Raw genomic sequence first — 461,373 nt, 5'->3', positions numbered from 1 at the left:
AGCGGGGAACGCAGCAGCGGTCCGAGCCGGGTCGGCACCCCGCCCACTAGTCCGTCGGGAAGGGACGTGAGCTGCGGACCGTCTGGGCCGGCGTGAACGACCGAGGCACCGCCGATCGATGGCGAGATGCGCTCGGCCGAGATTCCCAGCTCGTCGCAGAGCTCGATCGCCCAGGGCACCCGCAGCAGGAATGCATCGGCGCCCTCGTCGACGGGCACGCCTTCGAAGGGAGTTGTGTGGATCTTGCCGCCCAGGCGCTCGGCGCTGTCGATCAGCACCACCCTGGGCACCGCAGTTCCGGCGTCAGCGGGATGCAGCAGGCGGTACGCAGCAGTCAGCCCGGTGATCCCGCCGCCGACCACGACGACCCGCCTAGGTGCCATGACTACAGGTCACCATGACTACTGGGTGCCATGACGAGGGCCCCGTTCGCTCACTCGTGCTGGCTTGCGTGCGCCGGCTGGTACGCATGCACATGGTCTGTCAGGCGCTGCAGCACAATTGGGTCGGTCTCGGGCAGCACGCCGTGGCCCAGGTTGAAGATGAAGCCGGGCTGCTGGGTGCCTTCGGCCAGGATGCGGTCGGCCGCTGCGCGCACGGCTGGCCAGCCGGCGAGGCACAGCACCGGATCCAAGTTGCCCTGCAGCGCCACACCGGGCCCTACTCGCTGGCGTGCAGCACCCAGCGGTACTCGCCAGTCCACCCCCACCACATCGGCGCCGACCTGGGCCATCTGGTCAAGCAATTCACCGGTGCCGACACCGAAGTGCGCTCGTGGCACACCGAGGTCGGCCAGATCGTCGAACACACGCTTGCTGTGCGGCGCCACGAACGCGGCGTAGTCGGCGGGCGACAGCGTGCCTGCCCAGGAGTCGAACAGCTGCACCGCGCTGGCGCCGGCAAGCACCTGCGATCGCATCGACGCCACCGCGATGGAGGCGAGGCGTTCCATCAGGTCGTGCCACAGCGCCGGGTCGGTGTGCATGAGCGCTTTGGTCAGGGCGTGCTGGCGCGACGGTCGGCCTTCGACCAGGTAGCTCGCCACCGTGAACGGCGCCCCAGCGAAGCCGATGAGAGGGACGTCGAGCTTCGCTGCCAGCAGCCGCACGGTCTCGAGCACATAGGGGGTGTGTGCTTGCGCATCGAGCTCGGGCAGGCGGTCGAGGTCGGAGCGGCTGCGCAGCGGCTCGGCGGCCACGGGACCCACTCCGGGCACCACGTCGATCCCGAAGCCGACTGCTGCGGCGGGCACCACGATGTCGGAGAACAGCACCGCCACATCGACGCCGTAGCGGCGGACCGGCTGCAGCGTGATCTCGGCCGCGGTGGCCGGGTCCGCGATGGCGTCGAGGATGCTCCCCTCGCCGCGCAGCGCCCGGTACTCGGGCAGCGAGCGGCCGGCCTGCCGCTGGAACCACACCGGCACGCGCCCGGTCGGCTGGCAGCGGGCTGCCCGCAGATACAGGCTGTCGCTCAGACGGCGGCTGGGGTGGTCAGCGGGCAGCAACCCGGCGGGCATCGTGACGGTTTCGGAAGTGCCAGCCATGCGCTGCGAACGGTACCGGCACCGGCTCGTAGTGCTCTCGTTCTCCGACAAGGGACACGGCCGGCAGGGACAGACCGCCCAGTAGCCTCACGCAACCCCGGCGAACTCGCCTACCCACCGCTGATTCGCTGGGTTCTCGCTTGCTGACGGAGGCTGCGATGGGTCCCGACATTGGACTGGTCGAAGCCGAGCGTCCGCTGCGCGTTGCGCTGCTGACCTACAGGGGCCACCCCTGGGTGGGCGGACAGGGCGTCTACGTCCGCCACCTGGTGCGCGAGCTGTCAATGCTCGGCCACAGCGTCGAGGTGTTCAGTGGACCGCCCTACCCGCACCTCGATGAGGGCATCAAGCTGACCGAGCTTCCAAGCCTCGACCTGTATCGCATGCCCGACCCGTTCCGGGTGCCGAAGCTGGCGGAGTTCCGTTCTCCGATCGACGTGCTGGAGTGGGTCATCACCTGCACGGCCTCGTTCGCCGAACCGCTGACGTTCAGCCTGCGGGCATTTCAGGCGCTGCTCAGCCGGCTCGACGACTTCGACCTGGTGCACGACAACCAGTGCTTGGGCTACGGCATCGACTGGCTGCGACGGGCCGGCATGCCAACGCTGGGCACCATCCATCACCCGATCACCGTCGACCGGCGACTGGAGATCGCCCATGCGCCCACGCGGGGCAAACGGCTTGCCATGCGGCGTTTCTACGCCTTCACCCGCATGCAGAACCGGGTGGCTCGGCGTCTCGATCGCATTGTGACCGTGTCCACCAACAGCTTCGACGACATTGTGTCCGACCTGGGCGTGGATCCCGCTCGCCTGAACATCGTCACAGTCGGCGTCGATCCCGACCAGTTCCGACCCCTGCCCGACGTGACGCCGGTGCCGGGCCGGCTCATGACCACGGCCAGCGCGGATGTGGTCATGAAGGGTCTCGCCTACCTGCTCGAGGCACTGGCGAAGTTGCGAGTCGAGAACCCCGCACTGCACCTGGTGGTGATCGGCCGACCGAAGGACGACTCGGCGGCAAGCCGGCGCATCGACCAGCTCGACTTGGCCGGCAGCGTCGAGTTCGTGAGCGGCGTGCCCGACGAACGCATCGTCGAGCTGTACAACGAGGCACAACTGGCCGTGGTGCCGTCCCTGTATGAAGGGTTCTCGCTGCCCGCCGTGGAAGCGATGTCGTGTGGAGTGCCATTGGTGGCGACCACCGGCGGCGCCCTGCCCGAGGTCACCGGCCCAGACGGCGAGACGTGCCTGCAGGTGCCCCCCGGCGACTCGGAGGCCCTCGCAGCCCGCATCGGCTGGGCGCTGTCTCAGCCCGAACTGCGATCGACCGTGGGAGCGGCCGGACGGGCGCGGGTGAAGGCCAACTACTCGTGGGCGGCGACGGCCCGCAAGACCGTCGAGCAATACCGGGCATTGCTGGCAGATGTCCCGGCGAGGCAGCCGCGCACATCTGCGATCAGGGCGCTCGCCAGCCGCTGATGCTCACTGTCGACTACGAGCGGCTCGGCGCCCAACGTGGCGACCGGGTGCTGGATCTCGGTTGCGGCGCGGGCCGCCACGCCTTCGAGAGCGTCCGGCGAGGCTGCGTCACCGTCGCCTCGGATCGTGATCCCGACGAACTGCGCTCCGTCACGGACATGTTCGCGGCCATGGACGACACCGGGGAGATCGCCTCGCAGTCCGCGCAACGGCTCGCCCACGCGGTCGTGGCCGATGCCACGTCGTTGCCTTACGCAGACGCCAGCTTCGACCGGATCATCGCAGCGGAGGTGCTCGAGCACATCGTCGACGACGAGCGGGCCATCGCAGAGCTGGCACGGGTGCTGCGGCCCGGCGGCACCATCGCGGTCACCGTCCCGGCGCCCGCCGCCGAGCGAGTCTGCTGGGCGCTCTCAAGCGACTACCACTCACCCAAAGTGCCCGACGGCCACGTGCGCATCTACGGCTCGGACGAGTTGCGGACGAAGCTGGCCGCGGCAGGCATGTACGTCTCCGACAGCCACGGCGCACACGGCCTGCACACGCCGTACTGGTGGCTGCGCTGCCTGGTGGGTCCTCGCAACGACGCCAATCCGCTGGTGCGGGCCTATCACCGGCTGCTCGTGTGGGACATCACGGCGGCGCCACCGCTGACGCGCACGTTGGACCGGCTGCTCAACGCGGTGCTGCCCAAGTCGACAGTGCTCTACGCATACAAGGCGCCGGCACGTACCAGCGCGGCGAGCGGTGCCGAGTTGGTGGGAGATTCGCATGCCTCCTGAGTCCGCGCTGCCCGACACGGCGCTGGCCGGCGTCCGCACAACGCCGTCGGTTGGCGGGCCGCTCGCCGAACCGGTGGGGGCCGCAGATGCCGCCTGAGTTCGCACCATCGGGAATCGCTGCGGCTCCCGACCACGGCCCGAACCATTCCGGGCAGCTCGCCGTCGGCACCGCGCCGCTGCTGTCGCCTCGACAGGTCGCTTCTACGGCTGATGCCATCGATGCCTGCCAGCAGCCGGGCGGCCTCATCCTGTGGTTCGAAGGCGGGCACGCCGATCCGTGGAATCACGTCGAGGCCGCCATGGCGCTGGCGTCAGCGGGCAGGCACAACGCTGCCGAGACCGCCTACGAGTGGATGCGGGCGAATCAGCAGGCTTCGGGCAGCTGGCACAACTACTACACCGCGCATGGAATCAAGGACGCCAAGGTCGACACGAACTGCTGCGCCTATGTGGCCGTGGGCGTGTGGCATCACTGGCTCTCGACTGCAGACCGCGGGTTCGTCGAGACGATGTGGCCGGCGGTGGCACGTGCCCTTGACTTCGTGGTGGGACTGCGAACCGCCAGCGGGCACATCCCGTGGGCGGTGCACGCCGACGGCACGCCGTGGCCGTATGCGCTCCTGACCGGCTCGTCGTCGATCGTTCATTCGCTGCGATGCGGGCTGGCGCTGGCGAGCCTGCTGGGCCACGAGCGACCGGCGTGGGCTCGCACGCTGGCACGCACCGAACGCCAGATCCGCCACCGACCCGATGGCTTCGAGCCCAAGGATCGCTGGGCGATGGACTGGTACTACCCAGTGCTGTGCGGAGCCGTTGACGGGGCGCAGGCCCGGGCCCACCTCGCCACAGGCGCACCGAAGTTCCTGCTCGGCAACCACGGCGTGCGCTGTGTGGCCGATCAGCCCTGGGTGACCGCCGCGGAGACCTGCGAGTGCGCGCTCGCGTACCTGCGCGCCGGTGAGGAGGCCACCGCCCGCCAGCTCATTGAGGCCACTGAGCCACTGCGGACGGCCGACGGCGCCTACTACACAGGCTGGGTCGTGCCGCAGGGCAAGACCTTCCCGCACGAAGAACAGTCGGCCTACACGGCGGCGGCTGTGCTCCTGGCCACTGACGCTCTCGACCGCCGGACCGCGGCTGTAGAGGCACTCATCACTGCGCCTCGGCCCTGATCGGTCTGCCCAAGATGCGCAGGCTGCCTTCGGCGGCGTGCTCAGTGAAGCCGTCGGCGAGGGCCCGGAGCCAGATCTCGTAGGGAGGACGGCCGCCGTCGGCGGGATCGGGAAATACGTCGTGGATGGCCAGTAGGCCGCCGGGCATCACTTTGGGGGACCAAGCTTCGTAGTCGGCGTGGGCAGGGGCCTCGCCATGACCGCCGTCGATGAACACCAGGGCGGCATCGCCCCAGTGGGCCGCGATAGTGACCGAGTCGCCCACGACGGGCACCACGGTGTCTTCGAGACCGGCACGCTCGATGGTCTGGCGCAGCAGCGGCAGGGAGTCCATGCGACCGGTGCGGGGATCGACCATGTCCGCGTCGTGATGCTCCCAGCCGGCCTGCATCTCTTCGGATCCGCGGTGGTGGTCGATGGTGAACAACACGCCCCCGACCTCCGCCGCGCAAGCACCCAGGTACACCGCCGACTTGCCGCAATACGAGCCGATCTCGACGAGCGGTCCGCGTGGAGCCGCCTCGACGGCGGCCCGGTACAGCGCCAAGCCCTCGGTGTGGGGCATGAAGCCCTTCACCTGCTGGGCCAGCGCAGCCAGCTTCGGGTTCATCAGCGCTCCGGGGTGCCGGTCACCCGATGGGACGCTGGACGGGCGAACAGCACACGGTCGAGCAGCAGGAACTTGCCGACCCACAGGGCGCCGAATCCGACCAGGTTGGCTCCCGAGACGGCGACGGTGGAGTGCCACCACCCCTCGGCCAGCGCCACGAACAGCGACGAGACGCCCAAGCCGGCGAGGCTGTAGCCCCAGAACGGCAGGATTTCTCGGGTGACCGAGTGCCGGTCGGTGCGAGCCCACACCCAGCGCCGGTTGGCGTAGTACGCGGGCCCGGCCGCCACGCACACTGCCACCACGTTGGCGACCACCGCGGGCCAGCCGAGCACCGCGTACGCGAGAACCAGCACGCCTTGAGTCACAACCACCGTGCCCGCTGACACGGTGCCATAGCCAGCCAGTCGACCCAGCAATCCCCAGCTCATCGCTTGAGTCTCATCGCCGGGGTCTCATTGCCTGAGCCTCACGGACGAGTCCCAAACGTCACGTCTCCGCTGGCGCATTCGGTCGGTAGAACGCGGCCAGCAGCAGGATCGTCGAGGCGAGCCCGCCTGCAATGGCGACGACGAACCACACAGGGCCGCTCCAGTCGAGACCCAGCGCGTTGTCGAGCGACCAGTCGCCGGGCCCGGCTGCCGCCACTGACGCCGCAGCCACGGCGAGCACGAACACGTACTCCCAGCCCTCGCGAATGATGAAGAACCCGTTGCTGCGGTGGCCGACCCACCCAGCCGTCGTCATCACGCCGATGAACGCCATCGCGCTGAGTGGCGTCACCAGCCCGAGTGCCAGGCCGAAACCAGCGCAGATCTCGGTGAGGGCCGCGACGTACGCGTGGAGCAAACCGGGGCGCAGACCTTCGGATTCGAACCAATTGCCGACGCCGCGGATGCCGCCCCGGAACTTGGCGATGCCGTGCAGCGCCAAGGTGACGCCGACGATGACTCGCAGGACGAACAGGCCCAAGTTGATGCTGTCAGGATCCATGATTCCGGGTTCCCCTAGTGGTGTGTGGCAGTGGTGGGCGAGACCGTCGCGCCCGAACGGTACTCACAGCTCAAGTCGGTAGACGTTGGTGGTGCGCTGCGCAAAGCCGAGCCGGGCGTAGAGGCGGTTCGCGGCCTCTCGGTCAGGTCGCGAGGTGAGGTCGACGGTGCGCGCGCCCGCCTGTCGAGCAATCTCGATGGCCCGCCGGTTCAGCGCTGCGCCGATGCCGCGGCCGCGCGCGGCTTCGTCCACCACGACGTCTTCTATCCAAGCCCGCACGCCGCTCGGCAGTGGGAACAGCACGAGAATCATCGCGCCGACAATCTCATCGGATCCGGCCTCACCAGACCCTGTGCGGGCGACGAGCACCGTGTTGGCCGGATGGCCGACGATGCCCTCGAGCGTCTCGGCATCTGGCGGCGGCGAGCTCGACAGTTGCGGATGCAGCCGCACAAAGGCGGTGACCACGACGTCGTCGACACGCTCGCACGCCTCGATGCGAACATCGGCATGGTGCGTGCCCGCGTCGGCGGTGCCGCCTTGAGCACTGGCGAGATCAGCCACGGTGCGCATCGTAGGGGCAGACCCGGGCGTCGGGGTCGGCCTGCGTGGGGGTGCCGGTAGCCTCGCCGCCGTGGGCCATCTCGAGTGGTTCGAACGACCCGAACCCAGCAGCGACTCCGTGCTCATCGCAGCGTTCTCTGGCTGGAACGACGCCGGCGATGCGGCCACCGAATCGGCCAAGTACCTGCGGCGACGCTTCCGCTGCCATCCCGTGGCCCAGATCGATCCGGAGTACTTCTACGACTTTGCCTCGGTGAGGCCCAGCGTGCAGGTCGTCGACGGCGAGCGGCAGATCGACTGGCCCACGCCAGACGTACGGATCGGCGAGGCCGACGACGGACGGACGGTGATCACCGTGCTGGGTGTGGAACCCCGGCTGCGCTGGCGCACCTTCTGTGACGTGATCATCGAGATGGCGAATTCGCTGGGCGTCTCCACCGTCGTAACGCTGGGCGCTCTACTCACTGACACCCACCACAACGCCCCGATCAACGTCGTGGGCGCCTCCAACAACGCCGCCCTCAACCTCACCATGGGCTTGCGCCAATCCACCTACGAGGGCCCGACAGGCATCATCGGCGTGCTCAACGACGCCTGCCATCGAGCCGGCTTCGCCAGCGTGTCGTTCTGGGCGACCGTTCCGACCTACGTGCACAACTACCCCTCGCCGAAGGCCGCCTTGGCACTGGCTGAGCGGGTCGCCCGATTCATGGGCATCAACCTGGGCGAGTCGGAATTGCACAGCGCCGCCGCCAACTATGGCCACCAGATCGACGAGCTGGTGGCGGGTGACGACACCCTCGCCCAATACGCACAGCAGATTCTCGAGGAGTCCGCCGCCGAAGCCGTCGAGGACTTCAGCGAAATGGTCGAGAACCCCGACGGCCTCTTCGACGAGCTGGAGCAGTTCTTGCGTCAGCAAGAACCAGACTGATCAGCTGCGTCAGCAAGAACCAGACTGATCAGCTGCGTCAGCAAGAACCAGACTGATCAGCTGCGTCGCTCAGGCCAGGATGTGGCGCAGGGCCAGCTCCACCTCTCGCTGGTGGGCCTCGTCGATGACCGGACCGTCGGGACCGACCACGTAGAACGCGTCGACCACCTCGTTCGCCAACGTCTGGATCTTGGCAGACCGGATGTCGAGACCCATCTCGGCCAACACTCGGGTCACCTTGTACAGCACGCCGATGTGGTCCTCGGTGCGGACCTCCACGATCGTTGCTCCCGTGGCCGACTCGGCGTCGAACGTGACGCTGGTAGCGGCCCGTGTCGCCGAGAGCGCCCGGCGCCGCCGGTACACCCGGGCACGCTCCGCTATGCGCGCTTCCAGCGCCAGGTGGCCCCGCAGCGACCGGCGCACGTCGTAGGTGACCCGGTCCCAATCGACCGGCGTGTCGGGCGGCACGATCCGGAATGACGACACCGCCATGCCCGCAGGGCTGGAATAGGCGTCCGCTTGCAGCACGTCGAGCCCCCGCAGTGCCAGCACGCCTGCCGCGCGGCTGAATAGGCCGCGCTCGTCGGGTGCGACCACGGTGAGGACGTTGCCATCGACTCGCAATGCCGTTTCGCCAGCCGCCATCAGATCCACGATGTCGGTGGTGAGCAGGCGGCGGTGAGTCGACGGCGTCGAATCGGAACCGCTCAGATGTTCAGAGGTCATCTCCACGAGTGCGGAAACCAGGTTGGCGGTCCAGTCCCCCCACGCCATGGGGCCGGTGGCCAAGCAGTCGGCCTCGGTCATGACCGCCAGAAGCTCCAGGAATTCCTGAGTCTGGGCGGCACGGGCGACGGTAGCGACGGTCAGCGGATCGTCGAGGTCGCGACGCGTCGCGATGTCGGTCAGCAGCAGGTGGTGCTGCACGAGGCGCACCAGGGTGTCAGCGTCGGTGGAGCTCCAACCGCAGCGCCGGGCGATCGGGCCCGCCAGGCGCATGCCGGCCTGGGTGTGATCGCCCGGATAGCCCTTGCCGATGTCATGCAGCAGCGCTCCCATCAGCAGCAGGTCGGGGCGTACCACCCGGTGGGTGAAGCGGGCCGCCTCGGCGACGGCCTCGAGCAGATGGCGGTCCACCGTGAAGCGGTGGTAGCGGGAGCGCTGAGGGCGATTGCGGTTCGGCGCCCACTCGGGCAGCACCCGGGTCCACACGTCGAAATAGTCGAGCGTCTCGATGACGTCGATGGCGCGGTGTCCGCAACCCAGCAGCTCTACGAACAGCGCTCGCGCGCCGTGGGGCCACGGGTCCGGGAACTGCGCCTGGCGCTCGGCCAGCTTGTCGAGGCTGGCTCGGCTGATCGGGATGCCCCCGCGGGCCGACTGCACCGCCGCGTGCAACACCAGGACGACGTCGGCGGCAGGATCGCCGTCGATCACCAGCTCTCCGTCGCGGACTGCCAGTCCGGCAATGTCGACATCCGGCGCCGCAAGGGCGGTGCTCTGGCGGGCAATGGTTGACCACAGCTGGTCAGACAGGAATGCGATGATGCGCCCCGCCCGCGCGATATCGGCCATGAAGGCATCGGCTTCGACTGCGCCCGATCGCTCGGCCACCGCATCCTGATCATCGGCGGAGAGCACATCGCTGCGCAAACCGGTGGTGCGGTGCAAGTCCACCCGGGACCGCAACAGCGTCTGGTAGGCCTCATCGAGGCGTTCGGTGTCCGCAGCGGGCAGTTCAACCCCCGCCAGTTGCGCCCACCTGATCGCATGCGCGTCGCGCAGCCCGCCGCGGCCCGTCTTGAGATCGGGCTCCAGCAGGAACGCCACCTCACCGTTCTGGCTGTGCCGGCGGCTGACAGAACGGTGCAGCTCGTCGAGCCGCTGTGCTGCGTTGTCGCGCCAGTCGGTCTGCACGCCCTCGATGAGGCGGGCTGTCAGAGTCGCGTCGCCGGCCAAGTGGCGGGCATCGGCGAGCGCCGTGGCCGTGTCTGTGTCGGATGCCGCCAGTTCCAGCGTCCCCGACATCGAGCGCACGGCGTGGCCGAGCTTGAGCTTCTCGTCCCAAATCGGGTACCAGAGGCGATCGGCCAGGTTGCCCGTATCGACATCGTCGTGCAGCAAGAGCAGATCGATGTCGCTGCCGGGGCACAGCTCGCCACGGCCGTAGCCGCCGACCGCCACGAGAGCCACACTCGTGCCGGCGCCGTTCGCGCCGCCCAGCCCGCACTGGGCGGCCTCGGTTGCGTAGCTCTCGGCCAGCCAGGAATCGGTGAGCGTAGACAACGCCGCGGGCAGTTGGTCGGCGGCTGCCGTTTCGATCAACCCAACGCGGCGCTCGCCGAACGACGTCATCGTTGTCCCTCGGCATTGATGCGCCTCGCAGGCTCGGCCGTATCTGAGCGCCTCGCAGGCTCGGCCGTGCGCCGACGCTGCAGCACCTCGTATGCCTTCGCTGCTCCCCACCCGATGCCGATCGGTCCCAGCCCCGGATCGATGTCGGCGAACGACGCCGGTGTCAAACCGTAGGGATCGTCGGGGAAACGGGACGCATCGAAGTCGTCCCGGTCGGGCTCGGGCACGCCGCCGTCCGCGAGCACCTGAGTCGGGAATCGCACTGCAGCGCGCAGCACGCTCAACGGCGTGGATGTCTGCGCGTCGACATCGGTTGCCAGCAGATCGCGCAGCGCAGGGCCAGTCTCGGCTGCGCACTGCAAGCCAGCGGCACGCGCCGGTCCGCTGAGTTCCACAGCGCCAACACCCCCGCGCTTGCAGGCATCGGCCACGCATCGCTCGACCCAGCCGGGCAATGCGGCGATGGCGAGATCGGCCAATAGCTCTGCGGCTTCCTCTACTGACCCGGGCACGGAAATGTCGGGCGGCACCGCCGGGGCCTCGGCACCGGTCCCGGCTGCGCTCATCAGCCGGCCTCTGGGGCCGAAGAGGCAGAGTTGGGCGAGATCCTGCTCGCCAGCGCGCCGTTGAGATTGCCCGAGCGGAAGCCCTCCAGGTCAAGCGTGACGTAGCGATAACCGACGGCGCGCACCGCCTCCACCAGGGCTTCACGCTGGCGGATCGCCTCGGCAAGATCGTCGAGCGGCAGTTCGATGCGTGCCGTGTCGCCGTAGTCGCGGACTCGCAGCTGGCGGAAGCCCAGCCGGCGCAACGTTGCCTCGGCCCGATCGAGCCGCGCCAGCAGCGGCACCGTCACCTGCGTGCCGTAGGGCACCCGAGAGGCCAGGCATGCGGCAGCGGGCTTGTCCCAAGTGCGCAAACCCAATTCGGCGCTGACACGCCGGACGTCGACCTTGGCGAAACCGGCTTCGACGAGCGGGAATAGCGCTCCCCGTTCACGCGCCGCGTGCTGGCCCGGCCGGTGATCTCCCAGATCGTCGAGGTTGACGCCGAGCACCACCACCGCGTCGCGTACCGATGCCAGGGGCTCGAGTTGGTCCATGAGGGCTGATTTGCAGTGGAAGCAGCGGTCTGGGTCGTTGGCGCGATATGCGGCGCGTGCCATCTCGTCGGTCTCGACGGTCTGCCATGCGAGTCCCCACTCTGCTGCCAGTTCCGCGCAGTCCGCAGCCTCATCGCTCGCGAGGCTCGCCGAGACCGCCGTCACGCAAAGCGCATCGTCTCCGAGAACCTCGTTGGCCGTCCAGGCCACCAGCGCCGAATCGACGCCGCCGCTGAAGGCCACGACCACTGGTCCCGACTGTTTGAAGAAGGCACGCAGCCGGCCGATGGAGGCTTCGGCCGACGCCGGGGCGTCCTGCACGCTCAGCCCCCCGTCAGCATGCGACCCGGCCATGTCGTCGCTCCCAGTCCTCGGCCACGGTCATTCACGCGGGATCTCCTCTGCTTAGAGCCGCTCGGCGGGTATGGCGAAGAAGAGATCGGCACCGCCGGTCACGGCGGGCACCAGGCCGCGAGCAGTCGGCAGGATCTGGTCGGCGTAGAAGCGAGCGGTGGTGATCTTGTCGGCCAGGAACTGCGGCGATGCGGAGCTGTCTGATCCTGGGGCTGACCCCCCTGGCGCAGCGTCCCGAGCCTGCTCAGCCGTCAGCCCTTGAGCCTGCAGGAGGCCCGCTGCAGACTGCGCGCTCCGAGCCAGCAGCCAGCCGCCCACCACCACGCCGGCCAACCGCATGAACGGCGTCGAGCCGGCAGCGACATCGTTGGGCGCCGCGGAGAGCTGACCGCCCAGCCACATGGCTGCGTCGCCCATCGCAGCCACGCCATCGCCGAGTGCGGCCCCAATGGCGGCCAGATGGGCGTCGTCACTGGCGCCCAACTCGCCGGCGGTCGCCCCCATGTCGCCGATCAGGCGTGCCACGGCCTCGCCGCCTCCAAGCGGCAGCTTGCGGAATGCCAAGTCCGCGGCCTGGATGCCGTTGGTGCCCTCGTAGATCGGGGCGATCCGGCTGTCGCGCCAATGCTGTGCAGCGCCGGTTTCCTCGATGTAGCCCATGCCACCGTGCACCTGCACGCCGAGCGAGGTCATCTCGACGCCCAGGTCAGTGCCCCAGCCCTTGCTGATCGGCGTCAGGATCGCCGCGAGGTCATCAGCCCGTTGGCGCTCGTCCGGATCGGTCGCCACGATCGAGCGATCGATCGCCGCGGCGTTCAGGTACATCACGCACCGCATGGCCTCGGTGTTGGCGCGCATCGTCAGCAGCATGCGTCGCACATCGGCATGATCGACGATCGGCGAGGAATCGCCCGGAGACAGCTCGGCGCCGATCGCCCGCCCCTGCTTGCGGGTCAGCGCGTATTCCCGTGCCTGCTGGTACGCCCGCTCGGTGAGTGCCAGGCCCTGCAGGCCCACCGACAGGCGAGCGTTGTTCATCATCGTGAACATGGCGCGCATGCCGCCGTGGGGGAGGCCGACGAGATAGCCGACGGCACCCTCGTCGTCGCCGTAGGACATCACGCAGGTCGGGCTGGCATGTATGCCGATCTTGTGCTCGGTGGACACCGCGCGCAGGTCGTTGCGCCGCCCGAGCGAGCCGTCGGGGTTGACGAGGTACTTGGGGACCAGGAACAGGCTGATGCCGCGGGTGCCCGGAGGTGAGTCCGGCGTGCGTGCCAGCACAAGGTGGAGGATGTTGGAGGCCAGCTCGTGCTCGCCGTAGGTGATGAAGATCTTCGTGCCGGTGATGAGGTAGCTGCCGTCGGGCTGCGGGACGGCCCGGCTCGTGAGGGCTCCCACGTCGGAGCCGGCGTGCGGCTCGGTCAGGTTCATGGTGCCGGACCATTCGCCGCTGATCATCCTGGGCAGGAAGGTCTGCTGCAGGGTTTCATCGGCGTGGTGGGTCAGGGCGTCGATGGCGCCCTGAGTCAACAGCGGGCACAGGCTGAATGCCATGTTGGCCGCGATCAGCATCTCCTGGACGGCGAGTCCCACGCACCAGGGCATCCCACCGCCGCCGAAATCGGCATCGAAGGCCATGCCGTTCCAGCCGGCGCCGACGAATTTGCGGTAGGCCTCTGCGAAGCCGGGCGGATGAGTGATGACGCCGTCGTCGAAGTTCAGCCCCTGCTGGTCGCCGGTCACGTTGAGCGGCGCCAACTCGGCGGACATGAAGCGGCCGGCTTCATCCAGGACTGCGCCTGCGGTCTCCAAGTCGGCATGCGCGAAGCGTTCGTGCGCGGCCAGAGCTTCCAGATCGGCCACGTGCTCGAGCACAAAGAGCATGTCGTCGATAGGAGCGGAATAGTCGGACATGGCGGCCTCAATTCAGTCGCGACCGAAGCATCGCCGGCGCCTCACGGGCGTTGCACGGGCACGCGAACAGGCTACGGCGCGCCCTGCACGGGCTGCGATCCGCTGAGGCCCCCCCAATGGTTGGAGCGACGGCCGATACGTTCCAAGACAGTCTCGGGGTCGGCAAGCAGGCCGGTGTAGAACGTGCCGAACTCGGCATACACAGCGCTGGCTTCGTCGTAGCGCATCGTGTACACGACGTCTTTGAGGTCGTCGAGGTGCTCGCCGAACAGCGTCACGCCCCACTCGAAGTCGTCAACTCCGGTGGATCCCGTCACAACTTGCAGGATGCGGCCCCGGAATTGGCGGCCCGACTTGCCGTGTTCGTACATGAGCTCTCGGCGAGTGTCGTAGGGCAGCGTGAACCAGTTGCCGCTGCCTTCGGACACGGCGCTGCGGCGTTTGGACATCGGGTAGAAGCAGAAGGCCCGCTTGCCCTCGGGCGGCAGTTGCGGGTACAGCCGCGGGGTCTTCATCTCTGGGGGCAGGTCGGCGGCGTACTCACTGGTCTCGGTCATGGACACGTAGCTGTCGACCACTTCCATTCCGGCCTGCTGCAAGTCGGTTTGGAGCGTGCGCAGCTGCCACAGATCGGGTCCGAGCGCCATGAAGCCGATGTCGGCCTTATGGCCGAGCACTGCCACGGTGAGCACTTGGTGATCTCCACTCGCTGCGGTCCTGACCGCTGCGAGCACGGCACGGGTGTTCGTGTCGGGTGAGAGCTTGCAGAACAGGTGCAGCACACCCCATCCGACGGACGTCGTCACCTCCGGCATCTGCGACACCCGCGCAGCCTATGAATGAACTTCAGCGTTTGCGGGGGACTCGCCGAGGCGCTCTGGAATCCCCGCCAAGCTGCCGCAGTAGACGTTGAGTTCGTCGCCGCGTGCGAAACCTGCCAGCGTGATAGCCGCCGCCCGGGACGCCTCGATGGCAAGAGAGCTGGGGGCGCTGACGGCAATAAGGGTGCCGATTCCCGCCGCCCAGGCCTTTTGCACCATCTCGAAGCTGGCGCGGCCGCTCACGAACAGCGCCGTGGCGCCGGCGTCATCGCGCCCGTCGAGCAGGCGCCTGCCGATCACCTTGTCGACGGCGTTGTGTCGCCCGATGTCCTCGCGCACGATGTCAATGCGGCCGTTGGTGTCGAAGGTCGCGGCTGCGTGCAACCCGCCGGTGCGGCCGAACATCTCTTGGGTCGCGGGAACTGCGGCCAGGGCTGCGTGAACCGCATCGACGCTGAATTGACGTATGCCTGCCAGCGGGCCCAAGCGTGCGGCCATGTCGGTGATGGTGGTGCTGCCGCAGATTCCGCAGGCGGCGCTGACATTGCCGAGGCGAGGCGTGGGCACTGGTGCCTTGCCGCCGGTCTCGACGGTGACCATGTTGTATTCGAATTCGGCCGCCGGCCCTTCGCCGCAGTAGCGCACCCCGGTCACGGCTGCGTCGCCGAGCAGACCGTCGCCTGCACAAAACCCGACGGCGAGTTCGTAGTCGTGGCCCGGCGTGCGCATCGTGGTGGCCACCAGGTGGCCGTCGAGGCGGATTTCGAGTGGTTCCTCCACCACGACCTCATCAGGCGACCGCGTCCAAGTGCCCTGTCGCAGCCGGTCCACCAGCACCCGCATCGTGCGCCCCCGCCGCATCCGGTCAGGGTACCGGCGCCCCTTGCTTCGGTTCGTCCGTGCCGGCGCGCAACTGCGCCGGTCGGGTGCTGCTCGCTGCCGGCCTACTCGCAAGCGTGGACCGGCACCAACGTCCCGTCCATCGGGTCATCCGACGCGCCGCTGGAGATGCGCACCTGCTGGCGAAGCATGAGGCGGAGCGCTTCGACAGCGCCATTGACTCGTGCCGAATCGGCAGCATCGCCGCCGTCCGCTTCGATGAACTCGGCCGCCAGGCGTCGCCACTCATCGATGTCGTCCTCGCCGATCGCGCAAGCACGGTCGAGGCGAGCCTGCCAGGCATCCAGATCGATCAGGCCTCGCAGGCCAGTGGAGTTGAGCCAAGCGTCGACGTTGAGTGATGCAGGCGGGAACGATGCGGCGCACCAGTCTCCGTTGTTCACCATCGTCCACAACGTCCAGATGGCGTCATCGCGCAGACGGCGACCCTCGGTCCGCACGGCTGGGGCGTCGGGGTCACCCCCATCGGCCGCGATGAACTCGTCGACAAGAACCGCTGCAGCGCTGTACTCCCAGATCGGGGCTGCACATGCGTCTTCGAGTCGTTCCTGCCATGCACTGTTACTCGTCGGCCCGTCCAATCCGGTCATCGAGTTCCAGAATGGGCTGGCAGTCTCGCCGAGCAACTCCGGCGGCGGCCCTGTTTGCCGTTCCGCCGGATTGAACCAGGAAACGACCGTGGTTGTCGTAGCAGCCGCTTGGGGAACTGACGTCGGTGGCGCCGTGGACGTGTTCACGCGCTGTTGCGATTCTTCATCCGACGAGGATGCGCATCCTTGAGCAGCTACGGCACCCGCGACCACAACCAGTAGCAACAGCCGCATCCGGGCACGCATACATCCTCGCGGGGAACTGGTGTCCACAATGTGGGAGGCGGGGGCCACGTCAGCTGTTTCCGCCCCACGCCTCCTCTGCGGCCGCAAAGTCGAAGCGGATGGGTTCGGCGATGAGTTCCGCCAACTCAAGACGGCGTTTCGCGTCCACAAGCTCGCTAGTCGACGCGTCGATCGCGCGCCACAACCTCGCCCTCTGCGGGATCTCATCAGCTGGGGATGCGAAATCGCGATCAGTCTCATCTGATGGACTCGGCACACGAGAAAGATACCGGTGACAATACGGTCGACTCTGGACGCGAAACGGCCCGGGCGTTGACCCGGGCCACTTCGTTGAGTTGTGCAGTATTCGGTTGTGCAGTGTTGGGTTGGGCTGTTCTGGTGGTCTGTACAGGCTCCTGCTAGAAGTCCATGTCCGGCATACCGCCGCCGGCGCCACCGGAATTGGGCTCCTCGCAGATGACTGCCTCGGTGGTGAGGAACAGTGCGGCGATCGAAGCCGCGTTCTGCAGCGCCGACAGCGTCACCTTGGCGGCATCGATGACGCCGGCCCCGACCAAGTCCTCGTACTCACCGGTAGCAGCATTGAGACCCATCGGGCCCTCAAGCTCACGGACCCGGCTGACCACCACGCCGCCCTCAAGACCGGCGTTCTCGGCGATCTGCTTCAGCGGTCCCGCCAGCGCACGCTGGACCAGCCGGGCACCGGTGGCCTCGTCACCATCCAGGGCTTCCGCTGCTGCCTGCACTGCCGACTCGGCCCGCACCAGGGCGACACCGCCACCAGTCACCACGCCGGCCTCGATGGCCGCCTTGGTGGTGCTGACCGCGTCCTCGATGCGGTGCTTCTTCTCCTTCAGCTCGACCTCGGTGGCCGCACCGACGCGCAGCACTGCAACGCCGCCGGACAGCTTCGCCAGCCGCTCCTGCAGCTTCTCGCGGTCGTAGTCCGAGTCGGTGTTCTCGACCTCGTTCTTGATCTGCTCGATCCGACCCCGTACCTCGGACTCGTCACCGGCACCCTCGATGATGGTCGTCTCGTCCTTGGAGACGACCACTCGGCGGGCGGTGCCCAGCAGGTCGAGCGTGGTGTTCTCGAGCTTGAGACCCACGTCCTCGCTGATGACTTGGCCACCGGTCAGAATCGCCATGTCGGCCAGCATGGCCTTGCGGCGGTCGCCGAATCCGGGAGCCTTCACAGCCACCGAGCGGATCGTGCCGCGGATCTTGTTCACCACGAGCGTGGCGAGGGCCTCGCCCTCGACGTCCTCGGCGATGATGACGAGCGGCTTGCCTGCCTGGGTCACCTTCTCGAGCACCGGCAGCACGTCACGGACTGCCGAGATCTTGCCCTGCATGAACAGGATGTTCGCGTCCTCGAGCACGGCTTCCTGCGTGTCGGGATCGGTGACGAAGTACGGCGAGATGTAGCCCTTGTCGAAGCGCATGCCCTCGACGAGATCCATCTCGAGGCCGAACGTCTGCGACTCCTCAACGGTGATCACACCATCCTTGCCGACCTTGTCGAACGCATCGCTGATCAGCTGGCCGATGTCGCTGTCGGCGGCAGAGATTGCCGCCACCTGGGCGACATGGGTCTTCGAATCGGTGACGCTGATCGCCATGTCGGTGATGGCACCCACTGCGGCGTCGACGCCGGCCTCGATGCCCCGCTTCACGGCCATCGGGTTGGCACCCGCAGTCACGTTGCGCAGGCCGTCGCGCACCATCGTCCACGCCAAAACGGTGGCTGTGGTGGTGCCGTCGCCCGCAACGTCGTCGGTCTTCTTGGCGACTTCTTTGACGAGCTCGGCCCCGATGCGCTCCACCGGGTCTTCCAACTCGATGTCCTTGGCGATCGACACGCCGTCATTGGTGATCGTGGGTGCACCCCACTTCTTGTCCAGCACGACGTTGCGACCCTTGGGGCCCAACGTGACGCGCACTGCGTCGGCGAGCTGGTTCATGCCCGACTCGAGCCCGCGGCGGGCCTCGTCGTCGAACGTGATCATCTTGGCCATATCAGGTGGCTCCTGTCCTCGGTGACACTGTGTTGATTGGTCAATCGGGTTGATTGGTCAATCGGGTTGATTTGTCAATGGGCCTATTGGTGCATGGGCAACTGGGTGACGGGGCGTCACGTCGCTGCTGCACTTCATGCAGCGGTTAGCACTCTAGAGCTGAGAGTGCTAACCGCCAACTCAAGAGACGAGATTTGCGGCCAGATCCGCGGCGGCATCGCGCACTGCCGACAGCGTGTCGCCCATCGACCGCTCCGCCCCGTATCGCTCGGTCAGCACTACAAGGTGCGTGAGGGGGGACTCGCCTGTGGGCGGGCGCCAATCGGCAGGATCGGTACCTGGTTCTCGAGCACCCACGACGACGCCCACTGGCACTCCGGCCTCGGCCGCCATCTCCAGCACGCCACCCACGACTTTCCCGTCGAACGAACCTGCATCGAGCCGTCCTTCGCCGGTAATGACCAGATCGGCGCCTTCGATCGCTTCGAGCAAGCCAACCTCGGTTGCGACGACCTCAAACCCGGGGGCCAGCTCGGCCCGCAGGCCCGCCGCCAGGCCACCGGCCAGGCCACCGGCCGCGCCCGCGCAGGGCATCTCGCTGACGTCGATCCCATAGCGCTCGTGGTACAGGTCGACGAGTCGTTCCAGGCGGCGGGTCAGCAACTCGATCTTCGGCGGCGAAGCACCCTTCTGAGGTCCAAAAATGCGTGCGGCGTCACAGAAGCGGGTGCGCACATCGCAGGCCACCACCACCGAGACGCCGGCGAGACGGGCCAGCGGTGACATGGCATCGAGCGCGCCAAGACCGCCATCGGTGGTGGCAGAGCCGCCCACTCCCACGATCACGCGTCGGGCGCCGCTGGCGACGGCCTCCGCGATCAGCTCACCGGTGCCAGCAGTTGTTGCCGCGAGCGGATCGTTTCCCTCGGCTCCGCCAGCTAGCAGCAGTCCGCTGGCGCGAGCCATCTCCACGATCGCGGTGTCGCCGATGAGCCGCCACTCGGCTTCTACCAGTGCCCGCAGCGGCCCGGTCACCAGCGACGTGCGATTCGGTCCGCCCAGCGCTTCGAGCGTGCCCTCGCCGCCGTCCGCAGCAGGCAGGCATGCCACATGGGCGTGAGCGCCGACGTGCCGACGCACCCCCGCCTCGATAGCTGCTGCGACCTCTGCGGCGGACGCAGTGCCACGGAACTTGTCCGGGCACACCACGACCCGCATACCGCCTACTCGGCCAGATCGGTCCCCAGCGCCACCAGCACGTCGGGTGTCTTGAAGTCCTGCACGGCCGACGGATCCGCCAGCATCGGGAACACGTCGTTGTCGGCGTCGAGCTCCAGCACTCCGGCGATCGCTCGCGCTTCGAGCAGGGAACCCGGCTGGTAGTAGATCCGCGTCCGGTCGAGCGGCGTACCCACGTAGTTCGTCGGTGTATTGGTGATGTAGCTCAGCGTCTTGAACCGGTCGGTGAGCCGCCCCGCAGCTCCGCGCACGGTCGTGGAGTTGGCGACCTGGATCGATACCTCCGCCGCCGGTCTCGGCTGAAACGGCTCTGCTCCCGCCGCGGTGGTGGCGGTGGAGGGGTCCGCCGTGACAGGCGGCGCGACGGTGGTGACCGAGTCGGAGCCGGTTCCGCCGGTACCGGGAGCCGCGGTCGTCGCCGTCGTCGCCTGTGTTGCGGGCGGGAGTGTTTCCCCTGGCTCGACCGGCGGCGTCGTGTCGGTCACAGCCGCGTCATCGGGATCGTCGACCGAGCGGAGCAGCAGCACGCCCACGACGACGGCCACCAGCACCAGCAGCAGTCCGCGCACCGCTGCGCCGCTGTTGGATTCGCCGGCTTGGCTGTTCATCGGGTGACCTCCCGTCGGTGTACGGCCCGGGTCCCTCCCGCCGAGGCCGGCGTGCGCTGCAACTCACGTTGGTTGGTCGCGCTTATAAATGACGAAGAACCGCTTGGCAGCGGCAGTGTTGTGAGCGTAGGGCCAAACAAGCGCTGCGGGGTGTACCCCTCAGCACCTAATTTGCGCACGGACGAGTGCCACCCCACCAAGATCAGCCCGTGAAAGTGAGACCATGAGCATCAGCATCGTCGACCATCCGGTAGCCGCAGCCCTTCTTACTCGGCTACGCGACAAGAACACCGCCGTCGAAGAATTCCGTCAGCGAATGGACGCGCTGACGTTCTTGCTGGTGTCAGAGGCACTCGCCGACGCGGCATGTGTCCCTGTGCCAGTAGAGACACCACTCGGACCCGCTGAGGGCTCGCGGCTCGAACCGATGCCAGCGATCGTGCCCGTCCTGCGAGCTGGGCTGGGAATGCTCGATGCGGCGCTGAGACTCTTGCCTGCCGCACCAGTGGGGTTCATCGGGATGCGAAGGATCGAGACACCCGACGGTGTCGGCCACGAGCGCTACCTCGAGTCGCTGCCGAGCGTGCTGGAAGATCGACCAGTGCTGGTGCTCGATCCGATGCTGGCGACGGGTGGCTCGGCGGCCGAGGTGATACGAGTGCTGGCAGCGTCGGGTGTGGGCCCGGTCACGATGGTGTGCGCACTCGCTGCACCAGAGGGAACCGCTGCACTGCAGGACAGCGCCTTCAATGTCCGCGTGGTGACGGCCGCCGTCGACAGCCATCTCGACGAGCGGGCTTTCATCGTGCCCGGACTCGGCGATGCCGGCGATCGTCTCTACGGTCTGGCTTAGGCGCCAGCGTCACCCACGTCCTGCAGCTGCGCCATCGTCGGCAAGCTCGGCTGCGCACCGGCGACCCCCACCGCCCAGGCACCAGCCCGCACGGCCAGATCGGCCGCGTCCAGGGGATCAGTACCCGATGCCATGCCGACCGCAAACGCCCCGGCGAATGCGTCGCCCGCGCCGGTGGCATCGACAACAGCGACCTGCGGCGCCGGCACGGAAATCTCCTCTGGGATGTCGCGCGAATCCTGCGCTCGCAGCGCCGTCTCGGCCGGCCGAGACGCACGCACGACGCAGCCCTCCGCTCCCCGAGTCTCGACGAGCACCGCATTGGCGCGCATCTCGGCGGCACTGCCACCCGAATTCGACTGATGCAACTGCTCGGCTTCGGCCCTGTTCACGATGACAACGTCTGCCAGCGGCAGCACTGCTGGAGCGACGTCGTTGAAGGGGGCTGGGTTCAGGACCACGATCACGCCGTGTCGGCGCGCGATCTCCGCTGCCGCGCGGGCCGCGCGAGCACTCACCTCGCCTTGCAGCAACAGTGCGTCGGCTGCTGCAATCTCAGCGGCGGCCGCCTGCACGCCGTCAGCATCGAGAGATGCATTGGCACCGGCGGCCACCACGATCGACACGTCTTTCGGATCGACAGTGATCACTGCCAGGCCGGTGGGAACGTCGACGGTCGCCACGTGGCGGCAGTCGATCCCCTCGGCCTCGAGGCCCGAGCGCAGCCACTGTCCGTGCTCGTCGTCGCCGACCCGGCCGACCATGACCACGCTGGCGCCCAGCCGGGCCGCAGCGACCGCCTGGTTGGCGCCCTTGCCGCCGCGGAACCAGGCGATGCGCGAGGCGTGCATCGTCTCGTCAGGCGATGGGCGCCTTGGCACCCACAGCGTCACGTCGGCGTTCAGGCTGCCGACCACGGCGATGCGCGGCGCGTGAGACTCGGCCACCGGATCAGCGCTCGTTCGGTGGTCGCCCATCGTGAAGCGCTGAACGCACCAGCGCCCCCAGGTGGGGCACCGCATCTTCGCTGTGCACTGAGGCAACTCCAGACGGCTCAGTGATGAGCGGCCCGGGGCGATACCCGCGGCTTCGAACGCCACGCTGAGTCGACTCGACGAGCCTCAAGTCCTCGGACACCGTGGTGTTCCAGTCCAAGTCGATGATCTCGCGTTGCACATCGGTCGGCTCGGCACTGTCGAACCACCACTCCCGCACCAGCAGCGTCTGGTCCGGCCCCCTCGGCACCCAGCGGTAGGTATTGAGCGCCTGGCCGGGATAGCACTGGATCGATGATGCCGGCCAGATGTAGAACGCGGCATAGGCGTCGCTGGCTGCAGGGCGCGTATAGAAGGAGCGGTCGCTGTCGACGCCTGTGGCCGTATGACGGATCACGGTGCCGTCCGGAATGACGCGGTAGCTGGCGGGGTCGACCACTCCGGATGTGAACGATCGATGCACGTTCGGGCAGTGGTAGCACTCGTTGTAGTTCTCCACCGCGATCTTCCAGTTCGCGGCGATGAGGTGCGTTCGGCGCCAAGTCAGCACACGGGTCGCAGACTGCGGGATGATCGCCACGATCTCGTCGGCGACGCCGGGCGCGCACTCCGCCAGCGGCGCCGCGTCGGGATTGACATTGACGAAGAGGAGTCCGGCGATCTGGTCGACTGCGATGCGCGGGATGCAGAGCTCGCCCACATCGCGACTGCGCGCGTTGAGCAGCCGGCCGTCCAGCCCGTACACCCAGGCGTGGTACGGGCACATGATGACGCCTGGGGTGTCTGCAACGTCGCCGCCCTCAGACTGCGGTGGAAACAGCTCGTGACCTCGGTGCTGGCAGACGTTGAAGAACGCGCGGATCTCGCCGCCGTCGTTGACGACGAAGACAGGCTCGTCGCCGACTACCGTCGCGAGGACCTGGCCGGGCTTGCTCACCTGGGACAGATGACCGACGAGCTGCCAGGACCGAGCGAACACGGCAGACAATTCGGCAGCGTGGATCGCCGGATCGGTGTAGTAGCGAGCCGGCAGCGCTTGCTGCCGGAAGCTGTCAGCAACCCCACGGTCATCGCCATCGGTCGGAACGTTGCGGTCCGGCGAATTCATGCAGCGATTCCGATCATCTGCGATTGCGTGGCCTCCACTGGCCGCTATTCTGCCGCGCACTCATGACAGAACATGTCCATCTCGAATCCGCATGACCGTCGCCGCCCCACCATCGGGCGAGCCATCTAGGCCGACGATGCGCGCAGCGCTGCTCGTCGGCAGCGGCGGACCCGAGATGCTGGAGGTGCGAGACAACGTGCCCGTGCCGGTGCCTGGTCCCAGCGATGTGCTGATCCGGGTGTCGGCGTGCGGCATGAACAACACCGACATCAACACCCGCGTGGGCTGGTACAGCCGCGCTGTGGACTCGGCAACCAGCGAAGGCGGATACGTCGAGGCGAGCGTCGATGAGACCGCGTGGGGCCGCACGAGCCTCCAATTCCCTCGCATACAGGGCGCCGACGTGGTGGGGCGTGTCGTCGCAGTGGGCCCAGACGTCGCAGACACTTCGCTGGTCGGGAAGCGGATCATCGTCGATCCGTGCCTGCGCGATCCCGACGATCCGTCCGATCGCAGCGGGGCCGGGTATCTCGGCAGCGAGGCCGACGGCGGGTTCGCCGAGTTCACAGCCGTGCCGGCCGTCAATGTGCACCCCGTCAACTCGGAGCTCTCCGATGCCGAGCTTGCGACGTTCCCGTGCTCGTCCGTGACCGCAGAGCACATGCTGTCGCGCATCGGTCTGCGAAACGGCCAGAGCATCGCCGTCACCGGTGCCAGCGGCGGGGTGGGCAGCGCCCTGGTGCAACTCGCAAAGCGACGCGGCGCACGGGTGGTCGCAGTGGCTGGCAGCTCGAAAATCGCCCAAGTGCTCAACATCGGCGCAGATGCCGCCGTAGCCCGGGAGACCCCATCAGCCGCCGACGCAGCTGTCTCGGCCAACGGCGGTCGCTTCGACGCTGTCGCAGATGTGGTCGGCGGGGACAGCTTCGCCGGCTGGCTCGATGCGCTCGTTCGAGGAGGGCGATACGTCACCGCGGGCGCCATCGGCGGACCGATCGTCCAACTCGACCTGCGGACCTTGTACCTCAACGATCTCGAGTTCTACGGAGCGACCATTTACGAGCCGGGCATCTTCGCAGACCTCGTCGGGTACATCGAACGAGGCGAGATCCGGCCGATTCTCGGCGGCACCTATCCCCTTGAGGAAATTCATGTTGCCCAGGAGGCCTTCGGCCGCAAGGAGCACATCGGCAATCTGGTGATCACGCTGTGAGCAGGTCGTTCCTGTGGGGCGAGCCCGAGGTGGGAATCGAACCCACAACCCCCGCTTTACAAGAGCGGTGCTCTGGCCGTTGAGCTACTCGGGCAGCCGCCCCAGCGTATGGCTGAGCGCTCCGGATTCAGGCCGAGTCCCGGGCGCGGGCTGTGCCGCCGTCACCCGCGCGGGCGCGGGCGATGTCGAACAGGGCGACGGCCGTCGCCGCGGCCACGTTGAGCGACTCGATGCGCCCGTAGACCGGGATCGAGATGACTTGGTCGCAGCGGCGCTCGACCAGCGTCGACAGTCCTCGTCCCTCGGCGCCGACGACGACCACGACGGGTTCGTCGGCGACACACAGATCCTCGAGACCATCGCTCGCGTTGCCGTCGAGTCCGATCACCCACAGGCCGGCTTCACGCAGCTGCTTCAACGCTGCAGGCAGTCCTCCGACCTGTGCGAAGCGCAGATGCTCGATGGCCCCGGCAGCCGACTTGACCGCTGCGGGCGTCAGGCTCGCGGAACGATGGCGTCCCAGAACGACTCCCGTCGCACCAGCCACTTCGGCGGTGCGCAAGATGGCGCCGAGATTGCCGGGGTCGGTGACGCTGTCGGCGGCAATGAGCAGCGGAGCAGCCCCGCGATGGGGCCGAGCCAGTTCTTCCAGCGGTACCGGCCGGATCTCTTGCGCCTTTGCGATGACGCCCTGGGGCGATTCGGTGAGTGCTTGGTCACGCAGCTTGCGACGACTGGTCTCGCGCACCGGCACCCGACGATCGGCTGCCAGATCGGCGATCTCTGCCAGCACGGCGGACTCGTGCGCGTCTTCGGACAGCAAGACCTCGTGAATCTTGCGGTTGCCGGCCCGCAACAGTTCCCGCACCGCCTGACGGCCTTCGACGTGGTCGCCGCCGAGACCTCGTGGGGCGGACTGGTCACGACTGGGTGCCCCATCGCGGCGCTGGGAGTTGGAGGTCCGCCGCGCACCCGAACCACTGCGTTGGGTTGGGCCTGCTCCACTGCGCTGCTGCGCACTTGGACCGCCTCGACCTCGCGGTGGAACGTTGCGCGCTCCCCCTGGGGGCGGCTGCCCCCGACGGCGTTGCGGTTGCCTGCTCATCGGCAGGTCATTTCAGCGAGTCGGATTCAAGCATGTCGGATTCAAGCGTCTCGACGCCCGGCCGGGCGAACACCAAGGCCACAGCGTGCGCCACGATCCCGTCTCCGTGGCCGAGCCCTTCAGTCCGCTTGCCGCAGACCGTGATCGGTCCGCCCGCAGCGCTGCTGAGCCGCTCCTGCATCTGCTCCCGATGCGGAGCGATCATCGGCCGGTCGCAGACGACGGTGCAGTCGGCATTGGCCAGCTGCCAGCCGTCTTCCGCGAGGCGGGCGGCGACCCGGGCCAGCATCTCGATACTGTCAGCGTTGCGCCATCGCTCGTCGCTGTCAGGAAAGTGCGAGCCGATGTCGCCGAGTGCGGCTGCACCGAGCATCGCATCGATCACGGCATGCGAAACCACATCGGCATCGCTGTGACCTTCGAGCGGCCGCTCGTCAACAAACCGGACCCCGCCCAGCACCAACGTCCGTCCAGATTGCGCCGTCGCATCAGCAAAGGGGTGCGCGTCATACCCATGCCCCACACGGATCGTGGAGCTGAGCCCGTCGCTGTCAGCCGCCGTCACGCCCGTTGACGCTAGAGCCCGCCGCCCGAGGTGCGGCTTCGCAGGAAGGTCTCCACGATCACAAGGTCTGCCGCCGTAGTGACCTTGTGCGCCGCATCCTCACCCGGAATAGCCATCACCGTGCCACCCGCCGCCTCAACCAACGCCGCATCGTCAGTGGCCTCAGGCGATCCGGCATGCACCGCCACCAGCACCTCAAGGCGAAACGCCTGAGGCGTCTGCACGGCAAAGAGCTCCGAACGATCCACGGTCCCCACAACCAAACCGCCGCCATCGCCCCAGTCCGACACCCGCTTCAGCGTGTCGCTCACCCCAAGCGCCGGCACAACGGCATCAGCCCCGGTCCGCACAGCCGCAATGGCCGCAGCAAACAGCCCCGAAGAAGCCCCAGGCCGAGCCGCGTCATGACAGACAACCACATCGACATCCTCGGGAACGGTCCCGAGCCCAGCCCGCACCGAAGCGGACCGGGTGCCCCCACCAGCCACAACGGTGTCAACGCCGTCAATCCCCTCAACCAGCTCCTCAACCATGCGAACAGGCACCACCAAAGTGACCCCATCACAAGCCCCCCGCGCCGCTCCAACGCTCCAAGCGATCATCGAGCGCCCAGCAACAGGCACCGTCACCTTCGAAGCCCCACCAGCCACAGCGCCAAACCGAGTCCCAGCCCCAGCAGCCAATACAAGAGCCCAAGCCCGAACCACCCGCCCAGTCTGCCCCGCCCAGGAGCCCCAGCGGACGAGCGTCGCAAGGAACAACGACGCCCACCGGCCCCACGAGACGAGGGCTGCAGGGGGCCGGGTGTACCCGAGGAACGAGGGCTGCGGGGGGCGGGTGTGACCGCCCGCAGTTATGCAGTGCCCCTGCGACCCCGCGCCAGCGCACAAGGCGCTGCATCTGTTTGAAGCACGGGTACTCCCGCCCCCCGCAGCCCGGACTTGCCGTTGACGACGAACCGGACCCGCGCGCCGATCACGAAGGGCGTGCCGGGATTGTCCAACACCGGGTTGCCATTGCTGTCGGCACCGAATTGCTGGCTGATCGTCGTGCCGGAAGTGGCCCAACCCCAACTGGAGGAAGTCAGTGCGGGAGCGTTCGCACCGCTGAAGCTGCCTTTCTCCACTTGGACGGCAGTTACGCAGCTCGGCTGATTGCCCCACTGGGGCGTCAGGGTGTACGTAGCACCGATGCGGTTGCTGCCGGACAGGCGCCACGCTGCGTTCACGGTCTGGCTGACACTCCACGCCATGGACGGTGCCGGTACTTGGTATCCGGGTCGAAGCTGGTCAGCGTCGACGTTGGCTGTCTTCCACGGGCTCTGGCCGTCGTTGCCGTACACCGCGCGCACGCGGTACCGGTTGAGGCTGCAGTCGCGTGGGTGCGGCGAGGTGAACACGACCTCGTGGGGATGGCTGCCCGTGTAGTCCGCGATTTGGTTCCATGTATTGCCGCGGTCGGTGCTGTGCTGCACCTCATAGCTGGTGATCGTGAGCGGCCTCATCGGAGGGTTGTCCCACCCGATCTGGGTATACCCCCGGTGGTCGTAGGTCATCCGCAGATCGATCGGCGCCATGTACTTCCTGAAGGCTGAACGCCTGCACCAGTACTTGCTGCTGTGCTTGGCCAGCGAGCACGGATTGAGATCGGCTCGCGCCGGCACGGGAGTGTCCGGTGCGACTACTACGTCCCTCGTCACCACTTCGGAGGTGTCCGGAATGAGGGTCTTGTCGACTTGGCCGTCATCACCGCCGTTGACTTCAGCTGTCGTCTCCCGCGGGGTCCCAGTGACCGGCGGCACCGTGTCTGGCGGCACCGTGTCCGGCGGTGTCGTGTCCGGCGGTGTCGTGTCCGGCGGTGTCGTGTCCGGCGGCACAGTGTCCGGCGGCGGTGTCGTGTCGGCCGGCGGCGGCGTGTAGCTGGCCGGCAGGTCGATGCGAGTCCAGCGGGACCTGCCGCTCAGAGCGGTGTCACGCCACGCCTTGACCCGGTAGGTGTAGGCAGCGCCGGGATCGTTGGCGCTGAGGTCCGCATAACTGGTGTCAGTTGTGGAGGTGTTGTCCACAAGGGTGTGGAAGATGCCCACGGCATCGACGCCGGGTTGGCGTCGCAAGACCTGGTAGCCGGTCACGCCAGCTGCCTCCTAACCGAGACGACCGGTCAGGGGCAGGTCCATGCGAGGGGGGTGGGGGGGTATGGCATGACGTACCACTTCCTTGATTGAAGAGCCTTTTCGGGCGAGCATCTGCCAGTCGCCTGCCGCGCACGGCATCACTGGCGATGGGTTTGACCCGACTTCGCTGCAGGCTAGGTGAATCTACTGAACTCATGTAATAGTGAACAATGCTTATGCACATCGCCGCGTGAGGCTGCCGGGGTCACCCGGTGTCCCAGCTCAGCGGAAGGTGAGCCGCCGTCGCCGGCTACGCAGAGCAACAACGACCACAACAACAACGATGAGGCCAAGGACGATCCACCAGATCACAGCAATACGAGCCCCACGACTAGCTCGCTCGGCCAACCGTTCCGCCTCAGCATCAGCACCAGCAATCTCAGCATCGAACAGTTCGCCAGAAACTCGAAGGACGCGCGTACCCCCCTCGTTCAGCGTCATCACGTCATCGACAGGCAACCTTCCCGCCCCCTGGGGCACGGTCGCCTGAACCACCAGCGTCACCAGCTCATCAAGCGGAGCACCCGCACGAGCCTCGATCTCATCGATCGGCAACCCGAACAGCTCGCCCTCCAACGCGTCGGCTGTCGCCGGATTCACCAGCCCGGCGACGGGTCGATCCAAGCCGACGGTGACGGACAGCTCATAGAGCACTCGTGCGCCATCGCGCGAGCCCACGAACGTCGCAGATCTGAACAGTCCAGCCGAGCCGTCCGCAGGCTGGTCGATCTCGGCCAGCACCTCCGCCAACTCAGCGGGAGTCCCAAACCGCTTGGATGCGACCACGCGGAGACGCTCGCCCACGGGTGCGTGCTCGAGCTGCTGGCTGACGTCCCATCCGACGAGGTCGTCGAACACGAGAAGTTCGGCCAGGTCGGGCACCGCCTGCATCACGTCGGGGTCGAAGCTGACCTCCACCGTGACTTTGCCAGCCCCGTCGTGTGCGATGTCGATGTCGACGACGATGTCGGCTCGGCAGCCCGCCGCCAGCATCAGCACGCCCAGGGCAGCCAAGACAACGCCGCGTCGCGGCCATGGCGACTTGCGACAGGATTCAAGTACCGGCGAACCGCGAGAGGGTGCCGGCCGGTGCACGGCTACTCGACGGTCGCGGCCTCTTCGAGCTCGATCGGCCCGGGGTCGAAGCCCTCGATGGCGCGGAACACGATCTCGTCGTCCTCGACGTCCACCACGATGATCTCGCCAGCGTGGAATTCCTTGTAGAGGATGCGCTCGCTCAGCGAATCCTCGACGTGGTGCTGCAGTGCACGGCGCAGCGGCCGGGCTCCGAGCTGCGGGTCGTACCCGGTACGGGCCAACCATTGCTTGGCGGCATCAGTGAGCTCCAAGCCCAGGCCCTGTGCCCGAAGCTGGTCAGAGGTGCGCTTGATCATCAGATCGACGATCTGCACCACCTCGTTGACGCTCAGCTCGTGGAAGACGATGGTGTCGTCGATGCGGTTCAGGAACTCGGGCCGGAAGTGCGCCTTGAGCGCGTCGCTGACCTTCTCCTTCATCCGGTCGTAGCTGGCGCCCTCATCGGCGGTGGCGAAGCCCACCCGAGCCTTGCGCAGGTCGGCGGTGCCCAGGTTGGAGGTCATGATGAGCACGGCGTTGCGGAAGTCGACTGAGCGGCCTTGCGCATCGGTCAGCCGGCCTTCTTCCAGGATCTGCAGCAGCGTGTTGAAGACGTCCGGGTGGGCCTTCTCGATCTCGTCGAAGAGCACCACCGAGAACGGCTTGCGACGCACCGCTTCGGTGAGCTGGCCGCCCTCGTCGTAGCCGATGTACCCGGGCGGCGCGCCGACGAGGCGGCTCACTGTGAACTTGTCCATGTACTCGGACATGTCGAGGCTGATCAGCGAGCCCTCGTCGCCGAACAGGAACTCGGCCAACGTCTTGGCCAGCTCGGTCTTGCCGACACCCGAGGGGCCCAGGAAGATGAACGAGCCACCGGGACGCTTGGGGTCCTTCAGGCCTGCGCGGGTGCGGCGGATGGCCTGGCTGACGGCCTTGATGGAGTCGTGCTGGCCGATAACCCGCTTGTGCAGCTCGTCTTCCATCTTGAGGAGCTTCTGGGTCTCTTCCTCGGTGAGCTTGTACACCGGGATGCCCGTCCAGATCGACAGCACCTCGGCGATGGCCTCCTCGTCGACCTCGTCGAACAGGTCGTGGCCCTCGGCTTTGGCCTGCGCGAGGACGACGGTGCGCTGCTCGAGCAGCTCCTTCTCCTCGTCGCGCAGCGCTCCGGCCGTTTCGAAGTCTTGCGACTCGACCGCCTGCTTCTTTCGCTCGGTGACATCGGTCAGCTTGCTCTCGATCTCCTTGAAGTCGGGCGGCGTCGACATGCGCTTGATGCGCAGTCGCGACCCGGCCTCGTCGATGAGGTCGATGGCCTTGTCGGGCAGGTGACGGTCGGCGATGTAACGGTCGGCGAGATTCGCCGCGGCCACCAGCGCCTGGTCGGTGATGGTGACCCGGTGGTGCTGCTCGTAGCGATCGCGCAGCCCCTTGAGGATCTCGATGGTGTGGCTGAGCGTGGGCTCGTCCACCGTGATCGGCTGGAAGCGGCGTTCAAGCGCTGCGTCCTTCTCGAGATACTTGCGGTACTCCTCGAGCGTGGTGGCGCCGATGGTCTGCAGCTCGCCGCGTGCCAGCATGGGCTTGAGGATCGACGCCGCGTCGATTGCGCCCTCAGCGGCACCGGCACCCACCAGCGTGTGCAGCTCGTCGATGAACAGGATGATGTCGCCGCGGGTGCGGATCTCCTTGAGGACCTTCTTGAGGCGCTCCTCGAAATCGCCCCGGTAGCGGGAACCGGCCACCAGCGCGCCGAGGTCCAGCGTGTAGAGCTGCTTGTCGCGCAGCAGCTCGGGGACGTCGTTGTTGACGATCTTCTGGGCGAGGCCCTCGACGATGGCTGTCTTGCCCACGCCGGGCTCGCCGACAAGCACCGGGTTGTTCTTGGTGCGGCGCGACAGCACTTGCATGACGCGTTCGGTCTCGCGCAGCCGCCCGATGACCGGGTCGAGTTTCTTGGCCCGCGCGTCGGCGGTCAGGTTGCGCCCGAACTGGTCGAGCACCAGCGAGCCGCTCTGGCCACCCTGCTCGCTGCCTTGCCCCGACGAGGCGCCAACGGATTCGCGGCCGCCGCCGGAGCCGCTGTAGCCGGATAGCTGCTGGATGACCTCTTGACGGACCTTCGACAGGTCGGCGCCCAGCTTCACCAGCACCTGCGCTGCGACGCCCTCGCCCTCGCGGATCAGCCCCAGCAGCACATGCTCAGTGCCGATGTAGTTGTGGCCCAGCTGCAATGCTTCGCGCAGCGACAGCTCCAGCACTTTCTTGGCGCGCGGCGTGAAGGGAATGTGGCCGCTCGGCGACGAGCTGCCCTGTCCGATGATCTCCTCGACCTGGCTGCGCACGGCCTCGAGCGAGATGCCCAACGACTCGAGCGCCTGGGCTGCGACGCCCTCGCCCTCGTGGATCAGCCCCAGCAGGATGTGCTCAGTGCCGATGTAGTTGTGATTCAGCAGGCGCGCTTCTTCTTGCGCCAACACCACCACTCGGCGGGCCCGATCGGTGAAGCGTTCGAACACTGGGCCTCCTGGTCTGAGCCACCCACACGGGAGCTTCGGGTCAGGTGAGCGCAGTGTAACGCTGCCCTGCGAGATCGCTCCTTTGCGGTTCTGAGGCCCTCGCGAACCTCAGACGCGGGGTGTTTCGAGCGCGGCAACCCTGCCGCTGTCGTTTACGGTTGCGCCGTGGCGCCGCTTTCCCCGTTGCAGGCCCGACCCACCGCAGACGATGACCTGGCCCGTGTCGAGACGGCGCTGCGGGCCGCGGCGGTCACTGGCGACGAGTTTCTCACCGAGGTGACCTCGCACCTGATCCCCGCGGGCGGCAAGCGACTGCGGCCTGCGTTCGTCATTGCGTCGGCGCTGGCGCTGAACCCACAAGGGGCTGCACCTACCGCAGTCACCGACGAGATGGTGTGCGGCGGCGTTGCCGTCGAACTCGTGCATCTGGGCTCGCTGTACCACGACGACGTCATGGACGACGCGCAGACACGGCGCGGCATCGAGGCGGTGAATCATCGCTGGGGGAACCTGAAGGCGATCCTGGCCGGCGACTTCCTGCTGGCCAAGGCGTCCGAGCTAGCGGCGTCGCTCGGCACTGAGGTGGCAACCCTGCTGGCCGCAACGATCGGGCGTCTGTGCGAGGGACAGGTTCGCGAGCTGCAGTTGATCTACGACACGAGCCGCACTGAAGACCAGTACTTCCTGGCCATCGGGGGCAAGACCGCCGAGCTGTACGCCACGTCGTGTCGCATCGGCGGTCTGGTGGCGGGCGTGGACTCCGCGACTCTGGAGTGCCTGTCCGCCTTCGGGCTGGCATACGGCACGGCGTTCCAGATCGTCGACGACGTGCTCGACCTGGTGGCCTCCGACGAGCAACTCGGCAAGCCGTCGGGCAACGACCTGCGCGAGGGCGTCTACACGCTGCCGGTCATCCGGATGCTGGCCAACGGGCATCCAGTTGGCGATCTGCTCGGCCAACCCCTCGACGATGCCCAGCGGGACGAGGCACGGGCCGTCGTCGTGGCAGGAAGCGAGATTGCTACCTCGGTGGAAACGGCACAGTCCTACGTGTCGCAGGCCCTTGACACTCTGGCACCGTTCGACGCGACAGCCGGGGTTGTCGGCCTGCGGGCCGCTGCGTCGAACCTTCTCGGTGTGTTGCCCCCGGTCACGACGGGCAGCCCCACAGCGGACTTCAGCTGACGGTGACCGGACCCGGGGCGCAGCCAGGCTGGCCGATCCGGCGCCGCTATCGCCACGGCCGGTGGGACCCCGGGCGCGGACCGTGCTGGAAATGGGGCACCCGCACGTACGTGATGGGCATCATCAATGCCACTGAGGACTCGTTCTCCGGCGACGGCGTAGCTGACCGGCTTGACGATGCGCTCGCGCTGACGCACGAGCTCGTAGCGGGCGGGGTCGACATCATCGACATCGGCGGCGCTTCCAGCCGGCCGGGCGCGGAACCCACCCCCATAAAGGTGGAGCGGCAGCGGGCTGTCCGAGTCATCGAGGCCGTTCGAGCCGAGCTGGACCGCCTAGGAGCCGACCTGCCGATCTCGGTGGACACGACATGGGCGGAGGTGGCAGGACCTGCGGTTGATGCCGGTGCCACGGTGGTGAACGACATCACGGGCTTTCGCCTCGACCGCCAGATGGCACCGCTGGTGGCCGAGCGCAGTGCCGCCGCCGTACTCATGCACAACCAGCGGGGCCGCCCGCATACGGACCTCGTCGCCGATGTGACAGCCGGGTTGAAGGCCAGTCTCCAGATCTGCGCGGAGGCCGGTGTGGGCACCGACCGCCTGGTGGTCGACCCGGGCTTCGGCTTCGGCTTCGGCGTTTCGCAGAACCTGGAGATGATGCGGCGACTGCCGGAGCTGTGGGCACTGGAACTCCCTTTGCTCATCGGCACGTCGCGAAAGTCGACTATCGGGGCGATCACCAACGCCGAGATCGACGATCGCCTCTTCGGCACCGCGGCCACCATCACCGCCGCCATCTGTGCGGGCATCGACATCGTGCGGATCCACGACGCCGCCCAGATGACCCAGGCCATCCGCATGACCGACGCCATCGTCCGTCCAGCCTGCTGAGCGCGAACCGTCACCCTTCAGGCTGGGTGGCTCAGCCCTCTATCGGGGCGCCAGCAACTGGTGCAACAGTGCCGTCGGGCATCAATTGCTGGCGGGTGCCATCGGCGGACGGGCTGTAGAAGGTTGGCTGGCCGGATGCCTCGAGCGTCGCCAGCATCGCCGGCAGCGGAGCGCCGACGCCGTGCAGGAACTCGATGACTCGGGCGGGTCCGAGGTGGTCGAGCATCTCGAACGGTCCGTGCACCCAGTTGAAGCCCCAGCGGATCGCGTTGTCGACGTTGGCAATGTCGTCAGCGATCTCGGGCACCAGGTCTGCCGCGTACGCCAGCGTGCCGCCGAAGATGTGCCGAGCCAGCTCGCCCTGCGGCGAATCGGCGAACAGCACCGCGCCAAGCTCGGCGGGTACGCCTTCGAGATCGGGTTCGGTGGCCGCTCGCCACTCGCCGGTCACGAGATCGAACGTCTCGGTCTTGCGGGTGCCGTCGTCAAGTCTCAGGCGCCGACTGAAGCCGCCGCCGGTCTTGCGCCCGAGCTGGCCACGGGCGACCATCGCCTGCTCCGCAGCGGGGAACTGGGCGAATTCGAGTCCCCGGTCGCCCGGCGGCAGGTTCTGGGCCAGGTTGGCGCCGACCAACTCCATCACGTCGAGGCCGATGAGGTCGATGAGCCCGTACAGGCCTGTGGGGGGCAAGCCCACCGGTGCGCCCAGCACTGCGTCGATGGTCTCGGGGGTCATGCCGTCGGCCAGGAACGGCTTGGCCTGATGCAAGCCGGACAGCATGAAGTAGCAGCCGATGCGATTGCCGATGAAGTTGACGGTGTCCTTGGCATGCACGACGCCCTTGCCGAGCCGCTCAGCCCCAAAGCGTGCGAACGCCTCGATGACCTCGGGCTCGGTGTCGGAGCCGGGCACCAGTTCGAACAGCTTCATCACCTGCACGGGGTTGAAGAAGTGCGTGATGGCCACGTCGCGCCGGAATCGCTCGCTCATGCCCTCGCTGATCTGCCGCAACGGGATGCCCGACGTGTTCGATGAGATGACCGAGCCGTCGCTGCGGGCGGCTTCGAGGCGCTCGAACAGCTCACGTTTGGTGGCGAGGTCCTCGATGACGGCCTCGCACACCCAGTCGTAGCCGGCGATGTCGTCGAGGCGGTCGTCGACCGAGCCGATGCTGACGAGTTCCTGGAAGTCGGCGTCGACCGAGTCGCGCGCTCGCTGCGCAGCGGCCTCGTCGACGTCGAGCAGCAGCACGCGGCAGCCGGCCTTTGCCGACACGGCCGCAATGCCGGCACCCATCGTGCCCGCCCCGATGATCGCTACTGAATTGATGCGCCTCGCAGGCTCGGCCGAATCAATACGCCTCGCAGGCTCGGCCGAATCAATACGCCTCGCAGGCTCGGCCGAATCGATCTCTCGCACGCCTGCTGCCTATCGGGTGCCGGTGACTTCGCGGCCGATGATCTCTTTCATGATCTCGGTAGTGCCGCCGTAGATGGTCTGTACCCGGGCATCGGCGTACGCCTTGGAGATGGGGTACTCCGACATGAAGCCGTAGCCGCCGAACAGCTGCAGGCAGCGAGTGATGAGCTTCAACTGCATCTCGGTGATCCACCACTTGGCCTCTGCGGCGTCTGTAGCGGTCAGCTCGCCCTCGTTGAGGGCCTCGATCTGGCGGTCCACGAACACCCAGGCGATATCGAGCTCAGTCTTCATCTCGGCGAGCTCGAAGCGGGTGTTCTGGAACGAGGCGATGCTCTGGCCGAAAGCCTGCCGTTCTCGCACGTACTCGACAGTCCAATCGAATGCGGCCTGCGCGTGTGCCACGCCAGTCACCGCGATGGACAGCCGCTCCTGGGGCAGGTTACGCACCAGACTCGTGAAGCCGTTGCCCTCGCCGCCGAGCAGGTTTTCTTCGGGCACGAACACGTCGTCGAAGAAGAGCTCGGCAGTGTCCTGAGACTTCAAGCCCAGCTTGTCGAGATTGCGCCCCCGCTCGAATCCCTCCATGCCCTCGGAGAGCACGATCAGCGACATGCCCCGGTGCTTCTCGCTGGGATCGGTCTTCGCTGCCACGATGACGAGGTCGGAGTTGATGCCGTTGGTGATGAACGTCTTCGAGCCATTCACGACGTACCCGTCACCGGAGCGGATTGCCGTCGTGCTCATCGAGGCCAGATCCGAGCCGATGCCCGGCTCGGTCATCGCAATGGCGCTCATCAGCTCACCGCTGCACAACCCCGGCATCCACCGCTCGGCCTGGGACTCATCGCACAGGTTGATGAAGTACGGCAGGCAGACGTCGTTGTGCAGCGTCATGCACATGCCCGAGCCAGCCACGCCGGCGGACATGATCTCCTCGTTGAGGATGGCGTTGTAGCGGAAGTCCGGCACTCCGCCGCCGCCGTGGCGCTCGTCGACGGCGGTGGCCAGCAGGCCCACGTCTCCGGCCTTGCGGAACATGGCCTTGTCGACCTTGCCGTCGGCTTCCCACTTCTCGTGGTTGGGGACAATCTCGCGCTCGATGAAGGCCCGGGCCGTTTCACGGAACATTTCGTGCTCTTCTTCAAAGATGGTGCGCCGCATGGTCCGAGCGTATGCCCCGACGGCAATGCAGGCCACGGCCCGGCACGGCGGGCGTACATCGGGGCGGCACAGATAGCGTCTCGGCCCGTGACCCAGCAGGATTCGCGCAGCGATCCGGCCAGCACCGTCGGGCCTGGACATGACTGGAGCGCCGTCGAACGGGCAGCCGCTGCGATGCGCCGGCTGAACCAGGCATTGGCGGGAAGGCAGGCCAAGGACGAGGTGCTCGACGAGGTCACAGCGGCTGTCACCGCTGCTGCTGACCGGCTGGAGCAAGGCACGCTGCGAGTGAAGCTCGACGACATGTTGAGCCGGCCATACCTCCGCGAGATCTACGAAGGCCAATTCCTCCCGCTGCCGCTCGAGGTTGGCGAAGAGATCGAGTTCGACCCCTTCTCCATCGGCGGAGGGCAGCTGCATCCGGCGTCGGTGGACGTCAGGTACTTCAAGGAATCTGACGAAGCGGTCACCGGCCTAGCCGTTGTCGACCCCATGTTTGCCGGGCCTCCCGAACGCACCCACGGCGGCGTGGTGGCGCTCATCATCGACGAGCTGATGGGCGCGCTGAACCGGATGCGGGGCCGCCAGGCCTATACGGGCCGGCTCACCGTCCACTACCGAGCCGCGACTCCGCTGGGCGAGCCGCTGCATCTGCGGGCGTGGATACATGACACCTCGGGACGCAAGATCATCCAGCACGCCGAGGTGCACGGCCCCGAGGGACTCTGCGTCAACGCCGAAGGCCTGTTCATCCTGCGCGCCGACGCACCCCCCGTCCCGGAGGCCTAGCTCCCCTCTGTCCGGGGCGGAGCGTCGAGAACTGCACCGCCTCGCGGCACCGATCGTGCGCTACAGCCCCGGCGAGGCTGCGGCCAGGTCTCGCAGCCGGTCTGGGCCAGCGATGCGCTCGCAATCCTGGTCGGCCACGGCCGCCAACTCGCCGACGGTGACCATCTCGGGTACGAGCTCCACCAACGGGTCGAGCACGAATCGGCGCTCCCGCAGGCGCGGGTGCGGGATTACCAGTTCGGGATCACGCAGGACGAGGTCGCCGAACAGCAATACGTCGACGTCGAGCGTGCGCGGTCCCCAGCGCTCCCGCCGCACGCGATGGGCAGCCGCTTCGAGAGCCTGGCACCGTGCAAGCAGCTCATAGGGGCCCTCAGCCACGCGCAGCTCGGCCACGAGATTCAGGAACGACGGCTGTGACGGGCCGATCGGCGCGCTGCGATACACACCCGAACTGGCCACCAGCACGCCAGCGTCTGCCAAGGTCTCGAGCGCATCGGCCAGTTGCGCGGCGGGGTTGCCGATATTCGCGCCCATGCCCACGAATGCCCTCACAGCGACGTTGTTCACCGGCTCACGCCGGGTTGGCTCATCGGCTCACACCGGGTTGGCTCATCGGCTCACACTGGGTTGGCTCATCGGCTCACGCCGGGTTGGCTCATCGGCTCACACTGGGTTGGCTCACCGGCTCACGCCGGGCGGCGGCGGGTGATTCGCACAGCGCTCGTGGCCAGATCGGCCGCAACGGGCGGGCGGAGCTTGGTCACCGTGACCGTGGTTGCCGTCACAGCGTCGAGGCTGCACAGGTCCGCTGCGATCAACCCGGCCAGCCGTTCGAGCAGCTGGGGCGCTTCGGTGGCGCACAGCGCGACGATGCGATCGCATGCGCCGCCGTAGTCGATGGTGTCGGCCAGATCATCCGATGCACCCGCACGGCTCAGGTCGGCGTAGAGATCCACGTCGATGCTGAGCGGCTGCGGCGCGGTGCGCTCGTGGGCAAGCGCGCCAACCACGCACATCACCCGCAGGTCGCGCAGCTCAATGCGGTCGCCGTCAGGCGACGCATCATCGACACAGCGGTCGCCGTCAGGCGACGCATCAGACACAGCGGAGCTGGGTGCAGTCACGACCGAGTTCAGCCCTCGGCTTTCCGATCAGCGAGGATGCCCAACGCCACGTCAACGACGCGGCGCCCCTCGGGCCCGACACGCTGACCGAAGATCCGCTCGGTGATGGCCGTCGCCTGCGGACCGGTGGGCACCTTGCCTGACAGCAGCAGGTACGAGGCCATGAACCCGCAGACGTCCTCGCCGACCCGTTCCTTGTGCAGCACGACCCGCTTGCGTTCGCTGGCCAACCGCGCCAGATCGTCGTGGACTGCCGCAAGGTATTCGGCCATGTCGTCGAAAGCGGGCCACGGCCGGTGCAGATACCGCAGGCTCAGCTCGTCATAGTTGTGAAGGTTGTGCGGCGCAGCGATCAGCGAGACGACCATGTCGAACCCGTTGCGGCGCAGCCAGATGATCTCTTCCTGACGACGGACGCGCCTGTGACTGGTGCCATAGCCGCCGGGACGCTCGCAAACGGCGAGGCGCTCGGCGACGACCCAGTTGAAGTTGCGGGGCTGAATGCCCTCCGCCCACTTCCCTCTCATAGCTCGCCGTCCCTGCAAGCGTGTACGGAGCCGAATTTACCGGTGCCGAACCGGCGCTGCACGGCGAACGCGCAGGAATTTCAGGCGTCTTCGGCGGCAGAAGCGTCGTACGCGCGAATTTCGGCCAAATTGCGGTATTTCTGAGCCAAATCCAACCCGTAGCCGATGACCCACACAGGCGGCAGGCGGAAGCCGATGTAGTCGACGAGGCCGTTCAGGCTGCCGTTGTGCTCGCGGGTCAGCAGTGAGCACACGGCCAGGCTGGCGGGGCTGCGAGCCAGCAGGCTGCGACGCAGGTACGACAGGGTGAGACCGCTCTCGACGATGTCCTCCACCAAGATCACGTCCCGCCCTGCGATGTCGATGTCGAGATCCTTGAGAATGCGAACAACCCCGCTGGAACGGGTGCTGCTGCCGTACGACGACACGGCCATGAAATCCATCTCGACCGCCAGGTCAATCGCGCGGCTGAGATCGGAGGCAAACATCACAGCGCCCTTGAGAACCGCCACCAGCAGCGGCTCACGGCCGGCGTAGTCGGTGGTGATCTGCGCGCCCAATTCGACGACCCGCTCGGCGATCTCGGGGCCAGAGACGAGTACCTCCCCGACAGCCGGATCGCCCGCGAGCATCGAGTCGAGGTCGCTTTGAGGCGACGGCGAGGCCGGTGCGGGCGTCACGTGAGTCGAACCTACTGGTTTCGCGTTGCGGACGGCGGAACGGTCACTCTTCCAGCCGGAGCTGGTCGGCTGATCGGGTCACCCGGCGGCCGCCTCCGACCTCGGTAGCCCGGTGGGTGTGCCGGGCCACCTCCAGCACCCGCTCGACGGTGGCGGCATCAGGCGGATGATCGGTGCGCAGCCATGCGCGGACGGCTCGCCGAGCCAGAGCCAACGGTGCGGTCCGTAGTTCGGCGGCGCTGGTGGGATCGATGTCGGCAGCCAGCACATCGAGCAGGTCGGCGTCAGTGGCCGCCAGCCCGGCTGCACGCGCCAGTAATGGCACGACATCGCGGCCGGAGATGTCGCAGAGCAGCGGGATCAGCTCGTGGCGGACGCGGCTCCGCCAAAAGCGCGGGTCGGCATTGGAGGGATCCCGGATCGGCTCGTAGCCGGCGATCTCGCAGACCCGGTCGGTGTCCGCCCGTCGCAGCACCAGCAGCGGCCGGCGGTCGGCTCGCATGGCTGCGAGCGCATCGAGTGCTCCGCCGCGCAGCAACTGCAGCAGCACCGTCTCCGCCTGGTCGTCGGCCGTGTGGCCCACCAGCGCCTCGGGGCCGAGGGCGGCGTTGCGGGCTTCGCGAGCGCGCGCCTGCAGGTTCGCCCCCGCAGCGAGCCCGAGCCGCACGACTCTCAGCGAGGCACCGAGTCGGTCGCAGAGCGCCCCGACACGCTCCGCCTCCGCAGCCCCGTCGGCCCGGATGCCGTGATCGATATGGACAGCAGTGACAGCGGTGACGCCACTGCCGCTTCGCTGCGCGAACCGGCATGCCAGGACCAGCAAGGCGGCCGAGTCGGCACCACCCGACACCCCACAGACAAGCTCGCGACGCTCGATTTGGCCGAACGTGCAGCGGTCGATCAGCTGATCGAGTTCGTCGGCCCCCGCAGCGGGCGCCGACGGTTCGCCGACGCCGGCTTCAGGCGGCCGGGACACGCTCCAGCCACGCTGTCGGGTTGCGAATCTCCGTCATGGACGGCAGATGCTCAACGCGCTCCCAGATCCGGTTGACGGCCTTCGGTCCGCGTTCGCCTTCGATCGCGGCGATGAACTCCTCGCCCGCCCGGTACTGGGCGAGCTTGGCCTCGATGCCAAGCAGGCGCTGGACCAGGCGGGCCATGCCGCGTGCGTTTCGGCGCCGGTGCGCCATCACCAGGGCGAATCGTTCCGCATCGGGAATATGGCCGCGGGCGGCTCTGGCCATGGTCACGTCACCGTGTCCCTCGACGAGGCTCATCATGCCGCCGACCTGAGCGATCAGGCTGCGCTGTAGCTCGGTGGCGAACACCGCGGCCAATCCTCCTTCGCCCAGAAGGTCCTGACCGCCGCGGCGCTGCGCGACCAGCGCGCGAAGGCCTTCGCGCAGTCGTTCGGGATCGGGTTGAGCCTCGTCGACAAGACCGTTCACGAGCTGCAAGAAATGGGGGCGCAGCCAGGGCACACCGGTGAACTGCGAACGGTGCGTCAGCTCGTGAAGCGCCAGCCAGAGTCGGAACTGAGCCGGGGGAAATGCGTAGCGCTTCTCGGTGACCAGGATGTTCGGACCGACGAAGTAGACCGTGTCGCCCGCTGTCTCCGCGGCGGTGCCGGTGGTTTCATCGTCGGAAGCCCACAGCAGGTCGTACTGGCCCAGCACCCGGCGGGACATCCAACCGAGCACCGAGCCCAGCTCAACGGCGCCCAGCGTGCGCGTCACCCGTGATGTCTCCGCCGGCTCATCGAGGGCAGCCGGGGCACCGAGCAGCGGCTGCAGCAGCCGCCGGAACGCTGCGATGTTGGCGTCAATCCATCCCGCCCGATCGATGATCTCAGCGTGAGCCTCGCCCGGCGTCTCCAAACCCGTCTCAATGGCGACCAGCTCGGCCGCAACCGGCACGAACCGGGCGAAGTCCGCACGCAGCGGCTCAGCCAGGTACGACTGGTACAGCGGCTCGGTGCCAGCGACCCGCACGGCGATGCGGCGCGCCAAATCCCAGTCGACGTACTCGTCGGCGGGAGCGCTCACTTGCCGGCTCAGCGCTTGGGGTAGCGCGGAGCAACCACCTTTTGCACATAGCCCGCAACCAGCTTGGCGACGGTCAGCACCGTCACGATGGTGAGCGGTACCGCCAACCAGTAGTGCCAGACCTGCGCAGCAAGTGCGTTCATAGCGCAGATATTAGTGGTCGGTTGCGCCGGAACCCCCTCGTGGGGCGCCACCGCCCGCTGGTACCGTGACCGCCTATTGCCCGAGTAGCTCAGTGGCAGAGCGGCTCTCTCGTAAAGAGCAGGTCGTGGGTTCAATCCCCACCTCGGGCTCGTTCGCCGGCCGCAGCGTCCGATCAGCGGCGAGGTCTTACGGACTTGTCCGCCCGAGCCGGATGAACAGACAGCTCAGCGTGAGTCGCTGGTTGGCGTTGAAACGCAAAGCCTCTGCAGCATCGCCGACGGCTGCCAGCTGCTCCGCAGCGGTCTCCGCCGCCAACGTGGCGTTGCGGACCTCGTCGCGAATCTGTGCGGAGAGCACTGCGAATCCCATCGTGAGCTCGTCGATGCGCACTCGACGCAGCTCGCGGCGGTGCCGCTCGTCAAGCGAGCTGCGGCCGAAGTTCGTCCCATACAGCTCGGCCCGCTCATCGGCGTCTGCACGTTCGGTCTGGTGGCGGGCTTCGAGTGGGGCCGCTGCCTGCTCGGTCGCCTCCAACGCTGTGTCGACGGCTGCCATCGCGGCAGATGCCGTGCCATCGAGCGATCTGCGCATTCCCCGCCAGGTGTCGATCCTGGAAGCAGCGTCCGCATCGGAGGCAAGCAGGCGAGCTCGATCGATCGAGCCTCCGGCGGCGACCGCTGCGAAGTCGGCGCGGCTGCCGTCGATGCCCTCGGCAACAAGCAGTGCTCGCAGGTCGGCTTCGCCCAGCGCCTCGAAGTCGATGCGGACGCAGCGGGATGCCAGGGTCTCCATCGGCCGGTTGATCTCGTCGGCGAGCAACATGAACACGCACGATGGCGGCGGCTCCTCGACCGACTTGAGCAGGATGGGCGCGATCAGTGCGGCTCGGTCCACTTCAGGAAGAACGATGACTTTGAGCTCCCCGGCTGCCGGGGCAACCGCTGCTGCACGCACTGCGTCGCGGACCTGCTCGGCAGTCATCGCAGCGCCGACGCGGTCGAAAACCAGCAGGTCGGGGTGTTGCTCGGCGAGGGCGAGACGTCGTTCCCGCTCGGGCGTTGCACTGCGCGCCGCGAGCAGTTCGCCTGCGAACCGGCACGCCGCACTGCGCAGTCCCGCACCAGCGGGACCCACGAACAGGTACGCCGGAAGCGGCGATTCGAGCGCCGACCGCAGACGGGAGACCGCGGCGGATTGCCCGACGATGCCGTCGAGCAGGTTGCCGACCGGTGGTTCGTCAGCCTGCGGTGTGTCGAGCCGTGACTCGGCGACAGGGGCTGGAGGCGGGCTCTCGGCCAGAGACGGGCTCTCGGCTGGAGTTCGCGCGGATTCGGTCGCAAGCTCCTGCAGGTCAGGTTGCTCCGCCGCTTCGTCGAGAGGGGGCGGCGGTTCCGGCGGCGCCGGCGGGTCGTCGAAGTCGAAGAGTGACAGCGCGGCGGGCTCCGTTGTGCCCGGTTGATCGTCGCCGCCGGACGCTGAGGCCACGATGAGCGCCCTAGTCCTGCATTGCGGGATGCCCAGCTACGGCGTCGATGACCCGCGCAGCCACGTCGTCGACGTTGCCGGTGGCGTCCACGCGGACCCACCGCTCGGGTTCCGCCTCGCAGAGCTCCTGGTAGCTGCGCCACACACGCAGCGCAAACTCCAGCGCTTCACCCTCCAGCCGGTCCGGATCTCCGCCTGCGGGCTGGTCCGCGTGGGGACCAGCCTCCAGCAACGACATCTGCTCGCCGCCAATGCGATCAAGGTGGTGAACCCGACGATCGGAATCGACGAGCGGCACATCGAGCAGCACGACGACATCGGGAAGGATGACCTCGGGCAACTCGATTGATGCGCCCGCCGGCCGCCGAGAGGCGTAGTCGATCAGCCCACGCAGCTCGTCAAGTGGCAGGCCCCGGCCGTAGCCCTGGTAGGCCAAGGTCGAGCCGTAGGAACGGTCGGTGACGACATCGCGGCCCGCCTCGAGCACCGGAGCGACCACCGTGGCGATGTGCTGGGCCCGATCCGCAGCGAACAGCAGCGCCTCGGTGCGCGGTGCAGGCGCGGCGTCGTCGGAGGCATCGAGCAGCAATCCCCGCAGCGATGCGCCGAGCGGTGTTCCGCCGGGCTCTCGGGTGAGCACGGCGTCCCGTTCTGTTGCCAGTCGCTCGGCCTGAGTCGACTTGCCGCTGCCGTCGAATCCCTCCAGCGCGATATAGCGACCGCGGGCGGTCATGGCCCGTCCCCGACGTCGCCCGCCCTTTGCGGCGCTCGGCGTCCTTCGCCCCGGCGGCTGCGCAGAGACAGACTGGCCAGCACGCCCGCCATCAGGATCAGCAGTGCTCCCAGCCACAGTGCCCCGCGCACGCCGGGCAGCGCGAGCACAGCGTTGCCGAACGTGATCTGGTTGTCGAAGACGACATCGAACAGCCAGTTGAAGCCGTCGGACAAGAAGCCGCCGGCTGCCATGGAGATCAGCAGGCAAAAGCGCACCAGCGTGTACATGGCGGAAAACACCCGCCCGCGCAGCACTTCCTCCACGTTCTCGTGCAGCAACGTCAGGCCCGTCACATACACCGAGCCCGCCGCCAGCCCGAGCAGCAGCACACCCGCAAGTACCAGCAGCGTGATGGACACCGAGGCGGCGAACAGCAACGAGCCGCCGGCCACGAACACCGACAGCACGAAGAGGCGGGCACGACCGGCGCCGACGAAACGGGAGTGATGGCCGAAGCGATTCGCTGCACTCTGCAGCAGGGTGACCAGAGCAACCCCGCCGCCGACGCCGAGGCCCATCGCCACGAGAATCGAACTGAAGCCGGCACTGCCTGCGCCCAGCACTTCGTCGTTGTAGACGGCGCCCAGCGGCACCAGCATCCCCCCGCCGATCATGCCAGTGCCCAAGCCGACCAGCACGGCGCGCACCTGTGGGCTCAGGAAGATGAAATCCCAGCCTTCGCGCAGCTCGCGGAAACCCTGGCCCCAGTTGATGCGGCGCTCGCTGTCGCGCTTGCGATGCGCAGCAGTGATGTGCGGGGACAGCGGCAGCGTGGCAATGAGCGCCGCGGCCACCAGGAATGTGGCGGAGTCGATAACCAGCGACATCTCCACCTGGCCGATGTCGGTCCAGCCGAACACCGCGCCGAGCTTGGCCATGCCCGCGAAGGCGGCGGCACCGAGGGGGAACGTGCCATACGCGGCCACGAGCCCCAGCGAATTGGCGGCCGTGAGGTGCTCGGTGGGCACGATGTTGGGAACGATGGCTTCCTTGGCCGGACTCCACAGCGAAGTTGCCAGCTCCAAGACCAGCGATGCCACGACCAGGCCCCACAGTCGGTCGATGAACGGGATTGTGAGCAAGACACTGGCGCGCACGATGTCGCATATCACCAGCAGCCGCTTGCGGTTGAAGCGGTCAACGATGATGCCCCCGGCCGATGCCAGGAAGAAGCCGGGAAGCACCCGCGCCGTGACTACAAGCGCTATCGCAGATCCGGGCTGGTCACCGCCGATTCGCCGCGCCACCTCAATGGTCGCCAGCAGCCCGATCCAGTCGCCGAATGAGCTGACCACCTGCGCGATCCACAAGCGCAGGAAGCCCGGCGCAGCGAACAGCCCCGATCCCGATGCAACGGGGCCGGACGCATCCGAGCCGTCGAACGACGGGATCGAGCGATCCGAATTCATGACACTCAGCAGACTAGGAGCAAGGGTGCGCAGCCCTCTCGCCATGAGCTGGGGGCGGCTGCGTCGCCGGAGCGGGCGGGCGTCATCAATCGCTTGATGGAGGAGATTGCTTGCGTGGCGGGGCCTTCTTGCGGGCAGCGGATTTCTTGGCGGCGGACTTCTTCGCGCTGGACTTCTTCTTTGCTGGCTGCTTGCGTCGGGCTGCACGCTTCTTTGCCGGGCCCTTCGCGCGCCGCATCGTCAGAAGCTCGGTCGCGCGCTCGACCGTCAGCGTCTCAGCATCGTCGCCCTGCCTCAGCGACGCGTTGTACTCGCCGTCGGTCACATATGGTCCGAACCGGCCGTCGCGCAGGGTGATCGCCTTGCCGCTGTCGGGGTCCTGACCGATCTCGCGGCCTGAATTCGCGGCTTGCTGGCCGCGCCGTCGGCGAGGCTGAGCCAGCAGCGCCAATGCTTCTTCCAGGGTCAGCGTGAAGAGCTGCTCCTCGGACTCCAGGCTGCGGTTTTCCGCGTTCTTTCCGGAATCCGGGCCCTTGGTCAGGTACGGCCCGAAGCGGCCGTTGCGAACGACGATCTCTTCCCCGTCAGAGGGGTCAACTCCCACCGTGCGCGGCAGTGACAGCAACTGCAGGGCATCCTCGAGCGTCAGCGTCTCGGGCGATTGGTGTCCCAGCAACGATGCCGTGCGAGGGCGCTCGTCGGTCTCGTCGGGCCGTCCCACTGAGACATAGGGGCCGAAGCGGCCGGGTCGCACGAGGATGTCGAGTCCGGTATTGGGGTCGGTGCCCAGCACCCGTTCGGTGGGCTCAGACAGCAGCTCGAGTGCTCGCTCGATGGTGAGCTCGTCGGGAGCAAGGTCGTCGGGCAGCGGCCGTGTCGCTTCGCCGCGCCGCAGATACGGACCGAAACGTCCCACTCGGGCGACCACCGATTCGCCGTCGGCATCGATGCCAATGGGGATGCTGTTGATCTCCGCCGGATCAATGTCCGCGAGCCGGTCATCGGACACCAGGTAGCGCAGACCGCGGGCGTCGGAGGGCGTCTTCGCATCCTGATCGCCGAAATAGAACTCGGTGAGCCACGGCTCGGCGTCGCGCTCGCCGCTCGCGATCTCGTCGAGGTCTTCCTCCATGCGGGCAGTGAGCGCGTAGTCGACCAGATGGTCGAAGTGCCGCTCCATCAGTCCCACTGTCGCGAAGGCAGTGAACGCCGGCACCAGCGACGACCCCTTCTTCCACACGTAGCCACGCGCCTGGATTGTCTCGATGATGCTGGCGTAAGTGCTCGGGCGGCCGACGCCGAGTTCCTCAAGTCGTCGCACCAGTGAGGCTTCGGTGAACCGGGCCGGCGGGCTTGTGCTGTGTTCGGCCGGCTCGACGGCCATCGCAGTGGCTGAACCGCCAGCGTGGAGGTCGGGCAGGATGCGCTCGGGCTCCTCGTCGGGACCCGCTGGTGGCGGCGCGTACACCAGCCGGAAACCGGGGCTGCGCACCACGGTGCCCGCGGCAGACAGCTCAAGGTCGTGCTGGCCAGTTGCCGATGAACCCACTGAGAGTGCCGGTGCCAAGTCGCAGTTCGCCGTGCCAGCCAGCCGGATCGTGACGGTCTCGCCGGTGGCGTCGATCATCTGGCTGGCGATCGTGCGCTGCCAGACCAAGCCGTACAGGCGGGCAGCGTCACCACCGAGATCGGTCACGCCGCCGGGCGCAGGCCAGTTCTCACCGGCGGGGCGGATCGCCTCGTGTGCCTCCTGGGCGTTCTTGACCTTGCGGGTGTAGATGCGCGGTTTGGGCGGCAGGTTCTCGGCCCCATAACGACCGGCCACGACGCGCCGTGCCGCGTCGAGCGCCTGATCCGACAGCGTGGTGCTGTCCGTTCGCATGTAGGTGATGCGGCCGTTCTCATACAACCGCTGGGCTGCTGCCATTGTGCGCGAGGCCGAGAAGCCCAACCGAGCGCCCGCAGCCTGCTGCAGGGTCGAGGTGATGAACGGTGCTGGAGGCCGGCGACGGTACGGCTTGGACTCGCGAGAGCTCACGGCGAACCGCGCACCGGTCATGGCATCGGCGAGCGTTGCGGCGGCGCCGCCATCGAGCACGACGATTTCGCCCGAACGCAGCTCACCCTGCTGGTTGAAGTCACGCCCGGTCGCAATCCGTCGTGCATTCAGCGAGATGAGCATCGCATCGAACTGCTCCGCCCCGGCACCGCCCGCTGCGCGGAGCTCAGAATCGAGCGTGGCGGTGATGCTCCAGTACCCGGCGGCTCTGAACGCCATCCGCTCTCGCTCACGCTCGACGATGAGGCGGTTAGCCACGCTCTGCACCCGCCCAGCGGACAGCCGCGGTGCCACCTTGCGCCACAGCACCGGCGAGACCTCGTAGCCGTAGAGGCGGTCGAAGATGCGCCGGGCCTCCTGTGCGTCGACGAGCCGACGATCGAGATCTCGGGGATTGTCGATTGCCTCCCGGATGGCCGCGGCGGTGATCTCGTGGAACACCATGCGGTGCACCGGAATCTGCGGGTTGAGCACCTCGAGCAGATGCCAGGCGATGGCTTCGCCCTCGCGGTCCTCATCGGTGGCGAGATACAGCTGGTCCGCTGAGCGCAGCAGGGATTTCAGACGCCGCACCTGGTCGCGGGCCGTCACCACGTAGAGCGGCTTGAAGCCGTCGTCAGGATTGACTCCGAGCGTTGCCCACTGCTCGGATTTGTAGGCGGCGGGCACCTCGGAGGCATTGCGTGGCAGGTCACGGATGTGACCGACCGAGGACTCGACGACGTAGTCGTCGCCCAAGAAGCGCGAGATCGTGCGCGCCTTCGCGGGCGACTCGACAATGACAAGAGAAGTGGCCATGTGCATCCGGGGTGGGCGGAGCCGGACGGTAGCGGAACGATCCCGACTATCGGCGGCGAAGTGCCGTCACGCAAGCCTCTGGCGTGCACCGAAACGGTGCAGGCCCGCGGCAACGGCCGCAGCCACCGTAGCGACAACGATCGCGCTCAGGAGGTCTGACGCGGGCGGGGCGCCGAGCGCGGCATTGCCGAAGCCCTCAGCGTTGGCATCGCCGACCGGCCATGGCCACAGCACCCGCAGGGACCCGGCCATCAGGCCCATGAGGACCACTATCACGGCATCTCGCCACCGCTCCAGCACGTATTGCAGAAGGCGGGAAAACAGCCCGAGTCCCAGGGCGGCACCGAGTGCGAACAGCGCGACGGTCCCGAGTTCTCGCTTGGCCACCGCCTCGGTAATCGGGTCGTAGAGCCCCAACAGCAGCAGCACGAAGGCGCCGGAGATGCCGGGCAGGATCATGGCACAGATCGCCAGAGCGCCGGCTGCGATGATCGTCCCCGCAGCGGGATCGGTGACGCTGCCCGCCCGGACGCCCAGCAGCACGAACACCCCGACGGCGACGGCCACGAACACCACGACGAGCCCCGCTCGCCAGTGGCTCACTTGGTGCCTGGTGGTCACGACGGTCATGGCAACGAGTCCGAAGAACGCCGCCGACAGACCGACGGGCTGTTCATCGATTCCGAGCCGCACCAGCTCGACAAGCGCCAGAACCGCGATGGCGATGCCCGCTGCCAAGCTGGCCAAGAACAGCCACTCGGCTTGCCGGGCCATCCCTAGCGCAACGCGAATACGGCCTCGCAGCGCTTGGGGCGCAGCGGCGCTCAAGTGTGCGACCTGGCCGACCAGCCGGTCGTAGATCCCCAGCAGAAGCGCCACCGTGCCGCCCGACACGCCCGGCACGACATCCGCGGCACCCATCGCCAGCCCACGCGCCACGTTCGCGAGCGCATCCACTAGGACTCGGGATTGCATCGAGTTGAAGCTAGGCGCGGAAAGTCCCCGGGCCTAGACCCGGGGACTTCCGCTGGCAGCAGAGCAGGTGGTCGCTGGGCGACTCAGCCCATGGTCGAGTGTCAGCCGCTCGATACCACGTCGTCCAGTGCCATTCCGGGGCCCCCGTGTTCGGAAACGTCGAGACCCACCATTTCCTCCTCTGCCGTCACTCGCAGTCCGATGGTGGCCCGCAGGACCCCGAACAGGATCATCGAGGTCACGATGACCCAGACGGCCACGATGACCACCATCAGGAACTGCACGATCAGCTGCTCGATGCCGCCGCCGTAGAACAGGCCGGCGTTCTCCCGACCCAGGAAGGCATCGTCGTACCGGGCGAACAGGCCGATGGCCAGGGTTCCCCAGATCCCGGCAGCGCCATGGACGGCGAAGGCGCCGACGGGATCGTCGATCTTCAGCTTGCGGTCCACGAATCCGACAACCAGCACCACGATGACGCCCGCAATGAAGCCGGTGATGATGGCTCCCCAAGGAGTCATCGTGCCGCAGCCTGCGGTGATGCCCACGAGACCCGCCAGCACACCGTTGCCGGCCATCGGGACATCGGGACGGCCCGTGCGGAACCAGTTCAGTGCCGTCGCGCCGATCGTTCCAGCGCAAGCCGCCAGCACGGTGTTCAGCGCCACGAACATCACGGTGGCGTCGGCTGCAAGCTCCGAGCCCGGGTTGAACCCGAACCAGCCGAACCACAGGATGAACACGCCCAGGATTGCAAGGGTCACGTTGTGTCCCGGAATGTTCCGTGACGTGCCGTCCGCGCTGTACTTGCCAAGACGCGGACCCAGCATCCAAGCGCCGACAAGCGCTACCCAGCCGCCAACGCTGTGCACGATGGTCGATCCGGCAAAGTCGCTGTAGACGGCATCCCCGACGGAGATCTTGGAGATGAGACCCCCGCCCCAGGTCCAGTGGACGACAACGGGGTAAATGATCGCTGTCATCACCAGGCTGAAGATGAGGTAGGTGCTGAACTTCGTGCGCTCGGCCATGGCGCCCGAGGCGATCGTGACCGCCGTGGCCGCGAAGACCGCTTGGAAGAAGAAGTCGGTCGAACCGGACAGGCCCTCGGAGATGTCGAACAGATCGATTCCCGACAGCGCGAACGCGCCCCAGCCGAACAGGTTGTTGCCGTCGCCGCCGTAGGCCAGCCCGTAGCCGACCAGGAAGAACGCCAGAATGCCGATGGATGCATCAGCAAGGTTCTTGGCCATGATGTTGGCCACGTTCTTCGAGCGGGTCAGTCCCGATTCGAGCATGGCGAATCCGGCCTGCATCAAGAACACCAGCACGCCGGCGATGAATACCCACAGGTTGTCCATGACAGCTTGAACGACCTCGGATGTGACTGTGTCGTCCTGTGCGCCAGCTGGCCCGGCAAACAGGAGCAGGCCGCCGATGGCACCCGCGACACAAACAAGGACCTTGCGTTTCATGGCCAATCTCCTAGGACTCGGCTCTCGACACTTGGCTGACTCCGGCGAACTTAGGAAGGGCGTGTTGCGCGGGAGTCACCCCGTTGTGACCGCTCGATGCACAGTGCGGGTCGGCGCTGTTGCCGAGATGTTTCGGCTGCGTTGCGGGCCCTGCCAGCCGGCACCGCCAGCCCGTTGGGAAGTGCCCGTGGCGCTAGCTCTGCTCGTGGGGAAAGCGCAGCCGGGGGCCGGCTTCGGCCCAGTCCATGTGATCGCGGATGTAGGTGTTCGCGGGATCCGAGGGAGGCGAGAAGTCCCAGCCTTGCGGTGCCGCGGCGTGCACAATCCGCCGAGCGCGCTGGGATGCGAGCACCTCCGAACGGATCGCCTCGGAGTCCCAGCGCTCTGCCACCTCCTGCGCGAACGACGTCGCCAGGTCGGACTCGTTCGGTGAACTATCGCCAGCCCCCTCGGCGGGATCGGCCAGGTTCCGATGCTCGGCAGGATCGGCCAAGTTGTGATGCTCGGCCGGATCGGCCGAGATGTCATACAACTGCGGCGGATCGGTGTCGCAGTGGATGTACTTGTAGCGGCCGCGGCGGATCATGAACATGGGATGGGAGGTCAGCTCCCCCATGTACTCGCCGGTGGTCTCATCGACCGGGTCGTGACCCCCGGTCGCCGCGGGCCACAGGCTGCGACCGTCGAGCGGAGCGCCGTGCTCAGCCGGCCGACCCCCTGCGATGTCCGCCAGCGTCGGCGCCAGATCCAGCAGGGAGCACACGTTCGGCACAGCACCCTGGGTGATGTCGGGCCCGGTCATCACCAGCGGGACACGGGCGGACCGCTCGAAGAACGACATCTTGAACCATGCACCCCGGTCGCCGAGCATGTCGCCGTGATCGCTGGTGGCGATGACCACGGTGTCATCGGCACGGCCAGTCTCTTCTAACGCTCCCAGCAGTTCGCCCAGCCACCAATCGAAGTAGCTCGTGTTGGCGTAGTAGGCGTGGCGGGCAGCGCGGCACTGCTCTTGCGTCCAGCCGACGGTGTCGGCCTCGATGCCGGCACGGATGCGCACCGTGTGCGGGTCAAGCTCGGCAGGGGTCGGGCCAGGCAGATCGATCTCGTCGTGGTCGTAGAGGTTCCACCACTCGGGGCGCGCCACGTAGGGATCGTGCGGGTGGATGAAGGCCACAGCCAGGAAGAACGGGCGGTCATCAGCCTCGCGGGCCAGGTCGTACAGGCATCGGCGTGCGGCGAAACCCACCTCGGAGTCGTAGTCGATCTGGTAGGTGGCGAGCGCCTGGCCGGCCTCGGAGAGGCTGTCCATGTTGTGGTACCACTTGCCGATCCGTTCATCCGCGTTATCCCAGTTGGGAGTCCAGGCGAAGTTCGACGGGTAGATGTCAGTCGTCAGGCGCCGGCTGAAGCCGTGCAGTTGGTCGGGGCCGACGAAGTGCATCTTCCCCGAGAGCACCGTCCGGTAGCCCGCCAGGTTCAGCCAGTGGGCCATGGTGGGCGCTGACGCACTCCATTCAGCCGAGTTGTCCCATGCGCCGATCGCCGACGCGCGCCTGCCGGTCATCATCGAATACCGCGAGGGTGCGCACAGCGGCGAATGGCAGTACGCAGCGTCGAACCGGACCCCCCGCGCTGCGAGCGAGTCCATCGAGGGCGTCTGGACGACAGGGTGGCCGTAGGTGCCGGTGAAGTGCGGCGCAAGCTGGTCGGCCATGACCAGCAGGATGTTAGGAGTCATCATCGGACCGCACAGTACGCCCGCCTGTGCGGGGCCGAGCAACATGCTTCGCTTCCCGCTGTCTTCGGGTCGTGCGGTACGCGCGCATGTGCGCGGTACCGGCCCGTTTTCGGCGTGCTATGTTCTTCAAAACCGTCCAAATGGCCTGTTTTATCCGGGGAAGGCTGGGACAGCCGGACCCGCAGCAGGTCGAACGTCCACAAGCCGGCGCTGGTGACAGACGCCGGCGAGGGGCAGTACTGACGGGCGGGGAACGAAACCGGGGGTGCCCATGTCCGAAGTACGCAAATCCGACGCACGAACGCGTCGGCATCGAAAGCTCGGCAGCTGGCACTTGCTCATCGCATTGATTGCAGGTCTCGGGCTCTTCGCAGCTGCATGCACGGGCGGCGACGATCTTGGCTCGCAAGAGTCGATCACGCTGGCCGCGAATCCGTGGAACGGCTCGGCCCTGAACGTGGCAGTCGCCGCGCAGCTGCTCGAGAGCGAACTCGGCTACGACGTCGAGATCGTCGAGATCGACGAGAATGCCCAATGGGCAGCCATCAACACCGGCGATCTGAGCGCCTCGCTGGAAGTCTGGCCATCCGGTCACGCACAGAACGTGATCGATTTCATCGACAACGCGGGCGCCAACGTGGACAACGCGGGTCTGCTCGGCCCGATCGGCAAGATCGGCTGGTTCATCCCGACCTACATGGTCGAACGCCATCCGGAGCTGGCCACATGGGAGGGCTTCGCCGATCCTGAGCTGGCCGGCTTGTTCGCCACCGCAGAGACCGGCGACCTGGGACAGTTCCTGGGCGGTGATCCGAGCTTCGTGCAGTACGACGAAGACATCATCAACAACCTGGGCCTGCCGCTGCAGGTTGTGTACGCCGGGTCCGAGGCCGCGATCTTGGCGGCTGTCGACGCCGCGTACAGCCGGGAGGATCCGATCCTGGTGTACCTGTGGACCCCGCACTCAGCGTTCAACAGCTACGACCTCACCAACGTGCTTCTGCCCGATTACAGCGACGCCTGCTACGGCACAGCTGATGCCGGCGGTGTCGACTGCGACTACCCGGCCGATGTCCTGTTCAAGATCATCGATGCCAGCCTCGCTGACAACGCCCCCGCAGCAGACCAGTTGCTGCGAGCCATGAACTACGACAGCGCTGACCAGATCGCGATGCTTGCCGCCGTCGAGGGTGAAGGCATGTCGGTCGACGACGCCGCTGCGCAGTGGATCGCAGACAACGAGGCAACCTGGAGCGCCTGGCTCCAATAGCCGGGCAGCGCACAGGTTGCAGCCGGTCGCTGACCCGTCGGCGTCGGCCCTCCGGGGCCGGCGCCGACGGGGCTCGTCTCGCATGTCACAGTTCTGTGCATCAAATCATGAACAATGCAGTCCATGGAAGATCCTGTGTATGACTTCGTGATCGTCGGCGGCGGATCGGCTGGCTGCGCGCTTGCCAATCGGCTGAGTGCGGACCCCAGCACCAAGGTGCTCGTGCTCGAAGCCGGTCGCCGGGATTATCGCTGGGACGTGCTCATCCACATGCCTGCGGCGCTGGCGATGCCGATCGGCAATCGCTTCTACGACTGGCAGTACGAAACCGAGCCCGAACCGCACATGAGCGGTCGGCGGGTGTACCACGCTCGCGGCAAGGTGCTCGGGGGCTCCAGCTCCATCAACGGGATGATCTTCCAGCGAGGCAATCCCGCCGACTACGACAAGTGGGCCAGCCAGCCCGGCATGGCGTCCTGGGACTACCGGCACTGCCTGCCGTACTTCAAGCGGATGGAAAAGTGCCTGGCGGGCACCGACGAGTGGCGCGGCGGCGATGGCCCGCTGGTGCTCGAACGGGGCCCGGCGGCGAGCCCGCTGTTCGAGGCGTTCTTCGAGGCCGCGCAGCAAGCCGGTTACGAACTGACCGATGACGTGAACGGCTTTCGCCAAGAGGGCTTCGCTGCGTTTGACCGCAACATTCACCGCGGCCGGCGGCTGTCTGCGGCACGGGCGTACCTGCATCCAGTGATGGACCGCCCGAATCTGGAGCTCCGCACCGGTGCGCTGATCAGCCAGGTGCGCTTCGATGGGAACCGGGCGACGGGGGTTGCCTACCGTCGGCGGGGCCGCCAGCATGTCGCCCGCGCAGGGCACGTGATCCTGTGCGCGGGCGCATTCGGCTCGGCGCAGCTGCTGCAGCTGTCAGGCGTCGGTCCTGCGGCACTGCTCAGCCAGCACGGCATCGAGGTCGTCTCCCAGCTGGAGGGAGTCGGCGAGAATCTTCAGGACCACCTCGAGGTCTATATCCAGTACGCCTCGAAACTGCCGGTCTCGATGCAGCCGAATCTGCAACGCTGGCGCCGGCCATGGATCGGGCTGCAATGGCTGGCACGGCGGGGACCTGGGGCAACGAATCACTTCGAGGCCGGGGGCTTCGTCCGCAGCAACACCGACGCGGCCTATCCGAACCTGATGTTCCACTTCTTGCCGCTGGCCGTGCGCTATGACGGCTCGGCACCGGTCAGCAAGCACGGCTACCAGGTCCATGTGGGGCCCATGTACTCCGATGCCCGCGGCTGGGTGCGCATCAGCTCGCGTGACCCCGCTGCGAAGCCGGCGATCCGGTTCAACTACCTGTCAACCGCCCAGGACCGGCGAGAGTGGGTCGAGACCGTGCGGGTGACGCGCGACATCATGAACCAGCCCGCTTTCAAGGCATACAACGATTGCGAGCTGTCGCCCGGCCCGACCACCGAGACGGACGACGAGATCATGGACTGGGTGGCACGCGATGCGGAGACGGCATTGCATCCCGCAGGCACAGCGCGGCTCGGCACGGACGACTTGGCTGTCACCGATCCCGCAACAATGGGTGTGCGGGGCACCTCGGGTCTCAGCGTCGTGGATGCCTCGGTCATGCCGACGGTCACGAACGGCAACATCTACGCGCCGGTCATGATGATCGCCGAGAAAGCCGCCGACGTGCTGCTCGGCAATGTGCCGCTCGCGCCGCTGGACGTGCCGGTTTATGGCGCCGAGCCGACCTCGCTGCCATCGTGATCGGAGATCATCGCCGAGACCAGGTCGAGCACTTCGTGGCGCTCGGCCTTGGTCGGCGGTGCAAGTCCGAACAGGTCGATGAGCCACAGGCCGTCACCCACGATGCGTGCGAGCAGCCCAGTGGTCTCCGCCAGTCTGTCGTTGCGCATGAGGCGCTCCTGCCAGCGCTCGAACGTTTCGCGGGTGTTCGCGAGCAGCTCGTCGTCGAGCGCAGCAGCCGCCAGGATCGACGCCGAGGTGTCATCAGCTGCCTTGTACGGCTCGCGCACATAGTCGAGGTACGCGAGTGCGAACGTACCCCGGGCAGCGGGATCAGCGGCACGGAAGCTGGCCTCGCGGATGTCCAGCTCGTCGTCGAGGACTGCGAGCGTTTCGTCCAACAGGCCCGCCATGAGGGCGTCCTTCGAACCGAAGTGGTACAGGAAACCGCCCTTGCTGACACCTGCTGCCGCCGCGACTCGATCGAGCGTGAGGTTGGCAGCGCCGTCGGTTCGGATGACCTCGATGGCGGCCTGCAGGATTCGCTCGCGGGTCTGCACGGCGCGTTCCTGCACCAGGCCCGATCGCGATCCGACCCTGTCGGCGGTCGGCACCGAGGCTGTGCCGCCGGCGGTTGTCGCATCGCGGGGGCGAGATCGTGCCACAGTCAGCACAGCGTATCGACACGCCGAACCCGTCCGGCTGGACGGTAACGCGGCCAGCGGAGGCGCCCATGGATCGAATCGTCACGGTCAGTGGTCTCTGGAAGATCTTCGGCAAGAAAGTCGATGCAGCGCGCGAGCTGGCCTCCGCAGGCGCGCAGCGAGAGCAGATCCAGTCCGAGACAGGCTGCCTCGTGGCGGTGCGCGACGTGAGCTTCGAGGTGTCCGCCGGCGAGACATTCGTGGTCATGGGCCTGTCAGGCTCCGGCAAGTCCACGCTGGTGCGCTGCATGTCGCGCCTTATCGAGCCCACCTACGGCGATATGGAGGTGTGCGGAACGGTGCTGGCCGACGCCGACGAGGCGGAATTGCGCGAGCTGCGCCGGAGCAAGATGGCCATGGTCTTCCAGCACTTCGGCTTGTTCGGGCACCGGCGAGTCGTCGACAACGTCGCGTACGGGCTTGAGGTGCAGGGCGTCGGGCGTGACGAACGCCATGAGCGGGCACGCGAGGTGCTGGCCACCGTGGGCCTCGACGGCTGGGGCGACCACTATCCACAGCAGCTCAGCGGCGGAATGCAGCAACGCGTCGGGCTGGCTCGGGCCCTTGCAGTCGAGCCCGAAGTGCTGTTCTTCGACGAGCCGTTCTCGGCGCTCGACCCACTCATCCGGCGAGATATGCAGGACGAGCTGGTGGCCCTGCAACTCAAGCTGCAGCGCACGATCGTGTTCATCACTCACGATTTCGCCGAAGCTCTCCGCCTGGCGGACCGGATTGCCATCATGAGGGACGGGGCGTTCACCCAAGTCGGCACACCGCTCGAGATCCTGACGCAACCGGCGGACGACTACGTCCGCGCATTCACAAAGGACGCTCCGATCGCAAAGGTGCTTCCGGCGTGCTCGCTGATGCGGCCACTGGACGACACCGTCGTCGGCGATGACTGGCCACGCACGACCGAGACCGCCACGCTCGAAACGGCCCTGCCGCACCTGCTTTCAGAGCACCGACCCGTCTTGGTGTGCAACGCCGCTGGCGACCCCATTGGGGTACTGCACCAGGACGACGTGGCAGCGGTGCTGGAGCGGAACCTGAGATGAGCCCTGAGACGAACGCCGAGGTAGCTCCAGCACCGCCATCCAACACAGCTCTGGAGCGGAACCTGAGATGAGCCAGACGGTCGAGGCCGACGCGCCTGCGGGAGCTGGGACGCCGTCGGCTCGGCGGCCGTCGCCGGTCGCGGTCGGCATGGCTGCAGCGTCGGTGGCTCTCGTGATCGTCGGCTTCGCCGCGTCAGTGGGGGCCTTCCCAGAGTCGTGGAATCTCGGGCTGGCAGACCCGATCGATCGAACCCGGCGCTGGCTCATCAACAACCAGACCTCGCACTGGCTGTACTCGGTGCTGCTGAACCCCGTCACCGATCTGGCCGACGCCGGCATCCGGCGACTCGAAGCAATCCTGCGGTGGTTCCCCTGGTACGTGTACCCCGTCTTCTGCGGCCTCGGTCTGTGGCGGGTGCGCAGCCGGGTGGCCGGGGCACTCGGCTTCTGCGGTGTGGTGGTCATCGGCATGGTTGAGCTGTGGCAGCAGGGCTTCGCCACGCTCGCGCTCATGGGCGTGGCGGTGTTCCTGTCGTTGCTGGCGGGCATCCCGCTGGGCATCGCCGCTTGGCGTAACGACCGGTTCGCAAGCGTGCTGCGTCCCACGCTCGACGCCATGCAGACCATGCCCGGGTTCGTCTACCTCATCCCGTTCGTGCTGCTGTTCGGCATCGGGCGGGTGCCCGCGCTGATTGCGACGGTCATCTTCGCCCTGCCGCCAGTGGTACGACTGACCGACGTCGGGCTGCGCAACGTGCCCCAGCCCATGGTCGAGGCGTCGGAAATGTTCGGTGCGACCGAGCGTCAGACGCTGCGTCTGGTGCAGATCCCTGCCGCCCGCCCTGCCATCTTGGCCGGTGTCAACCAAACGACGATGCTCGCCATGAGCATGGTGGTGATCGCCGCGTTCATCGGCTCGGGCGGGCTCGGGCAAGACGTGCTGCGCGCCATGCGTGACATCGACGTCGGCGAGGCCTCCGAGGCCGGCATCGCCATCGTCATCATGGCGATCATCCTGGATCGCTTCACACGAGGAATCGCCACTCTGGGCGAGCGCGGCCGCGGTCAGGGACATGGCGCATCTTCGGACGGCTCGCTGCGGGCCGCAGACCTGCAGGCGATCCGCTGGATCGCGGCTGCGATGGCGCCGGTGGCGCTGGTGGGCGGAATTGTGGGTCACAACAAGTTTCCCGAATGGCTGCAGTGGCACTACGCGCCGTATGTCAACGACATCACGGCGTGGGCCCGCGACAACCTCTACGACATCGGCTCGTCGGGCATCGGCACCGGTCCGCTCAGCGACTTCATCACCTTGTACATGGTGACGCCGCTGCGCGAGCTGCTCTCATCACAGATCCCGTGGCCGGCCATGATCGGCCTCGGCGTGTTGGCGGGCCTGATGGCGCGTGGCGTGAGACTGGGCCTGGGCATTGGCATTGCAATGCTCGGCATCGGCTGGTTGGGCATGTGGGAGCTGTCGATGGACACGCTGGCCCAGACAGTGGTGGCGGTAGCGGCCACCCTGGCGATCGGAGTTCCGCTGGGCATCTGGGCCTCGCACAGCGACCGGTTCCAGAAGCTGGCAGACCCGGTGCTGGACTTCCTGCAGACCATTCCCAGCTTCGTGCTGCTGGTGCCGGTCATCACGCTGTTCCACGTGGGGCGCATCCCGGGCATCATCGCCTCGGTGGTGTACGCGCTGCCGTCTGCGGTGCACTACACCGATCTCGGGCTCCGGCGGGTGCCAGCAGAAGTGCACGAAGCGGCGACAAGTTTTGGCGCGACCCGCGGGCAGCGCCTGCGCCGCGTCGAGCTGCCGCTGGCGGCGCCCGAGCTGATGGTGGCGGTCAACCAGGTGATCATGCTGGTGCTGGCCATGGTGGTGATCGCCGGGCTAGTCGGCGGCGGCGGACTCGGGCTCGAGACCGTGAACGCCCTGCGCCGCAGCGACGCAGTGGGCAGAGGCTTCGAGGCCGGCATCGCCATCGTCCTGCTGGCAGGGATTCTGGACCGCCTCACCCGCGGCGTGGCCGACCGTCTCCGCCCGCCCGCCGCCACCTGAATCAGCTGCTTGCGAGACTGCCGAGACTTGACGTCCGAGTGCCGGGGCGGGGCTGGGCAAACCGTGGCAAGCCCCGACTCGGAGAGGGCTACGGTGTCGTCATGATCGGTTCGCGTCCACGTCCTCGCAACGCCTCACGCTGGCGATCGATGATGCGGAGGGCGATGGCCGCATGCGTGCTGGCCCTGCTGGCGACGGCCTGTGTCGACATCGAGATGGATTTCGTCTTCCGGGACGACAAGTCGGGCTCGTTGGGTACGTCGATGCGCATCGACGAGGCAGTTCTTGGCTTGGCGGCCCTCGGCGAGGGCGGCAGTTCCGAGGACCTCTGCCAACAGATGGCGGACGATGCCGATTTCGACGACCCGCTGGGCGTCAGCGACATCGACGTGGAGCAGAGCGTTGACGTCGGCATCGAGGACGGGGACTGCGTCATCACTGCCCTTGCCACGTGGACGGCCGATGCAGGCGACGCCGTCCTAGCTGAAATGGCCGAAGAGGACGGCCCGGGCGTGCGTCGCTTCGACGGCGGCGGATGGCGCTTCGAACTCGACATGGGCACACTCGAGGAGGAAGCCAGCGCCGAAGACTTGTCCCAGATCACGGCGATGGGCTTCGACGCGCCCACGGTGACGTTCTCGGTGACGCTGCCCGGCGATGTCGTCGAGCACAACGCCGACACGGTGAGCCAGTCCAAGTACACGTGGGAACTCCCCTTCGACGCGCTGGACGAGCTCCCCGAGACGATCTACGTCGAGACGGCGCCTAGCGGGGGCGGACTGGGCCCCGCAGCGATCGGCGGGATCGTCGCCGCGATCGTGCTGGCTCTCGCCGCTCTCGTCACCCTGCGCAGGCACCGCGAGGCAAAGGGCTCCGAATCCGAAGATGCCGACCCGGATCCCGAACCGACCGACAACGATATTGCGGAGGCCGCGGACGAGGCCTCCGATTCCGGCGAAGACAGCGGCGACGCAGCCGACGACGACACCCCCGAACCCGATGACGGAGATGACGACGCCCCGGCGCGTTCGACGGAGACTTAGGCGACTCGCGCACCGATGTAGTCACAATTCATTTCTGTTGTGACTACATGACCCACTAAGGTGGTCACATGGGCGCGAACATCGGCATTCGAGAGCTGAAAGCGAAGCTGTCGGAATGCGTGCGGCGCGCTGCCGACGGTGAGTGCATCATCGTGACCGACCGCGGTCGTCCCGTCGCTCAGCTGACCGCACTGGACGACGCGACGCTGGACGACATGGCCCGCATCGAACAGGGCGTCGCCGAGGGCTGGATCACCCCGCCGAAGCGCCGTGGCGGGCTGGGGAAAGCCCGCCCGCTCCTGCTGTCCGACGGTCCGAGCATCCAAGAAATGCTCGACGAAGACCGCGGTGACTAGTGCTCTACGTGGAGTCCAGCGCGATGATGAAGCTGTACCGGCCGGAAGTCGGCTCCGATGAGACACTCCGCGCCGTCACCGCAGAGCGGGTGCCTGTTACCTCGCAACTCACGGAGATCGAAGTCCGCCGCAACTTCGTACGCCACTTCGCTGGCGAGGAGTTGGCAAGTGTGCAACGCCGGCTGCAGATCGACCTCGACGAGTTTGCGCTGATGAGCCTCGATGCGGATGTATGTGCGGACGCTGCCTGGATTGCAGAGGAAACGCTGTGCCGGTCGCTCGACGCCATCCACTTGGCAGCAGCCCGGCGAGCGAGTCCGAACGCGACCATGTTGACGTTCGATCAGCGTCAGGCGCAGGCAGCCCGCGCCATCGGCATGGCCGTCCTCGGCGCCTGATTCCGACCTGGCGTCAGATGGCTTCGCGCAGGATGACGAACTCAGCTTGCGCAGCGTGAGCCCGTTGCTGTCGCAGCGTTACTTCGTGACCGCAGCAGGGACGTAGCGGGCATCGGGGCTGAGGCGGGATGCCAGCACGACCGCCACGAGAGCGAGCGGCAGCAGCCACGCCAGTGCAACCCGGATGTCGCCGGTGATGTCGCCCAGGATTCCCACGGCGGGTTTCGCAACGGCGGTCATCAAGCCAGAGACGCCGAATATCACGCCGATGCCGGCCCCGGTCTGCGTAGGCGGTGCCAGCCGGCTGGCCATTGCCATCGAGACCGGGAACAGGCTGAATGTGCAAAACGAGATGCCGCCGAGGGCGACCAGCGAGAGTGCGCCGCCGGTGAGCGCGAACAGGCCCACGAACAGCGTGGTGCCCATGGCGGCGATCACCAGAACCGTGCGGCCGCCGGCTCGATCGAACGCCAAGCCCCCCAGCGGCTGGGCAACAACGCCGACCAGCAGGATGACGGTCAGGATCACCCCGGCATCGCTGGTGTCCCAAACCTTATCGACGAGCATCTTCACCGAAAAGTTGATGAAGCTCATGCCCACCATGGCCACTGCCCCAAACGACATCGCCAGCATCAGCAGCGGCTTGTTGAACGCACCGCGCAGCCGTACCGCCGGCGCAGCCGGAATCTCGCGGAGTCGCCACTGCAGGGTCGCGGCCGCGATCACCATCGGGATGGCCAGCGCCACCATGGTCAGTCGCCAGTTCAGGACCGAGACCGCCAGCACCACTGCCGCGGGCGCGGCGAAGTGTCCGAATGAACCGCCCCAGCCGTGGATACCCAGCATGCGACCACGCTTGTCGGGATAGGCAGAGACAATGAACGCCGTGGCCTGCGGGTGGTAGGCGGCGCCGCCGAGGCCGCAGAACAGGCTCAGCATCACGATCAACCAAAAGCTTGGCGACGCTGCCATCCCCAAGAACCCCACGGCCCCGATGACGAAGCCGAAGACCAAGATCCACCGCCGCCTGCCCCTGCGGTCAGCCTCGCCTCCCAGCACCGGCGAGAGCACACCAGTCAGCAGGGTGAACGCGAACGACAGCACGCCGAGGTCCGTGTAGCTCAAGCCGAACTCGTCGGCCAGGGCGGGGAGGAACGCGGGCAGCACCGTGACGTAGAAGTCGTTGATGGCATGCACCCCGACCAACACCATCAACACAGTCCGAGGCCGAACGGCAGCCTCATCGGCCACTAGGTGCGGCTCCGCTGCTGATTCGCGCACGACCGCGGACGCTACGCCACGGTTCGGCGGTATGTGCCCGAGCGCGATCGGGAGGTCGGGCTCGCTGAACTTGCCGAAGCCGCTTGGTGGTTAGAGGAAGGCGGGGACGAAGACCAGGCTGACGATGGTCATCACCTTGATGAGGATGTTCATGGCCGGGCCTGAGGTGTCCTTGAACGGGTCGCCGATGGTGTCACCGACCACGGCCGCCGCATGGGCATCGGTGCCCTTGCCGCCGTGGGCTCCCGCCTCGATGTACTTCTTGGCGTTGTCCCAGGCGCCGCCGGAGTTGGCCATGTAGATGGCCAGCAGGAAGCCGGTCACCACTGCCCCGGCCAGGAAGCCGCCGAGTGCGTTCACGTCGATGAAGCCGATAACCAGCGGCAGCACGATTGCGAGGCCACCGGGCAGGAGCATCTCGCGCAGCGCCGCCTGAGTGGAGATGTCCACGCAGCGGCGGCTGTCGGGCTTGACGCCCGGTTCGCCTTCCCGCAGACCCGGGATCTCGGCGAACTGACGGCGGACCTCCACGATCATCGCCTGAGCGGCCCGCCCCACCGAGGACATGGTGAGCGCCGCAAAGACGAACGGGGTCATGGCGCCGAGGAACAGGCCGATCGTGACCGCAGTGTCGTTGATGTCGAGGAACACCTGGTCGCCGGCGGTCAGGCTGAACGACTTGAACAGCGCCAGTGCTGTCACTGCGGCCGAGCCGACGGCGAAGCCCTTTGCGACTGCGGCGGTGGTATTGCCCAGTGCGTCAAGGCTGTCGGTGACGCCACGCACCTCAGGCGGCAGCTCGGCCATTTCGGCGATGCCGCCGGCGTTGTCGGCAATGGGCCCATAGGCGTCTACCGCCACGATCACGCCGGTTACTGACAGCATGCCGATGGCCGCCAGTGCCACGCCGTACAGCCCGATCACGTCGCCGGTTGAGCCGAAGGCCAGCCCACCGAACCAGTACGACAGGCCGATCATGCCGACCACGAGCACGACCGCTGGCAGCGTGGAGAGCTTGCCCTGCGCGATGCCTTCGATGGTGACGGTGGCTGCGCCCGTCTCGGACTGCTGGGCGATGCCCTTCACAGGCCGGTAGTGCTCGGAGGTGAAGTACTCCGAGGTAAACCCGATGGCCCAGCCGCCGAGCAGTCCGACGATGATCGTCAGCGCCAGGAAGATAGGTGCGCTGAGCACGTAGTCGCCGATTGTCGGGCTGCCGCTGAACAGCACCAGCGTGCCGACAACGGAGAACACCACCGTCAGTGCCATCGCGACGTACTGGCCGGTGTGCAGCTGACCCGACAGGCTTCGGCCCTCGCGGCCGCGCACAAAGAGTGCACCCACGATCGAGGCGATCATGCCGAGCGCTCCAATCAGGATCGGGTACATGAGGAGCCCTTCGGCAGCGCCGAAGTCGGAGGCCAAACTGTCACCCTCGAGGAAGACGGGTACCAGCAGCGAGGCGAGCACCACCGGCGCCACGATCGACCCTGCATAGGACTCGAACAGGTCTGCACCCATGCCGGCGACGTCGCCCACGTTGTCGCCGACCGCGTCGGCGATGGTTGCAGGGTTGCGGGGATCGTCCTCGGGAATGCCGGCCTCGACCTTGCCCACGAGGTCGCCGCCGACGTCAGCGGCCTTGGTGTAGATGCCGCCGCCGATGCGGGCGAACAGAGCGATCGAACTCGCGCCCAGGCCGAACGCGGCCACTACCTGGAAGGCCTGGTCGACGCCCAGCCACTTCACCCACAACAGGTAGTTGAACGAGATCCCCAACAGCGCCAGACCCGCCACGGTGAAGCCCATGACCGCGCCGCCCTTGAACGCCAGCGGCAGCGCCTTCGCGGCGCCTTGCCGGGCAGCGTTGGCCGTGCGGGTGTTGGCCGCAGTGGCGATGCGCATGCCGATGAAGCCCGCAACCGACGAGAGCACCGCACCCATGAGGTAGGCGAAGCTGGCCGCCGGACGGCCGTCGATAGGCACGACCAGCAGCAGCACGAACATCGCCGCCACGAAGACCGACACCCACGTGTACTCACGGCGCAGGAACGCCATGGCACCTTCGCGGATGGCAGCGCCGATTTCGCGCATCAGGTCGGTGCCCTGGTCCGCTCTCAGCACGACCTTGGCGAAGTAGTAGGCCAGAAGCAGGGCCAGCACGGAAGCAATCAGGGCCAGATACGGAACAGCAGTCACATGGACCTCACGGTGTCGCGTCGGGTTGGATGAGGAGTCGGGGCGCCGGACCCGCGGTGCACGTTCCAGCCGGGCCAGTGCCGCACACGCCCCGGGCACAGTTGGGGACAGCACGGCCAGAGCCGAGGCATCCACAACGCCTCCGAAACGCTAGGCCCCACGTCCACTAGCCGCAAACGCTCGGCAGTATGACCTGCGTTCGCGTTCGCAGCAAGTGCGCGCAGGCGTCTACTCGTGCACGTTGAAGGACCAGCTCAGCGGTTCGACAGCGGCTGAGGATTGGTAAGTGGCTGTCCATCTTCCTGGAATGAGCGGAGTATCGGCGATGAGGAACACCGCATTGCTCCCTTGCAAGATGGAAAGTCCAGTTCCTCCGTATACAGCGTCGGTCGTCGTATAGGTGTGCTCATCCACGCGGCACAGCGTGCCGTCGGCGGTTTGATGGTGTGAACCTCCAGGGCCGACAAGCTCGGCTACGGCCAGAGGGTCGGTATCAGTGGGAAGCATGATGATCAGCGGCAGTCCCACAGCGCCAGCGCGGTATCCCTCGCACGACTCGAGCGGCGAGGGCAACTCGCCCCGGAAGCGCATGAGTGGAACCCAACTACCAGGACCTGGAAATAGCACGATTTCGTCGTGGGTTGTGTGGCCAAGTCCGCGAATGACGTCCAATCCGGTGTTCAGTCCAAAGCCGTCGACGCGCGCGAAAGCGACGCTCTCGAGTTGGGGGCGCAAGATACCGATGGCATGAAATGGGGCAGCCATCCATTGATCGATTGCCGCGGCATCGCTCGTCGCGACGCCCAAGTTGGATGATCGACCCGCGGCAGCGCCAGCGTCGCTGTAGTGGGGGCTTGCCGGATTCTCATAATGCGCATTCGCGTACGTACCGATCCGAAGCGAGGGGTCGGTGAGTCGAAGGTATTCGAGATGCTTCCTTATTCCGTCCGAACGATCGGGACGGTCCACAACTTCGGAGAGCCCCGATCCGGTTCGGTAAGCGTTGATACGGGCTAGCCACGTCGTCGGGAGCCGTTCAGGTTCAACTTGATTGGCCTGCGCGTACAGCGCCGCCGAGGCAGCAGCGCCGATTCGGTCGGTGTCGGCGATCCGCACTATCGAAACTGGGTCGAGAAGTGCCGCTAGCTCCGTCTCAATACTGCCAGTCAATGTGGCGACGCTGCCGACCAACACCACATCAGTCGGGGCGAGACGGGTAACCGCATCGCTGCTGGAGGCTCCGAGCGTGTCTGTGTTGGAGAACAGCACGCTGCCGCCCAGCGCCGCGGCCAGCGGAGCAGCGATGCCCACATCCGCTGGCGACCAGCCGTTGGCGACCACCACTGGGCTGCCGGCAGGTGCGGCCGCCAACAGCGCTGCCTTGGCAGCACTGTCAATCCGGTCGGCGCCGGCGAGCCGCTCGACCGGAACTCTGTCGAGGAGTTCGGCGAGCTGTGCCTCGATGTCCGTTGACAGAGCGGCGGTTCCGCCCATAAGGATGATCTTGGACGGCGCCAGCTGAGCCAACGCTGTGACCGTGGATTCACCGAGCTCGGGTTGAGACGAGAACAGCACGCTGCCGCTCAGTCCCGCGGCCAGTGGCGCTGCAGCGCCCACGTCAGCGGGCGACCAGCCGTTAGCGACCACCACCGCCCGACCCGGGGGAGCGGCTGGCCAGTAGAACGCCGCTGCTCTTGCCGCAGTATCGATCCGGTCGGCGCCGCTGAGGCGATCGACGCGCACACTCGGCAAGAGTTCGAACAGCTCGTCATCAATCGCAGCGGTCAGCGCCGCAGTGCCGCCCATAAGGATGATCTTGGACGGCAAGAGCTGCTTCAGCGCATCCGCTGTCGCCGTGCCGAGTGCGTCCGCCGACGCATACAGCACGCGTCCGCCCAGTCGATTCGCCAACGGCGCCGCAGCGCCCACATCCGCGGACGACCAGCCGTTTGCAATCACCACTACGCCGCCGCCCGACGTGTCGGTTTGCGCCGCCCCCAACGGCTGCACGGCCAGTGTCACGCCGAGCAACACCGCTAGACACACGAGGCCGAACAGCCAGCGGAACCTTGTCACGGTCATGAGAAGCTAGTTGCCGCTGTGCGAACGGCGTGCAGAGAGCGCACCGAACCGAGATTTCGGTCATGGCCGACACCACTGTCGCAGTCTCGAGGGCCAGCCAATGGGAGAGTATTCCGGGGAGCGAGGCTAGCTATCGGCGGCTGCAGACTCCGGCGGCGCGCTGCGGTCGCTGATCATGCCGAGCGGCGCTTCGCCGGGGTGATCGCCTGCCTTGCCCGACAGCGCCAGCACGACAAGTGCCGCAATACCGGCGCACGCGGATGCGAACAGGATGCCGATCTTGGCGAGGTCGGTGATGCCGCCGTCGTCGAACGCCAAGCCCGTGATGAAGATCGACACGGTGAAGCCGATACCCGCCGCGAAACCCATGCCGATGAACTGCGGCCAGTTCATTCCCTCGGGCAGGTTGAATCCGAAGCGGGTCGCTACCCAGGTGAACAGCGTGATCCCGACGGGCTTGCCGACAACCAGGCCCGCCACCACGCCCCAGGTCACCGGCGAGCCCGCAGCATCGGAGATCGCGTCGCCCGACAACGGCACGCCAGCGTTCGCGAGGGCGAACAGCGGCACGATGAGAAATGCCGTGAACGGGTGGAACAGCGTCTCCAGCCGTTCGGTCATCGGCACTGATTCCTGCACCAGGAACGATGCTTGGTGGACTTGCTCGATGCTGGGACGTTCCGGCAGATGATCCACCACGTCCTGAGCCTGCCCCCGGCCGAGCAGCGGCCTGGCAGGCGTCAGGAGGCCCAGCGCGACACCAGCGATGGTGGCATGGACACCAGATTCGAGCGTGGCGTACCAGGCAACCAAACCGATCACCCAGTAGATCTCGAGGGCCCAAACCCGCATCACGGTGAGCAGCCTGATGACCACGAGGAGCGCGACGGCGAACAGCAGCCACTTGAGGTTCAGGTCGCTCGTGTAGAAGATGGCGATCACGGCAATGGCGCCGATGTCGTCGACGATGGCCAGTGTCAGCAAGAACAGCTTGAGCATCGGCGGAATCCGCGAGCCCAGCAGCGCCACCACGCCCACGGCGAATGCGATGTCGGTGGCCATCGGTATGCCCCAGCCCGACGCCGCATCCCCGGACGGATTCGCCATGAAGTACAGCAGCGCCGGCACGACCATCCCGCCGATTGCGGCAATCGCCGGCAACGTGGCTGCGCGCACACTTGCGAGATAGCCCGTCACCAGCTCCCGCTTGATCTCCAGCCCGACCACGAAGAAGAACAACGCCATGAGCGCGTCGTTGACGAACTCCACGAACGTCAGCGGGTGCAGCTGAAAGCTGCCGATCGTGATGTCGATGTGGTTGTGCCAGAAGTTGAAGTAGGTGTCGCTTCCGGGCGAATTTGCCCAGATGAGCGCTGCCGCGGTCGCCAGCAACAACAGCACGCTGCCGGCCACCTCGCGGTGGACGAATTTCAGGATTGGCCGCGCCAAGAATCGAGCAAGCCGGCTGTTTCCGCCTGCGAAGGTCTCCCGCTGGTACAGGTACTCCGAACCGGCCATACGGGCGCACAGGATACGGCCGCTACCTCGGAGGCCTTGACGCCGATCAGCCTGAGGGGAGCCTCGTTCCCGGATGTTCAGCCGACGGCGAGACGCTGCAGGGCGTCTTGTATCCCAGAAGCAATTTCAAAGAGCGGCTCGACACCGGCGTCGACCAGCGTGGCGCCGATTTCAGGGCTCGTGACGACCAGCGACATTGCGCCCCCAGCGCCCTGACAGCGCCGCCGAGCGTCGAGCAGAACGCCGAGGACCACCGGTGCCAGCAAGTCGACATCGGACAGGTCGACTATGAGCCTCGGCGGCGATCCCGCAGCGGCCAGCGCCGATCTCACGGCACTGTCCAGAGACGCAATGGCCCCCAGATCGAGTTCGCCACGCGGGGTCACGACGACGGCCCCCGAACCGTCTGCTGCGGTGACTGTGCGCTCGGAGATGCCGGAGATCAACCCAGCCCCCGATGCCGTCGGTCCGGGGGCGGCTGGGCCATGGGCTCCCGGTCCGGCTCAGGCAAAGCGCGGCATCACCTTGTCAGTGATGAGTTCGAGCGACGAGATGATCTGGTCGCCTGAGTGAATGCCTTGGGGCACCAACAGGAACAGCTCGTCGATGCCGAGCAGCGTCTGCGCTTCTTCGATTTGGCGGCTGATCGTGTCGGGGCTGCCGACGAGCTGCAACGGCATGCCCTGACCGAACTGGATGGCCCACTGATTCCAGAACCACTCCATGTCAGCGAACTGGCGCCAGGCCTCCTCGTCGGTGGGCGCGCACACCGCCACACCGCCCCAGCCGCACTCGTGCCCGCGGGGCTTCTCGACTCCGTGGCGGGCGGCCTCTTCCCGGTACGCCTTCCAGAGCGCCTCGCAGAAGTCCATCTTGTCGCTCAGCACGATCGGTGTGCCGCCGTAACGCGCCCAGAACACGGCCGAGCTCATCGACATCGTGAAACCGCCGTACAGCGGCGGGTGCGGTGACTGCAGTGGGCGCGGGGCGATGCCGATCTCACGGATGGTCATGTCGGTATCCACGCCGGCGCCGTAGTCGGAATACACGGTGTGGGTGTGCGGGTTGAGGTTGTCGTTGGGGAAGCGCCAGAACTCGCCCTCATAGGAGAACGTGTCGTTGCGGAGCGCCGTCAGCACCACATCGACGAACTCCTCGAAGTACCGGCGGTTGTACTCGTCCTCGTAGGTGCCGCGGTTCCACTTGCCGACCGCGGCGAGGTCGGGACGGATCTTGAACTGGTCCACCCAGCGGTGCTGGTAGCCGCGCACCGCCCCGAAGCACAGCCGCCCGCCGGTCATGTGGTCGAGCGTTGCCACCTGCTCCGCCACCCGCAGCGGGTTGTGAGTGGTCGACACGTACCCGCAGGCAATTGGCCGCAGCCGGCTGGTGTGCTGGGCGATCCAGCTGGCCATCAGATTCAAGTCGTTGGAGATCTCGAAGCCCTCGATCTGCAAATGGTGCTCGGGGTGGCCGAAGCCGTACCAGCCGGTCTCGTCGGCGAAGCGTGCGATCTCGGCAATCTCGCCGAGCATGCGCTGGTAGTAGTCGTTGTTGAGCCCTGCGAGGCCGGCTTCCAGCTCGTGGCGGCGGCCGATCGTGCAGTACATGAACAAGCTGAACTTCACCCCGGCCCCCGTCGGCTCGACCCGCAGCCGCCCTGCGCGACCGCTTCGCGGAGTGTAGGTGAGCGCACTTCGGCACGGCCCGGCGGATGCCTCGTGCAGGTGTCAAGACACTGCTGCGTGTTCGGCCACTGCATGAGCGCTCGTTCAGGACTAAGTTCTTTCTCGGTTATGGACAGCACCGACGCAGCCTCCGGCGGTTCAGGCGCAACCGCCGGCAGCTCTGCCGAGTCGGGCCCCACAGACAGCACCGTCGCCACTGAAGCCGAAGAGAACAACGGCAACGACAATGGCCGTCGGATCCGCAAGGGCGAGCGCAGCCGGATGCGCATTCTGGATGCTGCCGCGCGCCTGCTCTCGTGCCACGGCTACGCCGCCACCACCCTCACCGACATCGCCGGCGCCGCCGAGATGCAGGCCGGCAGCCTCTACTACCACTTCGACTCGAAGGACGCGATCGTCGAGGAGGTGCTGCGTGTCGGCATCGACCACGCCCGCGAGGCCATCGATGCAGCGCTTGAAGCCCTAGGCCCCGAGGCGAGGGGCTCGGAACGACTGGCGGAAGCCATCGTTGCCTATGTCAACTGCATCGTCGCCGAGAGCAGCTTCACGGTGGCCAACATCCGCTGCTACAACGAATCGCCCCCGCACACCCGCGACCAGCTGACCAGCGCCCTACGCGAGTTCACGAACCTCTGGGTGGGCCTGCTCGCCGAAGGTCAGTCCGACGGCTCCCTGCGCGCCGACACGAACGCCAAAGTTCTGGCCCGGATCATGATCTCGGGCCTCAACTCCCTGGCCAACTGGTACCGCCCCGGCGGCGAACTCCGCCTAGAAGACCTAGCCCGCCAATTCGCCGACATGGTCCTGGGCGGCCTCACCCCGGCACGCGCCTGAACTCCGAGTACTCGCTCACACCAGTAGCGTCCGCTGGTGCAATTCCCCATCCGGCTCGCGCTGCTGCTGCGACCGACGGTCAAGATCGGCATCCTGCTCGCGGTCGGCTTCAGCGTCCTCGCCTTCGTTTCGACGCCGTTCCTGTTGCCGGAGATCACTGATCACTACGGCATCAGCCTCGGCGTGGCCTCCTTGATCGGCGTGTTCCAACTGGGCGGATTCGTGGTGACCTCATGGGGCGCCGGTCGCTGGCTGCAGCCACGCGGGTGGGTGTTCGTCACCAGTCTCGGGGCAGCCGCGGCGGCCAATCTGGCTTCGGCCGCCCTGCCCGCGTTCGCGATGCTCGTGGCGTTGCGGCTCCTCAGCGGTCTCGCACTGGGGCTTGTGGCCTGGTACGGATGGGTGCAGGCCTTCGGCGACACGCGCCGAATGGACGATGTGGCGGTGACGGGCCCCATGGTCGGGCTGATCGCGGCACCGCTCATCTCGGTGCTCCTCACCGCTGGCGGCGCTCGGCTCGTGTTCGGCGCGCTGGCGGTTGTGTCACTCGTCCCTCTGGCGTTCGGTTACCGAAGCGAAGTGGACCATCTCCCCAGAACGGCCAAGCGCAACCGTGCCGTGCCGGCCGCCCGGATCCTGCTGATCTGTCTGGGTCTGTTCACCCTCGGCGGCTCTTCGGTCTTCGTGTTCGCCGTGGTCCTGGGAACCGCCAACACATCAATGTCAGTGACGGTGATCGCCGTCGGCTTCAGTCTCAACGCCCTGGTTGCGATCCCGGCGGTTCGATGGAAGGCCCCCCGCAAGTTCCCCAGCCCCCCGATGGCAGCCGCAGCGGCGTGCGTGATCCTCATCGCGACATCAGCGCATTCGTGGTTGTTCTTCGGTGCGCTCGTGGCGTGGGGCTTCTTTTTCTGGCTGGCGATACCGGGAGTGTTCGAAGTCCTGGCCAGCCGGTCCCGCTATCCCGAAGAACGTGCCGGCGACGCCCAAGCAGTCATGGCCGCAGGCCGCGCCGGCGGACCGCTGCTGGGCGGCCTGCTGATCGACGGCCTCGGCACCACCGCGCTGGGCGTCGTGGGCGCAGGGCTCGTCCTGATCGCTGCCATCGGTGTCTTCACCGTTCGCAACGTCGCCCCACCCCTGCCGACCCCAGACGACACCCAAACAACGCTCGGCTCAAAGACATAAGGGGGCGCGGGGGCGGCGGTGTCCGCGCGCAGTCATGCAGCGCCCCTGCGACCCCGCGCCCCAGCAAAGGCGCTGCGTCTGTTTGAAGCACGGACGCCGCCGTCGCCGTGCCCCCGGGAGAACGGCCGCTAGAGCCGGCCGCTGGTAATCAATCGACGACGGTGCTCAAGAAAATCCACCAGCACGTAATCACCAAGATTCTGAGGACTGGTGAAGAAAGCCCGCCCCCCGTTCATCTCGGTCATCTTCTCCACGAACGCCCGCAAGTAGCTGTTCGGGTCGAGCATGAACACATTGATGCGAATGTCCTCACGGGTCGCCCGCGTTACCTCCAGCAGCGTGGCCTCGATGGTCTCGCGCACCGGCGGGTAGGCGAAGTATGGCCGGCCGTCGCGGGCGAGGTGGGCGGTCGGCTCGCCGTCGGTGATCATGATGATCTGCTTCGAACCGGTCTGGCGGGCCAGCAGGCGTCGGGCGATCATGAAGCCGTGCTGCATGTTGGTGCCGTAGGCGAAATCCCACGACACCTCCGGCAACTGGGCCGCCGTCAGCTCCTTCGCCGATTCGGCGAAGCCCACGATTCCCAAGTAGTCGCGCGGGAACTGCGTCGAGATCAGCGAGTGCAGCGCCATCGTGACCTTCTTGGCCGGCAGGAAGTTGTCGCGCATCGGCATCGACAGCGACAGGTCCAGCATCAGCACGGTTGAGGCTCGCGAAAGCAGCTCGGAGCGTTCGATCTCGAAGTCGTCCGGTGTGAGCTGCACCGGCGTGCCGGTCCCCTGCCGGGAGACGGCATTGCGCACGGTTCGCTCGATGTTCAGGTTGAACGTGTCACCGAACTCGTACTGCTTGGTCTCGTAGGCGAATTCGTGGCCGACGCCCGACTTGCGCACCTGGTGGCTGCCCACCTTGTCGTCCATGAGGCGGTTGAACAGGTCGCCGAGCGCGTTCTGCCCGATGCGGCGAAGCGCCCGCGGCGTCAGCTCCAAGCGACCCTCGGTGTGCTGCGCAAGGCCTGATTCCTCGAGCATGCGGGCCATCTCGCTGAGTCGCTCCAGCGCTTCGGCGGACTGGTTGCCCAGCAACTCACGGACCCGCTCGGGATCAACTTCGGCCAGTGCCGACGGGCTGACAGCGCCCTGCAGCATCTCCGATAGCGCGTCCAGATCGCCAAGCTGGCCCATCACGTCGGCCGCCTGGGACATCGACAGCGGATCATCGCCGCCGAACTGGTAGTTGCGATCCCAGCCCATGTCAGGAAACGCCTGCTGGAGGTTCTGCGCGAGCTGCTGGGCCTGCCACTGCAGGTCCATGTCGTCCATGAGCTGCGCGGCCAGGTCGGCCAGCTGCTGTCGCTGGGCGGGGGTCATCGAGTTCAGCATCGAGGCCATGGCTGCCATGCGCCTGGCCATGATCTCCAGCAGCTCGTCAAGGCTCCGGGGATTCTCGGGAAAGAAGTCGCCGTAGCGGTCCATGAAGCCCTCGAAGTCGGGCTCGGTGCCGCGGGCACGCTGTTCGAGCATCTGGTTGAGCTCGGCCATCATGTCCTTGGTGCGGGCCAGGTCTTCGGGGCTCATATTGCCCATCGCCCCGGTCATCTGGTCGAAATAGCTCTGGGCGACTTCCTGGCGCAGCCGCTCGACCAACTCGTTGAATTGCTCGCGGGCCTCCGGTGAGACGAAGTCGTAGTTCTGCAAGCCGCGCATCTTCCCGGCCAGGTCCGGGGGAAGCATGTCGAGCTGCAGGTTGCGCCCGGCTGCGCTGGACTCGGCGATCTCTTGCCGGCGCTCATCGCCGCTGTCGGCTGCGTCCTGTGAGAATTCCTCCAGCGCTTCGCGCTCGGTGTCGGTGATCTCGTCGAGCTCGCGGGCGATGTCGTCGTACACCCCGCCGAGATCGAATTGCTCCAGCATTTCCTTGCGGCGTTCGCGCAGGCGCTCGATCATCTCGCGCAGGCCTTCGAGCCGGTTGCCCTCGGCGTCGGTGAAGCCCTGCTGCATGAGCCGGCGCAGGGCGGCGTTCAGATCGCCGTGATACAGCAGGTCGTCGGTCATCTCGGCGAACAAGCTGTCCGCGTCGAAATCGAAGCCGGTCTGGGTGCCGTCCCACGCGGAGTAGCGGAACCGGGCGCCCTCGCGACGGGCCCGGCGCCAGCGGATCTTCACTGCCTTGCCCCGTCGGCCGCAAGCGCAGCCACGCGCCTCGGGAATGCAGAACTCCCCGGCATGAGCATCACTCTGTCACGGTCGCAGCCCTCGCAGCGACTCAGCCCCGCGAGCGGTATGTCGCCCGGGCGCCCACGTGCTCCTTGTTGAGCCGCTTGGACAGGTGCAGTCCCTCCAGCACCAGCTCCACGGCCGAGGCGAGCACGGCGGGGCCGGCTCCTTCACCCGACTGCGGGTCGGTTGACGCCGCAACCAGCGATTCCGTGGCGACGGCCAGCGCTTGGTTGCCGGCGAGCAGCTCCATGTAGGCCTCTGAGCCGAGGTCGTCGCCGGTGTGCACCACCTTCCCCTCGCCGAAGCTGGCCACTACGTCGCTCAGCTCGTCGGGCGAGAAGCGGTTCTTGAAGACCTCCAGCACCGCTGCACGGAGCATGGTCTCGACGATCTTGCCGTCTCGGCCTTCCTCCATCGACTCGATCTCGATCTTGCCCGCGGTCGAGCTCATGAGCGATTCCAAGTCGCTGACTCGGGGCACCACGTGGCGCTCGCCTCGCTGCAGCGCCCGGCGGGTGGCGTTCGCAACCAGCGTCTCGCTGTTGGTAACCGTCATGCGCACCGACACGCCCGAGCGCTGGTTGACGTGGCTGCTGGAACGAGCCACATGGCTGAACGTGGCCACGATCTCCGACATGAAGTCGGGCAGGGTGACCTTGACGCCGCCATCGAAGTCCGCGAGGTCCAAGGGGCGGGCCTCCGCCGCCGCGATGTCCATCTCGGTGTCCACATCAAGGGGGTAGTGGGTGCGGATCTGCGCACCGAAGCGGTCCTTGAGCGGCGTGATGATGCGGCCACGGTTCGTGTAGTCCTCAGGATTGGCCGTCGCCAGCAGCAGTACATCCAGTGGCAGGCGGATCTTGTAACCCCGGATCTGCACGTCACGTTCCTCGAGCACGTTGAGCAGGCCCACCTGGATGCGTTCGGCAAGGTCGGGCAGCTCGTTGATGGCGAAGATGCCGCGGTTGGTGCGCGGCACCAGTCCGTAGTGCAGCGTCAACTCGTCGGACAGGTACCGGCCCTCGGCCACCTTGATGGGATCGACCTCACCGATGAGGTCGGCGATCGAGGTGTCGGGAGTGGCCAGCTTCTCGCCATAGCGGATGCTGCGGTGCGCCCACGCAATCGGAGTGTCGTCGCCGTGCTCGGCAACGAGGTCGCGGGCGTGACGGGAAACCGGGTTGTAGGGGTCGTCGAAGATCTCCGAGCCCTCGATGTAGGGCATCCACTCGTCCAGCAGGTCCACCAGTGAGCGGATCATGCGGGTCTTGGCTTGGCCCCGCTCGCCTAGAAACACCACGTCGTGACCAGCCAGCATGGCGTTCTCGAGTTGGGGCAGCACCGTGTTCTCGTAGCCCAGCACGCCCTCGAACAGCGGCTCGCCCGCTGCGACGGCCTTCGCGGCGTTCGCACGCATCTCGTCTTTGACCGGTCGGGAGACCCAGCCGATCTTGCGCAGTTCGCCGAGCGTCGTGGGTTGGGTCATGGCGGCAACCTAGTGGTCTGCTGATGGACAGGCGCGGGGACTGTCGCGCCAAGAGCTCCGGCAACGACCGGTACCGTCACGACGTGAGCGTCGAATGGTCGCTGGACGGCGACTGGCTGGTGCGAGCAGCGGGGCACGGCGAGTGGCGCACGGTGGCCGACCGCACGCTCGACGAGTCGGGCTGGCAGAAAACTGCCACTCCCGGCCGGTGGTGGCTCGATCCCGGCCTCGGCGGAAAGAGCGCAGTTCTGTACCGGCGGCGCTTCGATCTGTCGCCAGATCTCGAGTCTCAACTCCGCAGCGATGCGAACTCCGACGCTCGCTGGTGGTTCGTTGTGAGCGGCTTGTGCGAGCTCGGCCACCTGTGGCTCGACGGCACGTACCTGGGCGACCTCAGTGGGCGCCACGCCGAACACGCCTTCGAGGTGAATCAACTGCTGCGCACCGGCCAAGAGCATCTGCTAGCCGTTGAGGCTGCGCGCGGAAATGTTCAAGTGCCCCAGGGCGCGGACGCGCAGGTGTGGATCGAACAGACCGGCCCGGCGCGCATCGAACGCGTCCGTGCGCTGGTGATCGAAGCCAACTACGACAGGGCAGTGCTGCGCATCGCCGCCAACGTGGACAGCTCCGGCACTCACAGATGCGAAGTCACGACCGCCGTGCTCCCGATCGGCGTCCGGCGTGCCGGCGCCCCAGGTGCCGACGCAGCAGGAAACAGTGCGGCGTTGGGCAACGGCCTGGCCAAGTCGGAACCGGTCCTGGCCCGCGGGCGCAACGAGCTGGAGTGGCTGGTGGCTTTGGAACGACCGACGTTGTGGTGGCCGGCGGGCATGGGCGCCCAACCGCAGTACCGCATCGACATCGACGTCGCTGTCGACGGGTGCTCCAGCCACGCCGTGCAGCGCTCAACCGGCATCCGGACGGTGGCAGTTCGAAGGGGCGAGTGGTTCGTCAACGGAGAGCCGTACCGGCGAGAAGCCCCCGCACTGGTAACGGTGGAACACGACGTCGCCCATCGCAGTACCTACGAAGCTGCAGATGCCGCCGGCACGCTGCTGTGCCAGCAGTTCACGCTCGAGCCCAACGTGTTTGTCGGCGCAGAGCGTGGTCTGCGCGCGCTCGCCATCCGGGAATCTGCGGCCGCTGTCGAGGGGGTCGGCCACCATCCCAGCGTGGCCGCCTGGCAGCCGGTGCAACCCTCCGGCGGGCGGCGCCGTGCACCGTGGATCCGTCCATGGGTCGAACGCACCCTGCGCCACGCCATGCGTTCCGCCGATCCCACCCGCCCGGTGCACTCGGGGTCGGGGGTGTAGCTCCCCGCTGTGTCCCCAGCAGGGCGAACCTGGCGCGCTCGGCGGGGCCGGCCAACTCCAGCCCGCCGACAGTGAGCACTGCAGCAGGCGCGCAAGTACCGTACGGCGTTGGCGCGTCCGGCCAGCGGGTCGCGCCCTGCAACCTCAGCCGCGCTGACCGGCTGGTTGCACGCAATACTGGGTCGCCGCACCACGCCACCCCCAGGAGGAGCACATGGCGCCGACTGCCACGCAGGCCGCCGGGTCTGCACCGGTGTTCAAGACCAAGCGCCCGCTGCCGTTCCCGCTGAACATCTACCAATCAGCAGTCGGCCGCAAGTGGGTGATGGCGTTGACGGGCATCGGGCTGCTGGGCTTCGTGATCGTCCACATGATCGGCAACCTGCACCTCTACGAGGGCCCCTCGCGGATGTACGAGTACGCCGAGACGCTGCGGGACCTCGGCGGCGGTCTGCTGCCTCGCACGCTGCTGCTGTGGATCATGCGGGTCGGGCTGCTGGCCATGTTCCTGGTGCACCTGCACTCGGCGTACACGCTGAAGGAACGCAGTCGGCTGGCCTCCGACCGGGCCAGCTTCGTAGGGGGCACCAAGAAATACGAGTCCAAGCGTGACTACATCGCCGCCAACTACGCCTCGCGCACCATGCGCTGGACGGGTCCGATCGTGGGCCTGTACGTGCTGTTCCACGTTGCCGATCTCACGTGGGGTTGGTGGTTGGGTGACGCCTACGTGCGGGGCAACCCGTACCACAACGTGGTCGAATCGCTCTCGTCCATCCCCGTGGCGATCATCTATGTCGTGGCCAACTTGGCGCTGGCCATCCACATCTTCCATGGCACCTGGAGCATGTTCCAGAGCCTCGGCGTGAACAATCCGCGCTACAACGGTCTGCGCCGCAACCTGGCGACGGTGCTGGCCGGCGTGATCCTCGTCGGCAACATGTCATTCCCGATTCTCGTCCAAGCGGGCCTCGTCGACGAGGACAACGCCAAGTGCAGCAGCGTCGATCTTGAGTGCTTGGCCGACGAGGCGGAGGCACATTAGATGCAGCGAAGAGGCGGAGGCTCACTGGGATGGCTTCTGAGAGGGCTGACGCGGCGATGAACGGTTCATCGAACGGCGTGCTCGACGACCAGGTGCCCGATGGGCCCATGGCAGACAAGTGGCAGAACCACAAGTTCTCCATGAAGTTGGTCAACCCGAACAACAAGCGCCGCTTCGAGATCATCGTGGTGGGCACCGGACTGGCGGGCGCCTCAGCGGCAGCGTCGCTGTCTGAGCTGGGCTACCGGGTGAAGGCGTTCACCTTCCACGATTCGCCCCGCCGGGCGCATTCGATCGCTGCACAGGGCGGCATCAACTCAGCGAAGAACTACACCAACGACGGCGACTCGGTTCACCGGCTCTTCTACGACACCGTCAAAGGCGGCGACTACCGCAGCCGCGAGGCGAACGTGCACCGCCTGGCCGAGGTGTCGCTGAACATCATCGACCAGTGCGCCGCTCAGGGCGTGCCGTTCGCACGCGAGTACGGCGGGCTGCTCGACAACCGCAGCTTCGGCGGCGCGCAGGTCAGCCGCACCTTCTACGCCCGGGGCCAGACCGGCCAGCAGCTCCTGCTGGGCGCCTATCAGGCACTCGCCAAGCAGGTCGCAGCCGGAGCGGTCGAGCTTTATACCCGCAGCGAGATGCTGGACCTGGTGACCAAGGACGGTCGGGCCTGCGGCATCGTGACTCGCGACCTGGTCTCCGGAGAGATCGAGGCCCACTCCGCGCACGCGGTGGTGCTGGCGACCGGCGGCTACGGCAACGTCTATTACCTGTCCACCAACGCCATGGCGTGCAACGTCACCGCCGCGTGGCGGGCGCACCGGCGCGGGGCGTACTTCGCCAACGCTTGCTACACGCAGATCCACCCCACCTGCATCCCGGTCAGCGACGAGTTCCAGTCGAAGCTGACGCTGATGTCGGAGTCGCTGCGCAACGACGGCCGTATCTGGGTGCCCGAGACGATGGACGACGCTCGCTCACCCGACCAGATCCCCGAGTCCGACCGTGACTACTACCTCGAGCGCAAGTACCCGGCCTTCGGGAACCTGGTGCCGCGTGACGTGGCGAGCCGCAATGCGAAGACCGTCGTGGACCAGGGCAAGGGCGTCGGGCCGCTGCGCAACGGCGTCTATCTCGACTTCGCCGAGGTCATAGCCCGCGAGGGCAAAGCGGCGGTGGCGGCGAAGTACGGGAACCTCTTCGACATGTACGAGCGCATCACCGGGGAGAACCCCTACGAGGGGCCCATGCGCATCTACCCGGCCACGCACTACACGATGGGCGGTCTGTGGGTCGACTACCACCTCATGACCACGGTTCCGGGCTGCTACTCCATTGGCGAGGCCAACTTCTCCGACCACGGGGCGAACCGGCTTGGTGCCTCGGCGCTGATGCAGGGCCTGGCGGACGGCTACTTCGTGCTGCCCTACACCATCGGCGACGACCTGGCTGGGAGGCTCGGCGAGTCGGTGGTGCCGCTGGACGACCCGGCGTTCACCCAGGCGGTTGCCGGGGTCACCGATGCCACCCAGCGGTTTCTGTCGATCGGCGGCACTCGCTCGGTGGACTGGTTCCACCGGGAGCTGGGCAAGATCGTGTGGGACTGCATCGGCATGGAACGCACCCGGGAAGGCTTGGAGAAGGCCTTGTCCGAGATCCCAGCGCTCGAGGCCGAGTTCTGGGCGGACCTGCGGGTACCGGGATCGGGCGCAAATTTGAATTCGGGTTTGGAGAAGGCCGGCCGGGTCGCCGACTTCTTCGAGCTGGCCAAGCTGATGGCCCGCGACGCGCTCGTTCGCGCGGAGAGCTGCGGCGGGCATTTCCGGAACGAGCACCAGACTCCCGAGGGCGAGGCGCAGCGCGATGACGAGAACTTCGCGCACGTCGCCGCGTGGGAATGGAACGGGCCCGACGAGACGCAGACCCGTCACACCGAGGAGCTGGACTTCGAAGTGGTGGCACTGACACAGCGGAGCTACAAGTGAGCGGGACCAACGGCCAGCCCAGCCAGTCCGGCCAGCAGAGCCACGGCGGCACTCTGAACCTCAAGTTGCGCATCTGGCGGCAGGAGGGGCCAGACGCCCCAGGTCGGTTCGAGGCCTTCGACGCACCAGACGTCAGCGAGGACATGTCGTTCTTGGAGATGCTCGACATCATCAACGAGCGGCTCATCGACGAGGGCGGGGTGCCGATCGAGTTCGACCACGACTGCCGTGAGGGCATCTGCGGCACGTGCAGCCTGATGATCAACGGCCGGGCGCACGGTCACGAGGCCGCCACCACGACGTGCCAGTTGCACATGCGGAAGTTCTCCGACGGCGATGTCATCACCGTGGAGCCATTCCGGGCGAAGGCGTTTCCGGTGGTGCGCGACCTGGTGGTGGACCGCAGTTCCTTCGACCGCATCATCGAGGCGGGCGGCTACATCTCGGTCAACACCGGCGCAGCCGGCGACGCCAACCTCACCCCCGTTCCCAAGGAGGCCTCGGACGCATCGTTCGACGCTGCGGCGTGCATCGGCTGCGGCGCCTGTGTGGCCGCGTGCCCCAACTCGGCGGCGCAGCTGTTCACGTCGGCGAAGCTGGCACATCTCAACCTGATTCCCCAAGGCCAGCCCCAGCGATGGGAGCGCACCGAGGCCATGGTCGAGACGATGGAGCGGTACTTCGGCTCGTGCACCAACCACGGCGAGTGCACCGAAGCCTGTCCGAAGGAGATCAGCCTCGACTTCATTGCGTTCATGAATCGCGACTACGTCAAGGCCAAGATCAAGAACCGCAAACTGGCCGGCCAGAGCTGAGCCCGGCCACCGCGGTCAGGTGCGACGCATCGGGGTGACTAGCGTTCCGCATTCGTGAAGAGAGATCGCGGTCCCGCAATTCCGACTTCGACGGCAAAGCGTCGCAATCGGCGTTTCAAGCCAGCAGCGAAGGTAGTGATGGCCCTGGCGGTCTCGCTAGGCGTCCTTGCACCAGCGGTGCCGTCGGGCGCGGCAAGTTCGCCATCGAATCTTGCACGCAATGGGCCCAACCTGACGCTCGTCGTGGCCGGTTGCCCGGGCCCAGCCGACAACGCGGTCGCCGAGGCGCTGGCTCATCACGCCCGCAACGCAGCGAAGGTGTGCATCGATCCCGGCGGCCTGTCGCCCGAGACCGCCGCCCTCATAGCCGACTTCGCGCCAGACCGCGTGCAGGTCGTGGGCGGCGAGGTTGCGGTGCCGCCGGCGGCGATGGATGAGTTGACCACAGCGGCGCGTGCGGCATACCGCTGGAGCGTGGTCGAGCGCCTCGGCGGTGCCACCCGGATCGAGACCGCAGCGTTGGCTGCCCGCGTTGCGCTGGAGCGCCCTGAGGTCGTCGGGCTGGACACGGCCACCCTGATTGTGGCGAACGGCTGGAATGGGACCGATGTCCGCACTGCAGCAGACGTGGCCGCCCAGACCGCAGACGCAGCCGTCGCATACGTATCGCCGCGCACGATCGCGGACGGCTTGCCGGACGCAACCGCCTCCGTGATCGCCGACTACCGCCCTGCGCGTGTCGTGATCGTGGGCCGTGCCGATGACGTGGGCTCAGCCATCGAAACGGCGGTTAAGGCGACGCTGGATGCCATCGGATCGACGATCGAGATCGAGCGGATCGCCGAAGCAGGAGAGCCTCGTGTGGCGATCCCCGAAGCCTCCCCGTCAGATGAGCAGGTGCGCGCGATCTTCACTGCCATCCAGCGAGGACTGACGCGCCCCGCTCCCGTGAGTGGAATGTCGCTGCCGGTCCTGGCAATGAGCAAGGCGCGAGGCCCCTCCGGCGAGGGCGAACGCCTCTGGACGGTGCGCGCCGACGGATCGGAACGGCAGCTGCAATCCGAAGACCATCGCGGCTGGGCATGGCATCCGAATGACGGTCGTTTGAGTTGGTCCAATGTCGACGGCCATTTGAGGGTCGCCGGGCTCGCCGGTGACGAACAGGTGCTCTTCGAACCGGGCGGATACCCGACGTGGTCGCCCGGCGGCCGCCACGTGGTCGCCTTCAGGTTCATCGACACCGATGGCGACGGTCGTTCCGACAGCATCGAAGCGCACCTCGCCGCGGCCGATGGCAGCCGACTCCGCCGCATCGGCCACGTCGATTACCGCACCTTCCTCTTCTCGGATCTATCGCTCGCGAACTGGTCGCCCGACGGGCGACGCCTCGCGTACGTGGAGCTGTCCACCGATCCCGAATCAGGGGAAGAGACATCGCACGCGCGTATCGAGACGGTGGATGCACGCACTTCCCCCGTCACTCTCGGGGAGGACGTCACGTTCCTGGGCTGGTCACCTGATGGTCAGCGCATCGCGTATGCCACGCCAAGCGACTGTGACGGCAACGAGCGGAACGAGAGCCAGAACCTCTGGATCGCGAGCAGCGATGGCAGCGACGCCCGCGATCTGGGCTTCATCGACCGCATCCAATGGCGCCTCCTGCATCTCTGGTCGCCGGACGGGAGCCACCTCGCGTACGAGTCGCTCGATCCGACGGACTGCTCGATGCGACTCAAGGTGCAGACCGCAAACGGCGACACCAACGTGCTCGAGCTGCCGGTCGGCAGCCGGTTCATGGGCTGGTCACCCAACAGCACCCACCTCGCCTACGGCATCACAGTCGGCACGGCCGGCCGGGGCGTCCCGCTGCGGGAACACGCCTGGGTGGTGCGACGCGACGGGAGCGACCTGCGTGAGCTGGGCGAGATCCGATCAAACGTGAACGGGGCACTGCTGTGGTCGGGCGACGGCAACCATGTCGCGTACACGCAGGTGCTGCGCGATGCGGACGGCAACGTCATCGGCACCCGGCCCATGGTCCAGCAGTCCAACGGAATCGGCGGTGCTGCGGCCGTCGAGGGGAACGGCAACGTCCTCGGATGGTCTCCGGTGGACAACCGCCTCGCCTACGTCGCGCACTATGACGAGAACGGCGACGGCGTGATCGATCGCCGGGCACTTCAGTTGCACACCGCCGGATCACTGGGTGCCGAGCTCACGCTTGTCCACAAACTGCCTGATCTCACGCTCGGGGCGCGCTGGTCTCCCGACGGCGCCTACCTCGGCTACGGGTCAGGCCCGACGGAACTCATCTTGGACTGGTTCATCAACCGCCGGCGAGGCTCTGATGGGTGGGTCGTGTCCACCACTGAGCCGCGCTGGACGCTCCGAGTGGTCACCGACCTCGCTTGGGGCGCTTGGCAACCCAGCTGAGGGCGGCATGTCGCCGGGAGCCTTTACGGCGTGACTGATTCGAGGCGGAAAACGGTGCCCGCTGCGCTGAGCACGTAGACCTCGCCGCCGGCGTCTTCGCCGAAGGACACCAGCGAGTTGGGCGGTACCGACACGCCCAGCTCGATCCGCTCTGGTTCGCCGCCGGGTCCCCGTACCAGGCCCCACACCTCACCCGTGCAGTAATCGCCGAACACGTAGGTGCCCCACAGGGCCCCGATGGCGCGTCCCCGGTAGACGTAGCCGCCAGTGACTGAGCAGCCCTCGTCGTGGCTGTAGGTGTAGACGGGGAAGACGATGTCGGAGGGAGTGTCGGTACCGGCACCGTTCCCACTGAACTGCTCGTTGCCTTCGAACAGCGGCCAACCCAGGTTGGCGCCCGGTGACCATCCGTCGTCGGCTGGCAGCACATGGATTTCCTCGATGCGGTCCTGGCCGACGTCGCCGATCCACAGGTCGCCGCTCTCGCGATCGAACGAGAACCGCCACGGGTTGCGCGCGCCGTAGGCCCACACCTCGGGCGCTCCCCCGCTGGTGGCGAACGGGTTGCGGTCACCAATGCCGTAACCCCCCCCCCCCCGAGGCAGGGCTCGGATCGATGCGCACGAGGGTGCCGAGCAGCGTGTCGCGATCCTGGCCCTGCCCGAAGACGTCATTCGCGCCGCCGCCGTCGCCGAAGCCGATCCACAGCTGCCCGTCGGGCCCAAACGTCAGGTCGCCGCCGTTGTGGTTGCACGCAGGTTGATCGAGCGCCAGCAGCACCTTGCTGCGGTCGATCTGGGGGATCTCGCCCTCCATCGGCATCACCGCGATCCGGCTATTGCGACCCGTGTCGGTATAGCTGAGGTACAGCTGCGAGCCGTCGGGAGCAAACGCAAGGCCCAGCAGCCCGTTCTCGCAACCCTGGCTGACCCGCGTGCCGACGTCTGCCACCAGTTGCGGTGCGGCGTTGGCATCGGCAGGGTCCAACAGCCACACCTGCCCGGTCAGCGTGGCCACGTAGCGCTGGTCCGTGCCGGGCCTGGCGATCAGCGCGATCGGCGCGGCGATCTCGGCAACGGGTACCAGTTCGAAACGGGTCTCGGTCAAGGACTGCGTCGTCGGAGCAGCGCTAGTTGGTGCGCTCGAAGTCGCACTCGGTTCCGTGCCGAACGCTGCAGGCGCAGTGCCGGTTGCTGCAGGCGCAGTGCTGGTCGCCGGCGCCGGAACCGTGCGCAGGGCGGGAGGCGCAGTCACCGCAACGCTCGGGTCGCCTGCAACACCCGGCTGCTGCTGATCGGCCGAGCCGCCAGGATCGTCGGCTCCGGAGCCGCACGCTGCGGCCAGAAGCACCATCACCGCAACCATCGCTGCTGCACGCACCGGCCTCACGGCCACGACGGTACCGACACCGTCCGCTGAGAGGCCGCGCGGATAGGTGACGTCTCGGAAAGTTGCTGTCACGCTTTCTTTGTGCAATTTTGCCGTCTGTGGCGGCATTTCTGCGCAAAGTCCAGTCCGTCGGGGCTGCCGGGTACCGACACCGTCCTCTTAGCCTCACGGCGAGACGCATCGAGTCGTGAACGAGGCAGAATTCGGATGAGCACGACGAGCAACGTGATGAGCTGGGCAGCCTTCGCCGAGGCCTGCGGTGAGCTGGCCGGGCGGGTGCAGGAGCGTTTTGAGAATCACCAACACGCCGTGATGGCGACCATCCGTCGCGATGGCTCGCCTCGCATGTCGGGCATGGAAGCGCCGATCCGTGACGGGCATCTGTGGCTGGGCATGGAGCAGACCTCGGCAAAGGCCGCCGACTTGCGACGCGACTCGCGCCTCGGCCTGCATTCGACGCCCGATGACGAGGACTTGGCGGCAGGAGATGCCCGGATCGAAGGCAGCGCTGTGCCGGCGGACACGGACCAGCTCGAGGTCTTCGTGCGTGGGCATCACCACGAGATCGATGACTCGGTCCGGTTGGCGCTCTTCACCGTCAACATCGCCCGAGTAGTGCTGGTACGCGTTGAGGACAGGCACCTGGTGGTCGAGACCTGGACGCCGTCCGGCGGCCTGACCGAGCGCAGAATCAGCTAGGCCAGTCCAGCTAGGCCAGTCCAGCTAGGCCAGTCCAGCTAGGCCAGTCCAGCTAGGCCAGTCCTGTTTCGGAGGCAGGTTCGCTCGCGGTCTTCCGCGCAGACGGGCCACTCGCAGCGACGCGTAGAGTTCCAGCGAGGAGGCAGTTCATGGGTGACTGGTGGCAGGCTCTGACCGGCGATCTGCAGATCTTCTACGCGATCGCCTTCATCGCCAGCTTCTTCCTGCTGTTGCAGATCGCGCTGCTGGCATTCGGCATCGGAGGTGACGTCGAATTCGACGTTGGCGACGAGGACCCGGGCAGCGGGTTCCTGTCTGTGCGGACGTTGACCGCATTCTCGTTTGCGTTCGGCTGGACGGGCGTCCTCATGAAGCAGGCAGACCGCTCCACAGCCCTGTCAGTGGGCGTCGCCATCGCCGCCGGCTTCGCAGTGTTCATTGCCGTGGGCTTGCTGTGGCGCTCGTTCGCGAAGCTCGGCGAGAGCGGTTCGATCGACTACCAGTCCGCAGTAGGCGCGCACGGCACCGTCTATCTCACGGTTGCCGCGAACCGTGCCAAGCCAGGCAAAGTCGAAGTGATGGTGCAGGGTCGACTGCGGGTCATCAACGCCCTGACAGAGTCCGACGAAAGCCTGCCGGCGCAGACTGCCGTCACCGTCATCGGCGTCGTCGACCCTTCGACGGTCCTCGTAGCGCCTCACTAGCCTGACCTTCCACACCAAGCAGACATAGAGGTAGCTATGGCCGTCATCGCACTCGCAAGTGGCCTGTTCGCCATCCTGCTGATCGCCCTGCTGTGGATCTCATCGCGCTTCAAGCGCTGTCCATCCGACCGGATCCTCGTGATCTATGGACGCGTCGGAGGGGAAGGTGAGTCGGCGAAGTGCCTGCATGGCGGCGGCAGAATGGTGTGGCCAATCCTGCAGGGCTGGTCCTTCTTGGACCTCACGCCGATTCCCATCGAGATCAAGCTGCAAGGCGCTCTCTCGCAGCAGAACATTCGGGTCAACACGCCAGCCACGTTCACGGTCGGGGTCTCCACCGAGCCAGGCGTCATGCAGAATGCCGCCGAGCGGCTGCTCGGTCTGACTCTGCTGGAAATCGAGAACCTGGCCCGCGACATCATCTTCGGTCAGATGCGCGTGGTGATCGCCACGATGCCGATCGAACAGATCAACACCGACCGCGAGCAGCTCATCGTCAACATCACCGAATCGCTCGAGCTCGAACTGCGCAAGGTCGGGCTGCGCCTCATCAACGTCAACATCCAGGACATCACCGACGAATCGGGATACATCGACGCTTTGGGTCGCGAAGCCGCAGCCCGCGCCATCAGCGAGGCCAAGGTCAAGGTGGCCGAGCAGGAGCGCGACGGCGACATCGGCGCCGCAGAGGCTCAACGCGAGCAGCGCATCCGCGTGGCGCAGGCCAACGCCACCGCGACCGAAGGCGAGAACGAATCGTACGTTGTGATTGCTCAATCGGCCGGCGAGCGGCGCCAGTTGGAAGCCGAAGCCGAGCGCGCCGCCAACGCCGCTGAGCGCGTCAGCCAGGCACAGGCCGCACAGGAGTCGTTCTCGGCTGAGGCAGACGCCGAGCGGGTGCGAGCAGAGCGCGACAAGGCCGCACAGGACGCCGACATCGTGGTGCCGGCCCAGGTGGAACGCGAGCGGGTGCGGACGCTTGCCGAAGCCGAGGCCGACCGGATCAGGCTGGTGAAGGCTGGCGAGGCCGACGGTCAGCGGCTGCTCATGGAGGCTGAGGCGCTGGGCTTGCTGGCATTGCTCAGCCGCCGCGCCGAGGGCTTCGGTGCCCTGGTGGCCGCCAGCGGCGGCGCGGCGCCCCAAGCAGCGCTGCTGATGATTGCCGAGCAACTGCCGAACCTCGTGGCCGAGCAGGTGAAGGCCATCTCGAACCTCAAGATCGACAAGATCACGGTGTGGGACTCGGGCTCGGGTGGCGACGGGCAAGCCGGCACGACGGCCAACTTCGTGTCAGGTCTGGTGGGCGCTCTGCCGCCGTTGCATGAGGTGGCAAGCCAGGCGGGCATCAAGCTGCCTCAGTTCCTTGGCGAACTCGAGGACGAAGGGGCGCTCGATCGACTGCGCGAGCTGGCCGACCGGCTGCGGGATGACTCAGACGAAGACGCAGACGACGAGGGCGCCGAGTAATACCTCGTTGCCCGTTGCCCGCCGGGAACGGGCCACTCAGTGCGCTGGTGCGTCAGTGTCGGGCAAGCGGCGCTCATGGAACTCGACCGGTGGCGTGTGGGACGCGCGGTTGCGCTTCATCCGCAGATTGAGCGCCTCAACCATCACCGCGAAGCCCATCGCGAAGTAGATGTAGCCCTTGGGGATGTGGAAATCGGCACCCTCGGCCACCAGCGACATGCCGATGAGCAGCAGGAAGCTGAGCGCCAGCATTTTGACGGTGGGATGCCGGCTCACGAACCGCATCACCGGCCCTGAAGACCACAGCATCACCCCGACAGCGATGACGACCGCCGCAATCATCACGCCCACCCGGTCGGCCATGCCGACGGCGGTGATGACCGAGTCGAGGCTGAACACCAGGTCGAGCAGCAGGATCTGCACGATTACCCGCGCGAACGAGCCCGCGGCGCCGCCATCGGGGCCGTGGGCGTCGTCGCCTTCGAGCTTGTGGTGGATCTCGAACGTGGACTTGCCGAGCAGGAACAGCCCACCGCCCAGCAGGATCAAGTCGCGCCCGGAAAGCTCGTGGCCGAACACCGAGAACAGGGGAGCCGTCAGCCGCACGATCCACGAGATGCCGAGCAGCAGGAGCACCCGCATCCCCATCGCCAGCGACAGGCCCACGACCCGCGCCCGGTCGGCCTCGCGGCCACCCAGCCGGCCCGCCAAGATCGAGATGAAGATTACGTTGTCGATGCCGAGCACGATCTCGAGCACCGTCAACGTGACCAGCGAGATCCAGATTTCAGGATTCGACACCCACTCCACGGGCGCACACGCTAGAGCGATGGCGCGATACGCCCATCACGTTCAGCGTGTGCGAGGCGGGTGGCGACGCTGCGGGATGGCGCGGCAGTGTCCTCGGTGCCCTGCTGCGAGCCCGCAGCGCTGTCCGGTCGAGCGCACCAGCAAGGGGCATCGATCCCACTTCGCCCCTAGCTCAACGCTCTCGGTGACACCCGAACGGTCGTCGCTGTCGTCGACCCGAAGAAACGGATCATCGGCGATCTGACCGAGGAGTTGACGTGCGGATTGGGGGTCACCCATCGTCGAGGACATGACGTCGTACATGTCGAATATGTGGTCGGCGTCGTAGGCGCGCAGTCGCGGACCGACGCGACGGCTCCGTGTGATGCCAGCTTCAGTCAGGCGACGAAGAGCGTCCGCGCATCGCCGCTGCGAGAAGCCTGATTCCGCTGCAAGAAGTTCTGGGGTCAACGAGGGTTGCGACACCAGCAGGTTCACTGCAGCCAGAGCCGCCGAGCGCCCGGTGCGCTGCCCGACACGCTCGCGCCAACGGTCCTGCAGGCGTGATACGGCATTCGCATAGGAACTCGCCACTTCGCACGACTGGTTCACTGCTGTACTGACCACTTCGAGCAACGGGATCATGGCTGCGGATCTGTGCGCGTCATCGGGCGCTCCGACGTAGCTCTGATATGCAGCGAGGGATCGCAGGTAGACGTCACGGTTCTGCGACAACGCCAAGCTGATGGGCGGCATGAACCCCTCCGAGACGCACCGATGCTTCAACGCTGCGTACAAGAGGGCTCGGCCCGCGCGGCCGTTGCCGTCGCCGAATGGATGAACCGTTTCGAATTGAGCGTGCGCCACCACAGCTTGCAGAACCGGCGAATGATCGCCGGTTCTGAGGTAGGCAACCAGGTCTTCCATGAGCGGTCGGCATTCATCGGGCGGCGGCGGCACGAAGTCGCCATCGAGTGGATGCCAGTCATTGCCGCCGACCCAATTCTGTGTCGTCTTCAAGACGCCGCCGAGTCGCGGATTCGGAGACGAATCCATCAATACGCGATGGGCATCGCAGAGCAGTTCGACAGTCAATGCTGCCGGCTGGACCAGGATGCGCAGTGCTTCAGACGTTGCTTCGATGTTGCCGATCGCCTCGCCGACACTGCCCCGACGATGAGGTGGTGAAGGGGACGCCTCGGCGATCAGCGCGTGCACGACCCGCCGGGCTTGGGGTGACACTCCCTCGATACGCGATGAGCCGAGTGACTCCGCCCAGAAGAACAGGCTGACCGAAGCTGAATCTGGTGCAAGCACTGAAGCCGTCGCAACCAGTTGGCGCTCGGCGTCAGCAACGAATGCCGCCACATCGGCTGGCAGCAGAGGATGCCAGCCGATCAGGCGGTGAGGGACATAGGCGAGGAATGTGCCCAGCCGCCGGTCGACAGCCCGTGGCGCCGCCGGATTTCCCGGCCACGACTCGGTGCGAAGGAAGCCCATGATGGTGACCCTCTTCCGCTGCTGGGTGTGGCGCCTACCGCGCCAGTTCTCATCGCATTTGACGCGTAAACAATCTTATCGTGTCAAATGCAACAGATACATGACGCAGCAACAGTGGTCGTCGCCGCGGGTCGCATTCATTCCTCGCTCCGATGCTCAACGGAAGCTTGGGCGGCCCACCACCTATGGAGGCGGCGGCGCACCTCGTCGTCGCCCAGCTCGCCTTCAGTGCGGCGCAGCTCCATCAGGAAGTTCATGGCCTGGCCCACCTCGGGCCCGGGTTCCAAGCCCAAGTGGGCCATCACTTCGTCGCCGTTCATCTCGGGACGCACCTCGGCGGCCGCCTGCTCACGCGCCAACCGGGCGATGCGAACCTCGAATCGGTCGAGCGCATCGTGCAGCGCCTGGATCCGCTTCACATTGCGCGATGTGCAGTCGCTGCGCACCATGTCGTTCAGGTCGCCGAGCAGCGGCCCGGCGTCACGGGCGTAGCGCCGCACCGCCGCATCGGTCCAGCCGGTGTCGTAGCCCTTGAAGCGGCCCGACAGGTGCACCAGCCGGGCCACCTCGTCGGTGAGCTCGCGGCTGTAGCCCATCTGCGGCATACGGCGGCGAGTCATCTTGGCGCCCACGGCCTCGTGGTTGCGGAACGTCACACCACCGTGGGAGAACGAGCGCGTCAGCGGCTTGCCGATGTCGTGAAAGAGCGCCCCGAGGCGCACCCGCAGCCGCGGCGGGCTCTGGGCCACGACGGCGATCGTGTGCGCCAACACGTCCTTGTGGAGATGGATCGGGTCCTGCTCGAGCGCCAACGCCGGCAGCTCGGGCAGGTGCTGATCGGCCCAGCCGCTGTCGACCAGCTCCCACAAGCCCTGGCGCGGATCGTCGACCACCAGGACGCTGTTGAGTTCGTCGCAGGGCAGCACGGCACCGTCGTCGAACTCCAGCTCGTCGGCAGCGAGCTCGTCGACGCTGTTCTGGTCGTCAGCGCCCGGCGCGCTGTGCGGCGCGCGGTCCGGTGTGCTCATCCCTCCATGATGCAGTGCTGCGAGCGCCCGTCCAACCATGTTCTCCGGGGGTTTTGCCACCTTGCCTCGCGAACGCTTCGGCGATACCGGGATCGCGCCTGCGACGGGTCTAGGTTCGACAAACGGGTCGCTTCGGACAACATCAAGGAGCAGCGTGGCAGCGTCGTTCGTTCACTTGCACACCCACACCGAGTACTCCCTGCTCGACGGCGCGGCGCGCATCAACGAAGTCGTGGCTGCAGCGGCCGCCGACGGCCAGCCGGCGCTTGGCATCACCGACCACGGCAACATGTACGGAGTCCTGGACTTCTACCGGTCAGCCAAGTCGGCGGGCATCAAGCCGATCATCGGCACCGAGGCCTACATGGCGCTCGACAGCCGCCACGAACGGCCCAGCCGAAACCGGGCCAAGAACACCAAGGTCGACGACTCGGGCGACGACGGCGAGGGCGAGAAGCTCTACTACCACCTGACGCTGCTGGCCCACAGTGACGCCGGCTACCGCAACCTGCTCAAGCTGGCCAGCCGGGCCTTCCTCGAGGGCTACTACTACAAGCCCCGGATGGACTGGGAGATGTTCGCCACCCACGCCGACGGCCTGATCGCCACCACCGGATGCCTCGGCAGCGTCACCCAGCAGGCTCTGCTTGCCGGCGACTACGACGAGGCCCTCCGCCGTGCTGGCCGCCTGCAGGACATCTTCGGGCGCGATGGTCTGTATGTCGAGCTGCAGGACCACGGCATCGGCGCCCAGCGCGACTGCAACCCGCAGCTGCTGAAGATTGCCCATGACCTCGGGGCGCCACTGCTGGCAACCAACGACTTGCACTACACCCACCAGGACGATGCGCTGGCCCACGATGCGCTGCTGTGCGTGCAGACCGGGGCGCTGCGCAGCGATCCGGACCGCTTCAAATTCCACGGCGACCAGCACTATCTCAAGTCCGCAGCGGAAATGCGGGCGCTGTTCGGCGAACATTCCGAGGCCTGCGACAACACGCTGGCGATTGCCGAGCGCGCCGAGGTGAACATCGAGTTCGGGCGGATGCTGCTGCCGCATTTCGAGGTGCCCGCCCCGCACACCGATGCCGACGCCTACCTCGCACACCTGGCGTTCGAAGGAGTAAAGCGGCGCTGGGGCACCAACGTGGCGCAGAGCACCGCCGAGCGCATCGCGTACGAGCTGAAGGTCATCTCCGACATGGGCTTCAGCAGCTACTTCCTGATCACCTGGGATCTCATCCGCCATGCCCGAGACAGCGGCATCCGGGTGGGGCCCGGCCGTGGCTCAGCTGCCGGCTGCGCCGTTGCCTACTGCTTGGGCATCACCGATCTCGACCCGATCCACTACGGCTTGCTGTTCGAGCGGTTCCTGAACCCGGCCCGCATCTCGATGCCCGACATAGACATCGACTTCGACGATCGCTACCGCGACGAGATGATCCGCTACACGGCCCAGAAGTACGGCCATGACCACGTGGCGCAGATCATCACGTTCTCCACCATCAAGGCGCGGGCGGCGGTGCGCGACGCCGCTCGGGTGCTGGGCAAGCCGTACTCCCTGGGCGACCGCATCTCCAAGGCCATGCCGCCGCTGATCATGGGCCGCGACACCCCGCTGGGCGCCTGCCTCGAACGCGATGACAAGCACGCCGACGGCTACGCGGCAGCGGCCGAGCTGCGCACCATGTACACGCACGACGACGAGGTTCGCGAGGTGGTCGATGTGGCCCGCGGGCTCGAGGGCCTCATCCGGCAGGACTCGGTGCATGCCGCTGCCGTGGTGATCAGCCCCGAGCCGCTCACCACGTACCTGCCGATCCAGCGCAAGCCCGAGGCGGGAACCGACCCCGACGAGGCACCCATCGTCACCCAGTTCGACATGGGCGGCGTGGAAGATCTCGGCCTGTTGAAGATGGACTTCCTGGGGCTGCGGACCCTGTCGATCATCGACGAGACCGTGCGGCTGGTCGAGCGCACCGCCGATGAGCGGCTCGACATCGACTCGGTGCCCCTCGACGACCCCTCCGCGTTCGAGCTGCTGCGAGCGGGCGACACGATGGGCGTCTTCCAGCTGGAGTCCACACCGGTGCGCTCACTGCTGCGGTCGATGCAGCCCACCCAATTCGAGGACATCTGCGCACTGGTGGCGCTGTACCGGCCCGGTCCCATGGCAGCCGACATGCACAACGACTACGCCCACCGCAAGAACGGCCGCCAGCTCGCCGCGCCGCCGCATCCCGATCTCGCCGAGCTGCTGGGTGAAACCTACGGGCTGATGATCTACCAAGAGTCGATGATGCGGGTGGCCCAGGAGATCGCCGGCTACTCCATGGCCGACGCCGACGACCTGCGCAAGGCGTGCGGAAAGAAGAACCGCGAGCAGATCGCCGAGCACCGCACCAAGTTCGTTGAAGGCAGCGTGGCCAAGGGCTACACGGACGACCTCGGCAAGCAGCTGTTCGACATCATCGAGCCATTCGCCGACTACGCCTTCAACAAGAGCCACGCGTTCGCGTACGGGCTCATCGCCTACCAAACGGCCTACTTGAAGGCCAACTACCGCACCGAGTTCCTGGCCGCCGTGCTGACGGGTTCCAAGCGCAACATCGACAAGGCGGGTGTCTACCTGGCCGACTGCCGCCAGCACGACATCGAAGTGCTCGTGCCCGACATCAACCGCTCTGAGCTGGACTTTGCGGCCGACGGGCAGACAATTCCCTTCGGGCTGTCGGCGGTGCGCAACGTGGGCGAGAAGGTGGCCGAGCCGATCATCGCGGAGCGGACCGCCAACGGACCGTTCGCCGACTTCAACGACTTCTGCGAGCGGATGCCGCGCGAGGTGCTGAACCGCAGGTTTGTGGAGTCGCTCATCAAAGCCGGCGCATTCGAGTCATGCGGCCACACCAGGGCCGGATTGCTCGGCGTATTCGACCGCGTCATCGAAGCTGCCTTGCGGCGACGCACCGAGGCCGAGGCAGGACTGCAGTCAATGTTCGGCGGCACGGACGCCGGTGACGTCGAATTCGACGACCGCATCGAGGTGCCCGATATCGAAGCCCCCGAGCGCGACACGCTGGCGTGGGAGAAGGAGCTGCTCGGGCTGTACGTGTCGGACCATCCGCTGCGCGGCGGCGAGGCGCAGCTGCGGCGTTCGGTGGACTGCCCGGTGACCGGGCTCGGAGAGCTCCCGCCGAACCCTGACGGCGGCCAGCAGTGGGCCACGATCGGCGGCGTGGTGCAGAGCCTGCAGCGTCGCTACACGCGCAGCGGCGAGCCGATGGCCCGGTTCATGTTGGAGGATCTGTCCGGATCGGTGGAGGTGACGCTGTTCCCCAAGGGCTTCGCTGCTGCGGGCGATGTGCTTGCCGAGGACGCTGTCGTGCTGGTGCGCGGTCGCCCGGATCGCCGCGGCGAAGGTGAGACGACATTCCTCGCGAACGAGGTGGAGCACTTCGAGCTCCGCAAGGGACCAGTGCCCTTGTGGCTGAATGTGGAGCGCGTCGACATGGACGACCACTGGCTGGAGTCGTTCGAGCGGATGCTTTCGGAATACCCCGGCGACCAGCCCGTGCACATACGCGTCGGCGACTCGGTGGTGAAGCTGCCGGAGTCGCGTTGGGTGGATGCGAGCACCCTGGCTGGACCGATGCGCGAGCTGCTCGGCGCCGACGCCGTACGTACGTGAAATTTCGGCAGCAAAGCGCGCACCGCAGCCCCTAGCCTTGCCCGGTGGCTGCACGCGCGGCCGACTCTCCGATCGCGGCACCGGCCGCCTAACAGTTTCCTCAGGAGAACTCATGAGCGACGGCGATACGCGCAAGGTCGACGAGACGTCGCTCCAGGATCCGTCCAAGATGATGGTCCCGTTTGCGAAGTTCAAGAGCTTCCAGTTCGCGGACAAGCTCTGGGTGCTTGGTGGGTTGCTCTTCCTGATCGTCCTGATCAACATCGTGTTCTCCGGCGGGGGCGGGGGCTAGCCGCAGCCCCGCGTTGCCTGCCCGATGAGGCTGGTCCAGTGAGCCCAGTCCAGTGAGCCCAGTCCAGTGAGCCCAGTCCCAGTGAGCCCAGTCCCAGTGAGCCCAGTCCAATGAGCGCCGGCAGCGAGGCCCCCTCCGCAGCGATCACCGTGGTGCTGCCTGACGGGCAATCCCACGAACTTCCCGGCGGTGCCACTGGTGCTGATCTCGCCGCGTCACTGGGGCGGCGGGCTGCGAAGGATGCGCTGATCGCGGTCGCCGAGGGCACCCAGCTTGATCTGAACCGGCCCTTGCCGGATGGCGCTTCGGTGTCACTAGTGTTCCCGTCGTCGGACGAGGGACTTGAGGTGCTGCGCCACTCCACCGCGCATGTGCTCGCCCAGGCGGTACTGCGGCTCTACCCGGGCGCCACGTTCTCGATCGGACCGCCGATCGCCGATGGCTTCTACTACGACTTCGACTTGGGTGCCGACGAGGTAGGCCGGCCGCGGACGTTCTCCGATGACGACCTCGAGGCGATCGAGGCCGAGATGCGCTCCATCGTGGCCGCCCGCCAGCCGTTCATCCGCGCCGAAGTGGACCGTGCCGCGGCCGATGAGCTGTTCGCCCAGCATCCCTACAAGATCGAGATCCTCGACGGCGAAGCCGACGACCCGACCTCGGGTCCCACCGGCGGGGTGATCACCACCTACCGCAACACCGACGAGTTCGTGGACTTGTGCCGCGGTCCTCACGTGCCCGACACCGGTCGCCTTGGCCACTTCAAGCTGATGCGGGTAGCGGGCGCGTACTGGCGGGGTGACGAGAACCGCCAGATGCTGCAGCGCATCTACGGCACGGCGTGGGGCTCTGCGACCGAGCTGTCTGCTCACCTCGAACGGCTGACCGAAGCCGCCAAGCGAGACCATCGCCGGCTCGCGTCCGAGTTGGATCTGCTCAGCTTCCCAGCCGAGATGGGGGGCGGGCTGGCCGTGTGGCACCCCAAAGGCTCGGTGGTCCGCAAGCTCATGGAGGACTACAGCCGCGACCGGCACGAATCGGGCGGCTATCAGTTCGTATACACGCCGCATCTCGCCAACGCCCGGCTGTTCGAAACTTCGGGCCATCTGGATTTCTACGCCGAGAGCATGTACCCGCCGATGGAGATGGACAACGGCGTCTACTACCCCAAGCCGATGAACTGCCCGATGCACTGCCTGATCTTCAGCCAGCGCCAGCGCAGCTACCGCGAGCTGCCGATGCGGCTGTTCGAGCTCGGCACCGTATATCGCTACGAGCGTTCAGGAACCCTGCACGGGCTGATGCGGACCAGGGCCTTCACCGTGGACGACAGCCACCTGTACATCGCGGCCGAACAACTCGCCGACGAGATCGAACGGCTGCTCGACTTCGTGTTGTCGGTGCTCGAGGCCTTCGGGTTCGATGACTTCACCTTCAACCTGTCCACCAAGGATCCCGACAAGTACGTCGGCGCCGATGAGGGTTGGGAACGCGCCACCGATGCCTTGCGCGAGGCGCTGCACCGTCAGGGTCACTCCTACGTCGAGTGCGAGGGCGAGGCGGCGTTCTACGGCCCGAAGATCGACATCGACGTGAACGACGCCATCGGCCGGTCGTGGCAGTTGTCCACGATCCAGGTCGACTTCAACCTGCCCGAGCGGTTCAACCTGCGCTACACCGGCGCTGACGGTGAGGTGCACCGGCCGATCATGGTGCACCGGGCGTTGTTCGGATCCATCGAGCGGTTCTTCGGCGTGCTGCTCGAGCACTATGGAGGTGCGTTCCCGCCGTGGCTGTCGCCGGTGCAGGTCGTGGTGCTGGGCGTACGAGCCGACCACGATGCATTCGCCGAATCGGTGGTGGCGCAGCTGGCCGAAGCCGGGTTCCGGGCCGAGACGGTGCCGGCGGACGATCCGCTGGGGGCGCGGATCCGTCGAGCCAAGCTCGAGAAGGTGCCCTACGTGCTGGTGGTGGGCGACGACGATGTGGCGGCTGGCACGGTGGGCGTGAACCCCCGGGGCCATCCGGTGCGGCGCGACGTGCCGCTGGGCAAGTTCATTGCGCGGCTGGCCGACGAGGTGGAGCGCAAAGCGGCTGATGTCGGCAGCTCAAGCAGCACAGGCGCTGACGTCAGTGCTGCGGTGGCCGCGGCGAGCGACTGAGGCTAGGGCGGGCGTGCAGGCGCTGGTTTTTGAGCGCAAGGAGCTGCGGTTCGCGGCGGCTATGGCGGCGGGCAAGATCAAGCCTGGCTCGGGTGCGGGCGTGGGCCCGCTGCGATTGACCGAGATGGATCCGCCGGAATTGCCGGGCGGCGACTGGCAGTACGTGCGCACGGCGCTGTCGGGCATCTGCGGGTCGGATCTTGCGACGGTGGATGGGAAGGTGTCGCGTTACTTCGAGTCGCTGGTGTCGTTCCCGTTCGTGCCCGGCCATGAAGTGGTCGGTCACATCGACGACGGCACCCGGGTGGTGCTGGAACCGGTGCTGGGGCCTGAAGCTCACGGTGTTGCACCGCCGTGGCCCGATGCGGCGCCTGCCGACGGCAACGATTACGGCCACCTCATCGGCGGCGACATCGAAGCCGGGTTGCAGACAGGTTCGTGCGCGTCGACGGGCGGCGGCTGGTCCGAGACGTTTGCCGCACACCGGTCGCAGCTGCATTCGCTGGGTTCGCTGGAACCTGCGGATCTGTCAGACGAGGCGGCGGTGATGATCGAGCCGACCGCTGCGGGCGTTCATGCCGCGCTGCGGTCGGGAGTGACCCAAGGCGGCACGGCGGCCGTAATCGGTGCCGGCACGATGGGCTTGGTTGCGGTTGCCGCGCTGCGGCAGCTGACCGGCGTGGCGGCGATCGTGGTGGGCGCTCGCTACAGCCATCAGCGCCAGCTGGCGCGTGAGCTAGGTGCTGACCTGGCGGTGTCGCCCGACGAGCTGGGGCGAGCCGTGCGCCGGGCCGCTGGCACCAGGGTGATCGGTGAGACGCTGGGCTCCGGGACGCACGTGACGATCGACGCGGTGGCCTCGTCGTCGTCGCTGACCGATGCCATTGCGATCACCCGACCGCGGGGTCGGGTGGTGGTGCTGGGTATGCCGGCTTCGGTGGAGCTGAACCTGTCGGCGTTGTGGCACCGCGAGACCGAGATGGTGGGGGCCTACTGCTACGGCACCGAGCCGTCGCTGGATGGGGGGCATACCTTCGAGGCGGCCATCAAGCTGGTGCGCGACTGCGACTTGGGCCGGCTGGTCTCCGAGCTGTACCCGCTGGAGGAATACCGCAACGCACTCGAGCACGCCGCTAGTGCTGGTTCCCGCGGCTCGACCAAGATCGCCTTCGACCTGCGCGACTCGTAGCCCACGTCGCAGCACGGCATTCGGGACAGAGCCCAAAATTCCCGTTCTTCTTCCGCGAGACGACTGACCTGGACACTGACAACATCATCAAGCCGATACAAGATGCCCTCGAAGACCTCGTCTACGAGAATGATGAGACCGTTGTCGACGTCTGCGCTCGAAAGGTCAGCAGGCGATATCTGTCGAAGATCGTCGACCCCCCAGCAGCACTCGACGACGCGCTTGCTTCGGCTGCTGGCGACTTCGTCTACGTCCGCGTTGCTGCCGCCCATCGGGAGGTGACATTCTCATGATGATGAATGCCGCCGCTCGCAAGGCACTCATGAGCGCGAAAGCGAGATACGAGGCCGACGGCTACATCGTCAGTGTCAAGCAGCGGCTGCCGGTGCCATTCGATGCCTTCGTGGCCGATGCCATCGCACAACGGGGCGACGAGTTCGTAGTGGTAGATGTCAGGTCGGCCAATATGGACGACTGGTCGCGCGACAGGCTGGGGATGCTCAGGGAGATGCTTAGGACCAAGAGTGGGTGGCGGCTCGACATCCTCACCTACACAACAGAGGCACCACCCACCGTGCCGGACCTGGAGGACATCGAACGCCGAGTTCTCGAGGCCCGTCGCCTCTCAGACACATCGCCCGACGCTGCCGCCTTGCTGATGTGGTCAGCAATCGAAGGTGCCTTGCTTCGGGTCGCTCATCGACGAGACATCGCTCCCAAGCGCCGCTTGCCGCCCCGCAATCTCATTCAGCAACTCACCATCGACGGCATCCTCAGCGACAACCAATCGGCCGCAGTCAGGGAGTTCGCATGTCGGAGGGATGAGATTGCCCACGGCATGCGTGCGGACACTCCCGCCCCAGAGCAATTCGATTGGCTCGGCCGCTTCGCTCTTTCCCTGGCCCGAGGCAGTCACGCCGATCTGTACGAGATGGTGGTCTGGTTCGTCAGCCACTACCTCTCGCCCGACGATGCGGTTGTCTCCGATGATCGTGGAGAAGGACAGCCGGAAGGACTCGTTGCCGCCCCGTCTGATGTCGAGGAGGTCCTACGGCTTCAATTCGAAGACGCCCTCGATGCCGACATCGACGAAGCAGCGAGCCTCATCAAGCTCGGCGACATCGAATGGGCGCGCCGCGACCAGCAGTAGATGAGCGCCGATGCGATGACTCCCGCCGAGGAATTCGAGTTCTACAGCCAGCCAGAGAATCAAGTACCGCGAGGACCTCCACGACGGCGCTCGGCGACGCTGTCCGACCCTGTAACCGTGCGCTTTTCGCGCCAGGTGCTCGAACAGGTGAAGGCAGCAGCGGCAGCCGAGGATCGTTCGGTGTCGTCATGGGTGCGTCGGGCAGTCGATAGCGCTTTGCAAGCATCATCCGCCTAGAGGACGCCGGGCGCAGCCAACGCCGGCTCCCGCGGCTCCACCAGGATCTCCTTCGATCTACGCGAGAGCTGATCTCCTCAGTCTGCTCGAGGGCGTCTCGCCTCGGAACGAACAGCCCGTGACGGATCCGCCTGGTCAGCCTCGATCTGGGCCACGAGCTCGGGATGCCGCAGCAGAGTGGCTTCATGTGCCGACATCACGACGGCAGGCGTGAAAATCAAGGTGCCGTCGGCTTCCTCGTCAACTAGGTAGAGGTTGTGTTCCGGATTCCCGAGCCGGCCGAGCGCCACTCGCCGTCGTGCGTCGAGCTCAACGAGCTGAGACATCTGTGTGACCTCCGAACATGGCGTCGCGTCGGTTGTGGTGACCGCATCTTGTATTCGACAGGGATAAGCGGATTGTATTTAGTAGCCCATTTCCCCATTGCACCAATTCCCTAGTTCACACATTAGGTCAGATGGGTACACTTCTGTTCAGTCCCGAGGCAGATCAGCCACTCGTCGCGTTGCGCGCCGACGTACGACTCAGCGCACTGTTCGACCGAGTGAACGATTTCACTTTGTGCCGTTCTTCCCGAACCACGGACCGACCGCCGGGCTCCTGGGTAGATGGATGGAGCGCAATTCCCCCGATCAGGTGTGGGTTGCCGACAAGGGCGACGCGTAAGTGGTTCTCGTCGACTCTGCAGCGAGTTCGACGGACATCGACACGGCAGCCGGTGACGGTGAACTACAGCCACTCACTCTGTTCGAATGGGAGACTAAGCACCTTCCGCTCAGCGATGCACTCGCTCGGCGTCTCGGGCAGACCAAGTGGGTGTCGGTCCAGCCGGACGTGGAGCCCGATTGGTGGAGAGTGTCTGCTCAGCAATGGGTGGGCGCGTTCACTGTCGGCGACTTGCGAGTCATCGTGCGGCCGAAAATCAAGCCCGAGAACTTGTTCGTGCTTCTCGAGGTCGGTCTGCCCCACGAGGCGTGGCGTCAGGAGGCGTTCGACTACGCGAGAACCGACGAACTCCTGCCGGCGTAGGTTTCGTTCTTCGCACGGACAGCAGAAACGACGCTGGCCCGTGGCTTGTTCCACGACTACCGACATGAAGAGGACGATCTGCTCGCGTTGCGAGGCCCAATCGACTTCGTGCGGCAGTTTCGGCGAGGCGGTGTTCTCGTTCCAATGGCCTGCTCGTGGGACGAATTCACGGCCGATGTGGACGAGAACCGTTGCCTACGGACCTCGGCGCGGCAGGCGCTTCGGGTCCGCGGGGTTCCTTTCGATGACAGACGACGACTCCGCCGTTTACTGGCTGCCTTGGACGGCGTGGCCGAACCGGCAGTTCCGGCGGCGCTGGACTGTCTTGACCGAGTGCAGTTCACCCGGCTGAACGAGCACTACCGGCCCGCGCTAAAGCTGGCTCGCCTCATTCTGGCCAACTTCACCCTCCAAGACCGTCACGGGGACACCGCAGCGTCGGCATTCATGCTGGACATGAACAACTCTTCGAGGACTTCGTCACTGCACGTCTGCAGCGGGAACTGCGGGGGCGGCTAGAGGTCGCATCTCAGTTGCGCCCGTTTCTGGACGTCGACCGTCAGGTGCGGATCCGGCCGGACCTTGCGCTTCGTCGCCTAGGCCAAACAGTTGGCGTGGCGGACATCAAGTACAAGATCGCTACTGCAGATTTCCGATTCGACAAGGGTGAGACAGCGGGACGGCACGGTGACTACTACCAGCTCCTGGCCTACACAGCGGCTCTCGGTCTGAAAGAGGGCACGCTCATCTACTGCGCCGATGTCAACGACGGCGAACCCGCTGAACCGGTATCGGTCGTATCGCTGGCCAGATCCACGATCACCGTTCAGAACTTGGGTACGAAACTCCACGCCGTGGCCATCGATTTGTCCGGCAGCCCCAGCGACATCGATGCACAGATCACAGCCCTCGCCGAGCACTTTGCAGACTCCAAGGCCGCTTCAGTCTGATGAGCGCGTGCCGGGTAAGGCGGTGGCGATGCCGAGCGCTTCGGCCGCGGCGATCTGGCGGGCGTCGTAGCCGACGACTTGGTCAACCATGGGTTGTCCGCAACGCTGGAGGTGTTGCAGGCCGGTGAGATCCAGCTCTCCCATGCGCGGGTCATCGCTCGAAAGACACCCAAGAAACATCGTCGCAGCGAAGAAGAGTTCCTTGAGCTGTGTGCCGCGTACCCGGCGGACACCGTCGCCCGTCATCCGCTCGCCTACCAGAGCCAGCAGGTGTATCCCGATCTGGAGGCCGAGGCTGCGGCTGAGGGCCCGCACTCGCAACGCCAGCGACGCTCAGCGGCTCGTGCTCGCCGCCCGCGACCTGCGGCTGCATCGGCTGCGACCTAACCAGCGAGCACACCCAGACCCACCACATCCAGTGCTACGAGCACGGAGGCGAGACCGTCATCCCGAATCTCGCGTCGCTCTGCGAACCCTGCCATCGGGGCCTGCACCAGCACGACCACCGCATCGACACACCTCCCGATGGGCGACCCCGCATCCGCCCGCCAACGCAGCCCTCCGGCCGCGAGCCCAGCACGGCGTCGGCCACGGCCCGCAGCCCGTAGCCCCAGTCCCCAGCCAAGGCCCAAGGGGAAGAGACATGCCCAGCTCCAAGGGGAGGACCTCGCCCAGACCTTGTCAGAAAGGTTACGCCCGAGCGCGCGAATGGGTCGCGCACGGCCTGTTGATCGGCCAAGTCTGCTCAACCAATTAATTGAGGAAGTCAGCCTTCGGATTCCTCAGAGTTCTATTGGTAAACCCTCAGCGCGGTATCGGTCCCGCTGCACGAAGGCACCGTTAGCGTCCGCCGCTCAGCCTTCGATTGCAGCTTGGGGAATTCGCAACCCCGCTGCGGCGGAGGCTGATCGCGTTGAAGACCACCACCAACCTGGGCTACGGCCCTCCATTTTGAGGAGCGCCGCCCCCGTGCGAGACACAGTCCCCTTACGTCGCCTCCTGGTGTTGGCCGCGGGCTTGGCCGTCCTGCTCACACTGGCAGCGCCACCTCCGCACAGCCTGGCTCTCAGCGCCGACTCGCAGGACAGCACCGCCCCGCAGTGGGTGACCACCGGGGGCAGCGTGCTGTGGGAAGCCGATCTGACGGTGGGAGGCGACGGAGATTCCGTCGGGTACAGCGAGACCGTGGGCGGCTCACTCACCGATACCGATTTCTCGTGGGGGGAAACGGACTACGCGGTGACGAGCGTCTTGCTTGTCCAGCCGGGATCGGACTCGGGCACCGCAAGCGTGAGCATGAGCTTCGATCCTGAGCTTCCAGAGGGATCCGGCTCGTTGCGGCTGCAGATCGGCGATGTGGGGCTCAACCTTGCGGACGGAAGCGTCGACGCTGGCGAATTCACATGGCCCGACGTCGATGCCGACTGGGAGAGCGGCGACATCGTTGCTCTCAGCCTTAACGAGCTTCCCGAGAATCTCGAGCCGCGGGCACTGGATGGCCGGCGAAACAACCTGGTCAACCCCACGTGGGGAATGGCGGGCACGACTCTTCTCAAGAAGGCACCCAATTCCTACGCCGACGGTGTGTCGACGCCGACGACATCGCGACCGAACGCTCGCACCATCAGCAACCTCGTGTTCGCCCAGCACACCTCGGTGCCGAACTTTTCACAGGCCAGCGACATCGTGTGGCAGTGGGGCCAGTTCCTGGACCACGACATCACGCTGAGCCTCGACAACACCGCTGAGCCGCTCCCGATCGCTGTCCCTGCGGACGACCCGGTGTTCGATCCCCTTGGGACCGGCGAGGCCACCATCGGTCTCAGCCGCTCGGTCTCCGATCCCGAGACTGGGACAAACGCAGAGAATCCTCGAAGGCAGGTCAACGCGATCACCGCGTTCATTGACGGCTCGCAGGTGTACGGCTCCGACAGAGTTCGAGCTTCCGCTCTGCGCACCAACGACGGCACGGGCAAGCTCAAGACGTCAAGCGACGGCCGATTCTTGCCGTACAACGACCAGGGTCTCGGCAATGAAGGCGGCGCGCACCGCCCGACGCTCTTTGTTGCAGGCGATGTGCGAGTCAACGAGCAGATCGGTCTCACGGCGATGCACACGCTGTTCGTCCGCGAGCACAATCGCCTCGCGGGCATCATCGCCACCCAGAATCCTGACCTGAGCGGCGATGAGACCTACGAACTGGCCCGCAAGATCGTCGGCGCTCAGATCCAGAACATCACCTTCAGCGAGTTCTTGCCGTTGCTGTTGGGGCCCGACGCCTTCGACGCCTACTCGGGCTACGACCCAGACGTAGATCCGACTATCGCCAGCGAGTTCTCGGCGGCGGCGTACCGGGTCGGCCACACCTTGCTGTCGCCCAAACTCAATCTCCTTGACGCCGACGGGGAGTCAGAGAAGATCAGTCTGGCAAGTTCGTTCTTCAGCCCTTCGTTCTACAACGGTCATGGCATCTCCGAAGTCCTGCGCGGCTTCGCTGCTCAACAGGCCCAAGATGTCGACTCGCAGGTCATCAACGAAGTCCGGAACTTCCTCCAGCGCGAGCCACACGGCATCGCCTTGGACCTGGTAGCGCTGAATATTCAGCGGGGTCGCGATCACGGCGTCGGCGACTACAACACGGTGCGCAGCGCCTACGGCTTGACTGCAGTGGAGAGCTTCGCCGACATCTCGTCGGACCCAGATGTCCAACAAGCGCTCGAAGACGCCTACGCAGACGTCGGCGACTTGGACCTCTGGCCCGCTGCGCTGGCAGAAGACCACGTGCCCGCAGCAGCGGTCGGCGAGACGCTCCGTGCCGTCATCTCCGACCAGTTCCGCCGCCTCCGCGACGGCGACCGTTTCTGGTTCGAGAATGACGCCTACTTCACGGCGAACCCCGATCTCTTGGCGGAGGTTCGCAGCACCACCCTGGCGGACATCATCCGCCGGAACACCCCCATCGACGACGAACTCGACGACAACGTCTTTGTCGTCGCAAGCGACACGGCGCCCGAAAGCGACACTGAGTCCGACACCAACGCGGCGCCCGAGAGCAAGACAGAGTCCGACACCAACGCGGCACTCGACATCAATACGGGATCCAACACCAACACGGGCTCCCAACGCAACACGGCGCCGCGACCTGCCCCGACGGTCGCCGCCTATGTTCCGCCGCTCTGCTTCTACTAGGAGACAGCCGAACGGGGCCCATGAGTTCACCGCGCCGTTGACGCTCGTTTGCTCGTAGCTGCGAGGCTGTCCCGGTGACGGCGCTGCGACAGACGACGGCCAGCCGGTTGACCTCGGAGTTCGTGGGGACTGGGTTCCTGCTGCTGAGCGTGGTCGGCTCGGGGATCATGGCCGAGCGGCTGAGCCCGAATGACGTCGGGCTGCAGCTGCTGGAAAACTCGATCGCGACTGCGGGTGCGTTGGCGTGCCTGATCCTGCTGTTCGGGTCGACGTCAGGAGCGCATTTCAACCCCGCGGTGACGCTGTGGGCGCGGCTCGCAGGCGACCTGGACAACCGGATGACCGGGTTGTACGTGGTGGTGCAGACCGTCGGCGGGATCCTGGGCGCCATCGCGGCCAACGTGATCTTCGAGCTCGACGCCGTGTTCTGGTCGACCCAGGACCGGATCAGCCCCGAGGCCTTCCTGTCAGAGATCATCGCCACGTTCGGGTTGGTGATCGTGATCATCGGCGTGGTTCGCTCGGGCAAGGAGCAGTTCGTTGCCTTCGCGGTGGCCGCCTACATCGGCGGCGCCTACTTCTTCACCTCATCGACCAGCTTCGCCAACCCGGCCGTGACCGTGGCCCGCATGTTCTCCGACACGTTCGCCGGCATCGCACCTGCCAGTGCTCCGTTGTTCATCGTGGCGCAGTTCATCGGAGCGCTGTGCGCCATCGGGGTGGCGCGGGTGACACACCCGGCGCGCTGAGGCTGCGGACGTTCGGGCCGGTCGCTACTGCAGCGTCTCGGCGAACTCGCGTGCGAGGTAGGTGAGGATGATGTCGGCGCCAGCTCGCTTGATGGCGGTGAGGTGCTCGACCGCAGTGGCGTCGCCATCGATCCAGCCGTTGGCCGCTGCGGCCTTGAGCATCGCGTATTCGCCCGACACGTGATACGCCGCCAGCGGCAGGTCGAAACGGGCCCGGGCGGCGGCGATCACATCGAGGTATGCCAGCGCCGGTTTCACCATGACGATGTCGGCGCCCTCGGCAATATCCAGCTCGATCTCGGCCATGGCCTCGCGGGCGTTGGAGGGGTCCTGCTGGTAGCCCTTGCGGTTCCCGCCACCGCGGATGGTCACGTCGACGGCGTCGCGGAACGGCCCGTACTCGGCCGAGGCGTACTTCGCCGAGTAGGCCATGATCGGCAGGTTCTCGTGGCCGTTGCGGTCAAGGGCCTGGCGGATCGCCCCTACCTGCCCGTCCATCATCCCCGAGGGTCCCACCATGTCAGCGCCCGCTTCGGCCTGGGCCAGCGCCACCCGCTGGTACAGCTCGAGCGTGGCGTCGTTGTCAACCTCGCCGTCGTCGGTCAGCACGCCGCAGTGTCCGTGGTCGGTGTACTCGTCGAGGCACAGGTCGGCGATGATCGCCAGTTCCGAGCCGTGGTCGTCTCGCAGGTTGGACAGGGCCACCTGCACGACGCCGTCTGGGTTCCAGGCTTCGGAACCCACAGCGTCCTTGCGGGCGGGCAGCCCGAACAGGATCACGCCGCTGATGCCGAGGCCGGCCAGATCGTTGACTTCCTTGCGCAGCGATTCCTGCGTGTGCTGCACCACGCCTGGCAGCGACACGATGGGCTGCGGCTCGGTGGCGTCCTCGCGCACGAACAGCGGAGCGATGAGATCGGTGGGGGTGACGGTGGTCTCGGCGACGAGGCGGCGCAGTGCTGGGGTGCGGCGCAGGCGGCGCAAACGGCGAGCCGGAAAGGTCACCCCGTCATGCTATTGGCCGATGATGGGCGTAGGTTCGGGAGCGTGGAGATCGGGTCCGAGGACTGGTGCACAGCGATGTCGGTGGTGCTCGCGGAGGTGGAGCTGCCGGAGGTTCAGGCCACGGTGGAGCAGCGGATCGGCGACGGCAATGGCGGACCGGTCGTTGCCTACCGGCTGGTGATCGACGGCGGGCGAGCGCACTTGGAGCCAGCGCAGGGTCTTGACGACGGCGACGACGACGGTGACGGCGTTGTGGTGATGAGCCAGTCACGAACCACCGCTGAGGCCGTGCGGCGAGGCGAGCTGGGCGCGTTGGCTGCGCTTCAGGCGGGGTTGATCAAGGTGAGCGGCGATGTGCGGGTGCTGATCGCGGCCGCTGAGGCGTTGGCAGCGGTGGATGCTGCGTTGGGGCAGGCGTTGGCTGGCGACGACGGGAACGGTGCAGCCGACGGACGCGACGGCGGCGACGGGAATGGCGCTGCGGATGGACGCACTGATGGCGGCGGCGGCCCGCCCGATGACGCCGGTGGCGACGGGAGCTGAGACGTCGTGCCGGAGATCCCCGAGATCCGGGCGCACGCAGAACGATTGGAAGCGCTGGCCGCTGGCGAGGTGCTGAAGCGCGTCGAGCCGCTGTCGTTCACGGCGTTCAAGACCGCCAGCCCGCAACCCAGCGCGGCGCTGGGACGGCCGCTGTGCAGCGTCGGCCAGCGAGCCAAGTACTTGCTGCTGCGGTTCGCTCCCCCGATGCAGGATCCGGCCAGCGGGGGAACCGGTGGTGGCGCGGGTCTCGGCGACGACGGGGACGACAGGGGCGACGGGGGCGACGATCTGACGTTCGTGGTGCATCTGATGCAGGGCGGCCGGCTGCGGGTGCTCGAACCGGGTGCGAAGCGGTCGCGCCGCCCCCGCGACGGCTTGGCACGGTTCGAGTTCGACAGCGGCCTGGGGCTCTTGCTCACCGAGCCAGGCACGCAGAAGCGGGCCGGCGTTTGGGTGCTTGAGGGGGGTGTGGCCAACGCCGAGCCGATCGCCGGTCTGGGTCCCGAGGCCACCGAAGTGGACCCAGCGGGCATGGCCAAGCTCATGGCGGCCCATTCGGGTCGCCTGCACAACTTCCTGCGGGATCAGCGGGTGATCTCGGGGCTGGGGCGGCGGCTGGCGAACGAGATCTGCCATCGGGTGAAGCTGTCGCCGTTCGCCACGGTCGGACGGCTTGACGCCGACGTCGTGGGGCGGGTGGTGGCCGCCATCGAAGCGGTTGTCGACGAGTCGCTGGTCTTCGAACGGGGGCGCCCGAAGATGAGCCGTTCGGCCGAGCGGCCCTCGGCAGTGCACGGCCGCACGGGGGCACCCTGCGTGGCTTGCGATGACGTAGTGCGGGCCGTTGAGTACCGCGACTACTCAGTCAACTACTGCGCCGGATGTCAGACCGGCGGGCGGGTGCTGGCCGACAACACGACCAGCAAGTTCCTGCGCTAGCGGCGGATCGCTCGGCCCCGGTGTGTGTTACAGGTGCCGGTTACGCTCCTGCGTCATGAGCGAACCTGACGTATCAGAACTCGGCCTTGCGGCCGACGGCATCAAACTTGGACTGTCGGCCGATGAGGTGCTGCAGAGCACCCGGGCGGTGCGCAAGCGGCTTGACTTCGACCGGCCGGTGCCCGAATCGGTGCTGCGGGAATGCGTAGAGATCGCCGTGCAGGCGCCGACGGGCTCGAACATGCAGGGCTGGCACTTTGTATTCGTCACCGAGCGCGACAAGATCGAGGCCATCTCCGCGCTGTACAAGAAAGGCTTCGACTCCTACCGCAACAGCCCCATGTATGCGGGCCGGGTGGCGTCGGGCCTGGGCGCCGAGCGCGAGGCGCAGCAGGCTCGGGTGACCTCGTCGGCTGAGTACCTGTCGCAGAACATGGGTCGCAGCCCGGTGCTGTTCATCCCGTGCATCACCGGCCGCACCGACGATCCGCGGATGATGGTGAGCCAGGCGGGCTCGATCATCCCCGCGACCTGGAGCTTCATGCTGGCCGCACGTGAGCGGGGTCTGGGCACCTGCTGGACCACGCTGCACCTCGGCTACGAGAAAGAGGCGGCGGAGATCCTGGGCATTCCCTACGACACGGTGCGGCAGTACGCGCTCAGCCCGGTGGCGTACACCCAGGGCACCGATTTCAAGCTGGCCACCCGGACCGATCTTGACTCGGTGATGAGCTGGAACTCCTGGAGCCGCTGAGATGGCCGCGAAGTCGCCCTCGGAGCTGTTCGACCTGTCGGGTCGGGTGGCGGTGGTCACCGGCGGGTCACGCGGGTTGGGCCGCGAGATGGTGCTGGCGTTCGCCCGGGCGGGTGCCGACGTGGTAATCGCGTCGCGCAAGCTCGACAACTGCGAGGCTCTCGCCGACGAGGTGCGTTCGACCACGGGCCAGCGGGCGTTGGCAGTGGCCTGCCACGTGGGCTACTGGGAGCAGAACGACGCCTTGTGCGAGCGCGTCTACGACGAGTTCGGGCACTGCGAGGTGCTGGTGAACAACGCCGGGCTGTCGCCGATGTATCCGTCGCTGTACGACGTGTCCGAAGCCCTGTTCGACAAGGTGATCGACGTCAACCTGAAGGGGCCGTTCCGGGCCTCGGCGGTGTTCGGCAAGCGCATGTTCAAAGCGGGCGGCGGTTCCATCATCAACGTCAGCTCGGTGGCTGCGGTGGCGCCGTCGCCGAACGAGACGGCGTACGGGGCAGCGAAGGCGGGCATTCACGCCATCACGCAGTCGTTCGCCCGGGAGTACGCGCCTCGGGTGCGGGTGAACTGCATCATGCCGGGCCCGTTCCTGACCGACATCTCGAAGGCTTGGGACATGGCGGCCTTCAACGAGCGGGCCGAGAACGAGATCGCGCTGCGCCGTGGCGGCGAGGCCGACGAGGTGGTGGGCGCTGCGCTCTATTTCGCCTCGGAAGCGTCGAGCTATACGACGGGTTCGGTGCTCAAGGTCGACGGCGGCACGGCTTGGGCGACCAGCTGATCGCAGCACTGGCCGAGCCGGCGACGGAACTGATCCGCCGCCGCGCAGTCCGCGACCAACAGACGAGCCGCAGCTTCAGGCCGCAGCTTCGAGGATGGCGGCGCAGTGGCCGACGCGGGCGGCAATCAGCTCGACGAGGCGTTGGGCGAAGTCTTCCGCTCCGCAGTCGGCGATGGCTGGATCAGCCGCTGCCTCAGCGACCGCAGCCGGTAGACGGCTGGCGAGGTCGGCAACGCGTGCGACAACGTCCTCTGCATCGAGACCGAGCCCGCTCGCAGTCTTCTGCCACGCGTCGGAGCGATCGGCCCGCGTGAGCCGGTAGCCGTCACCGATCTTCATGGCCAAGTTCACCTTGTGGCCCTTGGAATCGTCGTACGGCAGGAACGATGCGACGTCGAACAGCGGCGCCAGTCGCGCCCACGAACCGTGCAGGAGCAGCGCGTGGTTCTTGGCGTGGGCATCGGTGCCGGCAATCAGCCAGTTGAACGCGAGCGCATCGACGAAGCGCCACACGTCATCGGCGGCCAGCCGGCCCGGCACCACGGAGCGCAGCAGGCCCGCAACGTCCTCAGGCCCTGGCCCGCCGTCGGATTGGTACTTGTGATCGGGGTGAACCGACAGAGCTTGGCAGAGGTCTTCCTGATGAAGGCGCTCCACATGCCCGCCACGCCAGACACGGTCGAATCGTTCAACCACTATCGCAGTCTCGTCTTCGAAGGTCACCAACGACGTCCGCACTGCTGGGAGATCCGCATGGGATGCCGCGGCGAGGCAGAGGTGCTCGTTGACCTGGCTCCAGCGATACTCGGCAATCGCGGGCTTGATGATGTGCGTGCTCGGCAACGAGCCCATCGCCCGGTACCACTGCCCGTCACTGCGGTGCAGCGCTGTCTTCGCCTGGGCCCCGCCGAGGCTGAACTGTCCGCGGAAATCACTGCCGAGCCACAGTGCGCGATTGGCATGCAGATCGCGCAGCCGCAGGGCGATGTCGGCATCGCTCATCAACTGCGCCTCGGCCACACGCTCCGACAGCGCGCCGATCTCCGATGGCGGGCACAGCTGCACGGCACCGGGACAGTCGCGGCCGATCGGCGTGCCCAACAGCGAGAACGGACTTGCACTCGACACCGAGAACTCGCGGCCCCAGCGGCGCAGCACTTCACGGTCATCGGGCAGCAGGCCCCATAGCCACGGCGTTACCACGTTGTTGTCGTGCTCGGCCGAGGTCAGCGGCATCGCCGCAGAGATTGGCGTGGCAGCAGGGTCGGCACGGTAGCTGTCGTCGTAGCGAAGCATCAGCTGGCCAGAGGCTGCGCGATGCAGTTCGGCAGCAATCTGCCCACGCAACAGCACAGCGAGAACGCTGTCAGTCATGGTGAACGGCTGACGGCTCGGAGGCGGAGCGGCTGGTACTCCAGTTATTGATGTACCGGTTGAGATCGAATCCGCCGCTATCAATGTCAGCACCGATACGAGCATCGGCATCGGCCGGAATGAGGCCGAAGCCCAGACCCAGTGCGATCGTCACGCGTAACACCCCGTCCAAAGACACCGTCGGCTTGCCGTTCTCGAAACTCGACAGCCACGGGCGGGCCACGCCAGCCTCGCCCGCCAAGGTGCGCTGCGACCAGCCGCGCTCCTTGCGCGCCGCCGCGATGGCTGCTCCGAGTTCTCGGCTGGTCAGCAGCGGGCGCGCTGCGTTCGTGGTCTCCATACAAGAACACTCCCGATTTGTCTTTGTTCGCTGACATGATATATATGTCTTCGTTCACAGACAAATACTCATTGTCACCGAGAAGGTGCTCCAATCCGCGCACCCTCTACGCTCTGCGCACGACATACAAGAGATGCATGACTGAATGGAGTTCCTGACATGACAACATCACACTTCGGTCTCCCCAGCCCGGAAAATGCCCAGATTGTGTTCACCGTGCTGAACACCCTGCGGAAGCTCCACCATGTGATGGGAGCGGACTACTCCCGCGAGTGGTGGTCCACGCGCAATGCGGAGCTGGATAGCCGAACACCGTCGGAGGCTGTCATCGCTGGCGACCACGAGGCTGTCGCCCGATTAGTCGATTCGTACCTCGATCCCAGCTTCGTCTAGCGGCCAAGCCACATCTGCACCCGAGGCATCGGTCGGCAGGCCAGCCGAAGTCGTTGCGGCTACGTTGAGCGCCGCCGCGGGCCGTGCGCGGGGAGCATTGGAGGATTGCTGTGGGGACGACGAAGCGACTGTCGACATTGAACCGGTCGATTGAGGGCCGGGTGACGCTGATCACCGGCGCTGGCATGGGCCAGGGACGGGCGACGGCGCATCTGTTCGCCGACGAGGGGGCGCACGTTGCGGTGACCGACCTGGGCCAGGCCGAGGTGGATGCCGTGGTGGCCGAGATCAACGACGCCGGCGGCTCGGCGGCGGGCTGGACGATGGACGTGGCCAACCGCGACCGTGTCAATCAGGTAACGGCCGAGGTGGCCGAGCGTTTCGGCGGCATCGACCACGTCATCAACAACGCCGGCATCTCACGCTTCTCGCCGATCGATGCCCCCGAGTACGAGGACAACTGGGCGATCTCGCTCGAGGTGCTGCTGACGGCGCACACCTACACCGTGCGAGCGGCGCTGCCGTACCTGCGGCAGTCAGATGCAGCGCGCATCGTGAACATCGCGTCCACCGAAGGCTGGGGCGCCACGAAGTTCGGCTCGCCGTACACGGCGGCCAAGCACGGCGTGATCGGGCTCACCAAGTCACTGGCCGTGGAGCTCGGCCGTGAGGGCATCACGGTGAACTGCATCTGCCCCGGACCGATCCGCACCGCCATGACGGCGGAGATTTCCGAGGAGCACAAGACGATCTTCGCCAAGCGCCGCACCGCACTGGGCCGCTACGCCGAACCCGAGGAAGTGGCCCACGGCACGCTCAACTTCTGCCTGCCCGCCAGCCAATACATGACGGGCGCCGTCCTCCCCGTAGACGGCGGCCTCCTCATCAAGAACGCCTGACCGCCGCTGCCATCAGCTATCGGGGTTGTTGAGCTCGGGCTGCTGGGTGAACTGAACTCGAGTTACTGGGTGAGGGTGACGGTCAGCGACTGAGGCATGCCGTCGACATCGAGTGTCAGGGTGCCCGACAGAGTGCCGCGCACTGCGAGGGGCAGCGCCTCGGTGGGTGCGGCGGTGAAGACGCCGGTCATCGACAGGGACCCATCGCCGTTGTCGCTGCCACGGGCTGCCAACCGCATCTCGGCGGACACACCGTCATCGCCGGGGGCGAACACCAGCAAGGCGCTAAACCGCCGCTCGTCCACCGCAGTGTCGGCGGCCTGAAGCGACGCAGTGCTCGGCACCACTACGGCCACCGACTTGCTCATCGTCGTGGTCTCGACGGTCTCGCTGTCATCGGTCGTGGTGGTTGTCGTGGTCGTCACCGTCAGGGACAGCGTGCCTGCGACGTCGTAGCGGTCGGCACCGGAAGGCGTGAAGGTCAGCTCGGCGCCTTCGACATTGCTCGTGGCGACGGCGGTCACGACCGGTTCGCTGGCGGTGCTGGATTCCGGCTCGCTGGCCACCGGATTGTCGACGACGTTGGACGTATCGTTCTCGCTGACTATTTGATCGACTAGCTGGCCGTCATCTTCTGTGGCGGACACGCCCGGCGCAACAACCGCCGTGGCCGTCGACGAAGAGGAATCAGGGGTCAACGAGGTGTCGTTGTCCGCAACCGCTACGAGCGGAGCCTCCTCCTGCACGACAGCGACAACCGCAGCCTCCTCCTGCACGACAGCGACAACCGCAGCCTCCTCCTGCACGACAGCGACAACCGCAGCCTCCTGCGGTTCGACAGCTGTTGCCGTGGCTTCTTCCTGCGTGACGGATGCGGCGGCGACGGCGGCCGGAGTCACGTCAGTCTCCACAGCAGCAGGTGCCGACTCGACCACCGGTGGCCGTTCAGCGGCAGGAACGACGACTGGCGCGTCGGGCGCAGGCACCTCCACGGCGAGCGGGGTCAGCACTTCGATGACCGAATCGGGCAGCACCCGCTCGGCGGCCTTGTGGACGGTTGAATCCGCCGTCGGGGAGATCACCGCGGTGGCAAGCCCAAGGCCGACTGCAGCCTTGGCAACCATCGGCACACTGGTGGTTGCAACATTGGCGACGGCTGCAGCGGCACGCGAGGCCACGGGCGCTGTCTCAGTCAGCAACGGCATTGCGGAAGTTACCGACGACTGTGTGGCACCAGACCCATGGCCCGCAACTGCGGAGGCAGCTCGTTCGCCGCGGCGAAGCAGCCCTGCGAGTGCCACCGGAACAAACGCTGCAGCACGCAGCGCAGCACGCAGCGCCGTGCGAGCACGCGACACCCGGGCCCGGACGTTGTCCTCGCTCACGCCGGTGACCTTCGCCATCTCGTCGTACGGGAGCTCTTCGACGAAGCGCATCTGCAGCGCCTCGCGGTACGGCTCGGGTAGGCCCTCCACTGCGTCGGCAACGTCGGAGAGATCGATGTCGAGCCCCAACTCGGTCTCGACGCTGGGTGTCGGCTGCAGCGCAGTGTCGTTGACGGCTGCGCGTTCGGACTTCTCGCTCTCACGGCGACGCCGGTTGCCCTCGTCAATGCAGACGTTGGCGAGGATCCGGTGCAGCCACGGCTTGACCCGGTAGTTGCCGTTGAACCGGGGCATGGCCCTCAGCGCACGCACCAGCGTTTCCTGGACAGCGTCTTCGGCCGATTCGTTGCAGCTCAAGCGACGGCGCGCGTGATTGAGAAGCTGTGGCCGGTACTCACGAACCAGTTCGGCGAACGCTTCATCGTCGCCGGCCTGGTAGGCGATGACCAAGTCTCGATCTTCGAGTCGAAGGGCCATAACGGTTCTCAGGGTCGCTAACAGAGGCCCGTACGGCCTCCTACATTTCGAATGCTACCGCAGCCCCCCCGAGCGGCTGTCGTCACATTTTCGGTTGATCAGCAGTTACACGCCCCGGCGAGTCGAGATCTCGACGGTGCGCGACAAATGAAGCGGTGTGAACACGAGGTCACGCGCGATGAGTCAGCGCCGGTTCTCGGAGCCGTCCCAGCATTCGAGCTCGCCGTTGGCGCGGATGCCGCACGAGAATGCTTCGCCTGCGGCTATGGAGATGAAGTGGCCCGCGGGTGCGTCCAGTTCGGTGTAGATGCCACCGCCCCAGCACTCCACGGTTCCGTTGGGGCGGATCCCGCAGACGTGGCGTCGGCCAGAAGAAATGGCCGTGAACTCGCCCGCTGGTGTGACGACCGTCTCGTCATTGCTGAATCCGCTCCAGCAGTGAACGGTGCCGTCGGCACGCAGGCCGCAGGTATGCGAGCTGCCGGCAGTAATCGCTGTGAAGCTGCCGGACGGCGCTTGCAGAATCTCCGGCAGGTACGGTTCGCCGCCCCAGCACTCGACGGCGCCGCCGACACGGAGGCCGCAGGTGTGGGACCAGCCGACCGCGACATCGGTGAATGTCCCCGCTGGCGGGTCTGCCTGGCCGTAGTCGTTGCCGTAGTTGTCAGCCCAGCACCTGATCGCGCCATCGCTGCGGACTGCGCATGAGTGCTGGCGGCCCACGTCGAGCACCGTGAATGTGCCCTGTGGCACCTCTGGTATGCCGCCGAACGTCTGACCGCTGTAGAGGTCGCCCCAACACTCGATCCTCCCATCGGGGCGCAGGCCGCATGATCCCGAAGGGCCTGCGCCAACAGCGACAAATGGACCATCGGGAATATTCCTCGCCTGTCCTCGACCGCTGCACTCGACGAAGCCGTCGGCTCGCAGCACGCAGATGCTGATGTGGCCGACGGCATCGGCGGCGCTGACGGCGGTGTAAGCATCGGACGACTGGCCGGCGTCTGCTGCGCCGCCGGAGTCAGACGATTGCAGCGTCGGGCGGCTGGAGAATGCCTCACAGCCCGCTAGCCGCCTGAGCGGGACCGAGGCCGCCGAGGCCTCATAGACGCCGAAGCACCACGTCAGTGACTGGCCCGTGCGGATGCGGAACGTCGCCTTCCACTCGCCAGGCTCCAGGGCTTCGTTCGCTATGAGGAAGATCCTGTTGCTCGCCGCGTGGACGCTGCACAGGTTGCCGTCGAGCGTGCGGAAGTGCTGGCCGCTGGCGCCTCGCAGTTCGGCCGTTGCTCCCGCAGCGAAACGAAAGCTCGTCGGGAACAGGATGATCAACGGCAGCCCAGCACTTGGCCGCTCCTGATAGCCAGGGCAGTGGTCCAGCGGATTGGGACGCTCGCCGGTGAAGCGCGTGAGCGGCACCCAGCTGCCAGCCCCGGGAAACACGACGGTTTCTGAATGCGTGCTGCCGGATCGCCCGCGAATCACATCGAGTCCGTGGTCGAAGCGGCCATCAGGTCGTTCAGAGCGACCGAGCGCAACCCTTTCCAAGAGCGGGTACAGCATCGCTGCTCCGTGGAAGGGCGCTCGCATCCAACTGTCGATCCCATCGGCGTCAGTCCGGTTCGCATACGACAGGTTCGAGCTCTGTCCGCCGCGATGCCCCTCGATGGTGAAGTGCGGGCTTGTGGGGTCTTCGCGATGATGGCTCGACGCCTGGGTCGGGTCTCCGAAGGGCCCTTCTATTCGCAGGTACTCAAGGTGCTTCACGATGCCCGCAGACCATTCGGAGTTCTCTGTGACCGGCAGCAGGCCCGACGCGGCGCGGTAGGCGTTGAGGCGGTCGAGCCAGTGCTCCGGAAGGGGCTCTGGCACATGAGTTCCGGCATTGGCCGTCGGCACGTCAGCCTCTGAGTCGGCCTGGATGAAACGGAACGCGGCATCGGCTGCTGCAAGCCCAGCCGAGGCGGCGACGTCGAGGCTGCCCAGGCGCCGAACCTCCGCTTCAGGCGCAAGCCCGGCTATCTCAGCCTCGATAGCAGCGGCAAGTGCCTCGGGCGCCCCGACCAGCGTGACGGTGCTGGGTCGGTGCTCCCGCAGCAGCTCCGCCGTGGCCGTTCCGAGGGCGTCGGAGGACGCCGCATAGAGCACAGCGCTGCTGCCGTCGGACGCAGCCAGTGCGGCCGCGATCCCGATGTCGGTCTCGGACCAGCCATAGGCCACGACCGCGTGGGTCGCTCCAGCCTCGAGCGCGCGTTGAGCTGACAGTGCTGCGGTGTCGATGCGCGTTGCGCCCCCCAGACGTTCCACCGTTGCTCCTGGCGCCAAGGCACGGATCTCTTCCGCGACGCTCTCAGCGAGCGCGGCCGCTCCGCCGACCAGAAGCACTCGACCCGGCTGCGACTCCCTCAGCAGCTCACGGGTCGGTGCCCCTAGGTCGTCGCTCTCCGAATAGAGCACAGCGTCGCCGCGGCCGGTCGCGACCGCCGACGCCGCAGTCCCCACATCGGACAGCGACCACCCGTTCGCGACCACGAGCGTCGGTGCGGTGGCGCCGGTGAGCGAGCCCGCAGCAGCACGGGCCGCTGTGTCGATCCGATCCGCACCGGCGTGACGCGAGATCGCCACTCGTGGCACCAGACGCCTCAGCTCGCCATAGATGGCGTCGGTCAGCGCGGCAGTCCCGCCCACCATGACCACCCGGTCAGGAGCGAACCTGGCCACCACGGCGGCGGATCGCTCACCCAAGGCGTGAGCGGATGCGGCGAAGACCACGGCATCACCCCCGCCAGCGGCGACGAGCGACGCAGCCGTGCCGACATCTGACAACGAGCCGCCGTTGGCAACGATCAGGGTGGAGCCCGCATTGGCCTGCGCCGCCGACGGCGCCGCGAGCATCGATGCAGCCAAGACGGTCGAACACACCGCCACGCAGAGCCCCCGAAGCACGCCTGGCACGTGACTAAGCCTCAGTGTCGGGGTCGATGACGCAGGTCATGTACTCGTATGGGTCTTGGACGGTGCCGTCGACGCGCACGCCGCTGATGGACACTGTGTAGCAGCGCTCGCCGTCGACCGGTTCTTCGTGCCGGCCCGAGTTGGTGTCGCCTGCGACTGCCCACACGATCGTTGCGTCGGTCAGCAGATCCGCTCTCGCGATGATCTCGATGTCCACGGGACCGGACTCATCGATCATCGCAACTGTCGCGCCGGAGACATCAGGGCGGCACTGCCAGAGGGCTCGCTGGCTGCACTGCCATTCGAACGCGGCCAGACCGAACGACCAACGTCCCCACACCGATGTGTACGGGACGTATCCGGGCGGAGGCCATGCGACGAAGCCGCGCTGCTCGCGAACCTCACGAGTCGACGACCGAGGCCCGAACACATACAGGGCATTGCTGGCCCTGTGGACGCCGCGCATGTCGGGGACGTCTCCGGTGCCGATCATCGTCTGCTGCGGCAGCAAGATCCACGTGCGGTGCCCCACCCTCAGGTTGTTGGCACCGGAGTCCTGGATGTAGCCGTCGATGGAGCGCAGGCCGGAAACGCCGAGGAAGATGTTGCTCGAACGAGCCCCCAACGCGCCCGTTTCGGAGTAGCACTTCCAGTCGTTGCCGGGATAATGCGAGAGCGAGCCCTGTGCGGCCATCATCAGCGCGGTGTGCTGGGCGGTTGACGAGAAACCGCTGTTCTCGGTGACGGTGGTCAGCCCCGCCATGCGGCGGAACCAGTTGACTCGCTGGATCATGCTGTCGCGGAATTCCTGGCTGGTGGATCCCGCTACGCAGTCCGCCACGTTGCCGGTGTAGCCCCAATCGGGCTCCCCACGCTCGTACTCGGCCTCATACGCGGCAAGCGCGGCATCGCGATTCCACGTGTCCAAACCCAAGGCTGAACCAGCACCGCTGTCCGTGACGGTGATCGCCACAGGTTGGGACTTCTCGTTGCCGTAGCCGAGCCGGTCATGGGCTGCTCGTTCGGGTACGCGGACCACCACGGTTCCCGGCGACCTCGCGACCACCGTCACCCGATAGCTCACGCCGGATCCCTCCAGCGCTGTCGCGTCGCCATTGACGATGTCGAAGTCGTCCACCTCCAGTCCGTCCACGGCACGGGGGAAACTCACGTCCACTTCGACGAGAGTGCCGATGCCGACAACCCAGGCAGCGTCCGATGACAGCCGCGGCGCGAGGCGCGGTGCGTCGTCGCGTTGGGGCACCTCCAGTTGCCCCCGGTTGTTCTCGCCCCAGCACACGACGGTGCCATCGAGGCGCAGACCGCAGGTGTGCTGGAAGCCGAGGCTGACCGCCCAGTAGGCGCCGTGCGGTGCGCCGAGCTGGCCGTTGGAGTTGGTGCCCCAGCACTCCACCGAGCTGTCCGTCCTGATGCCGCACGCATGATTCACGTTGGGAATGACAGAGCGGAACGCTCCGGGCGGAACCTCGAATGCGTTGTCGCCCTGGTACCGCCGGCCCCAGCACTCCACTGTGCCGTTCGGCCGAACGCCGCACGTGTCGTCTCCGCTGCGTGCAGCAGCCACGGAGTCGAACGCTCCCGCGGGTGCCATCGTCTCGCCGCCGTCGTCGTCGCCCCAGCACTCGATGGAGCCATCGGTTCGGAGGCCGCACGCATGATCTCGCCCGACGGTGATCTCGGTGTAGGACCCGTCGGGAACATCGTTGACGCCGCTGTACGTGCTGCCCCAGCACTCGACCGTGCCGTCGGGTCGCAGGCCGCACGAGTTGGTGCTCCCGACCGAGACTGCGGCAAACACGCCAGACGGTGCGGCCGGCCTATCGCTGCCGTCGAACAGCCAACAAGAGACCGTGCCGTCCAAGCGCAATCCGCAGGAGTAGTTCTGTCCGGCGGAGAGCGAGGAAAACGTCCCGGCAGGAGCCGCTGCGTCGTTCCGACCGTTGTTGCCCCAGCACTCCACCGTGCCATCGGGCTCGATGCCGCATGCGAACGACGAAGCGGCGCTGACCGCGATGAAGCGCGACTGGCTTGCAGGCGCGGCCGCTCCCAGTGCGTGCAGGGACGTGTGCGTTGCTTCGGTGATCTGTGTCACACCCAACTTGGACCCGATGTCGGCCAAGAGCTGCGTCGTCGCGGCGTCTACGGCACCGACGAGGAACACGTGATCAATCGAGTGCCCGGTCAGCGCTGTTTCGGTCGCAGCACCGATCGCATTCGGGTCGGCATACAGCACGACGCTGTCCGGCAGCGCCGCCGCCAATGAGGCCGCAATGCCGACGTCACCCAACGACCAGCCGTTTGCGAGCACCGCCGTCGTGGCACCGCCGTCCAGGGCGTGCTGCGCGACGAGCGCCGCTGTCTCCACCCGGGTCGTGCCGCCGAGCCGCTCCGTCTGGACGACCCCCGCAGACTCGGTCGCGCTGGCCAGAACATCGGCCGACACCGCCGCGGCACCGCCGGCCACCAGTATGCGAACCGGCCGATGTGTGGCCAGCACCTGGCGGGTCGACTCGCCAAGCGCGTCCCGGCTGGAATACAGCACTGCGTCTGCAGCACCCGACGCCACCGCGGAGGCCGCCGCGCCCACATCGGGCAACGACCAGCCGTTCGCAAGCACCACCGTGACCGACCCAGAGCCCCGCAGCGCTCGCGCAGCAGCCAACGCGGCCGTATGTATGCGATTGCTGCCGGACAGCCGGTCGATGTCGACGCCCGGCGCCAAGGAGCGCAACTCGCTCACAACACCCGGACCGACGGCGCTGGCGCCGCCCACCACCAAGATGCGGTCCGGCTGCTGGTCCGCGATGATCAAAGCTCCGCCCGCGCCGAGTTCGTCCACCGCTTCGGCGAGAACCACGGCTTCGCCTTCGCCCGCAGCCACCAGCGATGCCGCAGTGCCCACATCAGGCAGCGACGTTCCCAACGCCACCACCAAGACCGATTCGGAGACGTTCAGTGCTGCTGCGGGATGCGTCGCGACCGGTGGCACCACGGCAAGTGCGCCGCTGACCACGAGGCATCCGACCGCCGCAACAGCGCCCCGGCGCAGCCGTTTCACATCACTTCGCCTCTGACCGGAACTCGGCCCCGAGTGGATCGTCTCCGCGACATCGTCAACTGCTGCGAGTGATCGTGACTGTGTGTGTGTCGCCGTCGTCGGCGGTGACAGTGACGGTGTAGCCGCGGACTCTGACCGAGTCGCCCGGCTGGAGCAACGGGAGATAATCGACGTAACCGTCGCCGGAATCGCCGGCGATCTTGATGGGCAGATCACCCGTCTGGAATGCTGCATCGACGGTGTACACCAGTACCCCGTTCCCATCATGGGTTCCACTGGATTCGGTCGGCACGCTGTCGAATCCAAGAGGGCGTCTGCTCTCGACTACAAGAACCCCTTGCGTGTTGACCGGTACCGCCGCCATGGCAACCCCATCGCCCGGTTGCGCCACTGGCGATAGCTTCACCGTCGTTCTGTTGCCGCTGAGGCAGTGCACCTGCGACTCGGACAGCCAACCGAGCTGCCACCGATTCCACGCCAGCATTTCGGAGCCACCCACTCTCCAAATGTCATCGTCCTGATGGACTGCGAATCTCGCGCCAAGTCCCATCGGTCCGAATCCGGAACGGCCCCATCGGTGCCCTTCAGGTAGCTCGGGAAACAGGCGGCTCTCGTAGCTGTACATGTCGACCAACCCGAGGCTGTGGGCAATTTCGTGACGGCCGATGGTCCCCCAGTCCTGTAACTGCCGAGGCCCCACGCGGAGCTCAATGGTGTTCACTCGCGTAGTTGTGACCGTCACACCGTCAGCGACAGCGGTACCCCCGGCGTTCCCGCCGCCAAAGTGGCTGCTTGGAAACACCGACAACGCGAGATCCACCGTTGAGAAGTCGAATTCGCCGTCGGCTAACGCGACCGCATGCGCGGACGCCTCCTGGCCTAGAGCAAATCCGAGCGGCGTACGAGCGATGTATGCATCCCAGTCTCGCTCCGCTCGTAGCCATCGATGCAACGGCACGAACTCGACATCGAGCTTTCCGTAACTGACGGTCTCGAGGTAAGTCTCAATCCGCGGCAAACCGAGTTCGGCTTCGCGATACGTGGAGTGTTCAGCCTGCGCATCGGGGAAGTCCATGAACAACACGGCGACACGAACAACGCCCGTGGTGGGCACCGAGTCTTGGAGCGGGAATCCCGCCGTTGTGTCACCCATGACACCTTGGGGGCGGCATTCGCGGGCGCCCACTGGAATCGGTGTTCCGCGCGCTCCTGTTGCTGAAACGAACTTTCCAGAAGAAAAGAGGATCCGCTGCCCGTCGGGAGACCAGTCCGGCGCTGGATGGCCTCCAACCGAGTCTGTCACGGTTTCTTCGTCGAGACCATCGACATCGGCGATCACGATGTAGGACCCTTGCGAAGCTGCGCGGACGAACGCTATTCGGTCGCCGTCGGGCGACCATGACAGACCATTGCCGGGGTTGGCTGCACTGGCGACCGGACGGGCCCGTGAGCTATCCGGCGCGATGACATACACGAATCCTGCTGGGGAAACAAAAGCGATGCGGTCGCCGCTGGGCGACCACTTCGGAGACCAGACGGGGTCTGTGGACTGCTTCGTAGACCCACCGACCTCCCCGAAAGCCGTGCGCACCACTGGGTTGAAGCCCGACGACCGCATCGTGACGAGATCGAATTGGGCGTTGACGAGTTGACCTTGCACATCTAGTCCTGCGCCCCGAATACGCCGGAACGCGATTTGCGCTGAATCGGGTGACCACGAAGGCGAATCGTCCGACACATCGCCGAAGGTCAACTGGCTGGTTCCGGTGCCATCGATTGAGGCGACCCAGACATGAGACGTCGAATTCGTACCCGGTTCAAGTACTTGGGTGTGGTACACAATCCGGGTGCCGTCGGGCGACCAGTCCGGGTCCGCAACACGGCCGTCGTCATGGCCGACGAGCATCTGCAGCTGGGTGCCGTCACGGTCCATTGTCCACAACTGGCCGCCCTTGGCGTAAACGATCTTCGTGCAGTCCGGGGACCAAGCCGGATCCTGCACACGCTGATCGAGAATCCGGGTCGGACCATCGGAAATCGCACCACCGCAGCCGCCGATGGGTCGTGTGCCGACCGTCACGATGCCCGTGAACGCGGTGTCACGCTCGGCCTCGAGGTAGCTCGTCAATCCCGCACTTGACACCGCCGCCTCGCCGCCGAAGATGATCGCTTGAAGCGACGGCGAGCCGCCCGAGGCTGTCCAGACCCGTACCTGGTCAAGATGCGAAGCAGTTGCCGCCGGGACAAGGCTGGGATCGGCGAGCACGAGCGGCGCGCAGAGACGACCCAGCAGCGGACCCGAACTGAACGAATCGAACGGCACCCCCGCCCGCGCCACCCCGATCCGCCGGGTCGTGAAGCACTCTTGGCCGGCTGTGTCGCCGTAGCGGTTCCGAATGAAATTCGCGGCCTTGATCGCTGTTTCGTACCTCGTGCGACCAGCAAGTCTCGTCACCGACATCCCAGATTCTGTGATGGACTCCTCGACCTCCTCACTGATCGCCGCGGTGCCACCCATCACGATGACGTGCTCTGCCTTCGCCTTCGCCAACCCAGCACGAGCACTCAAGTCCAATCGGTCACGTGGGGTGAGCAAGATCGGATGGCCGCCGCGTGCGGCAAAGGGACCGGCTACGAGTGCGTCAGCAAACACCTCGCCATTGGCGACAATCGCAGTGCGGCCGAAACCGGGAATGACACCTGCGTCGCCCATCTTGTCGGCGACCGTAGAAGCGGTGATGTACTCATCGCCGCCGATGATGTACTCGATGTCGATGCCTAGGTGCGCGGTGAGGGCTACGTCGACTTCGAAGCCGATGAAGTCGTCGGTGCCGTAGGTTCTCAGCAAGTGCACAGTCGATACGCCCACTCGCTGCAGGAACTCAGCTGCGTCATCCCGCAGCTCATCGGGCGGTGTCATAAGCAGCGGCGCCCCGAGCTTCGCGGCGTAGGGCGCTGCTACGACGGCAGATGTCCAACTCTCGCCGGACACCAGTACGACTGTGTCGAGCTTGCCACCCGCCTCGCGCGCATAGGCCTCGGCCACCGCCAACGACGTGGCGTAACGGTCAGCGCCGCCGTAGCGGGTGACCGTCACGTCGGCAATCGATGGCTGAGCGGCTCGTGCGGCTGCGGGTTCCGGCATCGCAAGCACGGTGGCGGCCACGACCATTGCGATCACTGCCGCGGCAGCGCCCCTGCGCAACTGTTGGCCGCTCTTGCCCCGGTGGCGAGACGTCGCGGTCGCGCTCATCGTGTGCCGAACGCTGATTCAGCTTGTGGGGTGAAGTGCGAACTGGGTTGATGCTGTGGCTGCGGTCACGTAGGTGACCGTGGCCTGGGGTGCGAGTTCGGCGATCCGTGTTCTCAAGGCGCGATCAGCCGGCTCGACCGTGTTGACGAGCACGATGTGCGTCGGCTGGTGCTCGGTGAGCAGCCCAGCGGTGATGTCGCCCAGCTCGCTCTGTTCGGTATACAGAACAGCGGCGCCGTCGAGCGCTGCGGCCAGGGATGCGGCGATGCCGACATCTGGCAGCGACCAGCCATTCGCGATCACTGCGATGGTGGCCCCTTGTCCGAATGCGTGCCGGGCTGACCCGGCAGCAGTCTCGACCCGGGTGGCACCGCCCAGGCGCTCGGGTTGGGTTCCGCCTGCAGCTTCCTGTGCGGCAGCGGCGACTTCGGCACTGAGCGCCCTGGCTCCGCCGACGATCAACACCTGCGTGGGCCGGTGCTCATCGAGAACGTCCCGGGTGGAGTCCCCGAGAGATCCAGCCTGCGCATACAGCACCGCGTCAGCACGGCCCGCAGCCACAGCGGACGCCGCTGTGCCCACGTCGGACAGCGACCAGCCATTCGCGATCACCACCGACGGGTCCGTCGCCTCTGCGAGCACACGCTGGGCGGCCAGCGCAGCGGTGTGGATCCGGTCGGCGCCCGACAGGCGATCCACCTGCACCCCGGTGGCGAGACGGGAGATCTCATCCGCGACGCTCTGGGCGAGCGCGGCAGCTCCCCCGACGAGCAGGACCCTCCCGGGCTGCTGCTGAGCGACCACCTCGGCAACGGCGCTGCCCAGCGAGCCAGCCGACTCGGCGAACACCACCGCATCACCCAGTCCCGCGGCCACCAACGAGGCTGCTGTGCCGATATCGGACAGCGATCCGCCGTTGGCGACGACCAGCGAACTCTCCGAAGTGCCCTCGCATTCGAGCTCCAGCACCAAGCCCAGACGAGGCGGCGGAACCACCAACTCGGCCGTCTCGACGTACGCCGTCGCTGAATCCCCCGCGGCATGACAGCCCGGCGCTTGGGCACGCACCTTCCACAGCCCCGCTACCACGTCCCAGCGGAATTGCCCGTCAGCGCCGGTCACGTCAGGGTTCGTGCTGTTGACCGTGGGATCCATCAGGGCCGAGCCATCGGCGACAGCCTCAAAGTCGGCCACCGCCGTGTCGGGGTTCTCTCGCATCAGCGTCACGGTTGCACCCTCGACCGGCTTGCCGTTCTGATCCTGCACCACCCCCGACGGATCGATATAGATGCTGAACTCGACCGTCTCCGTGGTTCCTGCACAGTTCATATTGATCGTCACGTGCCCTCGGCCCACTGCTTGAAGCTCGCTGGCGGACGCGATCGAGGCCACGTAGGTGCCTGATCCCGCGGGCTCTTCGCTCATCCCGTGCCACGTCGACTGGCCCGACTCGATGTCCGACACCCTCAATGACGCGTTGCCGTCCATGCAACCTTGATGGGTGATGGTGATCGCGTCGCTGGAGCGGAAGCTTGGAATGCCCCCTTGAGCCGATGATGCACCGGTGACGTCGGTGCCCACTGGAGGCGCCACGGCCCGCGGGATGGCCGTCAGGTTGGCATCGATGCCGCTCGTCGCAGCGGACACTGCGACGGTCACCGGACCGGCATCGCTCAGTTCTGCGCGTCCGTCATAGTACTGCGCTACATGCCAGGCAGATGAGAAGTGCACGGAGTACTCACCCGCAGCAGCGGCGAGTCGATACGTCCCGTCCAAAGCAGTCATCACAGACAATGCCTGCCTAGAACGGCCTGACGGTGCTACAGCGACCCGCGCATCACCCACGGGCGAGCCGCCGGAGGTGACCGTGCCGGTGATGTACCCGACACTGAGACGGGCATCGACATCGGTTGTCATTGTGGCGTCGACAACCGCTATGGATTCACGTGTTTCAATCCCTCCAGGCGGGTAGACGTTACGGGCCCCGCCAAACGAGACCGAATAGTCGCCCGCACTCATCAGTGGCGAAACGTAGAAGCCGTCCCCATCTGTGACGGCATCGTACGAATATCCGGAGTTCCCACGGAAGATCACCGGGAAGCCCGAGATCGGTTCACCCGAGCTGTCAGTGACGACGCCGCTGATTCTGCCCCCGGCAGTGACGACAACGTCGACTTGTTCACGGCCGCCTTCGGGCAGGGTCAGCGACGCCGTGACGCTTCCGCCGCCGCGCGGGTAGACGATCACGTCATAATCGTCTGCGGGCACGTCCACAACTTCTGTCGAACCCGACGAGGCTGTCCGCGACCGCAGGCAATTCGGGATGGCGTCGGAGTCCTCAGAGTCCGATCTGCACAACGAGACTGACGCGCCGGGAACCGGAAAACCCAGCGAATCCACGACTCGCACAGACACGGCACCAGCAAGCGACAGCTGTGCGTTGACATCCGACCGGTGCGCACCAGGTCGACCGGAAATGTATGACGCCCCTGCCCATGGATTCAGCCTGTCGTCGTACCACTCGGGCGCATAGCGTCCGTCAGCCGCGAAGAAGCGGATCTGGAATGCGCCAGATGAGCCACTGCAGCGGCGGAAGCTATACGTGCCATCGTCCAAGGTCAGTGCTGCGAAGCCGCCGCTCGCAATGCCGCTTGGACTCGTGACGATGCGGATGCCCCCCAGGCCGGTACCCGAAGTGTCGGTGACTCGTCCTGACAGGGCGGCTCTCTTCGGCAGCTCGAAGTCTACGTTGGCATCTTGACCGCTCGAGATCGTGGCGAGCGTCGGAAAATCTCGATGCGCCTCGTCAATGAGGTCGTATAAGGGAGTGGAGTAACACGTCGCTCCGGCGTACGGTTCCGGAAGATCGCTGGGCAGTACCAGCATGACCTCTCCATCGGGCAGAGCGGGTGTGGCAAAGCTGCCGTCATCGCCGATCTCGAGCGGATAGCGCAAGAATCCGAACTTGCCCTGACTCAGGCTCTCCAGCTTGATTGAGATTCCGTAGACGCCGACAGGCGGCGCAGCGCCGTCCGCGAGGATGCGGCCCGACAACTTGCCTCCGTCAGCGAGCGTGCTATCCACTCCAGTGGTAGTGGCCCATTCGCTGTCGACGTTCAGGACTGTCGGCGCGAGGTTGCCAGCAGGATCCCAGGCGAGGATGAGTGGTTGATCCCAGCGGTCGGAAGGTTTAGCGACGGTGACCGACCAGTTGCCTGATGAATCAGTCACGTCCTCCCCCATGAGCTCGGAACGTGAAATGCGGGGGCGGCGCTGATTGCCCGTCAGATCGACTTGTTCATCACCACACGAAAAACAGAAGACGCTGACGGTAATCCCGCTGAGCGCACTGCCGTTCTCACCGGTAATCGTGCCCGAGTAGGTGTGCATGTCTCCCGGCGCGGCTGCCGCGTGGGGCAGCCCCGCCGCGACCATCGCAACGATGGCCAGCACCATGACTAGCCGTAGCCGGTTCCCGCCTGCGACGCGACGCGCTCTGTGTGCCTCGATGGACGTTGGCGTTGAGGTCATGGCCCTGCCTGGCACGGTTTGGATCGAAGAACAAGACCATAACCGGGCCGACATCGCGGCCAGCGCGATGAGTCCCCTCAGTGGCCGTTCAGCTCACATCACACCGAAGATGCGTTCAGCCTGCAGAGAGTGCGTCGGCGACGAGGTGTTCGGGGAGAGCGCCGGCTGATCGTTCCTCGGTGCCGTCGGTACGGACCAGCACCCAATAGCTGACGAACTTCACGTCGAACTTGTCCCACAAGCCCGCGGAGTCGTCGGGAAGATGGGGGATGTTCTCGAGGCCGAAGCCGCTGACGAACCGGACCATGTCGTCGCGACTGTCTTTGCCCGGTATGCCGATGAGGGTCAAGCTGTCCCCGTGCTGTGCTTTCAGCGCTGCGACCGCAGGCGCTTCACCTTGGCACTCCGCTCAGAGCGGCGACCAGAACCACAGCAGGACATCGCGGCCGACGAGCGACGAGACATCGAACAACTCGCCGTTGAGCCGATGCGCCACCAGCTGAAGCACTTGCTCACGGTCCTCGACAAGGACCGCAGGTGCTTCTTCGGGCGAGTCGCTCGCCGTGTCGGACTCAGTTGACACCTCATCGTCGGACGGCGTGTCGTCGACTGCTGCTTCCTCCTCTGCATCCGGGAGCGAATCGTCGCTGGCCGCATCGTCGCTGAGTTCGTCGGCGTCCGCGGCTTCGTTCGAGCTGCCGCCTCGGCCGTCGCTGTCCTGGCCATCGTCGCTCGGGACGTCATCGTCGTCCACAGGGCTGACGGTGATCGTGTCTCCGTCGTCAACGTCGAAATCCTCGGCGTCATCGTGTTCCACTACGTCCTCGACGTCGTCGGGCTCATCTGCGGTTGGATCGTCGGGCTCATCGACGATTGTCTCGACAACATCTGTCTCGATGCCATCGCCGAGATCATCGGAGCCTTCGAGCCCGGCGACACGCTCATCTGCGTCTGTCACCTCACCTGCTGAGGGCTGGTCGGGATCTGACTGATCCGCCACGCCGACCTCGCCAGTCACAGCGGCACCTTCAGCCGGCACCGTGTTGTCGGCACGCGTCGTCGGAACGTCTACACCTACATCGGTGGGCTCTCGTCCGTCACCGCTGCCACAGCCAACCAGGACAGAGGCGCAGACCAAGGCGCCCGCTACAGCGACGACTGGACGTCGTAGCCGACGCGTCGATCGAGCGCTGCCGGTTGTCACCACCATCGAAGGTATTCCACGCCTTCGTCAGTGTTGATCGCATAGGAGTGTCCGCCATACGCCGAGAGCGATATGTGCGTGTACCGGCCCGGTGGTACCCGTCTCGCTGCATAGCTGTTTGCACCCCAGCAGGCGATGGTCCCGCCGGACCTGATCCCGCACGAATAGCCGTTGGTCGACCAGTGGCCGCTGCCAGCCGCGACCGAAGTGAATGTGCCTGTCGGCGCCTTCAGCTGGCCATACCTATTGTCGCCCCAGCAGGCGACGGACCCGTCGGACCTGATCGCACACGAATGGGCGTGACCTCCAGAACTCGGCGCAGAGACCGAAATCGCTGTGAACGCGCCCTCGGGCGCATCCAGCTGATTCGATCGGACATCCGTGCACTCGGTGCCGCCGGTCCCGCTTTGGCATGACTGGTACTCATTGTTGCCCCAGCAGGTGATGGACCTGTCAGACTTGATCGCGCACAAGAAATCACGGCCTGCCGAGACCGCTGTGAACGTGCCCTCCGGCGCTTCCAACCGGCCCTGAGCGCTGCTGCCCCAGCACGTGATGGCTCCGTCGGTCTTGATCCCGCATGAGAAGTCGCTGCCGGCCGAGACCGCTGTGAACGTGCCCTTCGGCGCGTCCGACTGGCCCCGCCAGTTGATTCCCCAGCAGGCAACAGTCCCATCGGTCTTGATCCCACAGGAGTGGTATTGACCAGCCGAGACCGCGGTGAACCTGCCATCGGGGGTGTCCAGCTGGCTATATCGGTTCTCCCCCCAGCACTCAAGGATGCCACCGGGTTTGATTGCGCAAACGTGGTCCTGCCCAGCCGAGACCGCGGTCGTTCGGGTCGGATGCCCTGTGCTGAGAGCATCGGCGATCAGGAATGCCGGCATCGCGCTCTCCTGCCCCGCTGAGATCTCAGTCCCGTCGGCGCGGATGAGTGCCCACGAACTCCAGCCGTACCTTCCGCCATGACCGAAGAACACAGACGACAGGTCCCCCAGGTTGATGATGGTGGGGACGTCTTCGAGGCCGTGCTCGCTGATGAACGCCGTGAGGTCGGCGTGGTCGAAAGTTCGGCTGGTGACGCCGACGATGACCAGATTGTCTCCGTGCTGTGACTTGAGCGCTGCGACCGCAGGCGCGTGCCTTCGGCAGAAGCCTCAGAACGGCGACCAGAACCACACCAGCACGTCACGGCCTGCGAACTCCGAGACGTCGAGCAGTTCGCCGTTGATCCGCGTGGCTGCGAGCCGCAGCACCTTCGACCGATCCTCCGCCGGGTCGCTCTGGATGTCGTAGCGGCTGAGGAGGATGCGGCTGTGTGCGAGCAGGGCAGCCTCGGAGGCGATCTCGATCCGGTCGGCACCGGTAATGCGGGTCTGGGGGGTGTCCAGCGGGAGCCGGCCCAAGTCCTCAGCGAGCCCATCGGTGAGCACGGAGTTGCCCACCAACACCACCTCTGAAGGAACGAGCTGGTCGAGCGCATGCGAGAGCGATTCGTGCGCGCCCTCGTAGGAGAACAGCGCGCTGCCGCCCAGCGCGGCCGCCAGCGGCGCGGCCACGCCGACGTCTGGCGTCGACCAACCGTCCGCGATCACCACAGGCCGCCCAGTGGGAGCGTTCCCGTAGAGCGCGGCCCGCGCCGCGGTGTCGATGCGGTCGGTGCCAGCGAACCGCTGCGTGGGCACATCCGGCAACAGCTCCGCCAACGCGGTGTCGATGTCGCCCGACAGTGCCCCCGTGCCTCCCACGATGATCACCTGGGACGGCGCGAACTGCTCAAGCGCCTCGGCGGCCGGGGCCCCCAGAACATCTCTCGCTGCGTACAGGACACTGCCGCCAAGCCTCGCCGCCAGCGGCGCAGCAGTACCAACATCGGACGGCGACCAGCCGTTGGCCAAGATGACCGGACGGTTCTGTGGAACCGCCAGCTCAACCGACGCAGCACGCGCCGCGGTGTCGTATCGATCAGCGCCGCTGAGACGCTCCACCGTCGCACCGGGCAGCAGGCTCTTGACCTCGGCCTCCACCTCCGCGGACAACGCCGCAGCCCCGCCCACCAGAACCACCCGCGACGGCACCAGCTTGCCCAATGCACTCACCGTCGCCGATCCCAGCGACTCCGTCGACGCATACAGCATCACGCCATCAAGACGACCGGCAAGTGGCGCAGCGACACCCGCATCAGGCGCCGACCACCCATTCGCAATCACCACCACACCAGAACCGCCCGACTGCGCCGACGCCGGATCTACGGGCGCGAGTCCGGCCGCCACCAGCACCGCGATGCACAACCCGGCCACCACCCGGCGCAACGGCCTGGCACAGCGAGGCGAAGCGCCGCTGCTGCTCATCAGCCCCACACCACGTACTCCACGACTCCGTCAGCGCTGATCGCGTACGAGTGCCCGAAGTACGTTGCCACCGCAACGTGCGTGAACTGGCCCGGCGGAATCCGCTTCACCGGCTGATAACTGCGGTTGCCCCAGCAGGCGACGGTTCGGTCGGTCTTGATACCGCACGAATGCCTGTAGCCAGACGAAATTGTCGTGAACGTGCCCTCGGGCGGGTCCGATTGACCTGTTTCGTTGTCGCCCCAGCAGGCGACGGTTCGGTCGGTCTTGATGCCGCACGAGTGCTTGTAGCCAGATGAGATCGTTGTGAAGGTGCCCTCGGGCGCATCCGACTGGCCCTCGCCATTGCGGCCCCAACAAACGACGGACCCGCCGGTCTTGACACCACACGAATGCTCATGGCCAGACGAAATCGCCGTGAACGTGCCCTCGGGCGCACCCGACTGGCCCTCGCCATTGCGGCCCCAACAAACGATGGACCCGCCGGTCTTGACACCACACGAATGCTCATGGCCAGACGAAATTGTCGTGAACGTGCCCTCGGGCGCATCCGACTGACCCGAGCCATTGCTGCCCCAACAAACGACGGTTCTATCGGCCCTGATACCGCAGGAAAATTCGTTGCCGGCCGAGATCGCTGTGAACGTGCCGTCAGTTCCGAGCGGTCCCGACTGGCTCATGCTCATGCACTCGCGCCAGTACCCCCCGCCGGAACATGCGGGCGAGATCACGGTGGTGAATGTGCCCTCAGGCCCGTCCAGTACATCGCTCCCGGTTTCCCCCCAGCACTCGACGGTGCCGCCGGGCTTGAGGGCGCAAGCATGATTTCTCCCTGCCGCCAGGGCGACGGTTCGGGTCGGGCGCCCAGTGCTGAGGGCATCAAGGATCATGAAGATCGGCACCGCTGTCGTCACGGGTACTGTCACAGTCCCGTCGGCGCGGACAAGAACCAACGATCCTGAGTAGACGGAGGTGCCCCCCCTTGGGTGGGTGAAGAATGGGCCGCTCGCTCCCAGAAGGTGGGGGATGTTTTCGACCCGTCGGCTGAAGCCCAAGAGGTCGTCGTGATCGACACCGCTGCTGAGGAACGGGGCGCCGATGATGGCCAGATTGTCCCCGTGTTGTTTCTTGAGCGCTGCGACCACAGGCCTCTGGCGAAGGCAAAGGCCTCAGAACGGCGACCACAGCCACAGCAGCACATCGCGTCCGGCAAACGCCGAGCGGTCGAACGGTTGGCCGTTGATCTGAAGCGGACCGACTCTGTTTCCTTCGTCGTCATATGTTGTGCGACCTATGTTCCTCAAGCTGGGGCGATCCTCGACTGGGTCGCTTGGGGGGTCGTAGCGGCTGACGAGTACGCGGCTGTGTGCGAGCAGGGCGGCCTCGGCGGCGATCTCGATCCGGTCAGCGCCGGTGATATGGGTCCGCGGCGTGTCCAGCGGCAGCCGATTTAGGTCCTCGGCCAGGCCGTCGCTGAGCACCGAGTTGCCGACCAGCACCACCTCAGAAGGAACCAGCTGTTCGAGCGCGTGCGATCGCCCTTCGTGTGCGCTGGCCGAAGAGAACAGCACGCTGCCGCCCAGCGCCGCCGCCAAGGGCGCGGCCACACCCACATCTGGCGTCGACCAGCCATCCGTTATCACCACGGGCAGCCCGGTGCGGGCTCCGTACAGCGCGGCCCGCGCCGCAGTGTCGATGCGGTCTGTACCAGCGAACCGCTGGGTGGGCACATCGGGCAACAGCTCCGCCAAAGCGGTATCGATGTTGCCCGACAGCGCCCCCGTGCCTCCCACGATGATCACCTGGGACGGCGCCAACCGCTCGAGAGCCCAGGAAGCCGAACCCCCCAGCACGTCTCTCGCCGCGTACAGGACACTGCCGCCGAGCCTCGCCGCCAACGGCGCCGCAGTACCAACATCAGACGGCGACCAGCCGTTCGCCAAGATGGCCGGACGACCCTGCGCAACCGCCGGCTCGATCGACGCGGCACGCGCAGCGGTGTCATATCGATCCGCGCCGCTGAGACGCTCCACCGCCGCGTCCGGCAGCAGGCTCTTCACCTCAGCCTCCACCTCAGCAGACAACGCCGCTGCACCGCCCACCAAGATCACCCGCGACGGCGACACCGTGCCCAACGCAGATACCGTCGCAGCACCCAGCGACTCCGTCGACGCGTACAGCATCACGCCACCCAAACGCCCCGCCAGCGGGGCCGCGGTACCCGCATCAGGCGCCGACCACCCATTCGCAATCACCACCACACCAGAACCGCCCGACTGCGCCGACACCGGGCCAACCGGCGCGAAGTCGGCAGCCACCAGCACCGCGACACACAACCCGGCCGCGGCCCGTCGCCAAGTCACCACGCGGCAACGAAACGCCGGCCGCATGTGCATCATCGCCACTCCCCAGCTCGAAGCTGCACCTAGTGCCGTGCCGAGACTACGCCAGCGCTGTCATGAGGCTGTGGCCTGCCGTGCTCCTAGGGGTTGGCCTGCTCGAAGTGGATGAAGTTGTCGGGCCAGCTGGCTTGTCCTCTGGTCAGCGTCCTTGTCCGGTGGTGACACGCAGGTCTTGCGAAATTCATCTCGGAGATGGTGATCTGGTTGCCATCGGCTGAGACGCTCTCCACATAGGCAACATGACCGTACACACGGTCGGTGGCACACGACTTGCCGTTGCATTCCTGACCCCAGTGCGCGACCGAGCCACGTGAGGGATTCTGGTCGACCGGTATGCCGACACCGCTTGCAGATCCGGCCCAGTTCTCGGCGTTGCTCCAAATGTGAAGCCAAGCGTTCGCGCCTGGGTGCCAGCGGCGTGGGAGGTCAGTGCGAGGCCTGCCGTTGCTGTACGAGTTGGAGAATCCGATGCCGGCATCGTTCAATCGCCATGCGACATATGACGTGCATTGGCCTGCGTAGAAGCTCCAGGGATCTACGCCGCCGCAGCCTTCGCCGTGGGGGTAGTCGCGTGGATTGGCCGGGGAAATGCGATCGGAAGTCGTCTGGCTCGGAGCTCCCGGTGTCGTGATCGACACGCGCGCCGCTGGGCCCATAACGCTCCCGTTGACCGCTCGAATCTCGAACGTGTAGGCGGTGTCCCACAGCGCGTTGTCGAGTCCATGGCTCGTGAATTGCGTCGACTCATCCCAACTGCGACCTGCACGCGACAGCACGTACTCGTAGCCGGTGTACGACGAGCCGTCTGCCAGCGACGGCGGCGACCACGTGAATCTCACGCATCCACGCTCATGTTCCGCGCAGTTGAAGAACGTGGCCTGCAAGTTCGTGGGAGCGGCAGGCGTGCCCGTGATCTGCGTCGTCGTCTTGCAGTTGGAGACGCATCGGGCGCGGATGGCGTCGACACCAAAGTTGCTGCGCCACAACTCGACCCGCTTGTAGTGCTGGTCGGAGTTGTTGTCGCGCAGCACTACCGACGCCGCGCCGCCGTTGAAGTCGAACTGGCCCAGCGACGTCCAGGCCCTTTGCCCGCACTCGTTCGCCTGATTCACCGCAACCTCGCGCGTGAACCCAGGGCCCCTCACCTCGTAACGCACCGTCGCCACCGAATGCTCACAGGGCACGAACACCTGCAATTCCTGAGTGCCGAGCCGGTTGCCCAGATTCCACACAGCCGTGTTCACCGCGTTGGCATCGCCGCCGATGGCATAGGTGTAGCTGTAGTTGTTCGACCCGTACCCCCGACCGGCCTGACCCGCATACCAATACTCAGACGGGCCGTGCAGGTCCGGATTGTCGAAGGCCTGCCAACCCGTCTGTCCAACTGTCATCGTCATGCCGTTGCAGCCCGAGACACAACGTGCGCGGATTGCGTCGACACCGAAGCCGCTGCGCGGGAATCCGTCACGGTCGTGATGCTGGTCGGAGTTGTTGTCGCGCAGTGTCACCGACGCCGCTCCGCCGCCGAAGTCGAACTGGCCGAGCGAGGTCCACGCCGTGTGCCCGCACTCATTCGCCTGATTCACCGCGACCTGGCGGGTGAATCCGGGGCCCCTCGCCTCGTAACGCACCGTCGCCACCGAGTGCTCGCACGGCACAAAGACCTGGAGCTCCTGGGTGCCGGCCCGACTGCCGAGATTCCACACAGCGGTGTTCACGGCGTTGGCATCGCCGCCGATGGCATAGGTGTAGCGGTAGTTGTTCGACCCGTACCCCCGACCGGCCTGACCTGGGAACCACGACGCGGCCGGACCCTGAAGGTCCGGGTTGTCGAAGACATCCCAGCTGCTCGAACCAGTCTGTGCTCCGGCAACTTGAGGGGCGGCCAGCGTCGGAGCGGCAGTGACGAAGAGCGCCGCCGCGATGAGGGAGATTGCCATGCGCCTTCGGCGACGTGACGAGGGCCGATGGCTGGTTCGTGTGGCTGAAGTCATTGGATTCGTGCCTCCGTCCTCGTTGTGCGCCTAGTTCTCGGCGTCCGCATCACCGGGCTCGTCGCCGCCGCCGACGTCGCCGGCGTCATGGCCGGACGAGCTGGTCGCACGTGCGAGCTCGATGATCAGATCGGCGACGGCCTTCTGAGTCGCCCAGCGGTCAGATCCCGACACCCGAGTCGGAGTCGGGATGTCGAAGTGTCGGTTCAGCCACGAGTCCGAAATGGCGCCGGCGCCGCCCACCACGAATGCGGTGGCAGCGCTGTTCGCTTCGTCGCGGCTGCTGCTCGCCGGCGCCTGATTGCTCTGCGGATCGCCGACATCAACGAGACAGCGGGCCGAGGCGCTGATCGTCTGGAGCACATCGAGCGCCTCGGCGAGCATGTTTGCCGCTGCCCGGTCCTCGACGACGTTCAGCTTCACCAGCACCGTGTGCTGTGTGCAGTCGGTGTTGGGCGGCAGCGTCGGCGAACTGGCCTGTGACCCGCTGTAGGGCTCGAGCGGCTGGCCGAGCGTCAGTCGAATGATGGCGTTGGCGACTTCAGCCTGAGTCTCCCAACGGTTCCCACCGGCAATCCTCGTCGAGCTGTTGACACCCAACGTCCCGGTCAGCCATGCATCTGGAATCGCGCCTGGCCCCCCGACCACGTAGACGCGGTCTGCCCCCGATGCCTGCTGGCGCGTTCCGGCGGGAACGTGTCCCGTCGAAGGATCGCCGGCGTCAAGGAGGCATCGCCCGCTTCGTGTCAGGCTCCGGACGGTCTCGGCGAGCATGTTCGCCGCCGCCCGGTCCTCAATGACCGACAGCTTGGCGACCACTGCATCGCCATCGCACCCGGTATTGGGCGGAAGCGACGGCACCGCTGCACCGACGTCAGCGGGCGCAATGAGAACCAGCAGGAACACGAACGAGAGACCCGCCGCTGCCCGTCGCCGCCACCGGATCCGTCGGTTCGATGATCTCGAGCGCCTCATGGCGTCACCGGGTGACATCGCATCTGACTCGCGCATGGCTCAATTCGCCCTTTCGTTACCGGTGATTTCGCATGGCTCTGATTGCTCGACGCCGGGGTACGTCACCAAACTCGTGTCGGTCCAGTACCTGCACCAGGCGTGCAGCCGTTTCCCGCTCGAGACCCACTCGCTCGCGGCATCCCGGTTGCGGTCGTAGGTGCCCGCGCTGATGTTGACGGATTGCTGCTGACCGACTCCCAGCCACAAACCGCCGTCGATGACGTCACAGGAAGTGCCGAGAATGAAATTGTCGCCGCCGTCTCGTAGCGTCATCTGCAATGCCACGCGGACAGGACTTCCGCTCTGATTGCGAACCGACCATTCACAGCGCGCATGTTGGTAAGCATGGCGGTATCTCGTGAAAGCGCTTCCAGCAGAGACACGGCAGCGCACCGTAACTGCGCGGCAATTCATATGCAAGTGGAAGACGTGGGTTTGCTCTGGTGACAGCCGCTAGCGCGCGACCGACACCTCGACAGCGGCGCGAGTCATCGCAGTCTGGATCAGTGCTGTTCGCCGGACTGGCTCTCGTGGTTGTCGGTGCCGGTGCAGTCTTCGATCCTTGGGGGTGGAGCGGTTACCTGTCCGTCAAGGTGATAGCCGTCGGGGCCGGCCTAGCGCTGTTGGCACTGTCACTGGGTCGGACTGGGTCGCTCGTCGTTCCTTGGGGCGCCTGGAGCGCATCTGCGGGCGTGCTGGGCGTGCTGATGGTGCTCGCGACCGTCCTCAGCGGGACTGTGTGGCGTTCGGTGCTGGGTGCACCTCTGCGGCTTGAGGGAATGCTGGCATGGTTCGGTTTCGCGACTGCGTTCGCTGTGGGGCTATCGCTTCGAAGGCAGCACGGGGATGTCGCGACGGACGCTCTCGTCCGTGTTGTGGTCATCGCGGTCATCGTGGTCGGTGCGGTGGGCATCGGAGAACTCGCCGGCGTCGAAGTGGACAGCGATCTGATCGAGTTCCATGGCCGCGTGCGCTCAACGCTCGGCAATCCGGCCGCGTTCGCGGGCTTCATGCTTCTTGTCGCTCCGCTGGCGGCCACTGCGTGGCTGCGACAGGATTGGTGGCGGTGGGCAGGCGTTGGCGCTGCATGCCTCTCACTGGTTGGCATCGCCGCGGCGCAGAGCCGCGGAGCGTGGCTTGCTGCTGGCGTCGTCGTCGTTGCCGTCGCCGCCATGCGGTTGCGCGGACAATTTCGCTGGGTTGCAGCGGCCGCACTGTTGGCCGCGGCGGCCGGATCGGCGTTCACCGGCCGGTGGCACCAGGCCGTCGCTGACTTCGGCGAGCGGGCTGCGATCTGGCGTGTCGCTGTGTCGGCCATTGGCGACAATCCGGTGTTGGGCGTGGGGCCGGAGGGCTTCATCGTCGCTTTCGGCGAACGCGTCAGCGACGAGACCATCCGTGAGATTGGACGGGCCGCGGTGGTGGACCGCGCCCACAACGGCGTCTTGGACTTCGCGGTGTCGTTCGGGGGCATCGCCGGGCTGCTGTTCACGGTGCTGTTGGGAGCTGTCGGCGTCGCTGCATTGAAGGCAGTGCGCGGCGGCGACTGGCGGCTGGTCGCGCTCGCAGCCGGCGTCATGGCATATGGACTGCAGCAACTGGTTCTGTTCGCGCACCCAGCGGTTGACACGGTGTGGTGGCTGATGATCGGGTTCCTCGTCGCCGACACCGCCCTCCCAGTCCGGTCGATGCCGCGCACCGCAGCGGTCGCGGCGGTCGCGGTCGCCGCTGCACTCGTCGTCAACTCGGTCTCCGTGCTGCGGAACGACCGTCTGTACAAACAGGCGCTGGATGCGTCTTCGATCCCTGGCGCGTACGAACCCCTCGATCGCGCCGCTTCGCACCGGCCATTCGATGACGCGAGCTATGCGCTCATGGGCGAACTCGTGGGTGCCGCGCCCGACGTCTCGATTGTGCTGCGCGGCGTCGAGCGTCTCAGCGATGGCGCTGAGCGCAACCGCGGCAACGAGCTTGTCGTGCTGGCGCTCGCCGACGCCCAGCTTCAGGCGTTCCGGCTCGCGGGACAACCTTCGTTCGCTGCGGATGCCAATCGAACACTGTCATCGCTGATCGCCACACAGCCCGCAAACGGTGACGCGTACCTCCGGCGCGGCATCGCCCGCTACTACCTCGGTGACAACGACGCAGCTCGCATCGATTGGCAGCGCGCCGCGCACCTCATGCCCCAGCGCGCAGAACCCCGCGACTACCTCACAGCGGTCAACGGCGACGGCTCGGGCGAGCCTGGCCTGCCATGAGGCGAGAGTCTTGGGGATGTCCTCGCTGTCGGAAGGCGTCTGCGAGCTGTGCCATGGGTCCCGGGCACGCAAGATGCTGCGAGGCTTGAGGGCTAGCCATACTTTGAGCATCAGTGAATGACGTTCACGGCCCGTCGGCCGAGATTGCATAATGCAAAGGTCCGGCGCGCCAGCGGAGGTTCAGATGACACCAAGCACCAGCGACGGCACACGACCAGAATCCAAGGCCAAGCGCTATTGGACGACCGCGATACTGGTCGCCCTGGTCGCGCTGGGCGCGACAGTCATCGGCGCCGTGTCTGCCGTCAGTGCAGAGCCCGGCGACACCCATACCTTCTCAGGCACGATCACAGCCGAGGACGGCGGGGCTCCGTTGAGTGGCATCAACGTCAGCGTGTTCTGCCAATCGGGCGATTGCGGGGGAACGCACTCGGATCCCTCGGAGAATCCGCGACGCCCGTGGCCCGTAGGTGCACGGCTCTTGGCCGAGGGCTCGACCGACGAATCCGGCAACTGGTCACTCACCGTTGCTGAACCGATGTCCCCCACGCCGATCATCCTGGCCTGGGATCCTGAAGGCGACCTCGCGACGGCGCGCCTTCGCGCGTGGAGGTGGGCCGACACGACAGGCGTGGACGCGACGCTCGCTGACGGCGGCGTGCTGTCGGGTCGCATCACGGCAGATGGCAAGGCACCGCCCACTGGGGACTACACGGTGAGGGGTGACCATTTCGAAGTGTCCCTGCCGTCGCTCGGACTCCTCGTCAGTGCCGACGGTCACTACGAGACACCGGCTCTGCCCGCTGCAACCTACTACTTGGTCTTCCCGTCGGATCTGCCCGAACCCTATTCGTATCTCTCCACCTGTGCCTATGGCCAAGTACACGGCTCGCGAACGCTCGGGGTCATCGTCGACAGCGAGGATGTCGTGGTCGACTACGAACTGGCTGAACCGGTTGTGGTGTCCGGACGTGTCGCGGACGGTGCCGGCGGAGGCCTGGCAGGAATCGACGTCATCTCCAGCCCCTTTCTCTCCTCGAGTCCGTGGGGTCTGTCGAATGCGCAATTCCGCGCGCTCACCGACGACGACGGCAGCTACAGCTTTGCGTACTGCCCCGGCGCGGCTCTGCAACTCGCATTTGTGTCGACTGACGGCAGCTACGTCTCTGAGGCCTACGACGATCACCCCATCTTCAACGACGTTGGGCCCACGGACTCCGTAATGATCCCGGAGACGGGATCGGTGTCGAATCTCGACGCAGAACTGTCGCGGCCGGGCACCATTTCGGGCAGCGTCACTGACTGGCTCGGTTTGCCCGTTACCGGTGTATCCGTCTCGCTGTGCGAGCCACGGGAAACCGAGGATCAGAGGTCGACTTGCCGTCTGCGGGCGCGCGCGACGCAGTCGGGCTCTTTCGAATTCACGGGATTGCCTGGGGGCAGCTATGAAATCGCAACGGACCGGGGAACGGAACTCGAATCGGTGACCCTGGCTGATGGTGGTAGCAGCCATGTCGACGTCGTCATCACGACTGGCGGCCGAATTGCCGGCACGGTTACCGATAGCGCCGACGCGCCCATTGCCGGTTTCCCCGTGGCGTTTGGCTGGTCCGGTAATCGGGTGCTGACCGCCGCGGACGGTTCCTATGTGACTCCGCTGCTCAGTGCAGGCACGAACCGGATCTTGTTCGGCAGCATCTCGCGACACGACGCTGTGGCGGTTTCCGACGGCCAGTTGACCGAGGGCATTGACGCTCAGCTCGACGTGGGTTACATCTCGGGCACTGTCAGCTCGGGGGGCTCACCACTGGGCGATGTCCAAATCTCGCTCGCACCCGTGAGCGCTTCGAGGTTCTTGAGGTTCAGTTTTGCGGGAGTGACTTCAGCGGACGGTACGTACCGGATTGCGGCGGCGCCAGGCGAGCACAAGGTGCAGTTCTCGTCTCCGTGGCATGTGCAGCAGTTCTACGACGCTCGCTCTTCGGGAGACGACGCTGACAGCGTCACGGTTGTCGCTGGCAGCGCCGCGGGCGGCATCGATGCACAGCTCGTGGCTATTCCGTCGCCGGTGGCCCCACCAGAGGGCACCGATGTCGGCGGATGGTCGTCGTCTCGGGACGGGATCCCCACGTTCGGGGCCAGTGACACGATCACCATCAGCCACAACGGATGCAGCGGCGGATGGGCCTCCGCGCGTATTGCTGAGCCGGACGGCACAAGGGGCCGTGGCGTCCGTTTGATCGAGGCACCGTCTGGATCGGGCACCTATGTCGGCTCGGTGGAGACTGACACACTCAACATCACAGGCCGGGCGCAGGTCACGATCACCGTACGCTGCGACGGAGCATCCGAGCCAGTCGAGTTCAGCGTCTATATCGACCCGTCGGGCGTGGTCGTGGATCAGTTCGGCAAGCCAGTCGTCGGCGCCACGGTGACGCTGCTGCGTGAAAATCCCGGCACCGTAGCCGTCGACTTCGACGCCGTCGCCGACGGCTCGGTGCTGATGGATCCCGCCGTCAACGGCACAAATCCGGACATGACCGGTGCCGAGGGCCAGTTCCGCTGGGATGTCGTGGCGGGTCTGTGGAAGGTTCGCGCCGAGGCGGATGGATGCCACGCACCAGGAAACCCGTCGACTGCGTTCGTCGAGACCCCTGAATTGGAGGTTCCGCCGCCACAGCTGGGTCTGGTGTTGGAGCTTGAGTGCGAACGCGCTCTCGCCGGGGTGCTGGTGGTCGCGAACAGCGGGTCGCTTTCTGACGTGGGCACAGCGGCATCCATGGTCGCAGCCGGACTGGGCGACGCCGTGGTGTTCGCAGAATCGGCGGACGCGCTCGGCAGCGACGCCGCGGGGGTCGTGTCCCAGCAGCAGCCGCAACGAGTCGTGTTCGTCGGCGGCACGGCTGCGTTGGCCGCGAGCATCGAGAACGAGGTGCGCAGCCTGGCCGAGGGAGTGCAGGTGGAACGGTTGGCGGGCACCGACCGGATCCACACCGCCGCGCTGGCCGCACAGCAGGTGCTCGCCGAAGTGGCGTCCCCGACGGTGGTGCTCGCAAACGGCTGGTCGCTGTCCGATGTGGGTACCGCTGCGTCCGCGGTGGCGTCGGGTCGCGCCGACGCCGTGCTGTATGCGACGGCTAGGTCGCTGGGCGACGCCACTCGCGACGTCCTCGAAGATCACGAGCCCCAACGGATCCTGGTTGTGGGCGGCGCGGCTGCGCTGAGCGATGTCGTCGCCACCCAAGCCCAGATGGCCGCAGGTGGCACCACGCCGCAGCGCCTGGGAGGCGCGACGCGCGTCGAGACCGCCACGCTCTCGGCACAGCAATCATTCCGAGCCGGTGCCACCACCGCGGTGATCGCAAACGGCTGGGCGCTTGCCGATGTCGGCATCGCCGCCGCGATTGCAGCAGCGCTCGATAACAGCGCCGTGCTCTACGCAAGCCCTGGAATGCTCGACGACGCAACCGCGAAGGTGTTGACCGATCACCGGCCCACACAGATCCTGATCGTGGATTCCGCAGATCCCGCTGACCAGGCATTGAGAACCCAGATCGCCCAGATCGCGCCGGACGCTGTGGTCATCGTGGTCTCGACGCCCGCACAGTCCACTCAACGCGCGCTCGGCACCGCCGGATCATCTCCCTAGCGACATAGGGCCGTGTCAACGGATCTGAAGGTAAAACTCACCCCAACACGTCAGCGTCCCGTCGCCTCGCACACCGCACGTGGTCGCAAGAGAGGCACTCACGTCAACGAACGAACCTGCACGCGCCTCGGCCTGATTCCGGTGGTTGTAGCCCCAACACGTCAGCGTGCCGTCCGTTCGCAGACCGCATGAATGCCAGTGTCCGAGCGCCACTGCGTCGAACGCGCCACTCGGCGCCTCGACCTGCCCGTCGCAATTGAAGCCCCAACAGGTCAATGTGCCGTCGGCGCCGATCCCGCACGTGTGATCACTGAATGGGCCACTTCCGATTGACTCGAATTGCGTGCGCGGCGTGCGCAACTGGCCGAACGTCCCCGTACCCCAGCACTCTGCCTGTCTGCTGGGCCTGAGGCCGCAGGTGTGATATTTGCCACTGGCGAGGGCGATGAAGGTGCCTGCCGGCGCATCAGTTTGTCCTGCCCTGTTGTCGCCCCAGCACGCAATGGTGCCGCTGTCGCGCAGCGCGCAGGCGTGCTCAGCGCCAGCGACGACATCGGTGTACGAACCGACCGGTGCATCGAGCTGTCCTCGGTCGTTGGTTCCCCAACACTCCACGGCGCCGTTGCTGTGCACCCCGCAGACGAAGCCTCTCCTACCGACCGCGAGTGTGATGAAGGTGCCGTCCGGCACAGCGGTCAGACTGTCGCCAGCGTCCGCAGAGAAGTGCCAGCAACGCGCAGCGCCGTGGATGGTCAGGCCACAGGCGAAGTTGTATCCAGTGGAGACTGCCTCAAATTGCGCTCCTGGCGCGTCGGCCTGGCCGAAGTGACTGCGGCCCCAGCACACCAATGGACCGTCTCGCTCGATGCCGCACGCGTGCTCCGCGCCGGCGCCCAATGCCGAAAACGTGCCTGCGGGTGCTTCGGCCGGCACGAAGACCCTGTTTCCGGCTGTCCACTGACCATCGATCACTTCGCTCGGCTGCTGGCCTGCAAAGAACTTGCCCCAGCACGCGATGCTTCCTTCGACGCGAAGCGCGCAGGAGTGGTTTGTGCCGGCGCTGATGGCAATGAAGCTCCCCGCCGGCGCCGTCGCCTGGTTCTTCTCATCGTCGCCCCAGCATTCGACGGTGGCGTCATCCCGCAGCCCGCACGAGTGTGATCCGCCTGCGGCGATTGCCGTGAAGGTCCCCGTCGGCGCGTCGGCCTGCCCCCTGAGGTTGCTCCCCCAACAGGCGACGGTGGTGTCATCCCGCAGCCCGCACGAGTGTGATCCGCCTGCGGCGATTGCCGTGAAGGTCCCCGTCGGCGCGTCGGCCTGCCCCACGTGGATGCTCCCCCAACAGGCGACGGTGCCATCGCTCTGCAGACCACACGAATAGAACCAACCCGCTGCGAGGTCAATGAAGGTCCCCGTCGGCGCGTCGGTCCGCCCGAGCCGGTTACTCCCCCAGCAGACAGCACTGGCGTCATCTCGCAACGCGCACGAATGCCGAAAGCCCACGGCGATTGCCGTGAAGTTCCCCGTCGGCGCGTCGGCCCGCCCGTCTCGGTTGTTCCCCCAGCAGACGACACTGGCGTCATCTCGCAACGCACACGAGTGTTCGCTGCCACCCTCGACCGCGACGTAGCCCGGCGCAGTTGCCTCCACGATTGCCTCTGCAGGCCGGGCAGTACTGAGGACCGAGATGATGAGGACCGCGATGATCAGGACGGCCAGGCACACCGATCCGGCGCCGGAGCGTAGGTGCGGCATCACGCCTGCGGATACTTGCCTGGATTGCATCGTCATGGCCTGTGGATGTTCCGGCTGCCCCAACATGAGATCGTGCCATCGCGCCGCAGGCCGCATGAAGACTCACCCCCTGCTTCGACGGAGGTGAACAGTCCCCCAGACGCTGCGGACTGGCCTCGGTGGTTGGCGCCCCAGCAGTTGACGCGCCCATCCGCGCGAAGCCCGCATGAGTGGTCGCCGTCTGCTGTTACAGCGACGAATACACCGCTCGGTGCATCTGTCTCACCCTGATAGTTCGCACCCCAGCACGCAATGGTCTGGTCCGTGTGAAGCCCGCATGAATGTCGGACCCCGGCAGCGATCGAGATGAAGGTACCCGTCGGCACGTTGGTTTGGCCCCAGTCGTTGTTGCCCCAGCAGACGGCGACCCCATCATCCCTCACGCCGCAAGTATGCAAGCCACCGGCGTCGAGGTCGACGAACGTTCCGCCGGGCGGGCGCGCCCGGCCGTCAACATTCTCGCCCCAGCATGCGACCGTTCCGGTTGTCTCGATTCCGCATGAGTGCGCAACACCCGCGGTCACGCTGCTGAAGCCTCCCTCCGGCGGGTCGGCCTCTCCTCGGTCGGACGAAGAACCCCAGCAGAAGACAGCGCCATCGGGGCGAACACCGCACGTGTGTCCCCAGCCAACCGACACATCGACGAAGCCACCTTCTGGCGGCTGCTGCCAGTGGTAGAGCCCGTCTCCCCAACACTCAAGTGTTTGGTCGACCCGCAACGCGCACGTTCGTCGATAGCCGGCAGACACCGAGGTGAATGCAGCACCAGGCGGGTCCGACTGTCCGAATTCGTTGATATCGCCCCGACCCCAGCACGCCAGACCACCGTCGGACTGCACACCGCACAAGCGGATATTCGTGTCTCCTGCTCCCAAAGAAGCGAACGAGCCGTGCGGCAGCGCATCTTGCCGCGGTGCCTTGCCGCCCCAGCACGCCACCCGGCCGTCGGTGCGAAGTCCGCACGCCCAAGCGAACGTTGTGCTTGCCGCAGAGAACGTGCCAGCGGGAACCTCGGTCAGATTCCCAAAATCGGGACCCCAGCAGACCAGGCTGGCGTCGCTGCGCACACCGCACGAGTGCGAGCCGTTGTTGCCTACTGCGGTGAAGCTGCCCGAAGGAACCTCGTCCCGGCTCGCGTCGTACGTGCCCCAGCACTCCAGCCGGCCATCGGAGCGCAGACCGCATGACTGCCCTCCGCCGGCAGACACGCTGCTGAACGTTCCAGATGGCGCGTTCGTTTGTCCGTAGAAATTGCTCCCCCAGCACTCGATGCGCCCATCGGCGCGCAGACCGCATGCATGCACAACCGCTGCACTGACAGCGCGAAAGGATCCAGCAGGGACATCGGCCATCGCGGCGTTCACGCGACCCCAGCAGTCAATGGATCCGTCCACCCGGACCCCGCAAGTGAACCCGGTACCAGCAGCGATGGAAAAGAACGTCCCGTGGCGCGGATCCGACTGTCCGGCGTCATTCGCTCCCCAACACAAGATGCGTCCGTCCGCTCGCAGCCCGCACGTATGGGTGTAGCTGTAGGAAACGGATACAAATGCGGAGCCAGCATCGACCGTCGCAGCGGCACGCGCTGCCGCCTCGGCGGCATCTTCAGAACTGGCGATGTCAGTAAGCCGTCGCACGCGAGCCACCGGAACGAGTTGCTTGGCTTGAGCTATGACCGCGGGCATGAGTGCTGCCGAATCTCCGACGAGCGTGATGCGTTCTGGTGGAAACCTCGTCATGAGCTCGACCGCTGCTTCGCCGAGCGCATCGGGCCGCTGGGCGTACAGCACGGCTGCGTGCGGGTCGGCTGCAGCGAGCGCCACCGCGACACCGACGTCCCGGTCGGACCAGCCGTATGCCACCACGGCATGGGTGGCGCCCTTGCCGAATGCCCGCTCTGCGGAGACTGTGGCGGTGTCCACGCGTGTTGCCCCACCGAGCCGCTCCACCGCGATGCCGGGAGAGGTCTGTCGCAACTCTTCGCCGATCGATTCCGCCAGTGCCGCGGTTCCTCCGATCAGCAACGCCTTGCCGGGTTGAACCGCCTCGATCACCCGGCGAGTCGGCGCGCCGAGCCCATCGGCGGTGGCGTACAGCACGGCATCCGCCCCGCCGGTCGCGACAATGGACGCAGCCACTCCGACGTCCGAGAGCGACCAGCCATTCGCAATCACGACAGTCGGTGCCGTCACGCCGTCGAGCGACAGACTGGCCGCTTGGGCGGCAGTGTCAATGCGGTTGTAACCCGCAAGCCGAACGAGTGAGGCGTCTGTGGACAGGCGGCGCAGGTCGTCCTCGATTCCAACACCAAGGGCGGCCCAGCCGCCCACGAGCACAGCGCCATCGAGCCCATACTCATTGATGACGCCAGCTGCACCCGGACCTATGGCCTCTGCTGATGCAGCGAAGAGCACCGCATCTGCTTCGCCGGCTGCCACCACAGAAGCCGCCGTTCCGATATCTGAGAGCGACCCTGCATTCGCGACGGCGAAGCGACGCTCGTCGAGTTGTGCACTCGACGGTGCGGCAACGACCGTGAGACTCCCGGCGGCGATGACAAGCATCAACAGACCAGCCAGCGTTCGACGCAGCACCATCACCGGGCGAATCCTAGGTCGGATGCTGATTGGCAAATTTCGGAGGGGACAGGACGAACGCAGTCACGGTCCCGCGGTGCGGAGGCTGGCGCCGGTCAGTTGTTGCGGGTGATCGTCACCGTGTGGGTGTTGCCGTCGTCTGCTGTGACGGTGATGGTGTAGCCGTGCAGCGTCACTGAGTCGTCCACGCCGAGGACGGGGAAGTCGTCGACCTGGCCGTTTCCGCTGTCGTCGGCAATCTTCAGCGGCAGCGCTCCCGATCTGAGCGCCGAGTCGACCGTGTACACCAGTACGCCCTCGCTGAGGAGGTTCGGGAATCGCACGCGTGCGCCATCGGCGGTCGTGGTCGTTACCGGGCGGTCGTAGCCGAGTTCACGGCGGCTCTCCACCACGATCAACTCGTGGGTCGTGAGCGGCACGGCGGCCATCGCCGTGCTGCCGCCGGGCGCCGCAATCGGGCCCAGCTGCACCGTGGCCGAGGGCTCTCGCACGCACTGCACCTGCGTGTCGTCGAGCCATCCGAGCTGCCAACGGCTCCACGCCATCATCTCAGCCGGCACAAGTTCCCTCGTATAGCTGGTCTCCCGCCTGCCATCGGCGTACCGCCACGTGACCTCACGCCGTTCGTCGAACTTGTTCGCCGGGAACCAGGCTTCCAGGCCCATGCGGCCGAAGGCAGCGCGGACCCATTCGGTTCCGGCTGGCGCGTCGCGCAACTCATGCAGGGTGCCGTCGTAGGGGTACATGTCGAGCAGGCCGAGGTTGTGGATGACCTCGTGGGCGGCCACGCGCCCCCAGTTCGGCGCGCTAGCGAGGGTCCGCTCCTCGGAGAGCAGCTTGTCGTTCGTGCGTGTCATTGCCAGGCTGCGTCCGTCGGCCTGTACGACGCCGCCAGCATTGCCGCCGCCTCCGAAGTGGCTGCTCGGGAGGACCACAGCTACGGCATCGACACCGGAGAAGTCCACGGCGTCGTCTGCCAGCATGACCGCGTGGACACTGGCCGATCTGCCGAGGCCGGTTCCTACGGCGAGCTCCTCGATGTAGGAGGCGTGCGGTTGCTCGGCTCGCAGCCACGCATGGTGGATCACCAACTCCACATCGAGGTTGCCGTAGCTGGCGGCCTCGAGATACTCCTCGATGAAGGCGGCGCCCAACTCCGCTTCGCGTTGCGTCGTGTGCTCGGCCTGCGCGTCGGGGAAGTCCATGAACAGCAACGCCACCCGCAGTGTCCCCGTCGAAGGCACTGCCCAATCCGCGAGCGGGAACCCTGCGGTCGTGCCCGAGACGCCCCATGGTCGGCATTCGGCAACGCCACCGGAGGCTGGCGTACCTGCGGCGCCTGAGATGGCCAGGCTCCAAGCATCGTCGTGGTCGGAATCGCCTGGGTCGGCGTCGGCGGGATCACCAACTCCGTCGTACACAATTCGCTGACCGTCGGGCGACCAGCTGGGGTTTCTCTGCTTGATCAGCCCGTCGCCGATGACGTTCTCGGCCAAGCCATCGATCTCCACCGTCACCACGCGACTCTCGCTCCAGCTGCCTCGTGCAAAAGCAATGTGCGTGCTGTCGGGCGACCAGGACAGACCTCCGTCCGCAAAGGCGCCAACGGCCACGGCGCGTGCATTCGAGCTGTCGGGTGCCATGATCCACACCGCTCCGGCGGAGAGATACGCGATGACGCTGCCGTCGGGCGACCACGCAGGCGAGCTTTCCCAGTCGTCGTCTTCGGTGAGGATGGTCTGATCGCTGCCGTCGTTGCCCATCAGCACGATGTAACGGTCTCGGCCCGACACATGTCCATTTGCGTCGGCTTCGCCCAGTGTCTGACGGGCAAACGCAATCTGGCTGCTGTCGGCCGACCATGTCGGGGAGCTGTCGAGGACATCGCCCTCGGTGATCTGCGTTCTGTGCGTCCCGTCAGTGCTGACCAGCCAGATGTGCGACAGCGTGCGCCGGCTCGTAGTGACTGTTCGAGCGAACGCAATGCGGCTCCCATCGGGCGACCACGACGGTCCCGACGACGTCTCGCCGTCGAAACGGGTGAGACGACGAAGGCCTGAGCCGTCATTGCGCATCAGCCACAGCGATCCGCGCCGAGCGAACGCCACGTGTGTGCAGTCGGGCGACCATGCGGGCTCGCTGGCAACAAACGCGGTCTCGGCCAGCTTCACCGGGCCGTCGCTGGCTGTTCCACCGCACCCGCCCGTGGCAGTTACCGCTCCTCCGCCCACGAATTGCCCCGCCGTGGTGCCGACCTGGGTGCCCGATGCGCCGGCCGCCCAGACATGCTGGGTACCGTCGGCGTTCACTGTGTGGAACAGAATCCGCTGCCCGTCGGGCGACCAGTGCGGACTCGATAATCGCGCCATCCCATCGGTGACCTTGATATCACTGAGGCTGGCCAGCTCGAGAAGGTGGATGGCCGTCGCGCTGTCGTCGCCGCGGGTCACCGCGATGCGGGCACCGTCGGGCGACCATGACAGGCCGTTTGAGTCGACGTCGCCGGCGATGCCGCGGCGATGTGCTCCGTCGGGTGTGATGACCCAGACACTCTTGAGGGAGATGTACGCGATCAGGGTCCCGTCGGGCGACCACGCCGGGGAGTGGTCCCACACCGCCCCAGCTGTGAGCGCCAGTCGACCGCTCCCGTCAGCCCGCATGACAGCGATGTAGCGATCGCTGTCAGTGCGATGACCGGCATCGCTGCGTCCGCTGCCCCAGTAACGGCTGAAGGTCAGCTTTGCGCCGTCGGGCGACCACGACGGCTCGTCGTCCCACACATCGCCACCAGTGAGCTGCGTGTGACCGGTGCCGTCGGAGTTCACCAGCCAGATGTGCGACACCCACCTGTCGTCCAGGTAGTCCGTCCGCGCGTAGGCGATGCGTGTGCCATCAGGCGACCACGACGGCGCATACGACGTACGGGCGTCATAGCGAGTGAGACGCCGCAGATCGGTGCCGTCGTTGCGCATCAGCCACAGCGATCCGTCATGAGCGAACACGACGTGGGTGCAGTTCGGCGACCAGGACGGGCTGCTGCCGCCCAGCGAGCCGAGTTGCTGCGATGCGTCGCTGGCGCTACCGCCGCAACCGCCCGGTGACGGAGCCGAGCCGCGCCCTACGAACTGTCCCGGCGCGATGCCAACCTGACGGCCCGACGCGCCTGCTGCCCATGCCTCGCGCGTGCCATCCTCAGTCGCGACGAAGAACAGGATCCGGTGCCCGTCGGGCGACCACCGCGGATGGCTTTCCCGCCCGGGAACGTCGGCAAGCACTTCTTCACTGGCGGTGTCGACTTGGACCAGCCGGATGGACGCATCCTCCCCGTCACGGCGGGTGAACGCAATCTTCGAACCGTCCGGCGACCACGACAGGCCGCCGTCCCAGTAGGCGTTGCCCGCTATGGCTCTGCCGCCGGATCCGTTCGTGTTGTGCACCCAGACGGAGTCGTAGGCGATGTAACCGATCTGGCTGCCGTCGGGCGACCACGTGGGGGCGCGGTCCCATGCGCCGCCGACTGTCAGGAACCGCTTGTTCGTGCCGTTGGCGTTCATGGCCACGATGTAGCGGTCGCTGCTGATGCGATCGCCTTGCGCATTGCGTCCCGTCCCGCTGATGCGGCTGAACACGATCTCGGTGCTGTCGGGCGACCACGACGGGTCGCCGTCCCAGACGTCCCCACGGGTGACTTGAGTCTTGCCGGATCCGTCGGCGTTCACCACCCAGATGTGTGACTCCCAGTGTTCACCCTGGTAGACCTCGCGTGCATAGGCAATTCGAGTTCCGTCGGGTGACCAGAACGGTTCATGGGAATAGCCGCCGTCGCGCTGGGTCAGTTCGCTCGGTTCGCTGCCGTCGTTGCCAGCGATCCACAGGCGTGAACGGGCTCCGTAGACGATCTGGCTGCAGTCGGGCGACCAGGCAGGTTCTTCGGGGTCGTTCTCGGTGACGAGCCGCACCGGCGCGGCATCGATCGCTCCCCCGCAGGTGCCTGCGGGCAGTCCGGCGGGCTCGTCGGCGGGTTCGACGGTGGGCTCGCCGCTGAGGTAGGCGTCGATCGCTGTCTGGGACACAGCTGCGTCGCCGCCGAACACCCGCAGGTCCAGCGTGTCGACGCCCGCGGCGGCCGTCGCCGTGTGTGCAGCGTCAAGAAAGCCCGCTGTGTCCAGCGGAATGGCGTTGGGGTTGGCGAGCAGCAGCGGGGCGCACAGCCGTCCCAGCAGCGGGCCAGCGCTGAACGAGTCGAACGGCACGCGCGCTCGGGCCAGCCCGATGCGTTCAGTGGTTAAGCACCGCTCGGACCCCTGGGCGTAGAGGCCTTCCACAAATTCCGCAGCCTTCACCGCGGTGTCGAAGCGGGTCGCACCCGCCAGGCGCGTGACGGCAATGCCAAGGTCCGAGATCGACCAGTCCACCGCTTCGGCCAGCGCAGCGGTGCCGCCCATCAGCACCACATGGGAGATCCCCGCCTCGGACAGGTACCGGGCCACTCCGGCATGCAGTTCGTCACGCGGGGTCAGCAACACCGGATGCGGCCCCCGTGCTGCGAACGCACCTGCCACCAGAGCATCGGCAAACACGTCGCCGTTGGCAACGATCGCCGTAGTGCCGAAACCGGGCATCTCGCCCACCGACTCAATCTGCCGCGCCGCAACCACACCTGTGGCGTAGCGATCTACTCGACCCACGCGCTCCACCGCGATGCCGAGGCCTTCCAGCGAAGTCACCACCGCGTCGCTGACGGCGTGTGCACCCCCCGTGGCGCCGACCACCACCACGTCGGTCACACCGGTGCGCTGCAGGAACGCCGCCGCATCGTCGCGCAGCTCCCCGGGCGAGGTCATCAATACAGGCGCACCCAGCGCTCCCGCCACCGGCGCAGCCACCACCGCATCGGGCCAACTGAGGCCCGACACCATCACCACATGCGTCAGCGAGCCGCCCGCTTCGGCCGCGACCGCCTCGGCCACCAGCAATGAGGTGGCATAGCGATCCGCTCCGCCGTAGCGGGAGACCGCAACCTTGGCCAACTGCTCTTCTTGGGCGGTTTGGGCCGCTGCTGACGCCGGCAACCCAAGCACGCCCCCCACGACCGCGACGACCAGCACCGCTCCGGTCAGTGCACGCCGCATCTGGCCGAACGTAGTGCCCAGCGACAGGACGCTGTCCCGCAGCCTGGCGGGACGGCGGTCAGGAGTTGCGGGTGATGACCACGGTGTGGATGTCGCCGTCGTCGGCGGTGACCGTGATGGTGTAGCCCCGCAGGGTCACCGACTCGCCGACTTCGAGCACCGGAAAGTCGTCTAAGTGGCGGTTGCCATCGTCGCCGGCAACACGAATCGGCAGCTCGCCCGAGCCGATCGCCGAGTCGACTACGTACACGAGCACACCCTCGGTGATGAGCCGGGGGAACGTGGTGCTGACGCCCGTGTCGGCCACTTCGAAGGGTCGATCCGCGTCATAGCCCGACTTGCGGCGGCTCTCGATCACGATCATCTCGTGGGTGGTGAGCGGCACGGCAGCCATCGCTACACCGTCACCCGGCTGCGCGATCGGCGCCAGCTGCACGGTCGTGTCAGGCGCATCGGAGCAACTCACTTGCGAGTCGCTCAGCCACCCGAGCTGCCAGCGGCTCCACCCCAGCATCTCCCTCAGATTGAGATCCCTCGTATAGCCCACCGAAGTGCTGCCGTTGGAAAACGTCCAGATGTGTCGCAGGCGCTCATCGTTCTGCACAGTGGCGAAGGTGCTCGCCAGACCCATCAATCCGATGTTGATGAATACCAACACGTTGTCGGAAGCGACTTCGGGCGGCTTGCCGCGCTCGGGATCGTAGGGGTACATGTCGAGCAAGCCCAGGTTGTGCGTCATCTCATGCGCACCGACGTATCCCCAGGCTGTCAGCGACCCCGACTCGGCGCGCCGATGGGTGTTCACCCTCGTCGTCGAGACCTCGACGTCATCGGCGGCGGCAGAACCACCTGCGTTGCCACCGGCAAAGTGGCTGCCGGGAAACACCGTGAGGACCAGATCCACCGTTGAGAAGTCGAACTCGTCGTCGGCCATGGCAACAGCGTGTGCGGAGGTTGGACTCGAGAGGCCCATCCCGACCGCCAAGCGCCCTATGTAGGCGGTCGAGTCCTGCTCGGCGCGCAGCCACCGATGCAACGGTACGAACTCGATGTCGATCTTTCCGTAGCTGGCCGTCTCGAGGAACGTCTCGGCCCACGGCAGGCCGAGTTCTGCCTCTTCCTGCGTCGTGTGCTCAGCCTGCGCGTCGGAGAAATCCATGAAGAGCACAGCCACCCGCACCACTCCGGTCGAGGGAACCCCCCGATCCGGCAATGGGAATCCCGCTGTTGTGCCGCCTGAGCGACCCCGCGGTCGGCACTCGCGAGCTCCGTCTGGCACCGGCGTGCCTGCGGCCCCGGACACGCCCACGCGCCAGATGTTGCTGTAGCGGGCGTTGTCAACGTCTGCATCGGTGGGAGCGGCGACTCCGTCATACGCAATTCGCTCGCCGTCAGGCGACCATCTGGGGTTCCTCTGCTTGAGCAACCCATGTCCGATGACGTCTTCGGAAGGGCCATCGATCTCGACTGCCACCACGTGACTCTCGCTCCAACTGCCTCGCGCATAGGCGATGCGCGTGCCATCGGGTGACCAAGACAGACCTCCCGCCGCAAACGCGCCGGCGGCTACAACGCGAGGGTTGAAGTCGTCGGGTGCGGTGACCCACACCGCACCGGCGGAGAGATAGGCGATAAGGCTGCCGTCGGGCGACCACGCAGGCAAGCGTTCCCCGACGGCGCCCTTGGTGAGCACGGTTTGATCGCTGCCGTCGGCGTCCATCAGCATGATGTAACTGTCCCCCCAACGGCCGCCTGCCTCGATTTCGTCGTTTATCCAGCGTTCGAACGCGATCTGGCCGTTGTCTGGCGACCATGTCGGAAAGCTGTCGTTGACATCACCCTGGGTGAGCTGTGTTCGTTGCGTCCCGTCGGTGTTGACCACCCAGATGTGCGACTGCGACTGAGTCGGCTGGTCGTGAGTGACCGATCGGGCGTATGCGATGCGGCTTCCGTCAGGCGACCACGACGGTCCCGAGGCAGACTCGCCATCGAAGCGGGTGAGGGGACGAAGGCCCGAACCGTCATTGCGCATCAGCCACAGCGAACGGTCCCGGACGAACGCAACATGTGTGCAGTCGGGTGACCATGCGGGCTCGCTGGCAGCGTGGGCCATCTCGGTCAATTCCACAGGGCCGTCGCTGGAGGTTCCACCGCACCCGCCGGCGGCTGGAGCCGCACCGCCGCCCACGAACTGCCCCATCACGGTGCCGACTTGGGTTCCCGATGCGCCAGCCACCCAGATGTGCGTCTGGCGGTCGGCGTCCACCGCTTGGAACGCAAGGCGTTGCCCGTCGGGTGACCAGTGCGGGCTCGACGGTTGCCCAGTCACGCCTTCGATCTTGATGTCGCTGAGGCTGGCGAGCTCGATCAGATGGAGGGCAGCTGCACCGTCATCGTCGCGGACAACCGCAATGCGAGAGCCGTCAGGGGACCACGACAGGCCGCTCAAGGAGACGCCGCCGGCGATGCCGCGTCGATGGGATCCGTCGGGCGTGACGACCCAGACGTTCTGTCCGGCGATGTACGCGATGAGGGTGCCGTCGGGCGACCACTCCGGCGAGCTCTCCCACAAGCCTCCCGCTGTCAGCGCTCGCCGGCCCGAGCCGTCAAGTCCCATGACGGCGATGTAGCGATCGCTGTCGGTGCGATGACCGTTCTCGTCGCGGCCGCTGCCCCAATAGCGGCTGAACGTCAGCTTCGAGCCGTCAGGCGACCACGATGGGTCGCTGTCTCGCACGTCGCCGCGTGTGAGCTGCGTGTGGCCGGTGCCGTCCGCGTTCACCACCCAGATGTGAGACATCCACCGCTCGTTCTCGTAGAGGAGGCGCGAGAAGGCGATCCGTGTGCCGTCGGGCGACCACGACGGTCCCGAGATGTGGCTGTCGTAGGTAGCGAGCCAGCGCATGTCGGTGCCGTCGTTGCGCATCAGCCACAGCGACCTGTCCCGGACGAACACCACATGTGTGCAGTTGGGTGACCATGACGGGCCGTCGCCGCCAAGCGGGCCGAGCTGGCGCAATGCGTCGCTGGAGGTTCCGCCGCAACCGCCCACCGACGGAGCCGATCCGCGCCCCACGAACTGCCCCGGCGCGATGCCAACCTGGCGGCCTGACGCGCCCGCAACCCACACCTGGCGTGTGCCCTCTTCGGTGGAGACATAGAAGAGGATGCGTTGGCCGTCGGGCGACCACTGCGGATAGCTCTCGCGCCCAGGCACGTCGGCCAGCACTTCCTCGCTGGCGGTGTCGATCTGAACGAGCCGTATGGACGCGTCGGTGCCGTCGACGCGGGTGAACGCAAGCTTCGTGCCGTCGGGCGACCACGACAGACCGCCATCCCAATGGGCGTTCCCCGCTACGGCCCTGCCGCCGGATCCGTCCGTGCTGCTCACCCAGACGGAGCTGCCGGCGACATACGCGATCTGGCTGCCGTCGGGTGACCACCTGGGCGCACGCTCCCATGTACCGCCGACGGCCAGGAACCGCTCGTCGGTGCCGTCGGCGTTCATCGTCACGATGTAGCGATCGGGCTCGATGCGGTGGCCTTCGGCGTTGCGTCCCGTCCCGCTGAGGCGGGTGAACACCAGCTTGGTGCCGTCAGGCGACCACGACGGGTCGTCGTCCCAGACGTCCCCGCGGGTGATCTGCGCCTTGGCGGTGCCGTCAGCGTTGACCACCCAGATGTGCGACTCCCAGTGGGTCTGCTGGTTGACCTGGCGGGCATATGCGATCCGGGTGCCGTTGGGCGACCAGGCGGGTTCATAGAAGAAGCCGTCGTCGCGTTCGGTCAGTTCGCTCGGTTCGCTGCCGTCGCGGTTGGCGATCCACAGCCGCCAGCGCGCCCCGTAGACAATCTGGCTGCAGTCGGGCGACCAGGCTGGCTTCTCAGGGAAATCCTCGGCAATGAGCTGTACCGGGGCCGCATCGATCTGCCCGCCGCAAGTGCCAGCGGGCAACTCGGTGGGCTCGGCCTCGGGTTCGACGGCGGACTCGCCGCTGAGGTAGGCGTCGATCGCCGCCTGGGACACGGCTGCGTCGCCGCCGAACACCCGCAGGTCCAGCGCGTCGACGCCCGCGGCAGCCGTCGCCGTTCGTGCAGCGTCCAAGAAGCCTGCCGTGTCGAGCGGAATGGCGTTGGGATCAGCAAGAAGCAGCGGGGCGCACAGCCGTCCCAACAGCGGACCGGCACTGAACGAGTCGAACGGCACACGCGCCCGGGCCAGGCCGATCCGTTCGGTGCTGAAGCACCGTTCGGTTCCACGGAGGTAGCGGCCGACAACGAAGTCTGCTGCCTTCACCGCGGTGTCGAAGCGGGTCGCACCCGCCAGGCGCGTGACGGCGATGCCGCTCTGAGAGATCGACCAGTCCACCGACTCGGCCAGCGCACCGGTGCCGCCCATCAGCACCACATGTTCGATTCCGGCTTCGGACAGGTAAGCGGCCACGTCAGCGTTCAGTTCACCCGGCGGCGTCAACAGCACCGGATGCCGCCCGCGAGCAGCGAACGATCCTGCCACCAACGCATCGGCAAACACCCAGCCGTTTGCCACGATCGCCGTGCGGCCCAATCCCGGAATGTCACCTACCGAGGAGAGATGGCGCGCAGCCGCCACCCCAGTCCTGTAGCGATCAGCTCCCCCGACGCGCTCGACCGACAGCCCCAAGTCTGCGAGCGAAGCCACGACAGCCTCGCTCACCGCGTGGGCATCACCGGTGCTGCCCACCACCACCACGTCGGACACGCCAGTGCGCTGCAGGAACGCCGTCGCATCGTCACGCAACTCCCCGGGCGGGGTCATCAGTACAGGCGCACCCAGCGCTCCCGCCACCGGCGCAGCCACCACCGCATCGGGCCAACTGAGGCCCGACACCATCACGACGTGCGTCAGCGAGCCGCCCGCATCGGCCGCGACCGCTTCGGCCACGAGCAACGAGGTGGCATAGCGATCCGCTCCGCCGTAGCGGGAGACCGCAACCTTGGCCAACTGCTCTTCTTGGGCGGTTTGGGCCGCTGCAGACGCCGGCAACCCAAGCACGCCCCCCACGACCGCGACGACCAGCACCGCTCCGGTCAGTGCACGCCGCATCTGGCCGAACGTAGTGCCCGACGGAACAACGCTGCCCCGCAGCCTGGCGGGACGGCGGTTAGGAGTTGCGGGTGATGACCACGGTGTGGGTGTCGCCATCGTCGGCGGTGACCGTGATGGTGTAGCCCCGCAGCGTCACCGACTCGCCGACTTCGAGGACCGGGAACTCAGCGACCTGGCCGTTGCCGCCGTCGCCCGCAACCTTGAGCGGAAGCTGTCCCGAGCGCAGCCAACTGTCGACGGTGTACACCAAGACACCCTCGGTGATCAGCCGAGGGAACGTCGTGGAAGCGCCTGTGTCGGCTGCTTCGTAGAACTGGCCGGCGTCGTAACCCAGCTTGCGGCGGCTCTCGATCACGATCATCTCGTGGGCGTTGAGCGGCACGGCGGCCATCGCCACTGCGGCGCCCGGCTGCGCGACCGGCGCCAGCGTCACGGTGGTCTCGGGCTCGCTGATGCAGTTCACCTGAGATTCGCTCAGCCAACCCAGCTGCCAACGGCTCCACGCCAGCATCTCCTCGAGTTCCAGATGCCGTCGATAGTCCGCCGAACGGTGGCCTGCGGGGTACTCCCAGAAATGCAGCAGTCTGGGATCGTGCTCGGCTGCGAGATACCAGGACCACATATTCATGCGGCCCCACTCCGTTGCCACCCAAACCTGGCCAGGAGGCGGGTCGGGGCGGGTGTGCAGGCTGTCGTCGTAGGGGTACAGGTCGAGCAGTCCGAGCGAGTGCGTCATTTCGTGCGCAGCAACCGTTCCCCACCGCTGTGGAGCAACGGGCTCCGGACGCACGAACGTATTCACCCTGGTCGTGACCAACGTCACGCCGTCTGCCTCAATCGTGGAGGTCGCATTGCCGCCACCGAAGTGCGTGCTGGGGAACACCGTGAGCACCGTGTCGACGGTCGAGAAGTCGAGGTGCTCGTCCGCGAGCTCTGCGGAATACACGCTCACGTCGGACGCAAGGGCGTTCGCGGTGATCCCTGTCGGGCCGAGGTAGGTGGAGTAGCCCTCTTCAGCCCGCAACCACTCGGGATGCACGGCGTACTCGACGTCGAGCTGGCCGTAGCTGACCGTCTCGAGATACTCCTCCATGTACGGCAGTCCCAGCTCGGCCTCTTCCTGGGTGCTGTGGGCGGCCTGCGCGTCAGGGAAATCCATGAAGATCACGGCAATGCGGAGCGTTCCCGTCGACGGCGCAGCCCAGTCGGCAAGCGGGAATCCGGCCGTTGTGTGCCACGTGCCCCCTGGACGGCACTGCCCTGCATCGCTTTCAACCGGATCGCCGCTGGCGCCGGCGACATGGACGCGATGGACGCCGCCAGCTTCGATGGTGTGGAAGGCGAGCAGATCGCCATCGGGTGACCAGCGGGGCGCCAACACCCGGTCCGCAGACTCAAAGATGGTTTCCTCATGGAGCCCCGTGAGATCGGCAATCGCGAGAGACGCGACACCTTGGCGGGGACGAATGAACGCAATCCGTTTGCCGTCGGGCGACCACGACAGCTCGCCGTGGTTGGAAACGGGGGTGATGATGTGGCGAGGGTTCGAGCCGTCGGCGTCGATGACCACGATGGTGTTGTTCGCGACGTAGGCCAACTCGGTGCCGTCGGGTGAGTAGACGGGACCGAAGTTCCACCGCCCTTCGGTCGTCAGCACTTCAACCTCGGTGCCCGTACGGGTCATCCGTGTCACCTGCTTACCGCTGTCGTCAAAACGGTCGAAGACGATGAGTTCACCGTCAGGCGACCAGCGAGGGGACGCGTCCACGAGGGCTCCGGTGGAGAGCTGGGTTGGGCCCGTGCCGTCGGCATTGACAGTCCAGATGTGGGCGACCCAGTGGTCGACGCCCTGGTAGCCCCGGACGTAGACGATCTGGGTGCCGTCGGGAGACCAAGCAGCGGAAAAGAGATGCGCCCCGACGTCGGGCAGGAGCTGCTGCTGGTTGGTGCCGTCGTTGTTCATCGTCCACAGCGACCCGTCCTGGGTGTAGACGAGCCGGTTGCAGTCGGGGGACCACGCCGGGTCTTCGGCGTTGGTCGAGGCCACGAGCTGGCGCGGCTCATCGGTGATGGAACCGCCACAGGTTCCTGCAGGCAGCACCGTGGGTTCAACGGCGCGCCCATCGGCGAGGGCCTCTTCGCTGCTGAGGAAGGTGTTGAGGGCGGCTTGTGAGACGGCTGCCTCGCCGCCAAAGATGCGCAGACCCACGGCGGCGTGGGTGCTGCGCGCCGTGTCGAGAAATGCCGCTGTGTCGGCGGGTACCTCGGCAGGGTCAACGAGCACCAGCGGGGCGCACCGCTGGCCCAGCAGCGGCGCAGCGCTGAACGAATCGAACGGCACCCGTGCACGAGCCACCCCAACGGTGCTCGTCGCGAAGCACGGCTGCCCAGCGGCATCGTCGTAGCGGCCGGTCACCAACTGTGCGGCTTGTACTGCGGTGTCGTACCGGGTCGCGCCCGCCAATCGGGTCACCGACGCTCCAAGTTCGGTGACTGCGGTCTCCACGGCTTCGCTGAGCGCAGCGGGGCCGCCCATCAGCACCACATGGGCGATCTCGGCTTCGGTCAGGTACGTGGCCACCTCGGCATGCAGCCCGGCTTTGGGGCTCAACAGCACTGGGTGCTGCCCGCGGGCAGCGAACGGGCCTGCCACGAGGGCGTCGGCGAACACCTCGCCGCTGGCCACGATGGCAGTGCGCCCCAACCCACCCATGTCGCCGACGGAGGACAGGCGGCGTGCAGCGGCGGCAGCGGTCGCGTAGCGGTCCGAACCGCTGACCCGCTCGACGGTCACGCCCAATCCTTGGAGCGCTGTCACGACCTCGTCGCTGACCGTGTCGGGCTGACCTTCGGTGCCCACCACGACGACGCTCGACGCCCCTACTCGCTGCACGAAGGCTGCCGCGTCATCTCGCAGCTCACCCGGCGGCGTCATCAGCACCGGCGCTCCCAGCGCACCTGCGATGGGAGCAGCCACGACAGCGTCAGCCCAGCTGCGACCCGACACCATCACCACGGCATCGACCGAGAGGCCGGCGTTGGCCGCAAACGCCTCGGCCACCAACAGCGATGTGGCGTACCGATCTGCGCCTCCGTATCGAGTAACGAAGACCGCGCCCTGATCGTCGTCGCCAGAGACCGCCGACGCCGCCGTGGGCAGCACCAGCACTGTCCCGACGAGCACTGTCACCAGCAGTGCCGCTGTCAGCAACCGCCGCATTCGATCGACAGTACTGCCGGATTCTGCCCCGGCAGCGAGCGGCCACTGCTGCATCGGGCCAGACGCAGCCTGAGTCAGTTCTGGCGGTCGAGCTGTGTCTCGAGCCGAGTCAGCCGGCGGTGGCCGCGGCCTGCTCCTCGCCGACTCTGGGAATGCCCAGGTCGTGATAGGTGGCCATCGGGAAGTACGGCACCGAGCGCTTCGCGAACTCGCGGGCTGCGTCGTCGCCACGGTCGGCAAGTGTCACCGCAGCGACCACTTCGGCGCCGGTGGCCTGCACCACGTCGAAGGCCTGCAGGATCGACCCGCCGGTGGTCACGACGTCGTCCACCAGCAGCACATGATCGCCGTCGCCGATGCGCGCCCCCTCGATGCGACGGTCAGTGCCGCGCCCCTTGGGTGCCTTGCGCACGATGAACCAGTTGGTCTCGCTCACCAGCGCGATCGCAGCGGCGAGCGCGTCGGCCCCGAGGGTCAAGCCACCGACCGCGTCGAAGCGGACCCCGGCCTCGGCCACTCGCTCCCAAATCGCTTCAGCAGCGAGCCGCAGGTCTGCCCCCGCTGCGAGCGCTTCCTTGCCGTCGATGAAGTACCGCGACCACTGTCCCGATGCCAGCTGGACCGGTGCCGGCAATGTCGTGAGGCCGCCGTCTCGCAGGATCTCCAGCAACTGGTCCGACTTGACACTGCTCATCGGTGCCACGCAACTCCCTTCGGCATCCTGCCATGCCCACCCGTGGGTGGGCAGTGGCGCTCCCGGCGCAGACACTACGGCAGTGCCACAGAACCGGGCCGCGCTTGCACGTCACTGCGGCGGGCGCCTGGCTATTCGCCGATGTCGCCGGCGAGCAGGGCCAGCACGTCTTCGGCCGGCACCAGCAGGCCGAGGGTGCCGACCGTGGTCCCGCCGCTGCCCCTGATGGCCAGGCGCAGCAAAGTCGCGACACCGATCACCTCGCGTCGTTCGTTCAGCACTGGGCCGCCGCTGCTGCCCGGCGAGATGGGCGTGTCGGTCTTGATCCACGTCAGATCGTCCACCACCGTTGTACCCGAGTAACGGCCGGTGGTGAGCGTCAACGTATTGCCGCCGAGGCTCGGGTAACCGATCGCAGTAATCGTCTCGCCGGCCTGCAACGGCTCGGTCGCGATCGGCAGCGCCGGGAGCCGATCAGGCCCGGGATCCATCCTGAGCAAGGCCAGATCGCGTTCCTCCGTCGCCCGCACCAGGACCAGCGGCACGTATCGATCCGGCGCCTCCTCAAAGGTTCCGCCCAGGTATGCCCGAAGCCGGCGGCACTCGCGGCCGTCGTCCTCGAAGACCACATGCTGATTGGTGACGATCTGGTATCCGTCCCCGACGATGAATCCGGACCCCCGCTTGCGTGTGGCGCCGGCGGCGCTGACACAGCGAACCTGCACCACCGACGGTGCCACCGAGTTCCAGCCCGATGCGCCAGTGCCGCCCGAAGTGCCCGAGCCCTGCGCGAAGCCTGTCGCGACCGCCGACAGCGCGGCCGAGGGGATGACCGACGACGGGCCGATGCCGGTCACCGTCGCCTGGATCGAGCCGCCGACGGCCAGCAGCCAGTCCTGCCCGAACCGGCCCAAGATCTCCGGTACCGGGCTGTCGGGGCCCGGAGCGAGCAGCAACGGCTGGCAGGGGCCGCGCACTGCGCCCGCGGCGAGACCGCCGAACGGGACCGTGCCGCTGGCGACGGCAACGTCGGTGACCGGGTGGCAGCCCGACGTGCCGAGGGAGCGCCGGGCGATGAGTGCGGCCGTCTCGTAGCGGTCGGCGCCGGCGATGCGGTCGGTGGCGATGCCGAGGTCCTTGATCTCGGCTTCTGCCCGCGCCGACACGGCGGCATGACCTCCGAGAATCGTGACCGAGCCGACGTGCCGACCTTCATCGGTCAGGAAACGGCGAGCCTGGTCACCGAGCTCGCCGGGCGGTGTGAGGATGAGCGGCGTGGAGCGGGTGACGCTGGGAGCGGCCGCGACCGCATCGGCAAAGTTCGCGCCCGAGGCGAGATACACGGTGCTCAGCGCTGCCGGCGCGAACGCCCGCGCAGCACGCCGGGCCGTGTCATAACGGTCCGCACCGGCGATCCGGTCCACCTCGTAGCCCATCGACCGCAAGGTCTCTGCCACGTTCTCAGACACCGCTGCGGCGCCGCCCAGGATGATCACATTGGCATGGGCGTGCGATGCGCACGGCTCGAGGTAGGCCCGGGTGACCGCAGGCAGGAACGCCCGGGTGGTCAGCAGCAGCGGCCGGTCGAGCGCAGCGCCGGCGAGGGCGTCGGGCCAATTCTCGCCCGACGCGAGCGCCACGCTGTGCGAGCCGGCGTCGGCCTCGCAGCTCCCGCCGGCAGCATTGGCTGCCAGCTCGTACACGTTGCTGCCGCTGACCCGCTGCACCGAGGCGCTCGAAGCCTGCGCGGCCGCAGGCTGGGGGCAATGAGCACCGAGCCTGCCAGCGCCACGCTCACCATGGCCGTGGTTAACCGTCGCCAGCGGCGTCGACGTCGCATTGTTGCTGTGCTGACGCCTCGATCTCTCATGCAGTCATTGCTTTCCACGCATCGAAACCGCCGGTCCCGGCTGGCTCACGGGCCGGTGATCCTTGGCTGCACTGACGGGCAGAGGCTAGGGGGTGGCGGGATGGCTGTTGCGCAGCAGGGCAATGCGGCTCGACGCTGCCAGCAGCGTCTTGGCCGGGTTCAGGCTCTCGTCGACTTCGCCGGTGGTGGGATCGTCGGGCGTCTGTCCGCGGGCGATGCCGGCGGCGATCTCGAACCGCTTGCCCCGGAAGCTGAGGAGCTGCCCGATCGTGTGATCGGGATCCGCAGTTGTGAACCGGAAGAGCACCTGGTCGTTCGGCAGCAGCGTGGTGGTCTCGACGCGGTCGGGCACAGCGGGCGCAGGGTCGCTCACCTCGCCGTAGTCCTCGATCAGCCCGCCGAGGATGTCGTCGATCAGCTCGATCACCCCGCCCGCACCTGCAACCTCAGCGACATCGGGCTCCTCGTCGGCGATGAACTCGTTGACATAGTGGCTGAACTCCACCAGGAAGCTGACCGAGCTCACACCGCCTTCCAATGCGGGCATGCCGATGAAGTCGCTCTCGTCGTCAAGCGACAATGGCAGGCTCTCGTCGATGCACCCGTTGACGAGCTCGGCCAGGAAAACCCGGGTGAAGGCGCTGTTGCTGCTCAGCGCACGCACGAAATCCCCGTAGGTCAGCTCGGGCGGCTCGCCGTCCTCGGAGTCGATGAAGCGCAGCAGGATGATCCGGTCACGAGTGTCGATCCACACCCGTACCGCGGGATGGCTGGTGCGCGAGACGGCGCTCGCTGTCTCACCCAGGCGTGCCGAGGCCCGGGCGCTGTCGAGCACCCAGCCGTTGCCGGCGGCCCCAGCGGCGCTGCCCGACCATTTACCGACGATGTGGACCGACTCTGCCAGCATCACCTCTGCGCGTTGGCTGACATTGGCGATCGCGTCGGGGGTCGTGGTGGCGGCACTGTTGTCGACGCCAGGATTGGCTGGGCCGATGCGCACGGCGGAGACGCCGAACTCGGCGCGGGGTTCGCTGACTCGTGCTCGCCGGCGCCCGCTGCGCTGGTCTTCGGGGCCGACGATCGCGCCGCCACGCAAGTCGACGAAGTCGCCGTCGGCGAGCTCGTACGCCGCTCCCGCGTCGATCGGGTCGGAAGAGCTGTCTCCGGGGTACCCGTCCGGCGCGGTGAGCGGCACCCGGTGATACGCGAGGCCCAGGAAGCGCTCGGCACCGATGAACTCCGAATCGCCGGCAGCCACCTCGATTTCCCGAGCAGTCAGGATGCGAACCCGGCTGCCGTCGACCGAGGTGTCGCTGCCGTCGGGTTCGTCAGGGTCGTACTCGATGGCGAACAGCACAAAGGGGGTGCCCTCGGTGGCGATGATCTCCACCGACAGCGGCGACGTCCTGGTCCTAGGCGTCGGCACCGTGTACCTCGCGCCCTGCAATGGGCGACGATCCCCATTGAGCGCAAACCACTCCTCGGTGGATCGCATCTCGATGATGTCGCCCACCTTCAGCGAACGCCACAACGTCACCGTCAGCGATGACACTGCATCGCACCCATCGGCCGGTCGCGAACTCGTCAGCTCCTGATCGACGATGAGCGCCGGCGTGTCGTTGACGTAGAGGAGGTCGCGCATGCGGGCCTCCAACTGGTCGCCCTCGGTCTGCAGCTCCTCGGTGAACTTGATGGTGAACGTGGGGCCGTCCGCAACGGCGCTGATGCGCCCGCTCAGGGTTCGCGACGTGGTGGCTGCTCGCAGTGCCAGGTTCATGGAGGCATCGCTGAGCGCGGCGGTGCCCCCGACCGCGACAAGCTCGACATTGGTCTTGCGACCGTCCACCGTGGTCTTGGTGGTGCGCAGGAAGCTCGAGACCGACGAGTTCAGCCGGGAGCCGACAATCAGCAGCGGCACGGGACCAGAGCCGCCCAGACCGAGCCCCATGACCGGCCCCGCAGCCACCCCATCGGCCGGCGATCCGGCTCCGACCAGCGCAACCGTGAAGACTGCGGGGCGGATCTCGGGCTCGCACGTGCCGGCCATCAGCCGGGCGATCGCCGCCGAGAACGACTCGGGAGAGCTGGCATTGATCCGCTGCGTGTGGTCGACACCTCCGGCCACAAGCTGTGCGACCAGGCCATCGGACAGGGCGGCGCTGCTCCCCAGCAATACGACCCGATCAACGCGCAAGTGCTCGAGCGCAGCCGCAGTCGCCGGCGGCAGCGTGTCGCGCTCGCTGAGCAACACCGGCAGCTCCATCCTGTACACCAGCGGGCCCGTGGCGACGATGTAGCCGAGGTGCTCCTCACTGCCGTTGGCCAGCAACGCCACCGTGTCGTTGGTGTCGCACCAGTGGGTCAGTCCGTCGAGTTCGGATGCGACGGCGGCAGCAGTGGCGAACCGGTCATCTCCGGACAACCGGCGGACGGTGATGTCCTGCTCCAGCGCCTCGAGCTCGTCGACGACTGCCGAGCCGACCGAGGCGACCCCGCCGACGACGATCACCGTAGTGATCTTGTGGTCCTCGAGGTAATCAGCGACGCGGCCGTACAGGTTTTCCGACGGCGTCAACAAGATGGGAGCAAAGTGCCGCGCCGACAGGCCAGCAGCGACGGCGCCGTCAATCGGCACCTCTCCTGATGCCAGGATGACCGTCTGCACCGAGTCGAGGCCGCCGCGCTCGAAGGCGTACCGCTCGGCCAAGCGCACTGCAGTCTCGTACCGGTCTGCACCGCTGAACGGCCGCACGCCGGTTCCCGCGAGCGGTGCCGATCGGTCGTCAGGATCGACGAGCAGCTCAGAAGCCGAGTTTGCCGCTTGCGCCGGGGCAGCGAACAGCAGCGCCGCCGACGGTGCCCACAGGCACCACGCCAGTGCGATTGCTGCGAGGCCGGCGAGCCGCTGTTTGCGAATCTTCACCGACCCCCACTTCTTACCCGCATCTCGTTGGCCGCAAGACGGCACAGGCTATCGCCTGCCGATTGTCGCTGTCATCCTTCTATGAGTGTCACGCAGCTGCCTGTTGGGCCTAGGGGCGGGTGAAGCGGCTGAAGCTGTGCTGCTCCGACCAGTTGCCGTTGAGGTCGATCGCCGCCCCGTCGCCGGCGAACAGCTTCGAGTTCAGTCCGGGCAGCATGGTGAGATCATCTGACTGGATGCGGGCCACCAGCGTGCCGTCTTGCACGCCGGCAGCGAGGTCACAGGTCGCTCCGCCGGCGATGATCGCCGGATTCCCCCCAGGCGCAGCCACGAACATCACGCCCGCCTCAGCGGCGCCGTTCCCGCCGAGGGCGTAGTCGGCACTTCCGTCGTTGTCGGCATCAATCTGCAATCGGCCCGAAACCACCAGCCCGTCGCCGGCTTCGCAGTCGAGCACAGGCTCGGACCACACCACGGTGATGTCGACACTGCTCTCTCCGCCGCTCAGCCGGGTCGGGCCGATATCGACGCTGAACGTCACCGGCAGCTCTTCGTCGGCGGCGACCTCGTCGGCCAGATCGGCAATGAACCACGACCGGAAATTCAGGTTGCGGTTGAGGTCGGCCGCGATGTCCTCGACGGCGCGGCCCGGTGCAGTCTGGACACGCACCCGTCCGCCCTCGCCGGTCCGCCACACGTTGGGCACGGCGATGCGCGTGGCCCCCCAGTCGGCCTCCAGCACGATCTCGAGCGTCCAGTTGTTGCCGATCGCGCCGGACGCCCCTCCGAACGGACGCGCTGTCACGCGGAGGGCGTCGCTCACGACGTCGCCGTTGCGCTGCGCATCCACCGAGATCGACGCGACAGTGCGCCCCCGCGGCCGCGACACCGTCACTCGGGCGACCTCGGGCGGGGTGTTGTCGCCCACCGCAGTGGCGACGGCCCGGTTGGCGGCGTTGCCTGCCAGGTCTTCCACCGCCCCAGCGAGAATGGTGACGCGGTCGCCGTCCCGCAGCGAGCCTCCCCATCGGGCCGGCGCCGGCACCTCGAAGCTCGTCGCCCCATCGTTCACCTGAAAGATGACCGTTTCGGTCTCGGGGTCGGCGCCTGTCCGGCGGAATTCGGCGATTCCCGTACGCAGTCGCAACGGCTCGCTGGCCGTGACCAGCGCCGCGGTCGCAGCGTCGGTGGCGGTCATCGAAATGGTCGGCGGGACCCGGTCCGCAGCGACGCTGGTGACCACCCGGCGAACCACCCGGCGACCGTCGTGTTCGCCGATGACGTCGCCGCGAATCTCGATCTCCTCCTTGGCCGCGAGTGGTCGGTCGCACGCCACGGGGACCACCGAATCGGCGAACTTCCGGGCGCCCGCGATCAGGATCGTCGCTGCGGAGGTGGTGTCGCCCGAACCGGCATCCACCGTCGCGTCGGAAGATCCGAACCGAACTCGGCCCCGGCGATAGTTGGCCGGATTCTCGGCATCGGATGTGCGCACCGGCTCGTCGAAGGTCACGTCGAGGAAGCAGCGGCCCTCCACGCCGGCGATGTCCGCAGAGATCTTCGGCAGCGTCCCCGCCGCCACCGCCTGCAGGGCGGCGAAGGACGTGACTGCATTGGGGCCGCCGAGCACCGTGAGCGCCAAGTTCCCGTCCTTGTCGCCGGGAGCGAACTCGTCCGAATCCAGCAGGTCGGCGACTGTGGGGGGCAGCACGTTGCGCTCGGTGAGCAGCAGAGGCGAGCAGCGTTCGCCCAGCAGCGGGCTGGCGACGAGCGCATCGGCGGCACGCCGTCCGAACGCGAGCCCGAACTCGGCGCCGTCAAAGCACCGCTGCGGCGAATCAGGGCCCAGCAGTTCCTCGGCGACTCGGGTGGCGGTGGCGTAGCGGTCCGGACCGTAGAGCCGGCTGACCGTGATGCCGAGATCGCCGATGTCGTATTCCACCCAGGGACTGACGGCCCGGGGACCGCCGAGGATGACCACGTGGGAGGTCCCGCTGTCGATCAGGAACCGCTTCACGTCGGGATGCAAGTCGAGACTCGGCGTCAGCAGCACGGGATGGCGACCGCGGTAGGCCAGCGGCCCCGCCGTGAGTGCGTCGGCGAACACCTCGCCGGTGGCCAGCAGCGCTGTCGGGCCGAGGCTGCGATACCTGCCCGGTATGCCCGCGGGCGAGCCGACGCGTGAGGCCACTGCAATTGAGGTGCGATACAGGTCATCGCTGCCGACACGGCTGACTGCGAGGTCGAGCGCCCTCAACTCCGCGGCCACGTCGTCGGAGACCACATCGGAGCCACCGACGATGATCACCTGGGTGAAGCCGTTCGAACTCAGGAAGGTCTCCACGGCTGCGGGCAACGCATCGGGCGGGGTCAACAGCAACGGAGCGCCGTGGTGCCGTGACAGCGGCGGTGCGATCAGCGCAAAGCCGAAGTGCGCGTCGGCTCCCGAGGTAACGATGGCGGTGTCGGCTCTGGCGCCCGCATCGGCACGCTCGCGGACATACTCCCGGGCAATCGCCACGCCCGTCTCGTAACGGGTCGCGCCAGCGACGCGGGTGAACGATGCGTCGGTGCTCGCAGCCCCGGCTGGGAACTGGACAGCGGTGCCGGCAAGCAGCAGACCGCACAGCAGCACCAGCACCCATCGGCGACGGCTGTGACGAGCGGGCAGCGTCACCTCAGCACCTGCACCTACCCGGCGATGTCGCTGAGCCGCCGCACCAGGCACGTTCGGATCCACCATCAGGGCCTCCAGCGGCGCCGGCTCATCGGCGCACGCCCACTCAACCACACCGGCCGAAGCAGACGAGGGACTTCAATCGAGCGTGCAGGCCCGCTATGGGCGGCGGAACTTCACCCCGGTCTGGGACTCGTTCTCGTTGCGGGCGAAGTCGCTGGCTGCACCCGGGCGAATGGTGGCCAGCGAAGCTGTGCCGGGCAGATTGTCGACGTTCGCAGACTCGATGCGGACCTTGAGGGTGCCCGAGCGGACATCGACGCTGGTGTCGCAGATGGGGTCGCCGGCAATGAGCGGGCCCGACCCGTCGCTCGCCACGAGCATCACGTCGCTGTCGCCGAAGGTGTGCCCGTCGAGCGCGAAGTCGCCTTCGCCGTCAGCATCGACATCGATCTCGATGTTGCGCGGATCCACCGCTCGATGCAACCCGGTGCAGCCCTGCACCGGCTCGCTCCACAGCACCGTCACATCGACGGTGCTGGCGCCTTCGGTGAACGACACACGGCCTCGGGTGTCGGCTGGGCGGCTGAACGCCTCGCCGCTGAACGCCAACGCAGTGAACCGGGAGTTGAACGCCCGGTCGTTGTTCAGGTCGGCGGCCAGATCGTCGACGACCGCCTCGGCCAGCACCTGCACCAGGATCCGGCGGCTCGACTCGGACACCCTTACCGAGCTGAGCTGTGACGGCGACCAGCCTCGGGGGCGTGTGTCGCGCACGTTCACGTCGATCTGCCACTCGTTGCCCGCGGCCCCGTCCACTGACGTGCCCGGATCGGCCGAGATCAAGATGGCGTCGGCGGTGGACCCGCCGGTATCGGCCACTTTCAGCGTCACCGCGGCCTGGCGTGTGGCGACTGGCTCGGTCACGGTGATGCGATCGATCTCGGGCGGTGTGTCGTCGTTCTCGACGGTCCGGCTGGCGGCCCGGCTCTCGTTGCCTGCGAGATCGGCAGCGGCGCGACTGGCTATCGACACCTTGTCTCCTGCTTGCAGCACGCCGCCGAGTTCCTCAGGAACGACGACCGTGAACCGGATTGCCCCGTCGTCTAAGTCGGCCCCGACCGGGGCCTCGATCGAGCTGCCTCGCTCGAACAGCACCTCGATCGGCGCCGGCGCCAGCGGCTCGGTGCTCTCGACCCACACGATGTCGCCGCCTTGGGGGGCGCTGATGACCAGCGACGGGCGCCGGTTGTCGGGCGGGATCACATAGTCGGACTGGACCACCGTGCGGTCGTCGTTGGCCGCCCGGATCGCACGGGTGCTGATGCCGATGCGTTCGCGTTCCTGCAATGGCGCGAAGCAGCCGGCCGGGACGGTGCCGGCGGGGCTGATGAAGCCTCCGGAGAAGGTCACGGTGGCGCTGGTGGTGGTGGTCCCAGCGCCGGCGTTCACCGTGCCGAATCGGCCTTGACCGGTCGAATAGCTGGAGAAGTCGGCTGCGTCCGACGTCTGCACCGGCTCGCTGAACTCGACGGTGAAGTGGCAGCCGCCCTCGACGCCTCGCAGGCTCGCAGTGAGCTCGGGCAGCTGCGCCGCGTCGATGGCGTCCATCAGCGCCTGTTCGGAGACGGCTCCCTCACCGCCGAACACGGTGATGCGAACGTCGCCGTTGATGTCGCCGGTGATGTAGTCGTCGGATCTCAGCAATGCCGCTGCGCTTTCAGGCAGCTCGCCCCACTCTGTCAGCAGCAGCGGCGCACACAGCTCGCCCAGCAGCGGTCCGCTCACGATCGCATCGGGCGACCGCCGCCCGTACGCCAAGCCCACCTCGCTGCCGCCGAAGCAGTCCGCGGGCGTGTCGACGCCCAGCAGCGCCTCGGCGATCTTCACGGCAGTGGCGAACCGATCAGCACCGGCCCAGCGGGTGATCTCGATGCCGAGATCGGCGACGGCCTGTTCCACGCCGCTGCTGACGGCCGCACCGCCCCCCAAGATCACGACGTGCTCGATCCCGCTCGCTGCCAGGAATGTCTCGGTGGCTTCGGGCAGTTCGGCGCTGCGGGTCAGCAATATGGGATGGTTGCCCCGGTAGGCGAGCGGCCCCGCTGCGAGCGCATCAGCGAAGTTCTCGCCGGTGGCGAGCAACGCTGTGCGGCCGTCCACGGGGAACTCGCCCGGCGAGACGGATTCGCCGACCGCTGCGGCCACTGCGGCAGCGGTGCTGTAGGCGTCGGCGTCGGCGATGCGGGTCACCTCGATGTCGCCAAGGGCCTCCAGCGCTCCCGCAACGGTGGCAGACACCACTGAGGGGCCGCCCACGATGATCACTTCGGAAATGTCGTTGTCCGATAGGAACGTTCCGACGGCAGGGGGCAGCGCGTTGGGCTGGACCAGCAGCAACGGTGCACGGTGCAGCTGCGCTAACGCCGACATCGACATCGCGTACGCGAAGTGGTCATTCGCACCCGACGTCAGCACGACCGTGTCGACACGCTCGCCGCCGAATCTCTCGACTTCATCGACGTATGCCTCCGCGATGTTAACCGCGGTCTCGTAGCGCGTCGGGCCTTCGAGGCGCCGCGTCTCGGCATAGGCCGCGGCGCCCTGCACCGGATCGTGAGCAGCAGCGAGCACAGCGGCAGCCACCACCAACGCGACCAGGGCATGAGCCGCGCGCCTGCCGCAGCCATATGTCGGAACGTCTTGACTCAGCATGGTGCTTGCAGTGCCGCACAGTCTGAGGGTCACGGTACCTCGCCCCTCTCAGCCGGCGAGGCAGTCCGCTAGGGAGCGGCGTTGATGAAGGCGTCGGCTTGCCACGTGACGGTGTCGTCGTCGGGTCCGAAGTCGTTGAGCGAGATCGTGCCCACGAAACCGCCTGCGCCGTAGCCACCGTCTGCCAGCCCTGCGACCGCCACGCTCGAATCCAGGCCGCTCGGGGCTTGCGACTCGGCACCGAAGACGTCGATCAACCACGTTCCTCCGCTCAGCACGCTCATACCCCGCAACTCCCAGACATTGCCATTCAGTCGGGCCTCACCAGCGACCGTTCCCGTGACGGTTCGACTGGCTGTATCCGTCGACCACAGTGCGGTGAACCGGTCGGGGTCTTCTTCTCCGAGACCGCGCACAATCTGAATCGACAAGAACGCGTCGCTCAGCTCCTCCCGGTCGGGAGGCACGTGGAGGTAGTTGCGAGACTGGTCCGAGCGGAAGGACCAACTCGTGACGCCACCGTCGGTGGGATCGTCGGCACCAGGTAGCCCGTTGTGCCCCCGTGCTTGCAGGGTGACCGGCTGCGCCATCCAGAAGCGCCGGTACTCATCGGCCACGAGCACGGTCGACTGCGAGGCGCGTCCGAATGGACCCACCGCGCGCACGGCTAGGGGTCCATCATCGGGCAACGCAGAGGCCAGACAGCCAGGACCGCCGTCGCCCTCGGTGCGTGCGACGCCGTCGGCATCGACGCCGTACCAGCCCAGCTGAGGCAGGTCCGCGACCGCCACCGGCGAGCGCCGCCTCGACGTTTCTGCCACCAGCCAGCGTGCCCCTTCGTAGGTGGAACGCGGCAGGCACAGCCAGACACGTCCAGGGGACGAGCCAGCAGTCGAGTCGTCATCGTCACTGTCCCGGTAGCGCCCCTTGTCATCGGCCCGGTGATGCACCAGCCCGTCCAGCGACAGCCGTGTGGCGAATGCCCCAACTCCCCGCGGTGCGCCGGGCGCTTTGACCGTGCGGCTGGGATTGGCCGGGTCCTTGGTCTGAGCGCCGACCAAGATGGGGTTCGCGTCAACTTCTGCGGGTATGAGCCGACCGCTCACCGCCGCCGAGGCCTCCGCCATCAGGCTGGGGTGAATGACCGATGGCCCGCCGAAGGCCACGACGAAGCCGGGTTCGAAGCACTCGTCGTTGTTGAGAGCCGCGCCGTAGGCATCTGCATCAACTGCACCGCGAGGTCCCAGGCCACCGACCGCGCTGATGCACTGCCGCCTCGCCGTGAATGAACTCCTCAGCAGGTCCGACACCGACGATGGCAGCTCACTCGCCCTGGCAGGCACCAGCAGGATGGGCACCGCGGATCGTTTCGGCCCCGGCGCCTCAGCGGTCGACGGGTCCGAGGCCGGACGTCGCGCTGCACCGACGAATCCGATCTCCGGCGCAGTCACCGTTCCGGCAATGCGCTCGACCACGTAGGGCTGTCCCTGCGCAGACGGAGCCGAGGCCGCACCGCACCAAGGGCCGGCGCTGAGCGCGTCGGGCCAGCCGCGAGCGCTGTCGCCGCGCCCGCTCGAGGCCACCAGGCACACCATGGAGCGGGCGAAATCCTTGCCGTTCCGGTTCGGCCACCATCCGCCGAAGTGCTTGACCATGGCGACACTGGTCGCGTAGCGATCCGGCCCTGCGATGCGAAGCATCTCGGCCCCCGAGAGGTTTGCCGCCAATGCCGCCACTTGTTCGGGAATCTGCGACGTTCCGCCCAGCACAATCAGGTGCTCTGCGTCGAGCAGGCTGAGCGCTGTCGCGGTCTCGTGGGGGAGGTAGTCGCTGCCGTCGGCCAGCACCACCGGCACCTGCCAGAAGCTCGTCCACCAGCCAGCAGCGAGCGCATCCACGCCTACGGTGAGCACCACCGTGCGGCCCAGCAGCTCGCACTCGCGTGCTCGTGGGCGCCACTCCACCACCGAGTTGGCGTAGAAGGTCATAGTGGCGTCACCGTCGGAGGCAGAGGGGTCGGCACATCCCTTCACGCCGTCGGGAATGGGTGCTGTGCCCAGCGATGTCGCGACGGCTGCAGCCGTGCCGTAGCGGGTGAGGCCGCTGACGCGGAACACCTCGCTGTAGCCGATCGACACCAGCTCGGTCTCGACTCCCGCCGGCACCGCAGACTCGCCGCCGACCACGATCGCTTGACGCGCCGCGTTGCAACCGCCCTGGCGAAGGTCGTGCGCGGCCAGCCGGGCCGAGTGGTTCAGTGACTGCGCGCCCGATCGGGCCGAGTCGGTGAGCAGGATGGGCGCTGCCAGCGTGTCGACCCGGCTGTAGCCCCCGATGGGATCGAACAGCGGATCACCGGCCGCGACCCGCCGCAAGTACGGCTCACTGGAGCCTCCTGTGGAGTCCGACAGCGCGGCCGCAGCCAGCGCATCAGCCGGCGAGTCCGACGCCGCCACGATGACCGAGCGCGGGCACACACCCAGGCCCCACCAGTCCCCCGCAGCGGCAAGGCTGCGCCCGGCGCGCGACGTGGCATCGGGCGAGTCGAAAGGGAAGCCACCGCGACCGCGCATGGTCAGCGCAGCCGCCAGTGCGGTTTGGTGCCGGTCGGCACCGTAAATGCGAACGCCGTTCGGCCAGGCCTCCAACTGCGGCGCAGCCAGATGCGACTGCGGCCACTGGCTTGGCGGCACTGGTCCTGGCCCTGCAGCAGATGCCGTCTGGCCGCTCGCGCTCGGCACCGCCAACAGCGACGCCACTGTCATGGCTGCAGCCAACGCGGCCACCCATCGAACCCGCAGGCCTTGCCGTTTTCCCGTCACGCTCCGACAGTCTGCCCCGGCGGTGTCACGACACCGTTGCAGATCGCCGGGACGGCCGTCGCCCCGCCCGCACCGCACCCGCCTCTATCGCCTGGCGCAGCGCTGCTGCAGCCGATCGTGGGCTGCGGCAAAGCCGTCGATCCGGGGAAAGATGATGACTTGGTTCCCCCCGTCGAAATTGGTGAAGCCGAAAGCGAGCTGGCCCGTCCCGTTCCGCAGAGCGCTCACGAAGCTGTGGCCCTCGTCGCCCGAGATGATCGCCCGGTTGTCTTCCGAGGGCAGCCACAGCTCGAAGATGAACGGCACGTCTTCGCCGCCGATCCGGTAGCCGATCGGCACCCGTCCGTTCTCTTCGGGCTTCGACAAGCCGACCTGGCCCGCGATGAACGGGCCCCGGTACTGGTCGAGGAGCGGGTTCCAGAAGTCGATCTGCACGGCGTCGTCGCAGAACACCAACAGGACCGGCACGACGTTGTCGAACGGGCGCGCGATGTTGTGATTCTGTGGGCCTGTCACCAAGATCACGTAGTGGTTGCCGGTGTTGGTCGCGGTGCCGTGGGTCCATTCCCCTTCGTCGCCGGCAGGTTCGTCGTCCGGCTCGCCCCCAGACTCGCCACCGGGCTCGTTGCTCGGCTCAACGCCGATGTCGCCGGCGAGCAGGGCAGCGACGTCGGTACTGGGCGCCAGCAGGCCGAGGCTGCCGACCACCTGCGCGCCGTTGCCGGTCTGGGCCAGCACCAACGCTGACGCGACGCCCACGAGCTGCCGTTGCTCGTTGAAGGCCGGTCCGCCGCTGTTGCCGGGCGCGATCTGGGTGTCGGTCTTGATCCACGTCACCCCGTCCAGCAGCGTGATCCCCGAGTAGCGCCCCGTCGTGAGCGTCATGGTCGCCCCGCCGATGCTGGGGTAGCCCAACGCGGTGATGTGCTCGCCCGCTCGAAGCGGCGCCGTCGCAATGGCGACGGGCGGCAGCGCGTCTGCGCTGGGATCCAGCGCCAGCAGGGCAAGATCTCGCGCCTCGGCCGCACGCACCAGCGTCGCCGGGACGGATCGGGCGGGCGCCTGCTCGAACGTGCCGCCCGCCTGGGCCTCGATGCCGGCGCACGGCCGTCCCCCGTCTGTGTGCACCACGTGGTGGTTGGTGACGATCTGGCGCCCGTCGTCGACGGCGAATCCCGAGCCGGTCTGGGTCGGCTCGCCCGCGCTGTCGAGGCACTGCACCAGCACCACCGAGGCGGCCACTTGCTCCCAGGCTTGGGTGCCGCCTGGCGTACCGGTCCCGACCGTCTCGGTCGCCCCGGACTCGTCGGGCATCCGGCCGGTCGCCACAGCAGCCAACGCGGCATCGCTCACCGACGACATCGGCCCGATGGCGGTCACCGAGGACTGGGTCGAGCTGCCCGCCGCGAGCAGCCAGTCGCTCCCGAATGCGGCGAGCGTCTCGGGCACCGGGCCGGCCGGGGGTGCGAGCAGCAGCGGCTGGCATTGGCCTCGCACGGCACCGGCCACGAGCCCCGCGTAGGGCGAAGTGCCGCTGGCCACGGCCACATCGGTGACCGGATGGCATCCCTGCCTGCTGAACGACAGCCGGGCCAGCATCGACGCTGTCTCGTACCGGCTGGCGCCGGCCACACGCCGGGTAGCGATGCCGAGGCTGCGCACCTGCGCCTCGACTTCGGCGGACACAGCCGCCCTGCCGCCCAGAATCGTGACCGACGAGACCGTGCGGCCCGGATCGGTCAGGAACCGCTCGGCCTCGGCACCCAGCGCGCCCGGCGGGGTGAGGATGAGCGGGCTGTTCGCCGAAACGTACGGAGCCACCGCAACGGCGTCAGCGAAGTTGACCCCCGACGCCAGGTACACGGTGCCAAGCGACGCTGGGGCGAATGCCCGCGCAGCGCGCCGGGCGGTGTCGTAGCGGTCGGTGCCCGCTATCCGGTCCACCCGGTAGCCCAAGTTTCGCAGCGAGCCGGTCACATCTTCGGACACGGCGGCGGCGCCCCCCAGCACGATCACCTTGGCGTTGGGCTGGCTGGCGCACGGCTCGAGGTATTCCCGCGTGGCCGCGGGCAGGAAGGCCTGCTTGGTGAGCAGCAGCGGCCGGTCGAGCGCGGTGCCTGCCAACGCGTCGGGCCAGTTCTCGCCTGACGCCAACGCCACGCTGTGCGACCCGCCAGGCCCGTCACAGGTGCCCCCGGCGAGGGTCGCCGCGAGCTCGTAGTCGGTAGCGGCTTCGATGCGCTGCTGGGCGACCTGGGCGCTCTGCGCACCCGCTGTCGCAGGCGCCGCCAAGACCGCCGCGAGCACTGCCGCACAAACCAGCGCGCATGCCGCGGACCGGGCAGACGGGCCAAGTTGCGGCATCGAGGCGAGGCTATGAGTGAACGGCAACGTGGCTGCGTCTCGATCGGAGCGGCGCCCGACGCGACTGCGAACCAGAGTCGTTCAGCCTTTGAACATCAGGTCCGGCCTCCGGGCCTGCCAGCGATGCTAATTCGGCCTCGGAGCCCCAAACTGTCGCCCGCCGGTTCTGTACTTGACGCGCTTGAGCCGCCGAGCCGAAGCGTTACATTCGGTGGGGTGAGCAGACGCGAGCAAGTCGTTGGCCGGCTCAGGTCCGAGATCCGAGATGCAGCCGCGCGCAACAAGGCGAGCGCTATCGCGCTCGTGGGCTCTGTTGCCCGAGGCGATGACGGCACCGACAGCGACTATGACTTCTTGGTCGACTTCGATCAGGGTGTCACGCTGTTCGACATCGGAGGCCTCAAGGCAGATCTGGAGGACCTCCTCGGCGCTGAAGTGGATGTCGTGCCGCGTTCGTGCCTGCGAGACCGTTACCGCACGATGCTCGCCGACGCGATCCCGCTTTGAGCCGCAGCGACACAGAACGGGTCGCGGACATTCGCGCTGCGTGCAGCCGGCTGGCTGAGATCGTCAAGCTGGGCCGAGAAGAATTTGACCGGAACTGGCTCGCCGTGAGCGCTGCGAGCTATGAGCTGGCCGTGATCGGCGAGGCTATGGCGCATCTATCAGATGAATTCCTGAAGACGCACAGCAGCGTGCCGACGAGAAAAGCCAAATCGCTTCGCAACCTGCTCATGCACGAGTATTTCAGGGCGGAGCCCGAGATTCTGTGGGACACCATCGTTTCGGACATTCCCGATCTCGTGCGCATTCTGGATTCGGTGTCACCGCCCGCAGAGTGCTGATCCTGCAGGACTTCCTCTCACGAGAAACCCTGAGTGTCATCACTCATGCTGTTGGGGCTCTGGCGTCGAGGCGGGTCTGACCCGAGTGTCAACTGGCCCGTGGTGCCTTCAGGTTGATCTGTCGGCTCGTCGTCGGCGTCGGGGCGCGCACCGTCACATAGCGGTGCCATTGAGCAAGTCAGAGATCTCGCGAGCGAACCGTTGTGCTCGTCGCTCAAGATCACGCTGTAACTGGTTCAAAGGACGAGATGACGAGCCAGACGTCGCGGGCCTCCTCGCTCTCGAAACAGCCGTCTGCGGCCTGCCCCTTCAACTGCTCCCAAGTGCAGCCGATGCCATCGAGCATGTGCTGGTTGCCTTCGCGTATGTCGTCGTCGGTGTAGTGGATGACTTTGACATCGTCGTAGTTGTCGCTTATTCGAAAGCACCTCCTCGACTCGCCGTCCTACGGCACAGGAGCGTAAGGGGGTGTCAACTTAGAGCAGGTCACCCGCAGCGACGCGCCAATCTTGGGGGACCGCCCCTACCAGTGCCGCCGTGGGCTACCGCGGTGTGGTGCCGCCGCTTGAAACTCTCAGGCGCGTTTATGAGGGAAGGGCGACGTGGCTGCTGCGGGCGATGCGCACGCGCGAGCGGCCGTTCTTCTCGTCGTCGTTCTCGGGCGGCGCATAGCCGAGCGCGATCGCTGCCACAGCCTCGGCGGTCTCATCGGTACTCGTGTTCGGATCGTCGAATACCTGGTCGCGGCCGGCGGGCGTGTCCACTAGGTCCCGCACCCGCGGCAGCATCGTCGCATCCGACGTCCGGGCCTCGTAGCGCACCACTTTGCCCGGCCCCACGAACGGCTCCGGGAACGCCAAGTCCAGAGCGGCACGCACGCTGTCGGTGCTGGCCACATCAGATCGGCTCACCACAGCCCGCAGGATGTCCTCCAGCAGCCCGTCGTCTTGCACGCTCTCCACGTAGCCGTTGAACCGCACCTCAATCGCCACTTCAGTCACCCCGCCGCTCAAGACAGCAGTGATCTGCCGGTCGTTCGTGCCCAGGCTCAGCTCGGAATTGCGGATCGAACCGCATCCCCCTGAAGAATCGGGCGGCAGTTCCACCTCGAACAGCGCATTGAACGCGCTATGTGCCTCCAGAGCGGCCAGCAGATCCCGGTTGCGGGCCTTGCCGTTGTCGAACAGCACGAACGCGGTCTTGTCGTCGTCGACGACCCGCACATCGATGTCCACGTCGCCGCTAGGGGTCCAGTCGCTCGCCACGTCGAAGATGATCGACCACCCATTGCCCGCGGCCCCTTCGGCGTCACCGCCCGCCCGGCCCGAGATGAACACACTGTTGCCTTCACCCGAGATCGCCGACGGCACCTCGGCCACCGAGTCGCTGCTGTGATGCAGATCGCTCATCAGCACCGAGAGGATCCGCGGGTTCTCGTCGGGCGCCATGGCCCGATAGGTGCGCTGAGCGTTCGAATTGCCCCGGGAGCCGGTGACGGCGCCCCGCCTGATCACCACCCGCTCGTCCGCCTGAATCGCATCGGTGAAGATCAGATTGCTCGACACCGGGTCGACGCTCAGGAACTGATTCGGGTTGCTGCTGCGCAGGTCGACGTCTGCCTCGTTCAGCGGGCCGCCGTTAGAAATCCTGACGTCGGCGGTGAACCGGCCCACAAACATGAACACGTCAATCGTCGGACGCGGCCTGACCGCCGCACGCGCTGACACCTCCGCCGATGCGGGCCGGACACGCCGTTCGTTCACACCCGAGCCGAATGTGGCGTCCGGAACGATCGAGATGATGTCGCGGTCGTTCAGCGGGTGCTCGAAGTTCACCGTCACCTGCTCGGGGTCGCACGGGTCGGCTGCGCTGACCACTGACACCGGGTTGCCGCTGCCGAGCAATGGCGGCGCGCCGTTCAGCCACACGATGTCGCGCACTACAGACGCCGCCGAAGCACCGCTTGCGATGGAGGCGCTGAAGTAGAAGATCACGGCGTAGTCGCCGGGGGCGGGCACGTCGCTGGCATCGATCCTGCCGTCGCCGTTCGTGTCCCGTGCAGCGCCGATTTGCACGCTCAGCGCATCAGCCGAAGCCGATTCGCGCAGCGCCGAATCCACCACGTCAGAGCCCACCGCAGCGGTGCCGCCGATGGCCACGATCTTCAGCTCCAGGTTGTCGCCGTCGGCGCCCACAACGGGCGTGGCGGCCAGGTAGTCACGCACCGGGGTCGGCAGCGTGTCGTCCACCAGCAGCATCGGCACCAAGTCGCCGTCGGCGAATGTGGCTCCCAGCACCGGGGCGGCCGCTACGCCGTCGGGCAGCGCATCGCTGTGCACCAGCGCCACGGTGTCCTCAGAGACCGGTCGCAGGTCTGCGGCGCAGCGGCCCATCGCCAGCTCGGCCAGCTCCACCGACGTGCCCGCAGCGGAATCGCCGGCGATGCGGTCGATGTCGTCCACCCCGGCCGCAGCCAGCGCAGCCTCGACACTGTCAGCCACCGAATCGGTGCCGCCCACGATCACGACGTGTTCGATGTCCTCAGTCCGCAGGAAGTCCGCCGTGGCCGCAGGCAGGCTCCGCCGAGCGGTCAGCAGCACCGGCACTTCGAGCCGGTACGCCAGCGGACCCACCATCATGGCGTAGGCCAGCGAGACATCCCCGCCGTTCACCAAGATCGCGGCTGGCTCGTCGCCGCCGCACCAGGCAGCTCCAGCGCCCAGCTCCGAGCCGATCGCAGCGGCTGTCGCATAGCGGTCTGCACCTTGGATGCGGCTCACCTCTGGCGAATTGGGCAGATCCTCGATCTCGTCGAGCACCCCCTGGGCCACGGATGCAGATCCGCCCAAGACGTAGACGGTATCGACGCCGTTGTCCTCGATGAAGTCGGCCACGCCGTTGTGCAACTCGTCACGAGGTGTCAGCAGCACGGGAGCGTCCTCATGGCCGGCGAGGCCCGACACCGCCACGGCATCCACCAGCGTCGCGCCCGAGGCAACAAAGGCAACCCGCACCTGCCCCAGGCCTCCCTTGCCCGCCGCAAAGTTGCGGGCCAGCCGACGAGCGGTGTCGTAGCGATCACGGCCGCCGAACTCACGGGCGTCGCCGACGCCGTCGCTGTTGGTGTCCACCAGCAGCTCCCGCGCAGTGTTGGCCGCCTGCGCCGGCGAGCCAGCCACAACGGCCAGCACCGAGGCGCATAACATCGCGGCCATGACTGCTGCCAGAAAGCGTCGACGGCGGGGTGGTTCAGTGCTCACGGGTCCGTGCCTCTCGATCGGAGCGGCGCCCGACGTGACTGCGAACCAGAGTCGTTCAGACTTTGAACATCAGGTCCGGCCTCCGGGCCTGCCAGCGATGCTAATTCGCCCCCCGTACGCCCGGCCGCCGCCCGCCGAAAGACGACATGGCGCGAGAGGAGCCCCGGCGCGGGTGCCCCGGGGCTCCTTTCGGTTTGGATTGGCCGGTGGGCTCGCTGAACTCGGGGTTCAGCGAGCCGACGGTCTCAGCGGGGGCTACCGCGGTGTGGTGCCGCCGCTGGAGATTCTCAGGTTCGCCTGAGCGCGATTCACGCGCTCGTCCACGTCGGTGTTCGGGTCGTCGACCAACACATAGCCGTCCGCGATGGTGTTCGCTTCGACGTCGTAACGATCACCGGACTTCGGCAACCGGGTCACATCTTCCGTCGAAGCCACCCAGCGAGCGGACCGGACCGGTCCCGTGATGTCGTCCTCATTTCCGAGGCCGATGTCGGACAGCGCCGCCGTGGGCACGCGGATGACAGTGGCGGCGAACACATCTTCGAGCAGCGGGTTGCTGTGCACGGCCGCCACATGGCCGCTGAAGTTCGCCTCGATAGCCATCATCGTGTTGCCATCGCGGACCTTGTCGGCACTGGCGTCTTGGTCCCCAGTCGCCGTTACGGCGCCCGCAACGGTCAGCTCCTTGTTGGCCGGAGCGCATGCGTTCTGCACATTGTCGACGCTGACGTCCCAGAGGCCGTTGAACCCGCTGTGCGACCTCAGCGCAGCCGCCAGGTCGGCGAACTTCGGCTTGCCGTTGACGAACGTGATGAAGGCACGCTTGCCGGTCGTATCCACCAGCACCTCAAAGCTGACGGGCTTGTTCGCGTTGTAGGTGCTGGCTTGGCGGAAGTCGAACGTCCAGTCGTTGCCATTGGCGCCGGCAGCCCTGCCGTTGGCCTTTGCCGTGAAGAACACGTCCTCAAGACCGCCTTCGGCACCATTGCCCCCGGTCAGTGCCGTCGGCACCGCGTACTTGGCCTGCGTGTCGTGGAACTGTCCGCTCACCCGGACGCTCGTCAGACGTACGTTGTTCGTCGGCCTAATGGGTGTGGGGCTGGTCCGTTCGACATTCGTGTTGCCGGCGTCGTCCATGATCGAGTCCTTGGCGATCTTGATCCGGTCGCTGCTGAGCAAGGCTCTGTTCACGTTCACGGTGAAGGTGTGCTCGGTGACCCTGCCGCTGGAGGTGTCCACCGTGCCGCCACCGACATTGCTGACTGACAGGTCGTCGTCCCTACTGGTGGCCGTGATTTCAGCGCTGTCCAGCGTTTCGCCATCGGCGAGGCCGGTGTCGGTGTTCTGGTTGTCCTTCGCGATCACCGTGAACGAAGTCTGCCCGATGATCGAAATGATCTCGAAGGTGGGTGCTCTCACCTCTTCGCGGACGACCGACGTCGAGCTGCGGGCGAGCGGACGCCGGTCCGATCGCGCTCCGAACTCGAGCGTCGTGTCGGCGATGGAAATCGGCTGGCCGGCTGTCAACGGCGATGCAAGGTTCACCGTCACCACATCGGGGTTGCAGTCGGTCGAGCTTCCGCCGAAGTCCACACCCGGCGGCGTGTCAGTTTGGCCTGCGAGGACAGCGGGTACACCACCAATGCGGAGCACGTCCAGCAGCCTCCCTCGCAACTGAGCGGTCGCAGCCGAGGCGTTGTCAGCATCACCCGCAACGTCATCACTGAAGCGGAGCTCGAACGATATCTCTCCGGCGCGCGGCGCGTCGTCCATCTGGCCGTCGTTGTCCCAGTCTGTGGGCGAGACGATCCTCACGGTCAGTGCAGGCGCCGAGGCTGCAGCATCGATCGCCGCGCTCATGGCACCCCGTGTGACTGCGGCTTGCCCGCCGATGGCCACGATGTCCATATGCAGCTTGTTGCCGACCGCGTCTTCCTGTGGTGTCGCGGCCAGAAAATTGCGGACCACACCCGGCAGCGAAGCGCCCACCACCAGCATCGGCACCAACTCACCCGAACGGTACGAGCTCGCCAGCACCGGTGACGCGGTGACACCGTCGGGCAAGGCATTCTCGCCCACCAGGGCGACCGTCGTGTCCGACACGGCGCCGAGGTCACCCCGGCAATCGTTGGTGGCCAGCTCCGCCAGCCTCGCCGAGACCTCAGCGGGGGTGGCTCCGCTGATGCGGGTGATGGTGTTGACCCCGGCCGTGGTCAGGTCGGCTGAGACATTTGCCGACACGCTGCTGGTGCCACCCACGATCACGATGTGCTCGTAGTCCTGGTCGCTGATGATGTCCCGTGTCGCATCCGGCAGCTCATCGAGTGCTGTCAGCAGCACCGGCAGCTGCAGGCGGCTGGCCATCGGGCCCGCCAACATGGCGTAGGCCAGCGAGACGTCGCCGCCGTTCGCGAGGATCGCCGCTGCTTCCTCACCGCCGCACCACACGTTGCCGGCGGCGGTGCCGCCGCTGAGCCTGGTCGCAATGTCAGCTGCGGTGCCGTACCGATCGGTACCTTGAATGCGCGCCACCGTCGGCGAATGATCGAGCGACTCGAGCGAATCGAACACCGCCTCGGACACCGCGGCAGGGCCGCCAAGCACATGGATGTTCTGAACGTCGTAGTCCTCCAGGTAATCGGCAACTGCGCCAGGCAGGCTGTCCTGGTACGTCAGCACTACTGGAGCGTCCAAGTACCCCGCAAGGCCGGACACGGCCACCGCATCCACCAGCGTCTCGCCCGACGCCACGAATGCCTCGGCGACGCCGCCCAGACCCTTGGATCTGCCGAAGTTCTGGGCCAGCCGCAGTGCCGTGTCGTAACGGTCGCGCCCGCCGAACTCACGTGCGTCAACCACACCGTCGTTATTGGTGTCGATCAGCGCCTCACTGGCCGTGTTCACGGCCTGGGCAGGACTGCTCATCACCGCCGCCAACACGGAAGCGCCCAGCAGCACCGCCGAGATCGCAGCAATGGCGCGCCGAGGGCGTCGCGTGGTGCGGGGTGTGTTCGTCATGGCCTCATAGCTCCTCGCTCGTCGCCGAGCGCATCGTGATAGCACCTGCAACACCGCGTGCCACGTTCACGGGGAACACACGCTGGCACGCCTCAATTACTGAGGCGCGGGTGATGTCTGCCCTGCAAGGGTACGCCCATTGCCGCTCCGCGGGTGGCACATTCGCCGACGATGCGCTGGCGGGCGCGCCGTGGCATTCGCTGTGTGCAGATCTGGGTGGTCTGGGCCGCGTCAACCGGGGCGTAGACGCGAAGGACCCCGGGGCTTGATACCCCGGGGTCCCTCTCAGTTTGGGCTGTACCGGTCAGGCGAGCAAGCCGCCCGGCGGTTCAGATCAACTGTGCAGCAGGTGCCTACTTGAAGTCAGGCGCCTTGACGCTGCTGCTCTGGCCGATGCGGACCTGTGAGCCAGCGTTCTTGTCCTCTTGGCTCTTGGTCGTGCTCGGGACGTCGGCGGCATAACCAGTAGCGACCGAAGCTGCATTGTCAATGGTCTGATCAGCACCAGTGGCACTGTCGTCATAACCAGCCGCAGTGGTCACCAAATCTCGGACCTTGGGCAGCAGGTCTGCCCTGTCGGTCACCATCTCATAGCGGGCCGAGGTTGCCGGGCCGGTGATCGCAACAACATCCCCATCAGTGCCGGGGGTGCCAATTGCATTGTTGACCAACGACGCTGCGATCCGCGTGGTGCCAACATCGGCGACGGCAGCCGCAAACGGCGACGTCAGATCAGTGTTGGCCGGGTTGGCGTTGTACCGGTTGACGACCTGTGCGAAGACATCGTTGCCCAGTTCAGTGACTGGGTCGATGCTTGCCGCATAGGTGTTGAACCTGACCTCAATCGCAACTGCCGTCATGCCGCCTCCGGTGGCATCGCTAACGCCACGGGTAAACCCGGCGATCTGCAGCGGGTTGTTGGCTGTAGCGCCGCATGCACCAGTCGCATCGGCAGGCAGGTTCACGTCGAACATGGCGTCGAAAGCGCTATTGCCTTCCAGCGCCGCCTTCAGGTCGGCGAACTTGGCATTGCCGGCGTTGAACCGCACCGACACCAGCCGGTCCTTAGCGTTCACCCGCACGTCGATGTCGACTGTGGCCTTCGGGTCAGCCTTCCAGCTCGTTGCCCTGTCGAACGCGATGGTCCAGCCATTGCCAACGGCACCGTCAGCGGCGCCACCCTTCTTGGCCTTGATCGTGATGTCGTCATCAGCAGTGTTGTTCGGAGTCTCCTCAGAGATGGCTTCCGGCACTGACGCAGTCGCCTGCGCCGTGTGCACCATGTCGCTCATGGTGACCGCAGTGATCCGCGGGCTCGCCTGAGCGGCCAGCACCGAGAAGGTGCGAGCACGGCTCTTGTTGCCAGTCATGTCAACCAAGGCACCGCTCTTGACGGTGATCCGGTCGCCGACCGCAAAGACATCATCGCCGTCCACATCGCCGTCGTCGGCCAACGCGATAGCACCGGTGGTGCTATCGACGGTGGTCGCGGTCTTCGTAACCGTGCTGGTGATCACGATTTCATCGGCCGCAACCACGTCGTTCCCGTTGAGGGGATCGAGGTCCGTCTCGGTGAACTGCACGCGAACAACTGTGGTGGAGCCGACAATGGCGACGACACTCACGACGGGTGCCTTGGTGTCGCGCGCCGCAGCGGGCACTTTGACCTCGGCACCAGCAACCGTTCGAAGGTCCTTGTTAGCGCCGAACTTCGCGCCGGCCGCAAGCGAGACCACATCGCCAGCCTTGAGTGCGGAGGCAAGCGTTACCGTGACAGTGTCAGGGACGCAGGCCGCGGTTCCGGTTCCACCTTCGCCACGCGTGACGGCAGCAGCCGTAGTGATAAGCCGGGCCGGTGCTCCGTTGATCTCCAAGTTGTCGCGGATCAGGTTAGTCAGGGGCCCCACAGACGGGTTGGCAGCGGGATCTGGGTCGTCCTCGATGTTGTCGCTGAACCGCAGCACAACGCTGGTATCACCGATTTGCGGTGGCTTGTGCTCCGTGGTGCTGCCCTCCACCAGTTCGTCGCTGGTGATCTGCACGCTGAGTGCATCAGCGGAGGCTGCCGCAGCAAGCGCAGCGTCCATGACGCTTGAGCTCACCGCACCAGTTCCGCCGATGGCAACAATGTTCAGGTGCAGCTTGTTGGTACCGTCCAGTTCCGGTGTCGCAGCGAGGTAGTCGCTCACCGAAGCGGGCAACTCGTCGCCCACGACCAGCATCGGCACCAAGGCGCCGTTCTGGTAGCTCGACGCCAGCACCGGCGATGCGGCCACGCCGTCAGGCAGGCCGCTCTCGGCGACCAGCGCCACGGTGTCGCTCGACACCACGCCCAAGTCGGCCTGGCAGCCGTTGGTGGCCAGCTTCGCCAGCGCAGCCGATGCGGCCGCGGGCGTGTCACCGGGGATGCGAGTGACCGTGTCGACACCTGAGGAGGTCAGCGCTGCCGACACACCGTCGGACACGCTGGACTCGCCGCCCATGATCACGACATGCTCGATGTCCTGATCTTCGATGAAGTCTGCGGTAGCCGTAGGCAGCTCATCTGCAGCGGTGAGCAGCAGCGGCAGCTGCAGGCGGTTCGCCACCGGGCTGACCGCCATCGCGTACGCCAGCGACACGTCGCCGCCGTTCGCGAGGATCGCCGCGGCTTCCGCGCCGCCGCACCATGCAGCGCCGCCACCCAGTCGCGAGGCCACCTCAGCAGCCGTCGCGTACCGGTCGTCGCCGTAGATGCGAGTGGCCGTGGGCGAGTTCGCCAGCGATTCGATGTCTTCCAGCACCGAGTCGGCCACAGCATTGGAGCCGCCCAGCACGTAGACGGTCTGCACGCCGTAGTCCTCGATGAAGTCGGCAACGCTGCCGTTGAGGCTGTCAGAAGGTGTCAGCAGCACGGGTGCGTCGAGGAAGCCGGCGAGACCGGCAACCGAGATCGCATCCACCAGCATGTAGCCGGAAGCCACGAAGGCCACCGGCACATTGCCCAGGCCCTCGGCCTTGCCGAAGTTGGCAGCGAGGCGGTTCGCCGTGTCATAGCGGTCGCGACCGCCGAACTCACGGGCGTCATCGACGCCGTCGTCGTTCGTGTCGACCAGCGCCTCGCCGGATGTGTTTGCGGCTTGGGCTGGGGAGCCTGCTACGACCGCGAGCACCGATGCCATGAGCAACGCTGCTGCAATCGCAGCGAGGGAGCGCCTGCCCCGCCGCTTCGTTCGAATAGTCAAGGTTCCGAGCCTCCTGCTTGGAATTATTGGGATATTGGTGTCCGGGCACGGGGCCTCGTGGCACCGATCTCCCGCCTGACAAGTAGAACCGCGGCAGAGTTCGCTCTGTGACACGGCAACTGTCAAGGGTACGGGTTGACCCCCGGCCGCGCAATACGGGAAATCCCTCATTGCACTTGGGTCGAGCCTAGGCCACCGGAGGGTGCGCCGCGGCGCGCTTTTTCCGTGCTCACGGGGGCGTTTTGGAGCCCGCAGGCGGCCAGTTGGGCGATGCCGTGGTTCTCGACCTGATGCTCGACCGCATAGCTCGGCACACCGAACTCTTCCGCCAGATCGGTGACAAGGTCCTGATCGGCGAATCGGTCATCGATCCTCTCGCGCAAGCTCGCGGCCGGAGCCAGAAACTTCGCCGCCCAGCAGCGCAAGACGGACCGCAGGTGGGTGACCGCAGCGGCTGTGTTCATCGTTGTGAAGGTCGCAGCCGTCGAGGCGGGCTGGTTGAGCCGGCTCACCGACCTGTTCACCTGAACCGCGCAACGAGCGCGCCGAATCTCAGCTGTCAGAGCGGGAACGCGGAGCTGTTCGGCTTCTTGAAGCTGACCCGGGCACGGGTTTCCCCAAAGCCGCTAGGCGTTCCAGTTCGGGCAGCGGCACCGGGCTCAAGTACGACATGACGTACTCCGCCAGCGATTCGTCGGTCTGCTCACACAGCCAATCGCAGAGACGGGAGCGCTCTGCTTCAGCCCGACCGGAGGCTGACATCCATAGCCGTTTTGGCGGGTGACCGCCAAGAGTGAGAACTGCCCTCCGTCTCATCGGAGGGCAGTCCTGCGTCAGGACTGACTTACTGCCGTGCAAGCGAGCGAGTGAGCTAGCGACTCACGAGTTCATCGGCGTCTCGGTGCACTGAAGTCGGCCCAGGCGGCCATGAGCTCTCGGCGCTGCTCGAACAGGTCGCTGCGGACGTAGGCGGCCTCGACATCGCTGCTCGTTGCGGCGCTAGGGACTCGCTCTGCATGCGCCAGCGAGCTGGTCGGCTAGACGCTGCAGCCAGCCAGAGCGCCGTATGCGCCGGCGAGGATTCGCTGCCGGTCGGGCCATTCAACGGCGGGCGGCGCGAAGCGTTTCGGAGCACGCTGGGAATCAGGCCCAGGTGCGCCGCCGCTCGGCACCGATCGCAGTCGGGCCACCCTGAGTCAAATTCATGGCTTGGCTGGCCCCGTCCGCGTTACCGTGGCGTCCTGTCCGGAGGAGACCGGTGCGCTACAAGTCCAACCCTAAGCACCACCCAGCTTCCCCTGGTCGCAGAGGGACACGGTGCCCTCAGCACTTCGATGCTCAGCACGCACAGCAGTTGCTGCAGAACAGTGTGCAAGATGGTCAAAAGCGGAACGCGACTGATGGCCAACTGCCCTATTGCGCACATTGCCACGACGGAACCCACGACCTCTGGCATGGCTTTCCGGTTGAATGGGACGACGTTCCTGAGAAGATACGCAGAAGCTGGATACGGCAGCGCCTTGTGAGACGGAGCACTATCAATCGCGCAGGAAGGCGCTAGAGGGCTTCGGTGATGAGCATGCGATGGGAGCGATTCGCCGGCGACACGTCGTTGTTCGCAGCTCGACTTGCGTTTCACCGCGACCCCGACGATGGCGAAGCAGCAACTCCGGACCTGGCCGAGAGCTGGGGAGCATTCCAGCTGTGGGTCCGGGGAAGAAACTTGTGCGCCCACATCGACCAAGGCGAGGAATTGAGGTCTTGCCACTGGTACCTCTTGCCGCTGCTCGAATGGCTCAGCGAGAACTGGGACCCGCTGTTTCACGAGGAGCGTCCGCCCGCCGGCAGATGTGGAATTCGGACTGCGTCAGATGTCTCTGGAATCGCATCGGCGTCGGCCAACGCAACAGAAGCCGACGACAACCAACTCGACGAGTTCGAGCAACAGTTCGACTGGAGGGAACGGCACACTCTGCGCGCCGCTCGCCAAGGTGGGATTTTTCCCGACGTACGATTTCGGCGGTACCGAGACCAAGTCGAAGTCTCGTGGACCGCAAACCCACTGCCAGGGGCAGAAGATGTGCATTTCATGTCCCCCGAAGGCACCGACTGCCTGAGTCCATCGGCCGTAGCGCATCCGCTCCATGAGGTTCTGACGTCGGCGGCCGAGTGGCTGCACGCTCAAATCCCGCACTCGGAGCGGTGCTGGGCGCTTGTCGAGTCGGTCAGAGCCCTTCGTTCGCAGCAGCGGGCCCCCGAACGCATCGCATGGCTCGCGAAGCTCGGAGACTCTAAGGATCAGATGGTGCAGCGCTGGCGCCGCGTCGAAGAATTCGCCCACTCGATGGCCAGCAGTTCGGCGAAGAAGGCGTTCGACGCGGCCTTTGGCGTGCATGGATCCTCGGAGGTCGTCGTCGAAGGGAGCTGTACTGCGGCCCTGCTCTTCGGGTCGACCAGCCCCACGATCGACGACACAGACGCCAAGTCGCTTGCAGGTCTCTTGTTGGCGGCTTACGAAGCGGAGCCTGTCGACGGCCTCGCCGAATTCGTCTACCCGGAACCACTCGATTCCACCCAGCCTCCGTGGCAACACGGGTACGACTTGGCCGAAGAACTGCTCGATGCGCTCGACAGAAGCGATGTCGCGGTCTCCGATTCGACTCTTGAGGCGTGGCTGGCAGATTGGCGTGTACGCGTGGAAGAGATCGCGCTGAATGACACCGAGGTGCGCGCCGTGTCGTTCGTCAGCGACAAACACACGCCGACGATCGTCCTGAACAGGAGCCATTGGTCGGCAGCCGATCCGCGAGCCCGGCGGTTCACGCTCGCCCATGAGCTGTGTCACTTGCTGCATGACCGCTCGTACGGCGCCCGCTTGGCAATCGCCAGCGGCCCATGGGCGCCAATTCAAATTGAGAGGCGCGCCAACGCTTTCGCAGCGTGGTTGCTGATGCCGCCGGGCCGGCTGAAGCCCGCTATCGCCTGGGCTCATGGCGCGATCAACACGCACGAAGGCATCAGCGCAGTCGCGGACGATCTTGACGTCAGCCGGTCAGCGCTCGTCAGGCATCTCTTCAACCTGGGGGAGATCAACGAAGAGGACCAAGACGCTTTGCTCGCCGGTGCCGCCGTCCCGAGGCGTCGCTGACGCGGACCGCCAAGAGTGAGAACTGCCCTCCGTCTCATCGGAGGGCAGTTCTGCGTTGCGGCACGGGCGTGTGCACCTTCCCCAGCGACCATCTCGGTGCTCCTCGGCCGAACTGAGCTAGTGATCCGAGATTCAGAGAGAAGATTGTGCAATCTTCGGCTGCCCGAACGGAAATCGCCGGATTCTGAGAGAAGATTCAACAATCTTCCCTCCGCCGGGTGCCTCACGCTGATCATCGGCGTCTCGGTGCACTGAAGTCGACCCCGGCGGCCATAAGCTCTCGGCGCTGCTCGAACAGGTCGCTGCGGACGTAAGCGGCCTCGGTGATGTTGCCCACGACGTGAGCCAGAGCCGCTTCGCCGACAGCCCATGGCGTGGAGGTGGTCTCGATGACCCACGTCTTGAACGACGAGCGGAAGCCGTGGACGGTGCAGTCGAGCCCGTTGGTGGTTGCGGATGCGAGGCATCGGCGGCAGCACAGCCTCGATGCCCTCGCCTGCCGCGTTGGAGGCAATGTGCTCGTGCAGCGCCAGTTCGGAACGGTCGACCGCAGCAGCCTCGGCACGAATCCGGGCGGTTCGTTGGCCGGCGTCATCGAGGCTGACCGCGGGGTAGGCGCCGATTCCGATCTCGCGACGCTTGCCGTCGACGTAGACCCGAGCGACCCACGAGCGGCTGCCTGACGGCTTCTTGACCAGCGTCAGCTGGACCCCGATGAGGTCAAGAGCCTCAACATCAAGTACGCGGTCGCATTCCATCGTGGTGTGACGCGTGCTGTGGTCGAGGCGGCGAACGTGCCGAAGTACGTCGAGGAGGCCTGGATCGGCCAAGCCGGCAAGCGGGTTCCTGTCTCGATGCGCGACACCATCGTCGCCTTCTGGCCGATCTCGGCGCTGCGGACGAGGCCCGTCGCATGGCCCAGATCCAGCGCACCCTCGACCTCATGGTGCGCTCCGGTCGCAGCTGACCGACCCCTGTCAAGCGCCGCACCCTGCGCCGGCCTCGGGCCGAGCCCGCCAACAAGGGCAAAGCGACTTCCGTCCTAGTGGCAGGCGATAGTGGGGACAGCAGCCATCAGGTCCCCAGGCGGTCGGCTATCGCTGGACTGCCTGTATGAAACACCCGGGGGGCGGCGGAAGCCGCTCCCCGTATTTCGTTTTCGGCGATCTCCAGAGAAGGGCGTTGATGCCGAGATTGCAGCCAGTGGCCTGCCCACCGGGTCGGCAAAGACCAACAACGAGGAGCCCCGGGGCTTCTTGCGTTACTGAGTTCGAGGGCTGACAAGCCCTGATTGCAAAACACTGCTGATATACGTATATTTATGATATGGAACCTGTGGGCGTAGCCGAAACTGCGGCACAGTTGGGGGTCAGTCCTCGTCGCGTCCACCAGATGGTGGCCGCAGGTCAGCTGGGCGGTCACCGCATCGGACGATCATGGGTGCTTGACCGTGCTGAGATCCAGCGATTTGCACGCGCTCGGCCCGAGTCCGGCCGACCGTGGAGCCCATCGTCAGCCTGGAACGTGTTGGCGCTGGCCAACCGGGACGCTGTGCGAGGATCGCCAGTCGACCGGTCACGGGCCAAGAAGCGGCTGCAGATCGGGCTCGAACCACTCGCCAAACGCCTGTCGAGCCGAGCCCAGAGCCGATGGTTCTATGCCCATCCAGGCGTTCGCTCAGAGATGCTCTCGCACCCCAGCTTGGTCGCGAGCGGGGTCAGCGCTGTGAGCGACCACCACGTCGACCTCGTGGTCAGCGACCAGTCCGAGGCATATGTGCCGGAATCACGAGTCGCCGAACTGGCCGATCGCTTCGCTCTTGATGCGGATTCAGACAGGCCCAATGTCCGCCTGCGGGTGGTCAACGACGATGACTGGCCTTTCGAGGCCGGCCAGCGAGTCGCACCCGCCCCGGTCGTCGCAGTCGACCTGTTGGAGTCAGAAGACGAACGCTCGCAGCGCGCTGCGCGTGAGCTGCTGGCCAGAGCGTGAACGACCGCAACGTCCTCGGTCAAGGACCCATCGAACTTCCCGTCCTGCCGGGCATCGAGGAAGCGCTATGGGTGGCGCTGCGCTGCTCGATGGCTTCCAATAGCTCGAACATGCCCGAAGACGGGTTGTCGTCAGGAAATAGAGTTGCCTCGTCGACATGCTTGTCTCGCAGACGACGAGCATGCGCTGCCGCCACCCATCGGTCTGCCATGTAGAGAGTTCCGTCGACTTCTTTCCCGGTGCTGCCATCGCATTCGCGACGACGCCGGACGGCTTCGGCCGTGCTCAGCCACCTCGTATGGGGCTTGAAGTGCATAACAAGCCAGATTTCGAAGCAAGGGTTTGAGATTGCAACGCGCACGTTGTTCGTCTGCGCCAGAGCCCGTGCTTGAACTAGATTCGGGTGAGGGTCCGGGGCCTCGACGTCGATACAGACACCACACTTCGTCAATCTCGTCGTTGCGGTTCTTGAGATCGATCGCGGCCTGAACGAGGGTCAGCGGCGCATCTCCGGCGTGAGATGTGTCCACCCGGATTTCGACTTCTGCGACATCCTTGACATCTGGGAGTCTTCGCAGGGCCGCTAGGTAACCCGGCTCTGTCTTCTCGCCCTCACACAATACGAGGAACGTGCGCTTTGGCTCCCGGGTGCCGACGCGTCGCCTGAGACCGTCACGTCTGGGGTGCCGGCGTCTTCCCATCAAGCAATTGAGTCGATAAGCCCTAGGAGGGTGGTCGGAAAGTCTGGGTGTGGGTCCTCGTGTTGGGGGTTGTGATCGCGGATGATGGTGGGGTGCGTGTTTCGGCTGATGGTCAGGGTTCGATTTTTGATGTCGGGGTGATGGTGGGCGATCTGCTCGACTCTGAGGGATTCTTGGTGTCGTTGGGGCAGGCTCGGGGGGAGCTGTTCTGCGACGCGGATTTTGATGCGTTGTATGCGTCGGGCCGGGGCCGGCCGTCGCATCCGCCGTCGGTGGTGGCGGCGTTGTTGTTGTTGCAGTTGTTCTATGGCGTGTCCGATCGTGAGGCTGAGCGGCGTTCGCGGTTCGATATGTCGTGGAAAGCGGCGTTGGGTTTGCCGTTGGAGCATCGCGGGATCGCGCATGTGGTGCTGGTGGAGTTCCGGGCGCGGCTGGTGCGCGCCGGGATGGAGTCTTTCTTGGGGGATCGGGTCAAGATCGCTGCCAGACGCGCCGGGGTGATCGGCCATCGTCGCACGATGGACTCGACCGGTGTGGCGGACTGCGTGCTGACCCAGGACACGATCACCTTGATCCGCTGCGGGGTCCGCAGCTGCCTCGGGGCGCTGGCAGCGGTCGACGCCGATGCCGCAGCGGAGTTGGTGGGGCTGTTGTCGCGCGACGACTACGGCCGGGGGGCCAAGCCGCAGATCATGTGGGCTGATCCGTGCGCGCGGGCTGCTTTGGTCGCGGAGCTGTTCGGCGACGCCGAGACCGTGGTGGGGTTCTGTGCCGGTTTCGACGATCCCGGCCTGGCAGCGGCAGTCGAGCTGTTGGGGGTCGTGGCGGGCCAGGACATCGAGTTGGTCGCCGATGGTGACGGTGTCGAAACGGCACGGATAGCTCAGCGGGTGGCCCCGGGCCGGGTCATCTCCACAGTCGATCCCGACGCCCGGCACGGGCACCGTTCGCGCACCGACCGCTACGACGGCTACAAGCTGCACGTGTCCGCGGATGTGGACTCGGACCTGATCACCTCAGCGACCGCGACGCTCGCGACCGCCCACGACGCCGCGGTGATCGGTGACCTCATCGACGCCGACCCGGTCCCGGTCGCCGAGATCATCGCCGACACCCACTACGGATCGGGGCTCACCCGTCAGGCGATGGCCGACCGAGGCATCGACCTGGTCGCGCCCGCCGCGCCGATCCCGGCCCGCGAAGGCATGCTCACCAAAGCCGACTTCGACATCGACATCGAAACCGCCACGATCACCTGCCCGCAAGGCAACACCGCACCCATCCCGCCGCCGAACGGCGACAAACGGCGCCAGGCGCGGTTCGCAGCAACGGACTGCTCAGCGTGCGAGCTCAAGCCCCGATGCACCACACGCGACGGCGGCCGCATCATCGAGATCAACCCATACGAAGAACTCCTCGCCCCCGCAAGAGCACAACGCCACGAACCCGAATTCCTCGCCAGATACCGACTGCGATCCCAGGCCGAACGCAAGATCGCCCAGATCAAGTCCCGCACCAAACGCGTCCCCTGGCGCGGCCTCGACAAAGCCAACCTGTGGCTCGACCTGCGAATCGCCGCCCTCAACCTCGACCGAGCCGGCCGCCTGGGCATCATCGGGTAACACACCCGCGCCCACCCCCTGTGGTGCGTCTGACTTCGCGCGACGGGATCCTGGTTCTTTCAGACTGCATCTGAGATGGTTGCTGGCCTTGATTGTGGAGGCCGTCAACGATGACATCGACACCGCGGAAGCCGAAGCGGATGCTGACAGCAGAGCAGAAGTACGACTTGTGGCTGGGGATGCTGACGGGGCAGATCTCCCAGGCCGACGCGGCAGCCGAGGCTGGGGTGGATCGGTCGGTGATCACCCGGCTGCGAGCGGTTGCCCGCGATGGAGCGATCGCGGCGCTGGGGGCGTCGAGGCCGGGCCGGCCGCGTCAGTCTCGCCAGGAGGCGTCGGAGGCCGCGGCGTTGGGGGCCGAGGTCGACCGGCTCCAGGCGACGGTGGTCGAGCAGGCCGTCGAGTTGGCGGTGCTGCGGGGAAAATCGCGCCCGGGATGAGCGGTCCGGTTCCCGCCCGTGTCGATGGGACCGCCAAGGCGGCGTTGCTGTCCTTGATCGACGATGCGGTCGATGCCGGCTGGACGCTGAACCGGGCGTGCGCGGTGGTCGAGCTGGACCGGGGTCGGGCGTGGCGGTGGCAGCAGCGCCGAGCCGGGGGCGGGCTCGATGACGCCCGCCCGGGCGGGAACCCGATCCACGGGCTCTTGGAGTGGGAGGAGGCTGAGATCTTGGCGTTGTTCGACGAGTGGGGCGACGTGGACCGGTCGCATCGCAAGCTCGCTCACCGCGGCTCCTACGAGCAACGGGTGTGGGCGTCGCCGTCGACCGTCGATCGGGTGCTGGCCCGTCACGGCCTTGCCCTGCAAGGAGCTCCACGACCGGCACGGACCGTGAAGACGCCGTGGCCGCACTGGTGTGAGTGGCACCCGAACCAGCTGTGGTGCTGGGACGGCTCCCAGTTCGAACGCTGCGTCGCCGCCAAGCACGCGTACGCGATTGTCGACCTCGTGTCCCGCAAGTGGATCTCGACCCGCCTCACCGCCAACCCGGACTCGGTCGCCGCCCGGGTCCTGTTCAGCCGCGGGCTCGACAACGAGGGACTGCTCACCGACGAGCTCCGAGCCCGCCTCACCGACCCCGACACCGCGCTCCCCGACGGCGACCAGGCGCCGTTGCTGCTGGCGGTCTCGGACAACGGGACCGAGATGCACGCCAACGAGACCCGCCGGTTCATGGCGCTGTGCTCGATCGCCCAACACTTCGGTCGCCCGTCGACCCCGACCGACCAGGCGTGGATCGAGTCGCTGTGGGGCCACGTCAAACGCGAGCACCCACACCTGACCACGATCACCGACCCGGCCGTGCTCGCCGCCGAACTCGAACGCGTCCGGGTCCACCACAACAGCGTCCGGCTGCACGAAGCGATCGGCTACGTCACCCCCAACGACGAACACGACGGCCGCGGCGACACCATCCGCGCAGCCCGCACCCACGGCATGCGAATCGCCGACGAACAACGCCGAGCCTGGCACCGGAGCCAGCGATGAACCCGCCGACTACCCTCACCAACCACAACCCGCCAGCGACCATCGGATACGGCCTGAATCCCAACTCGATCCGTCGCGAAGAGTCAGATACGCCTCACCCCGGCCCGAACCCACAACCCGGGGCAACCCGACCACCACCACCGGTCACACAACCGCGCACGCACAACACACCCCAATTGCCGACCACCCTCCTAGCGCTTTGCCGACCAGATCACGAGGGCTGTCAATAGGCGATGTCGGCCAGAAAGCCACGATCGTGTCCCGCATCGAAGCGGGAACCGGGTTGCTGCTCAACTGCTCAGCATTGGTCAGCTCTCGGCACGGTCCTCGACCCAGTGGTAGCGGCGCGCGCGTGTGTTTCCGACCGGACGTACCACCCCGGCAGCGGCGAGCTCGTTCAGCATGTTGCGTGCCGCCGCCCGTTCGACGATCAGCGCCATCATGATTGCTGGCCGTGACACAGCCGAAGTCAACGGCTACGTGCAGACTGTTACCGACACTGGGCTGCTTGAGGACATCGTCAAGGACGTCGTCGACCGTGACAACGGCCTGGCTGACACCGCTGCGGTGACCACCGCCCTTACCTTGGGCAGCCCGGAGACGTTCGTTGGCCCGAAGACCACCGTGCGCGACGAGGCGATCACCAACAACGCAGCAGCGCTGCCGCAGGTGCGTGACCTCGTGACCACGGCGGCTGGTGCCGACGCTGTTTCGGACGACCCGAATACGGATACCGATGAGCAAGCGGCCGCTGTTGCGGCGATCGCTACTGGCTACGCACCCGTCGCTGACAACGACGAGAAGAACGCTGCGTCGCAAGTCCGCATCGGACGCAGCAGCGCCGTCGACGCTCCCGAGTAGGAGCTAGCTGCACAGTTGAACTGAACGGTCGGGTGGCCTGCCCGCCCGATCGGGACAGCCAAAACTGAGAGGGAGCCCCGGGGTTTCGGCCCCGGGGCTCCTCGCGTCTGTGCTCACTTGTGGGCTGCAATCCCACGTCCGCTGCACGGCGGTTACCTACTCCAGCGCAAGCCACGGCATCATGTGCCGAGGAGCGATATACGTGTACGTAGTCAACGATGCCGTATATGCTGTGCCGACATCCAGGCAAGGCGCGGTCAGCAATGAAGCAGAAGCTCACCATCACTGTCGATTCGAACCTCGTTCCCGCGGCGAAGCGCCACGCGCGTGCGCAGGGCGTGTCGTTGTCGTCGCTGATCGAGATGTCCTTGCGCGAGGTCATTGACGAAGGCGAGCCGTCGTTTGCGTCGCGTTGGCGTGGCCGGTTCAGTCCAGCGGAGCGGGATGATGCCCGATATGCGGCTTTGGCCGGCAAGTACCTTCGATGATCCTGCTGGACACCGATGTGCTCATCGATGTCGCTCTCGACCGCGATCCGCACGCGGCGGCCGCAGTCGAGGTGCTCGAGCGGATCGAGCTGGGCTTCGAACGGGCCGCCATCGCGTGGCATTCGGTATCGAACCTGTACTACCTCGTCGCGCCCGTGCAGGGAGATATCCGGACGCGCGACTTCGTGACTGAGCTCGTTGCGTTCGTCAGCGTCGCCACTACAGACACCGATTCGGTTCGGTACGCCGCCGGGCTCCCGATGGACGACTTCGAGGACGCTCTGCAGGTGGCAGCCGCTCGTGCGTGCGGCGCCCGATGCATCGTCACACGGAACCTGAGGGACTACGAGCGATCGCCGATCCCCGCCATCAGCCCGCAGGACCTGCTGAGCCCCGATCCGGCGGGGAACGTCGGCCGTCGCTGGCAGAATACGTAATTTACCGATGGTCAATACCTGTAAACCATATTATAATATCGACCATGGAAGCGAAGGGGCCGCGGAGCAAGGTCACGTTGGAAGCTGCCCGACTGCTCGGGCGCCGCGTGGCGCTCGGTCGGCGGGAGCGCAGGTGGACTCTCGCGGATCTCGCTGAGCGCGTCGGCACCAGTGAGGTCACGATGCGAAAGGTCGAGCGAGGCGACCCAACCGTAGCGCTGGGGACAGCGTTCGAAGCGGCCGCGCTAGTCGGCGTGCGTCTGTTCAGCCATGACGCGTCGGTGCGTGCCCGGGAGGCAGAGCTGGTCGACGCGCGTCTCGCTGTGCTGCCCGCCCGAACGCGCCGCCGTGCAGTCGACGACGACTTCTGAACCGATGCAGCACCCCGCAACGGTGTATGTCTGGGTATGGCTTCCGGACGCAGACGAGGCCGTCGTCGCCGGGCGTCTCGACGATCACGGCAGCGGCGCGGTGACCTTCACCTACGGGCGCAGCTACCTGGCCAATCCCGACGCGATCGCGCTGTACCTGCCGGATCTGCCCTTGCGCAGCGGCGAGATCGCGCCCACCTCGGGAACGCTGCCGGGGTGCATCGCCGATGCCGCGCCCGACGCATGGGGACGTCGAGTGATCGAGTACCGGCTGCGGGCGTCGGACACCGATCTGTCCGAGCTCGCGTACCTGCTCGAATCAGGCTCGGACCGAGCTGGCGCGCTCGACTTCCAGGCGAGCGCGACCGAGTACACCCCTCGAAGCGGCGAAGGCGCCGATCTCGGCCAGCTCGCCGAGGCCGCACAGCGCGTCGAAGACGGCCAGCCGCTGCCGCCCGCACTGGAGCGGGCGCTGCTGGACGGCACCTCGATCGGCGGTGCGCGTCCCAAGGTCGCACTGCGCGACCAACGCACAGGCGTGATCGCCAAGTTCACGTCTTCTCGCGACACCTACCCCGTCGTGAAGGCCGAGTACATCGCGATGGAACTCGCCCGCCGCGCGGGGATCGACACCGCCCGGGTCGAGTTCGCCGCCGCCGCCGGCCGTGACGTGCTGCTCGTGCGCCGCTTCGACCGCTCACCGCCGCGCAAACGCCGGATGATGATCTCTGCGCTGACCATCTTGGACCTCCACGACGCCCACGGAATCGCCGGCCGCTACGCGACATATGCCGCACTCGCCGACTCGATCCGAGCCCGGTTCGGTTCCCCCGACGCGACCCTGCGGGAGCTGTTCTCCCGGATCGTGTTCAACATCTTCGTCAGCAACACCGACGACCACGCCAAGAACCACTCCGCCTTCTGGAACGGCCGCGAGCTCACCCTCACACCCGCATACGACATCTGCCCCCAACAACGCACAGGAGGCGAGGCCCACCAGGCAATGGCCTATGGCCCCAACGGCGAACGCCTCAGCCAAGCCGCCCGCTGCGCCGAGCACGCCCACATCTATCACCTCGACAGCCACGAAGCCCAAGCCATCATCGACAGCCACATCGACACGATCACCGAGCACTGGCAAGACGTCTGCGACGCCGCGCAACTGTCCCAGGCCGACCGCGAACGCTTGTGGGGCCGCCAATTCCTCAACCCGTTCGCCCTGCACCCATAGCCGCAGCCACGCACAGCACGCGCTGAGCCGACCGGACTCCGACTGTCGCAACACGGCGCTGCGCCGTTCCCCGCAGTGTGCCCCAGCCGACCTCAAAAGGCCCGGGTCATTTGTCGGGGAACGCCCGCGAATGCCTTCGCGTTTGTGAGTCCTAGACCTGTGCTTTGCACCCGTCTCGTGGCCCGTTTGCGGGCCGTCGGAGCTGAACAGGGAGCAACAGAACCTTGAACACTACTCATAAGCGGCGGGGCAGGCGTTCCCTGGCGGCGATCCTGGCGGCGATGCTCATGGCATCGGTGCTTGCGGTCGTGGCGGGCTCTCCTGCACAAGCCGCAAACACATCTAGCGAAGCGCTCGTAGATCACGACGACGACGCCGATACGCCGATGGTGCGTGAGTTCGGCGGCCGTGATCGTTACGACACAGCACTTCGCCTCGCAGAGAATTTCGCGACGGGCCGCGGCGGCCTGGGCGGCATCTCGACCGCATTCGTCGCTTCGGGCTCCTCGCTGGTCGATGCCGTTTCGGTGTCGGGCCTTGCGAGCTTCATGGACGCCCCCGTGCTGTTGACACCGGCCGACAGCCTGCACGGCGGCGTAGCCGACTTCATCGAGGACTACGGCGTGGAGAGAATCCACGTCCTGGGCGGCAGCGCAGCTGTCGCCGACTCGGTCCTTGAGGACATGGAGGCTCTTGCCAACGAGCCCGACGTGTCTCGCATCGAGGGCGCCGACCGGTATGCCACCGCCGCTGCGATCGCCTCGCAGCTGGGAGGTTCGGCTTCTTGGTGCGGCGGCGACGAGGTCGCGGCGCTGCTGGTGAGCGGCGAGAGCGAAGAGTTGATCAATGCCGTCATTGCCGGCCCGATCGCTCACCGACTGCAGCTGCCGGTGCTGATGACCGCAGCCGACGAAATGCCGACAGCCACGACAGACTTCATCGAATCCGAGGATGTCGAGCAGGTCGTGATCGTGGGCGGCACCGGCAGCGTCTCCGAAGACGTCGAGGCAGCGCTCACTGACAGCGGTGTCGACATAGTGACGCGCATTGCCGGCGACACTCCGGCGGCCACCTCTGTTGCCCTCGCTGAGCTGATGACCGGCGACTGCAGCGACGACCTCGCTCCGGTATCCGAGGACACCGTTGCGCTGGTGCACCGAGACGCACTGCCTGACGGCATCACCGCTGCGCCGGTGCTGTCGAGCACGTATGCCAACAGCGGCGACCTAGTCCCGATCCTGGTCGTCGGAGACACGCTGCCAGCGTCGGTGCGGGATTACCTTGCAACCACTCCTTCGGAGTACGAAAACGGCAACAAGATCAACCTGAGCATTGTCGCCATCGGCGGCACCGCAGCGGTGAGTGACAGCGTGATGGACGCCGCGACGGCTATCGCTGAGTCCGATGACCAGTTGACAGTCCAGATCAGCGGCTCCGAAAGTGAGGTGCACCCGCTGTCGGCGCGCAACCCCGCAAAGGTCGCTCCCGATGATCCGGGGCAGCAGTTCTGGCTGCACTTCAGCGACGACATCGCGACGAATGACGTCGAGACCAAGATCCGAGACCTGCTCGAGATCAACGGCGTGCCGGCACGACTGGGCCAACTCGATGTCGACGTGACGGGTTTCGCCACGCCTCACAAGCCGATCCGGCATGCGGGCGGCGGCGATGACCGGTGCGCTTTGGACGTGATCGAGGTGACATTGCTCGCGGGTGCGTCGCTGAAGGTCGGCGACACCGTTTCCATCGTTGCGTCCAACATCAAGCTCGGTGATTCCGAGGATCAGCGGACTGTTGTGCCGACGTCGGAGACAGTTCAGGCTGAGGCGGACACGACACGGCCCGCAGTGAGCATCGAAGCGCTCGTCGGACAGCCGGGATTCAGGGTGCACGTCAGCGACAGGCCGGACCCGGCCTACCTGAACTACTACCCAAGTCACTTCGTGCAAAACACCCGTGACGGCAAAGGCAACAGGATGTTCGAGTTCGCGGACAGCGACGACGACAAGTCCATCATCGACATCGTGCTCGACGCCAGCGGCGACAACGAGATCGCGAGCATCGAGGGCAGTATCAGTACTGGCTTCACCGCGCTGCTCGGCGAAAATGAAGACAGCGAGCAGATGCTCTTGGAGCGGCGGGACCGCATCACTGTCAAGAACGCCGTGTTCGAAGACGCTGCGGGCAACCGCAACCGTTCGGTTTCGGTAACCGCAGTGCTGCCGCCCGTGAATCCGAGGATCACTTCGGTGCGGATGAGCAACGTCCATCACGTCCGTCACATGGAAGTCAAGATCAAGGACGAGGTTGCCGGTGCAGGCTCGAACCTGTGGATCACGGCGCTGCCCGAGGGCGCGGCGGCGGGCGCGGCCGGCAACGACTGGAGCTTCGTCGTCGACAAGGCCAGCACCTGGGACAAGGACAACGAGATCGACATCGACGTGCGAGTCAACAGCCGCGACAAGGTCGTAAGCGCGCGGATCAACGACGGCACCGTCTACTACGACGATTTCGTCGCCGCACTGAACGACCACAGCGGCTTCAGCAGCATGTTCGAGGCGTTCAATAACACCACTGAGGTGACCGCCAGCAAGCCATGCGGCAAGAGCGTCAACAACAAGATGTCGATCGTTGATCTGACCAGGCAGGTCGAGCACCAAGTTGACCGTGAGGTTGACGACTTCTCCGCAGACGTAGTCACGTCGGCTCGCGTGGACGGCGAAGTGACAGGTCGGTCAACGGTAGGCATCGAGACGAACTTCAACGGCTATGTCGACATGATCCACGAGACGGCCCTGTTCTTCGATGTGTTCGCGGCAACGCTCGATCGGACCAACGTCAGCCTCGACGCCGACGACGACGGTGCATCCAGTGCTACCGAGTTGGCAGCAGCTCGTACTGCCTATGAGGAAGTCACCGGCACGATGCTCACGACTAGCGGTGGCGGCGCCGACACGGGTGGGTCTACTCCCGTCGTTGCGACGCCGACGACGCAGTTGCGGTATGGGCTGTGGGTGACGGATGTGGATCAGCTGCCCAACGAACGCGATGTCGTCACCACTGCTGGAGGCAAGGATCAGATCTTCAAGGACGATCCCGACACCGACAGGACTGAGGTGGCGACAGCCGGGGTAGTTGATGTGGCGACCGGCTTCATCGACGATCCCGACACGCCATCGCCTGCGGCAGGCACCGCTGAGGCTGATTCGGCTATCGGCCGGGACGAGAAGCTCAACGCTTCGTCGCAGGTGCGGATCTTCGAGTCGAGTTCAGTCGCGGCACCTGGAGTGGAGAGCTAGGAGTTCGCCGCACAGTTGACCTGAACCGGTTGGTGGCCTGCCCACCGGGTCGGTAAGGACCAACAACTTGGAGCCCCGGGGTTTGCGCCCCGGGGCTCCTCGCGTCTCAAGGGCACTGGCTGGGCCTGGGCTCGGCTGCACGTTCGAGTCTGAGGTGTGCGGTTGCGGTGCTGACTGGCCCGTCGCGCAACTGTGGGTGCGTCGGCGGACGGGCGCTCCCTGGTTAGGCGTCGCTCGGTGGGTTCCAGCGGTCCGGTGGCCGCAACGGGTACATGACACCGCTGCTGGTCGGACGCAGGATCGAAGTGCGCGGACCGCCGGGAGCAGGTCGGTGTCTTCGGTCACGAGTAGTTGAACATCGGCGCTGTGTCTCGTCGGGCTTGCTAGCGCTTGAAGCCGTTGCGTATCCGGGGGATGTCGACACTGGTCCAGCAGCTCTGCGTGAGTTGCGCGCTGCGGCTGCCGAACGCTGCGTGAACGACCACGATGCCCCTCGCGTCGAGGAATTCCGCGACTGGTATGAAGTCGCGATCTGACGAGACCAGCACGGCGATGTCGTAGCTCCCCTGCATCGCCAGGCTGATCATCTCGATCGCCATGTGCACATCGACGCCCTTTTCCTCGGTGCCGCGCATGTCGCTGCTGCAGGCCGGACACTGAGCAACACGCGAGTGGCAGCGAGGGCATGACGGAGGGTTGTGCTGCCGGTGCCGTTTCAGGAACGACACGCTGACCCCTGGGAATCCAGCCAGCACCGTCGTCGCCCAATGGTGCAGCTTGTGGTCGGTGGAAGGGTTGTAGGAGCCGTGAACGCCCATTCCCTGAAACGAATGCGCGGACGTTGGGTCGTAGGCCTGCATCGCTGCGTGCGCCATTTGCGGCCCGAACTTGGACCAATCGGTCCTGAAGAGGCGCTCGGTGTCTCGCATCGCCAGCACGTAATTCCAGAAGTCGACAAAGACGCGGACCCGGTAGCGCTGAGCAGCTGGACCTACCGACATTGGGCCGCCAAAAGATTCAGGGGCGCACAAGGCGCCCCTGGGATCAAAAGAACCGGCCGCCGTGCCTCCCAGATGAACAGGGCGGCTAGCCGGTGGGTCTTCGTGGTCCGAACAATAGCGCCCGACTGCGGTGAACGCCAACCAGTCGGCCCAACGCACACCGGCTCGGCAGACCCCGCGCCGTTCGCGGCGTTGACCGACGGCGAGTTCACCGGACTGACACAGGTGGCGCTCGAGGTCAACTTCAACGGCTTCGTCGATACGATCCGCGAGGACGATGCCTACTCTGGCTTGTTCGCTGATGTGTTTGCCGACACGCTCGCACGCAATGACATCGTGATCGACACCAACGAGGCGGACGCCGAGACAGCTGCGGAGCGCCTTGCGGCCCGTGTGGCATACACCGGTAAGGAGGGCACGACCTTGACCCCCGTTGGCGACGGCGCAGACAGATTCACCAACACTGGTGAGGAAGTGACCGTCGAGACGCCTTCGAGGACGCTTGGGTTCAACCTCGGTGTGACGGACGCAGCGCTGCTGCCCAAGTCACGCGATGTCGTGAACGTCGCCGGCGGCACGAACCGGGTGCTCGACGATCCCGAGACGGAGTCGGTCAGTGAGACCAGAGCCCCGGGGTTTCGGCCCCGGGGCTCTTCGCGTCCTCGCCCGCCGTACCACCACAGCCCCCGTCACTTGCTGACTTGTCTCGCCCGGCGGCTATGTGTCGAGGTGCCGGGCGGCGGTGAGGGCTTCGGCGAACGAGGGGGCGTCGCCCCATACGGTGTCGTTCACTGCGTCGGTGTAGCCGGCTCGCAGCGCTTCGTTGGCGCTGGTCCCGTTGGTGAACACTTCGGTGCTGCCGTAGCCGCTGTCGGGGCGCGGTACGGCCGCGCGTATCGCTGAGGCGGCGCGCTCCCACAATGAGCGCACCTCGCTCCGTACATGGTCCGCGTGCTCCGAGCTCGCTATTGCCCACAGGTCGTACAGATCGCGGCCCCGGTCCCGAATGCCGCTCAGGTTCCCCTGAGCGGCTCGTCGGTGCAATGCGTCGAACTTGTTCGCCGCAGTCCATGCGGGCCGGACGCACAGCAGCACGAATCCTCCGAGCTCGGGGAATCTCTCTGGGTCGATGCTGTCGCAGTGCTGAGCGATGATCGAGGCGATCGGTCTGGGCTCGACGATGCTGGCCACGAGTTCGCTGTCGACGTCCTGGATGGAGGTCTCGAACTTCAGGTAGTTGGCGACGCCGTCGAGCGAGACGCGCGTTGTGCGGATCTGGGCGCCGTTGGTGATGTGCTGGGACGGGCCGATCGCTGCGAGGGCAGCGTCGAGGACCTCTTTGCAGGTTCTGTGCCTGACGCTCTTGCTGATCCCGTCGTGCTCGACGAACAGGCTTCCGTCGATGTCCTGGGAGTAGCGGTCGCCGATCTGCCAGGCGGCGGTCAGCGAGGTCCCGCCGCCGAACGCCCATCGGCCCACGGGCGTTCGCCGGCCGTCGTTGCTGCGGCGGGCCATCTCCCCGGCGCTGCCGAGCTTGGCGGCAACGCCGTGCAATGACCGCACGAGCCAGTAGTCATGGATGATCTGGGATGTGTCGAGCCCGGTCTTGTCCTGCGCTTCGTTGGCTGCGCCGAGCAGCGCGTCGACATCGGCGGCGAAGCCGGTGCCGGCCCGAGGCATCGGTGCATCGCCGAAGGCTGCGCCGTCTGGCTCGCTCGATGAGATCTGAGCCTGCAGTGCAGCTCGGCGCGCCGCGTCGGAACGATCGGAGCCGTCGCTCAAAGCACGTCCGCTCGGCCGCCGCCCGAGACCGCCAAGGCGCCGCAGACCTCGCCGAGGCGTTCGTGGAACCGCGCCGGCATCCCGTTCTCGCTCTGCGCGACCCACAAGACCGCCTCCGGGCGCAGCGGGCCGCTGCGCGCCAGGCTCTGTGCGACCGTCCCGTCGCGTACTGCGGCCACCGCTTCGTCCCACGGGATCGGGGCGCTGCGGTCGAAATACCGGACGGCTTCGAGCAGCGTCACCTCCGACGCGCACAACGCGTCACGGCGGACGTTGCTGCGGCGCCGGAAACGGACTGTCGGCCACGGCGACACCGGCGGGCGTCCCACCACGGCGAAGTCGTAACGGCACGGATGCTGATACGACCAGCCGGCACGGTTCACCGCGAACAGACCCGCCGCGCCCCCGCCGGGCCCGGCAAGCTTCAACGCGCCGCGAGACCTGTCGACGAACGGAGCCTTCCGCTCGTCGCCCCACCGCTTGCAATAAAAGCCGCGCATCTGGCGCTGCACCGCATGGCCTGGGTCCGACGCGAGACGCGACAGCAAGGGCTTGACCGCAGCCGGCTCGCCGGGCACCTCGGACGCAAAGAAGAACGCGCCCGCAGGCAGCGCCTCGATCCATTCGCGTGCCAGCGACCGCCTCCGAGCCATGACAGCACACTACCCGTGCCCCAACCCCCAAACGCAACCTAAACCGTCAAACAAGCCAGACCGGCGGGACACCCCCGAACATCGAACCGGCCAAAACAGCACGGGACCGCCGCGCCCAGATCCCGAGCAGCACGGTTCCCCGCAGCGTTCCCCGGCATGTCCCAAAGAACCCACCCAACTACCCGGCGAACAACCTCGATCCGCTTCGCAAATCCGGGTCCTGCACGTGTGTTTTGGAGCCGTTTCGTGGTCCGTTTTGGCGCTTCTGGAGTGGAACAGGGAGAAACAGAACCTTGACTACCACTCAGAGGCGGCGCGGCAGGCGTTCCCTGGCGGCGATCCTGGCGGCGATGCTCATGGCATCGGTGCTCGCGGTCGTGGCGGGCTCTCCTGCACAGGCCGCAAACACATCTGGCGAAGCGCTCGTCGATCACGACGACGACGCCTCCACGGACGCTGTCCGTGAGTTTGGCGGCCGTGATCGTTACGACACTGCGCTTCGCCTTGCCAACAACTTCGGCAAGGCCAAGGGTCTCGGCAATGTGCCGACCGCCTTCGTGGCGTCGGGCCTTGCTCTGGTCGATGCCGTGTCGGTTGCCGGTCTTGCCGGCTTCTTGGATGCGCCGGTTCTGCTGACGTCAGGCGACAGCCTGCACGGCGGCGTGGCTGACTTCATCGAGGAGTACGGCGTCCAAACCGTCTACATCCTCGGTGGCGCCGGAGCGGTGTCCGACGAGGTCGCAGAGGACATCGAAGCCCTTGCCAATGAGCCCACGGTGTCCCGCATCGAGGGCGCTGACCGCTACGCGACCGCTGCTGCTGCAGCGTCGGAGCTGGGCGGCGGCGCCGCATGGTGCGGCGGCGAGGATCCGGCGGCATTGCTGACGAACGGCGGCGACGTGTCGCTGGTCGATGCCATGATGGTCGGCCCGATCGCTCACCGTCTCCAGCTGCCGTTGCTGCTGACCGCAGCCGAAGAGCTGCCGATGGCGACGGCGGACTTCATTGAGGCTGAGGACATCGAGCACGTCGTGATCGTGGGCGGCACCGATGCCGTCTCCGACGACATCGCCAACGCGCTCAGCGACGCTGGCGTTGACACTGTGGACCGCATCGCTGGCGACACACCAGCAGGCACCTCGGTCGAGTTGGCCGGACTGCTGACCGGCGACTGCAAGGACGACCTTGCGCCGACGTCAGCTGACACGGTTGCGCTGGTGAGCCAGGACGGCCTGCCCGACGGCGTCGCAGCTGCACCGGTGCTTTCGAGCACCTCCGCCGGTTATGACGACGGCGACCTGGTTCCGATGCTGATTGTGGGCGACACACTGCCCGCAGCGGTGCGCGACTACCTGGCTGCCACGCCCGAGACAGTCGGCGACGACAAGCTGAACCTGAGCATCGTGGCGATCGGCGGCACCGCTGCGGTGAGCTCGAGCGTTATGGACGCTGCGCTTGCAGCGGCAGCTTCGGCTGATGCCCTGTCGGCCAGCATTGGCAATGGCGGCGTCGACACCGATACCGACACCAGCGATGCCATTACGCCTGACAACCGCATGGATGTCAACGAGGACAAGAAGAAGAACGCGAACGACGCGCCTCAGGTCGGAAACGACAAGATCGTCTTGTACTTCAGCGACAACGTCATCGAGGACGACTTGGAGGATGCGATTCGCGACATTCTCGAGATCAACGGCGCTCCAGCGCGACTGGACGCGGTCTACCACGGCTCGGGTGCCAGAACCGCATGCGACCCGGACACGGTGACGGTGAAGCTGTCGAGCAAGCTGAAGGCTGGCGACACCGTCTCGATCGTGAGCGGAGCGAAGCTCGGTTCCGATGCTGACCAGCGCAAGGTCGGTGCGACATCGGTGACGATCGCTGCGCCGCCGGCTGACCGGACACGTCCGACGATCAGCGTCATCATGATTGCTGGCCGCTCGACGGCAGAGGTCACCGTCTCTAAGGACGACCCAAGGCTTGCCGCGAATGCCAAGATCACGATCCGGAACGCGAAGTCAACCAACGTCAAAGCAGCGGTGGTTGGCACAGGCGTCGACGATGCCGGCGACCTGAACTTCGTAACGGTTGACGACGACGGCGACCCGACCACTACACCAGCGTTCTTGGATGCCGGTGACCGTGTGACCATTGCTGCTGGTGCGATCGTGGACACATCCCCGAACGAGAACAAGAACCTGCAGCGCTCGTTCACGGCCATCAAGGCGCAGGCGAGCCCGCGCATCACATCGGTGCTGATGAGCACCCTGAACCACAGCAAGCAAGCTGCGGCTGCGGTGCCTCACAGCCTGACTGGTGGCGCAGGAACGCCGCCTGACGACGGCGATCCCGAAACCACCGGTGACCTCTCGACCGACGCACCAGACATCTGGATCCTTGCGAAGGCCGACGGCGCCGCAGCAGGTGCTGTCGGCAACCTGTGGTCGGTTGTGTTCGACAAGACCAGCACCTACGACGCCGAGAAGGATCTCGACATCGATGTTCGGGTCAACAGCCGTGACAGGACCGTGTTCGTGCGGTTCATCAACGGCAAGGCCACATTCGGCGATCTGGCGGCTGAACTTGAGGCCAACAGCGCTTTCGATGCGATGTTCGAGGTGAAGGTCGACACTGACCCTGACACCATCACCGGCGACAACGAAGGCAAGTGCGGTTCGGCTGCGACCAAGATGGAACTCGCTATTGCGACTCTTGTGCGTGGCGGCGGTCCGCAGGCCGACAGGGACGCGGGCAGCGACGAGTGGTCAACCAGTTCGCTGAATGGCGGCATAAGCAAGGTTGCGATCCAGGTCACGTTCAACGCCTACATCAAAGATCACACCGACGCCGAACTGCTGGCTGACGTGCTGAACTCCACAGTCGACCGTGCCGAAAAGGCCGGAGTCGAAGATGCCGACAGCTCCGGCTCAATCCTCGATGAGGTGCGGGAGGGTTTGGACTTGGCAGATTCCGACCTGGGCGATGCAGTTGCACCAACGGTTGCGGCCAGTTACCCGGCCACCAAGGTCACCTACACCGTGACCACTTCAAGCGCTGGCTTGCTGCCGCAGGTGCGGGATCTTGTCACGACTGTTGCCGGTAGCACCAACGACCCGGAGACCACCGATTTCGAGGTTCCGCAGGTCAATGGCGTGGACGCACCGGACGCACCGGTTGCGCTCGGCTACGCGGATGATGCGGAGTCCACGGAAAAGGTGCGGGAAGACCAGAACGCTCGCTCGCAGATCCGTATCGGGCGCAGCAGCAGCGTGAAGGCTCCTGAGTAGGAGTTAGCTGCACAGTTGAACTGAACCGATTGGTGGCCTGCCCACCCCATCGGTAAGGACCAACAACTTGGAGTCCCGGGGTTTCGGCCCCGGGGCTCCTTGCATTTCCCTGCCCATTCGGGCGCCCGTGGCTACACTCGCCGGGTCGACGCTTAAGAACCTGGAGCAACGATGTCGGACCTCGACAACTTGCCATCGGTGCCCGACGACGCACCGCCGGCGATCCTGTTCCGTCTCAGCTACCGAGCGGACGTGAACCACCGCAGCGGATACCGACCCGGTGACGGCAGGGAGCGCATCGTCGCGTCGATGCGCGGCTGGTGGGAGCTGGACCCCGATGAGGTCAAGAGCCTCAACATCAAGTACGCGGTCGCATTCCATCGTGGTGTGACGCGTGCTGTGGTCGAGATCGACGGTTGGAAGTGGCAGGACGTACCAGGCAGCGATCACAACGTGTTCGACGCTGACGCGGACGGCTACCCCTACCACGACGACCGCTGGCGGGGCCGAGACGATGTGCGTTGGTGCTTCACTCCACGTACGACGAAGTCGTCAAGAGCGGCGAATGTGCCGAACTACGTCGAGGAGGCCTGGATCGGCCAAGCCGGCAAGCGGGTTCCTGTCTCGATGCGGGACACCATTGTCGCCTTCTGGCCAACATCGCCCATCGACAGCGCCCGAGATCTCGTCGGGAAGGCGCTTGAGCTGCTCGGGAGCGGGATGATGCCGCGAATGCAGGCCGTCTACGAACTCCACTACGGCGGCGACTGGCACCACGAGCTGCGCCAGAAGCACGGGATCTTTGCTTCCGCGGAACGTGTTCCGCTGCACGACCCCTACGTGTACCTCCAAGTGCTCCTGAGGCGAGAGGAAGCGGCGACCTTCGAAAAGGTCTTCACGGTGACGACTCAACCGACGCTCGAGCATCTGCGTGATGCACGCAACCGCTGGGCCCACTTCGACACGATCGATGCCACCCAAGCCAGCCAAGACGTCCGCGAGATGCAGATGCTGCTCACCGACCTCGGCGCTACAGACGAGGCCCGCCGCATGGCCCAGATCCAGCGCACCCTCGACCTCATGGTGCGCTCCGGTCGCAGCTGACCGACCCCGGGGCGCATCGCGGAGTGCCTGGAGGATTGGGAGACTCCCGAGGATGTCTGGCTGCTGACCGAACGAGACCTGGCCGGTGATTGGGACTTTGTCGAGGCGTGCCTGCTCGGCGCGCTGAAGACACTTGACCGAGAAGCGCTGATCGAAACAGCGTGAGCGACGCAAACGAACGTGACGAGAACGTTGTCGCTGACGCGGGCGGACTTGCCTCTGACGAGGCCGAGGGCGGCGACCTCGAGGAGGTAGTCGTCGACGAAGCCCGCCCCGCAGCCTCGTCCTGCTCCACGGCGACGCACGCTGGCAATGGCGCCATGGCATCGCCAAGCGGCGCACAGACACCTGCAACGGGCGCAAGATCACACGCCAGCGACGCGTCTCGATCACCTTTCGCACCATCGCACGCCCCGAGCCGGCACAAACCTGATCCGATCGGCCCGACCCGTCGGCTCCGTCCCAGTAGCTGGCTGCACAGTTGAACTCAACCGATCGGCGGCCTGCGACGGAGACCCGCGCGGAGGCAGGGCGGTAGGATCGCGGCCACCAGAATGGCCTCGGCCCCGGGGGCAGTGCCGTGTACTCGTCAATTGAGATCAGCGGCTTCCGAAGCCTCGAACAGGTGCGGCTCGAAGGATTGAGCCGCGTGAACCTGCTGGTGGGATCGAACAATTCGGGCAAGACCTCGGTGCTCGAGTGCGTCGGGCTTCTGCACTCGGCGAGTGACTACCGGGTGTTGCGCTCGTTGCTCGAATTGCGCGGCGAGTGGCTGCCGGACGAGGATCAAGGCCGCGTATACGACATCGCCCAGTTGTTCTCGCACCGAGATATGTCAGCGCGCATCTGCGTGTCGGGGCAACGGTCCGGCCCCAGCTCGCAGCTTGAGGCAGTCAAGACAGAACTATCGGTGCAAATGGAACAAGTGCAGATGGGGTTGCCGCTACATGACGACGCCAGAGAGGCTGCGGACGAATCGCCAGGGCGACTTGTTTGGGCGTCCAGCGAACGAAAGGGCGAATTTCGGGCGGCTTTGACGGCTGACGGGATGCTGCCGGTTCGGCAGCCGGCCCGGCACGGTTGGGGTACCGACGACGACATCCCACGGGTCCAGTTCGTGGGCACAGGCGGCTTGGTTCCCGGTGATGTCGGCGACATCTTCGACGATGTGGTGCTGACCGACGCCGAAGACAGGGCGGTGGAGGCCATGCGGCTCATCGAGCCTCGTGTGGAGCGGCTTGCGGTACTCGCATCGAAACGTACGCCGCTCGGCAGCAGTGCGCGGGGCGGGATACTCCTGCGGATGCAAGGCGTTGACGGTCGCGTTCCCATTGGGAGTGTCGGCGACGGAATGTGGCGAATGCTTGGCTTGGCACTGGCCTTGGCGCGTGCGCGAGGCGGAGTGCTACTGGTGGACGAGATCGACACGGGCCTGCACTACACGGTGATGCAGAAGATGTGGACGATGATCGCCGAGCGCTCAAGATCGTTGGACGTGCAGGTATTCGCCACCACCCACAGCCGTGACTGCTACGAGAGCCTCGCTTCGGTCGCTGACCCCGACGCCGTCCCGCCCGGTGATCTGACGATTCACCGAATCGAACCCGGCAGCGGCAAGAGCAATGTCCGTTTCAGCGAGCATGAGGTTGCGGCGGTCGCAGAGCGCGGCCTCGAGGTCCGCTAGGTGGCAGTTCAGACGCGAACACCGGCAATGAAGCTGCTCGTGGAGGGATCAACCGAACTACGGCTGATCCCAAAGCTCGTCGAGGCGCAGGGAATCTCATGGAACGATGCCGATGTCGGAAGGCGGGTGCCGTACATTGACGACTTCGGTGGCGTCACGAACATCCTTAAGGCGGGCACGATCTCGGCTGAATTCAAGGCCAGCGGCCTTGAGCGGCTCGGTGTGGTCGTCGACGCCAACGGCAACGCCTCTGGGCGCTGGGATGCAATCCGGCAACGATGCGGGTCCGAACTACCCGATATGGCTGATCTGCCTGAGCAAATGCCTGAAAGCGGCTTCGTTCGACAGCGACAAGACGGTTCGTGGTTCGGCGTCTGGATCATGCCTGACAATCGCCACCGAGGCGCCTTAGAAGAATTCCTGCTCGGCCTCGTCCCCGACGCGGCCGCCGAACTCTTGGAGTACGCCAGACACAGTGTTGACGGGGCGCGCGAACTGGGAGCGTCCCTGCGGGACGTTGACGTCACGAAGTCTGTGGTCCATACCTGGCTCGCATGGCAGGAGGATCCTGGGCCCCAGTTGCACCAGGCCGTCATGCGAAGACTGCTCGACCCGCAGCATCCGCAATCGCGGCCGTTCATCTCCTGGTTCTCACGATTGTTCGAACCCTCGTCCTCGACAGCCGATGTTGCAAGCTAGTCCCAACATGGCTGACGCCAAGCGACCTGCTGCCGTCAAGCTCGCTACGACAGCTGGTGCCATCTCTTCGGCGAAGTTGGATCACACGACCGATGCCACCCAAGCCAGCCAAGACGTCCGCCAGATGCAGATGCTGCTCGCCGATCTCGGGGCCTAGCGGATCCCCGCCCGGTTGCGATTCGCGTGGGGCTCGAAGAAAGAACCTCTGCTGTGGTACGCCGATGCTCTTGCTGGCGCAGCATGCAACGCGCTAGGCAACGGCGCTCGTGCGCCGATAGCAGAACGCCAGTCCGATCACATCACACCAAGAGTGGATCGACGGTTCTGAGTGGCTGTCGGACCTCTCTCGGCGCGTGCAGCACTACGGGTACAAGTACGACTACTCGAACCGCAGGCTCGACGAGTCAGCCCGCATCGGGCCATTGCCGGAGTGGTTGACGCAGCTCACCTACAAGGTACGTACAGCTGCGACCAAAGAAGCTGTGCACTTGGTGGACGCGCAACGACCTTTCGAGCAAGCCATCGTCAACGAATACGAGCCCGGCCAAGGCATAGCGCCCCACATCGACAGGGACTGCTTCGGACCGGTCGTCGTGACCGTGAGCCTGGGGTCGGCGGTCAACATGGACTTCTGCTGCGACGCGACCGGCGACGAGCACGTGCAGCGGCTCGAGCCCCGCAGCCTCGTCCTGCTCCACGGCGACGCACGCTGGCAATGGCGTCACGGCATCGCCAAACGGCGCACAGACACCTGCAACGGACGCAAGATCGCACGCCAGCGACGCGTCTCGATCACCTTTCGCACCATCGCACGCCCCGAGCCGGCACAAACCTGATCCGATCGGCCCGACCCGTCGGCTCCGTCCCAGTAGCTGGCTGCACAGTTGAACTCAACCGATCGGCGGCCTGCCCACCGGGTCGGTAAAGACCAACAACGAGGAGCCCCGGGGTCTCGGCCCGGAGCTCTTCGCATCTTGACGGAAACAGGAGTCAGCCTTGTCTCAAGAGACCGGTCCCGCCTCTACGCTTGGCTGCGTAAACAGACCGACGAGCCGTTGGCGGAGTACCTGATGTCGTGCTTGGCGCCCGCGCCGCTGTCGGACTTGGTGACCAAGGAACATCTCTCCGCAGTGCTGTCGGCTGAGTTGTCGCGTTTTGCCGCCAAAGAAGAGATGCAAGCCGGCTTCGACAAGCTGGCTGCCCAGCGCGAGGCCGACCGTGCGCACGCCGCCCGGCAGCGCAAGGCGGACCGCAGCTGGGTGACCGCAGCGGCTGTGTTCATCGCTGTGGAGGTCGCAGCCGTCGAGGCGGGCTGGCTGAGCCGGCTCACCGACCTGTTCACCTGAACCGCGCAACGAGCGCGCCGACACTCAGCTGACAGAGCGGGACCGCGGGGCTGTGCGGCTTCTTGAAGCTGGCCCGGGCACGGGTTTCCCCAAAGCCGCTAGGCGTTCCAGTTCGGGTAGCGGCACCGGGCTCAAGCACGAGATGAGGTACTCCACCAGCGGCTCGTCGGTCTGCTTACACAGCCGATCGCAGAGACGGGAGCGCTCTGCTTCAGCCACAAGATTCTCCTGAGAGTCGACGACGCCGATCTCTCCAGGTGTTCGGATGAACTCTGAGAGCAACTCAGCGATGCGTTCTCATCAATGTGCTGTGGTGGCTTCCCGCATGATGCCGAACTGCTGCCGGAGATTGACGCACCGCAGCGTATTCAAGGCGAGCACTGCAATATCAGTTCGACTCATGAAACCATGCAGCTAGGGTCGCGCTGGTTTGATGGCTCCCCGGTTGGGGAGTTACGAGGGCCCGCGAGGGCCCTCGTTTGTTTTCTCAGGAGGAACGGATCTGATGGATCGGTGCGCCCTGTTCGTTGACGCTGGGTATCTCTATGCAGAGGGCGGGAAGCTCTGCGCCCGAAGTCCCAGACGACAACATTCTTCGCTAGACGCGGAGGGCTTCAAAGACCACTTTGTCGACGTTGCGGCAGAGGCTTGTGGTCTGCCGATGCTTCGTTTGTACTGGTATGACGCCGCGAAGAACGCCACCCCCAATAGCGACCAACAGAAGATTGCCAACCTTTCCGACGTCAAGCTGCGACTCGGCCGGCTCACGAGAAACGCGCAGAAGGGAGTTGACGCGCTGATCTACCACGATCTCATGACGCTGGCGCGCGAACGCGCCATTTGCGAGGCGTTTCTGCTCTCAGGGGATGAGGACCTACGAGAGGGCGTCAAGTCGGCTCAGGACATGGGGGTCAGAGTGACCCTCGCCGTCATCGCTACCCGCGACGGTTCCCGAAATTACTCACCGACGTTGGCCAACGAAGCTGACCGCGTCGTCGAATTCCGCCGAACAGATCTCGCGGCCTACATCTCAAGGCGCGCCACGGCAATCGAGAATTCGGGAGGCGAAGATACAGAGTTGCATTCCGTGACGCCTGACGGCGTGGGCGAAGGCGCGCGACGCTTTGCGGAAGCCTGGCTCGGACGGGTCACCCAATCAGAGGCGACGGCTCTGATCCGGGACCAACCGCGAATCCCAACACCGCTCGATGCCGAATTGCTTGCCGCCGTTGAGAATCACATCGGAGCGAGCATCCGTACTCACGAGTCGGAGAGACGCGCCGCTCGCAGTGCCTTCTGGCGACGCATTCGTCAATCCTGAGAGGAATGTGCGCCGGCATCGTATTGACCTTGCCGAGCTCAGGCGCCCACTCTGTGACCCCGCGTTGACGGCTGGAGCGGTGCCAGTTAGGGTGCGGTCATTCTGATGGCGTCTCCATTGAGACGCCTGCGAGGGCCCTCGTGTTGTTTCTGCGCACGAGTTCATCGGCGTCTCGGTGCAATGAAGTCGGTCCAGGCGGCCATGAGCTCTCAGCGATGCTCGAACAGGTCGATGCGGACGTAGGCGGCCTCGGTGGTGTTGCCACGACGTGGGCCAGAGCCGCCTCGCCGACGGCCCATGGCGTGGAGGTGGTCTCGATGACCCACGTCTTGAACGACGAGCGGAATCCGTGGACGGTGCACTCGAGCCCGTTGGTGCGCAGCAGCTTCAGCAGGGTCTGCCAGCGCAGCCTCGGCACGAACCCGGGCGGTTCGTTGGCGGGCGTCGTCAAGAGCGGCGAATGTGCCGAACTACGTCGAGGAGGCCTGGATCGGCCAAGCCGGCAAGCGGGTTCCTGTCTCGATGCGGGACACCATTGTCGCCTTCTGGCCAACATCGCCCATCGACAGCGCCCGAGATCTCGTCGGGAAGGCGCTTGAGCTGCTCGGGAGCGGGATGATGCCGCGAATGCAGGCCGTCTACGAACTCCACTACGGCGGCGACTGGCACCACGAGCTGCGCCAGAAGCACGGGATCTTTGCTTCCGCGGAACGTGTTCCGCTGCACGACCCCTACGTGTACCTCCAAGTGCTCCTGAGGCGAGAGGAAGCGGCGACCTTCGAAAAGGTCTTCACGGTGACGACTCAACCGACGCTCGAGCATCTGCGTGATGCACGCAACCGCTGGGCCCACTTCGACACGATCGATGCCACCCAAGCCAGCCAAGACGTCCGCGAGATGCAGATGCTGCTCACCGACCTCGGCGCTACAGACGAGGCCCGCCGCATGGCCCAGATCCAGCGCACCCTCGACCTCATGGTGCGCTCCGGTCGCAGCTGACCGACCCCGGGGACAAGCGGATTCGCTTCAGGTTGTGAATCGCGTGGGTTTCCGATCGCGTCCTCGCCGCCGCTGTGCTGCCGGGGAGCGAGCCGGCGGCTCGCTCGATGCGCGAGTTGGTGACTGCGCCGGGCCGGTCGCGGCCGTTCCACTGGAAGAACGAGGGATCCCAAAATCAAGCTGGGGCACGACAGCTCATCCGACAACACGCCGTTGGCACCCACGTCCTGGCGCAGGCGACGAGCCGCAGCGGCATGGAGCACGCACGCGCTGCTCTGATGACTGAGCTCGTCGCCAGGCTCGTGAATGACGGCATCGATGATCTGATTATCGAGTCCCGGGGCACCAAGAGCGACGAGCGCGATCGTGCCGTGATCCTTGACCGGCTCCGTGGTCTTCCCTCTTGCGAGTTCTCGTACAGATGGAGTTCGAAGAGAGAGCCTCTGCTGTGGTACGCCGATGCCCTGGCTGGCGCATCACGCGACGCGGTTGGCGACGGCACGTGTGCGCGCATTGCAGGAGTCCAGTCCGATCACATCTCACCAAGAGTGGAATGGATCGCAGCGGAGCAGACCAATGCGTAAGCCCCGGCTCCCGTCCTAGGCACTCCTTGCGGAGTCTCGGACTGGCCCTCCGGGGCTTGCGTCTTCCCCGCAGAGCAACACTGCGAGACATGCACACCATAAGGCCTACGAATCTTGCGGGCAATGCAGGTGGGCGGTGAGGTCCTCGATGAGCTGAGGGATGTCCCGACACATGGCTTCCCACAGAAGTTCATGGTCGACCTTGTGGTACTCGTGCACCACGAAATTCCGAAAGCCCCGCATCTCTGCCCACGGAATGTGCGCCCAACGGGACTTCGCGTCCTCAGAGAGCCTGGGCTTCCAGACCACCGATGCGAACGGCGTCGCCACCGGCACAAAGGCCGATCTGGCTCCTGGTGACCGTGTGACCATTGCTGCTGGTGCGATCGTGGACACATCCCCGAACAAGAACAAGAACCTGCAGCGCTCGTTCACGGCCATCAAGGCGCAGGCGAGCCCGCGCATCACATCGGTGCTGATGAGCAACCTGAACCACAGCAAGCAAGCTGTGGCTGCGGTGCCTCACAGCCTGACTGATGGTGCTGGCACAGCGCCCGACGACGGCGATGCAACCACTACCGAGGACAGCTCGATCGACGCTCCGGACATCTGGATCGCTGCCAAGGCTGACGGTGCCGCTGCTGGTGCAGTCGGCAACCTGTGGTCGGTCGTGTTCGACAAGACCAGCAGCTACGACGCCGAGAAGGACCTCGACATCGATGTTCGGGTCAACAGCCGTGACAGGACCGTGTTCGTGCGGTTCATCAACGGCAAGGCCACATTCGGCGATCTGGCGGCTGAACTTGAGGCCAACAGCGCTTTCGCGGCGATGTTCGAGGTGAAGGTCGACACTGACCCTGACACCATCACCGGCGGCAACGTTGGCAAGTGCGGTTCGGCTGCGACCAAGAAGGAGCTGGATATAGCGACTCTTGAGCGTGGCGGCGGCATGGCCGATGCCAACAACGACGGCACAATCACGCCCACGGAATTCGAGGTGGATACCTGGTCGATCAGTGCGTTGGCTGGCGGCGAGACCAAGGTTGCGATCCAGGTGACGTTTAACGCCTACATCGAAGCCACCGGCTTGAGTGGCAGCGAGAACATTGCGCTGCTCGAAGACATTCTGGCTGCAACGGCTGAACGCGCCGGGGAGGCTGGAGTCGTCGACGCTCAAGCATCTGACGCCGCGTCCCCGGACCATGGCCTGACCGACGAGGTGCGAGCTGGTCTCAATTTGGCAGTGCTGGATAACTCGCCCGATAACCCGAGTACGGCGGACACGGACGAGAGTGCCGACAACAACTATGTGTTCTCGGACCCTGGGACGACTGTCCGCTATGAGGCGACGACGAGTTCGGCGATCATGCTGCCGGCGTTGCGTGACCTCGTGACCACAGCGGCGGGCGCTTCGGAAGTCACCGACGACCCGAACACGACGGAGGTCGAGACTGACGCTCGTGCGGCAGTTGCGCCGGTCGCCCTTGGCTACGCAGACGACGCGACCACAACCATCAAGGTTGATGAGAGCATGAACACTCGCTCGCAGGTCCGTATCGGGCGCAGCAGCAGCGTGAAGGCTCCCCAGTAGGAGCTAGCTGCAGAGTTGAACTGAACGGTCGGGTGGCCTGCCCGCCCGATCGGGTCAGCCAGAACTGAGAAGGAGCCCCGGGGTTTCGGCCCCGGGGCTCCTCGCGTCTCTGCCATCGTCGCTGTTGGCACTTGACCCTGTGGAAGTTGAAGCCCATCAGCTAGGAACGCCGACACAAGCACTGAACCGCTGGCTGACTCTCTCAACCACCGTTGTGCTCGGTGCCGATGGGGTTCGCAAAGCGCGGCCTGGACAGCGGTCTCGTAGCATTTTGACCATGCGGTCACCGAATCGACAACGTCCCCGGCAACGCACTCGAATCGTCCCGCCAGGCACCGATCTGGACGCATTGGCAGACCGTGTTCGCTACGTCGGCAGCCCTGAGCACAAGGACATGCCGACATTCGCGGGCCACCCCCGTCCTCGCAGCGACGCGTCCATCTGCCCCCGGGAGCACAACGACGCCGAAGTGGTCGCGGATTGGCTTCGTTCCGCCGTGCGCGCTGGCTCGACCGGTGGGCCATGGGAAGACGGCTACCCGCGCTATGCGTGGCACCGACTGGACGACACGGTTTTCGAAGCGCGGCTCGTCAACAAGGGCGACGGTTCGTACAAGGGCTACCCGCTCAGGCCAGACGAGTGGCCCCTGCACATGGAGAGGCCCCGATGAACGCACTGCGCTTCGATGTCGAATGGCTTGATGGCACCGGCATCAAGGGTCCGGAACTGGCAGCAACGTTCGCTTCATTACGCATTCAAGCCGACAATGCGGTGCTGACCCGGGTTGACGACAAGCGAGCGCGGACACTGCGTGACGCTGTCTATGTCCCTCTCTATCCCATGGCCGAATGGCTGGTGTCGAATTGGTGGTTCCTCGCCTATGAGGCAGAGAATCTCCTCAACCGAACTGATCCGGCGTTCGCTCAGCGCCACAGTCTGGTGACCGGTGCAGAGGGCTACGCCTTCCCCGATGTGCGATTCAGCTCGGCTGGCCGACTGACGCACATCGTATGGAGCGACCGGATGTCGGAGTGGAACGAGCTCGAGTTTCGAAGTCGCGGCTCGATAACGGTTGATCGTGACCAGTTCGTGCAGGACTGTTCTGATTTCGTTGACATGGTGGTGAGTCGACTCGCGGCATGCGGCATCACCGCCACGCATCTGCAGTCAGAGTGGGCGGCCATCGAGGCCACTGATGCCGACGAGCTGGCGTTCTGCGCGACCGCGGCAGGACTCGGCAGGGATCCCTACGACCTTGACGAGCCGCAGAAGAGCCTCGTGCTGCAGGTCGGAGAGTTGCTGGGCGATCTGCGAGAGGAAGCTCTGCCCGCGTTGGGTCCCGACGAGCCGCTGGCGGCGTGCACCGCGATCCACAAGGCCATGGAGCAGGCGGTGCCCAATGAGGTTCGGCTTGGGGCAAGTCTGCTGCATTCGGGCGACCTGCCTCACCATGCGAGCCGTCCGTGGCAGGCGGGATATGAGCTGGCGCGGCGGGCCCGTCAGGTGTTCGGCCTCAACGGTGAGCTCATCACCACGACAGCAGGGCTAGCGGAGGCAATTGGCCACGATGTCGCGACGCTGAACCGGGCCACCCGGCCCGTCCAATCTCTGGGTGCGCTGACGTCGATCGATGGAGTGGTGAGGCCCCGAGACTCGCAGACGGTGTCATTCGGGTTGAGGGCGGCCGGGGAGACCAGTCAACGATTTCTGTTTTGCCGTGCATTGGCCGAGGCGCTGACAACCAGCAACGACGCTCTGCTCACGAGAGCCAACACTGAGCGGCAGCAGCGGAACCGAGCCTTTGCAGCTGAGTTCCTGGCCCCATCCGCGAGCTTGGCGGAGAGGATTACCGTTCAGTTCGTCGATCAGGACCTCATCGCCGATCTTGCTGACGAGTTCGGCGTGTCCTCCTACGTGATCGGACACCAGATCGAGAACCACGGCATCGCCGAGCTCGTGGCGGCGTGACCGAAGTCGCGTTACAGATCGAGGCGGGCGGCGCTGACTTTTGCCGCGGTCGGGCGTGTGTTCGGCCGTTCAGGCGGTGATGGAGTCGCAGCGTTGAGTGATCGCTACCAGCAGGCGGGTGGTGATGCCACTGGACCTGTCGTCGGTGGACAGCGCGTCGATCTCGGCTTGTAGGCAAGCGGGGGTGTTTGCTGCGATGCGCTGTATCTGTTCGGCGGCCCAGCGGGCGTCCACGCCGATGTCGCGGGCGAAGCTGCGCCAGTCCTCGCTGCGATCACGCTGGCCAGGACCCTGCCGAGCGCACTGCCAACGCTGCCCGAGCCGCCATGGGCGCAGTCGACCGGCTTGTCACCGTTCGCATACAAATCTCGAAATTCCACCGATCGTTTACAGCCCTCCCGCGTGCAACCGAACGCAAGGACCGTCCCCAGCCGGCAAGGACCAACGTGCGTGCCATGTTCTTGGGGTGGCAGCGCCGGCGGGGATGGCTCACACCGACGTGGCGCTGTCTTGGGCGCTGTTGTGGCCCCGGGGCCGAGATCGAGCTCGGCGGATTCGAGCTGCTGAACCGCGCCGCGGCGTGTCAGCCGTCGGCGTCGGGGAAGAGGGGGACGCCCATGGCGCTGGCTGTGTCGTTCATTCGGCGGTCGTAGCTGGCGAGTTCCACGGTTTGGCCTGCGTCGCGCAAGAACTCGCATGTTGCCAGGTGCAAGGCGTCGAGCGTGGGCACGCTCGACGGACCCGGGAATGCCTCCAGCGCTCGTGCGAGCACCGCAGGCACGAGCTCGACGAGTCCCAGCCGGCCCAGCAGCGCCCGAGCGGCCTCGCCGTGGGATTCGGCCAGTCCGCGCCCGTGCAGCTGGGTCCAGGTCTCGTACTCGGTCAGCCGGCTGGACACGAGCGTGTGGCCCCACAGCGATTCGGGCGGCACACGGTCCTCGCTGAGCAGATGGGCGAGCACAACAGAGGTGTCAAGGTAGATCACCGGTCAGCTCTGGCCGAGTCGAGGTCCGTGAGGATCTCGCTCAGCGGTGCGGTCGGCTGCGAAGGCGGAGGCTCTGTCGCCGCCACCAGGCCTGGCCTCAGCACGCCGCTGCGGACGAGATCTGCCAGGAAAGCATCTGCTACCAGCGGGCTGCGGGTCGGCTGCGGCGGCCCCATCTCGGCGACGACGCGGTCGCGGTCGGTCACCAGGATGGTCTCGCCGCTGGCCGCCAGCCGTACGTACTCGCTGAGTCGGCTGTTGAGCACCTTGATGCCGACTGACCGCATGACGACAAGCGTAGCAGCCGATGAAGCTACATGTAGCTACTTTGTTCAAGCCCCGAGCGAAGCGTGGTTCAAGCTGTACGGCGAACAGAAGCTCGACGTGCCAGATGAAGCGACAGGCAGCGAAGACCATGTACGCGAGGGGCCCCGGGCCGAAACCCCGGGGCTCCTTCTCAGTCTTGGCTGTCCCGATCGGGCGGGCAGGCCACCCGACCGTTCAGTTCAACTGTGCAGCTAACACCTAGCCGCTGGGGACAGGAGTTAGGGGCACCATGACGCTGCTGTCGCAACCGCGGAGCCGCCGCCTATTCGCCTGAGCCTGTTCCCTCGGTTGGCTGCTGTGCTGGCAGCGAACCGGGTTGCTGCTCAACCTCGCGGTACATACGGTGCGCGGTGACGTCGGAAGCCGAACCGGTCCCTGGACGTCGAACAAGGTGTGCAGCGGCGCCAGGGACGAGGCGTCGCGGGTCGTTCGCGAAGAGAATTGCCGCTGCGGTCATCACCACAAGATCACGGCTCGAAGTGGCCCCAGGGGCGCCCTCGGCAAGGTGCAGATCTAAGAGTGCCTTTCCGATGTCTGCCTCGGCGACAGGCGGACATTTGTGTTGAGCGAGAGCGGTATCGACGAGTTCGAGATCGAAATCACTGTCATCGAACTTCCGGCTCAGCGGGACACGGTGCTCGACGCCGGACTTCATGCGCTCAGCCGGGATGCGCTTGCTGGAGCGGCACGGGAATTCATCGCCGACCCGATCGAGGGGGTGGCGCCGATCTCGTCGAGGCGTTCGCTGTAGCGGATGCTGGTGAACTGAGCGGATTCAACCGCTTGTCGCAACACGGGGTTGTTGGAGGGAGCGTAGGTGTTCGTTGAAGGCTGCGGCGGGTGTGCGCCAGCCGAGGGTTTTGCGCGGTCGAGGACAACACCACCAGCCGGTCGGTTGATCCGACGCGCCGCAGTCACACACGACGCGACCAACCTATGGTGCCCCTTATGAAACCCGTCAAATTCGCTGATAGCGAGGATTTGGTCATCTTTGCGGTACACGCCAGTACTCACAAAAACAGAATCTCGTGCTTTTCAACATGACCGCAGCCACATACGGTCAACCTCAGCTTCTAGAGTGTCTCAATGATCCCTGCTGATCTGAGGGACTCGACACGATCGTCGGTGTACCCGAGGACCTGCTTCAGCACCTCTGCAGTCTGTTCCCCAAGATCGGGCGCTCGGCCCTCAGACTGGCCAGGCGTGCAGGAGAGCATCGGAACCGGCCACGGAAGAAGTGAGCCGTCCGTGCCGCTGCGGTGGAGGCTGCGACTCTTCAGATGCGGGTCCTGAGCCGCATCGGCGGGCGTCAATATTACGCCGCAAACTAGTCCATTCGATTCCAACTTATCCACCACATCTTCTGCCGTCCGAACAGCAACCCAATCAGCCATCGCGCCATCAATGACTTCTCGATGAATGGTGCGCGAGTCGATCGTCTGGTACTCCGGTTTCTCAGTCCAATCCTCACGACCGATTGCTCGAGCGCATCGGTCGAACTGGTCATCGCCCTGTATTGAAATTGCCAACCACGTGTCATCCTTGGTGCGAAAATGGCCGGTGGGTCCACCTCCAAGGCTGCGATTCCCGTGACGTCCGTATACTTCTCCAGATCTGTCGTACAGGGTGAGCAGCGGTGCTAGTACGCGGAATGCAAGGTCGTAGAGTGCGACGTCAATGACCTGTCCTTGCTCCGAGGAAAAGCGCTCTATGATGGCAAGGCATATGCCAAGAGCGCCCAGGAAACTCGTAGTAAAATCACATACCGGAATGCTGCCTCCCGCGCGCATTGGCGGCCCACTTGGATCTCCCGTCATGTAACTGAGACCGCTGATCGCTTGGGCAACCGGGTCATAACCCGGACGCGAACTATACGGACCGGTTCTTCCGAACCCCGATACATGCAGAGTAATCAAGCGCTGGTTCATAGATTGAAGCGTCTCATCGTCGAAGCCCCAAGTATCGAACAACCCCGGGCGCAGACTATCCATCAGAACGTCTGATTGCCTGATCAGATCTCCGAGAATCGCGCGTCCTGCCGTGCTATTCAGATCGACCACAACCGACTTCTTGTTTCGTGCAAGCATTGACCAGTAGACGAACTCTCCGTCAGTCTGGGGTCCAAAAAGGCGAATAAGATCGCCCCTCTTCGGCCGCTCGATCTTTATCACGTCCGCACCAAATTCTCCCAGGAGAGTACATGTGAAAGGACCCGCAATCAGTTCACCGACCTCCAAGACGCGAATACCCTCCAATGGCAGCCGCCGGTCTTCCTGCATGTGTAGCCTCCCGACGTCCTGTCCGGCTATCGACCTTCGAATGCTGGCCGACGCTTTTCAAGGAACGCGAGCATTCCCTCTTGGTGATCCGACGAGAGAAACAAGGGGGCTTGCAACTGCGCTTCCAACGCGAGCGTCTGCTCCAACGTGGCAGTCGCGTTCAGTCTTGTGGCCCTCTTCGTTGCAGCAAGGGCAAGCGGCGGCAGAGCGGCACACTCGGCTGCCAGGCTGCGCACCTCGTCCGCGAGATCCTCGTCCGGCACGACCCTGTTGACGAGGCCGATGCGGTCGGCCTCCTCAGCGGTGACGCCGCGCCCGGTCAGAAGCAGCTCAAGAGCCCGACCTTCACCGATCGCCCTCGGTAACAGGTATGTGCCACCCATTGCGGCAGAACTCAGCCCGATCTTCACGAAGCTCGAGGCGAAGAGCGCGCTCGGTGTTGCTAGGCGGATGTCGCATGCTAGCGCTAGATTGCATCCTCCACCCATTGCTGGCCCGTTCACAGCTGCTATTACTGGGTAAGAGATCCCGCGCAGCCTGAATACGAGGTCCGAAAGGGCTGTCATCATTTCCAACAGACCCTGAATCGCTTCGCCAGAAGGTCGGGCCGCTCGCTCGACCCACTCCTCCGAGAAATCCTTCAAATCGGCACCAGCGCAGAACGCCGGGCCTACAGCATCTATCACGAGGCAGCGAACCTCCACCTGGCTTTCGAGCCAGTCGAGCGCTGTGAAGAGATCGGCCACCATCTCGGGGCGGATCGAGTTACGCTTGTCGGGACGGTTCAGCGTTATCGAGGCAACGTGATCATCGACGCTGGCCAATACGTTATCCAACTTCATCGGGTTCCTATGCGTGGTTCATGCTAGGCGTCGTCTCCCTGGGAAGTCGATGCCGCAATTCGACCTTCTTCCTTCGCCAGACACTCCTCACAACGAATGAACCAGCGATAATCGATTGCGTGCCAACCACCTTCCGTGCACTCGTACACCTTCTCACACGAAGGACATCCATGGGTATGTGACTTCTGCTCCAAATCCTCGCTCCTCCACTCGATCTACATATGGAATAAAGTGGACCGCAACCATTACCAGACCCGGCTCCACCTGCAACCTAGACAACCTTCACCAACACCAGTCTCTTTCCCAAGGCGGAATCCAAACGCCCTCCGCCTGGAGGATCGGCAGTACTTTCTCCGCAAAGTCGCGAATCGCGTGTTCTGACCAAATCGGAAAGGACAGCGCGAAACCATTAAGACAGCCGACCTGATACATCTTCAGCAGGCCCTCGGCGATGGTCTCCGGGCTCCCGACGAGACGGAACAAGCCCTGACCGATTCCCCAGTGCTCGAGGATCTCCCTCCTGGTGAGTCCGGCATACATGTCGGCGGTCTCCTTCACGCCTCCCGGGTCGGCCGCGGCGTCGTAGTACTCCGCGACCGCGCCCCAATCGAGTGAGTCGACGACCGACCGATAGAACTCCCTCGCCTCTTCGTCGGTGTCTCGCATGAAGATCAGGATGGCGAACTGCGAGACGACGTCGTCCTCCTGCCGTCCGTGCTGCACGGCCCGCGCCCGCGTATCTGCGAGGAGCTCGGCGCCCGTCTCCGGCTCCATCGCGATCATGAAGTTGTAGTCCGTGTGTTTCGCCGCGAACTCCCGACCGCGCGGTGACCCGCCGGCCTGGACGATCAGGGGCCACGGCTCCTGCAAGGGCTTCGGACCGACGATCTTGCCCTTCGATCGATGGAACTCCCCCTCGAATTCGATCGGCTCATCGGAGGTCCATAGCGCCTTGACGATCGTGATCAGCTCATCGGCTGCGTCATAGCGGTCCTGGTGAGACGGGAAGTCCACGCCGAAGACCTCACCGGTGTACTCGCCTCTGGGTGGGATACCGGTGACGACGTTCCACCCCCAGCGCCCACCGCTGAGCACGTCCAGATTTGCTCCGAAACGGGCGATCGCCGCCGGTAGGTACGTCGTGGTGTAGAGGGTCGTCACCACGCCGATGCGCTTCGTCGCGGCGAACAGGTACGGGGCGAGCATTATCGGCTGCAGCAGCGGATCCATGTGTTTGGCCCGCGTGCTCTCGGGCCCGTACGGGATCGGGAAGTCGAGCATGAAGATGTAGTCGAATCCAACTTCCTCGACGAGGCTCGCGAGTTGCTTGTGCATCTCGACGTCGAGCCAGTCGGGGTTCGCGTCGGCGACACGTTTGGACGTGGTGTGGAGGCACCCGGTCGGATGGAAGAACCCGAGGCGCATCGACTCGACGAACTTGTTCCTCTTTCTCACTGCCGTCTTGGTCAATGTTGATTCTCGACTCATGGTTGTCTTTCCTTTCGGTCTGCGTTCGGAACGGTCTAGGCGCGAAGGCCCATCTTCTTGAGCCGCGGCATGAGCTCGTCTTCGACCTCGTGGACTCCCTTCATGGGGTCGAGGAACGACAACGCAACCGCGTCCTGCATGTGGTCGTCGGCGAGGTCTCGCAACTGCTCGGCGACGTCGTCGAAGCTGCCCATGAGGTGGATCCCGCCGAACCCGATGGCCAGCTTTCGGTAGTTCGCCGTACCGACGAGCTCCTCGAGCGAACCGTCGCCGAGCCGATCGGCGATGGCGGTGTCCAGAAGTCCTTCCGCCTCTGCGGGCTGCTCCAACGCCTCGGTGACGATGTTGTCTGCCGCAGTCGAGTCGATTGCCGCGACGAGCTCGTCGTATTCCGCCTGTGCTGACTCCGCGGTCTCTGCCATCGTCACGAACACCTGGACGAGCATCTTGAGTCGCCGGCCGTAGTTGTGCGCGGCGTAGACCCTCGTGCGTTCGACGTGGGGGGCCAGCAGACTCAAGTCGTCTTCGGGGGCGTTGCAGAGGAGCCAATCGCAGTGCTTCGCTGCGAAGTCCACGGCGCCTTCGGATGCATCGCCACAGATCAGGATCGGTCGCGGTTGACGCGTCGGCCTGGGGCCGACCATTCCGACACGGGTGGACTTGAAGTATTCGCCTTCGAACTCGAACGGCGTCGTCAGGGACCACCAGTGCTTCATCAAGGTGACGAACTCGTCGGCGATCTCGTACCGGAGGCTGTAGTCGTTGTCCAGGCCGATCACCTCGGCATCACGACGACTCCAACCGGGAACGATGTTCAGGCCCCAGCGTCCGTTCGACACGTGGTCGAAGTTGCCGCCGAACCTGGCGATGTGCAGCGGATGGGCATGCTCGTTCATGTGGATCGACGAGAAGAGCGTCAGGTTCTCGGTCACCTGGGCCAGTGCCGGGGCGGTCGTCAATGAGTCGAGGCTGTCCTCGTGGAAGCCGATCTCGCCGGCGTATCCGAAGCGCCGCTCGAATGGGAGCTCGAAATCGAAACCGGCGCGGTCCGCCGACTCCACCAGCGCCGAGGCCCGGGGCCATTGCCAGTAGTCCCGGAAGCGGTCGCGGTCCTCGAGGACCGCCTTCGACGCCACGGTTCCGCAGGACGCGTTCCAGCCCCAGAGACCCACCAAGAGGCGATGGGGGCTCTCGACGTCGGGCTGACCGCCTGGATCGAAGGGGCCTCGGGTGATAGCCACTTTCTGATGGAATTTTCGCTGCGGCTGCAGCGTCTGGAGCGCGACGGTCTGGGTGATCTCCTCTTCCGGTTGCTCCGCGCCCTCGGGCGAATGCGTCTCTGTCGTTTCCGATGTCACTTGCGTAGCCCCATCTTGCGAAGCCGGGGGATGATGTGGTCCTCCAGCTGATGGATCCCTCGCAGTGGATCGAGCCAGCAGAAGAGCTGACCCTCCTGTCCGTAGTCGGTGTGGAGCATCCGGATGTGCTCCGCGACCGAGTCGTAGCCGCCGACGATTTGACGGCCGGCGATGCCGAGTCCGTAGCGGACGAAGTTCTCGGCGCCGACGGCCTGCTTGAGCGTCGCCGTCTCGCCGCCGAGTGGCAGTGAGAACGATGCGCCTGTCTTGGTGCCCGGCTGGTCGAGCCCGCGGTACAGGTGCCAGCTCGTCGCCAGCTCGTCCATCATTCCCTGCTGCTCGGCGAGAAGGGTCTCGGCCTTCTCGTCGGTCTCCTCCCAGATGCAGTAGCAGAAGCTCATCACTCGGACCTGGCGGTTGTACTTCTCCGCTTGCTCCTTGGCCCGGTTGGCCACGTCACCGAGGTCTTGCGGATCCCCGCTCGGGTTGGCTGCGAAGAGCCAATCGCAGTGTTTCGTAGCGAAATCCATGCCGGCCGGCGAGTAGCCGGCGTTGACGAGGACCGGCCGGGGCTTACGGCTGGGCTTTGGCGTGACCCAGATGTCCTTGCCGGTGAAGTAGTCGCCCTCGAAGTCGAACGGCTCGTCCGCGTACCAACAGTGCTTCATGAACGTGACGAATTCGTCGCACACGTCGTACCGGAGATCGTGGTCCATGAACGTCTCGCCGAACATCTCGACTTCGTCACGAATCCAGCCGGCGACGATGTTGAGACCCCATCGACCATCGGACATGTGATCGATGGCCGCTCCCCACTTGGCGAACTGCACCGGGTGATGCTGATACCCGATGTGCGCTGTCGACGGCAGGAGGATGTGCGAGGTCAGCGGGGCGAGTCCAGCCGCCACGGTGAGGAAGTCGAGAGTGTTCTCGTTGTACTCGGTGATACCGCCATGACCGAGCCAACGCCCGAACGGCACCTGGAACTCACAGCCGATTCGGTCCGCCTCTTTGATCAAATGGGATGCGGCAGGCCATTGCCAATAATCACGGCGCCTCTCTGGATCTTCCATCACAGCGATCGTCGGGGCTCCGCCGCCCGCAAGGTTCCATGCAAAAACTCCTAGGTAGACAGAATTCTGACTGTCGAAGTTAGGCTGCCCCTGCGGATCAAAAGGACCCCTAATTTGTTCTACTCGTTTTGCCATGATCTTCTCGCACACCTACCACTGCCAGTTACAATCTTGCGCCGTCTATCTCGCTCCCACTACGCGGTCAGGGCGCAATAACTGGCCAAATCTACTTGACAACATTCATCATCCGCTCGCGGTCGATCGTCGTAGCGACCGCCAAAATCACCACACATCCGATGATCATCATTCGAGTAAACGAACCGACGCCCATGATACCCAGGCCGTTGCTTAGAATACTGATTATCGCGACACCCAGAAGCGTCCTGTGGACCCCACCGACTCCTCCGCTTAGCGCTGTTCCGCCAACGACGATTGCAGCAATGCTGTCTAGGAGAAAGTTTGCACCAACCTGAGGTGAGCCTGAGCCAAGACGCGCCAAGATGAATGCACCACCCACGCCGGCAAACGCACCTGAGACCGTAAACGCGTAGATCTTGTATCGTCGAACACGAATTCCGGCTACGGTCGCCACGGCCTCGCCCGCGCCTATAGCCGCTATGTACCGGCCAAATCTGGTCCAGCTTCCAACGAAGATCAGTACGGCCGATGACGATAGAGCGAACAGCATCGCATTTGGAAGATTCGGGATGAGTTGGCCGATAGCTAGTTGCCGAAATGGTGGATTTCCAACGGGAACCGAGCGGCCTTGGAGCAGGTGCAAAGAAAGCCCGCCAAAGATCGAAAGAGTACCCAGCGTCACCAGAAAGGATGGAAGCCGAAAATAGGTCGTTATCAGGCCGTTGACGAGACCTGCCGCGATGCCGACGGCGATCGCGACAGGCATAGCCAAATACCCAATATCGTAGTCACGCACCAAAACCGCGGCGAGCGCCGACGCTAACGTTGCAGCCGATCCAACTGACAGGTCAATCCCGCCCATGAGTACAACGAACGTGGCTCCCAACGTGATGAACAATAATGGAGCCGCTTGGGACGTAACAATCGTGAAATTCGAGATAGTAAAGAATCGGGGTTCGAGTACGCCGAAGAATATGACGAGGACAACTACTGACACAAATGGCAGTATCTTATTCCTAAAACCGGACGGTAACTGGAAGGATGGCCCGCCACGAGCAGCTGGTTCGCGGCGCGACTCTGAATCCGTCTGTGTCGAATGACCGCCGTCTGTGCTCAAGAGTTGCCCATTTCAGCGAGCTGGAGCGCACCAATCATGTGGCGAACGATTTCTTGTTCACTTGGTTTTTGATCCGGTGGTGCGTCGACCGTTGTGGCGATATTCCCCGAGTTCAGCACAAGTATCCGGTTGCTCAATCCTACGAGCTCAACCAAGTCGTCGCTAATCAGAATTATCGCCACACCATTTCTGGCGAGATCTCGAATGATCCGGTAGATCTCGGCCCTTGCGCCTACATCGACCCCACGAGTTGGATTGTCGAGGATGAGGACCACGGGTTCTCGACGCACCCATTTCGCTACAGCTATTTTCTGCTGATTCCCGCCGCTCATAGTAGCCGCGAGGGCGCCAGGCGTACCCCTTATGCTGAATTTCTCGACAGAGTCTCGCGCCACTTGTCGTTCTCTGCCGAGGTTCCATACACCGAGCCTGTTGGTAAAGCCCAATCGATCGCTTTCGCCGCTCGGCAGGGAAATATTCGATGCGACGGAGAAATTCGCGATAATCCCCTCGAATGAGCGATCTGGTGGTACATAGCCAATTCCGGCAGCCTTAGCCTTCGGAGGCGTCAGTCTGTTTACTATTCCAGTGCCGTTGATCTCGATTGTCCCGCTATCCGGCTTCGACAGTCCGGCCAGTACTCGTCCAAGTTCAGATTTCCCGGAGCCAATCACTCCACCAAGGCCCAATACCTCGCCCTGCCTGACCTCGAAACTGATGTCCGACAACTCACCGGCCAGATTCAGGTCAGCGACTCTGACGCTGACCGGATTTCCGGTCACCTCGACCTGCTCACCTTCCAGGTAATAGTCCTTCTCTCTGACTCTGCCGACCATCAGCTCGTGAAGTTCAGTTGGCTCCGTCTCATCCGCCATGACTTCGGCAGCTAGGACTCCATCCTTCATTACATATAGGCGACTGCATACCAGGAAAATCTCGCTCAGCCGATGCGATATGAAGACGACAGATGATCCGCGCCGCTGTAGTTCGCGCATAAGAGCCAAGAGGGCCTCGACCTCAACGTGAGACAGGCTTGTGGTGGGCTCGTCAAACAGGACGACGCTCGACTCGAAGCCTAAGACTTCGGAAAGCATCGATGCTTTGGCGACCTCTAGGGCTTGCCGAACTGCGAAGTTGTACCGGTATGTGGGTTGAGTGACATCAATCTCGAGCCGCATCTCATGCACAATGCGTTTCGCCTCGCGAATCATCGCTCGCTTGTCCAGGACAGAGCCAAGTCGGGCGAACTTGTCTGCGTGACCTAAGAAGAGGTTCTCATAGACAGGTATCCCTGGAATAACTGCGGGCTCTTGAAAGACTCGCCAGATTCCTAAGCGGTTGGCCTCTAGATAGTTCCTCGGAGCTATCTCGCCGTCGCCGTTGAGCAGGATCTTGCCCGAGTCCCGACGTTCTGTCCCCGACAGTATGTTGAGTAAGGTGCTCTTTCCGGCACCATTCTCACCGACGATACCTACGATCTCGCCTCGGTTGATTTGCAACGAAACATGATCCAACGCGACTACTGCACGAAAGGACTTACAGAGTTCGCGGACCTCTAGGACTGGCGCTTCTAGCACTGGCACTCAGATGTCCCACCCTTCTGTGCTCTGCCTTGCGGCAAGATGAGAATTGACCGGTGTCCTCTCCTCGGGAGAAGTTATTCTGGAACCGGGACACCTTTGTAGTCGAAGTCATCCATCTTGATGTGGTAGTGATCGGCATACATCTGGGTTACTTGTTCCATCTCGCCAGCCTCCAAAGCACGTACGTACTCAGGCGGGCCCCAACCGTCGGGCTTTTCAAAGATTGCCTCGCCAAACGGTGCCCAGTGCTCCTCGAGGACGAGAGCGCGGAGTTCGTGCATCGGGTCCCAATCGTCAGGGTGGTGAACCTTCGACATCAATACTGGGTCGAATGGGAAGTTGTCCGTTTCAATGAAACGCCGCTTGACCTGCGCTACATTGTCCTGAAGTACGGGGATGGCCCCGGCTACTCCCATCTGCCTTTCGGGTGCTGAAAGCTTCACCCCGTTGAGAGCGTCGAAGCATCTCACAACCGGTGCCACTCCGAAATAGGCTGGTGAGTGGAATCCAGTCACATAGACACGCCCGTCTTCTATCATGTCAAGGACGTCTCGATTGCCGTCTTGCCCAGAGATAAGGACGTCAACGCCGGGCGTCATTCCGAGGCCTTCGACCGCTGCGACTGCGCCTGCTGCCTCGCCGTCGTTGTCGCACAGGATAACGTCAGGCATGCCGACCGCAGCGACCATGTCCTCTACGGCCTTCTGCGCATCGACCGGATTCCACTTTCCGTCCTGGATGGCCAAGAGTTCAACGTTGGGGAACTCATTCTCCAGGACGTTCAGGGTCGTGGCTTTCCGCGTGGTTGCCACTGAGGCGCCGGTAAGGCCCTCAACGTATATTGCCGTACCCTCTCCGCCAATCGCATCAAGCACTATCCTGGTGGTCCGTGCAAGATTTTCCGACTCGAACAAGTCGAGATACCACACATAGTACTCGCCTGCGTCAAATGGCGTGAACCACGGATCAGTAACGAACATGTTTGCAAGGTACGCCTCGTTCGCGGTACATGCTTCGACGATTGGCCGAAGGTCTGAACCATCAACATTGCCTTGGATAATCATCTTTGCACCGCCCGTCACAAACTGCTCCACCAGGCTGATGTGCTGAAGCACATCCTGATTTGATGAAGTTGCGGCGTAGTCGAGGCCGAGGATCTTGGCAGCCTTTTTGGCCCCATCGTCCTGATCGAGGAAGTAGGCCTGCTCAACCCGAATGATGTTGGCGACTTGCCCACTCTTCGGCGCAACGATTGCTGTGGTAGTCGGGCTGCCAGCCGCCGGTGTAGCCGTTGTAGTTGCGCTCCCTCCAGTGCTCGCCCCAGTGCAGGCACTGAGTAGCGGCCAACTAGCCGCAGCAACTACACCTGCGGATGCAAGCTTCAGTAGATCGCGCCGAGACATATGACGCGCATCTAGCTGTTCGAGGATGGGGTCAGCAACCCTCTTGTCACTGAAATCGGGTATGTTGATTCTGGGCCGGTTTGGCATCTGCTCTAACCTCTTTCTGATATCTCTTTTTCTTTCATTTACTAATCCGGGATCCTAGATTCCGGGACGTCAAACTGTGAACTCATCGAGAAACTCTGGTGTTGTTATCACTCGTCCGAATTTGGGGACAATATTTTTGAGCGAGAACTCGTTTTCCTCAGCATCGAAACTCGCGCAGCAGTCCTCAACTACGATATTTGCGAAACCCCTGTCGGCGGCATCTCGCACTGTCGCCTCGACCACCATGTTCGTGGCAACACCGGCCGAGACAATTGTCTTGATTCCGGCAAGTCGAAGAACAAGGTCAAGGTCTGACTGATAGAAGGAACTGACTCGACGCTTGGGTATAACGATTTCGTTCTCGATCGGTGCAACCATTTCGTGAATTTCGGCACCCCAACTGCCTTCGGTCATTGCGTCTGCTGTCTTGATTGAGTCGAAGATTGCCATTCCCTGGCCTACCTCGGGGTGACCTGCTCGATACTGGTGAGCTACATGGACCACTAGCATCCGAAGCTGCCGGGCTCGCTCGAGAACCGCCTGGGAGTTCTCGAGGACGCCCCTCTCTCTGACGACATCTGCAAGCCCCGACTTTCCGAAGAGACCTTCGGGATGAATAACGTCGTTCTGGAGATCCATCAGTACGAGAGCAATCTCATCCTTCTTCATCTGTTTGTACCCACCATCTCTCTATTGGTCCATGTTCGGCACGCGATCGGCGGTCCCGCGTATGGTTCTCGAGCTGCTTGGTGACGCGGCACCTCGCACCAAGACGGTGGCCCGAGCAGATCCTTGGGCTTGAGGGCCTAGCCAAGCTCCTACCGACCCGGAGACTGCCGGTACCCCCCCTGGTGGTGCCATCGCGCTCTCTTCCCACGGGCCCAAACTACTGATCATGCAACATTAGCACGGGAGTCGTCGTTATATTTGCGTATAATGCATAGGTGGATGCACCGCACGCACGCGAGTCGTCCTTGTACTTGCGTATAATGCATAGATGGATGCACGGTACGTCGAAGCCATCCTCGAGATTGCCAGAACTGGGAACATGACCGTTGCGGCCACACATCTCAACATCTCCCAATCCGCGTTGTCTCGCCAGGTCCAACGGATCGAGACCGAACTTGGAATCGCTCTGTTTGACCGGGTCGGTCGTGGGGTCAGGCTCTCTGAGGCTGGTGAAGCTCTGCGGGGACACTGTACGGATTTTGTGCAGAGCGAGAGTTCATTGTTTGAAACCGCCAGGCAACTGCGTGGGGGGCGACTCGGGAACTTCAGTATCGGTGCAACCCCGTGGACGATCGAACGGCTCATCGCTCCGTTCTTGCAGACCTTCCGCAAGGACTTTCCGAACGTGGAGTGCAAAGTGGTCGAGGCCGGAGGAGCGAAAGTCGTCGAGCTTATTGAGGCGCATGAGATCCGACTCGGCGTCGCATTCATAGGGCCGTCACCGCGACTTGTGCAGCATCCTCTCGTCGATCTCACCCTCATGGCCATCAGACCTCAATCGAGGTCTTCGCCTTCTTCGGGGCCAAAAGCAATGACAATACAACAAGCGTGTACCTTCCCTATTCTGGCTCTCAACGAGACGTTTGGGAGCAGAGTTCTCTTCGATTCAGCCTGTCGCATCGAGAATCTCACCCCCGAAATCGCCTTCGAGACCTCAGCTCCAGACGCTGCGCTCGCCATGGCCGCCGCCGGCGAAGGATTGGCGATTCTCCCGTCATCTGTCGGTCTCCGTGGCATGGACCTGGGCGCAGTCCCCCTCATCACCCACGCTGGCGCGGCTCTGACTCTCCAGTTGGGCACGGTGCACGACCCGCAGCGGAAAGACCCTGGCTATCTCGACGCAGTAATCAGCAATCTCTCAACACTCGCTCGAGAAACCGTGATCTAGCAACAGGAGCTTCACGGTGGGAAGACAGCTCACGGCAGCCAACCTCTGACGCCCTCATGCCATGTGGCGACAATGGCGTCGAGATACTCGAGCGCATCTTCGATCACATGCCGAGGTCCACGACCATGTGGCGAACAAGAAGCTGCTGCGCGCGGTGATGCGCGAGCAGCACATCAGCGGCCTGCCCCGTCGCAAGGCAGGCCACCGGGAACATCCACCGTCTCGATGAGCGGAGCAGCGCGCTGTGGGTCGACGCGCACATAGCTACTGGTGTCCAAGCCGCCCACCATCTGACTGCTCGGGATTTATGCCATTTGGGGCCAGGCGGCCCGGTACCGGTGGAGGTTGTCCCTGACTTCAGCGACCTGTTCTTGATCGACGTCATCCAAACGCGGGACACGGACTTGGAGCTCAACCGTCGTACCGCGCCACGGCACCGCGATAGAACGTGCTTGAACCTCCGGTAGCGGCCCGCTAAGGCCAACAGCGGGCACACGGATTGCGATTTGCGTCGCAGTTTGTCCGTTACTGCGGTCATCTTCAGAGGTCACGGTGATGGTTCCGCCCGCAAATCGGGCAAGACCGTAGAGGCACCAGAGCCCGGCTCCGTTGTGGCCGTCGACCGCCCTGTCGGTCAGCCGATTTCGAAGAACACATTCCATGACGTCGGCGGCATCAACCTGGTGCCAGGACTCTGAATGTTGCCAACGCATTGTTCGCGGGATTCCGAACCCATTGTCGAACGCGAGGAAATGAAGCCGATCACAGCTGTCCGTACGGCCCGTTGTGAGGCTGACAAGCAAGCAGGATCGCGCTCGGTCAACAATCTCGGGCCCGAGCCAATCGGCGGAGAACGCAGGATCACGGAGGTTGAAGGCATGGGTGGAGATGTTGTCCAGCACCTCTCCGAGGGTCTCGCAAGTTGCAGACAAGAATTCCGAGCGGAGCGCATCGCCCATGCGGCCCCGAGGTCGTGGGATCGCTTCACCTAGAAATGGGAAGGCTGCCGAACCCTGGTAGCGGCGGAAGTAGCCCGATTCAGCTCTTGAGTGTGTGTTGCCGTAGAGATAGGCGCGTTCTGCAAGGCGCGTCGCGGGGGCCTGTCAGGACGATGCAGTACGTGCCGATCGCAGCCGCCAGTAGTGCCGCGGCGTAGATGTCCGACTGGGCCCGGGCATCGCTGGCGACCGACACCGATACGTCGCCAGTGCAATCGGTCGAGGCCTGTGGCGGCAACGCCGGATCGAGGGACTGCGCCGAAGCTGGCAATGCGAGCAGCGCTGCCCAGATGAGCACGCTCGAGAAAGCCACCGTGCATTGCTTCATCACAGTCATTCATCACCTCGAGCGGCGTCGCGTTGATCTCGCTGAAGCCCGCACGTGTCTCCTCACGCAGGGCCCTGAATTCAGCCAGTAACTCAGAACGCAGCGCGTTGATGTCGTCGCGTAGGACGCTGAGCTGTCACACCATCAAGCGCCGAGGGCTGCGACGGTGATGACGATTGTCAGGAACGCGACCGTGGCGGCGCCCGCAAGAGAGCACCGGTGCTCTACCCCGGTGATTCAGCCTGGGTCTTGCACGGATTGCGGCGCGGGCGGTGGCCGATTGGGGTCGCAGAAGGGAATGCCTAGGCGCTCGAGCGTCAGATCGTTGAGGTTCTCGCCGATGGCCTGCCCGGCTGTCCACGTCGGCTGGCCGATGGTCGCTTCGGCGTAGGCATCGATAAGAGCGCAGCGCACTGCGTTGCCGCCCGGGGTGTCGTCCAGGTTGACCGCGCTGAGCGAGACGAGGCTGGTGAGCACAGCAACGGGATCGCGGCGGCTGACTTCGGCGAAGCGCCAGTTCGCAAGAAGTGTCAGCGACATGGCGAGGGCCAGGGCGGCCGCAACGAGGCCGCGCACGATCCGGTTGGTGGCGCGGCCACGCAGGGCAAGGTCGAGCACGGCCAGGCCGGCCGCAATGATCAGCGACCACGCAACCTGGGTGAGCAGCGTTTCCCGCCAAGCCTGACCGACGGGAGGCTGACGCTGCTGCGCCCACGCCGTCAGGCCGGCGACCGACGCTGAGAGCACCGCCAGCGATCCGCCGAGCAGCAGCAAGACACCAGCAAGCCGTCCCGAACTGCCAGCTCCACCCCCTGCCGCCTCACTGCTGTGCAACGTGCCCAAGGTGTCCGGGACCGGACGCTGCCACGCTGCTGCCGCCGCCAGAACGACAATCCCGACAACCACGAGCGCCATCAGGGCATTGGCGGCCAGATCGGCCAACCCGAGTTCCACCCCGGCATCACGGGCGAGATCCGCGTTGAAGTCCCAGCCGATCGCCGGGAAACCGGTCAACAGCCGCGGCCAAGCAGTGCTGAAAGCGTCCGCAGACAGGCTGAGGTCCGAGCCCTCATAGCAGCCGCCATCGGAATACTGGAATGCGATGGCGATGCGGATCGGAACGAACACCGCCGCGAAGCCCGCCGCCTGAGCGATCCATCGCCTGGTTGCTGCCGTGGCAAGCGCTGCCCGAAGTGTCATTCGCGACGCGAAACAGCGCGCCGCCAAGAACACCGCAGCGATGAGCGGTGCCAGATAGGCCAGGTCGTAGAACATCGCGGCGAGCGCTCCCGCGCTGACCATGGCGGTGTACTCGTGCCAGCGAAGCGATCTCGCTCGTAGATCGCGGTCGCGACTCGTCGCCACGGCGATCCACACAATGAGCACGGCCGAACCGATCAACGTGTGCGGAAACTGTGCGAGCGCCCCCGAGGTGCCGTTGGCGATCAGCACGGCGCCAAGCGCCAGCGGGTACAGCCCCACCAGCGAGGCGTGCTGCTGCACGCCGGCAGATCGCGCCAGTGCCGAGACCATCGCTGTGGCACCGAGAGCCATCACCGCCACCAAGGTGAGGCGCAGCGCGCCCAGGACTATGTGAGGCGCTACGGCGGTGGCCTCCCCGGCTTCGTAGATGAAGCCGTGGACGAGCATCTCCCAGAATCGCCCGACCGGCCGGAAGTTCCCCCCCGAGAAGAAGTTGTCGGTGCCGCGGGCGGCATCCATCGCCGCCCTGAAGGGGTTCGCGTCATTGGTGAGCGCCCTCAAGTACACGCTGCGACGCTCATCCGCGACGAATGCGAGCCCTGCGAGCGGAAGCACCACGAGCACACTCGGGACCCAGCGACAGCAGCGGCGGATGGTCCGCATCAGCGAGCTCATGTCAGCAGAATGCCGGGCCTACCGTGGGTGTGCCCGCGTGCTGGCCAGGCTGGGAGCAGCGATGAAGCGACCACGAGCGACGCTGATCATGGTGCTCGCCGTCGCCGTTGCTCTTGCAGCCTGCACGTTTCAGGCAGGCGCGAACGGTCCGAACAAGATGAGCTATGTGGTGGTGCCCCACCCCGATGACGAAATCCAAGCGTGGTCGCTCATCGAGAACTCCACTGGCAACTACAAGGTCTTCATTGTCCTGAACAGGGGTGAGCAGACGTTCTATTGTGGCTCGCCGGGATACGACGAAGGCACTGGCGAGATACCGCCGGATCCATGGCCGCAGGGCAAGTGGACACCGTCGTGCGAGTCCGCTCGCACGAACTCGTTCTTCGGCTTCATGGAAGCAATGGCACGCACCGACAGCGCGCTTCCGGCTTCCTTCACCTACGCAGGGGTGAAGGGCCCCTTCGACTCCTTGGGAACCGAGGTATGCCGCTTCGACGACGGTGACTGCGTCAGCGATCTCACTGTCGAGGTCTGGACGTCGCACATCGCTGCTGTGGTGTGGTTCAACCTTGGCGACGGCGATGTGACCGCCGACGAGGTGAAGTGGGCGATCACGACGGTCCGTGACAACCGGACCGCCCTGGGCATCAACGACACGTTGCGAAACCACAACCTGATCGGCGCTGGCTACTGGAACGGCGCCTATCCCGGCTGTTCCGACTACGCCCATGCCGACCATGGCGCCATGCACGAAGCGCTGTGGAACACCGACTTCGACGTCGGATATCAGGCCGCTCCGACATGCAAGCACGACCCGAACGTGACTCGCATCGAAGAGGTGACCTACGACCACTTCCATGATGCGTTCGAGATCTCGGGAAACACGCGTGTCGGCTGGCACCCCGTCCACTACGGATGGCTGCTGAGCGGCGATCCGGGTTACTGGCCCGGCGACTACGAGAGCCAAGACATCGAGTTTCATCGCATTCAGCACTTCTGGATCCGGTTCCGCTAGGAGCCGGGCTCGGGAATTTCAATCGTCGGAGGGAAGCAGTACGCCAAGCCGTGGCGCCCGCCCATGAAGCGATCGAGTTCGTTGCGCATCCGCCAGCCGGTGATCCACACCTTCTCGGGCGTCACCTCGCGGTATCCGCCCGAGAGCGCACAGCGGATCTGGTCGCCCGTTTCGGTGGTGTCGACATGGATCGTCGACGTTGCGATCAGGCTGGTGAGTGCCGCTGTGGGATCGCGACGGTCGACTTCGGCGAACCTCCAATTCGCCAGCAGCGTGAACGCCACGCCGATGGCAAGCACAGCGGCCACGGCTGCTCGCAGTGCCCGGCGCGTGCGTTCTGACCGGGTCGCGAGGTCGAGCGCCGCGAGGCAACCCACAATGATCAGCGACCAGGCCACCTGGGCCAGCTGCGCCTCTCGCCATGCCTCGCCGATCGGGAGATCACGCCGTTGCATCGAGGCCGACAGCCCCGCGAGCGTTGCGGACAGGACCGCCATGAAGGCTCCGAGCCCGATGAGCGCAGCAGCGAGGCGCGCATGGGCGCCGCGGGGTCGTTCGGGAGTGGGCTGGTCGGCGACGGGCTGGTCGGCGGCGGATGTCTCAACGGCTGGTTCGGGGTTTGGGCGCCAGCCGCGGGCCACAGCAGCGACCGCGAACCCCACGATTGCGGCCAGCATGAGGAACAGCAGCACGTTGGTGGCGAGGCTGGTGATTCCTGCATCGACGCCGAAGAGGCGGGCGAGGTCGGCGTTGTAGTCCCAGCCGACCGGCGGCAGCCCCGTCGCCAAGCGTGGCAGCGCCGTCTCGAACACCTCGGGCGAGACGCTGAGGTCCGAAGCGGAGTAGCACTCACCCGGTGCGCAGCGCCGGGCGATGTCGATGCGGACGGGAATGAACACGGCCGCAAAGCCGGCGCTCAGTGCTGCCCAGCGGCGCATCGCCGCCGTGGCGAGCGCCGCTCGGAGCGGCAGCCGCGCGACAGCCACTCGGGCGCCAAGAAAGCCGGCTGCGACGATGGGCGCCAAGTAGGCGACGTCGTAGTACAGGACGAGCAGGGCGCCGAACGCTGCCATCGAGGCGTATTCGCGTTTGCGCAGCGGACGCGGTTCGAGATCGCGGTCGCGAGCGGTTGCAAGCGCCGCCACCAGGATGAGCACGACCGACCCGATGAACGTATGCGGGAACTGTGCGAGTCCGCCGATGATGCCGTTCGCCACCACCACGGTGCCCACCACCAGCGGGTAGAGACTGACGAGTGACCGGTCGGCCGAGACGCCAGCCGAGCGAACCAGCGCACCGACCATCTTCGCCGCGAGCACCGCCAGCAGCGCGACCACGATCACACGGACCACGCCGAGGACGACGTGCGGGGTAAGGCCCGTCGCTTCGGCGGACTCGAAGACGAGTCCGTGGACCAGCACTTCGGTGAATCGCCCGATCGGCCGGAAGTTGCCGATATTCAAGAAGTTGAAGATGCGTTCTTCGACGTACTGCGCTACGCCGAACAGGTTGACGTCGGTGTAGAAGACCTGTTGGAAGAGGTGGAGGCGCTCGTCGGACTTGAGCGACATGCCGATCAGGGGGAGCACGACCAACACGGCCGGACCGGCGGTGACGAGCCAGATGCGGCTGCGCCTTGCCTGCGCGGTGCGGGTCTTCGTGAACGCCGTCATGAGGCGCTCGCTTCGGGGGTGGTGCTGGGTGGATCGTCTGCGGGGGCGGCGGCCGGGTCGGCTGTGGGTTCGGCCGCCTGGTTGCAGTAGGGCACGCCGTTGCGTTCAGCCGTGAGCCGGTTGAGGTCGGCTCGAAGCTGTTCAGCGGTGAACTGGCTTTCGGGAGCGGACGCCTCGCGGTCGGCGTAGACCTCCAGCAGCAGGCAGCGGACGGCACTCGGCGACGCTGGGTAGTCGACACCGTCGGTGCGCAGGGGCCAATCGTTCAGCTCTGCGATGCCGGCCGCGCTGTCGGCGAGGCCCATGTTCACCGTGGATGCTGAGATCAGGGTGGTGACCGACGCGGTCTCGTCGTACCGGTCGATCTGGGCGAGCTGCCAATTCGCGACAAGCGTGAAGCCCGCAGCTACTGCGAGTGCGAGCGTCGCAACTGGCTTCAGTACATGTGCGGCGCGGCGGCGCAGAAACAGGTCGAGGCATGCGAGGACTGCGGCTGCGATCAGCGACCATCCGACTTGGGCGAGCAGCGTGTCGCGCCATCCCTGCCTGACGGCGTGGCCGAACGGGAGCTGCTGCACCCTCCACGACAGACCTGCGTACAGCGCGGCGGCGCCTGTGATGGCCGCGCCGAACCCGCCGAGAGCCAGTGCGAGGCGGAGTTGGCGGGGCACGAGCTGACGAGGCGAGGGGCCGTCAGTCGAGTCGCCCGGGGGCGTCTCGCGGCGCTCTTGCAGAACTGCTGCGATCGTCAGTGAGAGCAGAACCAGCAACGCGACGATGAGCATCGAGTTGGCCAGCACCTCCCCGAACCCGAGGTCCAGGCCGGCGGCCTCGGTGCGGTCGTTGTTGGCGATCCAACCTGCCAGTGGCAGCGCCGACCCCAGCCGTGCCGCGGCAGCTCCGATGGCGTCGGGCCCGAAACTGAGGATCCAGCCGTCGCTGCAGGCGTAGTCCGCCGCGCAGCGCTGTGCGATGGCAAAGCGGGCAGGGACGAAGACCACAGCGAATCCGGCCCACAGCGCAACCCACCGGCGAACTGCTGCGATACGCAGAGCTCTCCTCGGTGGCAACCCCGAGGCCACGCTGCGTGCGGCCAACAAGGCAGCCGCGACGAAGGGGGCCAGGTAGGCGAGCTCGTCGAACGCGGCTGCCGCTGCGCCCATGGCCGCCATGGAGGCGTACTCATGCCGGGCGACCGGTCGAGGGGCCATGTCCCGGTCGCGACTGGTTGCCAGCGCCACTGCCAACACGACCGCCACAGCGCCGATGGACGTGTGGGGGACTTGTGCGAGGCCCCCGCCGAGGCCGTTTGCCACCAGCGCAGCTGCGAGCGCCAGCGGGTACAGCCCGATGAACGATGGGTCGGCGTGTGTGTGCGCAGAGCGCTGCAGCGATTCGACCAGCTTGAACGCGAGCACGGCAACGAGGCCCACCATGGCCAGACGCACGGCGCCCAGAGCAGCGTGCGGTGCCAGGCTGAGGGCGTCGCCCGCTTCGATGGCGAGGCCGTGCACGAGGAACTCGACGAAGCGGCCGATGGGGCCGAAGCTGCCCTCGTCGAGGTAGTTCCCGGTAAGGCGCCAGGCCCGCCGTGCCGCCTCGAGCGGGTTGGCGCCAGTTGCGCCGGCATTGAGGTAGATGCTGAGCCGGTCTGCTGATTGCAGTGCGAGTCCGGCGAGCGGCAGGACAACGAGCACCGCCGGCCACGTCGGACGGAGCCATCGTCGGCGGCGCCTATTCGAGTCGAGTTCAGTTGCGGCCGATGAACGGGGACGAGTTGTTGACATCAGCCGATGTGTGACACGTGGTGCTTCACCGCTAGAGCGCCAGGTACATCCGGCGTCGATGCAGGGTCCCGACCACCAGGAGGATGACGCACGCGATCACGGCGGCATACGCCTCATGCACTGCGGGCGCCCCGACGGGCAGGATGTCCTCCATCAGCCGGGTTTCGATCGAGCGGTCGCCGATGTGGATGGACTTGCCAGCGTGCAGCAGGACCCGTTCGAACAGGTACACGATGATGGCGTTGCGGCCGAACGCGATGATCGGCCAGGTGATGCGGCGCCGGACCTTGTCGCCCGTGGGGCTGTTGCTGGTGTCGATCAGCAGGTAGATCAGGCAGACGACGGCGAGTGCCGTGCCTGACACCAGCAGGGCGAACGACGGGGTCAGCAGGCGCTTGTTGGGCGGGGCCCACAGCGATGCGGCGAGTCCGGCGAGGAAGCACGCCGAGGTGAGGGCGCCGATTCGCAGCACCGTGCCCGGCCGGTCGGTCTGGCCGATGCGGCGGATGACCATGCCGGCCGAATAGCCGTACAGGACGAACGCCGACGATGCAATGGAGAGCACCAGGCCTTCGGGGTCCCATCCCGCTTGGCCGGCCCGGTAGACGTGGCTGTCGGTCAGGATGGCTGTGTCGAACTCGAGGTAGGGGCTGCAGCGACCGATCGGCTCGCAGGAGATGAGGTCGAGGCCGAGGCCGTAGAGGATGAGCCCGGCGGTTGCCACCGTGATGAGCAGCCACATCTTGTCTGCGCCGAACATCGCTCGGCTTGCGAGGACGACGGCGGCGCCGCACGCTCCGGCGATGCCGATCATCTGGAGCACGCCGGTGAAGCGCAGTTCGGTGATGTCGAACCATGAGGTGCCGTAGGCGTTGTAGGCGATGCCGAGGACAACGAGGAGGATGAGGCGGCGGATCAGGCGGCGGTAGGTGGCTTGTTTGGATGGGTTTCGCAGCAGGAACGACAGGCTCAGGCCGCTGGTGACGAGGAACGCCGGGAAGATCCAGTCGTTCATCGTGATGCCGTCCCACTCGGTATGGCGCAGGAAGGCGAAGTGATCGCCGACGGCGGTGCTGGGCGTGAAGACCATGCCTATGAGGAGGAGGCCTCGGAAGGTGTCGACTGATGCGAACCGGGCGCGGCGTGGTGCTTGAGGGATGTCTGGTCGTTCCGGGCCCACCGGGTCTGCGGGTGCGGCTGTTCGGTCTGGTTCGGCGGGGGGCGGTTGCTCGCCTGTGGGCGGATGCTCGTCGGGATCTGTCTTCACGATGAGCCAAGCCTCATGATGAGCCGAGTCGAAGCGGTCCCCATCTGGACAGCGCGACCGGAGATGCAGCCCGCGGCAGCATACCTGTGGCTCCACTAGGGGTGGTTGACGTGGCGCTGTTCGTGGCGAACCTGACGATCCTGTAGACCACCCTGCTCAGGCTCGGGCACGGTCAGGACCGGTGGGCTTCGATGGCGGCGAGGGCGTCTTCGAGGGATTCGACACCGACGACGGTGACTGAGGGCTCGGCAACGGCGACGGCTTCTTCGACTTGGGAGGCGGGTACCAGGAAGAGGTCTATGCCGGCTCGTACGACGGCGTGGGATTTCTGGGGCACACCGCCGATGGGCCCGATCGTGCCGTCGTGGTGGATGGTGCCGGTGGCGGCCACGTCGAGGTTGCCGGTGAGCGGTTCGGCTGTGAGCGCGTCGATGACCGACAGCGTGAAGGCGAGGCCCGCTGAGGGGCCGCCGATGTTCTCCACGTTGAGAGTGACGTCGATGGGGAACTCGGCGAACTCGACATGGGTGGTGACGATGACGCCGAGGAGTGCGACGCCGTCACGATCGGCCAGGGTGACGGTGACGGTGCGTGTTTCGCCGTCGGGGTCGAGGGCGGTGAGTGCCGCTGTTGCGCCGGGTTCGTTGGCCTTGATGGTCTCGGACAGCTGCTGCGCCGTCATGATGGGTGTGTCGTCGACGGATTGGACGATGTCGCCGGCGCGGAGGGCGTCCTCGGCCGGGGAGTCGGACATGACCCGTTCGATTCGGGCGCCGACCGGCGTCATGATCTCGTAGCCGAGGTGCTCGAGCGCGATGGCCACGGCGACCTGTGTCGACTGGTCCATCTGGAGGCGGCCGTCTTCCCGGTTCTCGGCGATGGTGCGTTCGCCGAGGATGTCCTCGATGTCGACGACCTCGAGGGCCCCGTCGAGCCAGCCGCCGATCAATTCGAACAGCGACGGGCCGAAGCTGGTGCGGACGCTGACGAGGCTGATGGAGGCGTCGGAGGGGTAGGCGGGGTGGTCGTTGACTTGGACAAACTCCTCGATATCGGACGTGCCGCCGGGGGCGATGACTGCTTTGCTGAGCAGGCGGGTGGTGAAACCGCCGATGATCAGCAGCGCGAGAACGATCTGCACGATGACGACGGTGATGCTTGCGCGTGAGTACTGCCTGGGGCGCGGGTGGCCTGACGGGGTGGGTTCGGGCTCGTCGGCGGGGTCGGGAGTTTCGGGGTCGGCGTCAGGGGCCGCAGGCAGTGGCGGCGAGGCGAAACCCAGGTCGTCGAGCGACCCGGCCAGAGCGCGCCAGCCGATGGCTGCGTCGTCCTCTTGGGGATCGTCGCCAGGTTCGTCTGCCGGATTGCCGCCGGACGCATCGGTCACAGGCGCACAGCGTGCCATGCGCCCTTGTTGGGCCATGCGCGGTTCGGCCGGTCAATGGTGCATATTGGGCCCATGGATTTCGGGCCCACGAAGTCGGGGCGCTGGCCGTACAAGCCGACAGCGATCTGGCGCAGGTTGGTTGCGGTTGTCGGCTTGGCGGCGTTCACCGCTCTGTGCGCTATGGCGCTGGTGGCGTTGGTGGCCATTGGCGCGGCTGTGGGGGCGCTCGTGCTCGAAGCGCTCATCGGATGAGTGGCGGTGGGCTCGGCGAGGCGGCGGACGACGCCTATGCGCGCCGGCTCGAGGCGGTAGTGGCCGGGCACCGGGGCGAGGCTGCGGTCGCCGAGCGGCTGCTTTCTGATAGCGCGGCGGCCGTGCGAGCGGCGGCGCTCGGGGCACTGGCGCGCTGCGGTGAGCTGCAGGTCGCCCAGATCAGGCGGGCGCTGGGGGATGAGGCAGCGGCGGTGCGGTGCCGTGCTGCGGAATTGGCACCGGTCGAGGTCGAGCTTGTGGGGCTGCTGAGCGATCCGGATGTGTCAGTGGTGGAGGCTGCGGCGGCTGCGCTCGGCGAGCGTGACCGGGATCCTGGGCCGGTTGAGGAGCTGTGCCAGGTTGCCCGTGGACACGATGATCCGCTGTGCCGTGAGAGTGCTGTCGCGGCGCTGGGTGCGATTGCCGCGGGCTTGGATGCTGATGCTGACGCTGACGCAGGTCCTGATGCGGCTCAGGCGATGGCGCTCGAAGTCCTGTTGGCCGCCATGGAGGATCGTCCTCAGATCCGGCGCCGGGCGCTGCTAGGCCTGCACCAGTTCGACGATGACCGTGCCGCCGACGCTGTGCGAGCGGCGCTCGAGGACCGTGACCGCCAGGTGCGAGCCGTCGCCGGCGAATTGCTCGGCGTGCCTGTCCACTGACAGCGCTGCCGAATTCGTGTCCTGCCCTGCCTGACCGCTGACCCGCCGACCCGCCAGCGCACGAAGCGCTGCATCTGTTTGAAGCACGGATGCCCCCACTCCCATGCACCGAGACACGGGACACAAGCTCGTCTAGCCACGGGTGCTGAGGCGGTCTCGCAGTTCTTCCACGAAGCGTGTTGCGTCGTAGAGGAGTACTTGGCGCAGTCCGCGGGCGTCTGCGCCGACGTCGCTGCGTCCGTAGAGACGGAGCGTGCGCAACGGACCGCCGCCGACTGGTTCGGAGATGTCCATGCCGAGGCGGGGCACGCCGGGCAGCGTGTTGCGATCGGGATCGACCGGCTCGATAAGTCCAGAGAGCTCCACCAGTAGCTCACGGCTCACGTCGCCGCCAGCGATTGCGTCCTCCAGCAGTGCGTGCAGGCGCAACTGCGACAGCCATCCAGCCCGCGTGCCCGAGTCGGGCTGCGTGCGCGAGTCGGGCTGCGTGCCCGAGACAGGCTGCGAGCCCGAGACAGGCTGCGTGCCAGCGGCGAAGCTTGCCCAGTCGGCGGCGAAAGCGTCCATCACAGCGGACTGGCCGGCCGTCCACGGCGGCGCCGGGTCGATGAACAGCTCTACCTGCGTCGGCAGTTCAAGTTCGGCAGCCAGGGTGGCGCGCCGCACCACGGTCAGGTTCGGCGGCAGTTGTTCGAGCACACCGGTCGCCCGCGGCTCGGCAACCTCGACCAGCACGTAGCGGCAACGTCGGTCGGCGACCGCGTCGGCGATGTCGAACACAGATGCAGACAGGTCGAGCACCTCGATCTCGCCCACGTCGAGGTCGAGCATCGCCGGCACCGTCTCACGGGCCGCGCCCGCCACATGGGCCGCTGCCGCAACCTGACGGCCGAGGTGTGAGCCGTCCAGCACGACGCACCAGGTCGCCCCCGGACCGCTCGCTCGGAATCGGTCCAGCAGGGCCACCGTGGTCAGCTCCACCGGCGTTGTCGATGTGAGTACCCAGGCCAGGTCCTCACCGCCGAGCGTGGCCACCGCGGGCACGGCCGGAAGGGGCAAATTCGTGAGCGAGACGTCAGACGGGACTTCGGAGGGAGTGCCGGACGAGGTGCGACGAGGCCTGGTGAGCTCGACCGTGTCGACGCCCGCGCTCACGTAGGCCAGCGCTGCTATGTCCCACCCCTCGAGCGCGGCAGCGGCCGCTTCAACATTGCCTAGGTCCCTCACCGACAACTCGACCGAGTACAGCTGCGCCACCCCGCCACGAGCATTGACCCCAGCCCAGTAGGCCTGCACGCCGGCGAGCGCCGCACGATCCGCCCCGGCGCCTGGGCCCGATAGGTCAACCAACACACCCAAGGTCAACGTGCCTGCGTCGAAGCCATCGGCGGGAGCCGGTTGCGGCGGGAACGTTGGCGCTGGTTCAGAAGGCGATCCCGAGCAGCCCGCGACCGCCAGCAACATCAATGCGGTCACCCAGAAGACAGCCCGACGCACCACCCCAGCGGACGCCACCCCAGCGGACGCCACCCCAGCGGACGCCACCGCTGCGGACGGTCCGCTACCGGCCGGGAATGGTGTGCGAGGCGTGCAGTGCTTCGAAGTTCTCGAGCGCTCGGCCCGCACCTAGCACCACCGTCTCAAGCGGCGACTCCGACCGCAGCACCGGCACCCGAGCCTCAGATGCGATGCGCTGGTCCAGCCCCCGCAGCAGAGACCCGCCGCCGACCATCAGGGCACCGGTGTGAATAAGGTCCTGTGCCAGCTCCGGCGGTGCCTCGCCCAAGCACTCCAGCACGGCCTCCACGATGAGCTCCACCGTGTCTGCCAGCGCCGATCGCACCTCGGTCGGTGTGATGAGGAACGTGCGGGGCAGCCCCGTTGTCAGGTCGCGCCCCTTCACTTCGGCGTCGAACTTGTCGTCGATCGGCCACGCCGACCCGATACTGATCTTCAGTTCCTCGGCAGTGCGCTCGCCGATGGCGATGCCGTGCACACGTCGTGAGTAGTTCATCAGTGCAGTGTCGAAGTCGAAAGACCCCACCCGCACCGCACGCAGCGACACCATGCCGCCTAGCGACACCATCGCAATCTCGGCGGTGCCGCCACCGATGTCGATCACCAGCGAGCCGGTGGGCTCGTGGATCGGCAGGCCGGAGCCGATGGCCGCGGCGATCGGCTGCTCGATGAGCCGGACATCGGACGCACCAGCTCGACGCGCAGCCTCGATCACCGCACGCCGTTCCACCGGCGTGATGAGCGACGGCACGCAGACAGCGACACGGGTCCGGCCGAAGCGGCCGACACCGACGCCCTGGAGGATGAGCCGGATCATCCGCTGGGTGATGTCGAAGTCAGTGATGGCACCGTGGCGCAGCGGTCGTGCAGCGATGATGTAGCTGGGCGTGCGCCCGATCATCTGCCACGCTTCGCGCCCGACCGACAGCACGTCGCCCGAACGCTCATTGAGAGCGATGACCGACGGCTCGTTGAACACGATGCCGCGTCCCCGCTCGTACACCAGCGTGTTCGCGGTGCCGAGATCGATCGCCAGGTCACGAGGCAGGACGACGCCTTTGGTTGCGAGATGTGACCCGTTCGTTGCGTGGAGGCACGATTGGAGTCTGGACCTCCACGAGCCGCACTGTGCCCTTGAACTGGGGCGCAGCCTGCGGGGGCTCCGGAGCTGTGGGGGCGGTCAGAGGAGTGCCGACTGTGCTGTGTACGCGGCGGTCGGCATCACGACGGACGGCACCGCGGCGGTCGGCATCACGACGGACGGCACCGCGGCGGCTGGCATCAGGACGGTCGGCATCAGGACGGCCATCGGATGCCGGGCTTGAGACAGGCCGTCGATGCTGATCTTGGTCTCGGCCGCTCCCCTGTGCGGGTAGGAGGCGAACGCTGGAACCCGGCGGCCGTATCGAGCGCGGCGACGGCTGCGTCGTATCGGCCAGCGATCGTGCAGAGCCGACCCTTGGTTGCGCTGAATGAGCCGGCGACTGTGCAGAACCGAACCCTGGCTGGGTTGAACTGGGCGGAGACTGGGTTGAACTGGCCAGAGGCTGGGTTGAACTGGCCGATGGCTCCGTCTTTCGGGCCGGTGGTTGCCGGGCTTCGGGTCGTCGGCCGGGTGCATGCGTGCGGGCATCCCGTCGCTGCCAAGCGGGATCGTCATGCTCGGCGCTGAATGGTGGCAGCAGCGGCAACGAGTACTCGCGCTCGATCAGCCGGACGCTGGCAGTCGTGGCCTTGGGGCGAACTACGCCGATTGTTGTCTCGGGCCGTTGGGTGCGCTGCCGACGCCGGCCGCGCCGTTGCCTTCTGCCCCCATCGTTCCCAGCCGTCCCAGCGTCAGACGCCGCGCCACCCGCCGCAGCGCCACCCGCCAACCCACCGTCAGCCGCGCCACCCGCCGCCGTGCTTCTCGCCGCCGCACCGCCAGCCGCGTCCCTCGCCGCAGCGCCTCTCGACGCCGCGCTGTCCGCTGAGCCTCTTGTTCCCGCGTTGGCTGCCGCCGCATCAACAGCCGCATCGCTCGCGTCAGCCGGGTCAGCGCCTCGTGCGCCCCTCAGCCGCCGCATCATCTGCACCAGCCCCGGTGTGCCCAACGATCGCCCACCCGACGATCGGGGAGCAATCGATGCCAACCTCCGCCGGAACGGCTCGGTTTCGTCGTCGGTCACACGCTGGCTCTTCAAGCGGGCGCCCACGCCCAGCACAGCCATTCCCAACAACGGCACCACTATGGCGATAGCCAGAAACAGCAGCGGGCTCATGACCCGGGCACCTGCGCGATCGGCTGCGGCTGCAAACCCCAGTCGGTTCCGCCGTCGTGATGCTCTTGCTTCCAGATCGGCACCGTGGCCTTCAAGGTATCGATACCGAACCGGGCGGCTTCGAATGCTGCATCACGATGCGGAGCCGAAGCGGCCACCACCACCGAGCTCTCGGTCAGGCACAGTGTCCCCACCCGATGCAACAGCGCCGCCTTGCGCACGCTCGGCCACCGCTGCCGCATCTCGGCAGCGATGTCGGCAAGCCGCGGCCCAACCTCCGACTCGTACGCCTCATAGACCAATTGCGTAACACCCGTGCGGTGCTCGGCGTGGTCACGGACCGTGCCCGAGAACAGCACCACCGCCCCCGCCTCCGGGTCGAGCGCCCAGTCATAAATGGCCGCGATCGGCAGCTCCTCGGGCGTCAATTCCACCCAAGTGTCGTGCTGCGGCGGCACCATCATCATCGCAAAGCGTAGGAGCGCCGGAGCCAGGCCGCGGCAGCCCACCCTCCGGCCACCAAAGCAGCCCCTGCGCCGACCAACATCGCGTGCTGGCGTTGGCGCGCATTGAGGTCGTCCCAGGGCATTCCGACGTCCGCAATCACGTACGCCTGGGCACTGCTGTAGCGGGGCGTCCAGCCCTCCGCACGGAGCCGATCGTTGGCCACCACCCAGCTATAGCGGGTGTACGGCAGCAGTCCCTCGGGGGCGGAATGGCCGACCCGGCTGGCCACGTAGCGGTCGAGCCGCTTGGGCAACGGCATGGGCAGGCGGATCTTGGGCCGGGCCCCCAGCAGGGCCCGCAGCTCGCCAGGCGACAGCCAGCCGTCGGGGGCCACGTTGAACACGCCCGACAGGCGGCGCTGCGTGGCGAGCACAACGGCGGACGCCAGGTCGTCCAGGTGCAGGAACTGCACGGGCGGATCGTCGCTTCCAGTGCGAATGGGCGCTGCGGCAAGCATCGCCTCGCCGATCGGCCCCCCGATGCCGCTCGAAACCACAGGCGCCGGCCGCAGAATCGCCACCGTGCGGGCTGGATCAGCATCACGCCAGTCCAGGACCGTGCGTTCGGCATCAGCCTGGTGCACGGCGAACGACGACTCGAGATTGGGCCGCACCGGCACGTCCTCCGAGATGGGCGTCGGATGGTTCGGCCACGCCCCATAGACGGCGGCGCTCGACACCAGCGTCAGATGTTTGACCCCATCCGCAACTGCGAGTACCCGGCGCAGACGATCCGTGGTCACCTCACGGGTCAACCGCAAGTGCACCAGTACCTCGGCGCCGAACAGGTCAGCCCCGCCAGCCCCGCCAGCCCCGCCAGCATCGTCGATATCCACGACCTCGTCGAAGGACCCAGCCAGCCACTGCAGCACCCGGGCGCCGATCACGCCGCCCGCGCCCGTCACCGCGATCCGTGGGGTCATATCCCTACGATGCCCCAGCCGGTGCGCCCAGCCCTACCATGCCCGATCCCAGCGACACCCGATCCCAGCGACACCCGATCCCAGCGACACCCCATCCCAGCGACACCCTCGGCCGGTTCGCCCAGCCGTACCATGCCGTTGTGGCCCCTCCCGACGACGAAGACAACCCGTTCTCGGGCATCCCGTTTCTCGGTGACATCGCCGCGCTCCTCGGCAATGACGCAAACCTCTGGGAAGGCGCCCGGCAGGCCGCCAACCAACTCGCCACCGGCGGCAAGCTCGAACACAACGTCGACCCAGTCGTCCGGCACCGCCTCAGCGAGATCAGCCGGGTAGCAGAACTGCATGTGGCCCATGTCACCAACCTCGATCCCACATCCGGCGGCCGTCCCCCACGCACCGATCCTGTCACCCGCTCGGGGTGGGCCAGCGACGCACTCGAAACCATCCGCCCCCTCATGGATCGCCTGTCCGAACGCCTGGCCAGCGACCAAGAACATGGTCAAGAACACAGCATGGACCCCTTCGCCGGCCTGCTCCGCATGATGAGCCCGATGACCGTGGCCATGACCGCCGGCATGATGGCCGGCCACCTCGCCACCAAGGCATTCGGCAACTCGGACCTCGGGGTGCCCCGCCGGCACGACCGAGTGCTCATCGTGCCCGCCAACATCACCGACTTCGCCGGCGAATGGAGCCTCGACGTCGACGACGTGATGCTGTGGGTCGCCATCCGGGAGCACGCCATGCACTCGGTGCTGTCGGTGACACACGTGCATGCCGAGCTCGACAGGCTGCTGCACCGCTACGTGGACGGCTTCCGCCGCAGCGAGCCCACCTTTGACGACCTGGACCTCGACCTCACGGCGCTCGCCGACAGCGCGGACGCATCCCAGCAGATGAACACGCAGCTGCAGCGCATCTTCGGCAACCCCGAGCTGCTGTTGGGCGTGTCACGAGACGACAGCCAAAACGACACCGTGCAACGGCTCGAGACGCTGCTGAGCGTCGTCCACGCCTATGTCGATGATGTGGTCGCCCAGGCGGGGCCCCGGCTCATCGGTGGCTTCGGCGCACTGAGCGAGGCCGTGCGGCGACGCCAGGTTGCCGCGCAGGGAACGGACTTTGCAGATCGGCTGCTGGGAGTGCGGCTGAGCGCCGAAGCCCGCTACCGGGGCGACAACTTCGTTGCCGGCGTGATCGAGCGAGCCGGCCGGGAGGGCTTGGCCCGCCTGTGGGAACAAGGGGCGCTCCCGACACCCAACGAGCTTGCGGCGCCCGGCCTGTGGCTAGCCCGCCTCGACCTGCCGCTCTAGCCCGACGTTCTTGCGCCAGACCTGCTTGCGGCGCCCGGCCTCTGGCTGGCCGGCCTGTGGCTAGCCCGCCTCAACCTGCCACTTGACCAGTTACCACGGCTAGTCACGACGTCTGATTCTTGCGGCGGATACGGGTCCGCACACGGGTGGCGATGATCTCCGAAGGAGGACGCCGGCCCCGAGCCAGCGCCCACAGCCCCCCGAGGTAGAGAACCACCGCCACGGTGGCGGCGATGCCCAGCAGCATCACCCCGGCCCGCAGCGGCAGGATGCCGTTCGGCGTAACCACCGGCACCAGCGCGCCGATCACCCACATCACCTGGAAGCGGGTCTCGAAGCGGGCAAACGTGCGGCCATGATCCGCAGGCAGCTCGTCGCGCTGCACGATCGCGTCGAAGCACAGCTTCCCCAGAGCGGACATGAGTCCGATCACCATGGCCAGCCCCAGCACCGATACCCGATCGGGCGCCGTCACCACATAGAACGACACAACGGCTGCCAGCAGAAGAGTGCAGGCGAGCAGGGCCTCCTCACGGATGCGGCGACGCAACCAGGGCGCGGACACGGCGCCCACCAGCTGGCCGACAGCACTCGCCGTGAACATGAAACCGAACCACCACGGCGCCGCATCGTCGGTGCGCAGCCAGAACGCAATAAGAAACAGCGTGAAGCCGGTCATGGCACGCACGACGCCCATGGCCGAGCCCGCCAGCAGCATCCCGCCCCGTCGCGTCGTAGCGGGAGCCTGTCTCGGCACCGCCGGCGGGCCTGGCTGCGGACGCCCACCCGGGTCGCTGCCGACTCCGATGCCCCCTTCGATGTCCCCCTCGTCACGCCATGGCCCCGTGTAGAGCTCTGATGGCCTTCGCCAACGGGGACCGAGCGGCTCGGAATACGGGTCGCTGTCGGGACGGTCGTGACGAGGCGCCGGTCCCGGTTGAGGCACCTGAGGCACGTGGTCCGCCTCACCGGGGTGCGACCGCGGCGGCCGCACAGCCGTGCGGGGCAGCCGGGCAGCGGGGAACGTCATCAGCACGAACACCACCGACGCCAGCACCAGCACCCAGCGCGAAGAGATCAAGCTCAACAGCACGCCCGGCCCAGCGGCAAGCGCACCCCCCAGCCCGCTCAGCAACATCAGCTTCGAGTTCGCCTCCACCAGGTCGCGTTCTTCGCGCACCAGCCCCGGCACCACCGCGCTCTTAGCCACGTGGTACGTCTTGCCCGCCACCAGCGCACCGAACGCCTCCGGGAACAGCAGCAGCGAGTCGAGGTGGCGCACCATCAGCAGCGCCAGGACCGCACGGGCAATACCGGCACCGATGATCATGCTCCGGCGCCCGCCACGGGCACGATCCACCAGCGGCCCAATAAGCGGCCCGACCAAGGCGAACGGCGCCATGGTCACCAGCAGGTACAACGCCACCTTGGGCCGCGCAGCAGCCGGATCCAAGTTGAAGAACAGCGACCCGGCCAGCGCAATCGCGATCAGCGCATCGCCTGCGGCGGACAGCAGGTGCGTGCGGGCGAGCCAGGTGAACGGTTGCATCAGCCCGCAGTCATGGGGGGCTCATGAGGTGTCGGGCCTCGCCGCAGTCCGCTCGTAGCGATAACCCAGACCGCGGATGGTTGTGATCCGCTGCGGATTCGACGGATCGTCCTCGATTTTGGCCCGCAGCCGCTTCACATGAACGTCAATCGTCTTGGTGTCACCGATGTAGTCGTAGCCCCACACGTTCTGCATGAGGCTGTCGCGGGTCACCACCCGGCCGGCGTTCTGCAGCAAGTAGGCCAGCAGCTCGAATTCCTTCAGCGCCAGGGTCACCAGCTCGCCGCCCACCCGCAGCTCATGTCGATCGATGTCGAGCGCCACGTCGCCCTCGATCAGACAGGTGGTGTCGCCCTCGGGCTCGACCGGCTGGCCCGAAGCGCGCCGCAGCACCGCCCGCATGCGAGCCACCAGTTCGCGCAGCCGGTACGGCTTGGTGACATAGTCGTCGGCACCCACCTCCAGGCCCACGACGGCATCGATCTCCTCGCCACGAGCGGTCACCATGATGAGCGGCACCCGTGACGACTTGCGGATCTCCCTGCAGACATCCAAGCCCGACATGCCGGGCAGCATCACGTCCAGCAACACCAGATCGGGCTCGGACTCGCTGATCTCGGCCAGGGCGGCGCGGCCGTCAGCGGCAGTGCGCACCTCGAAGCCCTCGCGCCGCAAGCCCACGGTGAGGGCCTCGGTGAAGGACGGCTCGTCGTCTACGACCAGTATCGATGTCGTCATTGTCCTGCCTGGTTGCCTCAAGGGTTCTGTCAAGAGTCTTCGGGAGCGGGGAATCTCAGTGTGAACGTGGTGCCGACGCCCTCACGCGTATGCAGCATCACCTCGCCGCCATGATTGGCAACCACGTGGCGCACGATGCTCAGGCCCAAACCGGTGCCGCCCGTAGAACGGGCACGAGCTTTGTCGACCCGGTAGAAGCGCTCGAATACCCGCTCGGTCTCATCGGCGGGAATGCCGATGCCCTCGTCGGCAACCACGATGTCCACCCATGTCTTGGCTGCCTCGGATGCGTCAGCTGTGCCATCCAGATCATCCAGATCATCCAACGAGTCAGCCGCATCCAACGCCCCAAATGCATCCGGAGGCCCGATCCGAGTCACCGCCGCGTCCGCATCGGCCAGCACCGCTGACGGCGGCCCGTCGTCGACCGAACGGGGAGCCACGCTCAACCGCACCTCCGAACCGGGGTCGCTGTACTTGATGGCGTTGTCGACCAGGTTGCCAACCGCTCGCAGCAGCTGCCCCCGATCGGCGTGCAGCGCGATGCCCTGATCATCGTCTTGATCAACAGCCGGCCGCACCAGCGCCACGTCGTGCTTGCGGGCGTGCTCGGAGTACTGGTGTGCCACCTCGCTCAGCAGCGGCACAACCGGCACCGATGCCCGCCGCATGGAGCCCTCCAGCTCGACCCGGCTCAGCTCCAGCAGGTCGTCGATGATGAGTCGCACCCGCTCAGCCTCGGCACTGATGCGGTCGACGAGCCGGGTGCGCACCTCCGCATCGCCCTCTTCGGCCAGCGTCTCGGACAGCAGCGCAATGGCGCCCACCGGCGTCCGCAGCTCATGGCTCAGGTTGGCCACGAAGTCACGGCGCACGTGGTCGACCCGCGCACCCTCAGTCCGGTCCGCAATCACCGCCACTGCGCCCAGAGCGTGACGGTCGCTCGCCACGGGGTGAGCGCTGATCTCGATCACGCGCGGCGGCGGACCGGTCAGCTTCACGATGCGGGAGCGAGCGTGCCCGTCCCGGGCCGCCTCGAGCAACTGGGTCACCCCTGCGCCAACCAGTGCCATCGCGTCGCGGGCCGACATCATCTCGTCGGCCAGCGCATTGCTGGCACAGACAGTGCCGTCCTCGTCCACCAGTACCACGCCCACCGAGAGCTCGTTCATGGCCAGCTGCCAGCGCGCCCGGTCCCGCTCAGCCAGGTTGGCCGTCATGGCAGCTGTCGTGGCAACCGACTCCAGATGGGTGATCCAGTCATCCAGGCCGTAGTCGTCGAGACGTGATTCGCCGGGACGCGGCCCGTCGGGCTCGCCCTCACCAGAAAAGCGGTGCACCACACGGCCGAGCCGCTCGGAAGCCGACGTCCGCGCCCGCACGCCGATGATGACAACCAAGATCAGCGCAAGCGCCAGCGCGGACGCAGCCGCCACCAGCGCAGCGATCACAGCGTCTCGCCCTGCTCCCGTCGGGCCCGGGCCCGGTTGGCCCCCATATGTTCGGGCAACTGGCCGGTCACCAGGAACTCGACGCGCTGGGCGATGTTGACGGCGTGGTCGCCGATGCGTTCGTAGAAGCGGCCCACCACGGCCAGCTGCACGGCCTGCTGGGTGTCGATCTGGCCCGCATTGCGTGATGCGAACACCGCGTCGAGGTACTGGCCGTGCAGCTCGTCGAGCACGTCGTCGACGTCGTTGAGCACTGAAGCCAATCCGGCGTCACGCTCGGCGAAGGCATCCATGGCCATGGCAGTGAGCCGCACCGCCTGCTCCCGCATCCGGTCGAGCAGGCCGCGCACCCGAGGCTCCAGCTCGGCGCCATGCAAGCGGACAACCGCCTTGGCGATGTTGGTGACCAGGTCGCCGCTGCGCTCGATCTCCGAGATCATTCGCAGGTCGGTCAGGATCGTGCGCAGGTCGACCGCCACCGGCTGCTGCAGTGCCAGCAGCTGCACGCACTTCTCCTCGACCTCCAGACTGAGCAGGTCGAGCTCGTCATCGGCGGTGATGATCTGGTCGGCCCCGCCGATGTCGCCCGCGAGCAGCGCTGCGGTCACCGCGGAGATGCCCTCGGCCACCATGCCGCCCATCTGCACGAGATCGGCACGAACCTCGTCCATCAACTGATGGAACTCGGTTCGTACTTCTTCGGTCATGGTTGCAGTGTGTCGTATCTGTGTCGCCTGGCTGGTGAGCGTCGCTAGCCGACCCGCCCGGTGATGTATGCCTCCGTGCGGGGGTCGTCAGGGTTGGTGAAGATCAAGCTGGTGGGTGCGTATTCGACAAGCAGGCCGGTGCGATGGCCCATTTCGTTGGCCTGCACCGAGAAAAACGCCGTCATGTCGCTGATGCGAGCCGCCTGTTGCATGTTGTGCGTCACGATGATGATCGTGTAGTCGGTCTTGAGCTCGGCGATGAGCTCTTCGATGCGGCCGGTGGCAATCGGGTCGAGCGCCGAACAGGGTTCGTCCATGAGCACCACATCGGGCTGCACCGCGATGGCCCGGGCAATGCACAGACGCTGCTGCTGACCGCCCGATAGCCCGTAGGCGGACATCTTCAGGCGGTCTTTCACCTCGTCCCACAGTGCCGCGCGGGTGAGCGAGCCCTCGACCACGTCGTCCAGATCGGACCGCTTGACGCCCGCAAGCCGGGGCCCGTACGCAATGTTGTCGTAGATCGACTTGGGGAACGGGTTCGGCTTCTGGAACACCATGCCGACCCGCCGCCGCACCTCCACCGGGTCGACCTCGTCCTGGTACAGGTTGACGCCGTGGTAGTTGATGGTGCCGAGCACCCGGGCGCCCTCGATGAGGTCGTTCATGCGGTTGAAGCAGCGCAGTAACGTCGACTTGCCGCAGCCCGAGGGCCCGATCAACGCCGTCACCTCATGTTCGGCAACATCGAGCGTGACGTCGCGCAGCGCCCGAAAATCGGTGTAGTAGACGTCGACACCGGCGCATTCGAACACGGTGTTGGCCTCGAGGCGCTGGCCGGTCATCGCCGCCGTCGCAGCACCGCTCACGTCAATGCGCGTGTGGCGTGCCGGCGGTGCCATCACTTCGGGCACTGGTGCTTCGGACTCGGGGGTCATCAAGGCCTTCTCGGGATTCACAGAATCATCGCCTGTTCGGGGAGGTCGTCAAGGAGGTTGTACTGCAACTACCACTGCTTTTCGAAGCGGTTGCGGAGGTAGATAGCGAGGCCGTTCACCGCCAGCACCAAGACCAAGATGACGACGCTGGCCGCAGCGGCGTTCGCCCCCCAGTCTGCGCCGGGCAGGCGAGCGAAGTTGAAGATCTGTACCGGCAACGCCGTGTAGGGGCCGGCGAAGGTCTCGAGCATGTTGGCGTCGCCGAAGCTGAGGAAGCCCGTGGCGGCGCCGACCAAGATCAGCGGCGCTGCCTCGCCGAGGGCGCGCGCCAGTGCCAGCACCGTGCCGGTGAGGATCGTGGACAGCGCGGCCGGCAAGACCTGGCGTGAGAGCACCTCCCACTTGGTGGCACCCACACCGTACGCGGCTTCGCGCAATGACGAGGGCACGGCCTTGAGCGCCTCGACCGAAGTGATGACGATGATCGGCAGCACCATCGCGGCCAGCGTCATGCCGCCGGCGATGACCGACTTGCCCTGTGTGAAGTCTTGAAGCGCCTTCACGAACACCGCCAGGCCCAGCAGGCCATAGACGATCGAGGGCACACCGGCCAGATTGCGGATGTTCAGCTCGACGATGCGGGCGAAGCGGGAGTCCTGGGCGTACTCGACGAGGTAGATGGCGGTGGCAACACCGGTCGGCACCGCAAAGACGCCCGTGACAAGCGCCACCTGCAAGCTGCCGATGATGCCTTGCCAGATGCCGGCCTCTCCAGCCGAGCGCTGCGAGAAGCCGTGGGTCAGGAAGTACCAGAGGTTGCCCGACAGCACGTCCCAGCCGTCCACGATCATGACGGCGAGCAGCACGGCCAAGAAGCCCGTCGCGAACACGGTGGCGCCGATGAGCAGCCACTTGAAGACGGCCCCGGTCACATCGGCGCCGCGGCGACGGCGCAATACGTCGGCTGCGTTGGTGGCGATGCCTGCGGGGGTGGTCAGTACTGCCATGTCAGGGCCTGTGCTCTCAGTACCTGTTCTGCAGCCGGCGGACGATCACGTCGCCTGCCATGTTGAGCACCAGGGTCATGACGAACAGCAGGGCGCCCAGGAAGTAGAGGCTCTGGAACGCCAGGTCGTTGCCGGCGACCTGGTCGGTGCCGAGGCCCAGCGCAGCCATGGCCGAGGTGATGGTGCCGCCCGATTCGAGAATCGACATGTTGAACAGCGAGGTGTCGCCGCCGCCCGACGCGATGGTGACCACCATGGTTTCGCCGATCGCACGGCTGAAGCCGACGATGGTGGCGGCCATCAGGCCGGACATGGCGGCTGGCAGCACCACACGGATGGAAGTGGTGACCTTGCGGGCGCCGAGACCGGCGGAGGCCTCCCGCAGCGCCACCGGCACGGCTCGCAACGCGTCCTCAGCGATCGAGGCGATGAGCGGGACGACCAGCAGGCCGACTGCGATCCCGGCGGCAAGCTTGTTGAAGAAGTTGATCTCGTTGAAGAAGTTGCTGAGGATCGACGGGGTGATGAAGCTGATGGCGAACACGCCGAGCACCACACTGGGGACGCTGGCCAGCAGCTCGAGCGTGGGCTTCATGACCTTGCGCACCTTGGGGTGCGCGTACTCGGAGAGGTAGATCGCCGCGCCGAAACCCGAGGGCACCGCCACGGCCATGGCGATGACCGAGATCTGCAGCGAGTTGACCAACAGCGTGCCGAGGTCGAACAGACCGCGGCGGGGGAACCAGCCGATGTCGGTGAGCTTGGTGAACTCCACCTGGCTGATGTAGGTCCACGCCTGCGAGGCAACTGTCCAGATGATGAGTGCGCTGACCAGCACCGTGACTGCGGCCGCGCCCATGAACAGCCAGCGGACGGTTTGCGAGCGCACCCGGCGCATCGGCGAGGTCTGAAGGTCTGCTGCGCTGAGCGTGAATCTGTCCGGCGTGGGACTCATGCGATGGGACTCATACGGCGGGACTCATGCGGCGGCGTCTTTGGTTCCCGGATGTCTAGAAGTTCTTGCCCGTGGTCAGGTTGGTCCAGTTGCTGCGCGACTGCTCCAAGTCGGTCGAATTCAAGTTCACGTAGCCGGCCTCGACCACGTAGATCTGGCCCTCGTCGCTCAGCATGAAGTCGACAAATGCCTTGATAGCCGGGTCCGACGCCTGCGCGGCGTCAATGTAGGTGTAGAGGAAGCGGGCGATCGGGAATTCGGCCGAGGCGATGGTCTCGGGCGTCGGAGCGACGCAGCCGTCGCCGTCGTCGATCTCGAGCAGCTTGACCACGTCGCGGTTCTCGTCGGCGAAGGCGAAGCCGACCCAGCCCAGGCTGGAGTCGTTGCCGGCGATGCCGTCGATGATCACGTTGTCGTTGGCCGACGCGTTGTAGTCGGGACGCACGGCGAAGTTCTCGTCGGCATGACCTTCTTCGACGCGGCCTTCCCAGACGTCTTCGAGGGCGATCTCGATGAAGCTGTCGAAGGTGCCCGACTCTTCGCCGGGGGCGAAGATCTCGAGTGCGCCGCCGCTGAACGGACCAGTGCCGCCCAGCTCAGCGTTCAGGCTGTTGGCGTCGGTCCAGGAGCTGAAGCCGGTGGACTCGACGCCGACCAGGCTGTAGAGGTCTGCGAAGTTCAGGCAGTCGATGGTGTCCTTGGCCGCTGCGGTGATGACCGAGATGCCGTCGATGCCGACGCTCAGCTCGATGAACTCGATGCCGGCCTCAGCAAGGCATTCGGCTTCGGAGTCCTTGATCTGGCGCGAGCTGTTCCAGATCGGAACCTCGCCGGCGCAGGCGGCCTTGTGACCGTCACCTGAACCCGGGCCCGCCACCGAGAAGGCCACTTTCGGGTTCTTCGCCGCGAAGGCCTCAGCGAGCAGGTTGGTGATCGGCTCGACCGTGGAGGATCCGGTGACGCTGATCGATCCGCTGTTTGATGCCGCGCCGTCTTCGCCCGACGAGTCTTCGCCCGACAAGTCGTCGTCGCTCGAACTGCACCCGACAGCGAACAAAGCAAATGCAATGAGCAAGGCCACGACCAGCTTCGTGGCGCGGCGCGACGACGAGCAAGGGTCTCGCATGGCAGCGAAAGCTACGAAGACCCGGTGAAATCGACGGTGGCTGCCGGTGAACGACCAGAACGGATGCCGTGAACAACCCGTGAACGCGAGTGAGGCCTACAGATCTTCCTCGTCTTCTTCGGGCATGCCGAGGTCCCAGTGCAGCTCGTAATTCTCGCGTTCGGCGTCGCGCACGACCCGCTCGCGGTTGCGGCGGAACTGCGGATCGTGGGGCGGGAGCAACTGCAGGCGTGCGTTGGTGCGGCGGCGGAATTCCTCGACGGCCGCCTCTTCGCCGTAGATCCCCGCAATCTCCCAATGGGGCGCGACAGGCCCCAGATAGATGATGCGGATGCCGACCTCGGGCGGGAGCTGTTCTGCTTCGGTGGCGATGTCGGACACAAGCTTCCTTGGGTGTAGATCGGCGCTCGACAAGGGTACCGACGTGGTTGTGGCAAACAGGTCATGAACACCACATGAAAATTCGATGAAAGTCGGCGATCTCCGGAACCAGACGCGTGTGTATGGCGTTGGTTCTCGTGATGAGGATGTACGACGATGGCCTCGCCAGCCGGGGTCTCAACTACGGAGCTTTTCTGGTCGGTTCGATCCGGGCGGCAAGGCAGAATCCCGAATTGAGCGATCTGCCGACATTGCAGGTTGCTTCTGTCCACGAGCCAAACGGCCCTGGCTCGGAGAGCCTGGCCTCCGACTGGGTCACTCGTCGCAGCTGTGCCGATACCGACCCGAACGTCTTCTTTCCCAGCGATGGGGCCGGCGTGATCGCCGCTCAAAAGGTGTGCGCAGAGTGCCCGGTGAAAGACCCGTGTCGGGAGTACGCACTCGCCCACAACATCACCCACGGAGTGTGGGGCGGGACTTCGGAGCGGCAGCGCCGCCGGATCCTGCGGGATCGTCGTCGTGCAGGCAAGCCCGCTCGCGCGGCCTGAGCGCGAGCTAGGTCAAGAGTCTTTGGGCTTGGAATCGCTCGACGAACTGCTCGGCGAGCTGCCGCCAGCCGCCTTTTCCTCGTCGCTCACGCCCTGACGGAACTCGCGCTGAGCCTGGCCGAGCGAGCGCGCCAGCTTCGGCAGCTTGGCTCCCCCGAACAGCACCAGCACGATGATGAGCAGGATGAGCAGTTCGGGCGGTCCAAGCGCGATTGCCATCACGCTCGCGAGCGTACCAGCGCTCAGTCAAGCCAGTAGCCGGGCTGGCAGGCCTCGACACGTCAGCCAGCAGCGGCGCGCCTCGTCAGGGCTCGTTGGCGGCGTACTCGGCGGCGCTCTCGCTCGCTCATGCCGCCCCAGATGCCGAACTTCTCGCTGTTCCGGAGTGCGTACTCAAGGCAGTCATCGCTAACGATGCAGCCGCGGCAGACGGCCTTGGCCTCGCGGGTGCTGGCCCCGCGCTCGGGAAAGAATAAATCGGGATCGACGCCGAGGCAGTTGGCCTGATCCCACCAGTTCCCTTCTGGTGCTTCGAGCGCTTCTTCAGTTGCGAATGCCATCGTTCCTCCCGGCAGTCCCTCGACAGGTGTGCCCGACCCCGGTTGCAGCTGCAATCTCGTTGCCGAAATTCCTGACTTGTAATTACGGGTGTGTGACTTGCATTGAACCCCATGGGTGTGACATGCGCAAGCGGCAATTTCGCGCTATCCCCCTGGACGGTCTCGGCGTTCGTCGGGCATGGCGGCCGATTCGGACAGATCGACGTCGCCGATCAGGACACCGACCAGCGGAACTTCCGTAGGCGAGCGGTAGCGCACGGTGACGCGCACCAGGTCGCGGGCGGATTCTCGCTCGACGTCGAGCCGTCCCGAATCAAGCGGGGTTGCGGCGATCACCGCGCTGCGGACGGCGTTCAGCGACGGCTCCACCGCCGCAATGCGCGCGCCGACCCGGGCCGCATGTGACACCAGCACTGCGTCACGCGCGACCAAGGCCGTCTGGACGATGCACATGAGCAGCAACACCAGGAACGGCATGAGCAGGGCCAACTCGACCGTGGCCTGCCCGTGCTGGTGGCGGCCTGGGGCGCGTGGGCTCAGGAGATGGCCTTGGTGAGGTAGTTGAACACCGCGTCGAGCAGGCGGCCGATCTTGCCGGTGGTGGTGGCCCAGGCCGTGACGGCCGCCACCAGCAACGCGATGGCTCCCGTGAGCAGGGCGTACTCGGCGGTGGTCTGACCGGTCTCGTCGGCTAACTCGACCGGCGTGAGCCGGTGGGTGCGGCGCACCGGCGGTGGGCGGCGCGCCACAGCATTCAGATGGGCAGTCGGATGGGCAGTCGGATGGGCAGTCGGATGGGCAGTTGAGAATTCCGTCATCGGAGCTCCTTGGTGGTTCTGGTTGGTTTGGGGGCGAAGCGGGTGCCGGGCATCAGGCACCGAACGCAGCGACGAGCACTGGCACGATCGCGATCAGCCCGAGCGCCGGGAGCACGCACAGCACGAGGGGGAACAGCAGCAGCACAGGCAGGCGCCGGACCCGCCCTTCGAGGCGCCGGCGGACTTCGGAGCGCAGCTCCCGCCCGAGACGCTCCAGCTCGGATGCCAGCGGAATGCCGGTACGCATGGAGCCGGTGACAGCAGCGGAAAAGGCCCGCGCGCGGGGCCCGCAGACGCGGCCGAACTCGTCCAATGCTTCGTCAAGCGGCCGATGGGGCGCTGTCAGTGCGGCGAGCCAGCGGCCGGTCGGGCTCGCAGCGTCGCGGTGGGCGAGCGCGAGCTGCAGCGAGGCCATGATCGACAACCCCGACGCCAGGGCTACGTTCATGACGTCGACGATGGCTCCCAACTCTGCCGCCACGCGATCGGGGTGCGGAATGTCGCCGCGGCGCGACCGCGTCAGGCGCAGCCAGCGGGCCGGGTGGCTGGCGAGGGAGTCCGCCGTGATGAACGCGCCCCTGGTGTGCTGCGCCGTGGCTGCGAGCAGCATCGAGCGGCGGCGCGCCGGCTCGGGCCGGGTGATGAAGCCGCCCCAGCAGACGGCTGCAGCAGCCAACCCGCCCACGACGACGGGATTGGTGAGCACGACGCTCCTGAAGATGGGGCTGTCCGCAAGCGAGCCGACCACGAGGGCGGCGTAAAGAACTGCCGTGCTCCATACCGCAGCCAACTCGCCCGTCATCGCATCTCCCGTCATCGCATCGCCCGTGCGACCGTGGCGCGCATCCATGTCACGCCCGCCAGCTCTGCCAAGGCCGCCGCGCTGCCGCAGAACCAGCCCAGCGGTGTGGACGTGAGCACTCGGGCGGCAGCGCCGCCTTCGGCCAGCAGCGCGAGCGCGACCGCCCACGGCAACGCCGCCACGACCCAGACCGAAGCGCGGGCCTGCGCTGCGTGGACGCGAGCCTCGGCGGCCATGTCGGCTCGCGCCCGGACTGTCGCAGCGACGTGGTCGAAGAGCTGCGGCTGCGCCCCCACCCGGTCCGAGGCCAGCGTCACTGCCGTCGAGAGCAGCGCCGCCTCGGATGTCTGCTCGCGTGCCGCCCATCGCTGCACGGCGCGGCTCAGCGTGACCCCACGCTCGTGCTCGTCCGAGACCTGGTCCAGCGGCAGCGACATCGGGCCATCCCCGGCGGCAGCGCGCAGCGCCTGCAGCAGTGTGTCTCCGCCACCTAGCCGGCGCGACACGGCGGCGCAGAAGTCGCCCATGTGCGCCGAACGGGATGCGACCGCCGCCCGGTCTCGACGCCGTTGCCGACGCTTGCGGAGCCACTGGCGCGCCGCCGGTGACGTGATCGCGCCCACGCATGCCAGCACCAGTACGAACAGCACGCTCAGCCGCTTCCATCACACGGCCGCAGCCACGCGCGCCGCCATGTCCAACCCAGCAACTCGCTGCAGCGAGCCGTCGCTTCGCACCTTGTAGATGGCGGTGACCGTCCGGCGCCCCTCGGGAGCGCGACTCATGTGAACGAGGCCGTCGAGGACCGACGCGATGTGCGCGCCGACATCGCCGACCGCGCCACCGGCTCGAGCAAGCTGTTCGAGCCGCCACAGCGCATGCGCGGGATCGTCGGCGTGCAGGGTCGACACCGAGCCGCGATGGCCGGTCGTGAGGGCTTGCAACAGCGCCGCTGCTTCGGGGCCGCGCACTTCGCCGATCACAAGACGGTCGGGTCGCATCCGCAGCGCCGCTGCCACCAACTCGGCCATCGTCACCGCTCCGACCCCGTCGACGTTCGGCGGCTGGCCTTCGAGGCGCACCGTGCTGACGCCCAGCCGGGGCAGCTCCGCTGCTTCCTCGACCACAACGAGGCGCTCCCGGTCGGCGACCGTGGCCAGCAAGCTCGCCAGCAGAGAGGTCTTGCCGGTGCTGGTGGGGCCGAAGACGATCAAGTTGGCCCGTTCAGCCACAAGCCGATGCAGATATTCGACGTCTGCCGGACGTGCCAACTCGCTGAGGTGGCGGATGTCGGCGGGGAAACGGCGCAGCGTGATGTACGGGCCGTCCACTGCAACCGGCGGCACGACGATGTGGCAGCGCGTGCGGTCGTCGAGCCGTACGTCCACCATGGGAAGGCGACGATCCACGCGGCGCCCCGTCGGCCCCAGCAAGTACTCGACAAGACGGTGCACCTCGGCGGCGCTGATCGAACCCAGCGTCGACAGACGGCCGCGCCGCTCGATGACGATCGGGCCGGGGCCGTTGATCATCACCTCGTTCACCTCGTCATCGCCCCAGATCTGCGCGAGCGGGCCGATGCCCGCAAGGCGGGCCAGCACTTCGGACACGAGCTCGGCAGCGTGGTTGCGGTCGAGCAGCGGTGCCGCGGAGTCCACAGCGGCCGCGACGTCACGGGCCTCGGGCGCCGGTGCCGGCAGGAACCGTTCGTGGATCTCCTCCACAAAGGCTCTGCTCGACGGCGCCCTGCTTGCCGGATGCCGCCCGACAGCCCGGGCCATGCGATTCACAAGAACGCATCCAGGGACCGCGCCGACTTCGCGCAACGGTCGAGCAGCAGGCCCGCATCGGCCCAGCGCGAGATCGAGCGGTCGACCGCCACGACGGCATCGGCATGACGTCCCAATGCGGCTTCGATGTCGGCGAGGCCCAACGCACGCTGCGTATCGGTCAGCACGATCACGTCGTCAACCTCGGCCACGACGTCGCGTGCTCGGTGCAGCGCCTGGTAACAGCAGGTCATCGTGAGAAGGCGCCGCACCCTCGGCCCCGCCACCCGGTCGAGCGCAGCCCGGCCGCGACCCGCGTCGATGATGTTGACCCGTGGCTTGGCGGCGAGCAGCGACCACAGGGTTCCGAGCCGGGCGTCGTCGATCTCGCCGCTGCCGCGCGGTAACAAGCTGACCCCGGGCGCGACATCAACCGCCAGCGCCGACGCCGCGCCCAATGACAGTTCGTCTGCCGCGGTCCACTCGGCGATGCCCGGCAGATCGGGCGCTGTGCCCAGCACTACACCGAAGTCGCCGGTGAGATCGACCAGCACGACATCGCGACCGGCGCGCTTGGCACTGCTCGCAGCAAGCAGGGCCGTCACGGTATTGCCGACACCGCCCTTCGCGCCCACATAGGCATAGATCATTGATACTCCTGAAAATCAGAGAAAACACATGAAATTCATAACGAGATGTGACCTTGGCCGATGCATAGGGGCGCGATCAATTGATTTTCCGACGAGCACGAGTGGGCTTGGCCGCTGGCGCGTGACGCGAAGGTGGGCAAAGATGACCGGCGGAGGTGTCTGAGCGCCTGGTGGGCTCCCCCGCCTTCAAAGCGGGCGGGACGGGTGATCCCCGTCCGGCGGGTTCGATTCCCGTCCACCTCCGCCAATCGAGCCGCGCGCCGTGTTCAGAAAATGTGTGCGTAGCATTCGCTGAGCCGATGACTTCGGCCAACCCGTCACAGAGGACGATGCACCATGAAAAAGCTGTTGCTCGCCGTGATCGTCGGCGCTCTGATTGTCATCGTGGTTCGGCGCCTCAGCGAGGCCTGAGCCAACCGCCGCGCCCATGGGGGCGCGTGCCGCAGAAACCAGACCGTCACCGTGAGCTAGCGCTGTCGGTTTTCCGCGCCGCCAGGACCTGCTGATCGCAATTGCAGCGTCACTGGATCGAGCACGGCCAAGCTGCCCGGCTCGCCGTTCGCGGCCAGGCCCACCACCTCGGTCAGCTCCGCCCGCCCGGTGTCGAGCAACGACGAGTGCCCGACGTGCCAGTGGCCGTGCACGACCAGCCGGGCCCCGGTGCGCCGAGCTGCCGCGCGTACCTGGGCGCTGTTCGCCTCGCCGATCTGGGTATCGCCTCGGCGTGCGAACCCCGATCCCTCCCCGACGAGTTCGCGGGCGGGAACGTCGTGGCACACCAGCACGTCCAGCGGTTCGTCGCCCAAGGCGTCGAGGTCTCGCCGGCTGATCGTCTCTCGCGGAAACCAACGCCAGCCCCGCTGGCGATAGTGCCAGCCGGGTGACCACGCACCGCCCAATGCGCCGAAGCTCGTGCCGCGCCACGTCCAGCGTGAGCCTCGAGCCGCCCACCACAGCATGGGAGCAATCTGGATCGGTTCTGTGGGCCCCCACAGCCCGTCGGGATCGGGATCGAAACCGTCGGGCGAGCGCTGGCTGCGGTGCGGTGCCGCCCGCGACGCCAAGTCCCCGAGGTGCTCATGATTCCCGTCAACGAAGACCCATGGCACGCCGCCGCCGGCCACCGCCTCGCACATCTCGGCACTGCGTTCGTCGCCTGGGCGCCACCCCAAGTCGCCGACCTGCAGCACGACCGCGCAGCCCTCGTCGGTCGCCACGGCCGACACCCGAGCCGCGACCTCGGCATTGCTGTGGATGTCCCCGCAGAGCAGGACCTGTTGCAAGGGTGCCGCTGGCAGGTTGTCGAATGCTGTCAGGTTGTCGAATTCAGGGACTGCGTCGGCGCTTGCCATCAACAGCGGCGTCCGGTGCCGACGCTTCCGGTGCGGAAGCTGCGCTGCCTACACCGACAGCAGGTCGCGAGCGCCCGTGTCGGTGCTGGGATGGCGGAGCTTCGACATCGCCCGCGCCTCGATCTGGCGGATGCGCTCGCGGGTGAGCTTGAAATGCTCGCCCACCTCCTCGAGCGTGCGGGGCTCGCCCCGGTCGAGGCCGTAGCGCAGCTTGAGGATCTCGCGTTCGCGCTCGTCCAGCGGCGACAGCAGTCGCACGATCTCGCTGGGCAGCAGCGTGGTGGCCGCCACCTCGAACGGCGACTCGGCCGCGCGGTCCTCGACGACATCGCCGAGCTCCGCGTCGCTGTCCTCGCGCAGCGGCTCCGACAGCGACAGCGGCTCGGCAGCAAACCGCAGCGCCTCAGTGACCTTCTGCTCGGGCATGTCGACTTCGATCGCCAGCTCGCCGAGCGTGGCGGGACGGCCGTACTTCAGCTCGAGGCGGGAACGGGCCTTCTGCAGGCGTGCCAGCGTGTCGCCTGCGTGCACCGGCAGCCGGATGGTGCGGCCGGTGTTGGCAATGCCACGGGTGATCGCCTGGCGGATCCACCACGTCGCGTAGGTCGAGAACTTGAAGCCCTTGCGCCAGTCGAACTTCTCGACTGCGTGCATCAGGCCCAAGTTGCCTTCCTGGATGAGATCGAGCAGCGGCAGCCCCGACGCCTGGTACTTCTTCGCGATCGACACCACCAGCCGCAGATTCGACTGCACGAACGTGCGCTCGGCTCGTACGCCTTCACGCTGGGTGCGCACGAGGCGGCGGCGCTGGGCGCTCGACAGCTTCGAATTGACCAAGGCGCTGTCGGACTCGAGGGAGTCCTTGGCAGCTATGCCCTTTTCGATCTGCTGGGCGAGCCGGACCTCGTCGTCCTTGTTCAGCAGGGGGTACTGGCCGATATCGGTCAGGTACAGGCGGACGAGATCTTCCTCGTCACGTTCGACCCTCTCTTTGGCCACTACGCCACCTCGCTGGTCGTCCCCCGCTACTACCAAGCCGGTAGCCGCCACAGCGTCCCCCCGGTGACGGCGCATCGTACCCACGTCCATCGCCGTTACCTCCGCGCGCAACATTCACTCGATTGATCCTTCGTTGCTGTTCTTTGACGCAGTGCGCGGTGGTTCGGTTCCGTGCGCCCAAATGGTGTCTTCGCCCCGGTGGTGGGGTTGGGGGGGTGGGCGTAGGGTTTGGCCTATGGCTCGGGTGCGTTTGGGGTTGGCGCAGTTGAACCTTCGGCTGGGGGACCTTGACGGGAACGCCGAGATGGTTCTGGCGGCCTACGACGAGGCTGTGGAGCTGGGCGCGCAGCTGGTGGTGTTCAGCGAGCTGACGGTGACTGGGTACCCGCCCGAGGACCTGTTGCTCAAGCCGGCATTCGTGGAGGGCGCTGCACGGGCGCTGGAGCGGATCGCTGGGGGCACCGGGAAGGTGCCTGCGGTGGTGGGCTTCCCTGAGGACAGCGGGCAGGCCGGGCCGGTGCGGTTGTGGAACTCCGCAGCGATGTGCTGGGACGGCGAGGTGCGCGGCGTGTTTCGCAAGCATCTGCTGCCCAACTACTCGGTGTTCGACGAGCAGCGCTACTTCGTGCCCGGCACCGAGGCGGGACCATTGCTGGAGATCGGCGATGTCCGTGTCGGTGTCTCGGTGTGCGAAGACCTGTGGGGGCCGCCTCGGACTGCTGACGCCGCCGCCGACGACGGTGGGCTGCCCTCAATCATCGGGGGCGAGGCCGACACCAGTCCAGCGCTCGCGCAAGTTGCCATGGGCGCGCAGCTGTTGGTGAACCTGAACGGGTCGCCGTACCGGCGCGGCAAGCAAGCCGACCGAGAGGCGGTCGCTCGGACCCGTGCCTCGGCGCTTGGCGTTCCGGTCGTCTACGTCAACCAGGTGGGCGGGCAGGACGAGCTGGTCTTCGACGGCAGCTCGTTCGTGACCGGCGCGGACGGCAGCGTCGTGTGCCGGCTTCCTGCCTTCGCCGATCAGGTCGCCGTCTGCGATCTGGACATCGGAGACGCCCAGCGTTCCCCATCGTCCGGCGAAGGCGCGGCACAAAGCGTGCTGACGCCGCCGCTCGACCCGCTGGAGGAGGTGTGGCTGGCGCTGGTGGTTGCGACCCGCGATTACGTCCGCAAGAACGGCTTCACCGACGTGGCTGTCGGACTGTCCGGCGGCATCGACTCGAGCGCTGTCGCAGCCATCGCCACCGACGCACTCGGCCCCGAACACGTCCACGGCGTCTCCATGCCGTCGCGCTATTCGAGCGCAGGATCTCGCACGGACGCCGCCCAGCTCGCCGCCAACCTGGGCATCGACTTCAGAACCGTGCCGATCGAGCCCGCGCACGCAGCCCTGGCCGGAATGCTCGAGGGCGCCAACCCCGGCGACGACAGTTCGGCTGCCGATCAAGCTGCTGACGTCGGCTCAACCGCCGACCGGGCTGCTGACGTCGGCTCAACCGCCGACCGAGCAGCCGCAGATCTCACCGATCAGAATCTTCAGAGCCGCATCCGCGGCGTCCTGCTCATGGCGATGTCGAATCGGTTCGGCTGGCTCGTGCTGACCACCGGCAACAAGACCGAGACGTCCGTCGGCTACACGACGCTGTACGGGGACACCGCCGGCGCGTACGCCGTCATCTCCGACGTGCCCAAGCTGGTGGTGTACGAGCTGTGCGGGTGGCGCAACCGCCAGGGCGACGGCGAACGCATCCCGCAGGCCTGCCTGACCAAGCCGCCGTCAGCGGAGCTGCGGCCCAACCAGCGCGACGACCAGAGCCTGCCGCCCTACGAACTGCTGGACCCCCTGGTGGAGGCCTATGTGGAAGGCGACCTCAGCGCGGCCGAGTTGATTGACGTTGCCGAAGAGCTCAGTGCCGACGCCGAGCTCGTGCACCGCGTGACGCGGCTCGTCGACATCGCCGAGTACAAGCGCCGTCAGTCGCCGCCCGGTCCTCGCATCACAGCGAAGAGCTTCGGCAAGGATCGGCGCATGCCGATCACGAACTTCTACCGCTAGGGCGTCAGGTCAGGCGAGGACTTCGCCGATGGTCTGGCTCAGCAGCGCAGTCACCACGTAGGGATCGGCGTTGGCGTTTGGCCGACGATCCTCGATGTAGCCCTTGCCCTCCTGGTGGACCTGCCAGGGGATGCGCACCGAGGCGCCACGGTCGGACACGCCGTAGCTGAACGTGTCGTAGCGCTCGGTCTCATGCTCGCCGGTCAGGCGCAGCTCGATGCCGTGGCCGTAGCCGACGATGTGCTCCGCGGGCTTGCCGGGGGCGCCCAGCGACTCGGCCGCTTTCACCACTGCCTCGTAGTTCTCGCGCATGGCCTTGGTGGACACGTTGGTGTGCATGCCGGCGCCGTTCCAGTCACCCTGCATGGGCTTGGCGGCGAGGCTGATCTCGATCTGGTGCTCCTCACCGGCGCGGTACAGCAGGTAGCGGGCCAGCCAGATCTCATCGCCCACGGTGAGGGCGTCGACCGGGCCGATCTGGAACTCCCACTGCCCGGGCATGACCTCGGCGTTGGTGCCCGAGATGGCCAGGCCCGCGTCGATGCACCAAGTGGTGTGCTGCTCGACCACATCGCGGCCGTGGATGCGCAGCGCACCGACACCGCAGTAGTAGGGCCCCTGGGGACCGGGGAAGCCGTTGGGCGGGAAGCCCGAGGGCCACTTCGTGACCGGATCGAGCATGGTGTATTCCTGCTCGAGCCCGAACCAGAAGTCCTGATCGCCGTACTCGTCGAGGATTGCCCGCAGCTTGGCCCGCATGTTGGTGGGGTGCGGCTCCAACGTCTCGGGCAGGAGGGTCTCGCACATCACCATGATGTCGTTGCCGCCGCGCAGCGGATCGGGACAGGTGTAGACGGGCTGCAGCACGACGTCGGAGTCGCTTCCTTCAGCCTGGTTCGTACTGGAACCGTCAAATCCCCAGATGCCCGGCTCTTCGCCGTCGGCAAGGACCTTCGTCTTGGAACGCACTTCGACCGTGGGCTCGGTGCCGTCGGTCCAGATGTACTCAGCCCGGTAGGTCACAGCATGCTCCTTCGCTGAATCGGATGTGAACTGAATCGGATGTGAACCAGGGTGGATCGGGTGTGGCCGGTGAGCCTGCGCGCAGCTGGCTCGGTCGGCGGCTGACACCAATATCCGTGCGCACGATACAAACGAGCCAGGGTTTCCGGGCCATTGCTCAATTGTGAACAACGCGTGAAGCTGGCTCTGGTGCCTGGTTTTGGCCTCATATCACCGCCGACAATGGGGGCTCAGCCACTGGGACCCTGCCGGTCCTCCACCGAGGACTTTGCGACCCACTGAGCCGAACCGGAAGGGGAAGGTCGCCATGGAACGACCGCAGGACTACGTGCTGCGCCGCGTCACCGAACGGGGCGTGCGACTGATCCGTCTGTGGTTCACCGACGTGGCCGGCCAGCTGAAGTCATTCGCCATCTCGCCGGCAGAGCTGGAAACGGCCTTCGAGCAGGGCATGGTGTTCGACGGGTCATCCATCGAAGGCTTCAGCAGGATCGCTGAGGCCGACATGGTGGCCCAGCCCGATCCGGAGACGTTCGAGCTCATGCCGTCGCGGACCAGCGACGATATCTCGGCCCGCATGTTCTGCGACATCACCGCTGCCGACGGCACGCCGTTCAGCGGCGACCCGCGCGGCGTGCTGCGACGGGTCATGGACCGGGCGCGCGCCGCCGGTTACACGTTCTATGTCGCACCCGAGATGGAGTACTTCCTGTTCGAGCCCGAACGGGCCGACGGGCGCCCCGTGCCTCTGGACGGGGGCAGCTACTTCGACCTGACCACCGCCGACATCGCGTCGGACATCAGGCATCGCACGCTGAGTGCGCTCGAGGCGATGGGCATACCCGTCGAGTACTCGTTCCACGAGGACGCGCCGTCCCAGCACGAGATCGACCTCCGCTACGCCGATGCGCTCACCATGTCCGACAGCGTGATGACATTCCGGCTGCTGGTGCGCGAGATCGCTTTCGAGCACGGCGTGCATGCCACGTTCATGCCCAAGCCGCTGGCTGGGGTGCAGGGCTCGGGGATGCACACCCACCTGTCGCTGTTCTCCGAGGGGCGCAACGCCTTCAGCGACCCCAGCAGTGCGGACGGGCTGTCCGACGTGGCGCGGGGCTTCGTGGCGGGGTTGCTGGCCCACGCACGCGAGATCACCGCCGTCACGAACCAGCTCGTCAACAGCTACAAGCGGCTGATTGCGGGGTACGAGGCGCCGGTGGGGATCTCGTGGGCCCGCAGCAACCGGGCGGCGCTCATCCGGGTGCCGCCGACACGCAACGAGGCCGAGGAGGCGACGCGGGTCGAATACCGGGCGCCGGACCCCGCATGCAACCCGTACCTGGCGTTCGCCGTCATCTTGGCCGCGGGGCTGAAGGGTATTGAAGAGGGGTACGAGCTGCCGCCTGAGACGCCCCCGTCGATCACCGGCTACAGCGACCACGGCGGACCGGCCTACGGGCACAACCTGCCGGCCTCGCTGGACGAGGCGCTCGACGAGATGGAAGGCAGCACACTCGTGGCCGAAACGCTGGGCCAGCACCTGTTCCGCTGGTTCTTGCGCAACAAACGGCGAGAATGGTCGGCGTACCAGACCCAGGTGACCCAATTCGAATTGGACAACTACTTCGCCGCTGTGTGAACTGTTGAGTGACCATGTACGCCGTCCACCCCGCCTCCGTGAGCGCCGAGCTAGCGCAGTTCCTGGATCTGGGCGGCTACGCCTGGAAGCCGGTGGCCAGTGCGGCCGACGTGACGGCGGCCGCGCCGTCGGAAGGTTGGACCGGGGCGATCATCCGGCTCGACGGCGGCAGCGGGGACGGCGGCGGCACCGATGCTGCCTGGGCGGTGGCGCGGGCGCTGCGTGAGAACGCGTCGGCCACGCTGGGAGTGCTGGTGCTGGTGCGCGGCAACGCGCTTGACGAATTGACCATGCGCGACGAGCTGTTCGACGACTTCTGCCTGGACCCGTTTCACCCGCGCGAGCTGGAGGCTCGCCTGGCGCACTTGGCAGCCGCATCGAGTGGCCCCTCGACCGAGATCATCACCTACGGGTCGCTGCGCATCAATCTCGACACCTACGAAGCGGTGGTGGACGAGCGTCCGCTCGACCTCACCTACATGGAGTACGAGTTGCTGCGCTTCCTGGCTTCTCAGCCGGGGCGGGTGTTCACGCGTGAAGCGCTGCTGAACCAAGTGTGGGGATATGAGTACTACGGCGGTGCCCGCACGGTGGATGTTCATGTGCGGCGGCTGCGAGCCAAGCTGGGCGAGGAGAACGCCAACCTGATCCAGACCGTGCGATCGGTCGGCTACCGGCTCGGTACTTACCGCTGGCGCTAGCTGGCTAGATGTTTGTTTCGACGAGGGAGCTGCCTTCGTGGCGGGCTTCAGCGTCGTCTCCGAGGAGCTTGCCCAACAGGGCAGCTACGGCGGCCAGTGAGATCGTGATGATGAACGGGCTCAGCAGGAGCACGATCACGATGAGGATGCCGCCGAACATGGTCCGCAGCGTAGTAGGCGGGCGGGCCGGGTCAGGGAGCTATTCGGGCAGGTGCGCGATGGCTTCGATCTCGACTTCGGCACCGAGCGGCAGGGCTGCCACGCCGATGGCGCTGCGGGCCGGGCGATGCTCGCCGAAGGCCTCGGCGTAGATCGAGTTGACCAGCGAGAAGTTGCCGATGTCGGTCATGAAAACCAGGCATTTGACGACATCGTTGAGCGTGCCTCCGGCCTCGGCGAGGGCCTCTTCGACGTTTGCAAGAACGGCGCGGGCCTGGGCCTCGACGCCATCGACGAGCGCGCCGTCCTGCAGGCCGATCTGGCCTGAGACGAACATGAAGTCGCCGGCTCGGTACCACTTCGAATAGTGAGCGATAGGTGCAGCCATCGGTATGCCTTCGTTCCCCGGTGATCAGTTCAAGAGATGCTGCCGGCGTTGGACGTGATGTGATCCAGCGCGATGAAGACCGCCAGGCGACGCTGGCGGGCCATCACCCGGTCGTACTCGTCCAAGTCCTCGTGGTTGCCGCCGGCCGAGCGGAACACCTCGCGCAGCAGTTCGGGAATGTCGGCGTCGGTGACGCCGTCGGCGGGATCGTCGAGGCCGACCAGCTGCGCGTTGCCGTGGACAGCCACCCAATCCCAGCGGTGGCGGAACGCGACCGCTGCCCGGGGGTCTTCGCGCAGCAATCGAGCCTTGCGAGCCTTGCCCGCCACCACGCAGGCGACGCTGGTCTCGCCGGTTACGGGGTTGTCCATGACCCCGGCGTTGATAATCGACACGTGCGGGTTCCCGCTCGCGTCGAGACAGACGAAGCTGCAGAGTCCGTCCTCGGCTGCGCTGAGGCGGCGGAGCTTGTCAATTGCTGATTCAGCCATCGCCGGGTGACGCTAGCGCGGCGCGCCCGGTCGGGAGTTGGGGTGGGGCTCCTGCGCTTAGCCAGGTTGCAATGCGTTACGCCCCCAGGAGTGCCGCCGGAACAACAGCTATGCCATCGCGGCGACGGTACGCGTGGGATCCGGTGGTGATGACCGCGGCGTCAAGCAGGTCGGGCCCCAGACGTTCGCTCAACCAACGAAGGTGACGCAGATCACGTTCCTCCACTGAGGAAGTGAGCTTGACTTCGAGCGCCACCACTGTGCCGTAGCCACGCTCGACGATCAGATCGACTTCACGCTCGCCGCCATGGGTGCGCAGGTGATGAACCCGTGCTTCGTTCTGTTGCGCATAGACCTTCACCGACAGCGTGACGAGTGACTCGAAGAGAGCACCGAGCAATGGTCCATTGCGAGCAATTGCCGGACCGCCAGTGGTGCCGGCGAGAAGTTCATCGGCGTCGCAGCCGAGCAGCCGAGCAGCCAACGCAGGATCGGCAAGGTGATGGGTGGGTGACCCAGCTAGACGGCGCAACGGGTTCCCGGTGGGGTGCCAAGCCGAAACCTCGTCGAGCAGCCACAGCTGTTCCAGAGCCGTCCGGTACGTGAGAGTGGTGGATCTCGCTGGTTTGTGGCCTTGGGACGTCGCCGCTGCGTCACGCACGGTTTCGAACGATGCTGTCGTTGAGGTTGCTGCTGCGTAGGCCATCAGCCAGCGACGCAACGTTTGGGGATCACGTACACGACGGTCGAGGTCATCGAAGTCGTGCTCTGGGATCCGGTCCAGGTATCCGTCGAGGGCAGACCGCCGAAGACGACTCGAGAGGCGCCGGATTCCCGGAAAGCCAGACCGCATGATCTCCTCGGCGTAATCGACGATGGTTGCATCGGTCTCGCCCGTCAAGTCGGGCCGGGTGCCACTCAGCAATGAACCGAGACTGACCGTGGGCACCACGGGCATTCGTTCCGCCAAGGACATCGGTCGCATTCGAACGGTCACGATTCGACCTGCCCCCGAGTGCGTCGGCTTGCGGGTTGGCGTTGCTGAACCGGTCAGCAGGAATCTGCCCGCAGTACCGTCTGCGTCCACTGCTCGCCGCACGACGTCCCACGACTCGGGCATTCGCTGCCACTCGTCAATCAGAATTGGCGGTTCGCCCTCGATCAATCTCTGGCGTTGAGCTCGGATCAAGGCGTACTGGTCGGCGTCGTCGAGCCGGTGAACGGTCTTGGCCCGCCGCAATGCAGTCTCGGTCTTGCCGACTCCGCGGGGCCCCTCAATGGCGATCGCCGGCAGACCCTCGATGAGCTCGTCCAGTTCTTGGTCGACAATTCGAGGGATGTAGCCGTCCGGTGACATAGCTCAACACTACAGATTCGACGCACTGTGAACTACAGATTCGACGCGGTCAAGGTGCTCTTTGCGTCCGGGGTGGGGCTCCTGCGCTGAGCCAAGTGGCTGCTGCTACTGCTGCGAATACTGCTTCGCCCGCTGGGACGGGGGGCTGGTTGGAGGGTTTGATCGTGACTTCGATGTTGGGGGTGTCGGCGGAGCGGGCTATTTCGAAGCTGCGGATGGTGAGGTCTTGGACTTCGCCTTTGGCGTCTACTGACAGGGACTCGGAGGTGACCCAGCTCCAGGCCATGTGGGTGGCGCCGATTGCGTAGCTGCGCAGGGTCACGTTGTCGAGGGGGTCTCCAGCTTCGATGTGCACTTCGATTCCGGTTGGACCGACCGTTGCCTGGGCTGTGGCTCCTGCGGGAGACGTGATCTTGACCGTGGCGGTGCCGCTCGTGTGGAGTGGTTCGCCGGATTGCAGCCGCTCTAGCGCTGTGGCCAGCATGTTTGCTTCGGCCCAGACTGCGGCGCGTAGTGCGAGCGAGGTTGGGGGGCCCGGCACTTCTACTTCTTCGATCGTTGCTGCTGGCAGGACGGCTCGGAGGATGTCGGCGGCGCCGGGTGTTCTTGCTATTCGGATGATTCCGGTTCCGTCGGCTCTGAGGCCTGCAGCTAGCGGGGGGCGCTTGGGGCCTCGGCGTACTGCGTCTTCTCGTGACCACAGCGCGCGGACTGGCTGGCCGAGTTGGGCTGCGAGCTGTTGCGCCTCGTCTTGGATTGGCGACGATGTCTTGCCTCCGAATGCACCGCCGTTTGCCAGCGGATCGGATGGTTCGCCGCCGGGCACGCACCATGCAGCGTCGGTTTCGAGGTAGCCGGGCTCGGTCCAGCAGGTCGTCAGGCGGACGTCCCATTGCTTGCCAGCCGGCGGTTCGGGGATCTCGATGGGTGGAACAGGTTCGAGCGTGCTGCGGCGACCCTGCACTTTGGCGGCCTGGCGGCGCGCCTCGGTCAGGGTCTCTGCCGCAAACCAGTTGCCGTCTGGTCCGGCAACCGCAGTGAGCGTGCCTGGGGGTGCTCCGTCGGCGCCGAAGTCGAGCCCGCCCAGCACACTGACCGGCACCGATTGCTGCGGGCCGCCGGTCTCGATGCTGGCGCGGCGGGCGGCAGCCTCTGGGTCACGTTCGGGGACGTCTGCGGGTGGCGCTACGGCGTGTGCTGCGGCTTCGCGGATGGTCTGCCAGCCCGTGCATCGACACAGGTGCGCCGCCAGCGCTTTGTCGACCGTCGTGCGGTCCGACAGATCGGCGCCGCGCCGTTCGTGGCCCACGAAGCGACACACAATGCCTGGCGTGCAGAAGCCGCATTGGGTGGCACCGCATGCAAGAAATGCCTCCGACCAGCGCTGTCGCTCTGTGGGGTTCAGCCCAGCAGCTGTGGTGACGTGGCGTCCGGCCACTCTGCGAGCCGGTGTGACGCAGGCCACGCGGGGCGCGTCGTCGACCAGCACCGTGCAGCAGCCGCACTGCCCCTGAGGGCTGCAACCGTCGAGGACCGCCTCAATGCCGAGACGGTCGCGCAGCACGCCGAGCAGCGTGTCGCCGTCGTCGGGAACTTCGACGACTACGCCGTCAACCACGAACTGCAGGAGTGAGCCTGTGCTCGCCCGGCCGTCGGTCGGGCCAGGCTCGATGTCAGACGGGCTCAGCTGAACGAGCTGCCGCAGCCGCAGGTGCGCTGCGCATTGGGATTGTCGATGGCGAAACCCGATCCCATCAGGCCGTCGGTGAAGTCGAGCGTGGCGCCTTCGAGCAGCTGCGCGCTCATCGGATCGGACACCACCTTGATGTCGCCGTACGACTTTGACATGTCGTCGGAAGCCGTCTCGGAATCGAAGAACATTTCGTAGCTGAAGCCCGAGCAGCCGCCCGGCCGCACTGCGACACGCAGCGCCAGCACCGTCTCGCCTCCCGACTCAGTCAGCTCCTGAGTAATGAGTTCGTGGACCTTTTCAGCGGCGGTATCGGTCAGCGTGATCACAACAGTGACTCCCGAATCAGCCCGAATTGGGCAAATGTTCTGAGGTCGATGCTAGTGCCATCGGAGCCAGTTGCACAGGTGTGGCTTGAAACTGCGTGCAGCAGGCCGAAGGAGCCATACCCGCCGCAGCAGGCGCCGGCCTGTGGGGCCACCCGCAGCGGCGTTACCCTGCCTCAACGTGAGCACCTCCACCGATGCTCCCGTGAATGACGAGGCGATGATCGCCATCCTTCGCGGTGTCATGGACCCCGAACTGGGCGACAACATCGTCGACCTGGGCATGGTGCGCAACGCCTATCGCGAAGGCAGTACCGGGCATGTCACCGTGGCGCTGACCACCGCTGGCTGCCCGTTGCGCGCCACGATCAAGCGGGACTGCGAGACGCGGGTTGCTGGGCTGCCCGGCATCACCAACGTACGGCTGCACTGGGACGAGCTGAACGCCGCCGAGAAGGCGCGGGTGATGGAACGTGCCCGGCGCACCGCCCGCGACCACGCCACACCGAGCCAGGTGCCCGCCAGCGCCCGGGTGCTGGCGGTGGCGTCGGGCAAAGGCGGCGTGGGCAAGTCGTCGGTGACGGTGAACCTGGCGACGGCGTTGGCTTCACGCGGCTTCGTCGTCGGGGTGATGGACGCCGACATCTGGGGCTTCAGCGTTCCCCGGATGCTGGGCATGGAGGGCCGCCTCGGCGCCCGCCCGCCCGCTGAGGGCGAAGAGCGGGGCAAGATTCTGCCCGAAGAACGGCCTGCCGGTGCCGGTCTGCTGAAGGTCGTCTCGACCGGGCTATTGGTGGAGACCGAGGAGACCGCGCTGATGTGGCGGGGTCTCATGCTCGCCAAGGCCGTCGAGCAGTTCTTGCACGACGTGGACTGGGGCGAGGTGGACTACCTGCTCATCGACATGCCGCCCGGCACCGGTGATGTGCAGATGGCGCTGGCGCGCCTGCTGCCTCAGGCCGAGATGCTGGTGGTGACCACCCCCGCGCTCAGCGCGCAGAAGGTGGCGGTGCGTGTGGCCGACATGGCTCGTCGCAGCCACATGCCGATCGTCGGCGTGGTGGAGAACATGAGTGCGTTCGTCGCACCTGACGGACAGCGTTGGTCGTTCTTCGGCGAAGGCGGCGGCGAGCGCCTGGCCGCTGATCTTGGCGTGCCGTTGCTGGGTTCGATACCGCTGGAGCCCGCCGTGTCCGCTGGCGGTGATGCTGGTGAGCCTGTGACTGGCAATGGTGCTGGTGGGCTTGCGGCTGAGGTGTTTGAGCAGATCACTGAGCGGTTGGTCAGCGAGGTTTGTCCGCCCGTGGACATGGGTACCTGCACTGCTCGTCTCGAAGGCCCGATCTCCGTCACGCTCAGCTCTCGTCGCAGCTAGGGCATGGACAGCCCCCACCCCTGGGAACTCATCGTCTAGCTGAGGGTTTTCTTCTTCCAGTGAGCCTGGCCCAAACGGATCGGTTGGCTGGGGCTCAGCTCCACAGTTCTCCGTCGCGCAGGGCCTGGTGGAAGGTCTCGAGCGGCCAGACGTCGATACCGTCCTCAGTGCGGAAGGCGCGGCGGCCTCGGTAGATCACGATGCGTCGTGCGAGGCCCGGCAGGTCGGCTGCTGCTCGAAGTCCTTTGACGAAGGCGGAGTTGTATCGCTCCGCTGCCTTGACCTCGATCGCTGCGTGCCGGTGGTCGCGGCGCAGCACGAAGTCGACCTCGATGGTGGACTCGGTCGCTGCCCAGTTCCGCGGCAGTGAGCGGATGCATGGCCATACGCGACGCACGGCCCGCCAACAGGTTTGTGCCTGCGGACTTGAGCTTGCGTGCACTCGAGCCCAGAAGCGCAAACCGCAGATCCTGATCGGCGATCTGGCGATGTACCTCGTTCAGCAGGCTCGAAACCCATGTGCTACGGCCGTTGTGTGTCAGTCGAGAGTCTTCTTCTTCCAGCGGGCCTGATCCAAGCCGTTGTCGCCGGTGCAGATCACTTTGGGCGCGGTCTCGGTGCCGTAGGTCCAGCACGTGTGCCAGTAGCCCGCAGACGAATAGCGGGCGTTGTCTGGCTGGGCTGAGCGGGGTGCGTTGTAGGGGTCGTGCTGGGGATGGTGGTGGGCTTTGCCGGAATCGTTGAACCAAGCCCGGTTGCCCCAGCAGAACACCTCCCCGCCAGTGGTGCCGCATGTGTGCCACACCCCTGCAGACACCGAGTCCCACCGCTGGCCCCCAGGCGACGCGATCATGCCAGTGCAGCGCTCGTCGGCCCCGGCGTCATCGGCGCCGGCATCGAAGGTCGCTGTCGCCCGCACCTGGTAGCCGACATCCCCAGCAGCGACCACATACGAATCAGCAGTCGCGTCCGCTATCGGCTCCCAGCCCGAGTCCGCGTCCGCTCGGCGCTGCCACTGCCACGTCCCGGTGAACGGATCAGGCACCCCTTCAGGATCAGCCAAAGTCGCCCTGAGGGTCGCCCCGGTCGCGGCGCGCCCTCGACGCGCACCGCCGCGTTGTCGCCTGTGCGGTAGGTGTAGATCTTGTCGTCGATCTCGTCGACGACGAACATGGTGACCCCGTTGGACCAGATGCCTCTGGCGTGGTCGTTGTCGGCGTGCAGGGCGAACTCCAAAGCGGTGACGCGTTCGCCGCTGGCGAGGCTGATCGCTCTCGCGGTGGACTCGCCGACGCCGACGCCCTCGCGCAACGCGAAGTCGTGCCCCGACGACCGCGCGAGCCCCGGCAGATCGAACGCGTACGCCCACGGATGATCAGCACCCGAGGGCTGGCCCTCGTCGCCGGTCCACAAACGATCCCCCCAGCCCGTCACATAGAACGCCTCAGTGGTGACCCCCGCAATGTCCCGCGCCGAGTCACGATCCCCGAACGTGCCCGACAGCTCGTACCCATACACCTTCTCGTCCGCGTCGTCGCCCACCCACAACGTCACCCCGTCCGACCAGATGCTGCGCGGATCACCATTCGCCGAATCCAGCACAAGATCGGGGTAGTGCGTGCGGTCGAGGTCGTCGACTGTCTGGGTGGAGGTCTGCAGCGGCGGAGGGTCGATGGTGACGATGCTGCGGGCAGGGACCGGATCGCCGTCGGTGAGCTTGTCGGGGTCACGAATGTCGATCCGGCCGATGGTCTCGCCGGGGATCACACCGTCGTTGTTGTCTTCGCCGCCGTTGCCCCCGTCGCCGTCATTGTTGTCGTCGTTATTTGGCGGGGGGGGGGGGACGTGGACTGGCGGCTGACGCCCACAGAGTTGACCGCATTGACGCGGTACACGTAACGCGTGCCGGGCGTGATCTCGGTATCGGTGAAGGTGGTGTCCGCGGTGCCGGTGTTGTCTTCGATGACGTCGAAGCGGCCTACCTCATAGGAATCGCGCAAGCGGCGCAGGATCCGATGACCGGTGATCGACGCGTCGCCTGGATCGTCCCACCCAATCGTGACCTGATCGTGAGCGGCGGACACGACGCGCAGCCCCGTGGGCTTGCCAGGAACAGCTGGGGCATCGGCCGCAGCAGGCACCGCGAGGGTGGTCACCGCAAGCGCAAGCACGACGGCAGCGAGAGCGTTGCGCCGCAGCGGGCGTTTGTCGGGTTCTCGAACGGCCACCGGCACCTCTTGCGTGCCTCAATATGCCATGAGTGTTATTCATGACAAAGGGTCGGCAGAGTATCCCCAGCGGCCAAGAGGCCGTCGGCTGTTCGTGGCCAACCTGACGATCCTGTAGACCGCCCGGGGTGCGTAGGGGCAGGGGCGCTAGGGCATGGAGCCTGGGGGTGGGGGGTTGGCTGACGCTTCTTCGAAGCCCTCGTCTCCGGGGAGCAGGGTGAGGACTTCGCCTTCGGGGCTTACCGCTATTGCTGGCAGCAGGGCGGGGATGTCTTGTAGTTCGTCGGCCCAGGCCAGGAGGTCCGCGACCGTGTCGACTTCGAGCATTGGCTCGAGGTTCTTGTAGGTCGGGAAGATCATCATGAACTTGCCCTCGGCGTGTTGGGCGAAGGCGTCGGCGGGGCGGATCCAGGTGCTCTCGACCGTTTCGCTGCCGTCGTGCAGCGGCTCTTGGCCCTCGGGAATGTGGGCCATGAAGAAGCAGGTGTCGAAGCGGCGCGTCGGGCCGACCGGCGTGATCCAATGGCTCACATAGCGGAGTTCGTCGAGTTCGAGCACGAGTCCTTCGTCTTCGCACATCTGCGCTAGCCGCAGTTCGCCGTCATGGACTTGCCGGCGCAGCGTCTCGAACCTCTGCGCTGTGGAAGGTTCGTCGAATGACACGTGGGCTTTGCCGTTACGGGCCAGCAGGACACCGGCTTCCTCGAAGCACTCTCGGACTGCGGCCACCCAGAAAGCGAGGCCGCCATGATCGACGCCGATCATCGCTGAGGCCGTCTGGTCGTCGAGGCCGACGCAGACCGACTCCAGACCCGGGTCGTCGCGGTCCTCCGCGTCGACGGCACCGCCTGGGAAGACGAACTGGCCGGGGACGAATTCGCTGCGCGGGTTGCGGCGCAGCATGAACACCTCGAGACCGTCCGTGCCGTCGCGAACGAGCATCACGGTGGCTGCCGGCCGCAGCGGTATCTCGGCAGGAGCGCCAGCGTCAGTCCCATCGGTGTCTGTCACAGCGGCTCCGGTTCTCGCAAGGCCCCTGGGGACGTTACCGACGGGCGTGTGAGAGGGCGGCAGTAGTGTCCGGGCGATGAGGCCGCCGTCGGTGAACGACCTGGCGCTGCGGATCGCAGATGTGGGCCTGCCGCACCCCTTGCTGGTGATTGCCGCCCGAGCGGCCATCGCCGCCGGCGATCCCGACTCGGCTGCTGACGAGGCACACCGTCTGCGGCGCAGCCTGTTGGGGCCAGCGATCAACGCCACCGGGGTGTTGCTGCACACCAATCTCGGCCGGGCTCCGCTCGGTCAACAACACAGTCGAGCACCGCTCGGTCAACAACACAGCAGGGCGCCGCTCGGGTTGGAACCTGACGACGACGGACCGGTGCGCTTCAGCAACCTGGAGTTCGACCTGGCGTCGGGACGCCGCGGTTCACGCACCTCACACGCCTCGCTGCTGCTCGCGACCCTGACCGGCACCGAAGCGGCACTCGTGGTCAACAACTGCGCCGCAGCGGTGACGCTGGTGCTGGCGGCGCTGGCCCGTGACCGCGGCGTGGCGGTGTCGCGTGGCGAACTGGTGGAGATCGGCGGCGGATTCCGGGTTCCCGAGGTAATGGAGCAGTCGGGCGCGCGGTTGGTGGAGGTGGGCACCACCAACCGCACCCGTGCAGCCGACTACCGGGCGGCCGTCGAGCAGGACGACATTGCGCTGCTGCTGAAGGTGCACCCCTCCAACTACCGCATCACCGGCTTCACCGAAGAGGCCGACGTGGCGGACCTTGCCAAGATCGGGCCACCGGTGGTGTCCGACCTGGGATCGGGCCTGCTGGACGAGCGCTGCCCGTGGCTGGGGACGCGGCCCGACTGGCTGGCCGGCGAGCCGGGAGCGCGGCAGACCCTCGCAGCGGGCGCTGCACTCGTCACGTTCTCCGGCGACAAGCTGATGGGCGGCCCGCAAGCCGGAATCATCTGCGGTAATGCCGATCTGGTGGCCGCCTGTGCGTCGCACCCACTGATGCGGGCTTTCCGGCCTGGCTCGCTGGTGCTGGATGCGTTGCAGTCGGTGGCGCTGGCGTACCTGCGTCGCGATGCCGATGCGATCCCGTTTTGGCGCATGGCCAAAGTGCCGGTCGACGAGTTGGCCCAGCGGGCCGAAGCGCTCGGCGTCGGCCAGCCAGCACGCACGACCGCGCTGGCTGGCGCGGGTTCGCTGCCCGGTCAGGAGATCCCGTCTGCGGGCATCGAACTCGACGGCGACCACGCGGCTGCGCTGCGGACGTTCGATCCGCCGGTCATTGCCCGCGTCAACGAGCAGACCACCGTGATCGACCTGCGCACGGTCGATCCCGCCGACGACACCGTCGTGGCTGCCGCGGTCCGTCAAGCGCTCGGCCAGTAGCCCCGCATAACTGCACTGTGCGCGGGCGGCATCCTGGCCCGCCCGGGCGATCAGAAAACCATGAAAGTGGTTGACGCTCTGCCTGCCAGCATGACGAGAGCCGCACCCCGAAGAGTGCGGCTCTCGTGGGCCGAGCGCTGGTGCGCCGAGCTGGTTTGATACCCCGCCTCGGACGGTTCGATTCCGTCTCGGTCCACCAGCGACCCTAGGGTCGCACCACCACGCTACACAAGCCGATTCCTGGGCTCAGCCATTCTCCTGAGCATTCGGCGCGACCCGGTTCGGGCAGGGCAAGCTGGCGGCGTGCACATTGTTGGCACCGCGGGGCACGTGGACCACGGCAAGTCGACGCTGGTGCGCGCCCTCACCGGCACCGACCCCGACCGGCTGGCCGAGGAGAAGGAGCGCGGGCTCACCATCGACCTGGGGTTCGCTTTCTGCGCCTTGCCGTCAGGCAGGCAGGTCAGCTTCGTGGACGTTCCCGGGCACATCCGCTTCGTCAAGAACATGCTGGCCGGCGTCGGGGCGGTGGACGCCTCGCTGTTCGTCGTGGCTGCGCCCGAGGGCTGGAAGCCGCAATCGGCAGAGCACCTGGCGATCCTCGAACTGCTCGGCATCTCGCACGGCGTGGTGGTGCTCAGCCAGATCGGTCTCGTCGACGACGAGCTGGCCGAGTTGGCCCGGCTCGACGTTACCGACCACGTCGAAGGCACGTTCCTCGAAGACGCGCCGGTGATTGCCACCGACGCCATCGATGGCACCGGGCTCGACGAGCTGCGGGCCGCGCTCGACGACCTGTGCGCTGCCACACCCACGGCAGCCGACCGGGACCGGCCCCGCCTGTGGATTGACCGGTCGTTCGCCGCAACCGGAGCGGGCCGGATCGTGACCGGCACGCTGGCGGGCGGTGGCGTGTCAGCCGGCGACGAGCTGCAGACCGCGCCAGGCGGCCGGACGGCCCGGATTCGAGCAATTCAGACCCAGGGCGCGGCGGTCGAGCGCATCGGACCGGGACACCGGGTGGCGCTCAACCTGACCGGTGTCGATGCCGACGATCTGGGACGCGGCATCGCGCTCGTGCGGCAGGGCCAGTGGCACCGCACCCGCAGCATCGACGTGGAACTGAGGGTGCTGGACAGCCTCGGCAGCGATGTCACCCGGCGGGGCGCCTACGCCTTCTACCTCGGATCGGGCGAATGGCCCGTGCGGCTGCGAGTGCTCGGACCCGAACGCATCGCTCCCGGCGAGACCGGCTACGCCCGGCTGCACCTGCCGGTCGCGCTGCCCCTCGTGCTCGGCGACCGCTTCGTGCTGCGCGACTTCGGCCGGGGGCAGACCATCGGCGGCGGCACCGTGCTCGATCCCGATCCGCAGCTGCGAGCTTCGGTCGCCACGCCCGACGCCCGGCCCGAGCGCATGCTTGCCGAGCGCGGCTGGGTAGAGGCGGCGCAACTCGAGCGACTGACCGGCGAACGCGTCGAGCCCGTACTGGGCGATTGGGTGGCGCCGCCCGAACTGCTGGACGAACTGCTTGACGACCTGCGAGAGGGGGTCGAGCGGGCCGGTCCCCTCGGCCTGGACCTGGCTGCGCTCGACGAACGACAGCGTCTTGCGATCGACACCCTCGAGGGGATCGTGATCGACGCCGGGCGCGCCCGGCGGATGGACGCGGCAGATGTGCTCGCCGACCATCCCGTCATTGCCGAGCTTGCAGCGGCGCCCTTCTCACCGCCCGAGCCGGGCGGTGTCACCCAGCAGGAGCTCTTGGCACTGTCGGGGCGCGGCGACCTCGTTCACACGGACGGGATCTGGTTTGCCGCTTCCGCCATCGAGGCCGCGGCCCAGCAGATAGCGGGCCTGCTGAGCGCTCAGCCGGACGGCGTCACCGTGGCCGAGATCCGCGAAGAACTGGGCACGACACGCAAGTATGCGCTGCCGCTGGTGGGGTACCTGGACCGGACGGGGGTGACGCGTCGACGGGGAGACCTTCGCATTGCCGGGCCGCGGCTGCCCCCGGTATCTGATTGACGCCAGTGCAGGACTGAACCCGCGCTGGCGCGCAGCGCCAGCAGGTGGTGGCTGCAGGAACTGTGGGGGACTGCTAGCTGGCGTCGGTGCGCATTAGCAGCATGTTGCGGCGCTCGATCTCATTGCGCCCGCCCCAGATGCCATGCGCCTCACCGACGTCCAGCGCGTGTTCGAGACAGTCAGCGATCACTGAACACTGGTTGCAGATGGCTTTCGCGCGCGCCTCGCGCTGAGCTTTCTCGTCGCGCCGCTCAGTGCGGGGCGGCGGGAAGAACACCGCCGCCTGAGGTCCTCGACAAGCTGCCCTGTCCTGCCACTCCTCGACCAGCAAAGCGCTCATGTGTCCCCCTTCTCGGGGGGGACATTAGAGGACAAAAATTCACTTGACAAGAGGTAAACGAAACCTCATTCGGTTTCGGAAACCGGCGCATCAGCCCGTTTCTTGCGTATCTCGCGGTAATCCACCGCTGCACCTTCGAGCGGCTCCACCTCCAGCACCACCCCGCTGAAGCCGCTGACACGCAGCGGTTCACCCGCTTGCAGCGGTGTCAGCCGGTTCACTCGGGCCCGCCACTGAGCACCGTGGACTTCAACGGTGCCGTCGGGATCGATGTCGGTCACCGCAGTGCCCTCAACCCCGATCAGCCAATCCCGGCCCACAGTGGCGGTGCCGTACCGGGTCCGAACCAGCGCAGGCATGCCCGACAGCACGAATACGCCGACCATCACGAGGCCCACGACCAGCGGGATCCAACTCATCGAGTGCTGGCCGAACAGCAACAGCGAGCTGACGAGCAACGCCACGCCGCCCACGGCAGTCCAAAAGCGCGGCACGCCCGTTTGGATGTCCACAGCGAACGCCACGAAGGCCGCGATGAGCAGCGCAACCGCCCACGGTCGAATGTCGAGTGTCCCCAAGCCGAAGGCCGAGAGCAGCCCGCACAGAGCACCCACGACCGCGGCGACGCCGATGCCGCCGGTGTAGAAGTCAAGCAGCAGCAACGACAACCCGGCGAGCAGCAGCAAGTAGGCCACCGCCGGGCTGGCAGCGGTGTGGAACAGGCCGTCGAGCAGCGGCAGCTTGACGAACTTCACGACCACATCGGGGGCCGGGGCTCGCCGCACCACACCGTCGTCGCCGGTGACGTTCTGCCCGATCGGCGGCAAGTAGCCCGCATCCGACATGGCGAAGATGAACTCGCCGATCGATGGAGCCGTGCTGTGGATGAGACCCTCGCCCATGGCAGATTCGGCGTCGAAGTACCGGACGCTCGTGCCCGAGTGAAGCCCGTCGTCGTGACGGTGGAACCGCTCGGCATCGGGTCCATGGGCATGAATGAGGCCCTGCACTGCGGCGAAGTCGCCGATCCGACCGCCGGGCGCGATCGCGGCGAAATCGGCCATGGTGACCAGGTGGGCAGCGCCTCCCAGCGCCTGTGCGCCGCTAGGTCCGACCCACACCCCCACCGGTAGGTGCGCGAGACGCACATTGTCGAGCAGTTCGACGAGTTCGGGGTCGTCGAGCGTGGTTCCGGCACTTTCAACCTGCAGCACCACGCCGATCGCGTGACGCCCTTGCGCGGTGGCGATTTCCCGCTTGATGTACGACGCCATGATCGGATCGATGAGGCCGTTGACTTCCACCACGACGATCTGTCGGGAACCGTCGTCGCCCACGATCTGAGGGTTCTCGGCGTCGGGGGCGTGGTCGGCCGGCTCGTCGTGAGCGGACGCCGGCGAGATGGCCAAGCCCAACACGCCAGACACCAGCAGCGTCGCGGCAGCGAGGCGCGCGAACCCGCGGCGGCGGTTCTGTCGTGCTTTCACCCAGGCCCCCTGGATCGGCGACGGCCCGAACTCTAGGAGCGCTGCCCAAATGTGCGACGCGAGCCGGACCGGCCGCGACACGACGCCCAGCAGTGCAGACCCCATTACCCTGCGCCATCGTGACCGACGTGCTTCTGGCCACCGACGCAGACTGGGTCGTCGAAGAGGTGGCCGCCGCGCTTTCCGGGGCCGACGTGACCTTCCGGGTCGTGCGATCAGGTCACGAGGTCCGGCCCGCGGTGGAGGCCAGCACACCTGACCTGGTGATCCTGGACTTCCAGATCGGCAACATGGGCGGCATGGCCACATGCTTGGACTTGCGGCTCGAATCCGGCATGGGCAGGCTGCCGCGGGTGCCGGTGCTGATGCTGGCCGACCGGGAAGCCGACGTCTTTTTGGCCCGGCGTTCTGACGCCGATGCGTGGCTGATCAAGCCACTCAACCCGTTGCAGCTGCGGCGCACCGCGCACCAACTGCTGGAGCGCGACGCCGCGAGCGCCACATAGGCGGCCGTACATTCCGGTAGCGCTTGCGCTTGCGAGACCGGTAACTTCGGCCGGAGCGATCAGCCAGCGGTGATCGCAAACGGGCAGTGGCGCAGGTTGGTAGCGCGCTTCGTTCGGGACGAAGAGGTCGTGGGTTCAAATCCCGCCTGCCCGACCGGTTTATGCGAGCACGAAGCTTCGCCGTGCTCGCGACAACAGAAAGGCGTGATGCAATCGGACGCAGCGCGGCGCGTGGGCTTCATCGGGCTGGGCAACGTGGGCGGCAAGCTGGCCGGCTCATTGCAGCGCTACGGGTTCGAGCTGGTCGTGCGCGACCTGGATCCGGCTGCGATGGCGCCATTTCTCGATCTCGGTGTGAGCGAGGCCTCATCGGGTGCTGAGTTGGCGGAACGCTGCGACGTGGTGATCACCTGCCTGCCGACGCCCGCTGCGTCAGCGGCCGTGCTCGAAGCTCGCGACGGCGTGCTGGCTGGGTTCTCCTCGGCTGCGTTAGCCGGGTCGGCCGGATCGGGTTCGAAGATCTGGGCCGAGATGAGCACCACCGATCACCACGAGGTCCGCCGGCTGGGAGCGCTTGTGGAAGCCGCTGGTGGCGCCGCTATCGACTGCCCGGTATCGGGCGGCTGCCACCGGGCCGCCACCGGCAACATCTCGATCTTCGCCGGCGGCGACCGGGACACCTTCGAGGCGATGCTGCCGCTGCTCACGACGATGGGGCGCCGCATCCTGTACACCGGAGCGCTGGGCTCCGCGTCGATTCTCAAGGTGGTCACGAACTACCTGGCCACGGCCAACCTGGTCTCGCTGTGCGAGGCTTTGGTCACCTCCCAAGCGGCGGGAATGGACCTGGCCACCGCGTATGAGGCCATCCGCATCAGCTCGGGCAACTCGTTCGTTCACGAGACCGAGAGTCAGGTCATCCTGAATGGCTCGCGGGACATCAACTTCACCATGGACCTGGTGTGCAAGGACATCGGCCTCTTCGCCGACATTGCCGCTGAACAGGGCCTGCCGCTGGAGCTGTCGCCGCTGCTGGTGGACGTGTTCGCCGACGGTGCCGCTCGCTACGGCTACCGGGAGTGGTCGCCGAACATCATCCGGCGGCTCGAGGAAGCCACGGGGCGGACCATTACGGCACCCGGCTTTCCGGCCGAGATCGTCGACGACGAGCCTGAGGTGCCCGGCGCCGAAGTAGCAGTGCGCCGCGGCGACAAGTCCTAGGCGCCGCCGAGAACTTCGGCACTGTGTCTCAGATCGCCGAGAGAACCTCGGCGATTTGAATCGCGTTGAGCGCCGCTCCCTTGCGGAGATTGTCGCCGACCACAAACAGTGCCAAGCCGTGTTCGACGGTGGGATCGCGGCGGATGCGACCCACGTAGGACGGGTCACGGCCCGCTGCGCTGAGCGGTGTGGGCAGATCGGCCAGCTCGACACCCGGCGCATCGGCCAGCAACTCGGTGGCCCGCTCGGGCGAGATCGACCGCTCGAAGCGAAGGTTCAGCGCAAGCGAATGCCCGGTGAATACCGGCACCCGCACACAGGTGCCCGATACCGCCAGATCACCGATGCCCAGGATCTTCCGGCTCTCGTAGCGGAGCTTCTGCTCTTCATCGGTTTCGCCGCTGCCGTCGTCGACGAAGTTGCCCGCCTGTGCCAGCACGTTGTGAGCTATCGGGCCTGGGAACTTGTCCGGGGCCGGGTGGGTGGCAGCATCGCCGTCGAAGGTGAGCGCAGCGGCACCCTCGGTGGTCGCAGCCAAGGCACGGTCGAGCTCGTCGACGCCGGCGAGGCCCGCTCCGGACACCGCCTGGTAGGTGGCCGCCACCATCGACACCAAGCCGGCCTCAGCGTGCAGCGGCGCCAGCACGGGCATTGCCGCCATCGTCGTGCAGTTCGGATTGGCGATGATCCCCTTCGGCGCGTTGAACACCTCGGGGGCGTTCACCTCCGGCACCACCAGCGGGACATCGGGATCCATGCGCCACGCCGAGGAGTTGTCGATGACTGTCGGACCCTGTGAGGCGACGTGCTCGGAGATCGCCAGCGACGTGGTCTTGCCGGCCGAGAACAGGGCGATGTCGAGACCGGTGAAGTCGGCTGCTGCAGCGTCCTCAACAGCGATCTCGGATCCGTTCCACGACAGCTTGCGGCCGGCCGAGCGGGCAGATGCGAACAGCCGCAGCTCGTCGATCGGGAAGTCCCGATCGGCGAGGATGTCCCGCATGACGCCGCCTACCTGGCCGGTGGCTCCCACGATTCCTACGCGCATGAATCTGAGGCTACCGAGGTCGGTTCAGCGGGCTTCTGCGATTTTCTCGGCTGGTCAGTCGAGGCCGAAGGCTGTGTGCAGGGCCACTGTGGCTCGGTTTACGTCTGCTTCGGCTACTACGCAGGAGATGCGGATCGGCGATGTGGAGATCATCTCGATGTTGATGTTCTGCGCTGCCAGCGTCTCGAACATGGTGGCGGCCACGCCGGGATGGCTGGCCATGCCGGCGCCGACGAGCGAGACCCGGGCGATGCCGGCATCGGTGTTCGCCGAGGCGAAGCCCACCGTGTCCACCATGCCCTCGCAGATGGCTCGCACCTCGTCGGCGCTCTCTGCTGGAACGGTGAACGAGATGTCCGTGCGGTCGTGGTCGCCCACGTTCTGCACGATCATGTCGACGTTGACCACAGCGTCGGCCAGCGTGCGGAACACCTTGGCGGCGATCCCCGGTTCGTCGCGGACGCCGACCAGTGTGACCTTGGCCTGCGACGTATCCGGCACGATGCCGGTCACAATCGGCTTTTCCATTTCTCTAGCGTCCATGCCTGACTCCGTGTCGACGACCCACGTTCCCGGTTCCCATGTGAATGCCGAGCGCACGTGCAGGGGAACGCCGTACGTGCGGGCAACCTCGACCGAGCGGGCGGCCGGCTTGGGGCAGCCCATGGCGGTCATCTCGAGCAATTCATCGAAGCCGAGCCGTGCCAGTTTCCGAGCACTGGGGCACACCCGTGGATCTGTGGTGAACACCCCCGACACATCGGTGTAGAGCTCGCAGGCGTCGGCGCCGAGGCCGTGCGCCAGCGCCACCGCGGTGGTGTCGGAACCGCCGCGGCCCAGGAACGTCACGTTGTTGTCGGTGGACACCCCCTGGGCACCCGCCACGACCGCGACACGCCCGGCCTCGAGCGACTCGGTCACTCGCTTCGGGGTGACCGACAGGATCTTGGCGTTACGGTGGTTCGTGTCGGTCACAAACCCCGCTTGGCTGCCGGTGAACGAGTCCGCCGGGACGCCCACGTCATGCAGTGCCATGCACATGAGAGCAATCGCCTTGCGCTCGCCCGCCGTGATGAGCATGTCCATCTCACGGCCGGCTGGCTCATCGGAGATCTGCGTCGCCAGGGCGATGAGCTCGTCGGTCTCCGAACCCATGGCGCTGATGACCAGCACGATCTCGTCGCCGCGGCTGCGGCAGTGCTTCACGTGGTCGGCAATCTCGCGCATGCGCGCGGCTCTGGCGACCGACGTTCCACCGAACTTCTGCACGACCAACGGCACGCCGAGCGAGGGTACCGGGGGTCTTTCCGCGCCCGCCCCATGGGGGCCACCGAGTGGGCATCGGTAGTGTGACCGCCGGTACTGATCAGGGGCCACCTTGAAGCCCCGAGATTGCGCCCGCCCTATGCGGGCCGAGGGCACGGAGAACGCCGCTCATGAGCAGCGAGAAGAGACAGCGCCAGCGCGAGAACCGCATGCGGGCGGTGGCCCAAGCCGAACGCGTCAAGAAGCGTTCCACCGTGGCCCGCAAAGTGATGCGAATCGTGCTCATCGCGGCAGCCGTGCTGGTGGCGCTGTGGCTGTGGAGCACCTTCACCGGCGATGACCCTGACGACAGCGGTGACAGCGCAGTGGTCACTGACACCGAGGCGCCCGACGTCACCACGTTCGAGACCGATGAGCCGAGCGATGAAGCGCCGCCGGCCAGCGAGGTTGAAGCTGAGACCGAGGCCGACGACAGCCCCGACGACACCGCGGCCGCTGCGCCAGCATCGACGAGCTGTCCGGCCGCCGACGGCAGCGACGGCACCCGCAACCAATTCGACGGGCCGCACCCGCTCTGCATCGACGTCGAGGCGATGTACGCCGCGACCTTCGAAACCAGCATAGGCGACTTCACCATGGTGCTCGACCCGGTGCTCGACCTCGACAGCGTCAACAACTTCGTGGTGCTGGGCCGCTGGGGAGCCTTCGACGGGACACTCTTCCACCGGATCATCGCTGGCTTCGTAGTCCAAGGCGGCGACGTGCAACTGCAGTACGGCACCGGCGGTCCCGGCTACCAATTCACCGGCGACTTCCCCGAAGAGGACTGGTACCGGATCGGCTCGGTTGCGATGGCCAACCGTGGGAATCCGGCCACCAACGGCTCCCAGTTCTTCGTCATCACCGGTCCCGACGGCGCCTCGCTGCCGCCCCTGTACTCGCCGCTCGGCCACGTCGTCGACGGCATGGACGTCGTCTTGGCAATCGAGGGAGTCGAGACCGACCCAGCCGACGCCCCGATCGACGAAGTCGTGGTGCACAGCGTGACGATCACCGACGCGACGGACGCTCAGATCAACGCATACACCGATGCGCGCAGCTAGCCCCGAGCGCGGCCGGCGCGGCCGGCGCGTCCAGCGGCGCTTCGGCCAGATCACGCCTAGGCTCGCACTGATGCAGCGCCAGTCAGAAGACGGCCCAACGGAGCCGCCTGGGTCGGGATGGTCATTCCCGCCAGCGTCGACAGCCGATGAGAACGGCCTTGTGGGAGCGGGCGCCGACCTCGCAGCCGGCACGCTGCTGGGCGCCTACCGGACGGGCCTGTTCCCGATGCCGTTGGGCGACACCGTCGGATGGTGGTCGCCGGACCCACGCGGCATCCTGCCGCTCAGCTATCTGCGAGTCAGCCGATCGCTGCGTCGGGCTTGCAGGCGCTTCGACATCCGCATCGACACCGCCTTCGAGCAGGTGCTGGAGTCGTGCGCCGATCCCGCCCGTCCCCACGGCTGGATCAGCGACGACATGGGAAACGCTTACCGAGAGCTGCACGAGCTGGGATGGGCGCACAGCGTGGAGGCCTGGCTCGACGATGAGCTCGTAGGCGGCCTCTATGGGGTGGCGATCGGCGCCCTGTTCGCCGGTGAGTCGATGTTCCACACCGAGAGCGACGCCTCCAAGGTGGCGCTGGTGGCGCTGGTGGATGCGCTCAAGGTGACCGGCGGCGCGCTGGTGGACGTGCAGTGGACGACACCGCACCTGGCCGGGCTGGGAGCCGTGGAAGTCGAGCGCGCGGCGTACCTGGAGCTTCTGTCCGAGGCCGTCACCCGGCCGCTGCCTGAGATCTGGCTGCGCCCGATGGTCTTCCGCATGCTCGACGGCTAAGGCCGGTGACTGCCTCCGATTCGCCGCGGCGCTCAAGGCCGTGGCTGATGCGCACGTACTCGGGGCATTCCACGGCACGGGCGTCCAACGAGCTGTACCGGTCGATGCTGGCCAAAGGCCAAACCGGACTGTCGGTGGCGTTCGATCTGCCGACACAGACCGGCTACGACCCTGACCATCCGATGGCACGCGGCGAGGTGGGCAAAGTCGGCGTGCCGGTGGTGCACCTGGGCCACATGGCCCAGCTCATGGACGGCATCCCGCCCGAAGCCATGAACACCTCGATGACCATCAACGCCACGGCGCCATGGCTGCTGAGCCTGTACATCGCCAACGCGCAGCACGCCGGCGTGCCGTCCGACGGCCTGCGAGGCACCACCCAGAACGACATCGTGAAGGAGTACCTCAGCCGGGGCACGTACATATACGGCCCCGAGGCCAGCCGGCGGTTGACCGTCGACGTCGTGGCTTACTGCTCGCAGCACGTGCCGCAATGGAACCCGATCAACGTGTGCAGCTACCACCTGCAAGAAGCCGGCGCCACGCCCACTCAGGAGATCGCCTACGCGCTGGCGACCGCCATCGACGTGCTCGATGCCGTGCGCGACAGCGGCAAGGTGCCGCCTGATCGCTTCGACGCCACCGTCGGCAGCATCTCGTTCTTTGTGAACTCGGGCATCCGGTTTGTGGAGGAGGTCTGCAAAGTGCGTGCCCTCACCCAGATGTGGGACCGGATCTGCTCTGAGCGCTACGGCGTGGCCGACCCGAAGCTGCGCCGGTTCCGCTATGGCGTACAGGTGAATTCGCTGGGCCTCACCGAAGCCCAGCCAGAGAACAACGTGGCACGCATCACGCTTGAAGCTCTCGGCGTGACGCTGTCGCAGCGGGCACGGACCCGCTCATTGCAGCTGCCCGCGTGGAATGAAGCGCTGGGGCTGCCGCGGCCATGGGACCAGCAGTGGTCGCTGCGAATCCAGCAGGTGCTGGCACACGAGACCGACCTGCTGGAGTACGGCGACATCTTTGACGGCTCGGTTGTGGTGGAGGGCCTGACGGCCGAGTTCGTGGCGACTGCGCAGGCTGAATTGGATGACGTGCTGGGCATGGGCGGCGCCTTTGCGGCCATCGAGGAGCTGAAGCGGCGTCTGGTCGCGAGCCACACCGAGCGCGTACGGCAGATCGAGAGCGGCGAGCTGACCGTGGTGGGAGTGAACGAGTTCACCGAAACCGCCCCGTCGCCGCTGGAAGGCGACGAGTCGATCCTGCGGGTGGATCCCGAGGTGGAAGCCGAGCTCATCGCCGATCTCGAACGGTGGCGGGGGGCCCGGGACTCGAACCGGGTGGTGGCAGCGCTCGACGACCTGCAGGTTGCCGCGTCGGGCGATGTCAACATCATGGGGCCGTCCATCGAAGCAGCCCACGCCGGGGTCACCACCGGCGAGTGGGCGCAGGCGCTGCGCGAGGTGTTCGGGGAGTACCGGGCACCGACGGGCTTGGGTGGCGTCGGGGCCGGCAGCCCTGCTTCGGTGAGATCGGGGCTGGCATCGGTGGCGGAGCGTTGCGCCCAGATGGCGGGCGGGCCGCCACGGGTGCTGGTGGCCAAGCCGGGACTTGACGGCCATTCCAACGGCGCGGAACAGGTGGCGGTGGCAGCGCGCAACGCCGGCATGGAGGTGGTGTACGAGGGAATCCGCCTGACGCCGGCCCACATCGCTGCGACTGCCCGTGACGAGGACGTCGACGTGGTGGGGCTGTCGATCCTGTCAGGCAGCCATCTCGAGCTGGTGCCCGAAGTGCTGGCGTGTCTCGACGCCGAAGGCGTGAGTGCTCCAGTGGTGGTGGGCGGGATCATTCCGCCGGCCGATCATCAGGTGCTGCGCGATGCCGGCGTGGCCGCCGTCTATACGCCGAAGGACTATGAGCTGTCGGCGATCATGGCTGACATCGCCGAATTGGCCGAAAGAGCCCGCTCCGACGCTGTCTAGGGGGCGGGCCAGGGGTCAGTTTCGGAACCCTGCTGAAGGCAGTCGTTGTCGGCGCCTTCGGGGCGGCCGGTCCAGCGGACTCGGCCGGGGGTCGCGCTGAGCCGGGCAACCACGTTCTGTTGCACCAGCCCGTCGACCTCCACGAACACGCCGCGTGCGGTGACGTGCGGGTCGTCGGAGAGTTGGCTCATGTCGAGCACCGGTGCTGCTGCGGCCTGGGCTTCATCGAAGGCTTCCACTGCTTCGGCGAGCGTTCGCTGGGACACCCATTCCGCCATGACAGCGTCCAACTCGGCGCGGTGGGCCATGCGTCCTTCGAACGTCGTGAAGCGCTCGTCGTCGCCCACGCCGATCATCGCCATGACCCGAGCGGCAACCGAGTCGCTCGAGGTGCTCACGGCCAGCCAGCCACCGTCGGATCCCTGGTAGGTGCCACGGGGGACGCTGTAGGGAATGCCCGATCCCAGCCGGGGCTGCAGGTAGCCCTCGGTGTGCCAGGCGGTCATGAGCGGGCCCATCACCTGCGACATGGACTCGAGCAGGTTGACATCGACAACCTGACCGACGCCGCTACGGACGGCCGCCAGCGCGGCGAACGCGCCCGCGAGTCCAGCGATCTCATCGGTGAGCGCAACCGGCGGCAGCAACGGGGCGCCGTCGGCCTCGCCGTTCATCGAGGCGAAGCCGCTCATGGCTTCCGCAAGGGTGGCGAAGCCGGGACGGTCGCGATACGGCCCGTCTTGGCCGAAGCCGGTCAGCCGGGCGATCACCAGCTTCGGATTGGCTTCAATCAGCTCGTCAGGAACCAGGCCGAGAGCTTCGAGCTTGCCGGGCCGGAAGTTCTCCACCAGGACATCGGCGACCGCCAGCAGGCGTTGCAACAGCGCCAAGTCGCCAGGTGCCTTGAGGTCGAGCGTCACGCAGCGCTTGTTGCGGTTCACGAGACGCCACCACAGCGTCCCGCCGTCGGCGTCGCGCCAGCCCATGTTGCGAACGGTGTCGCCCCCCGGCCGTTCTACCTTGATGACGTCGGCGCCGAAGTCGGCCAGGTAGCGGGCGCAGTGCGGTCCTGCGAACACCGACGAGAGGTCCACCACCCGCAGTCCCTCGAGCGGCATGGGCCCAGATTGCATCAGACGATGCTGCCACGCGCCGGGCGCACCCTGCTGACTAGCGAGGCTTCGACGCTCCTTTCAGCTGGTTTTCTTTTGTCAGCAACAAAAATAGACCCGTAGACCCTGATATCAAATCTATGTTTGTTAGCTGGAGAAGATAAGCTCGGGCACATGGCGGACCGAGGCTTTACTTTTCTCCCGGCACCATCGCACGACGCCGAGGTTGAGCGGGTTCTGGGGGCACTCGCCTCGGGAACCGCGAATCCAAGCACCCTTGAGTCCCAGGCGATTGATCTCAAAAAGGAAGCAGGCCGCCGCGAAGAGTCGCGCATTCTGCCGGGTGAGCCTCGCAGCGAGGTCGTCGCCAAACAGCTCGCAGCAGAGGCAGCTTGCTTCGGCAACACGCGAGGAGGCGGTGTCATCATCGTCGGTGTCGACGGCACGAACGGTTGCCTCATCGGTGCCGTTAGTGATGTCGACTGGCTGCGCACACGCCTCTACCAGCTCACCGACGGCAAGGTGACCGCGGATATCCGAGTTGCCGATGTTTCGGGAGCCAGGCTGCTCGTAGTCGCCGTACCGCAGGCCGTCGAGCCCGTCCCGTTCGCCAGCAAGTACCGGCATCGACAAGGAACGTCCTGCGTTCCGATAACGGCAACCGAGCTGATGCAGGGGCTGTTCGTCGATGCTGCGGCCGATCCATCAAATCGCGAGTCCGGACTGTTGCTCCAAGGTGTGTCCGACGGTGCCGTGGCGTCGCTGCGGAGGCGGGTCATGGCGACCGACCGTTCCAAGGCGTCACTCGACCTGCGCGACCTCCTCGCGAGACTGGGCCTGCTCTATGGAGATTCAGACACGCTGAACCTTGCGGGCGAGATTCTGCTCGGCCGCCGAAGTTCGCCCGCCCTCGACTACATCCACCGAAGCGTGCCTGGCGGCCCGTCGGATGTGCGCGTCAATGTGCCCGGTCTGTCATTGCTCGAAGAACTTGACTTGGTGGAGGCTGAGTACACACGCCACAACCCCTTCCGAGAGATGACCAGCGGCCTCGGTGTGATCAGGGTGCATGCCATCCCCGAACGTTCGCTACGTGAGGCGATTCTGAATGGGGTTTGCCACCGTGACTGGAACCAATCAGATCCCACAGTGATCGAGCACATCGGCAACCAGCTACGCGTCACCTCACCAGGAGGCTTCATCGGCGACGTGACCGCCGAGAACATCATCACCCACCCATCCCAACCGCGCTATCGCGCCCTGGTGAACGCATTTCGTCAGTTAGGCCTCGTGGAACAGGAAGGTGTGGGAGTCGACATGATGGTTGCCGACCTCATCAAGATTGGCGGCGATCCGCCGCTTATCGAGCTCACCGACAGGCCGGCCGTGCGAGCAGTCCTGAGCGGTCAGCCGGTGAATGCGGCCCGGTATCAGATCTTCACGGGCCTGCGACGCGCGACGGCCGACCAAACGGTGCCGACTGAAGATGCAGCTGACGACGTAGATGCAGCGTTGCTGGTATGGCGCGCAATGAACCCAGCGACCGCGTTTCTCACTGCGGAGTCATGCGCTCCGCTGTTGCAGCGGACACCCGCTGACGCGGCGCACGCATTGCGCCGCGTTGCTGGCTACCGAATCGCCGACGGTTTGCGGTTGCTGGTGCCAATCCCAGTCCCTCCAAACACCGCTGCAGCTTGGTGCCTCTCGCGTTCAGCACGCCGAGCCCTGCAAATCTCTCGGCCTCGTCACGAAGCAGCGACAGCATGGGTTCGGGAGCGGGGACGAATCTCCTCGGCGGAATACCAGATGATCGCCCAAGTCAGCCAACCGACCGCGAATACCCACCTCCGCATCGTTGCCTTGTCAGAAGGGCTCGTCCCGAGTTGGCCCTCGGGGCGCGGACCCGGTTTTCACTATCGGTATCCGGGCCCCGAGGACGGCAACAAGCCCGAAGGAATGCCGCTGCCATTCGACGACTAATGGCAAGGCGCGGGAACTCGCGCCCTGTGCGAGCATCCAAAGAAGAACTTCTCGACTCGTGGCGCACCAATTTTACGAGCCTTCGCGGTTTTGTGGGATCGGGCTGCTGGGCTCGGTGTTGTCAGGCTATGTGATGAGGATGCCGCGGGCTTCGAAGTTGGCGTAGTTGGTGAATCCGTGGGCTTTGCGGCGCAGGGCTTGCAGCAGGTTGTTGGTCCCTTCGATTCGGCCGTTGCCGGGCCGTCGGGCTCGGTGCCAGTCGAGGATTTCCTCGTGCCAGGCGAGGAACGTGTCGACGATGTCGCTGAACTCGGGTATCTGGCCGGTGCGGTAGATGTCCGCGAACCGGTCGAGCGCTTCGAGGGCGCCTTTTCGGTCCTTGGCGAGGTAGAGGCCGTGCAGCTCGCCGAGCGCTGCCCATGCAGCCTTGAGCCTCGGGTGGGCGGCGAAGAGGCCGTCGAGGCGTGCTCGCTCGGTGGCGTCGAGCGTGTCGGGGCGGCGCATGAGCAAGAACCGTGCCCGGAACACTTCGGGGTCGGACGCCGGCTTGGAGCCCTCGGGGCGGCGCTGGACGTCGCGGCGCACCGCGGTCAGGCCCGCTGCGAACCATCTGATGACGTGGAACCGGTCCAGCACGTGGCGGGCGTGGCCGAGCCGCCGTTCGATTGCTGCCTTGTATGGCTTCGAGCCGTCGGACACCACGACCTTGACGCCCTTGCACCATCTGTGCCCCTGGGAGGCCAGGAACCCCGACAGCGCCTGGGCGTTGCGGTGGGGCACCATCGCGAGCACCTCGCCGGTGTCGCCGTTCACGAGCACCGTCACGTACCGGTGCCGACGGCGGATCGAGGTCCCCTCCACCAAAAGCAGCCGGCATCTTCGCCGCCGCCGGCGGTCCGCGACCAGCCCCGCATAGGCGACCACCAGCGCATTGACCAGATCCCAGCCCAGCCGGCGGCGGCGGGCCGCCGCGTTGACCGTCATCGCCCGCGCGTCCTGGACCACACGACGGGCCAGCCGGGCCGTGAGACGGCCCCCCAACGCCGGGCGGTCCTCGCAGAACCGACGGCCGCACGGCCCCCACACCAGCCGCCGCCGCTGCCACACCAGCGTCACCGGCCGACCCGACACCTCCAGATCGCGCACCTTGTTGTCGCGGCGGCCATGCACCCGCCCGCTCGGCGTCGCGCAGCGCGGGCACTTCGGACGCAGCACTGTCGAGACGACCCGCACCGCCAGCCGCTCGGCCAAGTCGACCAACACCCCCAGCACCCGCACCTGCGCCAGCCACAGCCGCACCGACACAACATCTCTCGCCATCGAGGCCCTCCAGGGTTCGGCGTCCACAAACACCGATCCCAGCAGGGCCTCGACCCCTACCCAAGGACCCTCAACCCACCGTCATCCCAAAAAATCGCGAAGAACTAATTTTACTTTTGTGCGCCAAAAAAATAAACCTTAGCGGTAGCGGGCGGCGGGCCAACGGGCGGGGACCTGCCAAGGGCGGCCGCTGAAGCGCCACTTGCTGGGCGGGCCTGCGTGCGCTGGAGCCGGGGCGGGACGGGGCCACAGCAGCTCGAGCGCGGCGACAATGGCGGCGGCTTCCTCCGCGCTCGCCGTGGGTGTGATGGCCACATGCGATGCGCTGATGACGGAACCTGTCACCCGTCGCTCACAGTGGGATGTTGCCGTGCTTGCGGCGCGGCAGTTCCTCGCGCTTGGCACCGATCATGTCGTATGCGGAAATGACCTTCTGACGGGTCTCCGCGGGATCGATGACCGCATCGATGATGCCGCGCTCGGCTGCGATGTAGGGGTTGGCGTACTTGCGGCTGTATTCCTCGGCCAGCGCTGCCTTGCGGGCGTCCGGGTCGGCCGCCTGCTGCAGCTCGCGCCGGTGGAGGATCTCCACCGCTCCCTGCGGGCCCATCACGGCCAGCTCGGCGGTGGGCCAAGCGAAGCTGACGTCGCAGCCCACCGACTTGGAATCCATGACCACGTACGCGCCGCCGTAGGCCTTGCGGGTGATGACCTGCACCCGCGGCACGGTCGCCTCGCAGTAGGCGTACAGCAGCTTGGCGCCGTGCCGGATGATGCCGCCGTGCTCCTGGTCGACGCCGGGCAGGAAGCCGGGCACGTCCACGAACGTGAGCAGCGGGATATTGAAGGCATCGCAGAAGCGCACAAAGCGGGCGGCCTTCTCCGAGGACTCGATGTCGAGCACGCCGGCCATCACCATCGGCTGATTGCCGACGACGCCGATCGAACGGCCATTGAGCCGAGCGAAACCGCACACGATCGAGCCGGCCCACGCGGCGTGGTACTCGAAGAACTCGCCGTCGTCGACGACGTCGGCAATGATCTGCTTCATGTCGTAGGGCACGTTGGAGTTCTGCGGCATGAGGTCGCGCAGCTCCGAGCACAAGCGGTCGGCTTCGTCAGTGGGCTCGACGGTGGGCGGCGCATCCAGGTTGTTTGACGGCAGGAACGACAGCAGGTAGCGCACGTCGTCGAGCACTTCCTTCTCGTCGGCGGCCACGAACGTCGCGACGCCCGACTTGGTGCTGTGGGAGCCGGCGCCGCCGAGCTCTTCGAGGGTGACGTCCTCGCCGGTGACGGTCTTGACCACGTCGGGTCCGGTGATGAACATGTGGCTGGAGTCGCGCACCATGAAGATGAAGTCGGTCATGGCGGGCGAGTAGACGGCGCCGCCGGCGCATGGTCCCATGATCACGCTGATCTGCGGGATCACGCCCGAGGCCAGCACGTTGCGGCGGAAAATGCCGCCGTAGCCGGCGAGGGAGACCACGCCTTCCTGGATGCGGGCGCCCGCCCCGTCGTTCAGGCCGATGATGGGAGCGCCGACCGATTCGGCAAGGTCCATGACCTTGTGGGTCTTCTCGGCGTACACCTCGCCGAGGGCGCCGCCGAAGACGGTGAAGTCCTGGCTGGCAACGAAGACCTTGCGGCCGTTGATGTTGCCCCAGCCGGTGATGATGCCGTCGGTGTAGGGGCGCTCTTCGAGGCCGACGTCGTGGGCCCGGTGGCGGGCGAGCATGTCGAGCTCGTGGAAGGTGCCCTGGTCGAAGAGGTACTCGATGCGCTCACGGGCCAGCATCTTGCCCTTGTCGTGCTGCCGCTGGATGGCGCGCTCGGTGCCGGCGTTCAGCGCCTCGTCGCGACGGCGGGCCAGCTCTTCCAGCCGCTCGGCCATGGTCGGCTCAGACATCTGGCAGAGCCTACGAGAGCAAGCCGCTCCCTCGCCGCTGGTGCGACTTCAGGAGCAGGCGACAGCGACTTCCAGAGCCGTGCAGATCTGGCGCATGCGCTCGTCGCTGAGGCGGCCCAAGCGTTCCACGAGATGTGCTTGGGGAGTGCCTTCGATTGAATCCAGATTGACCGCTGACACCTTCGGTACCGGATCATCTCCGGGCTCGAGCACGACTTCGCTGGACAAACCTCGGATCGATGTCGTACACGGCGCAACAACTGCCGTAGCGAGGCGTTCCAATGCTGAATCACGCAAGAGCACTACGACCGGCCGGCGTCCGATGTGGGGCGATTCGAGCCACCAGACCTCGCCCCACTGAGGACGAACAACAGTCACGGCGTGGACTTGTCGATGTCAAGTTTCTCGCGACGGGGCGGGTCTCCCCACTTCGCCGTGATGAAAGATTCCAAGTCGCCCCACTCGTCCGGCGTATTCAGGGGAATACGGTCGTACACCTCGTACTCCGCGTCGATCTCGGCCTGCCGGTGACGGTCGGTCAGCGCTTTGAGGGCCGCGTCCATCATCGCTGCATCACTGTCCCAGGCTTGGAGCCCGCGAGCTTGGTCAAGAAGGGCACCATCGACGGTAGTGCTTACTCGCTGCCGCATGCCATGAACATAGCATTTCTATGGCATAAGCGAAGCCCGCCGAACGGCTCGACGTAGACGCCGCCATGACAACAGTCGAACCGGACGGGCCGCGCGGTCAGCAGACGTGGATGTCGGGAGTGGGCCTAAGCTGCGGGCATGGAACTGGGGCCTGTTCATCACGTTTCGATCAACTGTGCCGACGTGGAGGCCGCGGCGCCGTTCTACACCGACATCTTGGGCATGAAGCAGCTGGATCGGCCGGACTTCGGCTTCAACGGGCGGTGGCTGCAGACTCCCGGCCGCGGCGAGGTGCACCTCATCGAGGTGCCCGACTGGGTGCCGCCGAAGGGCCAGCACTGGGCGTTCAAGGTGGACGACATCGACGCCACCGTGACAGAGCTGCGCGAGGCGGGCGTGAGGGTCAAGGACCCTGTGCCACTGCCTGGAACCACCGCTCGCCAGACGTTCTTCTTCGACCCGGCCGGCAACATGATCGAGCTGAACCAGCCGGCCTGAGAGCCCGCCCGGATAGTTCGCTGCTCGGGAAACGACTGTCACGCTCTCTGCGCAAATTTGCCGTCTGTGGCGGCATTTCTGCACACAGTTGAGCCAGACGGGGCTGGCGTACATCGCCGCCAATCCGCTAACGCTCTAGGTCACGGTCTCAATTCAGTCGGTGCGGTACGCCGCGAGATTCATCACGCGGTCGAAGAGTGCCCCGGCGCCGATCTGCTCGCAGAGGTTTTCGAAACCGCGGTGCGGGCCGCGCCACGCCAGCTCGTCCACGCTTTCTGACACCGGTGCATCCGTGCGGACGGTGGCGATGCGGCGGAACAGCAGGGCCAGATCACGCTCGGCAGCAAGCGTTGCCGCAAGGCCGGCGGCGCCTCGGACCTTGGGCACCCAGTCGGTGTGCGAGTCCGGAATTTCCTCGATGTGGCCGTAGTGCGACAGCATCACCGATGTCGACTTCGCGCCCCAGCCGCGCAGGCCCGGAAAGCCGTCGACGCTGTCGCCCACCAAGCCCAAGTAATCAGGGATCGACCCGGGGCTGACGCCGAACTTCGCTTCGACGGCGGTCGCGTCAATGACCTCATCGGCGCGGCGATCCCACTGGACGATCCTGCCCCCGACGCACTGACCCAGGTCCTTGTCGGGCGTGCAGATGAACACTTGCCGGACGCGGTCGTCGTCTGCGGCCATCGCGGCACCCGCCGCCATGGCGTCATCGGCTTCGAATTCGATCATCGGCCACACAGCAACGCCCAGCAGGCGCAGCGCTCCCTCGGTGGGATGGAACTGCGCCAGCAGATCCGGCTCGATGCCCGAACCGTCCTTGTAGCCGGGCCACAGGGCGTTGCGGAACGACTCCACGACGTGGTCCGTCGCCACTGCTACATGGGTGGCGCCGTGCTCCAGCAGCATGACGATGTTGCCGAGTACCCCCCGCAGCGCCCCGACTTCGCTGCCATCGGCCGACGTGCGGCGGGGCACCGCGAAGAAATGCCGGAACAGCTCATAGGTGCCGTCGATCAGATGAACATCGAACTGTCCCCCGGCGGGCAGGGCTCCCGGCGATGCCTCCATGGGCGCGACCCTACGAGGCAGCCAGCCAGGGCACCGCCGCCACAGCCCGCTCTAGAGTTGGCGCGGGTTCACCCTCGGGCGAGCCTGCTTGTGGACGGATGACACAGCAGACATCAGATCGGTAGAGACACCATGAAGGTTCCGTTTACTGTTTCCGACTTCCTGTACCGGGCCGAGAACGTCTACCCGGACCGGGTGGCGCTGGCCGACGAGCCCGAAGCGCCCGGCGGCGGGCTCGGCGAGATCACCTACGCACAGTTCGGCGAGCTGGTGCGCGCCCAGGCTGCCAAGCTGGACCAGCTCGGCATCGAGTACGGCGAGCGGGTCGCGATGGTGTCCCAGAACGCCGGACGGCTCATGACGTCGTTCTATGGCGTGTCGGGCTACGGCCGTATCTTCGTGCCGATCAACTTCCGCCTCAGCCACGACGAGATCAGCTACATCGTCGATCACTGCGGCGCCACGATGCTGCTGGTGGACCCCTCAATGGAGGACACCTGCAAGGACATCGACATCGAGCACTTCGTCGTGATGGGCACCGACGCCGACGACCAGATGTACGCGACTGGGGTCGAGCCGGCTCCCTGGACGCCCGACGAGGACATCACCGCAACGATCAACTACACCTCCGGCACCACCGCTCGCCCCAAGGGCGTGCAGCAGACGCACCGGGCGCTGTGGGTGAACGCCACGACGTTCGGCTGGCACTCGAGCGTCAGCGACCGTGACGTGTACCTGCACACGCTGCCGATGTTCCACTGCAACGGCTGGGGCATGCCCTACGCCGTGACCGGCATGGGCGGCAAGCACGTCGTGCAGCGCGAGGTGCGCGGCCCCGAGATCCTGCGCCGCATCGAACAGCACGGCGTCACGCTCCTGTGCGGCGCGCCGGCGGTGGTGGCCGCAGTTCTCGATGCCGCGGCCGACTGGGAAGGCGAGATCCCCGGCAGCGGACGCGTACGGATGGTGGTAGCGGGCGCCCCGCCCCCCACGCGCACCATCGCCCGGATGGAGACCGAGCTGGGCTGGGAGTTCATCCAGATCTACGGCCTGACCGAGACGGCGCCGCTGCTGACCATGAACCGCTGCCGGCACGAATGGGACGACTTCGATCCCGACGAGAAGGCCCGCAAGCTGAGCCGGGCGGGCGCCCCGGCGATCGGGGTCAAGATCGACGTCGACAACCAGGGCGAGATCCTGGCTCGGGCAAACGTCGTGCTCGAGGGCTATTGGGAGCAGCCCGTGGCAACCGCCGAAGCCATCACCGACGGCTGGTTCCACACCGGTGACGGCGGCACGATGGACCGAGAGCACCACGTCACCATCTCGGACCGCAAGAAGGACGTGATCATCACCGGCGGCGAGAACGTGTCCTCCATCGAGGTGGAGGACGTGCTGTTCAACCATCCGGCGGTCACCGAAGTGGCCGTGATCGGCGTGCCCGACGAGAAGTGGGGCGAGACCATCAAAGCGCTCGTGGTGATCGACGCTGCAGTTGACACAGCGACCGAGCGCGAGCTCATCGATTTCTGCCGCGACCGGATGTCGCACTTCAAGTGCCCCACCAGCGTCGAATTCCGCAAGGAATTGGCCCGCACGGCCACCGGCAAGCTGCAGAAGTTCAAGCTCCGTGCCCCCTACTGGGAAGGCATGGAGAAGCTGATCAACTGATCTTCCGCTAGAGGGGCTCCACGCCGCCTTCGGCTCGGCGGCGCTCGACGAAGTCGGTGAGCTCGGCCCGGATGGCGTCGTCCATCGGGGGCTCTTCGTAGTCGGCGAGTAGCTGCTTCCAGATGCGGTTCGCACGCTGGGTGGCGTCGAGCGCGCCGTCCTCGTACCACGTCTCGAAGTTGCGCCAGTCCGACAGCATCGGCTCGTAGAAAGCGGTGTCGTAGCGCTCCAGCGTGTGGGCGGCGCCGAAGAAATGGTTGGCCGGACCGACCTCGGCGATGGCGTCGATGGCGAGCGAAGCGTCGTCCATGGAGATGGGCCGCAGCACCGCTCGCAGCATCTGGATCATCTCGGCGTCGATGATCACCTTCTCATAGGAGGCACACAGACCGCCCTCGAGCCAGCCCAGGCCGTGGAGCACGTAGTTGATGCCGCCGATCACGCATGCCCACAGCGACATCTGCGACTCGTAGGTGGCCTGCGCATCGGGAGCGTTGGAAGCGTTCGCGTTGGAGGCACGCAGCGGCAGGCCGTAGCGGCGCGCCAACTGGCCGCTGATGATGGTGGCCTTCACGTACTCGGGCGTGCCGAACGCCGGCGCCCCTGACCGCATGTCGACATTCGAAGTGAAGCTGCCGTACACCACCGGCACGCCCGGGTTCACGCACTGCGCCAGCGTGATGCCCGCCAGGGCCTCGGCATTCTGCAAGGTGAGCGCTCCGGCAATCGTGATCGGCGCCATCGCACCCGCCAGCGTGAACGGCGTGTACACGACCGGCTGGCCGTGCCGGGCCAGCTCGATGGCTCCTTCGAGCATCGGCCTGTCGTACACGAGCGGTGAGTTTGCATTTACGACCGTATGGATGGACGGCTCTCGCAGCAGCGTGTCATGGTCGATGCCGCGGGCGATGCGAGCGATCTCGATGGCGTCGCTGACACGGGTCCGGCCCAGCGAGTAGCAGAAGCCCGGCTTGGTCGACAGCGTGTACATGGCCGAGACCGCGTCCAGATGGCGGGTGCGCACTTCGAGATCGATCGGCTCGACGGAGTGGCCGGTACAGGTGTCGGCGGCATCCAGCTGCTCCTGCAAGCGCAACATGTTGCAGTAGTCGATGTAGTTGCCCGTGACCCGGCCACGATCCAAGTCCGACACGTTCGGCGGGCTGCCAACCATGCCGAACACGACCCAGTCGTCGCCGAAGATGACGCTGTTGGCGGGGTCGCGCGCATGCATCGTGAAGCTCGACGGCGCCAGTGCCACCGATTCGGTGACCATTTCGGGCGGGAAGCGGACCCGCACGCCATCATCGGACGTCGCGCCCGCCGTGCGCAGGATCTCCACCGCTTCAGGCAGCAGGAAGTTCATGCCGATCTCCGACAGCACCCGCAGTGATGCATTGTGGATGCGCTCGACTTCGTCGGCGCTGATGAGTTCCAGCGGCTTGAAAATGTTGCGCGCCTGCTGCCGGGGTGCCGCAGCAGCCGCGACCGAGTCCTGTCGCCTACGGCCTCGACGCGTCATGTCGCCTCGCCACTGTGAGTAAGCGCTGAGTGGAAGCGCTCAGTGGAGGCGCTCACTGTCGTGAGCCGAATTGCACAGCTCACCATCTCAAACCGTACGGTCCTGTATGGAACGCGTCAAGGAAGGCTGCGCATCTCAGGAATGCAGTCCTGTGAGAATCGCTGTCCGCTCCTGCGCAGTTGGCGCGCGACCCACGTAGATCTCGAAGTAGTACGTGCAGGACTCGATCCTGGTCTCCATGGGCACCTCCACCTCGAGCTCGTACCAGCCCATCTGCAGGTAGTACATGGTGCGAGCCCGGTTCAGGGCCATCGTCGGGTCGGGAACCTCGGGAGACAGCATTGCCACGAACGCTTTGATCCGCCGCTCGTCGGCCGCCCGCAGGCGCTCCCACAATTCAGGATTGCTGCGCCCCCAATGACGCACCGCCACCTCGAGGTGCGGGTCGAAGCGTTCCATGGAAAGCCAGCAGCGCATCAAGGCGATGTAGCGCTCGATGATGCCGCCCTCGAGTGTCGCGGCAGCGATGATCGTCCCAGAGTTGGTCTCTTCCCAGACCTCGAGAAGCCGGGCCAGCAGGGCTTTGCGGTTCTCGAAATGCCAGTAGAAGCTGCCACGGGTGACGCCGAGCTTCTTGGCCAGTGGCAGGACCTTCACGGCACCGATGCCGTCGGCGACCAGTGTTTCCAGAGCTGCCTTCACCCAATCGTCAGCGCTCAGACGCGCCCGTTCGGCCATCGGGTCACCCTAGCGAGCGCCTGACCGTTCGATAGTGGGACGTCCTATGGATTGACAAAGCGAGGACTCTTGGAGTCATCACTCTCACAATGCGTCTACGCTGGGGCTGTGCGGGTCTCCGAGCTGGCATCGGCGCACGCGGTGAGCGTTGACACGGTGCGCTACTACCAGAAGATCGGGGTCCTGCATCCGCCCACACGCCAAGGACGGGTGGCACAGTACGACGAGAGTCACGAGCGACGGCTCGGTGAGATCCGACGCCTATCCGAGGCGGGCTTCTCGCTGGCGCAGATTCGACGGCTCGGCGACGGCCACGACGATCCGATGCTGATTGCGCTGGGCGGACGCCACGGTGACACCCTGACCTTCGACAAGTTGGTGCAGCAGTCCGGGCTCGACCCAGAACTCGTGCGGCTGGCGACCGACACCGGCCTGGTGCGACCGCTGCACCCCTCCGTGGACGGCGATGACGCGTCCTCGACTGGAGATGCCGACGGTGCCGCGGACGACGCGCTCTACAGCACAGGCGCGCTGACGATGCTGCGCGCGGCCACAGAGCTGCTCGCCGCCGAAATGCCGCTCGACGATCTCATCGGCCTCGCGCTGCGGCACGCATCGAACATGGAAGCTGTCGCTGCGGACGCGGTCGGGCTGTTCGCTGACCGCTTCGCAGACGTGCCCGCGGCACAACGCGCCGATCTGGCCGCTCGCCTGATCCCGCTGGTCACCGATCTGGTGGCACAGCATTTCCGCGAAGCACTCGTCGAACACGCCACCGAACGGGTCCTGGCCGGCAGCGACCATGAGTCGGCGGGAAGTACCCCCTCGGTGGTGACGGTGGCAGGGCCGAGCGCACCCGCCGCAGCGGGGTTCCGCCGCGGCGCATCAGCGGGCCTGCGCGGCACCCGCACCCTGACATTGGAATGCCGGGAGCTGCCCGGTGCGCCCGATCCGCTGGAGGTGTTCGCCGCAGCCGAGGGGTCGCGACGGGTGTACTGGGCATGTCCCGACGACGATCTGGAGTTCTGTGCCCTCGGCAGCGTCTTCGAAGCCAACGCTGAGGCGGGCGCTGGACGCTGGGTCTCCGTTGCCGAGGCGCTGGGCCTGCTGGATGTCACCGTGACCGGCGACAGCGGTCATCCGATCGGACCACTGCTCGCCGGCGGCTTCTCGTTCAGCGCAGACCCGCCCGAGGCCCCTTCGGCGTGGGAGGCATTCGGCACAGGCTCCTTGACGCTGCCCGAGCTGCTCTTGGTGCGCCACGGCGGCCGGTCCTGGCTGACATCAGCGCCGGGTGCCAGCGTGTGGCCGGTCATGGCAGCCGTGCACAGCGCTGCGGACCCTGAACTCGCGGACACGGCAGCCAGCGATCTGAATGCGGCTGCACTTGCGTTGCTCGGCAGCAGCTATCAAGCCGACGACAGCTATGTCGCGCTCGTGCGGCGCGCCCTGCGCAGGATCGCCGAGGGAGGGCTCGACAAGGTCGTGACGGCTCGCGAGCTGCGCATAGCGTCGCGCCTCGAGCCCATCGCATTGCTCGACCGGCTGCGGACGCGATATCCGTCCTGCGCGTCGTTCGCATTCGGACGCGGGTCGCAGACATTCTTCGGCGCCACGCCTGAACGGCTGGTGCAATTCGACGGCACACGGCTGCACACCGACGCCCTGGCCGGCTCGCGGCCCCGCTACGGCGATCCGGCACGAGACCGGGAACTCGGGGCCGAAATGCAACGCGATCCCAAGGAGCTGACCGAGCACGCGATGGTGGTCACCGACGTGCGCGACACGCTGCGTGCGTGCGGTGTGGCGCTCGATCCCCCCTCGCCGACCGGCGTCATGGAGCTGGCGCGCATCATGCACCTGCATACGCCGATCACCGGACGTGTCACGGCGGGCTCAACGGTGCTGGAACTCGCCGGCGCACTGCATCCCACGGCGGCAGTCGCGGGACTTCCACGGCGCATTGCCCGCGACTGGATTGAGCAGCACGAAGGCTTCGACCGTGGCTGGTACGCAGCGCCGGTCGGCTGGACGACGCTGGACGGGCACGGCGAGTTTCGCGTTGCACTGCGCTGCGCGCTGACTGGTCCGACCGAATCCAGGTTGTTCGCGGGCGGTGGCATCGTGACTGGCGCAGATCCGAGCGCTGAACTGGCCGAGACCGCCACCAAGCTCGAAGCCCTCCTGTACGCGCTCGAAGGCGACTGAACCACAGCATGCAGATCTCCGAGCACGATTCGGCATACGTGGCTTGCCGCTCGCTGTGCGAGGGGCTGGTCACAGCCGGCGTCACCGATGCGGTGGTGTGCCCGGGTTCGCGGTCGATGCCGCTGGCGCTCACCGTCGACGCCACTGCCGGGTTGCAGACGTGGGTCAGGATCGACGAACGATCCGCTGGCTTCTTCGCACTCGGGCTGGCGAAGGGCTCCGGAAAACCGACGGTGCTGGTGTGCACGTCGGGCACCGCAGCCGCCAACTACCTGCCAGCAGTCGTCGAGGCGCACTACTCGGGCGTGCCGCTGGTAGTGCTGACTGCTGACCGGCCGCCGGAGCTGCGCGGCTGGGGCGCCGGCCAGGCCATCGACCAGCACTCGCTGTATGGCAGCCACGTGCGCTGGTTCTGCGAGACCCCGGTGCCATCGGAGCTGCCGCCTGATCGAGCGACACGGTGGTTCGCTGTCGCAGCGGCGCGGGCGGTCCAGCAGGCGGCTGGGCTCAATCCTGGACCGGTACATGTCAATTTGCCGTTTCGTGAGCCATTGGAACCGTTGGAGCCGAATGGCTTTGCTTCTTCGCCTGCCCCTCCCCTCCCTATGCGCACACGCGTCGACACAGGCGGTCTTGGCGATTCAGCGGGCGCTGTGAATGCGCTGGTGGAGTTCGCTGAGCGTCGCGGGCGAGGGGTGGTGGTCGCGGGTCCGATGCATGACGGTGATCGCTGGGTGGATGCGGTGGCGGAGTTTTGCCGGGCTACGGGGTGGCCGCTGTTGGCTGAGCCTTGCTCGCAGCTTCGGCGTGAGCTGGATGGAGTTGTGGTGACGGATCATCACGACGTGTTGCTCCGGACGGCATGGGCTGACGCCGAGCCGCCCGGAGCAGTGCTGCGCGTCGGCGGAGCGCCCACATGCAAGTCGTTGCGGCTCTGGATTGAGCGGCATCGTCCGGCGTTTGCACTGGTTGACCCGGCGCGCAGCTGGACCGATGCCAGCTTCAACGTCACGTTGCACCTGGGGGTGGGGCCCGACGTGCTGGCCGAAGCGGCCGGACAGCTGTCCGGGCCCGGTGCTGGATGGGCGCGGCGATGGGCCGAAGCCGATGCACGCGCAGGCGCAGCGATTGACGGCGTGCTCGATGCTGAACCCTTGCAGGAAGCGGGCGTGGCTCGGCAACTGGGACGCAGCCTGCCCGCGGGCCATGCGCTGTACGTGTCGAATTCGATGCCGGTTCGAGACGTCGACACTTACCTTCGTGCTCGCCCCGAACCGTTGGCAGTGCACGCCAGCCGGGGCGCCAGCGGCATCGACGGCGTGATCTCGGCAGCGGCCGGGGTGGCGGCGTCGGGCACACCTACCACCGTGCTGGTCGGGGATCTGGCATTCCGCCACGATCTCGGCGGCCTCGTGGGAGCGTTCGATCCAGCACCGGCGCCGATCGACCTCACGGTCGTCGTGGTCGACAACGGCGGCGGGACGATCTTTTCGTTCCTGCCCGCGTACGGGGTTGTCGACGCCGACGCATTTGATCGGCTGCTGACGACGCCGCCCGCTCGTCGCAGTGCAGAACTCGCCGGCGGGCTGGCAGCCGCCGTGGGCTTCGGGCACCACCACGTTGCGTCATGTGCGCAGCTGCATGACCTGTTGGCTGCGACCCACTCGGACTGCGGCGTACGCGTCATCACGATCGACATCGACCCGGACGCCAACCGCGACCAGCACCGGCGCCTCGCTGCTGCCGTCGAGGTGGCTGCGGCGGGCGCCGAACCGGGCTCGCAGTGACGTCTGCGCCCAGAGCGCTGCAGCTCGCCACCACGGTCGCCGGCAGCGGGGCACCAGTCATCGTGATTCACGGATTTACCGGCAGTGCCGCTGCGATGGCGCCATTGGTGGACCGGCTGAAGGGCTACCGGCGCGTCGCGGTGGACCTCGTCGGGCACGGCCACAGCCCATCACCGCCAGATCTGGCGTCCTACAGCCTCGAGGCCACGGCCGAGTTGCTCGCCGAACTGGCGGCCGCGGCGCCTGATGGACCGTGCCACGTCGTCGGCTACTCGATGGGCGGCCGGGTGGCACTTGCCCTCGCCACGACGCACCCGGAGGTCTGCCGCTCGCTCAGCCTCATCAGCGCCACCGCCGGGCTGGCGGACGCCGCAGCGCGTGCGAAACGCCGCGAAGCCGACGAAGCGCTCGCCGATCAGATCGACGAGCTCGGCCTGGCGCGCTTCGTGGACGACTGGGTTGCCCTGCCGATGTGGGACACGCTGCGCGCTCGCCTCGACCCCGACGAGTGGGACGCCTCCATCCGCCAGCGCATGAAGTGCAATCCCGCGGGTCTGGCGAACTCGCTGCGTGCCGCGGGAACCGGCTCGATGACGCCGCTGTGGGATCAGCTGGTTGGCATTGCGGTACCGACACTGGTGGTGTGCGGTGAACTGGACGCCAAGTTCGTCACCACCGGCCGCAAGATGGCCAGCCTGCTCCCCGACAGTGAGCTCGTCGTGCCCGATGGCTCAGGTCATGCCGTCCATCTTGAAGACCCTGACAGGTGCGCAGCGGCTATCCGCCAGCACCTCGACGCTCACTGACCCCGGGCATTTCACGGGGAGCGGGCAAATCAAAGGCGCCGGGCAACAGCTCACTGACTGTGGTGTGCTCGTTCACGGCGCAATCCGGAACACCGGCCTCGTGCAACAGCTGCCGGCAGCGGCCGCAGGGGGCGAGCAAGTTGCCCTCAGGATCGGTCACCGCCACGGCCACAAGGCGACCGCCCCCGCTGCGATGCAGGTCGCTGACCATGCCGCATTCGGCGCAGAGCGTCAGCCCATAGGACGCGTTCTCAACGTTGCATCCAGACACGATTCGCCCGTCGTCAACGAGACCGGCCGCTCCCACAGAGAAGTTGGAGTACGGCGCGTACGCCATGCGGGACGCGTCTTGGGCCGCGGCACGCAGCTCAGCCCACGGGATGTCGGCTTCTCTCGGCATCGGTGGTGCGTCTTCCCCCTCGGATGGTCGATGAGGGTATGCCCCGCACAAAGCAGAGGGGCAACGGTGCCGTCTGCCCAATAGCTTCAACCCGGTGCAGGCGACCTTGGGGGAATTCGAGCTGGCGCTCGCACAGCCGTTGCTGACGGCCCACGGCCCGATCACCGTTCGCCGTGGCATCGAGGTGCACGTGGGCGACCACGCCTGCGTGGGTCGAGGCGAGGCAGCGCCGCTGCCTGGATTCGGCGTAGAGACCTACGATGAGGCGCTCGCAGCGCTCGAGCGATGGGCGACCGATCCCGAGGGCGATCCGCCGAGTGAACCATGCGCTGCGGCTGCTGTCGAGTCTGCGCTGACGCAGCTCGATGCCGAGATCGAGGGCGTGACCTTGGCCACGCTTCTTGCCGGGAAGACGCCCGCCCAGCGGCGCATCGCCACGCACGCACTCGTCGCTGACCTGGATCCAGAAGCCGCCGCGCAGCGGGCCGCGCGCGCAGCAGCGGCTGGCCATGTGGCCGTGAAGCTCAAGGTTGCGGCGAGCGATCCGAGCGGTAACGGGGTGTCCGTCGCATCGGCCGCGGACGAGTCTGCGCGCATCGCCGCCGTGCGCCGTGCGCTGCCGGCCGGCGTGGCGCTGCGATTGGATGCGAACGGGGGCTGGGACCGTTCAACCGCGATCAAAGTGCTGCGTCGCGTCGGCTACCTCGACATCGAGTTCGTGGAAGAACCCACGCCACAGCCTGCGGACTGGGCGCAGATCAGCCGCACTGTCGGGCTGCCCGTGGCGGCCGATGAACACCTGCGAGACCCGGATGCGCTCGACCGGCTCGTCGAGGTGGGCGCTATCGAGGTGGCGGTCCTCAAGCCTGCCGTGCTGGGTGGGCCGCACGCCACCTACGACCTGTCCCGCCGAGCGTCGATGCGCGGTGTGCGTTCGGTGGTGTCGTCGTTCATCTGCGGTCCGATCGGTCTGCGCATTGCCCGCGACACGGCGGTCGCTGTCGATCCACACGGCGTGCATGGGATCGGTACTGCTTCGCTGTTTGCTGACCCGCTGCCTGACGATGTCACGCCTGCTGGGGGGTATCTGCCAATTCCTAGCTCTGCTTGAGTGCCCGAGGCCTGCGCTGTACGCCGCAGGGACGGCATCTGGCGTATCCCGACGCGTAGCTGCATCGATGCATCGCCTCACACGTCATCGCTCTGCAAGCTGACGATCTCTTCGACCCAGCGCAGCTGTCGCAGCCCGAGCTCTTCGCCGGGGAACACTCGGGCCACGATCTCTGTGATGTCTTCGACAGAGTCGATGCCCTGATGCGTCAGCAAGCGGCGAAGATCGGACTTGTCGGTTCGACGTGCCGAGCGTGCCTTCATGGCGATCATGTGCTCGGCGGATGCGGCGACAACTGACAGACTCGGCCGCTCAAATGCGATTGCGCCGCGTCGATCACGCTCTGGCGGCATGTACATCGTCGCCTGTTCGTTGATCCATGTCGACGGCCAGCCGCGCTCGCGGGCAATCTCGTGCGCTGCCCGCATCACCTCGTCGTAGCCGACCGAGATCGAGGCATCCACGTCGCGGGTGAGTCGAAGCTCGTCGTATAGCAGTGCCATCGCCGCTCCACCGGCAACATAGATGCGGGCGATCACGCCTCTGGCGTCGAGCCGCTGGGCGAGGTCGTCGAACGCGTCACGGATGTCGGATGCGCTGAGCGGCTCCACGGCTATACAACCGTGAGCTCTTCGCGCGGGATCCAGATGCCGTGAGCTTCGAAAGTGATCGGTGTGGTCACGATCGTGCGGACTCGGTCGTAGTCATGGCAGCCGCCTGCGTACCAGAACGCCCTCAGATGCCGCTCGCGCTGCAGCGTCCACGCCGGCGGCTCGATGCCGTCCTCGATGCAACGATGCTCCACATAGGCAGCCAGGAATGCATCCCACCGCTCGTCGACGCTGTCCGGTGCCCGGCACACGAGCGCACGACGCTGCTCGACCGTCGTGTCCTCCCACACCTGCCCGAAGTCGTGCAGCACCAGCCGCAGCCTCCACTCGTCGTCCTCGGTGCGCAGCGCGGGGACATAGCGCCACAGGGCATTCGGCGGCTGGTCGTCGTCGCCTGGGCTGCCCGCATCGTCGCCAGCAGTGACGTCTGCGCCGCCGGGGCCGACCATGACTGCCAGCGTAACGGCACGGCGATTGCCGTCAAGAAGACGCCGTGAGACGACGGTATGCCGTGCGCTGCCAAGCGCATCGGGTCAGTCCAGGTCGGTGACCCAGTCGAGCTGGCACTTGGTCGCGCCGCGATTCCCACCGCTCCAGGTCGTGACTTCGACCCAATCGCCGTGCTCAACTCGAACTGCAGTGGACTGGCTGACTTGGACGCTTGCTCCGCTGACATCGATCCAGCCTTCCCCCAGTCTCGAGCCTTGACGCCACACCTCAGCTGCGTCGTCCCAATCGATGCAGAGTGAATCGGCGGTGATTCGCCAATAGCCGGGCTTGAGCCGGTATTGCGGGCCGTCCCGGTCCGCGCGATGCGCGTTGGCCCATGCTGAAAACGTGTCCTCAACGTCGGCAGGTCCGCGTACTGCGATGGTCCTCAGGCGCTCGCGTGTGGGGGTTCCGCAACGAGAATCGATGCCTTGCAGACTGCTGGAGATCCAGACACAATTTGGCGTCTGCCCGTTGACGTCCACAGCATCGCCGACCTGGTTCCAGGTCCGCTCGGCGGCGTCGAACTGGCTGAAGTCCGAACCCTCGACGAAGTACGCGTCGGCGTTGCCGTTGAGCTGGGTGTTGATGCCGTCGAGGATCATCGGGTGGTAGATGTCGATCGACCGCACCGCCAAGATGAGGTTGGTGCGGGTCAGACCGCCAGGCAGGTCTGCGGCGATGCGCAGCGCCTCACCGTAGGGGTAGCCGTAGGTGTAGCCGGTTGCGTACAGCGACACCTCCGGGTCCAAACCGCCGGCTTCCAAGTTGTCGTTGATGAAGGCGATGAAAGGCTCATCGGTGTACGTCGGGTCGGTGGAGTCCTTGATGCCGCCACCGACGATCCACCAGTCGTTGGCGAAGTCGCCAGCCGGCTTCATGTAGGCCTGGATGCCCTTGCACACCGACGGCGTGAACAGCGCGCCGCCTTTGGCCCGGATGTCGTCGATCAGGCCGCTCTGGCCGGCTGCTCGAATGGCCAGCAAGCACGGGTTGCCCGCCGTCATCGAAATGAACACATCAGGATCGGCATTCGCGACGTCTCGCATTTCTCTCGCGAGCGACGGCGCGTCGGGGTGATGGCGAACCGCAGTGAAGCTCGACACGGCCTCGGGGTGCGCGTCCGCCCACGCTGCGAACGCCGTCTCGTATGCCAGACCAAAGTCATTGTCCATCACGACCGCGGCGACGCGTGCAGGCAGCTCACTGGTCAGGTTCTGCTCGATCCAGGCTCCCCACAGGATCGCCTCGGTCGAGTACGACATCTGCATGATGCTGGTCCACGGATGGACTACGGGGTCGCCCCAGGCCGGGTGGCCGGTCATCACGAACGGGTGCGGGATGCACTCCTCGTTGATCTTGTCGTACACCGCCAAGGTGTTCGGCGAGCCCAGCGTCAGGATCGAGAACACGTTCTCCGCCTCGATCAGGACATCCACGAACCCGATCGTCTGAGCAGCGACGTAGGCGTCATCCTTGATGATCAGCGTCAGGTCACGCGCGGAGCCGCCGACCATGATCGGGTCGTTCTCGTTGATCCAGTTGAAGTAGTTCTCCCAGCCATAGGCGATGTTGCCGTAAGCGGCAAGGTTGCCCGACTGAGCGGTGGTGTGACCGATACGGACCTGGGAGTCGGTGATGCCCGTAGTGTCGGACCAGCCGTCAGGGCAGTGGCTCAAGTCGATCCGGAAGCCCCCGGGGCCGCGCAGAACATTGCGGCGATTGATGCCGTATGTGCCCGCGTTGATCTTCTCGGTGAGATCGGAAACGATCTCGGCGCGTTGAGCAGCCGCTTGAGCAAACAGAGCCGCAATCGCTTCCTGCTGTTCATCGTCGGCGCTGTCGTCGAGCATGTCGCCGGCGAGCAGGGCAGCGACATCGGCAGCCGGCGCCAGCAGGCCAAGGCTGCCGATGACTCCCGTGCCGCCGCCGGCTTGCGCGAGCACCAGCGCCGTCGCGACTCCCACGAGCTGCCGCTGCTCGTTGAATGCCGGTCCGCCGCTGTTGCCAGGCGCAATCTGGGTGTCAGTCTTGATCCACCTCACACCGTCACGCGTCGTGATCCCCGAGTAGCGCCCCGTCGTCAGCGTCATGGTCTCACCGCCAATGCCCGGATAGCCCAACGCAGTGATGCGCTCGCCCGCCTGCAGCGGTGACGTCGCGATGGCCACCGGTGGCAGCGAATCTTCACTCGGATCCAACGACAGCAGGGCCAGATCTCGAGTCTCTACGGCGCGCTTGACCGTCATCGTGACCGACTGCACCGGTGCCTGCTCGAACGTGCCACGCACCAAAGCCCGAATACCGGAACACGGTCGTCCTCGGCCGTCGAACACGACGTGGTGATTCGTGACGACGAGACGCCCATCCCCGACGGCGAACCCCGAGCCGAAACTAGTGGGCCTGCCCGAACTGTCAAGGCACTGCACCAGCACCACCGAGGATGCGACTTGTTCCCAAGTTTGGGTGCTGCCTGTCGTGGGCGTGCCCGCGGTGGCGTCGCCTGCGGCTCGTCGGCCCACCAGTCGAGCGGTGGCCCACCGGTCGGCTCCGGACAGGCGTGTCATCGTACGCCCAGCGATCTTCGCGGCCGGCACCGCTGTGACACCGCCGACGACGAATCCGCCCGAATCTGCAGCTTGCAGCCGGGCCCGCTGACCCACCGACATGGACACACCGCGCCGACCTGCGAGGACGATGCAGTCGCTCCCGATCACCCCGGCAAGCATTGCAGCGGCGTAGATGTCCGACTGCGCAGCCGCATCAGAACCGACCACGATCGGAACCTGACCCGCGCACGACCCCTGCGATTGAGGCGGCACCGCAACACCGTCAATCTTGGGAGGAACGTCTGGAGTAGCTGACGCATCCGGCGTACTACCCGCGGCGTGCTGACCCACGCGGCGAGCGGTGGCCCACCGATCGGGTCCGAACAGGCGTGTCATCGAGCGTCCCTCGATCTTCGCGGCCGGCACCGCTGTGACACCGCCGACGACGAATCCGCCCGCGTCCGCGGCTTGCAGGCGCGCCTGCTGCTCCGCAGGCATGGCCTGGTCGCGCGGCCCCGCAAGCACGATGCAGTCGCTTCCGATCACCCCGGCGAGCATCGCGGCGGCGTAGATGTCCGACTGCGCAGCCGCATCAGAACCGACCACGATCGGAACCTGACCTGCGCACGACCCGTGCGACTGTGGAGGCACCACCGCCCCGGACGCCTGCGCCGAAGCGGCTTCGGCGAGAACCGTCAGGGAAAGCGCGCCGACCAGGCAAGCCGCAACCACCGCGGCGCCGATGCGCCTACGCGGACTTACATTATGGGGTTGAAATACAATGTGATTGGGCAAACTGACAGGCCATTCGTCATCAGCCGCCAGTTTACATAGCTTCAGTATCGGCGGTCCGCGAGTTGCGCCATCGTAGAGGCGTTCGAGGTCGACGAGTTCGACATCGGGCCGTGGCGTGCGGCCTCGTGCAACTCAGGAGTGAAGCCCGCAGCCGAGAACAGCGACCGCTTGGCGGTGCCGCCAGTCGTTGATCTGCGCCTTATGCAGATCTTGCACAGCGACGAAGGCTGAACCGGATTCGCTCAGATGCGCCAGCGTTGGGTCTTGCCCAACGGTGTTTGCGGCAGATCGGTGACGAGTTCGAGGTTCTGGGGGGCGCAGTAGGCGGGGAGGTGGGCCTTTATTGCGTCTCGGAGTTCTTCCAGGTCGGGGGGCTGGGTGGGGTCGGTCGGGACAACTACCGCGGTCACCGCGTGACCCCACTCGGGATCGGGGCGGCCAACTACCGCTACCTCGGTGATGCCGGGCAATTCCGCCAGGACTTGCTCTACTGCGACTGGCCAGACCTTCTGCGCACCGCTGGTGATCATGTCGTCGACTCTGCCGAAGACTGAGAGGCGACCGTCGTCAGCGACGGCTCCGGCGTCGCCGGTGCTGAACCAGCCGTCGTCGGTGCGGGGATCGGTGCCGTCGCGGTAGCAGCGCAGCAGCATCGGGCATCGCAGTTGGACCTCGTCGCCGACGGCGCGCAGCTCGACGCCGCGTAGAGGCCAGCCCTCGTAGACCACGCCGCTGAACGTCTCGGTCAAGCCGTAGGTGGCGACGGTGTTCTGGGGTCGCTCGGCGGGCATGGCCGAACCGCCGAGCAAGATGGCTCGGAAGGCTGACGCTTCGGTGCGTCGCAGCGCTGTCGGCACGAGTGACGTCAGCGTTGCTCCCCGCCGGGCGGCGTCGGCGACTGCTGCAGCGTCGAAGCCGTCGTGGACTTCGCAGGGGGTGTCGGTCAGCAGTGCGCGAACCACAACGGACAGCCCGCCAACGTGCGCGAGCGGCAGGCATGCCAGCCAGCGGTCGGTGGTGGGATCCACCTCGAGCGCGGAGCTTGTGGCCATCGCGTTTGCTTCGATGGCTGCGTGGGTGAGGACCGCGCCCTTTGGTTCGCCGGTGCTTCCGCTGGTGACCACTACGAGCGCGTCGCCGGGCTCGACGGCCCAGCCGCCGCGGCGGCGGTGACGACCGGCGGCATCTACGACGATGCTGGCTCCCATGCGCTCGACGAGCGACTGCTGTGCTGCCGCTGGCAAGCGCTGGTCAACCGGCAATACGGCGTCGCCGGCGTCCCAGGCGCGCTGCAATTCGGTCACGAAGCGATCGCCTCCGCCCAGCGACAGGGCCACCAGTCGATGCACGGCGCGGACGCTACCGGCGGGTGTCGGGTGCGTCCGCCGGATTTCTCCCGCGAGACTGGTCCGCGACATGACTGGATCCGATGTCGGTGGGACAATCCCATCGCCGACGCCAACGCTGCGCTGGACCGGCGACAGCATCGAGATCATCGACCAGACGCGACTGCCCGCCGAGCTGGCCCTGATCGATGTGCGAGACACGGCGACCGCGATGGATGCCATGGAGCGGCTCGCAATCCGGGGCGCGCCCGCACTCGGTGCGTTCGGCGCTCTCGCCGTCGTCGTCGGATTCAACGAAGCGGCGCCTCGCTCGCTCGACGAGGCTCGATCGGTACTCGAGCGTCTGCGCACTCAGATCGGCGATGCCCGTCCGACGGCGGTCAACCTGCGCTGGGCGGTCGACCGTACGATCGACACAGCGCTCGGCACCCCCGCCGCGACAGACACAGCAACCTTGCGAGAGCGATTGCTTGCCGAAGCGCAGGCCGTCGGAGCCGAGGACGCCGAGGCGTGTGCAGAGATCGGACGCCTCGGGCGTCAGGTCCTCGCTGACGCGACCAACATCGCGACGCATTGCAACGCAGGCCGGCTGGCCACCGCTGGAATTGGCACTGCGCTGGCCACCGTGTACGCCAAGGCCGCAGCTGGCGAGCCGGTTCGGGTACTGGCGTCAGAGACACGGCCGCTGTTGCAGGGTGCACGACTGACGGCGTGGGAACTGACCGACGCTGGCATCGACGTGTCGGTGGTGGCGGACAGCGCGATGGCGTCGCTGATCGCCGCTGGCGAAGTGGATGCGGTGATGGTGGGAGCGGATCGCATCGCTGCGAATGGCGACACCGCCAACAAGGTCGGCACGTTCGTCCATGCGCTCGCCGCCGCCGACGCGGGCATCGGGTTCTACATCGCCGCCCCGACCACGACGATCGACCCGGAGGTGCCGTCAGGCGAGCGCATCGCCATCGAGCAGCGGGATCCCGACGAGGTGCACAGCGTCGGCGGGCGCCGGCTCACGCCTGCGGGCGCGGGGGCGGTCAATCCGGCGTTCGATGTGACGCCGGCCCGCCTCATCACGGCGATCATCACCGATGCCGGAGTCCTGCGACCGCCGTATGGCCCCTCCATCGCCGCAGCCCTGGCAGCGACCCGGGGTCCCCGACGGAGGGCCGATTGATGCAGAACCGTTGGGACGCTTCCGAAGCAGAGCGCTGGGCCGCATTGGGCGATCTCGGCGAAATCACTTTCGGGTCACGCTTGGTCGGTGCCGACCCGGCACTGGTGCTCCATGGCGGCGGCAACACGTCGATCAAGGGCACGAGCCGCGACGCCTGGGGTGAACCGGTGCCGACGCTGTGGGTGAAGGGCAGCGGCTGGGACCTCGGCACCATCGAACCGCCCGGCTTCGCGCCGTTGCGACTCAAGCCTGTGCAGCGACTGGCGGAGCTGGAGCAGCTGAGCGATACCGAGATGGTGAACCAGCTGCGCATCCACTTGCTCGATGCCAGCGCACCGAACCCGTCTGTGGAAGCCATCCTGCACGCGCTGCTGCCACAGCGAGCGGTCCTGCACAGTCACGCCGACGCCGTTCTGGCGCTTACCAACACTGGCGACGGCGATGCCCGAGTGCGCGATCTCTGGGGCGACCGGATCGTCGTGGTGCCATATGTCATGCCGGGGTTCGACCTTGCCCGTCGCTGCGCCGTCGAATGGGCCGCGCAGGCGCACGACGGCACCGAGGCCATGGTCCTGGCGAACCACGGGATCTTCACTTTCGGTGCAACGGTGCGCGCTGCCTACGACTCGATGATCGCCCTCATCAGCGAGGCCGAGCAGTGCCTCGCCGATGCCGGGGCGCCTTCGTTCGGCGGCAGCGATGCGGGCGAGACGGGTGCCAGCAGGGCGCGTGGCATCAGCCCTGACACGGTCGAGGCGGTAGCGGAGCTGCGAGCAGCGATCTCAGCTGCGGCCGGCACGCCGATGCTGCTGCGCGCCGTGCACGACGAACGAGCCGCGGCGTTCTGCGCCCGAGACGACGTGGCATCGGTGGCGCGCCGGGGACCGGCGACGCCCGATCACATCATCCGCACCAAGCAGTTCCCGATGGTGGGCCGCGACGTCGGCTCGTTCGCAGCCGACTATCGCGAGTACTTCGACCGCAACCATGCACGGCATGACCAACCCGGCGCACACACGACACTCACGATGCTGGACCCTGCGCCGCGGGTGGTACTGGACCCTCGGCTCGGGCTGTGGACGGCGGGCCGGCGAGCCGGCGACTGCGACATTGCTGCCGACATCTACCTGCACACCATCGATGTGATCTGTGCCGCCGAAGCACTGGGTGGCTACGTGGCGCTCAGCGAAGCCGACCTGTTCGATGTCGAGTACTGGGAGCTCGAGCAGGCCAAGCTGGCTCGCTCCGGAACGCCGGCGGGGTTGGCGGGCCAAATGGCGCTGGTGACGGGCGCTGCGTCGGGCATCGGGCGCGCTGCAGCGGACGCACTCGCGGCCGGCGGCGCTGCGGTGGTCGGCATCGACCTGGCCGAAGCACCGGATCAACACACCGGGACGGCGCGACATCACGCCGTCACCGACGTCACCGATCCTGGCGCTGTCGCGGCAGCGGTGACAGGCGCCGTGGAGCGTTTCGGGGGCATCGACATCGTCGTGGCAGCAGCCGGCATCTTCGGCCCTTCGGCACCGCTGGGCAGCCTCGCCGACGATGCGGGGCTGGGAACTGCCTGGCAGCAGACCTTCGACATCAACGTGAGCGGGACGGCGAACACGCTCGCAGCGGCACACCGCGTTCTGCGGCACTCGCCCGCTGGCGGCCGTGTCGTGATCGTCGGCTCGAAGAACGTGCCCGCGCCGGGCAAGGGAGCCGCGGCTTACTCGGCATCCAAGGCTGCGCTCACCCAGCTCGCCCGAGTCGCGGCACTCGAGTGGGCTGCCGACGGCATCACTGTCAACGTCGTGCATCCCGACGGCGTGTTCGATACGGGACTGTGGTCCGATGAGCTCATCGCCGAGCGAGCTGCCGCCTACGGGTTGACGTCGGAGCAGTACCGGCGACGCAACCTGCTGGGCCGCGAGCTGGCCTCAGCCGATGTCGGCGCGCTCATTGCCCAGATGTGCGGTCCCGCCTTCGCCCACACCACCGGCGCCCAGATCCCCCAAGACGGCGGCAGCGACCGCGTCATCTAGCTGCCGGTTGCAGCGACCGCTGGGGTGGCGCCGGCCATGAGCAGGCCGATCTCCTCGCGGGTGGTGGTGCGGGGGTCGACGGTGGCCACAATGCGGCCCTCGTACATGACGGCAATCCGGTCGCTGAGGGCCATCACCTCGTCGAGCTCGGCTGACACCAGCAGCACCGCCGTGCCCTCGTCGCGGCGCTCGCGGATACGGCGCCAGATGAACTCGATGGCGCCGATGTCGATGCCGCGGGTGGGCTGAGCGGCGATCAACAGATCGATGTCGTCAGAGAACTCGCGGCCCACGATGAGCTTCTGCTTGTTGCCGCCCGAGAGGCTGTCCGCAGGCGTGTCCACACTCGGGGTGCGCACATCGAAGGTCGCGACGACATCTTGGGCATGTGCATCAATGCGGTCGCGGTGCAGCATGCCGCCCGCCGAGAACGGACGCCTGAAGTAGCGGTTCAGCACTGAGTTGTCGGCCACCGAGTAGGAGCCGATGAGACCGTGCTTGGCCCGGTCCTCGGGAATGTGACCCACGCCGATGACCGTGACCTGGCGCGGCCGCGCTCCTGAGGCATCCCGGTCGCTGATCGACACGTCGCCGGCAGTCGCGTGGCGCAGGCCAGTGATGGCCTCCACCAATTCCCGTTGGCCGTTGCCCTCCACGCCGGCCACGCCGACGATCTCACCAGCACGCACCGTGAGCGACAACTCGTCGACGGCGCGCTGGCCGCGGTCGTCGTCGGCGCAGAGGCTGCGGATGTCGAGCACGACCGGTCGTGCGTCGTCAGAGGGCTCAACAGCGGGCGACTGCGTCCCGGCAGGCTCGGATTCTGGTGTTGCAGCGGCCGTCGCGATCGGGCCTGCGACCGCGACGACACCCGACTCGATGCGGTCGCCGCTCAGGTCCACAGCCCGACCGACCATCAACTCGGCCAGCGCTGCCTCGCTGGTCTCCGCCGGCGTGGTCGTGCCCACCACCTTGCCCTCGCGCAGCACGACGATGTCGTCGGCTGCAGCCATGACCTCGCGCAGCTTGTGGGTGATGAACACGATGCCGACCCCCTGGTCGGTCAAGCCGCGCAGCACGCCGAGCAGGTGGTCGGTCTCCTGCGGGGTGAGCACGGCCGTGGGCTCGTCGGCGATCAGCACGCGGGCGTCGCGGTACAGCGCCTTGAGAATCTCGACCCGTTGCTGCGCACCCACCGGCAGGTCCTCGACTGGGGCGTCTGGGTCGACGTGCAGGCCGAAGCGCTCCGCCAGCTCCAAGACGCGTCGCCGGGCCTGGGCCAGATCGATCATCCCGAACCGGTGTGGCTCAGCGCCGAGCACGATGTTGCGCACGACGCTCATCGGGGGCACAAGCTGGAAGTGCTGGTGCACCATGCCGACACCCCGGGCGATGGCGTCGTGCGGACTCGACAGCTCCACCGTCTCGTCGGCAATCACCACCTCGCCCGCATCGGGCCGGTGCAGGCCGAACAGCACGTTCACGAGGGTGCTCTTGCCGGCGCCGTTCTCGCCCAGCAGCGCCAGGATGCGGCCCGGTCGCAGCTCGACCGACACGTCGTCGTTTGCCACCACGGCGCCGAATCGCTTGGTGATCCCCCGCCCTGCCAGCAGCACCTCGGGGGGGCGCTGCGCAGCAGCCGCATCAAACCCAGGCTGCGCGCCGTTTGCCGGAGATGCAGCCATCACCGAACCTCGTAGGGCTGACCGAGCGCGGCGGGGTCGCGCATGTGCCCGAACAGGCCTGCGGCGGCCACCACGATGATCGTCACCACAAACGGCAGCATCCCCACGAACTGCGCCGGAATATCGAAGGTGTCGTTCAGCTGGAACTGGTTCTGCAATGCCGTGGTAAAGCCGAAGAACAGGGCCGCGGCATAGGCGCCGAGCGGCGTGCGGCGGCCGAAGATCATCACGGCAAGCGCCAGGAAACCGCGGCCGCCCGACATCGCACGGCTGAACGTGCCGACGGCCTCGAGGGCAAGGTATGCGCCGCCGAGACCGGCCAGCCCTCCCGCCAGGGTCACGTTCAGATACCGCAGCCGGATCACGTCGACACCGACCGTGGCAGCCGCGCCGGGGTGCTCGCCGATGGCAGTGGTGCGCATCCCCCACACCGACCGCAGCAGCAGCACGTGCAGCACGACAACCAGCACGAGCGCGACGTAGGTGAGCGGCGGGCGGTTGAACAGCGCCCTGCCGACGACCGGCAGGTCGGCCAGCGGCCCGAGTTCGATCGCCTGGTACTTGAGCTGGCCGAGCGAGCGCCCGCGGTCGTAGAAGAACGACGTGAGGCCGAGCGCGGCGATGTTCAGCACCGTGCCGGCGATGATCTGGTCGGTGCGCAGCCCGATCGACATCGCGGCCAGCATCCAGCCCATCGCGAGCCCGGTGGCCACGCCGGCCACCACGCCCGCAGCGAGCGATCCGACGACCGACGCCACCGTGAACGCCGCGAACGCCGACATCAAGAACTGCCCCTCGATCCCGATGTTGACGATTCCTGAGCGCTCGCCGAGCATCCCGCACATCGCTCCGAGCACCAGCAGCGTGGCTGCACGCACGGTCCCCGACAGCACAGCAGTGGTCTGCGGACCGTTCCAGGCGTAGAAGCCCCACACGCATACGACGACCGCAACTGCTCCCGCCACAGTCCAGATGCGCGCCGGACTCCAGTGCCGCTGCACAGCGGCCCCCGACGACGCCTCGATCACCGTCATCGGCCCCAACCTGCGCCCAGGGTGAGACGGCGGTCATCCGCGTCGCGCAACCGCAGCAGCCAGCGCACAATCATCGGCGCAGCGACGAACAGCAGGATCAGCGCCTGAATGACATCAATGATCTCGGGTGCAACACCCGACTCGAACTGCATCTTGGCTGCACCGGCTTCCATCACCCCTACGAGCAGGCCCGCGGGGATCACGGCCACCGGATGTGTCCGCGCCAGCAGTGCGATGGTGATGCCCTCGAAGCCGAGGCCCACGTTCACGCCCGCTTCGAACCGCCCGTCCACACCCAGCGACTCGACAGCGCCGCCGAGGCCGGCCAACAGCCCCGACACCGCCATGACCGACGCGATGATCCACCCCACCGAGATGCCTGCGTACCGGGCAGCGTGACGGTTGGCCCCGACGCTGCGCACCTCGAAGCCGTACGTCGTGCGCTCCAGCAAGAACCAGCACACCACCGCGGCGGCCACGGCCAGCAAGAACCCCGCAGGCAGCCAGCCCCAGGTGGGGATGACGGCCGAGTCCTCCACGAGCGGGGTGCGGGCAATGATATTCGAACCCGACGTGTCCTGCCAAGGATTCGCCGCCAGCCAATCCGTGAGATTGCCGGCGACGAAGTTGAGCATGATCGTGACGATCACCTCGTGTGCTCCCGAGGTGGCCTTCAGCACGCCCGCGATCGCACCCCACGCCGCTCCCGCAGCGCCGCCGACGAGCAGCGCTAGGGGCAGGTGAATCACCAGCGGCAGCCCGTCGATGCCAAAACCGACACCTGCCGCGAATGCAGCGCCGACCAGGAGCTGGCCCTGCCCGCCGATGTTGAACAGGCCCGCCTTGAAGGCGAATGCGACCGCCAAGCCGCCGAAGATGAGCGGTGTGGCCTTCTGCAGAGTGCGCAGCACCGCATCGGCGTCACCCAGCCCGCCGAGAACCAGTGCCCCGTAGGCACTGAGAACCGAATGGCCCTGCACTTTGATGAGCATCGCGCCCAGCACGAGCCCGAGCACGACTGATGCCAGCGGTACTGCTGCGGCGCGCAGGACCGTGCGAGCCGTGACCCGGGAGGCTGGGGCCCGCCGGGTCGCGGCGGCCTCGGATCCGGTTGTCTGATCTGTCTCAGCGGGCGCCGATGAGCCAGCGGACGCGCTCACGGCGAGGTGAGGTGTCCGCGGCCCACGGCGACCGACTCAGTTCGTGCCTCGCTGGATCAGCCCGGCGGCCAGCCGGTGTCGATGCTGCCGTCGTTCAGGCCCACCAGCACGTCGTCGAGCGTGGCACGCATGTCATCGGTGACGACATCGTCGAAGTCATGGAACGGAGCCAGTCCGACCTCGCCGAGGTAGTTGCCACCAGTGAACTCACCTGCGCTGGCTTGGGCGACCAGGTCGGCCACACCCGGGGTGATGAGCTTCATAGCGCTCGTCAACAAGCACGGCTGCGCTTCGGGCACGGTGTTCCACTGGTCGGTGTCGACGCCCACGCAGTACGCGCCGTCTTGCGAGGCGATCTCGATGAGCGCCCCGTTGCCGGTGGCACCGCCTGCGCCGAAGATGATGTCCGCGCCCTGGTCAAGCGCCTGGCGTGCAGTTGCGGCACCCCAGTCGGGGTCGCCGAAGGCCACGTCAAGGCCGCCAGGGTGATACGTGGAGATCGTCTGCACGCCTGCGTTGGTGTAGCGCGCACCGTGCTCCCAGCCTTCCTTGAAGGCCACCACTGGCGGGACCAGGTCGGTGCCCAGCACGGCGCCCACGATGTCGGTCTCGGTGAGCATGCCCGCGAGCGCTCCGGCCAAGAAGCCCGACTTGTCCTCGGGGAAGATCAGCCCGGCCAGGTTGGGCAGCGCTTCGCCTTGGAACTGGTCGACGCCGATGAAGAAGATGTCCGGGTTCGCCTTGGCGGCGGCGATCGTGGCGTCGCCCAGGCCGAAGCCGACGGTGATGATGACGTTCGCGCCGTCCTCGACGAACAAGCCGATGTTGTTCTCGTAGTCCTTGGCCTCTTCGGTCTCGATGTAGTCGGCCTCTACACCCAGCGCGGCGGCGGCTTCCTGTGCGCCTTCCCACGCCGATTGGTTGAAGCTCTTGTCGTCAACCTTGCCGGTGTCGGTGACCAAGCCGATCTTGAACGCCTCGCTGTCGTCGCTGCCAGTGCACCCTGCAGCAAGCATCGCGACGACGGCAAGCACAATGGCAAGTCGTCTTGTGAATGTGGTCATTTCGGCCCTCCCAGTGGCACAGGTGGCGCGAGCCCGTCCAGCGCGGCCCTGCCCCCGTGTCGGGGAGCCTATTCCTCGACGAGTTCGACGAGCGTGCCCAGGTTCCCCTTGGGATGCACGAACGCAACGGTTGTGCCGCGCGAGCCCGGACGGGGGGCCGTGTCGATGGGCACGGCGCCGGCGTCAATCATCGCTCCGAGGGCCGCTGCACAATCGTCCACCCGGTAGCCGATGTGGTGGAGGCCTTCGCCCCGGCGGTCGAGGAATTTGGCAATCGGCGAATCGGGACGGGTCGCGGCGGTGAGCTGGATGTAGCTGTCAGCCACCTTGATCAGGGCTTCTTCGACACCGTCAGAGTCGACAGTCTCACGGTGGGCGACCTCGGCTCCGAATGCCTCGGCGTAGTAGGCGACTGCCGCATCAAGGTCCTTCACGGCGATGGCGACATGGTCGATCTCGGTCAGGATCATCGGCTCGGCACTTTCTTGTCGGCGGCTTCAGGCGTTGGCGGCTTCCAGCGATGCAGCGTGGCGCGCGAACAGCGTGATCTTCTCTTCGCCGATCTGTTCGCGCTTGTCCGGATCGGTGATGCCCTGCCCGGGCCCGGACGCCAGGCACAGCACGCCGAGCTTGCCCTCGTGCAAGTTGCAATGCACCTGCCATGCCGCAAGACCGGTCTCGTCCAGCGTGTACGTCTTGGACAGGGTCGGCTGGATGCGGCCCTGTCCGATGAGGCGGTTCATCGCCCATGCTTCGGTGTAGTTGGCGAAGTGGCTCGCGACGATCCGCTTGAGCCGCATCCACAGGTGACGGTTGTCGTACTCGATCATGTAGCCGCTGGTGGCGGCACACGTCACGATCTTGCCGCCGCGCTTGGCGACGAACACCGAAGCGCCCATCGTGGATCGGCCGGGATGCTCGAACACGATGTCGGGGTCGTCGCCGATGAGGCCCCGCACCGTCTTTCCGAGGCGGCGCCACTCGCGCTCGTCCTGGGTGTTCTCGTCGGCCCAGAAGCGGTAGCCGTCGGCGCTGCGGTCGATGACGTGGTCGACGCCGAGCTGGTGGAGCAACTCGGCTTTGTCGGGTGAGCTGACCACGCCGATCGGCACGCCGCCGCCGTTGAGCACGAGCTGGCAGGCATAGCCGCCGAGCCCGCCCGAGGCGCCCCAGACGAGCACCGAGTCGCCCTGTTTCATGCGAGCAGCGTTGTCGCCGACCAGCATCCGGTACGAGGTGGATGCGCACAGCGCATTCACGGCCGCTTCTTCCCAGCTGAGATGCGTCGGCTTGGGCATGAGCTGGTTGGCCTTCACCATCGAGAGGTCGGCGAGACCGCCGAAGTTGCTCTCGAAGCCCCAGATCCGCTGGTTGGAGGCCATCATCGAGTCCTCGTGAGCGGCTGGGTCCTGGTCGTCGACGTAGTTGCAGTGCACGACGACCCGGTCGCCGGGACGCCAGTTGCGCACCGCCGAGCCGACCTGCAGCACCACGCCCGAGGCGTCGGAGCCCAGCACGTGGTAGTCGAGCGCGTGACGGGCGCCCCAGGGGCTCTCGCGACCGAGACGGTCCAGGAAGCCGAACGTCGGCAGCGGTTCGAAGATCGAGCTCCACACGGTGTTGAAGTTGATCGAGCTGGCCATCACCGCCAGGTACACCTCGTCAGGAGCCAGCCCGGGCGTCGCGACGTCGCCGATGTGCATGGCCTCGCGAGGGTCCTTTTCGGCTGAGGCGCGGCCCTCAAACATCGTTTGCTCATTGCGCAGTACGTGCGCCGCCCTGAAGCTCTCCGGGATCGGCATTGCCTCAAGATCGGAACCGGACGCACCGGCGGCGATGGCATCAGCGAACTGCTTCACGAGCCCGAACGCTAACCGTGCGGCGCGACGTCGGGAGCCGCCGCCAGCTCCTCGCAACGGTAGCGTCTAGAGCCGTTTCGTATACTTGCCGTTCATACATCCGTGTCTCGGCGCAGGGGCTGTGAGCGCGGGCAGAAGCGAAGGGGTCGCGATGGCTGGTTCTGTGATCGCCGGGGGCGCTCGGACGCCGATCGGCAAGTTCAACGGCGCGTTGGCCGGCCTGACGGGCGCCCAGCTCGGCGGCGTTGCCATCGAAGGAGCGCTTGAGCGCTCAGGCATTGCAGCTGCCGATGTCGACTACGTCGTGATGGGACAGGTGTTGCAGGCGGGCCAGGGGCAGATCACAGCCCGGCAGGCGGCGACCGCAGCGGGCATTTCGATGGAGGTGCCGGCCATCACGGTCAACAAGGTCTGCTTGTCCGGCCTGAACGCCATCTACATGGCCGACCAGATGGTCGCGGCGGGCGACGCTGACGTCGTCGTGGCGGGTGGCATGGAATCGATGACGAATGCCCCGTACCTGCTGCCCGAAGGTCGCAACGGCATGCGCATGGGATCAGGCACCGTGCTGGACGCGATGATCCACGATGGCCTGTGGTGTGCCTTCGACGACCGGCACATGGGCGACGGCACCGAGCGGGATGCCGCTGGTGCGGGGATCTCACGCAGCGCTATGGACGAGTTCTCGGCGCAGTCGCACGAGCGTGCCGCGTCGGCTCAGAAGGAAGGCCGTCTCGACGACGAGATCGTCACGGTCAACATCCCTCAACGGCGGGGCGAGCCGCTGGCAGTGCTCGATGACGAAGGCATTCGGCCCGGGACGACCTCGGAGAGCTTGGCGGCGCTACGTCCCGCTTTTGCGGCAGAGGGCGCGGTCACGGCCGGCAACGCATCACAGATCTCCGACGGCGGCTGCGCAGTCGTGGTCATGTCTGCCGAAGCAGCCGAACGGCACGGCGTCGAACCGCTGGCTGAGGTCCTCACGTACGGCATGGTGGCTGGGCCTGACACCTGCCTGCTGAACCAGCCGGCGAATGCCATTCGTCGGGCGCTGCAGCGCACCGAGCTGGGTGTCGAGGACCTGTCCTTGTTCGAGATCAACGAGGCTTTCGCCGCGGTAGCCGTGGCGTCGACGGCTGATCTGGGCGTGTCGCCCGAAATCGTGAACCCCAACGGCGGTGCGGTGGCGCTCGGACACCCCATTGGCATGTCGGGTGCCCGCCTGGCACTCACGCTCATCGGCGAGCTGCGCCGTCGCGGCGGCGGGCTCGGCGCCGCGGCGCTGTGCGGGGGCGGCGGCCAAGGCGACGCCGTCATCCTCCGAGTTGCCTAAGCAGCGACACGCGGCAGAACCTCGGTCGCTACGCACAGCGGCCACAGCGCGGCTTTGACAGCATCGGCAACTGCCGGTGCGTCGGCGCCGGGAACCTCGAGGTAGATGCGGCTGGCTCCGAGCAGTTCGGTGAGCCGGGCGAACGGGGCCGGGTCGACGAGCATCGCCCCCACGACGGCTGCGGGGGCGGTGGCAATGGCCAGCAGCACGCCGCACGGATCCACGAACACCGCAGCGACGCCCCCCGGGTTAGCGCCGGCGCTCAGGCACAGTGCCCGGGCGTGGCACGGTCCGGCCACCATCACGCGCTCATCGGGCGACGGTCGGAACACCGCCACGGGCAGGTCCGGGGCAGCTCGGTCGTTGGGGTTGTGGGCAGCCATGACACTCCTCGAACGCGCAGTTCGAATGCGCAGGCCGCCGGGGAAGTGCCGCCCGGACCGTAGGCAGCTGCCGCCGGCCCGTCCAGCGATTTACGCCGAGATCTACGGAGTGATGGTGCGGCGGTTGCGGAGGGCTCGTTCGAGCGTGAGTTCGTCGGCGTACTCGAGGTCGCCGCCGACGGGCAGGCCGCTGGCGAGTCGGGTCACAGCCACGCCCAGCGGTTCGAGCTGTCGGGCCAGGTACATGGCGGTGGTGTCGCCTTCGATGTTGGGGTTGGTGCACACGATCAGCTCGGTGACCGACTCGCTGTCGAGTCGTGCGAGCAGTTCGCGGATGCGCAGCTGCTCGGGGCCGACGCCTTCGAGCGGGTTGAGCGCCCCGCCGAGCACGTGGTAGCGGCCTCGGAAGCCAGCTTTGTCCATGGCAATCACGTCACGTGGTTCCTCAACCACGCAGACCATGCCGTTGCGTCGGGCCGGGTCGTCGCAATAGGCGCACGGGTCGGTCTCGCTGAGGTTCCAGCACTGGCCGCAGAATCCGACACGGTCCTTGGCTGCGGTGATGGCTGCCGCGAGGCGGTGGGCGTCGGCCGCGGGCCGCTTCAGCAGCCAGAAAGTGATGCGCTGCGCACCCTTGGGACCGATGCCGGGCAGGCGGCTGAGCTCGTCGATCAGGTCTTCGACCGCGTCGTCGTACACGTCAGTCCCTGCTGCTGGTGGTGTGTCGCCAGCGTGGTTCCCGCCACCGTGCGTGAAGTGGACGTCGCCCGCTGCCGGTCAAGGCTGTCAGGTTGTGCCCTCGTCGACGTGGACCACGACCGAGCCGGGAAAACGGTCCACGATCTGGCGCACCTTGGACTCCTGCGAGGAGGCCGATAAGCCAGTCTCCTGCGACACGGACTCCTGCGACACGGACTCCTGCGACACGGACTCCTGCGATACCGCTGATGCGCTTGCGCTGCCGGTCTCGGACTGCTGCGCGGTGCCTCCCTCGGGTGCACTCGCAGCCGGAGCAGCGTCGTGTGAGGGCGGAGGCGAGGCGACCTCGGCCGGTGCCGTTGGCACGGGCGGAGGCGGAGGAGCGTCGTCGTGTGCCGTCGAGGCCGGACCAGCCACGTTGCCCGAACCGCTCACTTCGAGGCGGACCGTCTGGTCGAGCACTTCCGAGAGGACTGCTTCAACCTCGTTGCAGCGGCGTTGGGCCTGATCAACAGGCACGCCTTCGCTGAGCCGCACGGTCACCACGTTGCGGTCGTGGGCGAGGACGTTGGCCTCGCGGAACAGTCCCGCGGCGACGGGACGCAGCCGCTCAACGATCTGCGTCTCCCAGATGCGCTGCAGATCCGCAGTCGTCATCGCTGACGCAGGTGTGCGCTCAGCCGCTTCGGGTTGCGGTTCGGCTTCGGTGGGCGACGTGGGAGGTGCCGCGGCCGGCGGCACCGAAGCAGCGGGCGGCGGAGCGGGCGGCGGCGGCGGTTGTGCAGCGACCCGGGGGGCGTCCAGGGAAGGCGGCGCCTTGGTTGCCGCCATAGCCGCCCGGGCGGCCGCGGGACCGCCAGCGGGAGGGGCAACCCGACCCGTCGGGCCCCGCGCCGGTGCCGCAGACGCTGGCACAGCCGCCGATGGTGCGCCCGAACCCAGCACCTCGTCGGCGAGCAGCCCCACCAGCGCGGTCTCCAGCGTCAAGCGGCGGTCGGCTGATTGCGGCATCTGCGCCAGCGCACTGCCGAGGGCCTCAAGAGCCCGTACGTTGGCTCGGCGACCCATCGCGTCGCTCAGCTCACGCGCCGACGCGATATCGGCAGGAGTCAGCTCGGCGGGCTCCACACCGGCACCCACCAGGAACATGTCGCGCAGGCGGCGCGCCGTGCGCTCGGCGAGGTCCCGGGCGTCGACACCCGCCGACGTCGCTTCGGCCACCGCAATAAGCGTCGCCGCGAGGTCGGCATTCGCCAGTGCCTGCACAAGTGCGTTCACGTCGGTGCGGTCGTCGGGGATGCCACCGGCCGCCAGCACGGTGTCGAGTGCGGAGAGCGCGTCGCGCACGGATCCGCCGCCGCGATCGGTCACGTAGTCCACGACCGCGTCGTCGACTGGCGCTCCAGCCGCCTCGGCGATGGCTCGCACGTGCGGGGCCATCTCGTCCGCTCCGACCAGCGAGAGCTCGAACTGCTGGGTGCGGCTGCGGATGGTGGGCAGCACCTTCTGCGGATCAGTCGTGGCCAGGATGAACACGACGTGGGACGGCGGTTCCTCCAAGGTCTTGAGCAGCGCATTCGAGGCCGCCGTGGACAGCATGTGCACCTCGTCGAGCAGGTACACCTTGCGACGCCCGGAGCTGACCAGGGCTGCCTTCTCGGTCATGTCGCGGATGTGGTTGACCGAGTTGTTGGACGCTGCGTCAAGCTCGATGAGGTCCAACGAGGTGCCCGCGGCAACTGCGGTGCAGCTGTGGCACGTACCGCACGGTTCGCCGTCGTCGCCGAGCGCCTCGCAGTTGAGCGCTTTGGCCAGGATGCGTGCGGTGGAGGTCTTGCCGGTGCCGCGGGGGCCGCTCAGCAGGTACGCGTGACCGACGCGGTCCTCGCGGACGGCATTGCTCAAGGCCCGGACCAGGTGAGGCTGTCCGACTACCTCTGCAAACCGCTGAGGTCGAAACCTCCGGTAGAGCGACTGGTGCGGCATCTCGCAGCGATCCTAAAAGGAGCCGCGGAGTTTTGGCGACCGTCGCCGCGCCGCCGATTGCCTGCCGCCTTGTTCGCTGCGCTCACGGGCCGCTAGGCCCCTGACGGTGACTCTTGAGACGGTTCTACGGTTAGCGTTTGGTGTGTGTCGCCGTCTGACGTGGCGGCCGGGTCCTGTGCAACGGCGACCCGTGAACCGAGTCAGGGCCGGGAGGCAGCAGCTCTCAGCGGACCTCGTTGTGTGCCGCAGATCACCTGGCCGCCTCGCCAGACGGCGACACGTCTCTTGTTGGAGAGTTGCCAGAGTGGACGAATGGGCTCGCTTGGAAAGCGTGTGAGGTCTTCATCGGCCTCCGTGGGTTCGAATCCCACACTCTCCGCGTGTCAGACTCAGGATTCATGACCGACAGCAGGTCGCGCGGCATCGAGACCAAGGGTTTCGAGCCGGACTTGCCCATCTCGGTGTCGACGATTCTGGACTGGCCGCCGCGGCCGCTAGCGACGCTGCGGCACATTGCGTTGATGATGCTCCCGCAGGGAATGCTCTGGGTGGCGATGTCCGCGGTGGTGTGGAACTTCTTCACGCCGTCCATGGAGCGCATGGAGAGCCTGCACCCCAGGTGGATCTTGGAGATCTACCTCCGCAACGTGGTGGTGTTCACGCTGGTCGCAGGAACGCTGCATGTGGCGCTGTACGGCCGGCGGATCCAGCAGCAGCGCTACAAGTACAACCGCCGATGGCTCAGCACCACGAACCGGTCGTTCCTGTGGAATAACCAGACCCGGGACAACATGTTCTGGTGCTTGGTCAGCGGCTGTGGCGTCTGGTCGGCCTATGAGGCACTCACCTTGTGGTTCTACGCCAACGACTGGATCCCGTCGGTGGAGTGGGGCACATGGTGGCCGTACATCTGCGCGCTGACGGTGATTGCGTCTCTGTGGTCGGTGACTCACTTCTATGGCATCCACCGGGTGCTGCACATGCGCTGGGTCTATGACCACGTGCACTACCTGCACCACCACAATGTGAACACGGGTCCGTGGAGCGGGCTGTCGATGCACCCGGTCGAGCACATGATGTACCTCAGCATGATCGTGCTGTGGTGGGTGGTGCCCGCTCACCCATTCATCCTGATCCTCACCTTGCTGTCCAACAGCGTCGCTACGGCGTTTTCCCACTCGGGTTTCGAGCGCTTCGAGATCGGCAAGCGCTCCGGGCCCACCATGGCTGGAGCCGACTACTTCCACCACCTGCACCATCGTTATTTCGAGTGCAACTACGGCAATCGGCCTGTGCCGCTCGACAGGCTGTTCGGCACCTTCCACGACGGCACGCCCAAGGCCCACGCCCGGATGCGCGAGCGAGCCAAAGCCCGCCGCGGCATAACGACTGCATGAGGCCACGAAAGAGCGGCACACTCTCGGTGTGACAGACGAAGCAGCCATGGAGCTGGCATTGGAGCAGGCCCGGCTGGCTGCGGCGGCTGGCGAGGTGCCCGTCGGCGCCGTCGTGATTGTCGATGGCGAGGTGCTGGCGGCACGCCACAACGAGCGCGAGGCCGCCAACGACCCCACCGCGCATGCTGAAGTGCTGGCGCTGCGCGACGCAGCCGCCGCCGTCGGAGACTGGCGACTGTCAGACGCGACGCTGGCGGTGACGCTCGAACCGTGCCCCATGTGCGCCGGGGCAGCCCTGTCGGCCCGGGTGGCCCGGGTGGTCTTCGGGGCGTATGACCCCAAGGCCGGCGCTGCTGCCACGCTCTACAACCTGCTCGTGGACCCCCGCTTCAACCACAACTCTGAGGTGATTGGCGGAGTACGCGAATCCGAGTGTGGCGAGCTGCTCAGCGAGTTCTTCAGCAATCACCGCTGAGTGCGCAGCACCATGCAGGAGTCGGAGGAACCCTTCCCCTCAAGTCACCCGGCGGCACCGGAAGCGAGCGTCGCGGTGGGCCTGCGGTTCTGCGTCACCGGATGGCTGGGTCAGAGTCCGAGCAGGTCAGCGATGAGTTCTCGAATCTGACGCAGCGCGACGGGCCCGGTGTTGGTGCCCGTCGTCTCGACGACGCGGTCGACGCCGAGGGTGGTGGGCAGGTGCGCTTGGGCGACACCGAAGCCAGCGATCTCAACCTCGCTCAACCAACCTCGCCTGGTCGTCGTGCAAGGTACGACCACGATCGCGTGTTGACGGAACTCGAGCACATCATCGGAGGTGACGACGATGGCCGGTCGGACGAATCCGGGCTCGCCCCTCGCCGGCGTCCCGAAATCGCAGCGGACGACGTCACCCGCTTGCATCAGCGACATCGCTCGCAGACGCATCGAGCACAGCCTCGTCGTCGGCATCGAGCGGGGCACTCGCGAGCTGAGCCCCGATGATGCGACGACGTTCGCGCCGGATCAGCTTCTCGATCTGCGCGTCGAACGTGAGCCCCTCACGATCGGCAAGCTGACGCAAGGCATCCCGGGTCCGAGCCGAGACCTTGATGGTAGTCGAATCAGGCATACCGCAGAGTATGCCTCCTCAGGCTCGTCATGCGCGCTCTGAAATCGTCTTGATTTCGGTTAGCAGCACCCGGGTCTCGGCTACTGCGTCATCGGGGAGCTGATTGATGCGGACTAACCGACGCTCGAACTTTCCCATGTCGCTTCCGAAGGCGACGAGATCGTCGCGGCGCGCCACAACGAGCGCGAGATCACCAACGACCCCACCGCCCATGCCGAAGTGCTGGCCCGGCGAGACGCGGCATCCGGCCCGGTTCGCTCGCAGACGGTCTGCTCGCGGGCGTGCTCTACAGTATCTTGACGTCTCATATCTATATGTTGATGCCTCACAACGGGCCACGCGCTGAGCACAAGCGCTGCACAACGAAAAATCCGAAGGTGGTTGTAGCCCCCCCCCCCCCCCAGATCGCGCCGTTCCGGCAACTCCGGCGAACCCGGGTCCATGAACCCGCCCAGCGCCGTGAGACGCGCCGTTCTGGTGGGCGCTGCTGTGGCGCTGGTGGCCACCGTCGTCGTGGCTGTCCCCGCCTGGGCCCAGAACCAGGAGGTGGCCCCGACTCCGGCTGCGGTCGGCGCCGACCCCCCGGCCAAGCCCCACAACCTCGGGGCCTCCGCCGAGCACGATGAGGTCACCCTCACCTGGACGGCCTCAACGGACCAGACCGTCACCCACTACGCGATCCTTCGCCGCAACCGCGACGCGGACGCAGTGGGCGTCTTCCACGTGATCGAGGCCAACGCCGGCCCCGAGACCAGCTACACCGACAGTTCGGTAACGGCGTCGAGCACCTACGTCTACCGGGCGAAGGCGATCAGCCCCACCGGCGTCAGCCAGTGGTCCGGCTACGTCAGAGCCGACACCCCACCAGCCCCGCCGGAGCCCGCAACAGCCGACCAAGAGGACCAAACAGCCAACCAAGAGGACCAAAAGGAGGGAGCGTCGGAGTTCGTGCAGGTGGTGCCCAGACTCGCGGTGTTCACCGACGCCGACTCAGTCGTGCCCCTGAACTGGGCTCTCACGCCCAGCGGCCTCAGCGCCGGCAACCAGTTCCGGCTGTTGTTCGTCACCCACCCAGGCCACGCCCCGACCTCCACCGACATCGACGACTACAACGACTACGTCCAGTCCCAGGCCAACGCCAGCAACGCCCACTCCGCCATCAAGCCCTACGCCTCGGGGTTCCGCGTCGTCGGCAGCACCGACGACGACGACGCCCGCGACAACACCTCGACCGCCTGGACCAACATCAACAGGGGCGTCCCGATCTACTGGCTGAACGGTTCCAAGGTCGCCGACGACTACGAGGACTTCCACGACGGCTCCTGGGACGACGAGGCCAACCCCCGGGGCCGCAACGGCAACAGAGTCGGCTCGCACAACACCTGGATCTGGACCGGAAGCAACAGCAACGGGACCGAAGCGATAACTGACAACAACTCGCAGGCCTTGGGCGCCTCCACCGTCGCTCTCGGATGCCTCACCGGTGCGGGCGGTCCCATCGATTGCGAAGCCAACACTGTAGGCACTTACGCGTTTTCTACACCGCATTCGAATTTTCGCTACTACGCCCTCTCGGAGGTGTTCACGGTGGGCGGCAGCTCGCCGGTGTTCACCGATTCGGACCCGGCGTCGCGCAGCGTGGCCGAAAACTCCAGGGCTTTCACCAATGTCGGTGCCCTGGTGGCGGCTACCGACGCGGACATCGGCGACACGCTGACCTACAGCCTGGGGGGCACGGACGCGGCGTCGTTCAACATTGGCACGACCAGCGGGCGGATCCTGACCAAGGCCGGGGTGTCCTATGACCACGAGACCAAGTCCCGCTACTTCGTGGAGGTGACCGTCACCGACGGCACCTACAGCGCCACCATCGCCGTGACCATCACGGTGACCGATGTGGACGAGCCGCAATCGGCCGCGCCGGGCGCGCCCACGGTGTCCGCGACGGGCAGCACGAGCCATCTGAAGGTGACCTGGACGGCGCCGGCCAACACCAGCCACCCGATCAACGACTACGACATGCAATACCGCACCGACGGCAGCGGGGCCTGGATCGAGTGGCCCCACAACGGCACCGGGCTCAGCACCACGATCGCCGGCCTCACGGCTGGCACGGCCTTTGAGGTGCAGGTGCGGGCGCGCAACATCGAGGGCGTCACCGCCTGGTCGGGTTCGGGCCGGGCCACGACCGCCACGGCGACCGCCGTCGCGTTGAACTGGGAGCTCAAGCCCAGCGGGGTGGCCGCGGGCGGCCAGTTCCGGCTGCTGTTCGTGACCCATAGGACCCTCAGGCCGAACTCCAGCGACATCGGCGACTACAACAGCGAGGCCCAGGGCAACGCCAGAGCGGGTCATCGGGCCATCAAGCCCTATGCCTCGGGGTTCACGGTCGTGGGCAGCACCGATGACGACGACGCCCGCGACAACACCGCAACCACCTACACCAACACCGCCAAGGGCCTCCCGATCTACTGGCTGAACGGTTCCAAGGTCGCCGACGACTACGAGGACTTCTACGACGGGACCTGGGACGACGAGGCCAACTCCAGGAACCGCGGCGGCAATCTGTCTTTCCCCGCCAACGGCGAGGTCTGGACCGGCAGCAACAGCAACGGCACAGCGGCGACGGCGGCGCTGGGCGACAGCAGCGTCCGTTTCGGCCGCCTCAACGGCACCGGCGATCCCCTCAACGCGAATGGGACCTATACCGATACCCGGCAGCTGCCCTACTACGCCCTGTCTGAGGTGTTCACCGTCGGCAGCGCTGCGAACAGCGCGCCGGTGTTCGCCGACACCGCGCCCGCAGCGCGCAGCGTGGCCGAGAACCCCGGCGCCGGCGCGAACGTCGGCGCCCCCGTGGCGGCCAGCGACGCCGACGCCGACGACACGGTCCGCTACAGCCTGCGCGGCGCCGACGCGAGGTCGTTCGCCATCGATCAGTCCAGCGGCCAGATCCGGACCAAGTCCGGGGTGGCCTATGACTTCGAGTCCAAGTCGGGCTACTCGGTGCAGGTGCGCGCCACCGACGGCACCCACACCGTTACCAACACCGCCGACATCGCGGTGACCATCACCATCACCGACGTGGCTGAGCCGCCTCGGGCGCCCGCCGCGCCCAGAGTGCGCACCGTCGCGGCGAACACCGACAAGCTGGCCGTTCACTGGACCGCGCCGGCCAACAGCGGCCCACCGGTCACCGACTACGACGTGCGATACAGGCTGGGCGGCAGCGGGGCGTGGAACGACGTGTCCCACACCGGCACCGCCCGCACCGCCGCCATCACCGGCCTGAGCGCCGCCAACATCGACGACGTGGCCGTGCAGGTGCGCGCCACCAACGACGAGGGCACCGGCGCCTACTCGAAGTCGAGCCCGGCCCTGTACGACATCTGCGGACGCACCGCACAGGTGGTCCAGGCGATCCTGGCGGCCACCCCCGGCGCCGACTCCTGCGACTCGGTCTCGTGGCAGGACATGGCGGCCATCACCGCACTGGACGCCCGGGTGACCAAGTCCCGGTCCCTGAAATGGGTCGACCTCGACGGGCTTGCCGGCCTGACGCACCTGGACCTCAGCGACACCTCGCTGGACTCGCTGCCCCCAGGCATCTTCGCCAACCTGGGAAGCCTGACCGAACTGGACCTCAGCGACAACCACCTCCTGATGTCGTCCGACTGGCATGCGGGCATCTTCGACGGCTTGGACAGCCTGGAGACCCTGCGCCTCGCCAACGTGGGATACGAAGGACGAGGCATCCAATTCATCAACAACAACCACTACAACGGCTTCTTCGAGGGCCTCGGCAACCTGCGGGAACTCGACGTGGGGCCCAGCACGCCGCACCTGGGCGCCCCCCTGGCGTTCGTGCCCCTGACCAGCCTGGTGACCTACAACGGCCAGCCCTACACCCGGCCCGTCGCCGCGCCGCAGAACCTGACAGCCGCCATCAGCGACATCGCCGGATCGGTCATCGTCAGGGTCAGAGACGATAGGGGCCGCCTCACAGGCGAAAAAGCCAGCTTCTGCAAGAAGGTCACCCTGAACTGGCAACCCCCCGCCGGCGCCGCCAACATCACCGGCTACAAGATCATGCGCACCCACTACGGACACCCCGTGATCAGCCAACGCAAACCCAACACCGACTACCGCCGCTATGGCTACGACATCGCCACCCTCGCCGCCGGCGACCGCTCCTATGTCCACGAACCGCTGCGACCCGGCGCCAACGGCCACACCTTCACCTACTACGTCGCCGCCGTCACCCCCGACGGCGTCGGCTTCCCCGCGGTGGTGAACGTGAGCGCCCCCATCAAGATCCGCTGGAACTCAACCGGGACCATGACGACGGGACCCGACGCACTCCCGTGCCCCATGCTCGAGTAGCACGCCCGCCCGCAGCCAACCCACCACGACAACCGTCTCGCCCTTGAGGGCGGGACGGTTGCAGCATCGGGTCGACCGTGGCGACCCATCGGTCGCGTTGGGCACGGTCTTCGAGGCAGCCTCGCTGGTGGGTGTGCGTCTGTTCAGCGAAGACGCCGCAACGCGGACACGGGAGTCCGAACTCGTCGACGCTCGCCTGGCCGTGCTGCCCCAGAGAGTGCGTCACCGTGTCGTCGATGACGACTTCTAGTCCGCGGCTGAATCCAAGCACAGTCTTCGTGTGGGTATGGCTGCCCGATGCCTCCGAGCCGGTTGTGGCAGGGCGTCTCGAATCCGTCGTGGACCGGTGACGGTGCGGCTGTCGCGTCATGGGTCCGCGCGTTCGTTCGCAGTACCATTGACCCCGGATGACCGTTGTGACGAAGAATCGACCCAGTCATGCGGCTGCGCCAGGTTGGGACATGCGGAACGAGACATCCACCCGTCGAGCCGAGAGCCGTGCTAGTTCGACGGCAATGTCCAGCAGATTCCTCGGCATCCTGCGGCAGTTCGGATTGGGAGCGCTCATGACTCAACTGGACACCCGTCTGCGTGCGCCGCGGCTAACTGACTCCTTCAGCCTTATGTCATGCTGAGCGCGGTGTCCCAAGTCTCCAGCCCTCGCCCGGACTACAGACATCCACCGGTCACCGAAGTGGCATTGGCTGTCCAGTTCGCCGAACCACTACCGATCGAAGCTGGCGGGATCGAGCACATGTCCGAGGTGTGGGCGGACATGGTGCCCGTCTCCTCGATACGCGAACCTCTACCGCCACTGGACTCTTCTGTCGGTTCGGAGGAAGATGCAGTGGCGTCCCCTCCGACGGAGAGGCTGTGGCTGACTGACAACACCGGGAATCGAGTGATCCAATTCCAATCCGATCGGCTGACGGTGAATTGGCAGAAGAGCAATGCACTCGATGAGTACCCACGATTTGAGACGATTCGGGAGTTCTTCGTCACTGCCTGGCAGCGGCTCACGGTCCGTTTGGAGGCAGACGGTCTTGAAGCACCCGAGCCGAACGTTTGCGACGTGCTGTACGTGAATCGACTGGGTGAAGCACAAGGTTGGTCTGGGGGCAGCGATACTGCTGCCCTGCTCGCCCCATGGAACGGGTCGCACAGTGACGAATTCCTGCCCGAACCAGAGATGACCGCGATCTACCTCCACTATCATCTCCCGACCTTTGGCTGGCTCAACGTTGAGGCTTGGGAAGCCACTGATGACGACGAGAACGGACTACTCGCCTTGTACCTGCAGAGCCGCGGTCATCTTCCAATAGAGGACAGCAACCTGGACGGCGCTCTTGCGTTTATGGAAACGGCGCGGGAGTGGATCGTTCGTGGTTTCACGTCAGTGACAACAGCGCACGGACACCGGATATGGGGAAGGCTTCAGTGAACTCGATCACGCAGGAACACATGCAGCAGCGTGCTGAGTGGGTTTGCGGCAACTGCTCGACGCCCGCCTGGCGCGTTCGTTCGGACAGTGATACCGCGACACGGGTCGAGAGCCGCAGTCCGACGTGGTTGCCCGCAGTCGAGAAACGACTGCGAGGATTCTTGGACTTGCCGGAGAATTGGAACGGATACGGCGAGCAACGCATCAGCCGACATGCTGTCAACGGAGCGCTCGGATTGCTGGAGTCGCTTGGTCCGCAGATCGCCAAGCCCATCACCTCGCCACTGCCTGACGGAGGTGTGCAGATGGAGTGGATACGCGACCGCTTCGAACTGGAAGTTGAAGTCCGCGCCGGTATGCCTCTCGCTCTGTTCTTCGTCGATGCCGATGGCAACGAAACTGACCAAGACGACGCGTCTAGAGAGGAACTGCGCCTCCACTTGGCGTCAATGGGGTACCAAACCCGTTGAACTGCTATGTCGATCTTGACGACGGCGAGGTCTTGTGGCGCAGAGTTCACGAAGACCACTATGAAGAAGGACGCGTCACCAGCGCGGCGTTCAAGGGCTTCGACTTGTCAGTTGATCGAGCCACGATTCAGGAAGACCGGTCTGCCACGTTGAAGGAAGGCGTGCGTGTGGCAGCGTTCACGGCGGCTGAGGCACGCCGCCACGATCAGCAACCTGTGGCGGCACCCAATCCGGGAGAGCCAGCACACGCTCTGGTGCGAGGAAACAAGACGAGGAACATAAGTCGCGCTCTCGCCAGACTTGCCCGGTTCATCCCACGTGACGAGTTCTTGCCCTAGCCGAGAAGCGTGTGCCCTGAGATTCGGACGTCGCCGGTCACGTCGAGCGTCTCGCAGATGACCTCACCTGCTGATGTGAGTCCTGCTCCGAACGATGCGGAATTGCAGCGAAGCTCTTTTTCGCCGAGCCGCACAGGTCCGGCGACTTCGACGTTCCCGGCGATGTCGATCTGGGTGTTCTCGATCTCGCCATGCACATCGATATCTCCGTCGATGTCGATGTAGCTCGGTACGTGAGTCGCGTACCGGAGCTGGGGACCCTCTCGTCGACTTGGACGACGCGCAAGACCCAATTCCCGGACTCGTGCGCGGCAGATTCCGGGGTGCAGCGGAGCCGTGATCGCCCGGGATTACGACCGACCCGGCACCTCGCTCGTTAACGTCTCGGATAGGTCATCCGGATCGAGGCGGCTCGTGCCTAACGGGCGACACCCTCAAAGTTGGACCGAGAATCTGCCGAATTCATTTCTCCGCGATGCACGAATCTGATGACTCACCGCATAACAGAATAGTCAGTGACTATAAAACTGCTGGTCAGAGCCATTTTTCGGTGTTTGAATGGCGGAAGGTGTGGGATTCGAACCCACGGTGACCCGAAGGCCACAACGGTTTTCGAGACCGCCCCATTCGTCCGCTCTGGCAACCTTCCGCAGCGCACCCTATCGACGCTGACCACGGTGACCGCCTGACCGGCAGCCGGGTTCTCGAGTCGTAATTCGGTCGCGGCGGGCGCGATTTCGTGACAGCCTCAGGGCCGTGAGCAGCGCTGTTGAAGGCTTCGAAGCCGTGGCCGGCGACGACGCCCCTCAGCCCGACGGCACCTGGTCGGTGTCGGACCTCGCGGCCGCCATCGAAGAGACGATCCGGCTGGCCTTCAGCTCCGAGGTCTGGGTGCGCGGCGAGATCATCGGCTACTCGCAGGCGGCGAGCGGCCACATCTACTTCAACCTCATCGAGCCGGGCATGGGCAAGGACCGCCGGGGCGCGCGCATGCGGGTGGCGCTGTTCAAGGGACGCCAACGATTCGTGAACCGGGATCTGGCTGCCGGAGGCGGGCTGACGCTCGACGACGGCATCGAGGTGCGGATCCGCGCCGAGGTGGAGTACTACGCAGGCAGCGGGCAGGTGCAGCTCATCATGAGCGGCGTCGACCCACACTTCACACTCGGTGTGCTGGCCGCCGACCGCGAGCGCACGCTGGCCGAGCTGGCTGCCTCGGGGCTGTTGCGGCGCAATGCCGCTGTGCCGCTGCCGCTGGTTCCGCTGCGCGTCGGCCTCATCACGGCGGCCGGCAGCGCAGCCCACGCCGACTTCATCCACGAGCTGTCAGCGAGCGGCTACGCGTTCGAGGTGTTGCTCTGCGACGCCCGGGTGCAAGGCGTCACCGCCGAAGCCGACCTTGTCGCGGCGCTGCGCACGCTCGGGAGCGCCGAGGTTGACGTCATCGCCGTTGTGCGCGGCGGCGGCGACCGCACCGACCTGTTGGCATTCGACCTCGCCAGCGTTGCGAAGGCCATCGCGACGTGCCCGCTGCCGGTGTTCTGCGGGATCGGCCATGAGATCGACACCTCGGTGGCGGACCAGGTGGCACACACGGCTGCCAAGACGCCGACCGCGTGCGCCGCCGCCCTCATCGCCCATGTCGCCAGCTTTGACGAACGCCTGGTTCGGGCACGGCGCGAACTCCATCGGACTGCCCGCTCCCGGGCAGCCGCAGCAGCAGCTCGCTTGGCGGCAGCTCGTGGAGCGCTCGGCCTGCTGACCGAGCGGCGTCTGGGCCGGCCGCGTGCTCGCCTGGGCCAGGCACGGCTGCGGCTCGCACACCGTGCCGAACGGCGAGTATCGGAGGCGCACGCCCAGCTGCGTTCAGCTGCGGCCGTGATTGCCGCACTCGCGCCACAGCGAACGTTGGCTCGCGGCTTTTCGATCACGCGTGCAGCCGACGGTGCCGTCGTGCGTTCGATGCCCGCTGCCGGAGCCACGATCACCACTCAAACGTTGGATGCGGAGTTCGCCAGCACCGTGAACGCACCGACTGCCACATCAATTGCCGACCCGACCGACCGGGGGACAGACAACCCATGACAGACCCTGTGACAGATGACGGCGAGCTCAGCGGCTACGCCGAGTCCATTGCCGAGATCGAAACGATCCTGACCAGCCTCGAGGGCGACGACGTCGACATCGACACGCTGGCATCGAAGGTCGAACGCACCTCAACGCTGATCGCGCACTGCGAGCAGCGGTTGCGGGCCACCGAGCTGTCGTTGCAGACGATCCTGGCTCAGCACGAATCGACGCCGTCGGACAGCGACGGCCCTTGAACGGCCGCACGTGGCATTGCAGGCATGTGTGGACCGAGGGAGTTGGTGGGCGCTCCCCCGGTCCACCTGCGCGTCACGGGTCGGTGGAGGACCCGGAGCGCACGCTGGTGCCGCTGCGGAATCTGCTCAGAATGAGTGACCGCAGCGGTGTATCGAAACCAACGAGGAACCTATGAGTTCACCATCGCGTTGTCAAGATAACGGCGGCCGAAATTCCAGTAATTCCAGGGAATTTCAACATGGTGCGTGGCCGTCGCCGCTGCGGGCGGCTGACGTTGCCGCGGGCGCGGTGCGAAGGACCGAAGCACGCGTCGCTGGCGCCTGGGCCTACTGGGTGGAAGAGCGGCCTCTCGAGCGTGGGCGAGGCGCCGTGGTCCGCGTGCGGCTCGACGAACCCGGCGCTCAGCCCGCCGATGTGCCCCGTACGGCGGAAGCGGACATCCGCACTTCCGTCCACGAATACGGCGGCGGGGCTTGGCTTGCGTTCACGGCGCCTGATGACGGCCATTTCGTGCTCGGCAGCTGCATGAGCGACCATCGGATCCGGCTGTTCGATGTGACAGGTCGCAGCGAGCCGCACGCGGTGACCCCTGAGCCGGACACTCCCAGGGGGTTGCGCTACGCCGATCCGGCACTCGTGCCAGATCCCCAGGACAACGCTGAGGGCGACAGCTTCGATCCGGTCAGCGTGTGGGTGCGTGAGACCCACACCGACGGCGGTCACGAACCCCGCAACGAACTCGTTGCGGTCCGCCTCGACGGAACGGTGAGTGTCGTCGCGACGGGTACCGACTTCTATTCCTCACCTAGGCCGGCGCCCGACGGCAGCACGCTCGCGTATCTCAGCTGGGACCACCCGAACATGCCGTGGGACCACGTCCGTCTGCATCTCGTGGACCTGCGTGACGGCAGGCCGGTGCCGGGCAGCGATCGGGTGCTGGTCGACGGCCCTGCACTGACCCAGCCGGCTTGGAGCCCAGACGGCGGCCTCCATATCGTCACCGATGTCGATGGTTGGTGGTCGATTCACCGGGTGGACACCCGCACGGGTGCCACCGAACCGTTGCTGGGTGACACAGCCCCCGGCGAGAGCAACCGCGAATTCGGGGTGCCGGCATGGGTGTTCGCGCAGGCTACCTACGGCTGGGATGGCGGCGGCACGCTGTGGTGCACCTGGACGTCCGGCGGTGTCGGGCACCTCGGAGCCATCCGCGACGGTCAACTCGAAGAGATCCCGAGCGGGTTCACAGAATTCGGGAGACTGGCGGTGACCCCAGGCGGCACAGTCGTCACTGTGGCCGCCAGCTGACTCGCCGAGCCGCGATCGTGGAAATCTCACCCGACGGCGGGCATCGTCAGCTCAGCGACGCCGAGCAGTCGGCGCTCGAACCCGGCGACGTCTCGGTCCCGCGGGCGTTCACCTTCGACAGCGACGGCGGCCGCCAGGCGCACGCGTTCTTCTTCCCGCCCGCCAATTCGGCGGTCGCCGATCAAACAGGCGAGCCGCCGCTCATCGTGTTGAGCCACGGCGGGCCCACGGGTTCGGCCCGCAGTTCGCTCGACTTGGGCATCCAGTACTGGACCACCCGGGGCATCGCCGTCGTAGACGTGAACTACGGCGGCAGCACTGGCTACGGCACCGGCTATCGCAACCTGCTGGCCGGCCAGTGGGGCATCGTCGACACGCAGGACTGCATCGCTGCAGCGCTTCATCTTGCCGTCGAGGGCAACGTTGACCCGCAGCGCCTGGTCATCAAAGGCGGCTCGGCGGGCGGCTACACCACGCTGTGCGCGCTCACGGGCAGCGACGTGTTCGCTGCGGGCATCTCCCGGTACGGCGTGGCCGATCTCGAAGCGCTGGCTCGCGACACCCACAAGTTCGAGGCCCGCTACCTCGACGGGCTGATCGGCCCATACCCGCAGGAGGCCGAGCTGTACCGGGAACGCTCGCCGATCTGGCGAACTGGCCAGCTGCGTACTCCGATGATCGTGCTGCAGGGCACCGAGGACCGGGTTGTGCCCCAGAGCCAGTCCGAGCAGGTGGTGGCGGCACTGGCAGACGCGGGCGTGCCGCACGCCTACATGGTGTTCGAAGGCGAGGGGCACGGCTTCCGCCGCGGACCCAACATCGTGGCTGCGCTCGAAGCCGAGCTGTCGTTCCTCGGCCAAGTGCTCGGCTTCGAACCCGCAGGCGACATCGCCCGCGTCGAGGTGCGCTGACCGATGGGCTGCGCCAGTCGATGGACGAGCTGAACACCGAGTGACTCGCGGAGTCCTGCCCGTCGTCGTTTCAGGCGGCCATGGGCTGATAATCGGGCCCAGTGAGGGGTTCGTAGCCATCAGGCCACGGCGCTCGCAGCCGGCACAACAGTCGCATGTGCGATGGAGCGCTCTCAGGGTTGACATGCTCAGCTGTCACCCCAACGCACCCGTCGTGTTCCCGAAGCTCGTGAAATGTGTCAACCAGACAATCGGGCACCCATCCGACTTGGTGCCCTGTACGAGTGCTGACGAGGATCGCCCGCTGGTTCACGGGGTTCGTCGGCTCATCCACAAGCTCCAGCGCATCACCGGACTGAACCTCGCAGACTGCTTCCGAAGCGCCGTCAAGATGCCGGATGCCGCGCAAAAAAACAGCGTGGTAAGTACACCATCGCTGGTCTTCTCGGGATGTGCAAATACCTCGACGCGGTCTGTCGCTTTCCACCCCTCGCTACGAATCAGCACTTCGAAAGGGTCCGTTTCGACATCAAGGTTCAGCCGCTGAACAAAATCCTCGTAGTCGGGCCGCCGCCTTGGCATCAGCCGATTGCGAAAGACAGGGAAGAGCTGCCCGCTCTCGTAGACGGTGTGCAGATCGGGTAGTCCCGGAAGGCCGTGGAATCCGTCGAATTGCTCGGCAGCCTTCACGTAAACGAAACGGTAGGCCTCGCTGTCGCCCGTGTCGCGGCGGGTGAGCACCCTGACAGGCCGGATCAGACCCTCCGGATTCTGCCAAGCGGCGTACAAGCGACGCTCTCGCTCTCGGGACATGGCTCTCACGGTATGCGTGGGGTGTTATACGAACCTAGCGAAGCCTTCCAGCAATCGAGCGCAATTGCGCCGCAGGACGCGTTCCGCGAACTGCCGCGTCGTTTCTGACATCCGGTGTTGCGGAACCAGCCAGATGGGCTCGATGAGGTTGTCAACATCGCTGCACCGATTCAGCCAGTAGTTGCTGACGGCAGGGCCACATCGTGCGAGTGCTGCCGTAACAACGTCGACCGGATGGGGTTTGCCAGCGAACTTGGACTTGGCACGATCTGCATACGCCTCGGGCGTGAACGCCTGGTCCGTAGTCTCAAGGTGCTGTCGGCGTCGCTCATCCGCCAGCAAGAAGCCCAGTGACGATGCGTGATCGAACGTCGAAGCAAGCCGCCGACCAGTAGGACTCGCAATGACCGCCCAGTTTTCCTCGTGTCGATCAGTGTTCCCAATCACAGCATCGAGCAAGAGGTAGCCGACGAAGACTTCCCAAGCGGTGAACCCTTGCGTCACTTCTGAGGGAGGTTCCACACCATCGAGAGCCTGCTGGACGGCGTCGACCGTGTAGGCAAACCGATCACCGCCAATCACAGGTTGCGGCAAGAGCTCGGTGCGCGCCGCAGGAATCTCGAGACGCAAAGCGACGCCATTCGCCACGCGCTCGGACCAATCATCACCTTTTGGGTACTTGGAACCGTCCGCGTTGCGATTGTCAGTGACGTACTTCATCAACCAGCGTTCGCCCGTATCGGGGTGTTGTAACCACCTCTTGGGTTTCGTACCGAGGGTCTCATCCCCGACAATCAGCCAGTCTGAAACATCGATCTCGGAGAAGCGGTCTGGTGTAGCAAGCACGGTGGCGGCAACCTCCGGCATGGCGTCGATAGCTTCGACGCGTGTCCGGTTTCGCCCATAGTCGCATGACTTGTGGAGGGCAGATGCGAGATTCGTACCGCTTTGCGCGCACGCCACTCTGGCTGGCAGGGCACGCGCTCGCCGGCGTGCTGCTGGTGATCTTCCTGGTCGCCGGTTTCTGGCAGCTCAGTCGCCACGGCGAAGTGCGTGACCGCAACGCTGCGATCTCCGAGCGCGAGGACATGCGCCCCCTGGATGCCGACCGGTTCTTCGAAGCGGTGCTCGACGCCGGCCTCACGGAAGCACTGCAGTACCGATCGGTGGCCCTTCCAGTGGTCCGCTTCGACTGGCACGAAGCAGTGCTGATCCGCAACCGCAGCCTCGACGGCTTGCCCGGCTGCCACCTCGCCGTGCCCGCAGCCGCAACATCCAGCGACAGCGTCGAGCAGTTCGGCGTGCTCGTGGTCGCGGGCTGGCTACCCCAGCGTGGGTGCGCGATCGTGAGCGGCGATGAGACGGAGTCCCGCGAATTCGTGATCTTTCGGCTCACTGAGCCTGCGGAGATCACCGGCCGGATCCGCACGAGCCAGCAACGAGGCTTGCTCGGACCGGCCGATCCTGCCGAAGGTGAGCTCACCACGCTTGCTCGCGTCGATGTGGAGCGCATCAGCCGCCAGACCACGCTGGATCTCGTACCTGTCTATGTCGAGGTGACCAGTGCTGCACGGCCCGGCGGATCGATGATCGAACTCAACCCAGATTGCTGCGGCATCTCGCCCGTGCCACTGCCAACGCCGGAGCTCGACGCCGGTCCCCACTTGGGCTACGCGCTGCAGTGGTTCAGCTTCGCCCTCGTCGCCATCGTCGGATACCCGCTCGTGCTGCGCCACCAAGCTCGTAGGGGCGAGTCAGAGCAGATCGCCGAAGCCTGAAAGGCCGAGCGACTGAGTGCCCTAGCGGCCGATGGCCTTGGCCATGCGAGCGGTGGCCTCGTCGAGCATCGCTGGCGAGGTGGCGAAGTTGAGGCGCACGTGGCCTGTGCCTCCGGGTCCGAAGTCCAGGCCCGAGTTCAGGTACACCCCGCCCTTGTCCAGGAACACCGCGGACGGATCGTCGCCGAGCCCGAGTTCGGTGCAGTCGAACCAAGCCAGGTAGGTGGCGTCGGGTGGGCGGTAGCGGACTTCCGGCAGGCGCTCAGCCAGCAGATCCGCCAGCAGGTGGCGGTTGCGGTCAAGACCGGCGACCAACTCGTCGAGCCAGTCGAGCGCCTCGGTCCAGCCGGCCACCGTGGCCACTTGGCCCAGAATCCCGATGCCGCCGATGAGCCGCTTCGGGATGCCCGTTACCACCGGGCCGTAGCGCGATGACGCCGAATGCAAGAACGCCATCCGCAGTCCCGCCATATTGAAGGACTTGGTGGCCGCCGTCACGGTCACCGTTCGCTCAGACGCCAGCTCGCTGACCGACGCCACCGGAATGTGGCGTCTCGGCGCATACACCAGATCGCAGTGGATCTCGTCAGAGATCACGACCAGGTCGTGACGTTCGGCAATATCGACCACGGCGGCAATGTCGTCGGCGTCGAGCACCATGCCGCACGGGTTGTGGGGCTGGCACAGGATGACTGCGGTCACATCGGGGGCGTTCGCCGCTGATTCCAAGTGGTTGAGGTCGAGATGCCAGCCGTCGTCATCGCAGATCAGCGGGTCAGGCACCACCCGGCGCCCGTGTCCCTCCACGCTAGAGAAGAACGGCGGGTAGGCCGGGGTCTGGAAGATGATCCCGTCACCTGGTTTCGTGCAGTAGGTGATCGCCAGCTCGAGACCCTGGATGACGTCGTGCACGCGCACCGTGTCGGCCCCCTCGACCTGCCAGCCGAACGCCTCGCCCATGCGCTTCGCAAACACGTCGAGCACCGGGATGGGCTTGTCGTAGAAGTCGTAGCCCAGCCCGCCGGTGTCGATGCGTGCCTTGACGGCGTCCAGCACAACGTCGGGCAGCTCCAAATCCATGTCGGCCACCCAGGCCGCCAGTACGTCAGGACCCTGCCGGCCCCACTTGATTCCCGGGCGGTTGCGAACTCGGTCAGCGTCCAAGTCGAAGATCACGGGGCGACACTACGCGGCGAAGCGCGGCCGGGGCCCAATAGAGGCCCCTGTGGGGGACCTCGGGCTCAATAGAGCCCCCTGCGTTCAACGTCGGGCTCAATAGAGCCCGAGCATGCGGCCGGCCAGACCGACGACGGCCACGACGAGGACCGGGCGGATCACCCGCTCCCCGCCGCGTACGGCCAAGCGGGCGCCCAGCCAGCCGCCGACAGCGAAGCCCACGGCAACGATGACGGCGAAACCCCAGTGCACCTGGTCGTTCAGGATGAACACCGGAACCGCCACGGCAGTCAGCACGGCGATCACCACCACCTTGACCGCGTTGGCATTCACCAGGTCCAGACCGGCGTGCGAAAGCGCAAGCACCAAGATGAGGCCGACGCCCACCTGGAATGCGCCGCCGTACAGGCCGATCGCGAAGAACACCACAACAGTCAGCGCCCTCGGCCACACGATGTTGTCGCCACGCGCCTTCGGTGGACGCAAGCTCAGGATGAGCAACGGCACCATCAGGATTCCGAAGATGCGCTCGAATGCCGTGTCGCTGAGCAGGTTCGAGACCGCGTATGCACCAATCAAGGAGCCGACCAGGCTCGGTACGAGCACCGGCACGGCTCGGCGCAGACCCGATACGCCTTCACGGCGGAAACCGGCCACGGAAGCCACGTTCTGAGTCAGGACGCCGATGCGATTCGTGCCGTTCGCGACCAACCCGCCGAGGTCTCCCACCACCGTCAGCAGGCTCACGGTCAACAACGACCCGCCGCCCGCCATGGCGTTCACCACGCCGGCCACCACGCCCGCACCAGCCACGAGCGCAATTTGCAGACTGTCCATCAGGACGAGCCCATCAGCCCTGCGTCTGTGCTGCGGGTCCGGGTGCCAGCTGGGTTGTCTGCTGTCGCAACAGGTGGTCGGCCAGCACGAGGCAGACCATCGCCTCCACCATCGGCACGGCCCGGGGCAGCACGCACGGATCGTGGCGGCCCCGAGCCGCCAGCACCGTGGGCTCACCGGCGCTGGTCACGGTCTTCTGCTCGCTCGCGATGGTGGCGGTGGGCTTGAAGGCGACGCGCAGCACGATGTCGGCCCCGTTGCTGATGCCGCCCTGGATGCCGCCGCTGCGATTGGTGACGGTGACCGGTCGCCCCTCGGGCCCCGGTGCGAATTCATCGTTGTGCTGGCGTCCGGTCATCAGCGTCCCGGCGAAGCCGCTGCCGATCTCGACGCCCTTCGCCGCCGGCAGTGACATCACCGCGCCGGTCAGCTCGGCGTCGAGCTTGTCAAACACGGGCTCTCCCAGCCCAGCCGGAACCCCACGCGCCACACAGGCCACGACGCCTCCCAGCGAGTCGCCGTCGCGCCGGGCCGCCTCGATGGCCTCGGTCATCCGGACCGCAGCGGCGGGATCGGGGCATCGGGTCGGGTCGGCCTCGACGTCGTCACGCATCAGCGCCGCGGGATCAACGTCGGCGTTGATGTCGCGCACCGAGCTGACCCAGCCCAGCACCTCGGTGCCGACCGTCGAGAGAATCCTGCGGGCGACGGCGCCTGCCGCCACCCGGCCGACAGTCTCGCGAGCAGAAGCCCGACCGCCCCCCTGCCAATTGCGGATTCCGTACTTGGCCTCGGTGGTGAAGTCGGCGTGGCTGGGCCGGTACACGGCTGCCATGTCCGCATAGGCACCCGGCCGGGCATCGGTGTTCGCCACCGTCATGCCGATCGGCGTCCCCAGCGTCAGGCCCTCGAAGACACCCGAGTGGATCGTGACCCTGTCGGCTTCATCGCGCTGGGTGACCAGGCGGCTCTGGCCGGGACGGCGGCGATCCAGATCGACCTGCACATCGGCTTCGTTCAGCTCAATGCGCGCGGGGCAGCCGTCGATGATCACTCCCAGCGCTCCGCCATGGGATTCGCCGAAGGTGGTGACCGCGAAACGCTCCCCGAACGTGCTGCCGCCCATGGCAGAACCCTACGGCGGCGGTTGGCGCCCGACGCCGTTCTTTTTCCCGTGCAACCTGGGCGTGTGCCGCTCAGCCCGCCTCGTCGGAGTCGCTGTCGCCATCGCTGGGCCCCGACTGGCGCTGCTCGGCCAGGAACCTCTGGAACTCCTGTGCCAGATCGTCGCCGCTGGGCAGGTTTTCTTCGGCGGTGCGATCCGCTTCGGCTTCCAGCTGCTGGATGTACGACACGATCTCCGGGTCACGCGCCACTGCCTCGTTGACCCGCTGCTCCCAAGCCTGCACGCTGGAGTCCAGTTCGCTGTAGCCAGTCTTCACGCCGGTGACCGTCTCCACATGGGCCAGCAGCGCTCTCGTGCCCTTCGGGTTCGGCGGCCCGGCCACATAGTGCGGCACTCCCACGCGCAGCGACACCACCGGCAGCGACGCCTGGTCGAGCACGTCATGCAGCGTGCCGATGATGCCGGTTGGACCTTGGTAGGTCGGCCGGTCCAGACCCAGCCGGGCGGCCAGCTCGGCATTGGCCGCACTGCCCTTCACCGACGCGGTCCGCGAATGCGCCACGCCCGCGACCATCGCCCCGAGCGTCACCACCATCTCGCAACCCAGCTCGCTGGCAATCTCTACGACACCGGTGCAGAACGTGCGCCAGCGCATGCGCGGCTCGATGCCCGACAGGAGCACGAGATCGTGCGGCGGGGCAGCCGGCACCACATGGCACTCGATCTCCGGCCAGCGGATATGGCGCTCTCCGGTGGACGTGATCTCGATGTGGGGTCGGCTTTCCTGGAAGTCGAAGAATTCTTCTGGGTCGATGTGGCAGACGCGCCGGGCTTCGCTGCGGTCGCGGATCCACGACAGCGCGCCAGTGGCGCACTCACCGGCGTCGAACCAGCCCTCGAAGGCCACCAGCAGAAGCGGATTAGCCAGCTTTGGCGCGCCATCCCAGACGACTATCTGCCGCTTCGCGGCGTGATCAGCCCCATCGGTGGCATCACTGTGACCCATGGCATCACTATGGCCCATAATCGACCCGATCGCGCCAGGAATTCGCACTCAGTTAGCCCACCGCAGCAGCGAGATGCGCTCGGTTGATCCCAGCTCGATTGATTCGAGCGCCTTGTTCGATGCGAGGTACAGCCGGCCAGCGATCACTGCGCTCCCGGCAACTCGCGCCTCGTAGTCGACGTCGTACCAGCAATAGCGTTCGAAGGAGCCGACTTCCTCAGTGCCGTCGGGGCGGACCGTGATCTCTCGGGATTCGCGGCACTTGCGCAGCGGCGGGTCCGCATGACTGAAGCGGCCGAATTCAGACAGCTCGTCGTCAACGGTTGTGAGCGCCACGGCACCGAGGAACGGAGGATCACCTTCGTTCTCGTCGCTCGGGTACTGGTTCATGGGCAGCACCGCGAGACCGGTTGGGGGCCAGTACAGGAACGCGAGCGCATCGAACTCCACCTGGCTGCGGCCACCCGGCGCTGTCCACTGGGCGATGCGTTCGGGTCGATCCAAATCAGAAATATCGAACAGCGACACCTGGGTGCCGAGAGTTCGGCCTTCTTCGTCGGCGTCCTGGCCGACGCCGAGCAACCGGTCGGCGCCGACCGGATGCAGATAGGCCGAATAGCCGTGAATCTTGAGTTCGCCCCGCACCGTCGGCGAAGCTGGATCAGCCAGGTCGATGATGTACAGTGGATCCGTCTGGCGGAATGTCACCACCGCAGCGATGTCACCCAGGTACCGCACCGCAAAGATCCGCTCGCCGACGCCGAGCCCGCCGATCTGACCGACTTGGGACAGGCCGCCGGCGTCAACGGCGAACACCGTCACGAGGCTCTCAGAGTCGGGCCCACCCTCGAAGCGCCACGGCGGGATCGTCGTGGTCGCGATCCTCAGGTGGCCCTCGTGGGAGGACATCGAGTACTGGTTCAGCACGGTGCCGGTCACCGTCGCCGACCCCACGTAGGGGCTCGAGAGCGCATCGCCTGTGTCGAACATGTGGATCTCGGACTCGGCGAGCGTGCCGTCATCGGGACCCTCTGGTTGGGTATGCCAGTTGAACCATCGGGTCGTCGTCACGTACAGGTGCTCCGGCGAGGCGTACACGGTGCTGCCGTCCGACATGATCGACGTGGTGTCCAACGATGCCGCCAGGCCGTCTGCAGCGATGTCGATGGTGGTGACGCTCAGCGTGCCCGGGCCTGAGTAGTGAGTGGGAGCCCAGACGCGGTCGCAATCGACGAGGCGTCCCCCGTCGACGGTTGTGCCCGCGGCATCGCTCAATGCGTAGTGCGGTAGCCAGTGATCGACCGTGGTGCTGGCGATGATCTCCCGGTTTGCCTCGGTTGCCTGCTCCTCAGCGGCTATGCCAGCCGCCTCCGGAACGGTCCAACCGATAGCACGCGGCCGCAAACTCGTGACAATGCGGACCACGCCGTCGGTCATGCGAGCGCTGACGTAGTTGCCTTCGATGCTCAGCCGTCGCGCGACCGCAGGAACTGCCTGAGCCAAGTCGATCTCGACGATCTCGGTCGTGGGTCCCCAGCCGGGTTCCGGTTCGATGACATCTGTCGTGCCGTCGTTATCGGACACCTCGAAGGGAACGATGACGTCCCATCGCGTTGCGAACGCGAGCACTCGATCGCCGTGCAGCAGCAGTCTCCAGCCCCACAAGTCGTCGAGATCGAGCGTGGCTGCCAGCGACGGTTCCGGCCCAGTCACGTCGACGATCTGGACCCGGTTCTGTGTGGCGACGATGATCCGCTCACCGTCGGTCTTGATCACGTCAGGCTCGTCGATGCCCGCTTCCTGCACGTTGGAGGTGCTGTAGTCGACGCCCGCCTGCAACGACGCGACGTCACCCGATGCTGCAGAGTCAGCGACAATCGCGCCTTCCTCGATGACATCCCCTTCGAGGCCGAAGTCGTCGCCGAGACCCCACGGGCCAACGACTCCTGCCGCGTTCGCATGGACATAGCCGAGCACAGCGCCACAGTCGTTGAACCGCTCCAGCGCAGCGGTCTGTGAGCCGGTCTTGGGTCCGTCGCCATCCCCGTCGGCGCTGTTTCCGTCATCGACGCCGGAGGTTTCGTCGTCCGGCGCGTCTTGGCCGTCCGGCGTGTCGTCGTCCGGCGCGTCTTGGCCGTCCGGCGTGTCGTCGTCCGGGGCAACATCGGCGTCGCTCGACGGCTCGGCGCCAGGGTCTTCGCTGGTGGGCGCGTCAGGCTGGTCACCGTCGGTTGCCGTCGACGGGCTCGTTGTGAGCGCAGCGGAATCTCCGGCCGGAGCATCGGCGGAGTCGCTGGTGCAAGCGGCCGCAAACAGCCCCGCGACGAGCAGCACGACCAGCAGTCGGCCAGACATCGGCTTCGATGCATGACGCATCTTCGAGTGGCTCATCACATAGACAGAGTCGTTGCGGCAGATTGACGTTCCGACGCCATCGTTACAGTCCGGTGTCAGCGATCCGGACGCAGCGACGTCCCGCTGAGTGGTCAGGCCGGGTGGTCAGGCCGGGTCAGGGTCATTGCCGTCGGTGTCGTAGAGGCCGTTGCGGCCGAGCCGTACGAGCAGTTCCTCGGTACTCCACGGCAGCATCGTGGCGCCGCAGCGGGCATCTCGGTAGTGCTGTTCGAGCCTGCCCGGTCGCAGCAACGACCGGCCGCCGCAGGTGCGCAGCGCCAGCGACGCCATCTCGGGGGCGCTCTCCATCGTGGTGATCGTCGCCACCTGGGCACGGCGCAGCTGCTGCGGATCGGGGTCCGCGCAGATCTCGCCGAGCACGCGATACGTCATCGCCTGCGCCCGGTCGTAGATGAGCTGCAGCTGCGCCCAGCCGGTCTGCTTGATGGGGTGATCCCGAGACGCCTTCACACCGGACTCGCCGCGCAAGTACGTCCGCGTCGTGTCCAAGATGGCTCGCATCAGCCCCAGGTAGCTGAACGAAAGGCTCATGTAGAACTGTGGGAAGCGCGACACCATCGCGTTGAACATCCCGGGCGGCAGCACCTCATTCGCAGCCGGCACGAACACGTTGTCCATCAGCAGCGTGCGCGAGTCTGTGCCGCGCATCCCCAGCGGATCCCAGTCGCCCACGATCTCGACACCGTCGGAGTCGGCAGGCACGCCCAGCAGGCGAAGGTGGGGATCGCCCTCCACCACGGCGAGCACGTTGTGCCGGTGTGCCGCGCCGCTCAGCGAGGCGAAGATCTTGCGGCCGGTCACCACATAGCCGCCGTCGGTCACCACAGCAATGGTGCTGAAACCTGCGCGAGCCCCCGGTGCCTGTCCCTCGGAGAAGGGCTGGGAGTGGATGGTGCCGTCGTGGATCATGCCGTGCCACAACTGCGGCCGATTCGCTTCGAGGTGGGCAGTCATCCGCCCGTCGGGATCCAACGCGCGGCCGTTGGGGCCGGCGAGCAGCGATTCCGCAATCGGTCCGGCCAGCAGCGCCGTCGCGGTATGCATGTTGAACGTCAGCGCGGTCGTTGCGCAGTGCCGTCCCATCTCCTCGGCCACCAGCGCGTAGCCCACGAAGTCCGCGCCGAGGCCGCCGGCGGACTTCGGGACGCACAGGCCCAAGAACCCGGCTTCGGCCAGGTCGTCCCAGTTGCGATGCGGGAAGCTGGCGTCGCGATCGTGTTCTGGGGCACGCTCGCCAAACGCAGGACCCAGTTCCGCCATCCGGGCGACCAAATCCGCCCGTTCGGGCGTCAGCAGTTCGTCACTCATCGCTCTCACCCTTGCATTTGTCAGCGTTTGCTCCCAAGCGGAGGTGGGCCGTAGCCCCCGCCGCCCGGTGTGTGGATCTCAATGACATCGCCCGCGGCAACTTCGGTGCGGGCGCACCCAGCCAGCTCAGTCACGGCGCCATCGGATCGCTCCAGCAGATTCCGGCCGAGGGCGCCGGGCCGGCCGCCGGCGACACCGAACGGCTCGATCCGCCGGCGCGAGCTGAGCAGGTTCACGGTCATTGCCTCGCCGAAGCGCATCCGGCGCACCACGCCGTCGCCGCCCCGGTTCGTCCCAGCGCCGCCCGAGCCCCGCCGCACCTCGAACCGCTCCAGCAGCACCGGGTGGCGCTGTTCGAGGATCTCAGGGTCGGTGAGGCGGGTGTTGGTCATGTGCGTATGCACCGCGTCGGCGCCGGGTCGGCGAGCTGTCGCGCCGGCTCCCCCGCAGATCGTCTCGTAGTACTGGTGCTCCGCATTGCCCCAGATGAAGTTGTTCATCGTGCCCTGCGAGGCCGCCACCACGCCCAGGGCGCCGAACAGCGCGTCGGTGATCTGCTGGGAGGTCTCGACGTTGCCGGCGATGACCGCTGCAGGTGAGTGCGGCGACAGCATCGAAGGATCGGGCACGACGAGTTCCAAAGGCCGCAGGCAGCCAGCATTGAGCGGAATGGCGTCGTCGACCATGCAGCGGAACACGTACAACACCGCCGACCGGCAGACCGCCGTGGGTGCATTGAAGTTGCCAGGGTGCTGCCCGCTGGTCCCGGTGAAGTCGACGACGGCTCCCCGCGCCGAGCGATCCACCGAGATGCGAACGCAGATGACGCTGCCGTCATCGAGTTCGAGCTGATAGCTGCCCCGATAGTTGCTATTGCCTAGAGCGTCGATCACCCGCCGCACCATTTCTTCGGCGTTGTCGGCGACATGGCTCATATAGGCGTGCACGACCTCGAGCCCGTAGTAGTCGACGATGCGAGCCAGCTCGGCGGCGCCGCGCTCGCAGGCGGCGACCTGGGCTCGCAGGTCGGCGATGTTCTGATCGGGGTTGCGGGCCGGCCACGGGCCGCTGGCGAGTACGTCGCGGACCTGCTCTTCGAGAAAGCGGCCCCCGGCCACGATCTGGAGGTTGTCGAGGACGAGCCCTTCCTCGTCGATGGTGGTCGAGTCGGCGGGCGCCGAACCGGGCACGCAGCCGCCGATGTCGGCATGGTGGCCGCGGGAGGCCACGTAGAAGATCCGATCCGTGCCTGAGGCATCGAACACGGGCCGCACGACGGTCACGTCGGGCAGGTGGGTGCCGCCGTTGTACGGGTTGTTCAGGACGTACACGTCACCGGGCGACATCGTCGGGTTCTGGGTGATGACCGTGTGGATGGACTCGCTCATCGAGCCCAGGTGCACCGGCAGGTGCGGCGCGTTGGCGACGAGCTGGCCGGCGGTGTCGAAGAGCGCGCAGCTGAAGTCGCGCCGCTCCTTGATGTTCACCGATACCGCCGTGTGCTCGAGCACCACGCCCATCTGCTCGGCAATGTTCATGAACAGGTTGTTGAAGATCTCCAGCTGCACCGGATCGACGCTGGTGCCGATCGCGACCCGTGACGGTCGAGCCACGACACGTTCGAGCACGAGATCGCCGCGGTCGGTGATCGTGCCCTGCCAGCCCGGTTCGATCACGGTGGTGGCGTTCGGTTCGACAATGACCGCGGGGCCAGCCATGAGCGCGCCGGGTACCAGCGCGGTGCGGTCCCAGAAGGGTGTGTCGTACTGAGCGCAGCCCGGCGGGGCTTCCGTGCTCATGTAGGTGGGGTGCGTGGCCAACAGCGCCTCACGGTCACCCTCGGGCGGAGTCGCCGGTGGCGGGTCGACTGCCTGGCCGCGGGCTTCGATGTGCAGTGCGTCAACCACCAACGCCTGATCTGGTGCGCTGAACCCGAACCTCGACCGGTGTGCTGCTGCGAATTCGCTCGCTACCTCGTCGGCTGAGCCCAGAAGCACTTCGAGCGTCGTGTCAGAACCGCGGTAGCGAACTGCCAGACGCCCGGTGACATCAATGCGGTCCTGCGACACCCCCGCAGCGGCCACGGCCTCGACTGCGGTCGGGCTGGCTGCGGCGAGCCGCCGATGCAGCGCGTCGATGAGCTCGCTGTCTAGCGGGGCCTCGATCGGTTCAGCGCGCAACTCGGTGACGTCAGCCAGCCCGATGCCCAGCGCGGACAGCACCCCAGCGTGGGGATGGATGAGGATCGTGGTGATGCCGAGCCGGTCTGCCACCCGGCAGGCGTGCTGGCCGCCGGCACCGCCGAAGCAGACCAGCGTGTAGGCGGTGATGTCGTGGCCCCGCTCGGTGCTGATCTTGCGGATCGCGTTGGACATGTTCTCCGCCGCGATCTCGCCGTACCCGAAGGCCACCTCGGCAGCGATGCGCTGCACGCCGGTGGCCTGCGCGATGCGATCGGCCAGTTCGGCAATGCCATCGGCGGCGGCAGCGACGTCGAGCGGCTGCGTCCCGTCGGGGCCGAACAGCGACGGGAAGAACTCGGGCCGGATCACGCCCAGGGTGACGTTGGCGTCGGTGAGGGCAAGCGGGCCGCCGTTGCCGTAGCTCGCCGGTCCGGGGTCGGCGCCGGCCGATTCGGGACCGACACGCAAGCGGCTGCCGTCGAAGGTGAGCAGCGACCCGCCTCCGGCCGCCACCGTGTGCATGTCGATGATGGGAGTGCGCACGCGGATGCCCGCCACCTCGGTCTCGTTGGCCCGCTCAAACTCGCCGGCAAAGTGCGAGACGTCGGTTGACGTGCCGCCCATGTCGAAGCCGATGAGCTGGGAGAAGCCCGCCGCCCCGGCGGTGCGCGCCATGCCTACGACACCGCCGGCTGGTCCCGACAGCAGCGCATCGCGGCCGGTGAATCGCCGGGCATCGGCCAGGCCGCCATTCGACTGCATGAACTGCAGCTGCGGACCCTCCGCCGACGCCACAGCGTCGCTGTTTCCAATTCTCGACGCCACAGCGTCGACGTAGCTGCGCAGGATCGGGGACAGGTAGGCGTCCGCGACGGTGGTGTCGCCGCGGGGGACGATCTTGACGAGCGGGTCCACCTCGTGACTGACCGAGACCTGCTCGAAGCCGATCTCGCGGGCCGCGGCGGCCAAGGTCGCCTCGTGGTCGGGATAGCGGTAGCCGTGTACCAGCACGATCGCGACTGCAGTCATGCCGCGCTCACGTGCCGCAGCCATGCCCACGACGGCAGTGGGCAGGTCCAACTGTCGCAGCACCGTGCCGTCCGCAGCGATGCGCTCAGAGACCTCAAGCACCTCGGCGTAGAGCATCTCGGGCAGGACGATGTCGAGCTTGAACAGGTGCGGGCGGGTCTGGTACCCAATGCGCAGCACGTCGCCGAACCCTGCGGTCGTCACGAACAGCGTCGGCACGCCACGCCGTTGCAGGAGTGCATTAGTGGCGACCGTGGTGCCCATCTTCACGGACCTGATCCGCTCGGGTGGCAGCGGTTCGCCCCGCGGCACGCCGAGCAAGTCGGCAATGGCAGTGGTGGCAGCGTCGTCGTAGCGGCGCGAGTCCTCGCTCAGCAGCTTGTGCGTGATCAGGCTGCCGTCGGGACGGCGGGCCACGACGTCGGTGAATGTGCCCCCACGGTCGACCCAGAAGTCCCAGCCATCCGGCGATTGGCTCATCTGTTGACCCTAGGTGTCGTCTCCTCAGCGGTCCGCGGCACGGCTCGTGTCTCGCTTAGCTGGGAATGACCGCTGTAGCGATGATCTCGACCAGGGCGTCGGGCTCGAACAGGGCGGTGGTGCCGAGCACTGCCATGGCCGGGAAGTGACGGTCCAGGTGCTTGCGATGGGCGCCGCCCACGCCGCGGCGGTCGTCGCGGTACGCCTGCACGTCGGTTGCATACACGACGAGCGACACGATGTGGTGGGGTTCGCCACCGGCGTGTGCCAGCGCCTCGACGACGTTGCCCAGCGCCACGTCGTACTGCTCGGCGAATGTGTCCCCGACGACGGCTCCGGTCGGGTCAGAAGAAATCTGCCCGGCGATGTACACGGTTCGCCCGTCCGCGGGGACGACGGCGTGGGCGAAGCCGGGGGACGACGCCATGGAATCCGGGCTGATCAGCCGGTGTGGTGTGGTCATGTCATCGTCCCTTCCAGTTCGGCGTTTCCGAGGCCCCGAACGCACGGTGGAACTCGGCATGATCCTCGGTGCGCATCAGCAGCGCCTGGGTCATGGCTTCGAACTCGATCGCTGCAGCGAGGCTCATGTCGGCCTCGCGGCTGATCAGCAGCTTCGTGGCCCGGTAGGCGAGCCTCGGTCCGTCTGCGAGCCGGCGGGCGAGCGCCGTGCACTCCTCGAGCAGGTCGTCGGGATCGACCACCTTGTTCGCCAGCCCGATCTCAACTGCATCGGCAGCAGAGACAGGATCGCCGAACATGAGGATCTCGGTGGCGCGGCCGTGGCCGACCAGCCGGGGCAGCAGGTAGGCCGAGCCCATGTCGCCTCCGGAGAGGCCGACCTTGGTGAACAGGAAGCGGAACGTAGCCCCCCGCACACAGATGCGGAAGTCCGACGCCAGCGCGATCACCGCGCCGGCCCCGGCGGCAGTGCCGTTGACGGCCGCAATGATCGGGATCGCGCACTCGCGCATGTTCTGAACGACTGCACCGGTCATGTGAGTGAACTCGAGCAGGCGGGCGGGATCGAACCTCACCAATTCGCCGATGATCTCGTCGACGTCGCCGCCAGAGCAGAAGCCCCGTCCCTGACCGGTGGTGACGATGGCGTCGATGTCGCCGCGCAGCGGCGCTTCCCGGAACAGGTCGCGCAGGTCGGCGTACACATCGAAGGTGAGCGAGTTGAGCGTTTCCGGGCGCTGGAGCGTGATCGTGGCGACCCGGTCATCCACAGAGACGTCGAAGTGCTCCCAGTCGTCGGTGAACCCAGCAGATGCGCGGAACGTCATGTCGGCGCTCCGTCGAGCACGATCTCTTGACCGTTGCGGTCTGACTCCACGAGCGCCATCACTGCGTCGACCACCTCGACAATTTCGATGATTCGTCCATGGGGTGTGGCCTTGGCGAGTGCCGCCTCGGCATCCGCGAGGTTCTTGCCGGTCCTTTTCGCGATGTTCGCGATGGTGGCAACGGTCATCTCGGTGCGGACGAAGGTCGGGCACACCGTGTTGGCCGTGACACCGGTTCCCGCAGCCTCAGCCGCAACGACCCGCATCAGGCCCATGACGGCGTGCTTGGACGCTGAATAGGCGGCGATGTACTTGTCGCCCTCGACGCCAGCGGTCGACGCAACGGTCACGATCCGGCCAGCGCCACGCTCCAGCATCGGGTCGATGATCGCTCGGGTGCACAGGAACACCCCGGTCGCGTTGACGGCCAGGCTGTGATTCCACTGTGCGAGCGTGGTTCGCCCCAGCCGATTCGACGACGAGATGCCGGCGTTGTTGATGAGGATGTCGACCGGGCCGATGTCGGAGAATGTCGAGGCCACCTGCTCTTCATCGGTCACGTCGCAGATGCGGGCCGCGATGCCCGGCAGCGGCTCCGCGGCCTCCGACGTCGCCAGCGCGGTGACATCGTGGCCAGCAGCGGCGAGCCGCAGGCCGACGGCTCGACCGATGCCGCGTGTGCCGCCAGTGACCACGGCCGTACTCATACCGTGGCCCCGCTGCGATTCAATCGACCAGGCTCGCCCCGGCGGTTGGCGGCGATGTCGAGCATCGTCAGAACTATACTACTCTTTTGACTATCGCAAAATTCCGGCAATTTCCCAAATGCGTCGAATTCGTATGCGCTGATGTTGTGCCCGAAAGCAGTTGATGTGGCAACTGTGGCCTCGCTTGAACCGATCCGACGAATGTCGACGAACCGGGAGCGGACACCCCGATGAAGATCGCGTGCATCGGCGGAGGCCCGGCCAGCCTGTTCTTCAGCATCCTGATGAAGCAGCAGGATCCGAACCATGACATCACCGTGTACGAGCGCAACCGCCGTGGCGACACGTTCGGGTTCGGCGTGGTGTTCTCCGACGAGACCTTGGCCAACATTGCCGAGTCCGACCCAGATGCCATTGCAGCAATCGAATCGGAGTTCCGCCATTGGGGTGCGATGGATGTCCGCTACTGCGGCCGGACCATCTCCTCCGACGGTCACGGCTTCGCCGCGATTTCTCGGGTGCGCCTACTCGAGATCCTGACCTGCCGGGCGACCGAGCTCGGCGTGTCCGTCGAGTTTGAAACCGAGGCTGACGTCGACGCCTTAGGAGACGACGTCGACCTCGTGGTTGCCGGCGATGGCGTCAACAGCGGCACCCGCGCCCGCTACGCGGCCCAGCTGCGGCCCACGATCAGCTACGGATCGGCGAAGTACATCTGGACAGCAACCGACGCGCCCTTCGACCGCTTCACCTTCATCTTCGAAGACACTGTCTTCGAAGACATTGGACACAGCGCCGTGCAGGCGCACATCTATCCCTACAACGACACGCGTTCGACGTTCATCGTCGAGATGGCCGAAGCAACCTGGAACCGGGCACAGCTCGGCGGCCACGACGCCGGGTTGGCCCCTGGCGAATCTGACCAACATGCCATGGGGTGGTGCAGCCGGCTCTTCGCCCGCCACCTCGGCGGACGCCCGCTCATCGGCAACAACTCGAGATGGATCAGCTTCCCCCGAATCTCGTGCGAGTCGTGGGTGGTGAACAACGTCGTGCTGCTGGGCGACGCCGCCCACACGGCTCACTATTCGGTCGGCAGCGGCACCAAGATGGCGCTGGAAGACGCCATCGCACTCGCCGACGCCATGGCCGCAGCCGGCGATGTGTCCACAGCGCTCAAGAACTTCGAGGCGGAGCGACGGCCACAGATCGAGAGCTTGCAGCGGGCCGCGGCGACCAGCGAGGACTGGTTCGCACACGTCGACCACCACCGCCAGCGTCCCTTCGAGCAGTTTGCCTTCTCGCTGTTCACGAGGTCGCAGCGGGTCACTTACGACAACCTGCGCGAGCGGGACGCCGGCTACCTCGACGAGACCTTGCACTGGTTCGCATCCCAGCAGCCGCCCTCCGCCCGGCCGTCGACGCCGGACACACCGCCGATCTTCTACCCGTTCGCGCTGCGTGACGTGACGTTCGGAAACCGCATTGGCGTGTCGCCGATGGCGCAGTACAGCGCTGTCGATGGCATGCCGAACGACTGGCACAAGGTGCACCTGGGCAGCCGCGCCGTCGGAGGCGCCGCTCTGGTGATGACCGAGATGACCTGCACGTCGCCCGAGGCCCGCATCACGCCTGGATGCACCGGGATCTGGAACACCCCCCAAGCCGAGGCCTGGGCCGGGATAACCAGGTTCGTGCACACCTTCACCGAAGCCAAGATCGGCCTTCAGATCGGCCACGCGGGACGCAAGGGTTCAACAAAGGTGCCATGGGAGGGCGAAGACGTACCGCTCGATTCCGGCAACTGGCCGCTGGTGTCAGCCTCTCCGCTGCGGTACCGCGGCGGCAGCCAGATGCCAGCGGAGATGTCGTATGAGCAGATGGACGCCGTACTCGACGACTTCGTGGCTGCAACCCATCGAGCAGCCGACGCCGACTTCGACTTGGTGGAAGTCCATGCTGCGCACGGCTACCTCCTGTCGTCGTTCCTGTCGCCAGCGACGAACCAGCGCGGCGACGACCACGGCGGCACGCTCGACAATCGGGCGCGGTTCCCGCTGCGTGTCATCGAAGCGGTGCGGGAGGCCTGGCCCCGCGCCAAGCCGTTGTCGGTGCGGATCTCGGCCACCGACTGGGTGGAGGGCGGGTTCAGCCGCTCCGAGGCCATCGAGCTGAGTCACATGGCAAAGGACTGCGGCGTGGACATCATCGACGTCTCGACCGGTCAGGTTGATACCGACGGCGAGCCGGCGTATGGGCGCCTGTATCAGACGCCGTTTGCCGAGGCGATCCGCAACGCGGTCGGCATCCCGACGATGGCAGTGGGTGCCATCTCCAGCATCGATGACGTCAACACCGTGCTCATGGCCGGCAGGGCCGACATCTGCCTCATCGCCCGCGGGCATCTCGTCGACCCCTACTGGACCCTCAACGCCGCGATCGATCTCGGGCGCAGCGAGCAGCCGTGGCCCATCCAGTACTGGCCCGGCCGCACGAGCCGCCGCCGCGAACAAGTGCCAGACGCACTCATCGACCGCGACCTGCGCTGACGGCGATGTTTCCCGCTCTTGTTCCCAGTCCCTATTCGAGACGGGCTGACGGGCCGCTCGGGCCGCGGGCTAGCGGCGTGCAGCTGCGTCGAGGGTTTCCAGGTAGAAGCGGTGCGCGCCGGGCCGAAGCTGCCGATGGAGCCGCATGAACACCTCACGCGCTTGTTCCGCGAGCCAGTCCGGGGGTGTGACCGAGCGAGGCAGCCCGGGGTCGGCGTACGGCAGCGGCCGCCAGGCGCTGATGTTGTTCATGTGAGCCACGAACGCGTCGCGGTCCCCCCCAGGTGATGCGACCCACGACTCCGAGATGGGTCGCTGAGCGCTCAGATACTCCCCGTACAGCTTGTTGATGAGGTCGAGATCCCACGCCGATGCCGCCATGTGCTCGCTGTTCGCGTCGGCTCGGAATTCGCCTTCGAAGAACGACACGTAGTCATCCAGCTCGCTCCGCTTGAGCATCGTGCGAGCCTCTTCCAGTAGCGAAGCGGGGGCGATCCACGACGCAGCGGGGCCCGGTGCGAACCCGAGACGGGCGAGCCTCGACCGGATCAGGTACCGCTTGCGGCGTTCGGACTCAGGAATCGAGAACAGCACCAGCAGCCACGAGGCGTCGTTGCGTCTGGCTCCGCTGCCGAAGATGCGCAGATCGCCTGCTTCGAGGATCTCGCGCCCATCCGCGCTCAACGCATAGCCAGCCTTGCCATCCACTCGCTCAGGCACCAGCAGGCCTGAACGCTTCATGCGAGACGCGGCGGACCGCACGGCCTGCGCGTCGATCCCGAGCTCACGCATCAACGCAATGAGCCCGGCGACCGCTATCGGGCCCCCGTACTCCCGAGCGAACAGCCCGTAGGTGTCGAGGATCCGGTCTCTTGGCGACATCGTCTTCGAACCTGGACGCTAGGCGCCGGCCAGCTCAGCTAGCTCTGTCAGCTCTGTCAGCTTGGCCAGCGCCCGCCGCTGGAGCTTTCCTGTCGGCGTCTTGGGCAGTGGCTCAGCGCAGAAGGTGATCCGGCGAGGGTACTTGTAGGGGGCGATGGCGGCCTTGGTGTGGTCCTGCAGTTCGCCCGCGAGTGCCTCCGTCGCTGCCGAGGGGTCGCACAGATGGACGAATGCGTGCACGACCATGCCCCGTTCCGTGTCGGGCGTGCCGATCACGCCCGCTTCGGCGACAGCCCCGTGGCTCAGCAACGCTTCCTCCACCTCTGGGGCGGCGATGTTGTAGCCCGAGCTGACGATCATGTCGTCGGCGCGGGCTTGGTACCAGAAGTAGCCGTCGGCATCGCAGGTGTAGACGTCGCCGGTGAAGTTCCAGCCGTTCTGCACATAGGTGGATTGGCGCGCGTCATTGAGGTACCGGCAGCCGATCGGTCCCTTGACCGCGAGCCTCCCGGGCTCGCCGGGCGGCACCGGATTGCCGTCGTTGTCGAAGATCGCTGCCTCCCACCCGGGCAGCGGCTTGCCCGTGGCACCCGGCCGGATGTCGTCGTCAGATGCCGAGATGAAGATGTGCAGCAGTTCGGTCGAGCCGATTCCATCGATCAGCCGCAGGCCAAGCTCCGCTTGGACCTGTTCGAACGTCGCCCGCGGGAGCCACTCACCGGCCGAGACGGCCCGCCGAAGAGACGACAGGTCCGGGCGAGGCTCCAGCGCCAGCATCGCCCGGTACGCAGTCGGGGAGCTGAAGCACACGATGGCTCGCCGCTCGGCGATCAGATTCGCCAAGGCTGCGGGGCCTGTTTCCTCGCAGAACCAGGTGCACGCTCCTATTCGCATCGGGAAGACGACTTCTCCACCCAGCCCGAAGGTGAATGCGAGCGGCGGGCTGCCGACGAAGACATCGTCGGGTCGTGCTTTCAGCAGCGGCGCGAATGCGTCTGCGATCACCAACAGGTCCCGGTGGAAATGCGCGGCCACCTTGGGGACGCCGGTGGTGCCCGAGGTGCACGCCAGCAGCGCGGGGTCCGTCGCCGCGGTGTCTATCGCAGTGAACTCCGCCGACTTGGTTGCAGCCGCCGCCGCCAGATCGCCTGCCGGCCCCCAGATGGCGATCGGGCCATCGGTCACCTCCTGCAGCTCTGCTTCCAGACCCTGCGCGCACAAGCTGACCGACGGATCGCACTTAGCGCACACCTGCGCAAGCTCCTGGACGCGCAGCAGCGGCATCGTCGTGACCGCGACGGCACCGGCCTTCAGCACGGCGAACCAGGCAGCCACCATCCAGGGAGCGTTGGCCCCTCGAAGCAGGACCCGATTCCCCGGCACGATCTCGTAGTCCTCCACGAGCACTGCGGCGATCCGGTTGGCGCAGTGGTACACGTCGGCGTAGGTCCACATGTCGTCGCCGAGTCCCATGCAGGGCCGTTGGCCCCACCCCTGGGCGATCGCGCCGTCGAGCAGGACTGCTGCAGCATTCAGTCGGCTCGGGTACAAGAAGAGCGGCTCGGACAAGGTGATCTCGGGCCACTGTTCAGCCGGCGGCAGGCCATTGAGTACGAACCGGTCGACGTGCGCGGTCTCGGTGCTCATCTCCAACCACAAAATACCGTTGACGTGACGATCACCAATCGCACGCTATATCTGGGAGACGCTCCGCGCAAGCAATTCAGGCCGGATTCGCGGCCAGCGGGAAGGTGTTCGGCCCGTTAGGCCTCGGCCTTGGCCTTGGCCTTGCGGAAGCGGGTGCCGTGAATGATGCCGCCGTAGTAGTTGAACGCCTGCCGTGCGGTGGGCTCATCGAACGGGTAGTCCGCACCGATCTGAGTTGCAGCGGCGAGCCCGGTTACGAAGCAGGTCTCCTGGCTGTTGACCAGCGTGTGGGCACCGCAATACCAGCTCCGCCGCTTGCCCTGGATGAAACGGAACAGCGGGACGAGCAGTGTCACATGGCGAACGTCGTGCACGATGTGCTGGAACCACCAGCGCTTGACGATCTTCTCGGCATCGATGGGGGTGATCGGGTTGTACGTCACCAAGCAGGGCCGCTCGGATTCCTGGGCCCACGGCTGCTGGTTATGCATGATGTAGGTGATCTCGTAGTTGTCCGGTCTGGCGCCGTACTGGACGACGTGGTTGCTGCGTGTACGCAGCACTTCTACCTCGTCGTCGGGCAGCACTGCCGAGTCTGAATGCACCACCACATGGTTGTGGAGCTCGCTCTCGTAGCGAATCGATGACAACAGGTAGCGCTCCAGCATCGTGGGCTTGTCCAGCATCATCAGCGTCTGGTTCGCATTGCAAGCGAAGATCACCTCGTCGAAGGTCTCGCGGGCACCGGCCTCGTCCTCGACCTCGACGCCGGACGGCTGCCGGTACACCTTGCGCACCGGCCGATTCAGGTAGATCTTGTCGCCGAAATCAGCCGACAGGTTCTCGTAGATGCGCCGCGTTCCCTGGTCCCAGGTCTGCATGGGCGTTGCCGTCTCGATGTCGAAGAACTCGAGATAGCGCGCGAAGAGCGCCGCCGGCATATCGAACACGTTCGTCGCCATCAGGAAGTTGACGAACATCGGCTTGAGGATCTTGTACCTGAAGTCGGCGGAAAACCCGCCCATGTTCAGCACAGTCCGCATGCTGATGTAGTTGAACGGGTTGAGCGCGTTCGCGAACTTGGACCTCGCGCGGGTCAGGCGACCGAATGAATGCAGGCGCTTCAGCAGGCGCTGGAACTTCGCTATCTCGGGTTGCAGCTGATCCCTGATGTCGGAGTCGAAGTCGTGGGCGTAGATGCCACCGCGGTATCTCACGCTGTAGTTGAACTCGGTGTCCACGAGATCGATGCCGAAACGCTCCATCAACAGCACGACGTGGTCGTACACCGACGGGATGCACGCGGTGACGGAGATGTCGAACGGGACCGAGCTGCCGTCGGACTGCGGCATATCGGCCGTGACTGCGTTGCCGCCGATCTGTTCGTTGGCTTCGAACAGCCGGAAATCGAATCGGTCCGGGTGGTGGTGCAAGGCCCACGCGGCCCCCAGCCCCGACATGCCGCCGCCGACAATTGCGATTCTGCGCTGCATCGTCATGCTCCGCCGGTCAGCATGCCGCGGGCTAGCTGCCATGCCCCTCAGCGCGCTTGGAGGGACTCGAACCCCCAACCTTCTGATCCGTAGTCAGATGCTCTATCCAATTGAGCTACAAGCGCTGATGTCTGCCGGGTCCGGGCCGGTTGGCCCGATGGCGCCCAGACAGTCTAGGAGACGGTATCTGCAGGGCTTCAAGAGGTTTCCCTCAGTCTGAGGGGTCATCACGGTCGGGCGGATCAGCGGTGGCCAGCAGCCCGGCGGCTCGTGCGACGTCGGCCGGCGTGCGGCCGAGCGCCTCGGCAGCGGCAACCACGTCAGACCACTCCGGCTTGCTGCGGTAGGGACCGTGCTTGATCGCGACGGCATGCCCGTCGACGTCGACGGTCGATGTGTGGCGCTCAAGCGCCGTGCGCACCAGGGTGCGGGCGCGCAGTCCCAGCGTGCCGGTGAGCCGGGTGGTGAGATCGGCCAGGCGGGTCACGTCTTCGGCTCGGCACAGCGCCATCAGGGTGTGTGCCGGGCGGCCTTTCTTCATCACGATCGGGAAGGCCCAGGCGTCAAGCGCACCAGCGGCCAACAGTTCGGCCAGTGCGTGGCCCAGCACCTCGCCCGAGACGTCGTCGAGGTTGGCAGCTAGCTCGACGAGCTCTTCGGTGCTGTCGGCGCCGGCCATCTCGGCCATTGCAGCGTCCAGCTGCCGGGATTGCTGAGCGGCCGGCGCGCTGTGCGCTGTGCCGACGAGCACGCCGGTGACGTTCGGACGCCCGGGCAGCTCGCGGGTACCTGCCCCAAAGCCGGCACTGAGGAGCGTCATGGCTGGTGCCGGCCCGAAATGCTCAGCCAAGGCGGCAACGATCGCGGCGCCGGTCGGTGTCGTGAGCTCCATGTCGATGTCGACGCCCACTATCGGATGGCCAGCCAGCAGGTTCACCACGGCGGGCGGCGGATTCGGCAGCACTCCGTGGGCGGCGTTGATCGTGCCCTTCCCCACTGCGATGGGGCCACAGCACACTGAGTCCACCGCGAGCGATTCGAGGGCCGCGCACACGCCGACGATGTCCACGATGGCGTCGAGGGCCCCAACTTCGTGGAAGTGCACCTCTTCGGCCGCCATGCCGTGCACCTGGCCTTCGGCTTCGGCCAGTGCCCCGAACACCGCCAGTGCCCGCCGCTGGACGCGCTCAACAAGAGGTGCTGCGGTCAGCAGCTCTCGGATGTCGCGCCAGCGGCGGTGGTGATGCCCCTCGGGGGCATCAACGATTGCCCGCGTCGCTGCCAGCTCGTTCCTCCGGACTCGTTCGGTGCCCAGCTTCCAGCCATCGAGGCCCAGCGTCTCGAGTTGGGCGACCACGTACCCAAGATCAGCGCCCGCATCGAGCAAGGCACCGAGCGCCATGTCGCCCGCGATGCCCGAGACCGGATCGAACCAAGCCACCGTGCCCCCCGTGGCGGGTGATCCAGTGCTGTCGGCAGGGATGACCTCGACGCTTGCCGGCTCACGCGGCTCGGCATTCGTCGGGCTGACCGACGGTGTGTCGTGCATTACTCGGATCCAGCGGGCGGGCGGGCGGCCAGATCCAAGATGCGCATCGCAGCCATGGCGGCGCCGAAGCCATTGTCGATGCCCACCACGGTGATGCCCGCAGCACACGAAGCATGCATCGCCAGGAGCGCCGTGACGCCTTCGAGGGCGGCGCCGTAGCCGGCACTGGTCGGCACGGCGATGACCGGTGAGGATGTCACTCCCGCAACCGCTGTGGCCAGCGCTCCCTCCATGCCTGCCACCACGATGACTGCGTCAGCCGCGGCAAGGGTGTCTATCTCCTCGAGGAACCGGTGCATTCCTGCCAAGCCGATGTCACTCACCAGTTCGGCGCTGATGCCGAAGGCACTCAGGACCGCCGCCGCCTCGGCCACCACCGGACCGTCTGCAGTCCCAGCGGAGGCAACCACCACGCGCTCGATGCGAGGCCCCGACGCACGCCAAACCACCGTCGCCAGCGCTGCGCTGTCAGCGACCTCGCTCTCGGGGTCAGGCCCTCGATCAGCAGGCCAGTGCGCTGTCCCGTCCGGGCACGCAGCGAGCGCTGCATCGGTCTGCTGCTGTTGCGCACGAGTCAGGAGCACCGGTCCGGAGCCGCCGTTCAGCATCTCGGCCACGATCCGGGCGCACTGGCTGGGCGACTTGCCCGGTCCGTAGACCGCCTCGGGATGGCCGGTCCGCAATGAACGGTGATGATCGATGCGCGCCCCGGCGACCTCGGCATAGGGCAGGCGGCGCAGGCGCGCCAACGCTTCGTCGGGCGGCAGCGTTCCGTCACGCACTTCGGTCAGCAGATCGGCAAGCTGTTGTGCGTCCATTGGCTGCCGTTCTACCTGCCGCGGCGAGGGGTCCGTTGCTCTCGGCGCGATGCGTATCCTGCCTCGATGGCTACAGCCGACTCTTCACAGGGCGCCTCGACCCTGCCGCCCTCGACGCGGATCGGCTACATGGGCCCGCACGGCACTTTCACCGAAGCTGCCCTCGCGACCCAGCCCGACCTCTGGCAGTGTGATCTCACCCCGTTGGTGTCGGTGCCCGAGGTGCTCTCGGCACTCGACGACGGTGCAGTCGACTATGGGTTCGTACCAGTCGAGAACGCCATCGAAGGCGCCGTCAACGTCACCCAGGATGCGCTCGCGTTCGACTTCGACTTCCTCATCCAGCGCGAGGTCGTGGTGAACGTGCAACTGGACCTGATGACACTGCCCGGCACGGCCACCGCCGATGACCTCTCGGCGATTCACACGGTGCTGTCGTTCCCCGTAGCCATCGCCCAGTGTCGAGCGTTCCTGCACGGCCGACTCCCCAATGCCGAGATCGAAGCGGCCACCTCGACCGCCCTCGCGGCACGTCGCATCGCTGAAGAACAGTTGGTCGGCGTGGCAGCAATCGCCAGTCCGACCGCGGCCCAGATCTACGGGCTCGAAACGGTCGTGGAATCGATCGAGGACCACCGAGACAACCAGACCCGCTTCCTGCTGCTGGCGAAGAACCAGGTTCCGCCGGCCAGCGGGAACGACAAGACCAGCATCGTGGTGTTCCAGAATCACAATGAGCCCGGCAGCCTGCTGGGGATTCTCATGGAGTTCGAGGCCCGCCGCCTCGACCTGAGCCGGTTGGAATCGCGCCCGACGCGACGGGGCCTCGGCGAGTACTGCTTCATGCTCGACTTCGAGGGTCACATCTCCGACGAAGTGGTTGCGGACTGCCTGCGCGCGCTCAAGATGAAGCAGCGCGACGTCAAGTTCCTCGGTTCGTTCCCCACGGCGAACGGCAACTCGTCGGGCCGTGAGCGAGTCACCGAGGAAGCCTGGACCTCGTCAGACGACTGGCTGAAGTCGCTGCGACGTCTCGTCCGCTGAGCAACGCCAGCGTCACCGGCGGATTGCTCGAACGGCGCGAGGCCGGCGGCGCCCTATACCCAGGGGCAATTGGAGTTGCGGTCGCCGAAGGTGGCGCCGGTGCGGTAGCGGTCAAGTGTGAACGGCTTGAGCTCTTCGGGCTTGTCGCCGTGCACCATCATCTGGGCGGTCAGCTTGCCCACCCCGATCATCTTGAACCCGTGGTTGGAGTCGGCGATCACCCAGGCGTTGTCGGCCACGTAGTCGAACACCGGCACGTTGTCGGGGGTGAATGCGCCGATGCCGCCATTACGACGCTCCTTGAACAGCGGCCGCAAGTTCTCCAGGCGCTTGAACAGCATGCCCAACGTCGCGCAGTAGTAGTCGGCGAACCATTCCTCGGCCTGGTGTTCGTCGTTCAGGTGGCCGTAGGGCTCCACTGCCGCCCTCGGCCCAATCTTGATTGGGATCGTCCCGCCCTGTAGGCCAGGCGCGCCCACCCGCTCCGCGGCATAACGCACGTAGGAGTAGAAGTGGTCCTTGAGGAACCTGCCGTCGTCGGAATACACCGGCGTGTTCATGAGCTCGACGTGCAACACCGGCGAGTCTTTGTGCTGTGCGGTGCGGAAATCGACGCCGGGGGGCAGCAGGACCTCGCCCTCCAGCAGTCGCCAGTAGGTCCACATGTCCATCTGGGTGTCGACATGGCCGTCGGGGTACAGCACGTCGAGGTGCGAAGGGCCGCCTAGCCACTCCCAGTGCTGCGGCGTCCACGCCCCCGTGCCCACCACGACCTGCTCGCAAGTGATCGACCCCTGGTCGGTGTCCACCGCGGTGACCGAGCCTGAGGCGTCGAGTTGGTAGCCGGTCACGGTGGCGCCGTACACCCGCTGCACGCCCCACTGTCGGCACTTCTGGTCCAGGCCCCACACTGCCATGTGGGTGCCGGCGTACCCGGAGCGGTGCTCGTGAAGCACCACGTCGCAGTTCTCGGTCTTGAAGTCGGGCCACAGGTTGGTGAGGAAGGCGCGGGCCTCCGCACCGGTGTGGACGTCGGAGGGGTATCCACTGGCCTTCTGCGACGCCTGGAGCTTGAGGTAGTCCTCGGTCTGGTTCGACTCGCCCACTGACACGTAGCCGACCTGCTGGAAGCCGAGGTTCACGGGGTCGGACTCCCACACCTCCACGCTGGCTCGCAAGATGGCGTGCAGAGGCTCGGTCATGTACATGTTGCGAATGCAGCCGCAGGCCAGCCCGGTAGCGCCAGCGCCCGGGCCCTGCTTGTCGATCAGCACGACCTCACTGCCCGAGCCCTTGCCGGTGCGCTCGAGGTACATGGCCAGGTGGTAGGCGCTCGACAGCCCGTGCACGCCCGCGCCGACCACCACAAACCGAGCATGGCGCGGCAAGGTCACGGCGTCGAACACCGGGATGACGGCCGGGTTGACTGCTTGCCCGTCCACCTCTGGCGGTAGGGGCCGGTTGGCGAACGGATACCACTGGTTGTGCCCAGTGGGGTTAGGCACAGTGGGGTTGGGAACGTTATTGGTCATGTCTCTTCCTCTTGCAATTGGGGATCAATTCTGGTCGTCGGCGGTTGGGAGCCGGTAGTCGGCCCCCAAGGTCCGCCAGATCAATGGGACACCGGGCCGGTAGGCGAGGTGGTGGCGGCTTGGCGCGTCGAGAACGGTTATGTGGGCCGGACCGCCGGCGGTGAGCCGACCGACGTCGGTCCGACCCAACGCCGTTGCCCCTCCGACCGTCACCGCGGCGATGGCCTCGTCGATCGTCATGCCCATGTCGCGCACGGCCATGGCGATGCAGAACGACACCGATGTGGTGTAGCTCGAGCCCGGGTTGCAGTTCGAAGCCATCGCCACCTTGACCCCGGCGTCGATGGCCCGCCGGGCGTCCGGATAGGGCTGGCGGGTGGAGAAGTCGGTGGCCGGCAGGAACGTGGCGACGGTGTCGCTGGCGGCCAGGGCCTCGATGTCATCGTCGGAGAGGTAGGTGCAGTGGTCCACCGACGAGCAGCCCATCTCGACGCCGAGCTGTACGCCCGGCCCGTGGCCGAGCTGGTTGGCGTGGAGACGCAGGCCCAGTCCGGCGGTCCGCCCCGCCTCGAGTACGGCCCGGGACTGTTCGGCGTTGAACGCGCCGGTCTCGCAGAACGCGTCGATCCAGCGGACGCGGTCCCGGACCGCGTCCAGCATCGGCCCGCACACCAGATCGACGTACTCGTCGGCCCGCCCCTGGTACTCGCTGGGCAGCAGGTGGGCGCCCAAGAACGTGGCTTCGGGGCTGGCCTCGGCGGCCAGGGACGCCAACTCGGCCTCGGAGCGCACCGACAGCCCGTAACCGGTCTTGATCTCCACCGTGGTGGTGCCGGCCCGGTGCACTTCGACCAGCCGCTGGCCAAGCGAGGCCGCCAAAGCGTCCCGACCAGCGTTGCGCGTGGCGTCAGTAGTGACCCGGATCCCACCCCCGTCGTAGGGCTCGCCCGCCATCCGCCGGGTGAACTCCTCAGCCCGGTCGCCCGCAAACACCAAGTGGGTGTGAGAGTCGACGAATCCGGGCAGCACGCACCGGCCGCTGACGTCGAGGCGTTCATCGGCGACAGCGCCGGACGGGCCCACCGCCAACACCGTGTCGCCGTCGATGACCACCGACGCATCGGTCACCACGCCCAGCGGACCATCGCCCAGCTCGGGATCGTTGGTGATCAGCTCGGAGATGTTGTCGATGACCAGGGTCATGGCGCGGTGACCTCCGTGATGGCCGAAGCCAGATCGGCCGCGACGTCGATAGTCGTGTGCTGTCCGTCACGCACGACGGTCCTGCCGCCCACTACCAGGTGGTGCACATCGGCACTGGTGGCCGCGAAGATCGTCGCGGCCAGCGCGGTAGCGGCGTCGGCTCCGGCCATCCGCACAGAGTCGAGCCCCACCGTCGCGAAGTCGGCCAGCGCGCCCGACTCCAGCGTGCCTCCCTCCGGCCAACCAACGGACCGGTAGCCGCCGGAGGTGGCCATCGAGGCCAGGGCGTCTACATCGAACACGCCGCGGTCACCGGTGGCCGCCCTCTGGTCGAGCTCGACCGTGCGGGCCTCGGAGAGGATGTCGACGGTGGCGTGGGAGTCCGAGCCCAGGCACAGTCCGGCCCCTGATTGGGCCAAGCCGACGCTAGGTCCAGTGCCGTCGGCCAGATCCCGCTCGGTCGACGGGCACAGGCAGCAGTACGCGCCGGCCGCGCCGATCATCGCCTGGTCTCGCCCGTCGGCATGGGTGGCGTGCACCAGGGTCGTGCCCGGGCCCAAACCTTCGGCCTGAGCGATCACGTCTATGGGAGTCAGGCCGTGGACGCCGAGGCACTGCCGGTTCTCCGCCAGCTGCTCGGAGGCGTGGAAGTGCAGCGGGGCGCCGCGCTCTTTGGCCCAGTCCGCGGCCACCTTGATGGACGGCGGATCGACAGCCCTCACCGAGTGCACCGCCGCGCCAACCCTCACCATCGGTCCCGACACCGTCGAGGCCAGGCCCTCGACCCGATCGGCCCACCGGTCGGCGCTGCCGTCGCTGAACCGGGTCTGGGACGGCCGCAGCGGCTCGTAGCCGCCGTCCAGCGAGGGGTCGAGCCCGCCATGGAGATACAGCGTGTCGAGCAGGGTCAGGCGGATGCCGGCGTCGCGGGCCGCGGCCACCACGGCTGCGCCCATGGCGTCAGGGTCGTCATAGTTGCCCCCGCCGGGTCGGTGATGGACATAGTGGAACTCGCCGACGATGCCGATGCCGGCCAGAGCCATCTCCGCGAACACCGCTCGGGCCAGCCGGTAGTAGCAGTCGGGGTCGAGCCGGGCCGCCACCCGGTACATCAGGTCGCGCCACATCCAGAAGTTGCCGCGCCCTGCGTGGGTTCGGCCCCGCAGGGCTCGGTGGAAGGCGTGACTGTGCGCGTTGGCCAGCGCCGGCAGGGTCAAGCCCGCCAGTGGCACGGCTTCGGGGGGGCAGGCCGGCACACCGGCACGGACCTCGGTGATGCGGTCCCCGTCGATGGTGATCACCACGCCCTCTGCGGCCCCGGACCCACCGAGCCAGGCCAGCTCGCACCAGTACTGAGCGGTCATTCCCCGACCCGCTCGTTGAACTGGGAGATGCGCTCGATGAACGCGTCGCGGTAGTGCCGTTCAAACTCATCCCAGGTGCACAGGGTGGAAGGGTCGGCCCGGTCGGTGATCAGGACACCGTCGAGGTGGTCGCACTCGTGCTGCCAGGTTCCCGCGGTCAGGCCCCGTGCTTGGGAGCAGTGTTCGGTACCTTCACGGTCGAAGTAGCGGACCCGGAGATTGACCGAGCGGACCACGTCGCCTCGCAACGGCACCGAGAGGCAGCCCTCGTTGATGACCACGGTTTCGTCGTCCAGCACCTCGAGCTCCGGGTTGATGGCGACGGTCAACTCAATGGGCGGCTTGTAGGGGTAGCGGGGGTTCTCGTTCACTTCGATGACGACGATCCGGGCCGTTTCGCCGATCTGGTTGGCGGCCAGGCCTGCTCCGTTGGCGTGGCGCATCGTGTCGATGAGGTCGTCGACGATGCCCTGGGTTCGCTCGCTGGCGATCTCCGACTGCGGGACGACCGCAGCCGCCCTCCGCAGCGCCGGATGACCGATGGAGAGAATGTCGCGGACGGTCATGTCCCTGCCTTCACCGCCCGGGGCTTACTGCGCGGCCGCCGGAGCGACCGGAATGTGAACGCCGCGCTCGGCGGCCACTTCCCAAGCCCGGTCGTAACCGGCGTCGGCATGGCGCATCACGCCGGTGCCCGGATCGTTGAGCAGCACCCTCTCCAGTTTCTGAGCGGCCAGGTCGGTCCCGTCGGCCACGCTCACCTGGCCGGCATGGATCGACCGGCCGATGCCCACCCCGCCGCCGTGGTGGATGCTCACCCACGACGCTCCCGACGACGTGTTGACGAGCGCGTTGAGCAGGGGCCAGTCGGCGATGGCGTCGCTGCCGTCTGCCATGTCCTCGGTCTCGCGGTAAGGAGAGGCCACCGAGCCCGAGTCGAGATGGTCGCGTCCGATGACGATCGGCGCGGCCAGCTCGCCGGACCGGACCATCTCGTTGAACCGCAGCCCCAGCCGGTGGCGCTCCCCGTAGCCGAGCCAGCAGATCCGGGCCGGCAGGCCCTGGAACGCGACCCGCTCACTAGCCAGGGTGATCCATCGCTTGAGGCCCTCGTCATCAGGGAATTCCTCAAGCACAGCCCGGTCGGTGGCGGCGATGTCGGCCGGGTCGCCCGACAGCGCAACCCAGCGGAACGGTCCCTTGCCCTCACAGAACAGGGGCCGGATGTAGGCGGGAAGGAAGCCCGGATAGTCGAAGGCCCGCTCGCAGCCGCCGAGCGCGGCCTCGGCCCGCAGGCTGTTGCCATAGTCGAACACCTCGACGCCGGCGTCGAGGAAACCCACCATGGCCTCCACGTGGGTGGCCATGGCCGCCCGGGATCGGCGCACGAACTCGTCGGGCTGGTTGCGCCGGAGCTCGTCCGACGCCTCGGGCGACAGGTCGTTGGGAACATATGCCAGCGGGTCGTGCGCGGAGGTCTGGTCGGTGACGATGTCGGCAGCGACGCCGTCAGCCAGAAGGCGCGGCATCACGTCGGCCGCGTTGCCGACCAGTCCCACTGACAGCGGGCGGCGGGCCCTGACGGCCTCGGAGCAGCGGCGCAGCGCATCGGCGTAGTCGTCGGCGACCACGTCGAGATAGCGGGTCTCCACCCGGCGAGCGACCCGTTCGGGGTCGACCTCGATGCACAGGGCAACCCCATCGTTCATGGTGATGGCCAGCGGCTGAGCACCGCCCATCCCGCCCAGCCCGGCGGTGACGGTGAGGGTCCCTGCCAGCGACCCCCCGAAGCGTTTGCGGGCGATGGCCATGAAGCACTCGTAGGTGCCCTGCAGGATCCCCTGGGTGCCGATGTAGATCCACGACCCGGCCGTCATCTGGCCGAACATGGTCAGGCCGAGCTGCTCCAGCCGGCGGAACTCGTCCCAGTTGCCCCACTCCGGGACAAGGTTGGAGTTGGCGATCAGCACCCTCGGCGCCCATTCGTGGGTGCGGACCACTCCTACCGGCTTGCCCGACTGCACCAGCATGGTCTCGTCGTCGGCGAGATCGGTCAGCGTCGCGATCATGGCGTGGAAGGCCGGCCACGACCGCGCGGCTCGCCCGGTGCCCCCGTACACGACGAGATCGTCGGGGCGCTCGGCGACGTCGGGATCGAGATTGTTCTGCAGCATCCGGAAAGCGGCTTCCTGGGGCCAGCTCCGGCAGGTCAGCGCAGTCCCGGTGGGAGCTCTCACTCCACCTGGAGGGGCGCTGGCGCTGTGCTGTGTGCTGCCTGCCATAAAGGACCTCGCGCTGGCTGCTGTGTGGTGTGCACACGTTACCGAACGTCGGCCTATGATGTCAATATGCAGCAAGAGATCTCAGGTACTGAAATTACTGCTGCCCCGCTGCACAGATCACGCTCGGCGGAGCGGGTGCTGTCGCTGCTGGACGCCGTGGTTACCAACGGCGAGCTCAGCCTGACTGCGGCAGCCGCCCGGACGGACATGCCAGCCAGCACGGCTCTGCGACATCTAAGGGTTCTGACCGACCGCGGCTACCTCGTCAAGGACAGATCCGGTTCCTATGCCGTGGGCCCTGCGTTCGTGCGCACCGCCTTGGCGTCGTTGCAGTCCGGCCCCTACGCCCGGCTCACCTCGGCAGCCCAGCCGGAGCTCGAACGACTGGTCGAGGCCACCGAGGAGTCCGCATACCTGGCAGTGCGCGACGGCGACGCTGCCGTCTATATCGCCACGGTCGAGAGCCGTAGGGCTATCCGTCACGTCGGCTGGGTGGGCCGGTCGGTTCCCATCGACGGCACCGCGGTGGGCGCGGCACTGCTCGCCGCTCCGCTCGCGCGCGGCACCCGACCCGCTCCCCTCTTCAATACCGGCGCCATCGAGTCCGACGTCACCGCGGTCTGCGCGCCGGTCCACGGCTCGGAGGGCCCGGTAGCGGCTCTGTCGGTGCTGGGTCCGGCGGAGCGGCTCGTCGGCACCCGCCTGCAGACCGCCGCCGACGCCGTGATCGAAGCGGCCGTCGCCACATCGGGCGCGCTCTCGTCGGTCGAGGCGTCTCGGGTAGGAAGCGCGGACAGATGAACCTCCCGACGCGTCGCCTGTCGTTTCCCGCTCTAGTTCGCTCCGCTCACGGGCCGCTCGGGCCACGGCTTCGCCCTGTGCTTCCCGCTCTCGCTCGCTCCGCTCACGGGCCGCTCGGGCCCGGGGCTCAGCCTCTGGCATGACGGTGGAACTCGACGGACCAGGCGTCACCGTCTCCGATGTCGTCGCGGTTGCCCGCCACCGCGAACAGGTTCGCCTCAGCGGCGCTGCCCGGTCCCGCATGGCCGCGGCCCGCGCCATCGTGGAGGCCCTGGTCGAAGGCGAGCCGGCCTACGGGATCTCCACCGGCTTCGGTGCTTTGGCCAACACCACCATTCCCGCCAGCCGACGGGCTGCACTGCAGCAGTCCTTGATCCGCTCCCATGCCGCCGGGATGGGTCCGGCGGTCGAGCCCGAGGTGGTCAGAGCCATGATGTTCCTGCGGGCCCGCACGCTCGCCTTCGGAGCGTCCGGCTCGAGGCCGCAGGTTGCGGAATCGCTGGTACGCCTGATCAACGCGGACGTCGTTCCCGTGGTGCCCGAACACGGCTCATTGGGCGCCAGCGGCGACCTCGCGCCGCTCGCCCACGCTGCGCTCGTACTCATCGGCGAAGGCGAAGTCTTCGCCGACGACGGGGGCACGACGAGCGGAGCCGAGGCCCTCTCGGCGGCAGGCATCGAGGCCCTCGTCCTCGCTGAGAAGGAGGGCTTGGCCCTCACCAACGGCACCGACGGGATCCTGGGAATGCTCTGCCTGGCCGTCCACGATCTCGCTGGCCTGCTGAGGGTCGCCGACATCGTGGCTGCCTGCAGCGTCGAGGCTTTGCTGGCCACCGATCGGGCCTTCGCAGCCGACCTGTTGGCGCTGCGGCCCCACCCCGGCCAGCAAGCCAGCGCGGCCAACCTCCGCGCTGTATTGGAGGGCTCGCCCATCGTGGCCAGCCACCGATTCGGCGACGACCGAGTGCAGGACGCCTACTCCATCAGGTGCACGCCCCAGGTTCACGGCGCGGCCCGCGACACGCTCGACTTCGCAGCAGAGGTGACCGGTCGGGAACTGGCCTCGGCCATCGACAATCCGATGGTGATGCCCGACGGCCGCGTCGAGTCGTGCGGCAACTTCCACGGAGCGCCGATCGCGCTGGCAGCCGACTACCTCGCCATCGCCGCGGCTGAGGTCGGCGCCATCTCGGAGCGACGCATCGACCGGCTGCTCGACCCCAAGCGGTCCCACGGTTTGCCCCCCTTCCTGGCCCACGACCCAGGCGTGGACAGCGGGCTGATGATCGGCCAGTACACCGCGGCCGCCCTGTGCGCCGAGAACCGGCGCCTGGCCTCGCCGGCTGCGGTCGACTCGCTGCCCACCTCCGCCATGCAGGAGGACCACGTGTCCATGGGCTGGGGCGCGACCCGCAAGGTGCGCCGGGCGGTCGCCAACCTGCGCCGCATCCTGGCCATCGAATGGGTCACGGCTGCCCGCGGCATCGAACTGCGGGCGCCGTTGCAGCCCGCAGCGGGGACTGTTGCAGCGCTCAGCGTGCTGCGAACCAAGGTGCCCGGCGCGGGACCCGACCGCTGGCTGTCGCCCGAACTCGCCGCAGCCGAGCAGCTGCTCACCGACGAGGCTCTGGTGCCGACGGTAGAAGCAGCTACAGGTTCCCTGGCCTGAAACACCTGGGTGCGGAGGGAGCGATGATTATGGAGTCCCAGATCACCGCATCGGCGGCAGGGATGGTCGCGCGAGTCGGCCACGTATGGCCGCGGCATCTGCCTGACACCGGCGGGGCACGGGCGTCCGCCTAGTTGATATAGGCACCGAACACTCGGTCGAACCAGGCGGCTGCCTCCTCGACGTTGTCGGATGAGATCGGCACGTGCCTGGTCTGGAAGAGCGCGTTCGCGGTGTCGCCGGTGATTGCCGCCTGCGCCACGCGTACGACCGCGAAGCCGACCGCTTCGAGATCGAGCGCCGCAGACAGTGTGTACATCCCGTCGGTGCCGCCGCCGGCTGCGATGAGCTCGATAGCGGGAAGTTCTCCGTCGACTCCGGCGATGAAGACGTTCGACCGATCGAAACCCTCGGCCTGCTCGAACGCTGCATAGGAGCCGAGCGCCGAGCCGTCGATGAGGCCGAGCACCACGTCGATGCCGGGCTCGGCCTGGAGGGCTTCGAGTGTCGCGTCGAGCGCGGGCTGCGGTGCCATGGCGCAGTCGATCTCGATGGGGGCCACGCCGGTGTGCTCGGTGACCCGTTCCTTCGGGATCTCGGTGCGCAGCTGGATGTTCGGCGGAGCGAACGAACACCCGTGGACGATCCAGGAGAACTCATCGGGCGCTCCCGTGAACTCGGTGTCGTACCAGTCGATCACGGCGTCTGCGAGCAGCTCACCCGGGACCTCGTCTGCCAACAGGATGCGCCCGTCGGCGTCGGGGTGGTCCCACAAGTACGTGACCACGGCGACCCCAGCGCTCTGGGCGCCCTGGATCTGCGCGTCATAGCCGCCGGGGCACAGGTTCAGGATGACCACGGCGTCGACGCCGCTCGCGATCATGTTGTCGATGTCGGCTTGTTGCGCCTCGCAATTGCTCGCCGCGGCACCCTCGACGATCTCGAACCCCAGACGCTCGGCCTCGGCCTTGGCAGGCGTGAGCACATTTTGATAGATCGGGGCATCGTCGAGTCCGTACGCGAAACCGATGACGCCCCCGGCCGCCTCCGGCTCAGGTTCGTCCGCGTCGGCGCCGTCATCGCCGCTGGTGGCTGGCTCCTCCGCATCAGCCTCGGCATCGCCATCGCTGCTCGTCGCTTGGTCCGCTCTGCCGTCGGCGCCGTCAGCGGCATCATCGTCGCCGCAGGCTGCTGCCATCAACAGCACCGCCAGCAGCAGTCCCAACATCTTCGCCATCTTCGTCGCTCTCACTCGAGACACTCCTCGTCGTGGTTCCCCTCAGTGTCGGCCCGCCCCAGTGGGTGCGCATCGGTCACCTGACCGATGGAGCGGTCCTTCGCCGGAGGCGATGATGGGTGAGTTGTGACGACTGACGACTCGGGTACACGATCAGCCACGTTGCCATTTGCGGTGTCGGTCCCGATCCAGACGATCGCTGTTCGGTACGGCCTCGCCATCGCCTTCGCGCTCATGTGCATCTTCTTGAGCGCCACCCGAGACAACTTCCTCACCGGCACAAACATCAGGACGATTTTGCTGACCAGCGCGGTGTCGGCAATCATCGCAGTCCCGCTGGGCATGCTGCTGCAGGCGGGCGGAGTCGACTTCTCGGTCGGGAGCACGCTCGGCATCGCGGTCATCCTCGGTGGGCGGTTCATGTCCGACTACGGGTGGCACCCGCTCATTGCGTGTCTGGCAGTGATCGGCGTCTGCGTCGGAATCGGCGCCTTCAACGGGGTCCTGTGCGCAAGGCTCCGCCTGTCACCGGTGGTCGTGACGATCGGCATGCTCTTCTTGCTACGCGGCCTGACCTTCGTGCTCAATGCAGGGAACGTGCGCCGCTCGTTCGGTCGCGGGTTCTCTTACCTCGGCCGTTCCCATTGGGTCGTGCTGGACATCCCGACCCCTGTTCTCGTGGCGGCGGTCTGGAGCACGGCATTGCTGGTGCTGTGGTACCGGACGCGCTGGGGGCGCCACGCCCATGCAGGCGGGATCGACGAGGACGCTGCGGTGTTCGCCGGGATCGATGTCGTCCGCTCCCGGACCAGCCTCTACACCCTCACCGCCGTCGCTGCCGGGATCGGTGGTCTCATCCAGCTGTCGAGGCTCGACAGCGCGCCCGCGGCAACCGGAGTGAACCTCGAACTCGAGGTGTTGACCGCCGTTCTGCTCGGCGGTGTCGCGTTCTCGGGCGGGTTCGGCTCAGCAGCCAACGTGCTGGTCGGCGTCGTATTCTTGACCACGCTGGGCAACGGGCTCATCCAATACCGGGTGGACCCGAACTGGACGAGGGTCGTCGAAGGCGCAGTCCTGGTTGCATCGGCCGCATTCCAAGTGGCGATCGTCAAGGCTGCCCGTCGCCGGCGAAGCGTCGCTCTCGACTCGGATCGCCCGGAACCATCACCGTCGCGCACCCCACCCGATGTCGCACCGATCGAACCGCACAACGACGCGGCGGAGCGGCCGCCGTCGATCTCGGTGCGACGCATCAGCAAGCGCTTCGGGGCCATCACCGCTCTCGACGACGTCAGTTTCGATGTGCACCCCGGTGAGGTGGTAGCGCTCCTGGGAGACAACGGTGCCGGCAAGAGCACCCTGGTCAAGGTGCTGACGGGCGTCCACCGCCCCGACGAGGGATCCATGGCGATCGGAGGTGCCGATGTCGATCCCCGATCACCGATGGAGGCCCGCGAGCTCGGCATCGAGGCAGTCCAGCAGACCCTCGGGGTGGTGAGCCTCTTCGACGCTTCCCAGAACCTCTTCCTTGGTCGCGAGCTGGTGACGGGCGGCGTTGTCGGTCAAGCCGTGGGTTGGATCGACCGGACCGAGCAGATGGATCGGACGCGCCTGGAACTCGCGAGGCTGAGCGTCACAGTGGCCGACCTGTCCGCTCCTATTGCCTCGTATTCGGGCGGCCAGCGCCAGTCGATCGCAGTGGCGCGAGCAAGCCTGTGGGCGAGTGCCGTGGTCCTGTTGGATGAGCCCACTGCCGCTCTGGGCGTGGAGCAGTCCGAGCAGGTGCTGAGCCTGGTTCGACGTCTAGCCGACAACGGCGCCGCGGTGGTGCTGGTCACGCATGACATGGCTCAAGTCCAACAGGTGTGCGACCGAGTGGTCGTGTTGCGTCAGGGAAACGTCGCGGCGGATGAACCGGTCTCGCCCGAGACCACCGTGGAACGGCTGGTGGGCCTGATCACGGGCGCGATCACCGCTGATGCGCGGCCGGCGGTGCGAGGCGAGCGCCCGTGACATGGCGCTCCCTGTGCCCACGAGAGGCCGCGGTTCTCATCGCAGCCGGCTGCCTCCTGCTCCCTGGCTGCCTCGGGCTCCCCGGTGAGACCGGCCCCGTGGTAGCCATCGACACTGTCGACCCCGGCGAGCTCCGGGAACTGCTCGCCTTGGACAACCTGGGGATCTGCAGTGAGGAGGGATGGTCCGGCGAGGTGTTGAGCATGACAACCACGGATGTCGCAGTCACCCTGGGCGTCGTCTTCTCGGGCCTCGGATCCGAGGAGTTGGGCACCGGCTCTACCAGCCTGCATGTTCCGGGCCAGACCACGGTCGAGTTCACCATCGTCCCTGATCCACCGATCGACGATCTGGTGCTGACGTGCATGATCGACATCACGGAGATCGTGGCGCAATGAAACCACGCCCGCGCATCCACGCGCTCACAAGAGCGAGACCTCTGAAACGGAGCCAGCCATGACCACCGGATTCGTGTCGGCCGAAGAGTACTTCTGGCATGACACCGGGAGCGGTTGGGTGCTCCCCGCCGACACCGCAGCGCTGCAGCCCTTCCAGCACCCTGAGAATCCTGAGACCAAGCGGCGTCTGCTGAACCTGTTGCGCCGCAGCGGCCTGCTGGACGAGTTGACGCTCATCGAGCCTCGTCGAGCGACGGTCGAAGACGTCGCGCTCGTGCACAGGCGTCCCTACATCGACTCGATCGCGGAGATGTCCCGTGACAGCGGCGGCAACGCCGGAGGCTTCACGCCATTCGGGCACGGCAGCTACGAAACGGCCCTCCTGTCGGCCGGTGGTGCTCTCGCTGCTGTCGACGCGGTGCTTGACGGCACGGTCGACAACGCCTACGTCCTCAACCGACCTCCAGGCCACCATTCGCTGCCCGACACAGGGATGGGCTTCTGCATCTTCAACAATGCCTCCATCGCTGTCCGCCACCTCCGACGGCGCCGCGGCGTGGGGCGGGTCGCGATGGTCGACTGGGACGTGCACCACGGCAACGGGCAACAGGCCGTGTTCTACAGCGACCCCGACGTCCTGACCCTGTCGGTCCATCAGAACCTGTGCTTCCCGCCGAATTCGGGGTATATCACCGACCGTGGTGAGGGCGCCGGCAACGGCTACAACCTCAATGTCCCGCTCCCGCCGGGCAGCGGCCACGGGGCCTTCCTCGAGGTGTTCGACCGGGTCGTGATCCCGGCCCTGCACCGGTTCGGTCCTGAGTTCGTGGTCGTCCCGAGCGGATTCGACGGCGGAATCTTCGACCCGCTCGGCAGGCAGCTGGCCTACAGCGAGACGTACCGTGCGCTGACTGCGGAGCTCCTCACCGCTGCCGCTGAGCTATGTGGCGGACGGATTGTCATGACGCATGAGGGGGGCTACTCCGCGCCGTACGTGCCCTTTCTCGGCATGGCAGTCCTGGAGGAGATGTCGGCGATCCGCACCGGCACGGAGGATCCGTTCCTGCCCATCGTCGCCGGGACCGGAGGCCACGACCTCGAACGGCATCAGGACGAAGTCATCTCTGCGGCGGCGGCCCTGGTCGACGATCTGTGATCAATCCGCGAGGTAGGCCACGACGTCGGCGGTGACGCGTGGCGGGGAGTCATCGGGGGCGACGCGTGTGTGGCGGGCCGGGCGATCGTCGGGATCCGGGAATGCCGCCAGCCAGGAATCGTTGATGAACTCCTTGGCCTCGGCCCGATTGGCGGCGAAGTTGATCTTGACCACGTCGGGCCAGCCGCTGCCTGCGTTGGCAAGCAGCTCTGCCATGTGCGCGAAGATGTTGCGCACCTGAGCACCCAGGTCAGCGGGGACGGCGTCAGTGCCGGCATCGAATCCGGCGATGCTCCCCGACATGATCAGCGGTCCCACCCTGGCGCCCATCGGGATCGGGTTCTGGTGCGCGTACCCGTTGATCTCGATGGCTTGCCGGTGGGATCGCTCGACGCGTGCAGGGTTCACCATGTTCCTCAGCTCCAGATCGTGCTCGGTACCGTCCGGTCGGGCCCTGCGGCCCACGCGGCGGACGCGTGGACGTGCCACTCGAAGTCGGCCTGCCAATGGACCCCGACCAACACCATGGCCAGCGCGGACAGGTACGGCCCGAGGTTGGAGTCGAACCGGCAGTGCTGGCCTAGGGCTTGGGCGGTCTGGGCCAGGCCCGGTTTGGTGAGCCAGACCCGTAGCGGGCCCTCGACGACACCCCTGGGGCCGGCGGCAATAGCGTCGAGCGCCCGCTGCTGGGCAGCAGTCATCGAGGTTTCGTCGAAGATCGGAGGCCGTTCGTTCACGATCTGCCGGAAGCGATGTCGACGCCCGTGTCGATGTGGTCAATCGGGTTCTCCAGCCGACCCAAGCCATCGATGGCGATCCCGATGGTGCCGACCACCTCCCCCATCAGGACGCTCTTGTGACCGCGTGGGAACCGACCCTGGCCTTTGCCCGTCGTGCCGAAGGAGATGATGTCGCCCGGTTCGAGCGTGAAGTAGCGGCTGGCTTCGGCGATGCAGGCCTGCACGCTGAAGCGATAGTTCGACGTGTGATCGACGGTGAACACCTCACCGTCGAGATCGGCGGTGATCGTGACATCGTTGGGATCCAGGATTTGATCTGCGGTCGTCACCCACGGACCGATCGGTCCGAACGTGTCGGTCCCCTTGGAGCGGGCGTGGTACACGTAGTACGCGTCACGGTCGTCGGGGCCGTGCAGGTTGCGCCAGCGGTAGAACTCGGCACGGGCCAGGTCCGGTTCGTAGGAGATGGCCACGCTGTCCAGTCCGAACTTCAGACCGTGCGAGGTGACGTCGTTGTGGATCGCGAAGCCGAACACGTAGTCGAGCGCGCACTCCTCGGAGATGTCGCGGGCGCGGCTGCCTATCACCGCGCATATCTCGGGCTCGGGGATCACCGCGCCCCACGCCGGGTCGATCTCGATGGGCTTGCCGTGTCCCTGCATGGCCGATGGTGCCTTGAGGAAGAAGTTGGGGACACCGGGGTCGACGTGTGCTTTGCGCATGAGTTCGACGTTGTTGAACGCCACGCCGAGGATCTTGGACGGTCGTGAGACCGGGGGCAGCCAGTCGAGCGGGCCGTCCAGTCGCGCGACCGAGTCGATTGCCGGCTGGAGCGCTGCCAGCTCATCGCCGCGAGGGCCGTTCTCGATCAACTCCAGAAGCGACGTTGGCGGGGCCTCGACGCCCGCGGCCCGGCACACTGTCTCGAACAGCCGCGCCTTGCCGTCGCTCCCAGCGGCAACGACCCTGGCCAGGCCGTCGACTGAGGCGGTGCCGAGCTTCATGGGCGGTCCTCTGCGACGGTGGGGGCCCGGTCACCCGGCATGGATGACCCCGGCGGCGATGCCGATCTCGAGCATCTCCGCGTAGAAATCGACCACGGGCGGCGCCCCACCGGCCGACCGGTTGGCTGCACACGCGGCGAGCCAAGTATGGAGTTCCATCCAACCGATCCCGCCCTTGTCGACCATGGCCTCGGGTTCCCAGCGATCGGCCTCATCGAGGGCGTCCTCGGTCACGATCCGCAGGAACTGGCGGTCGACCACGGGGTTGAGCTTGATATCCGTCCTGGTTCGGGAGCCATCGACGAGCATGTGGGCCCCTTCGATATGCATTTCCCGGAGCCGTTCCAGCCATTCGTCGGTGGTGAATGTGGACTCGCCGGCCTGGCCGGCGAGCTGGTAGGCCGAGACCTCCGGTGTCGATGAGCCGTAGGCGGGGTAGTACCGCGTCGGGTTGTGGGACATCCCACCCGAAGCCACCAGCAACACTCGCAGGTCCAGAGCCGCAGCGAAACGCCCGACCGCCTCACCGAGCAGCCGCGAACGCCGGAACGGCACGAAGGGTCGGGTGATGCAGTTGATGAAGACAGGGACCACCGGTGTTTCTGCCACACCTCCGGTGAGGATCGTCAGGGTCTGAGAGATGGCGTGATCGACCCTCATGTCGTAGGACACCGCAGGGTCGAGGTCCTCGTGCCGCAAGTGTGCAACGAGGTCCAGCGCGAGCTCATGGGGAACATCCAACTCGCCGGGAAACCCGCCGATGTCGTCCACCGCAGCGGCGCGGGTCCCGACACAGAACGCGGGCATGACATCCATGAAGAACCCCGAGAAGTGATCGGAGATGAACGCGACGATCACGTCGGGTGCCATTTCTGCGATGGCATCACGCCGTTGCGCCAGCGCGGCCTCCAGCGCACCCAGGTCAGCAGGTGGGCGTGCATAGCAGTACAGCAACGGCGAGTGCGAAGCGCACACCATCGACACCGCGCTCGTGTCAATCATCCCAGCGCGGATTCCGTCATCGTGGCCCGGATCTCGAACTGCTCATGGCGTTCGACGGTTGGCTTGTCGGTCCCACCGTCGGGTTCGCCCCATACCACCGTGACTTCTTGGCCGAAGTCCACGGCATCTCCTTCGATGATGCCGATCGAGAACCAACCGCCCGCCGCGAAGGTGTACGCCGAGTAGATCGACAGGCCAATCGACTGGCCGTCTACCAGCACGGTGTCTCGAGGGCACGACGAGTAGTGACCGGCCGGTGTCTCCAGGTACTTGTAGGTTGGCCCGGGCGCCAGCAGCGACCCCAGGATGGTCAGGACGTCCTCCGGCTTCCAACGGAGCCAGACCTTCCGGCGGTGGTTTCCTGCATAGCGCTTCTCTGCTAGAGCGTGGCTACCTTTGAACTCGCGATCCCAGTCAATAAATCGGTGATAGCCGAGGTCCCAAGGGTCCAGGTAGTAGTCCTCGATGTCGTTCGAGACGTAGCTGCCGCCGATCGAGAGCGTGGCCTCGTAGCTTGTGTCAGGGAGCCATCGCCGGTACGCGGCCATGTCGCCGTCACCCGTGTAGACCGCCGGCAGGACGGCCCCGACCCAGCCCGACTGCGGCCCGGCAGTGGAGTAGACCCGGCCGCCGCCGCGGCGCAGACCGTGGGCCTCGCCGGCCTCGGTCACCGCAGCCAGCACGGCCTCCCGGTCGGCGTAGTCCCCCCAGAACTCGAGGCCGGGCGCGCTCGCCATCCCGTGGCGCAGACCCCTGCACGGGCGTCCTGCGATGGTGAACTCGCACATCTCGAAGAACCGCGTCTGCGGCAGTGGGCCGCCGTTGACGACCTCGAGGATGTCGAACGCGTTCGGCCCCTGGATCTGGAAGCGGTACATGCTGCGCTGCCAGTCGTCTTCGAGCACACGGCGATCCACCTCGATTGAGATGTCGTAGTCCAGGGTCTCTGCCGCGTAGCAGATGTAGTTGGCCGCCGACGGCTTGCCGACGATGTTCACGACCCTGCCGGGCTCGTGGAAGGCCACGGCATCGCCGATGATGCCACCGTTGTCGGCACAGACCACCAGCTGGATGGCGCGCAGTTCGTCGAAGTTGCCGAACTTGTTGAGCGCGATGGCCTCCAGGAACTCGATGCGCTCCGGTCCGCGCAAGTGCACGTCGGTCATGTGGAACGATTGATCGAACAACACAGCAGACTCAACCCAAGCGCGTTGCTCATCTCGCCAGTTGGTGTGCTCGCTGGGCACTGGGAACTCGTAGAAGCCCGCGGGCGCGTTCCTGAAAAGCGACACCACGTCGTCGGCAGCATCGAGCTTGTCCTGCAGCGACCCACTCATGAGCCGCCCGTCGTCGGAACCGTGGCGAGAACATCGACCAGCGCATCGATGGCGGCGTTCATGTGCGCCCGAGTGATCACCAGGGGCGGCATGAGTCGCAACACGTTGCCGTAGCGCCCGCACGGCACCATCACAATGCCTCGTCGCATCAGCGTTGCCGCGACACCGCCGACCGATTCGGGATCGAGCGGTTCGCGGGTCTCGCGGTCCACCACGAGCTCAACGCCGATCATGAGACCTCGACCGCGCACCTCACCGATGACGGGGATGCTCCTCATCGACTGAGCGAGCCGATCCATGGTCTCCTTCCCCACCTCCGCGGCACGCTCGGCGAGACCATCGCGACGAATGATCTCGATGTTGGCCGCACAGACTGCCGCCGACAACGCGTTGCCGGCGAACGTCTGGGGCTGGGACTGCGGCTCAAGCTGGCTGCCCAAATCCTTGCGAATGATCACCCCGGCCATCGGCAGATCACCACCTATGCCCTTGCCGAAGGTGATCATGTCCGGCTCCACTTCGCTGTGCTCGATGGACCACATCTTGCCGGTGCGGCCGGCTCCGGCCTGCACCTCATCTGCGATCAGCAGCGCACCATGCCGATCACAGGCAGCCCGCACCATCTTGAGGAACTCGGGCGCCGGTGCCACGTAGCCGCCTTCGCCCTGAACCGGTTCCACGATCACCGCGGCGACGTTGTCTGCGGCCGTGTAGGGCGTGTTCAAGAGGTGGTCGAGGTATTCCCCGCAGACCTCCTCGCAGGTCTTGTCTCCGATCGGGAGAGGGAACCGGTACGCGTAGGGGTAGGGCGCATGAATGACACCGCCCATAGTGGGGCCGAAGCCGAGCCGAAATCGCTCGCCGGTTGTCAGCGCCTTCGACGCATGCCAAACACCGTGGTACGCGCCATGGAACGCCACGATCTGCTCGCGGCCGGTGACCATGCGGGCGAACTTGACAGCGGTCTCCACTGCGCCGCTCCCGCTCTGGCAGAAGTAGCTCAGGCACTGGCCGCCAAGACCGGGGGGAGCGATGGCGGAGAGGAGTTTCGCAAGGCTGCTCCTACGGGTGTTGGAGACATCGGACGCATGCATTAGCTGCGCCGCCTGTTGTTCGATGCACCGCACAACCTCTGGGTGTGAGCGTCCCACCGAACTCACCGCGACCCCGGCCGAGACGTCGATGAAGATGTTGCCGTCGGGGTCGGTCATCGTCGCCCCTCGACCCGAGTCGAACACGAGTGGCAGATCGCCCCCACCGCGCGTCATCGACTCGAACTCGATCGACAGGTCCAAGACTCGTTGTCCGATGGGACCCAGCCCGTCATGGAGGATTCGCGGTGCATCAAGTTCGGAGAGTCCCGCCAACGCTTCTTCTGAAATCACGTGTCTCCAATCGTTGCCGACGGATGAGAGGCACAATTGTTGCCTTGGCCCCGGCGGCCGCGTCCCGATCATCGCGGTTCGCGACCGTCCTGTTATCGGTCAAGTGACCGACCCTACGGCTCCTGCCGACTCGAGCGGCGCTTGCGTGACGCGCGGTGGTGTCTCTAGGTTTGGGTTCGTGATGTCGGAAACCGCTGCGAAGACGATCGGGGAGATCTCGAACATCGTGACATCCGGCGGACCCGCTCTCGACCGGATTGAGAGCGTCATCCACTCGCTACGGCCGATCATCCCCCACGTCGCATACCAGGTCGGCATCGCCATCAATGGCAGACTCCACACACTCGTCAGTCGGGGATATGACGACAGGCTCCTCCAAAGGTTCTCCACCCGCGAATGGTTCGCCGAGGCGCGCGACGTTGCGGGCAGAGAGGCGGTTCGCCAATGCGACGTGAGCCTCGACGCCGTACCTACCATACGCGAGTACCTTCACCCTGCGGGCTTCAACGAAGGCATCACGTACGTCATGTGGTCGCGGAGCGGCAAGATCCTCGGCGCGGTCAACCTCAGCTGCGCAGACACCCAGGACGTCACGCCCGAATCCTGTCAGGTCGTGACGGCGATCGGCCCTGCCGTGGAGAACCTCACCATCGAGTCTCGGCTCCAGTCCAGCGCCGAGACCCTCTACTTGGTGCACGAATCCGGATCAGTACGCCTCCAACAAGGCACGCCCGACGCGGACGAACGTTGGGCAGTGGAACGGAGGATCGCGGAGTTTGGGGGGAACTACCCTGCCGGCACGTTCATGATGTCCGTAACCCCCGGCTCGTCGGCCACCCACCGCCTCCATGTGGTGCCACTCTCCCGATTCGGGCCGATCCCGACCCGCGCTGCTCTCGTCCTGAAGCACGCGATCACGAACGAGCTGACGCCACGGGAGGCCGAGGTGCTCAGCCTCGTCGGCCGCGGCATGTCCAATCCCGAGATCGCCGAAGAACTCGGCATCACGAGGCGCACCGTCGCCACCCACCTTGAGCACATCATCACTAGGCTCGGCGTGGCGAATCGAACCCACGCGGCTGTCGAGGCAGCTCGCCGGGGCCTGCTCAGCATGTAGCCCCGCGGGGTCGTGGAACAACGACACGCGAACGTTGAGTGCCGTCTGCTTCCCGACGCGGTCCAAGTCAGCTAGGCCCACATGGTGCTGATAGGGCAGATGTGGAGTCGGTCACCGACGGTGTAGCGCTGGTCGCCGGTGTGCAGAAGGATGCCAGCACGAAATGCGCCCGGAGCAGCGGCGTCGATGCGGTCGCGCAGCCACTCCACGTGGCGCAGCTGAGACACGTTGGGCGAGGTCGTCGCCTTGATCTCGACCGCCACGACCGCGCCGTCGGAGCGTTCTAACACGAGGTCGATCTCGTGCTGTTGGTGGTCTCGATAGTGGTGCAAGCGTGGCGCGGCGCTCGACGCGGACAGGCTGCGAGCAATCTCGTTGACGACGAAAGTCTCCAGCAGGGGGCCCGCAGCGGGCGACGTGGGGACCATGAGCGCACTTGCGTCGAGTCCCATCAGGCCAGCAGCCAGGCCGGTGTCGGTGATGTGAACTTTCGGCCGCCGCACTGCCCGCGCGGTGAGGTTGCGCGACCACGATGGCAGCAGGTGGACAAGAAACACGGTCTCCATCCAGGCCAGGTATGACCCGATGGTCGCCCGGTCGAGGCCCAAGCGGCTAGCGGTGCCTGCCACGTTCAGCTCGCTGCCGCTGCTGGCCGCGACCCACCTCAGCAGCAGCCCCAGAGCGGCTCGTCGGCGCAAATCGCCCAGCGCAACGATGTCGCGTTCGGTCACAGTCTCGACGTAGCTCTCGAACCAGTCACGCCGCAGCTCGTCCGGCAGCGTCGACGCCTCGGGGTAGCCGCCGCGGCACACAGACTCCATGTAGTCGCGACGGGTCATGGCCGCCGGCCGTGCCGATGCATGCAACGTGTCGCTTTCGTCGCCAAACCACGCCTGCACCCTGAACGGGGCGGACCTGTTCAGCTCTGCCTGGGAAAGCGGCCACAGGTGCAGCAAGCGGACACGGCCGGCAAGCGACTCGCTGATAGAAGGAACCGTGAGGAAGTTCGTGGAACCGGTCAGCAGGAAACGGCCCGGCGTCGAGTCGACATCGACAGCCTGCTTGACGGCCCGCACGACCCGGTCTCCGCCGAGCTGGATCTCGTCGACGACCAGCGGGTGGTCCTGGTCGAGCAAGAAACTGCGGGGGTCGGCGAGGGCGGCCTGCCGGGTGGCATCGTCGTCCAGCGATGCGTAGGTGCCGTCACGCTCAGCGGCAACCATCCGGGCCAGCGTTGACTTTCCGCATTGGCGCGCACCGTGGAGCACGACCACTCGGAAATTGTCCAAGGCTTCGCCAACCCGCGGCATGACGTGTCTCGGAACGAGTTGCATACCTTCAAGGTACCGTTCAACACTGTTCGTCAGCAGATTTCCTCACCACTGATCTACATTTTTACCCTGTACTCACCGACAGTTTTCTCGTTGGCCGAGCGACATTTTGCAGGCAGAGAATGCCGACACCAGCGGAACGGGTGCAGCTGTGAGCGGAGGGAGGGGGATTCGAACCCCCGGAGGCTTGCGCCTCAACGGTTTTCAAGACCGTCGCAATCGTCCACTCTGCCACCCCTCCGCAGGCCAACCTACCGGCGGGGCCATCGCGGAGGCCAGGGGCTCGGCGGTATCTTGTGGCCGTGCGCCTGCCGCCCGCGGCTGGTTGCGCGTGGAGAGGTGGCCGAGTCCGGTTGAAGGCGCTTCCCTGCTAAGGAAGTAACTGCCGCAAGGTGGTTCGTGGGTTCGAATCCCACCCTCTCCGCACCCGAAATTTCGTCACCACCAGGCTCCCGCTTAGGGCTCGCTGGTCCAGGACTCGTACGGCGACGACCGGTTGATCCTTGTAGACATGATTCGGCATGAGAAACCGGCTGCTGCGCTTCGCCTCGTATATCGCTGTGGGCGTCGTCACCGGCTTCATCGTGGCGATGGTCGCGGTGCTGAGCGAAAAGGTGCTGCTCGAACAGGTGCTGGACCTGCCGGCGTGGCAGCGCGTGATCGCTCCGGCCCTCGGACTGTGGGCTGCGGTGCTCATGCTGCGCTGGGCCAACGCCGGCCGCCGGCTCTCGCCGTCCACCTCCGAGGAGTACATCCGGGCCTTCCACGACCGCACCCATCCGATGCGGTTCCGCGACCTGCCGTTCCGGCTGGCGGCTGGCATCGCCACCGTCGGATCCGGTGGCGCGGTCGGCCTCGAAGGTCCGTCCATCTATGCGGGCGCCACCGCGGGGAGCGCGATCCAGCGCGTCGCCCGGCGGCTGTTCCGCAACCGGGAGGGCTACGCACTGCTGGTGGCCGGCGCCGCCGCGGGCGTCAGCGCCATCTTCCAGGCGCCCGCCACCGGGGTGCTGTTCGCACTCGAAGCGCCCTACAGGAGCGATCTGGGCCGCCGGGCGCTGCTCCCCGCGCTGCTCTCGAGCGCCTCCAGCTACGTCGTGTACGTGCTGGTCACCGGCTTCGACGACCGGCCATTCGAGATTGGCACCGAGATGGTGCGGGTCGGGTTCGGCCGCCAGGAACTGCTGGGAGCCGCCATCGTGGGCGCCCTGTGCGGGCTCGCAGCGTCGGCGTTCTGCCGTGTGCTGGGAGCTGCCAAGCAAATCCAGGAGTCCGACCGGCCCTGGTGGCTGGTGGCGCTATGCGGCGGCGGAATCCTGGTGGGACTCGCCGTGCTCTGCGAGTTCCTGTTCGAGGAGCCGCTGTCTCTGGGCCCGACCGCCGAGGGAGAGCTGGTGAGCTGGTCGCTGAATCCTGAACAGTCGCTGGTACTGCTGGGGGCGCTGCTGGCGGTGCGCGTTCTGGCCACCTCGACGGTGCTCGCATCGGGCGGCGTGGGCGGCGTGTTCATCCCGCTGGCCGTGTTCGGGCTGATCGTCGGGCGATTGGTGGGCGGCTGGATCGAGCTGGGGCCCGAATCGCTGGCGTTCTTCCCCTTCATCGGCGTGGCCGCCTTCCTGGCAGCGGGCTATCGCACCCCGCTCGCAGCGGTGATGTTCGTGGCCGAGTCGACAGGTGCGCCCGCATTTGTCGTGCCTGCCTTGGTGGCGGTGGCCGTGTCGCAGGTGCTCATCGGAAACTCCTCGGTGTCGCAATACCAGCGGGACAGCCGCACGGGGCACCTCGAGCGGCGCCTGGAGATGCCGGTTAACTCGGCGATGTCCACCGATGTGCCCACGGTCAGTGCCGACGCCCCGCTGGCGGACTTCGTGTGGGGCATCGCGCTGCCCCGCAAGCAGCTCGAGGCCATCGTTGTGGGACCCGAACGGAACTTCCTGGGTGTCATCCGGCTCAGCGATTCCCGCGATGTGGATCGCAACGACTGGATGTCGGTCACGTGCGGCGAGGTGATGACCACCGACATCGAGCCGGCACGCCCGTCGTGGACACTGCGCGAAGTCACCGAAGCGATGGCTGACGCCGATATCGAGCTGTATCCCGTCATCGACAGTGGCGGGCGGATCGCGGGCGTCGTCACCGAGAACGCCATTGTCAAACTGGTGGACTTCCTCAACGAGACACAGGGCGGCCGATGAGCTCGCCCCGCCAAAGCAGGCAGATGATGAGCGCGGCCGACAATGAGCGAGGTCGATGATGAGCGAAACTGAGTCCGGAACTGGGGCTAGGTCTGACGGCGGGGCTGCGTCCGGCGCTGAAGCTGGGGTTGGCGCCGGGCCGCTCGGGCTGCTGGAAGGCCTGGCGACCACCCGGGCCATCCGCCGCTACCTGCCCGACCCGATCCCCGACGAGGACCTGGCTTCGATCCTGTGGCACGCCAGCCGAGCTCCCAGCGGTTCCAACCGGCAGATGTTCCGCTTTGTCGTGCTGCGCGACGGCCCAGTTGCGCGCCAGGCGAAGGCTCTGCTGGGGCAGTGCTTCCGCGACGGCTGGAATGCAAAGCGCTCCGGCGACGGCTACACCGAAGGCTCCGGCTCCGCCGACAACTCGCCCAAAGCTCGTATGGCCCGCACCATGCAGCACTTCGTCGATCACTTCTCCGAGACGCCAGTGGTAATCCTGGCGTGCCTGGTGCGCTACCGGAAGCCCACGTTCACCGAAGGCGCTTCGGTGTTCCCAGCCGTGCAGAACCTCTTGCTGGCGGCACGGGCGCTGGGATACGGCGGCGTCATCACTGGCTGGCACCACGACGTCGAAGACGAATTGTGCGAGCTGCTCGGCATTCCCGAGGGCGTGGCGATCCATGCGACCATCCCGCTCGGCCGGCCCGCTGGACGCCACGGCCCGGTGCGGCGCCGGCCATTGCGCGAACTCGTCTTCGAGGACCGCTGGGAGCAAGAAGCGGCCTGGGCCGCCGACCCGCCCGACGCGCAATTCACCTCGGCCGGCCCGCCACCCGGCTCACCGGTCTGAGCCGCCACGCTTTCTGTGTGCAGATTTGCCGCCTGAAGCGGCTTTTCTGCACAGAATCGAAAGCGCCCGCCAAATTCGTGCAGAAATGCCGACTGAGGCGGCTTTATTGCACACAGGTGAGGCAAGACGGTCCTGACAGCAGTCGCGTCGGCGAGGCCGGGGCGCTCACACAGTCTCGGCAGGGCGGTCGGTGTGGCTCCACTGCGACCACGACCCGACATACAGCCGTGGGCGGCCCAACCCGGCGCGCTCCATGGCCAGCGCGTCCATGCAGGCGCTGACGCCTGAGCCGCAGTACACGACGGTGTTGTTGCCGACGCTCTCGGCGGCAGCCGACGCCAGGGTTTCGACGCCCTCAGCTTCGTAGCGAGCGCGCAGCGTTTCGGGGTTGGCGAAGCGACCCTCGGGACCGAGGTTGTCGGTCATCGGCACATTGACCGCGCCGGGAATGTGCCCGGGGCGCGGATCGACCGGCTCGGTCTCGCCGCGAAAGCGGTCACCCCCGCGTGCATCGATGAGCACAACCTCGCGGCTGGTGCCGGCGTCGGCCGCTCCGTCGATATCGACGAACGCCCTCTCCGGCCAGGCCCGCATCGGGCACCCGCAAGGCGCCCGCACATTCGGCGCCGTCTCAGTGCTGCCAGTCCACGATCCCAGCCCCCCGTCGAGCAACGCCGCATCGTGGCCGAGCACTCGCAGCATCCACACCATCCGTCCCGCAGCAGTGCCGTTCAGGTCGTCGTAGGCCACCACCGGGTCATCGGGGCTGATACCGAGGCTTCCCAGAGATGCCGCGAAGGTCTGCGCATCAGGCAGCGGATGGCGGCCGTGGGCTGGAGCACCATGTGCAGACAGATGCTCATCCAAGTTCACCCAGATGGCCCCGGCAATGTGACCAGCCAGGTAGGCGTCGTGGCCTGATCGCCCGTCGAGATACCAGCGCACATCGCAGAGCACGATGTCGTCGCGGCCCGCAATCTCGGTTGCGTCCACGACGGGCGGAAGCGGCGTCATAGCTGCTGGGAGCCTCAACCCCGCCCGAACATCATCAGCCACTGCGCCACCATCACACCCTCGGCGCAGAACACATCACATCAACCCCGCCCGAACATCATCAGCCACTGCGCCTCGCTGCGTGGCTTGAACACGTAGTTCATCTGGCGGGTCTGGCCCATCGTGGCGCTGGGCTCGAACGAGTAGCGGTGTCCGGGGAACAGCACGGTGGAATCGGGCACCTTGGCGAGCGTGTCGTGCAGCGACCGGTACATCGCAGCGGGGTCGCTGCCGGGCAGGTCCATGCGGCCGCAGCCGTCGAGGAACAGCGTGTCGCCGGCAACGAGCGCCCCTGCCACCAAAAAGCACTGGCTGCCGGGCGTATGCCCAGGGGTGTGCAGCAGTTCGATGTCGATGGCCCCCACCGACACAACGTCACCCGGCGCGTGCAGCTCCATGTCGTTCACTGAGATGCCCGTGGTTTTGCGTACCAGCTCGGCTTCGGGTGCCTGCAGGTGGATCTTGGTGCCCTGGCGTTCCAGCAGCTGGGCCACGCCTTCGATGCTGTAGCCCATCATGTTCCCGCCGACGTGGTCGGCGTGGAAGTGCGTGGCCAGCACACCGGTGAGCGCCATGTCGTCTTCGGCGAGGATGTCGAGCAGGTCATCCACGGCGTAGGCCGGGTCCACCACAACGGCCTCGCAGGTTTCGCGGTCGCCGATCAGGTAGGAGAAATTCACCATCTGGCGGGCGATCGGGTCGCTCGTGGCGAAATCCTGACCCGACAGCAACTGGCGAAAATAGAGCCTGCTCCCGGTGGGCGGCGGCGTCACCTGCGGGTCCTCGGACATAGCAGCGCACAGTACTCACAGACAGCGCAGATTGGTCACGGCCCGGTGCTCTCACCATTTGCTTTCCGCTCTTGTTCGCTGCGCTGATGGGCCGCTCGGGCCACGGCTTCGCTGTTCACATCGTCGCGTGACCACCTTTGGCATTTGCCCGCTCGGCCTCTTGGAAGGCCACGAATCGTCTGCGGCGGCGGGCAACGCGGCGAGCGTCCCCGATGTCGGATGCGTGTCTGTTCGGCGACGATCCGAGCGGCTGGCTGGCTCGTCCTTCGCCAGCGCGGCAGTATTTGCCCATGAGCCAAACGCCCGCCCCGTTGTCGGACTTCTACGAAATGGACGAGTTCCTCACCGATGAAGAGGCCATGATCCGCGACACCGTCGCCACCTTCGTGGCCAAGGAGTGGGATCCGATCGTAGGCGACCACTTCGAGGCGGGCACCTTCCCGATGGAGCTGATCCCGACGATCGCCGACATGGGCCTGTTGGGCATGCACCTCGACGGCTACGGCTGTGCGGGCGCCTCGGCCATGGCCTACGGCGTGGCCTGCCGTGAGCTGGAGGCCGGCGACAGCGGGCTGCGCAGCTTCGTGTCGGTGCAGGGGTCGCTGTGCATGTTCCCCATCTGGCGTTACGGCTCGACCGAGCAGAAGGAGACGTGGCTGCCGCGTATGGCCGCCGGCGAGATCATCGGCTGCTTCGGGCTGACCGAGCCCGACCACGGTTCCGACCCGGTCTCGATGACCACCCGGGCGGTGCGCCGCGACGACACCTGGATCCTCAACGGGGCCAAACGGTGGATCACCAACGCCGGGCTGGCCGACCTGGCCATCGTGTGGGCCAACACCGACGACGGCTTCCGCGGCTTCCTGGTGCCCACCGACTCGCCTGGCTTCGAGGCCCGCAAGATCCAGAACAAGCTCTCGCTGCGGGCCTCGGTGACCGGCGAGTTCTACATGGACGATGTCGAGGTGCCCGAGTCGATGCGGCTGGGAGATGCGCTGAGCATCGGAGCGCCGTTGAGTTGCCTGTCAGAAGCCCGCTTCGGCATTGCCTTCGGGGCTGTGGGTGTGGCCCGCTGTTGCTACGAGGCGGCGCTGGACTACCAGCTCGAACGCCCCCAGTTCGGCAAGCCACTGGCCAGCTTCCAGATCAGCCAGATCAAGTTCGCCGACATGCTGACGTCGATCACCAACGCCAACCTGCAGGCAATGCGCCTTGGGCAGCTCAAGGAACAGCACCGGCTGCGACCGCATCACATCTCGATGGCGAAGCGGCACAACTGCCGGGTGGCCATCGATGTGGCCCGCACGGCTCGGGCGATGATGGGCGCCAACGGGGTCTCGACCGAATATGCGCCGATGCGCCACGCGGCGAACATGGAATCGGTCATGACCTACGAGGGCACCGAGGAGATCCACGGGTTGATCCTCGGCCAGCAGATCACCAACATCCCAGCGTTCCGTTGACGACTACGGCGGCGGACGTCCGACGCGGGGCCAACGGGTCCCGCACCACTCAGCATCAGGAGACGCCATGACCGCCACCACGCACTACGAACCCCGTCGAACCGTGGCCGCATGGTGGCAATGTCTCGCAGTCGCTGCTGTCGTGCTGCTGGCAAGCACCGCATGCATCGGGAGCGGTGACGACGACAGCGACGCGTCCACAGTGTTCACAACGGCGGCCGCGGCCGCCGACGAGCCGGCTAGCGATATGGAGTTCATGTCGGAAGAGGGCGACTTCGACATGGCCGACGATGACATGGCGGAGGAAGAAGAGATGTCCCTGGGTGGGGCGGCCGCTAGTGCGGAGTCCGCAACAGTGCGTCGAACCGCAGCAGACAGCGCCACCGCTTCGGGCGGCGCGCTGGCCGTTCCCGCCGATTTGGGCCGGGACATCATCTACACCGCCTGGATCTCGGTGGAGGCAATCGATGTCTCCGCTGCTGCCGCCGAGGCGACATCGATCATCGAGAGCGTGGGCGGCTTCACCTTCGCCCAGCAGACCTCCACCCGGGGCCGTGCGCACACGACACTGACGTTCAAGGTCCGTCCCGACCAGTTCGCCAATGCACTCCAACGCCTCTCGGGTGTCGGCGAGCTGATGGAGCAGAACGTGAGCGCTGAGGACGTCACCGACATTGTTGTCGACCTCGGCAGCCGCATCGGCACCGCAGAGATCAGCGTGGACCGGCTGCGCGAGTTCCTCAGCCGGGCCGAGGACGCGAAAGGCGTCGCCGAGCTCGAACGCGAGCTCTCCGACCGCGAAACCAACCTCGAACGGCTTCGGGGCCAGCTGCGATCGCTGCGGGATCGAGTCGACCTGGCCACGATCACGTTGAACATCGACGAGGCCGCCGCGGCAGTGCCCACGTCTGCGCTGACGATGCGGGCGTGGCTGAGCGCGGGCGACGAGGACCCCTGCCTCGGGTTCACCGAACTGGTGGCACCGCCCGAAGGCGACGTGAAGTTCTGCTTCGAGCTGGAGAACAAAGGCGAAACGACTCTCACCGATGTGCGGCTCAGTTCGGATGCGCTTCGCTTCGCCATGGGCGACCTGAGCGTGGTCGAGGGCACCGACATTGAACGCATCGAGCCTGGCGACCGCGTGGTCACCACCCTCACCGAGCCTGTCAGCGAGGGTCGCATTGCCGGCCGTGTCGCCACCCGCGGCCTCGACGTCGATGTTCAGTTGCGCGCCGTGCCGGTGACCGACGCCGGCGACGATCTGGCACAGCTGGCTCGCACCGTCGGGCTGTACCTGTACGTCGAAGAGGACAACTCGCCGCCCGGCTTCGGCGATGCGCTGAGCGGCGGCTGGGATGCGCTCGTGACCGTGGGCAACGGGGTGCTGCTGATCATCGGCGCTCTGCTGCCGTTCCTGCCGGTCATCGCGATCGCCCTCTGGGTGGCGTGGTGGTGGCTGCGCCGCCGCCGAGCCCAGCGAGCTGTCACCAGCGGAACTGAGCATCAAGGCTGATCCGGACGACCTGCCGGTTCTGAAGTCGTCAACGAGCGTCGACCGGCGATTCCTGTAGAGCGAAAGTCACGCGACGAGAGCCGCGCTGTCTCGGGGGAGATACATGCCTGCCGAACGGAGCTGATCAATCAGCGTTATGGCGGCAGATCGGTCAAGGAGTTTCGACGTCACACCGAGCTGGATCAGCCATAGCGACCCGTGAACATCTATGCCGTCTTGCTGCGCGATATCCCGAGCACGGGATTCGTCGATGATGGCCGTGCCGCCGGTGCTTGCGCACCACGCGAGAACAGCCGCCTCGCCGAGATTCTTGCTCGGGCCGCCGCCCAATTCCCGCTTGTAGCGAGCGAACGATGCCAAGTCGCTTGCCGAGAGTTGAACGTTTTCGATCCACGGCAAGTTCAGCGCGTCTCGAAGTTCGGGATGAGCAGCGACGCCTGCAGCGAGTTCGTTCAGCACCTCAGATGGAGCGACACAACGGAACGATTCCACCATCTGCTCAAGAAGGTCCAACTCTCCCGCGAGGGCGAAATAGTTCAACGCGGTGGTGTCGAACACCAACTCCCGCGTCACTCAACCGATCCAAACTCCCGTCGATACACCTCGGCCGACAGTTCGACTTGGTCTGGCAATTCCGCGACGGTCAGTGTTTCCCAGAGAAGTTCCGCCGCGCGCTCGGCGGTTAGCTTCCGGCGCCTATATGCCGAGAGCACACGCCGCCCGTACTTGGGAGGCACCGCGGGTGCCTCCAACTCTGGTTGCCACCGCTCGCCCAATTCGATGAAATCGACACGAGAAGGCGGTTGAGCCACCAAGTCCTCATATGAACCCGCATCCACGAGTCCGGCGTTGCGCAGCTGTGCACACACGGCCGTCCAGCTCAGCCGAAACCGCACGCCGGCAGCAACGGCTGCAAGCCGCACATCGGCTGAGAACTCTTCAACGAGCGATCGCGCATCGCCGAGCGGCAGCAACAGGTGAATCGCGAAGGCGTTGATCAAGCGCTCGGTGTCGTCTTGAGGCGAGAGTCGGACTTCTGGTGCATAGGCGTCCTGAAAGACATGGTGCCCAAGTTCGTGTGCGAGATTGAATCGACGTCGCCCGGGGTCCATCTTGCCGTTGATCACCACCACGCCAGCGTCCTCGACAGCAACGTATGCAGCATCGCCGCCGTCGACGCCAAGGTTGAGCGAGAAGACGAATAAGCCGATTCGCTCAGCAAGAGCTTGCAGATCACGCAGCGGGCCATCGGGGACTTCGAGATGTCGTCGAAGTGCACCTGCCGCTCTCGCTGCGCCGTCCACGGACTCAGGTGGCGCCTGCACAAACCGTTCGTACTTCGGCAGCTCGTCCAACTGATGCAGGTAAGCAATGTCCCGGGCAATCCAGTCGACCCTGGCATCCAGCGGCGCCGACAGCCCGCGAATGTTCGGGTCAGAGCGCCTGCTCACCACCGCCGGGGGGGATTCCAAGAAGAACCAATCCACCGGACGACGGAGAGACTCCGCGAGACGGACAAGTTCGGCGGCACCGAGCTTGCGAGAGCCGGCCTCAATCTTGGCAATGACGGTCCGACCCAAGTCACTGACCGCCGCCAACTCGGCCTGCGTCATTCCCGCAAGCTCACGTGCCTCAGCTACCCGGATGCCGAGGTCGCTTGCTGTCTCGGTCTTCACTGTGCCATATTCGCACATTCGAGACTGATTTCCACCCTCGGATGCGACGATTGCTTGCTCTCGGCAAGCGTCATGAGCTGATGCCAAACGAATCGGACACATTCGGACTTCGTGTTTGATGTCCGTTTATGTCCGACCATTGCGGGCCAGACTCTGCGCATGCAAGTCGAGGCGGTCCGCACCACAGGCATCTACTGCCGAGCAGACTGCTCGGCACAGCCATTGCCGCACAACGTGACGCACTACTCCAACCCGGTGGCCGCCGAGGTGGCTGGCTTCCGTCCGTGCCTGCGTTGCCATCCAGAACGCCGCGCCGGCTCACTGGCCGATCTGGATGTGCCCACGCCGGTCGGAGCGGCACTGCTGCGCATCAACGACGGCTTTCTGGATCACCACGACGAAGAGGCACTGGCGGCCTACGTGGGCTACAGCGCCCGCCAACTGCGGCGACTGTTCGAGCACCATGTCGGGGCGACGCCCACAACCATCGCCCGGTCGCGCAGGGCGCACTTCGCTCGCTGCCTGATCGACGACACCGATCTGACGTTCGCCGAGATCGCTCGTGCTGCGGGCTTCGGCGGGCCGCGCCAGCTGCACAGGGCCATTACCTCGGTGTTCTGTTTCACCCCTACGGAGTTGCGGTCGAGGCGGCGCCGCGGCGAACGGCCTCGCCTCGACGGCGGCCTCGTGCTCGCATTGCCGTATCTGGCGCCGTTCGACTTCGAGGCGTTCATCTCGCACCAGGCCTCCAGAGCCATACCAGGTGTCGAGGCCGTCACCGGTGCTGGCGGCTCAGCCGCTTATGTCCGCAGCTTCAGCGCGTACGGGCACGCCGGCATCGTCGAGGTGGCCGTGCCGACCGGCGCCGCCCCAATGGCGGCCGTGCCAACCAGCGCCGCCCCAATGGCGGCCGTGCCAACCAGCGCCGCCCCAATGGCGGCCGTGCTAGGCAACGGCGAACAGCTGCAGCTGCGGCTGCACCTGCCGACGTACGACTCAATCATCGACGCCGTGAGCCGCGCACGGGCCTTGCTCGGTACCGACACCAATCCTTCGCCGGCTGCAGCTGCGCTCGACGACGACCCGCTCATCGGGCCACTCACGCGCTCCGCACCGGGCTTGCGCGTGCCGCGCTCGTGGGACCGCTTCGAGACCGCCATCCGCATCGTCGTCGGGCAGCAGATCTCGCTCGCCGCGGCGTCCACGATGTCCGGCCGGATCGCCCAGCGCTTCGGCACACCGATTGATGCGCTCTTGGAATGCTGCCCAGGTTCAACTGCGCGCATCGAGCAAGGCGAAGACGTCTCGGTGCCACTGACTCACCTCTTCCCGGACGCAGCGAAGCTCGCTGATGCCGGACCGGCAGGGCTCGCGGGGCTGGGATTCACCCAGCGACGAATCGACACCATTGTCGGCATCTCCCGCGCAGTCGCCAGCGGCGACGTAGACCTGAGCGCCACCGACACCCTCGAAGCCACCGTGGCCCAGCTCTGCGAACTGCCCGGCATCGGGCCCTGGACCGCGCATCTCATCGCGATGCGGGTGTTCGGCCACGACGACGCATTCCCCGCCTCCGACCTGGGCCTGCGCCGGGCAATTGAGCGCCTAGTGGGTCACCCGATGCAACCACGGGAAATCGACACGCTGGCCGAGCGTTGGCGCCCCTACCGTGCGTGGGCTGCACAGCATCTCTGGCACGCCGCTGCGGGGTCCGGTCCAACCCGGTCCGGCCCGACCCCTCGCTGACCTCAGTCCCGACCCAGGAAGGACCCTCATGAACCCATCGCATTCCCGTCCCGGCAACACCGACACCGTCGACGCCCCAGCCGACAGCGCGGACATGCACTGGCACACGACCATCGACAGCCCGATCGGACCATTGGGCTTGGTGGCAACCGAACAGGGGTTGCGCGCCGTGTCGTGGCGGAGCGAGGAGACCTCCGTCAAGCTGCCCGACGACATGGTCGAAGATCCCGACCACCCGATTCTGCACCAAGCCGCGCAGCAGCTCGACGAGTACTTCGACGGGAAGCGCACCAGCTTCGACCTGCCGCTCGACTTGCGGGGTACCCCGTTTCAAGTGGCGGCGTGGCGGGCGCTCGGTGACATCCCCTACGGCAGCACCCGCAGTTACGGCGAGCAAGCGTCGCTGATCGGCAGGCCGAAGGCCGTGCGGGCCGTGGGCCAGGCGAACGGCCGCAACCCGGTGCCGATCGTGCTGCCGTGCCACCGGGTCATCGGCGCCAACGGCTCGCTCGTGGGCTTCGGCGGTGGCCTCGACCTCAAGACGCAATTGCTCGAACACGAGGGCGCACTCGACTGAACAGATCGGCTGAACAGCAGTCCGCTGACCACACCCCGCAACAGCTGCCACCACGTCGCCACCGCAGTGCGCGAGGAGGGACTTGAACCCTCACACCCTTGCGGGCACAGGCACCTGAAGCCTGCGCGTCTGCCAATTCCGCCACTCGCGCGTGGGGCGATCAGGCTATCCCGCGAACCTGCGCTCCTACACTGGGCCGTCGTGGTTGGCGCCAGCTTGATCGGCAGCGACGGACAGTGCCACGAACTGCGGCATTCGACCGTCATCGGGCGGCGCGACGACTGCGACATCGTGCTTGACGGCCCAAAAGTCTCACGACGACACGCTCAGATACGCCAGGACGCAGATGGCTTGCTCCTGGTGGACCTGGCCAGCGTCAACGGGACGTTGCTGAACGGGATCGAGATGACCAGCGAGCGTCTGGCCCACGGTGATGTCGTCATGATCGGCACCCACGAACTGCGGCTGGAGCTGAGCTGATGTCCGAGCAGCTGGTGCGGCTGCTCGCGCTGGGCGTGCTTGTCCTGCTCTACCTGTTCTTCTTCCGGGTCATGCGCGCGGTGTGGGCCGGTGTGGCGACACCCCGCAATCATCTCAGCTGGAGATCGCTGCTTGCGCTGCGAGGCGACGGGCCCCCCAACGGCAATGCCGCCCCGCAGCCTGTGGCTCTCGTCGTGCGCTCGCCGTTGAGCGCTCAGGGCGAACGGCACCTGCTGGCCGACACGCTGACCATCGGACGCAGCGCCGAGTGTGACGTGATCATCTCCGACAGCTACTCATCGCAATCTCATGCCCGCCTGTACCGCAACGGCGCCCAGCACCTGCTGGAGGATCTGGGATCGACGAACGGGACCTACCTGAATCGCCAGAAGGTCGCCAACGCCACCGTTGTGCGCCTCGGCGACTACGTGCAAGTCGGCTCCACCGTCTTCGAGGTCAGCCCATGACAGAACCCCGCTGCGCCCACATCGCAGACTGGCCGCGCCCTGCGTGCGCTGCACTCGGCTGTGCCGCTGCCCGGCAAAGCCGCGAGACTGGTCCGCTATGAGTGCCCCCGCCCGCCAGATGCGCATCCGCTGGGGCGGAGCGTCCGACCGGGGCCTGCGCCGAGCCGAGAACCAAGACGCCATGTACGCCGACATCGGTCTGTTCGTGGTGGCCGACGGCATGGGCGGCCACCTCGGTGGCAGCGTCGCATCCAGCCTCGCAGTGAAGACCGTTGCAGCCAACTCCCCTTCAACGCCACCGGAGCTGCTGGCGGCCGTCCGCCACGCCAACCAAGTCGTGCACCATCGCTCGACAGCCCATCCAGATCTCGCAGGCATGGGCACCACGTTGTGTGCCATCGCCGTGGTGCAAAGCGACGACAGCCGGGTGTGGTGCTTGGTCAACGTCGGTGATTCACGTGTCTACCGATTCCAAGGGGGCGAGCTCTCCCAGCTGACCGTCGACCACAACTTCGTTGCCGAGATGATCCGGGCCGGCGATCTCACGGTCGAACAGGCCACCGACCATCCCCGGCGCAACACGCTCACTCGAGCCATCGGCGTGGAGCCAGAGGTGCTGATCGACGACTGGATCCTCGACCTCACCGGCAATGACCGCTTCCTGCTGTGCACCGACGGCGTCACCAACGAACTGGACGAAGACGAAATCGCCGAGCTGCTGGATTCCGATGAGCATCCATCAGACGTGGCACGCGCGCTTGTGCGTCAGGCCAACGACTGCGGGGGACGCGACAACTCCACGGCGCTGGTGGTGGACGTCGACATCGAAGGGATCGAGATCGCCCCGACCGCTCCCGACGCCGAAGTCACACGGACGGGCGACAGCACCGAAAGCACGCCCAAACGGCGCGGCTGGCGGCGTTCTCGCTCACGCTGAGGCCACCGCTGCGCGCGCGACGCCGCACCGAGTCTGCGCTCGCAGCAATGGCGAGCGTGGTGGTCTGTGCTGCCTTCGCGATCGCCGGCATCGGAGTGTCGCGCAACGGTGACATCGGATCGCTGTGGGACACGGCTGTCTGGCTGGGAATCGTCCTCCTCGGCGGCGCGGCGACGCGTGTCGCGATCAGGCGATGGGCTCCGAACAGCAATGAGATTCTCTTCGGCGTCGTCGGTTTGCTCATCGGCATCGGTTGGGTTTTCGTGGTCCGGATCGATCCGTCACTGGCACAGGGCCACACGTTTGCGGTGCTGGCGGGATTCGCGGCCCTCGCGGGGACCTTGGTCGCCATGCGTCGCGTCGACTGGTTCATGCAACGCCCAGGCACCTGCGGTCTCATCGCCGCAGTGCTGGCTGGGCTCGGCAGCTTCGCCAGCGGGATCGATGTGTCCGGCGGCGCCTACGACCCGGCCCGGCAGTGGCTGAGTCTCGGATCGCTCAACGTGCAGCCATACGGCGTGGCCAAACTCGGCGTGGTCCTGGCAGCCTGCGGGCTCACGGTCGCCGCCCCGCGGTGGCTGCCGGCTCGCTTGGTGCCTCACCGCCATGCCGTGGGTGCAATCGTCGCTGCGGTCGGAGCGTGGACGCTGCTTCTCACCCAAGGCGACCTCGCGTCGTCGGTGTTGATCTTCGCAGCGGCATGGTTGCCGCTGTGGCTTGACGGCGACGATCTCGTCGGCAGCGAGCTGCCGACCGTCGCTCGGTCAACGCGCACGCGCGCACTCGGCGGCGTGATCGCCACCTACGGAGTCGGCGTCATCGTGCTCGCCTCGGTATACGACTGGCTGTCCGCACAGATGCGCCACTGGCAGGACCCGTGGTCCGTGGGCGAGGGGGCATCCACCGTCGAGGCGGCGTTCGCTATCAGTGCCGGCGGGATCAGCGGCGCGGGCCCCGGTCTCGGCGCTCCGCAACGGATCGCGGCGGTACACAGCGATTTCGTCTTCGCCGTCATCACCGAGGAACTCGGCATTCTGGGCGGCGCAGCGCTGCTGGCTGCGTTCATGCTGCTCATCGGGGTCGGCGCTGGAATCGCCCAGCGGGCACGGAACACCCATCGCCTGCTCGCTGCCACGGCGACCGCCGTGACCGGGCTGCAGGCGCTTGCCACCATCGCAGGGGTGCTGCGGCTGCTACCGCACACCGTCGGCGCCCTGCCGTTCGTGGCCCATGGACCTGTGGCACTGGTCGGCAACTGCATCGCCGTCGCGATGCTCCTGGCAATTTCGGATGTCAGCGGCAGTTTGCGACTCGAGCAGAGCGCGCCGAGGGCGTCCGAGCCGGCGCAACTCCGTATGCCCCGCCGTCCGGACGACGACTCAGCGGCGGGGGACGCTCCGACGGGCGAACTCCGTGCCGCCATCGCCAAGCCAGCGGGTCGCAGACGCCGACCCGCGAGCGATCCCTCCCAAGGCGAGCCTCAACAGCTTCCACTGGGTGACCCGTGAACCGGCGCATCACACGGTTGGCCGTCGCGCTTGCAGTGAGTTTCGCTGTGCTCCTGGTGCAGCTCACCAACATCGGCTTCCTGGGCGCCGACGAGCTGCGCCGTCACGAACTCAACACACGTGCAGCGACGGCCGCCATCGGTTCGGCGCGCGGTGCGATCATCAGCGCGGACGGCGAGACGATCGCGCCCGGCATCGGCCCAGACGACTCCGGCGCGCTGCAGGTGCGCTCCTACCCGCACGGCTCGCTCTACGCCCACATCGCGGGCTACCTCTCACCCGCTGCGGGCGCTAGCGGTCTCGAGCGCAGCTGGGATGCCGAGCTGTCAGGAAGCGCCCTTGATGTCGCCGTGACACAACTGGCCGACCTGTTCGCCGACAGCGGTCGAGTCGGCGACGTGATCTTGACGGTGCACCACGGTGTGCAGCTCACAGCGCGCGCCGCGCTCGGGGACCGTGACGGCGCCATCGTTGTCGTGGACCCCGCGACCGGCGCCATTGTGGCGATGTGGTCGCGTCCCAGTTTCGACCCCAACGCGCAAGTCGTGCTGGCCCCCGATGCGGTTACAGCCAGTGCCTCGCAGCCGGTGGCACGCGCCTACCAACGCCACTACGCCCTCATCGCCGACGCCGCGCTCGATGCGACCGGAGACGAATTGCTGCGCGGGGCGCGCCGGCAGCTGGGTTTGACAGGCATCGATCTGCCCGGCGAACCCGACGGCGCCGTCTTCGGCGAAGGTGTACCTCTGACACCGCTGCAGCTGGCCCTGGCCGCTGCTGCGATCGCCAATGACGGGGTGAGGATGCGCCCCTACGTGGTGCACCGTGTTGATGCGCGCTCGGCCTCCCGCTCGGGCGAGGGCGAGCCGCCCACCCCGGATGCATCCGCACAGACAACGCCACGCGACGCCGGTCGCATCTTCGAGATCGCTGATGCGGCTGGGCTGCTGGCGCACATGGCAGCACAGGCGCAGCTCGCTTCGATCGGCCTCGCACCGACCGATGGCGTCGAGCTTCCCGCAGCGGTCGCGACCGGCCAACTGCTTGATCCAAACAGCGACCGCGAACGAACCGGCAGTTGGGCGGTGCTGCTCGCCCCAGCCGATGCACCCACGGTCGCCGTCGCGGTGCTCATCGAACCCGACACCGGTCTTGACGTGGGCGACCCGCAGGCCGGCGGTACCTTGGCAACGATGATCGCTGCGACCGCAGCGGAAGCCGCCCTAGCGCTGCGGGCAGTCCCGACCTCATTCGAAGACGGCCCGTAGCCCGAACCCTGCAGTCACCCCGCCGGCGCGACGGCCCGACCTGGCAGCAATTGCCCTGTGCCCATGGCAGACACCGACAATCCAATCTTCGGCGGCCGCTACGAGCTGTTCAGCCGTATCGCCCGGGGCGGGATGTCCGAGGTGTTCCTGGGCCGCGACCGCCTGCTCGATCGGCCTGTCGCCGTCAAGGTGCTGTTCCCCGAGTTCGCGACCGATTCGTCGTTTGTCGAGCGGTTCCGGCGCGAGGCCCAAGCCGCAGCGAACCTGAGCCAGCCGAACGTGGTCGGCGTGTACGACTGGGGCAACCACGAGGGCACCTACTTCATCGTGATGGAGTACGTCGAGGGACGGAGCCTGGCTGAGGTCATCCGCAGTGAGGGTCCGCTGCACCCCGATCGCGCCGCCGACATCGCCATTGACATTGCCGCGGCGCTGGCGTTCGCTCACAGCAACGGCGTCGTGCACCGCGACATCAAGCCGGGCAACGTCATGATCACCCAATCCGGCCAGGTCAAGGTGGCCGACTTTGGCATCGCACGGGCGCTCGGCGGCAGTTCTGACGACCTGACACGCACCGGTTCGGTGATGGGCACAGCCACGTACCTGTCGCCCGAGCAGGCCCAAGGGCAGGACGCGGACCCGCGCAGCGACGTGTACTCGCTGGCCGTCGTGCTCTATGAGGTGCTCGCGGCGGGGCCGCCGTTCACCGGCGACAGTCCGGTGGCCATCGCCTACAAGCACGTGCAGGAGGTTCCGGTCCCGCCGTCGCGCTACAACGCCGACGTTCCCCACGAGCTCGAAGCCATCTGCCTGCGCGGGCTCGCCAAGGATCCCGATGCCCGCTACGGCTCAGCCGCCGAGATGCGCAACGACCTGCTGCGGTTCCGGGCAGGCCAGCCGACTCATGCCTCGGCGGTCGATGTCACGGCATATTTCCCTGTGGTGCCGGCCGCCACGCCGGCGGCGGCACAACAAGCACCCGCGTCCGCCCAGGGCGCACCGCCCGCCTACCCGCAGCCGGCAGCTACCCCGCCTGCTCCCCCTTACGGCCACACGCAGTATCCGCCGCAGTACCCGCAGGGCCCGCCGCCCAGCGCCGTCGAGCCGCCGGACCGCACGCCGATGTGGATCACGCTGCTCGTCGTGTTGCTGCTGGTCATCGCAGGGCTGGTGTTCCTGCTGGTCAACGACCGGGGCGAATCGGGAGTCGTGACCGAGCCCGAGCGCACTTCCGACGTGCGGTTGCGAGTGCCCAACGTGGTGGGCCTGCATTTCGCCGAGGCCGAGCGCGAACTCGCTGACGTCGGCTTCGATCACGTCAGCATCGAGTTTTCCGAACGCGACGACGTCGACGAGAACATCGTCTTCCAGCAGAACCCCCGCGCTGGGCTGCTGCTCGCCGAGCCGAACGATCCCGACAACCCGATCACCCTGTTCGTCGCCGCGCCGCGCACCCTGGTCCTGTTGCCCAATGTGGTCGGGCGAACGTACGAAGAGGCTGAGGCGCTGCTGGTGGCGGCCGGCTTCAGCGTCGAGCGCATCGACGTGCGCAACGACAACCTGGCAATCGGTCTCGTGACCGAGCAGAGCATTCCGAGCACCGAACAGCGCCCGGCAGGCACGATCGTGACGCTGACGGTTTCAGCAGGCCGGGGCGAGGTGGAGGTGCCGCGCCTGATCGGGCAGACGATCGACGACGCCAGGATCACATTGGCCCGCCTGGGGCTCGTCGACCGGGTCGAGCGGGAGTTCTCCACCGAGTTCAGCGAGGGGATCGTCATCCGCAGCAGTCCCGAAGCCGTCCAGTCGGTGGAACGAGGCAGCGTCATCACGCTTGTCGTCTCCGCTGGACCTGAAGAACTGGTCGTGCCGTCGCTGGACGAGTTGGGCACCACCGATGTGAGTGCCGTTCAAGCGGCGCTCGAGACACTCGGGTTCCGAGTGCGGCGAGCGGAACGCGAGAGCGAGAACCCTGACGTGAATCCAAGGATTGTTCAGGAACTCGACCCCATGCCCGGAACCCGACAGATCGCCGGATCTGAGATCATCATGTTTCTGCTGAAGCCGCCGGTCATTGCCGTCGTGCCGAGCTTGCAGGCGATCGGAACATTCGAGCCCGACAAGGTGGCCGCCGCCATGGCCGAGTTAGGTTTCACCGTCGATCAGCGAACGCAGCCCGTCACCCAAGGCGACCCGGCTGACGGTCAGGTCATCGCATTCGAACCCGCCTCGGGCACCGACATCAAGATTCACTTCGACACGGTGACGCTTGTAGTTGGGGAAGCGACGATCAGTGCGCCCGAAGTGTCGCCCGACAATGACGAGCAATTGCCGAACGGTGACTCAAACGACTCATAGTCACGGCTCGGCCGCGCCGCTGGCAGGCAGTACACCTCTCCATGTTCTCCCAGACAGACCACTAGGTTGATCGGCCATGGCCCGGCCACGCAAGACCAGCCGCATCACTCCCAAGGGAACGCGACCTCAGAACGCGCCCGCCCAGCAGCACAGCGCGAGCAGCCATGGCGAACCGAGCGGCTCGTGGTTTGGCTGGCTGATCGTGGCGCTGCTCGGGGCTGGCACGGCGGTGATCGTGGCGAACTACCTCAGCTGGTTGCCCGGCAGCCCCACGAGCGCGTGGATCGCCGTCGGCCTTGGCATCGTCCTGCTGGGCATCCTGCTCGCGACGCGCTGGCGCTGATCGACTGCCCTCAGGTCTGTCGCCAAGGCGCCAAGGCCGCAAGACGGTGAATTACATCGATGTGACTTTCCCCAGTTTGTGGAAAACCTGTGAACTGGGGCGCTACTCGTCCGCGTTGGCAATGAGATCCATTTCCTCGCTGCAGCAGCGAGGCGGATCCGGGTTCTGCACCGGGGCGCGAGTCATGCGCATCTCGGTGCCGCACAGGCTGCACCGGAAGGTGAGCCGCACACGGCGCAGCTCCCCCGGCGGGGGCGGCGGCGGGATCGGCCGTGAGAACGTCGCCATCATCCGCAGGCCAAGCCGGTACACGATGTAGATGAACACCAGCGACAGCGGCACAGCCACCCACAGGCTCACGCTGTCAAGCTACTGGCGCTTATGCGAAAGTGTCCCTATGCGGCCTAGTGGGACTGAACCTGGGGACTTTGTCGAGTACGACATGGACCTCTACGAGGCGCAGCGCCGCAGCGCCATGCGTGCTGCGCTCGAGGCCAGCCGGGCCGAGCTGTCGGCGGAACTCGGCATCGAGCTGCAGGTTGCCAGCGAGGGCAACGAACTGGTGCTGGTCGACGCCGAAGGGGTGCGCTACCGGGCGACTCTGAATCACCATGGCCGGCTCGTGCTCACCGCAGCGCGGGGAGCGAGCCTGCTCTAGCGGGTGGGGGCGGCTCGGAAGGCTCGTTCGAGCAGTGATGCCGGGGCCGGCGCCGGCTCGGGCTCGGGCATTTCAACCGGTTCGGGGCGTGACCGGGGCTCGAAGAGCGGTGAGGCGGCAGCGCTCTCGGGGGTTCTTGCGCTTGGGCTGGATCGCTCCATGACCGGTTCGGGCTCGGGTGCCCGACGATCCACGAACTCCCAACCGACCGGAACTTTGATCCGGTCCGCATGGGCCCGGCACAGCGGGACGATGACGTCGCGCTGGCGAGACGTGCCAGCGATCGTGGCGGCATCGAGGTCGTAGAGCCACGCTCTTGTCTGGGGCACCTCGTAGCCCAGCCCCGCGGTGGCCGTCTCGGTGCACATCCCTCGAACACACTGCAACATGGCATTTCAAGGTACCGGCGCTCCCCCAACGGGTCGGGGATAGGGACGTCGATCCGGTGCCGAACATGCGATCTCGGTAGGGTTCTCTGCGCCAGGAGCAGGCACGCAGCTGGCAAGCACACGAGGGGAGCTGCTGTGGTTGGCGGAGCATTGAAGTCAGCGAGCATGGACGATTTCGACCTGCGGATGTCGACTGGGGTCGAGCCGCTGTACGAAGCCGTGAAGACGTTCATCCGCGACGAGGTCGATCCCATCACCGAAGAGTTCCATCGCCTCGGCGAGAACCGTGAAGAGCGCTGGAGCTGGGGGGACGGACAGCTCGAACTGCTGGAAGTTGCCAAGACCAAGGCACGCGAGCAGGACCTGTGGAACTTCTTCCTGCCCGACGCCGAGACCGGCCAGGGCCTCAGCAACCTCGATTACGCCTACATCGCCAACGAGCTCGGCAAGAACCGGCTGGCCTCGGAGTGCCTGAACTGCTCCGCGCCTGACACCGGCAACATGGAAGTGCTGGAGCGTGTCGGCACCGCCGAACAGAAACAGCAGTGGCTTGAACCGCTGCTCGAGGGCAAGATCCGCTCTGCATACGCCATGACCGAGCCGGCCGTGATGAGCTCGGACGCCAAGCAGGTGCAGACCAATGCTGTGCTCGACGGCGAAGAATGGCTCATCAACGGCGAGAAGTTCTACATCTCAGGGGCGGGCGACCCGCGCTGCAAGATCATGATCACCATGGTCCGCACCAACCCCGACGCGGACACCTACAAGCAGCAGTCGCAGATCCTCGTGCCGATCGACACACCGGGTGTCGAGATTCTGGGGCCCATGCATGTGTTCGGCGCCGACGACGCTCCGCATGGGCACATGCACATCCTGTTCAACGACGTGCGCGTGCCGAGAGACAACGTGCTGCTCGGTGAGGGCCGGGGCTTCGAGATCAGCCAGCTGCGGCTCGGCCCGGGACGCATCCATCACTGCATGCGCTCCATCGGTGCTGCCGAGAAGGCCATCGAGATGATGGTTGACCGGGGCATGAGCCGCGAGGGCTTCGGGAAGAAGCTCATCAACCTCGGCAAGAACATGGAAATCGTTTCGCGGTCGCGCATCGAAGTGGAGGCGATGCGCCTCATGGTGCTGCGTGCCGCGAAAGCCATGGACACCCTGGGCAATGCCGAAGCACGAGTCTGGGTGAGCGCCGTCAAGGCGATGGTGCCCGAGAAGTGCTGCGACATCATCAACGAGGCCATCCAGATGCACGGCGCCGCTGGCGTGTCGCAGTGGTTCCCGCTGGCGGAAATGTGGCATAGGCAGCGCACGTTGCGTTTGGCTGATGGTCCCGACGAGGTGCATCACCACATGGTGGCCCGCGCCGAAGTGCGTACTCGTGAGTCAGAGCGGTCCATGGGTCTCGCTGCCGAGCACACGCTGGACGGGCCGCGCCAGCCCGCCATGGCGTTCTCGGGGCCGTAGCCGCCACACGTTTTCGGACGTTCGCCCGGGGCCATGAGGGGTCTTAGGCGTGGGCGGGGTCGCCGAGGTCTCGCAGCGCCCAGTCGCGGAGCTCTACTTTTCGGATCTTGCCCGAGGGCGTGGTGGGCATCTCGTCCACGAACACGACGTGGCGCGGGATCTTGAAGCTGGCTATGCGGCCGCGGCAGCGTTCGAGGAGGGCATCCTCAGTGAGGTCAGTCGGGGCTGCGGCGGTGCGTTGCACGAAGGCCACCGGCACCTCGACGAGGCGGGGATCGGGGTAGCCGACGACGGCGATCTGTTCGACGCCCTCGACGTCAAGCAAGTAGCCCTCCACTTCGGCGGGTGAGACGTTCTCGCCGCCCACTTTCAGCATGTCCTTGTGGCGGCCGATGAAGACCGCGTGGCCGTCGGGCCGCATCCGGGCGATGTCGCCGGTGTCGAGCCAGCCGTCGTCATCGAGCACTTCGGCGGTGGCTTCGGGGCGGCGCCAGTACTCCTCCATCACCGTGTAGCCCCGGACGAACAGCGCCCCAGGAACGTCGGGCGGGCATTCGTCGCCGGTGTCGGGGTCGCGGATCTGGAACTCGATGCCGTCCATCGGGTAGCCGGAGGCCTCGGTGCGCTGCTCGACGCTGTGGGTGGGGTGGCTGCAGCTCACGAACGCCCACGACTCGCTCATGCCCCAGCCCGAGATGGTCGGGCAGAACACTTCTTGTGTCCGGCGGGCTACGGGGGTGGACGACTCCATGCCTGCAGCCAGCGTTCCCATCCGCAGGCTGGACACGTCGCGGGGTTGCTCTTCCTGAGCCCGCAGCAGGTCGCCCCAGTGCGAGTCGAACCCGTGCATGACCGTGCCGCCGCGTGACTCGACTTCTGCCAGGACCGCCGCAGGGTCGAAGATGTCGAACAGCACCTGGCAGCCACCGGAGAGCACCGCTTGGATCGACACCTCGCCGAAGCCGAACAGGTGGAACAGCGGCAGGTAGCTCATGTGAATGTCGTTGGCGGTGTGGCCCAGCAACATGGCTCGCTCTCGGCTGTTGCGGAGGGGGCGGTGGGTGTGCACGACGCCCTTGGGGTGTCCTGTCGTGCCCGAGGTGTACGCCAGCATCATGCGGTCGTCGACGGTCACGCTGGCGGCCCGTTCGGCCAGCTCGGCGTCGGAAACGCTCTCGCCGGCGACCAGCAGGTCGCCCCAGCTCAGAGTGTCCGCAAGGCTGTCATCGCGGGGCTCGCCGGTGAACACGAGCCGCTCCAGGTGCCCTGCCTCAACGATCCCGGGGTAGGCCTCGCAGAGCATCTCGCGGTAGTCGATCGGCCCCGACCGGTCGATCGAGATCATGAACCGGCTCTGCGACTGCGCCACCGTGTAGGCGACATCGTCGGTGCGGTAGCGGGTGTTCAACGGCACGATGCAGCACCCCACTTTGGGGATCGCGTACTGGAGCCACAGCCACTCGGGCAGGTTGGTCATCCAGACGGCCACGTGGTCGCCTCGCTGCGCGCCCAGCGCCATCAGCCCCTTGGCCACCCGGTCCACCTCGGCGGCGAAGTCGGTGTAGTCCCAGCGCTGCGAACCGAAGACCGCCGCCGGGCGGTCCCCCCACATGCGGGCCGCATGGTCGACGGCGTCGCCCAGCAGCAACCAGTCGTATTTCGCGCCCTCAGCCATCGCCGCAGCGTAGGCCAACGCTCCGGTGACACGCCCAGCCGGTGGGCCGGCCCGATGAGTCACTACGGACGGGAAGTGGTGGTGGGGGATACGTTGAGCGGGTTCGTGCGTTCGTGGGCACTGGTGGGCCGAGCCACCTGCAGTCCGAAGGAGTGGTGCCGCCGTGGAATTCGACCTGATGACGGGGTCCTCAACGTGGACTGAGGCCGCCGAGTTGGCGCAAGCGGTCGAGGGCGCCGGTTTCTCGGGAATGCTGTACACCGAGACCGGGCAGGTGCCGTGGATGCAGCTCGCCGCGGCCGCCATGGCAGCCCCGAGCCTGACCTTCACCACGGGCATCGCGGTTGCGTTCCCACGCAGCCCGATGGTGTCGGCCCAGCTCGCCTGGGAGCTGGCCGGTGAGACCCGCGGCCGTTTCCGGCTGGGGCTCGGCAGCCAGGTCAAGGGCCACGTGGTACGGCGTTATTCGTCGGAGTTCGATCGCCCTGCGGCGCGCATGCGCGACTACGTGCTGGCAGTGAGGGCGTGCCTGCGGGCGTTCCGGCGGGACGAGAAGCTCAGCCACGAGGGCGAGTTCTTCAACCTCAGCCTGCTGCCGGCCCAATGGATGCCACGCAGGCACGACTACGGCGACGTCAAGGTCGACATCTCGTCGGTGGGGCCGATCATGAACCGGGTGGCGGGCGAAGTCGCCGACGGGGTGCACGTCCACCCGATGCATACGATGCACTACATCCGCGAGCGGCTGCTGCCCGAGGTGGCCCAGGGCGCCGAGCGGGCCGGCCGTGATGTCACTGAGATCGACTTGATCGTTCCGGTCTTTGCCGCGCCGGGCAACTCCGCCGAAGAGCTGGCACCGCTGATCCGGCGTGCCAAGACGCAGATCGCCTTCTATGGCACCACCCCGAACTATTCGTTCCAGTTCACCGATCTGGGGTACGAGGGCGTCACCGAGAAGCTGCGCGACTTGATGCGCACGGGCGACATTGCCGGCATGGCCGACGTCATCACCGACGACATGCTGGAGCACTTCGCCGTCGTCGCACCGTGGAACGAGATGGGTGATCGGCTGAAAGACCGGTACGGCGGCACTGCGGCCCGGGTGGTCATGTACTTGGCCGAGGAGCAGATTCGCAAAGACCCAGACATGGTTCACAAGTGGGGTGCTGTGGCGCAGGCCACACGCTCCTGAACGCACCTACAACGCAGCGTTTGGCGACAGGAGATGACGTGACTGACGATGGCAACGTGGACCGGGTGGCTCTGGTGACCGGCGGCGGCCGGGGCATCGGGCGGGAGATCTGCCTGGGATTGGCCCGCGCCGGGCGGCGGGTTGCCGTAACTGACCTGCGGGTGCCCGAGGCCACCGACACAGCCGCGGTGATCAACGCTGAGAGCGGCAGCGGCCGTCATGGGGGCGGTGAATCGAACAGAGCAATTGCCGTGGCGATGGACGTCGCTGATTCTGATTCGGTGGCTCAGGGTCTGCTGGCGGTAGCCGACGGGCTCGGCCCGGTCGAGGTCCTCGTGAACTGCGCCGGCTGGGACGAGCTGAAGCCGTTCGGTACAACCGACGAGGATTTCTGGGACCGCATCATCGAGATCAACTACAAGGGCCCGCTGCGGACCACGCATGGATGCCTGCCCGCCATGATCGAGGCGGGCTTCGGCCGGATCGTGAACATCGGCTCCGACGCGGGGCGGGTGGGCTCGTCGGGCGAGGCCGTCTATGCCGGTGCCAAGGGCGGAGTCATCGCCTTCACGAAGACCATTGCCCGCGAGGTGGCGCGGCGTGGCATCACCGCGAACGTGGTCTGCCCCGGGCCGACTGACACGCCGCTGCTGGCAGAGATCGCCTCGGCCACCGACACGAGCGACAAGATCATCGGGGCAATGGCCCGGGCCGTGCCCATGAAGCGCATCGGCCAGCCGCACGAGGTGGCATCGGCTGTCGTCTACCTGTGCAGCGAAGAGGCCGGGTTCATCACCGGCCAGACGCTGTCGGTCAGCGGCGGCCTGACCATGGCCTAGGCCGACGGCAGAGACGGCCCCCCAACGAGGGCTAGGCGCCGTAGTTGGGGTCGCGGCGTTCGGCGAAGGCGCGGAGGCCCTCCTTCGCATCGGGGGAGGCGAAGGCTGCACGGGTGTACTCCTGGTAAAGGCGCAGGCCGTCGGGGAGGGACATCTCGCCGCCGCGCAGTGCCAGTTCCTTCGTCATCCGGATAGCGGCGGGGCCGTTCGCTGCGATCTGGTCGGCGATGCCGCGGGCGGTCGACTGCAGGTCTTCCGGCGCGGTCATCTCGCTGACCAGGCCGACCCGCAGCGCTTCGGCGGCGTCAATGAACGCGCCGGTCAGCAGCAGCCGCATCGCGTCTGACGAACCGATCAGGCCGGGCAGCCTCAGCGCCCCGTAGCCGTGCAGGATCGCCCAACGCACCTCCGGGCAGCCGAACTGCGCGGTGTTGTCGCAGACCCGGATGTCGCAGAACAGTGCCAGCTCAAGCCCGCCAGCCAGGCAGTAGCCCTGGACCGCGGCGATCGTGGGCTTGGCGGTTTCCAGCCCGACGTCGAAGCGGTCCGGGCGCCACGGCATCCACGCAGTCCGGTCGGCGAACTCGCCGAGGTCGTGGCCCGACGTGAATGCCCGGCCGGTCCCGGTGACGATCGTGCACCGCACCGCCGGGTCGGCGTCGGATTCGAGCAGCGCTGCGCCGATGCCGTGGTACATCTCGTCGGTCATCGCGTTGAGCTTGTCCGGTCGATTCAACGTGATCGTGGCCACGTGCCCGTCGACGTCATAGCTCACTTCGTCCATTGCGTTCCCCCTGTGCCGCCCGACTGTGCTGGTCGGTCTTGGGCCCATGTCGACCTTAGGTCAGCAGTTCCGAGGGGTTCATGGTCGCAATGGGCGACTGGGCGGCTGGGGCGGGTGCGGTCGTTGTGGCGTTCGAGGCTGACTCGCCTTTGAGGGTCTGGTTGGCGGGCTCGACAACACAGCACAGCGTCGTGACGAGTCAAGCAGGAACGTCACGGGCCCGTTTCAATGGGAAGTATGTATTTATCTCATACTTAGTCAAATTCGGGTCATACTGTGTCTGCATGAGCAGGTGGCGGCCGTCGGCGGGCAATGCCCGTTCCGTTGTGGCATCGAGGGAACTGCCTGTCAGGCGGCGGCCCGCAATGGATCTGCTGCCCACCCTGTCTCACCGCAGGAAATGGCCGTGCACACCGATACTCGGCGCAGCAGCACTGCTCGCGGTGACGTGGGGTCCGGTGGCCTCGTCGGTATCGGCCTCGAGACCGACAGGCGTCGCGGCAACGCCTCTGCCGACCGACGTCGATCTGAGCGCGAGCGCTGACGCCGAGATGCTGCGCACAGGCCGTGGTCCCGCAGCGGCCGAGCAGCTCCCCAACAACGGCACGCCGTCTGTTTTCACGCGTTCAGAGAGCGAGACAGTTCCCGAGCTCAAGGTTCGCACCGTGGTCTCGGGACTGACGATCCCATGGGACATAGCGTTCGCCCCTGACGGGACCATGCTGTACACGCAGCGATCCGGGGTGCTTACTGCCAAGCTGGCCGATGGAACCACCACCACGATCACGGCGGACATGAGCGACCTGTTCGCCCGCGGCGAAACCGGGCTGATGGCGATCGCCGTCGATCCCGCCTTCGAGAGCAATCGCCGCATCTACACCTGCCAGGGCCATACGGGTCCCGAAATACAGGTGATCGCATGGACCTTGAGCGATGACTACACCATGGCCACCCGCGCCAACGATCCGCTCGTGGGCGGCATACCGGCGGACCCAACATATGGCCGCCATGGCGGCTGCCGGTTGCGGTTCGGCCCCGCGAACAACCTGTGGATAGCCACCGGCGATGCCACCGTCGGCACTCACCCCCAAGACCAGTCCACGCTGGGCGGCAAAGTGCTGCGCGTCAGCGCCGCCACAGGCAGCGCCGCAACGGGGAACCCGACCGCCGGTTCGCTCGTCTACTCCTTCGGCCACCGCAACGTGCAAGGACTCGCGCTGCGTCCTGGCACCAGTGAGATGTGGTCAGTCGAGCACGGTCCCACGTTCGACGACGAGATCAACCTGCTCGTCGCAGGAGGCAACTGCGGCTGGGATCCAATTCCGGACTACAACGAGCGGGTCTCGATGACCGACCTCGCCAAGTTCCCGAGCGCCGTCGAGGCCAAATGGTCGTCGGGGAACAGCACACTCGCCACCAGCGGCGGAGTCTTCCTCGCCGGTGACATCTGGGGAGCGTGGGAGGGTCGGCTGGCTGTCGCCACGCTCAAGGACCGCAGACTCAGGCTGTTCGAGTTCGGCGATGACGGCGCATTCGTGAGCCAGACGTCTCCGAGCGCTCTGCGCAACACATACGGCCGTCTGCGGACGCCGGTGCTGGGACCAGGCGGGGCGTTGTACATCACCACGTCGAACGGCAGCGGCAACGACAAGATCCTGCGGGTCACACCGAAGCAGGCACCCAGCTTCGACGAGGCCTCATACGCCGTCAGCGTTGCTGAGGACACCGCAATCGGAAGCGTCGTTGCCAGTGTCAGCGCACAAGATTTGAACGACGACCCGTTCACGTACTCGCTGAGCGGCACCGGCGCTGCGCTGTTCCGCATCTCCGACAGTGCAACAGGCGACATCGAACTCGCTGCCGCGCTCGACTATGAGACGGACACGTCGCATGAGATCATCGTCATCGCATCCGATGTGGACCAGATGGCTGCCACGGTGACCGCGACAGTGACGGTCTCCGACATGAATGAGCCTTCGGAGATCACGGGCGACGCGTCGATCAACTTTGTCGAGAACGGCACCGGAAGCGTCGCGGACTACAGCGCGAACGATCCGGAGCAGCAGGAACAGGTGACGTGGTCGCTGTCGGGCGACGATTCGGGGTTCTTCGAGATCGACTCGAACGGGGTGCTGCGGTTCGAGCGATCCCTTGACCCGCCCGATCGTGAGGCCAGGCGCGGATACGTGTACGACGTGCGGGTGGAGGCCTCCGACGGCAAGGATGCAGACGAAGACACCGACCCGTCAATCGACGACGGGCTCGATGTCACGGTGACCGTCACCGACGAAGACGAAGCGCCGACGATCACAGCGGGGCCGACCACTGCGAGCGTCGTCGAGGGCCACACGGGCGAAGTGGCCCGGTTCGAGGCGGAAGATCCCGAAAGCGAGGGTATTGCCTGGGAGCTGCTCGGCGTCGACCGGGCGGACCTCACGATCGGGCGCATGGACGGCATCGTCTCGTTTGCCGGCACGCCGGACTTTGAGCATCCCGACGATTCGGGTGCCGACAACTCCCACGTGGTCACCGTGCAAGCTTCCGACGGGCGGCTGACGGCTTCCCAGTCGCTGAGCGTGACGGTCACCAACGAGGACGAACCCGGCATGTTCAAGCAGGAGTTGCCCCAACCCCAGGTCGGCACAGTGCTGGAGGTGACGCTGAGCGATCCTGATGGGGGAGTGCGCGACACGACGTGGAATTGGAAGCGTTCGCAGGTGGATTCGAGGTCGGGATGGACAACGATCAGCGCCGCGACATCGGGGTCCTACACACCGGTCGATGGTGACGTGAACCGCTATCTGCGAGTGACGGCGTCGTACCGGGACCGCGAGGGCCCCACCGACCCGCAAGACCCCAAGAAGACGATCGGCGCCGAGTCCGACCATGCAGTTCGCGCAGCGCCCGCAAGCAACCGGGCACCCGAGTTCCCGACTTCTGAGACGGGATTGCGCAGTGTCGAGGAAGACTTCGTCATCGGCACCGACATCGGCGCAGCCGTTGCTGCTGATGACCCCGACGGTGACGACCTGACTTACTCGCTCGCGGGCGCCGACGCGGCATCCTTCGACATCGACGCCGATACCGGTCAGTTGCTGACCAAAGCGGCATTGGATTACGAGAACAAGGCCGCATACCAGATCAGCGTGACAGTCCGTGATCCCTCGCGTCTGTCTGCATCGCAGCCGGTGACGATCCAGGTGGAAGATGTGAATGAAGCGCCGACCGTCTTCGGGCCCGCTGTGCCGGGCTACGCCGAGAGTCGCACTGATGCGGTTGCGCAGTACACGGCGGCGGATCCTGAAGACGACAACGTCAAGTGGAGCCTGGGAGGCGTCGACGCCGGCCGCTTCCAGATCGACGAGGACACGGGAGAGCTGAGCTTCGGGCACCTCTTCCAGCCAGACCATGACACCCCGGCAGACCAGGACAGCGACAACGTCTACGGGATCGTCGTCAAGGCTGACGACGGGAAGTTGACCGCTCGCTACCCGGTGACGGTGCGAGTGACTCCGGTGAACGAGCCGCCGACGGTGACGCGGACCGGAGGCGGTGAGGCTGAGATCGCTTGGGTCGAGAACGACTCCGGCACCGTCGGGCGCTTCGAGGCGGACGATCCCGAGGGACAGTCGGTGACGTGGTCGCTCATGGGCACCGACAGCGGCGACCTGAGGATCGACGACGACGGCAGCCTGAGCTTCGTCGAGGCACCCGACTTCGAGCACCCCGCTGACGCAGATCTGCGAAACGACTACCAGGTCATCGTGTGTGCTTTTGACGGCGAACAGTGCGGCACCTTTGCGGTCATCGTGACCGTCGCAGATGAGAATGAGGAGGGGTCGCTAGAGCTGTCTCACACGCTGCCTGGAGTGAATTCGAGGCTGGACGCGTTCTTGTCGGAACCCGACGCAGGTGTAGCCGACGACGCGTGGTCCTGGGAGCGCTCCAAAGATGGGACCGACTGGACGCTGATCGACAGCGCGACGTCGTCGAGCTACCGGCCGAGCGCCGACGATCTGGGCTACCGGCTCCGGCCCACGGTCACGTACTCCGACAAGTTCGGACCAGGCCAGTCAGCATCGGTAGAGACTGTCAGCGCTGTTCAGGCGTCAGCGGTCGTCGGCCTCCCGGCCCTGAGGCCCACGACCGGCGCTGGTGGTGGCGACGCTGGTGGTGGCGGCGCTGGTGGTGGCGGCGCTGCTGAGAGCACAGCGGTGCTGATTGTGGTGAATGGGTGGAGCCCCGCTGACATCGGCGTGGCCGCGGCACTGTCGGCGCGCACGCCAGAATCTGCGGTGATCTATACCGCCCCGGAGCGGTTGTCGAGCCATGCGCGTGAACTGCTGGCCGATTACTTGCCCGCCGAGCTGATCGCTGTGGGCGGGGAGGAGGCGATCAGCAATGCGGTGTTGACGTCAGCGCGGCGTGCGTCGGAGGTCGATGCAGTGCAGCGCTTCACCGGAGCGACCCGCACCGATACCGCAGCAGCGGTAGCGCAGCACATATTGGGCCAGGCTGATCCGAGCGGGGCGACCGTCATCGTGGCGAATGGGTGGAGTCCCGCTGACATCGGCGTGGCCGCGGCACTGTCAGCGCGCACGCCACGCTCTGCTGTGGTGTACGCGCAGCCAGAGGCACTGCCCCAGGCAACGAAACACCTGCTGGAGCAGTTCAGGCCCGGCCGGGTGGTGATCGTCGGCGGCACGGCCGCGGTGCATCCCGCAGTGGAATCGGCGATCCGTGCGGCAGTGCCCGGCATGATCGTGGAGCGCGTCAGTGGGCCGACACGTGCCGGAACAGCGGCAGGGGTGGCTCGACGCTTCCTGGGGCCGCCCGAAGCGGCAGCGACCAGCGAACTAGCCGTCATTGTGGCGAACGGGTGGAGCCCGCCCGACATCGGCGTGGCCGCAGCGCTGTCGGCGCGTATCGAAGGCTCCGTTGTGCTGTACACCCAAGCGCGGCACCTGCCGCCCGAGGCTGAGGCGGTGCTGCGCGCTTACCGTCCTGCGAGGCTGGTCTTCGTCGGCGGTCCCGCAGCGATCACCAACGAAACCAAAGAACAAGCCCGCGCCGTGGTGCCCGGCGCCAGCGCACCCCGCTACAGCGGCTCCACACGCACCCACACCGCAGCGGCCGTCGCTCGCCGCATCCTCGGCAACCTCTAGCGCATGTCCATGCGGGCGGACCGCGGCGATCGTGGGCGTGGCGGTCTCGAGCCCGACGTCGAAGCGGTCAGGGCGCCACGGCATCCATGCAGTCCGGTCGGCGAACTCACCGAGATCGTGGCCCGACGTGAACGCCCGGCCGGTCCCGGTGACGATCATGCACCGCACCGCACCGCCGGATCGGTGTCGGCTTCGAGCTGTGCGGCGCCGCCAGGGCTTGGGCAGCACCAGAAAACCGGTTCAGCGACGGCCGGATCCCGTCGTACGATCCGAGTGGCACTGCACGTCGAACCGGGCGCGCGGTCGCCACCACTCGGAGGGCATGCATGATGTCGGTGTGGGGCCAACAACGGCAGGCACTTCGGTGAGCATCGCCGCTCTCATAGCGGACAAGGGGTACGTCGTCGCCGACGGGGCAATGGGCACCCGGCTGTTCGCCGTGGGTCTCAGCTCCGGCGATTCGCCTGAGGAATGGAACATCACCCACGAGGCCGAGGTGCGTGCGGTCCAGCGGTCGTACCTGCAGGCCGGGGCCGACCTGGTCGTGACGAACAGCTTCGGGGGCACCCACTTTCGCATGGCGCTGCACGGCCTCGAAGACCGAGTGTGCGAGCTCAACGGAGCCGCCGCCCGCATCGCACGCTTCGAAGCTGACGCAGAATCCGAGCGGGCCGGGCGGCCGGTGCTGGTGGCGGGTTCGATGGGGCCGACGGGTGAGCTGCTCGCACCGCTCGGCAACATGACGGCCGGGGCTTGCGAAACTGCGTTCGCGGTGCAGGCGACGGCCCTGGCGGCCGGCGGGGCCGACCTGCTGTGGATCGAGACGATGAGCGCCCTCGACGAGGTGGAAGCCGCTGTGCGGGGGGCGCGGTCGGCGTGCGATCTGCCGGTCGCCGCAACCATGAGCTTCGACACCGCGGGTTGCACGATGATGGGCGTGACCGGCAATGAGCTAGCCGAGCGGCTGGCGCAGCTGGATCTGGCCGCCATCGGCGCCAACTGCGGCAACAACGTGCCCGACACCGAGGCAGCGGTGGTCGCCATTGCCGGGGCTGACCATGCAACCCCTGTCGTCTCCAAGCCGAATGCGGGTGTTCCGGTCTGGAGCGGGCATGGATTCGTCTACAACGGCACGCCCGAGATGCTGGCTGCCCACGCACACCGGGCCCGGCTTGCAGGCGTGACCGTGATCGGCACCTGCTGTGGCAGCACGGCGGAGCACACCGCCAAGATCGTCGCTGTCCTTGCCGGAAACGAGCCCCCGCCGGAAGTTGCGTCAACGCCTGACCCCGGCACCGTCATCGAGAACCGCCTGGCCCGTCGCCGCAACCGGAGGCGCCGGAGCGCGTAGTCACACCCCGGCGAGGAAGCCGAACGAGGAAGCCGAACGAAGTAGCCGAACGAAGTAGCCGGTCGATTCCCGCACATGCAAGACCCGTACATGCAATGACTGAAGACAGTGATCTTGAGGTTGACGATCTGTGGCAGGCCATCGAGGCCTGCTACGACGCCGGCTGGACTGACGGGCTGCCGGTGGTGCCGCCGACCGAGCGGTTGGTGGACGACATGCTGGCCGGGGGTGTCTGGGGCGGCGACGAGGTGCTGTTGCGCGAGCCGGCGCGAGGCCTGGCGGTGAGCGCCCGCAAGGCCGCCGCCAATGCGGTGATGGCCGGGTGCCTGCCGGAGTATTTCTCGGTGGCGGGCGCTGCGCTCGCCGCGATGGGCGCCCCGGAGTTCGAATTGCATGCTGTGGCGGCCAGTACGGGCGGGGCGGCCATTCTCATTGCCGTCAACGGGCCGATCCGTGACGAGATCGGCATCCACTACAAGGAGAACCTGTTCGGTCCGGGCTTCCGGGCCAACGCCACGATCGGCCGCACCGTGCGGCTGGTGCTGCGGAATTGCCTTGCGGCCATCCCCGGCAAGCTCGACAAGAGCACTCAGGGGTGGGCCGGCAAGTACGCGATGTGCTTCGGGGAGGACGAGGCAACGAGCCCGTGGGAGCCGTACCACGTCTCGCTCGGCTACTCGCCGTCGGCCAGCACGGTCACGGTGATGGCTGCCGAGTCGGGCCACAACGTGCTCAACCATGCGTCGCCCGATCCCGAGGGTTTGCTGGACACGTTCGCCGACACGATGTCGGCGTTCGGCTCGCTCAGCTCGGGACGTTCGCTGGTGGTGTTCGCACCGGAGCACGCCCGCAAGATCGGGGCGGCTGGCTGGAGCCGTGGCCAGGTGCAGGAGTACCTGTTCGCCCACGCCACCCGGAGCTATGCCGAGGTGAAGCGGGGCGGCAAGGTCGAGGGCGCTGGCAACGTGGCCGGGTTCCATCCCACCCAGTGGATGGAGACTGACCCGGTGGTGCAGCCGGGCGACGAGGACATCCCGATCCCTCGTGGCACCTGCCCTGGCGACATTGCGCTCATGGTGGGCGGCGGCGATGCCGGCGGGCACTCGTCGTTCTTTCCCACTTGGAGCCGGGACCGCAGCGTCCCGCTCATCACCCAGGAGATCTTCACGCCATGACCGTCACCCTGGTTGACCCGACGCTGTCTGGCGCTGGCGCCGACGCGGGCCTCGCCCCGCGTCCCGCCTCGCTGGAGGGCGCCGTGGTGGGGCTGGTGAGCAACGGCAAGACGCACGGCCCGGGCATTCTCGAGCGGGTGGCCCAGAACCTGATCGACGGCCACGGCGCACGTGCTGCGGTGCTGATGCGCAAGCCCACCGCCAACCTGCCGGCCGCCCCGGAGGAAGTCGAGGCGCTGGTCGCCGACGTCACGGCGATCATCGCCGCCATCGGCGACTGAGGCAGCTGCTCGTCGAGCAGTGTGCTCGACGCCGTGCACTTCGAGGAGCGTGGTGTGCCCGCCGTGGCCATCCTGACCGAGCCGTTCGCCAGCACCGGCCAGGCGATCGCCGAACTCGCAGGCTTCGCCGACTACCCGTTCGCCACGGTGCCGCACCCCATCGGCAGCCTCACGGTTTCAGGGGCAATGATGCTCGCTGACGCAGTGACGCCGATAGTGCTTGACCTGCTCACCGGCACAGCCGACGGCACCTCGAACGAAACCGGCGACACAGCGACAGATCTGCACGACGTCGTCGAGGGGCTCGCGCAAGGTTTGCGAACCGACGGTGCCGATCTCACCGCCTCAGTGACCGGGCGCGACATCCATCTGCAGCTGCACATTCCCGATGCCGCCTGCGCCGAGTGCGTCATGCCTGCATCAGTGCTGGCACCCATGTTCCGCAACCGCATTGAAGCCGAGCTCGGCCCTAACTGGACCATCACCCTGGACGATCCCCGCGAACCTCAGACGGCGCCCGCGTAGGACGCGATCTAGGGTGGCGACATGAACGGTCAGCTGCTCGCGGGTACCACCAAAGGCGTCTTCATTGTCGATGGCGCGGGGTCGCAACAGACGCTCGAGGCTCGGCACGTCCGCGACCTCACGATGGTCGGCGGCCGCCTCTTCGCAGCGGCAACCCCTGGCCTGTTCGCCAGTGACGACGGGGGTCGCACGTGGTCGGTGCCCCAGCTCACCGACTACGACGTATGGCAGGTCCGGGCCGCTAGCAACAGTCTGCTCTACGCCAGCACCGAGCCAGCCCATCTGTTCCGAAGCGACGACCTAGGGGAGACCTGGACCGAGATCGAGTCGTTCGCCAACCTTCCTGAAGCGGCTGCCTGGTGCGTGCCCGTCGAGCCGCCCATGCCGGGGCGGGCCCGGGCTCTCGCCATCGACGAGGACGATCCGGACCGCATCTGGGTCGGCGTCGAGGTCGGAGGGGTGGCACGCACCACCGACGGAGGCCAGACCTGGACGGTCGACCTGCCCGGCGGCAACCCTGACCTCCACATGATGTTCCCCCACCCCGCCGAGGCGGGCGTGCTGTTCATCACCACCGGCTACGGACGCTTTGACGGCATCGCCGAAGAGATCGAGGGCAACGCCGGCGTCTTCCGGTCGGACGACTACGGTCGGACCTGGGAGTACGCTTGGAAGGGCATCACCCCCCGCTACTCACGGCCGATGTGCATCGACCGTCGCAGCCCCTACAGCGTCACCGTCGCCAGCGCTCCCACCGCGTTCTCGCACTACCGCGATGACGGCGGGGCCGGCGCAGCCCTGTACCGCTCTGATGACCAGAGTCGGTCGTGGCGATCCCTGTGCGACCCGGCCCATTCGCCGTCGCACGCCAACTTCCATGGCCTGACCGTAGACCCCGATAACACCGGCGGCGTCCTGGTCGGCACCGACACCGGCGAGGTGTGGCGGGTGTCCGACGATGCCCAGTGGACCGCACTCGGGTCGGACCTTCCCCTCGTCTGGTCGCTGACGGCGGTTTGAGGGTGGAGGACCGCTTCGGTCTCGAGCTCAGCACCTCATCGGCAGCAGCACGCGATGCCTACGTCGAAGCCATCGATCGGATGCTCGCTGCTGACGGCTACGTCGAGGATTGCTTGGCCGCAGCCATTGCAGCCGACCCGAGCTTTGCCCTCGCCCACGCCGCGGAGGCCCGCCAGCATCAACTCAACGTGCGAATACCGCAGGCGCGAGCCGCAGTGGAAACCGCTATTGCGCTGAGCGAGGCGGCGACAGCGAGGGAGCAACAACACATCGAGATCATCAATCGCCTCGTCAGCGGCAAGGTCCCCCAAGCGCTCGACCTCATCCGCCAGCACGTCGACGACTACCCCCGCGACGCGTTCGCCTTGTCGCCTGCATGCGGCGTGTTCGGTGCCATCGGCTTCAGCGGTCGCATCGGCAGGGAAGCCGAGCTGCTCGCATTTCTCGAACCGCTCGCCACCCATTACGGCGACGACTGGTGGTTCGCGACCGTGCATGCGTTCGCGCTCATCGAGACCGGCCGCTGGGACCGCGGTCGAGAGCTGGCCGAGCGCTCGCTGCGGCAACGGCCGACCAATCCCCATGGCGCCCACACGCTGATACACGCGCTCTTCGAGGCCGGCGATGATAGCGAAGCGGTCGATTTTCTCGACGGCTGGCTTCCCGCCTCCGACCGGGCGAGCGTGCTGCATTGCCACATCTGGTGGCACTACGCGCTGGCGCTCTTGGCGATCGGGCGCGACGACGCGGCGTTGCAGGCCGTTCGCCACAACTGCCTGCCCGGAGCGACAACCAGCCCGCCGATCACCGTGTTCTCCGATTCCTCGTCGTTTCTGTGGCGCTTCGAGCTGGCGGGCAACCCGCGCGAACGCACCACCTGGGACAGGGTGCGTGAGTTCTATGAGGAGCACTTTGCCCAGCCCATCGTGTTCGTCGACGCACATATCGGTCTCGTCTACGCAGCATTGGGCGACACCGAGCAGTTGCAGGCCAGCATCTCGGTACTGCAGGAGCTCGGCACGACCGGCCGCCTGCCCGCGGAGACCACCGGGGCGACGCTGGCCCGGGCCTACGGCGCCTTCGTCGACGAGCAGTGGTCGACGGTTGTCGAGGTTCTTGAGCCGTTGATCCCGCAAGTCGTCCGCATCGGGGGCAGCCGGGCCCAGCGGGACCTGATGACCAACACGCTGCTCGCCGCATACGTCAGGAGCGGGCGTATCGACAAGGCACGAGCGTTCTGTGAGCGCGTGGTCGACCGCCGCCCCACACGCCCGGTCGCTGGTTTCGAGCTGTGCTGACCTGCGAGAAGTTCTGCAGCAGAGATTCGGCGAGGGTGCTTTGGACGAAGGGGTGCCAACTATTGGCCATCGCGACGACGTCGGCTCAAACTGACAGCGAGAACGATGCCCACGGCGATTCCTATTGCTATGCCGGCGCCGATGTTGCCCATTAGCGCGCCTAGGCCTACGCCTGCTCCAACTCCTATTGCGATGCCTAGACCGAGCTTCCTGTTCGCGCCCATGCTGTGCTCCGGCCGTCGGGTAATGCAACGTTACGCCCTGTTGATCTGGTGGAGCTGACGGGACTCGAACCCGTGACCCCCTGCTTGCAAAGCAGGTGCTCTTGCCATCTGAGCTACAGCCCCGAAGGATCGAAGGCATCTGAGGGTACCGGGCCTTCATTCGGGTGAATACCGTCGAACCCGACGCGCTGTGCCGCCGCGGGGCAGGCTTGAGGGTTGGTGCCCGACACATCAGATCTGACGCCCTCTGGGGACTCTGCGGACCCCGCAGCGCCGTGGTCGATCGCGGCAGCGGCGTTCGCTGCGAACTTCGTGACGTTCGGGATTCTCTTCTCGTTCGGGGTGTTCCTGACGCCGATCGCCGACGACTTCGGCACCACCACCGGTCCCGTGGCCGCTCTGTTCTCCACGGCCATCAGCACCTACTACCTCGGCGGTGCCATCGGGGGTCGGATCGGCGACCGCTTCGGCGCTCGACCGTTGGTGGCGGTGGCCGCGCTGGCCATGTCGGGCGGTTTGCTCGGGACGGCCTGGTCGTCGGCGCTATGGCAGACCTACGCGGCCTTCGGCGTGCTTGTCGGGCTCGCCACGGGGTTCTGCTATCCCTCGATGATCGGCCTGATCGGGCGCAGCTTCAGCGAGCGGCAGCGTCCGGCGGCGATGGGGTTCCTGCTCGTCGGCGTCGGTGCGGGGACGTTGGTGATGCCGTGGCTGGGGCACCAGCTGATCTCGGTGATCGGGTGGCGGCAGACGTATGCGGTGCTGGCTGCGGTGGCGCTCGTGGTCATCGGCTGGGCCGCCACACGGGGCGACAGGGTTCGCACGTCGGGCGCCCGGCTGATGCGCATCTCGTTGCTGGCACGGTCGCGCCGCTTCCTGCTGTTCTTCGCGGCCGTTGTTGCGATCGGGCCGGGTTTCTACGCGCCGGTCGCGTTCTACAACGACTACGCGGTCGACGCCGGCGTGGCGCCGGGTCTGGCCGCCGGGCTGATTGGCATTTCCGGGGCCACGAGCGTTGTCGCCCGTCTGGCGTGTGGCGCGCTGGGCGACCGGGTTGATCCCATGTGGCTGTGCCGGGCCGCGTTCGCCTGCCTGACTGCTGCGCTGGCGATCTGGTGGGTTTCCGGTGGCAGTGCAGCGGTGCTGGTCATCAGTGCCGTCACGCACGGTGTGGGGTGGGCGGTGTGGGTGACCGCCACGCCGTCGGTGCTGGCTGAGTGGTACGGCGTGAAGAACCTCGGCGGTGTCATCGGCATCTACTACACGGGCCTGGGGGTCGGCGGGCTGGTCGGCCCAGCGGTGTGTGGATTCGTGATTGACGCCGCCGGTTTCGGGCCCGCCATTGCGCTGGTCACCGTCACCAGCCTGATTGCACTGGGCCTGCTGACGCTGCCGATGCGCGACGGGGCGGTTGCAAGCTCCAGTTGAACTTGAGGCCCGAGCGGCGCGGCCGCACGCTGCGTCGGGCACCGCGCCAAGCGGCTCGACTGAGACCGGTCTGCTAGGAAACCCCGCATGAACATGCCTGCCATTTCCCTGGCCGCAGTGCGCGGCCGTCGTGAGCGCACCCTCGAGATTGCCGCTGAGATCGAGCAGCGCGGCTTCAGTGGGATTTTCTGCCCGTCGATGGGCGACCCCGTAGCGCTGTGCCAGTCGATCGCTCACGTCACGAACGAGATTGTTTTCGGGACGTCGGTACAGCCGATCTACTTCCGCAACCCGGTTGACATTGCCTCGACCGCTGCGTTCATTCACGAGATCTCCGGTGGGCGGTTCCGGCTGGGCATCGGCGTGACGCACGGGCCGGTGCACGATCGTCTGGGCCTCACGCCGGGCAAGCCGCTTGCGGACACGCGGGACTACATCGCCGCGATGGAGGCAGCTTCGCAGCAACACGGCGAGCTGCCGCCGATCGTGCTGGCAACGCTGCGCCAGCGCATGGCCGAGCTGTCAGCAGAGATCAGCTCGGGCGCGGTGTGGGCGAATGCCAGCTGTAACGACTTCGCGAACTCGGTGGCGCACCTGGGCGATGCCGGCGAGCGGGACGACTTTTTTGTGGGGAACATGATCCCGACGGTCATCGATGACGATCGGGCTGCCGGGGCGGCTCGCAATCGCAAGACGCTGGCTGGTTATGTGGCACTGCCGAACTACCGGAACTACTGGAAGCAGGCCGGCTGGGTCGATGAGATGGAAGCCGTGGAGGCCGCTACTGCGGCAGGCGATACGGAGGCGTTGCATCGGGCAATGACCGACGACTGGCTGTCGAACGCGACGCTGTACGGCTCGGCTTCCGAGGTGCGGGACGGGGTCGAGGCGTGGTTCGACGCCGGGTGCAAGACGCCGATCCTGGTGCCGTCGAGCACGAGCGGCGGCCAGCTCAAGGCGCTCGAGGAGATGTTCGACGCGTTTGCCTGAGCCGCGGGGCGCGGTGGCGATGTCTGCCAGTCTCGACTGCCCAGACTTTGCGCAGAAATGCCGCCACACACGGCAAATCTGCACAAAGAGGACGTGACCATCGTTTCTCGAACCGTGACCTATCCGCTCGACCTCTTACGCTGCGGGGCATGCACATTGAGCTGTTCGGATTCGACACGAGCCCTGCGCGTTTCGAGGCCAGCATCCGCGACGCCGCGGAGCAGGGCTTCAGGCGCTACTGGACCCCGCAGATCTTCGGCCACGACGCGCTGACCACCATTGCTGTGGCCGGCCGTGATGTGCCGGACATCCGCATGGGAACGGCCGTGGTGCCCACCTACCCGCGCCACCCGATGATGCTGGCCCAGCAGGCGCTTACCACCCAGGCCGTCGTCGGCGGGCGGCTGGACCTGGGCATCGGCCCGTCGCACAAGCCCGTGGTGGAGGGCATGTGGGGCTACTCGTTCGACCGGCCGATTGCGCACATGCGCGATTACCTGACGATCCTGACCAAGCTGCTCACGGACCGACGCGTCTCCCACGGCGGCGATGCCGTGGTTGGGCGTGGCGAGATCACTCCCCCGGCTGCGGACGCGCCGCCCGTGTTCGTCGCTGCGCTCGGCAGCCAGATGCTGCGCCTGACCGGCCGCATGGCCGACGGCACGTTCACTTGGATGACCGGTCCGGCGACGCTGCGGAATCACACGGCGCCGACCATCAACGAAGCGGCCGCCGAGGCCGGCCGCGCCGCGCCTCAGGTCGTGGCTGGCTTCCCGGTGTGCGTTACCGACGACGTCGACACCGCCCGGGCGCGGGCTGCCAAGGACCTAGTGGTGTACGGCACCCTGCCGAGCTACCGGGCAATGCTCGATCGGGAGGGTCTCGGCGGACCCGAGGACATCGCCATCATCGGCAGCGCCACGGAGGTCTCCGACCGCATCAGCGCCATGGCGGACTGCGGCGTGACCTCATTCTCCGGCTCGGCCTTCGGCACCCTCGACGAGCAAGCCGACACCCGCGACACGCTCATCGGCCTGCTCAGCTAATCACTGACGGACGGCGTCGCTCTCGCTTGTGGCTTCGGGGGCGGGGCGCAGGCCTACGAATACTGCGGCTAGGGCTGCTAGGCCGACGACGATGCTGGTCCACACGTTGATGCGCAGGCCGCCTAGCTCGGTGGCGTTGTCGATACGGAGCAGTTCGATCCAGACACGCCCGGCGGTGTAGCCGAACACGTATGCCGCGAACAGGTAGCCGGTGCGCAGGCGGGGCAGCGCTTTGGGAACCACCCAGACGAGCGTCGCTGCCAGCGCCAGGTTCCACAGGGCTTCGTACGCGAACGTCGGATGAAACGTCTCTTCAAGGCCGTAACCGGCGACACGATGTGCCTGGTCGATCTCAAGTGCCCACGGAAGATCGGTGGGGCGCCCGTACAGCTCCTGGTTGAACCAGTTCCCCAGCCGGCCGATGGCCTGGGCCACCGCGAGCGCCGGTGCCAGTGCGTCGAGCATCGTCGGGGTGCTGTGCCCGCCGCGGCGCAGCATCCACACCGCTAGCAGGACGCCAGCCGAGATCCCGCCCCAGATGCCCAGGCCGCCCTGCCAGATCTTGGGAATGTCGCCGAGGCTGTTCCGATAGCGATCGAAGTCGGTGATGACGTGGTACAGCCGGGCGCCGAGGAGGCCGGCCGGCACAACCCAGACCGCGATCGTCCCGACAAGATCGCTCGCGCCGGCCATGTACGAAGCGTCCTGGCCAGCGATGGCCCGGCGCCAGCGGCGGCTGGTGATCCACACCGCAACCAGCACGGACAAGCCAATGGCAACGCCATAGGCTCGAATGTCGAGCGGTCCGAGCGAGATGTAGCTGCGCGATGGGCTCGGGATCGCCGCGAGTGCATCTGCGATCGGAAAGAGGGGGCCAACAGCCATGACGCAGCAAGGGTACGCACAGTGGCTGGAAGCAGAGGGTCGGCGGCTCAATGAGATCGCCGCCCGGGCCGAGAGCACGCCCGGCGACTGGCAGCGGCCCATCCCGGAGTGCCCCGGTTGGGACCTCGAGGGGCTGATCGGTCACTGCGCCGGCGTGTGGACGTTCGTCGGCTCCAGCATCGCCGCAGCCGGCCCCGTCGACCGCGACAGCATCATTCAGCCCGACTGCACGCTGTCGCAGTGGCATGCCGACGCCCTTGCTCGCCTCATAGCCGAACTCGCCGCCCGGGACCCCAGTGATCCCTACTGGAGCTTCAACCCCCGAGACCAGACCATCGGGTTCTGGCAGCGACGCATGGCCAACGAAGCCGTGATGCACCGCTGGGACGCCGAATCCGCGTTCGACGGCACGCCGAATCCGATCGATTCCGCCGCGGCCGTCGACGGCATCGACGAAGTCTTCGACTTCTTCCTGCCGGTGCGTCAACCGACGGTCTTCGCCGGCAACGGCGAGACCATCCACCTGCACGCCACTGATGCCGACGGTGAATGGGTCATCACTCGGACATCCGAAGGCCTTGAGGTGGAGCATGCGCACCGCAAGTCGGATGTGGCCGCCCGGGGGCCGGCACAGGATTTGATGCTGTTCGTGTGGGGCCGCATCGGTCCCGAGACACTCGAGACGTTCGGCAACTACGAACTGCTCGAAGACTGGCAGCGCGAAGTGCGCATCTGACCGGCTGAGCTCGCTGGGCTGACCCGGCGCAGCTGTTCGGTTGCAATTGCGGCCGAACTACAGGCGGGCGCCCTCGTAGGCAGCGGCGCGCACGCCCCGTTCCGCCAACTCCGCTAACCACGGCAGCGGATCGTCGAGCATCCCGAGCCCCCACGCCCCCGAAGGCAGCTCGTCGGCTAGTGCCCATCCCGTGGCAGTAGCGGCCACGGCGGCAGCCGCCGCGCTCGGATGGTCGATCACGCCGAGCACATCGGTGCAGTGGCGGCCGTCCCGCATGCCTCGCAGCTCGACGCGCACTCCCCCAGGCCCGCCTTCGGGATGGGGTGGACGCAGCATCGGCAGCATCGCAGTCAGGCGATCGCGGCGGGTTCCTGCAACACGCGCCGTCACCCGTTCGATGTCGTTGAATGCCGGCACCAGCAGCAGCGCGTCCGCGAGCGCAGCCCGGTAGCAGTCGTGCGCACCGAGCGGATCAGGAAACCACACCAGCTCCCGGCCCGAGCCGCCCCGCCGGCGGCGCCAACCCCCGTCCCGCCAATCGATCGAGGTCCCGGTCCGGGCACGGTGCAATTGGCGCTGGGAGGCAGGACCTCCCGTGCCCACACGAGCAATGTGAATCTCGGTCACCATGTCGAATTGCGCAGCACCGTGGCGTGCCAGCAAGCAGCTGTACCCGGGCGAGAATCCCGCCCCGACCACGACGGACTTCTTGGCGTTCTTGGCCCGCTTGTCGAGTGCAAGCAGTTGCTCCACATCGCTGACGGCGCCTGACAGCGACACCACGTGGGCGCCGCGCTCGAGGGCCTTCTCGGCCAGCGCAGTGTGGCCACCGCTCGGCAGGCTGAGTATCACTACATCGACTTCGGGCAACGAGCCCGGTTCTACGACCTCGACATCCACGTCGAGCAATTGTGAGGCAAGCCCACGCAGCCGGTCGGTGTGGCGCGAGCCCAGCACCAGGCGATCCACATCCTCTCGTGAGGCCAGCTGCCGGGCGATGCGCTGACCGACCGCTCCCGCGCCAATAACTGCTGCCGAACTCATCGGCAGATCACCTGATCACCGCAGGTCAGGCCCAGATAGCTCACGCCAGCTGCCCTCGCGGCGAGGCACGTCTTGGGAAGAACGCAGGCGCAAGATGAAGGTGACCAACCCGCCGACAACGCTGGCGAGCAGCACCCTCCGAAGAAAACTCACCATGACTGCTTTGGTCTGTGTGGGGCTAGATGGAATCGAACCAACGACCTCACCCTTATCAGGGGTGCGCTCTAACCGACTGAGCTATAGCCCCGCGAAGTTGCTCACACTACAGCCCGCCTGCGGGTACATCCAAGTGTGAATTCTGGTCGAGCGCTCAGCGGGCGGGCGGGCGGCGCTCGTCCTCCAGCACCGTGACACGCACGCCGCCGGTGAGATCGCTGATCAGGTTGAACATGATCGCCATCACCACGTTGAAGGCGACACCGACGGTGGCGACGATGAGACCGATGATCCGGGCGCGCTGGTAAATGACCATGCCGTCGATCGTCCAGCTCTCGTACGAGCCCACTTCGGTGATGAACGATTCGACCTTGTCGACCAGACCTGACCGCTGAGCCGCATTCCACAGCAGCACGCCCGCGGCCAGCACCGCAACATACAGGCAGGCATAGAGCAGCACTGACACCTTGAAGACCGACCAGGGATCGATGTGGCGAAGGATCCGGTGCGTCCGCCGCACTCGGGCCCGGCGCTGGCTGAGCCATTTCCAGCGGACGGGCTCCATTTCCTCTGCAGGGGGCGGGGCATCGTGGCCCGGCGGCGCATGGGTTGGCGCAACCTGACCGGGCTGCACATGGGGCGACGCCGACGGAATCTGGCCCGGCGGCGCGTGCGGAATCTGGGGCGGGGCACCTGGACCGGCCGGCGGCACGTCGGGCACCGGAGCGCGGCGGCGACGGGAGCGACCCGCTGGGGTGATGCCCAGCGCTTCAGCAAACAGCTCGTCGGTGGGAGTTGGTCCGCTCGGCTCCGGCGACGGCGGCGCCCCACCGGATGTCCCCTCGGCCACGCTTCGCAGTGTAGGAGTCAGCCGCCAGACAGCCCGTCAGGGGAGCCGGGCACCAGGCCGGGCAGCGGGCCCAGCGGAAACGACAGCGGTACTTGTGCCGCCGCGGCTGCCGAGGCGCGCTGGCCGTCGAGCTCCACGACGACTTCGACCTGCACAGTGCCGTCACCGACGTAAAGATCAAAGGCGAGCAGCGTCCCGCCGGCATCGCGAACGGCGGCAGCTGCCGCGTCGGCATCGGGCAGCACACCTTGGGGAACCTGGCTGAGATCCGCCCCGGCCAGCGTCGCCAGGGCTGCGGCGTCAGCAGCGGTCTGGGCACGCGAACTCGCCAGCGCAGCATGACCCCAGCGAGCGACGAGGCCCAATCCGACCAGCAGTCCAAGCGCCAGCAGCGCCGCCGGCAACGCGGTCTGACCGCACTGGCTCTGCCGGAAAGGCGGGGCAGGCGGGACCGGCGGGGCTTGAACGAGCACAGCCGACGTCATCGAGCGACGTTACGCCGGTGAGCTCTCCTCGGCCGAAGAGATTTCGCCAGGTTGCGTGTCGGCATCATCGGATTCGGGCACGTCGACCTCAAGGTCGACAGGGGCAATCGCCACCACGGTCTCGCCGTCGCCCAGCGCCATCGCCCGCACGCCAGAAGCTGCGCGGCCCTGCCGAGAAATATCCACCACGCGAGTCCGGATGAGCACACCGCTCGACGACACCAGCAGCACCTCATCGTCGGGGCCGACCAGCCGCGCACCCACGACATGAGCCTCCGCGTCCGGCAGCTTCACAGCGATCATGCCGAGACCGCCGCGTCGCTTGCACCCGAACAGCGCCGCAGCGGTGCGCTTGGCAGTCCCGGTGCTCGCCACGACCAGCAGGTCACGCTCGTCGTCGGGCGACAGCGCATCAGCAGCAGCCACCGTGTCGTCACCGCGCAGGCGCATGCCCCGAACGCCAGCTGCAACTCGGCCCATCGAACGCACATCGTCTTCCGAGAACCGGATGGCCCGCCCCGCTCGCGACACGATCATCACGTCGTCGTTGCCCGAAGTCTCGAGCACACGGACCAACTCGTCGCCGTCGCGCAGGCTCAACGCAATGAGGCCATTGGAGCGGATGTTCTCGTACGCGCTCAGCGCAGTCTTCTTGGCCAGACCTTGGCGCGTGATGAACATCAGGTACCGGTCCGAGGGGAACTCCCGCGCCTCCACCACCGCCTCGACGCGCTCGCCAGCGGCCAACTGCAGCAGGTTCACCAGCGCGGTCCCCCGCGCGGTGCGGTTCGTGAGCGGCACCTCGTAGGCCTTCAGCCGGTGCACCCGGCCGCGGTTGGTGAAGCACAACAGCCATGCGTGTGCCGTAGTGAGCATCACACGGTCCACGACATCGTCGTCCTTGAGCCGGGCGCCTTGCACGCCACGCCCGCCACGACCCTGGGTGCGGAACATGTCAGGCGAAGTGGCCTTCACATAGCCCTCGCGAGTGAGCGTCACCACCAGCGGCTCGTCGTCGATCAGGTCCTCGGCGTCCATCTCGCCCGGATCGGTGACGATCTCGGTGCGCCGGGGAATTGCGTGATCTGAACGCAGCGCGCTCAGCTCGTCGATGATCACCTGCCGCAGCCGCGCATCGTCGCCGAGGATGGCTTCCAGTTCGGCAATGGTGCGTTTCAGCTCAGCCAGCTCGTCAGTCAATCGGGTGCGGCCCAGCCGGGTGAGGCGGCTCAGCTGCATGTCGAGAATGTGGTTCGCCTGCTCGCCACTGAACGACATCGGCTCAGCGCACAGGCCCTCGAGCGCTGCAGCGCGATCTGCACTAGCGCGTATCAGGGCGATGATCTCGTCGATCAGGTCCAGCGCTCGCAGCAGGCCTTCCACGATGTGCGACCGAGCACGCGCCACGTCCAGGCGATGCTGACTGCGCCGCGTCACCACCTCGATCTGGTGGCCGACATAGGCGACCAACGCACTCCGAAGGTTCAGCGTGCGCGGCACCCCGTCGACGAGCGCCACCATGTTCACCGCAAAGCTGGACTGCAGCGGCGTGTGCTTCCACAGGTTGTTGAGCACCACATTGGCCGGCGCTGACGGCCGCATCTCGATCACGAAGCGCGTCTTGCCCTTTGCGGACTCGTTGCGCAGCTCGGTGATGCCGTCGATGACCTTGCGGTTCACCGCATCGGCAATCTTGCGTTCGATGCCCTCGACGGAGGTCTGGTACGGGATCTCGGTCACCACGATGCTCGACCGCCTGCCGTCTTCGACGATCTCGGCCCGGGCGCGCATCTTCACCGAGCCGCGGCCAGTCGTCATTGCCTCCCGTGCGCCGGCTCGACCCAGCATCCGGCCACCCGTCGGGAAGTCGGGTCCGTGCACGAACGCCATCAAGTCCTCGACGGTGGCGTCGGGATGGGAGATGAGATGAATCGTGGCGTCGATGATCTCGCCGAGGTTGTGCGTGGGGATGTTGGTCGCCATGCCGACCGCTATGCCCTGACTGCCGTTGACCAGCAGGTTCGGGAACCGTGACGGCATCACCAACGGCTCAGTGCGGGAGCCGTCGAAGTTGGCGGCAAAGTCCACCGTCTGCTCGTCGATGCCCTCCGCCATTGTCATGGCCAAGTTCGTCAGGCGGCACTCGGTGTAGCGGTAGGCGGCGGGCGGGTCCGACGGCGAGCCAAAGTTGCCGTGCGGGTCGATCAGCTTGTTCGCCAGGCTGAACGACTGGCCCATCCGAACGAGTGCGTCATAGATCGAGCCGTCGCCGTGGGGGTGGTAGTTGGCGATGACATCGCCGACCACGGTGGCGCATTTCTTGTGGGGACGGTCCGGTCGCAAGCCGGTGTCGAACATCGACCAGAGGATCCTGCGATGCACCGGTTTCAGGCCGTCACGCGCATCGGGCAGTGCCCGGGACGTGATAACTGACATGGCGTAGTCCAAGAAGGACTGCTCCATCTCGGTCTGGATCTCGATATCCATCACACCGGTTCCAGCGCCGGTGTCACCGCTGTCGGGTTGGTCGTCGCTCATGGGGTATCGGGCCGGTGATCCATCGTTGTGCTGGGTTTAGACGTCCAGGAACCGCACGTCGCTGGCGTTGTTCTGGATGAAACCCCGGCGGGCTTCCACGTCGTCGCCCATGAGGATGCTGAAGATGAGGTCCGCTGTGGCGGCCTCGGAGAGCGTGACGCGCAGCAGGGTTCGGCGAGCCGGATCCATCGTGGTGTCCCACAACTCTTGGGCGTCCATCTCACCGAGGCCCTTCAGGCGCTGGAACTCGTTGCGGTGGTTGGTCCGCTCGGAAAGGAACGCCGTCTTGGCGCGGTCGTCCTTGAGGTACACCGTCTCGGACCCGACCTTGGTGGAGTACAGCGGTGGCTGCGCGATGTACACGCAGCCGTACTGCAGCAGATCGCGCATGCGATGGAAGAAGAACGTCAGCAGCAATGTGCGGATGTGACTGCCGTCGACGTCGGCGTCGCATAGCAGGATCACCTTGCGGTACCGCACCCGTTCGACGTCGAATCCGCCTTCACCGGTCGCGCCGTCGACGCCGGCACCGATTGCCGAGATCAGCGCGCCGATCTCGTTGTTGTCGAAGATGCGCTCGGGGCGGCTGCGCTGAACGTTGAGGATCTTCCCTCGAATCGGCAGGATTGCCATGGTGGCGGGGTCGCGTGCCTCCTTGGCCGATCCCCCAGCCGAGTCGCCCTCGACGATGTACAGCTCGGACTCGTCGGGGTCGCTGGATGAGCAGTCGGTGAGCTTGCCTGGCAGGCCGGCGCCCCGCAGCGCCGACTTGCGCACGGTGTTGCGTGCCTTCTGCGCGGCGATTCGGGCCCTGCGAGCGTCGACCGCCTTGCCCACCACCAGCTTGGCCTCGCTCGGGTGTTCCTCGAACCATTCGCCGAGCCCGCTGTAGGCAGCCTTCTGCACCAGGCTGCGCATTGCGGTGTTGCCCAGCTTGGCCTTGGTCTGGCCTTCGAATTGCGGCGACTCCATGCGGACGCTCACCACCGCGGTCAGCCCTTCGCGGATGTCGTCGCCCTGGAGGTTCCCATCGTCGGGTCGCAGCATCTTGCGATCGCGGGCGTAGGCGTTCACGGCCGAGGTCAGCGCAGAGCGGAACCCCTCAGCGTGCATGCCCCCCTCGATCGTGTTGATGCCGTTGGCGAAGCTGTGAATGCCATCGGTGTTGAAGCCGTTGTTCCACTGGAAGGCGATCTCCACCTCGTCGCCAGCTTCTGCCGCTGACAGGTAGCCGACACCGTCGAACAGCGCCTCGGACGTTTCGTTCAGGTGCCGCACGAAGTCGCGAATGCCACCGGGGTAACAGAACTCGTGGCGGGCGGGCTCGGCCCGCCGCTCGTCGGTGAATCCGATGCGCAGACCCGCGTTCAGGAACGCCATCATCTGCAGCCGCTCGGTGAGCGTCTGCGCCCGGAACTCGACGTGATCGAACACCGTGGAGTCGGGCTGGAAGGTGATGGTGGTGCCAGTGTTGGCATCGGGCGAGGGGCCGATGTCGGTCAGCTTGCCGACAGGCTCGCCGCCGTCGCGGAACTTCAGACGCCAACGCCGACCCTCGCGGTCGATGATGGCCTCCAGCTCCGAGGACAGGGCGTTGACGACCGACACGCCGACCCCATGCAGGCCGCCGGACACCTTGTAACCGGCGCCGCCGAACTTGCCTCCTGCGTGCAGCACGGTCAACACGACCTCGGCAGCCGACTTGTCGGGATACTGCGGATGGGCCTCAACGGGAATGCCTCGACCGTTGTCGAAGACGCTGCATGTTCCGTCTGCCCGCAGGGTGACCTCGATGGAGGTGCAGTGCCCTGCCATGGCCTCATCGACGGCGTTGTCCACCACTTCGTAGACGAGGTGGTGCAGGCCTCCCGGACCGGTCGAGCCAATGAACATCCCGGGCCGTTCACGCACGGGCTCGAGGCCTTCGAGCACCGTGATGGCATCGGCGTTGTAGTCGCCTACGACTGGGTTGTTGGCCGCTGGCGCGCTGCTACTAGGCGCATCTGTGCCGTCGACTGGGGTCGCCGCGGTCGGCGCCAAGGTGGTGTCAGTCACTGTGCGAGTCGGGGTCTCCGGCGCGGCATGGATCAGCTCTGTCTCCAAGTCCGGGTCCTGGTGTCCAACGGCACTCTTCCTAACGCTTCAGTCTACCGGAGAGCGCGCCATTCTCGGTGCCAAAACGCCCGCGGAAAGGGAAACAAAACCGCAGGTCACACTAGGTTTTTTACGTTATCCGCGAGGACGCACACGCAGGTGCAGTTCTGAGATGGCCGCAGCACCGGTTTCGGCGTTCAATGCAGCCAGAATCCGGCTGGAGTGATAGCGCAATTCCGTCGCCCAAGCGGGGTCGTCGACAACAATGATCAAGCGGCCGGCTTCGAGCCGCTCGGGCTGCGCGTGGGCCGCAATCGCCTCGCCCACGGCTTGGACCCAACGCTCGCCCAGGTCGATCGCCCGACCCCGCGAACCGAAACCAGAGGTGACGGCCCGCAGCGAGTCCTTGATCGGCCGAGGCTCGCGCCCAGTTGTGCCGTGGCGACGTCTCTTCATCGGATGCCCATGCTCGCACGCCTCATGACGCAAACCGGTCAGTCGGTGCTCTCGCTGACCTGAGCGTCTTCAGGGGTCGCCTCGCCGTCGCGGATCTGGATGTGGCGGCGAATCTCGATTCCCGGCGGTACGTGGCCGGTGGCCGACGTCACCACGGTCTGTGCGGAAGGAAGGCAGCCGACGAGGCGTTGAGCGCGGCCCTCATCGAGCTCGGAGAAGACATCGTCGAGCAGGATGACCGGCTCGATACCGCCGATCTCGGCTGTGTAGCGGTGCTCCGCCAGTCGCAGCGCCAGCGCAATGCTCCGCTGTTCTCCCTGCGAGGCGTGCGTCCGTGCCGGCAGCCCGTCCAGGAAGATCTCCATGTCGTCGCGGTGTGGGCCCACTGTGGTGGTACCGCGCCGCAGATCGTCCGAACGCGCCTGATCCAAGGCGACGGCGAGCGTGCCGTCGCGCCACGGGGCTGCGTAGGACAGCTCCAACTGAACTGTGGTCCCGGCGAGTCGGTAGTAGGCGTCCTGTGCAGGAGGCGCCAGTGCAGTGCACAGGGCGGCGCGGCGGGTCGCAACCGTCTCGCCAGCAGCAGCGAATTGTGCATCCCAGACTTCCAGCGTGGTCAGGGCTTCGTCGTCGAGACGCGTGCCCGCCTGCTTCAACAGGTTGTTGCGTTGGCGCAGGATCCGTTCGAAATCGAGGCGCGCCGCCCGGTACTCGCGATCGGTGGCGGACAGAATGTCGTCGAGCAGCTCCCGCCGCACGGCTGGGCCGCCCGCAGGGATCGACAGGTCCGCTGGGCAGAACACCACGGCGCTGACCACATCGGCAAGATCGCGCAGCGACCGCACACGCTGGCCGTTCACCTGGGCCCGGGAACGGCCAGCCGCCGCAATCTCCATCTCCACCAGGTACTTCCGGCGCTCCCGGCGAATCTCGGCGCGCACGTAGGCCCGCTCGCAACCGGCCCGCACAACAGTCTCCGCGCTCGCCCCGCGGAACGAACCCGACCCATCCAGCATCGCGATGGCCTCGAGCAGGTTCGTCTTGCCGTGCCCGTTGGGCCCGACCACGAGCGTCCGGGCCTCGTCAAGCGACAGCTGGGTAGATCGATGGTTCCGAAAATTCTCGATACTCAGCCAGGCAACGATCACAAGAGCTGGCTCTGGCGGCGGCGGTTCAGCTGACTACGACACCCGCACTGGCATCAGCAGGTACAGGAACTCGCCGTGGCCAGGCGTTCGAAGCACGGCGGGCTTGAGGGCATCGAGCCGCACCAACTCGACGGTGTCGCCGCCGGCAGCATCGAGGCCTTCGATGAGGTAGTCGGGGTTGAAAGCGACTGTGGTCGGCGTTCCCTCGTACGTGGCATCGATTTCCTCGCTCGCGCTCCCGACGTCCTGGGAGATGACCGTGAGTTCGATGCTGTTTTCGCGCAACTCCATTCGCAGCGGCGCATTCGTGTCGCGTGCCAGCAAGCGGAGCCGGCGAGCCCCGTCGAGCAACGCGGCACGGTCCACCTCCAAGCGGTTGTCGTGCGAGTCGGGGATCAGCGGTTCATAGCTCGGGAAGTCGCCCGCAATGAGACGACAGGTCACCTGGGCGGATTGAGACTCGTCGGAGACTTCGAAGGTGACTTCACGTTCGCCCAGCCGCATGGTCACGTCCTTGCTGGAGTCCAAGATCCGTCCGAGTTCCTCGAGTGCTCGCGACGGAACCAGCACTTGCTGCCCTGTCGCCAAGACTTGCGCCTCGGGCAGGTCACGCAGTGCCAGACGGTAGGAGTCGGTGGCCACGAGGCGCAGTCCGTCTCCGCGAGCTGCCATGAGCACACCAGTCAGAATTGGTCGGGCGTCGTCGGAACTTGCAGCGCGGACAACCTGCCGGAAGGCTTGCGCCAAGTCGCCGGCAGGAACGGTCACGCTGTCTCCAGCCGGCTGGGGCAGTACCGGGAAATCGGCTGTCGGCAGGGTCCGTACGGAGAACTGCGCACGTGCACCGGTGATCTGCACTTCGTCGTCGGTCACTTCCAGGCTGATCTCGCCGGCAGGCAGCGCTCGGGCGATATCGGTCAGGAGGCGAGCTGGGACGACCGTCTCACCTTCGGTCTCCACCGGAGTCCGCAGCTGGGTCCGCACGGTCAGGTCCAAGTCGGTACCCGTGACCCTGAGGCCTTCTCCATCAGCACACAGATGCAATCCGGTGAGCACGAACAACCCGCCACCGCGCGCATTGACCCCACGGCTCGCCAAAGTCAGCTGGTCGACCAGTGCATCTCGTTCAATACGCAATTTCACGGGCGGTTCTCCTTGGTCGTACGAGACCGATGAGACAGACAATTCTCAATGTGATGGTTGAGACTTATTCAGTAGTAGTTATAGGGGCTGTGAATTGTGGACGGTGAGTCGTTTTCGCAGATCAGCGCTATGTGGCCGTTAACAGTCTTGCTTGCCACGTCCACAGCTACACCCTCCCTTTTCCTGTATCGCTGGCGCAGCGGTGGAAAAGCACGACGTTTCCCGAGGTTTGTCGAGAACTTTTCCACTCGTTATCCACAACGTGTGGAGACACCCTAGATCCACTTGTCGGCCGCATAGCGGACAGCCGATGTCGAGTCAGCCTCAGGCGGCTCGGACCCGCGAGATGAGCTGTGCTACCTGGTCGTACACCTTGCGTTCTGAAGGCAGGAGGCTGTTGATCTTCTTGACAGCGTGCATGACCGTGGTGTGATCGCGGCCGCCGAACACACTCCCAATGGCGGGGTAGCTCAGGTCGGTGAGTTCGCGCATCACGTACATGCTGATCTGGCGCGCTTTGACCAGGCCCTGCTGACGGCCTTGGCTGGTGAGTTCGATCACGCCGTAGCCGAACATGTCGGCGGTCATGTGCAGGATCCGCTCGGTGGTGATGGGTTTCTCCTGCGGTTCACGGACGTCGCTGAGGATCTGCTGTGCCATCTCGAGCGTGACGGCGTTGCGGGTGAGACTGGCGTAGGCGGTGACGCGAATTAGCGCGCCCTCGAGTTCACGGATGTTGTTGATGATGATGTAGGCGATGTGCTCGAGCACCTCGTCGGGTACATGTCTGTGCTCGGTCTTCTTGCGCAAGATGGCCACCCGAGTCTCAAGATCGGGCGGTTGAATGTCGGTGATCAGGCCCCACTCGAATCGGCTGCGCAGCCGGTCTGACAGCGTGGCGATGCTGCGAGGCGGGCGATCTGAGGAGATCACGATCTGCCGGCCCGCCACGTGGAGCGAGTTAAAGGTGTGGAACAGCTCTTCTTGCAGGCCTTCCTTGCCTTCCATGAACTGGATGTCATCGAGCAGCAGCACGTCGAGCTCGCGGTAACGCCGCTTGAACGCTGGCGTCGTGTTCGTACGGATTGCTTCGATGAACTCTGAGAGGAAGGTCTCGGTCGAGACGTACCGGACACGATGCTCGGGCAGGGTCGTGCCCAGGAAGTTCACAACGGCCTGCAGCAGGTGGGTCTTGCCCAGGCCTGTGCTGCCATGAATGAACAGCGGGTTGTACGCGATTCCCGGAGTCTCAGCTACCGCGAGCGCCGCGGCTTGGGCGAACCGGTTGCTGCTGCCGGTGACGAAGCTCTCGAAGGTGTAGCGGGGATTGGTGATGTCGACGCCCGACACCCTGCGCGGCGTTCCGGCGACACTGGGTGACGCAGCGTCACGGACGGCGCTCTCGGCGACCGGTGCAGACTGGGCAGAGCCGCCCGCTGGGTGCCATGTCTCGTCCTGGCTCAGGACGGAGGCATCGTCGTCGGGGATTGCATCGACGTCGTGTGGGTCCGCGTCGGTGCCGTTGGCGCTGTCAAGATCTGCGAGCTCGGGACGGGTCTCGATCTCGTAGGTCTGCGGGCGGACAGGCAGCCGTTCGAAGGCGGCGTGGAGCATGGGGATATATCGGCGCTGGATGCGATCCCGGATCATGTTGCTCGGCGCGATCAGCACGGCCAGCTCGCCGTCGATGTGCAGCGCCTGCAAGTGGCGGAAGTAGCCCAACCAGAGTGCGTCCGAGACGGTCCTGCGGAGGATCTCACGGCACTGCGACCACAACTCGTCGGTATTCGCCCGCGCGTTTTCGGCCGTTTCTGATGGCTCCCGTGAAGTCATATGAGATTGCTCGAATGGGGCCGACTGCGGTGAGATGTGAGGTTCGTCGTCAGGCTCGTGTGCTGTGGCACCCGCCTGCGGAGAACTCACCACAACAACCTCGTTCGCCTGCGGCCGTAGTGCACCCGGGGAACCCGTTGTTCTCCTGCGAGCCACCAAGCGGCATCCGTGAAAGGAACTTATGGCCGCGCACCCACTGTCGCAAGCGCGCGTTGGTACACCGCCATGATGTCCGAGATGACGCGGGCTCGACAGTTCATCGACAGGCCCATAACTCCCGCAAACAGGCAGGTGACATGGGTGTTTGCTGTCCCGGCAACCTGCCCGACCGCAGCCGGTGATGAACCGGCACAAGGTGTTGCGCGCGAATAACGCGCGCGAATGCGCGCGTTAACACCCGCGTCGACACGCGCGTCTTCGTGTTCCCCGTACCCCGGTGCCGCCTTGTGCCAGCACCCGTAGGCTGTCAGCGCTCTCGGGTCGACACCCGGGCACGCTCCGGTCGCCGCACCGCATTTCGCGGACCTGCCCGCGGCCTGAACCTCCAGGAGGCTGCAGCGTGAAGCGCACGTACCAACCCCACAGCCGCAGACGGGCACGCCGACACGGCTTCCGCCATCGCATGTCCACCCGCGCGGGCCGGGCAATTGTGAATTCTCGCCGACGCAAGGGCCGGCAACGGCTGAGCGCCTGATCGATTCGTGCCACAGCAAGGCCGACTTCGCAGCGCTGCGACGCGGTCGTCGCTTCGACAGCGAGCTGCTGTGGATGTCCTTCGCAGCCGACGCCGGGCTGGCACGGCCCCGTGTGGCGTTTGCGCTCAGCCGGCACGCTGGCACCGCAGTGGCGCGCAATCGGGTGCGTCGACGCCTGCGGGCGCTGTTTCGCGAACACGCGGACGACTTGGCGCCGGGCCGGTATCTCGTCGGCACGCGCGGAGCAGTCTCGGCGGTGACCTACCGGCGCGCCCGAGCCGAGCTGGCGAGGTTGCTGGAGATGGCGGGGGCCTTTCCGAGAACCAAGAGCACGCCGAAATGAGAATGGGGTCCGTCGCACGAGCGCTGGTCGCTGTGGTCAGGTTCTACCGCGCACTCCCCCGCTCGAGGCCGCCGTCGTGCCGCTTCGATCCGACGTGTTCGCAGTACGCACTCGATGCCGTGCGAACCTGGGGTGCGGCACGAGGTAGTTGGCTGGCCATCCGGCGCATCTGCCGCTGCCATCCGTGGGGCGGCTGGGGCTACGACCCGGTAGCGGTGAGGAGCGGCCGGGATCGCCGTGCGGATGCCGCTACTGGATCCTGGGAGCACTGATGTTCGATTGGGCTGATCCGATATTTGACGGCATCGCCGGTGTGCTGGCGTGGTTCTACTCGCTCGTCCCCGACTACACGTTCGCCATCTGCATGCTGACCCTGGCGATCATGCTGCTGTTCACCCCGCTCACCTTGCGCGGTGCCCGGACGATGACCAAGACCCAGGCACTGCAGCCGGAGCTGGCTCAGCTGCGCAAGAAGCACACCGGCGACCGCCAGAAACTCAACGAAGAAACGATGAAGCTCTACCAGTCGAACGGAGTGAGCCCCCTGGGCGGGTGCCTACCGAATCTGGCCCAGATCCCCATCTTCATCGTGCTGTACCGAGTCATTTGGAACCTGCGCATACCTGAACAGAATCCAGTCGACAAGCCTTTTCCCCGAAATCTGAGTCCTGATTCGCAGCTTTACCAGGACATCGTCGACGCGGGCGGCGAAATGCGGTCCCTGGGGATGGACTTGTCGGAGGCAGCGAAGGACGTAATCCAGTCTGATTTCGTCGAGGGACTCCCCTATCTGGGGCTCGTAGCGGTCACATTCCTGCTGGCCTGGCTCCAGCAGCGCCAGATGGCGGCGCGGCGCGGCGGCGCGGCCATGCCGAACCGTCAGATGGAAATCATGATGAAGTACATGCCCTTTATGCTGCCGGTGTTCAGCTTCTTCGTGCCGGCGGCGTTGGTGCCTTACTTCATCGTGTCCAGCATCTACCGGATGCTGACCCAGGCCTTCATCCATGCCACGATGAAGCCGGCGAAACCGCTGGTCACGCCCGAGTCCTCTGACGATGTCATCGAGGCTGAGACGGTGTCGGAGCCTGAGCCACCGCGACCGGTGCCGAATCAGCGGTCACGCAAGGCGCTTGACGCTGAGGCGACCCGTCGAGCGGCTCGCGAGCAACGCCGCGCAGAACGTCGGTCGGGCTCACGCAACTCGTCGCACGAGAGCACGCCGGAGCCCGCGCCGCCGGAACCCTCAGAGACTTCTTCGGTCCGCCGGACCCGTTCGTCGGAGGAACGGGTCACCGATGCCGACAAGCGTTCACGCCGGGGCGGAACCGGTTCGCGTCGGTACCAGACCTCTGAGCGTGGCCGCAAGCGCCGTCGGGGCCAGTCCGAACCAGAGTCGAAGCCCATCCAGAGTCGCCGCACCTCAGGAGACGGCAGGACGCGCAATCGCCGCAAGCGATGAGTGCGACGGCGATTTCTGCGGGGAGCTAGGGCTGCGTCATGGAGTGGATCGTGATGACGGGCCCCACCGTTGACGAGGCGCGTGAGCGTGCCCTCGATGCGCTCTCGGTTGCCGCCGAGGACGTCGACATCGAGATTTTGGCGGAGCCAACGCGAACTCGCTGGGGAATTCGGCGCGAGCCCGCCCGCGTTCGAGTGCGGGTGCGCCCGACCGGTCCACCGCCGCGCTTGGGCGACGCCCGGCGAAATCGCCGCCGGCCGCGCCGCCGATCCGGTGGGGGACAACGACCCCGACAGCGGGGGAAAGGCCAAGGTCGAGGCCAGAACCGCGGCGGCCGATCATCTCGACGGCGATCCCGATCAGGCAACCGCGGCACAGCGTCCAAGCCGGCGAGCTCGGCTTCATAGCGACGGCCGGCCTGCGGTGCCGACGTCGCTCAGACGGCCAGCTCGTGTCTCTGCTCTCTGATGGCTATCTTGAGTCGGGCTTTCGGTGACATTGATGGGAAGGGACTGATCTTCAGCTGGCGATCAGGCCTCCTTAACTCAAATGTGAAGTAATGAGCTAGCATGAGTACGCTCAAAGTGAGCTGCAGTTCTACTAGTCGTGAACCAAGGCAGCTATGCGTACCCAGTCCGAATGGGGCGTAGCCCGGCGAACGGTGCTCACCGCGCGCAGGCAGGTAGCGATCGATATCGAACCTGTGAGGGTCGGGAAAGACATCGTCCATATAGTGCGCTGCCGTAGCGGCAATGAAGACCCGTGCGCCAACGGGAAGTTCGTGGTCTCCCACAACGCAGGAATTCATCACCGTGCGAATCGACCCGGGAATCGTCGGATACAGGCGGATGCATTCCTTGATAAAACGTGTCGTGACGTCAACTTGATCCGAGTTGAGGAGATCCCACTGGGGTTCACTGTTCTTGAATACAGCGGCAGCCTCCGTTTGGATGCGACGATACGTGTCAGGCTGCCGGATCAAAGCGTGCAAGATAAAGCTCAGCTGGTCGCCGACGTACATTGAGGCGAGCATGGGGGCTGACAATGCAAATCTGAGGTTGGATTCTGGCAGAAATACTGGATCGCTCTCATGAAGACTGAGCAAATCGTCGGCATGGTCCCGCGGGCAGCCTGCCCGCTGGGTAGAAGTGTGGGAAAGCTGAATCCGATCGAGGATCACATCGATGGATCTTGCTTTCCGTTTCATCGATGGTGTGTGAAGCAGGAACTTGGGCATCACCCGCGCAACATGGGTGTTCAGGGCGCGTTGCTTGTACGCGATCAAATCGTCGATGACGTCTTGGGAGTCGATGTTGACGAACAAAGGTGAGAGCTGCGCATTGATATAGCGATGACACATGTGCACCAACCGGAACTTGTCTCCTTCGTTCCAACCTGCTATGTGTGCTCTTGCGCGCTGGTACACACTATCCAGCTGCTGCTCAAGTATTGCCCGGGAATAGCTGGACCGCATGACTTTTCGCATTCGAAAATGTTCGGCACCATCCAACGAGGGTAAGAGGCCTGCGGCATGATACGCAGTCTCCAGATGGCGGAAATAGTCACTTGAACGCAGGTACATTCGACCGTAACGATGGACCCATCGGTTCGTCGTAGCACCTGCCAGAACGTACATAACTGGTTTGCCAACAGGCGGTTTGATTGCCATGACAGGACCGAGGAGTTTTGTGAGATCAGCAAAAAATGCCGGTAGATTCCCGCGCAGGGCATTCCGGTTAAACAGCAACCGACGCAACGGAACTACGGGAATTGACTTTGTGAAGGCGGCTTGTCGCAGTAGAGGGCCAGCGAGATTGTGCTCGACCGCATTGGCGATGGCCTGACCAATCAAGTCCATCTGGCAAAGGAGGCGGATGCGATCTTCAGCTGCATCATCGATGTCAAATATGAACCGCAGAACATCGCACGTACTCGCGAGACCGATGATGATGACATCTCGTGGACTCGGGATGGCGGCGCTGAAGATTGCCTTTCCGATACGTGTCTTGATGAACTGCGCGGCGGTGTCCTCACCACTCATGCCGAGGTGCTCGCTGTGCCGGGCAGCTGGAGAGAGTGTCCAGAAGTTGCCGTCGTGATGTTCGAGAATGCCAGCACTGGTCAATCGATCCAATGTCAGGTCGATCATCATTTCCGCATGAGGCGCCAGCCGCTCGATCCAATACTGGGCGTTCTTTAGGTCAGGTTCGGCGCTGATCTGTTGCAACGCGAAATCCGACACCGGATCACCGGTGGGTGTCTTGTCCAACAGGATCAAATGAACCATGTCCGTGTCGACTCGGGCTTGCAGGGAGAGTTCGGCGAGCGCAGCGCCCGCAACTGCACAGTTCAAGTTCCAGCCGGGAACCTGATGGAAGTAACCACTTTCCTCGTTGAGGAGCATCAAGATGAGCTCTTCGGGGAGGCTGAGCGTTCGCGTCGCGGCAGCCTCGGTGGAGTGGATCGTCACGTTGCGTTTCCCGTGGGTGATTGGGGGTAATCTGTGGTACGTGCGTTTGTTATGACGTCGGTAAGTATAGAACCTTGTGCTCCAGTGGTGATAGCGCGCCAGTTATCCTGCCCGAGCCCATAGCTACTGAGGAAATCGGCGAGCGTCGAGATGGGCGAGGAGTATGGAGTTGTGCCGACCGGAGCCCGCGAGCTAGCGAACATTAGTTCGCTTCCACCGTTTCCCGAGGGTTGGTACTTCCTTACCACGCGGCAAGCGGTGGAGAAGTCGAAGCTCGTCGAGCAGACGTGGATGGGCCAGAACATCGTCATCTGGTGCGACGAGAGCGGCCGTATCAGCGTGGCCAAGTCGGTGTGCCCCCATCTTGGATCGCAACTGGGTCCAGCTGCAGGGGGACGTGTGGTCGATGGCCGGCTCGTGTGTCCCTTCCATGGTTTTCAGTACGACGCAGACGGGCAGTGCGTCGTTACCCCATCTGCGGCTCCCGCTCGATCCACGCGGCTACGTGTCTTCGAGACTCGGGAGTTCAAGGGGGGGGGGGGGTTGGTCTTCGCCTGGTGGGGGATGGACGGACGTCCCCCGCAATGGCACCTCCCCGCCGAGCCGTCGGATGCAGGTGAGTGGAGCAACATCCAAATCCGGACAGTGCGTTTTCCGGGTCATCCCCAGGAGACGAGCGAGAACTCGGTGGACATCGCCCACCTGAGCTATGTCCACGGCTACGGCAATGTAACGAACGAGATACCGGTGTCGATCGACGGTCCGTACCTCGAGAGCCGTTTCGGCTTCTCGACCACCCGCAAGATCGCCAAGATTGCGAGACTCAACCTCGAGGTAACAGCCATTGCGCGGGTCACTGGCCTGGGCTACTCGTATGTGGAGTTCCAGGAGCTCTCCATCGGCATAGATGCACGACTGTGGGTGTTGGCCACGCCTGTGGACGGCACGCTGATCGACATGTCGATCATCTCGCAGGTGCGTGAGATTCGCAGCCCGAAGCGACGAATTGCCGGCTTGGGATTCCTGCCACGGCGAATGCGCGCCCCCATCATGAATAAGTTCGTTGCGGACCTGCAGATCCAGGACGTGCATCAGGATGTCGTCGTCTGGAGCCGCAAGCAGTACGTGCCGCGCCCGAAGCTCGCTCGTTCTGACGGCGAGGTGATGAAGTACCGGGCGTACTGCGCCCAGTTCTACCCCGATCTGCGCCAGTGTGAGTCGACGGCTCGCTGACGCGTGCCCGTAGGCTGAGCGTTCCTGAGGGCGCGACAACGATTCCAGCGAAGCGCCCGCGAGCAAGCACGCCAGCAGTGCATCGGGCCAGATGTCGAGGGCCCCACCAGAGGAGACGAAGATGACAGTCGAGACAACGACAACAGAACAACAAGTCATGGTGCAGGAGTTCCTGGATGGCTTGGTCAACGCCTTCGGTATCGATGCCACCGCAGTGCCAGTTGCGGCGGATGACGACAGCTTCGAGATCAATCTCGAAGGTTCGAATGAGTCGTTGGGACTGCTCATCGGCCCACGAGGGCGCCATGTGGTCGCGCTGCAGGAAGTCGCCAAGACCATGCTCCAGCGCCGGCTGCCAGGCGAGCGCCGGGCCCGGGTGAGGGTTGATGTGGGCGGCTACCGCCAGCGGCGCCGCGAAGCGCTCGAGGCGTACGTTCGTGAGCTCGCCGGAGCTGTGGCGGAGGCTGGCACTGAGCGCGGACTCGAGCCCATGAACGCGGCCGATCGCAAGGTCGTTCACGACACCGTCAATGAGATCCCCGGCGTCGACACCATTTCGGTGGGCGACGAGCCGAGGCGGCGCGTCGTGCTGGTACCCACCAGTTCGAGCGACGCGGAGTAATCGCGCTCACCAATCGGCGCTCACCAATCAGAAGAGCGGCCGCTTCCGGATCTGCTTCCACGTCCGGGGATACGTCGGGTTCGGCAAAGACTGGCGTTCCATCACGGCGAATGCGGGCGTCGTGCTGGTATGCCGCACGAAGTACAACCCGAGTTGGGCAAGGGGTTCGGCCGGCCAACGCTGATCGTTGCTGTTGGGCGGCTCGCTGACGACAAGCCTGCCCCCGGGACGCAGCAGGCCCACGCTGCACTCCGCAACCGCAGCTGGGGGACCGAAAGCCCTGCTCACCACACCGTCATAGGCATAACGGTGCTCGGGACGATGGGCCAGTTCTGCGGCGTCCCCGAGTGCGAGGGTGACCCGATCACCTATATCGAGGTCGCCAATTACCGTGTCGAGGAAGTCGATGCGGCTCTGTGAGCGATCCAGCAGTACGAATTCGACGCCGGGTTGCTCCAGAGCCATCAGTAGGCCGGGCACTCCCCCACCGGTTCCCAGATCGCACCAGCGTTGACCAAGCTCGGGTTGAGCTGCTTCTGCGTGCGCTCTCGCATGTTCCACATGCGTGAAGAGATCACCCGGGCCGAGGAAGCCCTGGTCCTGGCTGCGAACAAGGATGCTGAGGAGGCGTTCATCGACTGGTGCCATGACAAGAGTCACGGTACTTCGGAGGTTGCGTGAATCTGTGAGGCATCTCGCTGCGGCACCGTTCGTTTCCCGCTCTTGTTCGCTGCGCTCGCGGGTCGCTCGGGCCCCTGGGACGTTTCACGTGAAACATTGCCGACCTCAGCCCTTGCGAATGGGGCCAACTGGCGTACCCTGAACTCCGATTGTCGGCGGATGGAGACCGAATGGGTCGGATCATTGCGGTGGCGAACCAAAAGGGCGGCGTTGGCAAGACCACCACGGCGGTCAACTTGTGCGCAGCACTCGCCGACCTTGGTCACAACACACTGCTCGTCGACATGGATCCGCAGGGAAATGCGGCTACCGGTGCAGGCATCGATCCACGCGTGTTCGAAATCTCGATGTACCAGGTCCTTCTTGGTGCAGCAGAACTCACTGAGTGCATCCGGCCCACCGGAATTGACGGCTTCGAAGTAGCACCGGCACGCTTGGAGATGTCTGGCGCGGAGATCGAACTCGTCTCAGCATTCAGTCGCGAGTTGAAGCTTCGGCACGCACTCGCGCCGGTTGCCGACGACTACGACTACATCTTCATCGACTGCCCGCCGTCGCTCGGACTGTTGACCGTCAACGCGTTGAGCGCGGCCACCGAAATCCTGGTGCCGGTCCAGTGCGAGTACTACGCGCTCGAGGGACTCGGTCAGCTGCTCCACAACGTGGAAATGGTGCGGGAAGGACTGAACTCGGCCCTCGTCATCAGTGCCATCGTCATGGTCATGTACGACGCTCGAACGCGACTCGCTGCAGAGGTGGTCTCCGACGTTCGCCGGCACTTCGGGGACCGAGTGTGCCGGGTTGTCGTCCCTCGGACGGTGCGCTTGTCGGAAGCCCCGAGTGTCGGGCAACCGGTGACGGTGTACGCACCCAATAGCCGAGGCGCCATTGCCTACCAGGAACTTGCCCGAGAGATCCATGAACGCGGCGACCCTCACCAAGCTGCAGCGGACCGTGCTGGTGACGGGCATGCCGATGGACTCGGTGATCAGAGAGAGGTCACCGAGCAGTATCGAATCGCCGAAGGAGCGCCGACATGAACGCCCAGCGAGGACTTGGACGAGGGCTCGGCGCGCTGATTCCGACCGGACAGTCGGTGTACCGCGAGGTTCCGCTCTCGGCTGTCGAAGTCAATCCCCTGCAGCCCCGGCAGCATTTTGAAGCTGCGTCCCTCGAGGCGCTCTCGGACTCGATTCGTCAGATTGGGGTTCTCCAGCCGATCGTCGTGCGAGAGACCGGCATCGTCGGACGCTTCGAGATCATCGCGGGCGAACGCCGCTGGCGAGCAGCGCGCAGCGCAGGCTTGGACACCATTCCGGTTGTCATACGAGCTGCCGACGACGAGACCAGCCTGACTCATGCCCTGATTGAGAACGTCCACCGGGCAGATCTCAATCCCTTGGAAGAGGCGGCTGCGTACCGGCAGCTCATCGATGATTTCGGGGTCACTCACGACGAGCTCGGCCGTCGCATGGGCCGCAGCCGAGCAGCAGTCACCAACTCGCTCCGGCTCCTGTCCTTGCCGGTGACCGTGCAGCGCTACCTCCTGGACGGCGAGCTCTCAGCTGGCCACGCCCGAGCGTTGCTGGGCTGCGACGATCCAATCGATCTCGAGCTGTTGGCAGAGCGAGCGGTGGATGAGGGCTGGTCGGTGCGCACCGTCGAGGAAGCGGTCCGATCCCTCAGCACGGCGCCTGAATCTGAATCCTCGCCGGAGCCGCCAGCCGCAGAAGCCGCCGAACCGGAGCCCGCAGCCGGCGCCGACCGCCCAGCCGCGGTGCTGGAGGTCGAGACTGCCCTGTCCGTCGCCTTGGCAACCTCTGTCGAGGTCCAACTTGGGCGCCGAGGGGGTCAGATTGTCATCAGATTCGCTGATTTGACCGATCTTGCCCGGCTCTACGAGGCGATGAGCGACAACCTTCAAGTATCGCTCGAAAGTTGAGTGATCCGGGTCGCCGAGTTCAGACTTCAGGTCGGACGGGCGCTCTCACCCAGATTCGTAGCCTCAATCTGAACTTGTTGTCCACTAACTGTGGACAACCTGGGGACAAGGGGCTACTCGCGTGACGCCTCGGCGACGTGCAAGTCGGCGAGCAGGTCGCGAGTCGACTGAGTAACGACGTCGGCAACCTCCCGGTTTCGCTCGAGCAAGACGTCAATCCGCTCGAACCTGCACAGCACTGCTGGCATGGCACTCTCACGCAGCATCGGGAGGCCCATGCCGTTGGTCGGGATGGCACCGAACATTGGTTCGAGCCTGTGCGCGATGTCAGCAGCGAGTTTCTGACCTGCGCGGCTCACAAAGTGACGACCCTGGAAGAAGCTGATCGAGGGAGCCGCAGGCTTCACTTCGAAACCGATGTAGACAGCTGCACCGAACCGGTTGACCTGCGCGGCTTGCGCCGACCAGTCGGGATGGTGAACGGTCAGCACCTCGGCGCCGTTGCGACCGATTTCGCGCCTCACCGACGCCGTGACCGGTTCGAGTCCGCCGGCTTCTCCCACAGCGATGCGACGTCCCGCCAGCTGGCCGCCGCCGGACTCCAGGCGCTGGGTCTCAGTGATATGCGCTACGACCGACGCGTCGCCGAGCGGACGCACCAACCGTTGCAGCGTCTGCAAGGTCTGCCCGCCGCAGACGCTGTCGCCTCCGAGACCCATGTTGAGCTGGAAGTCCGCAAGCGCTGCAGCGGTCAGTGGGCCCCAGATTCCATCGATCCGCCCGACTGTGAAACCCAGTGTGCTGAGCATGCGCTGCACTTCAGCAACGTCGTCACCGCGCAGGTGCGGGGTGCACAGGTACAGCAGGCGATCTCCGAGCCGCTGACCTGCCTCGATCAGCAGTGACCACGTCTCAGGACCGCAGATGCCGTCGATATCGATGGAGCGCTGAACCTGGAATGCCTTGACGGCCGCGGCGGTCGCCGAATCGAATGTTCCGGTGATGGGGCCATGCCAATGGCCCGTCGCGTTCAGCCGGTGCTGGAGGTCTCGTACGTGCGGACCTGCTGCGCCGATGCCGAACGGTCGGATCAGAGGAATTCGCCGATCTCAGCAAGCAGGGCGTTCTTCGGCTTGGCGCCCACGAGACGCTTTGCCGGTTCGCCGTCGGTGAACATGATGAGCGTGGGAATGCTCATCACCTGATAG

At 66.3% G+C, this 461,373-nt stretch carries 393 protein-coding genes, 12 tRNA genes, 1 other RNA gene and 6 pseudogenes (2 of these 412 only partly in view); 169 read left to right on the top strand and 243 right to left on the bottom strand.

All coding sequences use genetic code 11. The features are described from left to right. Together hemG and hemE are read right to left on the bottom strand one after the other, a co-directional pair. A protein-coding gene (hemG, locus tag ACOQPH_RS17410; protein WP_420622572.1) for a protoporphyrinogen oxidase crosses the window boundary here: on the bottom strand, positions 1 to 383 show its beginning. Its footprint begins 1,186 nt before the window's first position; the window shows 383 of its 1,569 coding nt (coding positions 1-383); its start codon is at positions 381 to 383; its stop codon lies beyond the left edge, outside the window. A gap of 50 nt (positions 384 to 433) precedes the next feature. Further along, a complete protein-coding gene (gene hemE, locus ACOQPH_RS17405) occupies positions 434 to 1,546 on the bottom strand; it encodes a uroporphyrinogen decarboxylase (protein ID WP_420622571.1) in 1,113 nt (370 codons plus the stop codon). A gap of 158 nt (positions 1,547 to 1,704) precedes the next feature. Between hemE and ACOQPH_RS17400 the strand changes: the two genes are divergently transcribed. The 3 genes from ACOQPH_RS17400 (at position 1,705) to ACOQPH_RS17390 (ending at position 4,981) form a co-directional block, all read left to right on the top strand. Next, the gene (locus ACOQPH_RS17400) at positions 1,705 to 3,027 is read left to right on the top strand and encodes a glycosyltransferase family 4 protein (RefSeq protein WP_420622570.1); all 1,323 of its coding nucleotides are present in this window, start codon (positions 1,705 to 1,707) and stop codon (positions 3,025 to 3,027) included. Then, entirely contained in the window at positions 3,027 to 3,809 is a 783-nt protein-coding gene (locus tag ACOQPH_RS17395) for a class I SAM-dependent methyltransferase (RefSeq protein WP_420622569.1), read from the top strand. The genes ACOQPH_RS17400 and ACOQPH_RS17395 overlap by 1 nt, the downstream gene beginning before the upstream one ends. 86 nt (positions 3,810 to 3,895) lie before the next feature. After that, positions 3,896 to 4,981: a prenyltransferase gene (locus ACOQPH_RS17390; protein WP_420622568.1), complete on the top strand. Its 1,086-nt coding sequence runs from the start codon at positions 3,896 to 3,898 to the stop codon at positions 4,979 to 4,981. Here the strand turns inward: ACOQPH_RS17390 and ACOQPH_RS17385 are convergent. From ACOQPH_RS17385 to ACOQPH_RS17370, 4 genes are all read right to left on the bottom strand, one after another. Beyond that, positions 4,962 to 5,591 (bottom strand): class I SAM-dependent methyltransferase, encoded by a 630-nt coding sequence (locus tag ACOQPH_RS17385; protein WP_420622567.1) that lies wholly within the window; start codon positions 5,589 to 5,591, stop codon positions 4,962 to 4,964. The two genes, ACOQPH_RS17390 and ACOQPH_RS17385, sit on opposite strands and share 20 nt — an antisense overlap. Further along, complete coding sequence (locus tag ACOQPH_RS17380) at positions 5,591 to 6,022, bottom strand: GtrA family protein (RefSeq protein ID WP_420622566.1); 432 nt, start codon at positions 6,020 to 6,022, stop codon at positions 5,591 to 5,593. Before ACOQPH_RS17380 ends, ACOQPH_RS17385 begins: the two co-directional genes overlap by 1 nt. Before the next feature lie 58 nt (positions 6,023 to 6,080). After that, positions 6,081 to 6,584 carry a DoxX family protein gene (locus tag ACOQPH_RS17375; protein WP_420622565.1) on the bottom strand — a complete coding sequence of 168 codons (504 nt, stop codon included), beginning with the start codon at positions 6,582 to 6,584 and terminating at the stop codon, positions 6,081 to 6,083. Between the two features lie 63 nt (positions 6,585 to 6,647). Beyond that, positions 6,648 to 7,148: a GNAT family N-acetyltransferase gene (locus ACOQPH_RS17370; RefSeq protein WP_420622564.1), complete on the bottom strand. Its 501-nt coding sequence runs from the start codon at positions 7,146 to 7,148 to the stop codon at positions 6,648 to 6,650. A gap of 70 nt (positions 7,149 to 7,218) precedes the next feature. On the opposite strand from ACOQPH_RS17370, the gene ACOQPH_RS17365 reads away from it, so the two are divergent. Then, complete coding sequence (locus ACOQPH_RS17365) at positions 7,219 to 8,082, top strand: PAC2 family protein (protein WP_420622563.1); 864 nt, start codon at positions 7,219 to 7,221, stop codon at positions 8,080 to 8,082. Positions 8,083 to 8,151: 69 nt separating this feature from the next. On the opposite strand, the gene ACOQPH_RS17360 is transcribed toward ACOQPH_RS17365, so the two are convergent. From ACOQPH_RS17360 to ACOQPH_RS17310, 11 genes are all read right to left on the bottom strand, one after another. Continuing rightward, positions 8,152 to 10,440, bottom strand: coding sequence for a [protein-PII] uridylyltransferase (locus ACOQPH_RS17360; RefSeq protein ID WP_420622562.1), 2,289 nt, complete (start codon positions 10,438 to 10,440; stop codon positions 8,152 to 8,154). Beyond that, a complete protein-coding gene (locus tag ACOQPH_RS17355) occupies positions 10,437 to 11,006 on the bottom strand; it encodes a hypothetical protein (protein WP_420622561.1) in 570 nt (189 codons plus the stop codon). The genes ACOQPH_RS17360 and ACOQPH_RS17355 overlap by 4 nt, the downstream gene beginning before the upstream one ends. Beyond that, positions 11,006 to 11,896 (bottom strand): ATP-dependent sacrificial sulfur transferase LarE, encoded by an 891-nt coding sequence (larE, locus tag ACOQPH_RS17350; protein WP_420622560.1) that lies wholly within the window; start codon positions 11,894 to 11,896, stop codon positions 11,006 to 11,008. The genes ACOQPH_RS17355 and larE overlap by 1 nt, the downstream gene beginning before the upstream one ends. 51 nt (positions 11,897 to 11,947) lie before the next feature. After that, positions 11,948 to 13,813, bottom strand: a complete 1,866-nt coding sequence (locus ACOQPH_RS17345; RefSeq protein WP_420622559.1) for an acyl-CoA dehydrogenase — start codon at positions 13,811 to 13,813, stop codon at positions 11,948 to 11,950. Positions 13,814 to 13,884: 71 nt separating this feature from the next. Then, positions 13,885 to 14,628, bottom strand: coding sequence for a chlorite dismutase family protein (locus ACOQPH_RS17340; RefSeq protein ID WP_420624380.1), 744 nt, complete (start codon positions 14,626 to 14,628; stop codon positions 13,885 to 13,887). Between the two features lie 18 nt (positions 14,629 to 14,646). Further along, positions 14,647 to 15,495, bottom strand: coding sequence for a formate dehydrogenase accessory sulfurtransferase FdhD (fdhD, locus tag ACOQPH_RS17335; RefSeq protein ID WP_420622558.1), 849 nt, complete (start codon positions 15,493 to 15,495; stop codon positions 14,647 to 14,649). Between the two features lie 83 nt (positions 15,496 to 15,578). Beyond that, entirely contained in the window at positions 15,579 to 16,124 is a 546-nt protein-coding gene (locus tag ACOQPH_RS17330) for a hypothetical protein (RefSeq protein WP_420622557.1), read from the bottom strand. 295 nt (positions 16,125 to 16,419) lie between these two features. Continuing rightward, on the bottom strand, positions 16,420 to 16,626 hold the full coding sequence (locus ACOQPH_RS17325; RefSeq protein WP_420622556.1) for a hypothetical protein: 207 nt from the start codon (positions 16,624 to 16,626) through the stop codon (positions 16,420 to 16,422). A 142-nt stretch (positions 16,627 to 16,768) separates the two neighbouring features. Next, positions 16,769 to 18,388 carry a chaperonin GroEL gene (groL, locus tag ACOQPH_RS17320; RefSeq protein WP_420622555.1) on the bottom strand — a complete coding sequence of 540 codons (1,620 nt, stop codon included), beginning with the start codon at positions 18,386 to 18,388 and terminating at the stop codon, positions 16,769 to 16,771. A 180-nt stretch (positions 18,389 to 18,568) separates the two neighbouring features. Continuing rightward, on the bottom strand, positions 18,569 to 19,606 hold the full coding sequence (locus ACOQPH_RS17315; RefSeq protein ID WP_420622554.1) for a glycerate kinase: 1,038 nt from the start codon (positions 19,604 to 19,606) through the stop codon (positions 18,569 to 18,571). 5 nt (positions 19,607 to 19,611) lie between these two features. Next, the gene (locus ACOQPH_RS17310) at positions 19,612 to 20,235 is read right to left on the bottom strand and encodes a LytR C-terminal domain-containing protein (RefSeq protein ID WP_420622553.1); all 624 of its coding nucleotides are present in this window, start codon (positions 20,233 to 20,235) and stop codon (positions 19,612 to 19,614) included. 223 nt (positions 20,236 to 20,458) lie between these two features. Between ACOQPH_RS17310 and upp the strand changes: the two genes are divergently transcribed. After that, positions 20,459 to 21,088 (top strand): uracil phosphoribosyltransferase, encoded by a 630-nt coding sequence (gene upp / locus ACOQPH_RS17305; RefSeq protein ID WP_420622552.1) that lies wholly within the window; start codon positions 20,459 to 20,461, stop codon positions 21,086 to 21,088. Here upp and ACOQPH_RS17300 read toward each other — a convergent pair. Next, entirely contained in the window at positions 21,085 to 22,065 is a 981-nt protein-coding gene (locus ACOQPH_RS17300; protein WP_420622551.1) for a PfkB family carbohydrate kinase, read from the bottom strand. The two genes, upp and ACOQPH_RS17300, sit on opposite strands and share 4 nt — an antisense overlap. Then, a complete protein-coding gene (locus tag ACOQPH_RS17295; protein WP_420622550.1) occupies positions 22,040 to 23,191 on the bottom strand; it encodes an aromatic ring-hydroxylating oxygenase subunit alpha in 1,152 nt (383 codons plus the stop codon). The genes ACOQPH_RS17300 and ACOQPH_RS17295 overlap by 26 nt, the downstream gene beginning before the upstream one ends. Before the next feature lie 91 nt (positions 23,192 to 23,282). Here ACOQPH_RS17295 and ACOQPH_RS17290 point away from each other — a divergent pair, with 91 nt between their 5' ends. Further along, on the top strand, positions 23,283 to 24,404 hold the full coding sequence (locus ACOQPH_RS17290; RefSeq protein WP_420622549.1) for an alcohol dehydrogenase family protein: 1,122 nt from the start codon (positions 23,283 to 23,285) through the stop codon (positions 24,402 to 24,404). Positions 24,405 to 24,425: 21 nt separating this feature from the next. Here the strand turns inward: ACOQPH_RS17290 and ACOQPH_RS17285 are convergent. The 7 genes from ACOQPH_RS17285 to ACOQPH_RS17255 form a co-directional block, all read right to left on the bottom strand. Beyond that, positions 24,426 to 24,498, bottom strand: a tRNA-Thr gene (locus ACOQPH_RS17285). A 33-nt stretch (positions 24,499 to 24,531) separates the two neighbouring features. Then, on the bottom strand, positions 24,532 to 25,272 hold the full coding sequence (rlmB, locus tag ACOQPH_RS17280; protein ID WP_420622548.1) for a 23S rRNA (guanosine(2251)-2'-O)-methyltransferase RlmB: 741 nt from the start codon (positions 25,270 to 25,272) through the stop codon (positions 24,532 to 24,534). Between the two features lie 244 nt (positions 25,273 to 25,516). Beyond that, a complete protein-coding gene (gene ispF, locus ACOQPH_RS17275; protein ID WP_420622547.1) occupies positions 25,517 to 26,074 on the bottom strand; it encodes a 2-C-methyl-D-erythritol 2,4-cyclodiphosphate synthase in 558 nt (185 codons plus the stop codon). 11 nt (positions 26,075 to 26,085) lie between these two features. Continuing rightward, a complete protein-coding gene (locus ACOQPH_RS17270) occupies positions 26,086 to 26,724 on the bottom strand; it encodes an IspD/TarI family cytidylyltransferase (RefSeq protein ID WP_420622546.1) in 639 nt (212 codons plus the stop codon). Between the two features lie 203 nt (positions 26,725 to 26,927). Further along, positions 26,928 to 28,205, bottom strand: a complete 1,278-nt coding sequence (locus tag ACOQPH_RS17265; RefSeq protein WP_420622545.1) for a hypothetical protein — start codon at positions 28,203 to 28,205, stop codon at positions 26,928 to 26,930. Positions 28,206 to 28,469: 264 nt separating this feature from the next. Continuing rightward, positions 28,470 to 29,261: a hypothetical protein gene (locus ACOQPH_RS17260; protein WP_420622544.1), complete on the bottom strand. Its 792-nt coding sequence runs from the start codon at positions 29,259 to 29,261 to the stop codon at positions 28,470 to 28,472. An 83-nt stretch (positions 29,262 to 29,344) separates the two neighbouring features. Continuing rightward, entirely contained in the window at positions 29,345 to 31,846 is a 2,502-nt protein-coding gene (locus ACOQPH_RS17255) for an ATP-dependent Clp protease ATP-binding subunit (protein ID WP_420622543.1), read from the bottom strand. Between the two features lie 165 nt (positions 31,847 to 32,011). On the opposite strand from ACOQPH_RS17255, the gene ACOQPH_RS17250 reads away from it, so the two are divergent. Beyond that, positions 32,012 to 33,031, top strand: coding sequence for a polyprenyl synthetase family protein (locus ACOQPH_RS17250; protein WP_420622542.1), 1,020 nt, complete (start codon positions 32,012 to 32,014; stop codon positions 33,029 to 33,031). A gap of 2 nt (positions 33,032 to 33,033) precedes the next feature. Then, positions 33,034 to 33,924 carry a dihydropteroate synthase gene (gene folP, locus ACOQPH_RS17245; protein ID WP_420622541.1) on the top strand — a complete coding sequence of 297 codons (891 nt, stop codon included), beginning with the start codon at positions 33,034 to 33,036 and terminating at the stop codon, positions 33,922 to 33,924. Positions 33,925 to 33,955: 31 nt separating this feature from the next. On the opposite strand, the gene ACOQPH_RS17240 is transcribed toward folP, so the two are convergent. Next, positions 33,956 to 35,344 (bottom strand): 3-hydroxyacyl-CoA dehydrogenase family protein, encoded by a 1,389-nt coding sequence (locus tag ACOQPH_RS17240; protein ID WP_420622540.1) that lies wholly within the window; start codon positions 35,342 to 35,344, stop codon positions 33,956 to 33,958. Between the two features lie 9 nt (positions 35,345 to 35,353). Further along, the gene (locus ACOQPH_RS17235) at positions 35,354 to 36,508 is read right to left on the bottom strand and encodes an acyl-CoA dehydrogenase family protein (protein ID WP_420622539.1); all 1,155 of its coding nucleotides are present in this window, start codon (positions 36,506 to 36,508) and stop codon (positions 35,354 to 35,356) included. 87 nt (positions 36,509 to 36,595) lie between these two features. Between ACOQPH_RS17235 and ACOQPH_RS17230 the strand changes: the two genes are divergently transcribed. Continuing rightward, positions 36,596 to 37,297 carry a PaaI family thioesterase gene (locus ACOQPH_RS17230; protein ID WP_420622538.1) on the top strand — a complete coding sequence of 234 codons (702 nt, stop codon included), beginning with the start codon at positions 36,596 to 36,598 and terminating at the stop codon, positions 37,295 to 37,297. A 60-nt stretch (positions 37,298 to 37,357) separates the two neighbouring features. Here the strand turns inward: ACOQPH_RS17230 and folK are convergent, their stop codons facing one another. The 7 genes from folK to ACOQPH_RS17195 all read right to left on the bottom strand — a co-directional run bounded on the left by folK (position 37,358) and on the right by ACOQPH_RS17195 (position 41,819). Beyond that, positions 37,358 to 37,867 carry a 2-amino-4-hydroxy-6-hydroxymethyldihydropteridine diphosphokinase gene (folK, locus tag ACOQPH_RS17225; protein ID WP_420622536.1) on the bottom strand — a complete coding sequence of 170 codons (510 nt, stop codon included), beginning with the start codon at positions 37,865 to 37,867 and terminating at the stop codon, positions 37,358 to 37,360. A 119-nt stretch (positions 37,868 to 37,986) separates the two neighbouring features. Beyond that, the gene (folB, locus tag ACOQPH_RS17220; protein WP_420622534.1) at positions 37,987 to 38,424 is read right to left on the bottom strand and encodes a dihydroneopterin aldolase; all 438 of its coding nucleotides are present in this window, start codon (positions 38,422 to 38,424) and stop codon (positions 37,987 to 37,989) included. 8 nt (positions 38,425 to 38,432) lie between these two features. After that, positions 38,433 to 38,951 carry a hypothetical protein gene (locus ACOQPH_RS17215; RefSeq protein ID WP_420622533.1) on the bottom strand — a complete coding sequence of 173 codons (519 nt, stop codon included), beginning with the start codon at positions 38,949 to 38,951 and terminating at the stop codon, positions 38,433 to 38,435. Positions 38,952 to 39,031: 80 nt separating this feature from the next. Continuing rightward, positions 39,032 to 39,583 (bottom strand): hypoxanthine phosphoribosyltransferase, encoded by a 552-nt coding sequence (hpt, locus tag ACOQPH_RS17210; RefSeq protein ID WP_419554807.1) that lies wholly within the window; start codon positions 39,581 to 39,583, stop codon positions 39,032 to 39,034. Positions 39,584 to 39,674: 91 nt separating this feature from the next. Further along, the gene (gene tilS / locus ACOQPH_RS17205; protein ID WP_420622532.1) at positions 39,675 to 40,607 is read right to left on the bottom strand and encodes a tRNA lysidine(34) synthetase TilS; all 933 of its coding nucleotides are present in this window, start codon (positions 40,605 to 40,607) and stop codon (positions 39,675 to 39,677) included. After that, positions 40,591 to 41,676, bottom strand: coding sequence for a zinc-dependent metalloprotease (locus tag ACOQPH_RS17200; protein WP_420622531.1), 1,086 nt, complete (start codon positions 41,674 to 41,676; stop codon positions 40,591 to 40,593). The genes tilS and ACOQPH_RS17200 overlap by 17 nt, the downstream gene beginning before the upstream one ends. An 8-nt stretch (positions 41,677 to 41,684) precedes the next feature. Then, positions 41,685 to 41,819: a hypothetical protein gene (locus ACOQPH_RS17195; RefSeq protein WP_419551622.1), complete on the bottom strand. Its 135-nt coding sequence runs from the start codon at positions 41,817 to 41,819 to the stop codon at positions 41,685 to 41,687. 78 nt (positions 41,820 to 41,897) lie between these two features. On the opposite strand from ACOQPH_RS17195, the gene ACOQPH_RS17190 reads away from it, so the two are divergent. Then, positions 41,898 to 41,969: transfer RNA gene (locus ACOQPH_RS17190), tRNA-Thr, on the top strand. Positions 41,970 to 42,006: 37 nt separating this feature from the next. Here ACOQPH_RS17190 and ACOQPH_RS17185 read toward each other — a convergent pair. The 7 genes from ACOQPH_RS17185 to betC form a co-directional block, all read right to left on the bottom strand. Beyond that, positions 42,007 to 43,305, bottom strand: a complete 1,299-nt coding sequence (locus ACOQPH_RS17185; protein ID WP_420622530.1) for a hypothetical protein — start codon at positions 43,303 to 43,305, stop codon at positions 42,007 to 42,009. Between the two features lie 10 nt (positions 43,306 to 43,315). Further along, positions 43,316 to 44,038, bottom strand: a complete 723-nt coding sequence (gene tmk / locus ACOQPH_RS17180) for a dTMP kinase (protein WP_420622529.1) — start codon at positions 44,036 to 44,038, stop codon at positions 43,316 to 43,318. Continuing rightward, positions 44,035 to 45,489 (bottom strand): MFS transporter, encoded by a 1,455-nt coding sequence (locus ACOQPH_RS17175; protein WP_420622528.1) that lies wholly within the window; start codon positions 45,487 to 45,489, stop codon positions 44,035 to 44,037. Before ACOQPH_RS17175 ends, tmk begins: the two co-directional genes overlap by 4 nt. Before the next feature lie 85 nt (positions 45,490 to 45,574). Continuing rightward, the gene (gene topA / locus ACOQPH_RS17170) at positions 45,575 to 48,346 is read right to left on the bottom strand and encodes a type I DNA topoisomerase (RefSeq protein ID WP_420622527.1); all 2,772 of its coding nucleotides are present in this window, start codon (positions 48,344 to 48,346) and stop codon (positions 45,575 to 45,577) included. A 66-nt stretch (positions 48,347 to 48,412) separates the two neighbouring features. Continuing rightward, positions 48,413 to 49,321 (bottom strand): DUF368 domain-containing protein, encoded by a 909-nt coding sequence (locus ACOQPH_RS17165; protein ID WP_420622526.1) that lies wholly within the window; start codon positions 49,319 to 49,321, stop codon positions 48,413 to 48,415. A 101-nt stretch (positions 49,322 to 49,422) separates the two neighbouring features. Then, positions 49,423 to 50,796, bottom strand: coding sequence for an ammonium transporter (locus ACOQPH_RS17160; RefSeq protein ID WP_420622525.1), 1,374 nt, complete (start codon positions 50,794 to 50,796; stop codon positions 49,423 to 49,425). Between the two features lie 193 nt (positions 50,797 to 50,989). Next, a complete protein-coding gene (betC, locus tag ACOQPH_RS17155) occupies positions 50,990 to 52,540 on the bottom strand; it encodes a choline-sulfatase (protein ID WP_420622524.1) in 1,551 nt (516 codons plus the stop codon). Between the two features lie 268 nt (positions 52,541 to 52,808). Between betC and ACOQPH_RS17150 the strand changes: the two genes are divergently transcribed. After that, positions 52,809 to 53,807 carry a glycine betaine ABC transporter substrate-binding protein gene (locus ACOQPH_RS17150; RefSeq protein ID WP_420622523.1) on the top strand — a complete coding sequence of 333 codons (999 nt, stop codon included), beginning with the start codon at positions 52,809 to 52,811 and terminating at the stop codon, positions 53,805 to 53,807. Between the two features lie 123 nt (positions 53,808 to 53,930). Then, positions 53,931 to 55,589 (top strand): choline dehydrogenase, encoded by a 1,659-nt coding sequence (gene betA, locus ACOQPH_RS17145; RefSeq protein ID WP_420622522.1) that lies wholly within the window; start codon positions 53,931 to 53,933, stop codon positions 55,587 to 55,589. Here the strand turns inward: betA and ACOQPH_RS17140 are convergent. Continuing rightward, the gene (locus ACOQPH_RS17140; RefSeq protein ID WP_420622521.1) at positions 55,556 to 56,233 is read right to left on the bottom strand and encodes a TetR/AcrR family transcriptional regulator; all 678 of its coding nucleotides are present in this window, start codon (positions 56,231 to 56,233) and stop codon (positions 55,556 to 55,558) included. The genes betA and ACOQPH_RS17140 overlap by 34 nt on opposite strands. Positions 56,234 to 56,301: 68 nt before the next feature. Here ACOQPH_RS17140 and ACOQPH_RS17135 point away from each other — a divergent pair, with 68 nt between their 5' ends. The 5 genes from ACOQPH_RS17135 to ACOQPH_RS17115 all read left to right on the top strand — a co-directional run bounded on the left by ACOQPH_RS17135 (position 56,302) and on the right by ACOQPH_RS17115 (position 61,189). Continuing rightward, on the top strand, positions 56,302 to 57,330 hold the full coding sequence (locus ACOQPH_RS17135) for a quaternary amine ABC transporter ATP-binding protein (RefSeq protein ID WP_420622520.1): 1,029 nt from the start codon (positions 56,302 to 56,304) through the stop codon (positions 57,328 to 57,330). 67 nt (positions 57,331 to 57,397) lie between these two features. After that, on the top strand, positions 57,398 to 59,392 hold the full coding sequence (locus ACOQPH_RS17130; RefSeq protein ID WP_420622519.1) for an ABC transporter permease: 1,995 nt from the start codon (positions 57,398 to 57,400) through the stop codon (positions 59,390 to 59,392). A gap of 149 nt (positions 59,393 to 59,541) precedes the next feature. Next, on the top strand, positions 59,542 to 60,435 hold the full coding sequence (locus ACOQPH_RS17125; RefSeq protein ID WP_420622518.1) for a hypothetical protein: 894 nt from the start codon (positions 59,542 to 59,544) through the stop codon (positions 60,433 to 60,435). Positions 60,436 to 60,503: 68 nt separating this feature from the next. Beyond that, positions 60,504 to 60,791: a type II toxin-antitoxin system Phd/YefM family antitoxin gene (locus tag ACOQPH_RS17120; protein ID WP_420622517.1), complete on the top strand. Its 288-nt coding sequence runs from the start codon at positions 60,504 to 60,506 to the stop codon at positions 60,789 to 60,791. Between the two features lie 8 nt (positions 60,792 to 60,799). Next, positions 60,800 to 61,189 carry a type II toxin-antitoxin system VapC family toxin gene (locus ACOQPH_RS17115; protein ID WP_420622516.1) on the top strand — a complete coding sequence of 130 codons (390 nt, stop codon included), beginning with the start codon at positions 60,800 to 60,802 and terminating at the stop codon, positions 61,187 to 61,189. Positions 61,190 to 61,267: 78 nt separating this feature from the next. On the opposite strand, the gene ACOQPH_RS17110 is transcribed toward ACOQPH_RS17115, so the two are convergent. The 6 genes from ACOQPH_RS17110 to ACOQPH_RS17085 form a co-directional block, all read right to left on the bottom strand. Continuing rightward, positions 61,268 to 62,470: an MFS transporter gene (locus ACOQPH_RS17110; protein WP_420622515.1), complete on the bottom strand. Its 1,203-nt coding sequence runs from the start codon at positions 62,468 to 62,470 to the stop codon at positions 61,268 to 61,270. A 90-nt stretch (positions 62,471 to 62,560) separates the two neighbouring features. Further along, the gene (locus ACOQPH_RS17105) at positions 62,561 to 64,669 is read right to left on the bottom strand and encodes a sodium-translocating pyrophosphatase (RefSeq protein ID WP_420622514.1); all 2,109 of its coding nucleotides are present in this window, start codon (positions 64,667 to 64,669) and stop codon (positions 62,561 to 62,563) included. Between the two features lie 228 nt (positions 64,670 to 64,897). Further along, on the bottom strand, positions 64,898 to 66,745 hold the full coding sequence (locus tag ACOQPH_RS17100) for a cell wall-binding repeat-containing protein (RefSeq protein WP_420622513.1): 1,848 nt from the start codon (positions 66,743 to 66,745) through the stop codon (positions 64,898 to 64,900). Between the two features lie 132 nt (positions 66,746 to 66,877). Next, the gene (gene nhaA / locus ACOQPH_RS17095) at positions 66,878 to 68,269 is read right to left on the bottom strand and encodes a Na+/H+ antiporter NhaA (protein ID WP_420622512.1); all 1,392 of its coding nucleotides are present in this window, start codon (positions 68,267 to 68,269) and stop codon (positions 66,878 to 66,880) included. 77 nt (positions 68,270 to 68,346) lie between these two features. Then, the gene (locus ACOQPH_RS17090) at positions 68,347 to 68,715 is read right to left on the bottom strand and encodes an STAS domain-containing protein (RefSeq protein WP_420622511.1); all 369 of its coding nucleotides are present in this window, start codon (positions 68,713 to 68,715) and stop codon (positions 68,347 to 68,349) included. 57 nt (positions 68,716 to 68,772) lie between these two features. Continuing rightward, the gene (locus ACOQPH_RS17085; RefSeq protein WP_420622510.1) at positions 68,773 to 69,897 is read right to left on the bottom strand and encodes an LLM class flavin-dependent oxidoreductase; all 1,125 of its coding nucleotides are present in this window, start codon (positions 69,895 to 69,897) and stop codon (positions 68,773 to 68,775) included. Positions 69,898 to 70,065: 168 nt separating this feature from the next. On the opposite strand from ACOQPH_RS17085, the gene ACOQPH_RS17080 reads away from it, so the two are divergent. Together ACOQPH_RS17080 and ACOQPH_RS17075 are read left to right on the top strand one after the other, a co-directional pair. Beyond that, complete coding sequence (locus ACOQPH_RS17080) at positions 70,066 to 70,791, top strand: TetR/AcrR family transcriptional regulator (protein ID WP_420622509.1); 726 nt, start codon at positions 70,066 to 70,068, stop codon at positions 70,789 to 70,791. A gap of 36 nt (positions 70,792 to 70,827) precedes the next feature. Further along, complete coding sequence (locus ACOQPH_RS17075) at positions 70,828 to 71,979, top strand: MFS transporter (RefSeq protein ID WP_419551600.1); 1,152 nt, start codon at positions 70,828 to 70,830, stop codon at positions 71,977 to 71,979. 128 nt (positions 71,980 to 72,107) lie between these two features. Here the strand turns inward: ACOQPH_RS17075 and ACOQPH_RS17070 are convergent, their stop codons facing one another. After that, a complete protein-coding gene (locus ACOQPH_RS17070; protein ID WP_420622508.1) occupies positions 72,108 to 74,144 on the bottom strand; it encodes a vWA domain-containing protein in 2,037 nt (678 codons plus the stop codon). Between the two features lie 100 nt (positions 74,145 to 74,244). Next, positions 74,245 to 75,684, bottom strand: a complete 1,440-nt coding sequence (locus ACOQPH_RS17065) for a magnesium chelatase (protein WP_420622507.1) — start codon at positions 75,682 to 75,684, stop codon at positions 74,245 to 74,247. Positions 75,685 to 75,767: 83 nt separating this feature from the next. Between ACOQPH_RS17065 and ACOQPH_RS17060 the strand changes: the two genes are divergently transcribed. The 5 genes from ACOQPH_RS17060 to ACOQPH_RS17040 all read left to right on the top strand — a co-directional run bounded on the left by ACOQPH_RS17060 (position 75,768) and on the right by ACOQPH_RS17040 (position 83,281). Next, complete coding sequence (locus ACOQPH_RS17060; RefSeq protein ID WP_420622506.1) at positions 75,768 to 76,997, top strand: hypothetical protein; 1,230 nt, start codon at positions 75,768 to 75,770, stop codon at positions 76,995 to 76,997. Positions 76,998 to 77,211: 214 nt separating this feature from the next. Continuing rightward, entirely contained in the window at positions 77,212 to 78,042 is an 831-nt protein-coding gene (locus ACOQPH_RS17055; protein WP_420622505.1) for a succinate dehydrogenase cytochrome b subunit, read from the top strand. Between the two features lie 29 nt (positions 78,043 to 78,071). Further along, a complete protein-coding gene (locus ACOQPH_RS17050; protein ID WP_420622504.1) occupies positions 78,072 to 80,033 on the top strand; it encodes a fumarate reductase/succinate dehydrogenase flavoprotein subunit in 1,962 nt (653 codons plus the stop codon). 53 nt (positions 80,034 to 80,086) lie between these two features. Beyond that, a complete protein-coding gene (locus tag ACOQPH_RS17045; protein WP_420624379.1) occupies positions 80,087 to 80,848 on the top strand; it encodes a succinate dehydrogenase/fumarate reductase iron-sulfur subunit in 762 nt (253 codons plus the stop codon). Between the two features lie 54 nt (positions 80,849 to 80,902). Further along, positions 80,903 to 83,281, top strand: a complete 2,379-nt coding sequence (locus ACOQPH_RS17040; RefSeq protein WP_420622503.1) for a hypothetical protein — start codon at positions 80,903 to 80,905, stop codon at positions 83,279 to 83,281. Between the two features lie 23 nt (positions 83,282 to 83,304). Here the strand turns inward: ACOQPH_RS17040 and ACOQPH_RS17035 are convergent, their stop codons facing one another. Together ACOQPH_RS17035 and ACOQPH_RS17030 are read right to left on the bottom strand one after the other, a co-directional pair. Further along, complete coding sequence (locus ACOQPH_RS17035) at positions 83,305 to 83,814, bottom strand: PQQ-dependent sugar dehydrogenase (protein ID WP_420622501.1); 510 nt, start codon at positions 83,812 to 83,814, stop codon at positions 83,305 to 83,307. Between the two features lie 37 nt (positions 83,815 to 83,851). Beyond that, on the bottom strand, positions 83,852 to 84,742 hold the full coding sequence (locus tag ACOQPH_RS17030; protein ID WP_420622500.1) for a PQQ-dependent sugar dehydrogenase: 891 nt from the start codon (positions 84,740 to 84,742) through the stop codon (positions 83,852 to 83,854). 135 nt (positions 84,743 to 84,877) lie between these two features. Here ACOQPH_RS17030 and ACOQPH_RS17025 point away from each other — a divergent pair, with 135 nt between their 5' ends. The 3 genes from ACOQPH_RS17025 to ACOQPH_RS17015 all read left to right on the top strand — a co-directional run bounded on the left by ACOQPH_RS17025 (position 84,878) and on the right by ACOQPH_RS17015 (position 87,540). Next, positions 84,878 to 85,369 (top strand): pyridoxamine 5'-phosphate oxidase family protein, encoded by a 492-nt coding sequence (locus ACOQPH_RS17025; RefSeq protein WP_420622499.1) that lies wholly within the window; start codon positions 84,878 to 84,880, stop codon positions 85,367 to 85,369. A 149-nt stretch (positions 85,370 to 85,518) separates the two neighbouring features. After that, positions 85,519 to 86,073, top strand: coding sequence for a hypothetical protein (locus ACOQPH_RS17020; RefSeq protein ID WP_419551591.1), 555 nt, complete (start codon positions 85,519 to 85,521; stop codon positions 86,071 to 86,073). Between the two features lie 36 nt (positions 86,074 to 86,109). Then, a complete protein-coding gene (locus tag ACOQPH_RS17015; protein ID WP_420622498.1) occupies positions 86,110 to 87,540 on the top strand; it encodes a flotillin family protein in 1,431 nt (476 codons plus the stop codon). Positions 87,541 to 87,576: 36 nt separating this feature from the next. Here the strand turns inward: ACOQPH_RS17015 and ACOQPH_RS17010 are convergent, their stop codons facing one another. The 3 genes from ACOQPH_RS17010 to ACOQPH_RS17000 all read right to left on the bottom strand — a co-directional run bounded on the left by ACOQPH_RS17010 (position 87,577) and on the right by ACOQPH_RS17000 (position 90,857). Next, positions 87,577 to 88,350, bottom strand: a complete 774-nt coding sequence (locus ACOQPH_RS17010) for a TerC family protein (protein ID WP_420622497.1) — start codon at positions 88,348 to 88,350, stop codon at positions 87,577 to 87,579. A gap of 42 nt (positions 88,351 to 88,392) precedes the next feature. Beyond that, positions 88,393 to 89,829 (bottom strand): Fic family protein, encoded by a 1,437-nt coding sequence (locus tag ACOQPH_RS17005; protein WP_420622496.1) that lies wholly within the window; start codon positions 89,827 to 89,829, stop codon positions 88,393 to 88,395. 137 nt (positions 89,830 to 89,966) lie between these two features. Next, a complete protein-coding gene (locus tag ACOQPH_RS17000) occupies positions 89,967 to 90,857 on the bottom strand; it encodes an HDIG domain-containing metalloprotein (protein ID WP_420622495.1) in 891 nt (296 codons plus the stop codon). A gap of 154 nt (positions 90,858 to 91,011) precedes the next feature. Between ACOQPH_RS17000 and dnaE the strand changes: the two genes are divergently transcribed. From dnaE to ACOQPH_RS16965, 7 genes are all read left to right on the top strand, one after another. Next, on the top strand, positions 91,012 to 94,545 hold the full coding sequence (gene dnaE / locus ACOQPH_RS16995; RefSeq protein WP_420622494.1) for a DNA polymerase III subunit alpha: 3,534 nt from the start codon (positions 91,012 to 91,014) through the stop codon (positions 94,543 to 94,545). A gap of 112 nt (positions 94,546 to 94,657) precedes the next feature. Then, positions 94,658 to 94,837, top strand: a complete 180-nt coding sequence (locus ACOQPH_RS16990) for a hypothetical protein (protein WP_420622493.1) — start codon at positions 94,658 to 94,660, stop codon at positions 94,835 to 94,837. Between the two features lie 110 nt (positions 94,838 to 94,947). Beyond that, on the top strand, positions 94,948 to 96,999 hold the full coding sequence (gene thrS / locus ACOQPH_RS16985; protein ID WP_420622492.1) for a threonine--tRNA ligase: 2,052 nt from the start codon (positions 94,948 to 94,950) through the stop codon (positions 96,997 to 96,999). Positions 97,000 to 97,012: 13 nt separating this feature from the next. Continuing rightward, positions 97,013 to 98,188: a zinc-dependent alcohol dehydrogenase gene (locus ACOQPH_RS16980; RefSeq protein ID WP_420622491.1), complete on the top strand. Its 1,176-nt coding sequence runs from the start codon at positions 97,013 to 97,015 to the stop codon at positions 98,186 to 98,188. Positions 98,189 to 98,256: 68 nt separating this feature from the next. Continuing rightward, a complete protein-coding gene (locus ACOQPH_RS16975) occupies positions 98,257 to 98,481 on the top strand; it encodes a RusA family crossover junction endodeoxyribonuclease (RefSeq protein ID WP_420624378.1) in 225 nt (74 codons plus the stop codon). Further along, positions 98,478 to 99,338, top strand: a complete 861-nt coding sequence (locus ACOQPH_RS16970; RefSeq protein ID WP_420622490.1) for a hypothetical protein — start codon at positions 98,478 to 98,480, stop codon at positions 99,336 to 99,338. The genes ACOQPH_RS16975 and ACOQPH_RS16970 overlap by 4 nt, the downstream gene beginning before the upstream one ends. Further along, positions 99,339 to 99,575 carry a CopG family transcriptional regulator gene (locus ACOQPH_RS16965; RefSeq protein WP_420622488.1) on the top strand — a complete coding sequence of 79 codons (237 nt, stop codon included), beginning with the start codon at positions 99,339 to 99,341 and terminating at the stop codon, positions 99,573 to 99,575. It begins immediately after the preceding gene. A gap of 77 nt (positions 99,576 to 99,652) precedes the next feature. Here ACOQPH_RS16965 and ACOQPH_RS16960 read toward each other — a convergent pair whose 3' ends face one another. Beyond that, positions 99,653 to 99,901, bottom strand: a complete 249-nt coding sequence (locus tag ACOQPH_RS16960) for a hypothetical protein (RefSeq protein ID WP_420622487.1) — start codon at positions 99,899 to 99,901, stop codon at positions 99,653 to 99,655. Positions 99,902 to 100,241: 340 nt separating this feature from the next. Here ACOQPH_RS16960 and ACOQPH_RS16955 point away from each other — a divergent pair, with 340 nt between their 5' ends. From ACOQPH_RS16955 to ACOQPH_RS16930, 6 genes and pseudogenes are all read left to right on the top strand, one after another. Next, entirely contained in the window at positions 100,242 to 100,604 is a 363-nt protein-coding gene (locus ACOQPH_RS16955; protein WP_420622486.1) for a hypothetical protein, read from the top strand. A 45-nt stretch (positions 100,605 to 100,649) separates the two neighbouring features. Continuing rightward, a pseudogene (locus ACOQPH_RS16950) lies at positions 100,650 to 101,554 on the top strand (McrC family protein). Positions 101,555 to 101,647: 93 nt separating this feature from the next. Continuing rightward, on the top strand, positions 101,648 to 101,941 hold the full coding sequence (locus ACOQPH_RS16945; protein WP_420622485.1) for a hypothetical protein: 294 nt from the start codon (positions 101,648 to 101,650) through the stop codon (positions 101,939 to 101,941). Further along, complete coding sequence (locus ACOQPH_RS16940) at positions 101,926 to 102,162, top strand: HNH endonuclease (RefSeq protein ID WP_420624377.1); 237 nt, start codon at positions 101,926 to 101,928, stop codon at positions 102,160 to 102,162. The genes ACOQPH_RS16945 and ACOQPH_RS16940 overlap by 16 nt, the downstream gene beginning before the upstream one ends. Positions 102,163 to 102,523: 361 nt before the next feature. Continuing rightward, positions 102,524 to 104,743 (top strand): peroxidase family protein, encoded by a 2,220-nt coding sequence (locus ACOQPH_RS16935; protein WP_420622484.1) that lies wholly within the window; start codon positions 102,524 to 102,526, stop codon positions 104,741 to 104,743. Positions 104,744 to 104,817: 74 nt separating this feature from the next. Beyond that, positions 104,818 to 105,492: an aquaporin gene (locus ACOQPH_RS16930; protein WP_420622483.1), complete on the top strand. Its 675-nt coding sequence runs from the start codon at positions 104,818 to 104,820 to the stop codon at positions 105,490 to 105,492. Between the two features lie 24 nt (positions 105,493 to 105,516). On the opposite strand, the gene hemB is transcribed toward ACOQPH_RS16930, so the two are convergent. Then, entirely contained in the window at positions 105,517 to 106,497 is a 981-nt protein-coding gene (gene hemB, locus ACOQPH_RS16925; protein ID WP_420622482.1) for a porphobilinogen synthase, read from the bottom strand. A 42-nt stretch (positions 106,498 to 106,539) separates the two neighbouring features. Between hemB and ACOQPH_RS16920 the strand changes: the two genes are divergently transcribed. Genes ACOQPH_RS16920 through ACOQPH_RS16905 form a run of 4 tightly spaced genes read left to right on the top strand, consistent with a single transcriptional unit; the run spans position 106,540 to position 109,517 of the window. Beyond that, positions 106,540 to 107,040 carry a hypothetical protein gene (locus ACOQPH_RS16920; protein ID WP_420622481.1) on the top strand — a complete coding sequence of 167 codons (501 nt, stop codon included), beginning with the start codon at positions 106,540 to 106,542 and terminating at the stop codon, positions 107,038 to 107,040. A gap of 6 nt (positions 107,041 to 107,046) precedes the next feature. Next, entirely contained in the window at positions 107,047 to 107,979 is a 933-nt protein-coding gene (locus ACOQPH_RS16915; protein WP_420622480.1) for a DNA-formamidopyrimidine glycosylase family protein, read from the top strand. Between the two features lie 55 nt (positions 107,980 to 108,034). Further along, the gene (locus ACOQPH_RS16910) at positions 108,035 to 108,733 is read left to right on the top strand and encodes a nitroreductase family protein (RefSeq protein ID WP_420622479.1); all 699 of its coding nucleotides are present in this window, start codon (positions 108,035 to 108,037) and stop codon (positions 108,731 to 108,733) included. A gap of 1 nt (position 108,734) precedes the next feature. Then, on the top strand, positions 108,735 to 109,517 hold the full coding sequence (locus tag ACOQPH_RS16905; RefSeq protein WP_420622478.1) for an SDR family NAD(P)-dependent oxidoreductase: 783 nt from the start codon (positions 108,735 to 108,737) through the stop codon (positions 109,515 to 109,517). A gap of 75 nt (positions 109,518 to 109,592) precedes the next feature. On the opposite strand, the gene ACOQPH_RS16900 is transcribed toward ACOQPH_RS16905, so the two are convergent. After that, on the bottom strand, positions 109,593 to 110,891 hold the full coding sequence (locus ACOQPH_RS16900) for a type II toxin-antitoxin system HipA family toxin (protein ID WP_420622477.1): 1,299 nt from the start codon (positions 110,889 to 110,891) through the stop codon (positions 109,593 to 109,595). Further along, entirely contained in the window at positions 110,884 to 111,231 is a 348-nt protein-coding gene (locus ACOQPH_RS16895) for a helix-turn-helix domain-containing protein (protein ID WP_420622476.1), read from the bottom strand. Before ACOQPH_RS16895 ends, ACOQPH_RS16900 begins: the two co-directional genes overlap by 8 nt. Positions 111,232 to 111,390: 159 nt before the next feature. Here ACOQPH_RS16895 and ACOQPH_RS16890 point away from each other — a divergent pair, with 159 nt between their 5' ends. Both ACOQPH_RS16890 and ACOQPH_RS16885 read left to right on the top strand, forming a co-directional pair. Next, positions 111,391 to 111,624, top strand: a complete 234-nt coding sequence (locus ACOQPH_RS16890) for a hypothetical protein (protein ID WP_419551572.1) — start codon at positions 111,391 to 111,393, stop codon at positions 111,622 to 111,624. A gap of 185 nt (positions 111,625 to 111,809) precedes the next feature. Continuing rightward, a complete protein-coding gene (locus tag ACOQPH_RS16885) occupies positions 111,810 to 112,523 on the top strand; it encodes an SDR family NAD(P)-dependent oxidoreductase (RefSeq protein WP_420624376.1) in 714 nt (237 codons plus the stop codon). A gap of 62 nt (positions 112,524 to 112,585) precedes the next feature. Here the strand turns inward: ACOQPH_RS16885 and ACOQPH_RS16880 are convergent, their stop codons facing one another. The 8 genes from ACOQPH_RS16880 to ACOQPH_RS16845 all read right to left on the bottom strand — a co-directional run bounded on the left by ACOQPH_RS16880 (position 112,586) and on the right by ACOQPH_RS16845 (position 129,294). Next, positions 112,586 to 114,385, bottom strand: a complete 1,800-nt coding sequence (locus ACOQPH_RS16880) for a sigma-70 family RNA polymerase sigma factor (protein WP_420622475.1) — start codon at positions 114,383 to 114,385, stop codon at positions 112,586 to 112,588. A gap of 183 nt (positions 114,386 to 114,568) precedes the next feature. Further along, positions 114,569 to 117,340 carry a cell wall-binding repeat-containing protein gene (locus tag ACOQPH_RS16875; RefSeq protein ID WP_420622474.1) on the bottom strand — a complete coding sequence of 924 codons (2,772 nt, stop codon included), beginning with the start codon at positions 117,338 to 117,340 and terminating at the stop codon, positions 114,569 to 114,571. Positions 117,341 to 117,344: 4 nt separating this feature from the next. Further along, positions 117,345 to 120,419, bottom strand: a complete 3,075-nt coding sequence (locus tag ACOQPH_RS16870; protein ID WP_420622473.1) for a cell wall-binding repeat-containing protein — start codon at positions 120,417 to 120,419, stop codon at positions 117,345 to 117,347. A 55-nt stretch (positions 120,420 to 120,474) separates the two neighbouring features. Next, positions 120,475 to 123,672, bottom strand: a complete 3,198-nt coding sequence (locus ACOQPH_RS16865) for a cell wall-binding repeat-containing protein (protein ID WP_420622472.1) — start codon at positions 123,670 to 123,672, stop codon at positions 120,475 to 120,477. Positions 123,673 to 123,690: 18 nt separating this feature from the next. Beyond that, positions 123,691 to 127,203 carry a carboxypeptidase regulatory-like domain-containing protein gene (locus ACOQPH_RS16860; RefSeq protein ID WP_420622471.1) on the bottom strand — a complete coding sequence of 1,171 codons (3,513 nt, stop codon included), beginning with the start codon at positions 127,201 to 127,203 and terminating at the stop codon, positions 123,691 to 123,693. 115 nt (positions 127,204 to 127,318) lie between these two features. Continuing rightward, on the bottom strand, positions 127,319 to 127,552 hold the full coding sequence (locus tag ACOQPH_RS16855; protein ID WP_420622470.1) for a hypothetical protein: 234 nt from the start codon (positions 127,550 to 127,552) through the stop codon (positions 127,319 to 127,321). Between the two features lie 60 nt (positions 127,553 to 127,612). After that, complete coding sequence (locus tag ACOQPH_RS16850; protein ID WP_420622469.1) at positions 127,613 to 128,221, bottom strand: hypothetical protein; 609 nt, start codon at positions 128,219 to 128,221, stop codon at positions 127,613 to 127,615. A 182-nt stretch (positions 128,222 to 128,403) separates the two neighbouring features. Then, positions 128,404 to 129,294 (bottom strand): RCC1 domain-containing protein, encoded by an 891-nt coding sequence (locus tag ACOQPH_RS16845; protein ID WP_420622468.1) that lies wholly within the window; start codon positions 129,292 to 129,294, stop codon positions 128,404 to 128,406. A 78-nt stretch (positions 129,295 to 129,372) separates the two neighbouring features. Between ACOQPH_RS16845 and ACOQPH_RS16840 the strand changes: the two genes are divergently transcribed. Next, a complete protein-coding gene (locus ACOQPH_RS16840; RefSeq protein ID WP_420622467.1) occupies positions 129,373 to 129,522 on the top strand; it encodes a hypothetical protein in 150 nt (49 codons plus the stop codon). A gap of 42 nt (positions 129,523 to 129,564) precedes the next feature. On the opposite strand, the gene ACOQPH_RS16835 is transcribed toward ACOQPH_RS16840, so the two are convergent. The 6 genes from ACOQPH_RS16835 to ACOQPH_RS16810 form a co-directional block, all read right to left on the bottom strand. Beyond that, positions 129,565 to 130,758, bottom strand: coding sequence for a cell wall-binding repeat-containing protein (locus tag ACOQPH_RS16835; protein ID WP_420622466.1), 1,194 nt, complete (start codon positions 130,756 to 130,758; stop codon positions 129,565 to 129,567). Next, positions 130,758 to 131,903, bottom strand: coding sequence for an RCC1 domain-containing protein (locus ACOQPH_RS16830; RefSeq protein WP_420622465.1), 1,146 nt, complete (start codon positions 131,901 to 131,903; stop codon positions 130,758 to 130,760). Before ACOQPH_RS16830 ends, ACOQPH_RS16835 begins: the two co-directional genes overlap by 1 nt. 24 nt (positions 131,904 to 131,927) lie before the next feature. Beyond that, the gene (locus tag ACOQPH_RS16825; protein WP_420622464.1) at positions 131,928 to 133,124 is read right to left on the bottom strand and encodes a cell wall-binding repeat-containing protein; all 1,197 of its coding nucleotides are present in this window, start codon (positions 133,122 to 133,124) and stop codon (positions 131,928 to 131,930) included. A 116-nt stretch (positions 133,125 to 133,240) separates the two neighbouring features. Beyond that, a complete protein-coding gene (locus tag ACOQPH_RS16820; protein ID WP_420622463.1) occupies positions 133,241 to 135,100 on the bottom strand; it encodes a CHAP domain-containing protein in 1,860 nt (619 codons plus the stop codon). An 84-nt stretch (positions 135,101 to 135,184) separates the two neighbouring features. Beyond that, positions 135,185 to 136,165: a hypothetical protein gene (locus ACOQPH_RS16815; RefSeq protein ID WP_420622462.1), complete on the bottom strand. Its 981-nt coding sequence runs from the start codon at positions 136,163 to 136,165 to the stop codon at positions 135,185 to 135,187. A gap of 3 nt (positions 136,166 to 136,168) precedes the next feature. Further along, positions 136,169 to 136,441, bottom strand: a complete 273-nt coding sequence (locus tag ACOQPH_RS16810) for a hypothetical protein (protein WP_420622461.1) — start codon at positions 136,439 to 136,441, stop codon at positions 136,169 to 136,171. A 233-nt stretch (positions 136,442 to 136,674) separates the two neighbouring features. Here ACOQPH_RS16810 and ACOQPH_RS16805 point away from each other — a divergent pair, with 233 nt between their 5' ends. Both ACOQPH_RS16805 and ACOQPH_RS16800 read left to right on the top strand, forming a co-directional pair. Beyond that, positions 136,675 to 138,426 (top strand): O-antigen ligase family protein, encoded by a 1,752-nt coding sequence (locus ACOQPH_RS16805; RefSeq protein WP_420622460.1) that lies wholly within the window; start codon positions 136,675 to 136,677, stop codon positions 138,424 to 138,426. A gap of 184 nt (positions 138,427 to 138,610) precedes the next feature. Next, on the top strand, positions 138,611 to 142,075 hold the full coding sequence (locus ACOQPH_RS16800) for a cell wall-binding repeat-containing protein (protein WP_420622459.1): 3,465 nt from the start codon (positions 138,611 to 138,613) through the stop codon (positions 142,073 to 142,075). Between the two features lie 15 nt (positions 142,076 to 142,090). Here ACOQPH_RS16800 and ACOQPH_RS16795 read toward each other — a convergent pair whose 3' ends face one another. The 12 genes from ACOQPH_RS16795 to ACOQPH_RS16740 all read right to left on the bottom strand — a co-directional run bounded on the left by ACOQPH_RS16795 (position 142,091) and on the right by ACOQPH_RS16740 (position 175,972). Next, complete coding sequence (locus tag ACOQPH_RS16795) at positions 142,091 to 143,830, bottom strand: RCC1 domain-containing protein (protein ID WP_420622458.1); 1,740 nt, start codon at positions 143,828 to 143,830, stop codon at positions 142,091 to 142,093. Between the two features lie 32 nt (positions 143,831 to 143,862). Next, positions 143,863 to 146,466: a hypothetical protein gene (locus ACOQPH_RS16790; RefSeq protein WP_420622457.1), complete on the bottom strand. Its 2,604-nt coding sequence runs from the start codon at positions 146,464 to 146,466 to the stop codon at positions 143,863 to 143,865. A 95-nt stretch (positions 146,467 to 146,561) separates the two neighbouring features. Next, the gene (locus ACOQPH_RS16785; protein WP_420622456.1) at positions 146,562 to 151,598 is read right to left on the bottom strand and encodes a cell wall-binding repeat-containing protein; all 5,037 of its coding nucleotides are present in this window, start codon (positions 151,596 to 151,598) and stop codon (positions 146,562 to 146,564) included. A gap of 58 nt (positions 151,599 to 151,656) precedes the next feature. Further along, positions 151,657 to 156,684 carry a cell wall-binding repeat-containing protein gene (locus tag ACOQPH_RS16780; RefSeq protein ID WP_420622455.1) on the bottom strand — a complete coding sequence of 1,676 codons (5,028 nt, stop codon included), beginning with the start codon at positions 156,682 to 156,684 and terminating at the stop codon, positions 151,657 to 151,659. A 58-nt stretch (positions 156,685 to 156,742) separates the two neighbouring features. Continuing rightward, positions 156,743 to 159,907, bottom strand: a complete 3,165-nt coding sequence (locus ACOQPH_RS16775) for a cell wall-binding repeat-containing protein (protein ID WP_420622454.1) — start codon at positions 159,905 to 159,907, stop codon at positions 156,743 to 156,745. A 109-nt stretch (positions 159,908 to 160,016) separates the two neighbouring features. Beyond that, positions 160,017 to 160,601, bottom strand: coding sequence for an orotate phosphoribosyltransferase (pyrE, locus tag ACOQPH_RS16770; RefSeq protein WP_420622453.1), 585 nt, complete (start codon positions 160,599 to 160,601; stop codon positions 160,017 to 160,019). Between the two features lie 131 nt (positions 160,602 to 160,732). Then, positions 160,733 to 162,328, bottom strand: a complete 1,596-nt coding sequence (locus ACOQPH_RS16765) for a cell wall-binding repeat-containing protein (RefSeq protein WP_420622452.1) — start codon at positions 162,326 to 162,328, stop codon at positions 160,733 to 160,735. A 228-nt stretch (positions 162,329 to 162,556) separates the two neighbouring features. Continuing rightward, positions 162,557 to 165,394, bottom strand: a complete 2,838-nt coding sequence (locus tag ACOQPH_RS16760; RefSeq protein WP_420622451.1) for a cell wall-binding repeat-containing protein — start codon at positions 165,392 to 165,394, stop codon at positions 162,557 to 162,559. Positions 165,395 to 165,503: 109 nt separating this feature from the next. Beyond that, positions 165,504 to 168,185, bottom strand: coding sequence for a cell wall-binding repeat-containing protein (locus ACOQPH_RS16755; RefSeq protein WP_420622450.1), 2,682 nt, complete (start codon positions 168,183 to 168,185; stop codon positions 165,504 to 165,506). A gap of 45 nt (positions 168,186 to 168,230) precedes the next feature. Next, positions 168,231 to 170,786, bottom strand: coding sequence for a cell wall-binding repeat-containing protein (locus ACOQPH_RS16750; protein ID WP_420622449.1), 2,556 nt, complete (start codon positions 170,784 to 170,786; stop codon positions 168,231 to 168,233). Between the two features lie 68 nt (positions 170,787 to 170,854). Beyond that, positions 170,855 to 173,608 (bottom strand): cell wall-binding repeat-containing protein, encoded by a 2,754-nt coding sequence (locus ACOQPH_RS16745; protein ID WP_420622448.1) that lies wholly within the window; start codon positions 173,606 to 173,608, stop codon positions 170,855 to 170,857. A gap of 84 nt (positions 173,609 to 173,692) precedes the next feature. Then, on the bottom strand, positions 173,693 to 175,972 hold the full coding sequence (locus ACOQPH_RS16740) for a cell wall-binding repeat-containing protein (RefSeq protein ID WP_420622447.1): 2,280 nt from the start codon (positions 175,970 to 175,972) through the stop codon (positions 173,693 to 173,695). A 216-nt stretch (positions 175,973 to 176,188) separates the two neighbouring features. Here ACOQPH_RS16740 and ACOQPH_RS16735 point away from each other — a divergent pair, with 216 nt between their 5' ends. Then, positions 176,189 to 176,479, top strand: a complete 291-nt coding sequence (locus ACOQPH_RS16735) for a nucleotidyltransferase family protein (protein ID WP_420622446.1) — start codon at positions 176,189 to 176,191, stop codon at positions 176,477 to 176,479. Then, positions 176,476 to 176,817, top strand: a complete 342-nt coding sequence (locus tag ACOQPH_RS16730) for a DUF86 domain-containing protein (RefSeq protein ID WP_420622445.1) — start codon at positions 176,476 to 176,478, stop codon at positions 176,815 to 176,817. The genes ACOQPH_RS16735 and ACOQPH_RS16730 overlap by 4 nt, the downstream gene beginning before the upstream one ends. A 584-nt stretch (positions 176,818 to 177,401) precedes the next feature. Here the strand turns inward: ACOQPH_RS16730 and ACOQPH_RS16725 are convergent. Both ACOQPH_RS16725 and ACOQPH_RS16720 read right to left on the bottom strand, forming a co-directional pair. Further along, the gene (locus ACOQPH_RS16725) at positions 177,402 to 180,077 is read right to left on the bottom strand and encodes a cell wall-binding repeat-containing protein (protein WP_420622444.1); all 2,676 of its coding nucleotides are present in this window, start codon (positions 180,075 to 180,077) and stop codon (positions 177,402 to 177,404) included. Positions 180,078 to 180,332: 255 nt separating this feature from the next. Next, positions 180,333 to 183,095: a cell wall-binding repeat-containing protein gene (locus tag ACOQPH_RS16720; protein WP_420622443.1), complete on the bottom strand. Its 2,763-nt coding sequence runs from the start codon at positions 183,093 to 183,095 to the stop codon at positions 180,333 to 180,335. A 113-nt stretch (positions 183,096 to 183,208) separates the two neighbouring features. Here ACOQPH_RS16720 and ACOQPH_RS16715 point away from each other — a divergent pair, with 113 nt between their 5' ends. Then, complete coding sequence (locus tag ACOQPH_RS16715; protein ID WP_420622442.1) at positions 183,209 to 183,364, top strand: hypothetical protein; 156 nt, start codon at positions 183,209 to 183,211, stop codon at positions 183,362 to 183,364. 84 nt (positions 183,365 to 183,448) lie between these two features. Here the strand turns inward: ACOQPH_RS16715 and ACOQPH_RS16710 are convergent, their stop codons facing one another. Further along, positions 183,449 to 186,433 (bottom strand): cell wall-binding repeat-containing protein, encoded by a 2,985-nt coding sequence (locus ACOQPH_RS16710; protein WP_420622441.1) that lies wholly within the window; start codon positions 186,431 to 186,433, stop codon positions 183,449 to 183,451. 53 nt (positions 186,434 to 186,486) lie between these two features. Continuing rightward, positions 186,487 to 186,831 (bottom strand): hypothetical protein, encoded by a 345-nt coding sequence (locus ACOQPH_RS16705; protein WP_420622440.1) that lies wholly within the window; start codon positions 186,829 to 186,831, stop codon positions 186,487 to 186,489. Between the two features lie 1,061 nt (positions 186,832 to 187,892). Between ACOQPH_RS16705 and ACOQPH_RS16700 the strand changes: the two genes are divergently transcribed. Together ACOQPH_RS16700 and ACOQPH_RS16695 are read left to right on the top strand one after the other, a co-directional pair. After that, positions 187,893 to 189,467 (top strand): ImmA/IrrE family metallo-endopeptidase, encoded by a 1,575-nt coding sequence (locus ACOQPH_RS16700; protein WP_420622439.1) that lies wholly within the window; start codon positions 187,893 to 187,895, stop codon positions 189,465 to 189,467. A 389-nt stretch (positions 189,468 to 189,856) separates the two neighbouring features. Beyond that, positions 189,857 to 190,150, top strand: coding sequence for a hypothetical protein (locus tag ACOQPH_RS16695; RefSeq protein WP_420624394.1), 294 nt, complete (start codon positions 189,857 to 189,859; stop codon positions 190,148 to 190,150). Here ACOQPH_RS16695 and ACOQPH_RS16690 read toward each other — a convergent pair. Next, positions 190,079 to 190,225 (bottom strand): annotated as a pseudogene (locus tag ACOQPH_RS16690) (hypothetical protein); the annotation flags it as partial. The gene ACOQPH_RS16695 and the pseudogene ACOQPH_RS16690 overlap by 72 nt on opposite strands. 568 nt (positions 190,226 to 190,793) lie before the next feature. Between ACOQPH_RS16690 and ACOQPH_RS16685 the strand changes: the two are divergent. Continuing rightward, a complete protein-coding gene (locus ACOQPH_RS16685; RefSeq protein ID WP_420622438.1) occupies positions 190,794 to 191,459 on the top strand; it encodes a helix-turn-helix domain-containing protein in 666 nt (221 codons plus the stop codon). A 19-nt stretch (positions 191,460 to 191,478) separates the two neighbouring features. Here the strand turns inward: ACOQPH_RS16685 and ACOQPH_RS16680 are convergent, their stop codons facing one another. Next, positions 191,479 to 191,910, bottom strand: a complete 432-nt coding sequence (locus ACOQPH_RS16680; RefSeq protein ID WP_420622437.1) for an RloB family protein — start codon at positions 191,908 to 191,910, stop codon at positions 191,479 to 191,481. A gap of 46 nt (positions 191,911 to 191,956) precedes the next feature. Continuing rightward, positions 191,957 to 192,160: pseudogene (locus ACOQPH_RS16675) on the bottom strand (hypothetical protein); the annotation flags it as partial. A 92-nt stretch (positions 192,161 to 192,252) separates the two neighbouring features. Between ACOQPH_RS16675 and ACOQPH_RS16670 the strand changes: the two are divergent. From ACOQPH_RS16670 to ACOQPH_RS16660, 3 genes are all read left to right on the top strand, one after another. Continuing rightward, positions 192,253 to 193,782 (top strand): transposase, encoded by a 1,530-nt coding sequence (locus ACOQPH_RS16670; RefSeq protein WP_420622435.1) that lies wholly within the window; start codon positions 192,253 to 192,255, stop codon positions 193,780 to 193,782. Between the two features lie 140 nt (positions 193,783 to 193,922). Further along, positions 193,923 to 194,222 carry a helix-turn-helix domain-containing protein gene (locus tag ACOQPH_RS16665; protein ID WP_420621172.1) on the top strand — a complete coding sequence of 100 codons (300 nt, stop codon included), beginning with the start codon at positions 193,923 to 193,925 and terminating at the stop codon, positions 194,220 to 194,222. After that, positions 194,219 to 195,271 (top strand): integrase core domain-containing protein, encoded by a 1,053-nt coding sequence (locus ACOQPH_RS16660; RefSeq protein ID WP_420622434.1) that lies wholly within the window; start codon positions 194,219 to 194,221, stop codon positions 195,269 to 195,271. The genes ACOQPH_RS16665 and ACOQPH_RS16660 overlap by 4 nt, the downstream gene beginning before the upstream one ends. Before the next feature lie 308 nt (positions 195,272 to 195,579). Here ACOQPH_RS16660 and ACOQPH_RS16655 read toward each other — a convergent pair whose 3' ends face one another. Continuing rightward, entirely contained in the window at positions 195,580 to 195,714 is a 135-nt protein-coding gene (locus tag ACOQPH_RS16655) for a hypothetical protein (protein WP_420622433.1), read from the bottom strand. Between ACOQPH_RS16655 and ACOQPH_RS16650 the strand changes: the two genes are divergently transcribed. The 6 genes from ACOQPH_RS16650 (at position 195,713) to ACOQPH_RS16625 (ending at position 201,958) form a co-directional block, all read left to right on the top strand. Next, a complete protein-coding gene (locus ACOQPH_RS16650) occupies positions 195,713 to 196,132 on the top strand; it encodes a hypothetical protein (protein WP_420622431.1) in 420 nt (139 codons plus the stop codon). The two genes, ACOQPH_RS16655 and ACOQPH_RS16650, sit on opposite strands and share 2 nt — an antisense overlap. 263 nt (positions 196,133 to 196,395) lie before the next feature. Then, positions 196,396 to 196,620, top strand: a complete 225-nt coding sequence (locus ACOQPH_RS16645) for a DUF6364 family protein (RefSeq protein WP_419551530.1) — start codon at positions 196,396 to 196,398, stop codon at positions 196,618 to 196,620. Then, positions 196,617 to 197,057 (top strand): type II toxin-antitoxin system VapC family toxin, encoded by a 441-nt coding sequence (locus tag ACOQPH_RS16640; protein WP_420622430.1) that lies wholly within the window; start codon positions 196,617 to 196,619, stop codon positions 197,055 to 197,057. The genes ACOQPH_RS16645 and ACOQPH_RS16640 overlap by 4 nt, the downstream gene beginning before the upstream one ends. Before the next feature lie 44 nt (positions 197,058 to 197,101). Next, positions 197,102 to 197,428: a helix-turn-helix transcriptional regulator gene (locus ACOQPH_RS16635; RefSeq protein ID WP_420622429.1), complete on the top strand. Its 327-nt coding sequence runs from the start codon at positions 197,102 to 197,104 to the stop codon at positions 197,426 to 197,428. Further along, on the top strand, positions 197,406 to 198,659 hold the full coding sequence (locus tag ACOQPH_RS16630; RefSeq protein ID WP_420622428.1) for a type II toxin-antitoxin system HipA family toxin: 1,254 nt from the start codon (positions 197,406 to 197,408) through the stop codon (positions 198,657 to 198,659). The genes ACOQPH_RS16635 and ACOQPH_RS16630 overlap by 23 nt, the downstream gene beginning before the upstream one ends. A gap of 224 nt (positions 198,660 to 198,883) precedes the next feature. Next, positions 198,884 to 201,958 carry a cell wall-binding repeat-containing protein gene (locus tag ACOQPH_RS16625; protein WP_420622427.1) on the top strand — a complete coding sequence of 1,025 codons (3,075 nt, stop codon included), beginning with the start codon at positions 198,884 to 198,886 and terminating at the stop codon, positions 201,956 to 201,958. Positions 201,959 to 202,341: 383 nt separating this feature from the next. Here the strand turns inward: ACOQPH_RS16625 and ACOQPH_RS16620 are convergent, their stop codons facing one another. The 3 genes from ACOQPH_RS16620 to ACOQPH_RS16610 form a co-directional block, all read right to left on the bottom strand. Continuing rightward, positions 202,342 to 202,959: an NYN domain-containing protein gene (locus tag ACOQPH_RS16620; protein ID WP_420622426.1), complete on the bottom strand. Its 618-nt coding sequence runs from the start codon at positions 202,957 to 202,959 to the stop codon at positions 202,342 to 202,344. A gap of 717 nt (positions 202,960 to 203,676) precedes the next feature. Then, on the bottom strand, positions 203,677 to 204,741 hold the full coding sequence (locus ACOQPH_RS16615) for a nucleotidyl transferase AbiEii/AbiGii toxin family protein (RefSeq protein ID WP_420622425.1): 1,065 nt from the start codon (positions 204,739 to 204,741) through the stop codon (positions 203,677 to 203,679). Next, on the bottom strand, positions 204,738 to 205,394 hold the full coding sequence (locus tag ACOQPH_RS16610) for a hypothetical protein (RefSeq protein ID WP_420622424.1): 657 nt from the start codon (positions 205,392 to 205,394) through the stop codon (positions 204,738 to 204,740). Before ACOQPH_RS16610 ends, ACOQPH_RS16615 begins: the two co-directional genes overlap by 4 nt. A gap of 293 nt (positions 205,395 to 205,687) precedes the next feature. On the opposite strand from ACOQPH_RS16610, the gene ACOQPH_RS16605 reads away from it, so the two are divergent. The 8 genes from ACOQPH_RS16605 to ACOQPH_RS16570 all read left to right on the top strand — a co-directional run bounded on the left by ACOQPH_RS16605 (position 205,688) and on the right by ACOQPH_RS16570 (position 214,835). Beyond that, positions 205,688 to 208,681 carry a cell wall-binding repeat-containing protein gene (locus ACOQPH_RS16605; protein WP_420622423.1) on the top strand — a complete coding sequence of 998 codons (2,994 nt, stop codon included), beginning with the start codon at positions 205,688 to 205,690 and terminating at the stop codon, positions 208,679 to 208,681. A gap of 171 nt (positions 208,682 to 208,852) precedes the next feature. After that, a complete protein-coding gene (locus tag ACOQPH_RS16600) occupies positions 208,853 to 209,785 on the top strand; it encodes a Swt1 family HEPN domain-containing protein (RefSeq protein ID WP_420622422.1) in 933 nt (310 codons plus the stop codon). A 580-nt stretch (positions 209,786 to 210,365) separates the two neighbouring features. After that, complete coding sequence (locus ACOQPH_RS16595) at positions 210,366 to 211,469, top strand: AAA family ATPase (RefSeq protein WP_420622421.1); 1,104 nt, start codon at positions 210,366 to 210,368, stop codon at positions 211,467 to 211,469. Further along, the gene (locus ACOQPH_RS16590) at positions 211,470 to 212,168 is read left to right on the top strand and encodes a DUF3226 domain-containing protein (RefSeq protein ID WP_420622420.1); all 699 of its coding nucleotides are present in this window, start codon (positions 211,470 to 211,472) and stop codon (positions 212,166 to 212,168) included. 7 nt (positions 212,169 to 212,175) lie between these two features. After that, positions 212,176 to 212,325: a hypothetical protein gene (locus ACOQPH_RS16585; RefSeq protein ID WP_420622419.1), complete on the top strand. Its 150-nt coding sequence runs from the start codon at positions 212,176 to 212,178 to the stop codon at positions 212,323 to 212,325. Between the two features lie 196 nt (positions 212,326 to 212,521). Then, positions 212,522 to 213,004, top strand: coding sequence for an alpha-ketoglutarate-dependent dioxygenase AlkB (locus tag ACOQPH_RS16580; protein ID WP_420622418.1), 483 nt, complete (start codon positions 212,522 to 212,524; stop codon positions 213,002 to 213,004). Positions 213,005 to 213,223: 219 nt separating this feature from the next. Further along, positions 213,224 to 213,514: a hypothetical protein gene (locus tag ACOQPH_RS16575; RefSeq protein WP_420622417.1), complete on the top strand. Its 291-nt coding sequence runs from the start codon at positions 213,224 to 213,226 to the stop codon at positions 213,512 to 213,514. 433 nt (positions 213,515 to 213,947) lie between these two features. After that, positions 213,948 to 214,835, top strand: coding sequence for an NYN domain-containing protein (locus ACOQPH_RS16570; RefSeq protein WP_420622416.1), 888 nt, complete (start codon positions 213,948 to 213,950; stop codon positions 214,833 to 214,835). Between the two features lie 97 nt (positions 214,836 to 214,932). Here ACOQPH_RS16570 and ACOQPH_RS16565 read toward each other — a convergent pair whose 3' ends face one another. Then, a complete protein-coding gene (locus tag ACOQPH_RS16565; RefSeq protein ID WP_420622415.1) occupies positions 214,933 to 215,286 on the bottom strand; it encodes a hypothetical protein in 354 nt (117 codons plus the stop codon). Positions 215,287 to 215,297: 11 nt separating this feature from the next. Here ACOQPH_RS16565 and ACOQPH_RS16560 point away from each other — a divergent pair, with 11 nt between their 5' ends. Both ACOQPH_RS16560 and ACOQPH_RS16555 read left to right on the top strand, forming a co-directional pair. Next, positions 215,298 to 215,834 carry a Swt1 family HEPN domain-containing protein gene (locus ACOQPH_RS16560; RefSeq protein ID WP_420622414.1) on the top strand — a complete coding sequence of 179 codons (537 nt, stop codon included), beginning with the start codon at positions 215,298 to 215,300 and terminating at the stop codon, positions 215,832 to 215,834. Positions 215,835 to 215,941: 107 nt separating this feature from the next. Next, a complete protein-coding gene (locus ACOQPH_RS16555) occupies positions 215,942 to 216,418 on the top strand; it encodes a hypothetical protein (RefSeq protein ID WP_420622413.1) in 477 nt (158 codons plus the stop codon). 105 nt (positions 216,419 to 216,523) lie between these two features. Here the strand turns inward: ACOQPH_RS16555 and ACOQPH_RS16550 are convergent, their stop codons facing one another. Then, positions 216,524 to 216,661 carry a DUF86 domain-containing protein gene (locus tag ACOQPH_RS16550; protein ID WP_420622412.1) on the bottom strand — a complete coding sequence of 46 codons (138 nt, stop codon included), beginning with the start codon at positions 216,659 to 216,661 and terminating at the stop codon, positions 216,524 to 216,526. 13 nt (positions 216,662 to 216,674) lie between these two features. Between ACOQPH_RS16550 and ACOQPH_RS16545 the strand changes: the two genes are divergently transcribed. From ACOQPH_RS16545 to ACOQPH_RS16535, 3 genes are all read left to right on the top strand, one after another. Next, positions 216,675 to 218,009, top strand: coding sequence for a hypothetical protein (locus ACOQPH_RS16545; protein WP_420622411.1), 1,335 nt, complete (start codon positions 216,675 to 216,677; stop codon positions 218,007 to 218,009). 277 nt (positions 218,010 to 218,286) lie between these two features. Further along, positions 218,287 to 218,679, top strand: a complete 393-nt coding sequence (locus ACOQPH_RS16540) for a hypothetical protein (protein WP_420622410.1) — start codon at positions 218,287 to 218,289, stop codon at positions 218,677 to 218,679. Further along, on the top strand, positions 218,676 to 219,977 hold the full coding sequence (locus ACOQPH_RS16535; RefSeq protein ID WP_420622409.1) for an ImmA/IrrE family metallo-endopeptidase: 1,302 nt from the start codon (positions 218,676 to 218,678) through the stop codon (positions 219,975 to 219,977). Before ACOQPH_RS16540 ends, ACOQPH_RS16535 begins: the two co-directional genes overlap by 4 nt. Positions 219,978 to 220,046: 69 nt before the next feature. Here the strand turns inward: ACOQPH_RS16535 and ACOQPH_RS16530 are convergent, their stop codons facing one another. From ACOQPH_RS16530 to ACOQPH_RS16520, 3 genes are all read right to left on the bottom strand, one after another. Beyond that, a complete protein-coding gene (locus tag ACOQPH_RS16530; protein ID WP_420622408.1) occupies positions 220,047 to 220,211 on the bottom strand; it encodes a hypothetical protein in 165 nt (54 codons plus the stop codon). Positions 220,212 to 220,560: 349 nt separating this feature from the next. After that, on the bottom strand, positions 220,561 to 220,962 hold the full coding sequence (locus tag ACOQPH_RS16525) for a PIN domain-containing protein (RefSeq protein WP_420622407.1): 402 nt from the start codon (positions 220,960 to 220,962) through the stop codon (positions 220,561 to 220,563). After that, complete coding sequence (locus ACOQPH_RS16520; protein WP_419551522.1) at positions 220,959 to 221,249, bottom strand: type II toxin-antitoxin system Phd/YefM family antitoxin; 291 nt, start codon at positions 221,247 to 221,249, stop codon at positions 220,959 to 220,961. The genes ACOQPH_RS16525 and ACOQPH_RS16520 overlap by 4 nt, the downstream gene beginning before the upstream one ends. A gap of 599 nt (positions 221,250 to 221,848) precedes the next feature. Here ACOQPH_RS16520 and ACOQPH_RS16515 point away from each other — a divergent pair. After that, positions 221,849 to 222,040, top strand: coding sequence for a hypothetical protein (locus ACOQPH_RS16515; RefSeq protein WP_420624393.1), 192 nt, complete (start codon positions 221,849 to 221,851; stop codon positions 222,038 to 222,040). Between the two features lie 322 nt (positions 222,041 to 222,362). Here the strand turns inward: ACOQPH_RS16515 and ACOQPH_RS16510 are convergent, their stop codons facing one another. The 9 genes from ACOQPH_RS16510 to ACOQPH_RS16470 form a co-directional block, all read right to left on the bottom strand. After that, the gene (locus ACOQPH_RS16510; protein WP_420622406.1) at positions 222,363 to 223,568 is read right to left on the bottom strand and encodes a CaiB/BaiF CoA transferase family protein; all 1,206 of its coding nucleotides are present in this window, start codon (positions 223,566 to 223,568) and stop codon (positions 222,363 to 222,365) included. A 26-nt stretch (positions 223,569 to 223,594) separates the two neighbouring features. After that, a complete protein-coding gene (locus tag ACOQPH_RS16505; protein WP_420622405.1) occupies positions 223,595 to 224,410 on the bottom strand; it encodes an enoyl-CoA hydratase/isomerase family protein in 816 nt (271 codons plus the stop codon). 282 nt (positions 224,411 to 224,692) lie between these two features. Then, complete coding sequence (locus ACOQPH_RS16500; protein WP_420622404.1) at positions 224,693 to 225,898, bottom strand: LLM class flavin-dependent oxidoreductase; 1,206 nt, start codon at positions 225,896 to 225,898, stop codon at positions 224,693 to 224,695. 35 nt (positions 225,899 to 225,933) lie between these two features. After that, on the bottom strand, positions 225,934 to 227,256 hold the full coding sequence (locus tag ACOQPH_RS16495) for an LLM class flavin-dependent oxidoreductase (protein WP_420622403.1): 1,323 nt from the start codon (positions 227,254 to 227,256) through the stop codon (positions 225,934 to 225,936). Continuing rightward, a complete protein-coding gene (locus ACOQPH_RS16490; protein WP_420622402.1) occupies positions 227,253 to 228,236 on the bottom strand; it encodes an LLM class flavin-dependent oxidoreductase in 984 nt (327 codons plus the stop codon). Before ACOQPH_RS16490 ends, ACOQPH_RS16495 begins: the two co-directional genes overlap by 4 nt. Positions 228,237 to 228,555: 319 nt before the next feature. Beyond that, entirely contained in the window at positions 228,556 to 229,464 is a 909-nt protein-coding gene (locus ACOQPH_RS16485; RefSeq protein WP_420622401.1) for an ABC transporter permease, read from the bottom strand. Positions 229,465 to 229,580: 116 nt separating this feature from the next. After that, positions 229,581 to 231,083 (bottom strand): sugar ABC transporter ATP-binding protein, encoded by a 1,503-nt coding sequence (locus tag ACOQPH_RS16480; protein WP_420622400.1) that lies wholly within the window; start codon positions 231,081 to 231,083, stop codon positions 229,581 to 229,583. A gap of 158 nt (positions 231,084 to 231,241) precedes the next feature. Next, positions 231,242 to 232,657: a sugar ABC transporter substrate-binding protein gene (locus tag ACOQPH_RS16475; RefSeq protein WP_420622399.1), complete on the bottom strand. Its 1,416-nt coding sequence runs from the start codon at positions 232,655 to 232,657 to the stop codon at positions 231,242 to 231,244. 69 nt (positions 232,658 to 232,726) lie between these two features. Next, positions 232,727 to 233,326 (bottom strand): cysteine hydrolase family protein, encoded by a 600-nt coding sequence (locus ACOQPH_RS16470; protein ID WP_420622398.1) that lies wholly within the window; start codon positions 233,324 to 233,326, stop codon positions 232,727 to 232,729. Between the two features lie 328 nt (positions 233,327 to 233,654). Between ACOQPH_RS16470 and ACOQPH_RS16465 the strand changes: the two genes are divergently transcribed. Beyond that, positions 233,655 to 234,554, top strand: coding sequence for a LysR substrate-binding domain-containing protein (locus tag ACOQPH_RS16465; protein WP_420622397.1), 900 nt, complete (start codon positions 233,655 to 233,657; stop codon positions 234,552 to 234,554). 1,156 nt (positions 234,555 to 235,710) lie between these two features. Next, a complete protein-coding gene (locus ACOQPH_RS16460) occupies positions 235,711 to 235,971 on the top strand; it encodes a hypothetical protein (RefSeq protein WP_420622396.1) in 261 nt (86 codons plus the stop codon). A 146-nt stretch (positions 235,972 to 236,117) separates the two neighbouring features. Here the strand turns inward: ACOQPH_RS16460 and ACOQPH_RS16455 are convergent, their stop codons facing one another. After that, positions 236,118 to 237,758, bottom strand: coding sequence for a hypothetical protein (locus ACOQPH_RS16455; protein WP_420622395.1), 1,641 nt, complete (start codon positions 237,756 to 237,758; stop codon positions 236,118 to 236,120). Between the two features lie 61 nt (positions 237,759 to 237,819). Between ACOQPH_RS16455 and ACOQPH_RS16450 the strand changes: the two genes are divergently transcribed. Next, positions 237,820 to 238,773 carry a hypothetical protein gene (locus ACOQPH_RS16450; RefSeq protein ID WP_420622394.1) on the top strand — a complete coding sequence of 318 codons (954 nt, stop codon included), beginning with the start codon at positions 237,820 to 237,822 and terminating at the stop codon, positions 238,771 to 238,773. Here ACOQPH_RS16450 and ACOQPH_RS16445 read toward each other — a convergent pair. The 4 genes from ACOQPH_RS16445 to ACOQPH_RS16430 all read right to left on the bottom strand — a co-directional run bounded on the left by ACOQPH_RS16445 (position 238,770) and on the right by ACOQPH_RS16430 (position 244,887). Next, the gene (locus ACOQPH_RS16445; protein WP_420622393.1) at positions 238,770 to 240,446 is read right to left on the bottom strand and encodes a hypothetical protein; all 1,677 of its coding nucleotides are present in this window, start codon (positions 240,444 to 240,446) and stop codon (positions 238,770 to 238,772) included. The two genes, ACOQPH_RS16450 and ACOQPH_RS16445, sit on opposite strands and share 4 nt — an antisense overlap. Then, entirely contained in the window at positions 240,443 to 242,143 is a 1,701-nt protein-coding gene (locus tag ACOQPH_RS16440; protein WP_420622392.1) for a hypothetical protein, read from the bottom strand. The genes ACOQPH_RS16445 and ACOQPH_RS16440 overlap by 4 nt, the downstream gene beginning before the upstream one ends. A gap of 121 nt (positions 242,144 to 242,264) precedes the next feature. After that, on the bottom strand, positions 242,265 to 243,500 hold the full coding sequence (locus ACOQPH_RS16435) for an acyltransferase family protein (protein ID WP_420622391.1): 1,236 nt from the start codon (positions 243,498 to 243,500) through the stop codon (positions 242,265 to 242,267). Between the two features lie 172 nt (positions 243,501 to 243,672). Beyond that, positions 243,673 to 244,887, bottom strand: coding sequence for a S16 family serine protease (locus ACOQPH_RS16430; RefSeq protein WP_420622390.1), 1,215 nt, complete (start codon positions 244,885 to 244,887; stop codon positions 243,673 to 243,675). Between the two features lie 72 nt (positions 244,888 to 244,959). Here ACOQPH_RS16430 and ACOQPH_RS16425 point away from each other — a divergent pair, with 72 nt between their 5' ends. After that, a complete protein-coding gene (locus ACOQPH_RS16425; RefSeq protein WP_420622389.1) occupies positions 244,960 to 245,139 on the top strand; it encodes a hypothetical protein in 180 nt (59 codons plus the stop codon). Continuing rightward, a complete protein-coding gene (locus ACOQPH_RS16420) occupies positions 245,136 to 245,801 on the top strand; it encodes a HEAT repeat domain-containing protein (RefSeq protein ID WP_420622388.1) in 666 nt (221 codons plus the stop codon). Before ACOQPH_RS16425 ends, ACOQPH_RS16420 begins: the two co-directional genes overlap by 4 nt. 132 nt (positions 245,802 to 245,933) lie before the next feature. Here the strand turns inward: ACOQPH_RS16420 and ACOQPH_RS16415 are convergent, their stop codons facing one another. Next, complete coding sequence (locus ACOQPH_RS16415; protein WP_420622387.1) at positions 245,934 to 247,346, bottom strand: hypothetical protein; 1,413 nt, start codon at positions 247,344 to 247,346, stop codon at positions 245,934 to 245,936. Positions 247,347 to 247,362: 16 nt separating this feature from the next. Beyond that, entirely contained in the window at positions 247,363 to 248,322 is a 960-nt protein-coding gene (locus tag ACOQPH_RS16410; RefSeq protein ID WP_420622386.1) for a rod shape-determining protein, read from the bottom strand. Positions 248,323 to 248,521: 199 nt separating this feature from the next. Here ACOQPH_RS16410 and ACOQPH_RS16405 point away from each other — a divergent pair, with 199 nt between their 5' ends. Next, the gene (locus tag ACOQPH_RS16405) at positions 248,522 to 248,644 is read left to right on the top strand and encodes a hypothetical protein (RefSeq protein ID WP_420622385.1); all 123 of its coding nucleotides are present in this window, start codon (positions 248,522 to 248,524) and stop codon (positions 248,642 to 248,644) included. A 419-nt stretch (positions 248,645 to 249,063) separates the two neighbouring features. Here ACOQPH_RS16405 and ACOQPH_RS16400 read toward each other — a convergent pair whose 3' ends face one another. The 3 genes from ACOQPH_RS16400 to ACOQPH_RS16390 form a co-directional block, all read right to left on the bottom strand. Then, positions 249,064 to 249,324, bottom strand: a complete 261-nt coding sequence (locus tag ACOQPH_RS16400; RefSeq protein ID WP_420622384.1) for a hypothetical protein — start codon at positions 249,322 to 249,324, stop codon at positions 249,064 to 249,066. Between the two features lie 252 nt (positions 249,325 to 249,576). Then, positions 249,577 to 250,047, bottom strand: coding sequence for a molybdenum cofactor biosynthesis protein MoaE (locus ACOQPH_RS16395; protein WP_420622383.1), 471 nt, complete (start codon positions 250,045 to 250,047; stop codon positions 249,577 to 249,579). Then, positions 250,044 to 251,009, bottom strand: a complete 966-nt coding sequence (locus tag ACOQPH_RS16390) for an NAD-dependent epimerase/dehydratase family protein (RefSeq protein ID WP_420622382.1) — start codon at positions 251,007 to 251,009, stop codon at positions 250,044 to 250,046. Before ACOQPH_RS16390 ends, ACOQPH_RS16395 begins: the two co-directional genes overlap by 4 nt. Before the next feature lie 140 nt (positions 251,010 to 251,149). Between ACOQPH_RS16390 and ACOQPH_RS16385 the strand changes: the two genes are divergently transcribed. Then, positions 251,150 to 252,325 (top strand): zinc-dependent metalloprotease, encoded by a 1,176-nt coding sequence (locus ACOQPH_RS16385; protein ID WP_420622381.1) that lies wholly within the window; start codon positions 251,150 to 251,152, stop codon positions 252,323 to 252,325. A gap of 103 nt (positions 252,326 to 252,428) precedes the next feature. Here ACOQPH_RS16385 and ACOQPH_RS16380 read toward each other — a convergent pair whose 3' ends face one another. From ACOQPH_RS16380 to ACOQPH_RS16340, 9 genes are all read right to left on the bottom strand, one after another. Then, positions 252,429 to 253,874, bottom strand: coding sequence for an MFS transporter (locus ACOQPH_RS16380; RefSeq protein ID WP_420622380.1), 1,446 nt, complete (start codon positions 253,872 to 253,874; stop codon positions 252,429 to 252,431). A 21-nt stretch (positions 253,875 to 253,895) separates the two neighbouring features. Then, positions 253,896 to 254,612, bottom strand: coding sequence for a response regulator (locus ACOQPH_RS16375; protein WP_420622379.1), 717 nt, complete (start codon positions 254,610 to 254,612; stop codon positions 253,896 to 253,898). A 29-nt stretch (positions 254,613 to 254,641) separates the two neighbouring features. Beyond that, positions 254,642 to 256,063, bottom strand: a complete 1,422-nt coding sequence (locus ACOQPH_RS16370; protein ID WP_420622378.1) for a sensor histidine kinase — start codon at positions 256,061 to 256,063, stop codon at positions 254,642 to 254,644. Then, positions 256,060 to 256,770 carry a phosphate signaling complex protein PhoU gene (gene phoU / locus ACOQPH_RS16365; RefSeq protein WP_420445818.1) on the bottom strand — a complete coding sequence of 237 codons (711 nt, stop codon included), beginning with the start codon at positions 256,768 to 256,770 and terminating at the stop codon, positions 256,060 to 256,062. Before phoU ends, ACOQPH_RS16370 begins: the two co-directional genes overlap by 4 nt. Before the next feature lie 44 nt (positions 256,771 to 256,814). Continuing rightward, complete coding sequence (gene pstB / locus ACOQPH_RS16360) at positions 256,815 to 257,615, bottom strand: phosphate ABC transporter ATP-binding protein PstB (protein ID WP_420624375.1); 801 nt, start codon at positions 257,613 to 257,615, stop codon at positions 256,815 to 256,817. A gap of 161 nt (positions 257,616 to 257,776) precedes the next feature. Continuing rightward, positions 257,777 to 258,715, bottom strand: a complete 939-nt coding sequence (gene pstA / locus ACOQPH_RS16355) for a phosphate ABC transporter permease PstA (protein ID WP_420622377.1) — start codon at positions 258,713 to 258,715, stop codon at positions 257,777 to 257,779. A 16-nt stretch (positions 258,716 to 258,731) separates the two neighbouring features. Further along, entirely contained in the window at positions 258,732 to 259,670 is a 939-nt protein-coding gene (gene pstC / locus ACOQPH_RS16350) for a phosphate ABC transporter permease subunit PstC (RefSeq protein ID WP_420622376.1), read from the bottom strand. A 55-nt stretch (positions 259,671 to 259,725) separates the two neighbouring features. After that, entirely contained in the window at positions 259,726 to 260,796 is a 1,071-nt protein-coding gene (locus ACOQPH_RS16345) for a substrate-binding domain-containing protein (RefSeq protein WP_420622375.1), read from the bottom strand. Between the two features lie 96 nt (positions 260,797 to 260,892). After that, on the bottom strand, positions 260,893 to 261,177 hold the full coding sequence (locus tag ACOQPH_RS16340; protein ID WP_419551500.1) for a hypothetical protein: 285 nt from the start codon (positions 261,175 to 261,177) through the stop codon (positions 260,893 to 260,895). A gap of 122 nt (positions 261,178 to 261,299) precedes the next feature. Between ACOQPH_RS16340 and ACOQPH_RS16335 the strand changes: the two genes are divergently transcribed. Continuing rightward, positions 261,300 to 261,725: a WhiB family transcriptional regulator gene (locus ACOQPH_RS16335; protein WP_420622374.1), complete on the top strand. Its 426-nt coding sequence runs from the start codon at positions 261,300 to 261,302 to the stop codon at positions 261,723 to 261,725. Between the two features lie 12 nt (positions 261,726 to 261,737). On the opposite strand, the gene ACOQPH_RS16330 is transcribed toward ACOQPH_RS16335, so the two are convergent. The 8 genes from ACOQPH_RS16330 to ACOQPH_RS16295 form a co-directional block, all read right to left on the bottom strand. Further along, positions 261,738 to 261,944 carry a Sec-independent protein translocase subunit TatA/TatB gene (locus ACOQPH_RS16330; protein ID WP_420622373.1) on the bottom strand — a complete coding sequence of 69 codons (207 nt, stop codon included), beginning with the start codon at positions 261,942 to 261,944 and terminating at the stop codon, positions 261,738 to 261,740. A gap of 62 nt (positions 261,945 to 262,006) precedes the next feature. Next, the gene (locus ACOQPH_RS16325) at positions 262,007 to 262,285 is read right to left on the bottom strand and encodes a WhiB family transcriptional regulator (protein ID WP_419551498.1); all 279 of its coding nucleotides are present in this window, start codon (positions 262,283 to 262,285) and stop codon (positions 262,007 to 262,009) included. 144 nt (positions 262,286 to 262,429) lie between these two features. After that, positions 262,430 to 262,762: a TadE/TadG family type IV pilus assembly protein gene (locus ACOQPH_RS16320; protein WP_420622372.1), complete on the bottom strand. Its 333-nt coding sequence runs from the start codon at positions 262,760 to 262,762 to the stop codon at positions 262,430 to 262,432. Positions 262,763 to 262,821: 59 nt separating this feature from the next. Further along, entirely contained in the window at positions 262,822 to 263,103 is a 282-nt protein-coding gene (locus tag ACOQPH_RS16315; protein ID WP_420622371.1) for a hypothetical protein, read from the bottom strand. A gap of 52 nt (positions 263,104 to 263,155) precedes the next feature. After that, the gene (locus tag ACOQPH_RS16310; RefSeq protein WP_420622370.1) at positions 263,156 to 263,953 is read right to left on the bottom strand and encodes a type II secretion system F family protein; all 798 of its coding nucleotides are present in this window, start codon (positions 263,951 to 263,953) and stop codon (positions 263,156 to 263,158) included. Next, positions 263,917 to 264,555, bottom strand: coding sequence for a type II secretion system F family protein (locus ACOQPH_RS16305; RefSeq protein WP_420622369.1), 639 nt, complete (start codon positions 264,553 to 264,555; stop codon positions 263,917 to 263,919). Before ACOQPH_RS16305 ends, ACOQPH_RS16310 begins: the two co-directional genes overlap by 37 nt. A gap of 15 nt (positions 264,556 to 264,570) precedes the next feature. Next, positions 264,571 to 265,629, bottom strand: coding sequence for a CpaF family protein (locus ACOQPH_RS16300; protein ID WP_420622368.1), 1,059 nt, complete (start codon positions 265,627 to 265,629; stop codon positions 264,571 to 264,573). A 62-nt stretch (positions 265,630 to 265,691) separates the two neighbouring features. Next, a complete protein-coding gene (locus ACOQPH_RS16295) occupies positions 265,692 to 266,324 on the bottom strand; it encodes a hypothetical protein (protein WP_420445806.1) in 633 nt (210 codons plus the stop codon). A 151-nt stretch (positions 266,325 to 266,475) separates the two neighbouring features. Here ACOQPH_RS16295 and ACOQPH_RS16290 point away from each other — a divergent pair. Further along, positions 266,476 to 266,571 (top strand) — tRNA-Sec (locus ACOQPH_RS16290). Between the two features lie 220 nt (positions 266,572 to 266,791). Here ACOQPH_RS16290 and ACOQPH_RS16285 read toward each other — a convergent pair. Beyond that, positions 266,792 to 267,676 (bottom strand): metallophosphoesterase family protein, encoded by an 885-nt coding sequence (locus tag ACOQPH_RS16285; protein WP_420622367.1) that lies wholly within the window; start codon positions 267,674 to 267,676, stop codon positions 266,792 to 266,794. 48 nt (positions 267,677 to 267,724) lie between these two features. Beyond that, positions 267,725 to 268,765 (bottom strand): sigma-70 family RNA polymerase sigma factor, encoded by a 1,041-nt coding sequence (locus ACOQPH_RS16280; RefSeq protein WP_420622366.1) that lies wholly within the window; start codon positions 268,763 to 268,765, stop codon positions 267,725 to 267,727. 145 nt (positions 268,766 to 268,910) lie between these two features. Between ACOQPH_RS16280 and nadE the strand changes: the two genes are divergently transcribed. Continuing rightward, a complete protein-coding gene (nadE, locus tag ACOQPH_RS16275; RefSeq protein WP_420622365.1) occupies positions 268,911 to 270,731 on the top strand; it encodes an NAD(+) synthase in 1,821 nt (606 codons plus the stop codon). Positions 270,732 to 270,740: 9 nt separating this feature from the next. Here nadE and glnII read toward each other — a convergent pair whose 3' ends face one another. Continuing rightward, positions 270,741 to 271,754 carry a glutamine synthetase GlnII gene (gene glnII / locus ACOQPH_RS16270; RefSeq protein ID WP_420622364.1) on the bottom strand — a complete coding sequence of 338 codons (1,014 nt, stop codon included), beginning with the start codon at positions 271,752 to 271,754 and terminating at the stop codon, positions 270,741 to 270,743. Positions 271,755 to 272,061: 307 nt separating this feature from the next. Between glnII and ACOQPH_RS16265 the strand changes: the two genes are divergently transcribed. Further along, the gene (locus tag ACOQPH_RS16265) at positions 272,062 to 273,393 is read left to right on the top strand and encodes a glutamine synthetase family protein (RefSeq protein WP_420622363.1); all 1,332 of its coding nucleotides are present in this window, start codon (positions 272,062 to 272,064) and stop codon (positions 273,391 to 273,393) included. Positions 273,394 to 273,431: 38 nt separating this feature from the next. Then, positions 273,432 to 274,094 carry a winged helix-turn-helix domain-containing protein gene (locus tag ACOQPH_RS16260; protein WP_420622362.1) on the top strand — a complete coding sequence of 221 codons (663 nt, stop codon included), beginning with the start codon at positions 273,432 to 273,434 and terminating at the stop codon, positions 274,092 to 274,094. A 4-nt stretch (positions 274,095 to 274,098) separates the two neighbouring features. On the opposite strand, the gene ACOQPH_RS16255 is transcribed toward ACOQPH_RS16260, so the two are convergent. The 6 genes from ACOQPH_RS16255 to erpA all read right to left on the bottom strand — a co-directional run bounded on the left by ACOQPH_RS16255 (position 274,099) and on the right by erpA (position 278,535). Next, on the bottom strand, positions 274,099 to 274,254 hold the full coding sequence (locus ACOQPH_RS16255; protein ID WP_420622361.1) for a hypothetical protein: 156 nt from the start codon (positions 274,252 to 274,254) through the stop codon (positions 274,099 to 274,101). A gap of 39 nt (positions 274,255 to 274,293) precedes the next feature. Then, a complete protein-coding gene (locus ACOQPH_RS16250; protein ID WP_420622360.1) occupies positions 274,294 to 274,641 on the bottom strand; it encodes a RidA family protein in 348 nt (115 codons plus the stop codon). A 29-nt stretch (positions 274,642 to 274,670) separates the two neighbouring features. Then, on the bottom strand, positions 274,671 to 275,132 hold the full coding sequence (locus ACOQPH_RS16245) for a pyridoxamine 5'-phosphate oxidase family protein (RefSeq protein ID WP_420622359.1): 462 nt from the start codon (positions 275,130 to 275,132) through the stop codon (positions 274,671 to 274,673). A 76-nt stretch (positions 275,133 to 275,208) separates the two neighbouring features. Further along, positions 275,209 to 276,489 carry an ATP-binding protein gene (locus tag ACOQPH_RS16240; RefSeq protein ID WP_420622358.1) on the bottom strand — a complete coding sequence of 427 codons (1,281 nt, stop codon included), beginning with the start codon at positions 276,487 to 276,489 and terminating at the stop codon, positions 275,209 to 275,211. A 49-nt stretch (positions 276,490 to 276,538) separates the two neighbouring features. After that, positions 276,539 to 278,107 carry a 2Fe-2S iron-sulfur cluster-binding protein gene (locus ACOQPH_RS16235; protein WP_420622357.1) on the bottom strand — a complete coding sequence of 523 codons (1,569 nt, stop codon included), beginning with the start codon at positions 278,105 to 278,107 and terminating at the stop codon, positions 276,539 to 276,541. A 65-nt stretch (positions 278,108 to 278,172) separates the two neighbouring features. Then, a complete protein-coding gene (gene erpA / locus ACOQPH_RS16230) occupies positions 278,173 to 278,535 on the bottom strand; it encodes an iron-sulfur cluster insertion protein ErpA (RefSeq protein ID WP_420624374.1) in 363 nt (120 codons plus the stop codon). A 151-nt stretch (positions 278,536 to 278,686) separates the two neighbouring features. Between erpA and ACOQPH_RS16225 the strand changes: the two genes are divergently transcribed. Then, entirely contained in the window at positions 278,687 to 279,880 is a 1,194-nt protein-coding gene (locus tag ACOQPH_RS16225) for an Mrp/NBP35 family ATP-binding protein (protein WP_420622356.1), read from the top strand. Between the two features lie 94 nt (positions 279,881 to 279,974). On the opposite strand, the gene ACOQPH_RS16220 is transcribed toward ACOQPH_RS16225, so the two are convergent. From ACOQPH_RS16220 to ACOQPH_RS16200, 5 genes are all read right to left on the bottom strand, one after another. After that, complete coding sequence (locus tag ACOQPH_RS16220) at positions 279,975 to 280,199, bottom strand: hypothetical protein (RefSeq protein WP_420622355.1); 225 nt, start codon at positions 280,197 to 280,199, stop codon at positions 279,975 to 279,977. 219 nt (positions 280,200 to 280,418) lie between these two features. Then, positions 280,419 to 280,925, bottom strand: coding sequence for a hypothetical protein (locus ACOQPH_RS16215; RefSeq protein ID WP_420622354.1), 507 nt, complete (start codon positions 280,923 to 280,925; stop codon positions 280,419 to 280,421). Continuing rightward, positions 280,853 to 281,647: a hypothetical protein gene (locus ACOQPH_RS16210; protein ID WP_420622353.1), complete on the bottom strand. Its 795-nt coding sequence runs from the start codon at positions 281,645 to 281,647 to the stop codon at positions 280,853 to 280,855. The genes ACOQPH_RS16215 and ACOQPH_RS16210 overlap by 73 nt, the downstream gene beginning before the upstream one ends. Then, positions 281,644 to 282,108 carry a fibronectin type III domain-containing protein gene (locus ACOQPH_RS16205; protein WP_420622352.1) on the bottom strand — a complete coding sequence of 155 codons (465 nt, stop codon included), beginning with the start codon at positions 282,106 to 282,108 and terminating at the stop codon, positions 281,644 to 281,646. Before ACOQPH_RS16205 ends, ACOQPH_RS16210 begins: the two co-directional genes overlap by 4 nt. A gap of 147 nt (positions 282,109 to 282,255) precedes the next feature. Further along, positions 282,256 to 283,119, bottom strand: coding sequence for an NUDIX hydrolase (locus ACOQPH_RS16200; protein WP_420622351.1), 864 nt, complete (start codon positions 283,117 to 283,119; stop codon positions 282,256 to 282,258). Positions 283,120 to 283,195: 76 nt separating this feature from the next. Between ACOQPH_RS16200 and selA the strand changes: the two genes are divergently transcribed. Then, complete coding sequence (gene selA, locus ACOQPH_RS16195) at positions 283,196 to 284,506, top strand: L-seryl-tRNA(Sec) selenium transferase (RefSeq protein ID WP_420622350.1); 1,311 nt, start codon at positions 283,196 to 283,198, stop codon at positions 284,504 to 284,506. A 303-nt stretch (positions 284,507 to 284,809) separates the two neighbouring features. After that, positions 284,810 to 286,534, top strand: coding sequence for a selenocysteine-specific translation elongation factor (selB, locus tag ACOQPH_RS16190; protein WP_420622349.1), 1,725 nt, complete (start codon positions 284,810 to 284,812; stop codon positions 286,532 to 286,534). 73 nt (positions 286,535 to 286,607) lie between these two features. Here selB and ACOQPH_RS16185 read toward each other — a convergent pair whose 3' ends face one another. Both ACOQPH_RS16185 and ACOQPH_RS16180 read right to left on the bottom strand, forming a co-directional pair. Then, complete coding sequence (locus ACOQPH_RS16185) at positions 286,608 to 286,874, bottom strand: WhiB family transcriptional regulator (RefSeq protein WP_420622348.1); 267 nt, start codon at positions 286,872 to 286,874, stop codon at positions 286,608 to 286,610. 65 nt (positions 286,875 to 286,939) lie between these two features. Further along, the gene (locus tag ACOQPH_RS16180) at positions 286,940 to 288,361 is read right to left on the bottom strand and encodes an NfeD family protein (RefSeq protein WP_420622347.1); all 1,422 of its coding nucleotides are present in this window, start codon (positions 288,359 to 288,361) and stop codon (positions 286,940 to 286,942) included. A gap of 119 nt (positions 288,362 to 288,480) precedes the next feature. Here ACOQPH_RS16180 and ACOQPH_RS16175 point away from each other — a divergent pair, with 119 nt between their 5' ends. The 3 genes from ACOQPH_RS16175 to ACOQPH_RS16165 all read left to right on the top strand — a co-directional run bounded on the left by ACOQPH_RS16175 (position 288,481) and on the right by ACOQPH_RS16165 (position 290,088). Beyond that, the gene (locus ACOQPH_RS16175) at positions 288,481 to 288,867 is read left to right on the top strand and encodes a response regulator transcription factor (protein WP_419551471.1); all 387 of its coding nucleotides are present in this window, start codon (positions 288,481 to 288,483) and stop codon (positions 288,865 to 288,867) included. An 80-nt stretch (positions 288,868 to 288,947) separates the two neighbouring features. Then, positions 288,948 to 289,021: transfer RNA gene (locus ACOQPH_RS16170), tRNA-Pro, on the top strand. A 53-nt stretch (positions 289,022 to 289,074) separates the two neighbouring features. Next, entirely contained in the window at positions 289,075 to 290,088 is a 1,014-nt protein-coding gene (locus ACOQPH_RS16165) for an NAD(P)-dependent oxidoreductase (protein ID WP_420622346.1), read from the top strand. 28 nt (positions 290,089 to 290,116) lie between these two features. Here ACOQPH_RS16165 and ACOQPH_RS16160 read toward each other — a convergent pair whose 3' ends face one another. Together ACOQPH_RS16160 and ACOQPH_RS16155 are read right to left on the bottom strand one after the other, a co-directional pair. Continuing rightward, the gene (locus ACOQPH_RS16160) at positions 290,117 to 291,136 is read right to left on the bottom strand and encodes an aspartate-semialdehyde dehydrogenase (protein WP_420622345.1); all 1,020 of its coding nucleotides are present in this window, start codon (positions 291,134 to 291,136) and stop codon (positions 290,117 to 290,119) included. A gap of 54 nt (positions 291,137 to 291,190) precedes the next feature. Next, positions 291,191 to 292,417: an aspartate kinase gene (locus tag ACOQPH_RS16155; RefSeq protein ID WP_420622344.1), complete on the bottom strand. Its 1,227-nt coding sequence runs from the start codon at positions 292,415 to 292,417 to the stop codon at positions 291,191 to 291,193. Between the two features lie 155 nt (positions 292,418 to 292,572). Between ACOQPH_RS16155 and ACOQPH_RS16150 the strand changes: the two genes are divergently transcribed. The 3 genes from ACOQPH_RS16150 (at position 292,573) to ACOQPH_RS16140 (ending at position 296,268) form a co-directional block, all read left to right on the top strand. Beyond that, the gene (locus ACOQPH_RS16150) at positions 292,573 to 293,505 is read left to right on the top strand and encodes a peptidylprolyl isomerase (protein ID WP_420622343.1); all 933 of its coding nucleotides are present in this window, start codon (positions 292,573 to 292,575) and stop codon (positions 293,503 to 293,505) included. 70 nt (positions 293,506 to 293,575) lie between these two features. Next, positions 293,576 to 294,283: a leucyl/phenylalanyl-tRNA--protein transferase gene (gene aat, locus ACOQPH_RS16145; protein WP_420622341.1), complete on the top strand. Its 708-nt coding sequence runs from the start codon at positions 293,576 to 293,578 to the stop codon at positions 294,281 to 294,283. Positions 294,284 to 294,330: 47 nt separating this feature from the next. Beyond that, positions 294,331 to 296,268: a methylmalonyl-CoA mutase family protein gene (locus ACOQPH_RS16140; protein WP_420624373.1), complete on the top strand. Its 1,938-nt coding sequence runs from the start codon at positions 294,331 to 294,333 to the stop codon at positions 296,266 to 296,268. Here ACOQPH_RS16140 and ACOQPH_RS16135 read toward each other — a convergent pair. Continuing rightward, complete coding sequence (locus tag ACOQPH_RS16135; protein WP_420622340.1) at positions 296,265 to 297,401, bottom strand: CaiB/BaiF CoA transferase family protein; 1,137 nt, start codon at positions 297,399 to 297,401, stop codon at positions 296,265 to 296,267. The genes ACOQPH_RS16140 and ACOQPH_RS16135 overlap by 4 nt on opposite strands. Before the next feature lie 153 nt (positions 297,402 to 297,554). Here ACOQPH_RS16135 and ACOQPH_RS16130 point away from each other — a divergent pair, with 153 nt between their 5' ends. Then, complete coding sequence (locus ACOQPH_RS16130; protein ID WP_420622339.1) at positions 297,555 to 299,360, top strand: ATP-binding protein; 1,806 nt, start codon at positions 297,555 to 297,557, stop codon at positions 299,358 to 299,360. A gap of 126 nt (positions 299,361 to 299,486) precedes the next feature. Here the strand turns inward: ACOQPH_RS16130 and ACOQPH_RS16125 are convergent, their stop codons facing one another. From ACOQPH_RS16125 to ACOQPH_RS16105, 5 genes are all read right to left on the bottom strand, one after another. Next, positions 299,487 to 300,680, bottom strand: a complete 1,194-nt coding sequence (locus ACOQPH_RS16125) for an ISL3 family transposase (RefSeq protein WP_420622338.1) — start codon at positions 300,678 to 300,680, stop codon at positions 299,487 to 299,489. 138 nt (positions 300,681 to 300,818) lie between these two features. Further along, the gene (locus ACOQPH_RS16120; RefSeq protein ID WP_420622337.1) at positions 300,819 to 301,025 is read right to left on the bottom strand and encodes a hypothetical protein; all 207 of its coding nucleotides are present in this window, start codon (positions 301,023 to 301,025) and stop codon (positions 300,819 to 300,821) included. Between the two features lie 7 nt (positions 301,026 to 301,032). Then, positions 301,033 to 302,574: an acyl-CoA carboxylase subunit beta gene (locus ACOQPH_RS16115; protein ID WP_420624372.1), complete on the bottom strand. Its 1,542-nt coding sequence runs from the start codon at positions 302,572 to 302,574 to the stop codon at positions 301,033 to 301,035. Positions 302,575 to 302,637: 63 nt separating this feature from the next. Then, on the bottom strand, positions 302,638 to 302,967 hold the full coding sequence (locus ACOQPH_RS16110; RefSeq protein WP_419551458.1) for a type II toxin-antitoxin system PemK/MazF family toxin: 330 nt from the start codon (positions 302,965 to 302,967) through the stop codon (positions 302,638 to 302,640). After that, positions 302,964 to 303,239, bottom strand: coding sequence for a DUF2191 domain-containing protein (locus tag ACOQPH_RS16105; protein WP_420622336.1), 276 nt, complete (start codon positions 303,237 to 303,239; stop codon positions 302,964 to 302,966). The genes ACOQPH_RS16110 and ACOQPH_RS16105 overlap by 4 nt, the downstream gene beginning before the upstream one ends. A gap of 138 nt (positions 303,240 to 303,377) precedes the next feature. Here ACOQPH_RS16105 and ACOQPH_RS16100 point away from each other — a divergent pair, with 138 nt between their 5' ends. Then, on the top strand, positions 303,378 to 303,737 hold the full coding sequence (locus ACOQPH_RS16100; protein ID WP_420622335.1) for a VOC family protein: 360 nt from the start codon (positions 303,378 to 303,380) through the stop codon (positions 303,735 to 303,737). Between the two features lie 153 nt (positions 303,738 to 303,890). Here the strand turns inward: ACOQPH_RS16100 and ACOQPH_RS16095 are convergent, their stop codons facing one another. Next, positions 303,891 to 304,808, bottom strand: a complete 918-nt coding sequence (locus tag ACOQPH_RS16095; RefSeq protein ID WP_420622334.1) for a 5'-3' exonuclease — start codon at positions 304,806 to 304,808, stop codon at positions 303,891 to 303,893. 132 nt (positions 304,809 to 304,940) lie between these two features. On the opposite strand from ACOQPH_RS16095, the gene ACOQPH_RS16090 reads away from it, so the two are divergent. Further along, the gene (locus tag ACOQPH_RS16090) at positions 304,941 to 306,479 is read left to right on the top strand and encodes an AMP-binding protein (protein ID WP_420622333.1); all 1,539 of its coding nucleotides are present in this window, start codon (positions 304,941 to 304,943) and stop codon (positions 306,477 to 306,479) included. Between the two features lie 7 nt (positions 306,480 to 306,486). On the opposite strand, the gene ACOQPH_RS16085 is transcribed toward ACOQPH_RS16090, so the two are convergent. Both ACOQPH_RS16085 and ACOQPH_RS16080 read right to left on the bottom strand, forming a co-directional pair. Beyond that, positions 306,487 to 308,001, bottom strand: a complete 1,515-nt coding sequence (locus ACOQPH_RS16085; protein WP_420622332.1) for a trimethylamine methyltransferase family protein — start codon at positions 307,999 to 308,001, stop codon at positions 306,487 to 306,489. A 135-nt stretch (positions 308,002 to 308,136) separates the two neighbouring features. Continuing rightward, a complete protein-coding gene (locus ACOQPH_RS16080) occupies positions 308,137 to 308,739 on the bottom strand; it encodes a TetR family transcriptional regulator (protein WP_420622331.1) in 603 nt (200 codons plus the stop codon). A gap of 108 nt (positions 308,740 to 308,847) precedes the next feature. Here ACOQPH_RS16080 and ACOQPH_RS16075 point away from each other — a divergent pair, with 108 nt between their 5' ends. Genes ACOQPH_RS16075 through menH form a run of 3 tightly spaced genes read left to right on the top strand, consistent with a single transcriptional unit; the run spans position 308,848 to position 313,540 of the window. Then, the gene (locus ACOQPH_RS16075; RefSeq protein ID WP_420622330.1) at positions 308,848 to 310,947 is read left to right on the top strand and encodes an isochorismate synthase; all 2,100 of its coding nucleotides are present in this window, start codon (positions 308,848 to 308,850) and stop codon (positions 310,945 to 310,947) included. An 8-nt stretch (positions 310,948 to 310,955) separates the two neighbouring features. Beyond that, positions 310,956 to 312,734: a 2-succinyl-5-enolpyruvyl-6-hydroxy-3-cyclohexene-1-carboxylic-acid synthase gene (menD, locus tag ACOQPH_RS16070; RefSeq protein WP_420622329.1), complete on the top strand. Its 1,779-nt coding sequence runs from the start codon at positions 310,956 to 310,958 to the stop codon at positions 312,732 to 312,734. Beyond that, positions 312,731 to 313,540, top strand: a complete 810-nt coding sequence (gene menH / locus ACOQPH_RS16065; RefSeq protein ID WP_420622328.1) for a 2-succinyl-6-hydroxy-2,4-cyclohexadiene-1-carboxylate synthase — start codon at positions 312,731 to 312,733, stop codon at positions 313,538 to 313,540. The genes menD and menH overlap by 4 nt, the downstream gene beginning before the upstream one ends. Here menH and ACOQPH_RS16060 read toward each other — a convergent pair. After that, positions 313,512 to 313,940: a cytidine deaminase gene (locus ACOQPH_RS16060; RefSeq protein ID WP_419551448.1), complete on the bottom strand. Its 429-nt coding sequence runs from the start codon at positions 313,938 to 313,940 to the stop codon at positions 313,512 to 313,514. The two genes, menH and ACOQPH_RS16060, sit on opposite strands and share 29 nt — an antisense overlap. Before the next feature lie 94 nt (positions 313,941 to 314,034). Between ACOQPH_RS16060 and menC the strand changes: the two genes are divergently transcribed. Continuing rightward, a complete protein-coding gene (menC, locus tag ACOQPH_RS16055) occupies positions 314,035 to 315,051 on the top strand; it encodes an o-succinylbenzoate synthase (RefSeq protein WP_420622327.1) in 1,017 nt (338 codons plus the stop codon). 77 nt (positions 315,052 to 315,128) lie between these two features. Here the strand turns inward: menC and ACOQPH_RS16050 are convergent, their stop codons facing one another. The 4 genes from ACOQPH_RS16050 to ACOQPH_RS16035 all read right to left on the bottom strand — a co-directional run bounded on the left by ACOQPH_RS16050 (position 315,129) and on the right by ACOQPH_RS16035 (position 320,844). Then, positions 315,129 to 315,662 (bottom strand): DUF6036 family nucleotidyltransferase, encoded by a 534-nt coding sequence (locus ACOQPH_RS16050; RefSeq protein WP_420622326.1) that lies wholly within the window; start codon positions 315,660 to 315,662, stop codon positions 315,129 to 315,131. A gap of 2 nt (positions 315,663 to 315,664) precedes the next feature. After that, positions 315,665 to 316,111, bottom strand: coding sequence for a hypothetical protein (locus ACOQPH_RS16045; RefSeq protein ID WP_420622325.1), 447 nt, complete (start codon positions 316,109 to 316,111; stop codon positions 315,665 to 315,667). An 84-nt stretch (positions 316,112 to 316,195) separates the two neighbouring features. Beyond that, complete coding sequence (locus tag ACOQPH_RS16040) at positions 316,196 to 319,306, bottom strand: trypsin-like peptidase domain-containing protein (RefSeq protein ID WP_420622324.1); 3,111 nt, start codon at positions 319,304 to 319,306, stop codon at positions 316,196 to 316,198. A gap of 431 nt (positions 319,307 to 319,737) precedes the next feature. Continuing rightward, positions 319,738 to 320,844: a class I adenylate-forming enzyme family protein gene (locus tag ACOQPH_RS16035; RefSeq protein WP_420622323.1), complete on the bottom strand. Its 1,107-nt coding sequence runs from the start codon at positions 320,842 to 320,844 to the stop codon at positions 319,738 to 319,740. 67 nt (positions 320,845 to 320,911) lie between these two features. On the opposite strand from ACOQPH_RS16035, the gene mtnA reads away from it, so the two are divergent. Together mtnA and ACOQPH_RS16025 are read left to right on the top strand one after the other, a co-directional pair. Continuing rightward, positions 320,912 to 322,015 (top strand): S-methyl-5-thioribose-1-phosphate isomerase, encoded by a 1,104-nt coding sequence (gene mtnA / locus ACOQPH_RS16030; protein ID WP_420622322.1) that lies wholly within the window; start codon positions 320,912 to 320,914, stop codon positions 322,013 to 322,015. After that, positions 322,015 to 324,045 (top strand): bifunctional aldolase/short-chain dehydrogenase, encoded by a 2,031-nt coding sequence (locus ACOQPH_RS16025; protein ID WP_420622321.1) that lies wholly within the window; start codon positions 322,015 to 322,017, stop codon positions 324,043 to 324,045. The genes mtnA and ACOQPH_RS16025 overlap by 1 nt, the downstream gene beginning before the upstream one ends. On the opposite strand, the gene ACOQPH_RS16020 is transcribed toward ACOQPH_RS16025, so the two are convergent. The 6 genes from ACOQPH_RS16020 to ccrA form a co-directional block, all read right to left on the bottom strand. Further along, positions 324,042 to 325,730, bottom strand: coding sequence for an ABC transporter ATP-binding protein (locus tag ACOQPH_RS16020; protein ID WP_420622320.1), 1,689 nt, complete (start codon positions 325,728 to 325,730; stop codon positions 324,042 to 324,044). The two genes, ACOQPH_RS16025 and ACOQPH_RS16020, sit on opposite strands and share 4 nt — an antisense overlap. Continuing rightward, a complete protein-coding gene (locus ACOQPH_RS16015) occupies positions 325,730 to 326,764 on the bottom strand; it encodes an ABC transporter permease (protein WP_419551442.1) in 1,035 nt (344 codons plus the stop codon). The genes ACOQPH_RS16020 and ACOQPH_RS16015 overlap by 1 nt, the downstream gene beginning before the upstream one ends. After that, positions 326,761 to 327,924, bottom strand: coding sequence for an ABC transporter permease (locus tag ACOQPH_RS16010; protein ID WP_419551441.1), 1,164 nt, complete (start codon positions 327,922 to 327,924; stop codon positions 326,761 to 326,763). Before ACOQPH_RS16010 ends, ACOQPH_RS16015 begins: the two co-directional genes overlap by 4 nt. 56 nt (positions 327,925 to 327,980) lie before the next feature. Further along, a complete protein-coding gene (locus ACOQPH_RS16005; RefSeq protein ID WP_420622319.1) occupies positions 327,981 to 328,988 on the bottom strand; it encodes a BMP family ABC transporter substrate-binding protein in 1,008 nt (335 codons plus the stop codon). A 68-nt stretch (positions 328,989 to 329,056) separates the two neighbouring features. After that, positions 329,057 to 329,458: a methylmalonyl-CoA epimerase gene (gene mce, locus ACOQPH_RS16000; RefSeq protein ID WP_420622318.1), complete on the bottom strand. Its 402-nt coding sequence runs from the start codon at positions 329,456 to 329,458 to the stop codon at positions 329,057 to 329,059. Between the two features lie 27 nt (positions 329,459 to 329,485). Next, the gene (gene ccrA / locus ACOQPH_RS15995; RefSeq protein WP_420622317.1) at positions 329,486 to 330,847 is read right to left on the bottom strand and encodes a crotonyl-CoA carboxylase/reductase; all 1,362 of its coding nucleotides are present in this window, start codon (positions 330,845 to 330,847) and stop codon (positions 329,486 to 329,488) included. Positions 330,848 to 330,998: 151 nt separating this feature from the next. Here ccrA and ACOQPH_RS15990 point away from each other — a divergent pair, with 151 nt between their 5' ends. Then, entirely contained in the window at positions 330,999 to 332,180 is a 1,182-nt protein-coding gene (locus ACOQPH_RS15990; RefSeq protein WP_420622316.1) for an acetyl-CoA C-acetyltransferase, read from the top strand. Here ACOQPH_RS15990 and ACOQPH_RS15985 read toward each other — a convergent pair. From ACOQPH_RS15985 to dnaX, 3 genes are all read right to left on the bottom strand, one after another. After that, positions 332,177 to 332,563, bottom strand: coding sequence for a hypothetical protein (locus tag ACOQPH_RS15985; RefSeq protein WP_420622315.1), 387 nt, complete (start codon positions 332,561 to 332,563; stop codon positions 332,177 to 332,179). The genes ACOQPH_RS15990 and ACOQPH_RS15985 overlap by 4 nt on opposite strands. 102 nt (positions 332,564 to 332,665) lie before the next feature. Further along, positions 332,666 to 333,262, bottom strand: coding sequence for a recombination mediator RecR (gene recR, locus ACOQPH_RS15980; protein ID WP_420622314.1), 597 nt, complete (start codon positions 333,260 to 333,262; stop codon positions 332,666 to 332,668). A gap of 87 nt (positions 333,263 to 333,349) precedes the next feature. Next, positions 333,350 to 335,248: a DNA polymerase III subunit gamma/tau gene (gene dnaX / locus ACOQPH_RS15975; RefSeq protein WP_420622313.1), complete on the bottom strand. Its 1,899-nt coding sequence runs from the start codon at positions 335,246 to 335,248 to the stop codon at positions 333,350 to 333,352. Between the two features lie 164 nt (positions 335,249 to 335,412). Here dnaX and ffs point away from each other — a divergent pair. From ffs to tadA, 4 genes are all read left to right on the top strand, one after another. Continuing rightward, positions 335,413 to 335,511, top strand: an RNA gene (gene ffs, locus ACOQPH_RS15970) — signal recognition particle sRNA small type. 27 nt (positions 335,512 to 335,538) lie between these two features. Next, positions 335,539 to 335,627: transfer RNA gene (locus ACOQPH_RS15965), tRNA-Ser, on the top strand. Between the two features lies 1 nt (position 335,628). Next, entirely contained in the window at positions 335,629 to 336,645 is a 1,017-nt protein-coding gene (locus ACOQPH_RS15960) for a sterol desaturase family protein (RefSeq protein WP_420622312.1), read from the top strand. Between the two features lie 46 nt (positions 336,646 to 336,691). Continuing rightward, positions 336,692 to 337,120 (top strand): tRNA adenosine(34) deaminase TadA, encoded by a 429-nt coding sequence (gene tadA / locus ACOQPH_RS15955; RefSeq protein WP_420624371.1) that lies wholly within the window; start codon positions 336,692 to 336,694, stop codon positions 337,118 to 337,120. A gap of 110 nt (positions 337,121 to 337,230) precedes the next feature. Here tadA and ACOQPH_RS15950 read toward each other — a convergent pair whose 3' ends face one another. Further along, on the bottom strand, positions 337,231 to 337,569 hold the full coding sequence (locus ACOQPH_RS15950; RefSeq protein WP_420622311.1) for a type II toxin-antitoxin system PemK/MazF family toxin: 339 nt from the start codon (positions 337,567 to 337,569) through the stop codon (positions 337,231 to 337,233). Further along, positions 337,532 to 337,753, bottom strand: coding sequence for a toxin-antitoxin system protein (locus tag ACOQPH_RS15945; RefSeq protein ID WP_420622310.1), 222 nt, complete (start codon positions 337,751 to 337,753; stop codon positions 337,532 to 337,534). The genes ACOQPH_RS15950 and ACOQPH_RS15945 overlap by 38 nt, the downstream gene beginning before the upstream one ends. Before the next feature lie 165 nt (positions 337,754 to 337,918). On the opposite strand from ACOQPH_RS15945, the pseudogene ACOQPH_RS15940 reads away from it, so the two are divergent. The 5 genes and pseudogenes from ACOQPH_RS15940 to ACOQPH_RS15920 form a co-directional block, all read left to right on the top strand. Further along, positions 337,919 to 337,999 (top strand): annotated as a pseudogene (locus ACOQPH_RS15940) (tRNA-specific adenosine deaminase); the annotation flags it as partial. Positions 338,000 to 338,212: 213 nt separating this feature from the next. Further along, positions 338,213 to 342,136, top strand: a complete 3,924-nt coding sequence (locus ACOQPH_RS15935) for a fibronectin type III domain-containing protein (RefSeq protein ID WP_420622309.1) — start codon at positions 338,213 to 338,215, stop codon at positions 342,134 to 342,136. A gap of 43 nt (positions 342,137 to 342,179) precedes the next feature. Further along, positions 342,180 to 342,386 carry a hypothetical protein gene (locus ACOQPH_RS15930; protein ID WP_420622308.1) on the top strand — a complete coding sequence of 69 codons (207 nt, stop codon included), beginning with the start codon at positions 342,180 to 342,182 and terminating at the stop codon, positions 342,384 to 342,386. 378 nt (positions 342,387 to 342,764) lie between these two features. Then, positions 342,765 to 343,577: a TIGR04255 family protein gene (locus ACOQPH_RS15925; protein ID WP_420622307.1), complete on the top strand. Its 813-nt coding sequence runs from the start codon at positions 342,765 to 342,767 to the stop codon at positions 343,575 to 343,577. 167 nt (positions 343,578 to 343,744) lie between these two features. Then, positions 343,745 to 344,047: a hypothetical protein gene (locus ACOQPH_RS15920; protein ID WP_420622306.1), complete on the top strand. Its 303-nt coding sequence runs from the start codon at positions 343,745 to 343,747 to the stop codon at positions 344,045 to 344,047. A gap of 334 nt (positions 344,048 to 344,381) precedes the next feature. Here the strand turns inward: ACOQPH_RS15920 and ACOQPH_RS15915 are convergent, their stop codons facing one another. Continuing rightward, positions 344,382 to 344,582 carry a hypothetical protein gene (locus ACOQPH_RS15915; RefSeq protein WP_420622305.1) on the bottom strand — a complete coding sequence of 67 codons (201 nt, stop codon included), beginning with the start codon at positions 344,580 to 344,582 and terminating at the stop codon, positions 344,382 to 344,384. A gap of 362 nt (positions 344,583 to 344,944) precedes the next feature. Then, positions 344,945 to 345,034, bottom strand: a tRNA-Ser gene (locus ACOQPH_RS15910). Positions 345,035 to 345,141: 107 nt separating this feature from the next. Between ACOQPH_RS15910 and xseA the strand changes: the two genes are divergently transcribed. The 4 genes from xseA (at position 345,142) to ACOQPH_RS15890 (ending at position 348,929) form a co-directional block, all read left to right on the top strand. After that, complete coding sequence (xseA, locus tag ACOQPH_RS15905; RefSeq protein WP_420622304.1) at positions 345,142 to 346,470, top strand: exodeoxyribonuclease VII large subunit; 1,329 nt, start codon at positions 345,142 to 345,144, stop codon at positions 346,468 to 346,470. After that, positions 346,467 to 346,709, top strand: coding sequence for an exodeoxyribonuclease VII small subunit (gene xseB, locus ACOQPH_RS15900; RefSeq protein ID WP_420622303.1), 243 nt, complete (start codon positions 346,467 to 346,469; stop codon positions 346,707 to 346,709). The genes xseA and xseB overlap by 4 nt, the downstream gene beginning before the upstream one ends. Before the next feature lie 289 nt (positions 346,710 to 346,998). Further along, the gene (locus ACOQPH_RS15895) at positions 346,999 to 348,018 is read left to right on the top strand and encodes a TolB family protein (protein ID WP_420622302.1); all 1,020 of its coding nucleotides are present in this window, start codon (positions 346,999 to 347,001) and stop codon (positions 348,016 to 348,018) included. A gap of 17 nt (positions 348,019 to 348,035) precedes the next feature. Next, the gene (locus ACOQPH_RS15890; protein ID WP_420622301.1) at positions 348,036 to 348,929 is read left to right on the top strand and encodes an alpha/beta hydrolase family protein; all 894 of its coding nucleotides are present in this window, start codon (positions 348,036 to 348,038) and stop codon (positions 348,927 to 348,929) included. A 70-nt stretch (positions 348,930 to 348,999) separates the two neighbouring features. Here the strand turns inward: ACOQPH_RS15890 and ACOQPH_RS15885 are convergent, their stop codons facing one another. From ACOQPH_RS15885 to ACOQPH_RS15875, 3 genes are read right to left on the bottom strand one after another with little or no spacing between them, the layout of a single operon-like run. Continuing rightward, on the bottom strand, positions 349,000 to 349,338 hold the full coding sequence (locus tag ACOQPH_RS15885; protein ID WP_420622300.1) for an HIRAN domain-containing protein: 339 nt from the start codon (positions 349,336 to 349,338) through the stop codon (positions 349,000 to 349,002). Then, positions 349,239 to 349,742 (bottom strand): hypothetical protein, encoded by a 504-nt coding sequence (locus tag ACOQPH_RS15880; RefSeq protein WP_420624392.1) that lies wholly within the window; start codon positions 349,740 to 349,742, stop codon positions 349,239 to 349,241. Before ACOQPH_RS15880 ends, ACOQPH_RS15885 begins: the two co-directional genes overlap by 100 nt. Positions 349,743 to 349,766: 24 nt before the next feature. After that, positions 349,767 to 350,609: a hypothetical protein gene (locus ACOQPH_RS15875; RefSeq protein ID WP_420622299.1), complete on the bottom strand. Its 843-nt coding sequence runs from the start codon at positions 350,607 to 350,609 to the stop codon at positions 349,767 to 349,769. Between the two features lie 62 nt (positions 350,610 to 350,671). On the opposite strand from ACOQPH_RS15875, the gene ACOQPH_RS15870 reads away from it, so the two are divergent. Next, positions 350,672 to 351,520, top strand: a complete 849-nt coding sequence (locus tag ACOQPH_RS15870) for an SURF1 family protein (RefSeq protein ID WP_420622298.1) — start codon at positions 350,672 to 350,674, stop codon at positions 351,518 to 351,520. A 21-nt stretch (positions 351,521 to 351,541) separates the two neighbouring features. Here ACOQPH_RS15870 and ACOQPH_RS15865 read toward each other — a convergent pair whose 3' ends face one another. The 10 genes from ACOQPH_RS15865 to ACOQPH_RS15820 form a co-directional block, all read right to left on the bottom strand. Further along, positions 351,542 to 352,696, bottom strand: coding sequence for a MalY/PatB family protein (locus tag ACOQPH_RS15865; RefSeq protein WP_420622297.1), 1,155 nt, complete (start codon positions 352,694 to 352,696; stop codon positions 351,542 to 351,544). 96 nt (positions 352,697 to 352,792) lie between these two features. Continuing rightward, on the bottom strand, positions 352,793 to 353,533 hold the full coding sequence (locus tag ACOQPH_RS15860) for a sulfite exporter TauE/SafE family protein (protein ID WP_420622296.1): 741 nt from the start codon (positions 353,531 to 353,533) through the stop codon (positions 352,793 to 352,795). 13 nt (positions 353,534 to 353,546) lie between these two features. After that, the gene (gene aroC, locus ACOQPH_RS15855; protein WP_420622295.1) at positions 353,547 to 354,659 is read right to left on the bottom strand and encodes a chorismate synthase; all 1,113 of its coding nucleotides are present in this window, start codon (positions 354,657 to 354,659) and stop codon (positions 353,547 to 353,549) included. 70 nt (positions 354,660 to 354,729) lie between these two features. Further along, a complete protein-coding gene (locus ACOQPH_RS15850) occupies positions 354,730 to 355,665 on the bottom strand; it encodes a PAC2 family protein (protein WP_420622294.1) in 936 nt (311 codons plus the stop codon). Positions 355,666 to 355,713: 48 nt separating this feature from the next. Beyond that, the gene (locus ACOQPH_RS15845; protein ID WP_420622293.1) at positions 355,714 to 358,020 is read right to left on the bottom strand and encodes a beta-propeller domain-containing protein; all 2,307 of its coding nucleotides are present in this window, start codon (positions 358,018 to 358,020) and stop codon (positions 355,714 to 355,716) included. Between the two features lie 144 nt (positions 358,021 to 358,164). Continuing rightward, positions 358,165 to 359,388 carry an acyl-CoA dehydrogenase family protein gene (locus ACOQPH_RS15840; RefSeq protein WP_420622292.1) on the bottom strand — a complete coding sequence of 408 codons (1,224 nt, stop codon included), beginning with the start codon at positions 359,386 to 359,388 and terminating at the stop codon, positions 358,165 to 358,167. A 20-nt stretch (positions 359,389 to 359,408) separates the two neighbouring features. After that, on the bottom strand, positions 359,409 to 363,080 hold the full coding sequence (locus ACOQPH_RS15835) for a hydantoinase B/oxoprolinase family protein (protein ID WP_420622291.1): 3,672 nt from the start codon (positions 363,078 to 363,080) through the stop codon (positions 359,409 to 359,411). Positions 363,081 to 363,135: 55 nt separating this feature from the next. Next, the gene (locus ACOQPH_RS15830; RefSeq protein ID WP_420622290.1) at positions 363,136 to 363,543 is read right to left on the bottom strand and encodes a RidA family protein; all 408 of its coding nucleotides are present in this window, start codon (positions 363,541 to 363,543) and stop codon (positions 363,136 to 363,138) included. Position 363,544: 1 nt separating this feature from the next. Then, on the bottom strand, positions 363,545 to 364,369 hold the full coding sequence (locus ACOQPH_RS15825; RefSeq protein WP_420622289.1) for an enoyl-CoA hydratase family protein: 825 nt from the start codon (positions 364,367 to 364,369) through the stop codon (positions 363,545 to 363,547). Further along, entirely contained in the window at positions 364,366 to 365,076 is a 711-nt protein-coding gene (locus tag ACOQPH_RS15820; RefSeq protein ID WP_420622288.1) for an SDR family NAD(P)-dependent oxidoreductase, read from the bottom strand. The genes ACOQPH_RS15825 and ACOQPH_RS15820 overlap by 4 nt, the downstream gene beginning before the upstream one ends. A 230-nt stretch (positions 365,077 to 365,306) precedes the next feature. On the opposite strand from ACOQPH_RS15820, the gene ACOQPH_RS15815 reads away from it, so the two are divergent. Continuing rightward, the gene (locus ACOQPH_RS15815; RefSeq protein WP_420622287.1) at positions 365,307 to 367,625 is read left to right on the top strand and encodes an FAD-dependent monooxygenase; all 2,319 of its coding nucleotides are present in this window, start codon (positions 365,307 to 365,309) and stop codon (positions 367,623 to 367,625) included. 69 nt (positions 367,626 to 367,694) lie between these two features. On the opposite strand, the gene ACOQPH_RS15810 is transcribed toward ACOQPH_RS15815, so the two are convergent. From ACOQPH_RS15810 to larB, 6 genes are all read right to left on the bottom strand, one after another. Then, positions 367,695 to 368,507 carry a PaaX family transcriptional regulator C-terminal domain-containing protein gene (locus tag ACOQPH_RS15810; protein WP_420622286.1) on the bottom strand — a complete coding sequence of 271 codons (813 nt, stop codon included), beginning with the start codon at positions 368,505 to 368,507 and terminating at the stop codon, positions 367,695 to 367,697. 18 nt (positions 368,508 to 368,525) lie between these two features. Further along, on the bottom strand, positions 368,526 to 370,154 hold the full coding sequence (locus ACOQPH_RS15805; RefSeq protein WP_420622285.1) for an AMP-binding protein: 1,629 nt from the start codon (positions 370,152 to 370,154) through the stop codon (positions 368,526 to 368,528). A gap of 116 nt (positions 370,155 to 370,270) precedes the next feature. After that, a complete protein-coding gene (locus ACOQPH_RS15800; protein WP_420622284.1) occupies positions 370,271 to 371,647 on the bottom strand; it encodes an FAD-dependent oxidoreductase in 1,377 nt (458 codons plus the stop codon). A 51-nt stretch (positions 371,648 to 371,698) separates the two neighbouring features. After that, positions 371,699 to 371,772 (bottom strand) — tRNA-Arg (locus ACOQPH_RS15795). An 86-nt stretch (positions 371,773 to 371,858) separates the two neighbouring features. Continuing rightward, positions 371,859 to 373,196: a nickel pincer cofactor biosynthesis protein LarC gene (gene larC, locus ACOQPH_RS15790; protein WP_420622283.1), complete on the bottom strand. Its 1,338-nt coding sequence runs from the start codon at positions 373,194 to 373,196 to the stop codon at positions 371,859 to 371,861. Next, complete coding sequence (gene larB / locus ACOQPH_RS15785; protein ID WP_420622282.1) at positions 373,196 to 374,014, bottom strand: nickel pincer cofactor biosynthesis protein LarB; 819 nt, start codon at positions 374,012 to 374,014, stop codon at positions 373,196 to 373,198. The genes larC and larB overlap by 1 nt, the downstream gene beginning before the upstream one ends. 66 nt (positions 374,015 to 374,080) lie before the next feature. Here larB and pheA point away from each other — a divergent pair, with 66 nt between their 5' ends. Next, positions 374,081 to 375,058 (top strand): prephenate dehydratase, encoded by a 978-nt coding sequence (gene pheA, locus ACOQPH_RS15780; RefSeq protein ID WP_420622281.1) that lies wholly within the window; start codon positions 374,081 to 374,083, stop codon positions 375,056 to 375,058. A 53-nt stretch (positions 375,059 to 375,111) separates the two neighbouring features. On the opposite strand, the gene ACOQPH_RS15775 is transcribed toward pheA, so the two are convergent. From ACOQPH_RS15775 to hutU, 5 genes are read right to left on the bottom strand one after another with little or no spacing between them, the layout of a single operon-like run. Next, the gene (locus ACOQPH_RS15775; RefSeq protein ID WP_420622280.1) at positions 375,112 to 376,590 is read right to left on the bottom strand and encodes an NAD(P)/FAD-dependent oxidoreductase; all 1,479 of its coding nucleotides are present in this window, start codon (positions 376,588 to 376,590) and stop codon (positions 375,112 to 375,114) included. A 24-nt stretch (positions 376,591 to 376,614) separates the two neighbouring features. Further along, complete coding sequence (gene hutI, locus ACOQPH_RS15770; RefSeq protein WP_420622279.1) at positions 376,615 to 377,793, bottom strand: imidazolonepropionase; 1,179 nt, start codon at positions 377,791 to 377,793, stop codon at positions 376,615 to 376,617. Beyond that, on the bottom strand, positions 377,790 to 379,157 hold the full coding sequence (locus tag ACOQPH_RS15765; protein ID WP_420622278.1) for a formimidoylglutamate deiminase: 1,368 nt from the start codon (positions 379,155 to 379,157) through the stop codon (positions 377,790 to 377,792). Before ACOQPH_RS15765 ends, hutI begins: the two co-directional genes overlap by 4 nt. After that, on the bottom strand, positions 379,154 to 379,723 hold the full coding sequence (gene def / locus ACOQPH_RS15760) for a peptide deformylase (protein WP_420622277.1): 570 nt from the start codon (positions 379,721 to 379,723) through the stop codon (positions 379,154 to 379,156). The genes ACOQPH_RS15765 and def overlap by 4 nt, the downstream gene beginning before the upstream one ends. Positions 379,724 to 379,747: 24 nt before the next feature. Continuing rightward, positions 379,748 to 381,439, bottom strand: coding sequence for a urocanate hydratase (gene hutU, locus ACOQPH_RS15755; protein ID WP_420622276.1), 1,692 nt, complete (start codon positions 381,437 to 381,439; stop codon positions 379,748 to 379,750). 66 nt (positions 381,440 to 381,505) lie between these two features. On the opposite strand from hutU, the gene ACOQPH_RS15750 reads away from it, so the two are divergent. Together ACOQPH_RS15750 and hutH are read left to right on the top strand one after the other, a co-directional pair. After that, positions 381,506 to 382,240 carry an IclR family transcriptional regulator gene (locus ACOQPH_RS15750; RefSeq protein WP_420622275.1) on the top strand — a complete coding sequence of 245 codons (735 nt, stop codon included), beginning with the start codon at positions 381,506 to 381,508 and terminating at the stop codon, positions 382,238 to 382,240. Between the two features lie 139 nt (positions 382,241 to 382,379). Beyond that, positions 382,380 to 383,909, top strand: coding sequence for a histidine ammonia-lyase (gene hutH, locus ACOQPH_RS15745; protein ID WP_420622274.1), 1,530 nt, complete (start codon positions 382,380 to 382,382; stop codon positions 383,907 to 383,909). 130 nt (positions 383,910 to 384,039) lie between these two features. On the opposite strand, the gene ACOQPH_RS15740 is transcribed toward hutH, so the two are convergent. Continuing rightward, positions 384,040 to 385,161, bottom strand: a complete 1,122-nt coding sequence (locus ACOQPH_RS15740) for a sugar ABC transporter substrate-binding protein (protein ID WP_420622273.1) — start codon at positions 385,159 to 385,161, stop codon at positions 384,040 to 384,042. Beyond that, positions 385,158 to 385,382, bottom strand: coding sequence for a hypothetical protein (locus ACOQPH_RS15735; RefSeq protein WP_420622272.1), 225 nt, complete (start codon positions 385,380 to 385,382; stop codon positions 385,158 to 385,160). Before ACOQPH_RS15735 ends, ACOQPH_RS15740 begins: the two co-directional genes overlap by 4 nt. Between ACOQPH_RS15735 and ACOQPH_RS15730 the strand changes: the two genes are divergently transcribed. Genes ACOQPH_RS15730 through ACOQPH_RS15720 form a run of 3 tightly spaced genes read left to right on the top strand, consistent with a single transcriptional unit; the run spans position 385,381 to position 388,713 of the window. Then, the gene (locus tag ACOQPH_RS15730; protein ID WP_420622271.1) at positions 385,381 to 387,159 is read left to right on the top strand and encodes an ABC transporter permease subunit; all 1,779 of its coding nucleotides are present in this window, start codon (positions 385,381 to 385,383) and stop codon (positions 387,157 to 387,159) included. The two genes, ACOQPH_RS15735 and ACOQPH_RS15730, sit on opposite strands and share 2 nt — an antisense overlap. Continuing rightward, on the top strand, positions 387,156 to 387,557 hold the full coding sequence (locus ACOQPH_RS15725) for a hypothetical protein (protein WP_420622270.1): 402 nt from the start codon (positions 387,156 to 387,158) through the stop codon (positions 387,555 to 387,557). The genes ACOQPH_RS15730 and ACOQPH_RS15725 overlap by 4 nt, the downstream gene beginning before the upstream one ends. 58 nt (positions 387,558 to 387,615) lie before the next feature. Next, complete coding sequence (locus ACOQPH_RS15720) at positions 387,616 to 388,713, top strand: class II histone deacetylase (RefSeq protein WP_420622269.1); 1,098 nt, start codon at positions 387,616 to 387,618, stop codon at positions 388,711 to 388,713. Here ACOQPH_RS15720 and ACOQPH_RS15715 read toward each other — a convergent pair whose 3' ends face one another. From ACOQPH_RS15715 to ACOQPH_RS15690, 6 genes are read right to left on the bottom strand one after another with little or no spacing between them, the layout of a single operon-like run. Continuing rightward, positions 388,714 to 389,124 carry a RidA family protein gene (locus ACOQPH_RS15715; RefSeq protein ID WP_420622268.1) on the bottom strand — a complete coding sequence of 137 codons (411 nt, stop codon included), beginning with the start codon at positions 389,122 to 389,124 and terminating at the stop codon, positions 388,714 to 388,716. A 5-nt stretch (positions 389,125 to 389,129) separates the two neighbouring features. Continuing rightward, complete coding sequence (locus tag ACOQPH_RS15710) at positions 389,130 to 389,450, bottom strand: hypothetical protein (protein ID WP_420622267.1); 321 nt, start codon at positions 389,448 to 389,450, stop codon at positions 389,130 to 389,132. Further along, on the bottom strand, positions 389,447 to 390,457 hold the full coding sequence (locus tag ACOQPH_RS15705; protein WP_420622266.1) for a fumarylacetoacetate hydrolase family protein: 1,011 nt from the start codon (positions 390,455 to 390,457) through the stop codon (positions 389,447 to 389,449). Before ACOQPH_RS15705 ends, ACOQPH_RS15710 begins: the two co-directional genes overlap by 4 nt. 30 nt (positions 390,458 to 390,487) lie before the next feature. Further along, positions 390,488 to 391,459 carry a 3-carboxyethylcatechol 2,3-dioxygenase gene (gene mhpB / locus ACOQPH_RS15700; RefSeq protein WP_420622265.1) on the bottom strand — a complete coding sequence of 324 codons (972 nt, stop codon included), beginning with the start codon at positions 391,457 to 391,459 and terminating at the stop codon, positions 390,488 to 390,490. Next, positions 391,456 to 392,796 (bottom strand): aminomethyl transferase family protein, encoded by a 1,341-nt coding sequence (locus ACOQPH_RS15695; protein WP_420622264.1) that lies wholly within the window; start codon positions 392,794 to 392,796, stop codon positions 391,456 to 391,458. The genes mhpB and ACOQPH_RS15695 overlap by 4 nt, the downstream gene beginning before the upstream one ends. Beyond that, complete coding sequence (locus ACOQPH_RS15690) at positions 392,793 to 394,178, bottom strand: aspartate aminotransferase family protein (protein ID WP_420624370.1); 1,386 nt, start codon at positions 394,176 to 394,178, stop codon at positions 392,793 to 392,795. Before ACOQPH_RS15690 ends, ACOQPH_RS15695 begins: the two co-directional genes overlap by 4 nt. Before the next feature lie 184 nt (positions 394,179 to 394,362). Between ACOQPH_RS15690 and ACOQPH_RS15685 the strand changes: the two genes are divergently transcribed. Continuing rightward, positions 394,363 to 395,298: a response regulator transcription factor gene (locus tag ACOQPH_RS15685; protein WP_420624369.1), complete on the top strand. Its 936-nt coding sequence runs from the start codon at positions 394,363 to 394,365 to the stop codon at positions 395,296 to 395,298. Between the two features lie 71 nt (positions 395,299 to 395,369). Here the strand turns inward: ACOQPH_RS15685 and ACOQPH_RS15680 are convergent, their stop codons facing one another. Both ACOQPH_RS15680 and ACOQPH_RS15675 read right to left on the bottom strand, forming a co-directional pair. After that, complete coding sequence (locus ACOQPH_RS15680; protein ID WP_420622263.1) at positions 395,370 to 396,632, bottom strand: ATP-binding protein; 1,263 nt, start codon at positions 396,630 to 396,632, stop codon at positions 395,370 to 395,372. 153 nt (positions 396,633 to 396,785) lie between these two features. Beyond that, positions 396,786 to 396,870: transfer RNA gene (locus ACOQPH_RS15675), tRNA-Ser, on the bottom strand. Between the two features lie 92 nt (positions 396,871 to 396,962). Here ACOQPH_RS15675 and ACOQPH_RS15670 point away from each other — a divergent pair. From ACOQPH_RS15670 to ACOQPH_RS15660, 3 genes are all read left to right on the top strand, one after another. After that, positions 396,963 to 397,053, top strand: a tRNA-Ser gene (locus ACOQPH_RS15670). Positions 397,054 to 397,150: 97 nt separating this feature from the next. After that, on the top strand, positions 397,151 to 398,824 hold the full coding sequence (locus tag ACOQPH_RS15665; protein WP_420622262.1) for a chloride channel protein: 1,674 nt from the start codon (positions 397,151 to 397,153) through the stop codon (positions 398,822 to 398,824). A 55-nt stretch (positions 398,825 to 398,879) separates the two neighbouring features. Beyond that, on the top strand, positions 398,880 to 399,659 hold the full coding sequence (locus ACOQPH_RS15660; RefSeq protein ID WP_420622261.1) for a nitroreductase family protein: 780 nt from the start codon (positions 398,880 to 398,882) through the stop codon (positions 399,657 to 399,659). A 165-nt stretch (positions 399,660 to 399,824) separates the two neighbouring features. Here the strand turns inward: ACOQPH_RS15660 and ACOQPH_RS15655 are convergent, their stop codons facing one another. Next, positions 399,825 to 400,673 carry a sulfurtransferase gene (locus ACOQPH_RS15655; RefSeq protein WP_420622260.1) on the bottom strand — a complete coding sequence of 283 codons (849 nt, stop codon included), beginning with the start codon at positions 400,671 to 400,673 and terminating at the stop codon, positions 399,825 to 399,827. Between the two features lie 80 nt (positions 400,674 to 400,753). After that, positions 400,754 to 401,503 carry an MBL fold metallo-hydrolase gene (locus tag ACOQPH_RS15650; protein WP_420622259.1) on the bottom strand — a complete coding sequence of 250 codons (750 nt, stop codon included), beginning with the start codon at positions 401,501 to 401,503 and terminating at the stop codon, positions 400,754 to 400,756. Between the two features lie 290 nt (positions 401,504 to 401,793). Between ACOQPH_RS15650 and ACOQPH_RS15645 the strand changes: the two genes are divergently transcribed. Then, entirely contained in the window at positions 401,794 to 402,966 is a 1,173-nt protein-coding gene (locus ACOQPH_RS15645) for an acyl-CoA dehydrogenase family protein (protein WP_420622258.1), read from the top strand. A 67-nt stretch (positions 402,967 to 403,033) separates the two neighbouring features. Continuing rightward, positions 403,034 to 404,479, top strand: a complete 1,446-nt coding sequence (locus ACOQPH_RS15640; protein ID WP_420622257.1) for a DUF4349 domain-containing protein — start codon at positions 403,034 to 403,036, stop codon at positions 404,477 to 404,479. 66 nt (positions 404,480 to 404,545) lie between these two features. Here the strand turns inward: ACOQPH_RS15640 and ACOQPH_RS15635 are convergent, their stop codons facing one another. Both ACOQPH_RS15635 and ACOQPH_RS15630 read right to left on the bottom strand, forming a co-directional pair. Continuing rightward, a complete protein-coding gene (locus ACOQPH_RS15635) occupies positions 404,546 to 405,052 on the bottom strand; it encodes a hypothetical protein (RefSeq protein ID WP_420622256.1) in 507 nt (168 codons plus the stop codon). Further along, positions 405,049 to 406,155 carry a helix-turn-helix domain-containing protein gene (locus ACOQPH_RS15630; RefSeq protein ID WP_420622255.1) on the bottom strand — a complete coding sequence of 369 codons (1,107 nt, stop codon included), beginning with the start codon at positions 406,153 to 406,155 and terminating at the stop codon, positions 405,049 to 405,051. Before ACOQPH_RS15630 ends, ACOQPH_RS15635 begins: the two co-directional genes overlap by 4 nt. A gap of 159 nt (positions 406,156 to 406,314) precedes the next feature. On the opposite strand from ACOQPH_RS15630, the gene ACOQPH_RS15625 reads away from it, so the two are divergent. Continuing rightward, entirely contained in the window at positions 406,315 to 407,901 is a 1,587-nt protein-coding gene (locus ACOQPH_RS15625) for an AlkA N-terminal domain-containing protein (protein ID WP_420622254.1), read from the top strand. A 94-nt stretch (positions 407,902 to 407,995) separates the two neighbouring features. Then, positions 407,996 to 408,478, top strand: coding sequence for a methylated-DNA--[protein]-cysteine S-methyltransferase (locus ACOQPH_RS15620; protein WP_420624368.1), 483 nt, complete (start codon positions 407,996 to 407,998; stop codon positions 408,476 to 408,478). A gap of 67 nt (positions 408,479 to 408,545) precedes the next feature. On the opposite strand, the gene ACOQPH_RS15615 is transcribed toward ACOQPH_RS15620, so the two are convergent. Then, a tRNA-Leu gene (locus ACOQPH_RS15615) sits at positions 408,546 to 408,629 on the bottom strand. Between the two features lie 50 nt (positions 408,630 to 408,679). Between ACOQPH_RS15615 and ACOQPH_RS15610 the strand changes: the two genes are divergently transcribed. The 7 genes from ACOQPH_RS15610 to ACOQPH_RS15580 all read left to right on the top strand — a co-directional run bounded on the left by ACOQPH_RS15610 (position 408,680) and on the right by ACOQPH_RS15580 (position 415,839). After that, entirely contained in the window at positions 408,680 to 408,958 is a 279-nt protein-coding gene (locus tag ACOQPH_RS15610) for an FHA domain-containing protein (protein ID WP_419551383.1), read from the top strand. Then, entirely contained in the window at positions 408,958 to 409,425 is a 468-nt protein-coding gene (locus ACOQPH_RS15605) for an FHA domain-containing protein (RefSeq protein ID WP_420622253.1), read from the top strand. Before ACOQPH_RS15610 ends, ACOQPH_RS15605 begins: the two co-directional genes overlap by 1 nt. A gap of 97 nt (positions 409,426 to 409,522) precedes the next feature. Further along, the gene (locus ACOQPH_RS15600; RefSeq protein ID WP_420622252.1) at positions 409,523 to 410,362 is read left to right on the top strand and encodes a PP2C family protein-serine/threonine phosphatase; all 840 of its coding nucleotides are present in this window, start codon (positions 409,523 to 409,525) and stop codon (positions 410,360 to 410,362) included. Positions 410,363 to 410,409: 47 nt separating this feature from the next. After that, positions 410,410 to 411,870 (top strand): FtsW/RodA/SpoVE family cell cycle protein, encoded by a 1,461-nt coding sequence (locus ACOQPH_RS15595; RefSeq protein ID WP_420622251.1) that lies wholly within the window; start codon positions 410,410 to 410,412, stop codon positions 411,868 to 411,870. Next, complete coding sequence (locus ACOQPH_RS15590) at positions 411,867 to 413,138, top strand: penicillin-binding transpeptidase domain-containing protein (protein ID WP_420622250.1); 1,272 nt, start codon at positions 411,867 to 411,869, stop codon at positions 413,136 to 413,138. Before ACOQPH_RS15595 ends, ACOQPH_RS15590 begins: the two co-directional genes overlap by 4 nt. A gap of 63 nt (positions 413,139 to 413,201) precedes the next feature. After that, complete coding sequence (gene pknB, locus ACOQPH_RS15585; protein WP_420622249.1) at positions 413,202 to 415,496, top strand: Stk1 family PASTA domain-containing Ser/Thr kinase; 2,295 nt, start codon at positions 413,202 to 413,204, stop codon at positions 415,494 to 415,496. A gap of 76 nt (positions 415,497 to 415,572) precedes the next feature. Beyond that, positions 415,573 to 415,839, top strand: coding sequence for a cell division protein CrgA (locus ACOQPH_RS15580; RefSeq protein WP_420622248.1), 267 nt, complete (start codon positions 415,573 to 415,575; stop codon positions 415,837 to 415,839). 102 nt (positions 415,840 to 415,941) lie between these two features. Here the strand turns inward: ACOQPH_RS15580 and ACOQPH_RS15575 are convergent, their stop codons facing one another. Beyond that, positions 415,942 to 416,199, bottom strand: a complete 258-nt coding sequence (locus tag ACOQPH_RS15575) for a hypothetical protein (protein ID WP_420622247.1) — start codon at positions 416,197 to 416,199, stop codon at positions 415,942 to 415,944. Between the two features lie 37 nt (positions 416,200 to 416,236). On the opposite strand from ACOQPH_RS15575, the gene ACOQPH_RS15570 reads away from it, so the two are divergent. Then, positions 416,237 to 416,497 carry a hypothetical protein gene (locus tag ACOQPH_RS15570; RefSeq protein WP_420622246.1) on the top strand — a complete coding sequence of 87 codons (261 nt, stop codon included), beginning with the start codon at positions 416,237 to 416,239 and terminating at the stop codon, positions 416,495 to 416,497. Here ACOQPH_RS15570 and ACOQPH_RS15565 read toward each other — a convergent pair. Beyond that, positions 416,494 to 416,886: a DUF3499 family protein gene (locus ACOQPH_RS15565; RefSeq protein ID WP_420622245.1), complete on the bottom strand. Its 393-nt coding sequence runs from the start codon at positions 416,884 to 416,886 to the stop codon at positions 416,494 to 416,496. The genes ACOQPH_RS15570 and ACOQPH_RS15565 overlap by 4 nt on opposite strands. A 165-nt stretch (positions 416,887 to 417,051) precedes the next feature. Between ACOQPH_RS15565 and ACOQPH_RS15560 the strand changes: the two genes are divergently transcribed. Beyond that, positions 417,052 to 418,356, top strand: a complete 1,305-nt coding sequence (locus tag ACOQPH_RS15560) for an acyl-CoA dehydrogenase family protein (protein ID WP_420622244.1) — start codon at positions 417,052 to 417,054, stop codon at positions 418,354 to 418,356. Positions 418,357 to 418,399: 43 nt separating this feature from the next. On the opposite strand, the gene ACOQPH_RS15555 is transcribed toward ACOQPH_RS15560, so the two are convergent. Then, complete coding sequence (locus ACOQPH_RS15555; protein ID WP_420622243.1) at positions 418,400 to 420,031, bottom strand: class I adenylate-forming enzyme family protein; 1,632 nt, start codon at positions 420,029 to 420,031, stop codon at positions 418,400 to 418,402. A gap of 163 nt (positions 420,032 to 420,194) precedes the next feature. Here ACOQPH_RS15555 and ACOQPH_RS15550 point away from each other — a divergent pair, with 163 nt between their 5' ends. Together ACOQPH_RS15550 and ACOQPH_RS15545 are read left to right on the top strand one after the other, a co-directional pair. Next, a complete protein-coding gene (locus ACOQPH_RS15550; RefSeq protein WP_420622242.1) occupies positions 420,195 to 421,223 on the top strand; it encodes a TIGR03617 family F420-dependent LLM class oxidoreductase in 1,029 nt (342 codons plus the stop codon). 38 nt (positions 421,224 to 421,261) lie between these two features. Further along, complete coding sequence (locus ACOQPH_RS15545; protein WP_420622241.1) at positions 421,262 to 422,062, top strand: SDR family NAD(P)-dependent oxidoreductase; 801 nt, start codon at positions 421,262 to 421,264, stop codon at positions 422,060 to 422,062. Positions 422,063 to 422,093: 31 nt separating this feature from the next. On the opposite strand, the gene ACOQPH_RS15540 is transcribed toward ACOQPH_RS15545, so the two are convergent. Further along, positions 422,094 to 422,846, bottom strand: a complete 753-nt coding sequence (locus ACOQPH_RS15540) for an enoyl-CoA hydratase/isomerase family protein (protein WP_420622240.1) — start codon at positions 422,844 to 422,846, stop codon at positions 422,094 to 422,096. A 284-nt stretch (positions 422,847 to 423,130) separates the two neighbouring features. Between ACOQPH_RS15540 and ACOQPH_RS15535 the strand changes: the two genes are divergently transcribed. From ACOQPH_RS15535 to ACOQPH_RS15510, 6 genes are all read left to right on the top strand, one after another. Beyond that, complete coding sequence (locus tag ACOQPH_RS15535; protein ID WP_420622239.1) at positions 423,131 to 428,011, top strand: PQQ-dependent sugar dehydrogenase; 4,881 nt, start codon at positions 423,131 to 423,133, stop codon at positions 428,009 to 428,011. 364 nt (positions 428,012 to 428,375) lie between these two features. Continuing rightward, positions 428,376 to 429,362, top strand: coding sequence for a homocysteine S-methyltransferase family protein (locus ACOQPH_RS15530; protein WP_420622238.1), 987 nt, complete (start codon positions 428,376 to 428,378; stop codon positions 429,360 to 429,362). Positions 429,363 to 429,457: 95 nt separating this feature from the next. Continuing rightward, complete coding sequence (locus ACOQPH_RS15525; RefSeq protein WP_420622237.1) at positions 429,458 to 430,537, top strand: hypothetical protein; 1,080 nt, start codon at positions 429,458 to 429,460, stop codon at positions 430,535 to 430,537. After that, positions 430,534 to 431,343, top strand: a complete 810-nt coding sequence (locus ACOQPH_RS15520; RefSeq protein WP_420622236.1) for a UGSC family (seleno)protein — start codon at positions 430,534 to 430,536, stop codon at positions 431,341 to 431,343. Before ACOQPH_RS15525 ends, ACOQPH_RS15520 begins: the two co-directional genes overlap by 4 nt. A 21-nt stretch (positions 431,344 to 431,364) precedes the next feature. Then, positions 431,365 to 432,363 carry a WD40/YVTN/BNR-like repeat-containing protein gene (locus ACOQPH_RS15515; protein ID WP_420622235.1) on the top strand — a complete coding sequence of 333 codons (999 nt, stop codon included), beginning with the start codon at positions 431,365 to 431,367 and terminating at the stop codon, positions 432,361 to 432,363. Beyond that, on the top strand, positions 432,309 to 433,661 hold the full coding sequence (locus ACOQPH_RS15510; protein WP_420622234.1) for a tetratricopeptide repeat protein: 1,353 nt from the start codon (positions 432,309 to 432,311) through the stop codon (positions 433,659 to 433,661). Before ACOQPH_RS15515 ends, ACOQPH_RS15510 begins: the two co-directional genes overlap by 55 nt. A 270-nt stretch (positions 433,662 to 433,931) precedes the next feature. On the opposite strand, the gene ACOQPH_RS15505 is transcribed toward ACOQPH_RS15510, so the two are convergent. Then, a tRNA-Ala gene (locus ACOQPH_RS15505) sits at positions 433,932 to 434,008 on the bottom strand. A gap of 96 nt (positions 434,009 to 434,104) precedes the next feature. Between ACOQPH_RS15505 and ACOQPH_RS15500 the strand changes: the two genes are divergently transcribed. The 3 genes from ACOQPH_RS15500 to ACOQPH_RS15490 all read left to right on the top strand — a co-directional run bounded on the left by ACOQPH_RS15500 (position 434,105) and on the right by ACOQPH_RS15490 (position 437,349). After that, on the top strand, positions 434,105 to 435,313 hold the full coding sequence (locus ACOQPH_RS15500; protein WP_420622233.1) for an MFS transporter: 1,209 nt from the start codon (positions 434,105 to 434,107) through the stop codon (positions 435,311 to 435,313). An 87-nt stretch (positions 435,314 to 435,400) separates the two neighbouring features. Continuing rightward, the gene (locus ACOQPH_RS15495; RefSeq protein WP_420622232.1) at positions 435,401 to 436,303 is read left to right on the top strand and encodes an LLM class flavin-dependent oxidoreductase; all 903 of its coding nucleotides are present in this window, start codon (positions 435,401 to 435,403) and stop codon (positions 436,301 to 436,303) included. A 149-nt stretch (positions 436,304 to 436,452) separates the two neighbouring features. Continuing rightward, complete coding sequence (locus ACOQPH_RS15490) at positions 436,453 to 437,349, top strand: TIGR03564 family F420-dependent LLM class oxidoreductase (RefSeq protein WP_420622231.1); 897 nt, start codon at positions 436,453 to 436,455, stop codon at positions 437,347 to 437,349. Here ACOQPH_RS15490 and lgt read toward each other — a convergent pair whose 3' ends face one another. Further along, positions 437,350 to 438,234 carry a prolipoprotein diacylglyceryl transferase gene (lgt, locus tag ACOQPH_RS15485; RefSeq protein ID WP_420622230.1) on the bottom strand — a complete coding sequence of 295 codons (885 nt, stop codon included), beginning with the start codon at positions 438,232 to 438,234 and terminating at the stop codon, positions 437,350 to 437,352. On the opposite strand from lgt, the gene ACOQPH_RS15480 reads away from it, so the two are divergent. Further along, a complete protein-coding gene (locus ACOQPH_RS15480) occupies positions 438,233 to 438,970 on the top strand; it encodes a maleylpyruvate isomerase family mycothiol-dependent enzyme (RefSeq protein ID WP_420622229.1) in 738 nt (245 codons plus the stop codon). The two genes, lgt and ACOQPH_RS15480, sit on opposite strands and share 2 nt — an antisense overlap. Positions 438,971 to 439,027: 57 nt before the next feature. Here the strand turns inward: ACOQPH_RS15480 and ACOQPH_RS15475 are convergent, their stop codons facing one another. The 10 genes from ACOQPH_RS15475 to dnaA all read right to left on the bottom strand — a co-directional run bounded on the left by ACOQPH_RS15475 (position 439,028) and on the right by dnaA (position 450,717). Continuing rightward, on the bottom strand, positions 439,028 to 440,014 hold the full coding sequence (locus tag ACOQPH_RS15475; protein ID WP_420622228.1) for a saccharopine dehydrogenase NADP-binding domain-containing protein: 987 nt from the start codon (positions 440,012 to 440,014) through the stop codon (positions 439,028 to 439,030). Positions 440,015 to 440,187: 173 nt separating this feature from the next. Continuing rightward, positions 440,188 to 440,261 (bottom strand) — tRNA-Ile (locus ACOQPH_RS15470). 63 nt (positions 440,262 to 440,324) lie between these two features. After that, a complete protein-coding gene (locus tag ACOQPH_RS15465) occupies positions 440,325 to 441,020 on the bottom strand; it encodes a DUF3566 domain-containing protein (protein ID WP_420622227.1) in 696 nt (231 codons plus the stop codon). A 17-nt stretch (positions 441,021 to 441,037) separates the two neighbouring features. Further along, the gene (locus ACOQPH_RS15460; RefSeq protein ID WP_420622226.1) at positions 441,038 to 441,505 is read right to left on the bottom strand and encodes a pilus assembly protein TadG-related protein; all 468 of its coding nucleotides are present in this window, start codon (positions 441,503 to 441,505) and stop codon (positions 441,038 to 441,040) included. Positions 441,506 to 441,514: 9 nt separating this feature from the next. After that, positions 441,515 to 444,043 (bottom strand): DNA gyrase subunit A, encoded by a 2,529-nt coding sequence (gene gyrA / locus ACOQPH_RS15455; protein ID WP_420622225.1) that lies wholly within the window; start codon positions 444,041 to 444,043, stop codon positions 441,515 to 441,517. 36 nt (positions 444,044 to 444,079) lie between these two features. Next, positions 444,080 to 445,975: a DNA gyrase/topoisomerase IV subunit B gene (locus tag ACOQPH_RS15450; RefSeq protein WP_420624367.1), complete on the bottom strand. Its 1,896-nt coding sequence runs from the start codon at positions 445,973 to 445,975 to the stop codon at positions 444,080 to 444,082. Between the two features lie 297 nt (positions 445,976 to 446,272). Beyond that, positions 446,273 to 446,593, bottom strand: coding sequence for a DUF721 domain-containing protein (locus ACOQPH_RS15445; protein WP_420622224.1), 321 nt, complete (start codon positions 446,591 to 446,593; stop codon positions 446,273 to 446,275). A gap of 38 nt (positions 446,594 to 446,631) precedes the next feature. Next, complete coding sequence (recF, locus tag ACOQPH_RS15440; protein WP_420622223.1) at positions 446,632 to 447,741, bottom strand: DNA replication/repair protein RecF; 1,110 nt, start codon at positions 447,739 to 447,741, stop codon at positions 446,632 to 446,634. Between the two features lie 33 nt (positions 447,742 to 447,774). After that, entirely contained in the window at positions 447,775 to 448,884 is a 1,110-nt protein-coding gene (dnaN, locus tag ACOQPH_RS15435; RefSeq protein WP_420622222.1) for a DNA polymerase III subunit beta, read from the bottom strand. A gap of 324 nt (positions 448,885 to 449,208) precedes the next feature. After that, the gene (dnaA, locus tag ACOQPH_RS15430; RefSeq protein ID WP_420622221.1) at positions 449,209 to 450,717 is read right to left on the bottom strand and encodes a chromosomal replication initiator protein DnaA; all 1,509 of its coding nucleotides are present in this window, start codon (positions 450,715 to 450,717) and stop codon (positions 449,209 to 449,211) included. Positions 450,718 to 451,276: 559 nt separating this feature from the next. Here dnaA and rpmH point away from each other — a divergent pair. From rpmH to ACOQPH_RS15405, 5 genes are all read left to right on the top strand, one after another. Next, a complete protein-coding gene (rpmH, locus tag ACOQPH_RS15425) occupies positions 451,277 to 451,411 on the top strand; it encodes a 50S ribosomal protein L34 (protein WP_420622220.1) in 135 nt (44 codons plus the stop codon). A 74-nt stretch (positions 451,412 to 451,485) separates the two neighbouring features. Further along, complete coding sequence (rnpA, locus tag ACOQPH_RS15420; RefSeq protein ID WP_420622219.1) at positions 451,486 to 451,755, top strand: ribonuclease P protein component; 270 nt, start codon at positions 451,486 to 451,488, stop codon at positions 451,753 to 451,755. Beyond that, positions 451,752 to 452,027, top strand: a complete 276-nt coding sequence (yidD, locus tag ACOQPH_RS15415; protein ID WP_420622218.1) for a membrane protein insertion efficiency factor YidD — start codon at positions 451,752 to 451,754, stop codon at positions 452,025 to 452,027. The genes rnpA and yidD overlap by 4 nt, the downstream gene beginning before the upstream one ends. Beyond that, positions 452,027 to 453,217: a YidC/Oxa1 family membrane protein insertase gene (locus ACOQPH_RS15410; RefSeq protein WP_420622217.1), complete on the top strand. Its 1,191-nt coding sequence runs from the start codon at positions 452,027 to 452,029 to the stop codon at positions 453,215 to 453,217. Before yidD ends, ACOQPH_RS15410 begins: the two co-directional genes overlap by 1 nt. Before the next feature lie 38 nt (positions 453,218 to 453,255). Continuing rightward, positions 453,256 to 453,624: a Jag N-terminal domain-containing protein gene (locus ACOQPH_RS15405; RefSeq protein WP_420622216.1), complete on the top strand. Its 369-nt coding sequence runs from the start codon at positions 453,256 to 453,258 to the stop codon at positions 453,622 to 453,624. A gap of 29 nt (positions 453,625 to 453,653) precedes the next feature. Here the strand turns inward: ACOQPH_RS15405 and ACOQPH_RS15400 are convergent, their stop codons facing one another. Then, positions 453,654 to 455,687 (bottom strand): cytochrome P450, encoded by a 2,034-nt coding sequence (locus tag ACOQPH_RS15400; RefSeq protein ID WP_420622215.1) that lies wholly within the window; start codon positions 455,685 to 455,687, stop codon positions 453,654 to 453,656. Between the two features lie 150 nt (positions 455,688 to 455,837). On the opposite strand from ACOQPH_RS15400, the pseudogene ACOQPH_RS15395 reads away from it, so the two are divergent. The 3 genes and pseudogenes from ACOQPH_RS15395 to ACOQPH_RS15385 all read left to right on the top strand — a co-directional run. Further along, positions 455,838 to 456,116, top strand: a pseudogene (locus ACOQPH_RS15395) (Rieske 2Fe-2S domain-containing protein); the annotation flags it as partial. A 135-nt stretch (positions 456,117 to 456,251) separates the two neighbouring features. Beyond that, complete coding sequence (locus tag ACOQPH_RS15390; protein ID WP_420624366.1) at positions 456,252 to 456,920, top strand: hypothetical protein; 669 nt, start codon at positions 456,252 to 456,254, stop codon at positions 456,918 to 456,920. Between the two features lie 121 nt (positions 456,921 to 457,041). Beyond that, the gene (locus ACOQPH_RS15385; RefSeq protein WP_420622214.1) at positions 457,042 to 457,542 is read left to right on the top strand and encodes a protein jag; all 501 of its coding nucleotides are present in this window, start codon (positions 457,042 to 457,044) and stop codon (positions 457,540 to 457,542) included. Positions 457,543 to 457,569: 27 nt separating this feature from the next. Here the strand turns inward: ACOQPH_RS15385 and ACOQPH_RS15380 are convergent, their stop codons facing one another. After that, positions 457,570 to 458,007: an RsmG family class I SAM-dependent methyltransferase gene (locus ACOQPH_RS15380; protein WP_420622213.1), complete on the bottom strand. Its 438-nt coding sequence runs from the start codon at positions 458,005 to 458,007 to the stop codon at positions 457,570 to 457,572. 386 nt (positions 458,008 to 458,393) lie between these two features. On the opposite strand from ACOQPH_RS15380, the gene ACOQPH_RS15375 reads away from it, so the two are divergent. Next, entirely contained in the window at positions 458,394 to 459,263 is an 870-nt protein-coding gene (locus ACOQPH_RS15375) for a ParA family protein (protein WP_420622212.1), read from the top strand. After that, positions 459,260 to 460,165, top strand: coding sequence for a ParB/RepB/Spo0J family partition protein (locus ACOQPH_RS15370; RefSeq protein WP_420622211.1), 906 nt, complete (start codon positions 459,260 to 459,262; stop codon positions 460,163 to 460,165). The genes ACOQPH_RS15375 and ACOQPH_RS15370 overlap by 4 nt, the downstream gene beginning before the upstream one ends. Before the next feature lie 113 nt (positions 460,166 to 460,278). Here ACOQPH_RS15370 and ACOQPH_RS15365 read toward each other — a convergent pair whose 3' ends face one another. The 3 genes and pseudogenes from ACOQPH_RS15365 to trxA all read right to left on the bottom strand — a co-directional run. Then, positions 460,279 to 460,974 (bottom strand): peptidoglycan-binding protein, encoded by a 696-nt coding sequence (locus tag ACOQPH_RS15365; protein ID WP_420622210.1) that lies wholly within the window; start codon positions 460,972 to 460,974, stop codon positions 460,279 to 460,281. Between the two features lie 147 nt (positions 460,975 to 461,121). Continuing rightward, positions 461,122 to 461,169 (bottom strand): annotated as a pseudogene (locus ACOQPH_RS15360) (hypothetical protein); the annotation flags it as partial. 86 nt (positions 461,170 to 461,255) lie between these two features. Beyond that, on the bottom strand, positions 461,256 to 461,373 hold the 3' portion of the coding sequence (gene trxA, locus ACOQPH_RS15355) for a thioredoxin (protein WP_420622209.1). The gene runs 206 nt beyond the window's last position; only the last 118 of its 324 coding nucleotides appear in the window; the start codon falls outside the window, past its right edge — the gene reads right to left on this strand; its stop codon occupies positions 461,256 to 461,258.

The sequence above is a fragment of the Candidatus Poriferisodalis sp. genome (assembly GCF_965221945.1).
Lineage (GTDB): Bacteria > Actinomycetota > Acidimicrobiia > Acidimicrobiales > Poriferisodalaceae > Poriferisodalis.
Note: the sequence above shows the minus strand (reverse complement) of the source record. Positions and strands in the feature narration are given on the sequence as shown.

What these genes read in the sequence shown, in the direction of transcription:
- ACOQPH_RS16400 (WP_420622384.1), bottom strand. Translation starts at nt 249,324, where the DNA reads ATGCGGCGGCAGCCAACGCGGGAACAAGAGGCTCAGCGGACAGCGCGG.
- pstB (WP_420624375.1), bottom strand. Translation starts at nt 257,615, where the DNA reads ATGACCGGCCAGCGCCTCGAGGCCAACACCGTGTTCGAATGCGCCGGT.
- ACOQPH_RS16185 (WP_420622348.1), bottom strand. Translation starts at nt 286,874, where the DNA reads ATGAGCGCTTTGCTGGTCGAGGAGTGGCAGGACAGGGCAGCTTGTCGA.
- ACOQPH_RS17160 (WP_420622525.1), bottom strand. Translation starts at nt 50,796, where the DNA reads ATGAAACGCAAGGTCCTTGTTTGTGTCGCGGGTGCCATCGGCGGCCTG.
- ACOQPH_RS16845 (WP_420622468.1), bottom strand. Translation starts at nt 129,294, where the DNA reads ATGCCGGCATTCCTGATCGCCGATGCTCTCAGCACAGGGCATCCGACC.
- ACOQPH_RS17400 (WP_420622570.1), top strand. Translation starts at nt 1,705, where the DNA reads ATGGGTCCCGACATTGGACTGGTCGAAGCCGAGCGTCCGCTGCGCGTT.
- ACOQPH_RS17020 (WP_419551591.1), top strand. Translation starts at nt 85,519, where the DNA reads ATGGGTGACTGGTGGCAGGCTCTGACCGGCGATCTGCAGATCTTCTAC.
- aroC (WP_420622295.1), bottom strand. Translation starts at nt 354,659, where the DNA reads ATGGGCGGCAGCACGTTCGGGGAGCGTTTCGCGGTCACCACCTTCGGC.
- ACOQPH_RS15620 (WP_420624368.1), top strand. Translation starts at nt 407,996, where the DNA reads ATGCACTGGCACACGACCATCGACAGCCCGATCGGACCATTGGGCTTG.
- ACOQPH_RS17385 (WP_420622567.1), bottom strand. Translation starts at nt 5,591, where the DNA reads ATGAACCCGAAGCTGGCTGCGCTGGCCCAGCAGGTGAAGGGCTTCATG.
- ACOQPH_RS16395 (WP_420622383.1), bottom strand. Translation starts at nt 250,047, where the DNA reads ATGATGATGGTGCCGCCGCAGCACGACACTTGGGTGGAATTGACGCCC.
- ACOQPH_RS17315 (WP_420622554.1), bottom strand. Translation starts at nt 19,606, where the DNA reads ATGCGGGTCGTGGTGTGCCCGGACAAGTTCCGTGGCACTGCGTCCGCC.
- lgt (WP_420622230.1), bottom strand. Translation starts at nt 438,234, where the DNA reads ATGGCTGTTGGCCCCCTCTTTCCGATCGCAGATGCACTCGCGGCGATC.
- ACOQPH_RS17050 (WP_420622504.1), top strand. Translation starts at nt 78,072, where the DNA reads ATGGCTTCTGAGAGGGCTGACGCGGCGATGAACGGTTCATCGAACGGC.
- ACOQPH_RS16115 (WP_420624372.1), bottom strand. Translation starts at nt 302,574, where the DNA reads ATGGCCGAGCGGCTGGAAGAGCTGGCCCGCCGTCGCGACGAGGCGCTG.
- ACOQPH_RS16820 (WP_420622463.1), bottom strand. Translation starts at nt 135,100, where the DNA reads ATGGCAATCTCCCTCATCGCGGCGGCGCTCTTCGTCACTGCCGCTCCG.
- hutI (WP_420622279.1), bottom strand. Translation starts at nt 377,793, where the DNA reads ATGACCCTGGTCATCGACAACATCTCCGAGCTGATCACCAACGATCCC.
- ACOQPH_RS15495 (WP_420622232.1), top strand. Translation starts at nt 435,401, where the DNA reads ATGAACATGCCTGCCATTTCCCTGGCCGCAGTGCGCGGCCGTCGTGAG.
- ACOQPH_RS16105 (WP_420622336.1), bottom strand. Translation starts at nt 303,239, where the DNA reads ATGCGGCAGCGAGTAAGCACTACCGTCGATGGTGCCCTTCTTGACCAA.
- ACOQPH_RS16610 (WP_420622424.1), bottom strand. Translation starts at nt 205,394, where the DNA reads ATGGCTCGGAGGCGGTCGCTGGCACGCGAATGGATCGAGGCGCTGCCT.
- ACOQPH_RS15600 (WP_420622252.1), top strand. Translation starts at nt 409,523, where the DNA reads ATGAGTGCCCCCGCCCGCCAGATGCGCATCCGCTGGGGCGGAGCGTCC.
- ACOQPH_RS15380 (WP_420622213.1), bottom strand. Translation starts at nt 458,007, where the DNA reads ATGGCTCTGGAGCAACCCGGCGTCGAATTCGTACTGCTGGATCGCTCA.
- ACOQPH_RS15560 (WP_420622244.1), top strand. Translation starts at nt 417,052, where the DNA reads ATGGACGATTTCGACCTGCGGATGTCGACTGGGGTCGAGCCGCTGTAC.
- ACOQPH_RS15410 (WP_420622217.1), top strand. Translation starts at nt 452,027, where the DNA reads ATGTTCGATTGGGCTGATCCGATATTTGACGGCATCGCCGGTGTGCTG.
- ACOQPH_RS15695 (WP_420622264.1), bottom strand. Translation starts at nt 392,796, where the DNA reads ATGAGTGGGTCGCTGCAGGACAAGCTCGATGCTGCCGACGACGTGGTG.
- ACOQPH_RS16250 (WP_420622360.1), bottom strand. Translation starts at nt 274,641, where the DNA reads ATGGCTGCACCTATCGCTCACTATTCGAAGTGGTACCGAGCCGGCGAC.
- xseB (WP_420622303.1), top strand. Translation starts at nt 346,467, where the DNA reads ATGACAGACCCTGTGACAGATGACGGCGAGCTCAGCGGCTACGCCGAG.
- mtnA (WP_420622322.1), top strand. Translation starts at nt 320,912, where the DNA reads ATGACTGGATCCGATGTCGGTGGGACAATCCCATCGCCGACGCCAACG.
- nhaA (WP_420622512.1), bottom strand. Translation starts at nt 68,269, where the DNA reads ATGGCCGGTTCGGAGTACCTGTACCAGCGGGAGACCTTCGCAGGCGGA.
- ACOQPH_RS17080 (WP_420622509.1), top strand. Translation starts at nt 70,066, where the DNA reads ATGGACAGCACCGACGCAGCCTCCGGCGGTTCAGGCGCAACCGCCGGC.
- mce (WP_420622318.1), bottom strand. Translation starts at nt 329,458, where the DNA reads ATGATCCTGACCGAGATCGACCATGTCGCCATCGCCGTGAAGGACCTT.
- ACOQPH_RS15860 (WP_420622296.1), bottom strand. Translation starts at nt 353,533, where the DNA reads ATGGACAGTCTGCAAATTGCGCTCGTGGCTGGTGCGGGCGTGGTGGCC.
- ACOQPH_RS15805 (WP_420622285.1), bottom strand. Translation starts at nt 370,154, where the DNA reads ATGAGCACCGAGACCGCGCACGTCGACCGGTTCGTACTCAATGGCCTG.
- ACOQPH_RS16130 (WP_420622339.1), top strand. Translation starts at nt 297,555, where the DNA reads ATGGCGGACCGAGGCTTTACTTTTCTCCCGGCACCATCGCACGACGCC.
- ACOQPH_RS16255 (WP_420622361.1), bottom strand. Translation starts at nt 274,254, where the DNA reads ATGTTCGGCGGCATCCTCATCGTGATCGTGCTCCTGCTGAGCCCGTTC.
- menD (WP_420622329.1), top strand. Translation starts at nt 310,956, where the DNA reads ATGCAGATCTCCGAGCACGATTCGGCATACGTGGCTTGCCGCTCGCTG.
- def (WP_420622277.1), bottom strand. Translation starts at nt 379,723, where the DNA reads ATGACCGTCCGCGACATTCTCTCCATCGGTCATCCGGCGCTGCGGAGG.
- ACOQPH_RS17300 (WP_420622551.1), bottom strand. Translation starts at nt 22,065, where the DNA reads ATGGGCGACCACCGAACGAGCGCTGATCCGGTGGCCGAGTCTCACGCG.
- upp (WP_420622552.1), top strand. Translation starts at nt 20,459, where the DNA reads ATGAGCATCAGCATCGTCGACCATCCGGTAGCCGCAGCCCTTCTTACT.
- ACOQPH_RS15390 (WP_420624366.1), top strand. Translation starts at nt 456,252, where the DNA reads ATGGACGGACGTCCCCCGCAATGGCACCTCCCCGCCGAGCCGTCGGAT.
- topA (WP_420622527.1), bottom strand. Translation starts at nt 48,346, where the DNA reads ATGGCCACTTCTCTTGTCATTGTCGAGTCGCCCGCGAAGGCGCGCACG.
- ACOQPH_RS16150 (WP_420622343.1), top strand. Translation starts at nt 292,573, where the DNA reads ATGAGCAGCGAGAAGAGACAGCGCCAGCGCGAGAACCGCATGCGGGCG.
- ACOQPH_RS17360 (WP_420622562.1), bottom strand. Translation starts at nt 10,440, where the DNA reads ATGACGTCGTTCGGCGAGCGCCGCGTTGGGTTGATCGAAACGGCAGCC.
- fdhD (WP_420622558.1), bottom strand. Translation starts at nt 15,495, where the DNA reads ATGCGGCGGGGGCGCACGATGCGGGTGCTGGTGGACCGGCTGCGACAG.
- larC (WP_420622283.1), bottom strand. Translation starts at nt 373,196, where the DNA reads ATGCACGACACACCGTCGGTCAGCCCGACGAATGCCGAGCCGCGTGAG.
- ACOQPH_RS16685 (WP_420622438.1), top strand. Translation starts at nt 190,794, where the DNA reads ATGGAACCTGTGGGCGTAGCCGAAACTGCGGCACAGTTGGGGGTCAGT.
- ACOQPH_RS16310 (WP_420622370.1), bottom strand. Translation starts at nt 263,953, where the DNA reads ATGGATGCGCGCCACGGTCGCACGGGCGATGCGATGACGGGAGATGCG.
- ACOQPH_RS17135 (WP_420622520.1), top strand. Translation starts at nt 56,302, where the DNA reads ATGGATCGAATCGTCACGGTCAGTGGTCTCTGGAAGATCTTCGGCAAG.
- ACOQPH_RS16390 (WP_420622382.1), bottom strand. Translation starts at nt 251,009, where the DNA reads ATGACCCCACGGATCGCGGTGACGGGCGCGGGCGGCGTGATCGGCGCC.
- ACOQPH_RS15515 (WP_420622235.1), top strand. Translation starts at nt 431,365, where the DNA reads ATGAACGGTCAGCTGCTCGCGGGTACCACCAAAGGCGTCTTCATTGTC.
- ACOQPH_RS15525 (WP_420622237.1), top strand. Translation starts at nt 429,458, where the DNA reads ATGACTGAAGACAGTGATCTTGAGGTTGACGATCTGTGGCAGGCCATC.
- ACOQPH_RS15750 (WP_420622275.1), top strand. Translation starts at nt 381,506, where the DNA reads ATGCAGCAAGAGATCTCAGGTACTGAAATTACTGCTGCCCCGCTGCAC.
- ACOQPH_RS16665 (WP_420621172.1), top strand. Translation starts at nt 193,923, where the DNA reads ATGCTGACAGCAGAGCAGAAGTACGACTTGTGGCTGGGGATGCTGACG.
- ACOQPH_RS15595 (WP_420622251.1), top strand. Translation starts at nt 410,410, where the DNA reads ATGGCGAGCGTGGTGGTCTGTGCTGCCTTCGCGATCGCCGGCATCGGA.
- ACOQPH_RS16315 (WP_420622371.1), bottom strand. Translation starts at nt 263,103, where the DNA reads ATGACGGAATTCTCAACTGCCCATCCGACTGCCCATCCGACTGCCCAT.
- pstA (WP_420622377.1), bottom strand. Translation starts at nt 258,715, where the DNA reads ATGGCAGTACTGACCACCCCCGCAGGCATCGCCACCAACGCAGCCGAC.
- ACOQPH_RS16500 (WP_420622404.1), bottom strand. Translation starts at nt 225,898, where the DNA reads ATGAGTCGAGAATCAACATTGACCAAGACGGCAGTGAGAAAGAGGAAC.
- ACOQPH_RS17390 (WP_420622568.1), top strand. Translation starts at nt 3,896, where the DNA reads ATGCCGCCTGAGTTCGCACCATCGGGAATCGCTGCGGCTCCCGACCAC.
- ACOQPH_RS17055 (WP_420622505.1), top strand. Translation starts at nt 77,212, where the DNA reads ATGGCGCCGACTGCCACGCAGGCCGCCGGGTCTGCACCGGTGTTCAAG.
- ACOQPH_RS15880 (WP_420624392.1), bottom strand. Translation starts at nt 349,742, where the DNA reads ATGTCCCGAGAGCGAGAGCGTCGCTTGTACGCCGCTTGGCAGAATCCG.
- ACOQPH_RS16720 (WP_420622443.1), bottom strand. Translation starts at nt 183,095, where the DNA reads ATGACGAACACACCCCGCACCACGCGACGCCCTCGGCGCGCCATTGCT.
- ACOQPH_RS16140 (WP_420624373.1), top strand. Translation starts at nt 294,331, where the DNA reads ATGCGCACGTACTCGGGGCATTCCACGGCACGGGCGTCCAACGAGCTG.
- ACOQPH_RS15490 (WP_420622231.1), top strand. Translation starts at nt 436,453, where the DNA reads ATGCACATTGAGCTGTTCGGATTCGACACGAGCCCTGCGCGTTTCGAG.
- hutH (WP_420622274.1), top strand. Translation starts at nt 382,380, where the DNA reads ATGACGGTGGAACTCGACGGACCAGGCGTCACCGTCTCCGATGTCGTC.
- pyrE (WP_420622453.1), bottom strand. Translation starts at nt 160,601, where the DNA reads ATGAGCAGTGTCAAGTCGGACCAGTTGCTGGAGATCCTGCGAGACGGC.
- ACOQPH_RS15765 (WP_420622278.1), bottom strand. Translation starts at nt 379,157, where the DNA reads ATGACCGCTCAGTACTGGTGCGAGCTGGCCTGGCTCGGTGGGTCCGGG.
- ACOQPH_RS17375 (WP_420622565.1), bottom strand. Translation starts at nt 6,584, where the DNA reads ATGGATCCTGACAGCATCAACTTGGGCCTGTTCGTCCTGCGAGTCATC.
- ACOQPH_RS15680 (WP_420622263.1), bottom strand. Translation starts at nt 396,632, where the DNA reads ATGCAACTCGTTCCGAGACACGTCATGCCGCGGGTTGGCGAAGCCTTG.
- ACOQPH_RS16135 (WP_420622340.1), bottom strand. Translation starts at nt 297,401, where the DNA reads ATGCAATCTGGGCCCATGCCGCTCGAGGGACTGCGGGTGGTGGACCTC.
- ACOQPH_RS16060 (WP_419551448.1), bottom strand. Translation starts at nt 313,940, where the DNA reads ATGCCGAGAGAAGCCGACATCCCGTGGGCTGAGCTGCGTGCCGCGGCC.
- ACOQPH_RS16835 (WP_420622466.1), bottom strand. Translation starts at nt 130,758, where the DNA reads ATGAGCAGCAGCGGCGCTTCGCCTCGCTGTGCCAGGCCGTTGCGCCGG.
- ACOQPH_RS15385 (WP_420622214.1), top strand. Translation starts at nt 457,042, where the DNA reads ATGACAGTCGAGACAACGACAACAGAACAACAAGTCATGGTGCAGGAG.
- ACOQPH_RS16695 (WP_420624394.1), top strand. Translation starts at nt 189,857, where the DNA reads ATGACCCACGTCTTGAACGACGAGCGGAAGCCGTGGACGGTGCAGTCG.
- ACOQPH_RS15950 (WP_420622311.1), bottom strand. Translation starts at nt 337,569, where the DNA reads ATGCGTCTGCGAGCGATGTCGCTGATGCAAGCGGGTGACGTCGTCCGC.
- ACOQPH_RS16380 (WP_420622380.1), bottom strand. Translation starts at nt 253,874, where the DNA reads ATGCAACCGTTCACCTGGCTCGCCCGCACGCACCTGCTGTCCGCCGCA.
- pheA (WP_420622281.1), top strand. Translation starts at nt 374,081, where the DNA reads ATGGCTACAGCCGACTCTTCACAGGGCGCCTCGACCCTGCCGCCCTCG.
- ACOQPH_RS16970 (WP_420622490.1), top strand. Translation starts at nt 98,478, where the DNA reads ATGATGATGAATGCCGCCGCTCGCAAGGCACTCATGAGCGCGAAAGCG.
- ACOQPH_RS15830 (WP_420622290.1), bottom strand. Translation starts at nt 363,543, where the DNA reads ATGACCACACCACACCGGCTGATCAGCCCGGATTCCATGGCGTCGTCC.
- ACOQPH_RS15945 (WP_420622310.1), bottom strand. Translation starts at nt 337,753, where the DNA reads ATGCCTGATTCGACTACCATCAAGGTCTCGGCTCGGACCCGGGATGCC.
- ACOQPH_RS15370 (WP_420622211.1), top strand. Translation starts at nt 459,260, where the DNA reads ATGAACGCCCAGCGAGGACTTGGACGAGGGCTCGGCGCGCTGATTCCG.
- ACOQPH_RS15445 (WP_420622224.1), bottom strand. Translation starts at nt 446,593, where the DNA reads ATGAAGAGACGTCGCCACGGCACAACTGGGCGCGAGCCTCGGCCGATC.
- ACOQPH_RS16645 (WP_419551530.1), top strand. Translation starts at nt 196,396, where the DNA reads ATGAAGCAGAAGCTCACCATCACTGTCGATTCGAACCTCGTTCCCGCG.
- ACOQPH_RS16660 (WP_420622434.1), top strand. Translation starts at nt 194,219, where the DNA reads ATGAGCGGTCCGGTTCCCGCCCGTGTCGATGGGACCGCCAAGGCGGCG.
- ACOQPH_RS16790 (WP_420622457.1), bottom strand. Translation starts at nt 146,466, where the DNA reads ATGGTGCTGCGTCGAACGCTGGCTGGTCTGTTGATGCTTGTCATCGCC.
- ACOQPH_RS16880 (WP_420622475.1), bottom strand. Translation starts at nt 114,385, where the DNA reads ATGGCCCTTCGACTCGAAGATCGAGACTTGGTCATCGCCTACCAGGCC.
- ACOQPH_RS17150 (WP_420622523.1), top strand. Translation starts at nt 52,809, where the DNA reads ATGTCCGAAGTACGCAAATCCGACGCACGAACGCGTCGGCATCGAAAG.
- ACOQPH_RS16895 (WP_420622476.1), bottom strand. Translation starts at nt 111,231, where the DNA reads ATGGAGACCACGAACGCAGCGCGCCCGCTGCTGACCAGCCGAGAACTC.
- dnaX (WP_420622313.1), bottom strand. Translation starts at nt 335,248, where the DNA reads ATGCCGCACCAGTCGCTCTACCGGAGGTTTCGACCTCAGCGGTTTGCA.
- groL (WP_420622555.1), bottom strand. Translation starts at nt 18,388, where the DNA reads ATGGCCAAGATGATCACGTTCGACGACGAGGCCCGCCGCGGGCTCGAG.
- ACOQPH_RS16280 (WP_420622366.1), bottom strand. Translation starts at nt 268,765, where the DNA reads ATGGACGTGGGTACGATGCGCCGTCACCGGGGGGACGCTGTGGCGGCT.
- ACOQPH_RS15460 (WP_420622226.1), bottom strand. Translation starts at nt 441,505, where the DNA reads ATGACGTCGGCTGTGCTCGTTCAAGCCCCGCCGGTCCCGCCTGCCCCG.
- ACOQPH_RS15645 (WP_420622258.1), top strand. Translation starts at nt 401,794, where the DNA reads ATGAGCCAAACGCCCGCCCCGTTGTCGGACTTCTACGAAATGGACGAG.
- tadA (WP_420624371.1), top strand. Translation starts at nt 336,692, where the DNA reads ATGGAGCTGGCATTGGAGCAGGCCCGGCTGGCTGCGGCGGCTGGCGAG.
- ACOQPH_RS17175 (WP_420622528.1), bottom strand. Translation starts at nt 45,489, where the DNA reads ATGAATTCGGATCGCTCGATCCCGTCGTTCGACGGCTCGGATGCGTCC.
- ACOQPH_RS16295 (WP_420445806.1), bottom strand. Translation starts at nt 266,324, where the DNA reads ATGATCTATGCCTATGTGGGCGCGAAGGGCGGTGTCGGCAATACCGTG.
- ACOQPH_RS16655 (WP_420622433.1), bottom strand. Translation starts at nt 195,714, where the DNA reads ATGATGGCGCTGATCGTCGAACGGGCGGCGGCACGCAACATGCTGAAC.
- ACOQPH_RS16245 (WP_420622359.1), bottom strand. Translation starts at nt 275,132, where the DNA reads ATGGCTGAATCAGCAATTGACAAGCTCCGCCGCCTCAGCGCAGCCGAG.
- ACOQPH_RS16960 (WP_420622487.1), bottom strand. Translation starts at nt 99,901, where the DNA reads ATGTCTCAGCTCGTTGAGCTCGACGCACGACGGCGAGTGGCGCTCGGC.
- ACOQPH_RS16715 (WP_420622442.1), top strand. Translation starts at nt 183,209, where the DNA reads ATGTCTGCCCTGCAAGGGTACGCCCATTGCCGCTCCGCGGGTGGCACA.
- ACOQPH_RS17380 (WP_420622566.1), bottom strand. Translation starts at nt 6,022, where the DNA reads ATGAGCTGGGGATTGCTGGGTCGACTGGCTGGCTATGGCACCGTGTCA.
- ACOQPH_RS15720 (WP_420622269.1), top strand. Translation starts at nt 387,616, where the DNA reads ATGACCACCGGATTCGTGTCGGCCGAAGAGTACTTCTGGCATGACACC.
- aat (WP_420622341.1), top strand. Translation starts at nt 293,576, where the DNA reads ATGCAGCGCCAGTCAGAAGACGGCCCAACGGAGCCGCCTGGGTCGGGA.
- ACOQPH_RS15840 (WP_420622292.1), bottom strand. Translation starts at nt 359,388, where the DNA reads ATGAGTGACGAACTGCTGACGCCCGAACGGGCGGATTTGGTCGCCCGG.
- ACOQPH_RS16345 (WP_420622375.1), bottom strand. Translation starts at nt 260,796, where the DNA reads ATGCGAGACCCTTGCTCGTCGTCGCGCCGCGCCACGAAGCTGGTCGTG.
- yidD (WP_420622218.1), top strand. Translation starts at nt 451,752, where the DNA reads ATGAGAATGGGGTCCGTCGCACGAGCGCTGGTCGCTGTGGTCAGGTTC.
- ACOQPH_RS16535 (WP_420622409.1), top strand. Translation starts at nt 218,676, where the DNA reads ATGAACGCACTGCGCTTCGATGTCGAATGGCTTGATGGCACCGGCATC.
- ACOQPH_RS15715 (WP_420622268.1), bottom strand. Translation starts at nt 389,124, where the DNA reads ATGGTGAACCCTGCACGCGTCGAGCGATCCCACCGGCAAGCCATCGAG.
- ACOQPH_RS16910 (WP_420622479.1), top strand. Translation starts at nt 108,035, where the DNA reads ATGAGCGAACCTGACGTATCAGAACTCGGCCTTGCGGCCGACGGCATC.
- ACOQPH_RS17340 (WP_420624380.1), bottom strand. Translation starts at nt 14,628, where the DNA reads ATGCCGGAGGTGACGACGTCCGTCGGATGGGGTGTGCTGCACCTGTTC.
- ACOQPH_RS16650 (WP_420622431.1), top strand. Translation starts at nt 195,713, where the DNA reads ATGATTGCTGGCCGTGACACAGCCGAAGTCAACGGCTACGTGCAGACT.
- ACOQPH_RS16100 (WP_420622335.1), top strand. Translation starts at nt 303,378, where the DNA reads ATGGAACTGGGGCCTGTTCATCACGTTTCGATCAACTGTGCCGACGTG.
- hpt (WP_419554807.1), bottom strand. Translation starts at nt 39,583, where the DNA reads ATGCTCGCGGGCGATCCGGCTGTCGGGGAGGTACTCGTCTCTGGCCCC.
- ACOQPH_RS15375 (WP_420622212.1), top strand. Translation starts at nt 458,394, where the DNA reads ATGGGTCGGATCATTGCGGTGGCGAACCAAAAGGGCGGCGTTGGCAAG.
- ACOQPH_RS16635 (WP_420622429.1), top strand. Translation starts at nt 197,102, where the DNA reads ATGGAAGCGAAGGGGCCGCGGAGCAAGGTCACGTTGGAAGCTGCCCGA.
- ACOQPH_RS15800 (WP_420622284.1), bottom strand. Translation starts at nt 371,647, where the DNA reads ATGCAGCGCAGAATCGCAATTGTCGGCGGCGGCATGTCGGGGCTGGGG.
- ACOQPH_RS16990 (WP_420622493.1), top strand. Translation starts at nt 94,658, where the DNA reads ATGAGCGACGGCGATACGCGCAAGGTCGACGAGACGTCGCTCCAGGAT.
- ACOQPH_RS16085 (WP_420622332.1), bottom strand. Translation starts at nt 308,001, where the DNA reads ATGACGCGTCGAGGCCGTAGGCGACAGGACTCGGTCGCGGCTGCTGCG.
- ACOQPH_RS16465 (WP_420622397.1), top strand. Translation starts at nt 233,655, where the DNA reads ATGGATGCACGGTACGTCGAAGCCATCCTCGAGATTGCCAGAACTGGG.
- ACOQPH_RS17345 (WP_420622559.1), bottom strand. Translation starts at nt 13,813, where the DNA reads ATGTCCGACTATTCCGCTCCTATCGACGACATGCTCTTTGTGCTCGAG.
- ACOQPH_RS16470 (WP_420622398.1), bottom strand. Translation starts at nt 233,326, where the DNA reads ATGAAGAAGGATGAGATTGCTCTCGTACTGATGGATCTCCAGAACGAC.
- ACOQPH_RS15925 (WP_420622307.1), top strand. Translation starts at nt 342,765, where the DNA reads ATGCTGAGCGCGGTGTCCCAAGTCTCCAGCCCTCGCCCGGACTACAGA.
- thrS (WP_420622492.1), top strand. Translation starts at nt 94,948, where the DNA reads ATGAGCGCCGGCAGCGAGGCCCCCTCCGCAGCGATCACCGTGGTGCTG.
- ACOQPH_RS15815 (WP_420622287.1), top strand. Translation starts at nt 365,307, where the DNA reads ATGAAGATCGCGTGCATCGGCGGAGGCCCGGCCAGCCTGTTCTTCAGC.
- ACOQPH_RS16550 (WP_420622412.1), bottom strand. Translation starts at nt 216,661, where the DNA reads ATGCGGGGCTTTCGGAATTTCGTGGTGCACGAGTACCACAAGGTCGAC.
- ACOQPH_RS16005 (WP_420622319.1), bottom strand. Translation starts at nt 328,988, where the DNA reads ATGACCACATTCACAAGACGACTTGCCATTGTGCTTGCCGTCGTCGCG.
- ACOQPH_RS15535 (WP_420622239.1), top strand. Translation starts at nt 423,131, where the DNA reads ATGAGCAGGTGGCGGCCGTCGGCGGGCAATGCCCGTTCCGTTGTGGCA.
- ACOQPH_RS16045 (WP_420622325.1), bottom strand. Translation starts at nt 316,111, where the DNA reads ATGGTCGGCCCCGGCGGCGCAGACGTCACTGCTGGCGACGATGCGGGC.
- ACOQPH_RS17015 (WP_420622498.1), top strand. Translation starts at nt 86,110, where the DNA reads ATGGCCGTCATCGCACTCGCAAGTGGCCTGTTCGCCATCCTGCTGATC.
- ACOQPH_RS16450 (WP_420622394.1), top strand. Translation starts at nt 237,820, where the DNA reads ATGAAGCGACCACGAGCGACGCTGATCATGGTGCTCGCCGTCGCCGTT.
- hemE (WP_420622571.1), bottom strand. Translation starts at nt 1,546, where the DNA reads ATGGCTGGCACTTCCGAAACCGTCACGATGCCCGCCGGGTTGCTGCCC.
- ACOQPH_RS16600 (WP_420622422.1), top strand. Translation starts at nt 208,853, where the DNA reads ATGTCGGACCTCGACAACTTGCCATCGGTGCCCGACGACGCACCGCCG.
- ACOQPH_RS16520 (WP_419551522.1), bottom strand. Translation starts at nt 221,249, where the DNA reads ATGCGGTCAGTCGGCATCAAGGTGCTCAACAGCCGACTCAGCGAGTAC.
- ACOQPH_RS15405 (WP_420622216.1), top strand. Translation starts at nt 453,256, where the DNA reads ATGGAGTGGATCGTGATGACGGGCCCCACCGTTGACGAGGCGCGTGAG.
- ACOQPH_RS16795 (WP_420622458.1), bottom strand. Translation starts at nt 143,830, where the DNA reads ATGCCGCACCTACGCTCCGGCGCCGGATCGGTGTGCCTGGCCGTCCTG.
- ACOQPH_RS16785 (WP_420622456.1), bottom strand. Translation starts at nt 151,598, where the DNA reads ATGCGGCGTGCACTGACCGGAGCGGTGCTGGTCGTCGCGGTCGTGGGG.
- ACOQPH_RS16330 (WP_420622373.1), bottom strand. Translation starts at nt 261,944, where the DNA reads ATGGCAATCGCGCTTGGACCGCCCGAACTGCTCATCCTGCTCATCATC.
- ACOQPH_RS15640 (WP_420622257.1), top strand. Translation starts at nt 403,034, where the DNA reads ATGACCGCCACCACGCACTACGAACCCCGTCGAACCGTGGCCGCATGG.
- mhpB (WP_420622265.1), bottom strand. Translation starts at nt 391,459, where the DNA reads ATGATTGACACGAGCGCGGTGTCGATGGTGTGCGCTTCGCACTCGCCG.
- ACOQPH_RS16900 (WP_420622477.1), bottom strand. Translation starts at nt 110,891, where the DNA reads ATGACTGACAGCGTTCTCGCTGTGCTGTTGCGTGGGCAGATTGCTGCC.
- ACOQPH_RS16815 (WP_420622462.1), bottom strand. Translation starts at nt 136,165, where the DNA reads ATGCGCGAGTCAGATGCGATGTCACCCGGTGACGCCATGAGGCGCTCG.
- ACOQPH_RS16570 (WP_420622416.1), top strand. Translation starts at nt 213,948, where the DNA reads ATGGCTCCCCGGTTGGGGAGTTACGAGGGCCCGCGAGGGCCCTCGTTT.
- ACOQPH_RS16750 (WP_420622449.1), bottom strand. Translation starts at nt 170,786, where the DNA reads ATGCTGAGTCAAGACGTTCCGACATATGGCTGCGGCAGGCGCGCGGCT.
- ACOQPH_RS16165 (WP_420622346.1), top strand. Translation starts at nt 289,075, where the DNA reads ATGCAATCGGACGCAGCGCGGCGCGTGGGCTTCATCGGGCTGGGCAAC.
- ACOQPH_RS17215 (WP_420622533.1), bottom strand. Translation starts at nt 38,951, where the DNA reads ATGAGAGGGAAGTGGGCGGAGGGCATTCAGCCCCGCAACTTCAACTGG.
- ACOQPH_RS16325 (WP_419551498.1), bottom strand. Translation starts at nt 262,285, where the DNA reads ATGGCATTCGCAACTGAAGAAGCGCTCGAAGCACCAGAAGGGAACTGG.
- ACOQPH_RS16455 (WP_420622395.1), bottom strand. Translation starts at nt 237,758, where the DNA reads ATGAGCTCGCTGATGCGGACCATCCGCCGCTGCTGTCGCTGGGTCCCG.
- ACOQPH_RS16860 (WP_420622471.1), bottom strand. Translation starts at nt 127,203, where the DNA reads ATGACCTCAACGCCAACGTCCATCGAGGCACACAGAGCGCGTCGCGTC.
- ACOQPH_RS17120 (WP_420622517.1), top strand. Translation starts at nt 60,504, where the DNA reads ATGGGCGCGAACATCGGCATTCGAGAGCTGAAAGCGAAGCTGTCGGAA.
- ACOQPH_RS17025 (WP_420622499.1), top strand. Translation starts at nt 84,878, where the DNA reads ATGAGCACGACGAGCAACGTGATGAGCTGGGCAGCCTTCGCCGAGGCC.
- ACOQPH_RS15480 (WP_420622229.1), top strand. Translation starts at nt 438,233, where the DNA reads ATGACGCAGCAAGGGTACGCACAGTGGCTGGAAGCAGAGGGTCGGCGG.
- ACOQPH_RS15475 (WP_420622228.1), bottom strand. Translation starts at nt 440,014, where the DNA reads ATGAGTTCGGCAGCAGTTATTGGCGCGGGAGCGGTCGGTCAGCGCATC.
- ACOQPH_RS15555 (WP_420622243.1), bottom strand. Translation starts at nt 420,031, where the DNA reads ATGGCTGAGGGCGCGAAATACGACTGGTTGCTGCTGGGCGACGCCGTC.
- ACOQPH_RS16420 (WP_420622388.1), top strand. Translation starts at nt 245,136, where the DNA reads ATGAGTGGCGGTGGGCTCGGCGAGGCGGCGGACGACGCCTATGCGCGC.
- hutU (WP_420622276.1), bottom strand. Translation starts at nt 381,439, where the DNA reads ATGGCAGGCAGCACACAGCACAGCGCCAGCGCCCCTCCAGGTGGAGTG.
- ACOQPH_RS15775 (WP_420622280.1), bottom strand. Translation starts at nt 376,590, where the DNA reads ATGACCAATAACGTTCCCAACCCCACTGTGCCTAACCCCACTGGGCAC.
- betC (WP_420622524.1), bottom strand. Translation starts at nt 52,540, where the DNA reads ATGATGACTCCTAACATCCTGCTGGTCATGGCCGACCAGCTTGCGCCG.
- larB (WP_420622282.1), bottom strand. Translation starts at nt 374,014, where the DNA reads ATGGACGCACAACAGCTTGCCGATCTGCTGACCGAAGTGCGTGACGGA.
- ACOQPH_RS15565 (WP_420622245.1), bottom strand. Translation starts at nt 416,886, where the DNA reads ATGTTGCAGTGTGTTCGAGGGATGTGCACCGAGACGGCCACCGCGGGG.
- ACOQPH_RS15685 (WP_420624369.1), top strand. Translation starts at nt 394,363, where the DNA reads ATGTCGGAAACCGCTGCGAAGACGATCGGGGAGATCTCGAACATCGTG.
- nadE (WP_420622365.1), top strand. Translation starts at nt 268,911, where the DNA reads ATGGCTCGGGTGCGTTTGGGGTTGGCGCAGTTGAACCTTCGGCTGGGG.
- ACOQPH_RS17165 (WP_420622526.1), bottom strand. Translation starts at nt 49,321, where the DNA reads ATGCAATCCCGAGTCCTAGTGGATGCGCTCGCGAACGTGGCGCGTGGG.
- ACOQPH_RS15735 (WP_420622272.1), bottom strand. Translation starts at nt 385,382, where the DNA reads ATGAGCGCGAAGGCGATGGCGAGGCCGTACCGAACAGCGATCGTCTGG.
- ACOQPH_RS16885 (WP_420624376.1), top strand. Translation starts at nt 111,810, where the DNA reads ATGGGCCAGGGACGGGCGACGGCGCATCTGTTCGCCGACGAGGGGGCG.
- ACOQPH_RS16160 (WP_420622345.1), bottom strand. Translation starts at nt 291,136, where the DNA reads ATGCGCGTAGGAATCGTGGGAGCCACCGGCCAGGTAGGCGGCGTCATG.
- ACOQPH_RS16640 (WP_420622430.1), top strand. Translation starts at nt 196,617, where the DNA reads ATGATCCTGCTGGACACCGATGTGCTCATCGATGTCGCTCTCGACCGC.
- ACOQPH_RS15875 (WP_420622299.1), bottom strand. Translation starts at nt 350,609, where the DNA reads ATGCCGGAGGTTGCCGCCACCGTGCTTGCTACACCAGACCGCTTCTCC.
- ACOQPH_RS16510 (WP_420622406.1), bottom strand. Translation starts at nt 223,568, where the DNA reads ATGCAGGAAGACCGGCGGCTGCCATTGGAGGGTATTCGCGTCTTGGAG.
- ACOQPH_RS16540 (WP_420622410.1), top strand. Translation starts at nt 218,287, where the DNA reads ATGCGGTCACCGAATCGACAACGTCCCCGGCAACGCACTCGAATCGTC.
- ACOQPH_RS16905 (WP_420622478.1), top strand. Translation starts at nt 108,735, where the DNA reads ATGGCCGCGAAGTCGCCCTCGGAGCTGTTCGACCTGTCGGGTCGGGTG.
- ACOQPH_RS16015 (WP_419551442.1), bottom strand. Translation starts at nt 326,764, where the DNA reads ATGACGGTGATCGAGGCGTCGTCGGGGGCCGCTGTGCAGCGGCACTGG.
- ACOQPH_RS16125 (WP_420622338.1), bottom strand. Translation starts at nt 300,680, where the DNA reads ATGGCGAGAGATGTTGTGTCGGTGCGGCTGTGGCTGGCGCAGGTGCGG.
- ACOQPH_RS17130 (WP_420622519.1), top strand. Translation starts at nt 57,398, where the DNA reads ATGAGCCAGACGGTCGAGGCCGACGCGCCTGCGGGAGCTGGGACGCCG.
- ACOQPH_RS15650 (WP_420622259.1), bottom strand. Translation starts at nt 401,503, where the DNA reads ATGTCCGAGGACCCGCAGGTGACGCCGCCGCCCACCGGGAGCAGGCTC.
- ACOQPH_RS17295 (WP_420622550.1), bottom strand. Translation starts at nt 23,191, where the DNA reads ATGAATTCGCCGGACCGCAACGTTCCGACCGATGGCGATGACCGTGGG.
- ACOQPH_RS16620 (WP_420622426.1), bottom strand. Translation starts at nt 202,959, where the DNA reads ATGTCGGTAGGTCCAGCTGCTCAGCGCTACCGGGTCCGCGTCTTTGTC.
- ACOQPH_RS16865 (WP_420622472.1), bottom strand. Translation starts at nt 123,672, where the DNA reads ATGAGCGCGACCGCGACGTCTCGCCACCGGGGCAAGAGCGGCCAACAG.
- ACOQPH_RS17310 (WP_420622553.1), bottom strand. Translation starts at nt 20,235, where the DNA reads ATGAACAGCCAAGCCGGCGAATCCAACAGCGGCGCAGCGGTGCGCGGA.
- ACOQPH_RS16810 (WP_420622461.1), bottom strand. Translation starts at nt 136,441, where the DNA reads ATGACGCTACGAGACGGCGGCGACAATTTCATTCTCGGCACTTCCTGT.
- ACOQPH_RS16555 (WP_420622413.1), top strand. Translation starts at nt 215,942, where the DNA reads ATGCGCGAGTTGGTGACTGCGCCGGGCCGGTCGCGGCCGTTCCACTGG.
- ACOQPH_RS16265 (WP_420622363.1), top strand. Translation starts at nt 272,062, where the DNA reads ATGGAACGACCGCAGGACTACGTGCTGCGCCGCGTCACCGAACGGGGC.
- ACOQPH_RS15705 (WP_420622266.1), bottom strand. Translation starts at nt 390,457, where the DNA reads ATGAAGCTCGGCACCGCCTCAGTCGACGGCCTGGCCAGGGTCGTTGCC.
- ACOQPH_RS16425 (WP_420622389.1), top strand. Translation starts at nt 244,960, where the DNA reads ATGGATTTCGGGCCCACGAAGTCGGGGCGCTGGCCGTACAAGCCGACA.
- ACOQPH_RS16090 (WP_420622333.1), top strand. Translation starts at nt 304,941, where the DNA reads ATGAAGGTTCCGTTTACTGTTTCCGACTTCCTGTACCGGGCCGAGAAC.
- ACOQPH_RS15850 (WP_420622294.1), bottom strand. Translation starts at nt 355,665, where the DNA reads ATGGGTCACAGTGATGCCACCGATGGGGCTGATCACGCCGCGAAGCGG.
- ACOQPH_RS15825 (WP_420622289.1), bottom strand. Translation starts at nt 364,369, where the DNA reads ATGACGTTCCGCGCATCTGCTGGGTTCACCGACGACTGGGAGCACTTC.
- ACOQPH_RS16285 (WP_420622367.1), bottom strand. Translation starts at nt 267,676, where the DNA reads ATGGCAAGCGCCGACGCAGTCCCTGAATTCGACAACCTGACAGCATTC.
- ACOQPH_RS16505 (WP_420622405.1), bottom strand. Translation starts at nt 224,410, where the DNA reads ATGAAGTTGGATAACGTATTGGCCAGCGTCGATGATCACGTTGCCTCG.
- gyrA (WP_420622225.1), bottom strand. Translation starts at nt 444,043, where the DNA reads ATGAGCGACGACCAACCCGACAGCGGTGACACCGGCGCTGGAACCGGT.
- ACOQPH_RS17195 (WP_419551622.1), bottom strand. Translation starts at nt 41,819, where the DNA reads ATGAACGCACTTGCTGCGCAGGTCTGGCACTACTGGTTGGCGGTACCG.
- pstC (WP_420622376.1), bottom strand. Translation starts at nt 259,670, where the DNA reads ATGAGTCCCACGCCGGACAGATTCACGCTCAGCGCAGCAGACCTTCAG.
- ACOQPH_RS15870 (WP_420622298.1), top strand. Translation starts at nt 350,672, where the DNA reads ATGCGAGATTCGTACCGCTTTGCGCGCACGCCACTCTGGCTGGCAGGG.
- ACOQPH_RS17005 (WP_420622496.1), bottom strand. Translation starts at nt 89,829, where the DNA reads ATGGGCTTCCTTCGCACCGAGTCGTGGCCGGGAAATCCGGCGGCGCCA.
- ACOQPH_RS16080 (WP_420622331.1), bottom strand. Translation starts at nt 308,739, where the DNA reads ATGGCCGAACGGGCGCGTCTGAGCGCTGACGATTGGGTGAAGGCAGCT.
- ACOQPH_RS16375 (WP_420622379.1), bottom strand. Translation starts at nt 254,612, where the DNA reads ATGACGACATCGATACTGGTCGTAGACGACGAGCCGTCCTTCACCGAG.
- dnaA (WP_420622221.1), bottom strand. Translation starts at nt 450,717, where the DNA reads ATGACTTCACGGGAGCCATCAGAAACGGCCGAAAACGCGCGGGCGAAT.
- tmk (WP_420622529.1), bottom strand. Translation starts at nt 44,038, where the DNA reads ATGACCGCCCGCGGTCGCTATATCGCGCTGGAGGGATTCGACGGCAGC.
- ACOQPH_RS15625 (WP_420622254.1), top strand. Translation starts at nt 406,315, where the DNA reads ATGCAAGTCGAGGCGGTCCGCACCACAGGCATCTACTGCCGAGCAGAC.
- ACOQPH_RS16240 (WP_420622358.1), bottom strand. Translation starts at nt 276,489, where the DNA reads ATGTCACCGGACGGCTACATCCCTCGAATTGTCGACCAAGAACTGGAC.
- ACOQPH_RS15365 (WP_420622210.1), bottom strand. Translation starts at nt 460,974, where the DNA reads ATGCTCAGCACACTGGGTTTCACAGTCGGGCGGATCGATGGAATCTGG.
- ACOQPH_RS17065 (WP_420622507.1), bottom strand. Translation starts at nt 75,684, where the DNA reads ATGACCCAACCCACGACGCTCGGCGAACTGCGCAAGATCGGCTGGGTC.
- ACOQPH_RS16800 (WP_420622459.1), top strand. Translation starts at nt 138,611, where the DNA reads ATGACACCAAGCACCAGCGACGGCACACGACCAGAATCCAAGGCCAAG.
- ACOQPH_RS16320 (WP_420622372.1), bottom strand. Translation starts at nt 262,762, where the DNA reads ATGCCGTTCCTGGTGTTGCTGCTCATGTGCATCGTCCAGACGGCCTTG.
- larE (WP_420622560.1), bottom strand. Translation starts at nt 11,896, where the DNA reads ATGGCCGGGTCGCATGCTGACGGGGGGCTGAGCGTGCAGGACGCCCCG.
- pknB (WP_420622249.1), top strand. Translation starts at nt 413,202, where the DNA reads ATGGCAGACACCGACAATCCAATCTTCGGCGGCCGCTACGAGCTGTTC.
- ACOQPH_RS16445 (WP_420622393.1), bottom strand. Translation starts at nt 240,446, where the DNA reads ATGACGGCGTTCACGAAGACCCGCACCGCGCAGGCAAGGCGCAGCCGC.
- ACOQPH_RS16740 (WP_420622447.1), bottom strand. Translation starts at nt 175,972, where the DNA reads ATGCCGCAACTTGGCCCGTCTGCCCGGTCCGCGGCATGCGCGCTGGTT.
- ACOQPH_RS16840 (WP_420622467.1), top strand. Translation starts at nt 129,373, where the DNA reads ATGACCGAAGAACACAGACGACAGGTCCCCCAGGTTGATGATGGTGGG.
- ACOQPH_RS15605 (WP_420622253.1), top strand. Translation starts at nt 408,958, where the DNA reads ATGTCCGAGCAGCTGGTGCGGCTGCTCGCGCTGGGCGTGCTTGTCCTG.
- ACOQPH_RS15990 (WP_420622316.1), top strand. Translation starts at nt 330,999, where the DNA reads ATGGCTGGTTCTGTGATCGCCGGGGGCGCTCGGACGCCGATCGGCAAG.
- ACOQPH_RS16020 (WP_420622320.1), bottom strand. Translation starts at nt 325,730, where the DNA reads ATGGCTGCATCTCCGGCAAACGGCGCGCAGCCTGGGTTTGATGCGGCT.
- ACOQPH_RS15985 (WP_420622315.1), bottom strand. Translation starts at nt 332,563, where the DNA reads ATGGCTGCCCACAACCCCAACGACCGAGCTGCCCCGGACCTGCCCGTG.
- ACOQPH_RS16775 (WP_420622454.1), bottom strand. Translation starts at nt 159,907, where the DNA reads ATGCGGCGGTTGCTGACAGCGGCACTGCTGGTGACAGTGCTCGTCGGG.
- rnpA (WP_420622219.1), top strand. Translation starts at nt 451,486, where the DNA reads ATGTCCTTCGCAGCCGACGCCGGGCTGGCACGGCCCCGTGTGGCGTTT.
- ACOQPH_RS16335 (WP_420622374.1), top strand. Translation starts at nt 261,300, where the DNA reads ATGGCGTTGGTTCTCGTGATGAGGATGTACGACGATGGCCTCGCCAGC.
- ACOQPH_RS17355 (WP_420622561.1), bottom strand. Translation starts at nt 11,006, where the DNA reads ATGAGCGCAGCCGGGACCGGTGCCGAGGCCCCGGCGGTGCCGCCCGAC.
- ACOQPH_RS17395 (WP_420622569.1), top strand. Translation starts at nt 3,027, where the DNA reads ATGCTCACTGTCGACTACGAGCGGCTCGGCGCCCAACGTGGCGACCGG.
- ACOQPH_RS15570 (WP_420622246.1), top strand. Translation starts at nt 416,237, where the DNA reads ATGCGGCCTAGTGGGACTGAACCTGGGGACTTTGTCGAGTACGACATG.
- phoU (WP_420445818.1), bottom strand. Translation starts at nt 256,770, where the DNA reads ATGACCGAAGAAGTACGAACCGAGTTCCATCAGTTGATGGACGAGGTT.
- ACOQPH_RS16025 (WP_420622321.1), top strand. Translation starts at nt 322,015, where the DNA reads ATGCAGAACCGTTGGGACGCTTCCGAAGCAGAGCGCTGGGCCGCATTG.
- ACOQPH_RS17290 (WP_420622549.1), top strand. Translation starts at nt 23,283, where the DNA reads ATGACCGTCGCCGCCCCACCATCGGGCGAGCCATCTAGGCCGACGATG.
- ACOQPH_RS16890 (WP_419551572.1), top strand. Translation starts at nt 111,391, where the DNA reads ATGACAACATCACACTTCGGTCTCCCCAGCCCGGAAAATGCCCAGATT.
- ACOQPH_RS16475 (WP_420622399.1), bottom strand. Translation starts at nt 232,657, where the DNA reads ATGCCAAACCGGCCCAGAATCAACATACCCGATTTCAGTGACAAGAGG.
- ACOQPH_RS17000 (WP_420622495.1), bottom strand. Translation starts at nt 90,857, where the DNA reads ATGAGCACACCGGACCGCGCGCCGCACAGCGCGCCGGGCGCTGACGAC.
- ACOQPH_RS15655 (WP_420622260.1), bottom strand. Translation starts at nt 400,673, where the DNA reads ATGACGCCGCTTCCGCCCGTCGTGGACGCAACCGAGATTGCGGGCCGC.
- selA (WP_420622350.1), top strand. Translation starts at nt 283,196, where the DNA reads ATGAGGCCGCCGTCGGTGAACGACCTGGCGCTGCGGATCGCAGATGTG.
- ACOQPH_RS16700 (WP_420622439.1), top strand. Translation starts at nt 187,893, where the DNA reads ATGAGCATGCGATGGGAGCGATTCGCCGGCGACACGTCGTTGTTCGCA.
- ACOQPH_RS15660 (WP_420622261.1), top strand. Translation starts at nt 398,880, where the DNA reads ATGATGAGCGAAACTGAGTCCGGAACTGGGGCTAGGTCTGACGGCGGG.
- ACOQPH_RS16780 (WP_420622455.1), bottom strand. Translation starts at nt 156,684, where the DNA reads ATGCGGCGTGCACTGACCGGAGCGGTGCTGGTCGTCGCGGTCGTGGGG.
- ACOQPH_RS16965 (WP_420622488.1), top strand. Translation starts at nt 99,339, where the DNA reads ATGAGCGCCGATGCGATGACTCCCGCCGAGGAATTCGAGTTCTACAGC.
- ACOQPH_RS16585 (WP_420622419.1), top strand. Translation starts at nt 212,176, where the DNA reads ATGGCTGACGCCAAGCGACCTGCTGCCGTCAAGCTCGCTACGACAGCT.
- ACOQPH_RS15665 (WP_420622262.1), top strand. Translation starts at nt 397,151, where the DNA reads ATGAGAAACCGGCTGCTGCGCTTCGCCTCGTATATCGCTGTGGGCGTC.
- ACOQPH_RS15580 (WP_420622248.1), top strand. Translation starts at nt 415,573, where the DNA reads ATGGCCCGGCCACGCAAGACCAGCCGCATCACTCCCAAGGGAACGCGA.
- ACOQPH_RS17125 (WP_420622518.1), top strand. Translation starts at nt 59,542, where the DNA reads ATGATGCGGAGGGCGATGGCCGCATGCGTGCTGGCCCTGCTGGCGACG.
- ACOQPH_RS15730 (WP_420622271.1), top strand. Translation starts at nt 385,381, where the DNA reads ATGTGCATCTTCTTGAGCGCCACCCGAGACAACTTCCTCACCGGCACA.
- ACOQPH_RS15820 (WP_420622288.1), bottom strand. Translation starts at nt 365,076, where the DNA reads ATGAGTACGGCCGTGGTCACTGGCGGCACACGCGGCATCGGTCGAGCC.
- ACOQPH_RS15845 (WP_420622293.1), bottom strand. Translation starts at nt 358,020, where the DNA reads ATGTCTGGCCGACTGCTGGTCGTGCTGCTCGTCGCGGGGCTGTTTGCG.
- ACOQPH_RS16460 (WP_420622396.1), top strand. Translation starts at nt 235,711, where the DNA reads ATGTCCGACTGGGCCCGGGCATCGCTGGCGACCGACACCGATACGTCG.
- ACOQPH_RS15835 (WP_420622291.1), bottom strand. Translation starts at nt 363,080, where the DNA reads ATGAGCCAATCGCCGGATGGCTGGGACTTCTGGGTCGACCGTGGGGGC.
- ACOQPH_RS17330 (WP_420622557.1), bottom strand. Translation starts at nt 16,124, where the DNA reads ATGACCGGATTGGACGGGCCGACGAGTAACAGTGCATGGCAGGAACGA.
- ACOQPH_RS15810 (WP_420622286.1), bottom strand. Translation starts at nt 368,507, where the DNA reads ATGTCGCCAAGAGACCGGATCCTCGACACCTACGGGCTGTTCGCTCGG.
- ACOQPH_RS17235 (WP_420622539.1), bottom strand. Translation starts at nt 36,508, where the DNA reads ATGCGGCGCACCATCTTTGAAGAAGAGCACGAAATGTTCCGTGAAACG.
- ACOQPH_RS16545 (WP_420622411.1), top strand. Translation starts at nt 216,675, where the DNA reads ATGTGCGCCCAACGGGACTTCGCGTCCTCAGAGAGCCTGGGCTTCCAG.
- ACOQPH_RS15540 (WP_420622240.1), bottom strand. Translation starts at nt 422,846, where the DNA reads ATGGACGAAGTGAGCTATGACGTCGACGGGCACGTGGCCACGATCACG.
- betA (WP_420622522.1), top strand. Translation starts at nt 53,931, where the DNA reads ATGGAAGATCCTGTGTATGACTTCGTGATCGTCGGCGGCGGATCGGCT.
- ACOQPH_RS16095 (WP_420622334.1), bottom strand. Translation starts at nt 304,808, where the DNA reads ATGGAGGCATCGCCGGGAGCCCTGCCCGCCGGGGGACAGTTCGATGTT.